363 protein-coding genes, 10 tRNA genes, 3 rRNA genes, 1 other RNA gene, 4 pseudogenes and 1 riboswitch (2 of these 382 running past the window's edge) are annotated in these 461,373 nt (G+C 71.4%); of the genes and pseudogenes, 160 read left to right on the top strand and 221 right to left on the bottom strand.

Annotation, left to right across the window (positions count from 1 at the left end; all coding sequences use genetic code 11):
* The 10 genes from OHT52_RS20810 to OHT52_RS20765 form a co-directional block, all read right to left on the bottom strand.
* Window positions 1–934, bottom strand: partial view of a CYTH and CHAD domain-containing protein gene (locus OHT52_RS20810; RefSeq protein WP_328721689.1) — the 5' portion only. The gene continues 599 nt to the left of window position 1, outside the view; 934 of the gene's 1,533 nt are visible here — the first part of the coding sequence; the start codon lies at window positions 932–934; the stop codon falls past the left edge of the window.
* Window positions 935–982: 48 nt separating this feature from the next.
* Window positions 983–2,176, bottom strand: a complete 1,194-nt coding sequence (gene rodA, locus OHT52_RS20805; RefSeq protein ID WP_328721688.1) for a rod shape-determining protein RodA — start codon at window positions 2,174–2,176, stop codon at window positions 983–985.
* Entirely contained in the window at window positions 2,176–4,347 is a 2,172-nt protein-coding gene (mrdA, locus tag OHT52_RS20800) for a penicillin-binding protein 2 (RefSeq protein WP_328721687.1), read from the bottom strand. Before mrdA ends, rodA begins: the two co-directional genes overlap by 1 nt.
* A gap of 40 nt (window positions 4,348–4,387) precedes the next feature.
* On the bottom strand, window positions 4,388–5,047 hold the full coding sequence (mreD, locus tag OHT52_RS20795; RefSeq protein WP_328721686.1) for a rod shape-determining protein MreD: 660 nt from the start codon (window positions 5,045–5,047) through the stop codon (window positions 4,388–4,390).
* A gap of 10 nt (window positions 5,048–5,057) precedes the next feature.
* Entirely contained in the window at window positions 5,058–6,164 is a 1,107-nt protein-coding gene (gene mreC / locus OHT52_RS20790) for a rod shape-determining protein MreC (protein ID WP_328721685.1), read from the bottom strand.
* 121 nt (window positions 6,165–6,285) lie between these two features.
* Window positions 6,286–7,305: a rod shape-determining protein gene (locus OHT52_RS20785; RefSeq protein WP_124268240.1), complete on the bottom strand. Its 1,020-nt coding sequence runs from the start codon at window positions 7,303–7,305 to the stop codon at window positions 6,286–6,288.
* A gap of 293 nt (window positions 7,306–7,598) precedes the next feature.
* Window positions 7,599–8,012, bottom strand: coding sequence for a nucleoside-diphosphate kinase (gene ndk, locus OHT52_RS20780; RefSeq protein ID WP_328721684.1), 414 nt, complete (start codon window positions 8,010–8,012; stop codon window positions 7,599–7,601).
* A 121-nt stretch (window positions 8,013–8,133) separates the two neighbouring features.
* Window positions 8,134–8,496, bottom strand: coding sequence for a DUF4233 domain-containing protein (locus OHT52_RS20775; RefSeq protein ID WP_328721683.1), 363 nt, complete (start codon window positions 8,494–8,496; stop codon window positions 8,134–8,136).
* Between the two features lie 4 nt (window positions 8,497–8,500).
* Entirely contained in the window at window positions 8,501–10,033 is a 1,533-nt protein-coding gene (gene folC / locus OHT52_RS20770; RefSeq protein ID WP_328721681.1) for a bifunctional tetrahydrofolate synthase/dihydrofolate synthase, read from the bottom strand.
* Window positions 10,034–10,181: 148 nt separating this feature from the next.
* Window positions 10,182–12,803 (bottom strand): valine--tRNA ligase, encoded by a 2,622-nt coding sequence (locus tag OHT52_RS20765; protein WP_328721680.1) that lies wholly within the window; start codon window positions 12,801–12,803, stop codon window positions 10,182–10,184.
* Between the two features lie 137 nt (window positions 12,804–12,940).
* Here OHT52_RS20765 and OHT52_RS20760 point away from each other — a divergent pair, with 137 nt between their 5' ends.
* Window positions 12,941–13,978: a hypothetical protein gene (locus OHT52_RS20760; protein ID WP_328721679.1), complete on the top strand. Its 1,038-nt coding sequence runs from the start codon at window positions 12,941–12,943 to the stop codon at window positions 13,976–13,978.
* A gap of 95 nt (window positions 13,979–14,073) precedes the next feature.
* Here OHT52_RS20760 and clpX read toward each other — a convergent pair whose 3' ends face one another.
* The 5 genes from clpX to OHT52_RS20735 all read right to left on the bottom strand — a co-directional run bounded on the left by clpX (window position 14,074) and on the right by OHT52_RS20735 (window position 18,957).
* Window positions 14,074–15,372, bottom strand: coding sequence for an ATP-dependent Clp protease ATP-binding subunit ClpX (gene clpX, locus OHT52_RS20755; protein ID WP_328721678.1), 1,299 nt, complete (start codon window positions 15,370–15,372; stop codon window positions 14,074–14,076).
* 157 nt (window positions 15,373–15,529) lie between these two features.
* The gene (locus tag OHT52_RS20750) at window positions 15,530–16,213 is read right to left on the bottom strand and encodes an ATP-dependent Clp protease proteolytic subunit (RefSeq protein WP_328723829.1); all 684 of its coding nucleotides are present in this window, start codon (window positions 16,211–16,213) and stop codon (window positions 15,530–15,532) included.
* Window positions 16,214–16,302: 89 nt separating this feature from the next.
* Window positions 16,303–16,908 carry an ATP-dependent Clp protease proteolytic subunit gene (locus OHT52_RS20745; protein ID WP_328723828.1) on the bottom strand — a complete coding sequence of 202 codons (606 nt, stop codon included), beginning with the start codon at window positions 16,906–16,908 and terminating at the stop codon, window positions 16,303–16,305.
* 447 nt (window positions 16,909–17,355) lie between these two features.
* Window positions 17,356–18,732 (bottom strand): trigger factor, encoded by a 1,377-nt coding sequence (tig, locus tag OHT52_RS20740; protein WP_328721677.1) that lies wholly within the window; start codon window positions 18,730–18,732, stop codon window positions 17,356–17,358.
* Window positions 18,733–18,880: 148 nt separating this feature from the next.
* A tRNA-Pro gene (locus OHT52_RS20735) sits at window positions 18,881–18,957 on the bottom strand.
* Between the two features lie 225 nt (window positions 18,958–19,182).
* Here OHT52_RS20735 and OHT52_RS20730 point away from each other — a divergent pair.
* Window positions 19,183–19,256 (top strand) — tRNA-Gly (locus OHT52_RS20730).
* A gap of 223 nt (window positions 19,257–19,479) precedes the next feature.
* Here OHT52_RS20730 and OHT52_RS20725 read toward each other — a convergent pair.
* The gene (locus OHT52_RS20725) at window positions 19,480–19,674 is read right to left on the bottom strand and encodes a hypothetical protein (protein WP_328721676.1); all 195 of its coding nucleotides are present in this window, start codon (window positions 19,672–19,674) and stop codon (window positions 19,480–19,482) included.
* Between the two features lie 502 nt (window positions 19,675–20,176).
* Between OHT52_RS20725 and OHT52_RS20720 the strand changes: the two genes are divergently transcribed.
* A complete protein-coding gene (locus OHT52_RS20720) occupies window positions 20,177–21,376 on the top strand; it encodes an acyltransferase family protein (protein WP_328721675.1) in 1,200 nt (399 codons plus the stop codon).
* A gap of 190 nt (window positions 21,377–21,566) precedes the next feature.
* Here the strand turns inward: OHT52_RS20720 and OHT52_RS20715 are convergent, their stop codons facing one another.
* Window positions 21,567–22,067, bottom strand: a complete 501-nt coding sequence (locus OHT52_RS20715; protein WP_328721674.1) for an HD domain-containing protein — start codon at window positions 22,065–22,067, stop codon at window positions 21,567–21,569.
* Window positions 22,068–22,364: 297 nt separating this feature from the next.
* Here OHT52_RS20715 and OHT52_RS20710 point away from each other — a divergent pair.
* Window positions 22,365–22,688, top strand: a pseudogene (locus OHT52_RS20710) (cation:proton antiporter domain-containing protein); the annotation flags it as partial.
* 170 nt (window positions 22,689–22,858) lie between these two features.
* Here the strand turns inward: OHT52_RS20710 and OHT52_RS20705 are convergent.
* From OHT52_RS20705 to OHT52_RS20695, 3 genes are all read right to left on the bottom strand, one after another.
* Complete coding sequence (locus OHT52_RS20705) at window positions 22,859–24,001, bottom strand: PP2C family protein-serine/threonine phosphatase (protein ID WP_328721673.1); 1,143 nt, start codon at window positions 23,999–24,001, stop codon at window positions 22,859–22,861.
* Between the two features lie 254 nt (window positions 24,002–24,255).
* A complete protein-coding gene (locus OHT52_RS20700) occupies window positions 24,256–25,065 on the bottom strand; it encodes an Fpg/Nei family DNA glycosylase (RefSeq protein ID WP_328721672.1) in 810 nt (269 codons plus the stop codon).
* Between the two features lie 241 nt (window positions 25,066–25,306).
* Complete coding sequence (locus tag OHT52_RS20695; RefSeq protein WP_328721671.1) at window positions 25,307–25,795, bottom strand: ribose-5-phosphate isomerase; 489 nt, start codon at window positions 25,793–25,795, stop codon at window positions 25,307–25,309.
* Window positions 25,796–26,015: 220 nt separating this feature from the next.
* Here OHT52_RS20695 and OHT52_RS20690 point away from each other — a divergent pair, with 220 nt between their 5' ends.
* On the top strand, window positions 26,016–27,482 hold the full coding sequence (locus OHT52_RS20690; RefSeq protein WP_328721670.1) for an amino acid permease: 1,467 nt from the start codon (window positions 26,016–26,018) through the stop codon (window positions 27,480–27,482).
* 75 nt (window positions 27,483–27,557) lie between these two features.
* On the opposite strand, the gene OHT52_RS20685 is transcribed toward OHT52_RS20690, so the two are convergent.
* Window positions 27,558–28,151, bottom strand: a complete 594-nt coding sequence (locus OHT52_RS20685) for a biotin transporter BioY (RefSeq protein ID WP_328721669.1) — start codon at window positions 28,149–28,151, stop codon at window positions 27,558–27,560.
* A gap of 287 nt (window positions 28,152–28,438) precedes the next feature.
* On the opposite strand from OHT52_RS20685, the gene OHT52_RS20680 reads away from it, so the two are divergent.
* From OHT52_RS20680 to OHT52_RS20670, 3 genes are all read left to right on the top strand, one after another.
* Entirely contained in the window at window positions 28,439–29,860 is a 1,422-nt protein-coding gene (locus OHT52_RS20680; protein ID WP_328721668.1) for an amino acid permease, read from the top strand.
* Between the two features lie 240 nt (window positions 29,861–30,100).
* Window positions 30,101–31,534, top strand: a complete 1,434-nt coding sequence (locus OHT52_RS20675; RefSeq protein ID WP_328721667.1) for an amino acid permease — start codon at window positions 30,101–30,103, stop codon at window positions 31,532–31,534.
* A 168-nt stretch (window positions 31,535–31,702) separates the two neighbouring features.
* Window positions 31,703–32,344 (top strand): superoxide dismutase, encoded by a 642-nt coding sequence (locus tag OHT52_RS20670; protein WP_328721666.1) that lies wholly within the window; start codon window positions 31,703–31,705, stop codon window positions 32,342–32,344.
* Between the two features lie 128 nt (window positions 32,345–32,472).
* On the opposite strand, the gene OHT52_RS20665 is transcribed toward OHT52_RS20670, so the two are convergent.
* From OHT52_RS20665 to OHT52_RS20655, 3 genes are all read right to left on the bottom strand, one after another.
* Window positions 32,473–33,987 carry a pyridoxal phosphate-dependent decarboxylase family protein gene (locus OHT52_RS20665; RefSeq protein ID WP_328721665.1) on the bottom strand — a complete coding sequence of 505 codons (1,515 nt, stop codon included), beginning with the start codon at window positions 33,985–33,987 and terminating at the stop codon, window positions 32,473–32,475.
* Window positions 33,977–35,371, bottom strand: a complete 1,395-nt coding sequence (locus OHT52_RS20660) for an MFS transporter (protein WP_328721664.1) — start codon at window positions 35,369–35,371, stop codon at window positions 33,977–33,979. The genes OHT52_RS20665 and OHT52_RS20660 overlap by 11 nt, the downstream gene beginning before the upstream one ends.
* A gap of 139 nt (window positions 35,372–35,510) precedes the next feature.
* Window positions 35,511–36,161, bottom strand: coding sequence for a mycothiol-dependent nitroreductase Rv2466c family protein (locus tag OHT52_RS20655; protein WP_328721663.1), 651 nt, complete (start codon window positions 36,159–36,161; stop codon window positions 35,511–35,513).
* A 117-nt stretch (window positions 36,162–36,278) separates the two neighbouring features.
* Between OHT52_RS20655 and pepN (OHT52_RS20650) the strand changes: the two genes are divergently transcribed.
* From pepN (OHT52_RS20650) to pepN (OHT52_RS20630), 5 genes are all read left to right on the top strand, one after another.
* Window positions 36,279–38,861 carry an aminopeptidase N gene (pepN, locus tag OHT52_RS20650; RefSeq protein WP_328721662.1) on the top strand — a complete coding sequence of 861 codons (2,583 nt, stop codon included), beginning with the start codon at window positions 36,279–36,281 and terminating at the stop codon, window positions 38,859–38,861.
* Window positions 38,862–39,168: 307 nt separating this feature from the next.
* On the top strand, window positions 39,169–40,278 hold the full coding sequence (locus tag OHT52_RS20645) for a hypothetical protein (protein WP_328721661.1): 1,110 nt from the start codon (window positions 39,169–39,171) through the stop codon (window positions 40,276–40,278).
* 215 nt (window positions 40,279–40,493) lie between these two features.
* Window positions 40,494–43,799, top strand: coding sequence for a S8 family serine peptidase (locus OHT52_RS20640; protein WP_328721660.1), 3,306 nt, complete (start codon window positions 40,494–40,496; stop codon window positions 43,797–43,799).
* 389 nt (window positions 43,800–44,188) lie between these two features.
* Complete coding sequence (locus OHT52_RS20635) at window positions 44,189–45,217, top strand: aspartate-semialdehyde dehydrogenase (RefSeq protein ID WP_328721659.1); 1,029 nt, start codon at window positions 44,189–44,191, stop codon at window positions 45,215–45,217.
* 174 nt (window positions 45,218–45,391) lie between these two features.
* On the top strand, window positions 45,392–47,968 hold the full coding sequence (pepN, locus tag OHT52_RS20630) for an aminopeptidase N (RefSeq protein WP_328721658.1): 2,577 nt from the start codon (window positions 45,392–45,394) through the stop codon (window positions 47,966–47,968).
* Between the two features lie 156 nt (window positions 47,969–48,124).
* Here the strand turns inward: pepN (OHT52_RS20630) and OHT52_RS20625 are convergent, their stop codons facing one another.
* The 4 genes from OHT52_RS20625 to OHT52_RS20610 form a co-directional block, all read right to left on the bottom strand.
* On the bottom strand, window positions 48,125–48,358 hold the full coding sequence (locus OHT52_RS20625) for a hypothetical protein (RefSeq protein WP_328721657.1): 234 nt from the start codon (window positions 48,356–48,358) through the stop codon (window positions 48,125–48,127).
* 20 nt (window positions 48,359–48,378) lie between these two features.
* Window positions 48,379–50,529, bottom strand: a complete 2,151-nt coding sequence (gene malQ / locus OHT52_RS20620) for a 4-alpha-glucanotransferase (RefSeq protein ID WP_328721656.1) — start codon at window positions 50,527–50,529, stop codon at window positions 48,379–48,381.
* A complete protein-coding gene (locus OHT52_RS20615) occupies window positions 50,530–50,883 on the bottom strand; it encodes a hypothetical protein (protein ID WP_328721655.1) in 354 nt (117 codons plus the stop codon).
* A 207-nt stretch (window positions 50,884–51,090) separates the two neighbouring features.
* The gene (locus OHT52_RS20610; protein ID WP_328721654.1) at window positions 51,091–51,627 is read right to left on the bottom strand and encodes an HNH endonuclease; all 537 of its coding nucleotides are present in this window, start codon (window positions 51,625–51,627) and stop codon (window positions 51,091–51,093) included.
* A 401-nt stretch (window positions 51,628–52,028) separates the two neighbouring features.
* Here OHT52_RS20610 and OHT52_RS20605 point away from each other — a divergent pair, with 401 nt between their 5' ends.
* From OHT52_RS20605 to OHT52_RS20540, 14 genes are all read left to right on the top strand, one after another.
* Window positions 52,029–53,093: a mechanosensitive ion channel family protein gene (locus OHT52_RS20605; RefSeq protein ID WP_328721653.1), complete on the top strand. Its 1,065-nt coding sequence runs from the start codon at window positions 52,029–52,031 to the stop codon at window positions 53,091–53,093.
* A 202-nt stretch (window positions 53,094–53,295) separates the two neighbouring features.
* Complete coding sequence (locus tag OHT52_RS20600; protein WP_328721652.1) at window positions 53,296–54,519, top strand: ROK family transcriptional regulator; 1,224 nt, start codon at window positions 53,296–53,298, stop codon at window positions 54,517–54,519.
* A gap of 62 nt (window positions 54,520–54,581) precedes the next feature.
* A complete protein-coding gene (locus tag OHT52_RS20595; RefSeq protein ID WP_328721651.1) occupies window positions 54,582–55,913 on the top strand; it encodes an ABC transporter substrate-binding protein in 1,332 nt (443 codons plus the stop codon).
* Window positions 55,914–55,919: 6 nt separating this feature from the next.
* Window positions 55,920–56,861: a carbohydrate ABC transporter permease gene (locus tag OHT52_RS20590; RefSeq protein ID WP_328721650.1), complete on the top strand. Its 942-nt coding sequence runs from the start codon at window positions 55,920–55,922 to the stop codon at window positions 56,859–56,861.
* A gap of 3 nt (window positions 56,862–56,864) precedes the next feature.
* Window positions 56,865–57,770 carry a carbohydrate ABC transporter permease gene (locus OHT52_RS20585; RefSeq protein ID WP_328721649.1) on the top strand — a complete coding sequence of 302 codons (906 nt, stop codon included), beginning with the start codon at window positions 56,865–56,867 and terminating at the stop codon, window positions 57,768–57,770.
* 1 nt (window position 57,771) lies between these two features.
* Window positions 57,772–59,037 (top strand): 6-phospho-beta-glucosidase, encoded by a 1,266-nt coding sequence (locus OHT52_RS20580; protein WP_328721648.1) that lies wholly within the window; start codon window positions 57,772–57,774, stop codon window positions 59,035–59,037.
* A complete protein-coding gene (locus tag OHT52_RS20575; RefSeq protein WP_328721647.1) occupies window positions 59,028–60,002 on the top strand; it encodes an N-acetylglucosamine kinase in 975 nt (324 codons plus the stop codon). Before OHT52_RS20580 ends, OHT52_RS20575 begins: the two co-directional genes overlap by 10 nt.
* A 374-nt stretch (window positions 60,003–60,376) precedes the next feature.
* Window positions 60,377–61,756 carry a hypothetical protein gene (locus OHT52_RS20570; RefSeq protein ID WP_443046625.1) on the top strand — a complete coding sequence of 460 codons (1,380 nt, stop codon included), beginning with the start codon at window positions 60,377–60,379 and terminating at the stop codon, window positions 61,754–61,756.
* A 62-nt stretch (window positions 61,757–61,818) separates the two neighbouring features.
* Window positions 61,819–62,856 (top strand): glutamate ABC transporter substrate-binding protein, encoded by a 1,038-nt coding sequence (locus OHT52_RS20565; RefSeq protein ID WP_328721646.1) that lies wholly within the window; start codon window positions 61,819–61,821, stop codon window positions 62,854–62,856.
* A 45-nt stretch (window positions 62,857–62,901) separates the two neighbouring features.
* Window positions 62,902–64,248: a hypothetical protein gene (locus tag OHT52_RS20560; protein WP_328721645.1), complete on the top strand. Its 1,347-nt coding sequence runs from the start codon at window positions 62,902–62,904 to the stop codon at window positions 64,246–64,248.
* Window positions 64,245–67,133 carry a tetratricopeptide repeat protein gene (locus OHT52_RS20555; protein ID WP_328721644.1) on the top strand — a complete coding sequence of 963 codons (2,889 nt, stop codon included), beginning with the start codon at window positions 64,245–64,247 and terminating at the stop codon, window positions 67,131–67,133. Before OHT52_RS20560 ends, OHT52_RS20555 begins: the two co-directional genes overlap by 4 nt.
* Before the next feature lie 2 nt (window positions 67,134–67,135).
* Complete coding sequence (locus tag OHT52_RS20550; protein ID WP_328721643.1) at window positions 67,136–68,650, top strand: PP2C family protein-serine/threonine phosphatase; 1,515 nt, start codon at window positions 67,136–67,138, stop codon at window positions 68,648–68,650.
* 260 nt (window positions 68,651–68,910) lie between these two features.
* The gene (locus OHT52_RS20545) at window positions 68,911–70,251 is read left to right on the top strand and encodes a vWA domain-containing protein (RefSeq protein ID WP_328721642.1); all 1,341 of its coding nucleotides are present in this window, start codon (window positions 68,911–68,913) and stop codon (window positions 70,249–70,251) included.
* A 137-nt stretch (window positions 70,252–70,388) separates the two neighbouring features.
* Window positions 70,389–71,849 carry an FHA domain-containing protein gene (locus tag OHT52_RS20540; protein ID WP_328721641.1) on the top strand — a complete coding sequence of 487 codons (1,461 nt, stop codon included), beginning with the start codon at window positions 70,389–70,391 and terminating at the stop codon, window positions 71,847–71,849.
* A 38-nt stretch (window positions 71,850–71,887) separates the two neighbouring features.
* On the opposite strand, the gene OHT52_RS20535 is transcribed toward OHT52_RS20540, so the two are convergent.
* On the bottom strand, window positions 71,888–72,877 hold the full coding sequence (locus OHT52_RS20535; RefSeq protein ID WP_328721640.1) for a methyltransferase domain-containing protein: 990 nt from the start codon (window positions 72,875–72,877) through the stop codon (window positions 71,888–71,890).
* A gap of 151 nt (window positions 72,878–73,028) precedes the next feature.
* Window positions 73,029–73,940, bottom strand: a complete 912-nt coding sequence (locus OHT52_RS20530; protein WP_328721639.1) for a LysR family transcriptional regulator — start codon at window positions 73,938–73,940, stop codon at window positions 73,029–73,031.
* Window positions 73,941–74,068: 128 nt separating this feature from the next.
* On the opposite strand from OHT52_RS20530, the gene OHT52_RS20525 reads away from it, so the two are divergent.
* On the top strand, window positions 74,069–75,439 hold the full coding sequence (locus tag OHT52_RS20525; protein WP_328721638.1) for an MFS transporter: 1,371 nt from the start codon (window positions 74,069–74,071) through the stop codon (window positions 75,437–75,439).
* Window positions 75,440–75,571: 132 nt separating this feature from the next.
* On the top strand, window positions 75,572–75,976 hold the full coding sequence (locus OHT52_RS20520; RefSeq protein ID WP_328721637.1) for a globin: 405 nt from the start codon (window positions 75,572–75,574) through the stop codon (window positions 75,974–75,976).
* A gap of 40 nt (window positions 75,977–76,016) precedes the next feature.
* Here OHT52_RS20520 and OHT52_RS20515 read toward each other — a convergent pair whose 3' ends face one another.
* From OHT52_RS20515 to OHT52_RS20485, 7 genes and pseudogenes are all read right to left on the bottom strand, one after another.
* On the bottom strand, window positions 76,017–76,742 hold the full coding sequence (locus OHT52_RS20515; protein WP_328721636.1) for a hypothetical protein: 726 nt from the start codon (window positions 76,740–76,742) through the stop codon (window positions 76,017–76,019).
* Entirely contained in the window at window positions 76,739–77,161 is a 423-nt protein-coding gene (locus OHT52_RS20510) for an acyl-CoA thioesterase (RefSeq protein ID WP_266704383.1), read from the bottom strand. Before OHT52_RS20510 ends, OHT52_RS20515 begins: the two co-directional genes overlap by 4 nt.
* A gap of 5 nt (window positions 77,162–77,166) precedes the next feature.
* Window positions 77,167–78,831: an energy-dependent translational throttle protein EttA gene (gene ettA, locus OHT52_RS20505; RefSeq protein ID WP_266704384.1), complete on the bottom strand. Its 1,665-nt coding sequence runs from the start codon at window positions 78,829–78,831 to the stop codon at window positions 77,167–77,169.
* Between the two features lie 428 nt (window positions 78,832–79,259).
* Window positions 79,260–80,783 carry a Cys-Gln thioester bond-forming surface protein gene (locus OHT52_RS20500; protein ID WP_443046623.1) on the bottom strand — a complete coding sequence of 508 codons (1,524 nt, stop codon included), beginning with the start codon at window positions 80,781–80,783 and terminating at the stop codon, window positions 79,260–79,262.
* 626 nt (window positions 80,784–81,409) lie between these two features.
* Window positions 81,410–81,775: pseudogene (locus tag OHT52_RS20495) on the bottom strand (single-stranded DNA-binding protein); the annotation flags it as partial.
* Window positions 81,776–82,035: 260 nt separating this feature from the next.
* Entirely contained in the window at window positions 82,036–84,423 is a 2,388-nt protein-coding gene (locus OHT52_RS20490) for a GTPase (protein WP_328721635.1), read from the bottom strand.
* On the bottom strand, window positions 84,420–86,066 hold the full coding sequence (locus OHT52_RS20485; protein ID WP_328723825.1) for an ATP-binding protein: 1,647 nt from the start codon (window positions 86,064–86,066) through the stop codon (window positions 84,420–84,422). Before OHT52_RS20485 ends, OHT52_RS20490 begins: the two co-directional genes overlap by 4 nt.
* A gap of 317 nt (window positions 86,067–86,383) precedes the next feature.
* On the opposite strand from OHT52_RS20485, the gene OHT52_RS20480 reads away from it, so the two are divergent.
* Window positions 86,384–86,456, top strand: a tRNA-Arg gene (locus OHT52_RS20480).
* 177 nt (window positions 86,457–86,633) lie between these two features.
* Here the strand turns inward: OHT52_RS20480 and OHT52_RS20475 are convergent.
* The 11 genes from OHT52_RS20475 to OHT52_RS20425 all read right to left on the bottom strand — a co-directional run bounded on the left by OHT52_RS20475 (window position 86,634) and on the right by OHT52_RS20425 (window position 94,068).
* The gene (locus tag OHT52_RS20475) at window positions 86,634–88,028 is read right to left on the bottom strand and encodes a tyrosine-type recombinase/integrase (RefSeq protein ID WP_328721634.1); all 1,395 of its coding nucleotides are present in this window, start codon (window positions 88,026–88,028) and stop codon (window positions 86,634–86,636) included.
* A complete protein-coding gene (locus OHT52_RS20470) occupies window positions 88,028–88,228 on the bottom strand; it encodes a helix-turn-helix transcriptional regulator (protein WP_328721633.1) in 201 nt (66 codons plus the stop codon). Before OHT52_RS20470 ends, OHT52_RS20475 begins: the two co-directional genes overlap by 1 nt.
* Entirely contained in the window at window positions 88,225–89,631 is a 1,407-nt protein-coding gene (repSA, locus tag OHT52_RS20465) for a replication initiator protein RepSA (protein WP_328721632.1), read from the bottom strand. The genes OHT52_RS20470 and repSA overlap by 4 nt, the downstream gene beginning before the upstream one ends.
* Before the next feature lie 112 nt (window positions 89,632–89,743).
* Window positions 89,744–90,064, bottom strand: coding sequence for a SpdD-like protein (locus OHT52_RS20460; protein WP_328721631.1), 321 nt, complete (start codon window positions 90,062–90,064; stop codon window positions 89,744–89,746).
* 20 nt (window positions 90,065–90,084) lie between these two features.
* Window positions 90,085–90,240 carry a hypothetical protein gene (locus OHT52_RS20455; protein ID WP_266704398.1) on the bottom strand — a complete coding sequence of 52 codons (156 nt, stop codon included), beginning with the start codon at window positions 90,238–90,240 and terminating at the stop codon, window positions 90,085–90,087.
* A 12-nt stretch (window positions 90,241–90,252) separates the two neighbouring features.
* Window positions 90,253–90,444 (bottom strand): mobile element transfer protein, encoded by a 192-nt coding sequence (locus OHT52_RS20450; protein WP_328721630.1) that lies wholly within the window; start codon window positions 90,442–90,444, stop codon window positions 90,253–90,255.
* A 19-nt stretch (window positions 90,445–90,463) separates the two neighbouring features.
* On the bottom strand, window positions 90,464–91,132 hold the full coding sequence (locus OHT52_RS20445; RefSeq protein WP_328721629.1) for a DUF2637 domain-containing protein: 669 nt from the start codon (window positions 91,130–91,132) through the stop codon (window positions 90,464–90,466).
* Window positions 91,132–91,329 carry a hypothetical protein gene (locus tag OHT52_RS20440; protein ID WP_328721628.1) on the bottom strand — a complete coding sequence of 66 codons (198 nt, stop codon included), beginning with the start codon at window positions 91,327–91,329 and terminating at the stop codon, window positions 91,132–91,134. Before OHT52_RS20440 ends, OHT52_RS20445 begins: the two co-directional genes overlap by 1 nt.
* A 108-nt stretch (window positions 91,330–91,437) precedes the next feature.
* Window positions 91,438–92,790 carry an FtsK/SpoIIIE domain-containing protein gene (locus OHT52_RS20435; protein WP_328721627.1) on the bottom strand — a complete coding sequence of 451 codons (1,353 nt, stop codon included), beginning with the start codon at window positions 92,788–92,790 and terminating at the stop codon, window positions 91,438–91,440.
* 2 nt (window positions 92,791–92,792) lie between these two features.
* The gene (locus OHT52_RS20430) at window positions 92,793–93,149 is read right to left on the bottom strand and encodes an SCO3933 family regulatory protein (protein ID WP_328721626.1); all 357 of its coding nucleotides are present in this window, start codon (window positions 93,147–93,149) and stop codon (window positions 92,793–92,795) included.
* Window positions 93,150–93,288: 139 nt separating this feature from the next.
* Window positions 93,289–94,068: a GntR family transcriptional regulator gene (locus tag OHT52_RS20425; protein ID WP_328721625.1), complete on the bottom strand. Its 780-nt coding sequence runs from the start codon at window positions 94,066–94,068 to the stop codon at window positions 93,289–93,291.
* A gap of 18 nt (window positions 94,069–94,086) precedes the next feature.
* Between OHT52_RS20425 and OHT52_RS20420 the strand changes: the two genes are divergently transcribed.
* Complete coding sequence (locus OHT52_RS20420) at window positions 94,087–94,551, top strand: NUDIX hydrolase (protein WP_328721624.1); 465 nt, start codon at window positions 94,087–94,089, stop codon at window positions 94,549–94,551.
* Between the two features lie 466 nt (window positions 94,552–95,017).
* Complete coding sequence (locus tag OHT52_RS20415; protein WP_328721623.1) at window positions 95,018–96,412, top strand: HEPN domain-containing protein; 1,395 nt, start codon at window positions 95,018–95,020, stop codon at window positions 96,410–96,412.
* Window positions 96,413–96,853: 441 nt separating this feature from the next.
* On the opposite strand, the gene OHT52_RS20410 is transcribed toward OHT52_RS20415, so the two are convergent.
* The 3 genes from OHT52_RS20410 to OHT52_RS20395 all read right to left on the bottom strand — a co-directional run bounded on the left by OHT52_RS20410 (window position 96,854) and on the right by OHT52_RS20395 (window position 98,622).
* Window positions 96,854–97,585, bottom strand: coding sequence for a GntR family transcriptional regulator (locus OHT52_RS20410; RefSeq protein ID WP_328721622.1), 732 nt, complete (start codon window positions 97,583–97,585; stop codon window positions 96,854–96,856).
* Window positions 97,586–98,016: 431 nt separating this feature from the next.
* On the bottom strand, window positions 98,017–98,223 hold the full coding sequence (locus OHT52_RS20400; RefSeq protein WP_328721621.1) for a hypothetical protein: 207 nt from the start codon (window positions 98,221–98,223) through the stop codon (window positions 98,017–98,019).
* Window positions 98,224–98,343: 120 nt separating this feature from the next.
* Entirely contained in the window at window positions 98,344–98,622 is a 279-nt protein-coding gene (locus OHT52_RS20395) for a hypothetical protein (protein ID WP_328721620.1), read from the bottom strand.
* A gap of 77 nt (window positions 98,623–98,699) precedes the next feature.
* On the opposite strand from OHT52_RS20395, the gene OHT52_RS20390 reads away from it, so the two are divergent.
* Both OHT52_RS20390 and OHT52_RS20385 read left to right on the top strand, forming a co-directional pair.
* On the top strand, window positions 98,700–99,455 hold the full coding sequence (locus tag OHT52_RS20390) for a GntR family transcriptional regulator (protein ID WP_328721619.1): 756 nt from the start codon (window positions 98,700–98,702) through the stop codon (window positions 99,453–99,455).
* 108 nt (window positions 99,456–99,563) lie between these two features.
* Window positions 99,564–99,639: transfer RNA gene (locus tag OHT52_RS20385), tRNA-Arg, on the top strand.
* Window positions 99,640–100,181: 542 nt separating this feature from the next.
* Here OHT52_RS20385 and OHT52_RS20375 read toward each other — a convergent pair.
* Complete coding sequence (locus OHT52_RS20375) at window positions 100,182–102,305, bottom strand: cellulose binding domain-containing protein (RefSeq protein WP_328721618.1); 2,124 nt, start codon at window positions 102,303–102,305, stop codon at window positions 100,182–100,184.
* Window positions 102,306–103,246: 941 nt separating this feature from the next.
* On the opposite strand from OHT52_RS20375, the gene OHT52_RS20370 reads away from it, so the two are divergent.
* The 3 genes from OHT52_RS20370 to OHT52_RS20360 all read left to right on the top strand — a co-directional run bounded on the left by OHT52_RS20370 (window position 103,247) and on the right by OHT52_RS20360 (window position 109,445).
* Window positions 103,247–105,574, top strand: coding sequence for a glycoside hydrolase family 9 protein (locus tag OHT52_RS20370; protein ID WP_328721617.1), 2,328 nt, complete (start codon window positions 103,247–103,249; stop codon window positions 105,572–105,574).
* A 392-nt stretch (window positions 105,575–105,966) separates the two neighbouring features.
* The gene (locus OHT52_RS20365) at window positions 105,967–108,423 is read left to right on the top strand and encodes a glycoside hydrolase family 3 C-terminal domain-containing protein (RefSeq protein WP_328721616.1); all 2,457 of its coding nucleotides are present in this window, start codon (window positions 105,967–105,969) and stop codon (window positions 108,421–108,423) included.
* Window positions 108,424–108,578: 155 nt separating this feature from the next.
* Window positions 108,579–109,445 carry a peptidoglycan-binding protein gene (locus OHT52_RS20360; RefSeq protein WP_328721615.1) on the top strand — a complete coding sequence of 289 codons (867 nt, stop codon included), beginning with the start codon at window positions 108,579–108,581 and terminating at the stop codon, window positions 109,443–109,445.
* Window positions 109,446–109,519: 74 nt separating this feature from the next.
* On the opposite strand, the gene OHT52_RS20355 is transcribed toward OHT52_RS20360, so the two are convergent.
* Window positions 109,520–111,103: a vWA domain-containing protein gene (locus tag OHT52_RS20355; protein ID WP_328721614.1), complete on the bottom strand. Its 1,584-nt coding sequence runs from the start codon at window positions 111,101–111,103 to the stop codon at window positions 109,520–109,522.
* Between the two features lie 152 nt (window positions 111,104–111,255).
* Window positions 111,256–111,732, bottom strand: a complete 477-nt coding sequence (locus tag OHT52_RS20350) for a winged helix-turn-helix transcriptional regulator (RefSeq protein WP_328721613.1) — start codon at window positions 111,730–111,732, stop codon at window positions 111,256–111,258.
* 77 nt (window positions 111,733–111,809) lie between these two features.
* On the opposite strand from OHT52_RS20350, the gene OHT52_RS20345 reads away from it, so the two are divergent.
* Window positions 111,810–112,754 (top strand): NADP-dependent oxidoreductase, encoded by a 945-nt coding sequence (locus OHT52_RS20345; RefSeq protein WP_328721612.1) that lies wholly within the window; start codon window positions 111,810–111,812, stop codon window positions 112,752–112,754.
* A 55-nt stretch (window positions 112,755–112,809) separates the two neighbouring features.
* Here the strand turns inward: OHT52_RS20345 and OHT52_RS20340 are convergent, their stop codons facing one another.
* The 3 genes from OHT52_RS20340 to OHT52_RS20330 all read right to left on the bottom strand — a co-directional run bounded on the left by OHT52_RS20340 (window position 112,810) and on the right by OHT52_RS20330 (window position 117,318).
* Window positions 112,810–113,712 (bottom strand): ABC transporter permease, encoded by a 903-nt coding sequence (locus OHT52_RS20340; RefSeq protein ID WP_328721611.1) that lies wholly within the window; start codon window positions 113,710–113,712, stop codon window positions 112,810–112,812.
* Entirely contained in the window at window positions 113,709–116,360 is a 2,652-nt protein-coding gene (locus tag OHT52_RS20335) for an alpha/beta fold hydrolase (protein WP_328721610.1), read from the bottom strand. Before OHT52_RS20335 ends, OHT52_RS20340 begins: the two co-directional genes overlap by 4 nt.
* A gap of 127 nt (window positions 116,361–116,487) precedes the next feature.
* A complete protein-coding gene (locus tag OHT52_RS20330; RefSeq protein WP_328721609.1) occupies window positions 116,488–117,318 on the bottom strand; it encodes a response regulator in 831 nt (276 codons plus the stop codon).
* Between the two features lie 133 nt (window positions 117,319–117,451).
* Here OHT52_RS20330 and OHT52_RS20325 point away from each other — a divergent pair, with 133 nt between their 5' ends.
* Both OHT52_RS20325 and OHT52_RS20320 read left to right on the top strand, forming a co-directional pair.
* Window positions 117,452–119,086, top strand: coding sequence for a sensor histidine kinase (locus OHT52_RS20325; protein WP_328721608.1), 1,635 nt, complete (start codon window positions 117,452–117,454; stop codon window positions 119,084–119,086).
* A gap of 112 nt (window positions 119,087–119,198) precedes the next feature.
* Window positions 119,199–119,753, top strand: coding sequence for a hypothetical protein (locus OHT52_RS20320; RefSeq protein ID WP_328721607.1), 555 nt, complete (start codon window positions 119,199–119,201; stop codon window positions 119,751–119,753).
* A gap of 20 nt (window positions 119,754–119,773) precedes the next feature.
* Here OHT52_RS20320 and OHT52_RS20315 read toward each other — a convergent pair whose 3' ends face one another.
* Entirely contained in the window at window positions 119,774–120,361 is a 588-nt protein-coding gene (locus OHT52_RS20315; protein WP_328721606.1) for a DUF4291 domain-containing protein, read from the bottom strand.
* A 74-nt stretch (window positions 120,362–120,435) separates the two neighbouring features.
* Window positions 120,436–120,819, bottom strand: coding sequence for a hypothetical protein (locus OHT52_RS20310; protein ID WP_328721605.1), 384 nt, complete (start codon window positions 120,817–120,819; stop codon window positions 120,436–120,438).
* A 505-nt stretch (window positions 120,820–121,324) separates the two neighbouring features.
* Here OHT52_RS20310 and OHT52_RS20305 point away from each other — a divergent pair.
* Window positions 121,325–121,837 (top strand): lamin tail domain-containing protein, encoded by a 513-nt coding sequence (locus OHT52_RS20305; protein ID WP_328721604.1) that lies wholly within the window; start codon window positions 121,325–121,327, stop codon window positions 121,835–121,837.
* A 194-nt stretch (window positions 121,838–122,031) separates the two neighbouring features.
* Here the strand turns inward: OHT52_RS20305 and OHT52_RS20300 are convergent, their stop codons facing one another.
* From OHT52_RS20300 to iolC, 5 genes are all read right to left on the bottom strand, one after another.
* A complete protein-coding gene (locus tag OHT52_RS20300; RefSeq protein WP_328721603.1) occupies window positions 122,032–123,534 on the bottom strand; it encodes a CoA-acylating methylmalonate-semialdehyde dehydrogenase in 1,503 nt (500 codons plus the stop codon).
* A gap of 126 nt (window positions 123,535–123,660) precedes the next feature.
* Window positions 123,661–125,595 carry a 3D-(3,5/4)-trihydroxycyclohexane-1,2-dione acylhydrolase (decyclizing) gene (gene iolD, locus OHT52_RS20295; protein WP_328721602.1) on the bottom strand — a complete coding sequence of 645 codons (1,935 nt, stop codon included), beginning with the start codon at window positions 125,593–125,595 and terminating at the stop codon, window positions 123,661–123,663.
* Window positions 125,592–126,503: a 5-deoxy-glucuronate isomerase gene (iolB, locus tag OHT52_RS20290; protein ID WP_328721601.1), complete on the bottom strand. Its 912-nt coding sequence runs from the start codon at window positions 126,501–126,503 to the stop codon at window positions 125,592–125,594. Before iolB ends, iolD begins: the two co-directional genes overlap by 4 nt.
* The gene (locus OHT52_RS20285) at window positions 126,500–127,459 is read right to left on the bottom strand and encodes a Cgl0159 family (beta/alpha)8-fold protein (protein WP_328721600.1); all 960 of its coding nucleotides are present in this window, start codon (window positions 127,457–127,459) and stop codon (window positions 126,500–126,502) included. Before OHT52_RS20285 ends, iolB begins: the two co-directional genes overlap by 4 nt.
* Window positions 127,456–128,523 carry a 5-dehydro-2-deoxygluconokinase gene (gene iolC / locus OHT52_RS20280; protein WP_328721599.1) on the bottom strand — a complete coding sequence of 356 codons (1,068 nt, stop codon included), beginning with the start codon at window positions 128,521–128,523 and terminating at the stop codon, window positions 127,456–127,458. The genes OHT52_RS20285 and iolC overlap by 4 nt, the downstream gene beginning before the upstream one ends.
* A gap of 190 nt (window positions 128,524–128,713) precedes the next feature.
* Here iolC and OHT52_RS20275 point away from each other — a divergent pair, with 190 nt between their 5' ends.
* Window positions 128,714–129,640 (top strand): sugar phosphate isomerase/epimerase family protein, encoded by a 927-nt coding sequence (locus tag OHT52_RS20275; RefSeq protein ID WP_328721598.1) that lies wholly within the window; start codon window positions 128,714–128,716, stop codon window positions 129,638–129,640.
* A gap of 101 nt (window positions 129,641–129,741) precedes the next feature.
* On the opposite strand, the gene OHT52_RS20270 is transcribed toward OHT52_RS20275, so the two are convergent.
* Window positions 129,742–130,752 (bottom strand): hypothetical protein, encoded by a 1,011-nt coding sequence (locus tag OHT52_RS20270; RefSeq protein ID WP_328721597.1) that lies wholly within the window; start codon window positions 130,750–130,752, stop codon window positions 129,742–129,744.
* Window positions 130,753–131,065: 313 nt separating this feature from the next.
* Between OHT52_RS20270 and OHT52_RS20265 the strand changes: the two genes are divergently transcribed.
* Window positions 131,066–131,884 carry a TetR/AcrR family transcriptional regulator gene (locus OHT52_RS20265; protein ID WP_328721596.1) on the top strand — a complete coding sequence of 273 codons (819 nt, stop codon included), beginning with the start codon at window positions 131,066–131,068 and terminating at the stop codon, window positions 131,882–131,884.
* A gap of 455 nt (window positions 131,885–132,339) precedes the next feature.
* On the top strand, window positions 132,340–132,558 hold the full coding sequence (locus tag OHT52_RS20260) for a MarR family transcriptional regulator (RefSeq protein WP_328721595.1): 219 nt from the start codon (window positions 132,340–132,342) through the stop codon (window positions 132,556–132,558).
* 251 nt (window positions 132,559–132,809) lie between these two features.
* Here OHT52_RS20260 and OHT52_RS20255 read toward each other — a convergent pair whose 3' ends face one another.
* Window positions 132,810–133,868: a zinc-dependent alcohol dehydrogenase family protein gene (locus OHT52_RS20255; RefSeq protein WP_328721594.1), complete on the bottom strand. Its 1,059-nt coding sequence runs from the start codon at window positions 133,866–133,868 to the stop codon at window positions 132,810–132,812.
* A 201-nt stretch (window positions 133,869–134,069) separates the two neighbouring features.
* Window positions 134,070–136,358 carry an MMPL family transporter gene (locus OHT52_RS20250; protein ID WP_328721593.1) on the bottom strand — a complete coding sequence of 763 codons (2,289 nt, stop codon included), beginning with the start codon at window positions 136,356–136,358 and terminating at the stop codon, window positions 134,070–134,072.
* Between the two features lie 158 nt (window positions 136,359–136,516).
* Between OHT52_RS20250 and OHT52_RS20245 the strand changes: the two genes are divergently transcribed.
* From OHT52_RS20245 to OHT52_RS20230, 4 genes are all read left to right on the top strand, one after another.
* The gene (locus OHT52_RS20245; protein ID WP_328721592.1) at window positions 136,517–137,407 is read left to right on the top strand and encodes a TetR/AcrR family transcriptional regulator; all 891 of its coding nucleotides are present in this window, start codon (window positions 136,517–136,519) and stop codon (window positions 137,405–137,407) included.
* Window positions 137,408–137,747: 340 nt separating this feature from the next.
* Window positions 137,748–138,743 carry a PrsW family intramembrane metalloprotease gene (locus OHT52_RS20240; protein WP_443046622.1) on the top strand — a complete coding sequence of 332 codons (996 nt, stop codon included), beginning with the start codon at window positions 137,748–137,750 and terminating at the stop codon, window positions 138,741–138,743.
* Between the two features lie 176 nt (window positions 138,744–138,919).
* A complete protein-coding gene (locus OHT52_RS20235) occupies window positions 138,920–139,222 on the top strand; it encodes a heavy-metal-associated domain-containing protein (protein ID WP_328721591.1) in 303 nt (100 codons plus the stop codon).
* A 210-nt stretch (window positions 139,223–139,432) separates the two neighbouring features.
* Window positions 139,433–141,721, top strand: a complete 2,289-nt coding sequence (locus tag OHT52_RS20230) for a heavy metal translocating P-type ATPase (protein WP_328721590.1) — start codon at window positions 139,433–139,435, stop codon at window positions 141,719–141,721.
* Between the two features lie 699 nt (window positions 141,722–142,420).
* Here OHT52_RS20230 and OHT52_RS20225 read toward each other — a convergent pair.
* The 3 genes from OHT52_RS20225 to OHT52_RS20215 form a co-directional block, all read right to left on the bottom strand.
* Window positions 142,421–143,719, bottom strand: coding sequence for a citrate synthase (locus tag OHT52_RS20225; protein ID WP_328721589.1), 1,299 nt, complete (start codon window positions 143,717–143,719; stop codon window positions 142,421–142,423).
* A gap of 229 nt (window positions 143,720–143,948) precedes the next feature.
* On the bottom strand, window positions 143,949–146,192 hold the full coding sequence (gene recD2 / locus OHT52_RS20220; protein WP_328721588.1) for an SF1B family DNA helicase RecD2: 2,244 nt from the start codon (window positions 146,190–146,192) through the stop codon (window positions 143,949–143,951).
* A gap of 63 nt (window positions 146,193–146,255) precedes the next feature.
* Window positions 146,256–148,727 carry a hypothetical protein gene (locus OHT52_RS20215; protein WP_328721587.1) on the bottom strand — a complete coding sequence of 824 codons (2,472 nt, stop codon included), beginning with the start codon at window positions 148,725–148,727 and terminating at the stop codon, window positions 146,256–146,258.
* A gap of 438 nt (window positions 148,728–149,165) precedes the next feature.
* On the opposite strand from OHT52_RS20215, the gene OHT52_RS20210 reads away from it, so the two are divergent.
* Window positions 149,166–149,633, top strand: a complete 468-nt coding sequence (locus OHT52_RS20210; protein WP_328721586.1) for a hypothetical protein — start codon at window positions 149,166–149,168, stop codon at window positions 149,631–149,633.
* 18 nt (window positions 149,634–149,651) lie between these two features.
* Here OHT52_RS20210 and OHT52_RS20205 read toward each other — a convergent pair whose 3' ends face one another.
* Window positions 149,652–150,773, bottom strand: a complete 1,122-nt coding sequence (locus OHT52_RS20205; protein WP_328721585.1) for a PP2C family protein-serine/threonine phosphatase — start codon at window positions 150,771–150,773, stop codon at window positions 149,652–149,654.
* Between the two features lie 429 nt (window positions 150,774–151,202).
* Between OHT52_RS20205 and OHT52_RS20200 the strand changes: the two genes are divergently transcribed.
* On the top strand, window positions 151,203–151,556 hold the full coding sequence (locus OHT52_RS20200; protein WP_328721584.1) for a hypothetical protein: 354 nt from the start codon (window positions 151,203–151,205) through the stop codon (window positions 151,554–151,556).
* A gap of 735 nt (window positions 151,557–152,291) precedes the next feature.
* Here OHT52_RS20200 and OHT52_RS20195 read toward each other — a convergent pair.
* The 5 genes from OHT52_RS20195 to OHT52_RS20175 all read right to left on the bottom strand — a co-directional run bounded on the left by OHT52_RS20195 (window position 152,292) and on the right by OHT52_RS20175 (window position 158,136).
* The gene (locus OHT52_RS20195; RefSeq protein ID WP_328721583.1) at window positions 152,292–153,041 is read right to left on the bottom strand and encodes an HNH endonuclease; all 750 of its coding nucleotides are present in this window, start codon (window positions 153,039–153,041) and stop codon (window positions 152,292–152,294) included.
* 5 nt (window positions 153,042–153,046) lie between these two features.
* Complete coding sequence (locus OHT52_RS20190) at window positions 153,047–154,510, bottom strand: AAA family ATPase (RefSeq protein WP_328721582.1); 1,464 nt, start codon at window positions 154,508–154,510, stop codon at window positions 153,047–153,049.
* Window positions 154,511–155,003: 493 nt separating this feature from the next.
* Window positions 155,004–155,849 (bottom strand): sugar phosphate isomerase/epimerase family protein, encoded by an 846-nt coding sequence (locus OHT52_RS20185; RefSeq protein ID WP_328721581.1) that lies wholly within the window; start codon window positions 155,847–155,849, stop codon window positions 155,004–155,006.
* Window positions 155,846–156,988, bottom strand: a complete 1,143-nt coding sequence (locus OHT52_RS20180) for a dihydrodipicolinate synthase family protein (protein WP_328721580.1) — start codon at window positions 156,986–156,988, stop codon at window positions 155,846–155,848. Before OHT52_RS20180 ends, OHT52_RS20185 begins: the two co-directional genes overlap by 4 nt.
* Window positions 156,985–158,136 carry a Gfo/Idh/MocA family protein gene (locus tag OHT52_RS20175; RefSeq protein ID WP_328721579.1) on the bottom strand — a complete coding sequence of 384 codons (1,152 nt, stop codon included), beginning with the start codon at window positions 158,134–158,136 and terminating at the stop codon, window positions 156,985–156,987. Before OHT52_RS20175 ends, OHT52_RS20180 begins: the two co-directional genes overlap by 4 nt.
* A 115-nt stretch (window positions 158,137–158,251) precedes the next feature.
* On the opposite strand from OHT52_RS20175, the gene OHT52_RS20170 reads away from it, so the two are divergent.
* A complete protein-coding gene (locus OHT52_RS20170) occupies window positions 158,252–159,343 on the top strand; it encodes a LacI family DNA-binding transcriptional regulator (RefSeq protein WP_328721578.1) in 1,092 nt (363 codons plus the stop codon).
* A gap of 153 nt (window positions 159,344–159,496) precedes the next feature.
* Window positions 159,497–160,285 carry a sugar phosphate isomerase/epimerase family protein gene (locus tag OHT52_RS20165; protein ID WP_328721577.1) on the top strand — a complete coding sequence of 263 codons (789 nt, stop codon included), beginning with the start codon at window positions 159,497–159,499 and terminating at the stop codon, window positions 160,283–160,285.
* Window positions 160,286–160,314: 29 nt separating this feature from the next.
* Here OHT52_RS20165 and OHT52_RS20160 read toward each other — a convergent pair whose 3' ends face one another.
* Window positions 160,315–161,220, bottom strand: coding sequence for an EamA family transporter (locus OHT52_RS20160; protein ID WP_328721576.1), 906 nt, complete (start codon window positions 161,218–161,220; stop codon window positions 160,315–160,317).
* Window positions 161,221–161,319: 99 nt separating this feature from the next.
* On the opposite strand from OHT52_RS20160, the gene OHT52_RS20155 reads away from it, so the two are divergent.
* Both OHT52_RS20155 and OHT52_RS20150 read left to right on the top strand, forming a co-directional pair.
* Window positions 161,320–162,228 carry a LysR family transcriptional regulator gene (locus OHT52_RS20155; RefSeq protein WP_328721575.1) on the top strand — a complete coding sequence of 303 codons (909 nt, stop codon included), beginning with the start codon at window positions 161,320–161,322 and terminating at the stop codon, window positions 162,226–162,228.
* A 148-nt stretch (window positions 162,229–162,376) separates the two neighbouring features.
* Window positions 162,377–164,221 carry a glycoside hydrolase family 3 protein gene (locus OHT52_RS20150; RefSeq protein WP_328721574.1) on the top strand — a complete coding sequence of 615 codons (1,845 nt, stop codon included), beginning with the start codon at window positions 162,377–162,379 and terminating at the stop codon, window positions 164,219–164,221.
* A gap of 86 nt (window positions 164,222–164,307) precedes the next feature.
* Here the strand turns inward: OHT52_RS20150 and OHT52_RS20145 are convergent, their stop codons facing one another.
* Together OHT52_RS20145 and OHT52_RS20140 are read right to left on the bottom strand one after the other, a co-directional pair.
* Entirely contained in the window at window positions 164,308–165,780 is a 1,473-nt protein-coding gene (locus OHT52_RS20145) for a S28 family serine protease (RefSeq protein WP_328721573.1), read from the bottom strand.
* Window positions 165,781–165,891: 111 nt separating this feature from the next.
* Window positions 165,892–169,656 (bottom strand): ABC transporter ATP-binding protein, encoded by a 3,765-nt coding sequence (locus tag OHT52_RS20140; protein WP_328723822.1) that lies wholly within the window; start codon window positions 169,654–169,656, stop codon window positions 165,892–165,894.
* Between the two features lie 594 nt (window positions 169,657–170,250).
* Here OHT52_RS20140 and OHT52_RS20135 point away from each other — a divergent pair.
* The gene (locus OHT52_RS20135) at window positions 170,251–170,616 is read left to right on the top strand and encodes a hypothetical protein (RefSeq protein ID WP_328721572.1); all 366 of its coding nucleotides are present in this window, start codon (window positions 170,251–170,253) and stop codon (window positions 170,614–170,616) included.
* Between the two features lie 62 nt (window positions 170,617–170,678).
* On the opposite strand, the gene OHT52_RS20130 is transcribed toward OHT52_RS20135, so the two are convergent.
* From OHT52_RS20130 to OHT52_RS20120, 3 genes are all read right to left on the bottom strand, one after another.
* Window positions 170,679–172,361: a thiamine pyrophosphate-binding protein gene (locus OHT52_RS20130; RefSeq protein ID WP_328721571.1), complete on the bottom strand. Its 1,683-nt coding sequence runs from the start codon at window positions 172,359–172,361 to the stop codon at window positions 170,679–170,681.
* Window positions 172,358–173,326 (bottom strand): agmatinase, encoded by a 969-nt coding sequence (gene speB, locus OHT52_RS20125; protein ID WP_328721570.1) that lies wholly within the window; start codon window positions 173,324–173,326, stop codon window positions 172,358–172,360. The genes OHT52_RS20130 and speB overlap by 4 nt, the downstream gene beginning before the upstream one ends.
* 294 nt (window positions 173,327–173,620) lie before the next feature.
* Window positions 173,621–175,174, bottom strand: a complete 1,554-nt coding sequence (locus OHT52_RS20120) for a sodium:solute symporter (RefSeq protein ID WP_328721569.1) — start codon at window positions 175,172–175,174, stop codon at window positions 173,621–173,623.
* 231 nt (window positions 175,175–175,405) lie between these two features.
* Between OHT52_RS20120 and OHT52_RS20115 the strand changes: the two genes are divergently transcribed.
* Window positions 175,406–176,938, top strand: coding sequence for a PucR family transcriptional regulator ligand-binding domain-containing protein (locus OHT52_RS20115; RefSeq protein WP_443046805.1), 1,533 nt, complete (start codon window positions 175,406–175,408; stop codon window positions 176,936–176,938).
* Between the two features lie 56 nt (window positions 176,939–176,994).
* Here OHT52_RS20115 and OHT52_RS20110 read toward each other — a convergent pair whose 3' ends face one another.
* Together OHT52_RS20110 and OHT52_RS20105 are read right to left on the bottom strand one after the other, a co-directional pair.
* Window positions 176,995–177,432 (bottom strand): hypothetical protein, encoded by a 438-nt coding sequence (locus tag OHT52_RS20110; protein ID WP_328721567.1) that lies wholly within the window; start codon window positions 177,430–177,432, stop codon window positions 176,995–176,997.
* Window positions 177,433–177,560: 128 nt separating this feature from the next.
* Entirely contained in the window at window positions 177,561–180,236 is a 2,676-nt protein-coding gene (locus OHT52_RS20105) for a peptidoglycan recognition protein family protein (protein ID WP_328721566.1), read from the bottom strand.
* A gap of 713 nt (window positions 180,237–180,949) precedes the next feature.
* Here OHT52_RS20105 and OHT52_RS20100 point away from each other — a divergent pair.
* The 3 genes from OHT52_RS20100 (at window position 180,950) to OHT52_RS20090 (ending at window position 184,162) form a co-directional block, all read left to right on the top strand.
* Complete coding sequence (locus tag OHT52_RS20100) at window positions 180,950–182,107, top strand: acyl-CoA dehydrogenase family protein (protein ID WP_328721565.1); 1,158 nt, start codon at window positions 180,950–180,952, stop codon at window positions 182,105–182,107.
* 51 nt (window positions 182,108–182,158) lie between these two features.
* The gene (gene tesB, locus OHT52_RS20095; protein WP_328721564.1) at window positions 182,159–183,037 is read left to right on the top strand and encodes an acyl-CoA thioesterase II; all 879 of its coding nucleotides are present in this window, start codon (window positions 182,159–182,161) and stop codon (window positions 183,035–183,037) included.
* A 63-nt stretch (window positions 183,038–183,100) separates the two neighbouring features.
* On the top strand, window positions 183,101–184,162 hold the full coding sequence (locus tag OHT52_RS20090; protein WP_328721563.1) for a cation diffusion facilitator family transporter: 1,062 nt from the start codon (window positions 183,101–183,103) through the stop codon (window positions 184,160–184,162).
* Between the two features lie 83 nt (window positions 184,163–184,245).
* Here the strand turns inward: OHT52_RS20090 and OHT52_RS20085 are convergent, their stop codons facing one another.
* A complete protein-coding gene (locus tag OHT52_RS20085; RefSeq protein ID WP_328721562.1) occupies window positions 184,246–184,656 on the bottom strand; it encodes a MerR family transcriptional regulator in 411 nt (136 codons plus the stop codon).
* Between the two features lie 51 nt (window positions 184,657–184,707).
* Complete coding sequence (locus OHT52_RS20080) at window positions 184,708–185,739, bottom strand: NADP-dependent oxidoreductase (RefSeq protein WP_328721561.1); 1,032 nt, start codon at window positions 185,737–185,739, stop codon at window positions 184,708–184,710.
* Window positions 185,740–186,041: 302 nt separating this feature from the next.
* Here OHT52_RS20080 and OHT52_RS20075 point away from each other — a divergent pair, with 302 nt between their 5' ends.
* Window positions 186,042–186,686, top strand: coding sequence for a LysE family translocator (locus tag OHT52_RS20075; RefSeq protein WP_328721560.1), 645 nt, complete (start codon window positions 186,042–186,044; stop codon window positions 186,684–186,686).
* A gap of 73 nt (window positions 186,687–186,759) precedes the next feature.
* Here the strand turns inward: OHT52_RS20075 and OHT52_RS20070 are convergent, their stop codons facing one another.
* Window positions 186,760–187,539 (bottom strand): phosphatase, encoded by a 780-nt coding sequence (locus OHT52_RS20070; protein ID WP_328721559.1) that lies wholly within the window; start codon window positions 187,537–187,539, stop codon window positions 186,760–186,762.
* A 79-nt stretch (window positions 187,540–187,618) separates the two neighbouring features.
* The gene (locus OHT52_RS20065; protein WP_328721558.1) at window positions 187,619–188,239 is read right to left on the bottom strand and encodes an SACE_7040 family transcriptional regulator; all 621 of its coding nucleotides are present in this window, start codon (window positions 188,237–188,239) and stop codon (window positions 187,619–187,621) included.
* A 122-nt stretch (window positions 188,240–188,361) separates the two neighbouring features.
* Between OHT52_RS20065 and OHT52_RS20060 the strand changes: the two genes are divergently transcribed.
* From OHT52_RS20060 to OHT52_RS20045, 4 genes are read left to right on the top strand one after another with little or no spacing between them, the layout of a single operon-like run.
* The gene (locus OHT52_RS20060) at window positions 188,362–190,014 is read left to right on the top strand and encodes a carboxyl transferase domain-containing protein (RefSeq protein ID WP_328721557.1); all 1,653 of its coding nucleotides are present in this window, start codon (window positions 188,362–188,364) and stop codon (window positions 190,012–190,014) included.
* A 57-nt stretch (window positions 190,015–190,071) separates the two neighbouring features.
* Complete coding sequence (locus OHT52_RS20055) at window positions 190,072–192,048, top strand: ATP-binding protein (RefSeq protein WP_328721556.1); 1,977 nt, start codon at window positions 190,072–190,074, stop codon at window positions 192,046–192,048.
* A complete protein-coding gene (locus OHT52_RS20050; RefSeq protein ID WP_328721555.1) occupies window positions 192,045–193,085 on the top strand; it encodes a hydroxymethylglutaryl-CoA lyase in 1,041 nt (346 codons plus the stop codon). Before OHT52_RS20055 ends, OHT52_RS20050 begins: the two co-directional genes overlap by 4 nt.
* A 7-nt stretch (window positions 193,086–193,092) precedes the next feature.
* A complete protein-coding gene (locus OHT52_RS20045; RefSeq protein WP_328721554.1) occupies window positions 193,093–194,262 on the top strand; it encodes an acyl-CoA dehydrogenase family protein in 1,170 nt (389 codons plus the stop codon).
* A 43-nt stretch (window positions 194,263–194,305) separates the two neighbouring features.
* Here OHT52_RS20045 and OHT52_RS20040 read toward each other — a convergent pair whose 3' ends face one another.
* Complete coding sequence (locus tag OHT52_RS20040; protein ID WP_328721553.1) at window positions 194,306–194,428, bottom strand: hypothetical protein; 123 nt, start codon at window positions 194,426–194,428, stop codon at window positions 194,306–194,308.
* Here OHT52_RS20040 and OHT52_RS20035 point away from each other — a divergent pair.
* The 3 genes from OHT52_RS20035 to glmS all read left to right on the top strand — a co-directional run bounded on the left by OHT52_RS20035 (window position 194,409) and on the right by glmS (window position 197,504).
* The gene (locus OHT52_RS20035; protein WP_328721552.1) at window positions 194,409–194,672 is read left to right on the top strand and encodes an SDR family oxidoreductase; all 264 of its coding nucleotides are present in this window, start codon (window positions 194,409–194,411) and stop codon (window positions 194,670–194,672) included. The two genes, OHT52_RS20040 and OHT52_RS20035, sit on opposite strands and share 20 nt — an antisense overlap.
* 655 nt (window positions 194,673–195,327) lie before the next feature.
* Window positions 195,328–195,603 carry a hypothetical protein gene (locus OHT52_RS20030; RefSeq protein ID WP_266704610.1) on the top strand — a complete coding sequence of 92 codons (276 nt, stop codon included), beginning with the start codon at window positions 195,328–195,330 and terminating at the stop codon, window positions 195,601–195,603.
* Between the two features lie 71 nt (window positions 195,604–195,674).
* Window positions 195,675–197,504 carry a glutamine--fructose-6-phosphate transaminase (isomerizing) gene (glmS, locus tag OHT52_RS20025; RefSeq protein ID WP_328721551.1) on the top strand — a complete coding sequence of 610 codons (1,830 nt, stop codon included), beginning with the start codon at window positions 195,675–195,677 and terminating at the stop codon, window positions 197,502–197,504.
* Between the two features lie 187 nt (window positions 197,505–197,691).
* Here the strand turns inward: glmS and OHT52_RS20020 are convergent, their stop codons facing one another.
* Together OHT52_RS20020 and OHT52_RS20015 are read right to left on the bottom strand one after the other, a co-directional pair.
* Complete coding sequence (locus OHT52_RS20020) at window positions 197,692–198,213, bottom strand: universal stress protein (protein WP_327175938.1); 522 nt, start codon at window positions 198,211–198,213, stop codon at window positions 197,692–197,694.
* Between the two features lie 814 nt (window positions 198,214–199,027).
* Window positions 199,028–199,192: a hypothetical protein gene (locus OHT52_RS20015; protein ID WP_328721550.1), complete on the bottom strand. Its 165-nt coding sequence runs from the start codon at window positions 199,190–199,192 to the stop codon at window positions 199,028–199,030.
* A 181-nt stretch (window positions 199,193–199,373) separates the two neighbouring features.
* Here OHT52_RS20015 and OHT52_RS20010 point away from each other — a divergent pair, with 181 nt between their 5' ends.
* From OHT52_RS20010 to OHT52_RS19995, 4 genes are all read left to right on the top strand, one after another.
* Complete coding sequence (locus OHT52_RS20010; protein ID WP_328721549.1) at window positions 199,374–200,594, top strand: GlxA family transcriptional regulator; 1,221 nt, start codon at window positions 199,374–199,376, stop codon at window positions 200,592–200,594.
* A 10-nt stretch (window positions 200,595–200,604) separates the two neighbouring features.
* On the top strand, window positions 200,605–201,210 hold the full coding sequence (orn, locus tag OHT52_RS20005; protein ID WP_328721548.1) for an oligoribonuclease: 606 nt from the start codon (window positions 200,605–200,607) through the stop codon (window positions 201,208–201,210).
* Between the two features lie 144 nt (window positions 201,211–201,354).
* Window positions 201,355–201,427 (top strand) — tRNA-His (locus tag OHT52_RS20000).
* Window positions 201,428–201,539: 112 nt separating this feature from the next.
* Window positions 201,540–202,799: a tyrosine-type recombinase/integrase gene (locus OHT52_RS19995; protein ID WP_328721547.1), complete on the top strand. Its 1,260-nt coding sequence runs from the start codon at window positions 201,540–201,542 to the stop codon at window positions 202,797–202,799.
* Window positions 202,800–203,031: 232 nt separating this feature from the next.
* Here the strand turns inward: OHT52_RS19995 and OHT52_RS19990 are convergent, their stop codons facing one another.
* From OHT52_RS19990 to OHT52_RS19960, 7 genes are all read right to left on the bottom strand, one after another.
* Window positions 203,032–203,559, bottom strand: coding sequence for an ATP-binding protein (locus OHT52_RS19990; protein ID WP_328721546.1), 528 nt, complete (start codon window positions 203,557–203,559; stop codon window positions 203,032–203,034).
* Window positions 203,560–203,681: 122 nt separating this feature from the next.
* Entirely contained in the window at window positions 203,682–204,419 is a 738-nt protein-coding gene (locus tag OHT52_RS19985; protein ID WP_328721545.1) for a class I SAM-dependent methyltransferase, read from the bottom strand.
* Between the two features lie 62 nt (window positions 204,420–204,481).
* On the bottom strand, window positions 204,482–205,876 hold the full coding sequence (locus OHT52_RS19980) for a hypothetical protein (protein ID WP_328721544.1): 1,395 nt from the start codon (window positions 205,874–205,876) through the stop codon (window positions 204,482–204,484).
* Between the two features lie 2 nt (window positions 205,877–205,878).
* Entirely contained in the window at window positions 205,879–206,640 is a 762-nt protein-coding gene (locus OHT52_RS19975; RefSeq protein WP_328721543.1) for a hypothetical protein, read from the bottom strand.
* 39 nt (window positions 206,641–206,679) lie between these two features.
* Window positions 206,680–207,264, bottom strand: coding sequence for a hypothetical protein (locus OHT52_RS19970; RefSeq protein WP_328721542.1), 585 nt, complete (start codon window positions 207,262–207,264; stop codon window positions 206,680–206,682).
* A gap of 157 nt (window positions 207,265–207,421) precedes the next feature.
* Complete coding sequence (locus OHT52_RS19965; RefSeq protein WP_150268835.1) at window positions 207,422–207,721, bottom strand: hypothetical protein; 300 nt, start codon at window positions 207,719–207,721, stop codon at window positions 207,422–207,424.
* Between the two features lie 80 nt (window positions 207,722–207,801).
* On the bottom strand, window positions 207,802–208,311 hold the full coding sequence (locus OHT52_RS19960) for a nucleoside-diphosphate kinase (protein ID WP_328721541.1): 510 nt from the start codon (window positions 208,309–208,311) through the stop codon (window positions 207,802–207,804).
* Window positions 208,312–208,720: 409 nt separating this feature from the next.
* Between OHT52_RS19960 and OHT52_RS19955 the strand changes: the two genes are divergently transcribed.
* A complete protein-coding gene (locus OHT52_RS19955) occupies window positions 208,721–209,380 on the top strand; it encodes an NUDIX hydrolase (RefSeq protein WP_328721540.1) in 660 nt (219 codons plus the stop codon).
* Window positions 209,377–209,790 (top strand): NUDIX hydrolase, encoded by a 414-nt coding sequence (locus OHT52_RS19950; RefSeq protein WP_328721539.1) that lies wholly within the window; start codon window positions 209,377–209,379, stop codon window positions 209,788–209,790. The genes OHT52_RS19955 and OHT52_RS19950 overlap by 4 nt, the downstream gene beginning before the upstream one ends.
* Before the next feature lie 1,051 nt (window positions 209,791–210,841).
* Here the strand turns inward: OHT52_RS19950 and OHT52_RS19945 are convergent.
* The 3 genes from OHT52_RS19945 to OHT52_RS19935 are packed head-to-tail and all read right to left on the bottom strand — an operon-like array spanning window position 210,842 to window position 212,896.
* Window positions 210,842–211,546 (bottom strand): ATP-binding protein, encoded by a 705-nt coding sequence (locus tag OHT52_RS19945; protein ID WP_328721538.1) that lies wholly within the window; start codon window positions 211,544–211,546, stop codon window positions 210,842–210,844.
* Entirely contained in the window at window positions 211,546–212,565 is a 1,020-nt protein-coding gene (locus tag OHT52_RS19940) for a hypothetical protein (RefSeq protein ID WP_328721537.1), read from the bottom strand. Before OHT52_RS19940 ends, OHT52_RS19945 begins: the two co-directional genes overlap by 1 nt.
* 1 nt (window position 212,566) lies before the next feature.
* Window positions 212,567–212,896: a transcriptional regulator gene (locus OHT52_RS19935; RefSeq protein WP_328721536.1), complete on the bottom strand. Its 330-nt coding sequence runs from the start codon at window positions 212,894–212,896 to the stop codon at window positions 212,567–212,569.
* A gap of 408 nt (window positions 212,897–213,304) precedes the next feature.
* Here OHT52_RS19935 and OHT52_RS19930 point away from each other — a divergent pair, with 408 nt between their 5' ends.
* Window positions 213,305–213,742, top strand: a complete 438-nt coding sequence (locus tag OHT52_RS19930; RefSeq protein ID WP_328721535.1) for a helix-turn-helix domain-containing protein — start codon at window positions 213,305–213,307, stop codon at window positions 213,740–213,742.
* A 341-nt stretch (window positions 213,743–214,083) separates the two neighbouring features.
* Window positions 214,084–215,057 (top strand): annotated as a pseudogene (locus OHT52_RS19925) (IS5 family transposase).
* Between the two features lie 19 nt (window positions 215,058–215,076).
* Here the strand turns inward: OHT52_RS19925 and OHT52_RS19920 are convergent.
* Together OHT52_RS19920 and OHT52_RS19915 are read right to left on the bottom strand one after the other, a co-directional pair.
* Complete coding sequence (locus tag OHT52_RS19920; protein ID WP_328721534.1) at window positions 215,077–217,056, bottom strand: UvrD-helicase domain-containing protein; 1,980 nt, start codon at window positions 217,054–217,056, stop codon at window positions 215,077–215,079.
* Complete coding sequence (locus OHT52_RS19915) at window positions 217,053–218,945, bottom strand: ATP-dependent nuclease (RefSeq protein ID WP_328721533.1); 1,893 nt, start codon at window positions 218,943–218,945, stop codon at window positions 217,053–217,055. The genes OHT52_RS19920 and OHT52_RS19915 overlap by 4 nt, the downstream gene beginning before the upstream one ends.
* 896 nt (window positions 218,946–219,841) lie before the next feature.
* Between OHT52_RS19915 and OHT52_RS19910 the strand changes: the two genes are divergently transcribed.
* The 3 genes from OHT52_RS19910 (at window position 219,842) to OHT52_RS19900 (ending at window position 221,884) form a co-directional block, all read left to right on the top strand.
* Entirely contained in the window at window positions 219,842–220,357 is a 516-nt protein-coding gene (locus tag OHT52_RS19910) for a hypothetical protein (RefSeq protein WP_328721532.1), read from the top strand.
* Window positions 220,358–220,542: 185 nt separating this feature from the next.
* The gene (locus tag OHT52_RS19905; protein WP_328721531.1) at window positions 220,543–220,905 is read left to right on the top strand and encodes a hypothetical protein; all 363 of its coding nucleotides are present in this window, start codon (window positions 220,543–220,545) and stop codon (window positions 220,903–220,905) included.
* 592 nt (window positions 220,906–221,497) lie between these two features.
* Entirely contained in the window at window positions 221,498–221,884 is a 387-nt protein-coding gene (locus OHT52_RS19900; RefSeq protein WP_328721530.1) for a VOC family protein, read from the top strand.
* Window positions 221,885–222,029: 145 nt separating this feature from the next.
* Here OHT52_RS19900 and OHT52_RS19895 read toward each other — a convergent pair whose 3' ends face one another.
* From OHT52_RS19895 to OHT52_RS19875, 5 genes are all read right to left on the bottom strand, one after another.
* Window positions 222,030–223,061, bottom strand: coding sequence for a LacI family DNA-binding transcriptional regulator (locus tag OHT52_RS19895; RefSeq protein WP_328721529.1), 1,032 nt, complete (start codon window positions 223,059–223,061; stop codon window positions 222,030–222,032).
* 335 nt (window positions 223,062–223,396) lie between these two features.
* The gene (locus OHT52_RS19890; protein WP_328721528.1) at window positions 223,397–224,848 is read right to left on the bottom strand and encodes a GH1 family beta-glucosidase; all 1,452 of its coding nucleotides are present in this window, start codon (window positions 224,846–224,848) and stop codon (window positions 223,397–223,399) included.
* A gap of 103 nt (window positions 224,849–224,951) precedes the next feature.
* The gene (locus OHT52_RS19885; RefSeq protein WP_443046620.1) at window positions 224,952–225,869 is read right to left on the bottom strand and encodes a carbohydrate ABC transporter permease; all 918 of its coding nucleotides are present in this window, start codon (window positions 225,867–225,869) and stop codon (window positions 224,952–224,954) included.
* Between the two features lie 18 nt (window positions 225,870–225,887).
* A complete protein-coding gene (locus OHT52_RS19880) occupies window positions 225,888–226,883 on the bottom strand; it encodes a carbohydrate ABC transporter permease (protein WP_328721527.1) in 996 nt (331 codons plus the stop codon).
* A gap of 508 nt (window positions 226,884–227,391) precedes the next feature.
* Window positions 227,392–228,720, bottom strand: coding sequence for an ABC transporter substrate-binding protein (locus OHT52_RS19875; protein ID WP_328721526.1), 1,329 nt, complete (start codon window positions 228,718–228,720; stop codon window positions 227,392–227,394).
* Window positions 228,721–229,491: 771 nt separating this feature from the next.
* Here OHT52_RS19875 and aspT (OHT52_RS19870) point away from each other — a divergent pair.
* From aspT (OHT52_RS19870) to OHT52_RS19860, 3 genes are read left to right on the top strand one after another with little or no spacing between them, the layout of a single operon-like run.
* Entirely contained in the window at window positions 229,492–231,168 is a 1,677-nt protein-coding gene (aspT, locus tag OHT52_RS19870; RefSeq protein WP_328721525.1) for an aspartate-alanine antiporter, read from the top strand.
* Complete coding sequence (aspT, locus tag OHT52_RS19865; RefSeq protein WP_328721524.1) at window positions 231,169–232,872, top strand: aspartate-alanine antiporter; 1,704 nt, start codon at window positions 231,169–231,171, stop codon at window positions 232,870–232,872. It begins immediately after the preceding gene.
* Between the two features lie 44 nt (window positions 232,873–232,916).
* Entirely contained in the window at window positions 232,917–234,572 is a 1,656-nt protein-coding gene (locus OHT52_RS19860) for a bifunctional aspartate transaminase/aspartate 4-decarboxylase (RefSeq protein ID WP_328721523.1), read from the top strand.
* A 9-nt stretch (window positions 234,573–234,581) separates the two neighbouring features.
* On the opposite strand, the gene OHT52_RS19855 is transcribed toward OHT52_RS19860, so the two are convergent.
* Window positions 234,582–235,274, bottom strand: coding sequence for a FadR/GntR family transcriptional regulator (locus OHT52_RS19855; RefSeq protein ID WP_328721522.1), 693 nt, complete (start codon window positions 235,272–235,274; stop codon window positions 234,582–234,584).
* Window positions 235,275–235,460: 186 nt separating this feature from the next.
* On the opposite strand from OHT52_RS19855, the gene OHT52_RS19850 reads away from it, so the two are divergent.
* Window positions 235,461–237,218, top strand: coding sequence for a 2-isopropylmalate synthase (locus tag OHT52_RS19850; RefSeq protein ID WP_328723820.1), 1,758 nt, complete (start codon window positions 235,461–235,463; stop codon window positions 237,216–237,218).
* 190 nt (window positions 237,219–237,408) lie between these two features.
* Here OHT52_RS19850 and OHT52_RS19845 read toward each other — a convergent pair whose 3' ends face one another.
* Window positions 237,409–237,987 carry a TetR/AcrR family transcriptional regulator gene (locus OHT52_RS19845; RefSeq protein ID WP_328721521.1) on the bottom strand — a complete coding sequence of 193 codons (579 nt, stop codon included), beginning with the start codon at window positions 237,985–237,987 and terminating at the stop codon, window positions 237,409–237,411.
* Between the two features lie 90 nt (window positions 237,988–238,077).
* Between OHT52_RS19845 and OHT52_RS19840 the strand changes: the two genes are divergently transcribed.
* On the top strand, window positions 238,078–238,524 hold the full coding sequence (locus OHT52_RS19840) for a DUF1772 domain-containing protein (protein WP_328721520.1): 447 nt from the start codon (window positions 238,078–238,080) through the stop codon (window positions 238,522–238,524).
* A gap of 149 nt (window positions 238,525–238,673) precedes the next feature.
* Here the strand turns inward: OHT52_RS19840 and OHT52_RS19835 are convergent, their stop codons facing one another.
* Together OHT52_RS19835 and OHT52_RS19830 are read right to left on the bottom strand one after the other, a co-directional pair.
* The gene (locus OHT52_RS19835; protein ID WP_328721519.1) at window positions 238,674–239,600 is read right to left on the bottom strand and encodes a spermidine synthase; all 927 of its coding nucleotides are present in this window, start codon (window positions 239,598–239,600) and stop codon (window positions 238,674–238,676) included.
* Window positions 239,601–239,722: 122 nt separating this feature from the next.
* Window positions 239,723–240,190, bottom strand: coding sequence for a hypothetical protein (locus OHT52_RS19830; protein ID WP_328721518.1), 468 nt, complete (start codon window positions 240,188–240,190; stop codon window positions 239,723–239,725).
* 241 nt (window positions 240,191–240,431) lie between these two features.
* On the opposite strand from OHT52_RS19830, the gene OHT52_RS19825 reads away from it, so the two are divergent.
* Window positions 240,432–241,805 (top strand): tetratricopeptide repeat protein, encoded by a 1,374-nt coding sequence (locus tag OHT52_RS19825; RefSeq protein ID WP_328721517.1) that lies wholly within the window; start codon window positions 240,432–240,434, stop codon window positions 241,803–241,805.
* Window positions 241,806–241,845: 40 nt separating this feature from the next.
* On the opposite strand, the gene OHT52_RS19820 is transcribed toward OHT52_RS19825, so the two are convergent.
* Window positions 241,846–242,442 carry a histidine phosphatase family protein gene (locus tag OHT52_RS19820; RefSeq protein ID WP_328721516.1) on the bottom strand — a complete coding sequence of 199 codons (597 nt, stop codon included), beginning with the start codon at window positions 242,440–242,442 and terminating at the stop codon, window positions 241,846–241,848.
* 368 nt (window positions 242,443–242,810) lie between these two features.
* Here OHT52_RS19820 and OHT52_RS19815 point away from each other — a divergent pair, with 368 nt between their 5' ends.
* The 4 genes from OHT52_RS19815 to OHT52_RS19800 are packed head-to-tail and all read left to right on the top strand — an operon-like array spanning window position 242,811 to window position 247,891.
* On the top strand, window positions 242,811–243,764 hold the full coding sequence (locus tag OHT52_RS19815) for a phosphatase PAP2 family protein (protein WP_328721515.1): 954 nt from the start codon (window positions 242,811–242,813) through the stop codon (window positions 243,762–243,764).
* Entirely contained in the window at window positions 243,649–244,929 is a 1,281-nt protein-coding gene (locus OHT52_RS19810) for a hypothetical protein (protein WP_328721514.1), read from the top strand. Before OHT52_RS19815 ends, OHT52_RS19810 begins: the two co-directional genes overlap by 116 nt.
* Window positions 244,920–246,536: a hypothetical protein gene (locus OHT52_RS19805; protein WP_328721513.1), complete on the top strand. Its 1,617-nt coding sequence runs from the start codon at window positions 244,920–244,922 to the stop codon at window positions 246,534–246,536. Before OHT52_RS19810 ends, OHT52_RS19805 begins: the two co-directional genes overlap by 10 nt.
* On the top strand, window positions 246,533–247,891 hold the full coding sequence (locus OHT52_RS19800) for an AAA domain-containing protein (RefSeq protein ID WP_328721512.1): 1,359 nt from the start codon (window positions 246,533–246,535) through the stop codon (window positions 247,889–247,891). Before OHT52_RS19805 ends, OHT52_RS19800 begins: the two co-directional genes overlap by 4 nt.
* A gap of 49 nt (window positions 247,892–247,940) precedes the next feature.
* Here the strand turns inward: OHT52_RS19800 and OHT52_RS19795 are convergent, their stop codons facing one another.
* Complete coding sequence (locus tag OHT52_RS19795; protein WP_328721511.1) at window positions 247,941–248,108, bottom strand: hypothetical protein; 168 nt, start codon at window positions 248,106–248,108, stop codon at window positions 247,941–247,943.
* A gap of 115 nt (window positions 248,109–248,223) precedes the next feature.
* Here OHT52_RS19795 and OHT52_RS19790 point away from each other — a divergent pair, with 115 nt between their 5' ends.
* The gene (locus OHT52_RS19790) at window positions 248,224–249,285 is read left to right on the top strand and encodes a hypothetical protein (protein WP_328721510.1); all 1,062 of its coding nucleotides are present in this window, start codon (window positions 248,224–248,226) and stop codon (window positions 249,283–249,285) included.
* 443 nt (window positions 249,286–249,728) lie between these two features.
* Here the strand turns inward: OHT52_RS19790 and OHT52_RS19785 are convergent, their stop codons facing one another.
* On the bottom strand, window positions 249,729–250,406 hold the full coding sequence (locus OHT52_RS19785; RefSeq protein ID WP_328721509.1) for a hypothetical protein: 678 nt from the start codon (window positions 250,404–250,406) through the stop codon (window positions 249,729–249,731).
* Between the two features lie 143 nt (window positions 250,407–250,549).
* A complete protein-coding gene (locus OHT52_RS19780; RefSeq protein ID WP_328721508.1) occupies window positions 250,550–252,544 on the bottom strand; it encodes a serine/threonine-protein kinase in 1,995 nt (664 codons plus the stop codon).
* Window positions 252,545–252,639: 95 nt separating this feature from the next.
* On the opposite strand from OHT52_RS19780, the gene OHT52_RS19775 reads away from it, so the two are divergent.
* The 4 genes from OHT52_RS19775 to OHT52_RS19760 all read left to right on the top strand — a co-directional run bounded on the left by OHT52_RS19775 (window position 252,640) and on the right by OHT52_RS19760 (window position 254,882).
* Complete coding sequence (locus OHT52_RS19775; protein WP_328721507.1) at window positions 252,640–253,233, top strand: TetR/AcrR family transcriptional regulator; 594 nt, start codon at window positions 252,640–252,642, stop codon at window positions 253,231–253,233.
* Between the two features lie 361 nt (window positions 253,234–253,594).
* Window positions 253,595–253,936: a hypothetical protein gene (locus OHT52_RS19770; protein WP_328721506.1), complete on the top strand. Its 342-nt coding sequence runs from the start codon at window positions 253,595–253,597 to the stop codon at window positions 253,934–253,936.
* Window positions 253,937–254,137: 201 nt separating this feature from the next.
* Window positions 254,138–254,818, top strand: a complete 681-nt coding sequence (locus OHT52_RS19765; protein ID WP_328721505.1) for a bifunctional DNA primase/polymerase — start codon at window positions 254,138–254,140, stop codon at window positions 254,816–254,818.
* Window positions 254,809–254,882 (top strand) — tRNA-Lys (locus OHT52_RS19760). The genes OHT52_RS19765 and OHT52_RS19760 overlap by 10 nt, the downstream gene beginning before the upstream one ends.
* Before the next feature lie 113 nt (window positions 254,883–254,995).
* Here the strand turns inward: OHT52_RS19760 and OHT52_RS19755 are convergent.
* Window positions 254,996–256,237 (bottom strand): M6 family metalloprotease domain-containing protein, encoded by a 1,242-nt coding sequence (locus OHT52_RS19755; RefSeq protein WP_328721504.1) that lies wholly within the window; start codon window positions 256,235–256,237, stop codon window positions 254,996–254,998.
* A gap of 516 nt (window positions 256,238–256,753) precedes the next feature.
* Between OHT52_RS19755 and OHT52_RS19750 the strand changes: the two genes are divergently transcribed.
* The gene (locus OHT52_RS19750) at window positions 256,754–258,622 is read left to right on the top strand and encodes a putative bifunctional diguanylate cyclase/phosphodiesterase (protein WP_328721503.1); all 1,869 of its coding nucleotides are present in this window, start codon (window positions 256,754–256,756) and stop codon (window positions 258,620–258,622) included.
* 30 nt (window positions 258,623–258,652) lie between these two features.
* On the opposite strand, the gene OHT52_RS19745 is transcribed toward OHT52_RS19750, so the two are convergent.
* Window positions 258,653–259,795 carry an LLM class flavin-dependent oxidoreductase gene (locus tag OHT52_RS19745; protein WP_443046618.1) on the bottom strand — a complete coding sequence of 381 codons (1,143 nt, stop codon included), beginning with the start codon at window positions 259,793–259,795 and terminating at the stop codon, window positions 258,653–258,655.
* 131 nt (window positions 259,796–259,926) lie between these two features.
* A complete protein-coding gene (locus tag OHT52_RS19740) occupies window positions 259,927–260,691 on the bottom strand; it encodes a maleate cis-trans isomerase family protein (protein WP_328721502.1) in 765 nt (254 codons plus the stop codon).
* Between the two features lie 565 nt (window positions 260,692–261,256).
* Between OHT52_RS19740 and OHT52_RS19735 the strand changes: the two genes are divergently transcribed.
* Window positions 261,257–262,015: an IclR family transcriptional regulator domain-containing protein gene (locus OHT52_RS19735; RefSeq protein WP_328721501.1), complete on the top strand. Its 759-nt coding sequence runs from the start codon at window positions 261,257–261,259 to the stop codon at window positions 262,013–262,015.
* A 76-nt stretch (window positions 262,016–262,091) separates the two neighbouring features.
* Here the strand turns inward: OHT52_RS19735 and OHT52_RS19730 are convergent, their stop codons facing one another.
* From OHT52_RS19730 to OHT52_RS19705, 6 genes are all read right to left on the bottom strand, one after another.
* Window positions 262,092–263,723, bottom strand: a complete 1,632-nt coding sequence (locus OHT52_RS19730) for a glycoside hydrolase family 13 protein (RefSeq protein ID WP_328721500.1) — start codon at window positions 263,721–263,723, stop codon at window positions 262,092–262,094.
* A gap of 75 nt (window positions 263,724–263,798) precedes the next feature.
* Complete coding sequence (locus tag OHT52_RS19725; protein ID WP_328721499.1) at window positions 263,799–266,741, bottom strand: CBM35 domain-containing protein; 2,943 nt, start codon at window positions 266,739–266,741, stop codon at window positions 263,799–263,801.
* An 87-nt stretch (window positions 266,742–266,828) separates the two neighbouring features.
* Complete coding sequence (locus OHT52_RS19720; RefSeq protein WP_328721498.1) at window positions 266,829–267,716, bottom strand: carbohydrate ABC transporter permease; 888 nt, start codon at window positions 267,714–267,716, stop codon at window positions 266,829–266,831.
* An 11-nt stretch (window positions 267,717–267,727) separates the two neighbouring features.
* On the bottom strand, window positions 267,728–268,774 hold the full coding sequence (locus tag OHT52_RS19715) for a carbohydrate ABC transporter permease (protein WP_328721497.1): 1,047 nt from the start codon (window positions 268,772–268,774) through the stop codon (window positions 267,728–267,730).
* A gap of 2 nt (window positions 268,775–268,776) precedes the next feature.
* A complete protein-coding gene (locus OHT52_RS19710) occupies window positions 268,777–270,147 on the bottom strand; it encodes an extracellular solute-binding protein (RefSeq protein WP_443046617.1) in 1,371 nt (456 codons plus the stop codon).
* Between the two features lie 239 nt (window positions 270,148–270,386).
* Window positions 270,387–271,394 carry a LacI family DNA-binding transcriptional regulator gene (locus OHT52_RS19705; protein WP_328723817.1) on the bottom strand — a complete coding sequence of 336 codons (1,008 nt, stop codon included), beginning with the start codon at window positions 271,392–271,394 and terminating at the stop codon, window positions 270,387–270,389.
* A 268-nt stretch (window positions 271,395–271,662) separates the two neighbouring features.
* Here OHT52_RS19705 and OHT52_RS19700 point away from each other — a divergent pair.
* Window positions 271,663–271,736, top strand: a tRNA-Lys gene (locus OHT52_RS19700).
* Between the two features lie 250 nt (window positions 271,737–271,986).
* On the opposite strand, the gene OHT52_RS19695 is transcribed toward OHT52_RS19700, so the two are convergent.
* From OHT52_RS19695 to OHT52_RS19685, 3 genes are all read right to left on the bottom strand, one after another.
* Complete coding sequence (locus OHT52_RS19695) at window positions 271,987–272,577, bottom strand: lytic polysaccharide monooxygenase auxiliary activity family 9 protein (protein ID WP_328721496.1); 591 nt, start codon at window positions 272,575–272,577, stop codon at window positions 271,987–271,989.
* 184 nt (window positions 272,578–272,761) lie between these two features.
* A complete protein-coding gene (locus OHT52_RS19690) occupies window positions 272,762–274,384 on the bottom strand; it encodes an SPFH domain-containing protein (RefSeq protein WP_328721495.1) in 1,623 nt (540 codons plus the stop codon).
* 269 nt (window positions 274,385–274,653) lie between these two features.
* Complete coding sequence (locus tag OHT52_RS19685; RefSeq protein WP_328721494.1) at window positions 274,654–275,952, bottom strand: peptidoglycan-binding protein; 1,299 nt, start codon at window positions 275,950–275,952, stop codon at window positions 274,654–274,656.
* 188 nt (window positions 275,953–276,140) lie between these two features.
* Between OHT52_RS19685 and OHT52_RS19680 the strand changes: the two genes are divergently transcribed.
* Window positions 276,141–276,214: transfer RNA gene (locus OHT52_RS19680), tRNA-Lys, on the top strand.
* 382 nt (window positions 276,215–276,596) lie between these two features.
* On the opposite strand, the gene OHT52_RS19675 is transcribed toward OHT52_RS19680, so the two are convergent.
* The 5 genes from OHT52_RS19675 to OHT52_RS19655 form a co-directional block, all read right to left on the bottom strand.
* Window positions 276,597–277,325: a class F sortase gene (locus OHT52_RS19675; RefSeq protein WP_328721493.1), complete on the bottom strand. Its 729-nt coding sequence runs from the start codon at window positions 277,323–277,325 to the stop codon at window positions 276,597–276,599.
* A 1-nt stretch (window position 277,326) separates the two neighbouring features.
* Entirely contained in the window at window positions 277,327–277,875 is a 549-nt protein-coding gene (locus OHT52_RS19670) for a hypothetical protein (RefSeq protein ID WP_328721492.1), read from the bottom strand.
* 81 nt (window positions 277,876–277,956) lie between these two features.
* Window positions 277,957–278,697 (bottom strand): HAD-IIA family hydrolase, encoded by a 741-nt coding sequence (locus OHT52_RS19665; protein WP_443046804.1) that lies wholly within the window; start codon window positions 278,695–278,697, stop codon window positions 277,957–277,959.
* Between the two features lie 246 nt (window positions 278,698–278,943).
* Window positions 278,944–280,212: a peptidase gene (locus tag OHT52_RS19660; RefSeq protein WP_328721490.1), complete on the bottom strand. Its 1,269-nt coding sequence runs from the start codon at window positions 280,210–280,212 to the stop codon at window positions 278,944–278,946.
* A gap of 192 nt (window positions 280,213–280,404) precedes the next feature.
* Window positions 280,405–281,553: an ROK family transcriptional regulator gene (locus OHT52_RS19655; RefSeq protein WP_443046616.1), complete on the bottom strand. Its 1,149-nt coding sequence runs from the start codon at window positions 281,551–281,553 to the stop codon at window positions 280,405–280,407.
* Window positions 281,554–281,609: 56 nt separating this feature from the next.
* Between OHT52_RS19655 and OHT52_RS19650 the strand changes: the two genes are divergently transcribed.
* Both OHT52_RS19650 and OHT52_RS19645 read left to right on the top strand, forming a co-directional pair.
* Window positions 281,610–282,734 carry a Gfo/Idh/MocA family oxidoreductase gene (locus OHT52_RS19650; protein WP_328721489.1) on the top strand — a complete coding sequence of 375 codons (1,125 nt, stop codon included), beginning with the start codon at window positions 281,610–281,612 and terminating at the stop codon, window positions 282,732–282,734.
* On the top strand, window positions 282,731–283,216 hold the full coding sequence (locus OHT52_RS19645) for a heme-degrading domain-containing protein (protein WP_328721488.1): 486 nt from the start codon (window positions 282,731–282,733) through the stop codon (window positions 283,214–283,216). Before OHT52_RS19650 ends, OHT52_RS19645 begins: the two co-directional genes overlap by 4 nt.
* Window positions 283,217–283,290: 74 nt before the next feature.
* Here the strand turns inward: OHT52_RS19645 and OHT52_RS19640 are convergent, their stop codons facing one another.
* From OHT52_RS19640 to OHT52_RS19620, 5 genes are all read right to left on the bottom strand, one after another.
* The gene (locus OHT52_RS19640; RefSeq protein ID WP_328721487.1) at window positions 283,291–284,151 is read right to left on the bottom strand and encodes a fumarylacetoacetate hydrolase family protein; all 861 of its coding nucleotides are present in this window, start codon (window positions 284,149–284,151) and stop codon (window positions 283,291–283,293) included.
* A gap of 205 nt (window positions 284,152–284,356) precedes the next feature.
* Window positions 284,357–285,127: a YidC/Oxa1 family membrane protein insertase gene (locus OHT52_RS19635; RefSeq protein WP_328721486.1), complete on the bottom strand. Its 771-nt coding sequence runs from the start codon at window positions 285,125–285,127 to the stop codon at window positions 284,357–284,359.
* A 189-nt stretch (window positions 285,128–285,316) separates the two neighbouring features.
* Window positions 285,317–285,676, bottom strand: a complete 360-nt coding sequence (locus OHT52_RS19630) for a DUF6412 domain-containing protein (RefSeq protein WP_328721485.1) — start codon at window positions 285,674–285,676, stop codon at window positions 285,317–285,319.
* A 222-nt stretch (window positions 285,677–285,898) separates the two neighbouring features.
* Entirely contained in the window at window positions 285,899–287,395 is a 1,497-nt protein-coding gene (locus OHT52_RS19625) for a sodium:solute symporter family protein (protein ID WP_328721484.1), read from the bottom strand.
* On the bottom strand, window positions 287,392–287,550 hold the full coding sequence (locus OHT52_RS19620; RefSeq protein WP_323180469.1) for a DUF3311 domain-containing protein: 159 nt from the start codon (window positions 287,548–287,550) through the stop codon (window positions 287,392–287,394). Before OHT52_RS19620 ends, OHT52_RS19625 begins: the two co-directional genes overlap by 4 nt.
* Before the next feature lie 337 nt (window positions 287,551–287,887).
* Here OHT52_RS19620 and OHT52_RS19615 point away from each other — a divergent pair, with 337 nt between their 5' ends.
* The 4 genes from OHT52_RS19615 to OHT52_RS19600 all read left to right on the top strand — a co-directional run bounded on the left by OHT52_RS19615 (window position 287,888) and on the right by OHT52_RS19600 (window position 291,744).
* Window positions 287,888–288,895, top strand: coding sequence for an SEC-C domain-containing protein (locus OHT52_RS19615; RefSeq protein ID WP_328721483.1), 1,008 nt, complete (start codon window positions 287,888–287,890; stop codon window positions 288,893–288,895).
* Between the two features lie 157 nt (window positions 288,896–289,052).
* Window positions 289,053–289,475 carry a very short patch repair endonuclease gene (locus OHT52_RS19610; protein ID WP_328721482.1) on the top strand — a complete coding sequence of 141 codons (423 nt, stop codon included), beginning with the start codon at window positions 289,053–289,055 and terminating at the stop codon, window positions 289,473–289,475.
* A gap of 25 nt (window positions 289,476–289,500) precedes the next feature.
* Window positions 289,501–290,454, top strand: a complete 954-nt coding sequence (locus tag OHT52_RS19605) for a DNA cytosine methyltransferase (RefSeq protein ID WP_328721481.1) — start codon at window positions 289,501–289,503, stop codon at window positions 290,452–290,454.
* Between the two features lie 66 nt (window positions 290,455–290,520).
* On the top strand, window positions 290,521–291,744 hold the full coding sequence (locus tag OHT52_RS19600; protein ID WP_328721480.1) for a DNA cytosine methyltransferase: 1,224 nt from the start codon (window positions 290,521–290,523) through the stop codon (window positions 291,742–291,744).
* Window positions 291,745–291,761: 17 nt separating this feature from the next.
* Here the strand turns inward: OHT52_RS19600 and OHT52_RS19595 are convergent, their stop codons facing one another.
* The 3 genes from OHT52_RS19595 to OHT52_RS19585 are packed head-to-tail and all read right to left on the bottom strand — an operon-like array spanning window position 291,762 to window position 295,758.
* A complete protein-coding gene (locus OHT52_RS19595) occupies window positions 291,762–292,670 on the bottom strand; it encodes a DUF6339 family protein (RefSeq protein ID WP_328721479.1) in 909 nt (302 codons plus the stop codon).
* Window positions 292,667–293,659, bottom strand: a complete 993-nt coding sequence (locus tag OHT52_RS19590; RefSeq protein WP_328721478.1) for a hypothetical protein — start codon at window positions 293,657–293,659, stop codon at window positions 292,667–292,669. Before OHT52_RS19590 ends, OHT52_RS19595 begins: the two co-directional genes overlap by 4 nt.
* Window positions 293,656–295,758, bottom strand: coding sequence for a helix-turn-helix domain-containing protein (locus OHT52_RS19585; RefSeq protein WP_328723815.1), 2,103 nt, complete (start codon window positions 295,756–295,758; stop codon window positions 293,656–293,658). The genes OHT52_RS19590 and OHT52_RS19585 overlap by 4 nt, the downstream gene beginning before the upstream one ends.
* 612 nt (window positions 295,759–296,370) lie before the next feature.
* Here OHT52_RS19585 and OHT52_RS19580 point away from each other — a divergent pair.
* The 9 genes from OHT52_RS19580 (at window position 296,371) to OHT52_RS19540 (ending at window position 311,624) form a co-directional block, all read left to right on the top strand.
* Window positions 296,371–296,721, top strand: coding sequence for a hypothetical protein (locus OHT52_RS19580; protein WP_328721477.1), 351 nt, complete (start codon window positions 296,371–296,373; stop codon window positions 296,719–296,721).
* Between the two features lie 122 nt (window positions 296,722–296,843).
* On the top strand, window positions 296,844–301,610 hold the full coding sequence (locus OHT52_RS19575) for a DEAD/DEAH box helicase (protein WP_328721476.1): 4,767 nt from the start codon (window positions 296,844–296,846) through the stop codon (window positions 301,608–301,610).
* Window positions 301,607–303,520, top strand: coding sequence for a UvrD-helicase domain-containing protein (locus tag OHT52_RS19570; RefSeq protein ID WP_328721475.1), 1,914 nt, complete (start codon window positions 301,607–301,609; stop codon window positions 303,518–303,520). Before OHT52_RS19575 ends, OHT52_RS19570 begins: the two co-directional genes overlap by 4 nt.
* Window positions 303,517–306,735, top strand: coding sequence for a helicase-related protein (locus tag OHT52_RS19565; protein ID WP_328721474.1), 3,219 nt, complete (start codon window positions 303,517–303,519; stop codon window positions 306,733–306,735). The genes OHT52_RS19570 and OHT52_RS19565 overlap by 4 nt, the downstream gene beginning before the upstream one ends.
* The gene (locus tag OHT52_RS19560; protein WP_328721473.1) at window positions 306,732–308,549 is read left to right on the top strand and encodes a DUF1998 domain-containing protein; all 1,818 of its coding nucleotides are present in this window, start codon (window positions 306,732–306,734) and stop codon (window positions 308,547–308,549) included. Before OHT52_RS19565 ends, OHT52_RS19560 begins: the two co-directional genes overlap by 4 nt.
* 96 nt (window positions 308,550–308,645) lie before the next feature.
* Window positions 308,646–309,677: a S66 family peptidase gene (locus OHT52_RS19555; protein ID WP_328721472.1), complete on the top strand. Its 1,032-nt coding sequence runs from the start codon at window positions 308,646–308,648 to the stop codon at window positions 309,675–309,677.
* Window positions 309,678–309,735: 58 nt separating this feature from the next.
* Window positions 309,736–310,110, top strand: coding sequence for a hypothetical protein (locus OHT52_RS19550; protein WP_328721471.1), 375 nt, complete (start codon window positions 309,736–309,738; stop codon window positions 310,108–310,110).
* A 385-nt stretch (window positions 310,111–310,495) separates the two neighbouring features.
* The gene (locus OHT52_RS19545) at window positions 310,496–310,948 is read left to right on the top strand and encodes a peptidoglycan-binding domain-containing protein (RefSeq protein WP_328721470.1); all 453 of its coding nucleotides are present in this window, start codon (window positions 310,496–310,498) and stop codon (window positions 310,946–310,948) included.
* A gap of 373 nt (window positions 310,949–311,321) precedes the next feature.
* Entirely contained in the window at window positions 311,322–311,624 is a 303-nt protein-coding gene (locus OHT52_RS19540) for a hypothetical protein (protein WP_327175996.1), read from the top strand.
* Between the two features lie 84 nt (window positions 311,625–311,708).
* Here OHT52_RS19540 and OHT52_RS19535 read toward each other — a convergent pair whose 3' ends face one another.
* Entirely contained in the window at window positions 311,709–313,049 is a 1,341-nt protein-coding gene (locus tag OHT52_RS19535; protein ID WP_328723814.1) for a DUF445 domain-containing protein, read from the bottom strand.
* Window positions 313,050–313,379: 330 nt separating this feature from the next.
* On the opposite strand from OHT52_RS19535, the gene OHT52_RS19530 reads away from it, so the two are divergent.
* Window positions 313,380–314,672: an SGNH/GDSL hydrolase family protein gene (locus OHT52_RS19530; RefSeq protein ID WP_443046615.1), complete on the top strand. Its 1,293-nt coding sequence runs from the start codon at window positions 313,380–313,382 to the stop codon at window positions 314,670–314,672.
* Between the two features lie 84 nt (window positions 314,673–314,756).
* Here OHT52_RS19530 and OHT52_RS19525 read toward each other — a convergent pair whose 3' ends face one another.
* The 4 genes from OHT52_RS19525 to OHT52_RS19510 all read right to left on the bottom strand — a co-directional run bounded on the left by OHT52_RS19525 (window position 314,757) and on the right by OHT52_RS19510 (window position 318,356).
* Window positions 314,757–315,485, bottom strand: a complete 729-nt coding sequence (locus tag OHT52_RS19525) for a DUF1707 SHOCT-like domain-containing protein (RefSeq protein ID WP_328723812.1) — start codon at window positions 315,483–315,485, stop codon at window positions 314,757–314,759.
* Window positions 315,486–315,578: 93 nt separating this feature from the next.
* Window positions 315,579–316,643, bottom strand: a complete 1,065-nt coding sequence (locus tag OHT52_RS19520; protein WP_328721469.1) for an ABC transporter ATP-binding protein — start codon at window positions 316,641–316,643, stop codon at window positions 315,579–315,581.
* A gap of 32 nt (window positions 316,644–316,675) precedes the next feature.
* On the bottom strand, window positions 316,676–317,515 hold the full coding sequence (locus OHT52_RS19515) for an ABC transporter permease (protein WP_328723811.1): 840 nt from the start codon (window positions 317,513–317,515) through the stop codon (window positions 316,676–316,678).
* A 40-nt stretch (window positions 317,516–317,555) separates the two neighbouring features.
* Window positions 317,556–318,356 (bottom strand): ABC transporter permease, encoded by an 801-nt coding sequence (locus OHT52_RS19510; protein WP_328721468.1) that lies wholly within the window; start codon window positions 318,354–318,356, stop codon window positions 317,556–317,558.
* 236 nt (window positions 318,357–318,592) lie between these two features.
* Here OHT52_RS19510 and OHT52_RS19505 point away from each other — a divergent pair, with 236 nt between their 5' ends.
* Window positions 318,593–321,088 (top strand): transglycosylase domain-containing protein, encoded by a 2,496-nt coding sequence (locus OHT52_RS19505; protein ID WP_328721467.1) that lies wholly within the window; start codon window positions 318,593–318,595, stop codon window positions 321,086–321,088.
* 28 nt (window positions 321,089–321,116) lie between these two features.
* Here the strand turns inward: OHT52_RS19505 and OHT52_RS19500 are convergent, their stop codons facing one another.
* The 3 genes from OHT52_RS19500 to OHT52_RS19490 form a co-directional block, all read right to left on the bottom strand.
* The gene (locus OHT52_RS19500; protein WP_328721466.1) at window positions 321,117–321,437 is read right to left on the bottom strand and encodes a DMT family transporter; all 321 of its coding nucleotides are present in this window, start codon (window positions 321,435–321,437) and stop codon (window positions 321,117–321,119) included.
* Between the two features lie 39 nt (window positions 321,438–321,476).
* Window positions 321,477–321,542, bottom strand: a riboswitch (guanidine-III (ykkC-III) riboswitch).
* Window positions 321,543–321,594: 52 nt separating this feature from the next.
* The gene (locus OHT52_RS19495) at window positions 321,595–321,936 is read right to left on the bottom strand and encodes a GroES family chaperonin (protein WP_266704824.1); all 342 of its coding nucleotides are present in this window, start codon (window positions 321,934–321,936) and stop codon (window positions 321,595–321,597) included.
* A gap of 140 nt (window positions 321,937–322,076) precedes the next feature.
* On the bottom strand, window positions 322,077–322,412 hold the full coding sequence (locus tag OHT52_RS19490; RefSeq protein WP_328721465.1) for a DUF3618 domain-containing protein: 336 nt from the start codon (window positions 322,410–322,412) through the stop codon (window positions 322,077–322,079).
* A 128-nt stretch (window positions 322,413–322,540) separates the two neighbouring features.
* Between OHT52_RS19490 and bcp the strand changes: the two genes are divergently transcribed.
* The 5 genes from bcp (at window position 322,541) to OHT52_RS19465 (ending at window position 326,467) form a co-directional block, all read left to right on the top strand.
* Complete coding sequence (gene bcp, locus OHT52_RS19485; RefSeq protein WP_328721464.1) at window positions 322,541–323,008, top strand: thioredoxin-dependent thiol peroxidase; 468 nt, start codon at window positions 322,541–322,543, stop codon at window positions 323,006–323,008.
* 288 nt (window positions 323,009–323,296) lie between these two features.
* Window positions 323,297–324,793 (top strand): glycine betaine/L-proline transporter ProP, encoded by a 1,497-nt coding sequence (proP, locus tag OHT52_RS19480; RefSeq protein ID WP_328721463.1) that lies wholly within the window; start codon window positions 323,297–323,299, stop codon window positions 324,791–324,793.
* 299 nt (window positions 324,794–325,092) lie between these two features.
* Window positions 325,093–325,638: an HNH endonuclease signature motif containing protein gene (locus tag OHT52_RS19475; protein WP_328721462.1), complete on the top strand. Its 546-nt coding sequence runs from the start codon at window positions 325,093–325,095 to the stop codon at window positions 325,636–325,638.
* A complete protein-coding gene (locus OHT52_RS19470; RefSeq protein WP_328721461.1) occupies window positions 325,635–326,288 on the top strand; it encodes an HNH endonuclease in 654 nt (217 codons plus the stop codon). Before OHT52_RS19475 ends, OHT52_RS19470 begins: the two co-directional genes overlap by 4 nt.
* A 94-nt stretch (window positions 326,289–326,382) precedes the next feature.
* Window positions 326,383–326,467, top strand: a tRNA-Leu gene (locus OHT52_RS19465).
* A gap of 58 nt (window positions 326,468–326,525) precedes the next feature.
* Here OHT52_RS19465 and rdgB read toward each other — a convergent pair.
* The 4 genes from rdgB to OHT52_RS19445 all read right to left on the bottom strand — a co-directional run bounded on the left by rdgB (window position 326,526) and on the right by OHT52_RS19445 (window position 329,022).
* Window positions 326,526–327,128 carry an RdgB/HAM1 family non-canonical purine NTP pyrophosphatase gene (rdgB, locus tag OHT52_RS19460; protein ID WP_327176006.1) on the bottom strand — a complete coding sequence of 201 codons (603 nt, stop codon included), beginning with the start codon at window positions 327,126–327,128 and terminating at the stop codon, window positions 326,526–326,528.
* A gap of 63 nt (window positions 327,129–327,191) precedes the next feature.
* Complete coding sequence (locus OHT52_RS19455) at window positions 327,192–327,584, bottom strand: hypothetical protein (RefSeq protein WP_328721459.1); 393 nt, start codon at window positions 327,582–327,584, stop codon at window positions 327,192–327,194.
* 186 nt (window positions 327,585–327,770) lie between these two features.
* Window positions 327,771–328,517 carry a ribonuclease PH gene (gene rph / locus OHT52_RS19450; protein WP_328721458.1) on the bottom strand — a complete coding sequence of 249 codons (747 nt, stop codon included), beginning with the start codon at window positions 328,515–328,517 and terminating at the stop codon, window positions 327,771–327,773.
* Between the two features lie 271 nt (window positions 328,518–328,788).
* The gene (locus tag OHT52_RS19445; protein ID WP_266704842.1) at window positions 328,789–329,022 is read right to left on the bottom strand and encodes a PTS glucose/sucrose transporter subunit IIB; all 234 of its coding nucleotides are present in this window, start codon (window positions 329,020–329,022) and stop codon (window positions 328,789–328,791) included.
* Window positions 329,023–329,237: 215 nt separating this feature from the next.
* Between OHT52_RS19445 and OHT52_RS19440 the strand changes: the two genes are divergently transcribed.
* Together OHT52_RS19440 and OHT52_RS19435 are read left to right on the top strand one after the other, a co-directional pair.
* Window positions 329,238–330,497 (top strand): PTS transporter subunit EIIC, encoded by a 1,260-nt coding sequence (locus OHT52_RS19440; RefSeq protein ID WP_328721457.1) that lies wholly within the window; start codon window positions 329,238–329,240, stop codon window positions 330,495–330,497.
* Between the two features lie 97 nt (window positions 330,498–330,594).
* Window positions 330,595–331,503 carry a DUF7916 family protein gene (locus OHT52_RS19435; protein WP_328721456.1) on the top strand — a complete coding sequence of 303 codons (909 nt, stop codon included), beginning with the start codon at window positions 330,595–330,597 and terminating at the stop codon, window positions 331,501–331,503.
* 53 nt (window positions 331,504–331,556) lie between these two features.
* On the opposite strand, the gene OHT52_RS19430 is transcribed toward OHT52_RS19435, so the two are convergent.
* On the bottom strand, window positions 331,557–332,309 hold the full coding sequence (locus tag OHT52_RS19430) for an MBL fold metallo-hydrolase (RefSeq protein ID WP_328721455.1): 753 nt from the start codon (window positions 332,307–332,309) through the stop codon (window positions 331,557–331,559).
* A 237-nt stretch (window positions 332,310–332,546) separates the two neighbouring features.
* Here OHT52_RS19430 and OHT52_RS19425 point away from each other — a divergent pair, with 237 nt between their 5' ends.
* The gene (locus OHT52_RS19425) at window positions 332,547–333,056 is read left to right on the top strand and encodes a type II toxin-antitoxin system PemK/MazF family toxin (protein WP_328721454.1); all 510 of its coding nucleotides are present in this window, start codon (window positions 332,547–332,549) and stop codon (window positions 333,054–333,056) included.
* A 122-nt stretch (window positions 333,057–333,178) separates the two neighbouring features.
* Here the strand turns inward: OHT52_RS19425 and OHT52_RS19420 are convergent, their stop codons facing one another.
* The 7 genes from OHT52_RS19420 to clpS all read right to left on the bottom strand — a co-directional run bounded on the left by OHT52_RS19420 (window position 333,179) and on the right by clpS (window position 338,269).
* A complete protein-coding gene (locus tag OHT52_RS19420; RefSeq protein ID WP_328721453.1) occupies window positions 333,179–334,129 on the bottom strand; it encodes a PLP-dependent cysteine synthase family protein in 951 nt (316 codons plus the stop codon).
* A complete protein-coding gene (locus OHT52_RS19415) occupies window positions 334,129–334,407 on the bottom strand; it encodes a MoaD/ThiS family protein (RefSeq protein WP_328721452.1) in 279 nt (92 codons plus the stop codon). The genes OHT52_RS19420 and OHT52_RS19415 overlap by 1 nt, the downstream gene beginning before the upstream one ends.
* 93 nt (window positions 334,408–334,500) lie before the next feature.
* On the bottom strand, window positions 334,501–334,629 hold the full coding sequence (locus OHT52_RS19410; RefSeq protein WP_328721451.1) for a putative leader peptide: 129 nt from the start codon (window positions 334,627–334,629) through the stop codon (window positions 334,501–334,503).
* A gap of 229 nt (window positions 334,630–334,858) precedes the next feature.
* The gene (locus OHT52_RS19405) at window positions 334,859–335,281 is read right to left on the bottom strand and encodes a M67 family metallopeptidase (RefSeq protein WP_328721450.1); all 423 of its coding nucleotides are present in this window, start codon (window positions 335,279–335,281) and stop codon (window positions 334,859–334,861) included.
* Between the two features lie 179 nt (window positions 335,282–335,460).
* Window positions 335,461–336,891: an amino acid permease gene (locus OHT52_RS19400; protein ID WP_328721449.1), complete on the bottom strand. Its 1,431-nt coding sequence runs from the start codon at window positions 336,889–336,891 to the stop codon at window positions 335,461–335,463.
* Window positions 336,892–337,268: 377 nt separating this feature from the next.
* On the bottom strand, window positions 337,269–337,880 hold the full coding sequence (locus OHT52_RS19395; RefSeq protein ID WP_328721448.1) for a DUF2017 domain-containing protein: 612 nt from the start codon (window positions 337,878–337,880) through the stop codon (window positions 337,269–337,271).
* Between the two features lie 71 nt (window positions 337,881–337,951).
* Window positions 337,952–338,269, bottom strand: coding sequence for an ATP-dependent Clp protease adapter ClpS (clpS, locus tag OHT52_RS19390; protein ID WP_266704862.1), 318 nt, complete (start codon window positions 338,267–338,269; stop codon window positions 337,952–337,954).
* Between the two features lie 79 nt (window positions 338,270–338,348).
* Here clpS and OHT52_RS19385 point away from each other — a divergent pair, with 79 nt between their 5' ends.
* Together OHT52_RS19385 and OHT52_RS19380 are read left to right on the top strand one after the other, a co-directional pair.
* Window positions 338,349–339,677, top strand: a complete 1,329-nt coding sequence (locus OHT52_RS19385) for a nicotinate phosphoribosyltransferase (RefSeq protein WP_328721447.1) — start codon at window positions 338,349–338,351, stop codon at window positions 339,675–339,677.
* 140 nt (window positions 339,678–339,817) lie between these two features.
* The gene (locus OHT52_RS19380) at window positions 339,818–340,414 is read left to right on the top strand and encodes an isochorismatase family protein (RefSeq protein ID WP_328721446.1); all 597 of its coding nucleotides are present in this window, start codon (window positions 339,818–339,820) and stop codon (window positions 340,412–340,414) included.
* 58 nt (window positions 340,415–340,472) lie between these two features.
* Here the strand turns inward: OHT52_RS19380 and OHT52_RS19375 are convergent, their stop codons facing one another.
* On the bottom strand, window positions 340,473–340,817 hold the full coding sequence (locus OHT52_RS19375) for a hypothetical protein (protein WP_328721445.1): 345 nt from the start codon (window positions 340,815–340,817) through the stop codon (window positions 340,473–340,475).
* 123 nt (window positions 340,818–340,940) lie between these two features.
* The gene (locus tag OHT52_RS19370; RefSeq protein WP_443046803.1) at window positions 340,941–343,292 is read right to left on the bottom strand and encodes an immune inhibitor A domain-containing protein; all 2,352 of its coding nucleotides are present in this window, start codon (window positions 343,290–343,292) and stop codon (window positions 340,941–340,943) included.
* A 408-nt stretch (window positions 343,293–343,700) separates the two neighbouring features.
* Here OHT52_RS19370 and OHT52_RS19365 point away from each other — a divergent pair, with 408 nt between their 5' ends.
* Entirely contained in the window at window positions 343,701–343,985 is a 285-nt protein-coding gene (locus tag OHT52_RS19365; protein ID WP_328721443.1) for a hypothetical protein, read from the top strand.
* Between the two features lie 44 nt (window positions 343,986–344,029).
* Here OHT52_RS19365 and OHT52_RS19360 read toward each other — a convergent pair whose 3' ends face one another.
* Window positions 344,030–344,701: an RDD family protein gene (locus tag OHT52_RS19360; protein ID WP_328721442.1), complete on the bottom strand. Its 672-nt coding sequence runs from the start codon at window positions 344,699–344,701 to the stop codon at window positions 344,030–344,032.
* A gap of 129 nt (window positions 344,702–344,830) precedes the next feature.
* On the bottom strand, window positions 344,831–346,399 hold the full coding sequence (locus OHT52_RS19355) for an RDD family protein (protein ID WP_328721441.1): 1,569 nt from the start codon (window positions 346,397–346,399) through the stop codon (window positions 344,831–344,833).
* 214 nt (window positions 346,400–346,613) lie between these two features.
* Between OHT52_RS19355 and OHT52_RS19350 the strand changes: the two genes are divergently transcribed.
* A complete protein-coding gene (locus OHT52_RS19350; RefSeq protein WP_328721440.1) occupies window positions 346,614–347,105 on the top strand; it encodes an SsgA family sporulation/cell division regulator in 492 nt (163 codons plus the stop codon).
* Window positions 347,106–347,121: 16 nt separating this feature from the next.
* Here OHT52_RS19350 and OHT52_RS19345 read toward each other — a convergent pair whose 3' ends face one another.
* Window positions 347,122–348,498, bottom strand: coding sequence for an FAD-binding oxidoreductase (locus tag OHT52_RS19345; RefSeq protein WP_328721439.1), 1,377 nt, complete (start codon window positions 348,496–348,498; stop codon window positions 347,122–347,124).
* Window positions 348,499–348,595: 97 nt separating this feature from the next.
* Between OHT52_RS19345 and OHT52_RS19340 the strand changes: the two genes are divergently transcribed.
* Window positions 348,596–350,320: a tetratricopeptide repeat protein gene (locus tag OHT52_RS19340; protein ID WP_328721438.1), complete on the top strand. Its 1,725-nt coding sequence runs from the start codon at window positions 348,596–348,598 to the stop codon at window positions 350,318–350,320.
* Between the two features lie 23 nt (window positions 350,321–350,343).
* On the opposite strand, the gene OHT52_RS19335 is transcribed toward OHT52_RS19340, so the two are convergent.
* Together OHT52_RS19335 and hppD are read right to left on the bottom strand one after the other, a co-directional pair.
* Window positions 350,344–351,153 (bottom strand): DUF4097 family beta strand repeat-containing protein, encoded by an 810-nt coding sequence (locus OHT52_RS19335; RefSeq protein ID WP_328721437.1) that lies wholly within the window; start codon window positions 351,151–351,153, stop codon window positions 350,344–350,346.
* Between the two features lie 85 nt (window positions 351,154–351,238).
* Complete coding sequence (hppD, locus tag OHT52_RS19330; protein ID WP_328721436.1) at window positions 351,239–352,384, bottom strand: 4-hydroxyphenylpyruvate dioxygenase; 1,146 nt, start codon at window positions 352,382–352,384, stop codon at window positions 351,239–351,241.
* Between the two features lie 134 nt (window positions 352,385–352,518).
* Between hppD and OHT52_RS19325 the strand changes: the two genes are divergently transcribed.
* The 5 genes from OHT52_RS19325 (at window position 352,519) to OHT52_RS19305 (ending at window position 356,792) form a co-directional block, all read left to right on the top strand.
* Window positions 352,519–352,992, top strand: a complete 474-nt coding sequence (locus OHT52_RS19325) for an Lrp/AsnC family transcriptional regulator (protein WP_328721435.1) — start codon at window positions 352,519–352,521, stop codon at window positions 352,990–352,992.
* An 18-nt stretch (window positions 352,993–353,010) separates the two neighbouring features.
* The gene (locus OHT52_RS19320; protein ID WP_327176034.1) at window positions 353,011–353,658 is read left to right on the top strand and encodes an ABC transporter permease; all 648 of its coding nucleotides are present in this window, start codon (window positions 353,011–353,013) and stop codon (window positions 353,656–353,658) included.
* On the top strand, window positions 353,651–354,916 hold the full coding sequence (locus tag OHT52_RS19315; RefSeq protein WP_327176035.1) for a betaine/proline/choline family ABC transporter ATP-binding protein: 1,266 nt from the start codon (window positions 353,651–353,653) through the stop codon (window positions 354,914–354,916). The genes OHT52_RS19320 and OHT52_RS19315 overlap by 8 nt, the downstream gene beginning before the upstream one ends.
* Window positions 354,913–355,788, top strand: coding sequence for an ABC transporter permease (locus OHT52_RS19310; protein WP_328721434.1), 876 nt, complete (start codon window positions 354,913–354,915; stop codon window positions 355,786–355,788). The genes OHT52_RS19315 and OHT52_RS19310 overlap by 4 nt, the downstream gene beginning before the upstream one ends.
* 113 nt (window positions 355,789–355,901) lie before the next feature.
* Window positions 355,902–356,792, top strand: coding sequence for a glycine betaine ABC transporter substrate-binding protein (locus OHT52_RS19305; RefSeq protein ID WP_328723810.1), 891 nt, complete (start codon window positions 355,902–355,904; stop codon window positions 356,790–356,792).
* Between the two features lie 133 nt (window positions 356,793–356,925).
* Here the strand turns inward: OHT52_RS19305 and OHT52_RS19300 are convergent, their stop codons facing one another.
* Window positions 356,926–357,714, bottom strand: a complete 789-nt coding sequence (locus OHT52_RS19300; protein WP_328721433.1) for a S16 family serine protease — start codon at window positions 357,712–357,714, stop codon at window positions 356,926–356,928.
* A 195-nt stretch (window positions 357,715–357,909) separates the two neighbouring features.
* Complete coding sequence (locus OHT52_RS19295; RefSeq protein WP_328721432.1) at window positions 357,910–358,554, bottom strand: IclR family transcriptional regulator; 645 nt, start codon at window positions 358,552–358,554, stop codon at window positions 357,910–357,912.
* 541 nt (window positions 358,555–359,095) lie between these two features.
* Here OHT52_RS19295 and OHT52_RS19290 point away from each other — a divergent pair.
* The 3 genes from OHT52_RS19290 to OHT52_RS19280 are packed head-to-tail and all read left to right on the top strand — an operon-like array spanning window position 359,096 to window position 362,551.
* Entirely contained in the window at window positions 359,096–359,539 is a 444-nt protein-coding gene (locus OHT52_RS19290; protein WP_328721431.1) for a hypothetical protein, read from the top strand.
* Window positions 359,539–361,836, top strand: a complete 2,298-nt coding sequence (locus OHT52_RS19285; protein WP_328721430.1) for a hypothetical protein — start codon at window positions 359,539–359,541, stop codon at window positions 361,834–361,836. Before OHT52_RS19290 ends, OHT52_RS19285 begins: the two co-directional genes overlap by 1 nt.
* Before the next feature lie 7 nt (window positions 361,837–361,843).
* Window positions 361,844–362,551 (top strand): hypothetical protein, encoded by a 708-nt coding sequence (locus tag OHT52_RS19280; RefSeq protein ID WP_328721429.1) that lies wholly within the window; start codon window positions 361,844–361,846, stop codon window positions 362,549–362,551.
* A gap of 92 nt (window positions 362,552–362,643) precedes the next feature.
* Here OHT52_RS19280 and OHT52_RS19275 read toward each other — a convergent pair whose 3' ends face one another.
* From OHT52_RS19275 to OHT52_RS19265, 3 genes are all read right to left on the bottom strand, one after another.
* On the bottom strand, window positions 362,644–364,425 hold the full coding sequence (locus tag OHT52_RS19275) for a DEAD/DEAH box helicase (RefSeq protein WP_328721428.1): 1,782 nt from the start codon (window positions 364,423–364,425) through the stop codon (window positions 362,644–362,646).
* 182 nt (window positions 364,426–364,607) lie between these two features.
* Entirely contained in the window at window positions 364,608–366,140 is a 1,533-nt protein-coding gene (locus tag OHT52_RS19270) for an MFS transporter (RefSeq protein WP_328721427.1), read from the bottom strand.
* 119 nt (window positions 366,141–366,259) lie between these two features.
* The gene (locus OHT52_RS19265; RefSeq protein WP_328721426.1) at window positions 366,260–367,168 is read right to left on the bottom strand and encodes a LysR family transcriptional regulator; all 909 of its coding nucleotides are present in this window, start codon (window positions 367,166–367,168) and stop codon (window positions 366,260–366,262) included.
* A gap of 126 nt (window positions 367,169–367,294) precedes the next feature.
* On the opposite strand from OHT52_RS19265, the gene OHT52_RS19260 reads away from it, so the two are divergent.
* Together OHT52_RS19260 and OHT52_RS19255 are read left to right on the top strand one after the other, a co-directional pair.
* Window positions 367,295–368,275 carry an alpha/beta hydrolase gene (locus OHT52_RS19260; protein ID WP_328721425.1) on the top strand — a complete coding sequence of 327 codons (981 nt, stop codon included), beginning with the start codon at window positions 367,295–367,297 and terminating at the stop codon, window positions 368,273–368,275.
* Between the two features lie 216 nt (window positions 368,276–368,491).
* A tRNA-Cys gene (locus OHT52_RS19255) sits at window positions 368,492–368,566 on the top strand.
* Between the two features lie 144 nt (window positions 368,567–368,710).
* Here the strand turns inward: OHT52_RS19255 and OHT52_RS19250 are convergent.
* The 7 genes from OHT52_RS19250 to OHT52_RS19220 all read right to left on the bottom strand — a co-directional run bounded on the left by OHT52_RS19250 (window position 368,711) and on the right by OHT52_RS19220 (window position 377,406).
* A complete protein-coding gene (locus OHT52_RS19250) occupies window positions 368,711–371,065 on the bottom strand; it encodes a xanthine dehydrogenase family protein molybdopterin-binding subunit (RefSeq protein WP_328721424.1) in 2,355 nt (784 codons plus the stop codon).
* Window positions 371,062–371,229 carry a hypothetical protein gene (locus OHT52_RS19245; protein ID WP_328721423.1) on the bottom strand — a complete coding sequence of 56 codons (168 nt, stop codon included), beginning with the start codon at window positions 371,227–371,229 and terminating at the stop codon, window positions 371,062–371,064. Before OHT52_RS19245 ends, OHT52_RS19250 begins: the two co-directional genes overlap by 4 nt.
* Entirely contained in the window at window positions 371,226–373,292 is a 2,067-nt protein-coding gene (locus tag OHT52_RS19240; RefSeq protein WP_328721422.1) for a 2Fe-2S iron-sulfur cluster-binding protein, read from the bottom strand. Before OHT52_RS19240 ends, OHT52_RS19245 begins: the two co-directional genes overlap by 4 nt.
* Entirely contained in the window at window positions 373,289–374,185 is an 897-nt protein-coding gene (locus OHT52_RS19235; protein WP_328721421.1) for an FAD binding domain-containing protein, read from the bottom strand. Before OHT52_RS19235 ends, OHT52_RS19240 begins: the two co-directional genes overlap by 4 nt.
* 424 nt (window positions 374,186–374,609) lie before the next feature.
* Window positions 374,610–376,298, bottom strand: a complete 1,689-nt coding sequence (locus OHT52_RS19230; protein WP_328721420.1) for a beta-N-acetylhexosaminidase — start codon at window positions 376,296–376,298, stop codon at window positions 374,610–374,612.
* A gap of 229 nt (window positions 376,299–376,527) precedes the next feature.
* Entirely contained in the window at window positions 376,528–376,815 is a 288-nt protein-coding gene (locus tag OHT52_RS19225) for a DUF3039 domain-containing protein (protein WP_328721419.1), read from the bottom strand.
* 30 nt (window positions 376,816–376,845) lie between these two features.
* Entirely contained in the window at window positions 376,846–377,406 is a 561-nt protein-coding gene (locus OHT52_RS19220) for a YqgE/AlgH family protein (RefSeq protein ID WP_328721418.1), read from the bottom strand.
* 272 nt (window positions 377,407–377,678) lie between these two features.
* Here OHT52_RS19220 and murA point away from each other — a divergent pair, with 272 nt between their 5' ends.
* The gene (gene murA, locus OHT52_RS19215) at window positions 377,679–379,019 is read left to right on the top strand and encodes a UDP-N-acetylglucosamine 1-carboxyvinyltransferase (RefSeq protein ID WP_328721417.1); all 1,341 of its coding nucleotides are present in this window, start codon (window positions 377,679–377,681) and stop codon (window positions 379,017–379,019) included.
* A 446-nt stretch (window positions 379,020–379,465) separates the two neighbouring features.
* On the opposite strand, the gene OHT52_RS19210 is transcribed toward murA, so the two are convergent.
* From OHT52_RS19210 to OHT52_RS19165, 10 genes are all read right to left on the bottom strand, one after another.
* Window positions 379,466–379,747 (bottom strand): HU family DNA-binding protein, encoded by a 282-nt coding sequence (locus OHT52_RS19210; RefSeq protein ID WP_003968811.1) that lies wholly within the window; start codon window positions 379,745–379,747, stop codon window positions 379,466–379,468.
* 414 nt (window positions 379,748–380,161) lie between these two features.
* Entirely contained in the window at window positions 380,162–381,598 is a 1,437-nt protein-coding gene (locus OHT52_RS19205; protein WP_328721416.1) for an NAD-dependent malic enzyme, read from the bottom strand.
* Window positions 381,599–382,072: 474 nt separating this feature from the next.
* The gene (locus OHT52_RS19200; RefSeq protein ID WP_328721415.1) at window positions 382,073–384,484 is read right to left on the bottom strand and encodes a HelD family protein; all 2,412 of its coding nucleotides are present in this window, start codon (window positions 384,482–384,484) and stop codon (window positions 382,073–382,075) included.
* A 120-nt stretch (window positions 384,485–384,604) separates the two neighbouring features.
* Window positions 384,605–385,156 (bottom strand): GNAT family N-acetyltransferase, encoded by a 552-nt coding sequence (locus OHT52_RS19195; RefSeq protein ID WP_328721414.1) that lies wholly within the window; start codon window positions 385,154–385,156, stop codon window positions 384,605–384,607.
* A 111-nt stretch (window positions 385,157–385,267) separates the two neighbouring features.
* Complete coding sequence (locus tag OHT52_RS19190) at window positions 385,268–386,410, bottom strand: uroporphyrinogen-III synthase (RefSeq protein WP_328721413.1); 1,143 nt, start codon at window positions 386,408–386,410, stop codon at window positions 385,268–385,270.
* Window positions 386,411–386,588: 178 nt separating this feature from the next.
* Window positions 386,589–387,920 (bottom strand): nitrate/nitrite transporter, encoded by a 1,332-nt coding sequence (locus OHT52_RS19185; RefSeq protein ID WP_328721412.1) that lies wholly within the window; start codon window positions 387,918–387,920, stop codon window positions 386,589–386,591.
* Window positions 387,921–388,094: 174 nt separating this feature from the next.
* Complete coding sequence (locus tag OHT52_RS19180; RefSeq protein WP_328721411.1) at window positions 388,095–389,519, bottom strand: acyltransferase family protein; 1,425 nt, start codon at window positions 389,517–389,519, stop codon at window positions 388,095–388,097.
* Window positions 389,516–391,651, bottom strand: coding sequence for a glycosyltransferase (locus OHT52_RS19175; protein WP_328723809.1), 2,136 nt, complete (start codon window positions 391,649–391,651; stop codon window positions 389,516–389,518). Before OHT52_RS19175 ends, OHT52_RS19180 begins: the two co-directional genes overlap by 4 nt.
* Before the next feature lie 63 nt (window positions 391,652–391,714).
* The gene (locus OHT52_RS19170; protein ID WP_328721410.1) at window positions 391,715–392,404 is read right to left on the bottom strand and encodes a hypothetical protein; all 690 of its coding nucleotides are present in this window, start codon (window positions 392,402–392,404) and stop codon (window positions 391,715–391,717) included.
* A 166-nt stretch (window positions 392,405–392,570) separates the two neighbouring features.
* On the bottom strand, window positions 392,571–393,542 hold the full coding sequence (locus OHT52_RS19165; protein WP_328721409.1) for a LysR family transcriptional regulator: 972 nt from the start codon (window positions 393,540–393,542) through the stop codon (window positions 392,571–392,573).
* Between the two features lie 260 nt (window positions 393,543–393,802).
* On the opposite strand from OHT52_RS19165, the gene OHT52_RS19160 reads away from it, so the two are divergent.
* Window positions 393,803–395,011 (top strand): MFS transporter, encoded by a 1,209-nt coding sequence (locus OHT52_RS19160; protein WP_328723808.1) that lies wholly within the window; start codon window positions 393,803–393,805, stop codon window positions 395,009–395,011.
* A gap of 172 nt (window positions 395,012–395,183) precedes the next feature.
* Complete coding sequence (locus tag OHT52_RS19155) at window positions 395,184–396,416, top strand: alginate lyase family protein (protein WP_328721408.1); 1,233 nt, start codon at window positions 395,184–395,186, stop codon at window positions 396,414–396,416.
* Between the two features lie 69 nt (window positions 396,417–396,485).
* On the opposite strand, the gene OHT52_RS19150 is transcribed toward OHT52_RS19155, so the two are convergent.
* Complete coding sequence (locus tag OHT52_RS19150; RefSeq protein ID WP_328721407.1) at window positions 396,486–396,710, bottom strand: hypothetical protein; 225 nt, start codon at window positions 396,708–396,710, stop codon at window positions 396,486–396,488.
* Between OHT52_RS19150 and OHT52_RS31525 the strand changes: the two are divergent.
* Window positions 396,609–397,219, top strand: a pseudogene (locus tag OHT52_RS31525) (DUF5753 domain-containing protein). The gene OHT52_RS19150 and the pseudogene OHT52_RS31525 sit on opposite strands and share 102 nt — an antisense overlap.
* 66 nt (window positions 397,220–397,285) lie before the next feature.
* The gene (locus tag OHT52_RS19135; protein ID WP_328721406.1) at window positions 397,286–397,426 is read left to right on the top strand and encodes a hypothetical protein; all 141 of its coding nucleotides are present in this window, start codon (window positions 397,286–397,288) and stop codon (window positions 397,424–397,426) included.
* Between the two features lie 101 nt (window positions 397,427–397,527).
* Here the strand turns inward: OHT52_RS19135 and ssrA are convergent.
* From ssrA to ftsE, 5 genes are all read right to left on the bottom strand, one after another.
* Window positions 397,528–397,914, bottom strand: a transfer-messenger RNA (tmRNA) gene (gene ssrA, locus OHT52_RS19130).
* Window positions 397,915–398,069: 155 nt separating this feature from the next.
* On the bottom strand, window positions 398,070–398,558 hold the full coding sequence (smpB, locus tag OHT52_RS19125; RefSeq protein WP_327176063.1) for an SsrA-binding protein SmpB: 489 nt from the start codon (window positions 398,556–398,558) through the stop codon (window positions 398,070–398,072).
* An 18-nt stretch (window positions 398,559–398,576) separates the two neighbouring features.
* A complete protein-coding gene (locus OHT52_RS19120; protein WP_328721405.1) occupies window positions 398,577–399,764 on the bottom strand; it encodes a S41 family peptidase in 1,188 nt (395 codons plus the stop codon).
* A gap of 282 nt (window positions 399,765–400,046) precedes the next feature.
* Window positions 400,047–400,964 (bottom strand): permease-like cell division protein FtsX, encoded by a 918-nt coding sequence (gene ftsX, locus OHT52_RS19115; RefSeq protein WP_328721404.1) that lies wholly within the window; start codon window positions 400,962–400,964, stop codon window positions 400,047–400,049.
* 48 nt (window positions 400,965–401,012) lie between these two features.
* Window positions 401,013–401,702: a cell division ATP-binding protein FtsE gene (ftsE, locus tag OHT52_RS19110; protein WP_328721403.1), complete on the bottom strand. Its 690-nt coding sequence runs from the start codon at window positions 401,700–401,702 to the stop codon at window positions 401,013–401,015.
* Window positions 401,703–402,100: 398 nt separating this feature from the next.
* Between ftsE and OHT52_RS19105 the strand changes: the two genes are divergently transcribed.
* Complete coding sequence (locus OHT52_RS19105; RefSeq protein WP_328721402.1) at window positions 402,101–402,298, top strand: hypothetical protein; 198 nt, start codon at window positions 402,101–402,103, stop codon at window positions 402,296–402,298.
* Window positions 402,299–402,484: 186 nt separating this feature from the next.
* Here the strand turns inward: OHT52_RS19105 and OHT52_RS19100 are convergent, their stop codons facing one another.
* From OHT52_RS19100 to OHT52_RS19085, 4 genes are all read right to left on the bottom strand, one after another.
* Complete coding sequence (locus OHT52_RS19100) at window positions 402,485–403,333, bottom strand: hypothetical protein (protein WP_328721401.1); 849 nt, start codon at window positions 403,331–403,333, stop codon at window positions 402,485–402,487.
* A gap of 380 nt (window positions 403,334–403,713) precedes the next feature.
* On the bottom strand, window positions 403,714–404,820 hold the full coding sequence (gene prfB / locus OHT52_RS19095; protein ID WP_328721400.1) for a peptide chain release factor 2: 1,107 nt from the start codon (window positions 404,818–404,820) through the stop codon (window positions 403,714–403,716).
* A gap of 212 nt (window positions 404,821–405,032) precedes the next feature.
* On the bottom strand, window positions 405,033–406,274 hold the full coding sequence (locus OHT52_RS19090) for a serine/threonine-protein kinase (RefSeq protein WP_328721399.1): 1,242 nt from the start codon (window positions 406,272–406,274) through the stop codon (window positions 405,033–405,035).
* Window positions 406,275–406,525: 251 nt separating this feature from the next.
* Window positions 406,526–408,247: a serine/threonine-protein kinase gene (locus OHT52_RS19085; RefSeq protein ID WP_328721398.1), complete on the bottom strand. Its 1,722-nt coding sequence runs from the start codon at window positions 408,245–408,247 to the stop codon at window positions 406,526–406,528.
* 494 nt (window positions 408,248–408,741) lie between these two features.
* Between OHT52_RS19085 and OHT52_RS19080 the strand changes: the two genes are divergently transcribed.
* The 5 genes from OHT52_RS19080 to OHT52_RS19060 all read left to right on the top strand — a co-directional run bounded on the left by OHT52_RS19080 (window position 408,742) and on the right by OHT52_RS19060 (window position 416,249).
* Window positions 408,742–412,071, top strand: a complete 3,330-nt coding sequence (locus OHT52_RS19080) for an FHA domain-containing protein (protein ID WP_328723806.1) — start codon at window positions 408,742–408,744, stop codon at window positions 412,069–412,071.
* A 231-nt stretch (window positions 412,072–412,302) separates the two neighbouring features.
* On the top strand, window positions 412,303–413,679 hold the full coding sequence (locus tag OHT52_RS19075; protein ID WP_328721397.1) for an ABC transporter substrate-binding protein: 1,377 nt from the start codon (window positions 412,303–412,305) through the stop codon (window positions 413,677–413,679).
* Window positions 413,680–413,683: 4 nt separating this feature from the next.
* On the top strand, window positions 413,684–415,060 hold the full coding sequence (locus tag OHT52_RS19070; protein WP_443046612.1) for a carbohydrate ABC transporter permease: 1,377 nt from the start codon (window positions 413,684–413,686) through the stop codon (window positions 415,058–415,060).
* Window positions 415,057–415,962, top strand: a complete 906-nt coding sequence (locus tag OHT52_RS19065) for a carbohydrate ABC transporter permease (RefSeq protein WP_328721396.1) — start codon at window positions 415,057–415,059, stop codon at window positions 415,960–415,962. Before OHT52_RS19070 ends, OHT52_RS19065 begins: the two co-directional genes overlap by 4 nt.
* A complete protein-coding gene (locus OHT52_RS19060) occupies window positions 415,959–416,249 on the top strand; it encodes a hypothetical protein (RefSeq protein ID WP_443046611.1) in 291 nt (96 codons plus the stop codon). The genes OHT52_RS19065 and OHT52_RS19060 overlap by 4 nt, the downstream gene beginning before the upstream one ends.
* A gap of 18 nt (window positions 416,250–416,267) precedes the next feature.
* Here OHT52_RS19060 and OHT52_RS19055 read toward each other — a convergent pair whose 3' ends face one another.
* Window positions 416,268–416,885: a TetR/AcrR family transcriptional regulator gene (locus OHT52_RS19055; RefSeq protein ID WP_328721395.1), complete on the bottom strand. Its 618-nt coding sequence runs from the start codon at window positions 416,883–416,885 to the stop codon at window positions 416,268–416,270.
* 195 nt (window positions 416,886–417,080) lie between these two features.
* Between OHT52_RS19055 and OHT52_RS19050 the strand changes: the two genes are divergently transcribed.
* A complete protein-coding gene (locus tag OHT52_RS19050) occupies window positions 417,081–418,028 on the top strand; it encodes an ABC transporter permease (RefSeq protein WP_328721394.1) in 948 nt (315 codons plus the stop codon).
* Complete coding sequence (locus OHT52_RS19045) at window positions 418,021–418,797, top strand: ABC transporter ATP-binding protein (RefSeq protein WP_328721393.1); 777 nt, start codon at window positions 418,021–418,023, stop codon at window positions 418,795–418,797. Before OHT52_RS19050 ends, OHT52_RS19045 begins: the two co-directional genes overlap by 8 nt.
* A 64-nt stretch (window positions 418,798–418,861) precedes the next feature.
* Here the strand turns inward: OHT52_RS19045 and OHT52_RS19040 are convergent, their stop codons facing one another.
* A complete protein-coding gene (locus tag OHT52_RS19040) occupies window positions 418,862–423,868 on the bottom strand; it encodes an NAD-glutamate dehydrogenase (RefSeq protein WP_328721392.1) in 5,007 nt (1,668 codons plus the stop codon).
* A 455-nt stretch (window positions 423,869–424,323) separates the two neighbouring features.
* Here OHT52_RS19040 and OHT52_RS19035 point away from each other — a divergent pair, with 455 nt between their 5' ends.
* Entirely contained in the window at window positions 424,324–424,890 is a 567-nt protein-coding gene (locus OHT52_RS19035) for a DJ-1/PfpI family protein (protein ID WP_328721391.1), read from the top strand.
* A 106-nt stretch (window positions 424,891–424,996) separates the two neighbouring features.
* On the opposite strand, the gene OHT52_RS19030 is transcribed toward OHT52_RS19035, so the two are convergent.
* The gene (locus OHT52_RS19030; RefSeq protein WP_328721390.1) at window positions 424,997–425,668 is read right to left on the bottom strand and encodes an HAD family hydrolase; all 672 of its coding nucleotides are present in this window, start codon (window positions 425,666–425,668) and stop codon (window positions 424,997–424,999) included.
* Between the two features lie 81 nt (window positions 425,669–425,749).
* Window positions 425,750–426,256, bottom strand: coding sequence for a DUF6912 family protein (locus OHT52_RS19025; RefSeq protein WP_328721389.1), 507 nt, complete (start codon window positions 426,254–426,256; stop codon window positions 425,750–425,752).
* A 272-nt stretch (window positions 426,257–426,528) separates the two neighbouring features.
* Between OHT52_RS19025 and OHT52_RS19020 the strand changes: the two genes are divergently transcribed.
* Window positions 426,529–427,026 (top strand): Rv3235 family protein, encoded by a 498-nt coding sequence (locus OHT52_RS19020; RefSeq protein WP_328721388.1) that lies wholly within the window; start codon window positions 426,529–426,531, stop codon window positions 427,024–427,026.
* Window positions 427,027–427,264: 238 nt separating this feature from the next.
* Here OHT52_RS19020 and secA read toward each other — a convergent pair whose 3' ends face one another.
* The gene (gene secA, locus OHT52_RS19015) at window positions 427,265–430,081 is read right to left on the bottom strand and encodes a preprotein translocase subunit SecA (RefSeq protein ID WP_328721387.1); all 2,817 of its coding nucleotides are present in this window, start codon (window positions 430,079–430,081) and stop codon (window positions 427,265–427,267) included.
* A 239-nt stretch (window positions 430,082–430,320) separates the two neighbouring features.
* On the opposite strand from secA, the gene OHT52_RS31520 reads away from it, so the two are divergent.
* Both OHT52_RS31520 and OHT52_RS19005 read left to right on the top strand, forming a co-directional pair.
* Window positions 430,321–431,091, top strand: coding sequence for a GNAT family N-acetyltransferase (locus OHT52_RS31520; protein WP_443046610.1), 771 nt, complete (start codon window positions 430,321–430,323; stop codon window positions 431,089–431,091).
* 151 nt (window positions 431,092–431,242) lie between these two features.
* Window positions 431,243–432,439: a winged helix-turn-helix domain-containing protein gene (locus OHT52_RS19005; RefSeq protein ID WP_328721386.1), complete on the top strand. Its 1,197-nt coding sequence runs from the start codon at window positions 431,243–431,245 to the stop codon at window positions 432,437–432,439.
* Window positions 432,440–432,493: 54 nt separating this feature from the next.
* Here the strand turns inward: OHT52_RS19005 and OHT52_RS19000 are convergent, their stop codons facing one another.
* The 7 genes from OHT52_RS19000 to mtnA form a co-directional block, all read right to left on the bottom strand.
* A complete protein-coding gene (locus tag OHT52_RS19000; protein WP_328721385.1) occupies window positions 432,494–433,249 on the bottom strand; it encodes a response regulator transcription factor in 756 nt (251 codons plus the stop codon).
* Between the two features lie 183 nt (window positions 433,250–433,432).
* Window positions 433,433–434,122, bottom strand: coding sequence for a ribosome hibernation-promoting factor, HPF/YfiA family (gene hpf, locus OHT52_RS18995; RefSeq protein ID WP_328721384.1), 690 nt, complete (start codon window positions 434,120–434,122; stop codon window positions 433,433–433,435).
* Window positions 434,123–434,450: 328 nt separating this feature from the next.
* Window positions 434,451–435,167: a ComF family protein gene (locus OHT52_RS18990; protein ID WP_328721383.1), complete on the bottom strand. Its 717-nt coding sequence runs from the start codon at window positions 435,165–435,167 to the stop codon at window positions 434,451–434,453.
* A gap of 231 nt (window positions 435,168–435,398) precedes the next feature.
* Window positions 435,399–437,267 (bottom strand): LpqB family beta-propeller domain-containing protein, encoded by a 1,869-nt coding sequence (locus OHT52_RS18985; protein WP_443046609.1) that lies wholly within the window; start codon window positions 437,265–437,267, stop codon window positions 435,399–435,401.
* The gene (gene mtrB, locus OHT52_RS18980) at window positions 437,257–439,305 is read right to left on the bottom strand and encodes an MtrAB system histidine kinase MtrB (RefSeq protein WP_328721382.1); all 2,049 of its coding nucleotides are present in this window, start codon (window positions 439,303–439,305) and stop codon (window positions 437,257–437,259) included. The genes OHT52_RS18985 and mtrB overlap by 11 nt, the downstream gene beginning before the upstream one ends.
* Before the next feature lies 1 nt (window position 439,306).
* Complete coding sequence (gene mtrA, locus OHT52_RS18975; RefSeq protein WP_328721381.1) at window positions 439,307–439,996, bottom strand: two-component system response regulator MtrA; 690 nt, start codon at window positions 439,994–439,996, stop codon at window positions 439,307–439,309.
* A 4-nt stretch (window positions 439,997–440,000) separates the two neighbouring features.
* Window positions 440,001–441,146: an S-methyl-5-thioribose-1-phosphate isomerase gene (mtnA, locus tag OHT52_RS18970; RefSeq protein ID WP_328721380.1), complete on the bottom strand. Its 1,146-nt coding sequence runs from the start codon at window positions 441,144–441,146 to the stop codon at window positions 440,001–440,003.
* Window positions 441,147–441,283: 137 nt separating this feature from the next.
* Between mtnA and OHT52_RS18965 the strand changes: the two genes are divergently transcribed.
* Genes OHT52_RS18965 through OHT52_RS18945 form a run of 5 tightly spaced genes read left to right on the top strand, consistent with a single transcriptional unit; the run spans window position 441,284 to window position 447,115 of the window.
* Window positions 441,284–442,666: a glycerophosphoryl diester phosphodiesterase membrane domain-containing protein gene (locus OHT52_RS18965; protein ID WP_328721379.1), complete on the top strand. Its 1,383-nt coding sequence runs from the start codon at window positions 441,284–441,286 to the stop codon at window positions 442,664–442,666.
* Between the two features lie 4 nt (window positions 442,667–442,670).
* The gene (locus tag OHT52_RS18960) at window positions 442,671–443,378 is read left to right on the top strand and encodes a DUF4129 domain-containing protein (protein ID WP_328721378.1); all 708 of its coding nucleotides are present in this window, start codon (window positions 442,671–442,673) and stop codon (window positions 443,376–443,378) included.
* Window positions 443,375–444,799 carry a DUF4350 domain-containing protein gene (locus tag OHT52_RS18955; protein ID WP_328721377.1) on the top strand — a complete coding sequence of 475 codons (1,425 nt, stop codon included), beginning with the start codon at window positions 443,375–443,377 and terminating at the stop codon, window positions 444,797–444,799. The genes OHT52_RS18960 and OHT52_RS18955 overlap by 4 nt, the downstream gene beginning before the upstream one ends.
* The gene (locus OHT52_RS18950) at window positions 444,796–445,797 is read left to right on the top strand and encodes an AAA family ATPase (RefSeq protein WP_328721376.1); all 1,002 of its coding nucleotides are present in this window, start codon (window positions 444,796–444,798) and stop codon (window positions 445,795–445,797) included. The genes OHT52_RS18955 and OHT52_RS18950 overlap by 4 nt, the downstream gene beginning before the upstream one ends.
* Before the next feature lie 10 nt (window positions 445,798–445,807).
* Window positions 445,808–447,115: a DUF58 domain-containing protein gene (locus tag OHT52_RS18945; protein WP_328721375.1), complete on the top strand. Its 1,308-nt coding sequence runs from the start codon at window positions 445,808–445,810 to the stop codon at window positions 447,113–447,115.
* A 145-nt stretch (window positions 447,116–447,260) separates the two neighbouring features.
* On the opposite strand, the gene rrf is transcribed toward OHT52_RS18945, so the two are convergent.
* The 4 genes from rrf to OHT52_RS18925 all read right to left on the bottom strand — a co-directional run bounded on the left by rrf (window position 447,261) and on the right by OHT52_RS18925 (window position 454,118).
* Window positions 447,261–447,377, bottom strand: a 5S ribosomal RNA gene (rrf, locus tag OHT52_RS18940).
* 76 nt (window positions 447,378–447,453) lie between these two features.
* Window positions 447,454–450,578, bottom strand: a 23S ribosomal RNA gene (locus tag OHT52_RS18935).
* A gap of 298 nt (window positions 450,579–450,876) precedes the next feature.
* A 16S ribosomal RNA gene (locus OHT52_RS18930) occupies window positions 450,877–452,401 on the bottom strand.
* The 16S, 23S and 5S rRNA genes sit together here, the layout of an rRNA operon.
* A gap of 709 nt (window positions 452,402–453,110) precedes the next feature.
* Window positions 453,111–454,118: a stage II sporulation protein M gene (locus OHT52_RS18925; protein WP_328721374.1), complete on the bottom strand. Its 1,008-nt coding sequence runs from the start codon at window positions 454,116–454,118 to the stop codon at window positions 453,111–453,113.
* Between the two features lie 195 nt (window positions 454,119–454,313).
* Here OHT52_RS18925 and OHT52_RS18920 point away from each other — a divergent pair, with 195 nt between their 5' ends.
* Window positions 454,314–455,339: an RDD family protein gene (locus OHT52_RS18920; protein ID WP_328721373.1), complete on the top strand. Its 1,026-nt coding sequence runs from the start codon at window positions 454,314–454,316 to the stop codon at window positions 455,337–455,339.
* A 37-nt stretch (window positions 455,340–455,376) separates the two neighbouring features.
* On the opposite strand, the gene OHT52_RS18915 is transcribed toward OHT52_RS18920, so the two are convergent.
* The 5 genes from OHT52_RS18915 to OHT52_RS18895 all read right to left on the bottom strand — a co-directional run.
* Window positions 455,377–456,018 (bottom strand): hypothetical protein, encoded by a 642-nt coding sequence (locus OHT52_RS18915; RefSeq protein ID WP_328721372.1) that lies wholly within the window; start codon window positions 456,016–456,018, stop codon window positions 455,377–455,379.
* A gap of 147 nt (window positions 456,019–456,165) precedes the next feature.
* The gene (gene ahcY, locus OHT52_RS18910) at window positions 456,166–457,623 is read right to left on the bottom strand and encodes an adenosylhomocysteinase (RefSeq protein WP_328721371.1); all 1,458 of its coding nucleotides are present in this window, start codon (window positions 457,621–457,623) and stop codon (window positions 456,166–456,168) included.
* A 248-nt stretch (window positions 457,624–457,871) separates the two neighbouring features.
* On the bottom strand, window positions 457,872–458,915 hold the full coding sequence (locus OHT52_RS18905; protein WP_328721370.1) for a cation diffusion facilitator family transporter: 1,044 nt from the start codon (window positions 458,913–458,915) through the stop codon (window positions 457,872–457,874).
* A gap of 128 nt (window positions 458,916–459,043) precedes the next feature.
* Complete coding sequence (manA, locus tag OHT52_RS18900; protein WP_328721369.1) at window positions 459,044–460,207, bottom strand: mannose-6-phosphate isomerase, class I; 1,164 nt, start codon at window positions 460,205–460,207, stop codon at window positions 459,044–459,046.
* A 197-nt stretch (window positions 460,208–460,404) separates the two neighbouring features.
* Window positions 460,405–461,373: the 3' portion of an SIS domain-containing protein gene (locus OHT52_RS18895; protein WP_328721368.1), read on the bottom strand. The gene runs 183 nt beyond the window's last position; 969 of the gene's 1,152 nt are visible here — the last part of the coding sequence; its start codon lies beyond the right edge, outside the window; it ends in the stop codon at window positions 460,405–460,407.

Below are 461,373 nucleotides of genomic sequence, written 5' to 3'. Positions count from 1 at the left end.
CGGGTTCCACCTCGTCGACGCGCTGGAGCAGTCGCGCCTCCAGCACCTCGTGGTCCCGGCCGGTGCCCAGCTCGGCGGCGAGCCACTTCAGCTCCGCGCCGACCGGATCGGTGACGGTCCGGTCGAGGACCTTCCGGTACGTCTTGAAGGCGCTGCGCAGCCGCCGGGTGGCGACCCGCATCCGGTGCACCGCGTCGGGCAGGTCGCGGCGGACCGCGGGGTCGAGGGTGACGATCGTCCCGATCTGCCGGCGCACGTGGGCGAGGACCTGGCCGCCCGCGGTGTCCCCGGGCTCCTCGTCCCCCGTTTCCGGCGCCGTCCGCTCCCCCGGTGCCGTCTCGGCGAGCGCGCGGGCCACCTTGGAGCCGGAGGCCGAGGGCCTTACGCCGGCGGCCGCGAGCCGCTCCTCCACGGCGTCCAGGTAGTCGGGGTCGCCGTCGTCGGCGAGTTCGACCTCGATCTCGGTCCACCCGGTGGTGGCTCCGGCGCCGTCCTCGGCCAGCCGCTCCGCGAGGACGGTGTCGACGCTCAGCTCGGCGAGCAGCCTGCCCTCGGCGTCGGCGAGGTGGTGGACGTCCCGTGAGGAGAGCAGCCGGACGACCGGGACCACGGGCCGGTCGCGGACCCGGGAGCGGATCAGCTCCGCGAGCTCGTCGGGCAGCGTGGCGGAGAGCGGCGCGCGGATCTCGTCGCGTACGCCGGGGGCGACGGGGAACTTCACGTGCCAGCCCTCCTCGTCGCCGCCGGTCCTGCGGCGCAGGGTGACGGAGCCGGCCGCCAGCCGGAAGTCGTCGGTGTCGTAGTAGACGGCGTCGAGTTCCACGACCCCGCGTGGCACGGACGCGGCCGTTCCGGCCACCCCGGTGAGGTCGGGCAGCCTGATTTCGGGAGCCGCTTCGTACTTCCGCTCGATCTCGCGCTTCACGTCGGCCATGGTTCCGAATCTAAGGGTTGTCCCGCCATGAGGTGCGCGTCGCGGGTGCTAGGCCGTCATCGGCCGCTGCACCCTGATCGACTGGAGCAGCCCGATCGCCACCCAGACGGCGAACATCGACGACCCTCCGTACGAGACGAAGGGCAGCGGCAGACCGGCGACCGGCATGATGCCGAGGGTCATCCCGATGTTCTCGAACGCCTGGAAGGCGAACCAGGCGATGATCCCGGCGGCCACGATCGTGCCGTAGAGCTCGGTGGTCTCACGGGCGATGCGGCAGGCGCGCCAGAGGACGACGCCGAGGAGCACGATGATCAGCCCGGCTCCCGCGAAGCCGAGTTCCTCGCCCGCGACCGTGAAGACGAAGTCGGTCTGCTGCTCGGGGACGAACTGGCCGGTGGTCTGCGTGCCGTGGAAGAGCCCGGTGCCGGTGAGGCCGCCGGAACCGATGGCGATGCGCGCCTGGTTGGTGTTGTATCCGACGCCCGCCGGGTCCAGGGCCGGGTTGGCGAAGGCCGCGAACCGGGCGATCTGGTAGTCGTCCAGGAGCCCGAGCTGCCAGACGGAGACCGCGCCGAGGGCGCCCGCGCCGAGGAGGCCGAAGACCCAGCGGTTGGAGGCGCCGGAGGCGAGGAGCACGCCGAGGACGATGAAGACCATCACCATGACCGAGCCCAGGTCGGGCATCAGCATGACGATGCCCATCGGTACCGCCGCCACCCCGAGCGCCTTGGCGACGGTGCGGTGGTCGGGGTGGAGCTGGTCGCCCGCGTCGACGCGGGAGGCGAGCAGCATCGCCATGCCCAGGATGATGGTGATCTTGGTGAACTCGGAGGGCTGGAGCGAGAAGCCGCCACCGATGATGATCCAGGCGTGCGCGCCGTTGACGGTGGCGCCGAGCGGGCTGAGGACCGCCAGCACCAGGACGACGGAGAGCCCGTAGAGGATCGGTACGGCTCCGCGCAGGGTGCGGTGGCCGAGCCAGATCGTGCCGATCATCAGGCCGAAGCCGATGCCGGTGTTGAGGGCGTGGCGGAAGAGGAAGTAGTACGGGTCGCCGTGGGTGAGGGAGTCGCGGCCCCGGGTCGCCGAGTAGACGAGCAGGGACCCGATGAAGGAGAGTGCGAGCGCGGAACCGAGCAGGGGCCAGTCGAGCCGCCGCACGACGGAGTCGCGTGCGGTGAGCCAGGCCCAGGAGGACCGCTCGGGGCCGTACCCGGAGACGGAGAAGCCGCCGGCCATCAGTCCCGCCTCCCGAGCGTCGCGGCGAGCGCCTGCTGCCCCTCGCCGAGGGGCTTGTCGGCGTCGGGGTCGTAAGGCTTGACCTTCGGGGCGTTGATCGTCCCATCGGGCTGGATCTTCGGGAGGGTCTTCTGCGGCGTGGGCAGCAGCGCCTTCTTGAGGTCCTGCTTGCCTTCCGCGTCCAGGCCGTAGAGGGCGTTGTAGATGTTGCGCACGGCGGGGCCGGAGGCGCCGGAGCCGGTACCACCCTGGGAGATCGTCATGACGATCGAGTAGTCCTTGGTGTAGGTGGCGAACCATGAGGTCGTCTGCTTGCCGTAGACCTCGGCGGTACCCGTCTTGGCGTGCATCGGGATCTTGTCCTGGGGCCAGCCGCCGAACCGCCAGGCGGCGCTGCCCCGGGTCGCGACACCCGCGAGGGCTTCGTCTATGTCGTCGCGCGTGGACCCGGTGAAGGGCAGCTTGCCGTGCGGGACGGGCTTGATCTCCTGGACGGTCTTGCCGTCGCCGCTGACGATCGCCTTGCCGACGGTGGGGTCGTAGAGGGTGCCGCCGTTGGAGATCGCGGCGTAGATGGTGGCCATCTGGATCGGGGTGACGAGGGTGTCGCCCTGGCCGATCGAGTAGTTGACGGAGTCACCGGCGCGCATCTTGTCGCCTTCGAGGCAGTTCTCGTACTCGATCTGCTGGGCGTACGTGCCGTCCTTCTTGCCGTCCTTGCACCAGAAGGCCTTGTTGGCCTTGAAGAAGCTCTCCTTCCACTGGCGGTCGGGGACACGGCCGGTGACCTCGTTGGGGAGGTCGATGCCGGTCTCCTTGCCGAGGCCGAACTGGTGCGCGGTCTTGTAGAACCAGTCGCCGGGGTTCTTCTTCGGGTTGGTGCCGCCGTCCTTCAGCCACTCCTTGTGCGCGATGCCGTAGTAGACGGTGTCGCAGGAGACCTCCAGGGCGCGGCCGATGGTGATGGAGCCGTACCCCTGCGACTCGAAGTTCTTGAAGGTCTGGCCGCCGATGGAGTACGAGCTCGGGCACGGGTAGTTGCCGTCGAACGGGTACCCGGCGTTGACGGCGGCCGTGGAGGAGACGACCTTGAAGATGGAGCCGGGGGCCGCCTGGCCCTGGATCGCGCGGTTCAGCAGCGGGTAGTTGGACTTCTTGGTGGTGAGCTTGTCGTAGTCCTTGGCCGAGATGCCGCCGACCCACGCGTTGGGGTCGTAGTCCGGCAGCGAGGCCATCGCGACGACCCGACCGGTCTTGGCCTCCATCACGACGACGGCGCCGGAGTCGGCCTTGTAGTTCTCGTTGGTGTTCTTGTCGAACTCCTTGCGGGCCGTCTTCATCGCCTTGTCGAGCTCGTACTCGGCGACGGACTGGACGCGGGCGTCTATCGAGGTGACGACGGACGCGCCGGGCTCGGCCGGGTCGTTCGCGGCCTGCCCGATGACCCGGCCGAGGTTGTCGACCTCGTATCGGGTGACACCGGCCTTGCCGCGCAGCTCCCGGTCGTACGTGCGCTCCAGGCCGGAGCGGCCCACCTGGTCGGAGCGGAGGTACGGCGACTCGGTGTCCTGGGCCTTGGTGATCTCCTCGTCGGTGACCGGGGAGAGGTAGCCGAGGACCTGGGCGGTGTTGGCGCCGCCGGGGGCCGCGTACCGGCGTACGGCGGTGGGTTCGGCGGTGATGCCGGGGAAGTCCTCGGCGCGCTCGCGGATCTGGAGCGCCTGCTGGGTGGTGGCCTCGTCGGTGACCGGGATCGGCTGGTAGGGCGAGCCGTTCCAGCAGGGCTGGGGGGTCTTCGCGTCGCAGAGCCGGACCTTGTCCTTGACGTCCTTCGGCTTCATGTCGAGGACGGCCGCGAGGCGGGTGAGGACGGCGTCCCCGTCGTCCTCCATCTTCAGCAGCTCGGTGCGGCTGGCGGAGACGACGAGGCGGGTCTCGTTGTCGGCCAGCGGCACACCGCGCGCGTCGAGGATGGCGCCCCGGACGGCGGGCTGGACGACCTGCTGGACGTGGTTGTTCTTGGCCTCGTCGGTGTACTCCTGGCCGTTGCGGATCTGGAGGTACCAGAGCCGGCCGCCGAGCGTCAGGAGGAGGGAGAAGACGAGGATCTGGATGACGACGAGGCGGATCTGGACGCGCTGGGTCCGGCCGGTCTCGGGGATGTTGCTCACGGTGCGCCCCCGTCGGTGGTGCTCGGGTGCTGGTCCGGCCTCACAGTCGCTTGACCCCCTTGATCCTTCCCGCGCGCGCGGCGCGATTGCGGGCGGCCCGGACCCGGAGTCCGCCGCGCTGGTTGCCGATCGTCAGGCCGGTGCCCGAGGAGAGCCAGCCGGCGGAGACGTCGCCGCCGGCCGACTCGGAGACCGGGTCGTTCTCGGTGCGTCTGGCGAGCCCCATGATCAGCGGTACGACGAACGGCGCGAGCAGCAGGTCGTACACGGTGGCCGTGAACACCAGGCTGGTGAGGCCGACGTGCCGGGCCGCGGTGTCACCGACCAGGGCGCCCACGAGCGCGTACAGCAGGGTGGTGCCGACGGCCGCCACGACGACGAACGCCATCGGGCCGAAAGCCGACTTGAGCTGCCCGTTCTCCGGCCGGACCAGCCCCGCGAGGTAGCCGATGACGCAGAGCACCAGGGCGTAGCGCCCGGCGGCGTGGTCGGCGGGCGGGGCCAGGTCGGCGAGCAGACCCGCGCCGAAGCCGATCAGCGCCCCGCTGACGTGGCCGTACACGAAGGCGAGTCCGAGGACGGTGAGCAGCAGCAGGTCGGGGACGGCTCCGGGGAGCTGGAGTCTGGCGAGTACGGAGACCTGGACCACGAGGGCGATCACGACGAGGGCGACGGAGAGCAGCGTCCGGTTCAAGCGCATGGGATCAGCCCTACTCCTGGTCGTCTGCCTGGCCGTCTGGGTCGGCGGCAGCGTCTGTATCGGCGTCGGTGTTCGCGTCGGCGTCGGTGGCGGGCAGCGTGGCGACGTCGGTGGCACCGGCTGCCTGGCCCGAGGCCGTCGCGCCGGGCGTCTGGTGGATGTTGCCGACGACCTTGCCGTTGCCGTCGACGAGGTCGCCGTTGGGCTGGACGGTCACGGTGACGGTGGGGGTGGGCTTCGGCTTGGCCGGCTTGGCGGGCTTCTTCGGCAGGACCGCGTCGCGCGGGTCCGTGCGCGGGGCCTGGACGACGATGCCGACGATGTCGAGCTTGGTGAAGCCGACGAACGGCTTGACGTAGACGGTACGGGTGAGATCGCCGCCGGACGGGTCGACGCGGACGACCTCGCCGACCGGGACGCCGGGCACGAACGGCTTGTCCTTGCTGGAGCCGAAGGTGACGAGCCGGTCTCCCTCGGCCACCTTCGCCTTGCCGTTGAGGAACTGCACCGAGAGCGGGCTGTTGCCCTGGCCGGTGGCGAAGCCGAGTTCGTCGGTCGCCTCCATCCGGGTCCCGACGGTGAAGTCCGGGTCGTTGGCGAGGAGTACGGTCGCCGTGTTCGGGCCGACGGTGGTGACGCGGCCGACGAGTCCCTCGCCGTTGAGGACGGTCATGTCGCGGGCGACGCCGTCCTTGGAGCCCGCGTCGATGGTGATCGTCCAGGAGAAGCCCTGGGCCGCTCCTATGGCGATGACCTGGGCGCCCTTGATGCCGTACTGGCCGGCGTCGGCGTTCTTCAGGATGGCGTCGAGCTGGCGGACCCGGCTGTTGGTGCGGGCGTCGCTGCCGAGCTCCGTCTTGAGCGCCGCGTTCTCCTTCTCCAGGGCCGCGATCCGGTCGTGCCGGTCGCCGGAGTCCCGGACGGCGCCGATGGCGTTGCCCACCGGGTCCACCGCCGCCGCCACACCGTTCTCGACGGGTCCGAAGACCGTCGCGGCGGCCTGCCTGGCGCCGTCCACCGGCGAGTCCTCGCCGCCGCGGATGTCCACCGTGATCAGTGCGAACGCGATGACGATCAGCAGCACCAGGAGCAGCCGGCTCTCTCGTGTGTCCCTCACGTGCGGCGGCCGTGCCTTCCTCGTAGGAATGTTCGTGCCTGTATATCAACGATCTGCCGTACGGGGCGGCAGCGCCCGCACGGCAGACCGAAGGTGTGTCAAGGGAAGGGGCCGGCCCCGGCTACCGCCGGGGCTGCGCGTCCAGGACCTGCTGGAGCGCCTCGAACTCCTCGACGCACTTGCCCGATCCGAGCGCCACCGAGTCCAGCGGGTCCTCGGCGATGTGGATCGGCATGCCCGTCTCGCGGCGCAGCCGCTCGTCCAGCCCGCGCAGCAGCGCGCCACCGCCGGTGAGGACGATGCCGCGGTCCATCACGTCGCCGGAGAGCTCGGGCGGGCACTTGTCGAGCGTGGTCTTCACGGCGTCGACGATCGCGTTGACCGGCTCCTCGATGGCCTTGCGGACCTCGGCGGCCGAGATGACGACCGTCTTGGGCAGTCCGGAGACGAGGTCACGCCCGCGGATCTCGGTGTGCTCGTCCTTGTCCATGTCGTACGCGGAACCGATCGTGATCTTGATCTGTTCGGCGGTGCGCTCACCGAGGAGGAGGGAGTACTCCTTCTTGATGTGCTGGATGATCGCGTTGTCCAGTTCGTCGCCGGCGACCCGGATCGACTGGGCAGTGACGATTCCGCCGAGGGAGATCACCGCGACCTCGGTGGTGCCGCCGCCGATGTCGACGACCATGTTGCCGGTGGCCTCGTGGACGGGGAGGCCGGAGCCGATGGCCGCCGCCATGGGCTCCTCGATGATGTGCACCTGGCGGGCACCTGCCTGCGTCGACGCCTCGATGACGGCGCGGCGCTCGACCCCCGTGATGCCGGAGGGCACGCAGACGACGACCCGCGGGCGGGCCAGGTAGCGACGCTTGTGGATCTTGAGGATGAAGTAGCGGAGCATCCGCTCGGTGATCTCGAAGTCGGCGATGACGCCGTCCTTCAGCGGCCGCACGGCAACGATGTTGCCCGGCGTACGGCCGATCATCTTCTTGGCCTCGGAGCCGACCGCGAGGATGCCGCCGGTGTTGGTGTTGATGGCCACGACGGACGGCTCGTTCAGGACGATGCCGCGCCCCCTGACGTACACCAGCGTGTTGGCAGTCCCGAGGTCGATAGCCATGTCACGACCGATGAACGACATTGATTCCCCTTGTTCCCCATGAGGATGCGGCGGTGCCTTCCCGAAGAAAGCATGATGGCTGGATCTGGTCGGCGAATCCGGCGCGCTGCGGGTGTGGAAGCTTCCATCGTAGTGCCGGGTGCACGGACACAGCGCGAGGGGCATTCGCCTTACCGGGTGGAACGGCTACGCGCTCCACCTATGGTGACGTTACGTCGGTGGGATGCGTTCCCGCGATCGGACCACGTATACCGAAGGGCGACCGAATTAATTCGGTCGCCCCGGGTCAGCAGCGCTGTTTGGCCGATCAACCGTCAGGACAGACCCGGAAAGAAAAGCTTCAGCTCCCGCTCCGCGGACTCCTCGGAGTCCGAGGCGTGGATGAGGTTCTCGCGGGTGATCGTCCCGAAGTCGCCGCGGACGGAACCGGGCGCGGCGGCGATCGGGTCGGTCGGGCCGGCCAGGGCGCGGACGCCCTCGATGACCCGCTCGCCCTCGGCGACCAGGGCCACGACGGGACCGGAGGCCATGAACTCCACGAGCGGCTCGTAGAACGGGCGGCCCCGGTGCTCGCCGTAGTGGGCTTCCAGCGTGTCCCCGTCGAGCGTGCGCATCTCCAGGGCGGTGATCCGCCAGCCCGCCTTGCGCTCGATGCGGCCGACGATCTCACCGATCAGCCCACGCCGGACCGCGTCCGGCTTGAGGAGAACGAGGGTGCGCTGGGTCATGTGGAGCGGCTCCTTGCGAGTGACGGGGTGCGGGAGAGCGAGATTACAGGGGCCGGCCCGAGCGCCGACGGGTGGGGTTGCGCCGCGTCGGGCCCGGGGTGGCGCAGGACTGCCCCGCGGGTCAGCCGGCCGCCGGAGCGGTCCGGGAGGCGGCCTCCATGGCCGCCCATCGGGCCTTCGCCTCGTCGATCTTCCGGCCGTAGTGCACCGACGCCCACCACAGGGCGGCGAAGGCGACGCCGAGGAAGTACATCACCGGCACGAAGACACCGCTCACCACGAGCGCGATCTGCAGCGCCCAGCCCAGCGCGACACCGCCGGGCCGGCCGAGCATGCCGCAGAGCAGGACGGAGAGCAGCATGCCGATGCCGCACACGGTCCAGACGGTCGCGGTCGTCAGGTCGTCGGACTTCATCGCGACGAGTCCGGCGAAGCCGATCACGAAGAACTCGCCGATCAGCGTCGACGCGCAGAGCGTACGCACAGGGTCAGCCCCTTCCCAGAAGCAGCCGGGCCTCGCCGACCGTGATCACGGAACCGGTCACCAGCACGCCGGCGCCCGCGTATTCGTCCTCTTCCTCGGCGAGGGTGATCGCCGCTTCCAGCGCGTCGTCGAGCCGGGGCTCCACCTGGACGCGCTCGTCGCCGAAGACCTCGACGGCGACGGCGGCCAGGGCGTCCGCGTCCATCGCCCGGGCGCTGGAGTTCTGGGTGACGACGATCTCGGCGAAGATCGGCTCGAAGGCTTCGAGGAGTCCGCGCACGTCCTTGTCGTCGCTGGCGCCGACGACACCGATGAGCCGGGAGAAGCTGAAGGCCTCGGTCAGACCCTCGGCGGAGGCACGGGCGCCGGCCGGGTTGTGGGCGGCGTCCAGGACGACGGTCGGGCTGGAGCGGACGACTTCCAGGCGGCCGGGCGAGCGGACCGAGGCGAAGGCCGTGCGGATCGCGTCGATGTCGAGCGAGCGGGTCTGCTCACCGCCGATACCGAAGAACGCCTCCACCGCGGCGAGCGCCACCGCGGCGTTGTGCGCCTGGTGGGCGCCGTACAGCGGGAGGAAGACGTCGGTGTACTCGGAGGCCGGGCCACCGAGTCCGCGCAGTGTCAGCAGCTGGCCGCCGACCGCGATCTCGCGGGAGACGACTCCGAACTCCATGCCCTCGCGGGCCACCGTCGCGTCGACCTCGACGGCCTTCTTGAGCATCACCTGGGCGGCGTCCACCGGCTGCTGGGCCAGTACGACCGTCGCGCCCTGCTTGATGATCCCGGACTTCTCCCCGGCGATCTCGGCGGGCGTGTTGCCGAGCCGGTCGGTGTGGTCGAGCGAGATGGGGGTGACGACGGCGACGCTCGCGTCGATCACGTTGGTGGCGTCCCAGGTGCCGCCCATGCCGACCTCGACCACGGCGACGTCGACCGGCGCGTCGGCGAAGGCCGCGTACGCCATGCCCGTCAGCACCTCGAAGAAGGAGAGGCGGTACGGCTGCTGGGCGTCGACCATCTCGACGTACGGCTTGATGTCCTGGTACGTCTCGACGAACCGCTCGGGGGCGATCGGGGAACCGTCCAGGCTGATCCGCTCGGTGATCGACTGCACGTGCGGCGAGGTGTAGCGGCCGGTGCGCAGGTCGAAGGCGTTGAGCAGGGCCTCGATCATGCGGGCCGTGCTGGTCTTGCCGTTCGTCCCGGTGATGTGGATGGAGGGGTACGCGCGCTGGGGCTCGCCGAGCACGTCCATCAGGGCGGCGATCCGGGTGACGGAGGGTTCGAGCTTGGTCTCACCCCAGCGGCCGGCCAGCTCCTGCTCCACGGCGCGCAGCGCCTTGGCGGTCTCGGGGTCCGCGGGCATGGCCGGGGGCGCGTCCGACACGGGCGGCCCGGACTGGGTGCGCAGGGTGCGGCTCCCGGCCTCGATCACCGCCAGGTCGGGGTCGCGCTGGGTTGCTTCGTCCACGATCTCCGCGAAGGTGTCGTCGGACTCTGACGCGTCGTGCCGGTCTGAAGGGCGGGGCTCACTCACGGGGCCCAGTCTACGGATCGCCGCGGACATCGCGCGCAGCGCCCGTGGCGGGCCGCCTGGGACGGGAACGGCGAGGCCCCCGCACCGGGAACGGCGAGGCCCCCGCACCCCTTGGTCGTCAGGGGTACGGGGGCCTCGCCCGGGTCAATCAGCCCTGCGGCAGGTTCGCCAGCTGGGCGGTGATCCGCTCGATGTCGGCGTTCGCCTTGGCGAGCCGGGCGTGGATCTTCCCGACCACGTTGTCCGGCGCCTTGGCGAGGAAGGCCTCGTTGCCGAGCTTGCCCTCGGCCTGGGCCTTCTCCTTCCCGGCGGCGCCCAGGTCCTTCGTGAGGCGCTTGCGCTCGGCCTCGACGTCGATGGTCCCGGACAGGTCGAGGGCGACCTGCGCACCGGCCACCGGCAGGGTGGCGGTGGCGTGGAAGCCCTCCTCGGCCGGCTGGAGACGGAGCAGCTGGCGGATGGCCGCCTCGTGCGGGGCGAGCGCCGTGCCGGTCAGGGTCAGCCGGGCCGGGACCTTCTGGCCGGCCTTGAGACCCTGGTCGCCCTTGAAGCGGCGGACCTCGGTGACGACCTGCTGGACCAGCTCGATCTCGGCCTCGGCCGCCTCGTCGCGGAAGCCGGAGTCCTTCGGCCAGTCGGCGACGACGACGGACTCGCCACCGGTGAGGGTGGTCCAGAGCGTCTCGGTGACGAACGGCACGATCGGGTGGAGCAGCCGCAGCGTCACGTCGAGGACCTCGCCGAGGACCCGGCCGGAGACCTTGGCCTGCTCGCCGCCGGCGAAGAACGTGGTCTTCGACAGCTCGACGTACCAGTCGAAGACCTCGTCCCACGCGAAGTGGTAGAGGGCGTCGCTGAGCTTGGCGAACTGGAAGTCGTCGTAGAACGCGTCGGCGGCGGAGACCGTCTTGTTCAGGCGCGACAGGATCCACCGGTCGGTGGCCGAGAGCTGCTCGACCGGCGGGAGGTCTCCCTCCACGGTCGCGCCGTTCATCATCGCGAAGCGGGTGGCGTTCCAGATCTTGTTGGCGAAGTTCCGGGACGCCTGGACCCAGTCCTCGCCGATCGGGACGTCGGTGCCCGGGTTGGCGCCCCTGGCGAGGGTGAAGCGGACGGCGTCGGAGCCGTACGTGTCCATCCAGTCGAGCGGGTCGACGACGTTGCCGAAGGACTTCGACATCTTCTTGCCGCGCTCGTCGCGGACGAGGCCGGTGAGGGCGATCGTCTTGAACGGGACCTCCCCGTCCATGACGTACAGGCCGAACATCATCATCCGGGCGACCCAGAAGAAGATGATGTCGTGGCCGGTGACGAGGACGTCGGTCGGATAGAACTTCTTGAGGTCCGGCGTCTTCTCCGGCCAGCCCAGCGTGGAGAACGGCCACAGGCCGGAGGAGAACCAGGTGTCCAGGACGTCGGTGTCCTGGGTCCATCCCTCGCCCGTGGGCGGCTGCTCGTCGGGGCCGACGCAGACGACCTGACCCTCGGGGCCGTACCAGACGGGGATGCGGTGGCCCCACCAGAGCTGGCGCGAGATGCACCAGTCGCGGAGGTTGTCGACCCAGTCGAAGTACCGCTTCTCCATGTCCTTGGGGTGGATCGCGACCCGGCCGTCGCGGACCGCGTCACCGGCGTCCTTGGCGAGGGTCTCGACCTTGACCCACCACTGGAGGGAGAGCCGGGGCTCGACCGTCGTACGGCAGCGGGAGCAGTGTCCGACGGAGTGGACGTACGGACGCTTCTCGGCCACGATGCGGCCCTGCTCGCGCAGCGCGCCGACGATGGCGGACCGGGCCTCGAAACGGTCGAGGCCCTCGAACGGACCGGGGACGGTGATGACGCCCCGCTCGTCCATGACGGTCAGCGACTCCAGACCGTGGCGCTGGCCGATCGCGAAGTCGTTCGGGTCGTGCGCCGGGGTCACCTTGACGGCGCCCGTGCCGAACTCCGGGTCGACGTGCGTGTCGGCGACGACGGGGATCGTGCGGTCGGTGAGCGGAAGCTTGATCCGCTTGCCGACGAGGTGCGCGTAGCGCTCGTCGTCCGGGTGGACGGCGACCGCGGTGTCGCCGAGCATCGTCTCGGCGCGGGTGGTGGCGACGACCAGCGTCTCCTCGCCCTCGCCGTACTGGAGGGAGACGAGCTCGCCGTCGTCGTCCTGGTAGTCGACCTCGATGTCCGAGATGGCCGTCAGACAGCGCGGGCACCAGTTGATGATGCGCTCGGCGCGGTAGATCAGCTCGTCGTCGTACATCTTCTTGAAGACGGTCTGGACGGCGGCCGAGAGGCCCTCGTCCATGGTGAAACGCTCGCGGGACCAGTCGACTCCGTCGCCGAGACGGCGCATCTGGCCGAGGATCTTGCCGCCGTACTCTTCCTTCCACTGCCAGACGCGCTCGACGAACTCCTCGCGCCCCAGGTCGTGGCGGGACTTGCCCTCCTCGCCGAGCTGCTGCTCGACCTTGTTCTGGGTGGCGATGCCCGCGTGGTCCATGCCCGGCAGCCACAGGGCCTCGAAGCCCTGCATCCGCTTGCGGCGGGTCAGGGCGTCCATCAGCGTGTGCTGGAAGGCGTGGCCGAGGTGCAGGGAGCCCGTGACGTTCGGCGGCGGGATGACGATGGTGTACGGGGGCTTGTCGCTCGTGGCGTCCGCCGTGAAGTAACCGCGCTCCACCCAGCGCTCGTACAGCTCCCCCTCTACCTCGGCCGGCGCGTACTGGGTCGGCAGTTCGGGGTTGCTGGCTGGCGCATGCGATGAGTTCTCGGTCACGGGAGACAGTTTAGGGCCGTCACAGTCCTGCTCCGAAACCGGTTTGTTCAGTAACGGTGTGCCCTCCGGTGTCCCACACGGGGGCGGCTTCCGCGAGGATGTTCGGAACGCATAAGCATTCTGGAGGGGACAGCGTCATGAGCGACAACCAGCCGGGTCCGTACGGCGGCCAGCCGCCGCAGGGTCAGCCCGGACCCTACGGCCAGCAGCCCGGTCCGTACGGCCAGCAGCCGAACCCGTACGGCCAGCCGCCGCAGGGCGGTCAGCCCGGCTACGGCTACCCGCAGCAGGCCCCCCAGGGCGTCCCCCCGCAGCAGCCCCCGGCCCCGCCCGCGCAGGGCTACGGCTACCCGCAGGGCCAGCAGCCCGGTCCGTACGGCCAGCAGCCGGGACCGTACGGGCAGCAGCCGCCCACTCCCCCGTACGGCGGCCAGCCGGCCTACCCGGGTCAGCCGGGCATGCCTCCGTTCGAGCAGCCCAAGAAGAAGCGGACCGGCCTGATCGTCGCAGCCGTCGTCGTGGCGCTGGCGGTCATCGCCGGCGGGGCGTACCTGCTGACCTCGGGCGGCGGCAACAGTGACGTGGCCGACTCCACGAAGGGGTACAAGATCACGCCCCCCGATTCGGTGGAGGCGTACAAGCGCGACACCTCGGAGGACGAGCCGGGCAAGGCGATGACCGGCAAGGACAAGACCGACGCCGAGGCGATGGGGATCAAGAACCCCAGCAAGGTCTCCACCGAGTACGTGAGCGGCGACCTGGAGACGAACCCGCTCACCACGAAAATGCTGATCGTGGAGGGCAGCTGGGGCGAGATCGCGGATCCGGAGAAGACCATCAACGCGTCCTTCGCGAGTGCCGCGAAGGAGGCGGCGTCCAGCGAGGACTCCCAGGGATCGCTGGTCGGAAGCCCCAAGAAGGTCGAGCCGGCCGGTTTCAAGGGCGCCCTGATGAAGTGCCAGGACGCCAAGATCGTCAACTCCGAGGCCGACGGCTCCGCCGAGAAGGGCCCCAAGGAGATGACCATGCCGGTCTGCGTCTGGGCCGACTACAGCACCGTGGGCGTGGTGATCGGCTTCGACATCGGTGGCGCCATGACCAACAAGCCGATGAGCCAGGAGGACGCGGCGGCTCTCGCGGCGAAGCTCTACAACACCTCCCGCACCAAGATCTGAGTCGCGCAGGGATCATCCGGGTCACCGGAGACTCGACGCGCGAGGGGCGCCCGGCCGATGGCCGGGCGCCCCTCGCGCGTCGTACCGGGCGGGAGTTACGCGGACTTCTCGTGCCTGCCGCCGTCGTTCTTGCCGATCGTGCGCGGCTCGCGCGGGACCAGCGTGGGGTTCACGTTGTTGCGGACCACGTCCGGGGTGATGACCACGCGGGCGACGTCCTTGCGGGACGGCACCTCGTACATCACGGACTGGAGGACTTCCTCCATGATGGCGCGCAGGCCGCGGGCGCCGGTCTGGCGCAGGATCGCCTGGTCGGCGATGGCCTCCAGCGCCTCGCGCTCGAAGTCCAGCTCCACACCGTCGAGTTCGAAGAGCCGCTGGTACTGCTTCACCAGGGCGTTCCGCGGCTCGATGAGGATCTGGAGCAGCGCCTCACGGTCCAGGTTGTGCACCGAGGTGAGGACGGGGAGCCGGCCGATGAACTCGGGGATCATGCCGAACTTGACCAGGTCCTCCGGCATGACCTCCTGGAACTGGTCGCTCGCCTGGATCTCCAGCTTGGACCGGATCGTCGCGCCGAAGCCGATGCCCTTGGCGCCGGACCGGGACTCGATGATCTTCTCCAGGCCGGAGAAGGCGCCGCCCACGATGAACAGGACGTTCGTCGTGTCGATCTGGATGAACTCCTGGTGCGGGTGCTTCCGGCCGCCCTGCGGCGGCACGGAGGCGGTGGTGCCCTCCAGGATCTTCAGCAGCGCCTGCTGCACGCCCTCGCCCGAGACGTCGCGCGTGATCGACGGGTTCTCGCTCTTGCGGGCGACCTTGTCGATCTCGTCGATGTAGATGATCCCGGTCTCGGCCTTCTTGACGTCGTAGTCGGCCGCCTGGATCAGCTTCAGCAGGATGTTCTCGACGTCCTCGCCGACGTAGCCGGCCTCCGTCAGCGCCGTCGCGTCGGCGATGGCGAACGGGACGTTGAGCATGCGGGCCAGTGTCTGCGCCAGCAGGGTCTTGCCGGAACCCGTGGGGCCCAGCAGGAGGATGTTCGACTTGGCGAGCTCGATGGCGTCGTCCCGGCTGGAACCGCCGCCGTTCTCCCCGGCCTGGACCCGCTTGTAGTGGTTGTACACCGCGACGGACAGGGCCTTCTTCGCGGGCTCCTGCCCGACGACGTACCCCTCCAGGAACTCGTAGATCTCGCGTGGCTTGGGGAGTTCCTCCCAGCGCACTTCCGAGGTCTCGGCGAGTTCCTCTTCGATGATCTCGTTGCAGAGATCGATGCACTCGTCGCAGATGTACACACCGGGTCCCGCGATGAGCTTCTTCACCTGCTTCTGGCTCTTTCCGCAGAACGAGCACTTGAGCAGGTCGCCGCCATCACCGATGCGTGCCACGAGGTGCTTCCCCTTCGCCTGGGAGACGCCTGGTTCAGCGACTCCTGGTGCCTCTATTCGACGGTACCTTGCCTGGCCCCCCGTTCGGGCCCCCCTTGGCACGGTTCACTCGGCCCGAGACCGGGCGGTTGAGCGTGCCAAGGGGAAAAGACCGAGGTCAGACCGCGGCTCCGGCCGAGGTCTTACGGGTGGTGACGATCTGGTCCACCAGACCGTACGCCAGGGCCTCCTCGGCCGTCAGGATCTTGTCGCGCTCGATGTCCTCGCTGATCTTCTCCAGCGGGGTGGTCGAGTGCTTCGCCAGCATCTCCTCCAGCTGGGTGCGCATGCGCAGGATCTCGTTGGCCGCGATCTCCAGGTCGGAGAGCTGCTCACGGCCGGTCTGCGAGGACGGCTGGTGGATCAGGACACGGGCGTGCGGGAGCGCCATGCGCTTGCCCGGGGTACCGGCGGCCAGCAGGATGGCGGCGGCGGAGGCGGCCTGGCCCATGCAGACGGTCTGGATGTCCGGCTTCACGAACTGCATCGTGTCGTAGATCGCGGTGAGCGCGGTGAACGAGCCGCCGGGGCTGTTGATGTAGATCGAGATGTCCCGGTCCGGGTCCATCGACTCCAGGCACATCAGCTGCGCCATCACGTCGTTGGCCGAGGCGTCGTCGATCTGCACGCCGAGGAAGATGATGCGCTCCTCGAAGAGCTTCGCGTAGGGGTCGTACTCGCGCACGCCCTGCGAGGTGCGCTCCACGAAGCGCGGCACGATGTAGCGGTTGTCCACCTGCGGGCCGGTGTAGAGGCCGCTCGCGGAGGCGCCGGGGAAGTTGTTCATGTGGGTCTTCACCATCCTGGTGGCGTTCTGTGGGCTGGTTTCTCGGCGCATGTTCTTGGCGTACGAGAGGTGTGCGGGCGCGGTGCCGTCCGGTGCGGGCCGGATCAGGCGCCGGTGCCGCCGCCGCCCGGGATGCCCGACGCGGCCGTGATGATCTCGTCGATGAGGCCGTACTCCTTGGCCTCCTCGGCGGTGTACCAGCGGTCGCGGTCGCCGTCGCGGATGATCGTCTCGACGGTCTGGCCGGAGTGGCGGGCGGTGATCTCCGCCATCCGCGTCTTGGTGCGGAGCAGGTACTGCGCCTGGATCTTGATGTCCGAGGCGGTACCGCCGATGCCGGCCGAACCCTGGTGCATGAGGATGTCGGTGTTCGGGAGCGCGAAGCGCTTGCCCGCGGCCCCGCCGGTGAGCAGGAACTGGCCCATCGAGGCCGCCATGCCCATGCCGATGGTGACGACGTCGTTCGGGATGTACTGCATGGTGTCGTAGACCGCCATGCCGGCCGTCACCGAGCCACCGGGGCTGTTGATGTAGAGGTAGATGTCCTTGTCGGGGTCGGCGGCAAGGAGCAGCAACTGTGCGGTGATCCTGTTGGCGATGTCATCGTCGACCTGCTGACCGAGGAAGATGATGCGCTCGCCGAGCAGTCGGCTGTAGACCTGGTCGCCGAGGCCACCACCGAGGGACGGCTCTCCGGCGGCGTAGGGCATCAGATTCGTCACGTATCCACCTGCTCGTCTCTGACGGCTCCGGCCGTCTCAGCGTCTTCGTACCGGGTGGGCCGGGACTACCCGACCCTTCCTCTTCATGGACCCTAACGCGCAGGTGGAACAAGACCATCCCGCTTCCATAACTGTTCGCTGGGAGCGCAAGGTACGCAGTGCGCACAAGGGTTCTGAGGGTTCGTCGCGACCGCTCCGGAGCGGCCCGCGAGGCCCCTCCCGGGAGGGTACGGGCCCGCGGGTGCGGGCACGCCCCCCGGGGGGCCACGGCGGCGCCCCGGGGCCACCGCGGGCGGGATCACGGGCCCCGGGCCCCCGGGCGGGCAGAGGACGACGGGCCCCGGACGGGCCGGGGCGGGTACGACGACGGGCCCCGGACGGCGTGATGCGTCCGGGGCCCGTCGTGCGGATCAGTCGTGCCGATCAGAGGGAGGCTCAGGCCTCCGTCTTCTCCTCGGCGGATTCGGCGGCGGCCTCGGCCGTCTCCTCCTCGGTCTCTTCGTCGTCTTCCAGGTCGACGATCTCACCGTTGGTGTCGGTGACCTTCGCGGCCTCGACGACCAGCGCGAGCGCCTTGCCGCGGGCGACCTCGCCGACGAGCATCGGCACCTGGCCACCCTCGACGACGGCCTGGGCGAACTGGTCGGGGCTCATGCCGGAGGAAGCAGCGCGCCGCATGAGGTGCTCGGTGAGCTCCTCCTGGTTGACGTTCAGCTTCTCCTTGTTGACGATCTCGTCCAGCAGGAACTGGGTCTTGATGCCCTTGACGGCCTGCTCCGAGGTCTCGGCCTCGAACTCCTCGGCGGACTTGCCCTGGATCTCCAGGAACTTCTCCAGGTCGAGGCCCATCTGGCCGAGCTGGTGGTGCTCCAGGTTGTGCTTGCGGGTGTTGATCTCGTCCGCGAGCAGCTTCTCCGGGATCGGGACCTCGGCGAGCTTCAGCAGCTCCTCGAGGACGCGCTCCTGGGCCTGGGTGGCCTGGTCGTACTGCTTGGTGTTCTCCAGGCGCTTGCGGCTGTCGGCGCGCAGCTCCTCCAGCGTGTCGAACTCGCTCGCCATCTGGGCGAACTCGTCGTCCAGCTCGGGCAGTTCGCGGGCGGCGACGGCGGTGACCTTGACGGTGACCTCCGCTTCCTTGCCCTCGGCGGAGCCGCCCTTCAGCTCGGAGGTGAAGGTGACCTCGCCACCGGCCTCCAGGCCCGTGACGGCCTCGTCGATGCCGTCGAGGAGCTCGCCGGAACCGATGGTGTACGAGACACCGTCGGCGACGCCGTCCTCCAGGATCTCGCCGTCGACCTTGGCCTGCAGGTCGATCGTCACGACGTCGCCCTCGGCGGCGGCGCGCTCGACCGGGTTGGTGGACGCGAAGCGCTCGCGGAGCTGCTCCACGGCCTTCTCGATGTCCTCGTCGCTGACCTCGAGGGCGTCCACGGTGACCTCGATGCCGGAGTAGTCCGGGATCTCGATCTCGGGGCGCACGTCCACCTCGGCGGTGAAGGAGAGCAGCTCGCCGTCCTTCAGCTCGGTGATGTCGACGTCGGGCTGGCCGAGGACATTCAGCTCACCCTCGTTGACCGCCTCGGTGTAGAACTTCGGGAGGGCGTCGTTGACGGCCTCCTCCAGAACCGCACCGCGGCCGAACCGCTGGTCGATGACCCGGGCCGGGATCTTGCCCTTACGGAAGCCCTTCACCGTGACCTGCTGGTTGATCTTCTTGTACGCCGCGTCGAGGCTGTCCTTGAGCTCCTCGAAGGGCACCTCGATGCTGAGCCGAACCCGGGTCGGGTTCAGGGTCTCCACGGCGCTCTTCACGGTTCGGTCTCCTTGGTGGCTGACTTCGGGGGGTCCCGCCCGCCGCCTGTCGGCGGCTTCGCGGATCGGCCCGGCTCATCAGACACACGGGCACGCAATTTGCATAGTAACGGCAAGGGGGATGTCTCCCCCAATGCGATCTTCCTGGTGGTCGGGGTGGCCGGATTCGAACCGACGACCTTCCGCTCCCAAAGCGGACGCGCTACCAAGCTGCGCCACACCCCGTCGGTGCGACACAGAGGGTACATGCAGAAAGGGCGCCCTTCCGCCGCTTTCCGGGGGCCCTGCGGCAGATGGCCCGCCCCGGCTACCGCAGCGGGCGGGGCGCACCGGGCGCACCGCCGGCCCCGGCGGGGTGCGCCCCCGGAATACGGGTGTGCGGGCACCGGCTCCGACCCGCTACGATGCTCTTCGTACCCGGGGCCGGATCGACGGCTCCGGTGCGGTCCTGCGGGCGTAGCTCAATGGTAGAGCCCTAGTCTTCCAAACTAGCTACGCGGGTTCGATTCCCGTCGCCCGCTCCATGACGAAGGCCCGGTGCCGCGTCCCGTGATCACACGGACGCGGCGCCGGGCCTTCGCCGTAGGCGGGTCGTACGACGGACGCACGTGGACGACGCGCGCCGCGTCGCCGGCCGTGGGGACGGCGGCCGGCGACGCGGCGGTCTTCGAGCGGGACGAGCGGGCGGGGACGCGTGCCGGAAGTCCCGCCCGCCAGGCGTCGCCCGGCTACGCACGCTCGCCCGGCTCAGAAGCTGATCTGGTTGATCGTGTCCGCTATCGAGTTCATGAACCTGTTGATCGAGGGCGCCATGCCCGTCGACGCCAGGAAGAACCCGAAGAGGATCGCGACGATCGCCGGCCCGGCCTTGATGGATCCGCCACGGATCAGCACCACCAGGATGATCGCCAACATCAGCACCACAGACAGTGAAATGGCCACGACTGCTCACACCCTAGGTCGGTCCGCCTTGCCGGCCCGGGGGCGTGCTCCGTCGCGCGCCCACCGTTCACTCCATCGTGCCATCAACTCCCGTGAGGGCGCCGACTGCTGACGGGGCGACCTGGCTGATTTTCGCCATTCACGCCGTCCGTACGCCCTCGGAGCCTCCCGGAACCGCCGGGCGCGCGGGCGGGCGGTGCCCGTCTCCCGCCCGCGCGAAAGCGCCGTACGGCGCCCCCGGGTGGTCACACGTCGCTCCGGGGCGGGCCCGAAGTGCGCGCGACAAGAATTCACTCACTCCCCACAGGCCGCACGCATACGGCCCGATCGGGGAGGGTGTCGTAATTCACGCGCCTGAATCCAGAGGCGATTTGCCCGGTTCGGTAAGGAATTTAATCGACATACTGGACATAACTCACCTGTTTCGGCCTCGAATTGACGGGCAGGCGCGAGGCTTCCGATGCGCTTCAAGAAAAGCGAAAGACGGGTTTAGGTTTTTCGAATGCTTCCTGCTCCGAGTCGTACACAGCGGACCACGCTCCCGCCGGAGGCCCTGGACCCGGAGCCCGGACACAGATCCGCGGCGACCGCCGCCACGGCTCTTCCGGCGCCCGATCCGACGTCGGCGGAGTCCGCTCCGACGGCCGGGAAGCGCGATCCGTACTTCGACAACGTGAAGTATCTGGCCATCGTGCTGGTCGCCGTGGCGCACTCCTGGGAGCCGGTGATGGGCGACAGCCGGGCGGCCCGCGCGCTGTACATGATCATCTACACCTTCCACATGCCCGCGTTCATCCTCGTCTCGGGTTACTTCTCCCGGTCCTTCGACGCGAGTCCGGCCAGGATGAAGCGGCTCGTCACCGGAGTCGCGGTCCCCTATGTGGTCTTCGAGACGGCCTATTCGCTGTTCAGGCGGTACGCGGGCGGCGAACCGGACGCGCCGATCACTCTGCTCGACCCGCTCTTCCTGACCTGGTTCCTGGCCGCCCTGCTCATCTGGCGGCTCACCACCCCGCTCTGGCGGACGCTCCGCCACCCGCTCCCCGTCGCCCTCGCCGTGGCCGCCCTCGCCTCGGTCTGCCCCGGCATCGGAGACGATCTGGACCTGCAACGCGTCCTGCAGTTCCTGCCGTTCTTCGTCCTGGGCGTGATGGCCCGCCCCGAGCACTTCGAGCGGGTGCGCCGGCGCGAGGTACGGCTGCTCTCGCTGCCCCTGTTCGCCGGTGCGCTGGTCTTCGCGTACGCGGTGGCCCCGCACATGCGGCTCGACTGGTTCTACCGCAGCGACAGCGCCCAGGAGATCGGCGCACCCTGGTGGTCCGGCGTCATGATGACGCTGCTGATGTTCGGGTGCGCGCTGCTGCTCACCGCCGGATTCCTGTCCTGGGTGCCGGCCCGGAAGACCTGGTTCTCGGTGCTGGGCGCCGGAACGATCTGCGGATACCTTCTGCACGGCTTCCTGATCCGGGGCGCCGAGTACGCGGGGTTGATCGACGAGAACGCGTGGCTCTCCGGCCCCGCCGGACTGGCGTTCCTCTCCGTGGTCGCGGCCGCCGCCGTGACGCTGCTGTGCACCCCGCCGGTCCGCAGGGCGATGCGGTTCGCGACCGAGCCGGACATGGACTGGGCCTTCCGCCGCAGTACCGCCCCCGGCCGGCCCGGCCCGGCGGACGGATCGGCCGCCCGCACGGCGGCCCGCTGACCCGCCCCGGCCACCCGCTCACCCGCCGGCCCCGCCGGCCCTTCACCCGGCGAAGAAGACGGTGCCACCGCCCCACCGGGTGGTGGCACCGTCTTCTTGTGGACGTTCCCGGGGTGACTCCCACGCCGGCCCTGGAGGTCACCGCCCGGGAGGTCACCGCCCGGGAGCTCTCCGCCCGGACGGGCCGGTCTCAGTTCGGGCCAGGGTTGGCCGAATTCGTTCGGTCCGGAGACGATTCATCGACTTGGAGACCCAGAAGTCGCCGCACATGGGCATATTTCTCGGTCAGCCGGTCACGGGTAGCCGGCTCCAGCAGCGCCAGACGGGCCGGATCAGCGTTGTGGGCGAGGTCCGCCCTCTTGATCAGCAAGGCACCCGGGGTGGCGAGAATCCTCGCGGTGTACGCGGCAGGCTCCTCGCCCTTCCCCCGGGTGAGAGCCAGCACCAGCTCTTTGACGCGGGGGTCGAGTGCCGCCCCGTCCAGCCACTCCCTGCTCACCGCCCCGTCCTCGACGGAGTCGTGGAGCCAGGCGGCGGCGATCTGTTCGGCGCTGCCGCCCGTGGCCCGTACCCCTTCGGCCACGGCCGCCAGGTGTTCGGCGTACGGGCGGCCCGCTTTGTCGGTCTGGGCGGCGTGCGCGGCGCGGGCGAGCGCCTCCACCTCGGTCAGGGTCCACAGGGGCTCCGGCATGGGCCGACTCTACGGCCGCGCACCGGCCGGGGGTGAAGAGTCGTGTCGGGTCCCGCCGCGCCCGCCCACAGCCGTCCCCGCACCCCCGTCCGGACGGCTTCCGGGCCGGTCCGCCGCCCGCCCGCTCGTGGACGCCGCCGGCTGCGGGGCGCGTCCGATAGCGCCCGTACGGAGAATTCTTGACTCCTTCTTTGCCTTCTGTCTCGACTTGTCGACCTGCCGAAGGAGCGGGCCCGTCGGACACGCCGACACCCTCATCGCCGTGGGAGGACGCCTTTCTGGCCGCCGCCGTGCTCGGGCATCCTGCTGCTGGCGGACCCGCACGATCTGTAGATGCTCGCGGCGCTCGGCCTGGTGCTGCTGCTCCTCCGCCCCGGCCTGGAGTTCCACCTCGACGATCCGCGGACCGGTGGTCGCAGGATGACGATCGCCGGCGGCGTCCACCTGGCCCCGAACGTGGGCGGCGGTCTCGGCTTCGGTTACGCGCTGGGCCGAGGAACCTCGGAGGCACCGGTACTCGCCGGAGTGCTCGGTATCCCGTCCTCGGCGATCCGCCACCGAGGTCCTCGTGGACCTCGGGAGGCTCGGAACCGGGAGACCAGGCCGCTCCTCGGCATCATGGGCTCGCCAGTCCGTTGCGGGACGCGTTCGGCGCGATCTTCTTCTAGGTCCGCGCACCCCTCGCCGCGAGACGTTCCTCCTGGCCGGCGAGGTGGCTGTCCGGCGGGACACCCGGCGGAAAGTCCGGCGGGACGCCTGGCCGGGCGGTGTCGCAGAGCCCTTGAGCCGGCTCAGCCCCGGCGGGAAAGCAGGAGCAGCGCGCGGTCGTCGTTGACGTCCTTCGCGCATGCCTCGATCAGATGCCAGGCCGCGCCTTCGAAGCCGGTCGTGACGTACCGGTCCGCCTCGCCGGTCAGCCGGTCGATGCCGTCGGCGATGTCCCGGTCCGAGGCCTCGACCAAGCCGTCCGTGAAGAGCATCAGCACGTCGCCGGAGGCCAGTGAGCCCTTGACCGCGTCGAACTCCGCTCCGTCGTAGACGCCGAGCAGCGGCCCCTCGGCGGCCTTCTCCTCCCATTGCCCGGTCGCGGAGTTCAACTGCAGGGCGGGAGGGTGGCCGGCCGAGAGGATCTCGTAGTCGCCGGTCTCCAGGTCCAGCACCAGGTGGATCGAGGTGGCGAACCCCTCGTCCCAGTCCTGGCGCAGCAGGTACCCGTTGGCGGCGGGCAGGAAGCCGTGCGGGGGCAGCGAGCCGAGGAGGCCGCCGAAGGCGCCGGAGAGCAGCAGGGCGCGGGAGCCGGCGTCCATGCCCTTGCCGGAGACGTCGGTGAGGACGACCTCCAGCGTGCGTCCGCCGTGGGTGCGTGCCGCGACGACGAAGTCGCCCGAGAAGGACTGGCCCCCGGCGGGCCGCAGCGACATCTCGCAGTGCCAGCCCTTCGGCAGCCGCGGCAGCGCGCTCTGGACGCGGATGCGTTCGCGCAGGTCGAAGAGCATGGTGCCTCCGCGCCGCCAGGGCACTCCGACACGGGCCCGGAACTGGGCGAGCACCAGCCCGAAGAAGCCGCAGGCTCCGACCACGAGCACATTGCCCGGAGTGACCGTGACATCGGCCGGGGCCGTGCCGAGGGTGAAGGACTCGACGATCAGGGCGCCTGCCGCGACCGCGTACAGGGTGAGCAGGCTGGCGGGGCGGAGCAGCAGGCCGCCGGCGACGATCGGCAGCACCAGGGCGGTGGGCGAGAACCATTCCGGGTTCCACACGGTGGCCAGAGTGAGGGCGGGAATCGTCAGCAACAGGCCCGCGAAGGCTATCCAGTCGGCCCCGTCGCCGCGGAAGTAGTCGACCCCGGACCGGCGCAGCGCGATGCGGACCCGGTGTGCCGTTCGCCGCCACCGGGCCATGGACGCGTTCACTCCGTCGCGAGAGGCCATTGTCGGGACCTTATCGACCGAACGGCTCCCCGTGCAGGGGGACCCCGGTGGGGAGAGGTACGAGAAAGGGTCGCCCCGCCGGTGGAGACGCTGGTAGGCGTGGCGTACGACCGTGGAACCGGACGCCTCCGGCCCCTCGCCCGGGGGCCGCGGACCGCCGTGCGTGAACGTGCTTTCGACGGGGTGGAAACGCGCGGACCGGGACACGCGAAGCCCTCGGCGTACGTGCGGCGGTGGCCGGTCCGGCGGTGCGGTCAGCGCTTCTGGCAGGTGGGGCACCAGAAGAGGTTGCGGGCGGCCAGTCCGGCGGTGCGGACGTCGGTGCCGCAGACGTGGCAGGGCCGCCGGTCGCGCCGGTAGACGTAGACCTCGCCGCCGTGGTCGTCGACGCGGGGCGGGCGGCCCATCGCCTCGGGCAGGTGCTCGGGGCGGACGGTGTCGATGCGGTTGTTCCGTACCCCTTCGCGCATCAGCAGGACGAGGTCGGCCCAGATCGCGTCCCACTCGGCGCGGGTGAGGTCCGTGCCGGGGCGGTACGGGTCGATGCCGTGGCGGAAGAGGACCTCGGCGCGGTAGACGTTGCCGACGCCGGAGACGACCTTCTGGTCCATCAGCAGGGCGGCGACGGTGACCCGGCTGCGTGAGATCCGCTGCCAGGCGCGCGTTCCGTTTTCGTCGGTGCGCAGCGGGTCCGGGCCGAGGCGCTCGTGTATCGCCCGCTTCTCGGGCTCGGTGATGAGGGCGCAGGTGGTGGGGCCCCGCAGATCGGCGTAGTGGTGCTCGCCGCGCAGCCGGAGGCGGACGGTGTCGGTGGGCGGCGGGGCCGGGACGGTACCGAAGCCGAGCTTCCCGAAGAGTCCGAGGTGGATGTGGACCCAGCCGGTGGCGCCGAAACCGAGGAAGAGGTGCTTGCCGTGGGCGTCGACGGCGTCGAGCACCCGGCCGTCGAGCAGCGCCGCGCTGTCGGAGAACTTCCCCTGCGGACTGCTGACGCGCACCGGCCGCCCGGCGAACCGCTCGCGATGGTCGGCGGCCAGGCGGTGGATCGTGTGTCCCTCGGGCACGGACGCTCTCCTGACGGGCGGGATGGCCGGCGCGCGCGGAACGGCCGGCGTGGGACGGGCTGCCGGCGGAACGGGCCGTGCCGCCGGGCGAGGGCGTGTCCGGGAAGCGGCGCCGTCCGCCCGGAAGGCGGGGCCGGTGGTGTCCGTGCGTGCCGGACACCGCCGGGTCGGCGGGACTTTCCGAACACGCCCGGGGCCCTGGCGGCACGGTGGGCAGTCGGCGGGTGCGGTGCGGCCGGGGTCAGCCCTGCTGCGGGTGGTGGGCGGGGATCGGCGGGAGGGCGCCGGTCTCCTCGTACGCCGAGAGCATCTCGATGCGCCGGGTGTGGCGCTCCTCGTTCGAGTACGGCGTGCTGAGGAAGATCTCGACGAACTTGGTGGACTCCTCCTCGGAGTGCATCCGGCCGCCGATGGCCACCACGTTGGCGTTGTTGTGCTCACGGCCGAGAGCGGCGGTCTGCTCGCTCCAGGCCAGCGCCGCACGGACGCCCTTGACCTTGTTGGCGGCGATCTGCTCGCCGTTGCCGGAGCCGCCGATCACGACGCCGAGGCTGTCCGGGTCCGCGGCCGTCTTCTCGGCGGCTCGGAGGCAGAACGGCGGGTAGTCGTCCTGGGCGTCGTAGATGTGGGGTCCGCAGTCGACGGCCTCGTGGCCGTGGGCCGTCAGCCACTCGACGAGGTGGTTCTTGAGTTCGTAGCCGGCATGGTCCGATCCGAGGTACACGCGCATGCCGGAAAGTGTGGCACGGACGCGGCAGGGTAGCCGTCAGCGGGGTCGGAGCCCTTCGCGGGGTCGCGGCCGGGACACCGTTCGTACCGCCACGGACCTGCGGGGACCGCGGACGCGCGCGGTCCCGGCTCGGGCAGGGCGGTTCGCAGCGATCCGCCCGGACCAGCCGTGCGCAGGCCGTACGAAAGCCGCGCTGAGGCGTTACGTGAGGACTCCAGCCATGACGTCGGGAACGGCAGTGACGGAAGCGGGCGGCGAGCCCGGCGGGCCGGACCGCTCCGGGGGCTCCGGGGGCTCCGGGGGCTCCGGAGCCCCCGGGGGTGAGCTCAAGGCCGGGCTCAAGAACCGTCACCTCTCGATGATCGCCATCGGCGGGGTGATCGGCGCCGGCCTCTTCGTGGGTTCCGGCGCGGGCATCGCCGCCGCCGGTCCCGCGATCCTCGTCTCGTACGCCCTGGTCGGCACGATGGTGGTGCTGGTGATGCGGATGCTCGGCGAGATGGCGGCCGCGCGGCCCAGCTCGGGTTCCTTCTCCGCCTACGCCGACCAGGCGCTCGGGCGTTGGGCGGGGTTCTCCATCGGCTGGCTGTACTGGTTCTTCTGGGTGGTCGTGCTCGCCGTGGAGGCCACGGCGGGCGCCGCGATCCTGGAGAGCTGGGTGCCGGCCGTACCGCAGTGGGGGTGGGCGCTGATCGTGATGTCCGTGCTGACCGCCACGAACCTGATCTCGGTCGGCAGTTACGGCGAGTTCGAGTTCTGGTTCGCCGGGATCAAGGTCGTCGCCATCGGCGCCTTCGTGATCGTCGGGCTGCTCGCGGTCTTCGGGGTACTGCCCGGTTCCGACAACCCGGGTTCCGGGTTCGCCCATCTCACCGACAGCGGCGGCTTCCTGCCGAAGGGGCCGGGGGCGATCCTGACCGGGGTGCTGATGGTGGTCTTCTCCTTCATGGGCAGCGAGATCGTCACGCTCGCCGCCGGTGAGTCCTCGGACCCCCGGCGCGCCGTCTCGAAGGCGACCAACAGCGTCATCTGGCGGATCGCCGTCTTCTACCTGGGCTCGATCTTCGTGGTGCTGACGCTGCTGCCGTGGAACGACCCGTCGATCGTGGACAAGGGCAGTTACGTCGCCGCGCTCGACTCCATCGGCATCCCGCACGCCGGGCAGGTGATGGACGTCATCGTGCTGACGGCCGTGCTGTCCTGCCTCAACTCCGGCCTCTACACGGCCTCCCGGATGGCCTACTCGCTCGGCGGCCGTGGCGACGCGCCCCGGGCCTTCACCCGGGTGAACAAGCGGGGCGTCCCGCAGGCGGCGATCCTCTCCTCGGTGGTCTTCGGCTTCGTGGCGGTCTTCTTCAACTACCGGTGGCCGGACACCGTCTTCGCCTTCCTGCTGAACTCCTCGGGAGCGGTGGCGCTCTTCGTCTGGCTGGTCATCTGCTTCACCCAGCTGCGGATGCGCCCCATGATCGAGCGCGAGTCGCCCGAGAAGCCGGTCGTGCGGATGTGGCTCTTCCCGTATCTGACCTGGGCGACGATCGCGATGATCTCGTTCGTCCTGGTCTACATGCTGACCGACGACGCGGGCCGCGAGCAGGTGCTGCTCTCCCTGCTGGTCGCGGCGGTGGTGGTCGCCGTGTCGCTGGTACGGGAGCGGCGCGGGCGCCGGGCGGCGGTGCGGGACTGACGCTCGTACGCGGACAGCGCGAAAGGCCCGCCGGAACGCGTCCGGCGGGCCTTTCGGGGGTCGTACGGGAGAAGCTCAGCCGCGGCGGCCGAGGAGCTTCCAGGAGACGGGCAGCGCGCCCATCGCCAGCAGGGCCTTCACGGCGTCGCCGATGAGGAAGGGCGTCAGACCGGCGGCGACGGCGGCGCTCGCCGACATGCCGGTGGAGAGGGCGAGGTACGGGACGCCGACGGCGTAGGTGAGGGCGGAGCCGATCACCATGGTGCCCGCGGTACGCGGCACGGAGCGGTCGCCGCCCCGGCGGGCGAGGGCGCCGACGACGGTGGCGGCGAGCAGCATGCCGAGGATGTAGCCGAAGCTGGCGCCGCCCGCGCCGGAGGTGCCGCCGGAGAACCACGGCACACCCGCCATGCCGACGACCGCGTACAGCGCCATCGAGAGGAAGCCGCGGCGGGCGCCGAGCGCGCTGCCGATGAGGAGCGCGGCGAAGGTCTGGCCGGTGACGGGGACCGGGGAGCCGGGGATCGGGACCGCTATCTGCGCGGCGAGACCGGTGAGGGCGGCTCCGCCCAGGACGAGGGCCGTGTCGACGGCCACGCGGTGCCGGGCCGCGGGCAGCAGGTCGGCGAGGACCACTCCGGTACGGACGGGGGCGGCAGCAGTGCTCATCGGGACTCCGCGGGTGAGGGTGGAGAGACGGACGTGAGGGCGGGCAGGAGCCGAAAAGGCGAGCCTGCGGCTGACGTTAGCCCAAGGGCACGGCGCTGATCACCGTGTGCCGCCCACAAAGGCCCCGACCGGGACTTGGTGGGGTTCGCACAAAGGCGCGGAGGCAACCACACCTCGGCGTGAGCCTCATCACTCCGGTCGTGCAGCACAGACGTCTCTCCGAGGCCGTCTCGCTCCGTGAGACGCTGTTGGTTCCCCACTAAACCGACCAGAGCGGCCTGACCTCCATGCGCGACGCACCGCCTCCCGCCCCCGCCGAGCCGCTCTCCCCGGGGCTCAAGCAACGGCATCTGACGATGCTCGGCCTGGGCGGGGTGATCGGGGCCGGGCTGTTCGTCGGTTCGGGCGCCGGGATCGCGGTCGCGGGGCCGGCCATCGTCGTTTCGTACCTGGTCGCGGGCGCGCTCGCGGTGCTGGTGATGCGGATGCTCGGGGAGATGTCGGCGGCGATGCCCGCTTCGGGTTCCTTCTCCGTGCACGCCGAGCGCGCGCTGGGGCGCTGGGCGGGGTTCAGCGTGGGCTGGCTCTACTGGTTCCTGCTGGTGGTGGTGCTCGCCGTGGAGGCGACCGCGGCGGCGCGGATCGCGCACGGCTGGGTGCCGGCGGTCGAGCCGTGGGCGTGGGTGCTGGTCTTCATGGTGGTCTTCACGACGGCCAACCTCACCGCGGTGAAGAACTTCGGCGAGTTCGAGTTCTGGTTCGCCGCACTGAAGGTGTGCGCGATCGTGGCCTTCCTGGTGCTGGGCACGCTCGCCGTCTTCGGGCTGCTGCCGGAGACCGATCCGGTGGGCCTGACGAACCTCACGGGCCGGGGCGGGTTCCTGCCGAACGGCTGGAGCGGGGTGGTGTCCGGGGTGCTGACGGTGGTCTTCGCGTTCGGCGGGCTTGAGGTCCTCACCATCGCCGCCGCCGAGACGGACGATCCGGCGCGCGCGGTGGGACGGGCGGTGCGCAGCGCGGTGGTGCGCATCCTCTTCTTCTACGTCGGCTCGATGCTGGTGATCGTGACGGTGCTGCCGTGGACCGCGCAGCAGGCGGGGCTGAGCCCGTACGTGACGGTGCTGGACTCGATCGGGGTGCCGTCCGCCGGGCAGATCATGAACGTCGTGATCTTCGTGGCGCTGCTCTCCGCGCTCAACGCGAACCTCTACGGCTCCTCACGGATGGTCTTCTCGCTCGCCGAGCGGGGCGAGGCGCCGCGCGGGCTGCTCAAGGTGTCGGGGGTGACGGAGCGCGGGGGCGGGGTGCCGCGCCGGGCGGTGCTCGCCTCGGTGGCCTTCGGCTTCGTCTCGGTACTCCTCAATCTGGAGTGGCCGGACACCGTCTTCCTGTACCTGCTGAACTCGGTCGGGGCGGTGCTGTTGTTCGTCTGGGCGCTGATCGCCCTGTCCCAGCTGCGGCTGCGGCCGCGCATCGACCGGGAGGCCGCCGCTTCGGGGCCGGCGCGGGGGCCGGTGCTGCGGATGTGGTGCTACCCGTACATGACCTGGCTGACGCTGGTGGCGCTGTGCGCGGTGCTGGTGCTGATGCTCGCCGACGACTCGGCGCGCGGGCAGGTGCTCTGGTCGGCGGGGGCGACGGCGGTGGTGCTTTTGGTGGCGTGGGTACGCGAGGTCAGGGCGCGCCGGAGGCCGGCGGCGGGGCGCTGATCCGGCGTCACCACGGCCGGAGCGGGTGGTCCGGGACGGGGGGTGCGGGCGGACCGGGTGTGCGCGGTGTGCGGACCTGGTGACCGTATTGCGGACAGATCTGCCCGGTGAGCGGTACATCCGCTCAGATTGAAAGGTCCGACGAGCCGCACCCCCCACCCAGCCTGGAACGTCCGGGCCGGCGGCTCGAACGCCCCCGCGGTCCCACCCCCGGGCCCGCCGACCGAACTGAGCTCGTCGATGCCCCGCACCCGCACGTCCTCCCCCGCCGCCGGTCCACCGGCCACCTCCGGGTCCCCCGCCCCGGCCCCCGCTCCGGACGGTTCCTCGCTCGGCAACGGTCTCCGGCAACGCCATCTGTCGATGATCGCGCTCGGCGGGGTCATCGGCGCCGGACTCTTCGTCGGCTCCGGGGCGGGAATCGCCTCGGCCGGCCCGTCGATCGTCGTCGCCTACGCGGTGTCCGGGCTGCTGGTCATGCTCGTGATGCGGATGCTCGGCGAGATGTCGGCCGCCCACCCGGCGTCCGGTTCCTTCTCGGTGCACGCCGAGCGGGCGCTCGGGCCGTGGGCCGGGTTCACCGCGGGCTGGTCGTTCTGGGTGCTGCTCTCGGTCGCGGTCGGGCTGGAGGGGATCGGTGCGGCGGACATCGTGACGGGCTGGCTCCCGGGCACCCCGCAGTGGATGTGGGTGGCGCTCTTCATGGCCGCCTTCCTGGGCACGAACCTGGCGGCGGTGCGGAACTTCGGCGAGTTCGAGTTCTGGTTCGCCGCACTGAAGGTCGCCGCGATCTCGCTCTTCCTGGTCCTCGGCGTGCTGGCGATCACCGGCGTACTGCCCGACGTGGACGCCCCCGGCTCCGCCCACCTCGCCGGTGACGGCGGTTTCCTGCCGCACGGGGCGAACGGCTTCATCATCGGGCTGCTGGCCTCCGTCTTCGCGTACGGCGGGCTGGAGACGGTCACCATCGCGGCGGCCGAGTCGGAGAACCCGGTGCGCGGGGTCGCGAAGGCGGTCCGTACGGCGATGTGGCGGATCGCGCTCTTCTACGTCGGGTCGATGGCGGTCATCGTGGTGCTGGTGCCGTGGGACGACCCGAAGGTCGTCGAGAAGGGCCCGTACGTCGCCACCCTCGACCACCTGGGCATCCCGGCGGCGGGCCGGATCATGGACGTGGTGATCCTGGTGGCGCTGCTCTCCGCGATGAACGCCAACATCTACGGCGCCTCCCGGATGGCGGGTTCGCTGGTGGCCCGGGGCCAGGGCCCGCAGGTGCTCGGCCGGATCTCGTCCGGGGTGCCGCGCAACGCGGTGCTGGCCTCCTCGGTCTTCGGCTTCCTCTGCGTGCTGCTGAGCTACTGGCGGCCGGACGACGTCTTCCCGTGGCTGCTCAACATGATCGGCGCGGTGATCCTGGTCGTCTGGATCTTCATCGCCCTCTCCCAGCTGGTCCTGCGCGGGCGCACCGAGCGCGAGGAGCCCGAGAAGCTGGTGGTGCGGATGTGGCTGTTCCCGGTGGCGACGGTGGCCGCGCTGCTGGCGATGGCCGGGATCTTCGTACTGATGCTCCGCCAGCCCGACACCCGTGACCAGTTGCTGGCCACCGGCGCGCTGACGGTGGTGCTGATCGCGATCGGGCTGATCCGTCAGCGGCGGGCTGCGGCGGCGCGCTGACGGTCGTACACGCGTTCAGGGAGCGGCGGTCCGGGGATTCCCCGGGCCGCCGCTCTTTCCGTACCGGCACTTCCGCCGGGCCCTCCCCCGTCGCGATCTTCTTCCTGCTAGCCTGCACTTGCATATGAGTTGCAATAACAACTGCTGAGCATCCGAAGGGTTCGCACCATGACCACGTACACGCTCCCGGAACTCCCTTACGACTACGCGGCGCTGGAACCGGTCATCAACCCGCAGATCATCGAGCTCCACCACGACAAGCACCACGCCGCGTACGTGAAGGGCGCGAACGACACCCTGGAGCAGCTGGAAGAGGCGCGGGACAAGGAGGCGTGGGGTGCGATCAACGGGCTCCAGAAGAACCTCGCGTTCCACCTCTCCGGCCACGTCCTGCACTCGATCTACTGGCACAACATGACCGGCGACGGCGGCGGCGAACCGCTCGCGGCGGACGGCGTGGGCGACCTCGCGGACGCGATCACCGCGTCCTTCGGCTCCTTCACCGGCTTCAAGTCCCAGCTGACGAAGGCCGCCGCCACCACCCAGGGTTCGGGCTGGGGCGTCCTCGCGTACGAGCCGCTCAGCGGCCGGCTGGTCGTCGAGCAGGTCTACGACCACCAGGGCAACGTCGGCCAGGGCTCCGTCCCGATCCTGGTCTTCGACGCCTGGGAGCACGCCTTCTACCTCCAGTACAAGAACCAGAAGGTCGACTTCATCGAGGCGATGTGGCGGGTCGTCAACTGGCAGGACGTGGCGAAGCGGTACGCCGCGGCCAAGGCGCGCGAGAACGTCCTGCTGCTCGCCCCCTGACCGTCGCCGGCCCACCCCGGACGTCCTGCCTCGTGATCGTCTTCTCACCCTTCACCCGGCAGGCGGATGAACGAAGAACCCCCGCGAAGACATGGTTCGCGGGGGTTCTTCCACGTGTGCGAGCGGGCTCAGACCCGGAACACCGCGCCGATGAACTCCGCGAGCAGCCGTTCCTTCAGGGCACCCGGCAGGGCGTCCAGCAGCACGAGGACCGGGGCCATCCGGCCGGGCAGCCCGGCGTCCCCGTCCAGTCCGGCGAAGGCGAGCACCCCCGCGACCTCCTCCGGCCCGAGCGTGTCCGGGTCCAGGGTGGCGGCCAGCGCGGCGAGGGCGGGGTCGACCGCGACCGGCTCCAGCGCACGGGCGGCGACCAGGGCCTTGGCCAGGTCGGCGAGGAGGGCGTCGACCTGGCCGACCGTGGCCGGGGTGAGCGTCAGGTGCAGGTTGGGCGGCAGGCCGTCGAAGGAGAGCTGGGGCTGGAGGTACCAGCCGAGTTCCCGCATCTCGTCGGCGAGGTGGAGGAGCAGGCTGAGGTCGGGCGCCCCTTCACCTGACGCCCGGTCCTCGCCGTCCGCCCGCGCCCCGGCGCCCGGTCCGAGCACGGTGAACGCCACCAGTCCGGCGGCGGGTTCGCCGAGGACCCGGAGGCCGGGCAGGGCGCGGAGTCCGGCCAGCAGCCGGTCGGAGGCCTCGGCGACCCGGCCGGCGAGCGCGGTGTACCCGTCCTCTCCGACGTGCTGGAGCGCCGCCCACGCCTGGGCGAGCAGCCCGCCGGACTTGGTGCCCTGCACGGTGGGGTTGACGACGGGGTAGCCGGGCCACCCGGCGTGGGCGAAGTACTGGTGGCGGCGGAGTTCCGCGTCCCGGTAGAGCACCACGGAGGCGCCCTTGTCGGCGTACCCGTACTTGTGGAGGTCGACGGAGAGCGAGGTGACGCCGGGTACCGACAGGTCGAAGGGCGGGATGTCCCGTCCGGCGCGCCGCAGATGGGGCAGCAGCCAGCCGCCGATGCAGGCGTCGACGTGGCAGAGCACCCCGCGCGCGGAGGCGGCTGCGGCGATCTCGGCGACCGGGTCGATCACCCCGTGGGCGTACGAGGGGGTGGAGGCCACCACCAGGGCGGTGCGGTCGGTGAGGGCAGCCGCCGTCGCCCCGGCGTCGGCCCGGAAGGTGACCGGGTCGACGGGGACGACGACCGGCTCCACGCCAAGGTAGTGGGCGGCCTTGTGGAAGGCCGCGTGGGCCGTGGACGGCAGCACCAGCTGGGGGTCCGTCACTCCGCGTACGGCGCGGGCGTGGTCACGGGCGGTCTTCACGGCGAGCAGGATGCTCTCGGTGCCGCCGCTGGTGAAGGTGCCCTGGGCGCCCGGCACGCCGAGGAGGTCGACCGCGGCGCGGACCAGGTCGTTCTCCAGCCGGGCGACGCTGGGGAAGACGGTGGGGTCGAGTCCGTTGACGGTGGCGAAGGCGGTGTACGCCTCGGCGGTCAGCTCGTCGAGCCCGTCCAGCCCGGCGTCGTAGACGTAGGCGAAGGTGCGCCCGCCCCGGGTGGGGGCGTCGGCGCCGCGCAGGGCGCGCAGCTCGGCCAGCACCTCGGCGGCGGGCCTGCCGGTTCCAGGGGTGGGTACGGCGTCAGTCGGCACGGGTCAGGTCCTTGTCAGGTACGGAAGGGGGTGCGAAAGGGGTCTCGGGAGGGGTCTGCGCCTCCTCGCGGTAGCGGTGCAGCAGCCAGAGGCTCGCGGTGGCGAGGACGGCGGGCAGCAGGCTCATGCCGGCGGTGATCCCGGTGAGGGCGGCGTCCGGCTGGGCGACCTCGTGGTCGGCGTCCGAGGAGCGGAACCCGGTCACCGCGAGGACCAGCGCGAACACCCCGGCGCCCAGCGCGAAGGCGAGGGTCTCGGCGGCCGTCCACAGTCCGGTGAAGGTGGCGGTCCTGCGCCTGCCGGTCCGGACGGCGTCGGCGGCCAGGGTGTCGGCCAGCAGCGTCAGCGGCAGCAGTTGCAGACCGGCGTACGCGATGCCGACCGCGGCCACCGCGAAGTAGCCGAGCACCGGGCCGGCCGCCCCGGTGAAGGCGAGGGCGACGGCCCCGGCGATGTAGAGCAGCGAGGCGCACCACTGGGCGTACCGGGTGCCCTTGCGGCGGGCGAGGCGGTTCCACAGCGGCATGAAGAGCACCAGCGGGCCGATCATGCAGGCGAAGAGCGGGGTCACCGCGGAGGCCGAGCCGAGGGTGTAGGTGGCGAAGTACTGGACGCCCGCGAGCATCACGCCGATCGCCAGCGCCTGGAGGGTCCACATCCCGGCGAGGTGGAGGAAGGGCCGGTTGGTGCGGGCGGCGGCGAGCTGGGCGCGGAGCGAGGGCTCGGCCTCGCTCCGGGCGACGGTGGGGGCCCACCGGGTGGTGAACCAGGCGCCGAACATGCCGGCGGCGAGGAGTACGGCGACGATCACGCCCATCAGCCGGTAGCTCGCGGGGGTGTCGCCGTCCGCGTGCGCGATCGCGGGGGCCAGCGCGCCGGAGAGCAGGATGGCGACGCCGAGGAACGCCACCCGCCAGGCCAGCACCCGGCCGCGCTCGGCCGGGTCCTCGGTCATCTCGGCGGGCATCGTCACGTACGGCACCTGGAAGACGGCGTACGCGGTCGCGGCGAGCAGGAAGAGCACGGCGACGTACCCGGCGGCGGCTCCGCCGCGCAGGGACGGGGCGGCGAAGATCAGCGCGAAGAGCGGCGGCAGGGTGCAGGCGCCGATCAGCAGGAAGGGACGGCGGGGGCCGCCGCGCAGCCGGCTGCGGTCGGAGACCACGCCGACCAGCGGATTGACGAGGACGTCCCATGCCTTCGGGAGGAAGACTGCGGCCCCGGCCACGGCGGCGGGAACGGCCAGCACGTCGGTGAGGTAGTAGAGCAGGACGAGACCCGGCACGGTGGAGAAGGCGCCGGTGGCGAGGGAACCCAGGCCGTAGCCGACGCGCACCCGGCGGGGCAGGGCGGGCACGGGCTGCGGAGGTCTGTCGGCGGGCATGGGGCCGATCATGCGGCCAGTCCACCGGGGGAACAAGGGTTCGCGTGTTGCGGGTGTGCGAACGCGTGCGGGGCGCCGGGACGGGTGCGGGGCGGGCGGCCCGGCCATCCGCCCCGCCCGCCCCGCGCCGTCGTGCGGATCAGTCGAAGACCGGGCCCCGGGTGCGGGTCCGCTTGATCTCGTAGAAGCCGGGGACCGAGGCCACCAGGAGGGTGCCGTCCCAGAGCTTCGCGGCGTCCTCGCCCTTGGGTGCCGGGGTCACGACCGGGCCGAAGAAGGCGACCTGCTCGCCGTCGGCGCCGGGCACCGCGATGACCGGGGTGCCGACCTCCTGTCCGACCTTGTCGATGCCCTCCTTGTGGGAGGCGCGCAGCTCGGTGTCGTAGGTGCCGTCGTCCATGAAGTCGGCGAGCGAGGCGGGCAGGTCCACGTCGGCGAGCGCGCCGAGGACGGCCTCGCGGGTCGGGCCCTCGCCGTTGTTGTGGAAGCGGGTGCCCAGCGCGGTGTAGAGGCCGGGGACGACCTCGTCACCGTGCAGTTGCTGGGCGGCGACGACGACCCGGACCGGGCCCCACGCCTTCTTCTCCAGCAGCTCGCGGTACTCGGCGGGCAGATCGTCCAGCTTGTCCTCGTTGAGGACGGCCAGGCTCATCACGTGCCAGCGGACCTCGACGTCGCGTACCTTCTCGACCTCCAGCATCCAGCGGGAGGTCATCCACGCCCACGGGCAGAGCGGGTCGAACCAGAAGTCCGCGGGGATCTTGCCAGGTGCGGTGGTGGTGTCGGACATGTCTCTCCTTGGCAGCGTCGGTCTCCGCGCGGACAACGCGTGGGACCGTCCGGACATTCCCCGGAGAGCGGCATGCGAGGATCAAAACATTCGATATCGAGTCACGAAGGAGTGCCGGTGCCCGGTGAGAACCTGTCCCGCGAAGAGGCCCACGAGCGGGCGGAGCTGCTGACGGTCGACGGATACGAGATCGCGCTCGACCTGCGGTCCGCCGTCGACGGGGCCGAGGAGGGTGGCGCCCCCCGCACCTTCCGCTCCGTCACCACCATCCGCTTCCGTTCGGCGCGCGCCGGCGCCTCCACCTTCGCCGACCTGATCGCCCCCGGCGTGGACGCGGTGACCCTGAACGGGACCGCGCTCGACCCGGCGGCCGTCTTCGACGGGACCCGCGTGGCGCTGGACTCCCTGGCCGAGGGCGAGAACGTCCTGGTGGTCGACGCGCGGTGCGCGTACAGCCGGACCGGCGAGGGGATGCACCGCTTCGTCGATCCGGAGGACGGCGAGGTCTACCTCTACACGCAGTACGAACCCGCCGACGCCCGCCGGGTCTTCGCCAACTTCGAGCAGCCCGACCTGAAGGCCCCGTACCGCTTCCGGGTGACGGCCCCCGAGGGCTGGCGGGTCTGGAGCAACGGCGCCGAGGAGTCCCACGAGGGCGGGGAGTGGCGGTTCGCCGAGACCAAGCCGATCTCGACGTACATCACCACCGTGGTCGCGGGTCCGTACCACTACGTGACGGACCACTACTCCCGCACGTTCGAGGACGGCAGCACGCTGGAGATCCCGCTCGGCGCGATGTGCCGCAAGGGTCTCGCCCGCCACTTCGACGCGGACGACGTCTTCCTCATCACCAAGCAGGGCCTGGACTTCTTCCACGACCACTTCGACTACCCGTACCCGTTCGGGAAGTACGACCAGGCGTTCGTGCCGGAGTACAACCTCGGCGCGATGGAGAACCCGGGCCTGGTCACCTTCCGCGAGGAGTACATCTACCGCGGCAAGGTCACCACGGCGTCCTACGAGCGCCGGGCCAACGTCATCCTGCACGAGATGGCGCACATGTGGTTCGGCGACCTCGTCACCATGAGCTGGTGGGACGACCTGTGGCTGAAGGAGTCCTTCGCGGACTTCATGGGCTCCTTCTCGATGGTGGAGGCCACCCGCTTCACCAACGGCTGGATCACCTTCGCCAACAACCGCAAGGCGTGGGCCTACCGCGCCGACCAGCTGCCCTCCACCCACCCGGTCACGGCCGACATCCGTGACCTGGAGGACGCCAAGCTGAACTTCGACGGCATCACGTACGCCAAGGGCGCCTCCGTCCTGAAGCAGCTGGTGGCGTACGTCGGGCGGGACGCGTTCCTCGAAGGCGCCCGGCGCTACTTCAAGCAGCACGCCTACGGCAACACCCGCCTCGGCGACCTGCTGTCGGTGCTCGCCGACACCTCCGGCCGCGACATGACGGCCTGGTCCCGCGCCTGGCTCCAGACGGCGGGCGTCAACAGCCTCACGCCGGTCCTGTCGTACGACTCCGAGGGCCGGATCGCCGAACTCGCCGTGGTCCAGGAGGCCGCCGCCTCCCACCCGGAGCTGCGCCCGCACCGGATCGCGGTGGGCCTGTACCGGAAGGACGGCAGCGGCGCGCTGACGCGGTACGCCCGCGCCGAGACGGACGTGGCCGGGGCGCGCACGGTCGTCGCGGAGCTGGCCGGGGCCGAGAAGCCCGAACTGGTCCTCGTCAACGACGACGACCTGACGTACTGCAAGGTCCGCTTCGACGAGGAGTCCCTCGCCACCCTGCGCGACCACCTCGGCGCCGTCACCGACCCGCTGGCCCGCGCGCTCTGCTGGTCGGCGCTGTGGAACATGACGCGCGACGGGCTGATGCCGGCCCGCGACTTCATCGCCCTGGTACTCGCCTTCGCCGGGCGCGAGTCGGACATCGGCGTGCTCCAGATGCTGCACAACTGGGCCCACTCCGCGCTCACCCACTACGCGGCCCCCGCCTGGCGCGAGGAGGGCGGCCGGCTGCTGGCCGAGGGTGCGCTGCGCGAGCTGCGGCTCGCCGTGCCGGGCGGTCAGGACCAGCTGACCTGGGCCCGGTTCTTCGCATCGTCGGCCTCCTCGGACGAGGATCTCCGGCTGCTGGGCGAGCTGCTCGACGGCTCCGCCGTGATCGACGGCCTCGACGTCGACCAGGAGCTGCGCTGGGCGTTCCTCTTCCCGCTGGCCGCCCGCGGGGTGGCGGACGAGGCCGCGATCGACGCCGAACTGGCCCGGGACGACACGGCGTCGGGCAAGCGCCACCAGGTGCGCTGCCTGGCCGCGCGCCCCTCGGCGGCGGTCAAGGACCAGGCGTGGGCGGCGGTCGTGGAGTCCGACCGGCTCTCCAACGCGCTGGTGGAGGCGACGATCGCCGGTTTCGTCCGGCCCTCGCAGCGCGCACTCCTCGCGCCCTACACCGGGAAGTACTTCGCGGCGATCGAGCGGGTGTGGAAGGAGCGCTCCATCCAGATCGGGATGCACGTGGTCTCGGGGCTGTTCCCGGGGCTCCAGGACGATCCCGCGACGCTGGACGCGACCGACGCCTGGCTGAAGGAGCACGAGGACGCGGCGCCCGCGCTGCGCCGCCTGGTGCTGGAGGCCCGTGACGACCTGGCGCGCGCGCTGCGCGGTCAGGAGTGCGACGCGGCGGCGTAGGGCCTCTCGTCCGGGTCATGCTGGGCTCGATCCACCCGGCAGACGCTGACCCCGGCCGCTCCCCCGTGCGGGCCGCCCCCCTTCGTCCGAGGGGGGGCGGCCCGCACGGTCGTGTGCGGGGCGCGTGCGGGGTGGAGCGTGCGGGCTGCACAGGACCACCCCGGCCTGCCGCGACCGCCCGCGCAACTTCCGCACGGCGGGCCTTTTCGATCACCGGTCCGCACGCAGGGGGCCCGTGCTGTCCTGGTATGTCGACGGGCCTGTAACAGGGGTTAGCGGCCGGTCCGGCGACGGAAAGTGCCTCTGCATGAACCACGACACCTCCCTGTCCTCCCCCCGCGTCCTCCCCCGCACACCCGGGGCCGAGCCGCGGGTCGTCACCGGCGCGCAACTGCGGGAGGAGGGCCTGACCGCCGCGCAGGTCTCCGGGCGCTGCACGCCCCGGGGCCCCTGGCAACAGCTGCTGCCGGGCGTCTACCTGCTGGACACGGGACCGGTCGGCGGGCGCGAGCGGCTGCGGGCGGCGCTGCTCTACGCGGGGCGGCCGGCCGCTGGTCGCCGAGGCTCGCGGAGCGGTCGCGAAGGGGCCGGCACGGACCGTACGGGAACCGCCGCCGGGACCGAGGGGGCGGCCGTCACCGGGGTGGCGGCGCTGGCGTTGCACGGCTTCGCCGCCGCGCCGCCCGTACCCGCGCTCACCCACGTCGACGTGCTCGTGCCGCGCACCCGGCGGCTGCGGACGGCGGGCTTCGTCCGGGTGGTGCGCGTGGCCCTCCTTCCGCCAGAGTCGTCGGTGGTCGACGGGTTCCCGGTGGTGCCTGCGGAGCGGGCCGTCGCCGACGTGGTGGCCGGGCTCGACGACCCGGCCGCGGTGCGCCTGCTGCTGGCCGAGGCGGCCCGCGACGGGCACTGCGAACCCGCCGCCCTCGTGGCCGAATTGAGCGCGGCGAAGCTGCTGGGCCGGCCCGCGGTGGCCCGTGCGGTCGAGTTGCTGCTCGCGGAGGGCCGGAGCCTCGCCGAGGAGCGGCTGTACACCCTGGTGCGGGTGCACGGGCTTCCCGAGCCGGTGTGGAACGTGGATCTGCGGCTGCCCGGCGGACCGCACCTGGGCAGCGTGGACGCCTACTGGCCCGAGGAGGCGGTGGCGGTGGAGCTGGACACCGCGCGGGCGCCCCGGTGCGCCGCCGCGTCCTGGCCGGCGCCGCGCGGCTCGGGGGGCCGGGCGGAACCCGAGCCGGGCCCGGCCGCGCACGCGGTGCGGCGGGAGCAGCTGGAGCGGCTCGGGGTCACGGTGGTGCGGCTCTCGGCGGAGGCACTGCGCGAGGCGGCGGAGCGGCAGGCGGGCGCGGTGCGGACGGCGCTGTGCGCGGCGCGGGACAGGCGACCCGCGGCGTACGTGGAGGCCTTGCCGCGCTGAGCGGAGCGGCGGGCTCCGGACGAACGGCCCGTTCCGCCGGTGACGAAGGCACGGTCTGACACCTTTTCTCCCCGGTGACGCAGGGGCAACGGTGGCGGATCTACGCCATGTCGTCTACACGCCTCAGTCAACTCTCCACAAAACCCTGTCAGATACGAAAGGGTGAGCGGTCATCCGGTACCGAATTCCGGACTCTTTCTTCCGAATAATCAGGGATGCTGATGACCAAGGATTCCCCCGGTTCCATACCGGCGGCCGGACGCGTGGCCCGGGTGGCCGCCGCGGCGGGTCTGGTGGCAGCGCTCGCCGCCACCGCCACCGCTCCGGTCTTCGCCGCGGACGACCCGACCGCGACCACCGTCAAGCCCGCCGCCGCGAGCGACGCGGGCGACAAGCTCGGCAAGTCCGACGCCGAAGTCCTGGCGCGGGCCGAGGCCAAGGGCGAGAAGTCCGTCACGCTGATGGTCGCCACGAAGCCCGGCTCCACCGAGCAGGTCAAGAGCCAGCTCGACGCGGTCAGCGGGTCCGTGCCCGGCATCACGTACGACAAGCTCGGCTACGTCCGGGCGACCGTCCCGACGAGGACGGCGAAGGCCACCATCGCGTCGGCCTCGAAGCTGTCGTCCGTGCTCGGCATCGACCTCCGGCAGGAGATCGAGCTGGACGACCCGACGCCGTCGGCCGACCGTGCCGCCGGCGCGAAGACGGCCACGACGTCCACCACGTACGCGGCGCCCTCGAAGAAGACGCCCGCGAAGAACCCGTACAACCCGTCCTTCGAGACGGGTGCGGTCGACTTCGTGAAGCAGCACCCGAAGGCGGACGGCCGGGGCGTCACCATCGGCATCCTGGACTCCGGTGTGGACCTCGCCCACCCGGCGCTCCAGAAGACCAGCACCGGCGAGCGCAAGATCGTCGACTGGGTCACCGCGACCGACCCGGTCAGCGACGCGGACGGCACCTGGCTGCGGATGACGCAGGCGGTCTCCGGCCCCTCCTTCGCGCTCGGGGGCGTCACCTACAAGGCGCCCGCCGGCTCGTACAAGTTCAGCCTGTTCCGGGAGTCCGCCACCAACGGCGGCGAGATGCAGGGCGACCTCAACCGTGACGGTGACAACACCGACACCTGGGGCGTGCTGTACGACCCGGTCACCGGCACGACCCGGGTGGACCTGAACAACAACGCCGACTTCTCCGACGACACGGTCCTCCTGCCGTACAAGGAGAAGCACCAGGTCTCGTACTTCGGCACGGACGACCCGCGCACCGACGTCGCCGAGCGCATCCCGTTCGTCGTGGAGACGCGCAAGAACGTCGTCTACAACGCGGCGGGCGCCACCTCGGACTACGTCAGCATCGGCGTCATCGAGGGCGAGCACGGCACGCACGTCGCGGGCATCACCGCGGCCAACGGCCTGTTCGGCGGCGCGATGAACGGCGCGGCCCCCGGCGCGAAGATCGTCTCCTCGCGCGCCTGCACCTGGACCGGCGGCTGCACCAACATCGCGCTCACCGAGGGCATGATCGATCTCGTCGTGAACCGCGGTGTCGACGTCGTCAACATGTCGATCGGCGGCCTGCCGCCGCTCAACGACGGCAACAACGCCCGTGCCGAGCTGTACAAGCAGCTCATCGACATCTACGGCGTCCAGCTGGTCATCTCGGCCGGCAACGACGGCCCCGGAGTCAACACCATCGGTGACCCCGGTCTCGCCGACCACGTGGTCTCGGTGGGCGCGTCGATCTCCAAGGAGACGTGGGCGGCCAACTACGGCTCCCTCGTGACCAAGAAGTACGACATGCTGCCCTTCTCCTCGCGCGGTCCGCGTGAGGACGGCGGCTTCGCGCCGATCATCACCGCCCCCGGCGCGGCCATCAACACCACCCCGACGTGGCTGCCCGGCGTACCGGTCAAGGAGGCGGGCTACGCCCTCCCGGCCGGCTACTCGATGCTCCAGGGCACCTCGATGGCCTCTCCGCAGGCCGCCGGCGCCACCGCGCTGCTGCTCTCCGCCGCGAAGCAGAAGGGCATCGACCTGGCCCCGGCCGACCTGCGCACCGCGCTGACCAGCTCCGCGACCCAGATCAAGGACGTCACCGCGCACGCCCAGGGTTCCGGTCTGATCAACATCCTGGACGCGTGGAAGCTCATCAAGAAGGGCGCCACGGCCAACGAGTACGCGGTCAGGGCCCCGGTCGACACCTCGATCGACTTCGCGCTCAAGGACCCGGGCTTCGGCACCGGCCTGTACGACCGTGAGGGCGGCCTGAAGACCGGCCAGAAGAAGACGTACGACGTGGTCATCACCCGTACGACCGGCGCGGACCGCGACCTCCCGCACAAGCTGTCGTGGAAGAACGGCGACGGCACCTTCAAGCTGGTCGGCCCGAGCACCGTCAAGCTGCCGCTCGGCACGCCGGTGACCGTGAAGGTCCAGGCGCAGCCGCGCTCGGTCGGCGTGCACAGTGCCATCCTCGTGGTGGACGACACCAAGACCGTGGGCGTGGACCAGCAGATCCTGACCACCGTCGTCGTCGCCACCGACATCAAGGCCCCCACGAACGCGTTCACGGCGTCCGGCTCGGTGCAGCGCAACGGCACCACGTCGTACTTCCTGAACGTGCCGGAGGGCGCCAAGACGCTGGAGGTCGCGCTCGGCGCCCTGCGCGCGGGCAGCCAGACGCGGTTCATCTCGATCCACCCGTACGGGGTCGCGGTCGAGGACAGCTCGACGATCTACTGCTACCCGAACTACGAGAGCCCGACCAACACCTGCCGTCCGGACGCACGGTCCTACAAGGACCCGCAGCCCGGCGTCTGGGAGATCGAGATCGAGGCCCGGCGTACGTCGCCGCTCCTGGACAACCCGTTCAAGCTCGACGTCTCACTGCTCGGCGCCACCTTCGACCCGGCGGTGCAGACCATCGCCGAAGCGAAGATCGGCACCCCCGCCGCGGTGGACTGGACCGTCACCAACGAGGCCGCCGCACTGACCGGCCACCTCAAGGGCGGCTCGCTCGGTTCGGCAGCGGTCGAGCGCCCGTCGATCTCGACGGGGCAGGCGCAGCAGTTCGAGGTGACCGTCCCGGCGGGCGCCGAGAAGCTCGACGTCGCCATCGGCTCCACCACGGACGCCAACGCCGACATCGACCTGTACGTCTACCTCGGGGCCACCCAGGTGGGCGCCTCCACCACCGCGGGTTCCGAGGAGTCGGTGAGCATCGCCTCGCCGGCCGCCGGTACCTACACGGTCGTGGTGGACGGGTACGACGTTCCGTCCGGCACCACCGCGTACGACTACCGCGACGTGTTCTACTCCGCGGCGCTCGGCACGATCAAGGTGGACGAGACGACGCCGGTGAACCTGGCGGCCGGCGCGTCCGCCCAGGTCGGCGCGCAGGTGATCGTCGCCGGTGCGGCCCCCGAGGGGCGGCAGTTCTTCGGTGAGGTCCACCTCGTGAACGCCCACGGCACCGCCGCGGGCACCGGCAGTGTGGTGATCGAGAAGGTCACCGAGTAGCACCTCCGTCCGGCCGGTCCCCGCGACCGGCCGGACGAAACCGCGGGGCGGGCGCTCTCACGGGCGCCCGCCCCGCGGTGCGTCCGCCCCTCAGTACGTGCGCCGCACCGTGCGCCGGCCGAGGGTCCGCGTCCGCGCGTCGGGGCGTCGGGGCGTCCACCCGCGTGCGGCACGCCCCTGCGGCCCCCGCCGAAGATGTTCGCTCCCCGGGCCCGCGCGAGCGCAGAACCTGCGGCCGGGGCCGCGCCCGTCCGCAGGCCGGACAATGGATTGGACAAGGTGGGCAGGGACATACGCATCATGGGGCGGCAAAGGGCCGCACCGCACCCGCCCACCAGGGGCGACCGGGACAGCCCCCAGGGCCGCACACACGTACAGAGGAGTCTTCCGTGAAGGTCGGAATCGTCGGCGCCACCGGTCAGGTCGGCACAGTCCTGCGCAAGATCCTGGCCGAGCGGGAGTTCCCGGTCACGCAGCTGCGGCTGTTCGCCTCCGCGCGCTCGGCGGGCTCCACCATCGACTTCCAGGGCACCCCTGTCACCGTCGAGGACGCCTCCACCGCCGACTACACGGGCCTGCAGATCGTCATCTTCTCCGCCGGCGGCGCCACCTCCCGGGCGCTGGCCGAGAAGGTCGCCTCCCAGGGCGCCGTCGTGATCGACAACTCCTCCGCCTGGCGCATGGACCCCGAGGTCCCGCTGGTCGTCTCCGAGGTCAACCCGAAGGCCGCGCTGGACCGCCCCAAGGGCATCATCGCCAACCCGAACTGCACCACGATGGCCGCCATGCCCGTGCTGCGCCCCCTGCACGAGGAGGCGGGCCTGGAGACCCTCACCGTCGCCACCTACCAGGCGGTCTCCGGCTCCGGTGTCGCCGGTGTCTCGGAGCTGCACGGCCAGGCGTCCAAGGTCGTCGCCGACGCGGACAAGCTGACGCACGACGGCGGGGCGGTGGACTTCCCGGAGCCCGGCGTCTACAAGCGCCCGATCGCCTTCAACGTGGTGCCGCTGGCCGGCTCGATCGTGGACGACGGTTCGTACGAGACGGACGAGGAGCAGAAGCTCCGCAACGAGTCCCGCAAGATCCTCGGCATCCCGGAGCTCAAGGTCTCCGGCACCTGCGTGCGCGTGCCGGTCTTCTCCGGCCACTCGCTGCAGATCAACGCCCGGTTCGCCCGGCCGATCAGTGTCGAGCGCGCCCTGGACCTGCTCAAGGACGCCGAGGGCGTCGAGCTCTCCGAGATCCCGACCCCGCTCCAGGCGGCCGGCAAGGACCCCAGTTACGTGGGCCGCGTCCGGGTCGACGAGACGGTCGAGCACGGCCTCGCGCTCTTCGTCTCCAACGACAACCTCCGCAAGGGCGCGGCCCTGAACGCGGTGCAGATCGCCGAGCTGGTGGCGGCCGAGCTCAACGGCTGATCCACCCCGCGCCACGAGGCAGTGACCGTCCGAGGGGGCGGCCACCGGTGACCACCGGTGGCCGCCCCCTCGCGCTTGGTTCTTCCGGCTCCGCTCCGCGCGAAAGCCCGTGACGCGGCCTCCCCCTGACGTGGAAGGATGACCCGAAACGTCACCATAGAAGGAGATGACCGGGTGCCTGGCACGAATCTGACCCGCGAAGAGGCGCAGGAGCGGGCACGTCTGCTGACCGTGGACGCCTACGAGGTCGAGCTCGACCTCTCCGGAGCGCAGGAGGGCGGGTCCTTCCGGTCCGTCACCACGGTGCGCTTCGACTCCGCGGAGGCCGGTGCGGAAACCTTCATCGACCTCGTCGCCCCCGCCGTGCACGACGTCGTCCTCAACGGCGCCCCGCTGGACGTCGCCGCCGTCTTCCGCGACGCGCGGATCGCCCTGCCGCACCTGCGCGAGGGCGCGAACGAGCTGAAGGTCGTCGCCGACTGCGCGTACACCAACACCGGTGAGGGCCTGCACCGCTTCGTCGACCCGGTCGACGAGCAGGCGTACCTCTACACCCAGTTCGAGGTGCCGGACGCGCGACGGGTGTTCGCCAGCTTCGAGCAGCCCGACCTGAAGGCCACCTTCGCCTTCACGGTCAAGGCCCCCGCGGGCTGGACCGTGATCTCGAACTCCCCGACGCCCGAGCCGGTGGACGACGTCTGGACGTTCGCGCCGACGCCGCACATCTCGACGTACATCACGGCGCTGATCGCCGGCCCGTACCACTCGGTGCACAGCAGTTACGAGCGCGACGGCCAGGCCGTGCCGCTCGGTATCTACTGCCGGCCCTCGCTCGCCGAACACCTCGACGCGGACCACATCTTCGAGGTCACCCGGCTGGGCTTCGACTGGTTCCAGGAGCAGTTCGACTACGCGTACCCGTTCGCCAAGTACGACCAGCTCTTCGTGCCGGAGTTCAACGCGGGCGCCATGGAGAACGCGGGCGCGGTCACCATCCGCGACCAGTACGTCTTCCGCTCCAAGGTCACCGACGCCGCGTACGAGGGCCGGGCGGAGACCATCCTCCACGAGCTGGCCCACATGTGGTTCGGCGACCTGGTCACCATGGAGTGGTGGAACGACCTCTGGCTGAACGAGTCGTTCGCCACCTACACCTCGATCGCCTGCCTCGCGGACGCCGAGGGCTCCCGGTGGCCGCAGTCGTGGACCACGTTCGCCAACTCCATGAAGACCTGGGCGTACCGGCAGGACCAGCTGCCGTCCACCCACCCGATCATGGCGGACATCAACGACCTGGACGACGTCCTCGTCAACTTCGACGGGATCACGTACGCCAAGGGCGCCTCGGTCCTCAAGCAGCTCGTGGCGTACGTCGGCCGGGACGAGTTCTTCGCGGGCGTGCAGGCGTACTTCAAGGCGCACGCCTTCGGCAACACCCGGCTCACCGACCTGCTGGGCGCGCTGGAGGAGACCTCCGGCCGCGATCTGAAGACCTGGTCGAAGTCCTGGCTGGAAACCGCCGGTATCAACATCCTGCGCCCGTCGCTGGAGACGGACGCCGAGGGCCGTATCACCTCGTTCGCCGTGCTCCAGGAGGCCCCGGCGCTCCCGGCCGGCGCCAAGGGCGAGCCGACGCTGCGCCCGCACCGCATCGCGATCGGCTTCTACGACCTCGGCGCCGACGGCAAGCTGGTCCGCGGCGAGCGGATCGAGCTGGACGTGGACGGCGAGCGCACCGAGGTGGAGCTGCCCGAGGGCACGAAGCGTCCGGCCGTCGTCCTGCTCAACGACGACGACCTCAGCTACGCGAAGGTCCGGCTCGACGAGGAGTCGCTGCGGTTCGTCACCGAGCACCTGGGCGACTTCGCCGAGTCGCTGCCGCGCGCGCTGTGCTGGGCCTCGGCCTGGGACATGACCCGCGACGGCGAGCTGGCGACCCGCGACTACCTGGAGCTGGTGCTGGCCGGTATCGGCAAGGAGTCGGACATCGGCGTGGTGCAGTCGCTGCACCGTCAGCTGAAGCTGGCGCTCGACCAGTACGCGGCGCCGGAGTCCCGTGAGGCGCTGCTGACCCGCTGGACGGACGCCACCCTGGCGCACCTGAACGCGGCCGAGGCCGGCAGCGACCACCAGCTGGCCTGGGCCCGCGCCTTCGCGGCGACCGCCCGTACCCCGCAGCAGCTGGACCTGCTTCAGGGGCTGCTGGACGGCACCAAGGCGGTCGAGGGACTGGCCGTCGACACCGAGCTGCGCTGGGTGTTCGTGCAGCGGCTCGCCGCGACCGGTCTGCTGGACGAGGAGGAGATCGCCGCCGAGTACGAGCGCGACCGGACCGCGGCGGGCGAACGGCACGCGGCCGAGGCCCGCGCCGCGCGTCCCTCCGAGGAGGCCAAGGCGGAGGCCTGGGCGCTGGTCGTGGAGTCCGACAAGCTGCCGAACGCCGTCCAGGAGGCGGTCATCGGCGGCTTCGTCCAGACCGAGCAGCGCGAGCTGCTCGCGCCGTACGCGGAGAAGTACTTCGCCGCGGTCAAGGACGTCTGGGAGACCCGCAGCCACGAGATGGCCCAGCAGGTCGCGATCGGCCTCTACCCGGCGATCCAGGTCTCCCAGGAGACGCTGGACGCCACGGACGCCTGGCTCGCCTCCGCCGAGCCGAACGCCGCGCTGCGCCGGCTGATGTCGGAGTCCCGCGCGGGCGTCGAGCGCGCGCTGCGCGCCCAGGCGGCGGACGCCGCCGCCGCGACCGCGTAACGGCGCCGGACGAACGGAGGGCGCCCTCCCCGGGTACGACCGGGGAGGGCGCCTTCGTGCGTACCTGGTGGCGCGGGCACGCCCGTATCCGGACATGCGTGTGCGCCGCGCGGTAACCCGTACCGGCGGCGCACACGGCGTGAGCGTGTGAGGCGGTTACGCCTTCTTCTTGGACTTGTCGAGCACCACGACCAGGCCCGCGATCACCACGAACAGCGCGAGGGGCGCGAGGACGTACAGGCTGATGGTCTCGATGACCGACAGACCGTGTTGACCCGGGTCATCGCCGTCGTCGCGCGTGAAAGCGAGAGCGGGGGACGACATGAGCAGCATCATCAGCGTCGTACCGGCCGCGACGGCGCCGGCGCGCATAGCGTTCTTCTTGTCCACGGTGCAAACGTAGCGAACGCCTAAGGACGCCGCGCGTCCGGGGGTGCCGTACGTGGGGCCGGGGGGGTCAGTCCGTCCATCAGCCGGTGCAGTCGGGGCGAGCCGGTGATCTGTTCCAGCGTCAGGGGACGGCCCTCCCCGTCGGCGATGGGCAGGCGCCAGTTGGGGTACTGGTCCCAGGTCCCGGGGAGGTTCTGCGGGCGCCGGTCGCCCACGGTGTCCGGGAGCCAGATGCCGGTCAGCCGGGCGGGCGTGCGCAGCAGGAAGCGGTGCACGGCGCGTACGGCGGCCTCCTCGTCGCCCTCGCCCTCGGGCAGCAGCCGCAGCCGTGCCAGGCAGCCGAGCCATTCGGCGGTGTCGGCGGCGTCCTCGGCGAGCTCCTCCTCCAGGCCGCGGGTGAGCAGGCCGAGTTCGTGGCGGAGCGTCACGTGGTCGCCGGAGAGGCGGGCGGCGGTGGACGGCAGGTCGTGGGTGGTGGCGGTGGCCATGCAGTCCCGGCGCCAGTGCTCCGGGGCCAGCGGGCGGCCCGTGCCCTCCCAGTCGCGTTCGAACCAGAGGACGGACGTGCCGAGGACACCGCGCCGGGCCAGCGCCTCGCGCACGCCCGGCTCGACCGTGCCGAGGTCCTCGCCCAGGACGACGGCCCCGGCGCGGTGGGCTTCCAGGACGAGGACGGCGAGCATCGCCTCGCCGTCCTGGCTGACGTAGGTGCCCTCGGTGGGCGGCTTGCCCTCGGGGACCCACCAGAGCCGGAAGAGGCCCATGACGTGGTCGACGCGGAGCGCCCCGGCGTGCGCGAGCAGGCCGCGCAGCAGGTCCCGGAAGGGGGCGTAGCCGGAGGCGGCGAGGGCGTCGGGCCGCCAGGGCGGCAGGCCCCAGTCCTGGCCGCGCGCGTTGAAGGCGTCGGGGGGCGCGCCGACGGAGATGCGGCGCGCGTAGTCGTCCTGCCCCGCCCAGGTGTCGGCGCCGGACGGGTGCACGCCGACCGCGAGGTCGTGGATGACTCCGACCGCCATCCCGGCGTCCCGGGCGGCCCGCTGGGCCTCGGCGAGCTGGGTGTCGGTCAGCCAGGCGAGCCGGCTGTGGAAGTCCACCCGGTCGAGGAGCCCGGTACGGGCGCGGGCGGTCTCCCGGGAGCGGGGGTCGCGCAGCGGCTCGGGCCAGGTGTGCCAGTCGGGGCCGTGCACCTCGGCCAGCGCGCACCAGAGCGCGTGGTCCTCCAGGGCCTGGCCCCGGGCGGAGAGGAAGTCGCAGTACGCGGCCCGGCGGCCGGGGGTCAGCGGCACCTGGTGGATGAGCTCCAGCGCCTGCCGCTTCAGCTCCCAGACGGCGTCCCGGTCGATGAGCGCGCCCTTGTTGAGCACGGCCTCCGAGAGCGCGGCGGCGTCCTGGCGGAGGTCGTCCAGCACTGCCCGTGCGCGGACCTGGCCGTACTCGGGGATCGACTCGACGTGGAGATGGACGGGGTCGGGGAAGAGCCGCGAGGAGGGGCGGTACGGCGAAGGGTCGGTCGGCCGCCCCGGGACGGCCGCGTGCAGCGGGTTGATCTGGACGAACCCGGCGCCGAGGGTGCGTCCGGCCCAGGAGGCGAGGTCGGCCAGGTCGCCGAGGTCGCCCATGCCCCAGGACCGCCCGGAGAGCAGGGAGTAGAGCTGGACGAGGAAGCCCTGGGCGCGGGCGGCGGGCCGGGGCGCACGGGCGGGCGCGACGACGAGGGTCGCGGTGCCCTGCCGGTGGTCGAGGGTGCGGGCGGTCACCCGGTGCACGCCGGAGGGCAGGTCGGGCCACCAGACGGGGACCGTGGACGGCGGGGGCGTGTCGGGGACGTCCGCCTGCGCGCCCGTGACGCGCAGGCGGACCGGCTCGGGCCGCCCGGCGCCCGCTTCGGCCTCCGGGACGACGGTCAGGGCCGTACCGATCGGCAGCGTGGCGAGGGCGGACGGCAGCGGCTCGCCCGCCCAGACCACCACGGTGGGCGGGAGCAGCCGGGAGCCCGCCCTCGATTCGGCGGCGGCGAGCGACCTCCGTACGTCCTCCGGGGTGCCGGCGGCCACACCCAGCGCGGCGAGCACGGCGGTGACCGTGTCGTCGGGGACGGGCACCGTGACACCCGCGGACGGGGAGTAGGAAGTGGCGACGCCGTGCAGGGCGGCGAGCCGGGACAGGCCCATTCAGACTCCTGGAGACTCCATGGCCCCCGCGACACCGGGGGCGGTCGGTTCGCTGGTGAGCGGAGCGACGACGGCGAGCGGCGGCTCGCTCGTCAGGGGGGCGGCGTCGGCGAGCGGGGGCTCGCTGGTGAGGGGTGCGGCGCCGGTGGCGAGGGGTACGTCGAGCGCGGGAGTGACGAGGGCGCCGTCGGTGCGGTCGGTGCGGTCGGTGCGGTCGGTGCGGTCGGTGCCGCGCGGTCCGCCGACGGGACGGGGCACGGCGGCGGACGGGAGGGGCGGTTCACTGGTCAGCGGCGCCGGGCCGGGGACCTGTTTGGAGAGGGCGGGGAGCGGGAGTCGCGCGGCTGCGGGCAAGGTGGCCTCCTGGCCGTGGGAGCAGGACGGTAGAGAGACCTACCCAGCCCTCGGGTGCGCAGACGTGAGCGTGACATAGGTCCGATGCCAACGTCCTCAACGTGCCGTGGGTCACATTCCGTTCCCCCGGACGGCAGATATGGGCCATTTTCAGCCACCGTGTCGCCCGCCCGGGACGGCTCCCGCCGGCTCACCGGCCCGGGGCGTTCAGGCGGAGACGCCGTCGATCCGGGCCATCGCGTCGTCCGCGCCGAACGGCTGGAGGTAGGGCAGCCAGCGCGGGTCGCGGTGACCGGTGCCGATGATCCGCCACGCCAGCCCGGTGGGCGGCGCGGGCTGGTGGCGCAGGCGCCAGCCCAGTTCGGGGAGGTGCCGGTCGGCCTTGACGTGGTTGCAGCGGCGGCAGGCCGCCACCACGTTGTCCCACGCGTGCAGACCGCCCCGGCTGCGCGGCACGACGTGGTCGACGCTGGTGGCGGCGGCCCCGCAGTACACGCAGCGGCCGCCGTCCCGGGCGAAGAGCGCGCGGCGGGTGAGCGGGACGGGCCCCCGGTAGGGGACCCGTACGAAACGCTTGAGGCGGACCACGCTGGGGGCCGGCACGACGGTGGTGGGGCTGCGCAGGAGGGCGCCGGACTCTTCGAGGCAGACGGCCTTGTTTTCGAGGACGAGGACGAGCGCGCGGTGGAGCGGTACGACGCCGAGCGGCTCGTACGACGCGTTGAGAACCAGGACGTGCGGCACGGTGGATGCCTCCTTGTACGCCGGCGGCGCGTGGCTCGCGCCGGGACGATCCGCTCTCAGTCTCTCCTCATGCCTGGTCCGGGCGCCACCACGTGCGGGTAATGGGCCGGACCGATTCCGCCCGGACGGCCGCACGGCCCCCGCACGGCCACCGCCGGGTCGACGCCCGGGTCGACGCCGGGTCGGCGGCGGGACCGGCGGGGCGGCCGACGGCGGGACCGGCGGGCTGGACCGGCGGGGCCGAGGCGACCGTGCGGCGGGCGGTCGGTTTCGCGAAGAAACGCGGCACAAAGGTGTGATTTCCGGATGAGACGCGTCTCTCGGTGGGCTGCGGACATCATCCGGGCCGCGCCCGTCGTTAACCTGGTTGATCCACTGTCGCCCGTGCTGGAGGTCCCACCGTGTCCCCGTCCGTTCTGTTGGCCGCCACTCCGTCGACGGGGTCGGGAGGCTCGCTCGACGAGGCCGCCCGGCAGGCCGGCGACGCAGCGGGCTGGGTCGAGCAGAACTGGTCCACCTGGCTGAGCACCGGCCTGCGCATCATCCTGATCGCCGCCGTGGCGATCGTGCTGCGCTACCTGATCCGTCGCGCCCTCACCAATCTGATCGAGCGGATGAACCGCAGCGCCCAGGCCGTGGAGGGCACCGCCCTCGGCGGGCTGCTGGTCAACGCCGAGCGGCGCCGCCAGCGCTCGGAGGCGATCGGTTCGGTGCTCCGGTCGGTGAGCTCCTTCCTGATCCTGGGCACGGCCGCGCTGATGATCCTGGGCGCCTTCGAGATCAACCTGGCGCCCCTGCTGGCCTCCGCCGGTGTCGCCGGTGTCGCGCTCGGTTTCGGCGCGCGCAACCTCGTCACCGACTTCCTCTCCGGGGTCTTCATGATCCTGGAGGACCAGTACGGCGTCGGGGACACGGTCGACGCCGGAGTCGCGTCCGGCGAGGTCATCGAGGTGGGGCTGCGCGTCACCAAGCTGCGCGGCGACAACGGCGAGATCTGGTACGTGCGCAACGGCGAGGTGAAGCGGATCGGCAACCTCAGCCAGGGCTGGTCCACCGCCGGCGTCGACGTGACGGTCCGGCCGACCGAGGATCTGGACCGGGTCCGTGCGGCCATCACCGCCGCGTCCGAGGTCATGGCGAAGGAGGAGCCGTGGAGCGAGCGGCTCTGGGGCCCGGTGGAGATCCTCGGCCTGGACGCCGTACTGCTGGACTCGATGACCGTACGGGTCACCGCCAAGACCATGCCGGGCAAGGCGCTGACCGTGGAGCGCGAGCTGCGCTGGCGCATCAAGCGGTCGCTGGACGAGGCGGGCATCCGCATGATCGGTGCCGTGCCCGCGCAGCCGGAGGGCGAGTCGAAGGCCGATCCGACGGCGGCGATGGCCGCCCCGTCCGCGTACGCCTCGGCGACCTCGCCGCAGTCGCTCGCCGCGACGCCGCTCGCCCCGCCGAGCATCACCAAGTAGACGACCGCTCCGGGAGGGCCTCCGCGCATGGCGCGGAGGCCCTCCCGCGCGTTTCGGGGCGGCTCCCACGCGGGCCCGCGGGTAACGCTTTCGTTGCCCGGCCGCCTCCCGGGCTCCGCCCCATTGACGCCCCGGGCACGGACGCCTATTTTCCTCTCACCGGATAGGAAACTTTCCTAACAGAGAGCGGAAACCCACCTCCATGCCAGGAACCACACCGGGCGCCGGCGTCCCCGGGACCCCTCGGCTGCTGCGCGCCATGAACGACCGCGCCGCACTCGATCTGCTGCTGGAGCACGGCCCGCTCTCCCGCACCCGGATCGGCAAGCTCACCGGTCTCTCCAAGCCGACCGCCTCGCAGCTGCTGGCCCGCCTGGAAGCGGCCGGGCTGGTACGGATCACCGGCACCACCGAAGGCCGTCCGGGGCCGAACGCGCAGCTGTACGCGGTCGATCCGGGGGCCGCGTACGTGGCAGGGCTCGACGTGAACGCCCAGCGCATCGTGGCCGCGGTCGCCGACGTCACCGGCGAGACGGTGGGCGAATTCGAGCTCCGCACCCCCGACCGGGGCGCGGAGAGCGCGGCCCACCAGGTCGTCCGGGCGCTGGACGGGGCGGTGGAGACCGCCGGGCTGGACCGGTCCGCGATCCACCGGGTGGTGATCGGCACCCCGGGCGCCTTCGACCCGGGTACCGGCCGGCTGCGCTACGCCTCGCACCTGCCGGGCTGGCACTCCCCCACCCTGCTCGACGAGCTGGCGGCGGCGCTGCCGATGCCCGTCGAGTACGAGAACGACGTGAACCTGGTCGCGGTGGCCGAGCAGCGGCGCGGGGCGGCCCGGGGCCACGACGACTTCGTCCTGCTCTGGAACGAGGAGGGCCTCGGCGGCGCCCTCGTCATCAACGGCCGGCTGCACCGCGGCTTCACCGGCGGCGCCGGGGAGGTCGGGTTCCTGCCGGTGCCGGGCACCCCGCTCGTACGCCAGGTCGTCAAGGCCAACAGCGGCGGCTTCCAGGAGCTGGCGGGCGCCCAGGCGATCCCCCGGCTCGCCGCGTCGCTGGGCATCGACACCCCGCAGCAGCCCTATCCGGAGGTCGCCGCCGCCCTGCTGACCCGTGCCGCCGCCGCGTACGGGCAGGACGATCGGCTGACCGAGCTGCTGCGGAGCTACGCGCAGCGGCTCGCCACCGGGCTCGCCTCCCTGACGGCCGTGCTCGACCCCGGGCTGATCGTGCTGGCCGGCGGGCTGATCTCGGCCGGTGGCGAACGGCTGCGTGCGCTGATCCAGTCGGAACTCGCCGAGCTGGCGGCCTCCCGGCCCCCGCTCGTCCTCGCCGAGACCGTCCGCCTGCCGGTCCTGCGCGGCGCCCTCGAACGGGCCCTCGCGGACACCCGCGACGAAGTGTTCGACACCTCCCGCCCCTGACCTCCCGACTCCGTCCCCGTACCTCTGTTGCTTCTCCTTCACCCCGTCCAAGGAGCTTCGCCATGCGCAGAATCAGCCTCACCACCGCAGCCGTCGCGGTCGCCGCGATATCCGTCCTCGCCACCGCGTGTACCGGCCAGTCGCAGAGCGGCGCCTCGGACGACCCGGACGCCAAGACCACCATCAACTTCTGGCACGGCTGGAGTGCGCCGTCCGAGGTCAAGGCGGTCCAGGACAACGTGGACCGCTTCGAGAAGGCCCACCCGAACATCAAGGTGAAGGTCGTCGGCAACATCAACGACGACAAGCTCAACCAGGCGCTGCGCGCCGGGGGTTCGAACGGACCGGACGTCGTGTCCTCGTTCACCACGTCGAACGTCGGCAAGTTCTGCTCGTCCGGCGCCTTCGCCGACCTGACGCCGTTCATCGAGAAGTCGAAGCTCGACCTGGAGAAGACCTTCCCCAAGGTGCTCCTGGACTACACGCAGTTCGAGGGCAAGCGCTGCTCGCTGCCCCTGCTGGCCGACGCGTACGGGCTGTACTACAACAAGGACGCCTTCGCGAAGGCCGGGATCGCCGCGCCGCCGAAGACCCTCTCCGAGTTCGCCGCCGACGCCGAGAAGCTGACCGTCACCAAGGGCGACGGCTACGAACAGCTCGGCTTCATGCCGACCTTCCACGGCTACGAGTCGGTCGCCGACCACTACCTGGGCTCCTGGGACCACGCGTACTTCGACGCGGACGGCAAGTCGAACATCGCCAAGGACCCGGCCTTCGCGGAGATGTTCACGTACCAGAAGAAGCTGGTCGAGGACCTCGGCGGCTACGACAGGCTGGAGAAGTACCGGGGCTCCTTCGGTGACGAGTGGGGCGCGAAGCACCCGTTCCAGACCGGCCAGGTCGCCATGCAGATGGACGGCGAGTGGCGGCTCGGCATGGCCGAGGAGGCGGGGGCGGACTTCGAGATCGGGGTCGCGCCGATGCCCGTCGCCGACGACGAGGCCGACACCTACGGCAAGGGCTTCCTCTCCGGCACGATCATGGGCATCGCGCCCGCCAGCAAGAAGCAGAACGCCGCGTGGGAGCTGGTGAAGTTCATGACCAGCGACACGCAGGCGGTGGTCGACTTCGCCAACGGCATCAAGAACGTGCCCTCCACCTTCGAGGCGCTGAAGTCTCCCGACCTGAAGTTCGACCCGCGCTTCAAGACCTTCCTGGACATCGCGCGGAACCCGCACTCCAACACCCCGGACGGGGCCGTCAACGGGGCCACGTACCAGCAGACCCTCCAGGACTTCGGCTACCAGTACGAGAAGGGCTCGGTGAAGGACCTCCAGGCCGGTCTGGAGAAGACCGCCGCGCAGATCGACACCGACATCGCCAAGGCCAAGTAGCCTCCGATGACCACGTACACGCTCCGCTCCAAGCGCCGCAGGTCGGCGCTGCGCACGGTGGCGTTCCTGTCGCCCTGGCTGGTCGGCTTCTGCTTCTTCTTCGCGTACCCGATGATCTCGACCGTCTACTTCTCGTTCACGAAGTACGACGGGTTCGGGGCGCCGGTCTTCAACGGGCTGACGAACTGGACGTATGTCTTCACCGACTATCCGATGTTCTGGCCGTCGCTGCGGAACACCCTCTGGCTGGTGGTCGTCATGGTCACCTGCCGGGTGGTGTTCGGGCTCGGCATCGGGCTGCTGATCACCCGGATCAAGACCGCCACCGGGCTCTTCCGCACCTTGTTCTACCTGCCCTACCTCGCGCCCCCGGTGGCCGCGACCCTCGCCTTCGTCTTCCTGCTCAACCCGGGGACGGGGCCGGTCGACTCGATCCTGGGCGACCTCGGGCTGCCGACGCCCGGCTGGTTCAACGACGCGTCCTGGTCGAAGCCTGCGCTGACCATGCTCGCGGTCTGGGGCATCGGCGACCTGATGGTGATCTTCATGGCGGCGCTGCTGGACGTGCCCGTCGAGCAGTACGAGGCGGCCGAGCTGGACGGCGCCTCCGCCTGGCAGCGGTTCCGCTTCGTCACCCTGCCGAACATCTCGCCCATCGTGATGTTCGCCGTGGTCACCGGGGTCATCCAGGCCATGCAGTACTACACGCAGCCCCTGGTGGCGGGGAAGGTGGCGTCCGGCGTGATCGGCGGCTCCGGGCAGTCCTTCGAGCCCGGCTACCCCGACAAGTCGACGCTGACGCTCCCCCAGCTCGTCTACAACCTCGGCTTCCAGCGCTTCGACTACGGCTCCGCCTGTGTCGTCGCCCTGGTCCTGTTCGCCCTGGCCATGGCCTTCACCGCGCTGTTGATGCGGGGCCGCAACAACCTCGTCCAGGCCGGTGACTGAATCATGACCCGACTCTCCGTCGTCCCCGCCACCCCGGCCGGGACCGCCCGTGGTGCGCGCACCGCCGCCGAACGCACCGCCCGCCGCAAGGCGCTGCTGCGGTGGATCGCGGTGCACTCGCTCGGCGTCGCCGCCGCGCTCTTCTTCGTCCTCCCGCTGGTCTTCGTCCTGCTGACCTCGCTGATGAGCGACCAGCAGGCGCTGACCCGCGACCTCACCCCCGACACCTGGGAGTGGGAGAACTACCGGCGGGTCTTCGACACCCCCGGCTTCCTGACGTGGTGGCGCAACACCCTGCTCTACGCCGGGGCCGGCACCGTGCTGACCGTGGTGTCCTCGGTGCCCGTCGCCTACGCGCTCGCGAAGTTCCGCTTCAAGGGCCGCAAGCTGTCGCTGATGCTGGTCGTCTCGATGATGATGCTGCCGCCACAGGTCGTGATCATCCCGATGTACCTGTTCTGGGCCAAGCAGATGGACCTCTCCGGGACGCTCTGGCCGCTGATCGTCCCGATGGCCTTCGGTGACGCCTTCTCCATCTTCCTGCTGCGCCAGTTCCTGCTGACCATCCCGGACGAGTACCTGGACGCGGCGCGGATCGACGGCTGCGGCGAACTGCGCACCCTGCTGCGGGTGGTGCTTCCGATGGCGAAGCCGGGCATCGCCGCCATCGCGCTGTTCCAGTTCTTCGCCGCCTGGAACGACTACTTCGGGCCGCAGATCTACGCCTCCGAGAACCCGGCCGCCTGGACGCTCAGTTACGGCCTGGAGTCCTTCAAGGGCGCACACCACACCGACTGGAACCTGACCATGGCCGCGACCGTTCTGGTCATGGCCCCCGTGATCGCCGTCTTCTTCTTCGCTCAGAAGGCATTCGTCGAGGGCGTCACACTGACCGGAGTGAAGGGCTGAGATGAAGCTCGCAGTAGTGGGTGGCGGTTCCACGTACACCCCCGAACTGATCGACGGGTTCGCCCGTCTGCGGGACACCCTGCCGATCGAGGAGCTCGTGCTCGTCGACCCGGCGGCCGACCGCCTCGACCTCGTGGGCGGCCTCGCCCGGCGGATCTTCGCCAAGCAGGGCCACCCCGGCACCATCACCACCACCTCGGACCTGGACGCCGGGGTGGAAGGCGCCGACGCGGTCCTGCTCCAGTTGCGCGTCGGCGGACAGGCCGCGCGCAACCAGGACGAGACCTGGCCGCTGGAGTGCGGCTGCGTCGGCCAGGAGACCACCGGCGCGGGCGGCCTCGCCAAGGCGCTGCGCACCGTGCCCGTCGTGCTGGACATCGCCGAGCGGGTCCGGCGCACCAACCCGGACGCCTGGATCATCGACTTCACCAATCCGGTGGGCATCGTCACCCGGGCACTGCTCCAGGCCGGCCACAAGGCCGTCGGCCTCTGCAACGTCGCGATCGGCTTCCAGCGGAAGTTCGCGGCGCTGCTGGACGTCTCCCCCGCCGAGGTGCACCTCGACCACGTCGGGCTGAACCACCTCTCCTGGGAGCTCGGCGTGCGCCTCGGCGGCCCCGAGGGCGAGAACGTGCTGCCGAGGCTGCTGGCCGAGCACGGCGCGTCCATCGCCGCCGACCTGCACATGCCGCGCGAGATCGTGGACCGGCTCGGTGTGGTCCCCTCGTACTACCTGCGGTACTTCTACTCCCACGACGAGGTCGTCCGGGAGCTCGGCACCAAGCCGTCCCGGGCCGCCGAGGTCGCCGCGATGGAGAAGGAACTCCTCGCGATGTACGGCGACCCGGCGCTGGACGAGAAGCCGGCGCTGCTCGCCAGGCGCGGCGGCGCCTTCTACTCCGAGGCGGCGGTCGACCTGGCCTCCTCGCTGCTCGGCGGGGGCGCCGCCACCGTGCAGGTGGTCAACACCCTCAACAACGGCACCCTGCCGTTCCTCCCCGACGACGCGGTGATCGAGACGCAGGCGCGCGTCGACGGCTCGGGCGCCGTCCCGCTCGCCGTGCCGGCGCTGGACCCGCTGTACGCCGGGCTGATCGCCCACGTCACCGCTTACGAGGACCTGGCGCTGAAGGCGGCTCTGCACGGCGGCCGGGACCGCGTCTTCCAGGCGCTGCTCGCGCACCCCCTGGTCGGACAGTACGAGCTGGCCGAGGGCCTCACGGACCGGCTGATCGCGCACAACCGGGAGCACCTGGCGTGGGCGTGAACGCTTCGGTCCTCGCCATCGACGCGGGCAACAGCAAGACCGACGTGGCGCTGATCGGCGAGGACGGCACGGTGCTCGGCACGGGCCGGGGCGGCGGTTTCCAGCCTCCCGTGGTCGGGATTCCCGCCGCGCTGGACGTGCTCGCCACCGCCGTGGAAGGGGCGTTCGCCTCGGCCGGTGAGCCGGTGTCGCCCGTCGCGCACGTGTCGGCCTGCCTCGCCAACGCCGACCTCCCGGTGGAGGAGCTGGAGTTGACGGCCGCGTTGCACGCGCGCGGCTGGGCCCGGACGGTCGAGGTGCGCAACGACACCTTCGCCGTCCTGCGCTCCGGGGTGGACGAGCCCCGGGGCGTCGCCGTGGTGTGCGGCGCCGGGATCAACTGCGTCGGCATGCTCCCGGACGGCCGTACCGCCCGCTTCCCCGCGATCGGCCGGATATCGGGCGACTGGGGCGGCGGTTCGGGGCTCGCCGAGGAGGCGCTCTGGTTCGCCGCCCGCGCCGAGGACGGCCGGGGCGAGCCGACCGAGCTGGCCCGGGCGCTCCCGGCGCACTTCGGGCTCGGTTCGATGTACGAGCTGATCGAGGCGCTGCACCGGGAGCGCATCCCGTACGAGCGCCGGCACGAGTTGACCCCGGTCCTCTTCGCGACGGGCGCGGCCGGTGACCCGGTGGCGCGGGCGGTGGTGGACCGGCTCGCCGAGGAGGTCGTCGCGATGGCCTCGGTGGCGCTGGACCGGCTGGGGCTTCTGGAGAGCCACGTTCCGGTGATTCTCGGCGGCAGCGTGCTGGCCGCGCGCCACCCGGACCTGGACGGCCGGATCGCCTCCCTGCTCGCGGCCCGCGCGCCCCTGGCCCGTATCAGCGTGGTGGCACAACCGCCGGTGCTCGGGGCCGCGTTGCTGGGCCTGGACCGCACGGGGGCGCCGCCCGGGGCGCACGCCAGGCTGCGCGCGCGGTACGCCTGAGGGTGCGCGGGACCGCCCGGCGGCGGCTCCCCGGGGGCCGCCGCCGGGCTTCGGTCCGTCAACTCCCATACGAAGGCGCACCGGACGCCCCTCGCGTACGGGAACCGATCAGTTGTCCCGATCGTGTTCACACCGGGGGGAATCGGTCCGCTACGGGGCGGCCTCGGGACGGGGACGCCGGGTCGCCGGCACCACGCGACGGCCGCGCTCACGGCCGGCACGGCTCCTCCGCCGGGACCGGAGGACGCGGAGAGCGGTGCGAGATCCAGGTATTCCTGGTGGATGCCGGTCCCTGCGGCCATACTTCAGGCCGGGCGCCACTCCTCCGACCGGCCGGGGGCGACGGCGCCGTCAGTGACCGAGGGGGAAGCCGAGTGACACACCCGCCGATCGGGGGCCCGCCGCGACAGCACGGAGCGGAGCGGGTGTCCGGCGTGCCCGCGCAGCGGCGCGGGGCGGTATCCACACCGGTGGGGCTGCTGCGCGGCGCCGCGACGACCGAGCCGGGCCGGCTGCGGATCGTCACGGCCGTGCTCGTCCTGCTCGTCGTGGCGTTCGGGGCGGTGACCGCCGTGGAGGCCTCCGGGCGGGCCGCCGCGGCGGACGACGTGGTGAGCCGCAGCCAACCGCTGAGCGCGGACGCGGCGGCCGTCTACCGCTCGCTCGCCGACGCGGACACGATGGCGGCGAGCGGCTTCCTCGCGGGCGCCGACGAGCCTTCGAGCGTCCGCGCCCAGTACACGAAGGACATCGAGAACGCCTCTCGGCTGCTGGTCAAGGCGGCGGCGAACACGGAGTCCGGCACCTCTTCGGGCCGCGAGATCCGCACGATGAACGAACTCCTCCCGGTCTACACCGGCCTGGTCGAGCGGGCCCGCGCCAACAACCGCCTCGGGCTTCCGCTGGGCGGCGCCTACCTCCGGTACGCCAACCAGAAGATGAGCGGTGAACTCCTGCCCGCCGCCGAGCGGTTGTACGTGACGGAGACGGGCCGGCTCGACGCGGACCAGCGCGACGCCCGGCAGTGGCCGCTGGTCGCCCTCGCCGCCGGATTCATGGCGCTGACCGTGCTGGCCTGGGCCCAGCGCCGCGACTACCGCCGGACCAACCGGGTCTTCAGCCCCGGCCTGCTCGCCGCGACCGCCGCGACCGCCGCCGTACTGGTGTGGCTGGCCGTCGGCCAGACGCTGGCCAGGACCGAGCTGCACGACGCCATGACGAACGGCCAGGCCTCGCTCGACGTGCTGAACGATGCCCGGATCGCCTCCCTCAAGGCGCGCGCCAACGAGAACCTCACCCTGGTCGCCCGGGGCGCGGTGCTCACCGCCGACGGTTCCGCCGACCAGTACCAGACCGACTACGCCTCGGACATGGACACGCTCCGCACCGAGCTGGACAGGGCGGGGAAGCTGGCGGACGACGACCTCGGGAGCGCCCCGGTGGCGACCGCCGTCGGCAGCGTGACGGAGTGGCAGAAGCGCCACGCCGACGCCCGCGCGACCGACGACGGCGGGGACTACGAGGGCGCGCTCGCCCTGGTCGTCGGGGCGAAGGACTCCACCGGCGAGTGCTTCTCGAAGGTGGACGCGGCCCTGGAGACGGCCCTGGCCCACGAGCAGGAGCAGTTCGACGCGGCGGCCGGGAAGGGCCGCGGCGCACTGGACGGGCTGCCGGTCGGGGCGGGGGTCCTGGCGTTGCTGGGAGCGGTCGCCGCGATCACGGGGACCGGCCGGAGACTCGGGGAGTACCGGTGAACGAGCGAGCACCCGTACCGGCCGCGGAGCCGGCTCAGGCAGGAGCGGGGGGAGGAGAGACGATGACACGGACACCGACGTGGACACGGACCGGCGGGGGCGGCCTGCGCGGCTGGGGCGGGGTGACGGCCATGGCCGTGGCCTGTGTGCTCACCGCCCTGTTCGCCCTGCTGCCGCTCGGGCACGAGACCTCCGGCTCCTTCGCCGGCGGCTCCGGACCGGGTGCGGCCCCGGCCACCCAGGTGCGCGCGGACACCTGCGACGAGCCGGAGGCGAGCCTGCCGCCGTCCCGGACCGACGGGCCGGGGGTGGCGCGGATCAAGGAGCGCGGCAAGCTCATCGCCGGGGTGGACCAGAACAGCTACCGCTGGGGTTACCGCAATCCGGCGACCGGGAAGCTGGAGGGCTTCGACATCGACCTCGTCCGGGCCATCGCCCGGGACATCCTCGGCGACTCCTCCAAGGTGGTGTTCCGCGCCATCCCGACCAGCCAGCGGATCGCGGCGCTGGAGAGCGGCCGGGTCGACGTGGTGGTGCGGACGATGACGATCAACTGCGCGCGGCTGAAGCAGGTCGCGTTCTCCACCGCCTACTTCCAGGCGGGTCAGCAGGTGCTCGCCCCGGTGGCCTCGGACATCACCGGGTACAACGCCTCGCTGCGTGGGAAGCGGGTCTGCACCGCCGAGGGCTCCACCGCCTACGAGGCCCTGAGGAAGCAGTCGTACGGCGCGGTCTTCGAGGACGCGCACGACGGCACCGCCGAGGACGAGGACCGGCTGACCGTTCCCAGTCAGCTCGACTGCCTGGTACGGCTCCAGCTCGGCGAGGTGGACGCCGTGGTGACGGACAACGCGCTGGCGGCGGGCCAGGTGGCCCAGGACCCGACGGTGGAGCTCAAGGGCGGCCCGTTCACCACGGAGTACTACGGTGTCGCCGCCAAGCTCGGCTCCGACGACCTGGTGGCCCGGGTCAACCAGGTGCTGGCGGACTACCGCGGCGGCGGTGCGGGGAGCCCGTGGATGCGCTCGTACCGCACGTGGCTGGAGGCCGGACTGCCCGGCATCACGGCGCCCCCGGCGCCCACGTACCGGAGCAACTGATCCCGGCGGGCCCACGGGCCGTCGGGGAGAGCGGAGAGGTGAGCGATGGGCGTCGCGGGACCCTTTCCCGGCTACGCGGCAAGGCCCCCGGGACCGGTCATGGACCGGGACGAGGCGGACCGTGCGCTGGCCCGGCTCGGCGCGGAGCACGAGGCGATCGAGACCTCGCTCCTCGCCCTGCAGGACCACGCGGGCCGGCGTCTGCTGGAGGGCGCCGACCTGACCGGGGTGACCAAGGAGCGCTGGGCGACCACCGAGCGCTCGATCACCCTGCTCTGGGGGTACTTCGACGCGTACGCCGACGCGCTCGGTGAGGCGCGCGCGGTGCGCGCCCGCAGGCGGCACCCCAACCGGGACGACCTGCAGACCCTCACCGGGCTGCTCCGGGGCAGGGAGATCACCGTGGCGCACGGGGCGGTGGCGCCCGATCCCTCGGTCGCCGGTCCGGCCCGGCTCGCCGAGCGCTTCTCGCTGGAGGAGCTGGTGGGCCGGATGAACACGCTCTACGCGCGCTCGCTGGACATGGTGGTGGCCTCCGACTCCGTCTGGTCGGCGCTGCCCGCCCGGATCGACCTGCTCGCCGCCGAACTCCACCGCACCCGCTCGCTGGCCCACTCCGTCGGGGTCAGGCCGGGCGAGCACCCGTCCGGCGACGACCTGGAGTCGATCACCCAGGAGCTGGCCGGGCTGCGGGCCCAGGTCATCGCCGACCCGCTGGCGTTCTGGCTGCCGGGCTCCGGCAGCGCGGCGCCGGGCGGCGGTCGCGCGGACACCGCGCGGTACGACCGGGCGGCCCTCGCGCTGGAGGAGGTGCGACGGGAGATCGAGGCGGTCCTCGCCGTCCGGCGGGACGCCGAACACCGGCTCGCGCGGCTGCGGGACGTGCTGTCGCGCGCGGACCGCACGCTGGCCGAAGCGCGGGTCGCCCGGGTCGAGGTACTGGCGAAGATCGCGGCCTCGGAGGTGCCGGCGGTCAGCGGCCCGCCGACCGCGCTCCAGGAGCGGCTGGCCGCCGCCTCCGAGCACCGCAGGCACGCCCGCTGGCACCGGCTCCCGCCGCTGCTCGAACAGTTGGAGCGGGAGGCGGAGGAGGAACTGCTGCGCGCCCGCGAGTCGCTGACCTCGGTCACCGCGCCGCTCGCCGTGCGGGCGGAGCTGCGGGGCCGGCTCGACGCGTACCGCGCGAAGGTGGCGCGGCACGGGCTCGCGGAGGACCCGCTGCTGATCGAGCGGTACGACGCGGCCCGCCGGATGCTGTGGAGCGCGCCCTGCGATCTGCGGGTCGCCGGGCAGGCGGTGCTGCGCTACCAGCACGCGGCCACCGAGATGATGGCGCCGGGCCGGACGTCCTCGCCCGAGGACCGGCCCCGCGACGAGGGGGAGACACGATGAGTACCCGGTGCCAGCGCCCCACGTGCGAGGGCTCCTACGAGGACATGGGCGAGGGGGAGCTGTACTGCGACACCTGCGGTCTGGCCCCCGTCGTCTCCCCGAACGGCATGGTCGCCTCGCCGCCCACCGGGATCGCGGGTGCGGCGCGCGGCGGTTCGGCCTCCTCGCCGGCCGGTTCGCGCGCTTCGGCCCGCGCCTCCTCGCGGTCCTCGACCTCGCGTCGGTCCGTCTCGGGCCGGCTGTCGCGGGGCCTGTCCGCCGGGGCGGGGAGCGCGCCGTCCGTGTCGGTGCGGGCCTCGGGCGCCTCGGCCGGGGCCTCCGGCCGGGGGCGCCTCGGCGCGGGTCTGGTGCAGGTGCCGGACGTACCGCGCCCCGACCCGCGGGCGGCCGTGATGGCGAACCCGGAGGTCCCCGAGCGGAAGCGGTTCTGCTCGCGCTCGGACTGCGGGGCGCCGGTGGGCCGGGCGCGCGGCGAACGGCCCGGCCGCACGGAGGGGTTCTGCACCAAGTGCGGACACCCGTACTCCTTCGTACCGAAGCTGCGCGGCGGTGACGTGGTGCACGGGCAGTACGAAGTGGCGGGCTGCCTCGCGCACGGCGGGCTGGGCTGGGTGTACCTCGCGGTGGACCGGGCCGTCTCCGACCGCTGGGTGGTCCTCAAGGGCCTGCTGGACACCGGTGACCAGGACGCCATGGCGGCGGCGATCTCGGAGCGCCGCTTCCTCGCGGAGATCGAGCACTCCAACATCGTCCGGATCTACAACTTCGTCGAGCACCTCGACCAGCGGACCGGTTCGCTGGACGGATACATCGTGATGGAGTACGTCGGCGGCAAGGCCCTCAAGGAGATCGCCAACGACCGCCGCACACCGTCCGGGAGGCGCGATCCGCTGCCGGTGGAGCAGGCGTGCGCGTACGGGATCGAGGCGCTGGAGGCGCTCGGCCACCTGCACAGCCGCAACCTCCTCTACTGCGACTTCAAGGTCGACAACGCGATCCAGACGGAGAACCAGCTCAAGCTGATCGACATGGGCGCGGTGCGCCGGATGGACGACGAGGAGTCGGCCATCTACGGCACGGTGGGCTACCAGGCCCCCGAGGTCGGGGAGGTCGGCCCGTCGGTCGCCTCCGACCTGTACACGGTGGCGCGCACCCTCGCGGTGCTCACCTTCGACTTCCAGGGCTACACCAACGTCTTCGTGGACTCGCTGCCGGACCCGGAGAACATAGAGGTCTTCCGGACGTACGAGTCCTTCTACCGGCTGCTGGTACGCGCCACCGATCCCGACCCCGCGCGGCGTTTCGCCTCGGCGGAGGAGATGGCCGAGCAGCTGACGGGGGTGCTGCGGGAGGTCGTCTCGCTCCAGTCGGGGCGCCCGCGCCCGGCCCTGTCCACCCTGTTCGGCCCGGAACTGCGGGTGACGGACACGGAGTTGTTCGCCGAGCTGACCGGCGACGTCTCGCGCCTCGGCAGCCGTCGTGCCCCGTCCGCGCGCCGCCCGAAGCGGAGCCGCAAGCCCACCGGGTCCGTGGCCCCGGGCGCGGCCGTCCCGGCGGTCGCGGCGGCGCTGCCGGTGGGCTCCGGCCCGTACGGCGCGGTCCCTGCGGCCCGGACCGGAGCGGTCGGGCCGCAGCCCCCGGGGTACGCGCAGCCCGCCCCCGGGTACGCGCCTCCCCCGGCACACACGCAGTCGTCCGGACACACCCAGCCTTCCGGACACACTCCGCCCGCCGGATACGTGCCGGCCGGGTACCAGCCTCAGCCCTCGGCGGCGGCGCTGACGGCCCCGCCCACCCACGCGAGCGGCTCGGCGGGCCGGGCGTGGGGCGGCGCCCCCTCGGCCGCCGGCCCGCACCTCCCCGCGGCGCGCCCGGCGACGGGCGCTCCGGTGACGCCGTCCGGTGCGGGCGCGGGACCGGCCGGAGCCGGCCAGTGGCTCGGCGGGCTCGACGCGGGCCGCACCGCGCTCTCGCTGCCGGTGCCGCGCGTCGACGCGAGCGACCCCAACGCCGGCTTCCTGGCCGGGGTGATGGCGGCGGCCCCCACGGAGCTGATCGGCGCGCTGCGCACCGTCCCCGCCCCCTCGCCGGAGACCCGGCTGCGCGAACTGCGCGCCCTGCTGGAGCTGGCGGAGTACCCGGCGGCCGCCCATGTGCTGGGTGAGCTGGAGGCCCGGTACCCGGACGACTGGCGGGTGGTCTGGTACCGGGGGGTGGTCTCCCTGGTGACCGGCGACCGCGAGCGCGCGGCGCTCTCCTTCGACGCGGTGTACGACGCGTTCCCGGGCGAACCGGCGCCCAAGCTGGCGCTCGGGATCTGCGCGGAGGTGCTGGGGCAGCTGGACAACGCCGCCGACTACTACCACCTCGTCTGGACCACCGATCCGAGCTTCGTCAGCGCCGCGTTCGGGCTCGCCCGGGTGCGCTTCGCCGCCGGGGACCGTACCGGCGCGGTACGCACGCTGGAGTCGGTGCCCGCCGCCTCGATCCACTTCACGGCCGCCCGGGTCGCCTCGGTCCGCGCGCGGCTGCGCGGGCGGGACCCCGCGGAGCCGCTGGCGGACGACCTGGCGGCCGCGTCGGACCAGATCACGGCACTGGCCGGGCTGGGGCTGGACGCGGTGCGCCGCGAACGGCTCTCGACCGAGGTGCTGGGGACCGCGCTGGACTGGGTACTCTCCACAGGACCCGCCCGGGTGTCCGCGGGCCCTGCGGTCTCCGGGCCGGCCGCGCGGAAGCTGCTCGGCAGCGAACTGGACGAGCGGGGGCTCCGGTTCGGGCTGGAACGCTCTTATCGGATGCTCGCCCGGCTGGCTCAGCGGGGCGACGAGAGGATCGAACTGGTGGAGCGGGCCAACCGTTTCCGCCCCCGGACGTGGGTGTGAAGATGTCACAGATCCACCAGCAGACGGCCTCCCTGCCGACGTGCCCCGGCTGTGCGGAGCCGCTGGAGCCGGCCGATTTGTTCTGCGGCGCCTGCGGCTACGACCTGTCGGCCGTGCCCGAACGGCCGGGCGACCGGCCGACGATGGCGATCACGCCTGCGCCTGCGCCGTCGGCTCCTCCGGTACCGGCCGCGCCACCGGTGGCTCCGGCCACGCCTGCGGCGACCCAGTGGCCGGAGGCCTCCGAGACCGACACCTCGGACCAGCCCGCGCCCGTCCACCGCCCGGCCGACCTCCCGGGCGTCGACTCCGCGGGGCACCCGCTGCCCGCCCGTGCGGCCGCCCCGGCGGCACTCGCCGCATCCGCCGCGCCGGTCGTCGTACCGCCCGCCGTGCGGCACGACGACCGGGCCGCGCCGGGACAGCCGCGCACCGGCGCGGGCTCCGCCACCGGCACCGACGCCTCCGGGGACTTCGAGCTCGCCGCACCCGAACCCACCCCCGGTCTCGCACCGGCCGCCGTTCCGGAGGGCGGCGCATCCGCCTCCGACCCGCGCGGTGCGGGCGCCGCGACCGGGGCGGGCGCCGCCGCCGGTGCGAGGCTCTGTGTCGCCTGCCGGGCCGGCCGGGTCGACGCCGACGGGTACTGCGAGACCTGTGGCCACGCCCAGCCGCGCGAACGCGACCACATGGAGCGGGAGCTCGGTCCGGTCGCGGCGGTCAGCGACCGCGGACTGCGCCACCACCGCAACGAGGACTCCTTCGCGGTGTCGGCCACCGCACTGCCGGACGGTTCGCCCGCCGTCGTCGCGATCGTCTGTGACGGGGTGTCCTCGGCGCACCGGCCCGACGAGGCCTCGGCCGCCGCAGCTGCCGCCGCCGACGAGTCCCTCCTGGAGTCGCTGCCGCGCGGCAAACACCCGCAGCAGGCGATGCACGACGCGATCGTCGCGGCCTCCCGGGCAGTCAACGCCCTGGCCGAGGAGCAGGAGGGCGCGGCGGAGCACGACCCGCACCGCCACCAGAACGCTCCGGCCTGCACGCTGGTCGGCGCGGTCGCCGCCGGTGGTCTGCTGGTCGTCGGCTGGGTCGGCGACAGCCGCGTCTACTGGGTGCCGTCCGACCGTACGGAGCAGCCCGTCAGGCTCACCGAGGACGACTCCTGGGCCGCGCAGATGGTGGCGGCCGGGCTGATGAGCGAGGAGCAGGCGTACGCGGACGAGCGCGCCCACGCGATCACCGGCTGGCTCGGCGCCGACGCCTACGAACTCGACCCGCACACCGCCGCGTTCAAGCCGGACCGGCCGGGCACGGTGGTGGTCTGCACCGACGGTCTGTGGAACTACGCGGAGACCGCCGAGGAGATGGCCGCCGCCCTGCCCCGGGACGCCCACGAACGCCCGTTGCACGGTGCGCGGGTGCTGGTGGGCCACGCGCTCGACGGCGGGGGCCACGACAACGTAACGGTGGCGCTGCTGCCGTTCGCCGTACAGCCCGCCGGGGCACACTCCGGCTGATGCTCCCGGCTGACGCCCAGCCACCCGCGAAGCCGCGTCCGGCGTCTCCCGGACCGCCTCCTGAGGCCTTCCGGACCACCCCAGACCGATCCCGACCGATCCTGACTGTTTTACAGCTGCTTTCCGGCCTTTCCCGGCCGCTTCCCCGCACCGGGCACCCAGGTTCCCGGCGAGGTCGCCCGCCCGGGCAGGTACGTCGTCCGGTGCGTCAACCGCACACCCGTATCCGTCCCACCGGTGGGGCACCGAGGAGCCGCTCCATGGCCAACTTCTCCAAGTCGCAAGAGCCGCAGTTCTCCGTGGACGTGTACCAGAACAGCTACCTCCCCGAGGGGGGCCGCGAGGTCAACGCGATCGTCACGGTCACGTCCACGGGCGGCGGCACGTCCGGGGGTGTGCCGCTCGCCGGGGGCGTGGCGCCCGCGTCGAACACGGCGGTCGTGCTCATGGTCGACTGCTCCGGCTCGATGGACTACCCGCCCACGAAGATGCGCAACGCCCGGGACGCCACGGCGGCGGCCATCGACACCCTGCGCGACGGCACCCTCTTCGCGGTGGTGGCCGGTACGCACGTGGCGAAGGACGTCTACCCGGGCAATGGCCGGCTCGCCAAGGCCGACCGTCTGACCAAGGCGCAGGCCAAGGACGCGCTGCGCGGGCTGAGCGCGGGAGGCGGTACGGCGATCGGCACCTGGCTCAGGCTCGCCGACCGGCTGTTCGGCACCACCGGGGTGGGTCTGCGGCACGGCATCCTGCTGACCGACGGGCGCAACGAGCACGAGGCGCCGGAGGACCTGCGGGCGGCGCTGGACGCCTGCGCGGGCCGGTTCACCTGTGACGCCCGGGGTGTCGGCACGGACTGGGAGGTGAAAGAGGTCACGGCCGTCGCCTCCGCCCTGCTGGGCACCGCCGACATCGTCGCCGACCCGGCCGGGCTGGCCGCGGACTTCACGGGGATGATGGAGAACGCCATGGGCAAGGAGGTCGCGGACGTGGCGCTGCGACTCTGGACGCCGGTGGACACCGAGATCCTCTTCGTGAAGCAGGTCGCTCCGGCGGTCGCCGATCTGACCGGGCGCCGGACACAGGCGGGACCGCGTGCCGGGGACTATCCGACCGGCTCCTGGGGTGACGAATCCCGCGATTATCACGTGTGCGTCAGGGTTCCCGAGGCCCGGCTCGGCCAGGAGATGCTGGCGGCGCGCGTCTCCCTGGTCCTCCCCGCGCCCCCGGGCGGTGGCGCTCCGCAGACCCTCTCGCAGGGGCTGGTGCGGGCGGTGTGGACGGACGACCTGGTGGCGTCCACGGCGATGAATCCGCAGGTCGCGCACTATACGGGCCAGGCCGAGCTGGCCCGGGTGATCCAGCAGGGACTCGACGCCCGCAAGGCCGGCGACCTGGACGGAGCGACCGCGAAACTGGGCCGGGCGGTGCAGCTCGCGACGGTCTCCGGCAACGAGGACACCGCGAAGCTGCTTTCGAAGGTGGTCGACGTGGTCGACGCCGCGACGGGTACTGTGCGACTGAAAGCGAAGGTTGCGGAAGCGGACGAGATGACCCTCGAAACGCGCTCCACCAAGACCGTTCGCGTCAAGAAGTAGCAAGAGAACGACACAGACGAAGCCGAGCGACAGAGTCGTCCGCACGGCCGAGGGCGGGCCCTCCGCCCCGCCGCGCGTACGGCGATCGACCAGCATGACGGCCCCCGGGCCGGACGAGGAGAGGGGGAAGCGCCGACATGCCGACCTGCCCGAACGGACACCAGTCGGGTTCCGAGGACTGGTGCGAGGTCTGCGGACATCGCATGACCGGAGCCGGTACGCCCGGTGCGGTCCCTCCGCCCCCGCCTCCGCCGCCCGCGCCCGGATACGGATATCCGCAGGGCCCCGGCCCCGGTGGACAGCCGACGGCCGGAGTCGAGCTCTGCCCGCAGTGCCGTACCCCGCGCGAGCCCGGTGGGCCGTTCTGCGAGGAGTGCCGGTGGAACTTCCTCACCAACACGGCGACCTCGTACACCCCGCTGGCTCCGCAGCCCGGCGCCGGTGGCGGGCAGGCGCCCGGCCTCAATCTGCCGCCCGGCTTCCAGGCGCAGCCCGGCCCCCGGCAGGCACCCCCGGCTCCGCACGCTCCGGGCCCGCAGCCCCCGCAGCCGCGTGACCCCTTCGAGTACCAGGGCTCGCGTCCCTCGCAGCTGAACCGCCCGGCGGAGCCGCTCGTGCCGGACCGCGACGGCCGGCAGGCGCCGCCGAGCGCCTTCCAGCAGAACCAGCAGCCCCCGGCCTTCCCCCAGGCGCAGCAGGGCCGGCCGGGTCCGCAGGAGCAGCAGTCGCCGTTCCCGCAGGCTGGACAGCCCCAGTTCCCCGGGCAGCCCGGCCACCCCGGCCACCCCGGGCAGCAGTCCTTCCCGCAGAACCAGCCGGGCCAGCCGGGACAGCAGGGGCCGCCGCCTGCCGCGTTCCAGCAGGGACCGCCGGCCGCGTACCAGCAGAGCCCGCCGCAGGCGTTCCAGCAGAGCGCGCCGCCCGCGCCCGGTCCGTCCTCCCCGCCGGAGGCGGACGACTGGATGCTGCCGCCGCCCTCGCAGGCCCAGGGCCGGACGCAGGCGCCGCACGCGCCCGCGCACCAGCAGCCGCCGCACCCCTTCCAGCAGCAGAGTCCGCAGCAGGTGGCCTTCTCGCCGCCCTTCCCCGGCCAGGGCGGCTTCCCGGGCGCCCAGGCGGGTCCCGGCGGCCCCGGAGCGCAGGGCGGTCCCGGTGGGCAGGCGGGTCCCGGTGGGCAGGAGCCTCAGCGGGCCGCCACCTGGACCGCGGTGATCGCGCCCGACCGTGACTACTTCCTGGCGATGATGCAGCGCAGCGGCCCGGAGGCGACCGGGCTGAACCTGCCCGCGTACTCCCCCGAGCAGCACCTCGAACTCGCGGGCAGCCAGGTCACCATCGGACGCCGCCGGCACAGCACCGGCGAGTCGCCCGACATCGACCTGTCGGTGCCGCCGGAGGACCCGGGCGTCTCGCACCAGCACGCGATCCTGGTGAAGCAGCCGGACGGGGGCTGGGCGGTGGTGGACCAGAACTCCACCAACGGCACCACGCTCAACGGTGCCGAGGACCCGATCCAGCCCTACGTGCCGGTTCCGCTCCAGGACGGCGACCAGGTGCATGTCGGCGCGTGGACGACGATCACGGTCCGCCGGGGCTGATTCCGCCGTCGGACGCGGCCTGACGCCGTCATGGCCCCTCACCGCCCCTGGTGGCCGGTGAGGGGCCATACGTACGGGCCCTCGGGGTCGTCGAGCCAGGCCCACTGGCGATCCCGGTCGACGGTCAGGCCGAAGCGCTCCCGGCCGGGGCGTCCCTCCCCCTCCCAGAGGTTCATCGCCTCGTCCGCACCGAGCGAGCCGCCCGCCAGCGTGAGCAGGAACGAGAAGAGGTCGTTCCCCGTCATCCGCCGGGCCGGCCCCCCGGTCCGCTCCGGTGTCCCTCGCAGCGGTACGAAGAACGCCGGGGTGTGCAGGAAGTGCCCCTCCGCCCGGCGTCCGCCCGCCGAATCCCGTACCCGGAGCGAGATCAGGCCGGTGGCGAAGGGGGCCAGGACGCGTGCGTCCGGGGCGCACTGGGCGAGCCAGTCCTCGGGGATCAGCGGCAGGGTGCAGGTCGCGATGATCCGGTCGTACGGGCTCCGTCCGGGGCAGCCGCGCGCCCCGTCGCCGGTGACGACGGTGGGGCGGTATCCGGCTGCGGCAAGGTGGCGGCGGGCGGACTCGGTGATCTCCGGGTCGAGATCGACGGTGGTGACCGCCCGGTCACCGAGCCGGTGGGCGAGCAGGGCCGCGTTGTAGCCGGTGCCCGCGCCGATCTCCAGCACGGTCTGGCCGTCGCGCACGTCGAGTTCGTCGAGCATGAGCGCCATCAGGGAGGGCTGGCTGCTGGAGGAGACGAGCTCGCCGTCCTTCATCCGGGTGGCCAGCGGCCCGTCCGCGTACGCCCCGCGCAGCCACTGCTCGCGGCGTACGGGGTCGGCGTCCTCGCACCACAGGCGCACGGCGCCGAGGAGCCCGCCCTCGTAGTAGTACGGCACGAACAGGTGGCGCGGCACGTCCTCGAAGGCCGCGCGCCAGCCGAGGTCGCGCAGCCCGCCGCCGGCCACGATGAGCCGCACCATGGCCTGCCGGGCCGCGGCCCCCTCGGCTTCGAACGGATCACGCGTCTCGCGCGCTCGGGCACCCATGCCTCCACTCTCCTGCCGCGGTGCGCGGTGGGCGACCGGCGCGCGCCCGCCACGGGTGCGGGGCGGTCACGGGCGCGGGGCGGCCAGGGGCGCGGGGCGGTCACGGGCGCGCGCCCGCCACGGGTGCGGGGCGGCCAGAGGCGCGGGGCGGTCACGGGTGCCCGGGCCGCGCGTCCGGGTACGGGCCGGCTGCGGCGTAGAGGGTCTCGCGCAGGCCCGGCAGGGCCGACTCGCGGTCCGCGCGCCAGACGAGACGCAGGCAGAGGTCGGGGAGGGGCAGGCCGAGGGGGACCAGGACGCCGGTCCGGAGGCTGTCGGCGACCGCGAAGCGGGGCAGCAGCGAGATCCCGAGGCCGTGTTCGGCCCAGGCGCGCATCACGGGGACCCCGCCTGCCCGGATCCGCTCGGGCCCGGCGCCGAGAGCCCGCTCCCCGGCCATCCAGAAGGAGCACTCGGGAACGTTGACCAGCAGCCGTACGCCGTCGAGGTCCGCCGGGGTCAGCGCCGTCCGGCCGGCCAGCGGGTGCCCGGGCGCCGAGACCAGGACGAGCGGGACCGGGTCGAGATCGACGAAGGCCAGGGGTTCGGCGGGCGGGGGGAACCCCAGTGCGCCGATCTCCTCGCCCGAGTCCAGGAGCAGGGCCGCGTCGAGGCGCCCCGCCACCACGTCGGCGAACAGCCCCTCGCGGGTGCGGTCGGAGCGCACATCGACGTCGAGGCCGGGCCGCCGCTCGGCCAGCCGGGTGAGGATCAGTGGGACGTGCGAGCCGGCCAGGGTCTCCAGCGCGCCGAGCCGCAGGTTCCGGCGCCCGGTCCTGACGTCGTGGACGGCCTGTTCGGCGGTGTCGAGCAGGGAACGCGCCCAGCCGCGCATCCGCTGCCCCGCGGGGGTCAGCTCCATCCCTCCGGGGCCCCGGACGAACAGGGTGACCCCGAGGGCCGTTTCGAGGGTGCGGATCTGCTGCGAGACCGACGAGGGGGCCAGCCCGAGCGCGACGGCCGCGCCGGTCACCGTCCGGTGCTCCACGACGGCGGCGAAGGACCTGAGTTGGCGTAACTCCATGTCGGAGGAGAACCCGGCGGAGCGTTCGGAAATTCCGAACGCGGTGTGCGGGGCAGCCGGTGGAGCGCCCGCGCCGGAGCGGCCAGAGTGAGCCGTCCCGCCCCGACCCCCCTGGAGGCCGTCCCCTCATGGCTGTCGTCAACCTGCCCGATTCACAGGGCCGTTCCCTGCCGAGGAGATGGCGTGCCCTCGCGCTCACCGGCATCTCGCTGGGCTATTTCATGGTGCTCCTCGACACCACGGTGCTGTCGGTCGCCGAACCCGATCTCGCCTCCTCCCTGGCCACTTCGACGGCCGGACTCCAATGGGCGGTCACCGGCTACACCGTGGCCTTCGCGGCGCTGCTGCTCCCGGCGGGGGCGGCGGCCGACAAGTACGGTGCCGAGCGGCTCTTCCGGGGCGGCGTCGCGGTGTTCGTCCTCGCGTCCCTGCTCAGCTCCGTCGCCCCCGGCCTTGCCGCCCTGCTGGTGCTCCGGGCGCTCTCGGGCGCCGCCGCCGCGGCGTGCGTACCCGCCTCCATGGCGATGATCGGCCGGCTGTACCCGGAGCCCGCCGCGCGGGCACGCGCCGTCTCGGTGTGGGCCGCGGTCAGCGGTGCCGCCGTCGCGGCCGGCCCGATCGCCGGGGGCGCCCTGGTCGGGGCGGCCGGATGGCGTGCGGTGTTCCTGGTCAACGTGCCCGTCGGGGTGGTGGTGCTGGCCCTCACCCGGAGCCGTGCGGTGCGCTGTCCGCGCGGTGCCCGCGCCATCGACTGGCCGGCCCAGATGGCGGCCGGTGCGGCGCTGGCGCTGCTCACGGACGCGCTGATCGCCGCCGGGGCCCGCTCCTGGGGCCACGCGGCGGTGTCCTCGGTGGGATGCACCGTCGCGACGTGGGCTTTCGTCGGACGCGAACGCCGGAGCCCGTCGCCGGTGCTCGACCCGGTGCTGATCCGGTCCGCCCGGGTGCGGGCCGTCCTGCTGGCGGCGGCGGCCACCGGCTTCGCGCTGGCCGGCGCGCTCTTCGTACTGCCGCTGCTGCTCCAGGAGCAGCGGCACCTGAGCCCGCTGGAGACCGGGCTCGCGTTCCTTCCGCTGACCGTCCCCTTCGCCGCGAACCCGCCGCTGACCGGCCGGATCGTGGCAGCCAGAGGCCCTCGGCTTCCCGTCCTGACCGGCCTGTCCCTGCTGACCGCCGGTGGCGCCGCGCTCGCCTGCACCGTGCTCGCCGACGGGGCCTCCCTCTGGCTCGCGCCGGGCCTGCTGCTCACCGGCTTCGGCATCTCCTTCGTGCTGCCCGCCGTCGTCGCGGCCGTCGTCGACGCCGCCCCGGTGGGCGGCGCGGGGGCGGCCGGTGGCCTGCTCAACGCGGTACGCCAGGTCGGCGCCACCCTCGGCGTCGCCGTCATGGGAGCCGCGGCGACCTCGCGTCCCGGGTGGTCCCTGCTGATGTCGGCCGGAGTCTGCGCGCTCGCCGGGCTCGTCTTCGCCGCCGCGCGCCCCGCCGCGAGGCAGCGGTGAAGGAGCCAGTGGCAGGTCAGCGGCCGGTGGCGGACCGTACCCCGCCGTGGACCGCCGGAGCGCTCGGGAGCCGGGAGCCGGGAGGGTCCTAGGACCCCCGGCCTCGGCCGCTACGTCTGCGACCATGGACGGGTGACAGAGAACCCGCACGACACGCTTCAGGAGCAGACCTTCTACGAGCAGGTCGGCGGCGAGGCGACTTTCCGGCGCCTGGTGCACCGCTTCTACGAGGGGGTGGCCGAGGACCCGCTGCTGCGGCCGATGTACCCGGAGGAGGACCTGGGCCCGGCCGAGGAGCGGTTCGCGCTCTTCCTGATGCAGTACTGGGGCGGCCCCCGGACGTACAGCGACCACCGGGGCCATCCCCGGCTGCGGATGCGGCACCAGCCCTTCCAGGTGGACCGGGCGGCGCACGACGCCTGGCTCGGGCACATGCGGGTCGCCCTGGACGAGCAGGGGCTCTCGCCCGAGCACGAGCAGAAGCTGTGGTCCTACCTCACCTACGCGGCGGCCTCGATGGTGAACACGGCCGACTGAACCACCGGCGTGCGGTGGCCCGCGCGGCGGTTCGGCGCCTTCAGCGCCGGCCGACGGACAGCTGGAGCGCGCCGAGGCCGCCGCTGCCCTCCGTACGCAGGGCGACCGAGCCGTACGGGCTCCGCAGGCGCAGCCAGGACCCCGCGGCCAGCAGGCCGACCGGCAGGTCCGGCTGGGGGCGGAGGAAGCCGAGCGACTGGGCGGCATGCACGGCGCGCAGCGGGAGCGGGGTCCCGCCAACCGGCCGGGACCAGATCTCGCGGCCGATCAGATCGCGTTCGGCCCGGGTGCGACGGTCCTCGGGCAGCGCCTCGTCCCGCGCGCGGAACTCGCCGACCGCCGTGTTCAGCGCGGTGCGCAGCTCCTGCGGCCCCGGCAGCCCGGGGAGTTCGCGCCAAGGGCCGCGCGGCGGCAGCATGCCGGTCCACGGCGGTCCGGTCACGGGGCCGGGCAGGACTCCCGCCACCCCCGTGGGGCTTTCGGGGTCGAGCGTCTCCAGGAACTCCCCCGCCGACACCGTGGTGTCGAAGGTCGCGGGACTCCCGGTACCGGCTCCGGCTCCCGCTCCGGCTACGGCCAGGCGCGCCGTACGGATCGCCAGCACGTCGAAGGACGGCGGGCGTCCGAACACGGCCAGCGCCCCGCCGGCCGCCTGGAGGCGGACGGCGGCGGCGCGGTCGTAGTGGAGCAGCCGGCCGAGGAAGGCGGCCAGATCGGCCGCCTCCCCCGGATCGGCGAAGAGCACGGAGTGCACGGGCATCGTCATGCCGCGGCGGGCTCCTGCTCCATGTACTCCTGGAGGAAGAGCTTCTCCTCGGCGGAGATCCGCCGGGGCCGCCCTTCCACCAGGTTGTAGGGCACGACGACCGTGGAAGCCCGCACGTACACCAGGTCCGCGTCCTTGATCTCGTACGCGATCGTCAGCGACGCCGCGCCGATCTTCGTGACCCAGGACTCGACGGTGACCGGCGCGTGGCGGTGGACCAGCGGCCGGAGGTAGTCGATCTCGTGGCGGGCCACGACGGAACCGCCCGCGAAGGACGGCGAACCGTCCCCCGGGGCGAGCCGGAACATGAAGTCGATGCGCGCCTCCTCCAGGTAGCGGAGGAAGACCACGTTGTTGACGTGGCCGAAGGCGTCCATGTCCGACCAGCGGAGCGGGCAGGGGTAGAGGTGACGGGCCACGGTGATCAGCCCCGGGTGAGCTTCTTGTACGTGGCGCGGTGCGGGCGGGCCGCGTCCGCGCCGAGGCGCTCGACCTTGTTCTTCTCGTACGACTCGAAGTTGCCCTCGAACCAGTACCACTTGGAGTCGCCCTCGTACGCCAGGATGTGCGTGGCGACGCGGTCCAGGAACCAGCGGTCGTGGGAGATGACCACAGCGGCACCGGGGAACTCCAGCAGGGCGTTCTCCAGCGACGACAGGGTCTCGACGTCCAGGTCGTTGGTGGGCTCGTCGAGGAGCAGCAGGTTGCCGCCCTCCTTGAGCGTCAGCGCGAGGTTCAGGCGGTTGCGCTCACCACCGGAGAGGACACCGGCCGGCTTCTGCTGGTCCGGGCCCTTGAAGCCGAACGCGGAGACGTACGCCCGCGAGGGCATCTCGACCTGGCCGACGTTGATGTAGTCCAGCTCGTCCGAGACGACGGCCCAGAGGGTCTTCTTCGGGTCGATGTTGGCGCGGGACTGGTCGACGTACGAGATCTTGACCGTCTCACCGATCTTGACCGTGCCGGAGTCCGGCGTCTCCAGGCCCTGGAGCATCTTGAACAGCGTGGTCTTGCCCGCGCCGTTCGGACCGATGATGCCGACGATGCCGTTGCGCGGCAGCGTGAACGACAGGTCGTCGATCAGGACCTTGTCGCCGAAGGCCTTCGAGAGGTGCTCGACCTCGACGACGATGGAACCGAGGCGCGGGCCCGGCGGGATCTGGATCTCCTCGAAGTCCAGCTTCCGCATCTTGTCGGCTTCGGCGGCCATCTCCTCGTAACGGGCGAGGCGGGCCTTGGACTTGGTCTGGCGGCCCTTGGCGTTGGACCGGACCCACTCCAGCTCTTCCTTGAGCCGCTTGGCGCGCTTCTCGTCCTTGCGGCCCTCGACCTTGAGGCGAGTGGCCTTCTTGTCGAGGTACGTGGAGTAGTTGCCCTCGTACGGGAGCGCGCGGCCGCGGTCCAGTTCGAGGATCCACTCGGCGACGTTGTTGAGGAAGTACCGGTCGTGGGTGACGGCGACGACCGCACCCGCGTACTTCGAGAGGTGCTGCTCCAGCCAGTTCACCGACTCGGCGTCGAGGTGGTTGGTGGGCTCGTCGAGGAGGAGCAGGTCCGGGGCCTCGATGAGCAGCTTGCAGAGCGCCACGCGGCGCTTCTCGCCACCGGAGAGGTTGGTGACGGGCCAGTCGCCGGGCGGGCAGCCCAGGGCGTCCATGGCCTGCTCCAGCTGGGCGTCCAGGTCCCACGCGTTGGCGTGGTCCAGGTCCTCCTGGAGCTTGCCCATCTCGTCCAGCAGCGCGTCGGAGTAGTCGGTCGCCATGAGCTCGGCGACCTCGTTGAAGCGCTTCAGCTTGCCCATGACCTCGGCGGCGCCGTCCTGCACGTTCTGCAGGACGGTCTTCTCCTCGTCGAGCTTCGGCTCCTGCATGAGGATGCCGACGCTGAAGCCGGGCGAGAGGAACGCGTCACCGTTGGACGGCTGCTCCAGGCCGGCCATGATCTTGAGCACCGTGGACTTACCGGCGCCGTTGGGGCCCACGACACCGATCTTCGCGCCGGGCAGGAAGTTCAAGGTGACGTCATCCAGAATCACCTTGTCGCCGTGCGCCTTGCGCGTCTTGCGCATGGTGTAGATGTACTCAGCCAAGAGAAACCGTCCGGCAGCAATAGGGGTGGGAGCAGATACACCCCATCTTGCCTGACGACAAGCCCACGGGGGAAACCCGTCCCACCCGGGGCCGCTGACCTGGGCGGCAGCGAAGGCCGCCGTACCCGGACGAGGACACCGACGGACGCGAGATCCCGACGCGGGGCGTCCTCGGCGTCGCCGGAGGGTCCCGGGGACTGTCCCGGCGCGGCGCCGCACCGCGGGCCCCGGGCCGTGACCCCGGGCCGTGACCAGGGCCGGCACCCGATCCCGTACGGGTACGCCCTCGAACGCACGAGGGCCCCGGCACCCCCTGGAATCCTGGGTGCCGGGGCCTTCGGCCGTACGGTCCTGCTGTTCGGCTCGCCTACTCAGCTCAGCTGCTCAGCCACGGTGCGGCGCGCGCGGTGACCGTGCGCGTCCGGCCGTTACTGGGCGGCCGCGGCCGACTTCTTGCGACGGAGGAAGAACACCGCTCCACCACCGAGGACGACGAGCGCGACGGCGACACCGGCGATGACCGGGGTGGCGCTGGAACCACCGGTGGCGGCGAGGTCGCCCTCACCACCGCCGGTCACGGCGCCGGCGGCGACGGTCGTGGCCGGGCTCGGCGAGGCGCCGGTCTGCGTGTCGGTGCCCTCGTCGCCGCCCGGAGCCGGGGTGGCCGCGGTGACGCAGTCGAGGACGCCCTTGAAGTTCTGCTTGAAGTCGCTGTCGACGCCGACGACCGTGATGTCGTACGCCTTGTCCTCACCGACGCCGACCGGCACGGTCTTCGAACCGCCGGGCTCGACGGTGTAGACGTCGCCGGCCGCCGCGAACGTGAACTTGAACGGCTGGTCGCCATTGTTGGTCACCGTGAACTCCACGGCGCCCTTGCTGCAGTCCTTCTTCGCGGTCACCGCGGGAACCGGGCCCTTGGCGGCCCAGTTGGCGGTGGCCTGCGCGGAGACGACGGACTCGCTGGAGCCGGCCAGGATCTGCGTCTGGCTCTTGCTCTCACCGACGAAGACGCGGCCGACCGGAACCGAGGTGGTGGCCTGCACGGTGAGCGAGGCGGAACCGTCCGCGGCGCCCTTCGGCACGTCGAAGTAGAGCTCGGTGCCGTCGGTCGCCTTCGAGAGGGGGTTGCCGTCCTTGTCGGTGATCTTGATGCCGCTGGCGACGGCGTCGGCCGGCGGAGCCACCGCGGCCTCGGCCGCATCGGTGTGCACGGTGACCGGGCCGAGCACGCCGCCGGCCTGACCGGAGACGGCCGCCGGGCTCAGGGTCAGCGACGCCTGGGGCTCGGTCGAGTTCTGGGCCGCACCCTGGAGGTAGTCGGCGAGCTTCTCGGCGTCCTTGTTCACCGCGGTGACGTCGGCGTTGTCCGAGAAGCGCCAGATGGCGACCTGGGTGCCCGCGGCAGCGGTGCCCGCGGTGAGGGACTTGGCGCCGGCCGCCTTCGCGAGCGAGGCGAGGTCGTCGACCTGCGGGTAGGAGTGCTCCAGGATCCACCGGATGCGGCCGGCGTTGTCGTTCTTGCCGAGCGAGGACTCCGCCCAGGGCGTCTCCTTGTACTCCGCGTTGCCCTGGGTGGGGTTGTGGATGTCGATGCAGTACGTCTTGAGCGTGCCGCCACCGTTGACGGTCATCTCGAAGAGCCCGGCGGAGACCGACTGGGTCCCCTTGTCCGTCTTGATCTTGGCGTCGTCGTACGTCTTCAGCCCGTCCAGGACGGCGATCGCGCCGCCCGGGTGCTGGGGGGCCGCGTCATCGGCTGCCGCCGTGCCCGCGCCGGCGAGGGCGCCCGCCGCGACGAGGCCGGTGACCAGTGCGGCGGAGGCCAGGCGGGTCAGCCCGTTGCCCCGTCCCCGCAGCGGCCGGCGCGTGCCCGAACCGGCGCCGATGGCCGGGCCGTTCGCTATGCCGGAATCTTGAAGCGCTGATATCTCAGAAAAAGCAGAAGTCACAGAATTCCCCTCCGGGGCGGGGCCCTCGCGCTCGGTGCGCGTGTGGGGAGTGCCCCGCCGACAGACTCAAGTGCCCATGAGTACGGGGGAATCCTATGGAGGGGGGTGCAAACCGCTCCCCTGTCTTGCTCTCGCACAACCATTCCGAATCGCAATCGTTATCACCGCCACTCCCGCCCCAAGGAGCACGGCGAAAACCATCAGCACCCCGTCACCAGGCGCTCACCGAGCGCGCGTCAAGGTTGTCAAGATGTCGACATGACGCTTGTAGGCCCTTTCTGACGGCCCGTCCGCGCACGCGATCCGCCTCCCGTGCCCGGCGGTCCGGTCGCCCTCGTACGGGCGGGCGGCTCGCCGGCGGGCTCCCTCTCCCAGGACGGGCCGTCACCTGCGGATTCGCTCACGAAAACCGGACCGTTCTCGTCCCCTCCTCCAGGCCCCGCGCCCGGTCCCGCGCCCGGTCGCGCCTCCCGTCCCGTCCCCGGCCCTCCTCCTGGGCTCCCTGGGCCTCCCGGGCCCGCTCCGAAGCCCTCGCCCGCGCCCATCCCCGCCCCCATGCCCGTCCCTGCGCCCGTCCCGCCGCCCGCCCCCGTGCCCGTCCCTGCGTCCATCTCCATGCCGAACGGCGGCTCGCGTCGTACCGCCCGCCGGAAGGCTGCGGAGCCCCGGCTCAGGTCGTGGCCCACCGCGACCGCCTCGACGTCCACGAACGTCCTTCGCGCGCCCTCGCGTTCCTCCTCGCGGACCTTCAGCCGGCCGTGCACCAGCAGGGGTTCGCCCACGGAGACCGAGGCCGCCACGTTCGACGCGAGGCTCCGCCACGCCCACACCGTGTAGAAGCTCGTGTGCCCGTCGGCCCAGAGCTGTTTCTCCCGGTCCCAGCGGCGCGGGGTCACGGCGAGGCGGAACCGGGCCATCCCGCCCGAGGCCGTCTCCCGGAAGTCCACCCCCGTCGCGGCATTGCCGACCAGCGTCACCAAGGTCTCGTTCATGTCCTGTCCCCCCGTATTCGCTTCCTGTGTGTACGAACAGCCGACCGCGTACCGGACAGTCGCCCGCGTGCGAGCATCCCTCCGTGCGCGAGCGGGTCCGGAACGCGGGAGAGCCCCGCGGGCCGGTGGGCTCGCGAGGCTCTCCCGCGCCCCGTCCTGCCGCCTCCCGTCACCGGGCCCGATGACGGACCGGTGCTGGTCCCTGTCCGACCAGGACTCCATGCTGGACGAGGTGCGGCGTTCCTGCCGGGGCCTGTGGACTACCCGCCGGTTGTGGAAAACTCCGTCACCGCCCCGTACCGCTCGCGCACTTCGCGGTAGCGGGCGAGTTCGGCGGCCACCGGATCGAGGACCCTGGCCCGGCCGCATCCGGCCGCCGCGTCCCGCAACCGCCGCTCGATCTCCTGCCCGTACCGGCGCGCCGGTCCCCGCGCGGCGGCCGCGCACGCCCACTCCACCAGCGGACCACCGACGACTCCGGCGAGCATCACGAGCGCGGGGACGATCAGTCCCGGTTCCAGAACGCCGGCGATCTGGCCGACCAGCCACAGTCCGCCGAAGATCTGCAGCAGGGTCATGGACGCCTGGACCACCACCGCCGCCGGCCACCACCTGGGGCGCGCCGGCCTGGCGGGGCGGCCCGGGAGCAGGGGCGAACCCTGGGCACCGCCGGCTCCGGTCTCCGTACCGGCCCCCCGGGAACGGCTCCGTCCGAACCGGCCCGGGCCGCGCACCCGGCCGGCGCCGTGCTCCCTTCCCTCCCCTCCCTCCCCGGAGGCTCCCGCACCGTCTCCCGTACCGCTTTCCGCGTCGCTTCCCCTACCGCCGCCGGTCCTCCGGCCACGGACGGGAGCAGCCGAACCCGCCTTATCCGCCAGTTCGTCCAGCGCCTCGGACAGCCCCTTCGCCCCGTTGTGCGCGGCTTCGCGCACGGCCTGCGCCCACGGGTCCGGGAGCCCCGCGGCGGCGTCGTCCGCCACGATCCGTACTGCCTGCTCGACCCGCTGCCGCGCGGTGGCCTGCTCCTCCTCGCGTGGCGGTGCGAGGACCTGGCCCATCCGTTCCAGGCCGCCGAGCCTGCGCGTCGACTCGTACCAGCGCCAGAGCCGGAGCCACGGAGTGCCGCAGGCCCGACCCGCGTTACGGCGCCACTCCCGCTCGGCCGCCTGCCCGGCCGCCGAAGCGCCGACCGCGTCCGCGAGCCGGTCGGTGAACTCCTCCCGCGCCCGCTCGCCCAGCCCGGGCCGCCCCTGCGCGACGTACACCGGCCGCAGCCGCGCGGCGGCGGCGTCCACGTCGGCGGAGAGCCGGCGCTGTGCGGCCGTACGCTCCTGCACGAACTTGCCCAGCGACTCGCGCAGTTCCCCCACCCCTTCGCCGGTGAGGGCGGACAGGGCGAGCACGGTGGCGCCGGGGTCGCCGTGCTCACCCACCGCCATGCCGTCCTCGTCGAGCAGCCTGCGCAGATCGTCGAGGACCAGGTCGGCGGCCTCGCCGGGCAGCCGGTCGATCTGGTTGAGCACGACGAAGCTGACTTCCGCGTGTCCGGCGAGCGGGCGCAGATAGCGCTCGTGCAGGGCCGCGTCGCCGTACTTCTCCGGGTCCACGACCCAGACCACCGCGTCCACCAGCGCGAGGACCCGGTCCACCTGCTCCCGGTGCCCGGCAGCCGCCGAGTCGTGGTCGGGGAGGTCCACCAGGACGAGCCCCTGGAGCGCCGGGTCGGCCGCCGCCGTCCCCGGCTGCGGCCTGCGTCGGAGCCGGCCCGGGATCGCCAGGCGGTCGAGGAGGCCGGCCGCCCCGTCCGTCCAACTGCACGCGATCGGGGAGGAGGTGGTCGGCCGGCGTACCCCGGTGTCGGAGATCTGGGCTCCGGCGAGGGCGTTGAACAGGGAGGACTTCCCGCTGCCCGTCGCCCCGGCGAGGGCGACCACGGTGTGCCGGGAGGAAAGCCGCTGACGCGCGGCGGCCTCTTCGAGTACCCGGCCGGCCTCGGCGAGCGCCCCCTGGTCGAGCCGTGCGCGGGAGAGACCGACCAGCTCACGCAGCGCTTCGAGCCGCGGCCGGAGCGTACCGCCGGACGGTACGTACGCCTCCACCTCGGGTCCAGGTTCGTCCTCCCGCACCGCCCGCCCCAGGTCGTGGCCCTTGGCCCGGGAGGCGGCGGCCCGGCGTGCGATCAGCCCGTCGTCCCAGTGGGAGGGCAGGCCCGAGGGGGTGACGGCGGTGTCCTGCGGCTCCGGCTCACCAGCGGATCGGGGTACGGCAGGCCCGTCCGGCCCGCCCCGCTCACCCGTCGGTCCCGGCACGCCGCCCCGCTCTCCGGGTGCGTCCGCCGACCCGGGCGCCCCCGCGTTCCGGGCCGTACGCCCGGCTCCCGGGGCCTCCGGGTCACCGGTTGCCGCGGCACCCCCGGGCCGGGCCGCCGGGCTGGAAACCTCCGGGCCGCCATCGGACTCCTCCGGCGCCCTCGCATCGGTCCCGCCACCGCCCGCGTCCGCCTCGACCCGCCCAGGGCTCCCCTCTTCCCCCTGCGCCCTGCCCTGATCGCCTTGTCCCCGGCCCCGATCGCCGTGTTCCCAAGCTCGATCCCCTTGCTCCGGGCCCTGATCGCCTTGTTCCCGGTCCTGATCCACGACGGCAGTCATCGCTGCCTCCTCTCCTTCTGCAGCACGGACAGTGCGGCGATCAGCTCTGCTTGCGGTTCGGGGGCGATGTCGAGCGCGTCGAGCGGGGCGAGCCGCCGTTCCCGCTCCACCCGCAGCACCTGGTCCAGATAACTGGTGAGCAGGGACCCGCCCTTGTCCCGCAACCGCAGGGCGCCCTGGGCGCCGATGCGTTCGGCGAGCTGCTCCCCGGCGCTACGGGCACGGCGACCGCCGAGCAAGGCGGCGGCGAGCAGCGCGGCGACGGTCTCCGAATCCGGCGCGACGCTGCGGTCGAGCCGGCCCACCTCTTCCTCGGCCAGCTCTTCGACGACCCGCCGCCACCGGCGTACCGCTACCGCGATCCGCCCTTCGACGTCCTCCGCCGGACCCCAGCCGCCGCTCTCCTTGCCGGAGCCCTCGAAGCGGAACGCCGCCGCTGCCGGATCACGCCGCCAGGTCGTACGGATCTTCTCGTCGGCAGCGGCGACGGCGCACTGGATCAACGCGACCAGGCTCTCCACCAGCGCTTCCAGCACCTCGCACGCCGAACTGTCCAGCGGGTACCCACGCCAGCGCGTCCGGGCGTCCCCCGCCAGCACGGCCCCGTTTCCGAGCCGGCGGCGGATGCGCTCGGCCTCCTTCTCGTACGCGTCCTCGACCGCTCCGGTCAGCCTGACGGCCGCCGCGTACTGCTGGGCGACGGCCCCGGCCAGGGCGGGAATCCGTACGTTCAGCGACTCGATGACCCCGGACGCCGTACGCCCCACGGCTTGCTGGCGGGCGGCGGGGTCCTGGGCCCGGTGGGTGAGCCAGGCGCGCAGCGGGGCTACGGCCGTGGTGGGCAGCAGCCCACTGGCACCGCCCGCCGACTCGGGCAACTCGGGGATGGTGAACCGGGGTACGTCTCCGAGCCCGGCCCGGGTCATCAGCGCCGCGTACTGGCGGGACACCTCCCCCACCACCTGGTGCGGCACCCGGTCGAGGACGCTGACCAGCGAGGCGTCGTACTCCTTCGCCGTACGCAGCATGTGCCAGGGCACCGCGTCGGCGTACCGGGACGCCGTGGTCACCATCACCCACACATCGGCCGCGCAGACGAGTTCGGCGGCGAGGACCCGGTTGCGTTCGACGAGCGAGTCGATGTCGGGGGCGTCCAGCAGCGCGAGGCCGCGCGGCAGGCTCATCGCCGTCTCGATCCGCAGTTCCGGTACCGCCCCGCGAGCGCGTCCGACACCCGCCTCCTCGATCCCGTCCGCCCCGGCCCCCCGCCCAGGCGGCAGCCAGACCCGGATCAGCTCCGGCAGCACCCGTACGTCCGCGAACCAGTGGTGGTCGTCCGGGTGGCAGACCAGCACCGGCGTCCGGGTCGTCGGCCGCAGCACCCCCGCCTCGCTGACCCGGCAGCCGACGAGCGAGTTGACCAACGTGGACTTCCCCGCCCCGGTGGACCCGCCGATCACCGCGAGCAGCGGCGCCTCGGGGGCCCGGAGCCGGGGCAGCAGGTAGTCGTCGAGCTGCGCGAGGAGTTCGGCCCTGGTCTGACGGGCCCGCTCCGATCCGGGGAGCGGTAGTGGCAGACGCACGGCAGCGACACGGTCGCGCAGGACGGAGAGTGCGTCGATGAGCTGAGGCCGTACATCCAAGGTCACCACATGCGAAGAATGCCCGCTTTAGGTGCCTTTTTGAAGCGTATGGCCACCCGTGCGCGGCGGTTCCACTCCGAGAGCAGCGGAGACCCGCACAGCGCGGGCATAACGAGTGCACAACACCCACGCGATCCGACCCGAAAACCGATGCGCGATCCGTACCCAGCTGCGATTATCGGTTCGCTTCACCGAACCTCCACAAGGTGCCACGCAGGCGAAGCAACCGGGACACCGCGACAAGAGCCCTATCCTTGTCCGGGCACGGCCAGGGACTCCCCCACCACAGGACCCCCGTCCGTCACAGCCCACACCCGGCCCCCGTAGCTCAGTGGATAGAGCAGGCGCCTTCTAAGCGCTTGGCCGCAGGTTCGAGTCCTGCCGGGGGCACTGCCTGAAGCCCTCCCAGATGGGAGGGCTTTTCGCTGGTCAGGGCAGGTTTCGGCGGGGACGGTGAAGCCCCGGACCCTCCCCCGATGATCAAGGAAAAGTCCGGGGCCGTACGGCTGTCACCGGGGTTCTGCGGGTGGCTGTGCCGAATACGTGCCGAAGTTTTCCGCCGTCCCGTCAGCCTGCGGGCGGCGGTTCGGGTAGGTCTCCCGCCGCTTCGAGCCGCCTCTTGAGATCGGGAAGTTGTCCTTCCACGCATCGCGCGTACGTGGCCAGAAGCACCGGAACACTATTGCCCGCCCAGTCCGCGACCTGGGCCGGCGGGACGCCGTCATTCAGCCACTTCGTCAGGCGCGTGTGCCGGTTGTCGTACACCCGCCGTCCGGTGGGCGATTCGATGACATGTGGAGCCAACACCGCCTCGCGCGCACTGCGCCAGGCCCGCCGGATCACCGAGCCCGCGAGGACGCCGCCTGTCTCACCCTGGAAGAGGAGATCACCGGGCTGGAGGGCTTCGTCCGCGATGTGCTGCCGCAGGACCCGCGTCAGGGCGGGATGCCCCGGCACTGTGCGTGTCTCCCCCTCGGCACGGCCCTTGAGGTCGCGTTCCTCGTGGATCTTGCCGGTGTCGGTCCACTGCTTGCCCACCTCCGGGGTCGCCGTGTGGATCAGCAGTTCACACCACTGGTCCGCGACACCCAGCGCGGGTAGCGACACGTCCTTGACCCGCATGGCCACGGCTTCCTCAGGGCGCAGACCGCAGTAGTACAGCGTCACGAAGAACGCGTGCAGCCGCTTGCCTCCGCGAGGCCGTCGCCGTATCCAGTCGAGCAGGGCCGCCGCCTGATCGGGGTTCATCAGCGACCGCTTGTCCACGGCGTTCGTGGTCTTGGCGACGGCCGTCGCCTCCTTCCCCTTGGGGAGCGGGTTGGTCCGCAGAACGCGCCGGCGGATCGCGTGCTTCATGACGACGTTGAGGATGCGGCGGTGACGCTTGCGCGACCAGGCGGCGGCTTGCTTGCCGTCAAGGCGCGTGTCGATGGCTCGTAGAACCTCGTCGACCTTGCCAGGGTCCTCCCAGGTCGAGACGGGCAGCGAGTTCCGCTCCACCCATCGGAGGATGGTCTCCACGTCGTCAGGGGCCGTACTCCGCCGGTTCGTGTTGAACGCCCACTCGCGCAGCGCGGTACGCACCGCCACGGGCTCGAACTGGGCAGGCCGGGTGCGCAGAAGCGCGATGGTGGTCGCGGTCAGCGTCTTCGCGAGGTTCTTCCGGCTGTTGCCGCCGAGTTGGGACCAGCGCGCGTCCACGTACTCGGTGGCGAAGGCGTACCAGCTCACGGCGGCGGACTTCGAACGATGCGAGACCGGCAGGCCGGTCGCGATGACGAACGCCTCACCCTTGCCCGTCGCCGTGATGAGTCCGGAACGGAAGCCCTCGGCGAGCGCGACCGTGTCGAACTGCTCGCGCCAGCGTTTTCCGGCGACTTCCCATCGCACCGTGTAGCTGGACTTCCGGGTGCCCTTGTAGACGTAGATCTTGTAGACCTTGACGTCGTAGGTCGTCTCCATCAGGCGGCGTCCTCACGGTCGTCAAGCCAGTGGTCGAGGTCGAGCCGTCGAATTCTCAGGTCGCCGTTCGGCAGCTTGATGCAGCGGGGCGCCCGGTGCTTGGCCCGCCAGTCGTAGAAGGTCGAGCGCGAGACGGCCAGTTCGTCACAGACCTCGGCGAGGGTGAGCAGCGTGGTGCGGGACCGGACGGCGGTGGTCATGACTCGCTCCCTTCGCTCCGGAGGGCGTCGCGGGCGGTCTCCCGGTTGAGCTGGAGGTCCCGGGCGATGGTGGCGGCGAGTGCGGCCTCACCCGGGGTGTGGCCGTGGCCGGCGTACTGCCAGTCGGTCAGGACGAGGACGGTGTCCGGCTCCCGGTCGTCGAGGTCGAAGGCCGGTGATTCCTGAGCGGCGCGGTAGTCGGCGCGAGCTTGGCGAAGGGCGCCGAGGGTGGTCGAGTACGTGCGCGACTTGGACGAGAAGTGCCCGCGGAAGCCGAGCATGTGCGCCCAAGCCCAGATGCGCCGGTCCGGGTAGAGCGGGTCCAGATCGCGGCAGGCGACGATGAGACGCCGGGTGTGGTCCGGGACCCCGTGACGGTCGAGTTCGGAGAGTTCGCCGATGCGGTGGTCCAGGGTGCCGGTGTTCTCGGCGGCCTTGGTGGCGTACTTCGCCACGTAGGAGGCGACGGCCTGTTCGCTGAGATCGGAGCCGCCGTCGAAGGCTTTCACCGGGCGCACGTCGAGCTGTCGGCCCCATCGGAAGGTACGGGCAGGCTGGTCGCCGGAAGCGGGGATCGAGACGGATGTGTACGTGTGCGCGGCTGCGGCACGTATCGCGTCGGTCAGGAGCGCGACCGTGCCCCACGCGGGCGGAGGCGTCCCCGGACCGGCCGGACCGTCGAGGCGTACGACCGCGTGGAAGTGCAGGGCGCCGCGCTTCTGGAACTCGGCGACCTTGCCGTACGACAGACGGACATGGGCGGCGAGTTCGCTTCGCGGCAGGCCGGCGCGGGCGGCGAGTTCACGGCGGAGCCGGGTGGTGAAGCGCTGCCAGAGCTGTCCGGCGAGGTTGTTGAAGAGCACGGCGCCCGCGTAGTCGTAGGTGTCGGGGTCGAGGGCCGTTCCCAACTCCGGTGCGTTGGCCGCGTGGTGGGTGCCGCAGCGGCAGGTGCCGTGATCGGGGCGGTTGTGGACCGGGCCGAACGAGGGAGCCGTGAGGGTGGCGAAGACGCGCGGGTGGTCGCGGACGCTCGCCGGGATGTCTCGGCGGTCGTCCCCGGCCAGTCCGGCGCGGATCAGGTGGTAGGTGTCGCCCGCGTAGGTCCACGCGCAGGAGGGACAGCGGGACGCGCGGCGGTTTCCGCAGGCGATGCGGAGGCGTCCGCCCGGTTCGCCCGCCGTGGAGTAGTGGTGCAGGCTCTCGCCGGTGGTCTTGTCCTTGTGGAGGACCCAGCCGCTCAGGTGGATCGGGTCGGCGCAGCCGCCGGTGCGGCGGATCTGGTCCTCCCAGCGGGGGTAGCCGGGGTCCGAGGCGACCCGGAGCACGTCGCCGAGGACGATCGGGTCGAGCGGTCGGACAGTTGTGGGCGCATTCTTCGTCGTGAACGGGGCCCGGTGGGGCATGCTGAAGGTTCCTTCCGGTTGCGAGATCGGACGGGTACGGCTCCCGGGCGGCGGATGCTTGGCGGTATCAGAGCCGCCCGGGGCCGGTCAGACGTGGCAGGAAGTGGGCTGGTCAGCGCCGCTTGGTGCCGGACGCGAGCAGGGAGCGCAGCACGACGGCGCAGACCGCGACCGAGGCGCCCGTGATGGCGACCGCGAGCAGCAGGGAAACGAGTACGGCCCCGAGGACCAGGACCACGGCCGTACCGGCGCCGACGAGGGCGAGCACGGCACCCGGGGTGATCTGAACGACCGGGCGGGCCGGCTGCGGGACGACGGTGGGCACCGTCGGCAGGACCGGGGCGCTCGGAGTGACGGTGGTCGGCTGGATGACGGCGGGCGGCGTGATCAACCCGGTGGGCTGCGGCATGGTCGGAACCTTGGGCTGGAACATGAGCGGGTCTCCTTTCGGGGTTACTTGACGGCGGGGTCGATGACGGAGGCGAAGAGGCTGTCGGCGAGGAGGTAGCCGCCGAGGAGGAACACGCAGACCAGCCACCAAGGCGGGCGGACGAGCTTCACGCCGAGATAGCCGACGACCACGAGCGCGAACCAGAGGGGGACGTCCATGGGTGGTGCCTCCTAGCGGACGGTGCAGCGGTGGGTGCGGGCAGCGAGCTGGGCGGCGGTACGGCTGGAGTAGTCAGCGGACCAGCCGCAGCGGTCGGCGGTGCAGACGGCGGCGTGCACGGTCCGGCCGTTGCGGTCGCGGTGGGTGCCGATCTGCACGGGGCCGATCCGCATCAGGGAGTGGAAGTTGTCGCGTGCGGGCATGGCGGTCTCTCCTTGCTGGTCAGGCGAGGTGGGAGGCGATGGCGGCGGCGAGGTGGGGCGGGACGCCGAGGCGAGAGCGCAGGGTGTCGGTGTCGATCGGAGAGCCGGTGCGGTCGCGGTACTCGTCGGCGACCTTGCGGGCGTGATTGACCAGCGCGGCGGGGACGGGCGGGACCGGGGAGGGCTGGACGGGAGGGGCGGACGCTTCGTCGTCCGGTACCGGCACCGGGACGACGTCAGCCGGGGGTACGGGGCCGGTGTCGACCGTGTCTTCGACCGCCACCGCGTCCGTAGCGGTGGCCGGCATCATCGGCTCCCGGCCCGTAGCCGAGTGAGCCAGGAGGGTGCCGCCGAGGAAGGCCAGCGCGGGCCATCCGGCGATGCCGAGGCGGAGCGGGGCGGGCGGGTCGGCCAGGTCGAGGAATCCGGCGGTGGCGATGTTGGCGCCGAGCGAGGCGACCAGCGCCACCAGGAACCAGCACCAGGCCAGTCGGGACGGCCCTTCGGCCCGGAGCCGCCGCCAGGCCGCGACAAGGAGGAGGTCGACGCTGACCGGGTAGGCCCACGCCTTCCAGCCGTCCTGCCCGGCAGCGGCGGCCAGGTCGTGCAGGTGGGCGAAGGACAGGGCCCCGGCGATCACGGCTTGGATCAACACCGCGTCGATCCGGAGACGGGACCGGGCGCCCATCAGAAGCCCTCACACGGGCCGCTGTCGGGGTCGTAGCCCTCCGGGAGCCAGTCGATCGGCGCGACGAGCAGCGACACGGCGAGGGACTGGCTGACGATCTCCGCGAAGTCGAGGTCGGCGCCGGGGGTCTCGGCGTACAGGGCGGCTTGACCGAGCAGGCGCACGGTGCGGACGAAGTCCTCGCAGTCCGGGCACATGGTGGTTCTCCCTCTCTGGGGCATGGCGGGGGTAGGGACCTGGCGCAAAGGCGGTCGCGCCGACCGGGAAGGGTGGAGGAAGGCTCAGGCGGTGAGGGGCGGGAAGGCTCAGGCGGTGGCGGTCGGCGAAGCGACGGCCGACGGCACGGGAGCGGAGACGACGAGAACGGGGCGGAAGGCTGCCAGTTCAGGCAGGTCCGGGGTCCGGTCGGCGTACCGGTTGCAGAGGTTCACGGCTTGGCGCAGCGAGGTGTGCGGGGCGCGGATGCGATGCCACCCGCCGGACGAGTCGCCCGCTATGGCGATGCCCTGCTTGTCAGCCGGTATCTGGATGGCGGCGAGGACGGCGTCCGGTGAGATGTCGCCGAAGGCCATGTTGGCGGAGGTCTCGTCGTTGACGCGGTGGGCGGTACGGCCGGTGAGCTGAGCGCGGAGCATGGTGATGCCCTTGCCGAGTTCGGAGCCGAACCGCTGCCCGCAGATTTCGAGGTAGATGCCCGCGGCCCTGCCGAGCTGGGCGAGGCGTACGAGGGCGGTGATGATGCGGTCCCGGCGCTTCTCTTCTTCCTTGCTCGCGTACAGGGCGAGTTCGGCGACTTCATCGACCAGGACCACGACCGGGGTGGGGCGCAGGTCGTCGGGCAGGTCCCAGATGTCCGCGGCGATCTCCGCATCCGGTAAGTCGGCGGTGATCCGCTGCTGGACGCGGATGAGTCGGTAGACGTCCGCCATCCGTTCGACGAGGGCGTCGAGGAGTTCGGCGGCGGCGTCCGGGTTGTCGGCGAGCGCGGAGAACCGGCGGGCCAGCGGGAACAGTTCGACCCCACGCTTGCAGTCGATCCCGACGAGGGCGACGTCCATCGGGGCGAGACCGGCGACCAGGTTGCGCTGGTAGACGGACTTCCCGGACTCCGTGGCCCCGAGCGTGAGGGCGTGGGGTATCGCCCGGTAGTCGCGGTAGTGCACCGCTCCGTCCTCCCGCAGGGCGACCGGCACACGCATCGGCCGGGTATCGACCTTGGCCGGCATCTGCACCCGCTTCAGCACGTCGTAGCCGGTCATCCGCACTTCGACCACGCCGGACCGCAGCTCGCGCGAGGTCACGCCGTACATCGAGAAGGAGTGCCGGAGCCGGTCCGAGGCGGCGGAGACGTCGAAGGCGTCCTGTCCGGGGCGGAGCTTGAGGCGCAGGACCAGGCCGGTACGGGTCGGCCGCAGCCGGAGGATGCGCGGTGGACGCGGCTCCGGCATCTCCCGGTTGGTGACCCGCGCCAGGGCGAGCCGCCACCGTGCGGGCGGAACGGTGAGCCCGCACGCATCCATGACCGAGCCGTACCGGACCAGGACCCGCAGGGCGGCCAGGGTGGCCCCGAACGCCAGCCAGTACCAGGCGGGGCGCCGCCACCGCAGGAGGCCCGCGACGGCGACGACGAGCACCAGGGCGACCATGAAGGTGGTCATGGTCAAGCCGCCTTGGACCCTGCGGAGGCGGCGGCGAGCGAGGTGACCGCGACGGCGCGGAACGCGATGCCGTGCCGCTTCTGGCCGTTGAAGTCGTTCTCCCAGGGCCGGGCGATGAGCCCCGTGAGCGCGACCGGCGAGCCCATCACCAGCTCACCGCTGATCCCGGTCTCCGGGACGGTGACGGACAGGATCTCCACTTCGTCGTTGGCCGCGAACATGACGTCGACCGTCATGAGCTTCGCTCCGGTCTCGGTGTCGGTGGCGATCTCGCCGGTACGGCGGTCCCGCAGCTTCACCTGCGGGGACTTGGCGACCATCACGACCGCGCTGGAGGTGTCGACAGGAATCTGACGCACAGCAGATCACTCCTCTATATGTGCTGGACTCCGTCACTCATGTACATGAGTGACATGAAGAAGAGTGCATCACTCCTATACATGAGTCAACCCGCCGCGAGCAGGAACTCACGACGGGTTGTGAGGAGTTGAGCGCGCGTCAGCTGTCAGCGGGGATGCGGTACTCGAAAACGAACTGGTCAGCGGCCATGAGGGTGTCGCAGACCTCCACCACGAGCCCCGCGGCGGTACGAGCCTCACGGATCAGATGGACCACCGGCGTACCCGGGCTGAGAGCGAGCTCCACTGCCTCCGCCTTCGAGGCCGGACGCGCTTGCAGCGTCTCGACGAACTCCGCGAACTCATGCCCGTGATCTTCGAGTCGGGCGTAGATGCCACCACCGCCGGGGTTCTCGGCGAACAGCTCCGGGATGTCCTTCACAACCTCCCAGGGGAGGTAGGACGTTGCGGTCTCGACCGGAGTGCCGTCACGGAAGTAGAGGCGGCGACGGGCCAGCACCTGTTCGCCGGCGGGGACGCCCAGCCGCGCGGCGGCATCCTCGGGTGCTTCCATAGGCCCGATGTAGAGGACGCTCACCTTGGCGGTGGCACCGGACTGAGCGGACTCCGCGAGGTAGGCAGCCTTACCGCCCTGTCGGAGCGAGCGCCGGAAACGGTCGGACGAACGGTGCCGCACCGGTGGCCGGTTCTTCACGATCGAGCCCTTGCCGTGCCGGGTCTCGACCAGGCCGCTCGCCCGCACCTCGACCATGGCCTTGCGGATCGTTCCGCCGGAGACGCCGTAGCGGTCCACCAGCTCGGATTCGCTCGGCACCATGTCCCCGGCCTTGAGAACCCCCGCCCGGATCTGCTGCACGATCTCATCCGCGATCTGCACGTACCGGGGGCCGGAACCGACCCCTCCCGCCGCAGTTCCCATAGTCCTTCTCTGCCTCCTATGCTCCTCTACATGAGTCAATCACAGGAAGCGACCACCCCTCCCCTGCACTCCGTGTCCGTTGCCGGAGTAGTGGTGCGCGAGGACGGGCGACTCCTGGCGATCCGCAGAGCCGACAACGGCACCTGGGAACTCCCCGGCGGCATCCTCGAACTCGACGAGACTCCGGAGGCCGGCGTCGCCCGCGAGGTCCTGGAGGAGACCGGCATCCACGTCGAGATCGACGAACTCACCGGCGTCTACAAGAACATGACCCGCGGCATCGTCGCCCTGGTCTTCCGCTGCAAGCCGTCGGGCGGGGCGGAGCGCACATCCGGCGAGACCACGGCCGTCTCCTGGCTCACCCCCGACGAGGTCACCGACCGCATGAGCGAGGCGTACGCGGTACGGCTCCTGGACGCGTTGGACGGGAACGGGCCCCACGTCCGGAGCCACGACGGGAAGAACCTGATCCCAACGGGATAAGACTTTCTCTACTTCATCAAGGCGGCTCGCTCCGCTCGCCGCGCGCTCCCCGGCTCACCGCCGGGGCCCGACGCTCCTGCCTTCGGCCCGCTCTGGCCCCGGCTACGCCGGTCGCGCGGCTGAAGCGAGCACCGTGGTGGGGAGAAACCCTCTGTGGCTGGGGCGGTCGGCTCCACGGCTTTAGCCACCTCCCCGGTTCGGGTCCCGCGCCGAGCAAGACCAGGGGGCCACTCGTTCAAATTCCGGGCAGGTCCACAGCCTGCCCGAGTTGCCGGCCAGCGTACGGCCCCCTGATCATGCTCGACCCCAAACCGGGCAGGACACCGGCCAAACCCGCTCCGCCGACCTCAACTGCACACCAGCGAGTCGGCATGTTCGATCCGCCAGAAGAGACGTCTCTGGAAAGCGCTACCGCGCACGCTCACAACCTCCTAGCATGTGACCCCGACCACAGTAAGGGGGCCCCATGGAATCGTTCGAAAGCGATGGGCTTTTTTGGCTGCCCGACGACGAAGAAAACCGGGTGGCAGGGCGCATCTCATTCGACCCCGCGAAGGGAACTCTTCTTACGCTGATCGGAAGCTTCTCCGAGACGCACTTCGGCGAAGATCTCGACGACACCATAAACAGGGAAGCCATTCATGGCGTCGCAGGAAAGAGGTACCTAACCCTCGTCAATTGCAGACGCGTAAGCGGGCGCTTCGAATCCCCAGGATTCCAACGAGAGGACTATCGAGCTGAATCTCTCTTCGCAGGCATGGGACTACTAGACCCAAACGATCTCCGATTCGACCAAGTAACAGTAGAATTCAACAACCTATTCGACTGGATGTCACAGACCGCCGTATCGCGTGAGTACGCAGTCAATGACTCATCAAAGAAACTAGAGAGAGCAACGCTGACCCTAAAAACGATTCCCACCGAGGAGATCTCTGCCGAGGGCTTCAAGTTGGCCATAACAAACTCATGGAAAATTCTTGGAAGCAAGCAGAATCCGGGCTTCGAGCAAGACTTCAGCTTTCGAATTACCTACGACCATGAGGTCGAGTACTCGAAAATCAAGCATGACATTTCCTCCCTCCAGGACCTACTCACTGCACTCACAGACTCAACCGCAAGTCCGACAGGCATTGGACTTTGGGTTTCAGACTCGGATGAAAACGAACCCAAAAGCAGAAGAGTAAGGGTTAGCGCTTACGGTCAGCAGTCTACGAACCCAACGGCGACACCAAAGGCATCCCATGAGATGCTTTTGAACTACCAGCAAGCTGGAGGGCTTCAGGCGCTGGTCAGATGGCTCGAATTCACTCGGGACCGCCGAGTCGTGCTCGGGCTTTCCCTTTCTTCTCGCTACAGGCAAATGTACGTGGAGAACAAGTTCTTCAACGCTGTCTCCGCAGCAGAAACACTCCACCGAATGGAGTTTCCCAACGAGGTCAGCCCGGCCGCAGAGTACAAGAATTTTCGCAAAATGATTGTTCGTTACGTGCCCAAAAAACATCGTGGATGGCTCAGCCAACAGTTGGCCTATTCGAACGAGCCTCGATTGAGGAATCGCCTCAGGGAACTTGCCGAGTTTGGTCAACTCTCCACCATCATCGGGTGCGAACCCAAAGAGTGGGCGGACATGGTGACAAATTCACGCAACCGAATGGTTCACCACGACAAGGGCAAGGGTGCCGGAGCATCCTCAGCAGAGCTCTATTGGCTCTCGGAGTCTCTGCATTTGCTTGTTCTGGCATGCCTAATGAGGTTCTGCAACTTCAAGGAGGGATACCTCGAAACGATGCGAAATAACGACTCCGTACAATTCACTGCCGAGCAAACTCAGGAAATAATCGCAGCGGCGAAATCGGCGTAAACGGCCCATCCCGGCCTCGAAACGCAACAGATGGGCGCACGGAGGTCCCCAACTGTTGCCAGTTGGGGACCTCCGGCACCAGGTCTAGTAGTACCGTCGCCTGATCAGCTGGATTCCGCCTTCGCGGATAGCGACTGCTCTGTTCAAACAGGGCGAGATTCACTTGGTCCCGAGAAGCGGCTCCGGCTGACCGCCACACGTATCACGTCTCGTAGCGCTTGGGTCAACTCCCCGCAACCTCTCGCAACTCCTCCGAGCACGCATCGTCGTCGCCAAGGACATCAACCGCCCACCTCGAGAGATCAGCGGCCAGGCTCATTTGGGTCGCTTCAATCGTGTCCGCCAGGCGGGACAAGTGGCTATCATCGTCATTTGTGCTTAGGTAACAAGACTTTTCCTCCGGCCCGACCCACGGGAGCAGGCGTAGTTCCCTTTGTTCCATCATGGCTGCGATGGCCCCTCACTGGCTGCGTGGTGGACGATGAAGACCGCGTCGGTGCGGTCTCCCGGGAAGGTCAGAAGCGCGGCTTCCACAACGCGCCCAGCGGAGTCAGTGGCGGCGCGCGTGATCGCGAGGACTGCCGCGGTTGGACTGATCCGCAGCGCCGAGACTTCGTCCGGTGTCGGCGGGCGGGCACAGACCGTCTCGCGGACCTCGACCGGCGATGAACTCAGCACGGCGAACCGCTTGGCCGCTTGCTCGTACGAAGGCTCCTCGCCCAGGAGGCCGGCGTGGGGCAGGTGGTGCGGGAGATATATCCGGGCCAGGCCGAGTGGCGACGCCCCCTCATGGCTAACGCAGACGTACTCCGCGACGGGGCTGCCTGAGGGCACGTCCAGCAGGCCGGCCAGAAGCCCCTGCGCTGGAACCGTGGCCGTGCGAACGGTGACTCGGAGCGAGGCGTCCGCGGCGGTCCACGGGTCGAACGTCCCCCACCCGCCGACGTACATGAACCTGCGCAGAGGACGGCGAACGAAGTTCCCTCGGCCGTGGAACTTGTCGATCAGCCCTTCCCCCTGGAGCACAGAGAGGGCACGCCGCAGGGTTCCCGTGCTCACCGCGTACTGCGCGGCCAACGCCGGCTCGGACGGGAGGCGTTCGCCGGGGCCGAGACGGCCGGTCGTGATCTGTTGCCGTAGATCGTCGGCGATTTCGCGATGACGGAAGGGCACCGTCGGGTCACCGCCTTCTCATCATGCGCACGGCGACAAAGCGGGTCCGCGGGTGCATCGTCAGGAGTTCGCCGGAGTCGAGAAGGAGTTGCTTGGCTCCGTGGGGCAACTGGAGGAGATTGGTCACGCGGCAGGCACGGCCGCCGACTTGGATGATGTCCCCGCACAGGACGGTGGTCGAGGTGATGTCCACATGCGACGCCAGGAGCCGCCCAGCCCCGTTTCCCCTCACCGTTTGTGCTCCGCCTGTACGGGGCGGCCGGACTGCACATGGCAGGGGCAATCGCACACCTCGTAGACCAAAGGGAGGGCGATGGGTGCTAGGAGCGCCGGAAACTCCGTGCAGGCGTCGTGGGTCCCGACCCGACAGGTGGCCGAACGGTAGGGAGGGTCCTCGATCGACGCGACAACGCCCCTCAGGCGCAGAGCCATCAGGATGCCCCCGTGAGCGACGACCAGGCCGCGGCGGACAGGTGGGGAGCCACGAACAGCGAACGAGGCTGCGTGCGCTTCTCCCAAGCCGCCAGGACGTACGGGCGGACGAGCGCGGAGTCCTCTCCCGCGAGCGCGTACCGGTGGCGCCCGCTGTCGCCGTCCGAGTCCTGGTTGACCCTCGGCGCGTGAGCGGGTGCCGTCACGCTGGCTCCGCCAGACGGCCTGGTGGGTACTTCCAGCCGACGATGCCGACCCTTGAACGCGTGCCCGCTTCTGGTGATCGAGAGGGCACGGCGGATACGGTTGAACATGCTGTTCAGCTCCTATCGCTGATAGCCCGGTCCCCCGACATAGCCCGTCGTGGGGACCGCTTTGCGTACGACCGCCCAGAGGGTGCGGACGTTAGAACTGGTGGCGAGGAGGCCGAATCGGTCCGCCTCGCCCACCGCCGCCAGGACCTCGCCCCAGGACTCGGCCGGCAGGGATTCCGGGACCGTCGCTTCGACCGCCGTGTACCGGGCGTGTTCCTTGATGCGTGGGCGCAGCCCGAGGGCGGACAGCCGAGCAGCGATCGACGCCGCACTTACTCCCGAGCTGGGCACAGGCAGCCTCCGTTAACAGCGATCACTTTGAGTGAAGCTAGTTAACTAGATTAGGGCTAGTGGACTAGATTTTCCATATGCCTGAGCAAGCGCCTTATCTCCGCATCGCCGACGAGCTGCGGCGGCGGATCGCAGAGCACGTCTGGGAACCCGGAGACCGCCTGCCGTCCCGCGCCCAGATCGGCCAGGAGTACGGCGTGGGCGAGAACGTGGTGCGCCGGGCGCAGGAACTACTGATCTCCCAGGGCCTGCTGGAGGGCCGCGCGGGATCGGGCACCTACGTGGCCGAACCCAGGGAGCGCGTGCGGATGGTCCGCTCTTCGGCGCGCGAGCAGCCGGACGGTTCACCGTTCCGGGCGGACATGAAGGCCGTGGGCAGGCAGAGCGACTGGGAGAGCCGGTCCGACGTGAAGGTCCCGGCGCCGGCGGACATCGCGGCGCGTCTCGGTATCGCCGAGGGTGATCTGTGCGTCCGGACGGTGTACGAGTTCCTGGCGAACGGGCGGCCAGTGCAGCTGTCGACGAGTTGGGAGCCGTACGAACTCACGGTCGGCACACTCGTCGTCCTCCCCGAGGGAGGCCCGCACGCCGGGGTCGGCGTGGTGAACCGGATGGCCGTCATCGGCATCACTGTCGGGCACGCAGTGGAACAGCCGGAGCCGCGCGGGGCAACCGCGGAGGAGGCGTCACTCCTCGGCATCCAGAACGGCGCGTACGTGACGCACATCCGCCGGACGTACTACTCCGACCAGGGCCGGCCCGTCGAGACGGCCGACATCGTGGTGCCGGTCGCGCACTGCGAGATCGTCTACGAGATCCCGATCAATCGGTAGTAGACCCCGGCCAGTCGGAAGCGCCGGAGGAGGCAGAGCCAATCATGGGCGCCAGTCGAATGTGTGCCGAAGACCCGTCGCAAGGGCGAGACAGTCACGCTGAGCAGCAGGTCAGACAGGGTACGGACCGAAACGCACCAAGCGCCTTCTAAGCGCTTGGCCGCAGGTTCGAGTCCTGCCGGGGGCACTGCCGAGAGCCCTCCCCATCGGGAGGGCTTTTCGCTGGTCAGGGCAGGTTTTGGTGGGGGCGGCGAAGCCCCGGAGTCCGCCTCTGCGATCAAGGTCGGACACCGGGACCGTACGGCTGTCACCGGGTTTTTGCGGGTGGCCGAGTCGAATACGAGTCGAAGTTTTCGGCGGACGGTCAATCGGCGTCCGGCGGCTCCGGGAGGTCCCCCGCCGCTTCGAGCCGCCTCTTGAGATCGGGATGTTGCCCGTCCACGCACCGCGCATAGGTGGCCAGAAGTACCGGAACACTGTTGCCCGCCCAGTCCGCGACCTGGGCCGGCGGAACGCCGTCATTCAGCCACTTCGTCAGGCGCGTGTGCCGGTTGTCGTACACCCGCCGCCCGGTGGGCGTCGGCCCACCCTGCCGCGGGGACGATCAGCGCGGGAGGGTGGGCCTGCGGGTGTCGTGGACCTAGATGGGCCTAGATGGACAGGGATGGACCGGGATGGTCAGGGATGGACCGCGACGGGTCCGCGGCGGACCGGCCGGACCGCGCGTCAGCCGCTGGAGCAGACCGTGCCGTTGAGGCGGAAGGCCGTCGGGTCGGGGTTGGGTCCGTCGTTGGCGCCGACGAATCCGAAGGAGGCCGTCGAGCCGCCGTCCGGAGCCAGCTGCCCCGCGCCGTCGGGTGCGGTCACCCGCACGTGGGAGCCGGTCTGCTGGAACGTGGCGTTCCAGCCGGAGTCCACCTTCTGAGTACCGGTCGGCCAGTCCCAGTCGACGGTCCAGCCGGTGATCGGCACGTCGGAGAGGTTGCGGACGGTGACCGTGGACACGAATCCGTTGCCCCAGCTCGTGTCACGGTGGTAGGTCACCGCGCATGCCGCGTCCGACGGGACGCCGGTGGTGAAGGTCAGCGGGGAGGACGCTCCGGAAAGCCGTCCCGAGGCGTCGGCCGCCAGTACGTTGACCGTGTGGGTGCTGCCCGGGGGCAGGTTCCGCAGGGTCACGGAGGTGCCGGTGGTCTCACCGATCAGGTAGGTGTGCGCGCCGTCGCGCTCCTGGACCAGGTAGCGGGCGGCGCCCGTCGCGCTGCTCCAGGACAGCCGCGCGGTGGTGTCGGTCACCCCCTCCAGTTTCGGGGTGGCCGGGGTTCCGGCGGCCGAGGCCCCCGGACCGGTGCCGGCTCGCGGTTCGAGGGTGATGGTGAGCAGGGCGGACGCCGGCACGGTGACCCGGGACGTGGACGCCTGCCCGGCGGCCAGCGCGGTGATGTCGCTGTCGCCCGGTGCGTACCGGCTGGCCTTGGGCGCGGTGGCGGCCGGAGTGAAGCCCGCGTACGCGAGGTCCACGGTCCGGGCTTCCGGGTTCTTGTTGACGAGCAGGACGCTCAGCCTCCCGTCGCGACGGAGAACCGCGTGTGCCGAGACGTCCTGCGCGGAGGACGCGGCAGCGACCATGGTGTCGCCCTCGGTGCCCAGTTGGCTGGTCATCTTCATGCCGTAGTAGGGGTGGAACGGCGTGTTCGGTGCCGGCTCGCACACGTCACCGGCGCACGCGCCGCTGGAGAGCATCCCCATGTCGCCGTAGTCCGTCTCGCCGTCGACGGTCGTGATCTGGCCGACGCCGTTGTGGGTGTTCCACCAGTCGACGTTGAACACGCCGTTCTCCAGGGCCGTCATGAACGCGTCGGCGGCGAAGAGTCCGTTGGGGCGGGCGGTGAGCCGAGCACCACCCGTGTTGGTGTTGATCTCGGTGAGGGCGATGCCGATGCCCGGTGAGTCGGCCCCCGCGTACCGGTCGAGCTGGCTGCGCACCTCCCGCAGTTCACCCGGCAGCCTCGCCAGCCTGGCCGAGGCGTCCGCCGCGGTGGTGTCGGACCCACCCGCGTACCAGTGGACGCTCACAAAGTCGATGACGTCGGCCACTTCGGGCAGCACGGTGTTGTTCCAGTCACCGGGGTCCCCCTCGCCGACCACGCCGTCCGGCCATTCGCCCGGAGAGGTGAGGACCGCGCCGATCTTGATGGTCGGGTCGACGGCCTTCATGGCCGCGGCGTAGGCGCGCACCTGGCGGGCGTACTCGCTGGGGCTCTTGTCCTGGTGGTCGTCCTGCTCCCAGCCGCTGCCGTAATGACCGTTGCCGTAGATCTCGTTGCCGATCTCCCAGTACTTCGCGCCGTACTTCTTCGTGACGTTCGCGTACCTGACCCAGCCGGCCGCCTCCTCGGGCGTGCCCGAGCCGTAGTTGGCGATCAGGATGGGTTGCGCGCCGGTGGCGGCGACGGTGCCCATGAAGGCGTCGAAACCGGTGCCCGGGGCGACATAGCCCCCGGGTGCCGTGTGCGTCTCCCAGTGGTAGATGTCCGCGTACGACCCGCCGGGGTAGCGCATCGCGCCCACGTCGGCCGCCTTCATGAGGTCGGCCACCTCGGGATCGTTCATGTGCGAGTCCCACACCGCGGTGTTGACGCCGCGGGCGGTGTCGGACAGCCGGCCCAGCGCCGCTTGGGCGTTGACCTGGACGGCGACGTCCGCGACATCGGTCGCCGAAGACGCGGCGGGCGCGACGCCGACCAGCGACGTCAGCAGGGCCGAGGCCACGGCCAGAACGGCCGCGCCGCGCGCGAGGGGGCGTAAGCCGGTGGCGGCCGGGCGGCCGGTTCCGTGCGGTGCTGGCATGAGAGTCCTCACTGGGTGGTCCGTCGTCACGAGCGGGTCGGTGGATGTCGGGCCGTGCCGCTGAGCAGGCGCACGACCGGCGTGGCAGGTGAAGCGTCGACCGGGCGGCAGAACGTTCCGACCGGGCAGCGGAACGTGCCGCGCGGGCGGCGCGGAAGACGAAACGTGAGCGCGGTGCGGCCGGGCACATACGGGTCGGCCGGATCCCGCCAATGGGAGCGCTCCCATACTGGGAGCGGGGTGACGCCCTGTCAACGCCCGTGCATCAAAGTGATTTCGGAGGCCCTACGACGAGTCCGGGTCGGTTCGGCGCTCACCCGCCCGACCAGCACGCCACGGTCGCCTTCGCGCACCCACCGGACGCACAGTTTCAGCCACACGGCGTGGAAGTGGCGCGTTCGCACATTGCCGCTTCGTTTCACGGCGCGGCAATCTGAAGCGCGGGAGCGCTCCCACAGCGCCTCACGCCGCCGCCATGGCCGACGCTCCTCCATGGAAAGAAGACATCATGGCTTGTCAGGTACACACAAAGCACCGGATCGCGCCTCAGCGGAGGTGGCATGCCTCCCGCGCCTCCGCGTAGGTGGCCTGCTTCGCCCATGGGCCAGCCGTACTTCCTGCGCGGCGACGTGGACCTCGGCTGACCCCGCTGTCCGACGGGCCGTCCCGCCGGCCCGGGAATCCCTCCGACGGGACACGCCCGCATCCGCGGGCACGGTTCGCGTTCGACCAGGAACGCCTCCGCCATCGGCCGCACCGCCCGGTACACCGCTCCGACGCACCGAACCCCCGCCGCCCGCCGCCGCCCACCCACGGAACCGAAAGGCGATCCCTTGCGCCTGCCAGCCCTCCCGCACTCGCCCCGCACGCTCCTCCCGCCCTCCCCTCCCCGCCGTGCCCCCCAAGCACGTCGTTCCCGCTGGGGCGTCGCCCTCGCCGGTGTGACCGCTCTGCTCGCCGCCGCCCTCACGCCGCTCGCCGCGGCTCCTGCCGTGGCCGCACCCACGTTCGCCTACGGCGAGGCGCTGCAGAAGTCGCTCTTCTTCTACGAGGCCCAGCGCTCCGGCCGCCTGCCCGACGACAACCGGGTCTCATGGCGCGGCGACTCGGGTCTGGACGACGGCAAGGACGCCGGTCTGGACCTGACCGGCGGCTGGTACGACGCCGGCGACCACGTCAAGTTCGGTCTGCCCATGGCGTACAGCACCACCGTCCTGGCCTGGGGCGGCGTGGAGCAGAAGGCCGCGTACGCCGCGTCGGGGCAGCTGAAGTACCTCAAGGACAGCCTGCGCTTCGTCAACGACTACTTCGTCAAGGCCCACCCGTCTCCGAACGTGCTGTACGGCCAGGTGGGCAACGGCGCCGACGACCACAAGTGGTGGGGTCCGGCCGAGGTGATGCCGATGGCCCGGCCCGCCTACCGGATCGACGCCTCCTGCCCCGGTACGGACCTCGCGGGGCAGACGGCCGCCGCGATGGCCTCCTCCTCCATGCTGTTCGCCGACGACGACCCGGCCTACGCGGCGAAGCTCGTCACCCACGCGAAGCAGTTGTACGCGTTCGCCGACACCTACCGCGGCAAGTACAGCGACTGCATCACCGACGCGAAGTCGTACTACAACTCCTGGAGCGGATACCAGGACGAGCTGGTGTGGGGTGCAGTCTGGCTCTACCGGGCCACCGGTGACGCCGCCTATCTCGCCAAGGCCGAGCAGTACTACGACGGCCTCTCCACCGAGCCGCAGACCACCACCCGCTCGTACCGGTGGACACTCTCCTGGGACGACACCTCCTACGGCTCCTACGTGCTGCTCGCCAAGATCACCGGAAAGCAGAAGTACATCGACGACACCAACCGGTGGCTGGACTGGTGGACGTCCGGGGTGAACGGTGAGAAGGTCCGCTACTCTCCCGGCGGCGAGGCCGTACTGGACTCGTGGGGCTCCCTGCGGTACGCGGCCAACACCGCGTTCGCCGCACTCTCCTACAGCGACTGGCTGACGGGCGACGCGACCCGCAAGGCGCGCTACCACGACTTCGCGGTGCGCCAGATCGACTACGCGCTCGGCGACAACCCGCGCAAGGCGAGCTACGTCGTCGGCTTCGGCGACACACCTCCCACCAAGCCGCACCACCGGACCTCGCACGGCTCATGGACCGACCAGATCACCAGCCCCGCCGAAAGCCGTCACACGCTCTACGGGGCCCTCGTCGGCGGACCGAGCGCTCCCGACGACGCCTACACGGACGACCGGCAGAACTACACGAACAACGAGGTCGCCACCGACTACAACGCGGCGTTCACCGGCGCCCTCGCCCGCCTGTACGCCGAGTACGGCGGCGCCCCGCTCACCGCCTTCCCGCCGACCGAGCAGCCGGACGGGCCGCAGGTGCTGGCGCAGGCGTCGGTGAACGCCTCCGGGAGCAACTTCACCGAGATCAAGGCGTACCTGGTGAACAAGTCGGCCTGGCCCGCCCGGTCGCTGACGAACGCCTCCCTGCGGTACTACTTCACGCTGGAACCCGGCGTCTCGCCGGCGGACATCACGGTCACCACCAACTACAACCAGTGCGGCACGGCGAGCGCCCCCACGCGGTACGCGGGCGACGTGTACTACGTGAGCGTGGACTGCTCGAACACGGTGATCGCGCCGGCCGGGCAGTCCGCGTACCGCAAGGAGGTCCAGTTCCGCATCAGTTCCTCGGGCGCGTGGGACCCGAGCGACGACTGGTCCCTCCAGGGCCTGCCCAGCACCCCGGGCGCCACCCCGGCGGACGCGCCGCACCTGGTGCTGCTGGACGGGGACGTGCGTCAGTGGGGGGCGCTTCCGGACGGATCCGGTCCGACGCCCACCCCGACCCCGACGCCCACTCCCACCCCGACCCCTACGCCCACCCCGACACCTACACCTACACCGACCCCTACGCCCACGCCCACGCCGACGCCCACGCCGGGCGCCGGTTGCGCCGTCGCCTACAAGGTCGGCTCCTCCTGGGGCGGCGGCTTCACCGCCGACGTCACCATACGCAACACCGGCACCACCGCGGTGAACGGATGGCGTCTCGTCTGGAGTTTCGTCGGTGGCGAGAGGGTCACCAGCGCGTGGAACGCGACCGCCACCCAGACCGGCGTGGCCGTGACGGCCTCCGACGCCGGCCACAACAAGGCCATTTCGCCGGGCGGTTCGGCGTCCTTCGGATTCCAGGGAACCGGTGTCCCCGGCGCCGCGCCGACGGGCTTCGCCCTGAACGGCGTTTCCTGCGCCTGAGAACGTGATCGGTCGCGGCGTCGACGGCGCCGCGACCGTGAACGTGACAGTGATGGACCGCCCCATGGGGCCCGCCGCCGGGTGGGGGGCGGCGGGCGGGACCGCGTTCGCCCATGGCTGCATCGGTGTACCGCGACCGGCGTCACCGCTGGTGTCTCCCGGAACGGCGTGCCACCTGCCGTTACGTTCCTGGCATCCAACACCGGGAGAAGGCCATGCGGGTCAGTCGTCGTTCGCTGCTGAGACTGGGGAGTGCGGGTACGGTCGCCGCCGGGCTCGGGGCCATGGGGCCCGGGGCCGCCGCCTCCAGTACGGACACAGGGGGAGGCGCCAGAGGTGCGAGCGGCAAGGCCGCGAGCGCCGAAGCACCGCGCGTCGCAGGAGCCGCGCCCGTGTCCGTCGGCCCCGTGACGCAGCCCGGGTCGGCGCAGGCCCGGGCGAGTGCCGTCGAGTTGGTCGCGCGGATGACGACGGACGAGAAGATCGCCCTGCTCCACGGGGTGAACGTCAAGGCGGAGGTGGCCCGGCCCGGGTTCATCGGCAAGGTGCCGGGCAACGAGCGCCTCGGCATCCCCGCGACGATCCTGGCCGACGGGCCGAGCGGTGTGGGCAACGGGTCGACGGGGGTGACCCAGTGGCCTTGTTCCAAGGCGCTGGCCGCGACCTGGGACCCGGCCGCGGCCGAGACGTACGGGAGGGCGTACGGGGGTGAGCAGGCGGCCAAGGGGCACAACGTGGCGCTCGGGCCGTGCGTCAACATCCTGCGGACGCCCCGGTGGGGCCGGTCCTTCGAGACGTTCACCGAGGACCCGCACCTCAACGCGGCGCTGGCGGCGCCCGTCGTACGGGGCATCCAGTCGCAGCACGTCATCGCGACGGTGAAGCACTTCGCGGCCAACAACCAGGAGACGCTGCGGCACTCCATCGACGTGGTGGTGTCCCAGCGCGCGCTGCACGAGATCTACTTCCCGGCGTTCCGGGCCGCCGTCCAGCAGGGCGGTGTGGGCGCGGTGATGACCGCGTACAACAAGGTCAACGGGGTCTGGACGCACGAGAACCGCACCCTGGTCCAGGACGTGCTGCGGGACGGCTGGGGCTTCGACGGCATGGTGATGTCGGACTGGGGCGGGACGCACAGCACGGTGCGGACGGCCGAGGCGGGGTCCACCACCGAGATGCCGGGGTCGACGTACTTCGGTACGGCGCTCGCGTCGGCGGTCGCGCGGGGGGCGGTCACCGGGGAGGTGCTCGACACGATGGCCGTGCAGGTGCTGACGGCGATGTACCGGGTCGGACTGTTCGACCACCCGCTCCCCGACCCGCTGACGCTGCTGGACACGGTCGTCTCCACCGAGGAGAACCGGTCGCTGGCCCGTCGGATCGGGGTCCAGGGGAGTGTGCTGCTGAAGAACGCGGGCGGGGTGCTGCCGTTCGCCGCTCCCCGGTCCGTGGCGGTCGTCGGGGACGCGGCCGGCGCCGGGTACCGGTCGCACGGCGGTGGTTCGGGCAGCGTCGACCCGTACGGCGGGGTGGTGACCCCGCTCGCCGGGATCACGGCCCGCGCCGCGAGCGCTTCGACGCCCGTCCCGGTGACGTACGCCCGCGGCACCCTCGGGGTCGGCGCCCTGCCCGCCGTACCCGCGTCCGCCCTGGGCGGGGGGTTGCGTGCCGTCTACTACGCGTCGGCCGACCTCACCGGCACGGTCCTCGCCACAACGACCACCGACCGTCTCGACTGGACGGCCGCGCCCACCCCGGTGAGCGGGCGGACCGGGGCCTGGTCGGTGCGGTACAGCGGTACGTACACGGTGTCGGTCGCCGGACGTCACCGGTTCTCGCTGAGCGGCGGCGGCGCGGTGGTGCTCACGGTCGACGGGACGGTCGTGGCGGATTACGCGACCGGCGCCGAGGTGGTGCAGAACGGCTTCGTGACCCTGGCGGAGGGTCCGCACTCCATCGAGGTCACCTACCGCCACACCTCCGGTACCGCGAGCCTGCGGGTGGGTCACCAGCCGGGGCAGGACCGGCTGATCGCCGAGGCGGCGGCCACCGCCGCGGCGGCCGAGGTCGCGGTGGTGGTCGTGGTGGACGTGACGGCCGAGAGCATGGACCGTTCCACGCTGGCCCTCGCCGCCGACCAGGACGAGCTGATCGCCGCGGTCGCCGCGGCCAACCCCCGTACCGTCGTGGTGCTCAACACCTCGGGCGCCGTACTGATGCCGTGGCTGCCGGAGGTTCCGGCGGTGGTGGCCAACTGGTACGGGGGCCAGGAGCAGGGCAACGCGGTCGCCGCGATGCTCTTCGGCGACGCGGAGCCCGGCGGGCGGCTGCCCGAGACCTTCCCCGCGACGGAGACGCAGGGCCCGGCCAAGCGGCCGGTGGAGTTCCCGGGCGACGGCAAGCAGGTCTACTACGACGAGGGGCTGGCTGTCGGGTACCGCTGGTACGCGCGGTCGGGCGAGCGGCCGCTCTTCCCGTTCGGCCACGGCCTGTCGTACACCACCTTCGCGCTCTTTGGGCTGAAGGTCGCCCGAGCCGGTTCGGGCCACCGGGCGACCTTGCGGGTCCGCAACACCGGGGCCCGCGCGGGCAGCGAGGTCGTACAGCTCTACGTCACCTTCCCCTCGGTGGCGGGCGAACCCCCCTCGCAGCTCAAGGCGTTCGCCAAGGTGACGCTGGAGCCGGGCGCCTCCACGGCCGTCGTCCTGGACGTCCCCCGGGAGGCGCTGGCCGTGTGGCGGTCGGTGGAGGACGGCTGGACCCTGCTGCCGGGCTCGTACGAGTTCGCGGTGGGGCGCTCCTCGGCGGACCTGACCCTGCGTACGCAGGTACGGATCGCCACCCGGTAGGACGGGGATCGGTCTCCTCGGTCACCGGGGCGGAGCGGGGCGCGATACGCTGCGCGCCCCTTCGCCCCGGTGACCGACGGTTGGGAAGGGGTTACGGAGGGGCACAATTTTTCCGTACGACCGCGCAGACGAAGTTGCACCGAGGGAGCACCACCATGGCAACCCCCTTGACCGCCGACACCCTGCTGAAGGCCCTCCGCGACGAGGGACTGAAGGTGGTGGAGTACAAGAACTGGCGCACGAACAACCGTGACCACAAAGGCCCCTGGGGCCCCGTCAATGGCGTGATGATCCATCACACCGTCACGTCCGGTACCCCGAACTCCGTGGAGCTGTGCTATTCGGGCCGCTCCGACCTCCCCGGGCCGCTCTGCCACGGGGTCATCGACAAGGAGGGCACCGTCCACCTGGTCGGAAACGGCCGCGCCAACCACGCCGGTCTCGGCGACGGGGACGTGCTGCGCGCGGTGATCGCCGAGGCTGCGGCGCTGCCCGCCGACAACGAGGCCGACACGGACGGCAACGCCCGTTTCTACGGCTTCGAGTGCGTCAACCTCGGCGACGGCCAGGACCCCTGGCCGGCCGCCCAGTTGCTGGCGATCGAGCGGGCGGCGGCGGCGATCTGCCGTACCCACAAGTGGTCCGAGCGCTCGGTCATCGGGCACCTGGAGTGGCAGCCGGGGAAGGTGGACCCGCGCGGCTTCCCGATGACCGCGATGCGCGACCGGATCGGTGTCCGGCTGGGCGCCGCTCCGGACGGGCCGCTGCCGGAGCCGTACGAGCCGTTCCCCGGGGCCGGGTTCTTCACCACGGGCCGCAACAGTCCGATCATCACCGCCATGGGCAAGCGGCTGGTGGCGGAGGGCTGCGACCTGTACGCGGTCGGGCCCGGGCCCAGCTGGTCGGCGTCCGACCGCGCTTCGTACGCCGCCTGGCAGCGCAAGCTCGGGTACGTCGGCGACGCGGCCGACGGCGTACCGGGTGAGGACAGCTGGGCGAAGCTCAAGGTGCCGAACGTGTGAGGTGGGGACGCGGCGGGGCGGCACGGCCGGTGACTCCGGCCGTGCGCCCCGCCGGCCCCCGGCAGGTCCCGCGCTCAGTCGATCTCGCCCTCGGCGGGGACGGCCGGCATCTCGTCCGCAGCGCCCTTCAGTACGGCGGCCTGGCTGATGGCGTCGGCCAGCCGGGCCACCGAGCCGTCCTCGGTCTCCGCCGCCAGCTTCCTCGCCCGGGAGGCGAGTTCACCGAGATGCGGGGTGCCGGGGAGGGTGCCGCCGCGCAGGATGTCGGCGAAGTAGGCCGCCGTCGCGGTCACTTGGAGGCGTTCGTCGGAGGTGCCCCAGAGCGCTTGGTCGAGGGCGTCGGCCTCCACCGAGCCGGTCGCCTCCCGCGCCTTCCGGGTCGCCGGGTCGAGCCAGCGCACCGTGGCGGTGGCGACGTGGCCCGACGCTCCCGGGCGCAGGCGTACGGCGTAGAGCGCGGTCACCGTGTGGCCGGGGCCGACCTCGCCGCCGTCCACGTCGTCGTCGCGGAAGTCCTCGTCGGCGACGGCCCGGTTCTCGTACCCGATGAGCTTGAACTGCCGGACCGTCTTCCGGTCGAACGCGACCTGCGCCTTGGCGTCGCGGGCGCGCAGTTCGACGTGGGCGGGGAGCTGGTCGACGAAGACCTTGCGGGCCTGGGCCTCGTCGGCGACGTAGGTGGTGTCGCCGTCGCCCTTGTCGGCGAGCCGCTCCATCAGCGCGTCTCCGTAGTCGCTGCCGACGCCGACCCCGAAGAGGGTGATGCCGTACTCGCGCCGCGAGCTGCCGATCCGCTCCAGGATCGCGTCGGCGTCCGTCTCCCCGGTGTTGGCGAGGGCGTCGGAGAGCAGCACGACCCGGTTGGTGGCGCCTTCGCGGCGGCCTTCCACGGCCTCGTCGTAGCCGCGTTCCACCCCGGCGGCGACGTTGGTGGCGCTGTCGGTGCGCAGCGATTCGACGGCCTCGCGGATCTTCGTGCGGTGGCCGCGCAGCCCGGTCATCGGGACCACGGTCTCGGCTTCGTCGCTGAAGGTGACCAGGGCCACCGAGTCGTCGTCGCGCAGTTGCTCGGTGAGGTACGCGAGCGAGGTGCGCACCAGGTCCAGGCGGCCGGTCTCGGCCATGGAACCGGAGATGTCCACGACGAAGGTGAGGGCGGCGGGCGGCCTCGGGACGGTGTCGTCGGCCGCTTTGGTGGCCAGTCCGACCCGCAGCAGCGACCAGTCGTCCGCCCCTTCCCCGGTGCGCGCTCCGTCGACGCTGACGGAGAATCCGTTGCCGCTCGGGCGCTCGTACCCCTGTTTGAAGCTGTTGACGAACTCCTCGGGCCGGACGGTCTCCGGCTTGGGGAGCTGCCCGTCGCCGAGGACGCGGCGCGCGTATCCGTAGCTCGCGGTGTCCACGTCCAGCGCGAAGGTGGAGAGGTAGTCGGGTGCGGCCTCGTCCCCCTTCTCCTGCTTGCCCGCCTCGTCCGGCGCGGTGGCCGCGGGGGCGGGTACGGGGCCGCCCCGCTCGTCCGCGGCGAAACCGTCGGACGAGTGGCCGCCCGACCCGCTCGCCGAGCATCCGGCGAGCAGTGCGGCGCTCACCAGCAGCGCGGCGAGCGCCGCGCCCGCCCGCGCCGGGCCGGCCGGGTGTCTCGATGTGCCGTGGTTCATCTCTGGCCCCCTGTCGTCGACATCTGTGAAGGGGACGCGCGAGGGGGCCACCGGGAGCAGTCGAACCGGTTGCGGATGAGTCTCGATGCGGTGACGGAGAGCAGCCGAAGAGGTTCCGGGCGGCGGAACATCAGGTTCCGGACACGATGTCCCTACGAAGCGGTGTCCGCGCCGTGGTCCGGGGTCGTCGGGCGATCGCCTCGGCCCGCCGAGCCCGCGTCCGCGGACCCCGTGCCCGGCGCGTCGTAGGTGGCGCGGGCGGCGCGCACCTCCTCCATGTGCTCCTCCGCCCAGCCCTTGATCGCGCGCATGACCGGCAGCAGCGAACGGCCGAGCGGGGTCAGCTCGTACGCGACGCGGACCGGGACGGCCGGGGTCACGGTCCGCGACACCAGCCCGTCGCGTTCCAGATTCCGCAGAGTCTGGGTGAGCATTTTCTGGCTCACGCTCGCCAGTCGGCGCTGCAGTCCGGTGTACCGCTGCGGGCCGTCGGCGAGTGCGTTGACGGCGAGGCTGACCCACTTGTCGGAGATGCGGTCCAGCAGCTGTCGGGCAGGGCATTCGGCGAGGTACGCGTCGTAGACGATGCTCGCTTCGTTCCGGCGCTGGGCGGCCGTGCGGGTGGGCATGGCTCTCCTTTCGGTGCCGTACGCACCACGAAGTGCGTACTTCCTGAGGGAGAGTAGGGCTTCCTACGGTGGGCGGCATGGTTACCGAAGAGAAGATGCGTGCGGTGGTCGCCCATGGTTACGGCGGCCCCGAGGTGCTCGGGGCCGTGACGGTTCCGCTGCCGGAGCCCGGCCCGGGGCAGGTGTGCATCCGTGTCGAGGCGGCGACCGTCAATCCGGTGGATCTGGTCACCCGTTCCGGCGGGCTCGTCGGAGCCGGACTGATGGCCGCCCGCGAGCAGACAGGGATCGGATGGGACGTCGCCGGCGTCGTCGACCGGCTCGGGACGGGGGTGACGGCGTTCGCGCCGGGGCAGCGGGTGATCGGGCTGCGCGACCTGCTCGACGTGTCGCTGGGCGCCTACGCCGAATACCTCGTCCTGGACGCGACGGCGGTCGCGCCCGCACCGGCCGACGTCTCCGTCGCGGCCGCGGCGACGCTGCCGTTGAACGGGCTCACCGCCCTCCAGTCCCTCGACCTGCTCGGCCTCGCCGCGGGCGCCACGGTGCTGGTGACCGGAGCCTCCGGGGCGGTCGGAGGTTTCGCCGTCGAGCTGGCGGTCCGGCGCGGCCTGCGCGTCGTCGCCCAGGCCGGTCCCGCCGACGAGGGGTTCGCTCGGAGCATCGGCGCCGAGTGGGTCGTCGGCCGTGACGCGTCCGACCTCGCGGCCGAGGTCCGCCGCCTGGTGCCGGGCGGGGTCGACGGCGCGCTCGACACGGCAGGACTGGGAATCCGCGCCCTGGCCGCTGTCCGCGGCGGCGGCGCCTGCGCCACGGTGGTCGGCGGTTCGGCCCCGCTCCCGTTGCGCGGCATCCGGGTCCACCAGCAGTGGATCCGTGCTGATGGGGCCGCTTTGGCCGAGCTCGCCGCCATGGGTCTGACTCTGCGGGTCGCCGGGACCCTCCCCCTCGAACGCGCCGCCGAGGCGCACGACCGGCTCGCGGCGGGCGGGATACGCGGCCGGCTGGTGCTCGTTCCCTGACGCGACCCGGTCGCACCCCCTGAGGGCTGTCCCGCCATTCCTGGCGGGACAGCCCTCAGGACACGATGTCCTTCCGGCTGAACCCCCGGAAGGCCAGGGCGAAGAGGATCAGGGCGTACGTCACCGACACCGCCGAGCCCTTGATCATGCCGCCCCACTCCAGTCGGGGCTGGAGGGCGTCCGCCCAGGCGAACTGCCAGTGCGCGGGCAGGAAGTCGCGCCAGTGGCCGAGCGCGGTGACCGCGTCCAGGACGTTGCCGACGATGGTCAGGCCGACCGCGCCGCCCACCGCCCCCAGCGGCGCGTCCGTCTTCGTCGACAACCAGAACGCGAGTGCCGCGGTGACGAGTTGGGACACGAAGACGAAGCCGACGACCAGCGCGAGCCGGGGCAGGGCGGCGGACTGGGCGAGTTCGCCGCCGGTCGGCAGTTGGAGAGGGCCCCAGCCGTAGGCCGCCGCCCCGGCCGCCAGGGCGACCAGGGGCAGCAGCACCATCGCGGCGAGGCTGAAGCCGAGGGCGACGACGAGCTTGCTCCACAGCAGCCGGACGCGCGGTACGGGTGCGGCCAGGAGGTAGCGCAGCGAGGACCAGCTCGCCTCGGAGGCGACGGTGTCGCCGCAGAACAGGGCGACCGGCACCACCAGCAGGAAGCCCGCCGAGACGAAGAGGTTCACGGCGGCGAAGTTGGCCGCCGAGGCGGTGGCGGTGTCCATCAGGTTGATCCGGTCGCCCGAGCCGCCCCGGGAACCGGGGGTGCCTCCGATGGCGAAGGCGGTGATCAGGATGAACGGGAGGGCCACTAGCACCCCGCCCATCAGCAGGGTGCGGCGGCGGCGCAGCTGCCGCATCGCTTCGACGCGCAGCGGGAGGGTGCGGCGGGGGTGGTAGCCGGGCGCGCCGGGTGCCCCGGGGGTCCGGGTGGAGCCGGAGCCGGGGCCGGTGAGGACGTCGCTCATGCGGAGCCTCCGGAGATCAGGGTGAGGAACGCGTCCTCCAGGCGGCGGTGCGGTCCGACGCCGGTGAGCGGTACGTCGAGCCGGACGAGTTCGGTGATCAGCGCGGAGGTGGTGGCGCCGTCGAGCCGGACCAGCAGCCCCCGCCCGTCCTCGGTGCGGACGGCCGAGGCGATGCCCGCCAAGGCCTCGATCTTGCGGAGCACCGGTTCGGCGATCTCGTCGGCGGTGGTGACGAGCAGCATGTCGCCGGAGCCGGTGATCTCGGCGACCGGCCCCGCCTGGACGAGTCGGCCCCGGTCCATGACCACGAGGTGGGTGCAGGACTGTTCGACCTCGGAGAGGAGGTGGCTGGAGACGATGACGGTCCGGCCGCCGGCCGCGTAACGGATCATCACGTCCCGCATCTCGCGGATCTGGGGCGGGTCGAGGCCGTTGGTCGGTTCGTCGAGGATGAGCAGGTCCGGCATGCCGAGCATGGCCTGGGCGATGGCGAGGCGCTGGCGCATGCCCTGGGAGTAGGTGCGTACCGCCCGGGCGAGCGCGTCGCCGAGCCCGGCGATCTCCAGGGCCTCGTCCATGCGGGAGTCCTCGGCGGGGCGGCCGGTGGCCTGCCAGTACAGCTCCAGGTTGGCGCGGCCGGTCAGGTGCGGGAGGAAGCCGGCGCCTTCGACGAACGCGCCGACCCGGGAGAGCACCGGGGCACCGGGGCGGATGGCCTCCCCGAAGACGCGGATCTCGCCCGCGTCGGGGGTGATGAGGCCCATCAGCATGCGCAGGGTGGTGGTCTTCCCGGCGCCGTTGGGTCCGAGGAGCCCGAGCACCTGCCCTTGTTCGACACGGAAGCCGAGGTCCTTGACCGCGTAACGGTCGGCGGCGCCCGCGTACTTCTTCGCGAGGCCGGTGATCTGGAGCGGTACGCCCGCGAGTGCGGGGTCCGGGGCGGGTGACGACGTGGTGCGGCGCCGCGCCGTGAGCAGCAGTGCGGCGGCCACCAGGAGGGCGGCTGCGGGAAGTCCCCAGGTCCACCAGGGGAGTCCGGCGGCCGAGGCGGTCAGTCCGGCGTCGGTGGGCAGGGAGAGCGGGCCGTCGACGGAGACGGTGTACGTGTTCGGTTCGGCCGGGGAGGCGTAGCCGAGGTCCGTCGCGGAGAGGACCAGGCGGAGCCGGTGCCCGGCGTCGAAGGCGTGGTCGACGGCGGGCAGGGTCAGTTCGAGGGGCTTGCCCTGCTGGTCGGGGGTGATCCGGAAGGGGGCGACGAGCTGCGAGGGCAGTTCCTGGCGCGTGCCGTCCGGGGAGACGTCGTAGACCTTGCCGAAGAGGACGGCGTCACCGGTGCGGGCCTTGACGGTGGCCTTCACGGTGGGGGTGCCGGTGACGCGTACCGAGGAGGTCAGCGGGGCGCTGTCGAAGGTGGCGTGCTGTCCGGGGAAGTCCAGCGAGAGGCCGACGCCGAGGGAGGAGAGCTGGGAGAGTCCGGCGCCGAGTCCGGGGACGGCGGAGATCGCGGGTGGGCTGCCCCCGGCCGGGTTGCGGATGGTCGCGGTCTTCCCGCTGAGGGCGAAATCCCGGGTGCCGCCGCGCAGCCCGGGGTAGCTGTCGGCACTCGCGCCCCGGGTGAGGGCGGTCCCGTCGGTGGAGTCGACACCGCCGGTGCGGGTGACGCGGAAGGCGGGGCCGGTGCCGGCGCCCCGGTCGTCCTTGAGGTAGCGGTCGAACCAGGCGGCGACGCGGCTCCGGACGCGGGCGTCCTCGGTGTCGCCGCCGTCGTGGCCACCGGCGATCCAGTCGACGGAGACCGGTGCGCCGTTGGCCGCGACGGCCTTCGCCATGGCGTCGGCCTGGCCGAGGGGGAAGAGGGAGTCGGTCTGGCCCTGCACGATGAGAGTGGGCACGTCGATGCGGTCGGCGACGGCGGAAGGGGAACGTTCCGTCAGCAGGGCGCGTGCTTCCGCGTCCGGTACGCCGCTCGCCGCGACACGTTCGTACATCGCGCAGAGCCTCTTCTCGAACTTCTCGCAGCCACCGCCGCTGGTGACGAAGATCCCGGCCCAGAGCTTCTTGAAGACGCCGTCCGGGAAGAGGGCGTCGGCGAGGTCCCAGTAGGTGATGACGGGTGCGACGGCGTCCACGCGGTCGTCGTACCCGGCGGCGAGGAGGGAGACCGCACCGCCGTACGAGGCGCCGGTGACGCCGACGCGCGGGTCGCCCTCGCCGTCGAGCAGGACTTCCGGGCGGGCGGCCAGCCAGTCGACGAGGCGGGAGACGTCCGCGACCTCGGCGTCCGGGTCGTTCAGGCCGATCTCGCCCCCGGACCTGCCGAACCCGCGCGCGGACCAGGTGAGGACCGCGTACCCGTCCGCCGCGAGCTCCTCGGCCTCGGCGCGCACGTCGTCCTTGCTGCCGCCGAAGCCGTGGCCGAGGAGCACGGCGGGGCGCCGCCCGCCGCCGCCGGCCGTGAAGTACGAGGTGTCCAGGGCGACTCCGCCGCCACTGATCGTCCGGTCCTGGCGGTGCACGGGAGGTGTGCCGTCGTCGGCCACGGCGGTCCAGGTGCCGGCGCCGGCGAGCACGACGAGTGCGGCGACGGCCGCCGCCCATCGGCCGCGCGCGCGGGGCCACCGGAGCCGTCGTGGGGTAGAGGTCTCCATGTCACGACCCTAGGGCGTGCGGTCAGGCGTTCCCCGGGCCGGAGGGCGGAACCCTCCGGCCTCCTTGAGAGGTACGGCTCCCCGGGCGCGTACTGCGGACGCGGTACGCGCCCCGGGGCCGGTGTTCTCAGCCGCCCTGGCGGTGCTGGGGCGGGACGGCGGTCTCCAGGAAGAAGCTGTCGATGCTCTGGACGGTGTGAACGAAGTCGTCCAGGTTGACCGGCTTGGTCACGTAGGCGTTGGCGTGCTGCGTGTAGGCGTCCTGGACGTCGTCGGGCGCGGCCGAGGTGGTGAGGACCACGATCGGGATGCTGGAGAGCTTCTCGTCGTTCTTGAGCACGCCGAGCAGCTCACGGCCGTTCATGCGCGGCATGTTGAGGTCGAGCACGATCAGGTCCGGCCGGTCCTTCGCGGGGTCGCGCAGGTACTCCAGGGCGGACACCCCGTCGTCGACCCGGTTGATGCCCCGCGCCATACCGCGCTCGATCAGGGCCTCCTCGATGAGCATGGCGTCGGCCACGTCGTCCTCCACGAGCAGGACGGTGTAGCTGCGCCGGGGGGCAAGGCCGTTCATGTGGGGGCTCCGGTGATCGTTGGGCAGGGGGCGGGAGGGGGGTCGTTGGGTGAAGACCAGGCCGGGCCAGCGCTTGCGGGCACCCTGCCGGCTGACGCCCCAGGCGCTGCCCAGCTGCGGGTAGCCGGCTCCCTCGCCGGCGGCGGCGCGGGCCGCGGCGGCGGCGCACTCGTCCACCGCTCTGCTGAGGAGGGCCAGCGCGCGCAGTGAGGCGAGCGGGTCGGTCCAGTTCTCGTCCGCCGGGGTGCCGTCGCCGTCACGGTCCTCCCCGTACGGCACGGCGTCCGGCTCCAGCGCCAGGCGCTGTGCCAGGTCCGCGACCGCGCGGCGCGCGCGGTCGGCGAGCTCGTCCGTCCCGGGACGCGCCGAGGTCTCCACTGTCATGGCCGCACCGTAGCCGGAGCGGGAGGCCCGCGACAACCTGCGTTGTCGGCGGGGTAGGGTGACCCGCGCTCCGGTGGGTACTGGAGCCCGTGGTCCACCCACCGTTTCCCAGCCGAGTGAGAGGTAAACCACCGTGCAGAGCGCCGAAGAGGGCTTCCGGCCGGCCGAGCTCCGGCCGGAGCGGGACCGGCCCGGCTGGACCACCAGCCGCTGGCTCGTCACGGGCACCACCGTGGCCCTGGTGGTGCTGCTCGTGCTCGGCAGCTGCGGCACCTGGGCCCTGGTCCGGTCCACGGCGGTCAATCAGCGGCTCATCGGGCGCTGGTCCCCCGCACTCATCTCCTCGGTGCGCATGGAGGCGGCGCTGGTCAACCAGGAGACGGGCATCCGCGGTTACGGACTGGCCGGGGACGCGGAGTTCCTCGACCCCTACCGCGCCGGTCTGGCCCAGCAGAAGACCGCGATGGCGGAGCTGGAGGACCTCACGGCCGGGGACGCGCGGGCCTCGGCCGACCTCGCGCGGGTGGGCGAGCTCGCGGAGCACTGGCACGCCTCCGTCGCCCGGCCCATCGCCGCCGCCGCGGACCCGACCGACCTGGCCCAGGAGCGCGCGGAGAGCGGGCGGACCCAGTTCGACGCGCTGCGCACCGCGCTCAGGGTCCAGCAGGACCACATCGCCGCGGAGCGCGACCGGGCACGGACCGATCTGGCCTCCGTGCGGACCATGCGCAACACGGTCTTCCTCGTGATCGCCGCCGTGATGCTGGCGGTGATGGCCCTGGCCTTCGCGGGCCTGCGGCTGGGGGTGCAGCGGCCGTTGGACCGGCTGCGGGCCGACGTCCGCAAGGTCGCCTCCGGGGACTACGCCCACGCACTGAGCCCCACCGGCCCGGCCGACATCCAGGTCCTCGCCGCCGACGTGGACGCCATGCGCCGCCGGCTCGCGGAAGACCTCGAACTCAAGGACCGGGCCCGGGCGGCCCTCGACGCCCAGACCGTCGAACTGCGCCGCTCCAACGAGGAGCTGGAGCAGTTCGCGTACGTCGCCTCGCACGACCTCCAGGAACCCCTGCGCAAGGTGGCCAGCTTCTGCCAGCTGCTGGAGCGGCGGTACGCCGAGCAGCTCGACGACCGGGCCAAGCAGTACATCTCCTTCGCCGTCGACGGCGCCAACCGCATGCAGCTCCTCATCAACGACCTGCTGACCTTCTCGCGCGTCGGACGGCTCCACACCGACGACCAGCCGGTCGACCTGGCGGGACTGGTGCGGCGGACGGCCGGCGATCTGGACGTGGCCGTCCAGCAGACGGGTGCCACCGTCACCCACGACGAGCTGCCGGCGGTCCACGGGCAGCCGACACAACTCGGCCTGGTGCTGCAGAACCTGATCTCCAACGCGATCAAGTTCCGCAAGCCCGACACCGCGCCCACCGTCCACCTCTCCGCCCGCCGGGTGCCGAACCCGGGCCACGAGGGGAACGCGGAGAGCGGGCGCCCGTTCTGGGAGATCTCGGTGACCGACAACGGCATCGGCATCGCGCCCGAGTACGCGGAAAGGGTCTTCGTCATCTTCCAGCGGCTGCACACCCGCGAGACCTACGAAGGCAACGGCATCGGCCTGGCGCTCTGCAAGAAGATCGTCGAGCACCACGGCGGCTCGATCGCCGTGGACACCACCTACACCTCGGGCACCCGCTTCGTCTTCACCCTGCCGGGGGTGGCGGACGAGGACGGGAAGGCGGAGGCGGAGGAAAACACCGAGCGGTAGCCCCCGCTCCGAACCGATACTCGGGCCATGCCCCCCCTCCGACACCTTCTCCCCGCTGACGAGGGCGTTCCCGGCCGAACTGGCCGAGGACGCGCGGGCGGTCGCGGCGATCGTGCCGCCCGCCAAGACCGCCCCGCACGAGCCGTTCCCGGTCGTCGTGCTGGGCCGGGACGTGATGATCCCCGTACGTCTCTACAGCGACGAACCGCCGCCGGAGGCGGTATCCGCCCTGCCGCCGCGCCAACGGCAGCTTCTGCACTGCCTGTACTCACGCCACCACGACGGCCGGGTCAGGCAGCGGCACCTGGAGGAGATCGTCGGCTCGGCGGACCCGTGGGTCGTGCCGTACGTGGTCCAGCTCGCCGGCGAGTACGTCGTGGAGATCCTGGTCGTCCTGCGGGACTCGCTCCGCGACCTGGACGTGCCCGGCAGCGAGCTCCGCCTCGCCCACGGCCGGTTCCTCGTGGAGAACCCGGAGTTCTTCGCCCGGACGCAGCGGCGGATCGTGAGCTACTGGAGCTGTTACCACCTCCACCGCGGGAGCTTTCGCGATTTCCCCGGATCGACCGTCCTCGACCTCTTCCTCTCCGCCGCCTCGGGGGCCGCGGGGCGCCGCTGGCCCAGCGTCGCGCCCAGGGCCCGCACGCGGCTGGACGGGTACTGCTGAGCCGGCCGCACCGAGCCGCCTCACGCGGGCCGGGGCGCGCCGTCCGGTGCCGCGTACGGCGTCTCCCGCGGCAACAGGGCACTCGCCGCGTCGAGGTCTCCGGCGCGGACCAGGTGGTGGATCTCCCGGGCGAGCGGGGTGACGTCGGTGACGGAGACGGTCCACTCGTCCGCGTACCGCGCCGATGCCTCGCCGGACAGGCCCAGTTGGAGGGAGCGGTACGGGAGCGGGTTCAGCCGCAGGTCGCGCTCGGGGTCCCACTGGACGCGGGCGGGGGCGCGGCGCAGGCTGCGGCTCCAGGCGGCGCGGTCGGGGTGGAGTCCCCTCACGTAATGGGAGAGTTCGGCGTGCTCCAGGGCCCAGGCGAAGCCCTCGCGGGTGATCTCGACGGCGAGGACCGTCTCCTGGCCCTCCTTGAGGGCCCAGCCGCAGCGGTACATCATCCAGAGGAAGCTCGGCTTGATCCAGGTCATCCGGTCGCGCTTCCAGGCCGGCGGGAAGCGGTTGTCCCGGGCGGCCGGGAGGCCGATCTCCGGCCGGTAGGCCTGGTAGACGGTGACGGTGGTGTCGGTGTGCCGGGCCCGTATCCCGTACCGCGGTGTGCTCATCGGACCAGTCTCGGCGACCGCCCCGGCCCGCCGCACCGGCTTTTTCCCGGGCGGCGGCCGGTGCCGACGGCGGGTCAGAGCTCGGTGGCGTCGTCCCCGGGGCCACCGGCGGGGCCGCTCTCCGCCTGCAGCGCGAGGTCGCGGAGCACGTCGGTGGAGGAGACGTCGGTCTGGCCTGAGTCGTGGACCCGCGCCAGCATCGTGTAGGCGAGGGTGAACGCCCCGACCAACTGCTCGACCGCGCCGCCCACCTCGCGGCCGATCAGGGCTGCCATCTCCTCGACGGTGGCGTCCCCGGGGATCGCGATGCGCGGCATCGTCTCGTTCAGCAGGGCGGTGACGACACTGCCCTCCATGTCGACGTCGTCGCGCTCCACGTCCTCTTCGAGGAGCCGCTGGATCTCGCCGGCCTCGGTGAGAATGCCGATCACTCGCTTCAGGACTTCCCTCTGCTCCATCCCGCGAGCATAGAGGCTGCCCCCTGCCCCCTGACGGGTGCGCGACGGATCCAGGAACGTCCCCGGGGTACTCCCGGGCCGACCCGACCGGCACGTTTCCGGTGGTCCGCGCACCACGGGGAGGCCTTCACCGTCGAACTGCTCAGCGAGCCCGTCGGGAAAAAGCAGACTCCCATTCGATTTGCCCGAAAACTGCCGTTACGTTCCTGCACCTTCTTCACAGGGCGCACACAAGGTGTCACGGCACGGGGCGCGGGGCGCACGCGGACGACCTTGCCCTTGCGGCAGAAGGGTGGATGCATTGCGCACCATTTGGCAGGGTCGCGACGATCGTGTCGAGTGCGAGCTACATCCGTCCATAACGGAAATGTCTGCACTGTGTAACCGCGCTCTGGAGCGACTTCCGGCCATCTGCGAATCCCGACAGAGTCTGTGCTCCCGGCAGCGAACGCCGGGGCCGAGCACCGCCCGGACCGCAGGGTCCGGGCCTGTACCGAGGGGTCCCATGTCCCGCACCGCACGACGGATCACCGCTACTGTCCTCGCTTCCGGCGCCCTGCTGGCGGCAGCCGCGCTGCCGGCCTCCGCGGACGGCCACGACCGCGGCCACGACCGCGTCCAGCCCGCCCCGCGCTCCTCCGTCGTCCTGGGCAAGGTCCAGTACGACAGCCCGGGCCGCGACAACCGCTCCAACCGTTCGCTGAACGACGAGTGGGTGACCGTCACCAACACGTCCCGTCAGGCCGTGAACCTGCGCGGCTGGACCCTCACCGACGAGAGCCGTCGCACCTACCGCTTCGACCTGCGCCTCGCGGGCCGTTCGTCGGTGCGCGTCCACACCGGTGTGGGCCGTGACAGCCGCACGGACGTCTACCAGGACCGCAACAACTACGTCTGGGACAACAGCGACACCGCCACGCTGCGCGACTCCCGCGGCCGGAAGATCGACGAGAAGTCGTGGGGCCGGCACGGTGGCCGCGACGACAACCGCGGCCACGACCGCGACCACCGCCGCTGAGCGCACCGGAGGGGCCAGGCCCCACCGGGTGACGAGGTGGCACGGCCCGGGCAGGCGCGCGCTGACCGGGCACGGCCGAGTGGAGACGATCGGACGGCGCCCCGCGGCAATCCAGCCGCGGGGCGCCGCGTCGTTCGTCCGGGGCACGTCTTCGGGAGCGGGTCCCAGGGGATGGGGGCGTCCGCGCGGGCGGGTCAGTGGTTGCGCGGGAATCCCAGGTCGACGCCGGACGGGGCGTCGGCCGGGTCCGGCCAACGCGTGGTGACGACCTTGGCTCGGGTGTAGAAGCGCACCCCGTCGTTGCCGTAGACGTGGTGGTCGCCGAAGAGGGAGTCCTTCCAGCCACCGAAGGAGTGGTACCCGACCGGGACCGGGATCGGTACGTTCACGCCCACCATGCCGGCCTGGATCTCCAGCTGGAAGCGGCGGGCGACCCCGCCGTCGCGGGTGAAGATCGCGGTGCCGTTGCCGTACGGGGAGGCGTTCATGAGGGCGACGCCCTCCTCGTACGTGTCGGCGCGCAGCACGACGAGCACCGGGCCGAAGATCTCGTCGCGGTAGGCGTCGGAGTCGGTGGAGACGCGGTCCAGCAGCGAGATGCCGATCCAGTGGCCGTCCTCGAAGCCCTCCACGGTGTGACCGGTCCCGTCCAGGACGACCTCGGCGCCCTGCGCGGCGGCGCCGGTGACGTAGGAGGCGACCCTGTCGCGGTGGGCGGCGGTGATCAGCGGGCCCATCTCCGAGTCGGGGTCCGCGCCGGGGCCGATCTTGATCTTCTGGGCGCGGTCCTTGATGCGGGCGACCAGCTCGTCCCCGATCGCGCCGACCGCGACGACCGCCGAGATCGCCATGCAGCGCTCGCCGGCGGAGCCGTACGCGGCCGAGACCGCCGCGTCGGCGGCGGCGTCCAGATCGGCGTCGGGCAGCACCAGCATGTGGTTCTTCGCGCCGCCGAGCGCCTGTACGCGCTTGCCGTTGGCGGACGCGGTGGCGTGGACGTGGCGGGCGATCGGGGTGGAGCCGACGAAGGAGACCGCGGCCACGTCCGGGTGGGAGAGCAGTGCGTCGACCGCGACCCTGTCGCCGTGCACGACGTTCAGCACGCCGTCCGGCAGCCCGGCCTCGGCGGCCAGTTCGGCCAGCAGCACCGCGGCGGACGGGTCCTTCTCGCTCGGTTTGAGGACGAAGGTGTTGCCGCAGGCGATGGCGAGCGGGAACATCCACATCGGCACCATGGCCGGGAAGTTGAACGGGGTGATCCCCGCGACGACGCCCAGCGGCTGGCGGATGGAGGCGACGTCCACCCCGGCGGACACCTGGGTGGACAGCTCACCCTTGAGCTGGGTGGTGATCCCGCAGGCCAGCTCGACGATCTCCAGCCCCCGGGCCACCTCGCCGAGCGCGTCGGAGTGCACCTTGCCGTGCTCGGCGGTGATCAGGCCCGCGAGCTCGTCGCGGTGGGCGTCGAGCAGTGCGCGGTAACGGAACAGGACGGACGTCCGGGCCGAGAGCGAGGAGAGGCCCCAGGTCGCGAAGGCGGCCCTGGCGGCGGAGACCGCGGCGTCCACCTCCTCGGCGGAGGCGAGGGCGACGCGGGTGGTGACGGCTCCGGTCGCGGGGTCGGTGACCGGGCCGAACTCGCCCGACGTGCCCTCGACGGTCTTGCCACCGATCCAGTGATGCACGGTCCTGACCATGACGATCTCCTTCGGACTTCTCGGACTTCTCGACGTCTCGACGTCTCGACTTCTCGGGCTTCGGCGGGGGCTTCGGCGGGGGCTTGTGGCACTTCGGCGAGGACTTCTCGGACGGCGACCCGGACGTCAGAGACGGCGGCGCCGGGTCGCCCGCCGACGGTCGTACACCTCGCGTGCTTCCACGGCCGCCGGGCGGGTGGCCGTCTCGGCCACGGGCACATCCCACCACGCCTGGACCTCGGAAGGGCCCGGTACTCCGCCGGGTGTCCGGCCTCCGGTGCGGCCGGACGCGTTGGCGAGCGTGACGTGGACGCAGACGGGGTGGTCGGCGGCCCGCGCCTCGGCGAGGGCCGCGCGGAGTTCGCCCACGGTACGGGCGCGCAGGGCCCGCATGCCGAGGGAGGCGGCGTTGGCGGCGAGGTCCAGGGGGAGCGGGTCGCCGGTGTACGCGCCGGTGGCGTCCCGGTGGCGGTAGTCGGTGCCGAAGCGCTCGCCGCCGACGGCCTCCGAGAGCCCGCCGATGGAGGCGTACCCGTGGTTGTCGAGCACGACGAGCTTGACCGGCAGCCGCTCCTGGACGGCCGTGACGATCTCGGTCGGGTTCATGAGGTACGTACCGTCGCCGACGAGGGCCCAGACCGGGCGGCCGGGGGCGGCCAGCTGGACGCCGATGGCGGCCGGGATCTCGTATCCCATGCAGGAGTAGCCGTACTCGACGTGGTACTGCCGGGGCGATCGTGCCCGCCACAGACGGTGCAGGTCGCCGGGGAGCGAGCCGGCCGCGTTGATCAGGACGTCGTCCTCGGTGACGAGGGCGTCGAGCAGGCCGAGGACCTGGGTCTGGGTGGGTGCCGCGTCGGGATCGGGGGCGGCGAAGGCGGCGTCCACCCCGTCCTCCCAGCGGGCTTTCGCCGCCGTGTACGCGCTTCTGTGGCCGGGGTCGGCCCGGTGGCCGTGGGCGCCGAGGGCGGCGGTGAGCGCTTCGAGGCCGGCACGGGCGTCCGCGACGAGCGGGAGGGCGGCCTGCTTGTGGGCGTCGAACCCGGTGACGTTGAGGTTGACGAACCGGGTCGCCGGATCGGGGAAGAGGGTGGCGGAGGCGGTGGTGAAGTCGGTCCAGCGGGTGCCGACGCCGATCACCAGGTCGGCCTCGCGGGCCAGTTCCTCCGCGGTGGCGGTTCCGGTGTGGCCGATGCCGCCGACGTCCTGCGGGTGGTCGTGGCGCAGCGCGCCCTTGCCCGCCTGGGTGGTGGCGACGGGGATGCCGGTGGCGGCGGCGAAGGTGGCGAGGGCCTCTTCGGCGGCGCTGTGCCGCACCCCGCCGCCCGCGACGAGGAGCGGCCGGCGGGCGGCGCGCACCGCGTGGACGGCCCGGTCGAGTTCGTACGGGTCGGGGGCGGGCCGGCGCACGTGCCAGACCCGCTCGGCGAGGAACTCCTCGGGCCAGTCGTACGCCTCGGCCTGCACGTCCTGCGGCAGCGCGAGGGTGACCGCGCCGGTGGCGACCGGGTCGGTGAGTGTCCTTACGGCCTGGAGGGCGGCGGGGATCAGCGCTTCGGGGCGGGTGATCCGGTCGAAGTAGCGGGAGACCGGGCGCAGGCAGTCGTTGACCGACACGTCCCCGGCGTGTGGGAGTTCGAGCTGCTGGAGCACCGGGTCGGCGGGCCGGGTGGCGAAGGTGTCGCCCGGGAGGAGGAGGACGGGCAGGTGGTTGACGGTGGCGAGGGCGGCGCCGGTGACGAGGTTGGTGGCCCCGGGGCCGACGGAGGTGGTGACGGCGTGGGCGGAGAGCCGGCCGGACTGCCGGGCGTAGCCGACCGCCGCGTGCACCATGGCCTGTTCGTTGCGGCCCTGGAGGAAGGGCATGCGGGGCGTGCGGGGGGCTTCGGGACTCGCCGGGCCCCCGGTTTCGAGGAGCGCCTGGCCGATTCCGGCGACGTTGCCGTGGCCGAAGATGCCCCAGGTGGCGGCGATCAGGCGTTGCCGGTGTCCGTCGCGTTCGGTGTACTGCCGGGCGAGGAAGGCGATCAGGGCTTGCGCGGTGGTCAGACGGACGGTCACCTGCGGTCCTCCGGGGCGGCGTACAGCGGGAGCCGGGGATCGGCCGGGCGGGCTTCCCAGGTGTCCCTGATCCAGGCGTGGTCGGGGTGGTCGCGGATCAGCCAGGCGCGTTCCTCGCCCGGTCCGGCCATCACGTTGAGGTAGTAGAGGGCGCCCTCGGGCGGCGCGATGGAGGGGCCGTGCCAGCCGTCCGGGACGAGGACCGCGTCACCGCCCCGCACCTCGGCGAGCACGTCGGCGCCGCCGGGGCGGGACGGGGAGACACGGTGGTAGCCGGGGCCGCCGCGCTCCAGTTCGAAGTAGTAGATCTCCTCCAGCACCGACTCCACGCCGGGCTCGGCCTCGTCGTGCTTGTGCGGCGGGTAGGAGGACCAGTTGCCCGCCGGGGTGAGGACTTCGACGGCGATGAGACGGTCGCAGGCGAAGGTGCCGGCGGCGGCGAAGTTGTTGACCTGCCGGGCGCAGGTGCCGGAGCCGCGCAGTTCGACAGGTACCTCCGACGCGGGACCGTAGCGAGCGGGGAGCTGTCGCTCGCACTTCGCTCCTGCCAGGGCGAAGCGGCCCCCCGCGTCGGAGGTGATCTGTGCGGTGGCATCGCGCGGTAGGTACGCGAAGTCGGCCACCCCGCTGAACACGCTCTCACGGCCGGTGAGTTCAAAGATGTCACCTGCCGTGTGCACCGTACAGCCGCCGGTCAACGGGAGAACGATCCATTCGCTCTCCCCGGTGACGAGTGTGTGAACTCCACCCGGCGGCAGGTCGAGCACCCGAAGGCTCGAACGCTCCCACCGCGCCCGCTCCGGACCGATGTCCAGGGCGTACGGGGCGTCTTCGGGGCCGCCCCTCAGGTGCAGGTGGCGGGGCGGGGACCCGGGCCGGGGCGAGGAGGCGTCGTCGCAGGTGGTCATGGAGTCTCCCTACCCCCGCCGAACCCCGGCGGGGCCGTTCGGCGTGGGTCTTCCGGTCCTGCTGTGCGCCGGAGCAGCCCGGCCGCCGTGTCGACGGCCCGCGCGACGTCCCCGTCCGGCGGGTAGAGCAGCGCCCGGCCCACCACGAGGCCGCGCACGGTCGGCAGCCCCAGAGCGCCGCGCCACCGCTCGTACGCGCCGTCCAGGTCGTCGCCGACCTCGCCGCCGAGCAGCACGGCGGGCAGGGTGGACGTCTCCATCACCCGGGCCATGTCGGCGGGGCGCTCGGTGACCGGGACCTTCAGCCAGGTGTACGCGGACGACCCGGCGAGACCCGAGGCGACGGCGATGGCGGTGGTGACGGCCGGGATGCTGAGGTCCGTACGGAGCCGGCCGTCCTCCCGGTGGCAGAGGAAGGGCTCCACGAACACGGGCAGCCGGTGGGCGGCCATCGCGTCGATGGTGCGGGCGGCGGTGTGCAGGGTGTCGAGGGAACCCGGGTCCTCGTGGTCGATGCGCAGCAGCAGCTTGCCCGCGTCGAAGCCGCGTCCGGCCAGGTCGAGAGGGCGGAAGCCGGTGAAGCGGTCGTCCAGTTCGAAGGCGGCCCCCGCGAGGCCGCCCCTGTTCAGCGAGCCCATGACGACCTTGTCCTCCAGCGCGCCGAGGAGCAGCAGGTCGTCCACGATGTCGGCGGTGGCGAGCACTCCGTCGACGCCGGGGCGGGAGAGGGCGAGGCAGAGCCGTTCGAGGAGTTCGAATCGGTGCGCCATGGCGAGGGCCCGGCCCCCCACGGCGAGCGCCCCGCGCGCGGGATGGTCGGCGGCGATGACGAGCAGCTGTTCGCCGGGGCGTACGAGGGGCCTGCGGCGCCTGCGGGCGGCGGCCTCCTCGATGGCCTCCGGGTGCTCGGCGCGCAGCGTCACGAGGTCGGCGAGCGAGGCGGCGGCGGGGCTCACGCGTCGGCCCCGGTGGGGGCGGTGGGGGCGGACCCCGTCGCGAGCCCGGGTTCCGGTCCGTCCGGCACCTCTCCGAGGGCGAGGGCGTGTTCGACCTCGGCCGGGAAGGGCATCGCGGACGAGCAGGCGAGGCGGGAGGCGACGATGGCCCCGGCCGCGTTGGCGTACCGCATCACGCGTTCGGTCTCCCATCCGGCGAGCAGCCCGTGGCAGAGCGCCCCGCCGAACGCGTCCCCCGCGCCGAGTCCGTTGACGACCCGCACGGGGAGCGGGGGCACCTCGGCGACCGTACCGTCACGGTGGACGGCGAGCACCCCCTCGGGCCCCTGTTTGACGACGGCGAGTTCGACTCCGGCGTCGAGCAGGGCGCGGGCGGCGGCGTACGGCTCGTGCTCCCCGGTGGCGACGGCGCACTCCGCGAGGTTTCCGACGGCGACGGTGGCGAGCGCGAGGGCTTCCCGGTAGCGGCGCGGGGCCTCGGGGTCGGTGTCGCCGCCCTCCCAGAACATCGGCCGCCAGTCGAGGTCGAACACGGTGACCGGCCGCCGCTCCGGTGCGCCCGATGCCGGCCCCGTACGAGGACCGCCCGTACGGGCGGCGAGGGCGGCGAGGGTCGCGGTACGGCTGGGTTCGGCGCTCAGCCCGGTGCCGGTGACCCAGAAGATCCGTGCGGCGCGCACCGCGTCCAGGTCGAGTTCGTCCGCGTGGATCTCCAGATCGGGCGCCTTGGGCAGGCGGTAGAAGTAGAGCGGGAAGTCGTCGGGCGGGAACAGTTCGCAGAAGGTGACCGGGGTCGGGTACGCGGCCACCTCGCCCACCCACCGGTCGTCCACCCCGAACTCCCGCAACCGCTCGCGCAGATACCCGCCGAAGGGGTCCTGTCCGGTACGGGTGACGACGGCCGTCCGGAGTCCGAGCCGGGCACCGGCCACCGCCACGTTGGAGGGCGACCCCCCGAGGAACTTGGCGAAGGTGTCGACTTGCGCGAGGGACACTCCCGTCCGCAGCGGATAGATGTCCACACCGATGCGTCCCATGGTGATCAGGTCGTACGGCTGAGGCATACGTGTCCCTTCTCCCTGCCCGCCGGAGCGCGGGACGACGCGTCCGGGGCCCCGGACGCGGGCCCGCCCGGGGCACGCCCCGGGCACCGCGGACCACGGGACAGCCCTACCCCGGAACACCGTCAACATTTGGCCGGGACATGCGGACGCGCCCTTGACTCCACCGGGACAGGGGCCGAGGGTGGCCGATATGACCCGTTCCGCACCCGCCCCCTCCCGTATCCGTATCGGTTCGGCGCCCGACTCCTGGGGCGTCTGGTTCCCGGACGATCCGCAGCAGGTGCCCTGGCGGCGCTTCCTGGACGAGGTCGCGGCGGCCGGGTACGAGTGGATCGAGCTGGGCCCGTACGGTTATCTGCCCACCGACCCCGCCCGGCTCGCCGACGAGACCCGCAGCAGAGGACTCTCGGTCTCCGCCGGAACGGTCTTCACGGGGCTGCACCACGGGCCGGAGGTCTGGGACAGGACCTGGGAGCACGTCGCCGGGATCGCGGAGCTCACCCGGGCGATGGGCGCGGAACACCTCGTCGTCATCCCGTCGTTCTGGCGCGACGACAAGACCGGCGAGGTACTGGAGGACCGCACCCTCACGCCCGCGCAGTGGCGCGACCTCACCACCCAGACCGAGCGGCTCGGCCGGGAGGTGCGGGAGCGGTACGGGCTGCGGATCGTCGTCCACCCGCACGCCGACACCCACATCGACAGCGAGGAGAACGTCGACCGGTTCCTCGACGCCACCGACCCCGGCCTCGTCTCCCTCTGCCTGGACACGGGGCACTATGCCTACTGCGGCGGGGACAGCGTGGAACTGCTGCGGACGTACGGGGAGCGGATCGGCTACCTCCACCTGAAGCAGGTCGACCCCGAGGTGCTGGCGAAGGTGATCGCCGAGGAGCTGCCCTTCGGGCCGGCCGTCGCCCGGGGCGTGATGTGCGAACCGCCGCGCGGCGTCCCGGCCCTGGAGCCGGTACTCGAAGCGGCGCGGGCACTCGGCACCGACCTCTTCGCGATCGTCGAACAGGACATGTACCCCTGCGCCCCCGACGCCCCGCTGCCGATCGCCCGCCGCACCCGCGCCTACCTCCGCTCCTGCGGCGCCCCGCCGCCCGCTCCGTGAAGCCGTGATGCCGTGAAGCGGTGACCGATACGAGGCGGGGGTGGGCGCGGTGTCCCCGCGCCCACCCCCGCCTCGTCGTACGACCGGGCCGGCCGCTCTTGTCATACCAACTGCGCCTGCTTCTCCGGCACGACGACCGGCGCCTTGGGGCCGCGGCGGTCCGCGACCAGCATCAGGACGAGGCCGAACACGACCCAGCAGCCCAGCACGAGCGCGGGTGTACCGGCGCCGGTGCCGTCGAAGAAGGCGTTGGCGCGCAGCAGGCTCCCGGAGGCCCCCGGCGGGAGGATCTGCCCGAGGGTGGCCCACCCACCGGGCAGCCAGTGGGCTCCGCCGGCGAGTCCGGAGAGCGGGTTGCCGAGGAGCATGACCACGGCGGCGCCGAGGCCGAACCCTGCCATGCCCATCAGGGCTTCGAGCCCGAGGAGGGTCATCACCAGGGCCCCCAGGCCCAGGGACATCCCGAGGCTGCTGAGCAGGTAGCCGCCGCTGAGGGAGCCGGTGCCGAACTGGAGGAAGGCGGTGACCGCGAACCCGGCCAGCAGGGCGACCCCGACACCTCCGGCGAGGCGGCGACGGAGTCCGGAGTGCCCCGGGAAGAGACGCGTGAGGAGCACGGCGGGAATCATGCCGCCGAAGATCATGGGGAAGGCCGCGGCGGCGAAGCCCGCGCCCTTCGGGTCGTCGGCGGGGAAGGGCTTGAGGTCGGTGACGGTGGCCTCGGCATGCTGCTGTTGCGCTATCCCGTTGCCCATGGCGGTCACGGCCGCGGTGGGCTGCGACCCTCCGGCGGTGGCGGTGTACACGGTGACGTGCCCGGGGGTCATCGCTATGCCGCCCATGACGTCGCGGTTCTCCATCGCCGACTTCAGGTCCGTCTCGTCGTCGTAGGTGGTGACGTTCCACTCGTCTCCGGAGAGAGCGCCGGTGACGGCCTCGGTCGCCTGCGCGGATCCGGTGACCCCTACGGGGAGTTCGTGAGGGCCGCTGTTCACCGAGGGCAGGGCGAAGGCGCAGAGCATGAGGACCACGGCGGCGGCCAGGCCCACGACGACGGCCAGGAGCTTGCGCGCCTGCCCGGTCGGTGCGGGCGGGGTGATTTGCTGGGTCATGGTGGATTTCCTCGCGGTTGGCCGGTGGGTGGACGTCTGGCAGGCGCCGTCGTGACGTACGCGGCGGGAGACAGGCTGCGGGGGGAGAGAGGCGGCAGGAGAGAAGCAGCAGGAAAACGGCAGGGAAGAAGTTGCCGGCGGAAGGCAGAGCGCGTCACCGCTGGAGCGTCGCCGGACGAACGCGCCGCACCCGCGGGTGCGGCGGAAACGATGCGGGTGGGGCGGACACGATGGGGGTGGGGCGAGGGTGCACGAGCCCTTCCTCAGCCTCACCCAAGGTCTTGATACAAGAATACAAGGTACATTGATGCGTGTGTCAAATGAAGAGTTCCACCCTGCCGTCCAGGTGCCGTCCGACTTGGTCGAGGCGGCCCTCCGGGCGTCGCGGGCGCGCGGGACGGCCGTCGCCGACGTGTCGATGCAGGCCATCGCCCAGGAGGCGGGCATCTCCCGCAGCACCCTGCTGCGCCGCCTCGGCGGCGCACGGCAGGCCCTCGACGAAGCGGTCCGGGCCGCCGGTGTCGACCCCGGCGGCCACAAGCCCGTGCGCGAGCGCGCCGTGGAAGCGGGAGCGGCACTCATCAGCGACGACGGCCTGGCCGCGCTCTCGCTCGAACGCGTAGCCGCGGCGGCCGGATGCTCGGTGCACAGCCTCTACGCCGCGTTCGGTGGCCGGGACGGGATGATGCAGGCCATCTTCGAGCGGTACGGCCCGTTCGTGAACATCGAAGAGGTCCTGGCCGCCCGCCCCGGGGACCTGCGGAGCACGGTCCGCAGGATCTACGCCCACCTCACCGAGGTCGTCGGGCTGGAACCCCGGGTACTTCCCGCGATCCTCGCCGAGGTCCTGGCCCGGCCCGGGAACGACGCGACAGAGGCCCTCGCGCGCCACATGGTCCCGCGCCTCTATTCGAGCATCGGCGAGTGGCTGAGCCGGGAGGTCGAGGCGGGCCGCATCCGCGACTTGCCACTCATCGCACTGATCCACCAGATGTCGAACCCCCTGCTCATGCACCTCCTGCTCCGGCCGGCCCTGGAACTCGTCCCCGACCTCGTGATCCCCTCCGTCGAGGAGATGTGCGACGCCTTCACCGAGGCATTCGTGCACGCCGTGGGACTGCCCGAATCCTGACGCGCCCGGGCGTGGGGCCGGGGCGCGGGCCGGGGCGCGGGGCCTGGGCGCGGGCCGGGGCGCGGGGCCTGGGCGCGGGCCGGGGCGCGGGCCATCCTCGCGGCCGACGAGCTGCGAGCCGGCAGCTGCGGGATGCGGGATGCGGGATGCGGGATGCGGGATGCGGGATGCGGGCAACACGGGGCGACGGCACGCGGGTAACGGGCGCGGGCTGCCCGCAGCGAGCAACGAGCAGAGAGCCACGAGCAACGAGCAGAGAGCAGCGATCGCCCGTCTTCGTCGCACATGCACCGGTTGTGTACGACGTGCGTCACAGATGCGCGACAACCCTCGGCTGCGGGCCCTCCCGGTCGTTCGACAGGTCACCACTGACTGATCGTCAACTGTTGCACCGCGGCGCCCCTCAGGCCTGAAACGCCACCGCGGTGCGGCGACGCGCAGAGAGGCGACACTCGATGACGGACAGCACGCTCTGGTCCTACAAGGACATCGCCGCGCACATCCGGGTCCTGCCGGACACCGTGCGCTCGTACCGTAAGAACGGCTTCCTGCCCGACCCCGACCAGGTGCGGGACGGTCGGCCCTACTGGTACCCGGACACCGTCCGCCACTGGGTTGCCCGCCGGCCCGGCAACCGCAACCGGAGCCGCACGCTCGCGAGTCGGCCGACCTGAGCGGACCGCGCGACCCGAGCGGACCGGCGACCCGGGCCATCCGGGCGGGCCGAGCGGGCCGAGCGGGCCGAGCGCGAGTGCGAGTGCGAGCGGAGCCAGCACGGTCCGGCCCGACAAGGAGTGCGAGCGGAGTCGACCAGTCCCGCCGGGCGAGGCGGGTGACCCACCCACGCCGCTCATCGGCCGGACAGCTGGCTCCCCGGCCACCCGTCCGCGCAGTCGCCCGGCCCGCGCAGTCGCCCGTCGTGCGGCTACTCGGTGCGCGGGCGTCCCGGTTCGATGATCGTCACCCCCGCTGCCGGGGCCGTGCCCATGGAGGCGAGGGCAGCAGGGGCTTCGGCCAGACCGATGGCGGAGGTGACCAGGAGGTCGGGGCGGAGCGTCCCCGCCCGGACCATGTCCATCATCGGTGGGTAGTCGTGGGCCGCCATTCCGTGGCTGCCGAGGATCTCCAGTTCCAGCGCGATCACTCGGGGCATCGGGACGACCGGGTCCCCGGCCGCCGGGGGCAGCAGCCCGACCTGCACATGGCGTCCTCGCCTGCGCAGGCTCCGCACGGAGGCGGCGCAGGTCACCGGCGACCCGAGGGCGTCGAGCGAGAGGTGTGCCCCGCCGCCCGTGAGTTCACGGACGACGGCGTCGGCGCCCTCCGGGTGGGCCGACGCGTCCACGCACGCCGCCGCTCCGAACGACTTCGCCAGGTCGAGCGCGGCGGCGGAGACGTCCACGGCCACCACCCGGGCCCCGGCGGCCACCGCGATCATCACGGCGGAGAGCCCCACCCCGCCGCAGCCGTGCACCGCCACCCACTCCCCCGGCGCGACCCGGCCCTGGCCGGCCACCGCACGGAACGCCGTGGCGAACCGGCACCCCAGACCGGCCGCCGTGGCGAAGGAGAGCTCATCGGGCACGGTCACCAGGTTGACGTCGGCGTTCTCCAGCGCGACGTACTCGGCGAACGAGCCCCAGTGGGTGAACCCGGGCTGGGTCTGTCGCTCGCACACCTGCTGCGCTCCCGTGGCGCAGGCTTCGCACCGTCCGCAGGCGCAGATGAACGGGACGGTGACCCGGTCGCCGGGGCGCCAGTTGGCGACTCCGGCGCCGACCGCCTCGACCACTCCGGCGAGTTCGTGGCCCGGCACGTGCGGGAGGGTGATGTCCTCGTCGTGCCCCATCCAGCCGTGCCAGTCGCTCCGGCACAGCCCGGTCGCCTCGACCCGGACCACCACCCCCTGCGGGGCCGGGACCGGATCGGGTACCTCCTGGATCCGCGCCTCCTGACCGAATTTCTCGAACACCACTGCCCGCATGGCCCCGCCCTCCGTCACGTCACGCGCCCCGGCGGCACGCCCGGTGGGGACGGTACGGCGCGCCACCCGGCCGTGTCCCCTCCCACGCCCCGCCCATAACTTCTGCCCCCCTGCCTCTTCTTCCGCGTACCTGCCCTCCCGCGTACCGCCGCAGGTCCCCGGCCCTCGGGGGCTGCGAGTCGCCGGTGGCGTCGGCCTCGGCTACCCCCGGCGATCGAGGTGTTCCGGCCCCGGTCGGTAGCGGGCGCTGCGCGACCCACCCCGCCCGTCCACCCCCCGCCCGTCCACCCACTGGCCGGGTACGGACGTCGTGTGCGCGAACGGGGCGGCGGCCGGTCCCTCTTCGAGGCCGAACCTCCGGTGGAGAGCGCGCAGCGGGGCGGGTGCCCACCAGGTGGCCCGGCCCATCACCTTCATGACCGAGGGCACCAGCAGGCTGCGCACCACCATGGCGTCCATCAGCACAGCCAGCGCGATGCCGAGTCCGAGCATCTTCGTGTTGGTCACCCGCGAGATCCCTATGGCGACCATCACCACCGCCAGGATCACGGCGGCGGCGCTGATGAGTCCGCCGGTGTGACGCAGCCCGAAGGCGATGGAGCCCTCGTGCTCACCGGTCCGGTCGTACTCCTCCTTGATGCGGGAGAGGAGGAAGACGCCGTAGTCCATGGAGAGCCCGAAGGCGACGCAGAACATCAGCACGGGCAGGGTGGTCTCGATGTCACCGGTGCTGGTGAAGGAGAGCGGGCCGGACAGGTGGCCGTCCTGGAAGACCCAGACGACCGCGCCGAACATGGCCGTCAGGCTGAGGGTGTTGAGCACCACGGCCTGAACGGGGATCAGGACGCTCCCGGTGAGCAGGAAGACCAGGAGCAGGGTCACCACGACGATGATGCCGACGGCCCAGGGAAGTCGGTCGGCGATGGCGCCTTTCGAGTCGACGAGTACGGCGGCCGACCCGGTCACCGAGGTCTCGACGGGCGCGTCGAGCGCGCGGAGGTCCTGGACGAGTCGCTGGGCCCCGGACCCGACCGCCTCGCCCTCGGGAACCACGCTGTAGGCGGCCGAGTCCCCCTCCGTCACCGGACCGTCCACCCGCGCCACCCCCTTTGTGGCGGCGATCCGCTCGCGGAGCGCGGTGTACTGGGCGGGGGTCGCGGGCCCTCGGGCGAGCAGGGTGAGGCCGCCACCCGGGGACCCGGGGAAACCCTCGCGGATGTGGTCCTGCACCATGCGCGAGGTCGAGCTCGCGGGCAGCTGGCGGTCGTCGGCCGTACCGAACTTCACGCCCAGGAAGGGCAGCCCCAGCAGGATGAGCACGGCCGTGGTGGCCACGGCGACGACAGGGGCGCGGCGCATCACCAGGTCGGCGAGACGGGCCCAGCCCCGGCCGGCCGTCACGTGCCGCGCCGGGCCGACACCTCTTCGGCGGACCAACGCACGCCTCAGGTCCAAGGCGTTGACCCGGGGGCCGAGCAGCATCAGCGCGGCGGGCAACAGGATGAGGGCCGCCCCGGCTGCCAGGAGCACCACCGCGATTCCGGCGTAAGCGAAGGAGCGCAGGAAGTACTGGGGGAAGACGAGCATCGCCGAGAGCGAGACCCCGACCGTGAGCGCGGAGAAGAGCACGGTGCGCCCCGCCGTACGGAGTGTGGTGCCGACCGCGGCGCGCGGGTCCGCACCGGCGGCCATCTCTTCCCGGAACCGGCGCACGATGAACAGGGCGTAGTCGACGGCGAGCCCGAGGCCCAGGGCGGTCGTGAGGTTCTGGGCGAACACGGAGACCTCGGTCAGCTCCGTCATGCCGCGCAGCACGGCGTTGGTCCCCAGGATCGCCACGATGCCCACGGCGAGAGGCAGCAGGGCCGCCACCGCGCTGCCGAAGACCATCACCAGCAGGACGAGGGTGACCGGCAGGGCGACCAGCTCCGCCCTCAGCAGATCCTCCTGGATGATCGACTGCATCTCGTGCCGCACGGCGATCGGTCCGCCGACCGAGACCTCCACCGGACCGTGCTCCCCTTCGAAGAGAGGGGCGATCCGGTCGAGCGTCTCTCCGGCAGCCTTCTCCTCGCCGGTGATGTGCGCGGCGATCAGCGCTTCGTGTCCGTCCCGGGCACGCAGGGCGGGGGCGGAGGTCTGCCAGTAGGAGCCGACGCCGGTGACCCCCTCCTCGGCGGCGAGGCGGTCGGTGAGGCGCGCGGCTTCCGCCGCCACCGCCGGATCGTCGACCGAGGCGGCCCCGCTGTCGATCAGCAGCAGGACATTGGGCTGGGAAGAGGGGAACTCCCGCTCCAGCGCTCGTGTCGTCCAGGTCGATTCGGCGGCCGGGTCCTCCCAGCCGCCGCTGGCCATCCGGTCGCCGACACCACTCCCGGCGAACACCGCGAGCCCGGTGAGCACGAGTGCCGCCAGCAGAGCCAGCCGAGGCCGCGCCGTCACGAAACGGATCCAGCGACCGAGCCGTCGCGGGCTCTCGACTACACGCATGATGCGGTGTCCCCTCCACCAGGCCCGGGCTGCGCGGGGCAGCACGGACCAGCCATTGCCACGTAGACTGGCAAACACGAGTGCTCGCTCGCGTTTCTCAAGAATGCGAGCACCTGCTCGTGTTTGTCAATCACTCTCTTGAGGGTTGGGGATGAGCCATGCCTGAGACCGAGGCCGGAGCCGAGATGAGGGCGGAGGCCGGGGCCGGAGCCGAGGCGAAGGCCGGGACGGAAGCCGAGCGGGCCACCACCGCGACGGCAGAGGAGTCGACGGCGCCGGGAGGCGCACAGGGCGCAGGCAGGGCCGACACGGCCGGCCGCACGGCACCCCCAGCACCCCCCGCGCCCCCGGCAACCTCGGTGACTCCAGCACCCCCCGCACCGCCCGCGACCCCGGACACGGGCGGCGGCACTCCGCCGCCCCGCCGCCGTCAGGCGCGCGGCGAGGCCCGGATCGCCCAGCTGCTTTCGGCCGCCGCCGACGTGTTCCGCACCCAGGGGTACACCGCCGCCAGCACCAACGCGATCGCCCGCGAGGCCGGAGTCTCGCCCGGCACGCTCTACCAGTTCTTCCCCAACAAGGAGGCGATCGCGGTGGAGCTCGGCGACCGCCTCCTGCACCGCTGGCAGGAGACGTACGGCGAAGCCATCACGCTCAGCCACACCGAACTCGCGCTGGACCGCATGCTCGACACGGTGCTCGACCCGCTGATCGCCTTCAACACGGAGAACCCGGCCTTCTGCGTCCTCATGCACGGCGGTGAGGTGCCCGGCCGCATCACCGAGAAGCACGACGCCGTGCACGACGCGATGCTCACCCGCGTCGAAGCACTTCTGGCGGGCTACCTGCCGGAGCTCCCCGCCGCCCGGATACGGCTCGTCGGCATCATGGCCTTCCAGCTGTTCAAGGCCGGAATCGACCTGATCATGACGCACGAGGGCGAGCAGCGGCAGGCGTTCGCCGACGAACTGAAGACGGTGATGTTCCGCTACCTGAATCCCCTGCTCGACGAGGCGAACCGGCTCTCGCGCACCCCGGACTCCGTCTGACAGCGCGGCACGGCGGCCACCTCGGCGCGGGGCACGACCCGCGCCACGGCGGGAACACCACCCAGCGGCATATGCCCCGGAACATCCCGAACGGTGCGACGACATGCCTCACCAACGACAGCCACGCGCCCACGACACGCCCTTTACGTCCCGGCTCGCACGCAGACCATAGGCTTTGGCGATCTCACCCGATCCCTCACTGATTCACGCGATCCACCACTGATTCACGCGATCGACCACTGATTGACCCGATCCCTCACGACTTCACCCGATCCCCTCGTTGCCTCCCGCCTCCCCTCCCCGGATGCGGGTGGCGGGAGGCCCGCCACTTGGAGCCGGCGTGAACTGGTCCTCTCCCGAGCCACCACCCCCGCCCTCACACTCCCCGCCACCCGGCCCTCCGGCGGGCCCGCCGGACGGCCCACCCCGCCCGCGCCCCGGACTGTGGCGGCGCTGCCTCTGGGGCGGGATCGTCTCGTGGGCGCTCGCCGCCGGAGCCACGTACCTCACCCAGAACTCCACCCTGCTGCCGACGCTGATCCTGCTCGGCAGCTTTCTCGTACCGGCGGTGTTCGTGCTGTGGGCGTACGAGCGGCACGGCGAGGACCTCGGGCCATCCCTGATCCTGGGCTCCTTCCTGGCCGGCGGGATCCTCGGCGTGCTGGGCGCCTCGGTCCTGGAGTACTACCTGCTGCACCGGACCTCCGTCTGGCTGTTCCTCGGCGTCGGCCTGATCGAGGAGGCGGTGAAGCTCGGCGCCCTGATGCTCGTCCTCCGGCGCCACCACGCCGTCCGGGGCCGGAGAGCCGGTCTGGTGCTGGGCGCCACGGTCGGATTCGGTTTCGCGGCGTTCGAGAGCGCCGGGTACGCCTTCGACGCGGCGGTCACGCTGGACGGCATCGACCTGCGCGCGCTGCTGGAGACCGAGGTGCTGCGCGGGGTGCTCTCCCCCTTCGGGCACGGCCTGTGGACGGCGATCACCGGCGGTGTCCTGCTGGTCCACCGGGAGCCGGGCGGCCGGTTCCGCTTTCCGCCGACGGTCGTCGGCGCCTTCCTCGGGGTCGCCGTCCTGCACGCCCTGTGGGACTCGATGCGGGGCATCGCGGTCTGGCTGGTCGCCCGGGTCACCGACGACCGGACGATGGACGCGATGTCGGCTCAGGGGTACCTGGAGGACGCCACCGACCAGCAGCAACACCTCTTCACCCTGTTCTCGGTGGGCGGCACGGTGGCGACCACCCTGGTGGGGGTGTGGTGGCTCCGGGTGCTCGTCCTGCGATCCCGCCGGGAGCGGGCGCGCGCGGTGTCCGCGACCGGAGCGAGGCGCTCGCCTTGATACCCCCTAGGGGTATAGTCTCGGAAGTGAGGCAACGAGGCTTCGACCCGGTCCGGACGTACACCGGCCGAACCGATTCCTCCCTACAACGCTCAATGTGCCGAATTGTTGCGCTTTCGTCCTCCGGCTGGCGCCGCGGACCACGCTCTTCGGCATCCGATCAGAGGAGAACGACCATGACCGCCGAGACCGACACCCCTCAGGCCGCCCGCTCCTGCTGCTCGTCCGGGGCCGACCACGGCGCACCCGCCGAGGTACGGATCGACTCGGTCACCGCGGTGTACGAGGTGAAGGGCATGACCTGCGGCCACTGCGAGGGTGCCGTCACCGAGGAGCTCTCCGCCGTCGACGGGGTGACCGAGGTGAAGGCGGTGGCCGCCACCGGCCGGGTGAGCGTCTCCTCCCGCGCCCCGCTGACCGAGGAAGCCGTGCGCGCCGCCGTCGACGAGGCGGGGTACGAGTACGTCGGCCGAGCCTGACACCCCCGTCGGCAGACCGACGCCGCACGTAGGCACACCGACACCGCACGTCGGCGCCGACACACCGCCGCCGGCAGACCGACACCGCACGGGGCACCGGACCGCCGCAGGAACAGCGGCGGAGTGCCCCACCTCTCACCCTTCGGGCCGGATGCCGCCAGCAGATACTGGTGGGGTACGGCCCGACGTGTTTCTCCCAGGAGTTCGGACATGGCCAGCATCACCACAGCCGAGGTCCCGGCCCCGGAGGTCTCCGAGACCGAGCTGACGATCGGCGGCATGACCTGCGCCTCGTGCGCGGCACGTGTCGAGAAGAAGCTGAACCGGATGGACGGCGTGAGGGCCACGGTCAACTACGCGACCGAGAAGGCCCGCGTCTCCTTCGGCCCCGGCACGGATCTCGCGGATCTCGTCGCCACGGTCGAGCGGACCGGCTACACCGCCACCCCGCCCCCACCTCCGCCGGAACCGGAACCCGTCGCGATATCCGGCGAGGCGCCCGGGACGGAGGCCGGCGCACCCGACGGCGACGACGGACCGCTCGCCGCGCTGCGGCAGCGCCTGGTCGTCTCGGTGCTGCTCTCCGTGCCGGTGGTCCTGCTCTCGATGGTCCCGGCCTTCCAGTTCGACAACTGGCAGTGGCTCTCACTGACCCTCGCCGCCCCGGTGGTCGTCTGGGGTGGGCTGCCGTTCCACCGCGCCGCCTGGACCAACCTCAAGCACGGCGCCGCGACCATGGACACCCTGGTCTCGGTCGGCACGCTGGCAGCTTTCGGCTGGTCGTTGTGGGCGCTCTTCTTCGGCGATGCCGGGATGCCGGGCATGCGGCACGGTTTCGACCTGGTGGCCTCCCGTTCCGACGCCTCCTCCGCGCTCTATCTGGAGGTCGCGGCCGGGGTGGTGAGTTTCATCCTGCTCGGCCGTTGGCTGGAGGCCCAGTCCAAGCGGAAGGCGGGTTCGGCGCTGCGGGCGCTGATGCACCTCGGCGCCCGGGACGTGGCCGTGCTCAGGAACGACGGTACGGAGGTACGCGTCCCGGTCGCCCGGCTCGCGGTGGGCGACCGCTTCGTGGTCCGCCCCGGCGAGAAGATCGCCACGGACGGCACGGTGACCGAGGGCGAGTCCGCCGTGGACGCCTCGATGCTCACCGGTGAGTCCGTACCGGTCGACGTGGGGCCGGGTGCCACGGTCACCGGGGCCACCGTGAACGTCTCGGGCCGGCTCGTCGTGGAGGCGACCCGGGTCGGGGCCGACACCCAGCTCGCCCGGATGGCCCGGCTCGTGGAGAACGCCCAGAACGGCAAGGCCGAGGTGCAACGCCTCGCCGACCGCGTGTCGGCGGTCTTCGTACCGGTCGTGCTGCTGATCGCGGTGGCCACGCTGGTGGCCTGGTTGCTGGTGACGAACGACGTGACGGCCGCGTTCACGGCCGCGGTCGCCGTGCTGATCATCGCCTGTCCCTGCGCGCTGGGGCTCGCCACTCCGACCGCTCTCATGGTCGGTACGGGGCGCGGCGCACAGCTCGGCATCCTCATCAGGGGCCCCGAGGTCCTGGAGACCACCCGCCGCATCGACACGATCGTGCTCGACAAGACCGGCACGGTGACCACCGGCCGGATGGCGCTCCGGGCCGTCCACACCGCTCCCGGCACCGACGAGGACGAGGCGCTGCGGCTGGCCGGGGCGCTGGAGCACGCCTCCGAGCACCCGGTCGCCCGCGCGGTGGCCGCCGCGGCGGCCGAGCGCCTGGGCGCCCCGGCGCCCGTCAGCGGTTTCGGCAACGTCGCCGGGCTCGGCGTGCGCGGCACCGTGGACGGACACGCGGTCCTGGTCGGCCGCCCGGCACTCCTCGCGGAGGCCGGGATCGTCCTGCCGCCGGAGCTGGAGTCGGTACTCGCGGGGGCCACCGGCGCCACGGCCGTGGTGGTCGGCTGGGACGGGGAGGCCCGCGCGGTCCTGGAGGTCGCGGACACCGTGAAGGAGAGCAGCGCCGAAGCGGTCGCCGAGCTGCGCCGGCTCGGCTTGCGCCCGGTGCTGCTGACCGGCGACAACCGGGCCGTGGCCGAGTCCGTGGCGCGCGCGGTCGGCATCGACGAGGTCTATGCCGAGGTGCTGCCGCAGGAGAAAGTGGAGATCGTGCGGAGGCTCCAGGCGGAGGGCCGGGCGGTCGCGATGGTCGGCGACGGCGTGAACGACGCGGCCGCTCTGGCCACCGCGGATCTGGGGCTGGCGATGGGTACGGGGACGGACGCGGCGATCGAAGCGAGCGATCTCACATTGGTCCGTGGAGATCTCAAGGTGACGGGGGCCGCGATCCGGCTCTCGCGGCGTACGCTGTCCACCATCAGGGGCAACCTCGTCTGGGCCTTCGGGTACAACGTGGCAGCCCTGCCTCTTGCTGCGTTCGGCCTGCTCAACCCGATGATCGCAGGAGCCGCCATGGCGTTCTCCTCCGTGTTCGTCGTGACGAACAGCCTGCGCTTGCGCTCCTTCACGTAATTTCCACAAAGAGATCTAGATCACATCGATTTGAGGGTAACCATTCAATGGGTTCGTGAGTCTTAGAGTGCAATGCCAAGGATGTCTTGGGGGACGTCCGATGAAGTGTCTTGGGGGACGCTTCATGGCAAGCGTTGGCCGGGGCACGTGCACCGGGGAGCTTTGAGCGGCCCTCCCGTACGTACCCCGGCGGACCGCAGCAGGACAAGGGAGTGCAGACTCCCTGAAGACGCCCGGCCGGATCCCGTGGGGGGAATCCGCTCCGGGACATGGGAAGCGCCTTGTCATCGACCCGTGGGGGGATCGGCGGCGGGGCGCTTCCTGCTTTCCCGCACCGGATCGGATCACGCGGGAGCCGACGGGAGCACGTCGGACCGCGCGGGCGCGGCGGGACCGCCGGGCCGGTCGTCACATCTCCGCCCCCTGAACGCCGAATCGCCCTGAACGCCGAATCGCCCCGGACACCGCGCTCTGTGCGGGCGCGGTACGCGGGGCGAAGGCAGTCGGCCGAAGAGGCCTGGCGGTACGGGTACTTCTCCTGACCCGGGCACTGCGGGACAGCGGGTACTACGGTTCCTACGGGTGCCACCGGTGACACGGGTACGACGAGTGCCCTACGGGGTACGGCGCCACGCGGCTTACGCGGTCGTCGCGCCGTACCGGTTCACCCGGCGCCCGGAGCGGGCCGGTCCGGGTGCGTCAGCGGCCCTCGACCGGGACGAAGTCGCGGAGGACCTCACCCGTGTAGATCTGGCGCGGGCGGCCGATGCGCGATCCCGGCTCCTTGATCATCTCGTGCCACTGGGCGATCCAGCCGGGGAGGCGGCCGAGCGCGAAGAGCACGGTGAACATCTCGGTCGGGAAGCCCATGGCGCGGTAGATGAGACCGGTGTAGAAGTCCACGTTGGGGTAGAGGTTGCGCGAGACGAAGTACTCGTCGGAGAGCGCGTGCTCCTCCAGCTTGAGCGCGATGTCGAGCAGCTCGTCGGACTTGCCGAGGGCCGACAGGACGTCGTGCGCGGCAGCCTTGATGATCTTGGCGCGCGGGTCGAAGGACTTGTACACCCGGTGGCCGAAGCCCATCAGGCGGACGCCGTCCTCCTTGTTCTTCACCTTGCGGATGAAGGCGTCGACGTCGCCGCCGTTGGCCTGGATGCCTTCCAGCATCTCCAGCACGGACTGGTTGGCGCCGCCGTGCAGCGGGCCCCACAGCGCGGAGATGCCCGCGGAGATCGAGGCGAACATGTTCGCCTGCGAGGAGCCGACCAGACGCACGGTGGAGGTCGAACAGTTCTGCTCGTGGTCCGCGTGCAGGATGAGCAGCTTGTCCAGCGCCGAGACGACGACCGGGTCCAGCTCGTACTCCTGGGCCGGGACCGAGAAGGTCATCCGCAGGAAGTTCTCGACGTAGCCGAGGTCGTTGCGCGGGTAGACGAACGGGTGACCGATCGACTTCTTGTACGCGTACGCCGCGATCGTCGGGAGCTTCGCCAGCAGGCGGATCGTCGAGAGGTGACGCTGCTCCTCGTCGAACGGGTTGTGGCTGTCCTGGTAGAAGGTGGACAGCGCGCTGACGACCGAGGACAGCATGGCCATCGGGTGGGCGTCGCGCGGGAAGCCGTCGAAGAACCGCTTGACGTCCTCGTGCAGCAGGGTGTGCTGGGTGATCTCGTTCTTGAAGGTCGACAGCTCGTCGACCTTCGGAAGCTCACCGTTGATCAGCGTGTACGCGACCTCAAGGAAGGTCGAGCTCTCGGCGAGCTGCTCGATCGGGTACCCGCGGTAGCGGAGGATGCCCTGCTCACCGTCGAGGTAGGTGATGCCGGATTTATAGGCGGCCGTGTTGCCGTAACCGCTGTCCAGCGTCACGAGGCCGGTGTTGGCCCGCAGCTTCCCGATGTCGAAGCCCTTGTCGCCGACGGTGCTGTCGATCACCGGGTAGGTGTACTCGTCATCGCCGTACCGCAGTACTACAGCGTTGTTGGTGTGCTCGCTCACGTCATCCCTCACCGACGTAGTGCCTCTTCTTCGAGGTGCCCTGACTGTCTCAAGGTGCCCTGTGCCCTGATGTCTCCACCCTCCCCCATTTGGCTCAGGAGAGTGCACTCGGGGTCGTCCATTGGACCTAATGGCGGCACTGAGTGCCGCCAACTTAGTCATCCTGCCCCCTCCCCGGGTGGTTCCGGAAGCCCCGCGTGATGTTTCCCACCGATTTGATCGATCATTTTTACGGTGAGTCTCCCCCCGCCCCTCCCCTGAGCCGGAAATCCAGCGCCGTACAGCGCCTTCCGGCGGAAACCGTGCGGACCGCCTGCCCGATCGCCTTGCGGGAGCCGACCAGGACGACGAGCTTCTTGGCCCGGGTCACCGCCGTGTAGAGCAGGTTGCGCTGGAGCATCATCCAGGCGCTGGTGGTGACGGGGACGACGACCGCCGGGTACTCGCTGCCCTGGGAGCGGTGGATCGTCATGGCGTAGGCGTGTGCCAGCTCGTCCAACTCGTCGAAGTCGTACCCGATCTCCTCGTCCTCGTCGGTGCGCACCGTCAGCCGCTGCTCGTCGGTGTCGAGCGAGGTCACGACGCCGACGGTGCCGTTGAACACGCCGTTCTCGCCCTTCTCGTAGTTGTTGCGGATCTGCGTGACCTTGTCGCCGACGCGGAAGACCCGGCCACCGAACCGCTTCTCCGGCAGTTCGGGGCGGCCCGGGGTGATGACCTGTTGGAGCAGTCCGTTGAGGTGCCCGGCGCCGGCCGGTCCCCGGTGCATCGGGGTGAGCACCTGGATGTCGCGGCGCGGATCGAGGCCGAACTTCTTCGGGATGCGGCGTGCCGCGACGTCCACGGCGAGCACCCCGGCGTCCTCCGTCTCGTCCTCCACGAAGAGGAAGAAGTCGTCCATCCCCTGGGTGAGCGGAGGTTGTCCGGAGTTGATGCGGTGGGCGTTGGTGACCACGCCGGACTGCTGCGCCTGGCGGAAGATGCGGGTCAGCCGGACGGCCGGGACGGGCCCGCCCTCGGCGAGCAGGTCCCGCAGCACCTCGCCCGCGCCGACCGAGGGGAGCTGGTCGACGTCGCCGACGAGCAGGAGGTGGGCACCGGGTGCCACCGCTTTCACGAGCTTGTTGGCGAGCAGCAGATCGAGCATGGACGCCTCGTCCACGACCACCAGATCGGCGTCGAGCGGACGGTCCTTGTCGTACGCGGCGTCCCCGCCCGGCTTCAGTTCGAGGAGGCGGTGCACGGTGGACGCCTCGGCGCCGGTCAGCTCGGAGAGCCGCTTCGCGGCCCGCCCGGTGGGAGCGGCCAGCACGACCTTCGCCTTCTTGGCGCGGGCCAGCTCGACCACGGACCGCACGGTGAACGACTTGCCGCACCCGGGCCCGCCGGTCAGTACGGCCACCTTCCGGCTCAGCGCGAGCCGTACCGCCGCCTCCTGTTCGGGAGCGAGGGTGGCGCCCGTCCGCCGGGCCAGCCACTGGAGCGCCTTCTCCCAGTCCACGTCCCCGAAGGCGGGCATCCGGTCTTCCGGGGTACGCAGCAGTCGGCGTACCTGCCCGGCGAGGGAGAGTTCCGCCCGGTGGAAGGGGACGAGGTACACCGCCGTCACCGGCTCCCCGCCCTCCGGACCCGGCACCTTCTCCCGTACGACGCCCTCCGGGTCGGCAGCCAGTTCGGCGAGGCAGTCGATGACCAGCCCGGTGTCCACCTGGAGGAGCTTCACCCCGTCCGCGATCAGCCGCTCCTCGGGGAGGTAGCAGTGGCCCTGGTCGGAGGACTGGGAGAGGGCGTACTGGAGTCCGGCGCGCACCCGCTCCGGGCTGTCGTGCGGGATGCCGACCGCCTGGGCGATCCGGTCGGCGGTCAGGAAGCCGATGCCCCAGACGTCGGCGGCCAGCCGGTAGGGCTGGTTCTTCACGACGGAGATCGAGGCGTCCTCGTACTTCTTGTAGATCCGCACCGCGATCGAGGTCGAGACCCCGACCGACTGGAGGAAGATCATGACCTCCTTGATCGCCTTCTGTTCCTCCCATGCGTCGGCGATCTTCTTCGTACGCTTGGGACCGAGCCCGGGGACCTCCACGAGCCGCTTGGGCGCGTTCTCGATGATGTCGAGGGTGTCGGTGCCGAAGTGGGTGGTGATCCGGTCGGCCATGACCGGGCCAATGCCCTTGATCAGCCCGGAGCCGAGGTAGCGGCGGATGCCCTGGATGGTCGCGGGGAGGACCGTCGTGTAGTTCTCCACGACGAACTGCTTGCCGTACTGCTGGTGGGAGGCCCAGCGGCCCTCCATCCGCAGCGACTCCCCCGGCTGCGCGCCGAGCAGTGAACCCACCACGGTCAGCAGATCTCCGCCGCGCCCGGTGTCGACACGGGCGACGGTGTAGCCGTTCTCCTCGTTGGCGTAGGTGATCCGCTCCAGGACCCCTTCGAGGACTGCCAGGTTGGGGGGCGGGGTGGGCGTGTTGGGCATGGTTCGACGGTATCGGGTGGCGCCGACACCTCCGCGAGCAGGAGTCGGCGCCCCCGGAGTGGGTCAGACGGTGGACTCGTCGTCGTGGACGGTGACCCGGGCGTAGCCCTGTCCGGTCACCGCGCCGACGGGCGCCGAGAGGTAGATCTTGTAGACCGTGTCGGCGGTGGGCTGGACGGCGGTGTCGTCGGTGACGGGCAGCTGGACCGTCACCGAGGTGGTGCGCGCCGGGAAGGTGATCTTCCGGGCGGAGGTGGTGAGTTGGGTTCCGGTGCCGGCCACGGTCTGGAGGTTGACCGTCACCGGGGTGCGGGAGGAGCGGGAGAGGGTGACCGTGACGGGGACGGTACCGGCGTTCTCGGCGGCCGGGGCTCCGGCCACGGAGACCTGCGGCAGTTCGCTCGGGCCGCCGCTGCCCGCGCGGACGGTCTGGAACGCCACGTCGGAGAGGTAGACACCACCGGCGGTGGCGGGGGCGGTGAGGGTGATGCGGCGGACGTCCGAGAGGTCCACCCCGCGCACCTTCTCCAGCGGCCAGTTCACCGTCTGGAGCCAGGTCTTGGGCAGCAGGGTGCTGGTGCCGGAGGACGGGTTGGCCTTGAGCGCGTCGCTGAGCGAGGAGAGGGCGACGGAGGCCGAACGGCCGCGTCCGTCGGTGAGCCGGACCGTCAGGTCGGTGTCCGGTCCGTTCTCGTCGACGGCGGCGCGGAACGCGAGGCTGTCGTAGCGCCTCACGTCACGGGAGCCCTTGGGTATCTCGATCACGGTCGCGGGGGTGTCCGTGCTGTCCGCGTTCTCCGGCCAGGTGAGGTGGAGCAGCGGGGTGGCTTCGACGTTGCCCGCGTAGTTGGCGGGGGTCCAGGACGGGAAGCGCGAGGTGCCGGTGGAGCCGGTGCAGGCGCCGAGGGCGCTGATGGTGGGGCGGCCGGTGAAGCCCGCGCAGTAGGTGCCCGTACCGCCGCCGGTGAGGGTGACGTTGGACGCCGGGGCGGTCAGCGGGGCGATGTCGGAGCGGCTGCGGCCGGGGGCCTGGGCCTCGCTGTACACGGTGGCCGCGCCGACGGTGGTCGACGTGCCGAGGCTGCCGTCGAAGAGGGGCAGGAAGCGGTCCTGGCCGCCCAGGGTGAGCTGGAAGAACCCGGACATGATGGCCGTACCGGCTTCCGACTGCTCGGCGGCGGTCAGCCGGGTCGTGGTGGGCGAGGCTCCGCCGCACACCGCGTCGGTGGAGGCGGACCAGTCGTCGCTCGCGGGGGCGGCGGCGACACCGGGGGTCCACTCCGTGTTGAAGAAGTTGTGGTCCGCGCCCATCACCATCAGCGAGGAGCGCAGCACGTCGTCGTCGGCGCCGGTGTAGCGGCTGTCGTCGTAGAAGTGCTGGCCCTGCTGGTTGGAGACGTCTCCGTCGCAGTACGGCAGGACGACGGCCATCGGCACGTCGGGCAGGGTCTCGCGGCCGAAGTCGATGGGGGCGAGCGGGAGTACGGCGTCGATGCCGTACGGGTGGGCGCGGCCGGCGTTGAGCAGGGCGGCCTTGACGACGCCTTCGCCGCCGCGCGAGTGGCCCATGAGACCGACGTCGGAGAGGTCCAGACGTCCCTTCAGCAGTCGGCTCATGCCGGGGGCGGCGCCCTTGTCGGCACGGGCGAGCAGGTCGAGGTGGTCGAGGACGAGCTGCCCCCGGGCGAGGGTGCCGGCGTCGTCGGTGTAGGACGCGTCCTGGGCGTTGATGCCGTCGGCGCTGATGGAGACGACCGCGTACCCCTGGGAGGCGAGGGTCTCGGCGGCGGCGTTGTAGCCGAGGTAGCTGGGGATCGGCTGGTAGCCGTCCGGGCAGGGCCAGGCGGCGTTGTTGGTCTTGGCCGTGTCCGCGTTCCAGCATGCGGAGTGGCGGCCGTGCAGGAAGAGCACGACGGGGCGTTCGCCCTTGGCGTCGGTCGGTACCCATACGGCGGCGCGGAGTTCGGCGCTGCGGTCGCTCAGCCCGCCGAGGGTGACGGCGGTGTCGCCGAAGTCGTAGTCGGCCCGTGCCACGTGGTAGCGGCCCTTGGCGGTGGCGGCTTCGGTGAGCGAGGCGGCGGTGGCGGTGGGCTTGCCACGGCGGCCGGTGCCCCGGGGGGCGTGTCGGGACGTGGTGACCGTGTCGGTGGCACCGTTCCAGGCGACTTGGACGTCGTCCGGGTGAGCGGCGCGCAGGTCGGTGGTGACCAGGGAGAGCGTGTGTCCGTCGGTGGCCTGCCGGGCGTATCCGAGGGAGGCACCGTCGACGGCGATCTCGGGGAGCGCGTCGCGGACGGGCAGCGGGTCGTCCAGTTTCAGGGTGACGTGGTAGCCGTCCGCCGACCGCGTGACCGACCAACTGCGGTCGCCGGCCGAGCCGGTGGCGGTGGTGGGCTGCGGGTCCGGGGAGGCCGGGGAGGCGAGTGCGGTACCGGTCATGGGGAGCGTCAGGGCGAGGGCGAGGGCGGCGACGGTGGCCCGCACCGGGCCCCCCGTCCGGCGCGGTCCTGGGCGCCGGGTGCGGGGTATGGACATGCGGCGGTTCCTCTCGTGCGGGGGCGGCGCCGCTCCCGGAGGGAGGGCACCGGCTCCGGCTCATCGCCGGCACACGAAGATCACCACCGCTTCTGATCACCTGAGTGTCCGTTCTGTTTCCTCATGATCAACCGAGACCGTTACGGGGACTATTTACGTGCGGTTTACACGAACCGTCACGCGCCGCACCGAGGCGCCGCCGCCCGCAAGCCACAGCCCGAGAACCGCAGCCCGAGAACCGCAGCCCGAAAACCGGTGGAACCGCACCCCCGTGCGCCGTTACCGTGCTCGCGCCCCGCTCCACCCGTGGTCGCCCTGACAAGGACACACCGTTGTACACCAAGTGAGACACCCCGAGCGCTGATCCCTCGCGCGCCGCCCCGTCGGGCCGCGCGCTCCCTTTCGCTGCGGTTCTCTCACTGAAATCGGTGTTTCTCCATGTCCGGAAACTGGGTCGTCGTGCCCACTGCCTGCCTGCCCACCGTCCGCTTGCCCGGCGCCCGCCCGCTCGCCGTCTACCCGCCGATCGCCTGCCGGCCCGCCGCCCGCCCGCTTGCCGCCCCCACGCCGATCGCCTTCGGCCGTGGCCACGACCAGCGCGCCGCGCCGGACACCGGATGCGGGACCGCCGCCGGGCTCGCCGCCCCCGGGTGGGCGACCGTGCCGCGCTTCGAGCTTCCGAGCCCGCCGCTCGGCAAGAGCTCCCGCTCGGCGGCAAAACCCCTCGGGAGTCGACGCGCACGACGCCGCACCACAGGCTCCGACGGGACCGGGCGTCCGGCCTGGCAGTCGCCGTACGGCCCCCCGCGGAACCGCGCGCACCGAGGCCGGTGGGCGCCCGTGCCGGGGGTGGCCGACGCCCCGTCCGCCGTACGGCAGGCATTCCTGTGCGGGCGCTGCGAGTGATCCGGGAGAAGGTCCGGGTCAGGTCGGCGGCGCGGGCGGGCGCTCCAGGACGATCATGACGGCGTCGTCGTCGAGGTGCCCTCCGACCCACTCCATCAGGTCGGCCCGGAAGCGACCGAGGAAGGCGTCGGCGTCCTTCTCGGCCCATCCGGTGATGCGCTCGGCCAGCGGGTAGAAGGCGCCGGAGGCGTCACGGGCCTCGGTGACCCCGTCCGTGTACAGCAGCAGGAGGCTTCCCGGCTCGAACGGGAAGCTGTCGACGTGGTACCTCGGATGCGCCAACTCGCCCAGGCCGAGCGGGGGCGCGGGGTGGAGGACGTCCATCGTCGTCGGTCGGCCGTCGCACAGGACGACCGGCGGCGGATGCCCGCAGGCGACCATCTCGACCCGGCCGCCCTGGTCGGGGATGTCCAGGACGGTTGCGGTGATGAAGGTTTCTCCGTAACGGCTGCTCTCCCCCGGCTCCGTCAGGTCCCAGCACACGCTGCGGTCGAGGTAGCCGACCAGCTCGCCCAGGCTTGCCCGGCGGTGGGCCGCGACGCGGAACGCGCCGAGGAGCAGTGCGGCGTCGTTCACCGCGGTCATTCCCTTGCCACGCACGTCGCCGACGATGAGCCGGGTCCCGGTGGTGGTGCGGGTCGCCGCGTAGAGGTCGCCGCCGATCTGGGCCTCGGCCTCCGCCGCGAGGTAGAGCGAGGCCACGCGCAGGGGGCCCAGCGTCCTGGGCAGCGGTGGCAGGACCACCCGCTGGGCGGTCTCGGAGACGTACCGCACCTGCGCCAGCTCCTTCGCCCGGCGCTCCCTCAGTACACAGAAGATCACGAGCATCACGCCGACCAGCAACAGGGAGATGACCTGAGCCTCGTGGTTGGCCGAGAGCAGCTCGTCGGAATCCCGCACCAGCCCGATGACCGTCTGCGAGAGCACCGCCAGCGCGGCGATCAGACCCACCGTCCGGGGACCTGCGAACGAGGCGGTGACCGCCGGAGCCGCGACGAGCAGCGGCCCGAGGTGGATGTCGGACGGTGAGAGAACGTCGACCACCGACACCGCGACGATCCACAGAACCGGGACGGCGATCAGAGCCCGGCCCCGCCCCCCGCGCACCACTCGGCGAGGTCCTTCGCGGCGCTGTGACATGACTCCTCTCTACACCGCCGCCACCCGGCTCGCACGCAGGGAGGGGCGGGTTACCTGTCGTGGCGAAGAAGATCGGGCTGGACCGTGTCGACCTGCGGGAACCGACTTGAGCGAGGCGGCTGCGGGTCGGCCCCGCGCGCCAAAGCCTCCTGTCCCGTGCCGTCGAAGGCTGAGCGCGTGCCGTCGAGACGTGAGCGGCGTCGCCCCATGGCGGCCCACCCAGCCCGGCTGCGCTCCTTCCCAGCTCAGGTCGTGGAGCCCGCCCGAGCCGGCGACGGTCGCGAGCCATCCGGTCGGGGTCGCCAATTCGCCTACCGCACACCCAGAACCGAACGTACGTGCGGTGCGTCACTATGCTGCGAAACGCGCTCACGCCGCCGCCGTCCGCTTCGGACAGCCCGGCACCCACTCCGCCCCAGAGGACCCGCCATGCCCGGTCACCGTCAGCCCTTCCGCCGTATCGCCGCCTTGGCCGCCGCGCCCGTCGCCGTACTGATCCTGACCGCCTGCGGCGGCGACCCGGTGCACGGGACGATCACGGAGAAGGAGTACAAGCGCGGCAGCACCACGTACACCGACGAGCCGGTCACGCGCAGCGAATGCTCCACGACCAGGAAGAACGGCAAGACCAAGAAGTCCTGCCACCAGGTGAAGACCGGTGCCACCAAGCGCGTCGAGCACCGCAAGAAGGAGTGCTACCAGATCGAACTGGACAACGACGCGCACGAGTTGTGCATCTCGAAGAGCAAGTGGGACAAGGTGCGCGTCGGCGACAAGTGGTGAGCGAGGGGGCGACAGGGCGTGGCTGATCCGTCCCCGCTGTGAGCCGGGCGGGCACGGGGCGAGCCGTCGGATCGGTGGGTTCGCGAGTCCGTCCGGCCGGGCAGGTGCTCCTCGACCCGGCCTGCTCGGGAGGGCGGCCCGCCCGGCACGCTTCCGATCCGGTGGCGCCTGACGCCGGCCGACCCTTGCGGTCCCGGACACCTCCGGCGGCTCCGGTTCCGTCCCCGCCGGGGCGGGAACTCCGTCGTTCATTGTCCACCCGGCCACCGAAAACCGCAGTTCAGAAGGGCAGTTGCCCAAGGCGCCCGCTCATTGGCCGGTCTGACCCCGGGGCTGCGGTCGCGGAGCGGCGCCAACGGTGTCGGTCACGACCTCCGCCTCCTCGGGGGCGGCGTGCCCTCGCCGTCGCCGCCGTGGTGGTCGTCCTCGCCGGAGTCTTCGGCCCCGCCGTCGTCGTCCAACCGCGCACCCCGGCTCTCCGCGATGCGTCTGACGTCCCAAAGCGACGACCTCGTCCGGTGGGCTGACACGGAGTGGCCCGATCACCCCTATCGTCCCGTGGAGGCCCGGCCCGACGAGGCCGACCGGCAGACTCGGTACTACGCCAAGGATCTCCGGCACGCCGCACTCCCGGTGAGAGTTCGGGACGAGATGGGCGCCATCGAGCTCAGCCTTGAGGTGAGATTCCTGGCCTTGTGCCGCCGACCGGGGTTGGACTGCCGAATCCGACCCCTCTCACGCCCGCGCCAGAAAGCTCGCCCGTAACTCCGGGTCCCGCAGCAGCGCCAGGATCTCCTCCTCGCCGTCGAAGAGCAGTTCGGCGGCGGGGTGCCCGGACTGGTGGAACATCGCGGCGAGTACGTCGGCGAGCGGGCGGTCCCAGGCGACGCGGGCGACCTCGTCGGCCTTGGCGTGCTGGCCCCGGTCGGTGGCGATGCGCCAGAGTTCGACGGACTGCTTGGCCGTGGCGTAGGCGGTCCGGCGTCCGGCGACGAGGACGCCGCGCCGGTTGAGGCCGAACACGTCTATGCAGGCGTCGCCCTGGGCGCTGAGTCCTCGGTACGTACAGAGCGGCAACACGAGCCGCAGGTGGTTCAGGGGGTCGTCGAGGGTGGGGTCGAGAAGGAGTGCGCGGCCGGTGCTCGCGTCGCGCGGGAACAGGTCGCGCTTCTGGTTGCTGTTGCAGTAGGAGCAGGCCAGCAGGTAGTTGGTCCAGTCGAAGGTGCGCAGCGGCGCCTGGCTCTTCGGCTCGAAGTGGTCGATGTCGGTGCCCTGGCTGTCGCCGCAGTACATGCAGCGCTGGTGGCCGGGGGCCATGTCGGTGAGGGCGGCGAGTACGCCGGGGCGCACGCGTCGGCGTACGGCGAAGCGGCCCCAGAGGCCTATCGCGGTGGCCTTGCGGTCGGAGGCCGCCGCGTCGGCGATCTGCCGGGTGTACGTCGCTAAGTGTTCCTGGGTGTCCAGGGGCAGTTCGGGGCGGATCATCCGGATCACTTCGCCTCGCCGGCCTCTCCGGCCGTGTCCCCGTTTCCGGCCCCGGGCCCGCCCGCCGCCCCCTCGCCGTACGCGCCGGAGACGTCCTGGACCTGGTCGGCGATCCGGTACAGCCGGGCGGAGACCTCGTGGGCGCGGGCGGTCGGGGAGCTGGACAGCAGGCTCTTGAGCTCCTTGTACCGGGCGACGGTCTCGGGCGAGGTGTCGCCCTCGTACACCTTGGACTCCAGGGCGACGAACTCGGCGCGGGCGTACTCGGCGCGCTCCGAGTACGGGGTGTCCAGGCCGAAGAGGTCGGAGAGCACCGCGTCGTCGCCGCTGCCGTAGACGACCCGTTCGTACAGGTCCTCGGGGACGACCTCGGGGGCGGCGTCCTCGTCGACGCCGGGCAGGCGGATCAGGCCGCCGGGGTCGGCGGCCTGGCAGATGTAGGGGCTGTGGGTGGTGACGATGAACTGGATGTTGGGGAAGTGCGTGGTCAGCCAGGGGCCGATGCGGCGCTGCCAGGAGACGTGGAGGTGGGCGTCGATCTCGTCGATGATCACGACCCCGGGGACCTGGAGCGGGCTCGGGCCCTCGTCCTCGCCGCCCCGGCCCAGCGCGTGGTCGCCGAAGGCGTCGTGGATCTGCTTGAGCAGGTCCACCACGAGGGCGGCGACGGTACGGAACCCGTCGCTCATCTCCCGCAGCGGGAAGCGGTGTCCGCCCCTGGTGACCCAGAGGCCCTCGGAGTCGACGTCCTTGATGCGGTAGCCGTCCGGCAGGAGTCCGTCGCCGAGGACGGAGAGGGCGGCCTCCTTGAGGGCCAGCGCGCCCTCCCGGCCTTCGAGGGCGCGCAGATGCTGTTCGATCAGCCAGGCGACGCCCTCGGCCAGCGAGGCGTCCTCGTGGAAGAGGCTCGCCTGCCGGGCCACCGGCCCCGAGGCCAGCATCAGGCGCTGTACGTCGCCCGAGCCGCCGGCCATCCGCCGGAACGGGCCGTACGCGGCGCAGAACCAGCCCACCGGGTTGTCCGCCCACGGCCCGCGCTGGGCGGCACTGGCGCTCTGCGTACGGGAGTTGCTCCGGATCTCGCCGAGTGCGGGCTGCGCGCTCTTGCGCCCGGCCGCCGCCTCGCCCGGAGGTGTCCAGCGCAGGCCGGTACCGAACTTGTTCTGGGTGCGACCCGAGGCGGTGAACTTGTCGAAGTCCTTGTCGCGGACGATCTCCGCCGAGGCGCTGCCCGACTCGGCGCCGCGCGTGACCCAGTTCTCGAAGCCCTGGACCAGTCCACGGGCCGCCACCGGTCCGCTCAGCGCGAGGGCGAGGGCGCGCAACAGGGTGGTCTTCCCGGCTCCGTTGCGGCCGGCGAGGACCGTCCAGCCGGCGTGCGAGCCGTCCGGGCGGGTCAGGGTCAGGTCGACTTTGCGCGGTCCGTTGAACGACTTGATGTTCTCGATGGTGACGCGGGAGACGTACATCTGCTGACGGTTCCTTCCGGGGCGCGGGAGTCCGTGTCGGGCAAGGAGAAGCCGGCGCGGGCGGAGTCGGAGGGGTGGACCGGGGTCGGCCCCGTCGTGGACGCGGTGCGGGCACGCGCACGGACGCGGTGGCGGATGTCCGAGTTTACGAGGGATGGGGGCGGGGGCGTAGCCATCGGCGGCCGGGAAAACTGAGCCCTGGTCAGCTGCGCCGGAGGGTGAAACGCGTGAGGCGGCCGACGGGCCGGGCGGGCAGGAGCCCGCCTCCGCCCCGGGAAAGCGAAACGGGCCCGGCCTCGCGGCCGGACCCCTCTCGCTTTCCCCCCGTCGGGCCTTCCCGTTCCCCCCGGACCCCTCCCCCGGAAGTCCCGACGCAGAGTGTGACCGGGCAAGGATGCCAAGGGTTGTACGCCTTGACCATTTCTTTACCTTGATCGCCGAGAGCGCTCTCCGCAGGCGGATTCCCGCGCTCCGGGGACGCCCGGAGAGCGCCTCAGCAGGCGTGCTCCAGGAAGCGGGCCGCCACCTCGGCGAGGACCTCACCGCCGTCGCGGGCCCAGAGCCCCTCGTTGAAGATCTCCACCTCGATCGGCCCGTCGAAGCCGGTCGCCTCGACCAGCGTGCGCAGCGCGCGGAAGTCGACGCTGCCGTCGCCGAGCTGCCCGCGGCCCAGCAGGACGCCCTCGGGGAGCGGGGTGATCCAGTCGGCGAGCTGGAAGGAGTGGATACGGCCTCCGGCCCCGGCGCGGGCGATCTGCGCGGGCGCCTGGTCGTCCCACCAGACGTGGTACGCGTCGACCACCACGCCGACCTGCTCGGCCGGGAAGCGTTCGGCGATGTCCAGCGCCTGGGAGAGGGTCGAGACCACGCACCGGTCGGAGGCGAACATCGGGTGCAGCGGCTCGATGGCGAGGCGGATTCCGCGCTCGGCCGCGTAGGGGGCCAGCTCGGCGAGGGCGTCGGCGATGCGTTCGCGGGCACCGACGAGGTCCTTGCTGCCCTCGGGGAGACCGCCGGAGACGAGGACCAGGGTGTCGGTGTGGACGCCTGCCGCCTCGTCGATCGCCGCGCGGTTGTCGTCCAGGGCGCGGGCCCGCGCCTCCGGGTCGGGCGCGGTGAGGAAGCCGCCCCGGCAGAGGCTGGTGACGGTGAGCCCGGCGTCGGCGAAGAGCCGCCCGGCGCGCTCGACGCCGTACTTCTGCACCGGTTCGCGCCAGAGGCCGACCCGGCCGACGCCCGTCTTCGTACAGCCCTCGACGAGCTCCTCCAGGGACCACTGCCGCACGGTCTCCTGGTTGATGGAGAACCGGGACAGGTCCCCGCCGGTGCTGTTGGTCATCGGGTTCCTCCCTGGACGGTCAGCAGCGCCCGCATCCGGCTCTCGGCCAGCTCGGGGTCGGGGAACAGGCCGAGCCGGTCGGCGAGTTCGTAAGCCCTCGCGAGGTGCGGCAGCGAACGGGCCGACTGGAGGCCGCCGACCATCGTGAAGTGCTCCTGGTGCCCGGCCAGCCAGGCGAGGAAGACCACGCCCGTCTTGTAGAAGCGGGTGGGCGCCTGGAAGAGGTGGCGGGAGAGCTCGACCGTGGGGTCGAGCAGGTCCCGGAAGCCCTGGGTGTCGCCGGTGTCCAGGACCCGTACGGCGTGCGCGGCGAGCGGGCCGAGCGGGTCGAAGATGCCGAGCAGGGCGTGGCTGAAGCCGCGTTCGTCGCCCGCGATCAGCTCGGGGTAGTTGAAGTCGTCGCCGGTGTAGCAGCGGACGCCTCCGGGCAGCCGGCGGCGCACGTCGATCTCGCGGGCCGCGTCGAGCAACGAGATCTTGATGCCGTCGACCTTGTCGGGGTGCTCGGCGATGATCTTGAGGAAGGTGTCGGTGGCCGCGTCCAGGTCGGACGAGCCCCAGTACCCCTCCAGGGCCGGGTCGAACATCGGGCCGAGCCAGTGCAGGACGACCGGCTCGGTGGCCTGGCGCAGCAGGTGGGCGTACGTCTGCGCGTACTCCTCGGGCCCCTCGGCGACGGCGGCGAGCGCGCGGGAGGCCATCAGGATGGCCTGCGCGCCGCTCTCCTCGACGAGGGCGAGCTGCTCCTCGTACGCGGCGCGCACCTCGGCGAGGGTCGCCGGGCCGGTGAGCTGGTCCGTGCCGACCCCGCAGGCGATCCGGCCGCCGACGGCCTTGGCCTCGGCGGCGGAGCGGCGGATCAGCTCGGCGCCACCGGCCCAGTCCAGGCCCATGCCGCGCTGGGCGGTGTCCATCGCCTCGGCGACCCCGAGCCCGTGCGACCAGAGGTGGCGGCGGAAAGCGAGGGTGGCGTCCCAGTCGATCGCGGCAGGCCCGTCCGGACTGACGTCGACGTACGGATCGGCGACGACGTGGGCGGCGGAGAAGACCGTGCGCGAGGCGAGCGCGGCGCCGCCGGGTGCCAGATCCAGGGGGGTGGTGCGGGGCTCGTACGCCCCGTGCGGGAGGTGGATCGTCACAGCGTCAGCTCCGGCACGTCGAAGCGGCGGCCCTCGGCGGCCGACTTCAGGCCCAGCTCGGCGAGCTGCACGCCCCGGGCGCCGGCCATCAGGTCCCAGGAGTACGCCTCGTCGAGGACGACATGGCGCAGGAACAGCTCCCACTGCGCCTTGAAACCGTTGTCGAAGGTGGCGTTGTCGGGGACCTCCTGCCACTGGTCCCGGAAGGACTCGGTGACGGGGAGGTCGGGGTTCCACACCGGCTTCGGGGTGGCCGAACGGTGCTGGACACGGCAGTTGCGCAGGCCCGCGACGGCGGAACCGTGGGTGCCGTCGACCTGGAACTCGACCAGTTCGTCGCGGTTGACGCGCACGGTCCAGGAGGAGTTGATCTGGGCGACGGCGCCGCCCTCCAGCTGGAAGATGCCGTACGCGGCGTCGTCGGCGGTCGCGGCGTAGGGCTTGCCCTGTTCGTCCCAGCGCTGCGGGACGTGCGTCTGGACGTGTGCCTGCACGGTGGTGACCTTGCCGAAGAGCTCGTGGAGGACGTACTCCCAGTGCGGGAACATGTCCACGACGATGCCGCCGCCGTCCTCGGAGCGGTAGTTCCAAGAGGGGCGCTGCGCCTCCTGCCAGTCGCCCTCGAAGACCCAGTAGCCGAACTCGCCGCGCACGGAGAGGATCTCGCCGAAGAAACCGCCGTCGATGAGGCGCTTCAGCTTGAGCAGGCCCGGCAGGAAGATCTTGTCCTGGACCACGCCGTGCTTGATGCCGGCGTCACGGGCGAGGCGGGCGAGGTCGAGGGCGCCCTCCACGTCGGTGGCGGTGGGCTTCTCGGTGTAGATGTGCTTTCCGGCGGCGACGGCCTTCTTGATCGCCTCGACGCGCGCCTGGGTGACCTGGGCGTCGAAGTAGATGTCGATGGTGTCGTCCGCGAGGACGGCGTCCAGGTCGGTCGACCACTCGGTGAGGCCGTGCCGGGCGGCCAGCTCCTCCAGCGCGTGGGCGCGGCGCCCGACGAGGACGGGTTCGGGCCACAGCACGTCGCCGTTGCCGAGGTCGAGGCCGCCCTGCTCGCGGATCGCGAGGATCGAGCGCACCAGGTGCTGCCGGTATCCCATACGACCCGTGACGCCGTTCATGGCGATGCGCACAGTCCTGCGAGTCACGAAAGTTCCCTCCGTCTGCCGTAGCAAGCGCTTTCTATCGTGTAAGAAGCTAGCCTGCCGACAGCGGCCCGGACAAGAGGGGCGCCGCGACCGAACTCCGAGGAGAACAGACACGATGACAGTCACCCTGGCGGACGTCGCGGCACGCGCCCGGGTGTCCCCGGCCACCGTCTCCCGCGTCCTCAACGGCAATTACCCCGTCGCCGCCACGACGCGCGAACGCGTGCTGCGCGCCGTGGACGACCTGGACTACGTGCTCAACGGACCGGCCAGCTCCCTCGCCGCCGCCACCTCCGACCTGGTCGGCATCCTCGTCAACGACATCGCGGACCCGTTCTTCGGCATCATGGCGGGCGCCGCTCAGTCGGAGATCGGCGTCCCCGGCGACGGCACCGCCCGAGCGGGCGGCGAGAAGCTGGCAGTCGTCTGCAACACCGGCGGCTCCCCCGAGCGCGAACTCACCTACCTCACCCTCCTCCAGCGCCAGCGCGCGGCGGCCGTCGTCCTCACCGGCGGCGCGCTGGAGGACCCGGCGCACCAGGCGGCGATGGCCGCGAAGCTGGGGCGGCTCGCCGACGCGGGCACCCGCATCGTGTTCTGCGGGCGGCCCCCGCTGCCCGAGAACGACGCGGTGGCGGCCGCCCTCACCTTCGACAACCGGGGCGGCGGCCGACGCCTGACCGAGCACCTGATCTCACTGGGCCACCGCCGGATCGGTTACGTCGCGGGCCCCCAGGAACGCACCACCACCCGCCACCGCCTGGAGGGCCACCGCGCGGCGATGCGGGCGGCGGGGCTGACCGGCTCGGCCGCTTCCCCCGAGAACGACCGGCTGACCGTCCACGGCCCCTACGACCGCCGCTCCGGCTACGAGGCCACCCTCGAACTCCTGCGCCGCGAACCGGGGGTGACCGCCATCGTCGGCGCCAACGACTCGGTGGCCCTGGGCGCGAGCGCGGCCGTGCGCGAACAAGGGCTGCGCATCCCCGAGGACGTCTCGGTGGCCGGCTTCGACGACCTGCCGTTCTCGGTGGACACCGTCCCGGCCCTCACCACGGTCCGGCTGCCGCTGTACGAGGCGGGGGCGCGGGCGGGACGCCTCGCCATGGGCACGGAGACCCCGCCGCCCGGCGGCATCGCGACGATTCGCGCCGAGCTGATGGTGCGCGGGTCGACGGCGCCGCCGCGCGGGGACCGGCCGGCCTGAGGGCGCCACCACCCTGTAGAAAGCGCTGTCTGTACGGTGGTCGACGCATCGGATACCGGGCGGCGGGCAGGGGTAGGCGTACCGCCCGGGAAGCCCTGGCGGGAGCCGACGGGCACGACGGTACGAAGACCGACCGACGGAAGGAACACCCACGTGAAGCTCGCTTTCTCGACCCTCGGAGTGCCGGGGACGCCCATCGACGAGGTCGTACGGCTCGCCGTCGAGCACGGCTACCAGGGGGTGGAGCTGCGCGCCCACCCCGAGGAGCCGGTGAACCCGGGGCTCTCGCCCCTCGAACGTGCTCAGGTGGTCGCGGAGTTCGAGAAGGCCGGTGTGGAGATCCTCACGGTCGCCGGGTACGTCCGGGTCGCGGCCGAGGGCGACGACGAGGCGGTCGTGGCGCAGCTCGCCGAGCTGGTGGCGCTCGCCCACGACCTCGGGGCGCCGTACGTCCGGGTGTTCCCCGGTGGCGGCGACCAGGACCCGGAGACCGCCGACGCGACGGCGGCCCGCCGGCTCGGGGCCGCCGCGCCGGACGCCGAGGACCGGGGGGTGACCATCTTGCTGGAGACCCACGACTCGCACCGGGCGGGCGCCGACGCGGCCCGCGTGGCCGGGACGGTCGGGCACGCCCGGGTCGGCGTGATCTGGGACGTCATGCACACCTGGCTGTCGGGCGAGAGCCCGGTCGACAGCCACCTGGTCCTGGCCCCGCACCTCGGCTACGTACAGGTCAAGGACATCGCCTCGGCGAAGGACACCACACCGCTGGCGCTCGGCGAGGGCGTGCTGCCGCTGACGGAGTGCCTGGACACGCTGGACCCGGACACCTGGGTCTGCTGGGAGTACGAGAAGCGCTGGTACCCGGAGATCCCGGAGCTGCCCGGACTGCTGTCCGCCGGGCGGGAGTTCCTGCTGCGGGTGGGCGCGCCGAAGCAGTGACCCCCTGACCGTGCGGGCGCGGGCCGCTCTCAGGCCCGCGCCCCGCGCGCCTCCGGCGCGGCGGCGAGCACCGGCTCGCGCCACCGCCCTCCGAGGGAGGTCACGGCCACCCCGCCGACCAGCAGGGCCGCCGCGCACCACCGCAGCGGGCTCACCGACTCGTCCAGCAGCAGCGCCGCCGAGGACATCCCGAAGACCGGCACGAGCAGGGTGAACGGCGCGACCGTGGACGCCGGGTGGTGGCGGAGCAGGAATCCCCAGGCGCCGAAGCCGAAGACGGTGGAGATCCAGGCGACGTAGACGAGTACGCCCGCGCCGGTCCAGTCCATCGCGGCGAGCGCGTCCGTGTCCCGGTCCCACCCCTCGAAGAGCAGGGAGAGGCCGAGCAGGGGCAGGACGGGCACGGTCGAGACCCACACCATGAAGTTGAGGGAGTCCGGCGGGGCGGCCTTGCGGGTGAGTACGTTCGACACGCCCCAGAACGCCGCCGCCGCGACGACCAGCGCGAACGCGAGCACCGGGCCGCTCGCCCCTTCGTCGACGGCGGCGACCGCGATCCCGGCGAGCGCCACCCCCATCCCGGCCAGTCGGACCCTGCCCGGACGCTCCCCGAGGGCGACCGCGGCGAAGAGCGCGGTGAAGACCGCCTGGACCTGGAGGACGAGCGAGGAGAGCCCGGCGCCCATTCCCTGGTCCATGCCGACGAAGAGCAGGCCGAACTTGGCGACCCCGAGCGCGAGACCGACGCCCACGATCCACTTCCGGGCGACCTTGGGGGGTCCCACGAAGAAGACGGCGGGCAGCGCGGCGACCAGGAAGCGCAGCGCGGAGAAGAGGAGGGGCGGGAAGTGGTCGAGCCCCAGCTCGACGACGACGAAGTTCACACCCCAGAGGGCGGTCACGAGGACGGCCAGGGCGATGTGGGAGGGACGCATGGGAGGAGCATCGTCCGCCCGTACTGTTAAGCACCAGCACCGCTTTCTTCATGGTGAACGTGAGCGTTGCTGAAGAGTCGTCGACTTCCGGAGGCCACGATGCTCGATCTCGCCCGGCTGCGCGCGCTGCACGCCGTCTCGGTGCACGGTTCGGTCGCGGGTGCCGCCTCGGCGCTCGGTTACACCCCGTCCGCGATCTCCCAGCAGATCACCAAGCTGGAGCGGGAGACCCGCACGACCCTGCTGGAGCGGCGCGGACGCGGTGTCGCACTGACCGAGGAGGCACTCCATCTCGCGTCCGCCGCGCAGGAGTTGATGGCACTCATGGAGCGGACGCAGACGACGCTGGAGGAGCGCCGGGGGCTGGCGACGGGTCAGCTGTCGATCGGCGCGTTCGCCTCCGCCGCGCGCGGGCTGCTGCCGGGCGTGCTGGCCGCCCTGGAGCGGGACCACCCCACGATGGAGGCCCGGTTGACGGAGGTGGACCCGCATCTGTCGGTGGACCTGGTGGCCAAGGGCGTGATCGATCTGGCCGTCGCGCACGACTGGGACATCGCGCCGCTGCCGGCGCCGGAAGGGCTGGAGCAGGCGGTGATCGGTGACGACCGGTGCGATCTGCTGGTACCCCGGGGTCACGCGCTGGCGGGGCGGGACGCGGTGCTCCGCGAGGAGCTGGCGCGGGAGCGGTGGATCTGCCAGCCGCCCGGCACGGTCTGCCACGACTGGCTCCTGCGCACACTGCGGGCGGCGGGGTACGAGCCCGACATCCGGCACCGGGCGGAGGAGAACCATACGCAGCTGGCCCTCGTCGCCGCCGGGCTGGGGGTCGCGATGATCCCGCGCCTGGGGCGGGGACCGCTGCCGGAGGACGTGGTGGCGGTGCGGCTCGATCCCGTACCGGTGCGCAGGCTGTACGCGCTCTGGCGGACGGGGGCGGCCCGCCGTCCGGCGATCACGGCGGCGGTGGCGGCGCTGCTGGCGCGCGGGCGGACGATCGGGTTGACCTGACGGAGGCGCGCGGCGGGCTCCTGCGTTCATTTGCCCGCAATCGTCCGGTGCGGTGACAGTGCGGCCGGGCGAGGACCCTTGACCGGAAGTTACTTTCCATATATCCGTACCTTCTTGGAAGTTTCTTTCAGTACCGGAAGGGGCTCACGTGCACCACCGCACCTCCAGACGCACCCTCCTCGCCGCGGCAGCGGCCGGCGCGGCGGCGGCGGCCACCGGCGCCGTCGCGATTCCGGCCGCCGCGGCGGACCGGACGGACCGGGCGGATCCCCGCCACGTCCCCGTGGACCGACTCCGGCGGATGATCGCCGGGATGAGCCTTGAGGAGAAGGTCGGCCAGCTCTTCGTGATGCGGGTGTACGGCCACTCCGCCACCGAGCCGGACCAGGCGGACATCGACGCCAACCTCGCCGAGATCGGGGTCCGTACGGCCGCCGAGATGATCGCGAAGTACCACGTCGGCGGGATCATCTACTTCACGTGGGCGCACAACACCCGTGACCCGCACCAGATCGCGGCGCTCTCCAACGGCATCCAGCGGGCCGCGCTCGCCGGTCCGTCGAAGGTGCCGCTGCTGGTCTCCACCGACCAGGAGCACGGCATCGTCTGCCGGGTCGGCGAACCGGCCACCCTGCTGCCGGGCGCGATGGCGCTGGGGGCGGGCGGTTCGCGCGCCGACGCCCGCCGGGCCGCCCGGATCGCGGGCACCGAGCTGGCCGCCCTCGGCATCAACCAGAACTACGCACCCGACGCCGACGTCAACGTCAATCCGGCCAACCCCGTCATCGGCGTACGCTCCTTCGGCGCCGACCCGGAGTCCGTGGCGGGGATGGTCGCCGCGCAGGTGAAGGGGTACCAGGGCGCCGGGATCGCCTCGACGGCCAAGCACTTCCCCGGGCACGGCGACACCAGCACCGACAGCCACACCGGGCTGCCGGTCATCACCCACACCCGCGAGCAGTGGGCCGAGCTGGACGCGCCGCCGTTCCGGGCGGCCGTCGCGGCGGGCATCGACTCGATCATGACCGCGCACATCGTGGTCCCCGCGCTCGACCCGTCCGAGGACCCGGCCACCCTGTCCCGGCCGATCCTGACGGGCATCCTGCGCGAGGAACTCGGTTACGACGGAGTGGTGGTGACGGACGCCCTCGGCATGGAGGGCGTGCGCACCAAGTACGGCGACGCGCGCGTGCCGGTCCTGGCGCTGGAGGCGGGCGTCGACCAGCTGCTCAACCCGCCGGGTCTGGACGTCGCGTGGAACGCGGTGGTGAACGCCGTACGGAGCGGCGAACTCACCGAGGCCCGCATTGACGAATCGGTTCTGCGGATCTTGCGGCTGAAGGCGAAGCTCGGGCTCTTCCAGGACCCGTTCGTCAAGGACTCGCAGGTGGACAAGGTCGTCGGTACCCGGGCGCACCTGGCCGCCGCCGACCGGATCGCCGAGCACACCACCACGCTGCTGGCCGACCCCACCGGTCTGCTGCCGCTCTCCCGGCGCAGCCACCGGAACATCCTGGTGGTGGGCGCGGACCCGGCATCCCCGTCCGGTACGACCGGTCCGCCGACCACCACGCTGGCCGCGGAGTTCACCGCGCTCGGCCACACGGCGAGGGCCCTGTCCACCGGGACGGCGCCGACCGCCGCGAAGATCGCCGAGGCGGTGGCGGCAGCGGCGGGCAAGGACGCGGTCGTGGTCGGCACGTACAACGTGACGGCGACCAGCTCGCAGCGCACCCTGGTGAGCGCACTGGCCGCGACGGGGGTCCCGGTCGTCACGGTCGCGATCCGCAACCCGTACGACATCGCGCAGCTGGCGGGTACGGGGTACGCGGCGAGCCTCGCGTCGTACTCCTGGACCGACGTCGAACTGCGCGCCGCCGCACGGGTGATCGCGGGCCACGCCGAACCGGGCGGGCGGCTGCCCGTCCCGGTGCAGCGCGCGGACGACCCGTCACAGGTGCTGTACCCGGTGGGCCACGGCCTGGAGTACTGAGCACCGGTCGGGCCCTGCCCCGAAACGCGCCCGGCGCGCGCCCGCTGTGGAAGCGGGCGCGCGCCGGGCGCTGTGCGTGGTGCGGGTCAGGGACGCCGGGTGTGCCGGCGGTTCAGCTGCTCGTCCTGCTTGTCGAGGCGGGTGTCGTACGTCGCCAGCGGGGCCGCCTTCGCGGGGTCGGCGGCGACGGCGGCGGGGGTGACGCCCGCCCACCGCAGGATGGTCGCGGTGGCCGCCGCGCTCTCGTCGGCCACCAGGCCCGCCACGTTCGAGCCGTGGTTGCCGCCGGGCTGGGTGTAGACGTAGGAGTCGCGGGAGCCCTTGCCGGGGGCGAACCGCTCGGCGCCCCACGGGTCGTTCTGCCCGTAGACGTACATCATCCGGGTGGCGTGGTGGGTGACCCAGGAGTCCACGTCCCGCATGACGCCCTTCTGGAAGGTCATGGGGATGGAGCGCGGCACGAAGTTGCGCGGCGGCTGGTAGCCGTACCGGCTCAGCATGCCGAGCCACGGCTGGGCGATGTCGGGCGAACCGAGCTGGGTACCGGCCTGGTAGTAGTACGGCGTGTACGTCTCCAGTCCCTGGTCGGCGTAGGCGGAGAAGCCCGAGATGGCGTCGACCGAGTCCCAGATCTCCTGGTCGGTGGCGGTCGTGGCGTCGGCCGGCAGGGTCGCGCAGTCGGCGACCTTGCTGTACTGCCAGAACGCCCAGACGTAGTCCATGACGACGGCCTCGTACGCCCTGTCGAGGGTGCCCACGGTGGTGAAGGTGTAGCCGTTCTCCGCCGCGTACGCCGCGTACTTCTCCTCCAGGGGCGCACGCCGGATCAGGGCCTCGCGCTGGACGCCGCTCAGCTTGTCGCGGCACTCCTTCGTGCCGACCGATCCGAAGAAGCGGTCGTACGCGGAGTCCTCGTCGTTCACCACGTCGTTCGGTGCGACGTAGGCGACGACGCCGTCCATGTCCTTCGGGTAGTAGCGCTCGTAGTAGGTCGCGGTCATGCCGCCCTTGGAGCCGCCGGTGGCCAGCCAGTTCTGGCTGTAGATCTTCTTCAGCGCGGTGTACACCCGGTGCTGGTCACTGGCCGCCTGCCAGATGTCGAGCTTGGACCAGTCGGCGGGCTGGGGGCGCGAGGGCGTGAAGAACCGGTACTCCAGGGAGACCTGGTTGCCGTCCACGATCCGGGTGGGCTCGCTGCGGCTCGCCGAGGTGGAGACGTTGTACCCGCTGGTGAAGAAGACCGTGGGCCGCGAGGTGTCCTTGTGCAGCAGGGTGATCCGCTGCTGGAACGTGCCCTTGGACGGGTGGCGGTGGTCGATCGGCTGCGTGTAGCCGAGGACGAAGTAGCGGTAGCCGGTGACCGGCTTCTCCTCGATCAGGCTCATGCCCGGTATGGCGAGGATGCGGTCCCTGATGTCCGCGCTGTCGGCGGTCGCGGCGGTCCCCGTCCGCTCCGCGGCCGGCTGCGCGGCGGTGGCCGCTCCGGCCGAGGCGCCTGTCGCACCGACCGTGCCGATCAGCAACGCGAGCGACAGAACACCTCTGAGCGTCTTGCGCATACGCACTCCCCTGGGTTCACGACGTTGGCCGTGAACCTAGCGGGAGCAACACGCACCACGCCAGACCCAGTTGCCCCGGCGCGGCGCGGCCAGGGCGTGTCGGGGTGCCGCTCAGACGGCGGCGGGCTCGTCCTCCCCTATGAAGGTGCGCCACAGCCGGGCGTACCGGCCCTGGAGGGCGAGGAGTTCGTCGTGCGTACCGTCCTCCACCACCCGGCCGTGCTCCATCACCACGACCCGGTCCGCGCGCGCCGCCGTGGTCAGCCGGTGGGCGACCACCAGCGTGGTGCGGCGGCCGGTGAGCCGGTCGGTCGCCTGGTTCACCAGGGCCTCGCTGGCCAGGTCCAGGGAGGCGGTGGCCTCGTCGAGCAGCAGCACGTCGGGATCGACCAGCTCGGCACGGGCCAGCGCGATCAGCTGGCGCTGTCCTGCGGAGAGGTTGCGGCCACGCTCCGCGACCTCGTGGAGGTAGCCGCCGTCCAGCGTCGCGATCATGTCGTGCGCGCCGACCGCCCGGGCCGCCGCCTCCACCCGTGCGTCGGAGGCGTCCGGGATGCCGTACGCGATGGCGTCGCGGACCGTGCCGGGGAAGAGGTACGACTCCTGCGGGACGACCCCGAGGTGGTGCCGGTACTCCGTCATGTCGAGCTGCCGCAGATCGGTCCCGTCCGCGGTGACCCGGCCGGACGTCGGGTCGTAGAACCGGGCGACCAGCTTGACCAGCGTGGACTTGCCCGCACCCGTCTCACCGACGAACGCCACGGTCTGCCCGGCCGGAATGCGCAGGTCGATGCCGGTGAGGGCCTCCTCCTCGCCCCCGTACGCGAAGGACACGTCCTCGAACGCGATGTCGCCCCGCAGCTCGGTCAGCTCCACCGGCTCGTCGGGATCGGCGGTCGAGGTGGGCTCCCGCAGCAGCTCCTGGATGCGGCCGAGCGAGACGGTCGCCTGCTGGTAGCCGTCGAAGACCTGGGAGAGCTGCTGCACGGGGGCGAAGAACAGGTCGATGTAGAGCAGATAGGCGACGAGCGCGCCCACCATCAGCGTCCCGTCGTCGACCCGGCCCGCTCCGACGATCAGCACGGCGGCCGAGGCGACGGAGGAGAGCAGCTGGACGAACGGGAAGTACACCGAGATCAGCCACTGGCCGCGGACCCGCGCCTGCCGGTAGCTGGTGCTGCGCTCCGCGAACCGCGCCGCGCCGTCCCGCTCGCGGTTGAACGCCTGCACGATCCGCAGCCCGGAGACGGACTCCTGGAGGTCGGCGTTGACCGCGCCGATGCGCTCACGGGCCAGCTGGTACGCGGCCACGCTCTTGCGTCGGAACACGACGGTCCCGGCGATCAGGAACGGCAGGGTGGCGAAGACGACGAGGGCCAGTTGCAGGTCCAGGACCAGCAGGACCGCCATGATCCCGAAGAAGGTGACGGCCGAGACGAACGCCGTGACCAGACCGGTCTGCAGGAACGAGGACAGGGCGTCCACGTCCGTCGTCATCCTGGTCATGATCCGGCCGGTCAGCTCACGCTCGTAGTAGTCGAGGCCGAGCCGCTGGAGCTGCGAGAAGATCTTGAGCCGCAGCGAGTACAGCACCCGCTCACCGGTACGGCCGGTCTTGCGGGTCTCCCCGATCTGCGCCGCCCACTGCACGACGACGGCGGCCAGCGCGAGGAGCGAGGCCGTCCAGATCGCGCCGGTGGACATCTGCGTGACGCCCGAGTCGATGCCGTGGCGGATCAGCACCGGCAGCAGCAGCCCCATCCCGGCGTCCACGGCCACCAGCGCGAGGCTGACGAGCAGCACCGCCCCGAAGCCGCGCAGCAGTCTGCGCAGGCCGTACGAGTCCTCCGGGCGGACGGCCCGGTCCTCGTCGATGTCCGGGACGTCGGTGGCGGGCGGCAGCGCCTCCACCTGGGCGAGCAGCTCCGGTGTGGCGGGCATCCCCGCGGTGGCCCGGTCGCGCTCCTGCTCCTTGCGGATCCAGAGGGCCGGGGTGATGCCGCGTTCGGCGTCGAACTCCGCCTCCATCTCCTCCTGGAGCGTGCGGTCGTCCTCCAGGGGCGGGACGCGCGGCGGCTGGTGGCCGGGCGAGGTGCCGCCCAGCTCGTCGGGGTCGGTGAGCAGCCGGCGGTAGAGCGCGGAGCGCCGCTCCAGCTCCTCGTGGGTGCCGACGTCGGAGAGCCGCCCGTCGTCCAGGACGGCGATGCGGTCGGCGAGGCCGAGGGTGGAGCGGCGGTGGGCGATGAGCAGGGTGGTGCGGCCCGCCATCACCTGCCGCAGGGTCTCGTGGATCTCGTGCTCCACGCGGGCGTCGACGGCCGAGGTGGCGTCGTCCAGGACGAGCAGCCGGGGGTCGGTGAGGATCGCGCGGGCCAGGGCGACGCGCTGGCGCTGCCCGCCGGAGAGGGTGAGGCCGTGCTCGCCGACCTTGGTGTCGTAGCCGTTCGGCAGCTCGGCGATGAAACGGTCGGCCTGCGCGGCGCGGGCGGCGGCCTCGATCTGCTCCTGGGTGGCGTCGGGGCGGCCGTAGGCGATGTTGGCGCCGACGCTCTCGGAGAAGAGGAAGCTGTCCTCGGGGACGAGCCCGATGGCGGCGCGCAGGGAGTCGAGGGTCAGCTCGCGGACGTCGTGGCCGCCGACGAGGACGGCGCCGTGCGTCACGTCGTAGAAGCGCGGCAGCAGCAGGGAGACGGTGGACTTGCCGCTTCCGGAGGCGCCGACCAGGGCGACGGTCTCACCGGGGGCGATGGAGAGGGAGAAGCCCTGCAGGACGGGGCGGTAGTGGGTCTCCTCGCCGTCCTCCACGTGGGCGGTGTGCGCGGTGTCCGCGCCGAGGCCGGGGTCCGCCGCGGGGGCGCCCGGGGGCGTGCCGTAGCCGAAGCTCACGTCGTCGAACTCGACACCGGCCGGGGCGTCGGCCGGCAGCTCCTCGGTGCCGTCGGCGAACGTCGGCTCGGTGTCGATCAGCTCCAGCACCCGGTCCACACCGGCGCGGGCCTGCTGGCCCACGGTGAGGACCACGGCGAGCATCCGGACCGGGCCGACGAGCTGGGCGAGGTACGAGGAGAACGCGACGAACGTGCCGAGGGTGATCTCGCCCCGGGTCGCCAGCCAGCCGCCGAGCGCCAGCATCGCGACCTGCCCGAGCGCGGGCACGGCCTGGAGGGCGGGGGTGTAGCGGGCGTTCAGCCGGATGGTGCGCATCCGGCCCGCGAACAGCCGCCGGCCGACCTCGCGGAGCTTCCCGGTCTCCTGCCCCTCCTGGCCGAACCCCTTGACGACCCGGACGCCGGAGACGGCCCCGTCGACCACTCCGGCTACGGCGGCGGCCTGGCTCTGGGCGTACCAGGTGGCCGGGAAGAGGCGGGCCCGGGAGCGGCGGGCGATGAACCAGATGGCGGGTGCGACGGCGACGGCGACCAGGGTCAGCAGCGGCGAGAGCCACGCCATGATCACCAGGGAGACGAGGAAGAGCAGGATGTTCCCGATGGTCATCGGGAGCATGAACAGCAGGCTCTGGATGAGCTGGAGGTCGCTGGTGGCGCGGCCGACGACCTGGCCGGTGGAGAGCTCGTCCTGGCGTCTGCCGTCGAGCTTGGTGATCGTCGCGTACATCTCGGTACGGAGGTCGTGCTGCACGTCGAGCGCGAGCCGTCCGCCGTAGTAGCGGCGGACGAAGGCGGTGGCGTAGATGACGACCGCCGCTCCTATCAGCAGGCCGGTCCAGACGGCGAGCGAGCGGGTGTGCGCGGTGACGACGTCGTCGATGATCACCTTGGTGATCAGCGGCACGAGGGCCATCACGGCCATCCCGGCGAGGGAGGCGCCGAGCGCCAGGATCACGTCACGGCGGTACCGCCACGCGTATCCGGTCAGGCGGCGGGCCCAGCCCTGGGGGGCGGGGGCCCCGTGGCCGGGGGTCTTCCGGGCGTCGGTCTCGCGGCCGGTCTTCCGGCCGGTGGTGTTCTGGCCGGAGGTGTTCTGGCCCGGGGTCGACCGGCCGGTGGTGTTCTGGCCGGAGGTCTCCTGGCCCGGGGTCGACCGGCCGGTGGTCTCCTGGCCGGTGACCCCGGGTCGTCCGGTGTCCTGTCCCCCGGATGATTGTTCGCCACTGCCCCGTTGTTCCGCGCCCGCCACCGATGCCTCCCGATCGCCCTGCTGCCGCCTGCGAACGTGCTGTCGCGTGACGTCACTCCCTCTGATCTTCCGCAACGCACCAACGCCCTGGGCTGCGGATTTCATCCCGCTGCAACAAACGTCGGTCAATGGTCCTGCGGTACATCACCCGATCGACTGAAGTCGGCCGCCGAACCCCCTACGCACGTTCGACCACGACTACGCTGGGTGACCAAGACGGCGACGGGCTCCGCCGGAGGGGTGGAGCCAGGACGTCAGGGATGTCGGAGTCTTCGGCGCATTCGGGTCTCCCGAAGGGCTGGGCACTCCGGCCGGAGGGACGGGGGACGTTCCATGACCGACGACATGACGAGGACGGACGCGTACCGCAGCGGCCGCGTGTACGCGGTGCTCGAAGTGCTGCAACGCCTGAGCCCGGGCGGCGGAGTGCGGCTCGGCGAGGACGGGCACCGCGTCAGGACCGCCGAGAAGCCTCTGGGCCATCTCCGGGAGGCGCTTGCCCTCGCAGGAAAGTACTACATGGACGCGCGGCGCAAGCATCCGGTCGAATCGGTCGACACGGTGTTCGGGATGCTGCCGGACGCGATGCCGGTGGCGAGGGAATTCCCCGGAAGTCTCGACACGAAGGGACAGGCGGAATTCCTGCGGGGGCGCGAGGACCAGATAGCCCTCATCGAGAAGAAGGCCGGTGTGCGCTGAGACCAGCACACACCGGCCCTGCCTCCCGGATCATCGCTGCTCCGGTGCGTCCGCGGGCGCGGCTACAGATGCGTCGGGGCGAACATCTTGAGCAGCGCCGGGAGCACGACCACGGACGGGCCGGGCGCGGCGAGCGCCTTCGCCAGGTCGGCGGCGAGGTCGTCCGGTGTGGTGCGGACGGCCGGGACGCCGAAGGACTCGGCGAGGGCGACGAAGTCCGGCCGGGCCAGCTCGGTGGCGGTGGCCTCGCCGAATGCGCCCGTCATGTACTCGCGCAGGATGCCGTAGCCGCCGTCGTCGACGATCAGCCAGGTGACCGGGAGGTCGTACTGGCGGGCGGTGGCGAGCTCGGCGATGGAGTACATCGAGCCGCCGTCGCCGGAGACGGCGAGCACCGGCCGCCCCGGGTCGGCGGCAGCCGCTCCGAGCGCCGCCGGGAAGGCGTAGCCGAGACCGCCGGCGCCTTGGGCGGAGTGCATGGTGTTGGGGTGGCGAGAGTCGAAGGCGGACCAGGCCCAATAGGCCAGGATCGTCATGTCCCAGAAGCTGGGCGCGGTGTCCGGGAGCGCCTCGCGGACGGAGGCGAGGACGCGCTGCTCCAGGGTGAGGTCCTGGGCGTCGATGCGGTCCCGGACCTGCTCCAGCAGGGTCCGGACGCGCGTCGGGGCGGTGGGGTCCTCGCGGGTCTCGACCGCTTCCAGGAGGTCGGCGAGGGCTTCGCGGGCGTCGGAGTGGATGCCGAGGGCGGGGTGGTTGGACTCCAGCTTCCCGGCGTCCGCCTCGATCTGGATGACCCGGCCCCGGGGGCTGAAGGTGTGGTAGTTCGAGGAGAGTTCGCCGAGCCCGGAGCCGATGACGAGGAGGACGTCGGCGGACTCCAGGAAGTCGGTGGTGTGCCGGTCCTCCAGCCAGGACTGGAGCGAAAGGGGGTGCTCCCAGGGGAAGGCGCCCTTGCCGCCGAAGGTGGTGACGACCGGGGCGTCCAGCTTCTCGGCGAGGGCGAGCAGCTTGCCGCTCGCGTCGGAGCGGACCACACCGCCGCCCGCGATGATCGCGGGGCGTTCGGCGCGGGAGAGCAGCCGGGCGGCGGCGAGGGTGAGCTCGGGGCGCGGGTAGAGCTCGCGCGGGGTGGCGTCCATCGCGGAGACCGGCGGCAGCGTGGTCTCGGCGAGCAGCACGTCCTGCGGGATCTCGATCCAGACCGGCCCGTGCGGGGCGGTGAGGGCGGACTCCCAGGCGGCGGCGATGGCGGAGGGGATCTGTGAGGCGGTCCGCACGGTGTGGACGGACTTCACCACGTCACGGAAGGAGGCCTTCTGGTCGCGCAGTTCGTGCAGGTAGCCGTGGCGGCCGCCGCCGAGGCCGGCGGTCGGGATCTGGCTGGAGATCGCGAGCACGGGAGCGGAGGCCGCCGCCGCCTCCTGGAGGGCGGCGAGCGAGGTCAGCGCGCCGGGGCCGGTGGAGAGGAGCAGCGGGGCGACCTCTCCGGTGATGCGGCCGTAGGCGTCGGCCGCGAAGCCCGCGTTGTTCTCGACGCGGAGTCCGACGTACGAGAGGGAGGAGCGGCGCAGGGCGTCGAACATGCCGAGCGCGTGCTGGCCGGGCAGGCCGAAGACGGTGGTCGCGCCGAGGCCCTGGAGGGACTCGACGACGAGGTCACCGCCGTTGCGGCCGGGCGGCGGGTTGAGTGCGGCTTCGGCCTGGGCCTCGGTGAGGCGGGGCCGGTCGTCGTGGTCGTGGCTCACTTCGTGCGCGCCTCGGCGATCTGGCGGGACATGATCGTCGTGAGCTCGTAGGCGGTGTGCGAGGCGGCGACGGCGGTGATCTCCGCGTGGTCGTACGCCGGAGCCACCTCGACCAGGTCGGCGGAGACGAGGTGGCAGGAGGAGAGGCCGCGCACGATTTCGAGGAGCTCGCGGGAGGTGAGGCCGCCGGCCTCGGGGGTGCCGGTGCCGGGCGCGTGGGCCGGGTCGAGCACGTCGATGTCGATGGAGATGTAGAGCGGCCGGTCGCCGATGCGCTGGCGGAGCTGATCGGTGATCTCGTCGACGCCGCGCCGCATCACGTCGGCGGAGGTGACGATGCCGAAGCCCAGCTTGGCGTCGTCGGTGAGGTCCTGCTTGCCGTAGAGCGGGCCGCGGGTGCCGACGTGGGAGAGGGCGGAGGTGTCGAGGATGCCTTCCTCGACGGCCCGGCGGAACGGCGTGCCGTGGGTGTACTCGGCGCCGAAGTAGGTGTCCCAGGTGTCCAGGTGGGCGTCGAAGTGGAGAAGGGCGACCGGTCCGTGCTTCTTGGCGACGGAACGCAGCAGCGGCAGGGCGATGGTGTGGTCGCCGCCAAGGGTCATCAGCCGGGCGCCGGTGGAGAGCAGGTCGTCGGCCGCGGCCTCGATCGTCTCGACGGCCTCGTTGATGTTGAACGGGTTGGCGGCGATGTCACCGGCGTCGGCGACCTGGGCGAGCGCGAACGGCGAGGCGTCCTGGGCCGGGTTGTAGGGGCGCAGGAGGCGCGAGGCCTCGCGGATCGCGTTGCCGCCGAAGCGGGCGCCGGGACGGTAGGAGACGCCGGTGTCGAAGGGCACGCCGACGACGGCGACGTCGGTGGTGCCGACCTCGTCGAGCCGGGGCAGCCGGGCGAACGTCGCGGGACCGGCGTACCGGGGCACACGGGAGGAGTCGATGGGGCCGCGGGGCGTTTCGCTGCTGCTCATGGAGCGCCTTCTTTCGGGTCGTTCGGGGTGGTGCGGGGTGGGGGCACGGATGGGGTCGGGCTGCGGTGTCTCGGGGGACCTCCGCATGAGGCGGGTGTGGCGGTGAGCGGGTGGGTGAAGCGGTGGTGCGGTGAGCGGGTGGGGCGCTCGTGCGGGTGGGTCGGTGGCCGCCACCGGTGGGACTGGGACCGGTGGCGGCCGGGTGTCGGCCGGTCGTGCCCGGGCCCCCGCCCGCACGGACCGAGGGGGCGGTCGGCGGCGGGGGCACGGGCGGGGTGTACCGGCGCGGGTGGTCTACACGGTGGCCGGCTCCTGCGGGGAGGTACCGGCCGCGGGGGCGTCCCCGTCGCCTCCGTCGATCCCGTCGCGTCCGGCCAGTCGTTCGCGCCAGGCGCTCAGCACGGCGGGGTCGGTGGGCTTGGTGGCCAGCGAGACGACGACGTACACGGCGAGCGAGAGGAGCAGACCGTAGTAGACGGGTTCATTGGCAAGGATGCCGTACACCCCCATCAGGACGACGACCGCGACCCCTCCGACGCCGACCGCGGCCAGGGCGCCGGCCGCCGTACCCCGGCGCCAGAGCAGTCCGCCGAGGATCGGCACCAGAAGACCGGCGACGAGGAGGTTGTACGCGACGGTGAGCGCTTCGACGACGTCGTTGAGGGCGATGGCGATGAGGATGACGGCGATGCCCATGATGAGGATGAACACGCGGTTGCCCCGCACCTCGTCGTGCCCGCCGTCGCCACCGTCGGCGCCACCGGCCCCGTCGGCTCCTGCCGCCGTCGCGCCGTCCGGGGCCCCCGCCCCCCGGCCGATCGCGCCGCGCAGCCGGGACCAGATGTCGTTGTTGGCGACGGTGGCGCAGGCGATCAGCGCGCCGGAGGAGGTGGACATCACGGCGGCGAGGGCGGCGGCCAGCACGAGCCCGCGTACACCGACCGGCAGCTCGTCCTTGACGATCGTGGCGAAAGCGGAGTCGGCGCTCGGCAGCTTCGGGTACATCACCTTCGCCGCGGTGCCGATGACGGCTCCGGCGACGGCGTAGACGAGGCAGTAGGTACCGGCGACGGTGCCGCCCCAGCGGGCCGTACGGTCGCTGCGCGCGGTGAACACGCGCTGCCAGATGTCCTGGCCGATCAGCATGCCGAAGGTGTAGATCAGCACATAGGTGAAGATCGTTTCGCCGCCGATGCCGAGCGGGTCGAAGTACTCGGTGGGCAGCTCGGCCTTCATCCCGCTGAAGCCACCGGCCTTGACGACCGCGATGGGCAGCAGCAGGAGGAGCACGCCGATCGTCTTGACGACGAACTGGACCATGTCCGTGATCGTGATCGACCACATGCCGCCAAGCGTCGAGTACGCGACGACGATCGCACCGCCGAGGATGATGGCGATGGTCCGGTTGAGGTCGAAGATGACGTCGAAGATCGTGGCGTAGGCGATGGTCGAGGTGACGGCGAGCATGAGGGTGTACGCCCACATGACCACGCCGGAGATGAGCCCGGCCCGTCCGCCGTAGCGGAGGTCGAGCATCTCGGAGACGGTGTAGACCTTCAGCCGGGCGATCCGCGCGGAGAAGAAGACGGAGAGGGCCAGCAGGCCGAGGCCGATGGTGACGACCATCCACGCCCCGGAGAGGCCGTACTGGTAGCCCAGACCGACACCGCCGATGGTGGAAGCGCCGCCGAGGACGATGGCGGCCATCGTGCCGGAGTACATCGAGGGTCCGAGCCTGCGTCCGGCCACCAGGAACTCGGCTTTGGACTTGGCGCGGCGCATGCCCCACCAGCCCATGGCGAGCATGCCGGCCAGATAGACCACGATCACCGCGTAGTCGACGGCCATGGGCGTCCCTCCATCTCAGTCGCTCGGGTGCGCACGCCGGGTCCGTACCGCGATCACGCCCGCGGCCGGGCGGCCGGGGCGGGGCACCTTCCGGAGACCCAGGTCTCCGGGACGGGGAGGCGAGTCTGCCCGGTGGGCCCGTGCGTCGCGTACGTCTCGTGCGCCCTGATGACGGTAGGTGGCCTCCAGGCAGCGCTGAAGTGTACGTTTCCTCCATCCTTGACGTACAAGATGGAGAAACCATCCATGCCGGACTCCCCCACGGGTCCCTCCCCGGCCCCTGAACCCGCCGGGTCCGCCACGCCGGCCGGTCCCTCCACGGCCCCCGCCGGGCCGCCCACTCCGCCCGTCTCCCTGGACGCGCTGCTGGCCCGCGAGGAGCTGGGGCTGCGCCGGATCGCCGGGCCCCGGCGGGCGGACCTCCTCTGGGTGCACACCTCGGAGATGGCCGATCCGTACCCCTACCTCCTGGGCGGCGAGCTGCTGCTCAGCGCGGGCGTGCTGCTGACCGACCCGGACCGGTACGTCTCACGGGTGGTGGAGGCGGGCGCGGCGGCGCTGGGCTTCGGGGTGCGGCCGGTGCACGAGTCCGTGCCGCCGGGACTGGCACAGGCGTGCGAGCGGTACGGGCTGCCGCTGCTGGAAGTTCCGCCGGAGACGACGTTCACCTCGGTCGCGCGGGCGGTGTGGCAGCTGATGGCGGACGCCCGCCACCAGGAGTTGCGCCGGACGGCCCGCGCGCAGCAGGCCCTCGCGTCGGCGGCGGCCCGCCCCGACCCGGTGCCCGCGGTGCTCCACCAGCTGGCGGCCCAGTTGGGCGGGCGCGCGGTGCTGCTGAGCCCGGAGGGCGGCGAGGTCCACACCGCAGGCGCCCGTACCGCCCCGGCGGTGCGCACCGCCCTCTCCCGGCTGGCCCGGGTCGTCGCCCCGCAGGAGCGCCGGGCCGCTCCCGCGTCCGCCACCGAGACGGTGGACGGCACCCATCTGTCGGCGTACGCGCTGGGCGGCGGGCACGGCCTGGTACTCGCCCTCGCCACCGGCCCCCGCGAGCCCGGCGACCACACCGTGGCGGGGATGGCCGTCGTCCTGCTCTCCCTGCTGGCCGCCCCGCACCAGGGCGCGGGCTCGGCGGACCGTTCGGCGGCGCTGGTACGGATGCTGCTCGGCGCGGCCCCCGAAGACGTGGGGCCACTGCTCGGTTCGGACGGCCCGTGGACCGTGGTGCACGCCCGCCGTACGAGCGGCGGCAGCACCGCCCCGCTCACCGCGGGCACCCTCGGCGCCTCATTCGGCTCGGCCCTGGTCGACACGGGCCGCCGCCCCGAGGAGGCGGTACGGGTGCTGCTCACCGATCCCGCCCGGCTCACCCCGCAGCCCGGCTGGGTGCTCGGCGCCTCCGACCCCGTACCCCTGGACGGGCTCGCGGCGGCGGACACCCGGGCTTCCCGGGCGCTGGCCCGCGCGGAGGCGACCCGTACCCCGTTGCTGCTGCACCGCGCGGACCGGGGCCTGAGCGGCCTGCTGGCCGGCGAGGCGGCCGAGGCCCACGCCCGAACCCTGCTCGCCCCGCTCTCCGAGACCCTGCGGGAGACCCTGCGCTGCTGGCTGTCGTTGCACGGCAGCTGGGACCGCACGGCGGTGGCCCTCAAGATCCACCGCAACACGGTCCGCCAGCGCGTCGGCCGCTGCGCGGAGCTGCTGGACACGGACCTGGACGACATGGACGTACGGACGGAGCTGTGGTTCGCCCTGCGGCTGACGTGAGCCGTCCCGGCCGGGTGCGCCCGGCCTCGTCTCCGCCCTGCTCCGGCCCGCCCGCCCTACTCCGGCTCCCCCGCGGGCGCGGGTTCCGCGACCGCGAGGGGCACCTTCACCAGGAGCCCGGACCGGTTGGCCAGAAGGACGGGGACGTCGTCCTCGTGGAAGCGGAGGGCGCCGATGGCCCCCTCGGTGCGGGAATGCCGGGCGAGCCGCTCGGCCAGGGATTCCAGGTCGGGCAGGGACTCGGCGTGCACCTCCTGGCGCGTGGTGAGCGACCACCCGGCGGGCGTCCGCACCAGCTCCCCCACCAGCACGCCCCCGACCCGGGCCGCCGGCCCCCGACCCGCCAGCAGGGGATACGCCCCCGCGGCCCCGGACTCGCCGTACTCGGCGGCGTCCGCCCGTACACCGAGGTGCCACTGCAGATCGGTCAGCACCGGGATGGCCACGGAGGCCTTGAGGTCCAGGCAGAAGTCCACCGCGTACACGTCGCTCATGGCACCAGCGTACGAGCGACGGCCCACCGCTCGCCCCCACCCGCGCGACGCACGGCGGGAGGGGTGGGTGACGGCGAAAACCGCTCGCCGTCACCCACCCCTCCCGTCATCGGTGCTTCCGGCTCAGCTCACTTGCGGAAGTAGCCGGTGACGTCCGCGATCAGGTCGACGGTGCCCGCGTTGTTGTAGAAGCTCACCTTTCCGTTCACCACCGGCACGATCACCAGGTTCGGAACGGTCTGCCCCTTCACCACGTTCAGGTTCGACGCACTCGTCCGGGTCGTCCCGGCCGGGTAGACCGACACGAAACTCGTCGCCGACACGTGCGTCGCCGTCACGTTCAGCACCACCGCCGTGACACCCGTCGCCGGAACACCGTTGACACCCGCGACCTGAAGGGTCACCACACCCGCCGGACCGACCTGGGCCTTCGGCACACCCAGCCCCTCACGCGTGTCCATCACCCGCTTCGGACCGAGATTGACGTGCGTGGAGCCCTCGCCACCGGAGGTGAAGTAGCCGGTGATGTCCGCGATCAGGTCGACGGTGCCCGCGTTGTTGTAGAAGCTCACCTTTCCGTTCACCACCGGCACGATCACCAGGTTCGGAACGGTCTGCCCCTTCACCACGTTCAGGTTCGACGCACTCGTGCGGGTCGTCCCGTCCGGGTAGACCGACACGAAACTCGTCGCCGACACGTGCGTCGCCGTCACGTTCAGCACCACCGCCGTGACACCCGTGGCCGGAACACCGTTGACACCCGCGACCTGAAGGGTCACCACACCCGCCGGGCCGACCTGGGCCTTCGGCACACCCAGCCCCTCACGCGTGTCCATCACCCGCTTCGGACCGAGATTGACGTGCGTGGAGCCCTCGCCACCGGTGCTGAAGTAGCCGGTGATGTCCGCGATCAGATTGACGGTGCCCGCGTTGTTGTAGAAGTCCACCTTTCCGTTCACGACCGGCACGATCACCAGGTTCGGGACCGTGAGGCCCGCCACCACGTTCAGGTTCGACGCGCTCGTGCGGGTCGTCCCGTTCGGATAGACGGAGATGTAGGACACGGCGGTCGAGGTGGTCGCGGTCACGTTCAGCACCACGGCCCCCACGCCGGTGGACGGCACTCCGTTGGCGCCGGTCACCTGGAGGGTCACCACGCCCGCCGCTCCGACCTTGGCCTTCGGCACACCCAGCCCCGCGCGCGTGTCCATCACCCGCTGCGGGGTGAGGGGCACGAAGGTCTTCGGCGCCGGGACGTTCACGTTCACCGCGGCGGTCGTGGTGGTCGCGCCCGACTGGTGGTGGGCCCGCACGGCCAACTTGTGGACGCCTGGCACGGAGAGTGTCGTGGAGGCGGTGCGCGCGGCTGCCGCGGTGGTCACCACCGGCTGCCCGTCCACCAGCAGTTCGAACCTGCCGATCAGGGACGAGGGCGTGGTGGTCGACCAGTTCACCGACACCGGGCCCGGAGTCTCGTAGCCGGAATCGACGGCGAAGGCGCCGCCACCGACCGAGGACACCTTGAGGCCCTGGACCGGGCCGGCCGCGAGCGTCCGGATGGCCGGGAGCTGCGGGTAGAGCAGGGCACCCGGGCACTCGGTGTTGAAGCCGTCCCGGTGGCCGGAGATCTGGTTGAACGTGTACGACTGCCCGGCGACGAACTGCTGACCCGCGTAGTTCGTCTGCGTGGCACCGGCGACCAGCGAGGTGGTGCCCGCCGGATCGCCGCCGTACTGGCCGAGCTTGTACGCGGCCACCCGAGCGGTCGCCTCCAGCGCGGCGTTCGACGCGGCGGTGTTCGTGTAGTCACCGAGGATCGCGACGCTGGTGGACTCGCTGTTGAAGCCGTAGGTGTGCGCGCCCATGACGGGCTGGTCGATACCGCCCTGACGGCCCTCGAAGATCGTCCCGCACTTGTCGACCAGGAAGTTGTATCCGAGGTCGCGCCAGCCGTTGGTCTTCACGTGGTAGACGTGGATGGCCCGCACGATGGCCGCCGAGTCCGCGCAGTTGTAGTCGGCGTCGGTGGTGTGGTGGACGAAGACCGCCTTGATGACGCCCTTCTCCAGATAGATGGGCCCCTCGTCGTCGAGCGACTCGTCGGCCCCCCACTCGGCGCGGGTGACGACCGGCGGCTGCGGGACCGTGGACGGCGGCCCCGGGTCGATCTCGGCGGTCGCCGCTGCGGCGACGGACGTGCCGGCGGCCGACGCGCCGGTCGCCGCGTAGGCCGCGGGCCGGGCGCTCGGGGCGTCGCCCGCCGCGGACGCGGTCCCTGCGGTACCGGCCCCCGAGGCGCTGGTCCCCGCGTCGAGGTCCGGGTCGACCATGTCGAGACGGAGGCCGGCCGGCAGGACGCCCGCGGACGTCCCGTCGCTCACCCGTACCTCGGCACCGTTCGAACGTCCCACCCAGACGGGCTCCGTGGATCCGCGCTCCGCGGGACGCTCGCCGTCGAGGCCGGGCGTGTACGGCTCCAGCGTGATCCAGTCCGACCACGCCCCGGTCTCCGCACTGCGGGTACGGGCTTCGATCGTGCCCTTTATCGCGGCACCGGCGTCGGGCCAGGACACGCCCAGTAGCCCGAACGGCTCGGTCGTGCGCCGCGAGAGGGTGGCCGTCCGTCGTCCGTCGGCCTTCAGGGCGAGCTTGTGCACCTCGCTCCTGACCGGTCCGTCCGCCCGGTTCCCGGTGCCGTACGCCCCCGTACCGCCGGCCTGCACGTGCGGGGCGGCCGGCGCCTCCGCGGCGATCCGTGACTCCGCGGCCACAGCGCCGGTCGAAACACCCTGAAGTCCCAGCACTGCCAGAACTCCGAGCGCGACGGCAGCCGTGCCACGTACTCGATTCGGTCTCAATTTTCCCCCTGAATGAACAGAACATCACCGACCGGCGAAATGCTACTGACCCCTTCATGAATCACGGCGTCGGGGAGACGGAATGTCTCGACCACTTCCGGAATGACTCATTCCCTTTCATGGGCGACCCGGGCGGCGACGCCCGGACGTCGGGTGACGCGTGCGCGCGGTTACCGCGAATCAGCCACCAGCAGAACAGAACACGAACGAACGCCACCTTCCGGTTCCACTTTCCGGGTCACCTTTCCGCCCCGCACCGGGCGCGGCGGCAATTTCCCGGAATCGCCCTCTATTTCGCGGCGTCACCGCACCGTGCACAGAAATACCGACATACCGATACAGGCGGGCCGACCCGTCCCGAATTCCCCGCGGACTCCATGGCGCGCGAGCACGGGGACGCGGCGGCGACGAGAACCGCCCGGAGGAGACAGGGGTACCCAACGGCCCATGACGGGCGGAGGGTCGTCCCGCGAGGTGCGCGGCGGAGTGGGGGGCATCACCCTGGACAGCTCCGTGACCGCCGGGTAACTTCGACAGGAGACTGAGCAAGCGCTTAGCCGTACGCGTCGACACGGGACCGAAGCGGTACCGGGTGGCGTCGATACGGCACCGGAGCGGCCTGCTCACCGAAGCCACGCACCCGACCAAGGAGGCACCCCGTGCGCCGTACGGTATTCAACGAGGACCACGAGGCGTTCCGGGAGACCATTCGCGCTTTCATCGAGGCCGAGGTCGTCCCCGTGTACGACGAGTGGTTCACGTCCGGTCTGGTGCCGCGTGACTTCTACTACAAGCTGGCCGAGCTGGGCATCTTCGGCATCGAGGTCGACGAGGAGTACGGCGGCGCCGGCATCGAGTCGTTCAAGTTCGAGGCGATCATCTCCGAGGAGACCGCCCGCGCGGCCGTCTCCTTCGGCGGCTCCGGTGTGCACGTGCTGCTCTGCCTGCCGTACCTCAAGGCGTACGCCACCAAGGAGCAGAAGGAGCGTTGGCTGCCGGACTTCGTGACCGGCAAGACGATGTACGCCATCGCCATGACCGAGCCGGGCACCGGCTCCGACCTGGCCGGCATGAAGACCACCGCCAAGCTCTCCGAGGACGGCACGCACTACGTCCTCAACGGCTCCAAGACCTTCATCACCGGCGGCGTGCACGCGGACCGCGTGATCGTCTGCGCCCGTACGGACGCCCCGAAGGCCGACGACCGCCGTCACGGCATCTCGCTGCTGGTGGTCGACACCAAGGCCGAGGGCTACTCGGTCGGCCGCAAGCTCGACAAGCTGGGCCTGCGCACCTCGGACACCGCGGAGCTGTCGTTCGTGGACGTGAAGGTCCCGGTCGAGGACCTGCTCGGCGAAGAGAACAAGGGCTTCTCCTACCTCGGCCAGAACCTCCCGCAGGAGCGCCTGGGCATCGCGGTCAACGCGTACTCGCAGGCCAAGGCCGCCGTCCGGTTCGCCCAGAGTTACGTCTCCGAGCGCACCGTCTTCGGCAAGCCGGTCGCCGCTTTCCAGAACACCAAGTTCGAACTGGCCGCCTGCCAGGCCGAGGTGGACGCGGCCGAGGCCGTCGTGGACCGGGCGATCGAGGCGCTGGACGCCAAGGAGCTGACCGCCGCCGAGGCGGCCTCCGCCAAGCTGTTCTGCACCGAGGTCGCCCACCGGGTGATCGACAAGTGCCTCCAGCTGCACGGCGGTTACGGCTACATGAACGAGTACCCGATCGCCCGCCTGTACGCCGACAACCGCGTCAACCGCATCTACGGCGGTACCAGCGAGGTCATGAAGTCCATCATCGCCAAGTCCATGGGCCTGTAGGGCTTCCCCACCCGGCGACCGGACACGATCCAGGACGGCTACGTTCCTCCCATGAGCGAAGCACTCGATTCCCTGCTCGATCTGCTCGACCTGGAGCGGATCGAGCGGGACATCTTCCGGGGCGCCAGCCGCTCGGCGGTGGTGCCCCGGGTGTTCGGCGGCCAGGTCGCGGCCCAGGCGCTGGTCGCGGCCGGCCGGACCGTGCCCGACGGCTGCCAGGCGCACTCCCTCCACGCGTACTTCCTGCGGATGGGCGACCCCGGCGCGCCGATCGTCTACAGCGTCGACCGCATCCGCGACGGCCGGTCGTTCACCACCCGCCGGGTCGTCGCGGTGCAGCACGGGCAGCCGATCTTCCACCTCTCCGCGTCCTTCCAGACGTACGAGGAGGGGATGGAGCACCAGGTGGCCATGCCGGACGCCCCGGACCCGGAGACCCTTCCGACGGCCGCCGAGATGATGCCGCGGTACGCCGACCGCTTCACCGAGCCCGGCATGGTCGACCGGGTGCTGGAGGCGCGGGCGGCGGTGGACCTGCGGTACGTGGAGGCCCCGCCGTTCGCTACCGCCGGGCAGCCCCGGGAGCCCCGCTCGCAGGTGTGGTTCCGTACCCGGGGCAAGCTCGCGGACGACCCGTTGCTGCACGTCTGCCTGGCGACGTACGTCTCCGACATGACGCTGCTGGACTCCGTGCTGCTGGCCCACGGGCGCGGCGGCTGGGCGGTCGGCGACGTGGTCGGGGCGAGCCTGGACCACGCGATGTGGTTCCACCGGCCGTTCCGGGCGGACGAGTGGCTGCTGTACGACCAGGAGTCCCCGACCTCGTCCGGCGGGCGCGGTCTCGGCCAGGCGCGGATCTGGACGCAGGACGGGCGCCTCGCGATCACGGTGATCCAGGAGGGCCTGATCCGCACCCCGCGCGGGCACTGAAACGTCCCCACGCGCTCACGCCGGTACGGAGTGTCCCGCGGTATCACGGACATACTCGCCCCCATGAGTGCCGACCCCGCGAAGAACCCCGAGAGCCCCGAGGACCCCGAGGACCCCGAGAACGCCGGGGACCCGAAGAGCCCCGAGGACCCCGAGCGCGCCGCCCGTACGGAGAAGTCCGAGGAGTCCACGGCCACCGTCGTCGTCGCGGCGGTCGCCAACCTCGGCATCGCCGTGGCAAAGGCGGTCGCGGGCCTGATCAGCGGTTCGAGCGCGATGCTCTCGGAGGCCGCGCACTCGGTCGCCGACACCGTCACCGAGGTCATGCTCCTCACCGCACTCAAGCGGAGCGAGAAGCCCGCCGACGAGGAACACCCGCTGGGGTACGGCCCCGAGCGCTACATCTGGGCGATGCTCGCCTCCATCGCCACCTTCGTCGGCGGCGCGGTGTTCTCGGTCTACGACGGGGTGCACACCCTCGTGTCGGGCGAGAAGCTGGGCGATCCCCTCGTCTCCTACCTCGTGCTGGCGGTCGCCTTCCTGCTGGAGGGCTTCTCGCTGCGGACGGGCGTCAAACAGGTGCGCCGCGAGGCCGCGCGACTGCACGCCCCCGCCGCGCACTATCTGCGGCACACCCCGGACACGGCGGTGAAGGCCGTGGTCATGGAGGACTCGGCGGCGCTGGTCGGACTGGTCCTCGCGGCGGGCGGTCTGCTCGGCGGGCAGCTGACCGGCTCCGGGGTGTGGGACGGCATCGCGTCCGTACTGATCGGTGTCCTGCTGGTGTACGTGGCCTGGGTGCTCGGCCGGTCCAACGCCCAACTGCTCATCGGCCGGCCGCTGCCCGAGGCGATGCGGGCGGGGGTCCGGTCCGAACTCCTCGCCGTGCCGGACGTCGTGGAGGTGCTGGAGCTGACCACGCTGATCCAGGGGCCGACGGAGATCCTGATCGCCGCGAAGATCGACTTCCGTGACCTGGCGAGCGCCGCGGACGTCGAGTGGGCCTGCGAGCGCGCCGAGCGGCGGCTGCGTGAGCGCTTCCCGTCCGTGAAGCGGGTCTACCTGGACCCGACGCCGGGCCCGGCCCAGCGGAGGGAGCGGGAGCGGGGCGGGTCGGCTGGGTGACCGGGGCCGCCCGTACCGCTGACGGCCGATGTCCAGGGTCGCCCGCTGCTGCCTCTACGACGTGGTCGCCGCTCCTGACGGGATCACCGCGTGACCGGCGTCCGGGAAGGCGCCTCCGGCTCCGTCCCGGGCCCTTCCCCCGACACCTTCCGTGCCAGGGCCTCGCGCAGTCCGGTGAGTCGGGCGATCTCCGCGTCGAGGGCGGCGAGCCGCTGTCCGACGACCCCGGGCGATCCGGGCTCGGTCGAGACGCACCGTACCGGGCGGCCCGAGGCCAGCAGGTGGAGGCGGTCGGCGCAGGCGTGTACGTCCGCCACGGTGAGTCCGGCGGCGAGCAGCTCCCGCACGACGCGGACCCTGGCAACGTCCTCCGGGCCGTAATCCCGTTGGCCGGAGGTGGTCCGGTCGGGCGGGGCGAGCAGGCCGCGCTGTTCGTAGAAGCGCAGGGCCCGTGGGGTCGTCCCCGCCGCCGCTGCCGCGTCCCCGATCCGCATCCGCACCGCCTCCGGTCCCGCTCCTCGGGGTCCGCGCCCCGTACTCCGCCGTCAGGAGGAGACTTCCACCACGACCCCGCCGAAATGCCGCCCCTCGACGAGTTGTTGGAACGCGAGCGGGGCGTTCTCCAAGCCCGCGACGGGGGTGTACGGGAAACGGATCTCGCCCGAGCGCAGCCAGCCGCCGAACCTCCGGGTCCATTCCGCCTCCACGTCCGGGTGGTCGCCGCCTGCGTAACCGCGTACCGAGACGCCCTTCACGATCAACCGGTACGTGTCGATCCCGGCGGGTGCGCTGCCTCCGCCGCGCCGGGCGTCCAACTGTCCGGAGAGCGCGCCGACCAGGGCGAACCGGGCGCCCGGCCGGGCCGCGTCCACCGCCGCCGTGAGCTGTTCGCCGCCGACGAGGTCCAGCAGCACGTCGATGCCCCCGGGCGCCGCCTCGGCCAGTTGCCCGGCGAAGTCTCCGGCGCCGCGCACCACCACGGCGTCGTAACCGAGTTCGGCCACCAGCCGCTCGGCCTTGGCGGCCGAGCCGGTGGTGCCGACGACCCGGCCCGCGCCCAGCAACCGGGCGATCTGACCGGCGAGAGTGCCGACCGCCCCGGCCGCCCCCGTGACGAGCACGGTGTCGCCGGGGCGCACCCCGGCGAGCCGGGTGAGCGCGCCGTACGCCGACGAGCCCTGGGCGAGGTACGCCACCGGGTCGGGCAGTTCGTCCCCGAGCGGCAGCACCTGACCGACGGGCAGCACGGCGAACTCCCGCCAGCCGAGCAGATGCGCCACCCGGTCGCCCGGCCGCAGCGGACCGCCGTCCGGCGCGAGGACGACCTCGCCCACCGCCGGCCCGATGACGGTGTCGCCGCCGCGCAGCGGGGGCAGCGGGACCCCGTCGTTCTCGGTGCCCATCAGGGTGCGCAGCCCGGCGAAGAGGGCGAAGTGGCTGTTGCGGACGAGCACTTCGCCGGGACCGGGCTGCGGGACCGGGGTCTCCGCGACGGTGAAGTGCTTGGCCTCGGGCAGCCCGTCGGGCGTCACGGCGAGGCGGATCTCGCGGGAGGTACGGGGCAGGTCGGCGGACATCGCGGGCTCCTGGCGTTCGCGGGTCGGCGGGCGGCGGGCGTACCCGTCGCCCAACGGGTGTGCGGACGCTAGCCCTTGACCCGCGCGTCAGGGTCAAGCCCGGCGACCGATTTCCGGCCGCCCTCTCCGTGCGTGGTCATGTGGGGTGAACCGAGCCGCTTCTCACCTGGTCGGGGCGGAGCGGGAGCAATCCGGGTGCGGGGCCGGGCTGGACGCGCGGGGCGGCGGGGCCGTCCGTATTCTGCGGTGGGCGAGGCGCCCGCAGGGGCCGGGTGCCCGACGAACGACCAGGAGGTCGACCGGTGATCACGCTGTCCGCCGTGGGAGGGGTGGCTCTGGTCGAACTGGGCATGGCCCTGACCCCGGGGCCGAACATGATCCACCTCGCGTCCCGCGCGATCACCCAGGGGCGCAGGGCGGGTCTGGTCAGCCTCGGCGGGACCGCCGTGGGCTTCGTCTGCTACCTGGTGGCCTCCGCTGCGGGACTCTCCGCGCTCTTCACCGCCGTGCCGGTGGCGTACACCGTGGTCAAGCTCGCCGGTGCCGCCTACCTGGCCTACCTCGCCTGGGGGATGCTCAAGCCCGGCGGCCGTTCGCCCTTCGCCCCGACCCAGGACCTGCTTCCGGTCTCGGACGCCCGGCTGTTCTCGACGGGGCTGCTGACCAACCTGCTCAACCCCAAGATCGCGCTGCTGTACGCCGCCCTGCTGCCCCAGTTCCTGGACTCTCGGGCAGGTCCGGCGTGGGCGCAGCTGCTCCAGCTCGGCGGTGTGCAGATCGTCGTGGGGATCACGGTGAACGCCCTGATCATGCTGGGCGCGGCACGGATATCCGGTTGTCTGGCCGCCCGGCCCCGCGTCATGACCACCCAGCGGTTCGCGGCGGGCGGTCTGCTCGGCGTCTTCGCCCTGCGCACCGCGCTCTCGCGCACTCCCGTCTCCTCCTGAGTCCGGCCCCTTCGGCGCTGGTCGCGCGTGCCGCGCACGCGCATCCGGCAGGGGCTCCCCCGATCGGGCTCCTTCAGGTCAGCCCCGCCGCTCCCAGCAGGTACTCCGTCATCGGGTCGTAGTGGCGTGGGTCCGGCACGTTGTCGTCCAGCGGGACGGTGACCAGGAGGGCGCCTTCCGCCTCGCCGAGGAAGAGGGCGGGGTCGTTGCAGTCGGCGTAGCCGATGGCGTCGAGTCCGCGCCCGCCCGCGCAGCCGGCCCAGCCGTGGTCGGCGAGGACGAGGTCGGGCTGCGGGCGGCCGTCGCGCTCCAGGCCGTCCAGGACGGCGGCCATCGGCGCCGGGGAGTGGGTGTGCCAGAGGGACGCGCCGTGTTCCAGGACCGCGACGTCCGCGAACTGGACGACGTTCCCCTCGTCCGCGCGCAGCCCGGCCGGGATGGTCACGATCTCGCAGCCCGCCGCGCGCAGCGCGTCCGCCGTCCTGCGGTGCACGTCGAGGAGGCCGCCGGGGTGGCCGGTGGCGACGAGGACGCTCTCGGTGTCCGCCACCGCCTTGCGCAGGCGTTCCGCCATCCGGTCGAGTGCGTCGACGGTCAGTTCGGGGTCGATGGTGTCCTGGCCGAAGCGGTGGGCCGGGTCGTCGATGACCCCGCAGCGCTCCGCCATGACGGCGAGGACGTCCTGTTCGTCGGTCCAGCGGTCGCCGAGGTCCAGCCCGAGCCAGTAGTGGCGGTCTCCGTTGGCGAGCGCCCGGTAGTGCGCGAGGTTGTTGTCGCGGGGCGTGGCCACGTCGCCGGCGATGCGGGTACGGACGAGGTGGTCGGTGAGTTCGGCGCGGCTGGGTATCGGCATGGCGCCCATTCTGCCGTCACCTGTGCGCGCCACGCCCGGCATCTCGTACCCCGGGACCGGCCGGACCCGTACGCGGCGCTCAGCGCTCGCCGGCCGCCGCCGCGAAGGCGCCCCGGGCGAGGCGGTGCAGCAGCTTCGCCGTCCCCGCACGGTCGGGGAGGGCTTCGGGGCGGGCCAGGCGGGGGGTGGAGTTGAGCAGGCCGAATACGGCGTGCACGGTGACGCGCGCTTCGGTCTCGGTGAGGACGGGGTAGCGGGTCCGGGCGACGGACACCCAGATCTCGACGTACTCGCGCTGGAGGCGGCGTACCCGCTTGCGGTCGGCGTCACGCAGGCGGTCGAGCTCGCGGTCGTGCAGGGTGATCAGGGGGCGGTCGTCGAGGGCGAAGTCGATGTGGCCCTCGATGAGCGCGTCCAGCAGGGCGTCCGGGGAGGGTTCCGGGGCGGCGGCGTCCTCCTCGACCCGCAGCCGGCCGCCGGTGAGGAGGCGCTCGCTGATGCCGACCAGCAGCTCGGAGAGCATCGCGTCCTTGCCGGGGAAGTGGCGGTAGAGGCCGGGGCCGCTGATGCCCACGGCGGCGCCTATCTCGTCGACACCGACGCCGTGGAAGCCGCGTTCGGCGAAGAGGAGCGCGGCTTCCCGGAGGATCTGCTCCCGGCGGGTGGCTCCCGCGACGCGGGCGGTGACATGGGTGCTCATGGGGATTGATTCTAGACAGGGCCGTTAGCGCTCGTTAACCTGAGGCCGTTCGCGTTAACGCTCATTAACCGCACGGCGGGGGCCACGAGCCCCACCGGTCACGGGGATGGAGGCTCGGCACGATGCAGCGGGCACCGGCACCACAGGCACCGGCACCTCAGGCACCGGTCCTTCGCAGCGCGGCCGATCCCGCCTCCGAGGCCTGGCGGGCCAACGAGGCGGCGCACCGCGCGCTCGCCGACGAGCTTCGGGCGCGGCTCGCCTCGGCCCGGCTCGGCGGGGGCGAGAAGGCGCGCGCCCGCCATGTGGCACGCGGCAAGCTGCTCCCCCGGGACCGGGTGGACACGCTGCTCGACCCCGGTTCGCCCTTCCTGGAGCTGGCGCCGCTGGCCGCCGAGGGACTCTACGGCGGCGCCGCCCCGGCCGCCGGGGTGGTGGCGGGGATCGGCCGGGTGAGCGGCCGGGAGTGCGTGATCGTCGCCAACGACGCGACCGTCAAGGGCGGCACGTACTACCCGATGACCGTGAAGAAGCACCTGCGGGCGCAGGAGGTGGCGCTGGAGAACCGTCTCCCCTGCCTCTACCTGGTGGACTCGGGCGGGGCCTTCCTGCCGATGCAGGACGAGGTGTTCCCGGACCGGGACCACTTCGGCCGGATCTTCTTCAACCAGGCGCGGATGTCGGGGGCCGGCATCCCGCAGATCGCGGCGGTGCTGGGCTCCTGCACGGCGGGGGGCGCGTACGTCCCCGCGATGAGCGACGAGGCGGTCATCGTGCGCGGTCAGGGCACGATCTTCCTCGGCGGCCCGCCGCTGGTGAAGGCGGCGACCGGCGAGGTCGTCACGGCGGAGGAGCTGGGCGGCGGCGAGGTCCACTCGCGCACGTCCGGGGTCACCGACCACCTCGCCGAGGACGACGCGCACGCGCTGCGGATCGTACGGAACATCGTGGCGACGCTCCCCGGACGCGGGGCGCTGCCCTGGACGGTGCGGCAGGGCGAGGACCCGGCGGTGGACCCGGCGGGGCTGTACGGCGCGGTGCCGGTCGACTCGCGCACCCCGTACGACGTGCGCGAGGTGATCGCCCGGGTGGTGGACGGGTCGCGGTTCGCGGAGTTCAAGGCGGAATACGGCCAGACGCTGGTCACCGGGTTCGCACACCTCCACGGGCATCCGGTGGGGATCGTCGCCAACAACGGCATCCTGTTCTCCGAATCGGCCCAGAAGGGCGCGCACTTCATCGAGCTCTGCGACCAGCGGGGCATCCCGCTGGTCTTCCTCCAGAACATCTCGGGCTTCATGGTCGGCAAGGCGTACGAGGCCGGGGGCATCGCCAAGCACGGCGCGAAGATGGTCACCGCCGTCGCCACCACCCGGGTGCCGAAGCTGACGGTCGTCGTCGGCGGATCGTACGGCGCGGGCAACTACTCCATGTGCGGCCGGGCCTACTCCCCCCGCTTCCTGTGGATGTGGCCCAACGCCAAGATCTCGGTGATGGGCGGGGAGCAAGCCGCCTCGGTCCTCGCCACGGTCAAGCGCGACCAGCTCGGCGACGACTGGAGCGCTCAGGACGAGGAGGCGTTCAAGGCTCCGGTCCGCGCGCAGTACGAGGAGCAGGGCAACGCCTACTACGCGACCGCCCGGCTCTGGGACGACGGGGTGATCGACCCGGCGGACACCCGGCAGGTGCTCGGTCTGGCCCTGACCGCGTGCGCCAACGCCCCACTGCCCGAGCGGAATCCGGCGGACCCCGGCTTCGGCATCTTCCGGATGTGAGAGCAGGGCCATGGTCGATGCGACCGAGATGCGGCTGAGAGTGAGGTGAGGACGTCCATGTTCAGCACGGTGCTGGTCGCCAACCGGGGCGAGATCGCGGTACGGGTCATCCGGACCCTGCGCGCCCTCGGCGTCCGGTCGGTCGCTGTCTTCAGCGACGCGGACGCGGGAGCGCGGCACGTACGGGAGGCGGACGCGGCGGTACGGATCGGACCGGCGCCCGCCGCACAGAGCTATCTCAGCGTGCCCGCGCTGCTGGAGGCCGCCCGCCGCACGGGCGCCGAGGCGGTCCATCCGGGGTACGGGTTCCTGGCGGAGAACGCCGCCTTCGCACGGGCGTGCGCACGGGCGGGGCTCGTCTTCATCGGGCCGGGCGCCGACGCGATCGCCCTGATGGGCGACAAGATCCGGGCCAAGGAGACGGTCGCGGCGGCCGGAGTGCCGGTGGTCCCCGGTTCCTCGGGCAGCGGCCTCACCGATGCCCAACTCGCTTCCGCCGCACGCGAGATCGGCATGCCGGTGCTGCTGAAGCCCTCGGCGGGCGGCGGCGGCAAGGGCATGCGGCTGGTGCACGACGAGGGGGTGCTCGCCGAGGAGATCGCGGGGGCCCGCCGGGAGGCGACGGCCTCCTTCGGCGACGACACACTGCTGGTCGAGCGGTGGATCGAGCGCCCCCGGCACATCGAGATCCAGGTACTGGCGGACACCCACGGCAACGTCGTCCACCTCGGCGAGCGCGAGTGCTCGCTCCAGCGCCGCCACCAGAAGGTGATCGAGGAGGCGCCGTCCGTACTGCTCGACGCCGGGACCCGGGCGGCGATGGGCGAGGCGGCGGTCCGGGCCGCCCGTTCCTGCGGCTATGTCGGGGCGGGCACGGTCGAGTTCATCGTGCCGGGCGGCGACCCGGCCGCGTACTGCTTCATGGAGATGAACACCCGGCTCCAGGTCGAGCACCCCGTCACCGAGCTGATCACCGGCCTCGACCTGGTCGAGTGGCAGCTGCGGGTCGCCTCCGGCGAACGACTCCCCTGCGCCCAGGCCGGCATCACCCTCACCGGACACGCCGTGGAGGCCCGGGTCTGCGCCGAGGACCCCGCGCGCGGCTTCCTCCCCTCCGGCGGCACGGTGCTCGCGCTGGACGAACCCGGGGGCGGCGGGGTCCGGACGGACTCGGGGCTGAGCGAGGGCACGGAGGTCGGTTCGCTGTACGACCCGATGCTGTCGAAGGTCATCGCGTACGGCCCCGACCGGGCGACCGCACTGCGCCGGCTGCGGGCCGCGCTCGCGGACACCGTGATCCTCGGCGTACCGACCAACGCGGGTTTTCTGCGAAGGCTGTTGGGCCATCCGGCGGTGATCGCGGGCGAGCTGGACACGGGCCTCGTGGAGCGCGAGGCGGCCGGGCTGGTCCCGGACGGCGTCCCGGACGAGGTGTACGCGGCGGCCGCCGCCGTACGCGCGGACGCGCTCGCCCCGGTGCCGGACGCGAACGGGTGGACGGACCCGTTCTCCGTACCGGACGGCTGGCGGACCGGCGGCTCCCCCGCCCCGCTCACCTTCCTGCTGCGGGTGGCCGGACAGGAGCCGGTGGTACGCGAGGCTCCTGGCGGCGCGACGGTCGGCCCGGACCGGGTGAGCGTCGAACTCGACGGTGTGGTGCACCACTTCCGCCGCGCCGGGCAGTGGCTCGGCCGCGACGGCGACACCTGGCAGGTGCGGGACCACGACCCGGTGGAGGCGTCCCTGAGCGGGGCGGCCCGCGGGGGTGCGGACACCCTCGCGGCGCCGATGCCGGGCACGGTCACCGTGGTCAAGGTGGCGGTCGGGGACACGGTGGCGGCGGGGCAGGCGCTGCTGGTGGTCGAGGCGATGAAGATGGAGCACGTCATCTCCGCCCCGCACGCCGGGACCGTCACCGAACTGGACGTCTCGCCCGGGGCCCCCGTCGCCATGGACCAGGTGCTGGCCGTGGTCGCTCCCGACGACGGGGCCGCCCCCGCGCCGGCCCCGGCTCCCGAGGAGAGGCAGTCATGACCACCCCCCGGCGCCCCGCCCTGCCGATGACCGTCGCCGCGCAGGACCTGCCCGCCCGGGTCCGTATCCACGAAGTGGGCGCGCGCGACGGGCTGCAGAACGAGAAGACGGCTCTGCCGACCGCCGTGAAGGCCGAGTTCATCCACCGGCTCGCCGCCGCGGGGCTCACCACCATCGAGGCGACGAGCTTCGTCCACCCCAAGTGGGTGCCCCAACTCGCCGACGCGGAGAAGCTGTTCCCGATGCTCGGCGATCTTTTGGGGCCGGGCGGGGTGGGCGGGGTCGCCCTCCCGGTCCTCGTACCGAACGAGCGCGGGCTGGAGCGGGCACTCGCGCTCGGGGCGCGGCGGATCGCGGTCTTCGGCTCCGCGACGGAGAGCTTCGCCGCCCGCAACCTCAACCGGTCCGTCGCCCAGTCGCTGGCGATGTTCGAGCCGGTCGTGGCCCGCGCGAAGGAGGACCGGGTGCACGTGCGCGGCTACCTCTCGATGTGCTTCGGCGACCCCTGGGAGGGGCCGGTACCGGTGCACCGGGTCGTCAGGGTGGCCAAGGCGCTGATGGACCTCGGCTGCGACGAACTCTCCCTCGGCGACACGATCGGCGTCGCCACCCCCGGCCACGTGCGGACCCTGCTCGCCGCGCTGAACGAGGAGGGGGTACGTACCGACGCGATCGGCGTGCACTTCCACGACACCTACGGCCAGGCCCTCTCCAACACCCTCGCGGCGCTCCAGCACGGGGTGACCACCGTCGACGCGTCGGCGGGCGGCCTCGGCGGCTGCCCGTACGCGAAGAGCGCGACCGGAAACCTCGCCACCGAGGACCTGGTGTGGATGCTCCGGGGCCTCGGCATCGACACCGGGGTGGACCTCGACGCCCTCTGCGCCACCAGCGTGTGGCTGGCCGGGCAGTTGGGCCGCCCGAGCCCGTCCCGGACCGTCCGCGCGCTCTCGCCGAGCCCGGAGCCGCCCCCCGCGTCCCCCGAGCCTCCCGCGTCCCCCGCGTCCCCCGCGTCCCCCGCGTCCCCCGAGGAGTGACCCCGCCATGCCCCTGGACCACCGGCTCGCCGCCGAGCACGAGGAACTGCGCCGTACCGTGGAGGAGTTCGCCCACGAGGTGGTCGCCCCGAAGATCGGCGACTTCTACGAACGCCACGAGTTCCCGTACGAGATCGTGCGGGAGATGGGCCGGATGGGCCTGTTCGGGCTGCCGTTCCCGGAGGAGTACGGCGGGATGGGCGGCGACTACCTCGCCCTCGGGATCGCCCTGGAGGAGCTGGCCCGGGTCGACTCCTCGGTGGCGATCACCCTGGAGGCGGGCGTCTCGCTGGGCGCCATGCCGGTGTACCGCTTCGGCACCGAGGAGCAGAAGCAGCGGTGGCTGCCGAAGCTCTGCGCGGGCGAGGCGCTGGGCGCGTTCGGCCTGACCGAGCCCGACGGCGGCTCGGACGCGGGCGGCACCCGCACCACGGCGGTGCTGGACGAGGCGGCCGGCGAGTGGGTGATCAACGGCTCCAAGTGCTTCATCACCAACTCCGGTACGGACATCACCGCGTTGGTGACCGTGACGGCCGTGACCGGCCGCAAGGACGACGGCTCCCCGCGCATCTCCGCGATCGTCGTCCCGTCCGGCACCCCCGGCTTCACGGTCGCCGCCCCGTACTCCAAGGTCGGGTGGAGCGCCTCCGACACCCGCGAACTCTCCTTCGCCGACGTCCGCGTCCCGGCTACCAACCTGCTCGGCGAGGAGGGCCGGGGGTACGCCCAGTTCCTCCGCATCCTCGACGAGGGCCGGATCGCGATCTCCGCCCTGGCGACCGGGCTGGCCCAGGGGTGCGTGGACGAGTCGGTGAAGTACGCCGCCGAACGCCACGCCTTCGGCCGCCCGATCGGCGCCAACCAGGCCATCCAGTTCAAGATCGCCGACATGGAGACCCGCGCCCACATGGCCCGCATCGGCTGGCGCGACGCGGCCTCCCGCCTGGTGGCCGGCGAGCCCTTCAAGAAGGAGGCGGCCATCGCGAAGCTCTACTCCTCGACCGTCGCCGTCGACAACGCCCGCGACGCCACCCAGATCCACGGCGGCTACGGCTTCATGAACGAGTACCCGGTCGCCCGCATGTGGCGCGACTCCAAGATCCTGGAGATCGGCGAGGGCACCAGCGAGGTCCAGCGGATGCTGATCGCCCGGGAGTTGGGGCTGCCGGCGGCGTGAGCGCAGCGGCGGTCCACCACGCCGGCCCGTCCCGGCCCCGCCCTCAGCTCCCCGGCTCGGCGACGCGGCGGCGCACGTCGACCGTCAGCTTCTCCAGCAGGCCGGTCAGGAGGCCGCGTTCGGTGTCGGTCAGGGAGGCGACGAGGGTGGCCTCTCGGCCGAGCAACGACCTCGGCCCACGCGGCATCACCACGAACGTCATCGCGGCGGGCCATGTCGCCGGCACCGGCTTCTTCCGCGGCGCCATGACGGACGAGCGGCACGACAACCTCGTACGCGAGACCCACACGAAGCGGGCAGGTACGCCCGAGGACATCGCGGCGACGGTGTACTTCCTCGCCTCGCCGGGCGCGGGACAGCTCACCGGGCAGACCGTCCACGTCAACGGGGGCGCGTTCACCACGCGGTAGACCGCGTCCGGATCAGATCCGCCGCCCCCATGATCGGTTCCCGCCCCTGCGGCCCCTGCGGCAGCGTTCGCCATGACGACCCCGTACGAGCACTGACCCCTCCACGGACTCCGCATCCGTACGCCCCGACTCGAACTCCGGCTCCCCGACACCACCCTCGCCGACCGGCTCACGGCCGTGGCCGGGGCGGGGGCGCACACGGCCGACCGAATGCCGTTCACCGTGTTGTGGGCCGATGACGAGCCCGGGGCGGTGGAGGGGCTCTCGCGGGCGGCGGCCCGGCTCGAACCCGACCCCGGTCCGTCCCATCCGGCCACCGTGGCCGAATGATCGCCGCCCCGGCCCCAGGAACCGACCGGGCGGACGGAGTCCGACGGCCTGCGTTCGGGGGTCCGGTGGCGGAGCGTGTCCGTGCCCGGTGGCCCGCATCGGCCGGTACGGTCCGGCCCGCGCGGGGGTTACCGGGCGTAGCCGTCGGCTCGGGCGGACCGCTTCCGGCCATCTCCCCGAGGCCTCCCCCACGCCCCCCCTCTCACCTCCCCACGAACACCGCACGGAAGAGTTAAGCGCCGCCGTGCCACATGTTTCACACAGCTCCTGCCCGATTTCGGGCAGATTTCTTGCATAAGGACGCCTGTCCACGCAGTATCAACGGGTGCTCGAACGCCGCTCGTCCCACGACGACCTCATCGACCACCTCGTACGCTCCACCTCGCTCCAGCGCGGTGAGGCGGCCCGGGTGGTACTCGACGTGCTGGCGTTCTTCGACGAGACGACCGAGGCCTTCGTCCGGCGCCGCCACCGAGAACTGCAGTCGGGCGGCCTGGTCAACACGGAGATCTTCGAGCGGATCGCGGCCGAGCTGCCGCACCGCGCGGTGGCACCCCCGGAGCTCTCGCTCCGGCAGCTGCGCCGCATCGTCTACGGCTGAGGCAACGGCCGAGGCTCCGCCGGAGGCCGAGCACCGCAGGGCATCCGTTCGTCGTTGGAGGGGTAGAAAACATGTGCGGGATCGTCGGATACATCGGTAGGCGTGACGTGGCTCCGCTGCTGCTGGAAGGTCTGCAGCGGCTGGAGTACCGGGGGTACGACTCGGCGGGCATCGTCGTGACGGGCAAGGCCGCGGCGGGCAAGCCGGGCACGCTGAAGATGGTCAAGGCGAAGGGCCGCGTCCGCGAGCTGGAGGCCCGTGTCCCCAAGCGTTTCGCGGGGACGACCGGCATCGCGCACACCCGCTGGGCCACCCACGGTGCCCCGAGCGACGCGAACGCCCACCCGCACATGGACGCGGAGAACAAGGTCGCCGTCGTCCACAACGGCATCATCGACAACGCCTCCGAGCTCCGTGCGAAGCTCGTCGCCGACGGCGTCGTCTTCCTCTCCGAGACCGACACCGAGGTGCTGGTCCACCTGATCGCCCGCGCCCAGGCCGAGACGCTGGAGGAGAAGGTCCGCGAGGCGCTGCGCTCCGTCGAGGGCACCTACGGCATCGCGGTGATGCACGCGGACTTCAACGACCGCATCGTCGTCGCCCGCAACGGCTCCCCGGTCGTCCTCGGCATCGGCGAGAAGGAGATGTTCGTCGCCTCCGACGTCGCAGCCCTCGTCGCCCACACCCGCCAGATCGTGACCCTCGACGACGGCGAGATGGCCACCCTCAAGGCCGACGACTTCCGTACGTACACGACGGAGGGCTCGACCACGACGGCCACGCCGACCACCGTGGAGTGGGAGGCCGAGTCGTACGACATGGGCGGCCACGACACGTACATGCACAAGGAGATCTCCGAGCAGGCCGACGCGGTGGACCGCGTGCTGCGCGGGCGGATCGACGACCGGTTCTCCACCGTGCACCTGGGCGGCCTCAACCTGGACGCCCGCGAGGCGCGCGGGGTGCGCCGGATCAAGATCCTCGGTTGCGGCACCTCGTACCACGCCGGTCAGATCGGCGCCCAGCTGATCGAGGAGCTGGCCCGCATCCCCGCGGACGCCGAGCCCGCTTCCGAGTTCCGCTACCGCAACCCGGTCGTGGACCCCGACACCCTCTACGTCGCCGTCTCCCAGTCCGGCGAGACCTACGACGTGCTGGCCGCCGTGCAGGAGCTGAAGCGCAAGGGCGCCCGCGTCCTGGGCATCGTCAACGTCGTGGGTTCCGCCATCGCCCGGGAGGCCGACGGCGGTACGTACGTCCACGCGGGCCCCGAGGTCTGCGTCGTGTCCACCAAGTGCTTCACCAACACCGTGGTCTCCTTCGCGCTGCTCGCCCTGCACCTGGGCCGCATCCGTGACCTGTCGGTCGCGGACGGCAAGCGGATCATCGCGGGTCTGCGCCGGCTGCCGGAGCAGATCAGCGAGATCCTGGCGAACGAGGACGAGATCAAGCGGCTGGCGGCCGAGTACGCGGACGCCAAGTCGATGATGTTCATCGGCCGGGTGCGGGGTTACCCGGTGGCCCGCGAGGCCTCGCTGAAGCTCAAGGAGGTCTCGTACATCCACGCCGAGGCGTACCCGGCCTCCGAGCTGAAGCACGGGCCGCTGGCCCTGATCGAGCCCGCCATGCCGACCGTGGCGATCGTGCCGGACGACGAGCTGCTGGAGAAGAACCGGGCCGCGATGGAGGAGATCAAGGCGCGCAGCGGCCGGATCCTCGCCGTCGCGCACCAGGTCCAGGAGAAGGCGGACCACACCATCGTGGTGCCGAAGAACGAGAACGAGCTCGACCCGATCCTGATGGGCATCCCGCTCCAGCTCTTCGCGTACCACACGGCGCTGGCCATGGGACGGGACATCGACAAGCCCCGCAACCTGGCGAAGTCCGTCACCGTCGAATAGCCGAACGCCCCTGCCCCGGCGGGGCGGAGGAGACCGGGCGTACCTGGCGGAAGCGGACGCACACCACTCGATCGTGGTGCGCGTCCGCTTCCGTCGTACGCGTGTGACCCGGCGTACCGATGTGCGACGACGGGGTGTTGACGGCCCGTCGACCACGCGTGGGGTGCGGTGTCCCGGGGTGCGGTGGTCAGGGAATGACGATGACGGGGCGTTGCGCCCGGCGGGCGAGACGGCCGGCCACGGAGCCGAAGATCCGGCCCACCAGACCGTGCGTCGACCCGACGACGATCGCGTCGGCGGCATACTCGCGGCCGACTTCCTCAAGTTCGTGACAGATGTCGCCGCCGCGCTCGACCAGCACCCACGGCACCTCCGAGAGGTATTCCGCGCAAGCCAGTTCGAGACCGAGCACCTCGGTGCGGTGATCGGGCACGTCGACGAAGACGGGCGGTTCGCAGCCTGCCCAGACGGTGGTCGGAAGCCGGTTGGCGACATGCACGATGATCAGCCCGGAGCCGGATCTGCAGGCCATGCCGATCGCGTAGGCGAGCGCGCGCTCACTGGACGTGGAGCCGTCGAAACCGACCACGACGCCGTGCCGGAAGGCCGGGTCGCAGGAATGACGTGTTTCTTCGACCGTCAGGGGGTCCGACCCGTGGTCGGTTACCTGCTTGCGGTCTGCGGGTTCAGGGGATTCGTGACCGGCCATCGGTGTCTCGGCGAAGAGAGTCCTCGTGAGGAGGGAACGGCTAGGGGGACGTACTCGACTGCGGGGCGCGGGTGTGCGGGACTGGCGACGTGCGTCCGACGACCACCCGGCACCCCGGTCCGACGACGGTTGTCCGGGGCTGTTGCCCCGGGCCACTGTCGGGCCCTTGTCCGGGAATCATCTTTCCAACCCTTTACCCCCAAGGGTACGGCGCCACTCCTCCACTGCCCAGACCGCCGCAAAGCACGTGACGCGCTCTGGGGGAGCATGCACGAGGCGAGGGCGGATGGCAATGCCGGTTGCCCTCTACACGGAGCGTTCCGCGGCCACACGCGCCCGTCGCCCCGTTTTTCCGACGCGTCGGTATGGGCCGGGGAGAGGCTCCGGCCCACGACGCATGCCTCGTACTGACCCATGGAACGCCACCTGTTGGCCATCTCGGGCCATCGGCGGCCGCTCCGTCGCGCCGGAGTTCGCAACCGGAGCGTGCGCGTGGCGACCGCCGGCATCCGGCGCCGTCCCGCCGTTCCGTGCCAGGCCGGCCACGAGCGCGGGAGGGCGCACGGACAGGCGCACCCGGCGCAAGCGAATTCCTTGCGTGCGCCGGTGAATCCGTTGGCCCACCGGGCTCGCGCCCGCTCTCCGGTCCTCTTCCGTCCGCGCTCCCGCCGGCGGTCCACGGCGGAGCACGCACCCGCCCGCGGGCTACCTCGCAGGTGCGCGAGGGGCGCGAGGGAAAGCGTCCCGAGTGCGCGGGGAGCGCGCCGGAGCATGACCGAATCGCGCGCACGCGACCGTCTCTTTTGAGCCAACTTCACATCTGCGCCGAAACCTTGGCGATGTGCCCCTCATTCGCACTTGTCACCAGGCAGGAACGGACCGCGCGGTACGCTTTCACCCGACGCGGACGGGCCATGATCGCGACGCGCACTTCACAGTGCCGCTCGCGAGTGGAACGCTTCGTGATCGAACGCTTCACGCCACGTTGCCTTGTCGACATTGAGCCGGTGAGGGAACGTGTCAATTCGGCATCGCGGGACGCAGTAGGTTCGATCTTGGAATCGAGCACTGGGGACACGTGCGGCACCGAGGGGACACGTGCAGGAGCGACAGGCCTGTAGGGACCAGGGAGACGCGAACACCGAGGGGGGCTTAGCGTCATGAGCCAGGACTCCGCATCCGCAACGGAGGCCGCACGGAAGTTGGCCGGGCGGCGACGCCGGGAAGTCGTAGCCGTACTGCTGTTCAGCGGTGGCCCGATCTTCGAGAGCTCCATCCCGCTCTCCGTCTTCGGCATCGACCGGCAGGACGCGGGCGTACCGCGTTACCGACTGCTGGTCTGCGGTGGCGAGGAGGGACCGCTGCGCACCACCGGCGGTCTCGAACTCACCGCGCCGTACGGCCTGGAGGCGATCAGCAGGGCAGGCACCGTGGTGGTGCCCGCCTGGCGCTCGATCACCTCGCCGCCGCCGGTCGAGGCGCTCGACGCGCTGCGCCGCGCCCACGAGGAGGGCGCCCGCATCGTCGGGCTCTGCACGGGGGCCTTCGTGCTCGCCGCCGCCGGCCTGCTGGACGGCCGTCCGGCGACGACGCACTGGATGTACGCGCCGACGCTGGCCAAGCGCTATCCGTCGGTGCACGTCGATCCGCGCGAGCTCTTCGTCGACGACGGGGACGTCCTCACCTCGGCGGGTACGGCCGCCGGGATCGACCTCTGCCTGCACATCGTGCGTACGGACCACGGCACGGAGGCCGCCGGAGCGCTGGCCCGACGGCTGGTGGTGCCGCCGCGCCGCAGCGGCGGTCAGGAGCGCTACCTCGACAGGTCTTTACCCGAAGAGATCGGCTCCGACCCGCTCGCCGAGGTCGTGGCCTGGGCCCTGGAGCACCTGCACGAGCAGTTCGACGTGGAGACACTGGCGGCCCGCGCCTACATGAGCCGCCGCACGTTCGACCGGCGCTTCCGTTCGCTCACCGGCAGTGCGCCGCTCCAGTGGCTGATCACCCAGCGGGTGCTCCAGGCGCAGCGGCTGCTGGAGACGTCGGACTACTCGGTGGACGAGGTCGCGGGTCGCTGCGGCTTCCGTTCGCCGGTGGCGCTGCGCGGCCACTTCCGCCGCCAGCTCGGCTCCTCCCCCGCCGCGTACCGGGGCGCCTACCGGGCCCGCCGCCCGGGTTCGGGTCCGGAGGCGGGAGCGGTCGACGCCGTGGTGCCGGCACAGGTCTCGTCGTCGGTCCGCAGAATGCCGGGCGGTTCCGCGGGACTGGCCGCGTTCGCGGCCTCCCCGGGGGCACCCGTCCTCCCGGACCGTCCGGACCGGGGTCCGGACGGATACGCCGGCGGGCGCCCGGCCCTGCCGGGACAGCGGAGTGCCCCGTAGGGTGGGGCCCATGAACGACCGCATGGTATGGATCGACTGCGAGATGACCGGACTCTCGTTGACGGACGACGCACTCGTCGAGGTGGCGGCTCTGGTCACCGACTCGGAGTTGAACGTGCTCGGCGAAGGGGTGGACATCGTGATCCGCCCGCCGGACGCGGCCCTGGAGACCATGCCCGAGGTGGTGCGGCGGATGCACACCACCTCGGGCCTCCTGGACGAGCTGGCCGGGGGCACCACCCTGGCCGACGCCGAGGCCCAGGTGCTGGCGTACGTGCGCGAGCACGTGAAGGAGCCGGGCAAGGCCCCGCTCTGCGGAAACTCCGTCGGCACCGACCGCGGCTTCCTCGCGCGCGACATGCAGGCGCTGGAGGGGTACCTCCACTACCGCATCGTCGACGTCTCCTCGGTCAAGGAGCTGGCCCGGCGCTGGTTCCCGAAGGCGTACTTCAACAGCCCGACCAAGAGTGGCAACCACCGGGCGCTCGCCGACATCCGCGAATCCATCGCGGAGCTGCGCTACTACCGCGAGGCCGTCTTCGTGCCCCAGCCCGGCCCGGACTCGGACCACGCCAAGGAGATCGCCGCGCGCCACGTGGTGCGCCCCGAGCAGTAGCCGCGCCCCGCAGAACCCCCTGATCACGGGCCCGGAAGGGCCCGTGGACGGGGCTGCGGAGGGGGTCGCGAAAAGGTGGCGCGAGCACCCTCGAAAACCCTGTACACTTTTTCTCGGCCGGTCGGAAACGCCCGGACGAACGTGGTGGGTATAGCTCAGACGGTAGAGCACCTGGTTGTGGTCCAGGATGTCGCGGGTTCGAGTCCCGTTACTCACCCTTGAAGGGGAAGCCCCTGATCTGCGGAAACGCAGGTCAGGGGCTTCTTCGTGTTCCAGGCTGGCCAAACCACGGCCAAACGCGGCCGGATTTTCGACCTACCGTCTGCGCCATGGCAACGATCAGGGAGCGGGTCCGCAAGGACGGTACGGCGAGTTTCCAGGTCCGCTGGCTCCAGGGAGGGCGCAGCGGCACCTGGGAAGCCGAGAGGTTCGAGGACCCCGAGCAGGCGGACACGTTCAGGAAGCTCGTCGACGCCCACAAGCAGCAGTGGCCCTACGGGTGGATTCCCGGTCAGGGCTTCGTCGAGCCCGAGCAGGACCCCGACGACGTGCCCCTGACCGACTGGGCCCGGCGCTACGTCGACCGGCTCACCGGTATCGACCCGCGGACCCGGGACGACTACCGGCGCGAGGTGGACCGGCACATCTCCCTCATGGTGCACACCACCCGATCGGGACTGGTGATGCCGGCCACGATCGGGAACATCACGGCTGACGACGTCCAGGACTGGGTTCGGCTTCAGGAAGCGGGCCAGCCGGACGCGAAGCCAGGGCGGTGGGTCCGTCGGCCGGCCTCGCCGAAGTCCACGGCCAATCGGCACGGCCTGCTGTGGTGCATCGTGCAGGCAGCGATCGATGCCGATCCCCCACTGCGCACCAAGAACTGCTGCGCGAACACCCGCCTTCCTCGTGTCGACGACGGGACGTCCGAGGAGATGGTCTTCCTGGAGCAGGAGGAGTACCAACTCCTCCGCAAGCACCTCACCGACCCCGCGGCGCGAGACCTCGCCGACTGGCTGATCGGTACCGGCATGCGGTGGGGCGAGGCTACGGCCCTCCAGGTACAAGATCTCCGGCTGGGCAGCCCCGGGCCGACGGTCAACGTCCAGAGGGCCTGGAAGAGGTCGCCCAGGGGCGCGCAGACCTCGTTCTTCCTCGGGCCCCCGAAGACGAGGAAAGCACGCCGTCTGGTCGCGCTCGCCCCGACGCAGGTGGACCTTGCCCGGAGGCTGAAGCAGGGGATGCCACCGGAGGCGTTCCTCTTCCGCACGCCGACAGGCAAAGCATGGAGGCATTCGAACTTCTACAACCGGAAATGGATACCCGCCGTCGCTGCCGCGATGGAAACCGGCCTCCCCCGCCGGCCTCGGATCCACGACCTACGGCACAGCCACGTCGCCTGGCTGGTGGCCGCGAACATCCCCCTACCGGCGATCCAGGCCCGGCTGGGCCACGAGTCGATCCAGACGACGATCGACCGCTACGGTCACCTGGCCCGGTCGCTCGACTCGGACATCAGCGCCGCCGTGCAGGCGGCCATGGGAGGCCGCCCGCCGTCCGATCACGGCCTGCGGTTGGTCAGCGCTTGAAGGACGCCCGGTGGCCCTACAACGACCTACGCATTCCGAGGAATTGGAAGATCATCCCAGCTGGTGCTGGGCTGTGCCACCGAATCTCGTTTACGCTGATCAGAGGCTTGCGCGCCCGCTCGGCGAAGCTGGCGGCGAATAGCGCTCCCTGCCATGCTCATAGCGGTCGGCAGCAGGCTCACGGGTCCCGGGCCTTGCCGTTGCTGCACGATGCCACAGTCGGTTGGTTCGACTACAGCTCGCGCAGGCCGGTCAGGACTCGCCCGATGGGCATCGGAGCGACCTGTCGGCCGCCAAACCCTGACTCACCCTGGGCGCTGCTGGGACGAGCGGGAACCTCTGCCCAGACGATCTTCCCGGGGTGTGTCTGCGTGGGGGTGTAGCCCCAGCGCTTGGCCATGGTCTGGATGAGGACGAGTCCGCGGCCCCCGGTGGCGCTGGCGTCACTGGTGCGAGGTGTCGGCGGTCGCGGGTCGGGGTCGCTGACCGCGAGGATGATGCCACCGTCGGTGGGCCAGAGCATGAGCACGATCGTGCCGCTGTCGACGAAATGGGCGACCGCTTCATACGCATTCGCGGGGTGTGCGTGTTGGATCGCGTTGGTAGCCAGTTCCGAGACGAGGAGTCGGGCGACTTCGATCCCCTCGTCGGGGAAGCGCCAGCGCTGGAGGATGTCGACGGTGTGGCGGCGGGCCCAGGCGACGGCGTTGGGGGTGGCGGGGAGGGTCAGCTCGCTGATGGACGGGGGGACCTGGTTCATGCGGGTGGCTCCCTCGGCGGCGTGGCCGGGCGGGTGCGGGGCGCTGTGGCGTGGGTGGAGGCCCGCGAGGTCGGGACGGCTAGGGACGGGGGGCGTCTCGGCCTCGCGGGCTGCTTGAGGGGTTACTTCGTGGCGACGACGTAGACGCTGCCCCAGCGGCGTTTCGGGTTGGCCATGGTGGCGTCGAACGTCCAGGGCTCAACGGCGTTGAAGCCGGCCTCGGTGAAGAGCTGGACGAGCTTCTCGTGGTCGTAGGCCCACAGGTGCGGGGTGTACGTGGGGTCGTCCTCCTGGTCGCGGAAGACGAGGTTCACGAGGTCGAGTCGCGTGTTGATGTCGCCGCGGCAGTCGCGCTTGGCGTACCAGCGCTCGATCGTCTCGTCGGTGGCGTCGAGCGGGCCGGGGTACTGGCTCAGGGCGAAGGCGGCGTCGGGGACGCCGGTGATGATCCGGCCGCCCTGCGCGAGGATGCGGTGGGCCTCGCGGACGTACTGCTTGGCCGAACGCGGGTAGTCGATGTGCTCCAGGAAATGCTCGGAGAAGATCTCTTCGACGCTGTCGTCCTGGAGCGGTACGCCCTCGCGGATGTCCCAGAGCAGGTCGGCCGGCGGGACGAGGTCGATATTGAGGAAGCCGTCGATGCGGTGGGCTCCGCCGCCGATCTGCACCTTGGCGGGCTTGTCGTCGATCCGGCCGTTGGGCCAGACGCGGCGGCTGGAGTGGTGGTACCGGTGGAGTTCGATCTCCTTGGCGGCGGCCCGGAGGGTACGGGCGAGGCCGTGGGTGGTGGCGGGGTCGGCGAGGACGGAGGCGATCTGCTCGCCGAGGAGGTCGACGGAGGGCATGCCGGAGGAACTCATCACGGGTCTCCTAACGTGTGAGGTTGCTCGGGGTGTGGTGGGCCGCAGGCGGCGGCGGTGGATCAGGCAGCGCTGGGCGCGGGGGCGGTCCACTGGTTGTTGCGCATGAGGGTGTACTTGATGTCCACCAGGCGCGGGGCGATGGTCAGCGAGAGCTCCTCGGCCGGGTGGAGGTGGCCGGCGTCGTCCTGCTCGGCGCGCCAGACGCGGTAGTCGAGGTTGGGGTAGGCCGGGTTGATGCCGATCTCGCCTTTGGGCATCGTGCCGTTGAACGGGGCGACGATGTCCATGTGGTTCCAGTAGTTCCAGGCTTGCAGCGCCTTGTGCTGGTCGAAGTAGAAGTAGAAGTCGGGGTAACGGCCGAAGGTGCGCAGTTCCCGGTGGATCAGGTGGCCCAGCAGAGGGCCGAGCTGGGTGGCGAGGGAGTCGAACGCCCAGCGCGTGCGGTGCCAGGCTTCGGGGGCGTCGCCGGGCGCGAAGAGGCGGGCGGCGACGAGGTAACTGATCCGCTCGACCAGGTACGAGCTCGCGTGCGTAGTGTCGATGGTCGAATCGACCCGGTGGAGGAGCGCGGCCAGCTGCTTCGGTCGAGGCCGGAACCTCGCCAGGTCGAACTTGCCGGCCATGGCGGGGAAGGAGGCGAACAGCATCTCCTTGTACAGCCAGTTGTTCAGCTCGCCGAGCTCGGCGAGGCGCTGCGTGTGGTGCGAGGTTGAGTGGAGCATCAGGTATTCGGCGACCGCCTCGAAGTACAGGTATCCGAGGATGGGCAGGCGGGGGATCGTCTCGTCGAGCAGCCGGAGGTACGGCTCGGCGCCGACGCGGGTGCCCTGGTAGGCAACGGTCGCCGCGGTGGCGAGAAATGAGGCCGAGTTCTTGACGCGGCCTACGACGGTCTCGCGCAGCTGGTGCCGCTCGTTCTTGCTCAGCAGGTATTCGAGGTTGCTGTAGATCTGCAGATGGATGAGGCCCAGCCGCAGATAGTCCACTCCAGCGAGTCCACGGTAGGCCTGCGGCGGAGTGTCGATCTCGAAGATCAGCGGGGTGGGGACGCGGTCGGTGACGCCGAGCTTGTCCAGGAAGGCCGGCGCTTCCTTGGTCAGGACGTACGAGCCCAGGTTGTGCATGCGGAACCCCTGGTCGGTCGCGGTGACCGGCGCGCAGTAGATGCTTCCGACGAGGCAGCCGCCCGACGGGTAGAGCACCCCCTGCCGGCTGATCTCCTCCAGGGCGTGGGTGACGTGCAGCAGGTGCAGCTTGCCGTTTCCGCTGAGGGCGTCGAAGAGGGCGTTCTGCCGGAGCAGATGGCCGTTCGGGGTCTCCTCGGCGAGCCGCCGGTCCCAGTCTGCGGCCTGGGTGGCGAGCGGGTCGGTGTGGCCGGAGTGGCTGGGGATGAGGGTGGAGTCGAAGAAGGCGTGGGCATCGGCCCACAGGTGGTAGGCGTCGACGAAGTCCATGGTCAGACCAGGCCCTTCTCGGCGAGTGCATAGCGGACGGCCTCAATGCCGTTGGCCCCGGCGAGGTAGGCCCGCTCGGAGACCAGGACGAGGTCGAAGGCGAGGCCGCGCGCTTGGTCAAAGGCGGGCTCGCGGACGTACCGCGCGTCCGGCCACCACTTCAGCTTCGGCAGGCGGTAGCGGTCCAAGGCGTCGGCGGCCTTGACCACATCGGTGATGCGCTCAGCTCGGGCGTGGTCAGTCCGGTCGTCGGTGCTGAACGCCTCGTACGGGACGTCGTGCAACCGTACGGCGGTGGCCGCCTGGATGATCCGCTTCGGCGTGGCGGTGAGGCCGAAGTGCGCCCAGACGGTGTCGGCGTTCGCCGCGAGCCAGATGGCCGCGCGGTCGCCGTGTCCTCGATCGTCCTTGTCGTTGTGTCTCTGGCAGTCGTGGACGGCGGCGGCAATGATCGTCGTGGTGGTGTCGGCGGCGTCCAGGCCGCTCGTCTCCGCGAGGACGGCGGCCAGCGCCGCCGTCCTCATGGCGTGTCGGACGCCATGGAGCGAGGTGTACAGGCGCGGGTCGGTCCACCACCGGGTGGGCAGACCCCCTCGAAAGAGCTCCCGCGACAGCGGACGCATGGCCGGCTGCGGCGTCGGCGGGAGGTCGGGTCTGTTGTCGCCGATCCACGCGATGGTGGCTTGGTCCATGTGCTGGTGGAGCGGCAGCCGCCCTCGGGCAGCCAGGTCGATCAGACTTGCGGTCAACGGGGTCGTGCTCATTCGTGCCCACCCCCTTGGTGGTCTCCGCAGTGCAGTTCCCTACCGGATCGGCGCGGCCTGCTGCTCGCGCTCCTTGCGGTCCTTCTCGGCGGCCTCGAAGGCAGCGGTGAAGGCGGCCAGCTCCTGCTCCGTCATCAGGGTCACACCGAGCGCCGTGGCGACGTCCGTGATCTTGGCCTCCGCCTCGACGCGGGCCGCGTCCGAGGCATCGTTCTCCAGCAGCACCTCGAACTCGGCGTGGTAGCCCCACGCCTCACTCCACTTGACCGCGATCTCGACCCCGTCGAAGCGGAAGTTGTGGCGGAAGTTGAACGCCTCGTGCATCGCCGTCTCGAAGCCGAGGGCGTTGAACACCTTCACCGCAGCAGGGACATCGGCGGGGGCGATGTCGAACTCGGTCTCCGCGAAGGCCGCGCCCTGCCCGATCCTGCTCCCCTTGAGAGTGATCTTGGCGGTGCCGACGGCGGTGTTGTCGGTGACCTTCAGGAGCTGGTCGGGGAGCACGTAGAAGTAGATGTGCTTGTCGTCGGGGCCCAGGTCCTCTCCGTTCTCCTTCAGACGGGTGACGAGCAGGTCGTGAGCTTCCTTGGTGAAGCGGGCACGCATCTCGATCTCGACGGACACGGGGCTGATGCCTCCTTGTTTCAGGCATGGCGAAGCCAGCCGGACCCTGCCGTGAGGGGCCTGTCCGGTCGGGCGATCGCTATGGGGTCGGTGGTGGAACGCGGGGTGATGCGGCCGACGCTGGTGCCGGCCGCATCACCCCTGTGGATCTGCGGTGTCAGCCGAGGGCCCCGAAGCGCTCCTGGACGACGCCCGAGTGCAGGTAGGTCGGCAGCTGGATGCCGCCCACCGACGTACGGCCGGTGGCCACCTGCTCCTCCGTCTCGCTGGGGAAGCCCTCCAGCAGGCGCAGGCACTGCTGGGCCCATTCCTGGGACGCGGGCCAGTCGCCCAGGTCGCGGTGGCGCACTGCCAGGGCGTACGCGGTCTCGGTGGCGGCCCACCGGTCGGTCGCCAACTCACGCTGGAAGATCGACTCCAGCTCGTCGGTGGAGGCCAGGCGGGTCTGGTTGGTCATGGTGCCCTCTCGGTTCAAACAGTCGTGCCCCAGTGCTGATCAACGCCCCGGCGTCCCTGCGGTGACGCCGTGACCCGCTGCTAGTACGTGTAGATCTCGGCCAGCGTCTTGTAGTCCTGCAGCTCGTCCTTGTCGAACCACAGCTCCACCTCCTGCTTGGCCTCCTCCGCGTTGCCGGAGGCGTGCACGAGGTTCGCGACCGCCTTGCCCGAGGCGATGCTGGCCGCCGAGCTGTAGTGCGAGAAATCGCCCCGCACCGTGCCGGCCGGAGCCTGATTCGGGTACGTGCTGCCGACGATCTTGCGGACGGTGGCGATCGCGTCGAAGCCTTCGAGCACCAGGGCGATGACCGGCCCCTGCTGCATAAACGTCGCCGTGACGCCGTAGACCTCCGAGCCCAGCCGTTCCTCGAGGTCGAAGTAGTGCTTACGGGTGAACTCCTCGTCCATCCACTTCATCTTGGTACCGACGATCTTCAGCGCGGCATCCTCGAATCGAGTGATGACCCTTCCTGCCAGGCCACGCGCCAGCGCATCGGGCTTGAGCAGGACGAGCGTGCGCTCGACAGTGTGTGCCTGAACCTCGGCCATTGACTCCCTTTCGCCTTGCTAACAACCGCACATGACGGACGATCAGCCGTCACTGGCTGAGATTACCGGCGCTGACAGAGCGGTTCGGGCGTACGGGCAAATGCCCCGGCCGGGCAAACGTGGGTGGGAGGACCTACGACCAGCCGAACATCAGGACCGATTCGGCCAAATTCCCTGTCTCTGCTATCCGCCGGGTGCGCGCACCTAGAATCCCCTTGTGGTCGTCTGGCGTTTTGGCGCCTCTTATGAGCCTCCCAGGGCCTGAGCCTTCGGAAGCGTGATTCCTTGGCCCCTGGTGTCTACGATTCTTCCGGGGCTTCTGCAGCGCGACCATGAAGCGCCAGTGCAGTGGGAGTGCACTTTCGGCGCGCAGGTTCCTGCACCAAAGCGGCGACGAGGGGGCAGCTTTGTGGACGTGATCGAGCGCTGGAACGGCCGTTACGCCTGTCTGCTGCAGTCCGCCCTGCGGCTCGGCAACGAACAGTTCGCCGCGCGCCTGGGTATCGCCGTGAGGACCGTGGCCGCCTGGCACTCCGACGCGTCTGTCGTGCCTCGCAGGGAGATGCAGCAACTCCTCGACACGGCCCACGAGCAGGCTTCGGAGACCGTTCGACAGCGCTTCGCGCTCCTGCTGGCGAAGGAACAGACCCCAACGAACTCGACACCGCCAGGTGCGCAGGCGCTACGGGTAGCCATCGCGGTGGTCGTCCGCGACAGCGATGTCCTCCTGGTGTGCCGACGGGACGACGACGCCGCTGGAATCACGTGGCAGTTCCCGGCCGGCGTCATCAAGCCGGGAGTCAAGCCGGAGACCACCACTGTGCGGGAGACCTTGGACGAGACGGGTGTCCACTGCGCGGTCCGGCAGCGCCTCGGAAACCGCCTTCACCCTGTGACCGGCGTGCTGTGCGAGTACTTCCTCTGCGAATACCTGGCCGGCGAGGCCACGAACAGCGACGCGGCCGAGAACATCGACGTCATGTGGGTCCCCAGAAACGCGGTGCCTCGCTTCATCCCCGTCGATACGATCTTCCCACCCATCCTGGCCGTCCTGGAGGAGCAGACGTGACGAACCAGAACACGGACGAGCGCCCGGGCATCGCTGCCGCGATCGTCGTGAACGAGGGCCGCGTACTGATGGTGCGCCGCCGAGTCAGCGAAGGACAGCTGTCCTGGCAGTTCCCCGCTGGAGAGGTCGAGCCCGGCGAAGCCCGCGAGGACGCTGCTGTACGGGAGACCCAGGAAGAAACCGGGCTGATCGTGACGGCCGTAAAGCTCCTCGGCAAGCGCGTCCACCCGAAGACGGGCCGGCTGATGTCCTACACCGCATGCGAGGTACTGGACGGCACGGCCCACGTCGCGGACACCGAGGAACTGGCCGAACTGGCTTGGGTCGCCCATGGCGAGATCCTGCGGTACGTGCCATACGGCCTCTTCGAGCCGGTGCAGGACTACCTCGACGCGGCCCTGCCTTCCTGAGCGGCCTTGGGCCACAGAAGTACGTGCAGGCGGCGCGGCGCATCGCCGTTGTCGGGGCTCGGACCGAACAGTGGAGCACAGCCGGTGGTCGGGGAAGGCTCTCGACCACCGGTCGCCGTTTCTGGTTCCCGTGCGCCCTCGCTCGGGAACCAGCCGAACGTCCCCTGCCCTCGTGGGCGGGGGCAAGTGCGTACGACCGGCCGTAGGACGGTCGTACGCGATAGCTTGCTCCGCCAGGAGCTGTCGTAGGGTCATGCTGCTCTCCGGCCGGGTAGGCGAATCGGTGTCGGTCACCGGCTCGTCTCCGCGCGCCCTTGTCGGATGTCGCGGACGACGTTCTCGATCCAGTCCATCGCCAGGACCGGCCGTGCAGGGTTTCCGGGGTCAGCTGGTCGGAGTGCGCTGAGCGGTCCAGCTTCACTCGGTCCGGACTGCGCCCGTGGAGGTGGCCGTGTGCCAGACGGTCGATCACGAGTCGCCCTGGGACGATGCGGCGGGGCTGGTGACCGGCTGGGTACACCTGGCCGGTCACCCGCTTCGTGCTTCCGGTCAGTTCCGAACGGAGGTGACCGGTTGTCCGGGCCTCGCGGTCACTGGCCGCGTCGGCGTGACCGGCCCGGCGGTAGACGGCGGGTCACCGACCCGGCGGTCAGTGACCGGGGCGGTGGTCGCCGCTCGGTCAGTGACCGGAGACCCAGTGACCGGCTGACCGCCCAGGTCAGCGGCTCCCTCCAGCTGACCGATGCCACCGGTGACCGCCGCCCCGGTCAGTCAGGGCGACCGGGGCGGTCACCCTGACTGACCGGGCCGCCCGGACTGTCGCCCGGAGTCTTCGCGGTCACCTTCCTTGGCCACGCGCCATGCGATGAGGATGTAGAGGTGAACCGCACCGACCAGGGCGGCAGATGATGGTCGCCAGGAAGGCGGCCACCATGTCCCCGCACCGCAGGCCACCGGCCGGGGTGTGTCCAGCGATAAGCCGGACCGCGTGGCGTGCGCTCGCTAGCGGGCGCGCACGGGCACGCGGCCCGTTCTGGCGACCTTCGGTAGGTCACGCCGCAGGGCGGGCGCGTCTGCGGTCGACCGGCTCGAACAGGACCCGGGTGGTCATCTGGTCGAGCCTGCTGGTGACGCGGTCGCCGAGGTAGGCCCGTAGGTCCCGGATCGGCAGGTTGGTGGTGATCAAGGTCGGGAGTTCGTAGTTGTAGCGGCGGTTGATCAGCCGGTACGTGATCTCCTCGGTCCAGTCGCTGGCCTTCGCCGCGCCGAGGTCGTCGATGATCAGCAGGGGGCACCGGCTGACAGCCGCCAGCTCCCGCTCGCTGTCCACGCCGGGCCGGGGGCGCAGTTCGGCGTAGAGGTCGGCGGTGGTGGTCGCTCGCCAGCGCACTCCGATGCCGCTCTGCGCGAGGAGGCGGATCGCGCCGTACGCCTGGTGGGTCTTGCCCGCCCCCACGACGCCGGCCATCAGCAGACTAGGGCCGGTGGTGACCTGTCGTCGTGCGCCCCGACTGGGGGGAACCGCGGCCTCGGCGACGTCCCGGGCCCAGTCCAGGACCTGGGGGTGGTCGGCCAGGGCGGCCCGGTAGCGCGGCGGCATCCCGGCCGACAGGGCATCCAGCGGCGAGAAGGGCTCGGGCTCGTCGGCGGAGGCGGCAACGGCAATCGGGTCAATGTTGCGGGCGGCCAGGATCCGGGCCATCCGGTCCAGGGTGCCCTCGCCGAGAGTCTGCGGCTCGCGGTTACGGGTGCGCATCACAGCTCCTCGGCGTAGGCGGCGGCGCTGACCGGGTTGGTCCACGCCTGGTGAGCAGGCACATTAGGCCGACATCCCGGCCGCCCCAAACCAGCGGAGCGAGCGTTCATTGCCTCGTTGACCATGCTGGTCAGCACGCTCGGATGCTTCGGGTTGGCCGCGAAGTTCGCCAGGCCGCCACGGATGTGCTCCGGGGAGATCCCCTCGCCCAGGAGCTTCTTGGCAATCCGTCCCAGGTGTGCGATCACGTCGCTGGGCGGGCGCTCGTCGCAGGCAGCGACGTACTCGCCGACAAGATCCTTGGCTGAGACGGTGGCGGCTGCGGGCGCTGCGCGCCCCGTAGGGAAAGAAGATCCAGGATCCAAGATCCTAGATCCAGGCGCCGAGCCCTCCCCGAGGCTTCGGGGAAGGGTCGGGGAGCCCTCCCCGAATACCCTCTGATCTGGGCTTTTCCGAGCTGCACGAGGTGGGCCGCCCACCGTGCTGTCGAAGCCGTCCTGCTCGGCGGCGGGGAACTCGTCCGTGTGACCGGGAGGCGTTCCGATGGCCTGCGCGGGCAGATCGACGGCTCGGGGAACATTCGCCGAGGCTTCGTCGAACCCTCCGAGAGGGGTGATCGAGGCTTCGGTCGGCTTGCTGCAGATTCCCTTGCAGGGGCCGCACCGGTCCGCCACGTGGTGCTGCGGGCAGGCCGGCAGCCGGGACTGGCTCGGCTTGTCGATCTTCTGGTGCTCGGACCAGGTCACGATGTGCAGGTACCGGCGGCCGTCGCAGCCGGTGTACCGGCAGATCAGACCGGCGTTCGCGAGCTGATGGAGGTCGTCCTCGACGTGGACCGACGTGTGCTCGGCGCGAAGCGGCCAGAGCAGCCCGGCAATGATCGCGGCGTTGTCCCGATGCCGACCGTGGTCGTCGGACTGCGTGAGCAGCCCGTAGAAGGTGCGTTCAGCTTCGACGCTCACCTCGGCGAGCGACTCGGAGATGAACGCCTCCGGCTTGATGGTCCGAATCCGCGCCATGTCAGCGGCCCCAGCCGAACGCGACGAGGTCGCTACGGGTAAGGGAGGTGCTGGCGAGGTCGAAAATCTGCGGCCGTCGCCGCCCCTCCACCTCCGACGAGACCCGCAAGATCCAGCGGGCTGCGCCCCGGACGGTCGTGCGGTCCAGTTCAGCCGTCTCCCCTGCCCCGTCTCTGACGATGGCGTACGGGTGGGGCCCCGCGTTAATCGGATCGCCGAGGCCGACGCGGGTGGTGGCTACCCCCGGGATCAGGTTCGGAAGCTGTGCGGCAAGGCGGTGCTGGCGGCCCGTGTCCGGGCAGGCCAGGGTTTCGCTCGGCATGGCGAGCATGCGACACTCCGTTGTTCATAGGAGCGCGGCGCGGCGTTCTCGTGCAAGAGTCCCGCCGCCCGCGTGATGTGAGTCAGCACCCCGGGTGCTGGCCCGGCGCTTGGGAGCTGTACCTCCCGAGCGCCGGTTTTCTTTGCCCTCCCGGGCTTCTACTGTCCGTGCACTGCACCTTCCTTCTACCCCCTCCCTGGCCATCCGTCTGCACGCGCGGGGACCGAGGCGCTGTGTCACCCCTCGCACACCCCAGGCGATGCCCGACCCGGCGCGGAACACTGCAATAAACGACTTTCAGGGCCAACGTACACTGCAATGGCTAACAGGCGTCAACTGCAATGTCGGCTCACGCGACGCGGGCCAACCCTCGATCCACTGGAATGGATAGGATGGCGGCCACGACGAAGGGTTGAGATGAGCGAGAAGAACGAGCGCACCTTCGCGGAGCTGCTCGGCCGCCTGTTTCGGGAGGTGCACCCGAAAGGGCGCGGCCCGTACACATATGCGGAGGTATCACAGGGGATTCGCGACACCTCTGGCTTCACCATCTCTGCGAGCGCCATCCAACAGCTCCGCACCGGGACCAACACGAACCCGAAGATGCAAACGATCCGCGCGCTGGCCGGCTTTTTCGGCGTAGCCCCGGGTTACTTCTTCGACGAGGAAGAGGCCGAACGACAGCGCGCGGAGATCGAACTGGTTGCCGCCATGCGCGACCAGAACGTGCGCCAAGTCGCTCTGCGAGCCAACGGACTCAGCACGGCGAGCCTGAACATGGTGACCACGGTGATCGACCAGACCCGCCGGCTGGAGGGATTGGCGGACGACTCCGGACCTCTCGACGGCGGATGAGAAGCGTCCACTGAGCACGGCGGATCCGCAGCAGATTCGGCGCGACTAGCGTCGGCTCTGCGACCAAGCTGTGGGTGCTCACGTCTCATCTGCCCGGTTGGCCGTCATCCGTTCATGAGCCGCAGCCGGGCGGCGCCGAGAAGTGCACCGGCTCGTCTGGCCTGGATGGTTTCCCGACGGAGGCCCGGTCCGCCGTAGCAGCCACCGCGACCCATGCCGGACGGGCCCCCTCAGACGAAATGAGGGAGCCCGTCCTTGTCTCTCTGCTAGGGCCTGTGTGGAGTTGTGATCTCGTGGGCCCCCGGCCCGGGGGGTCGGGGGTCTTGGAGTAGAACGGTGGGGTGTCTCGACCTCAACTTTCAGATGCCGAGTGGGAGTTCATCTCCCCGTTCCTGCCGGTCGGTGAGTACGGGCCGTACCCGAAAAACCTGCGGGCGCACTTCGAAGGCGTCGTGTGGCGGTTCAGGAACGGTGCGAAATGGCGGGAGTTGCCTGAACGATTCGGGCACTGGTCCACCGTTTATGGCCGGTTTCGGCAGTGGCGGGATGCTGGGGTGTTCACCGCGGTGTTCCAGGGCGCGATCGCCGAGGCGGCGAAGCGGGGCCTGGTGGACTTGTCGCTGGTTAGCGTGGACTCGACTACGGTCCGGGCCCATCATGATGCTGCCGGGATGATCGTGGAGCCCGAGATCCTGGACGCGTTGGAGAAGGCCGCCGCGGAAAAGGGGGCGCCAGCCAGGAACAAGACGGGCAACTGGACCCGGAGCGGGAAGAACGGCGACGCGTGAGGCGTCGCCGCAGGGCCCGACTCGCCGCTGCTGACCTGGGACGTTCCCGCGGCGGACTGACCACCAAGACGCATCTGTCCTGTGTGCCGCAATGCCTGCCCCTCTCGCTCAAGCTCACTGCGGGGCAAGCCGGGGACAGTCCGCAGTTCATCCCCGTCCTGAACAAGATCCGCGTCCCGGGCTCGGTCGGGCGGCCCCGCACCCGGCCCGACGCAGTCGCGGGCGATAAGGCGTACTCGTCCCGCCAGAATCGTTCCCACCTGCGCAAACGTGGGATCAAAGCGGTCATTCCCGAGAAGAAGGATCAGGCTGCCCACCGCAAGAACCGCGGCTCACGCGGCGGACGGCCCGTCACCTGGGACAAGCAGCTGTACAAGCTCCGCAACAGCGTCGAACGCACCATCAACAAGATCAAGGACTGGCGCGGTCTCGCTGTCCGCTACGACAAAAATCCTGACAGCTACCAGGCCGGACTCGAATTATGCGCCGGCCTCCTCTGGATCCGACACCTCGGATCACAGTCTTGATCACAACTCCACACAGGCCCTAGGACGGCACCGCCGGAACAGTCGGAGGACGGCCGGGCATGCTCTCATCACCCAGCGGGTGGGGCGCGACGGCGCGCACAAGCCATCCTGCGGCACGGAACGCGTCGATGTAGGGGTTGGCCCGGTCCTGGTGGACTGCCAACGCCAGCAGGTGGCGCGGTCGTGTGACTGCGACAAAAGCGAGTTGGGCGCAGTGGCGGTCAAGGTCGCTGAGGTCTTCGACTCGTCCCTGTCCCAGGATCAGGGGCAGAACGGGTGCGAGATCGTGCTTCTGGCCCCTGGGGTTCGCGCACTCCAGTACGAGGGTGGCGCTGTGGGTCTCCCCTTTGGCTCCGGCGATTGTCCCCAAGACGGCCCGTGGGATGCCGGACGACCTCGGCTCAGATGGTGGCTCGGGTGCGGGAGGCGTGAAGCCGAGCCAGGTTTCACGGATGACCTTATTGGGCCGGTGGTTGACCTGAGTGAGGTCGTTGAGGAGTCCCGGCAGTGTGGAGATGGCAGCGTTCCAGGATTCCGGGCTGTCAAGCGCCGCTGTCAGCAGGCTATGCAGGACATGTCGAACGCGGTGGCCGGGCTGCCCGGGTGTGCGGTCCAGACGCGACAGGGGTGGTAGGGGCAGTCCGGCGTCGGCGGAATTCGGGTCGAAGGTCATCAGGCGTGACAGTTCACGGATGGTGTCCCACAGGTCTGTTGTTGCGCGACCGGTCCGGTCGCCGTGGGTGCGTAGATATTGGGCGCGGCGGACTGCCGCGATCAGGCGCCCCTCAGTGACCTGCGCGGGCACGTTGGTGAAGTGCGGGTCGTAGCACGTGATTGCCGCAGGGCGGATCTTGGTCTTTTTGGGGTCGGCCCGTGAGCCCAGGACCCGTGGTGGGTCGGTGGCCAGAACTGAGGCGGGGACCGTTTCGGCAGCAAGTTCCTCGAAGGTAGGGATGACACGAGTGAAGGTGGAGTCGTCGAAGACAATCAAGGCGAGCGTGCCGGCGGGTCCTACGCCTCGGATCTCTTGGCGCCGACGTCCGGTCAGACGGCTGGCGACGCCGCCGATCTCGGCGCCGAAGCGCTGGCTGACGGGTAGGTCCGCCGCGGTGCCGTCGGGGAACCAGGGAGTGTGCCCGTTCTGATCCGATGCCGCGAGAATGCGCTGGTTGACGTCCCCGACGCATTGCATGACGCTGCCGCCGGAGCCGAACAGACGCAAGAGAAGGTCCTGCTGGGCGCGCTCGGTGTCCTGCATCTCGTCCAGCAGCACGAGCGGGAACCGGGAGCGCAGCGCCGCAGCCAGGACGGGTGCGTGGTGCAGGTGCTGTTCCGCCAAGGCGAACATGTCCTGGTAGCGCAGGATGCCACGCAGTCTCAGCGTCTCCTTGATGTCCAGCATTTCGGCGTAGCTCTGCGTATGCGCCTTGAACGGTGCGTCAACCAGGTGCAGTTGGGAGCTGGTGGGGTCGAAGGTGTACGTGGAGGTGGTGATCGACCCGATGCCCTGTTCATACCTGGGAGAGAGCGCTCGGCGCAGGGTGTAGTACTTCCCGCGTCGATACAAGCGCTCGGCGTTCGTGGCGTAGGTGTCGTCGTCTACAGCCTGAACGGCGATGCCTTGGGAACGGAGGTTGGGTAGGGCAAGGAAGGTGTGGACGAAGGTCTGGATGGTGCCCAGAAAGTGGGGGTAGCGCAGAAGGCGCCGGCCTGAGGATGTTGCGGTGAGCCGTTGCGCGATTTCCTCGGTGGCGATATTGGTGTGTGACAGGACGCATACACCCTGTCCTGGGGAGGCAGTCCAGGCGTCCGCGATCAGGGAGAGCTTCAGGGCGACCAGGCTCGTCTTGCCCGAGCCGGGTGCGGCTTGCAGGTGCAGGGACCCGGTGTTCTGCAGGAAGGCCCATTGTTCGGGCAGGTTGACCGTCAGCCCCAACGCCCGTGCGTGGCGATCGACCTGGTCGCGGGTAAAGCCATGCGGGGGAAGCTGGGTAGTCATCTGCGCGGTGCCCCACACAGGTAAGTGAACGCGTCCACCAGATAGCGTGGAACGTCCACCGGCTCTACCAGGGTGTCGCGAAGCAGGCGGGCAGCATGCTGGGCAGCGATCGGCTTACTCACACCGCCCAGACGCAGCGGCTGATAGATCCTCAAAGCCGCCGTTTCCAGGCAGTCGCCGTTCCCTCGCCAGGTCTCGACTTCCTTTGCAGCGGCTTCCTCAATACCGGCCAGGTCCTGCTCGGTGGGCCACGCAGCGCGAGAGAAGGAGGCTGCGCTGATGGCCTTGTGCATCACCGTAGCCATGGCCCAAGACGCGGCGGCAAGGTCGTACTCCAGGGTCCACCAGTCTGAGACGAAGGTGCGTACAGAGCCGCCGTCTCGCTCACGACGGGCTGCCACGCGCTTGGCGACCTGCTCGTCGTCGAGTTCGGCAAGCCAAGGGAGCTTTTTACGCATGTCCTTGTCCGCGCTGCGCGGAGCGATGTCACGGTCGGTAATGCAGGCGACGGGTATGGGCAGGACGGTGTTGTCTGAGCGCTGGAAGATCCGCGAGTAGCGGAACAGACCCACCCCACCCACGTTGACCACACTCACGCCACTTCGGCTGAACGAGTATCCCAGACAACTGGCCAGTGTGGGCAGCAGAACGGCTTCGGCGTCACCCTCCACGATGGCCACAGCTCGCGCAAAGAACAGGTTTGCCTTCGTCGCGTCCAGGAAGCGTGAGAGGAACGCATAGTCGAAGGCATCAAGGTGGGTGTACTGAGGCGCGAGAGAGAAGATCGCTCCGCGGGAGACCAGCGAAAGCTGCTCAACGGGTACCGAGGAAGCGATGTTGGGGCTGTGAGTGGTGACGATGACCTGAACCGTTCCCGAGCCGCTGGAACGCTCGGTGAGCAGTTCCACCACCCGGCTCTGCAGCTGGGGGTGCAGGTGCGCTTCGGGTTCTTCGATGAGCAGCAGCGGGGAGAACCCCTGCTTGCCCAAGAGGAGGAGTTCAGCGGCCATGAACAAGGCATTGTTGTAACCCAGTCCGTGGCGGGTTGCCACAGTGCGGCCCTGCTCGGGGACAAACGTCAGTTCTAGGCGCTCCAACGCATGCTGGAGCGAGGAGTTGGTGGCCACCCCGATCGAACTGGCGAGGATGTCATCGCCGATCGCGAATCGCCCCAGGTAGTCGCTGTTGATCTCGTCTCTAGCGGTACGGATCAGCGGGTTCTTGTTGATGTGGTGTTCGGCGCGCTTCAGGATGCCCACCAGCGTGGTGGCAGTGTCGGCTGGTGCGGCAGAGTCACCCTCTTCGCCAGGGACGAAGTCGCTTTCCCCCTGCGTGTCCATCAGGGGGTAGTGCTGGAGGATCTGCGAGAGCCGGGAGTTCCGACCCGCGCGCATCTCGCCCTCGGCGTCGCGCAGCGGGCGCAGATAGGTGGCACGCAGGAGCTCGCGTGCGGCCCCGTCCAAGGCCAGGTCGCCGGCTCGCACCGTCACCGAGACCCTATGCGGACGCAGCGAGTCCATGATCTCGGCGTGAAGGGTGATCTGAAGGTGCGGTTCTTCGCCGTGCCGTGTGGTCAGGCACTCGGTGAATGCCGCAGTTTCCTGTTCGTTCAAGTCGCGGAACAGGCAACTGATCTCTAGGGCGGTTGCTTGGCCGTGCGGTCCGCAGTGGAAGTCGTCTGCGGTTACTCGGAAGTAATCTGCCGAGGACGTCAGACAGAGCCTGATTGCATCGATCACGGCCGACTTCCCGCTGTCGTTTTCCCCGACAAGGACACTGAGCCCAGGCCGGAAGACCACGTGCAGGGAGGTGTTGACGCCTTCGCCGGGACTATCGGGCACCGGACCATAGATCCGGAAATTCTCTGCCTTCACTTCAGCGAGATACACGTAGCCTCCACCCCGATGCCGATCTGCAGCACGATATACCCCAGCCTCGTTTCAATCCGCCGCAATACTTACCTGCCCGGCACCACGGCTCCATGGGTGCCCCATGCGTCCAGCTTTGTAGTAGTTGATCAGATGGCAAGTGGGTTCAAGAGCGTCTCGATGGTCCAGGTGATACGCGCGGCTCGGGCAACTACGCACGGCGACCGATGACAAGGTCGCTGAGATGGTGCAGGCCATGTTGAACACCATGCCGAAGCGCCCCGTAACTGCCGTCCGACGACCAGGGTCACCGACCGCACGGCGGACATCCTCTGATCTCGCCGCTGGCCGAGTCGGACCTTGGCCCGATGCCTCCTACCAGCCAGTTCCGGCGTCTCCAAATCGGAGAGCACCATACAAACTGCGGCGGTTCAGCATGAGGGAGAACCGCCTTGACACAAGACACGCGCCTACCGATCGCGCTCCACAGCTACGCGGAGGCCGCCGCCATCCTCAAAGTGGAGGAATCGTGGCTGCGCCGCCACATCAGGAAGTTGCCGCACAGCAAGCTCGGGGGACACGTCCGCTTCACCGACGGGGACCTACGACGCGTCGTGGATCTCTTCCACGAGGAGCCGTCCACAACGAAATCGACTGTGCCCGGCGACGCCGTCGGCCTCGGGCCGCTCCGATCCCTACGTCCGATTCCCCGCTCTGCATCAGGACGCGCGTCCTGACGCCGCCGCCCAGGCGATCTCTCAGCCGACCGGCCTGCCGCCCCCGGCAACGCGCGCCGCAGACCCTGCTGCGCATGAAGTCGGCTCACGGCTGTACGCCTCGCCACTCCGAGACAACCCTTGGAAAACATCCTTGGGTTTATGCCTTGACTCTAATCCAAGGATTGCTACCTTGGATTCATGCCACCCAATGAGAAGCCTCGCCTCATCCCGACCGGCAAGTGCTGGTGCGGCTGCGGGAAGGACGTCGGCCTGGGCAAGTTCTTCGCCGCAGGTCACGACAAGATCGCCGAAGCAGCGCTCATGGCCCTCAAGTACGACGGGTCCGTCGCTCAACTGCTCCACGCCCACGGCTTCGGCTCGCACCATTCCGTCCGCCACGCCGCCGTCACCGATCCGGACTGCTCGTGGGAGAGTTGCGCCGACTGCAACTACAGCGGCGCCCCTGCCAGCATCGCCAACCACCGCAAGAAGGACCATCCCGACCGGCATGTCCTCGCCCAGGCGATTCGCGCTCTCGGCGGCACTTGGGATCCACAGCGTGCCATCAAGGCTCTCGGCGACCACGGTCACACGTGGGAAGACCAACGGGCAGCGGAGAAGCGGGTCCGGCAGATCCTGCGCGACCTGTGTACGGACGGGCTCATCGTTAAAACCGATCCTCAACGGGCGGTCTACGACCTCGTTCAGAAGTAGAGCCGGGGACGCACCGGCACCCAACAGACATAGGTCGCCTGACGCTGCATCGACCGGCAGGGCACCCCTTGGGGGCCCGAGGGCCTTCACCAAAAGGGTCAAGGCCCTCGGGTCCCCGTCCGCTGGCCGGGGGAGAACATTGCATTCCGGGCCGCGGCGTACCGGGTCGCCTCTACAGTTGCATCATGGAGTTCAACCGGGGTGACTCGATCTGGGAACTGATGCTGACAAAGCGTCCCTCCGACACACACTTCTCGAACTCGAGCACTCCGGGCGGAGAGAGCCCGCTGGCGCGGGATGACGACAACACGCTCGTCACGCACGCCGTGCTGTTCGACGGCACCAAGACGGCCCTGGCGATCGCCGGCACGTGCTTCGCACTGGGGGTCGTTGTCGCGCCGTACGTCAAGAGCGGGCTGACCAGTCTCAAATCGAAGCTGCGCCGCCGGGCGGAGGAGACCACCGACGCCGAGACCCCCGTTCCTCTCACGGTCGTTGCAGAGGACGAGCTGCAGCAGCCGGAGTCCCCTCGACTGCGCGCCGTCTAACCGGCTGGCCAGGCGCCGGCGCGGGACCGGGTCCATCCGCATCCCGCTCTCCCAGAGGGGCGCGGCCAGGAGATTCGTCGCTCACCTTCAGGACCACCTGGGCTTACGGCAGGCGAGCGTTTGGCCATGGCCAAACGGAATCGCGGGCAGCGTCACGCCAACGCACACCGCGTCATACACATTTGCACCCGTTCGTCCGCTTTCCCGGCAAAGCCGCAGGTCACGATCGGAATACAGAACAGGTTCGAGTCCGTCCCGTTACTCACCCCAAGTGATCAAGGCCCGATCTGTGAAAACAGGTCGGGCCTTCTTCATGCCCGGAGCGTCGGGAACACGTCGGGAACACGCGCGCCGACTCTCGTGGTACCGAGGTGGGCCCCCGGGAACCAGCCCCTGCGGTCTGACTCCCAAGACCGGGATCACCTCGGTGGCCGCTTCCGTCGCCGGTCGATCTCCACCAGGCCGCTGCCTCCACTCCCCGGAGCAGCGCCGGAATCCCGCGCGGAACCCCTGCCCCCGGACGCGGCTCGTCCCGGTCGCACCGGTCCGGGTGCGCCGGCCCATGGGTGTGGGCGGCGTAGCCTCGGTGGGCATGGTGCACGTACTGAGCAGCAGGACGCTGTTGCGTCCCACCGACCCCGAGCGCTCCCGCGCCTTCTACGGTCAGGCCCTCGGACTGGCGGTCCACCGTGAGTTCGGTACCGGTCCGGAGCGCGGCACGGTCTACTTCCTGGGCGGCGGGTTCCTCGAAGTCTCCGGCCGGGGCACCGCCCCGCCCTCCCCCGACCTGCGGATCTGGCTCCAGGTCGCCGACGTCGCCGCCGTCCACGACGAACTCCGCGCCCGCGGCGTGCCGATCCTGCGACCGCCCGTCCAGGAGCCGTGGGGGCTGCTGGAGATGTGGATCGCCGACCCGGACGGGTTGCGCATCGCGGTGATCGAGGTCCCCGAGGGCCACCCCTTGCGCAGCCGTCCCTGAGAGGGAGGCGGCCCGGGCCGGGAGGGGGTGTCCCCCGCGGGCCCGGAAGCCGTGCCCGGAGCCGCCCCTCCGCTCACAGGCGCCCCGAACACTCACGCCGGCCCCACGCGGCCCTCACGCGGCCCCCGCGCGCGCTCACAGGCGCTCACGAAGAGGCGCGGACGACCAGTTCGGTCGGGAGCACCAGGTGCCGGCGCTCGTCGGTGGGGTCGGTGATCTGCTGGAGGAGGACCTCGGTCATGGCGCGCCCCATCTCCTCTATGGGCTGGCGGACGCTGGTGAGGCCGGGCTCCATGTGACGGGCCACCACCGAGTCGTCGAAGCCGACGAGGGCCACGTCCTCCGGGATGCGGCGGCCGGCCTCGCGCAGGACGTGGCGGGCGCCGGCCGCCATCACGTCGGAGGCGGCGAAGACGGCGTCCACGTCGGGGTGACGGGCGAGCAGCTCCTGCATCGCGCGGGCTCCGCCCTCCTCGGTGAAGTCGGCCAGGGCGATGAGGCGTTCGTCCGGGGCGAGGCCCGCTTCGGCGATCGCCTGGCGGTAGCCGTCCAGGCGGCGCTGGGCGCCGTAGACCTCCAGGCGGCCGGTGATGGTGCCGATGGTGCGGCGTCCCTGCGCGATGAGGTGCGCGACGGCCGTCCGGCCGCCCTGGAAGTTGTCCGAGTCGACCGAGGTGAGCGGTTCGTCGGCGCCGCGCTGGCCGCTGATGACGCACGGCATGCCGAGTTGCTCCAGGAGTTCGGGCAGCGGGTCGTCGGCGTGCACGGAGACGAGCAGGACGCCGTCGACGCGGTGCGCGGTGAGGTACTGGGCGAGTCTGCGGCGCTCGCGGTCGCTGCCGGCGAGGGTGAGGAGCAGCTGCATGTCGGTGTCGGCGAGCGCGGCGCCCACTCCTCGGACTATGTCGGAGAAGTACGGCTCGGCGAAGAAGCGCGCCTCGGGCTCGGGTACCACGAGCGCGATGGCGTCGGTGCGGTTTCCGGCCAGGGCACGTGCGGCGCGATTGGGTACGTATCCCAGTTCGGCGATGGCGGCTTCGACCACCTCGCGGGTCTGGTCGCTGACGCGCGGCGACCCGTTGATGACGCGGGAGACCGTGCCGCGGCCCACGCCCGCTCTCACGGCGACCTCTTCGAGCGTCGGCCGCCCGCCGCCCCGTACGCGTGCTGACACCATGTCCGCCTCCCGTTCGCCGTCAACTTCTCACAGTCGAATATGTCGAAGAAAGCCCTGTCGAAAGATTCCCTTGACACGTTTCCGGAACCGGGGGCTGCCGAAGAGCACCAAATTTGGGAGCGCTCCCAATCGTACGGGACGCCTCTCGGACACACGAAGACCCAGCTGCGTTCACAGCCGGGTCTTCGTGGCGGGGGGCGTGTGGTGCGCCCCTCGCGGACGCAGGTGGGCGGGGAGGCCGTCTGCGCCGAGGGGGTGTCAGGAGGAGTCGCGGCCGGTCAGGCGGCCGCGACTCCTCCCGCACCCCCGGGCTTCGCGGCGCGGGTGCGGACGCGTCAGGCCTGCGGGAGTCCGTGACGGCGGATCACGTCGGAGTACCAGTGGGCGCTCGCCTTGGGGATGCGGGTCTGCGTCGCGTAGTCGACGTAGACCATGCCGAAGCGCTTCGAGTAGCCGTACGCCCACTCGAAGTTGTCCATCAGCGACCAGAGGAAGTAGCCGCGGACGTCCACACCGTCGGCGATGGCGCGCCGGACGGCGTCGATGTGGCCGTGCAGGTACGCGATGCGCTCCGGGTCCTCGACGCGGCCCTCGGGCGACACGTAGTCGTCGAAGGCGGCGCCGTTCTCGGTGACCATGAGCGCGACGTCCGGGAACTCGCGGGCGGTGTCGACCAGCAGGGCGTGCAGGCCGTCGGGGTCGATGGACCAGTCCATCGCCGTGACGGGCTTGCCGTCCGCCTTGTGGAAGGCGACATGCTCCGAGCCGGGCCAGGGCGAGTGCGAACTGTCTCCGTGGGCGTGGCTGTTGCTCTCCGCGCCACCGCCCGAGGGGTCGGTGACCAGGGTCGGCGCGTAGTAGTTGATACCGAGGACGTCGAACGGCCGCGAGATCGTCGTCAGGTCGCCGTCGTGCACCAGCTTCGACCAGTCGACGAGGTGCTTGGTGTCGGCGATCAGGTCCTCGGGGTAGGCGCCGTGCAGCATCGGGCCGGTGAAGACCCGGTTGCCGACGGCGTCGATGCGGCGGGCCGCGTCGACGTCACCGGGGGCGTCGCTGAGCGGGCGCACCTGGTGGAGGTTGAGGGTGACCGAGGTCTGCGCGCTGGCGGGGATGGAAGCGCGCAGAGCCTCGATCGCCCGTCCGTGGGCGAGGTTGAGGTGGTGGGCCGCCTGGAGCGCCGCGCCCGGGTCGGTACGGCCGGGGGCGTGGACGCCCGAGCCGTAGCCGAGGTAGGCGGAGCACCAGGGCTCGTTGAGCGTGGTCCACGTGCCGACGCGGTCGCCGAGGGCGCCGGCCATGATCGCCGCGTAGTCGGCGAACCGCTCGGCGGTGGCGCGCTCGGGCCAGCCGCCGGCGTCCTCCAACTCCTGCGGGAGGTCCCAGTGGTAGAGGGTCGCGACGGGCTGGATGCCCGCTTCGAGGAGCTCGTCGACGAGCTTGCGGTAGAAGTCGAGGCCGCGCTCGACGGCCGGGCCGCGGCCGGTGGGCTGCACGCGGGACCAGGAGATGGAGAAGCGGTAGGCGCCGAGGCCCAGCCCCTTCATCAGCGCCACGTCGTCGCGGTAGCGGTGGTAGTGGTCGCCGGCGATGTCACCGGTGTCGCCGTTGCGGACCTTGCCGGGGGTACGGGAGAAGGTGTCCCAGATGGACGGGGTGCGGCCGTCCTCCGAGGCGGCGCCTTCCACCTGGTAGGCGGCGGTGGCAGCGCCCCAGATGAATCCGGGCGGGAAGACGAGGGCGTCGGCGGCCTGCTTGGGGGCGAGGTCAGGGCGTACAGCGGTCATGCGGGAGCGCTCCCATGGATGAAGGGGAAGAGGGGGGTCCGGGGCCCGCGCGGGCACCTGTGGGGGCGTCGCGCGGGTCACCGGAGGTGCGGGCCGGGGGTTCTCAGCCCTTGACCGCGCCGGACATGATTCCACCGACGATCTGCTTGCCGAAGATCACGAACACCACGAGCAGGGGCAACGTGCTGATCAGGGCGCCCGCCATGACGATCGACTGGTCCGGCGTGTAGGAGGCGCTCAGCTGACCGAGGGCCACCTGGATCGTGGGGTTCGCCTGGCTGAGCGCGAGGTACGGCCAGAAGAAGTCGTTCCACGCCTGGACGAAGGTGAGCATGCCGAGCACCATCATGGCGGGGCGGGCCACCGGGAGCACCACGCTGAGCACGATGCGGAAGTTGCTCGCCCCGTCGATCTTGGCGGCCTCGATCAGCTCGTACGGAAGCGCCTCCAGCAGGTACTGCCGCATGAAGAAGACGCCGAACGCGCTGACCAGGGTCGGGAAGATCACCGACTCCAGCTTTCCGCTCCAGCCGATGTCCGCCATCATCATGAACAGCGGGACGACGCTGAGCTGCGGCGGGATCGTCAGGGTGGCGATGACCGCGGTCATCAGCCAGCCGCGGCCCTTGAAGCGCATCTTGGCGAAGGCGTAGCCGGCGAGCGTGCAGAAGAACAGGGTCGCGGCGGTGATGGACGCCGAGACGATGAGGGTGTTGACGATGGCCTTGCCGAGGCTGGCGCCTTCCCAGGCGGCCTGGAGGTTGTTCCAGAGCCGGCCGCCCGGCAGGAACGGCGGCGTGCTGGCCAGGACCTCGTCCTGCGTGTGCGAGGCGGCGACGAACGTCCAGTACAGCGGGAGGATCGAGCCGATGCCGATGACGATCAGCGCGATGTACGTGAACGGGCCGGCCTTGTGGGTGTCGCCCGCGCCCATGGCGAGGCGGGCCTTGCGCGGAGCGCGCCGGTCCGGCTTCGGACGGCCCGGGGCGGAGACCTTGGCGGGGGTACTGGTGATGGTCATGAGAGGTATCGCTCCCGGTCAGGCCGCGGAACGGCGTACGAAGCGGCTGATGATCCAGTTGATCAACGCGATGGCCAGCAGGAGGGCGAGCATGGCCCAGGCGACGGCGGCCGACAGGCCGAGGTGCCCCAGGTTCCAGCCGTAGTTGTAGAGGTAGATGCTCAGCGTCTCGTACTGGTTCTCGGTACCGCCGGTGGCGCCGATCGCGCCGCCTTCCAGCAGCAGGGGCTCACCGAACAGCTGCATGGAGCCGATGGTGGAGATGACGATCGTGAAGAGGATCGTCGGCCGCAGCGAGGGAATCGTCACCTTGAGGAACTGCTGCCAGCGGTTGGCACCGTCCAGGGAGGCCGCCTCGTAGAGGTCGCCCGGGACCGCCTGCATCGCGGCGAGGTAGATCAGCGCGTTGTAGCCGGTCCAGCGCCAGATCACCATGACGGAGATGGCGATCTTCGAAGTCCAGTGCCCGTTGGCCCAGTTGGTGTCACCGAAGCCGACGAAGTCCAGGACGTAGTTGAGGATACCGCCGTCGGTCCGGAAGACCAGGGCGAAGACGAGGGCCGCGGTGGCGACCGAGGTCGCGTACGGCGTGAGGATGACGGTGCGCCAGAAGGTGCTGGCCCGCAGCTTGTAGTTCAGCAGGTGGGCCAGGCCCAGCGCCACGAGCAGCTGCGGAACGGTGGAGATGACACCGATCACGAAGGTGTTGGTGACGGCCGTCCAGAACTCGGAGTCCTGGAAGATCTTCGTGAAGTTGTCGAATCCGACCCATTCCATCTGGTCCATGCCGGTCATCTCGACGCGGTGGAGGGCGATCCAGCCGGTGTAGATGAGCGGGTAGAGGCCGAAGGCCCCGAAGATCAGGAAGAACGGCGCGATGTACGCGTACGGGGACGCCTTGTCGTCGAACCGCCACAGCCGGCTCCGCCAGGTCTGCCGGCTGCTGGCCGGCTTCTGTCGGGAACCACGGGGCGGCGGGACGTAGGCGTCCCGGGTGGGGGTCGAGGTTGCCACGGGCGGGAGTCCTTCCCTGGGGTGCGCCGGCGGGCGCTTCGATCGGTACCGGGCCGGCCCGGGAGCGGGACGGTGCGTCCCGGTGCGGTGCGGAGCGGTGCCGGTCGAGTAAGACGGGGTGGGCGGAGCCGGTCGTACCCGGGGCGGGCCTGTGCGGGGCCGGCCGGTACGAGCGGGATGGTGCGGGCGGGGTGGTGCGGTACCGGCGGGCGGGGCCGGTGACCGAGGTGCGCGACGGCCGGGGAGGGCCGGTGGTTCAACCGTGCTTCCGGCCGGGGAGGGCCGGTCGTCCGGCCGTGCCGCGGGCCGGGAGGGGCCCGGGGCTCAACCGGGTGGGGCCAGGTGGTGTGCACCCGGCCCCGTACGTGGGCGGGCGTACGCCCACGCACGGGGGCGGGCGCACGCCGAGGGCTGTCCGGGGACGTGTATCCGTCACGCACCCGTCAGGGAGTGCCGGACAGCCCTGTGGCGGTGCGGGTGGCCCGTGGGCCGCCCGCACCGCCGTGGATCAGCCGAGGACCTTGTCGATCTTCTCGACCGCGGTGTCCCACGCCTTGTCGGGCGCGGTGCCACGCTGCTCCATGTTGTTGATCTCGGTGGAGATGGTGTCCTTGATGGTCGCGTCCTTCGCGCCGAGGACGGCCTCGGGGATGGACTTGGCCTCACCGGCGTAGATCTCGCCGATGGGGGCGTCGTTGAAGTACGGCAGCTTGGCGTCCTTGACGCCCGGCAGGTCGTACGCACCCGTGTTGGACGGGAAGGAGCCGATCGCCTTGAAGACGGCGGCCTGCTGCTCGGGGGCGGTCAGCCAGGCGACGAGCTTGATGGCCTCGTCGACGTGCTTGCCGGAGCTCGGAACACCGAGGAAGGAGCCACCCCAGTTGGCGGCGGTGGAACCGGGCGCGCTGGTGATGTTCCACTTGCCCTTGTTGGCCTCACCGGCGTTGACCGAGATCTGACCGGCCATCCACGCCGGGCAGGCGACGGTGGCGATGGTGCCCTTGCGGAGGGCGGCCTTCCACGGGTCACCGAACTGCGCGATGCCCTGCGTCAGCTTCTTGTCGGCAGCCTCGGCGGCCAGGTTCCAGCCCTGCTTGACGCTGGGGCTGTCCTTGTAGATCGCCTTGCCGTCCTCGTCGTAGTACTGCTTCGCGCTCGAGCTGACGACGGCGTTGAACATCGCGCTGGCGGAGTCCATGAAGAAAGTGCCCGCGGGCGCCTTCGCCTTGTACTTCTCACCGAGAGCGATGTAGTCCTCCCAGCCACCCTTGATCAGGTTGGCGACCTCGGTGCGGTCGGTCGGCAGACCGGCCTTCTCGAAGAGGTCGGTGTTGTAGCAGAGCGACATCGGGCCGATGTCCGTGCCGGCACCGATGAGCGCACCACTGGCGGTCGTGGCCTGCTTGGCCTTCCACGACACGAAGTCGGTCGGGTCGATCGCCTTGCTCAGGTCCGCGAACTGGTCCGCCTTGGTGTCGGTGATCTCCTTGATGCGACCGACCTCCAGACCCTGGACGTCCGCCAGCCCACTGCCCGAGTTCAGCTGCTGGAGCAGCTTCGGGTAGTAGTTCTTCTCCTCGGCCGTGGTGTTTTCCTTGACCGTGATGTTCGGGTGGAGCTTGTGGTACTCGGCGAAGAGGTTCGCTTCCTTGTACCCGAACTGGCCGAAGTCGGCGACGGTCAGAGTGATGTTGCCGCCTGCGGCGTCGGTGCTGCCGCTGTCGTCGTCAGACGAGTCGCTGCAACCGGCGAGCAGAAGGGCGGTGGCCGTCAGGCCAGTGGTGGCCACGATCGCGGCTCTACGGCGTCGACCTGCGACGTTGCGGGTGATGCGCATTCCACTACTCCTATATCCAGGGTGTGACTGGCGGTTGGCTCACTGCGGGACCCGGGCGCCGTGAGTGCCGCGCCAGGTGTTACTGGGGGGAAGCACGGGCAGTGCCGATCACACGTAAAAACGGGTGTGCGATGTGGGAGCGCTCCCATGCGCCGATGACGGAAGGTTGCTGCCTCAAGGGGGTGGGTGTCAAGACTTGAAGACGCTTCCGTTGCGTGAGCGTGTCCGGCAAGTCACGAGACCGTGTCCCGCACAGGGCTTGCCAATTGGCGGAGTCGTGGGGGCGTTGACGCCCCGTCATCGAATCACCGCAGGTGAGAGCATGTTTGCTTGCGTGGTCCGGCTCCATCGGCCGAAACCCGCCATCCCTCGTCGGACCGTGGCGCGTGGCCGGTTCTTTACCCGGCCCACGCGAAAGTAGGCCGCCGAAAAGTGAACAGGGACCCCGCCGGAAACAATCTCGGCCGCCGACTGTGGCCCGATCGTGTTCTTTCCTCGAAGGCCACCGAGGGCACGGACGCCCCTGCGGGAACCACCCCGGAGACCGGGGGACAACCGGAATCCCACCGGGCCCCCTCCGGCCGGGCCGCCGGTACGTCCTCGGAAGCCCTCCCGCTCCGGGGCCGACCCATGGCCGGAAGTACTCCCGCCCGGCGCCCCGCGGTACCCGCTCACCCACGGCGGGCCGACATGCCCTCCCTCCGCACCCTTGCTAATTTCCCCTTTATGTCAATCATCATCACTTTCGTCCCCTGCGAGGTCTGACGCGTCATGGGGGTCATCCGAGACCACCCCGAACTCGCCCTGTTCCTCTGTCTCGCCGTCGGTTACCTGGTCGGCAAGGCCCGCGTGGGTCCGATCACCCTCGGCGGGATCTGCGGCACGCTGATCGTCTCGTTGCTCCTGGGCACCCAGCACGTCAGCGTCGACGAGGACGTCAAGACGGTCTTCTTCGCCCTCTTCATCTTCTCCCTCGGTTACATGGCGGGACCGCAGTTCTTCGCCAACCTGAACCGCCGCAGTCTGCGCTACTTCGCCCTCTGCCTCATCGAGCTGGTCTGTGTGCTCGGCATCGCGTACGGGCTGGCCAAGGGCTTCGACCTGGACGTCGGCACGGCGGCCGGCATCCTCGCCGGGGCCGCCACCGAGTCCGCGGTCGTCGGTACGGCCACCGAGGCCATCGGCAAACTCGGCGACCTGACCGCCGACCAGATCAGTCGGTACCAAGGGCACGTCGCCACCGCCTACACGGTCTGCTACCTCTTCGGCCTGATCACCATCGTGCTGCTGACCAGCCAGATCATGCCGATGCTGATGCGCATCAACCTGGCGGACGCCTCCCGCGAACTCTGGGAGCGGATGCGCGGCGGCTCCGCCGGGCTGGAGTCCGACGAGCGGGAGGCACTGCCCGGCACGGTCGGCCGCACGTACCTGGTGACGCTCGCCGACGGGCGCACCGTGGGCGAGCTGGAGCAGGCGCTCGGCGGCCGGGTCACGGTCGAGGGCATCAAGCGGGGCAGCAAGCTCCTCACCCCCTCCCCCGGGCTCGAACTCACCCTCAGCGACCTGGTCCAGGTCGTGGGGCGGCGGGCGGCGATCATCGAGGCGGGCCGCGAGATCGGCCCCGAGACGCCCTCCGTCCCCGGGCTGGACACCCCGCTCGCCACCAGCCAGGTCGCCGTGACGGAGAAGTCGACGCACGGCAGCTCCATCGACGCCCTGGAGCGTACGCACCCCGAGTTCCGAGAGGACGGGGTCTACATCACCGATGTGGTCCGCAACGACCAGCACCTCCCTGCCACCGGGGAGACCACGCTCTACCGGGGTGACGTCCTCACCCTGGTGGGCGCGCGGAACGGCCTGAAGAAGGTGGTCGCGAAGATCGGAGCGGTGGTCAAGAACGACTCCACCGACTTCATCTACCTCGGACTCGGCATCGTGGCCGGCTCCCTGCTCGGCCAGGTCGTCGTCTACGCCGGGGACATCCCCCTGTCGCTCGGCACGGGCGGCGGCTGTCTGATCTCGGGGCTGCTCTTCGGATGGTTCCGTTCACGCAAGCAGACCTTCGGCGCGTTCCCCCCGCAGGCCGCGACGACCCTGAAGGACATGGGCCTCGCCGTCTTCATCGCCTGCACCGGCCTGGCCGCGGGACCTCAGGCGTGGCCGCTGCTGAAGGAGTACGGCGCCCTGCTGCCGTTCGCCGGGATCGCCATGGTGCTGGTGCCCGCGACGCTCTCCCTGATCGTCGGGCGCAAGCTGCTGAAGATCGAGAAGCCGCTGCTGATCGGCGCCATCGCCGGACAGCAGTGCTCGACGCCCGCGATCACCGCCGTCACCCAGGTGGCGCAGAGCTCGGTGCCTCTGCTCGGCTACACGATCACGTACACGCTCTCCAACTTCCTGCTGCCACTGACCGGACCGATCCTCGTCGGCGTCCTGGGGGCCTGAATGATCGACTTCCTGAACCGGAACGTCTTCGAGCCCCATCCCGAACTCCTGGTCTTCCTGGTGGTCGCGCTGGGGTTCCTGCTGGGAAAGGTGCGCTACCGCACCATCGCGCTGGGCGTGGTCACCGGCTGTCTGGTGGCCGGGCTGGTGCTCGGCGCGCAGTTCAAGATCCAGATCGACGACACGCTGAAGAACCTGTTCTTCATCATGTTCCTGTTCGCCCTCGGCTACCGCGTCGGCCCGCAGTTCTTCCGCGGCCTGCGCAAGGACGGGCTGCCCCAGGTGCTCAACGCCGTCGTCGTCTGCGTGTCCGGACTGCTGATCTCCTGGCTCTTCGCGAACATGCTCGGGTACGGCCCCGGGCTCGGCGCCGGACTGATGAGCGGCGCCCTCACCCAGTCGGCGGCCATCGGGGTCGCGCAGGACGCGATCGGCTCGTTGCCGGGGCTCTCGTCCGCCCAGGTGAAGTCGGAGGAGAACCTGGTCGCCGTCGGGTACGCGGTGACGTACCCGCTCGGCACGATCCTCTGCGCGATGCTGCTCGCCAACGTCCTGCCCCGGCTCTACCGCCGCGATCTGGCGAAGGAGAGCGCCGATCTGGCCGCGGAGCTCGACGCTCCCGACGAGAGCCCCGACGAGGGCGAGGGCTACTACGAGGTGGTGCTGCGCGCCTACCGGGTGGAACGTCCCGACCTCGTCGGCCGGACCGTCGAGGACGTCGAACGGCAGCAGCAGGGGTTCGGCCGCCGGATCTACATCACCGCGGTCCGGCGGGACGGCACGGTGCTGGAGCAGTCGCAGGCGCGGGTCCTGGAGACCGGAGACACCGTCGCCGTCAGCGCGCTCCGCCACGACCTGGTGGAGTTCGACGCCCGTACCCACATCGGCGCGGAGGCCGACGACGTGGAACTGCTCGGCTACCGCACCGAGTCGCTGCACGTCGTCGCCTCGGAGAAGGCCCAGCTCGGCCGCACGATCGAGGAACTGCGCCGGGAGCCCTTCATGGTGGGGGTGTACGTCGACCGTCTCTACCGGGCGGGCTCGGAGTTCCCCTACCGGCTGACCACCCAGGTGGAGCGGGGCGACACCCTCGTCCTGACCGGTCCGGAACGGCTCGTCGGGCCTGCCGGGCGGGCGATCGGCAAGCCCGTGCCGACCAGCTTCGCCACGGACATGGTCTGGGTCGGCCTCGGCATCTTCCTCGGCGGCTGCCTGGGCATCCCCGCCCTCACGGCGGGCGGCGTCCCGATCTCGTTGTCGACCTCGGGGGGCGGGCTCATCATGGGGCTGGTCTTCGGCTGGATCCGCGCCAAGTACCCGACGTACGGGAACGTGCCGCCCGGCGCCCAGTGGTTCATGGACACCCTGGGTCTGTGCGTGTTCGTGGCCGTCGTGGGCATCAACGCCGGGCCGAGTTTCACGAGCGGTCTCTCGGAGGCCGGCTGGGGCCTGCTGCTGCTCGGCGCGGTGGCGACCGTGGTCCCGCTGCTGGTGGGTTTCCTGTTCGGGCACTACGTCCAGCGCATCAAGTTCCCGATCCTGATGGGCGTGCTGGCCGGCGGCCAGACCACCACGGCGGCGATCGGTGCGATCAACGAAACGTCGAAGTCCCAGATCCCCACCCTCGGTTACACGATTCCGTACGCCGTCGGGAACGTCCTGCTGACCGTGTGGGGCGCCGTGATCGTCCTCCTCAACCACTGAAACCCCAGCCCTCAGACTCCAGCCACCCGGAAAGGGACACCGCCATGCCCAGGACCAGCCTCAGCCGGGAAGAGATCCGGTCGTACGCACGGCTCAGCCCGTTCGAGCTCAAGGACATGTTCATCAGGATCGCCCAGACCTCGCAGAGCGACCAGCCCGGCCAGAAGGGGCAGGCGATGCGCGTGATGCTCAACGCGGGCCGGGGGAACCCGAACTGGGTGGCGACCGGGCCGCGCGAGGCGTACCACGCACTCGGCTACTTCGCGCTCTCGGAGTGCAAGCGCGTGTGGACGGCGGACAACCTCGGCGGGATGCCCGAGCAGAAGGGCTGCGCCGAGCGCTTCGCCTCCTTCGCGCGGGCCCACCCGGACCTGCCGGGGATGGAGCTGCTGCAGGCGTCGTTCGAGCTCGCCGTGAAGCGTTTCGGCTTCGACCCCGACGCCTTCGTCCACGAGATGGCGGACGCGTCGATCGGCGACAACTACCCGGTCCCGGACCGCATCCTGCACCATACGGAGAGGATCGTGCGGGCGTACGTGGCCGACGAGATGTTCGACCACCGGCCGCCCGAGAACCAGACCCTGAGCCTGTTCGCCACCGAGGGCGGCACGGCCGCGATGTGCTACGTCTTCGACTCGCTGATGAAGAACGGCATCCTGGCGAAGGGTGACCGGATCGCCCTCATGGTGCCGGTGTTCACGCCGTATCTGGAGATCCCCGAGCTCGACACGTACGACTTCGACGTGGTGCGGGTGGAGGCGAGCCTCTTCACGGAGACGGGCGTGCGGCAGTGGCGGTACCCGGAGGAGGAGGTCGCCAAGCTGGCCGACCCCTCGGTGAAGCTGGTGTGCTGCGTCAACCCGAGCAACCCGCCCTCGCTGGCGCTCTCCCAGCGGGTCGCCGACCAGATCGCGGGAATCGTGGCGGACGCGAACCCGGGTCTGATCGTGGTGACCGACGACGTCTACGGGACGTTCGTGGAGGGCTTCCGCTCGCTCGCCGCCGACCTCCCGCGCAACACCCTGCTGGTGTACTCGTACTCCAAGCACTACGGCGCGACGGGCTGGCGGCTCGGGGTGATCGGGCTGCACGACGACAACGTGATCGACGAGATGCTCGCGGCGCACTCCCCGGAGTGGAAGGAGCGGCTCGACCGGCGGTACGGGACGCTCTCGCTCGAACCGGAGAAGATCCGTTTCATCGACCGGCTGGTGGCCGACTCCCGCCAGGTGGCGCTGAACCACACCGCCGGGCTCTCGCTGCCCCAGCAGGTGATGATGGTGCTGTTCTCCCTCTTCGACATGCTGGACCAGGGCCAGGCGTACAAGCACCGGATCCGCGCCATCGTCCGCCAGCGGCTCGAACTCCTTTTGGAGGGAGTGCACATGAAGGTCTCGGAGGACCCGAAGCGTGCGGCCTACTACATCGAGCTGGACCTGCTCGCGGAGGCCGAGCGGGTGCGCGGCAAGGCGTTCGCCGACTTCCTGAAGCAGAACTACGAGCCGGTGGACCCGCTGTTCCGCCTCGCCGAGCAGACCGGCGTGGTGCTGCTCAACGGCGGCGGTTTCGACGGACCCGAGTGGTCGGTACGCGTCTCCCTCGCCAACCTCGACGACCTGGACTACCTCCGGATCGGCCACCACCTGCGCGTGATCTTCGACGAGTACGCGCAGGAGTGGCAGGAGAGCACGGAAGGCTGAGGGCTCCGCTCACGCACCGCGCAGGAGGGCGAGGGTGGCCTCCAGGTCGGTCCTGGTCAGGCGTTCGGCCGCCTCCCCGTCCCCCTCGACGACGGCCCGCACGAGCGCGGCGTGGGTGTCCTCGCCGTGGCCCGGGTGCTCGGCGCGCACGTCGAGCAGGTCGACCAGGTCGATGAGCCCCTGCCGCAGCGCGGGGGCGAACTCGCCGAAGAGGTCGGTGAGTACGGGATTGTGGGCGGCGGCCACCACCGCGCGGTGGAGTGCGATGTCGGCGTCGACGAACTCCGCGTCGCCCCAGCCGCTCGCGGCCCGGCGGGCGGCCATGGCCGCGTCCAGGGCGACGACGTCGTCCTCGGTGCGGCGCTCGGCGGCGAGCCGGGCGGCCTGCACCTCGATGAGCATGCGGACCTCGTAGATGTCGGTGACCGCGGCCCGGCGCAGCCGCGCCGGCCAGTCCTCGTGCGGTCGGTCGGCGACGACGAAGATGCCGGCTCCCTGGCGGGACTGGAGCATGCCGGTGGCGGCGAGGGTGCGGACGGCCTCGCGGACGGTGGAGCGGCCGACGCCGAGGGCCTTGGCGAGGGTGGTCTCCCCCGGGATCTTCGTGCCGACCGGCCACTCGCCCCCGGTGATCCGTTCGCGCAGATGGGCGGTGGCCTGGTCGACGAGGGGGCTGGGGCGGAGGGGGCCGAGGGAGGACACGCGTTTCACCTGTCGGGTTGTCTGAAGACTTGAACTGTGCCTACTGTACCGCCATGACGCTCAGCGGTCTCCTTCTTCTCGGTTGCCGCGGCGGGGCCTGAAGCGACCGGCACCCCGCCGCGGGGTGCCGTGCTGTGCCGGTCGCATCCGGCCACCCGTGAAGGAACTCCCGTCCCGATGCCCACGATGCACAGCTTCCCCACCCTCCGTACGCCGCGCGGCCCGGTGCCCGCCGGCTCCCCGGCCTGGAACCCGCAGCGCGCCAGCGACATGCCCTCGCACCGCTACCGGTCCGCCTTCGACCGGGTGCACATCCCCTCCCTGGAACGCGGCTGGCCCGACGCGCGGATCGAGAAGGCGCCCCTGTGGGTGCCCGTCGACCTGCGCGACGGCAACCAGGCGCTGGCCGAGCCGATGGACACCCCGCGCAAGCGCCGGATGTTCGACCTGCTGGTCACCATGGGGTTCAAGGAGATCGAGATCGGCTACCCGTCCGCGAGCCGGACGGACTTCGACTTCGTCCGCCACCTGGTGGAGAGCGACGCGATCCCGGGAGACGTGACCCCCGTCGTCTTCACCCCGGCCAAGCCGGACCTGATCGCGCGGACCTTCGAGTCGGTGGCCGGGATGGACCGCGCGGTGGTCCACCTCTACATCCCGACCGCCCCGGTCTGGCGCGACGTCGTCCTCGGCCGGGACCGCGCCCAGGTGTGGGCGACCGTGCGGGAGGCCGCCGAGCTGATGGACCGGCTGGCGGGCGAACACCCCGCTACGGACATCCGGTTCGAGTTCTCGCCCGAGGTCTTCGTACTCACCGAACCGGACTTCGTCCTGGAGGTCTGCAACGGGCTGACGGCCCTGTGGGACGCGTCCCCGGACCGGCCGGTGATCCACAACCTGCCCGCCACGGTGGAGATCGCGACGCCGAACGTCTACGCCGACCAGATCGAGTACATGCACCGGGCCCTGGACCGCCGGGACTCGGTGATCCTCTCCGTCCACCCGCACCACGACCGGGGTACCGGGGTGGCCTGCGCCGAACTCGCCGTACTGGCGGGCGCGCAGCGGGTGGAGGGCTGTCTCTTCGGCAACGGCGAGCGCACCGGCAACGTCGATCTGGTGAACCTGGCACTGAACCTGCACGCCCAGGGGGTCGACCCGATGGTGGACTTCTCGGACATCGACGAGATCCGCCGCACGGTCGAGCACTGCAACCGCCTCGCGGTGCCGCCGCGCCACCCGTACGCCGGGGACCTCGTGTACACCGCGTTCTCCGGCACCCACCAGGACGCCATCAGCAAGGGGTTCGCGCACCACGGGCGCACCGGCTCGCCGGCCTGGGACGTGCCGTACCTGCCGATCGACCCGGCGGACGTGGGGCGCGGCTACAAGGCCGTCATCCGGGTCAACAGCCAGTCCGGCAAGGGTGGGATCGCCCATCTGCTGCACAGCTCCCACGGCGTGGACCTGCCCGCCCGGATGCGGGCCGACTTCTCCCGCACGGTGCAGCGGGCGACCGACGACAGCGGCCTGGAGGCGACGGGCAAGGACCTGTGGGAGCTGTTCGCGGCGACGTACCTGACGCCGGGCCAGGACGGGCCGGTGGCGCTGGAGGCGTGGACCGCCGACGTCACCACCGACGGGGAGCACCGGTTCGCGTGCACCCTGCGCACCGGGGACGGCGGCGGGCACGCGACGGGCGACTACGAGGGCACCGGCAACGGCCCGCTCTCCGCGTTCGTCCGCGCGCTGGCGGGCGCCGGTCACGAGGTGGAGATCCTCGACTTCACGCAGCACGCGACGGCCGCCGGCCGGGACAGCCATGCGATGGCGTACGCGGAGTGCCGGGTCGGCGGCCGGACGGTCTGGGGCGCGGGCCGGGACACCTCGGTGCTGACCGCCTCGGTGCTGGCGGTGCTCTCGGCGGTGAACCGGGCGGGGTGAGGCGGAGGTTCGACGCCGGGGCACGCGAGCCCGGCCCGGTCCGGACGAGAGACCCCCGAGGGCTTTCGTCCGGACCGGGCGGGACCGGACCATGAAGCCGCGCCGTGTGGACGCCGGCGCCCGCAAGGGCACCGCGTCCACACGGCTGCCGGCGCCCGAGGGTCCGGCCGCATGCCCTCGGGGACGCCGCTCAGACCACGGCGAGACGGTCCACCAGGAGCTCCACCCTCCGCGCCGCGTCCTCCGGCAGCAGCCGACCCGCCCGGGTCAGGGTGGCGAGGCCGTGCAGGGACGCCCAGAACACCTCGGTGAACAGCCCCGGGTGGACGTCCGCCCCGGCGACCTCGCCGAGGCTCTCCACCAGTGCGGCGAAGGCGTCCTTGAGCGGCTCCGGGGTGTCCTCCCGCGCGTAGGCGAGTCCGCCGTCGAGCTGGAAGATGGCGTCGTAGACCGCCGGATGGCGTTCCGCGAAGACGAGGTAGGAGCGGGCGAGGGCGGTGACCCGCTCGCGCGGACCGTCGGCCTTCGACGGCGCGGCTCGCAGCGCCGCGGCCAGCTCCGTGGCGCCGTCGAGGGCGACCGCGCCGATGATCTCGCGCTTGCCGCGGAAGTGGCTGTAGAGGACGGGCTGGCTGTATTCGATGCGCTCGGCGAGTCGGCGGGTGGTGACCGCGTCCCAGCCCTGCTCCTCCGCGAGTCCGCGAGCCGTCGCCACGATGAGGCGCTCGCGCTCCGCCCGTTCGCGCCGCTTGCGTTCTTGTACCGACATGACTCGATCCTAGCATCGCTAGACATGGGAGCAGTGGCAGCGCTAGCGTCGCCCTGTCATCTAGCAACGCTAGAACCTGGAGGGATCGCCATGCTCGACGTGCTTGAGGTCGTCACCACCGTGGTCGTCGGCGTGATGGTGGGGGTGGAGTTCTCCGTCGCCTTCGTCATGAAACGCATCCTCGACGCGCTCCCGGAGGACAGTGGTCAGCTCGGCCACGCACACGGGGGCCGGATGCTCGGCGCCGTGATGCCGTTCTGGTACATCGGCTCGCTCGTTCTCGTCGGCGTTCTGGCCGCCGCCGAGTGGCACCACCACGGCAGTGGCCTCCTCGTCACCGCCGGCGCACTGCTGTTCCTCAGCGTGGTCATGTCGATCCTGCTGCTCCTCCCGATCAACGGCCGGAACAAGACGTGGACCCCCGAGAACCGGCCCGAGGACTGGAAGCAGCAGCTGAACCGTTGGGGGCGGTGGCACTACGTCCGCGTCGCCGTCCTCGTCGCCGCCTTCACCCTGCTGGTCGCCGCCCTCGCCTGAGCCCGCGGGTCCACCGGCCCGGCCGTGGGCCGCGACCGCTCGGCCGCTCCCCCGAAGCGCGGCACCGCCTCGGTCCACCGCCGCCCCGGTCCACCCGCGGGACCCGCACACTGGGGCCGTCCTCCATCCTGGCCCCGGGACGTCCGGAGTCAGTCGAACGCCGTCGGCGGCGGCGCCGGGGACGCCTTGGCGCCCGCGTCGGTGACGACCGCCGCACCGCCGGTGAAGTCGGCCAGCGCGCGGCCGTGTTCGACACGGCCGGGATGCGGGTCGGTGGCGACGCGGCGGGTCAGTTCGGCGACGGCGACGGGCCGGTCGGAGGCGACGAGCACGGCGTTGCCGAAGCGGCGCCCGCGCCACACCGTGGGGTCGGCGGCGAGTGCCAGTTCGGGGAAGTGCGCGGCGGCGGTGGCGATCTGGCCGCGCAGATGGGCCAGCGGCGGGCCGTCCGCGAGGTTGGCGACGTAACTCCCGCCGGGCTTGAGGGCCCGGCGCACCTCGGCAAGGAACTCGGTGGTCGTCAGGTGCGCGGGGGTACGGGCCCCGCCGAACACGTCGGCGACCACGAGATCGGCCCAGCCGTCGGGTATCTTGCCGAGCCCTTCCCGGGCGTCCAGGGCGCGGACACGGACCCTGGCCTGCGGGTCGAGCGGCAGTTCCCGACGCACGAAGGCGACGAGCGGCGCGTCGATCTCGACGATCTGCTGCGTGGAGCGGGGGCGGGTGGCGGCGGTGTACCGGGCGAGGGTGAAGGCGCCGCCGCCCAGGTGCAGGACGTGCAGCGGGGTCCCGGGGGGTGCGGCGAGGTCGATGACATGGCCGATCCTGCGCTGGTACTCGAAGGAGAGGTACGTGGGGTCGTCGAGGTCCACGTGGGACTGCGGGGCACCGTCGAGCAGGAGCGTCCAGGCGTTCCGGCGCTCCTTGTCGGGGGCGAGTTCGGCGTGGCCGCCGTCGACGGCGGCGGTGAGCGCCTCCCGCCCGCGCCCGGCCCGCCCGGACCGCTCCGCCCGCTCGGCCCGGTCCGCCCGCTTGTCGGGCTTCGCGTTCCCCGCGGCCCCTCCTCGACGTGCCACGTGCGTCCGCCCTCACCGCTCGGTCCGGCCGGTTCCGCGTCCTCGTCGCGCGGCGCCGGCGGGGGCGGGGGCACCCCCGGGGGCGACCCCGGGACAACCCCGCCCACCTGGACATTATGGGCTCAGCGGCAGTTGTCGGCCGCTTCGATCATGCGGGCCGCCTGGTCGAGCGCGACCCGGAGGGCCGCGGGGTCGGTGACCGGGGCGTCGTCGGCGGGCGGCAGCAGCCAGCCGGTTCCGGAGACGGGTGCCTCCTCGGGGAGGCGCAGCCCCCGGCCCTCGGTGCTGGTACACGCGCTGCCCGGCACGTCCCACCCCTCGGCGGTGCCGGGCGGCACCAGGAAGCCGACGGTGTCACCGGCTCCGTCGTGGAGTACCGGTCCCACCGCGACGAGGTCGGCGCCCCGGCGCAGGATGTCCACGGCCTCCAGCCCCTGCCGGGCGGGGACGGTGACGAGATCGCACAGGTGCGCGGCGCACCCCTCGATCGGGTCCGATGTCGCGTGCGGCGGAACGGCCTGCCGTGCCCCCGCGTCCTTCGAGGTGGCCGCAGTGGTCCGTGGGCCGGTCTCCGTGCCGAGGTGAAGCATGGAACCCCTCCTGTCGTCGCCGAACGGAGCCACGCCCCGTCTCCGCATGGACCAACGCGCCGACCGCGTCAAGGGCTACGGTGCCGAGCCGCCGCAAAGGGTGGCAGTTCATGGCGGATCACGGCCGAGATGCCCCCCTTTGTCGTGAAACGCTGTGTGAAGGGTCCGTCACACCAGGTACGTTCTTGCTCCGCCGGGCCACCTGAGGCATACGTCCGGCTGCACCAGAGAGGGCCACGCCATGGTGTCGTCACGGGCCGTTCCCAACCTCGTCTTCCGCCAGTTGCGCGGAGCGCGCTCGGCGGGAGAGTTCGCGGCGGCCGTCCGCAGGGCCGCCCGCGAGATCGGCGAGCAGGTCGCCTGCGACGCCCGCTACATCGGTCGCGTGGAGTCCGGCGAGATCCGCTGCCCGAACTACGCGTACGAACGGGTCTTCCTGCACATGTTCCCCGGCACCACCCTGGGGGACCTGGGCTTCCCGGACCGGGAGAGCGTGCGCGGACGTTCGGCGCGCACCCGCGTACCGGCGGCCTGGAGACCCCTGTCCGGGGACACGGCTCCGGCCCTCTCCGTACCCAGCGACATCGAGGAGAGCGACGTGCTGCGTCGCGTGTTCATGACGAGCGGCACCACCAGTGTGGCGACCGCGTCGATCGGGCTCGGCGCCCACCGGGCCGCCGGCACACCGATCGTCCTGCCCGCCCAGCGACGGGCCGGCGAAGCCGAGGTGCGGTCCGTGGAGGAGGCCGTGCGCGAGATCCGCGTCCTCGACGACCAGCACGGCGGCGACGGGCTCTACCGGCGTGCCGCTCAGCCGCTGCGGGCCGCGTACGCCCTGCTCGACTCCGGTACGCCCACCCGCCGCACCACCGCCGACCGGCTGCACGCCGGGGCCGGCGAGCTGGCCCTGTCGGTGGGCTGGCTGGCCCACGACTCGGGGCGGTTCGACGACGCGCGCTCGTACTACGCGGAGGCGCTGGCCACCGCCCGGGTCGCGGGCGACGCCGCGCTGGAGGCGCACGCCTTCTGCAACACGTCGTTCCTGGCCCGCGACGCGGGGCGGCCGAGGGAGGCGGTCCGGGCGGCGGAGGCCGGGCAGCGGGCGGCCCGCTCGGTCGGCTCGCACCGGCTGCTGGCCCTGCTCGCCCTGCGCGAGGCGGGCGGCCGGGCCGGGCTCGGGGACCGTACGGGATGCGACCGGGCGATCGCGCGGGCCCGGGCCGCCTTCGACCGGGGGCCCGCCGAGCGCGACCCGGAGTGGATGAGCTTCTTCCGCGAGGCGGAGATGCACCTGCTGGAAGCGCAGTGCTGGTCGGCCCTGGGCGACTGGCCCCGGGCGGCCCGGCACGGCCGGCGGGCCACCGCGCTGCAGGACCCGCACTTCACCCGGAACCTCGCGCTCTACCGCGCCCAACTGGCGGGCGACCTGGCCCGGGCCGGTGCGGCGGAGGAGGCGGTCCGCTCGGCCCATCAGGTGCTGGACCTGCTGGACCGGGTCCGGTCCACCCGCATCAGCGGGATGCTGGCGGGGACGGTACGCGTCCTGGGCGCCGACCGTGACACGACGGCGGTGGCGGGCCTGCTGGAGCGCTACCGGGCCGTGCGCCAGGGCTGAACACGGCGGCGGGCAGTCGGCCGGCCCGGTGGCGGGCCGCTCAGCGTTCCAGGTGACCGGTGTCGTTCCACCGCTCGACGGCGGGCATCCCGTAGGCCCAGCCCAGCACGGACAGCGAGGTCGGCTCCAGCCGGACGCGGGCGCCGAACATCAGGTCCTCGCCCAGCCAGCGCGCGGCGAGCGACCGCAGGATGTGGCCGTGCGCGAAGACGAGGACGTCGCGTTCGCCGGTGCGCACCCGTTCGACGACCCCGTCCGCGCGGGCCGTGATGTCGGCGGTGGACTCCCCGCCGGGAACGCCGTCGCGCCAGATCAGCCAGTCGGGCCGGTCCGCCTTGATCTGCGCGGGGGTGAGGCCCTCGTAGTCCCCGTAGTCCCACTCCATCAGCGCGTCCCAGGTCTCGGCCCGGTCCCCGAAACCGGCCAGCTCGCAGGTCTCGGATGCCCGTACCAGCGGGCTGGTGCGGACGTCGGTGTCCGGCAGCCCGGACCAGGGCGCCCGGTGCAGCCGCTCGCCGAGCAGCTTGGCGCCTTCGCGCCCCGAGTCGAGCAGCGGGATGTCGGTCCTGCCGGTGTGATTGCCCTGGACCGACCACTGGGTCTGGCCGTGCCGGGCGAGCAGGATGCGCGGTGCCATGAGCGGGCTCTCCCTGAGAACTGGGGGACTGCGGGTGGGCGCCGGCCGGACCACGCTGTCCGGACGCCGGGGAGGGACGCGCTTTGGCCTTCGGGCGGTGCGGCAGTCCCCCGTCCATCATCCCGCATCGTCGCGAGCGGGCGTGAGGGCCGCCCTGCCGGGCACTCGGCATACAGCGAGGGGCCGGGCAACCTCGCGGTTCGTCCGCACGTCCCTCTCTTCGCGGCACCCCGGCCGCCGTCGGCGCCGTCGGCGGCGGGCCGGGGGCAGCGGTGTGCGAAAGGGACCCCCCGGGGGATATCGCGACCGACGACCGCCGTACGGTTGAACGCCCGCCGTCGGACGCTTGAACAGGGGAGAGCCACCGGATGCCGCACGCCACACCCGCACGCGCCTCCGGCCGCCCCCGCTGGTGGACGGAGCTGCCGCTGATAGCGGTGGTGTACGGGCTCTACTCGGTCGGCCGACTGCTGGTACGCGGGGACATATCGACCGCCGTCGACCACGGGCTCGCGATACTCCGGCTGGAGAAGTCGCTCCACCTGAACTTCGAACACCCGCTCAACCGGCTGTTGACCGCCCACTCCTCCGTGGGGATACCCGCCGACTTCGCGTACGCCTCGCTGCACTACCTCGTCACCCCGGCGCTGCTCTTCTGGATGTACCGGCGCCGCGCCGCCGCCTACCGCGCGGCCCGCACCTGGCTGCTGACCTCCACCCTGATCGGCCTGATCGGCTTCACGCTGATGCCGACCTGTCCGCCCCGCCTCCTCGACGCCGGACACGGGTTCGTCGACACCATGGCGCAGTACAGCTCCTACGGGTGGTGGGGCGCGGAGGCGAGCGCCCCGCGCGGACTCGGCGGCATGACCAACCAGTACGCGGCGATGCCCAGCCTGCACGTGGGGTGGGCGCTCTGGTGCGGGGTGCTGCTGTGGCGGTACGGACGGCATCCGCTGCTCCGCGCGCTCGGCGTCCTCTATCCGCTGACGATCGTCTTCGTGGTCATGGGCACCGCCAACCACTACTTCCTGGACGCCGTGGCGGGCGTCGCGGTGATGGGCGTGGGCGCGCTGCTGACCCGCCCGGTGATGCGGGCCGCCGCCACGGTCTCGGCCCGGCTGCGGGCCTTCGTCTCCCGGCCGGGGGACACGGTTCCGGCGACACCGTCCCCGATTGTCAGTAGCGGATGCGAGACTTCGGCGGGTGAGCGATTCCCCGGCCGGCGGACCCCCTCCGCACATTCCAGCGACGCGCCCGAAGCCTCCGGCTCCCCCGGCCGCGCGGCCTCCGGCGACAGCGCTCCGGCAGCGGCTCGCTGAGCTGCGCGGCCCCACGGTCGCCCCGCATCCGCTGGACGCCCGCGCACTGGCCGCCCTCGCCGCCAACCCCGGTTGCGAACGGCGGGCGCTGCTCGACGGCGCCGGTGTCGACAAGACCGGTCTGGCCGAGGCGCTCGGCTCCCCCTCCGGTTTCGGCCAGTCCCAGTTCGCGTTCATGCGGGGCAACGCCTTCGAAGCGCGGGTCAAGGCGGACGGCGGCACCGAGCTGCTGCGCCTGCTGCACGAGAGCCTCGGCGTCGGCGGTGAGCCGCCGCAGGGGGCCGAGGTCCCCGATCTGACGGCGGCAGGCCCCGAGGGCCGGACGGCCCGGACCGCGCTGGCCCTGCGCGAGGCGACCGGGGCCGGCGGCTGGACGCTGCTGGACCATCCGATGCTGGCGCTGGAGGTGGCGGGTTCGCCCGCGTATCTGGAGCCGGACGCGGTGGTGGTGCGTCCGGACGGCCGGTGGACGGTCATCGAGATCAAGTCGTTCCCGATGATCGACGGTTCGGCCGACGCGGCGAAGGTCGGTGCCGCCGCCCGGCAGTCGGCGGTCTACGTGCTGGCCCTGGAGGCGGTCGCCGCCCGCACGGAGGGTGCCGAGGTGGCGCACGACGTCCTCCTCGTCTGCCCCAGGGACTTCTCCAACCTGCCCACCGGCTCCCTCGTGGACGTGCGCAAACAGCGCGCGGTGACCCGGCGCCAGCTGACCCGGCTCACCCGCATCGAGGAGATCGCGGCCCTGCTCCCCGAAGGGGCGAGTTTCGATCCGGAGTGCTCGGCCGAGGAGCTGACCGCCGCCGTCGAGGCGGTTCCGGCGGCGTACGCCCCCGAGTGTCTGGCCGCCTGCGAGCTCGCGTTCCACTGCCGGGCGAAGTCCCGGGCCCGGGGTGCCGTACGGACGCTGGGGCGCGGGGTGAGCGGTGAGCTCGGCGGGCTGACCACGGTCCGCGCGGTGCTGGACGCGGCGGCGGGCAAGGAGGGCGATCCGGCCGACCCGGCCGTCGCGGCGCTCCGCCGGGCGGCGGCGCTGCGCGCCGAGGCGCTGGAGGGCGCGGCGGCCCGGCACGCGCACGCACCGCAGGACACGGCGCCGGAGGGCGTGCCGTCGCGAGGCACGGCACCGGCAGGCACCGCTCGGGAAGGCACGGCTCCATGTCACTGATCAGCACCCTGGCCCGGATGGAGGCCGTGGACAGCGGGCGGGCCCAGCCCCTGGCGACCGTGCGCCACCGGCATCTGACCGACCGGCCGCTCGTGCTGGTGCCGCTGACCACGTCCGGTGAGGCGGGTGCCCCGCTGGGGGCGCTGGTGGGTACGGACCGGGAGGCGCCGACGCTGCTGGCGGTGGCGCAGCCGCGCGACCGCGATCTGCGGTTCGCCTTCCTGGCGGAGCTGGCCGAGCTGGTGCTGCCGCACATCGAGGCGTACGCGGACGTGGTGGAGCCCGCCGAGCGGAGCGAGACCGATCCGGAGACCGGGAAGAAGGTCAAGGTAGAGGTCGAGCTGTGCGTGGACGCGGCGCAGCTGATCGTGCCGAGCCGGGCGGGCATCGACCTGGTGCGGCTGCTGGGGCGGTCGATGCGGTTCCGGCGTACCGCCGAGGACGATCCGGACACCCCGTATCCGGCGCCGCCCCGGGTGCCGTTGCTCGGCCGCTGGCTGACGCACTACGCGGAGCGGGCCCGGGTGCCGGGTTCCTCGATGCTGCTGGCCACCACGGATCTGCTGAACCGCCATTGGGCGACGGGGCAGAGCAGTGTGGAGGACCAGCACCTGGGGGCGCTGCTCGCCTGGATCGATCCGCCGGACGGCTCCTCGGGGGCGGAGGCGGCGCTCCGGGCGGAGCTGGATCGGAACCGGGGCGGGCAGTTGGTCTGCCCGCCCGCCGGTCCGGCCACGGACCCCGCCTTCGACAACCGGCTGCTGGCGCCCGCGATCGAGCGGTTCGACCGTGCCCGCACCGCGCTCGCGGCGGTCGAGGACGGGGTGGAGGCGGACGTACGGCTCGGGGAACTGCACGCCGCCGAGCGGGAGATCCGTTCGCTGCTGGCGGGGGTGCTGCTGCCGACCTGGGACGCGGTGTGGCGGGGGCTCGACCGGCTGCGGGAGCTGCCGGAGGGGGCGAGGGCCGAGGAGCGGTGGACGGGAGACCGCTGGTCGTTCACCGGCCACCGGGACAAGGTGCGTTCGGGCGAGCCGCCGCAGCCCCGCCGGGACGACGCGGTGACGGCGGCCAGGAAGCTCTCCTCCCGGGAGACCGCACAGGCGCGCCTGGACGCCCAGGAGGCGTTGGACGACCCGCTGGTGCTGGCCGCCCGCCGGCTGAACGGCGAGGCGTTCGTCGGTGAGGTGACCGGGGTGGAGATGGCGTACACCGAGTCGAAGCGCCCCTCCCCGCGCCCGCTGGTCACGGTCCGCACCACCGAGCGCCCGCAGTTGGGCGAGCGGACGAAGGTGTACCGCTCGCTGGACGGAAAGCCGCAGTCGGCGGAGTTCGTGGGGTACGCGCAGGAGCCCAAAGAGGCCGCGGAGGACGGCTCGGACGTACTGCTGGTGCTGCGTGTCCTGGACCGGATGGGGCGCGGCAAGGAGCCGGCCCCCGGATCGCTGCCTTCGGCCGGCGAGCGCACGGTGTGGACGCTGTTCGAGCACGAGCAGCGCGGCGGTCCCGTGCTGCCGGACGCGGAGGAGACCCCGTGGACGCACGGCGGTCCGCCGGGCGCGTCCGCCGAGCGGCCCGACGCCGTGACCCCGGAGGATGTGCTGTGACCGACGTACGCAGGGCCGAAAAGGCTGCCTCGGCCGGGGCGTTCGACCCGGGCGCGGCGGCGGCGCGGGCCACCGCCGCGATCCTCCACGACACCCTGCACGGCGACGCCCGGGGTGTCGTGGTGAACTCCCCGCCAGGCGCGGGCAAGTCCACCCTCGTGGTCCGCGCCGCGCTGGAACTCGCCTCCGCCGGGCGCCCGTTGATGGTAATCGCGCAGACCAACGCCCAGGTCGACGATCTGGTGCTGCGGCTCGCGGAGAAGGAGCCTCAGCTGCCGGTGGGGCGGCTGCACAGCAGCGACTCGGACCCGTACGACAAGGCGCTCGACGATCTGGAGAACGTCCGGAAATCGGCGAAGGCGGCCGATCTGGCCGGGCTCGACGTGGTCGTCTCGACGGCCGCGAAATGGGCGCACGTGAAGAACGTGGAGCCGTGGGGGCACGCGATCGTCGACGAGGCGTACCAGATGCGCTCGGACGCCCTGCTCGCGGTGGCCGGTCTCTTCCGGCGGGCGCTGTTCGTGGGCGACCCCGGGCAGTTGGACCCGTTCTCGATCGTGGGGGCCGACCAGTGGGCGGGGCTGAGCCACGACCCGTCGGCGAGCGCCGTCTCCACCCTGCTGGCGCACAACCCGCTTCTGCCGCAGCACCGGTTGCCGGTCTCCTGGCGGCTGCCGGCCTCGGCCGCGCCCCTGATCTCGGAGGCCTTCTACCCGTACACCCCGTTCCGCAGCGGCACGGACCACGGGGACCGGACGCTGTCGTTCGCCGAGGCGTCGGACGGTTCGGGGCCCGACCGGGTGCTGGACGTGGCGGCGGAGTCCGGCTGGGGGCTGCTGGAGCTGCCCGCCCTGCACACCCCGCGCACCGACCCGGAGGCGGTACACGCGGTGGCGCTGGTGGTCCGCAGGCTGCTGGACCGGGGCGCCACCGCGACCAGCGAGCGCTCGGCGGACCCGGTGCCCGTGACGGCGGACCGGATCGCGGTCGGTACGGCCCACCGCGACCAGGCCGCGGCGGTGCGCGCGGCGCTCGCCGAGCTGGGGGTCACGGGCGTGTCGGTGGACACCGCGAACCGTCTCCAGGGGCGGGAGTTCGACGTCACGGTGGTGCTCCATCCGCTCTCCGGGCGGCCCGACGCCACCGCCTTCCACCTGGAGACGGGCCGGCTCTGCGTGCTGGCCTCCCGCCACCGCCATGCCTGCGTCGTGGTGTGCCGGGCGGGGGTCGCGGACCTGCTGGACGCGCATCCCTCCACGGAGCCGGTACAGCTCGGCGTGGAGGTGAAGTTCCCGGACGGCTGGGAGGCCATGCAGTCCACCTGGGAGCACTGGTCGGAGCATCGGGTGTCCTGAAGCGCGCCTCGTCCTGAGCCGGTTGACGGCCCGGCCCGGGGCGCCGGGGTCATTTCGCCGTGCTCCGTCCGGTGTTCTCCTCGCTCCGTCCGGCTCGGCGTCGCTGGACGGCGCAGAGGAGGTTCCAGGCGGTGAGGAGCAGCAGCACACAGAGCACGAGGAAGAGGAGCGAACCGTCTCCGGCGCGGTACGACCGCGCAGCGCCGACGAGGGACACGAGGCAGAGCAGAAAGGCCAGGTGTCCGTTGACATCGAACCCAGTCGTTTTGCCATCGAACCGAGTCGTCGCAGATCAGCCGACCGTGTCAGTGCCCGGTCGCATACTGACGCCCATGCAGATATCGGCGTACACACTCAAGCGGGCCTGGCACCAGGTGGCCGTGAGCTCTGACGTGCTCGACGACGCGATGCTCCCGCCCACCGGCACCTCGCCCGACCAGTACGAGCAGCACGTGGGCGAGCCGCACGGTCGTCTCTTCCTGGTCCTGGAGGACGACGGCACGGTGCGCGGCCACATCGGTCCCTACCGGGAGGTCTTCGTCACTCAGGACCTGGATCAGGTGCTGTACTTCGCCGCCGAGGACGCGGTCCGCAAGCTGGCCGAGCACATCGCGGCGCGGTCCCCGGGCAGCGGCCCGGTGGCCAATCTGGTCTCCGGACAGGCCGAGCTACTGGACCGGATCAACCCCGCCTGGGGCAGCAGATTCCGCAACGGCGGCATGGCCGGTGTCCAGCCCCCCACTGCGTGCGGACGCGACCCGCTGGAGCGCCTCGCCTGGATCGCCGACAGCTGGCGCGAACAGGACCCCTACACCCACCTCGCCTTCTTCCGCGGCGAGAGCATCTGCGCCGAACAGATCGCCCTCCTTCACGGAGCCGACCCCGCACAGATCGCCGCTGGGACCCGTCTTGCGGATCTGCGCAGCATGGACGGCGGAACCTTCGACTACTGGGACATCGTCTGGGAAACCTGCTGCTTCGGGCAGGCCGGCGACTGGGCGTTCCTGATGTACCACGAGACCCCCGGCTCCGGGCCCGATCTTGAGGCTCTCGCCCGGCTCGGCGTCACCGAGACGGTGCATCTGAGCGCCACCTCCGCGAAGGCCATCTACACCTTCGACTACATGCGCAACGGCCGCCGCATCGACGACGACTGGGGCGTCCTAGAGCTGATCTGGTACGACCGCGGCCGCGCCCCCTACTTCCGAGGCGGTCAGCTCGACTTCCTCAACCAGGCCATACGCCGCGCCGAACTGGACCACCCCGAACTCACCAGCGAGTTCGAGCTGTACTTCCACGCTCTGGAGGACGCTCTCGACCTCCAGCTGCCCCGGCAGGACATTCAGCAGGGAACTGTCCGGGCCGCGCAGTGGGCACGCCGCAACAGCAGTTGACATAGAAACGTGCGCACCTGCGTCACCGCACAGCGGCCATCCCCCCAGGTAACCGGGCCTGAGCCGCCACGTTCGGCACGGCCGCCTTGACAGCCAACCCAGTCCGCGCAGGTTGGAGGCTTCGACCGGACTAGGTTGGCTGTCAACGGACACCAGGGGCGCCATCGCCGGCCGGAAGCGTTTGATCATGCACGCATGATCGTGAGCCCGTCCTCCCCCTTCCACCGCGGTCCGGTGAACACTCCCCGTCGACCCTCCGAACTCGCGGTGCCGTTCGCCTGACGTGAGTTTTGACCTCTGCGGGTGCGTTGCTCGACATGGCAGGGGCGAAACTGACCGGTCAGGCCTTCTGGCGGCCGATCGCGCAGTGAGCGGTAGGGGGGTTGAGGAACACCGGCAGTGCACAGGCCCGCCCTACTGGTGTTGCGTCATCTCTCCGGTACTCAGCCGCAGAGCGAGCCTGGCTCGGGGCGCCGTCGTTGCCCCTCAGGGGTGAAGGTGAAGGCTTCGTCAAAGGGCGCGTCTGCGAAGCGGACAGCAAGCAGAACCGGTTCGTCGAGCTTGGGCCATGCGGACTCGGCTGCCGGGGTGCCGCCATTCCAGAGATGGAAGAAGACCATGGGCTCCTCGCGGTCTTCTCCCAGGTAGCCCAACGTCTTGCTGTACAGGGGGCTGGTCCCTCCGCACAGGATGGACGGAGGGCCGAACTCGGCGAGGACGTCTGCCCACGAGCGGTCCGTCTGCGCCCACGGGCGCACTCTTGCCCGCAGCGCGTGATGCTCGTCAGCCGGCAGAAGGCGATCGGGCCGGAGCCAGCCGCGGCGGTGCGCGAACTCGGCGTAGACCGAGGCGACGCAGTTCTGGTCGTAGCCTCCCGGCATCAACTCCTCGAACATGCCGCCCAAACCGGTGCTGCTCCCGGCCCCTCGGCTCGCCCAGGAACGCTGCTCTTCAGCCCATACCTCGGGCTGGCGTTCCACGAACAGCAGGTGATCCACGAGCATCCGCAGCGCAGCGTCATGCTGCGAGAAAATGCCGGGACGCCGGAGAGCAGAGTTCAACTGCTCAACGAGAAAGGAGTGCATCTCGTCGGCACCCGCGAGTGATCTAGTGGAGGACACCTACAGAGTGTGCCCCACCCCTTCGCCCCAACGCCATAAGAACAGGCAGAGGTTGGAACTCAAGCCAAAGCGTGTTGCGGAAGTAGCGCCGCCGGACAGGCGGGACTTTCGCAACACGCTTTAGTGCGCCCCTGTTCGCCGCTTCAGCTCTGCCGGGTCCAGCGCTGCGAGGCGTCCCCGTCGCAGGCCGCGGTCGACAACCCCGTCCCGAAGGGCAGGTCCAGGCACCCGCCGTCGTAGGTGCTGACCAGGGTGCCGCCGGAACCCGCGCGCCAGAGGCGGCCGATGTCCTGGGCGCAGGAGCCCACGAAGACGGCCATGCCGGTCCCGTTGGAGTACAGGCACTGCCCGCTCTGCCCGTTGACGAGCTTGAAGCTGCCGTCCGACCTGCTCTGCACGGTCCACCGGGCGCTCGCGCTCCCGCAGTCCTGGTGGCTGGCCGCTCCGAAGACCTGGGTGACGCAGGTGCCGTCGCCGCCGTTGCGGTAGCGGTACGTACCGGAGGCGGGGGCCGTGGTCGTGCCGCCCCCGGAGGTCGCGGTCCCGCCGGTGGCGCTGGAGCCGGAGCCCCCGGTGGTGCTCGTGGTGCCAGAGGCGCCGGTGGTGCCCGAGTTGCTCGACCCGCCGGAGGCGCCGGTGGTGCCCGCGCCCCCGGAGGTGCTCGCCGCGCCGCCGCCCGTCCCGTCCGCGCCGCCCTGGGTGCCGGTGGCCGCGCCGCCCGCCGAGGCGGCGGCCTGGGAGCCGTTCCCTCCCCCGGCCTGCCGCTCCTTGCCCTGGCCCGCCGGGGTGGCGCTCCTGCCGCCCGCCGGTTTCGTGGGGGTGGCCGTGCCCGAGGGGCTGCTGCCCGCCGTCGAGGACGCCGGGCCGGCGGAGCCCGGGGAGCCGGACGTCGCACCACCGGCCGGGCGCGCGTCGGCCTCGGCCCTCGGCGAGGAGAGGTACGGCACGTTCTGAACGACCAGTGCGGTGCCTCCCGCGATCACCACCACCGGGACGACGGCGAGCAGCACCCGGGTGCGCCTGCGCCGGGCGGGCCGCCCGGAAGGGGCTGGGGTGCCGGGCGTCGGCGGGGTGTCGGACCCGGGCTGCGGGGCGGGCGTGCCGCCCGGCCCGGGGGCCACCACGACCTGGCCCGGGACCGGGGCAGGCGGCGACTCGGGGGCGGGGCTTCGGGGCTCGGGCCCTGCGTCGCCCAGCGGCAGCGTCGGTACATCGGTCTCCCGCACATCGGCGGCGAAGGCGGCGCGTTCGGTGAGCCGCACGGTGATGTCGTCAGGCCAGTACGGCTCGGTGAACGGACCGTACGGGGCGCAGCGGTCGAGGAGTTCGACGGCGGTGGGGCGGGCCTCGGGATCCTTGGCCAGACAGGCCGCGACCAGCTCGGCGAGTCCGTCGTCCAGATCGCGCAACTCCCCTAGTTCCGGGGCCTCGTGGACGATCCGGTAGAGGACGCCGTGTCCCGACTCGTCACCGAACGGGGGACGTCCCGAGGCCGCGTACGCGAGGAGGGAGCCCAGCGCGAACACATCGGCCGCTCCGGTCAAGCGCCTTGCGCCCATGGCCTGTTCGGGCGCCATGTAGGCGGGGGTGCCGATGACCATGCCGGTGACGGTCAACTGGCTCTGTTCGGCGGCGCGGGCGACCCCGAAGTCGATGAGGGTGAGGCCGTCGAGGGTCAGCATGACGTTGGACGGTTTGAGGTCGCGGTGCACCATGTCCAGGGCGTGCACCGGCGCGAGAGCGGCCGCCGCCTCCCGTAACAGCAGCCGGAGCGCGGAGACCGGCAGCGGGCCGCCGTGCAGGTCGAGGGCTTGCCGCAGGGTGAGCCCGGGGACGTACGCCGTGGCGAACCACGGAGGCCGGGCGGTGCGGTCACCGGTGAGCAGCGGCGCGGTGGCACCGGCGGGCAGCCGGGCCAGGTTGTCGAGTTCGCGCCCGAACCGGCGCAGGAACTCCTCGTCCTCGCCGACCACCGAGGACAGCAGTTGCTTGACGGCGACGTATCGGCCCTCGTGCACCCCGAGATACACCCGCCCCATGCCACCGGCCCCGAGCCGGCCCACGAGCGGGATCGGCCCGATCCGTGCCGGGTCGTCCGCCTCCAGCGGCTCGGCCCCGCTACCCCTCAACTCCACCACGACAGCCCCGTAGGATGGGAATCAGATTCTAGAAACCTACTCTAGTTCTACGATCGGCTCCCGGGGAGGGTGGCCCGGACCGGAGAAGGACCACGATGAGCCCTAAACAGCAACGCGGCTTGGCCACGGCCGACTTGCTTCTCGACACCGCCCTGCGGGTCTACGCCGACGAGGGCGAGGGGGGCGTCACGGTCCTCGCGGTCACCCGGGCCAGCGGAGTCAGTCTGGGCAGCCTCTACCACCACTTCGGCTCCATCGACGGTCTGCTCGACGCGCTGGCGCAGCGCTGGCTGGAGCGGATGCTGACCGAACTCGCCGCGTCCCTGAGGGGCCCGCGTACGGCGCGTACCGGCATCCGCGCCCTGGTCCGCGCGTACCTGGCGTTCGTCCGGGAACACCCCGCCGCCGCCCTGCTCCTGCACTCCGCCAGGACCGACCGGCGCACCATGGAGCGGGGCAAGGAGCTGCGCGACGCACAGGAGGCCCGCCTCTCGCCCTTCGCGCGCTGGCTCGACGCCCACGTCGAGTCCGGCGAACTCGCGCCGATTCCGCCGGCGTTGATGGAGTCCCTGGTCCTCGGCCCGGTCGTCGCGGTGGCCCGGCGCTGGCTCTCCGGCATCGACGACGTGGACCTCGACGAGGCGGCACGCGTACTGCCCGACCGCATCTGGCGGTCCCTGGCGCCCTGACGGCCCCCGACCGGCCCGCCCCGTGCCCGCGCACCGGCGGGGGTACGCGGGGAGCGCGCGGGCCGAACACTTCCGGGCGGTGTTTTCCGGCCGGTCGGCCCGGACAGACTTGTCCGGGGCCACCGTGGCGTACGACACGGTGGCACACGGCCCGGGACCACGGCCGCGTCCGGGACCACGGCCGCGTCCGGGGCCACGGCAGCGTCCGGCCGTACCGGCGGGCCCGCGGCCGCGGAATCATTCGGTGCACCGGACACGTTCGCCACCACCAGGGGCGGGCGTCCGGTCCCGGACAGCGGACTTGCGCGGGGTTGGACAATGGAGGGTGGCCGTCCGGCCTTCCCGGAGGAGGAAAACGCACATGGCTCAAGCCGACCGGAACGCGCAGCCGAGGCTGCGCCCCGCCCCGCTGCTCTTCGAGCCCGCGGAGGCGGCGTCCGACCCCGAGCACTTCTTCAACCTGGAGTCGATGGACGATCCGGCGGAGCTGCTGTCCCGCGCGACCGAGCTGACGCACGCGTTCCGGGCGGCCACCGACCGGAGCATCGAGTTCCAGGCCGTCGCCGCCGCCCAGCTCGCGGACCCCCGCCGCTTCGACCGGCTCACCCCCGCCGATGTCGCGGAGCGCGCGGAGTGGACCGAGGACTACGCGGAGAAGATGATCGAATTCGGCCGGTCCCTGCTGAAGTCGCCCCGCCCCTGACACCCGCCCCGCGTCGCTCCGCGGCCGAGGAGGCCGCATACGGTGACGCGGCAAGCGCGGGGGGCCCTCACCCCCGGCACGGTCACTCCGGGTACAGCTTCTGGCATATGCCCGCGGGCAAGATACCCGGCAAGGTGACGTCCTGTCCTGGATTCGACGACTCTCGGCGTCAGCCCCGTCACCCCCGGTAGACCTGTCTCCATGACCGCATGGCTGGAAGACGAAACGTCCCTGCTGACCCGTGACCCGCGCTCCTGCGTCGGTACCCTCCCTCCGCTGCGGAGCCAGGCCGCGCACCAGCCTGCCGAGGTCACCCCCGCCGGAGCCGTCTGGCTCGCCGGCGCCACCGCGAACCCGCGCACCACCCTCGCCCGCTGGCAGGCGAGCCCCGCCTCGCCGGGCGTGCTGCCGTGCGGCACCGCGTTCGACGTGGTGAGCGTCCCCTCGCTGTTCGGGCGGCGGATGCTGGAACGGCTCTGGGCGCAGGGTCCGGGCTCCGGGCCCGTCGCCACCCACCGCGGCCGGACCCTGCTCTTCGCGACCCCGGGGACCGCGCAGCGACTGCCCTCACTGCTGGCCTGGGAGGAGTGGGGCACGGGCGCCGCCCGCCCGGAAGGCGGCTCGCGCACCCTGCCCCCGGTGCTCTGCCACGGCACCGGCGACGCGGTGACCGTACCGCCGCTGACCTGCGACACCTCCGCTCCGGGACCGCAGTGGGTGGTCGCCCCCGACACCCGTACTCCCTGGCTGCCCGGTCCCGACGTGCTGCGCTGGGCCTGTGTGCGGGCCGCCCGGAGCGCGGTCCCCCCGGTGTCCGATTACTCGATTTTTCCTCCGGCCGATCCGGGTGCTAATGTCTACGACGTCAGCAGGCGCCGCTAGCTCAGTTGGTTAGAGCAGCTGACTCTTAATCAGCGGGTCCGGGGTTCGAGTCCCTGGCGGCGCACCGACGGAAGAAGCCCCTCGCGAAAGCGGGGGGCTTCTTCGTGTTCCCGGACGACCTCACCCCGGCCTCACCCCGGCCTCTCCCCCGGGTCGCCCTCGACCTCTTCCCCGGATTCACGTGCCGGTGGTGATCCGTACGGTCCAGGAGCCGGACGGGGTGCGGTCGGCGACCTCGATCCGGGTCCGCTCCCCCGGCAGGCTGTACGTCTCCCCGACCGAGAGCGGGGCGTCGGCCAGCGGCGGGTAGACCGAGCGGTCCCAGCAGGCCTCGGTGTCCGGGTGGGTGTCCAGCACCTCCACGGGGCCGCCTCCGGAGGCCGTACCGCTGCGCACCCGGTAGATCAGCACGCCCTCGGTGCAGGTCGCCCGGTCGTTTCCGGTGGCGCCGCGGGCCTCGACGGCCAGCGCGCTGTCCTCGCCCGTCCTGACGACGGCGAGCCGGGTGCCCATGGTGCCGCCGGGGACGGGGGCGGCGGCGACCGGCTCCAGGGTCACGTCGGCGCTGCCCTGGACGCAGACCACCTGCCGGTCGCCGAGCCAGCCGAGCTTCCACTTGTGCCAGGCGAAGAGGTCCGGCGCCAGCCCGAACTGGCTGCCCATGACGTCCCAGTCACCGACGTACGTGTCCCAGTCGCCCTTGCCGTCCGTGGGGCGGTGGTAGAGGTCGGCGAGGTCGAAGACGTGCCCGGTCTCGTGGGCGAGGACGTTGCGGTCGGGCGGGTGCTGCTCGAAGACGGTGACCACGCGTTTGATGTCCGTGCCGTCGGCGGTGATCGGCCGGTCGAAGTTGACGACCTTGGTGGCGTCGGAGTCGACGCCGGGCGCGTCGGGGTCGGCGACCAGGTAGACGATGTCGTACGCCGAGAAGTCGATCTGCGGGTCCGCCGCCTTGATCGCGTCGTGCAGGTAGGAGGTCCGCCGTCCGGAGTCCCAGTCCCGCTCTATGCCGTACCAGGTGGACGCGTGCGGCATCCGCACCCAGCGCTCGAACGGGTGCGCGCCGAGGGTGAAGGTGCCGTAGCTGGCCCGTTCGAAGAACGTGGTCGTCGACGGGAAGTAGTCGGCGGTGAGCACGTCCGGCGGGACGACCGGGTCGGCGTCCGGGAAGGAGAGGAAGATCATGACCGCGTCGAGGCGCCGGACGGGACGGGGATAGGCGCCGTTCCAGTTGTCCAGCCCCAGCGAGTGGTGGGCCGGGGTACGGGGCAGCGCGCACGGTTTCACGCCCGTGTGGGCGGCGGCGGCCGGACCGGCGACGAGCGACATCGCCGCCAGCGCCAGGAGAGCGGTCAGCGCCGCCGCCACCGCGCGCGGGCTCGGCTTCTCCATCCCCCCGGGCCCGTGCTGACGCGGCACATCTACCTCCGGGTGGAAATGCGGAACACCTCGCTCCACCCTGTGTCCGATCACCGCTCCCCGCCCGCTGGGCTGCCCCACACGGGTCAGGGTGCGGCGGTCGCTCCCACCTCCCACCGGGACGTCACCGGTGCGGCGGTCCCACCCGCGCCGGTGACCTACCAGCCGGAGGCCCGCGATCACGTAACGTCACATACGGTCATTCGCTTCTCGGAATCCGTCAGCTGGGCGACGCCCGGGAACGCAGTCGTACAGAAGGGAACAGCGGCGGGCAAAGCGGGAGACCGCGCGGAGCGATGCCCGAACCTTGCGGAAGGCCGTCGGCGACGCGTGCGCGTCCGCCCGGACCGGACCGGCGGACGACGGCCGGGCGGGCCGGGCTGGTAGCGCCGGCACCCCACCCTCTATGCTTCCTCACGTTTTCCCGCGTGGTTCGCCCTCCCGGCCCGGGGCGCTCCACCCGGTGGCCCGACCGGCCACACCTGTTCACGACAATCTGCACAGCGGGAGCGAGCGGTGAGCGGAACCTCCGAAGGGCACAGGCCCCCGGCGGGCACATCCCCCGGCGCGACCCCGGCGGCGGACACGGAGAGTCACCCCGCGGAGACCGCGCTGCTCGACTACCGGTCCGCTTTCCGCAGCGCCACCTTCGCCATGGCCGTCGTGGACGGCTCGGGGACGATCGTCCACGCCAACGAGACGCTCGCCCGGATGGCCGGCACCGGCGCCACCGACCTCGCCGGACTGCCTGTCGCCGGTCTCGTCGGTCTCACCCCCGACGACCACGCCTGGCGCGCCTGGCGCGAGGTGCTGCGCGGACGGCGTTCACGGTTCCGCTGCACCCGCCGGCTCAAGCACCGTGACGGCAAGCCGCTCTGGGCGGAGATCACCGTGGTGCCGATGGCGGACCCTTCGGCGGGTTCCCCGGGCCGGGCGCTGCTGACGGTGGCCGACATCAGCGACCGGCACGAACTCCAGCAGCGGCTGCGCCACCTGCAGATGCACGACGCGGTGACCCGGCTGCCCAACCGGACCCTCTTCTTCGAGCGGCTCTCGGCCGCGCTGGAGCTGTCGCCGTTCCAGGACAGCTCGCTGTTGCCGCGCCCCGGCCGGATCGGGCTCTGCTATCTCGACCTGGACGGCTTCAAGGCCGTCAACGACACCCTGGGGCACCGGGCGGGAGACCGGCTGCTCGCGGCCGTGGCCGGACGGCTGAGCGACGTCGCCGGGAGAGATCCGTACCACCCGGGCGGCAGCCACTTCGTGGCGCGCCTGGGGGGCGACGAGTTCGCGGTGCTGGTCGAGGAGTCGCAGGGCACCCAGCAGCTGCTGGACCTGGCGGACGCGCTGCTCACGGGGGTGCAGCAGCCGTTCGACCTGGCCGGGCAGCGGCTCTCGGTCTCCGCCTCGATCGGGGTGGTGGAACGCGCCTGTGCCGGCACCTCCCCCACCGGGCTGATGCAGGCCGCCGACACCACCCTCTACTGGGCGAAGGCGGACGGCAGGGCCCGCTGGACGCTCTTCGACCCCGAGCGCAACGCCCACCGGATGACCCGGCAGGCGCTCTCCTCGACGCTCAGGCCCGCTGTGGACCGGGGCGAGTTCGCCCTGGAGTACCAGCCGCTGGTCGGCATGGCGGACGGGGTGGTGCGGGGCGTCGAGGCGCTGGTGCGGTGGAACCATCCGCAGTTCGGGGTGCTCGGCCCGAACCGTTTCGTCTCCATCGCCGAGGAGGACGGCTCGATCGTGCGGCTGGGCCGCTGGGTGCTGCGTACGGCCTGCCGCCAGGCCCGCCGCTGGCAGCTGGACCATCCGGACGGGCCGGCGCTGTTCGTCAGCGTCAACGTCGCCGTACGGCAGGTCTGGGACTCGGACCTGGTCGCGGAGGTCGGGGACATCCTCGCCGAGACGGGCCTCGACCCCGGGCTGCTGCAACTGGAGCTGACCGAGTCCGCCGTCATGGGTTCGGCGGGCCGCCCGCTGCGGGCCCTCCAGGCGCTGAGCGACATGGGCGTACGGATCGCCATCGACGACTTCGGCACCGGCTACTCCAACCTCGCCTACCTGAGCCGGCTCCCCGTCTCCGTGCTCAAGCTGGACGGTTCCTTCGTCCGCGGCTTCCGGTACGACGACGGCGGCAGGCACCCGAGCCCGGCCGACGAGACCATCGTCCAGGCGCTGGTGGAGCTCGCGCACCGGCTGGGGCTCACCGTGACGGCGGAGTGCGTGGAGACGGTGGAGCAGGCCGAGCGGCTGCGCCGGATCGGCTGCGACACCGGTCAGGGATGGCTGTACTCCCGGGCGGTCGCGCCGGAGCGGATCGCCGAGCTGATCGACGCGGGCGGAGTGGCCGCACCGGGTGCCACCGCTTCCGGTGCCCCGTGATCGCCACGGGGCACCGGAAAGCCGACGGGGTCAGAGCGTGGGCAGGCCGTACGCGTCGGCGATGAGCTCGTAGCTGCGCAGCCGGGCCTCGCCGCCGTGCGCGTTGGCGGTGATCATCAGCTCGTCGGCGCCGGTCCGCTTGGCCAGGTCGTCCAGGCCCGCGCGGACCTGCTCGGACGTGCCGTACACGATGTTGCCGAGCCACTCGTCCACGAAGTCGCTCTCCAGCGGCCCGAAGGTGTGCGCCTCGGCCTCCTCCGGGGTGGGCACCAGACCCGGGCGGCCGGTGCGCAGCCGCAGCATGCTGAGCGCCCCGGTGAGCACCTGGCGGCGGGCCTCGGCCTCGGTGTCGGCCGCGAGAGCGGCGGCGCCGATCAGGGCGTACGGGGCGTCGAGCACGGCGGAGGGCTGGAAGGACTCCCGGTACAGGTCCAGAGCGGGAATGGTGTTCCGGGCGGAGAAGTGGTGCGCGAAGGCGAAGGGCAGTCCGAGGATGCCGGCCAGCCGGGCGGAGAAGCCGGAGGAGCCGAGGAGCCAGACGGGCGGCCGGCCCGGCGACTGCACCCCGCCGTCCGAGGTGGCCTGCACCGGACCGGGCACCGCGTGGATGCGGGAGTAGGGGTGGCCGTCCGGGAAGTCGTCGTCCAGGAAGCGGGTCAGCTCGGCGAGCTGCTGCGGGAAGTCGTCGGCGCCCTCGCCCAGCCGCTCGGTCCTGCGCAGCGCGGCGGCGGTGGCGCCGTCCGTACCGGGGGCACGGCCGAGGCCGAGGTCGACGCGGCCGGGAGCCATCGCCTCCAGGGTGCCGAACTGCTCCGCGATGACGAGCGGGGCGTGGTTGGGCAGCATCACGCCGCCCGAGCCGAGCCGGATGCGGTCGGTGTGGGCGGCGAGGTGCGCCAGGATCACGGCCGGCGAGGACGAGGCGACACCGGGCATCGAGTGGTGTTCGGCGACCCAGTAGCGGTGGAATCCGCGCCGCTCGGCCAGCTTCACGATGTCCACGCTGGTGCGGAGCGCCTCGCTCGCGGTGCTGCCCTTGCCCACGGTCACCAGATCGAGCACCGACAGGGGGACGGGGGCGGTCCCGCCCGCCGTCCCCCTGACCGTGTCGACCCGACCGTCGGCGGCCGTGTCGCCGTCGTCGCGGATCTCGTCGCCTCGGTTCTCGTCCACGTGTCGCTCTCCCGGTGCCACTGGTCATGCGTATGCGTATCGAACCCGTGCAACGGGAGGGCGGCTCCGCTTATTCCGGCGCGGTGGGTGCGCGGACGGGAGCACAGGACGGGGTCCCGGTGCGCCGGGCGTCATTCGCGGACTTCGAGACCGCGCGGTTCGACGGTGCCGAGCGGGGGCTCGCGGGTGGCGAAGAGGGCGCCGAGCCCGGGGGCCCAGATGCGGCGGTCGGTGAGCCGCAGCCCTTCCCAGACGGTGACCGGGTTGGCCGCGAGGACCGGCTTGCCGAGGATTTCCTCCAGCTCGGTGACGTGTGCCGCCGTGTGCAGGGCGGTATCGGGGAGGAGTACCGCCTCCGCGTCCGGGTGGTCACCGGCGATGGCGAGTTCGCGGGTGAGATCCAGGTCCCAGCCGGCCACCTCGGCGCCGGTGATGATCCCGCTGCCCCGGGTGGCGACCACGTCGATGCCGGCGGCCGTCAGGAAGTCGCTGAACAGGGCGGCGACCTCGTCCGGGTAGGTGGCGGCGACGGCGACCCGCCGGACTCCGAGCTCTTCCACGGCGTGCACGAAGGCGAAGGACGTGCTGGAGGCGGGCAGACCGGCCGAGCGCGCCAGCGCGGAGATCTGCGCCTGGGCGCCCTCCCGGCCGAGTACGAAGCTACCGCCCGTGCAGGCCCACACCAGGGACTCGGCGCCGGCCAGCCGGAGCTCCTCCACACCGGCGTCCAGTCGCTCGGCGGAGCCCAGCTCGCGCAGGGCCCGCACGTGCCGGACGTCGTCACCGATCCCGGTGCGGAACAGGGGCAGTCTGATGTCGCTGTCCAGCGTGATCTCGATCCGCGGAAAGTCGTCCTCGGCGCATTCGCCCGGGTAGAGAAGTCCGACGGTCGTCATGTCCACCCTTCCTTTTCGCCCGGACCAGTGGGTCCGGGACAGGGGCGGGCCGTACACGGACGGTGTGACCGGCCTCGCAGTCACCCCTGTCTCTTCCTCTCCTTCCAGTGTTCCCGACATCGGCCGTCGCACCCACCCGGGCCGTGAGGCGGTCCGGTCCCCCGGCTCCCGCCGCCGAGGCGGTCCGGTCCCCCGGCTCCCGCCGCCGAGGCGGTCCGGTCTCCCGGCCGGCTCCCCGCCGCGGAGGCGCCGGAGGGGGAGGTATCCGGCCCGCGGGGTCCAGAAGTCGGCGCTGATGTTCGACGCGGGACAGATGGTCGAATCGGCGTGGCCGGAAAAATCTTGGTGTCCTCACAGGATTTCCCCCGGCATGTGGACACCCTCGGACCGCCGTGACCTGGCATTTGCCAGACCTGTCAATGCCTCTGGCATATGCCTTTCGAATGCGTCCCAGCCCAGGACGGCACAGACAGGGCAAGAAGTGGTCAACAGCCCTGCCATGGGCGCTTCTTGGCCACTATCGTGGACGCACAGCTTTGCGGTCGGACCTTGGGCAGGGGGCACCGTGACATTGCGACCGGAACCAACAGCACCGTTCCACGCGGTGCAGCACGCCTTCCGCGTGCTCGAAACGGTCTCGAACCACGGCGACGGCGTGACCGAAGCACAGATCTTGCGGGAGACCGGACTGCCGTCTGCCCGGCTCACCTCCCTGCTGCTGACACTGCGCCGCGAGGGATACGTCGAGCAGGTCGCGGACGGCGCCTACGTCCTCGGGACCTCGCTGCTGCTCCTCGGCTCGGGCCCCACCCGTCGCCTCGCCCTGGAGGAGCGGCTCCAGCGCGTCCTGGCGCAGCTGCGCGACACGGTCGGCGCCGCGGTCTACGTCAGCCGGTACGTCGACGGCGAGGTCACGGTGGTCCAGGTGCTCGACGGCCCGCTCACCCCCGCGGTCAGCGAGTGGGTCGACTTCCGCTCGGCGGCGCACGCCAGCGCGGTCGGAAAGTGTCTGCTGGCCCAGTTGGACGCGGACGCCCGGCGCGACCACATCGCGCGCCACCGGACGGCACGGCTCACCTCCCGGACCATCACGGACGAGAAGGTGCTGCTGGCCACGCTCGACCACCACCCCGCGACGGTACCGATGCTGGACCTCCAGGAGTACGCGGTGGGCACGGTCTGTGCGGCGGTCCCGCTGACGGCGGGCGGTTCGGCGGGGTGTCTGGCGCTGTCGCTCCCGGTCGCCGACACCTACCGGCTGCGCGAGGCGGCCGAGCTCCTCAACCAGCAGGCCGCGCCGGTCCTGCTGTCGCTGGCGCTCTGACCGACGCGGGGGGAGGGGCGGACCCGTCCGGCCGGTCCGCCCCTCCCGTATCCGCCCGTATCCGCAGGGCAGGTGCTCAGCGGGTGATCCACACCGTGGTGTCCTGCGGCACCACGCCGCCGCTCAGTTCGCCACTGGCCAGCAGTACGGTCGCGCCGGCGGGCAGCTCGTACGGGCGCTCCCCCAGGTTGACCACGCACCGAAAGCCCTCCCCCCGGTCGAACACCAGCACCTCCGGTCCGGCGTCCACCCAGGTCAGCGACTCGGGCAGCCCGACCAGCAGCTCCCGGCGCAGGGCCAGGCCCGTCCGGTAGAGCGCGAGGACGGAGTCGGGGTCGGCCTCCTGGGCCTGCACGCTGAGCGCGGACCAGCCGGCCGGCTGGGGCAGCCAGGGAGCGGCGGCAGCGGACGCGGTGTCGTCACCGGCGGAGAAACCGAGAGAGGTGCCGGTGGTCTTCCACGGCAGCGGGACGCGGCAGCCGTCACGGCCCCGGTCGATGCCGCCCGAGCGGACGAAGGTGGGGTCCTGGAGGAGCGCGTCGGGCAGGTCCTGCACCTCGGGCAGGCCGAGTTCGTCGCCCTGGTAGACGTAGACCCCGCCGGGGAGCGCCAGGGTGAGGAGGGCTGCGGCCCGTCCTCTGCGGCGGCCGAGGACCGGGTCGCTGGCGTCCAGCAGCCGCTTGTCGCCCATGTCGAAGGAGGTGTCCTCGCGGCCGTAGCGGGTGACGTGGCGGATGGTGTCGTGGTTGGAGAGCACCCAGGTGGGCGGGGCCTGGACCGGTGCGTGGGCGGCGAAGGTGGAGTCGACGACCCCGCGCAGCGCCAACGCGTCCCAGGCGCAGCAGAGGAAGTCGAAGTTGAACGCGGAGTGCAGCTCGTCGGGGCGCAGGTAGCGGGCGAACTGCTCGGGGCTGGGGAGCCAGACCTCGCCGACGAAGACGCGTTCGCCGTCGTAGGTGTCGAGGAGCTTCCGCCAGGAGCGGTAGATGTCGTGGACGGGCGCGCAGTCCTGGTACGGAAGATCGGTGATGTCCGGGTCGGGGCCGACGTCGGGCAGGCCCGGCGCCTTCGCCAGTCCGTGCGCCACGTCGATCCGGAAGCCGTCGACGCCCCGGTCGAGCCAGAAGCGGAGGACGTCCTCGAACTCCTCGCGCACCTCGGGGTGTTCCCAGTTCAGGTCGGGCTGCTCGGGGGCGAACATGTGGAGGTACCAGGGGCCGGGGGTGCCGTCCGCCTCGGTGATCCGGGTCCAGGCGGGGCCGCCGAAGTAGGAGTTCCAGTCGTTGGGCGGGAGTTGGCCGTCCACGCCCTTGCCGGGGACGAACCAGAAGCGCTCACGTTCGGGTGAGCCGGGTCCGGCGGCCAGCGCTTGCTGGAACCAGACGTGCTGGTCGGAGCAGTGGTTGGGTACCAGGTCGACGAGGACCCGCAGCCCGTGTCCGTGGGCCTCGGTGATCAGTGCCTCGGCCTCGGCGAGGGTTCCGAACAGGGGGTCGATGTCGCGGTAGTCGGCGACGTCGTAGCCCGCGTCCGCCATCGGCGAGGTGTACCAGGGGTTGAACCACAGGGCGTCCACGCCGAGTTCGCGCAGGTACGGCAGGCGCGCCCGGACCCCGGCGAGGTCGCCGGTGCCGTCGCCGTCGCCGTCGGCGAAGCTGCGTACGTAGATCTGGTAGATCGCGGCGTGCCGCCACCAGGGGGTGGTCACTCTGAGACTCCTTGCTGTGGGGATGCGGGGTGGTGCGGGCCCGCGTCGCGGCGCGGGCCCGCACCCGGTCGGGTGTCACCAGCCGGTGTTGCCGGAGCCCCTGTTGATCGTGAAGCCGCCCGCCAGGGAGAGGCCGCCGAGGGCGGCTCCGGTGACGGTGGTGCCGGAGAAGGATCCGGAACCGGCGGAGTTGATCTCGATGCCGTACGAACCGGCCGTGGTGATGGTCAGGTTGGTGACGGCGAGCGAGCCGACGTTCTTCTGCCAGGAGACGAGAAGTCCGCTGTAGGTGCTGTCGAGGACGGCGTTGTCCTGGAGCAGGATCGGCGCGGAGATGTCGGAGGAGTCGGCGTAGATCCACAGGGCGCCGAGCTTGCTCGCCCAGTTGGGTTCGTAACCGCCGGTCCGGGTCAGGGTGTTGCGCAGCACGACGGTGGTGCCGCTGAACGGCACGGGGGCGAACCGGCTGCTGATCGCGATGCCGGAGGACCCGGTGACCGTGTCGGCGAGGAGGTTGTCCTCGACGCGGTTGGCGTTACCGCCGTAGATGCCGACGGCGTTGGCGAGCAGGGGCAGTTGGACGGTGTCGAAGCGGAAGGCGCTGGTGCTGACGGCCTGCGCCTCGGAGAACATGGCGAGCCCGTCGTCGCCGGTGTTGCGGACGCTGCTGTGCGAGACCTCGGTGCCGGCGGTCCCCTTGTGGAGGTTGACGCCGTCGGCGAAGGTGTCGCGGATGCGGAGTCCGGCTGCGTACAGGCCGGTGGTGGGGGCGTCGATCCAGAGGCCGACCTTGGTGTGTTCGATCCAGAGGTTCGTCAGGGTGGAGCCGTTGCCGAAGTCGCCCTCGACGGCGGCGTCGAAGTTGGCGTCGTCGCGGTAGCGGACGTCACCGGCGATCATGAGGTCCTGGACGTTGCTGGTGCCGCCGCGCCCGAAGAGCCCGCCCTTGCCGTTCTTGCCGCGCAGTACGGTGTACCACTGCCCGGCGCCCCGCAGGTCGGCCCCGGCGAGGTCGACGTGCCCGGAGATGTCGTACGTGCCGGCGGGCAGCCAGAGCCCCTTGCCCTGCGAAGTGGCCGTGGCGACGGCCGCGTTGAGGGCGGCGGTGTCGTCGGTGGAGTCGTCCGGGGTGACGCCGAGGGTGGTGGCGGAGACGAAGCCGGTGGACGGCACGGCCAGGGCGGCCGGGACCGCCTCGGTCTCGACGAGGTCCAGCGTGTAGGAGGCGGCGGTGTCGCCGGCGTCCTTCTGGAACTTCAGTACGGTGCCCGCGGCGAGGTGGCCGGTGAGGGTGCGGGTCTCGTCGAAGAAGTGGTGCCCGGAGCCCTGGGAGGGGGTGTTGGTGTACGGGTAGCCGCCGTAGACCCAGCTGTATGCGGAGCTGAGGCCCAGGTCGCGGACCTGGGTGCCGTTGGCGTAGACGCTGAGCGTGGAGGCGGCGCCGGTGCCCGCCGCGTTGTCCGGCACCGAGTAGCGCAGGGTCAGCGCGTCGGCCGGCTGGGTCAGGGTGAACTGCACGTACTCGCCGGTCTGGTCGAGCACCACGGCCCGGCGGCCGGACGCCTCGGAGGCCACGGTCAGGTAGGTGCGGTCCGGGCCGGTGGTGCTCGCGTTGGTGGACCCCGCCTCCGCCTCGTACGCCGTGTACGGGAGGGTCGCGCCGCGCACGGCGTTCGGGGTGGAGCCGGTGACGGTGACGCCGTCGAGCTGGAGGTTGCCGTTGTCGCCGGAGGCGGTGCGCAGCGTGAGGTGGTTGAGCGAGGCGCGCAGCGGCACGTCGGTGGTCGCGGTGGACCAGGCGCCGGAGGTCGCGGGCAGGGTGAGCACGCGGACCTTGGTGCCGTTGGCGAGCAGGGTGACGGTCGCGGCGGTGGCGTTCGGGGTGCGGTAGCGCAGCACCAGCGGGTAGGTGGCGGCGGACGGGGCGTTCACCGCGAGGACCGCGCGGGCGCCGGTGGTGGTGAAGCCGGTGAGGTAGCCGGTGGACTCGTAGCCGCTGACGGCGGAGGCCGTGGCCGCACCGCCCGAGACGAACGCGGTCTCGGCCTGGTGGGTCAGGGTGACCGGAGTGGTCTGGGTCGGGGTGGTGGCGGTGAGGCTGTCGAGGTTGACGTTGCCGCTGTCGGCGGTGGTGAAGGTGAGCGCGACGGTGTTGGTGCCCTTCGCGTAGGTCACCTGCTCGTCCTGGGTGGACCAGGTGTCCCAGTCCGCCGTGGGGGCGAGGCTGATCTGGCGGACCTTCGACCCGTTCGCGTAGAGGCTCAGCGTCATCGCGGCGCCGGTCCCGTTGGCGTACCGCAGCGAGACGGAGCCGGTGCCGGCGAGGGCGGAGGGGACGGAGAAGGTGACGGAGGCGGCGCCCTTGTGGGCGTCGGTGAACCCGCCGACGAAGCCGCTCCCGGTGTAACCGGAGTGCTCGGTGGAGACCGCCGCACCCCCGGTGAGCTGGGCCGATTCGGCCTCCAGGCCGGAGGAGCCGGTGCCGGTGCCGGTGCCCGTACCCGTACCGGTGGTGGCGGTGAGGGAGTCGAGGTTGACGTTGCCGGTGTCGGCGGTGGTGAACGTGAAGGCGACGGTGTTCGCGCCCTGCGCGTACGTCACCTGTTCCTCACGGGTGGACCAGGTGTCCCAGTCCGCCGTGGGGGCGAGGCTGATCTGGCGGACCTTCGACCCGTTCACGTAGAGGCTCAGCGTCATCGCGGCGCCGGTCCCGTTGGCGTACCGCAGCGCGAGGGAACCGGCCCCGGCGGCGGACGACTGGACCGGGAAGGAGACGGACGCGGCGCCCTTGTGGGCGTCGGTGAACCCGCCGACGAAGCCGCTCCCGGTGTATCCCGAGTGCTCGGTGGAGACCGCCGCACCCCCGGTGAGCTGGGCCGATTCGGCCTCCAGCGCGGTGGTGGCGGCCTGGGCGGTGGTCGCGGAGGTGGCGCCGAGCAGCAGGGCGCCGAGCATGGACAGGAGCAGGGGGACGACGAGACGTGCGGCGCGGGAGCGCCGGCGTGGTGCAGGAGACACAGCGGTGTGTCCTTCCTGTGGGTGGGGTCCCTGGACGTGCGGGGGTGAGGGGGTGGGTGCTCGCGAAAGGGACCGGTGGCGCGCGGGTCAGCCCTTGAGGCTGCCCGCGGTCAGGCCCGCGATGATGTGCCGCTGGAAGATCAGGAAGAGCACCAGCAGGGGGATGCTGGCCATGACCATGCCGGCGAGCAGCTGGTTGGCGGGCATGAACTCCGCCAGCCGGTTGAGCGCGACCGTGATGGGCTGCTTCGCCTCGTCGGGGAGGACGAGCATCGGCCAGAGGAAGTCCTTCCAGACGCCGACGACCGCGAAGATCGAGACGACGGCGAGGACCGGCCGGGAGAGCGGCAGCACCACGGAGACCAGGACCCGGATCGTGCCGGCGCCGTCGATCCGTGCGGAGTCGAGGAGTTCGGCGGGGATCTGGTCGAAGAAGCGCTTCAGCAGAAAGATGTTGAAGGCGTTGGCCGCCGCCGGGAGCCAGACGGCGAACGGTGTGTTGATCAGGTTGACGTGCAGGATCGGTACGTCGACGACGGTGAGGTAGGTCGGCACCAGCAGCGCGGACACCGGCAGCATCAGGGTCGCCAGCATCATCCCGAGGATCACGTTGCCGAGGACCGGGCGCAGCTTGGAGAGCGCGTAGGCGGCGGACACGTCGATGAGCAGCTGGGTGAGCCAGGCGCCGAGAGCGAGCACGAAGGTGTTGAGGAAGAAGTGGCCGAGACCGACGTGGGTCCAGGCGTCGGTGTAGCTCTCGGGGTGGAAGCTCTCCGGTACGAGGGTCGGGGTCGGGGCGGCGAGCTCGCTCGACGACTTCAGCGCGCCGGACGCCATCCAGTAGAGCGGGAAGACGAAGGCGAGGGTGAAGCCGATCAGGGTGGCGGTGAGGACGAAGCGGTGGAGGAACCTGCCGACGCGCCGGTTCATCTCGGTGGGCGCGATCAGGGTGCGGGTGGGTGTTTCGGCGGCCATGACTCTTCCTCTCAGCCCTTGCTCCGGGTCAGGCGCAGATACACGCCGGCGAAGGCGCCGAGCACCACGAAGAGCAGGGTGCTCATGGCGCTGGCCAGGCCGAAGTCGTTGTAGACGAAGGCGTAGCGGTAGAGCAGCAGCAGGACGGTGACGGTCGCGTCGTCGGGTCCGCCGCCGGTCAGCACGAACGGCTCCACGAAGACCTGCATGGTGCCGATGACCTGGAGGAGCAGGGTGATCATCAGGATGAACCGCATCTGCGGGATCGTGACGTGCCACAGCCGTCGCCGGATCGACGCGCCGTCGAGCTCGGCCGCCTCGTACAGCTCGCCGGGGATGCCGCCCAGCGCCGCGAGGTAGATCAGGGTGGTGGTGCCCATGTTGGCCCAGGTGGAGACCAGGACCAGGGAGACCATCGCGAGGTTCTCCGACTCCAGCCACTGCTGGGGCGGGAGGTGGAAGACGTCCAGCACGTTGTTGAAGAGGCCCGGCCCCGGATCGTAGAACCAGCGCCAGAGCAGCATGGTGACGACCGAGGGCAGCATGACCGGCAGGTAGACGGTCATCCGGAGGTACGCCTTGCCGCGCCGCAGTTCGTTCAGGACGACGGCGGTCGCGAAGGGGGCGGCGAAGCCGAAGACCAGGGCGAGCAGGGTGAACCAGCCGGTGTTCTTCCAGGCGGTGAGGAAGAGCGGGTCGTCGAAGAGGCGGCGGAAGTTGTCCAGCCCGACCCACTCGGCGGGCTGCGCGAAGGTGACCTGCTGGAAGCCGAGCAGGATGCCGCGCACGATCGGGTACCAGGAGAAGAGCGCGAAGCAGATCACTCCGGCGGCGAGGAAGAGGTACGCGACGAGGTTCTCGCGCACCCTCCGCCGGAACCGGCCGGTCGCCGCCCCGCCCCGGGTGGACGGGCCGGCGGGCGATGCCGGGCCCCGGTCGAGAGACTTCTTCGTGGCGGGCCCGGACGCCCCGGCGGGTGCCGGGGCTCCGTCCCGTACCGGGGTCCGGTCGCGGGCGGTGGCGCGCGCCGGGGAGGTGGGGAGCGGTCGACCGGCCATGATCACTTCACCGTGGCGAGGATGGAGTCGGCGCGCTTCGCGGCGTCGGCGAGCAGCTTGTCGAGGTCGGCGTCCTCCTTGGTCAGCACGGACTGCATGACCCCGTCGAGGACGGTGTAGAGCTGCTGCGCGTTCGGCGGCTCGACCTTGACGGCGACGTCGTCGCTGCGGTCGACGAACGGCTGGTAGTTGGCCTGCGGGACGTTGGCGTACTTCGCGTGGATCGCGTCGTTCTTCGCCTGCGCCGCGCCGTCGAACAGGTTGGGCTGCGGGAGTCCGATCGGGACGTCGAGGCCGGAGAACTTCTTCACGTTCTCCTCCTCGCGGTCCGGGTTGAGGTACTTCCACTGGATCCACTGGAGCCCGGCCTTGATCTTCTCCGGGGACGCCTTCGGGTTGAACATGAAGCCGTCGCCGCCTCCGAGCGTCGCGGTGCCGGGGAGGGCGGCCAGCCCGTAGTCGTCGTACTTGCTCTCGAACTGCTTGACGATGGTGGGGATGTTGTCCGGACCGGCCATGTACATCCCGAGCTTGCCGGAGCCCATCATCTTCTGGACGTCGGCGATCTCCAGGAGCTGGCGGGTGCCCATGGACTTGTCGGTCCAGCGCATGTCGTGCAGGGCCTGGAGCGCCTTGCGGCCGGCGTCGCTGTCGAACGCGGCCTTCCACGTGCCGTTCTGCTGGGTGGCGACGTCCCCGCCCATGGAGTAGATCCACGAGGTGAGGTGCCAGCCACCCTGGTTGTTCTTGCTGTAGTCGGCGTACCCGACGGTCCCGTCGCCCAGCGCGCTGATCTTCTGGGCGGCGGTGCGCACCTCCTCCCAGGTGGTCGGCGGCTTGTCGGGGTCGAGCCCGGCCTTCTTGAAGAGGGCGCGGTTGTAGACGAGCCCGAGGGAGTAGTTGCCGGTGGGCACCCCGTAGATCTTGCCGTCGGGTCCCTTGAAGACGTCCTGGAGGGCCGGGCGGATCTGGTCCAGGTACGGGACGCCCTTGAGGTACTTCGTGATGTCGGCGCCCTGGCGGCGCTGTATGAGCCCGGCGGGGTCGGTGAAGTAGACGTAGTACACGTCCTCCAGCTGACCTCCGGCGAGTTTGGCCGCGAAGGTCTTCGGGTCCATCTGGCCCTCTCGGGCATCGATCTTGATCTTGGGGTGGGCCGCCTCGAACTGCTTGACCAGGTCCTCGAAGTCCTTGCGGTCCTCGGGCTGCGTCTTGGCCGGCATCCCGTTCACGCTGATCGTGACCACGCCGTGCTCGTCGACGCCGGAGGAGGAACCGGAGGAACCGCCACAGCCCGTGAGGGCCAGGCCCAGGGCGAGCGCGGTCGCCGAACCGAGAAGTTGACGCCTGCTGACGCCGGCCATGCCATCCATGCGAATCGCCTTCCAGATGGGTGCCCCCGGGCTGCGGGACCCGATGCACGTGAACAGCGCTGAAGGTAGAAGCCGGTTACGCAAGAAGTCAATGCATCTGCGCAAGAATGTAATCAGCAGGATCTCCGCCGGTGACGTGCGGACGCTCACGAGAGGCAGCCCGACCCAGGGCGCGCGCGACCCCCGGGAGGCGGCCCGCCACCTCCCTCACCGCCTTGCGCACACCTCGGCGGGACGACTCAGCGGGGTCGGCCGGCCGTGGAGCCGCGCACGATCAGCTCGGTGTCGAACATCAGGAGGTCGTTCGCATCCGCACGCCCTTCGATCTGGCCCACCAGCGCAGCCACGGCCGCCGCCGCCATGGCCTGGACGGGCTGCCGCGCGGTGGTCAGCGGCGGGTCGGTGGCCACCATGTACGGGGAATCGTCGAAGCCGACGACCGACAGGTCCTCGGGCACCCGCAGCCCCTGCCGGCGGGCGCCCCGGATGACCCCGAGGGCCAGTGCGTCGCTCGCGCAAACGACTCCGGTGACCCCTTCGGCCAGCAGTCGGGGCAGCGCGGTGGCCCCGCCCTCCATGGTGAACAGGGCGTGCGCGACCAGCCTCCGCCACTCCTCCGGCGCGTCGCCCCGACGGCTTCGGAAGGCGGCGAAACCGGCGAGTTTCCGGGCCGAGGGGACGTGCCCGCCGGGCCCCAGGACCATGCCGATCCGTTCGTGCCCGAGCGCCACGAGGTGGGCGAGCGCCTGCTCGGCGGCGAGTGCGTCGTCCACCCGCACCTGGGCCACCCCGGAGTTCTCGTCCGCCGCGTTGACCAGCACCATCGGTATCCCGCGCTCCCGCAGCACCCGGCCGTGCTCCGGTCCCGCGTCGGCGTAACTGGCGCCCACGAAGACGATCCCGCCGATGTTCTGCCGCAGCAGCATCTCGATGTAGTGCGCCTCCGACACCCCGTCCTGACTGTGGGTGCACAGCACGGGAATGAGTCCCCGCCGGTCCAGCAGGACGCACAGGGCCTCGGAGAACGCGGAGAACACGGGGTTCTGGAGATCGGGCACGACGAGGCCGATCAGCGCCGCCCGCTCCCCCCGCATCCCCACCGGCCGCTCGATGCCGCAGACGTCCAGGGCGGCCAGCACCGCCTCGCGGGTGGGGGCGGACACGCCCGTACGGCCATTGAGGACACGGCCGACGGTGGCCGTGCTGACGCCCGCGTACGCGGCGACTTCGGAGATCCTTCGATTCATCACGGAGTCAGCGTGACAAGAATGAACGCAAAAAGAAAGATCACTTACGTAAGAAACTTACTTTGGCTGACGCACGCCCCTGCGACCGGCGCGTTCTCGCGGGCGCGGCGGCAGCGCGGGGCGGAGCCGCCGTACGAGGCGTACGGCAGCAGCCCCCCGCGCGACCACCCCTGCCCCGCCCCGCCCCACCGAGCGCCGCCCCGCCCCGCCCCGAAACAGGGGTGTCATCAGCACCCCTGCGGACCAGGTATTATTTTCGAGTCAGCAGGCGCCGCTAGCTCAGTTGGTTAGAGCAGCTGACTCTTAATCAGCGGGTCCGGGGTTCGAGTCCCTGGCGGCGCACGACACGACAGTGGGGCGGTCTCCGGCATCGGAGACCGCCCCACTGCGTTGTGCCGTCCTGCTGTTCATCGGTGGTTCACAGGCTCGGCCGTCCCGCCCGAACGGCCGCGCTTCGCCAAAGGGGCGTCAGGTCCGGCCGTCGCCGGGCGCGCACCCCTCCCCACTCACGCCGATGCCTCTCGGACCGGCGCTTCTCGCACCCGTGCCGGTACGGGGGCCGTCGAGCACCCACCCGCCTCCGGCGCGGGGATCAGAACTTCACGTCCGAGCAGGAGTAGAACGCGTTCGCGGTGTCCGCGATCGTCCACACCGCCAGGATGACGTGGTGGCCGGTCTTTCCGCTGGGGATGGTGCCCGTCTGGGTCAGCGTGGCCGGCGGCTGCTGGTTGTTGTACGGCACCGTCAGGAACGGCTGCGAGTCCAGCGAGGCCCGGGTGAGCGGCTTCGTCGGGTCCCAGCCCTGCTTGGTGATGTAGTACCGGAAGTCCGTCGTCGAGTGACGGGCGGTGAACTGCCAGCGGAAGTTGAACGACTGGCCGCCGGTGACCTGCGTGGTCGGCCAGTTGCCGCCGCGCGGGTCGTCGAGCTGCGCGAACTCGGTGTGGTTGGCGGAGCAGATCTTCCCGTCCGCCGGACCCGCCGTCGGGAAGCCCTTCGGGCCCTCGACGCTCTGCGGCTCCCACTGGATGTTGCCGCAGTTGGTGACCGTGCCGTTGGCACAGAGCTTCTGACGGCTGATGGGGTTGTCGGTGTAGCCGTGGCTGCTGGCGCTGCTGGTGGCGAGCGCCGAAGCGCCCAAGATCGCCAGGCCGACCACGGCCGCGCTCGTCCTCTTACGCATGCTTCGCTCCTCAGGGACATGGGGACTTTTCGGTGAGCACTGCTCATGAAGCGCGCGGTCGTGCGGTCTAGACCAAGTTCCACAGTATTGACGTGCCGTGAACATGTCCAGACCACTGCGTGACGCCATTCCGTTTCGCTATCCTGCGCCGTCGCACCAGCCCCCCAGGACACTTCGGATCCCCTCAGATCCCCTCGCCCCCGCCTCGCCCCGTGTAGAAGGCCACCGTCAAGTCCCGTACCAGAGACTTGCGTTCGTAGTCGTCGAGCGCGACGAGCCCTCGCGTGGTGAGCCGGTGGACGGTGTCGTCGACCGCGTCCACCACGGACGTCAGGACGCTGTCGCGGTGCCTCGCGTCGAGGGCCGCGACCCGGCGGCGCTGCATGGCCGCCGCGACCTCGGGGGCGTACTCGATCCCGGTCGGCTGCGCCGAGTACACCTCCACCCCGACCGGCTCACAGTCCGCCTTCAGCATCAGGGTCAGCGCGTCCCCGACCGCCTCGGCGTTCCGCAGCGTGGGGGCGTCCTCGTGGAAGGCGTCGGCGGGCAGTTGCGAGAGCACGCGGGCCATCGCCGCCTCGACCTGTTCCCGCAGGTACGTCTCGTGGTCCGCGACCCCCAGCACCGCCCGGACGGTGTCCTTGACCCGCCAGACGACGAGAACGGTGACCCGCAGCGCCGTGCCGTTCGCGTCCACGGCGGGCATCGGCTCGCTCCGCCAGTGCCGCAGCCGCACGTCGGTGCGGCGGCGGAGCAGCAGCGGGGAGACCCAGAAGAGTCCGGTACGCCGGACACTCCCCCGGTAGTCGCCGAAGAGCGTCAGCACCAGGGCGTACCCGACCCGCCCGCGCCCGAGGCCCCCGAACGCGAAGAGCACCACGGTCACCAGCACCGCGAGCACCGCCCAGAGACCGATGCCGACGCCTTCGTACGGGCGCGGTCCGATGCCGAGCCGGGCCTGCGCCGGCTCCGGCAGCGCGCCCGCCCACCAGAGGACCGCCAGAGCGGCGGCGCAGCCGGCCATCCCGGTGAGCACGGCCACCCAACCGGGCAGGGCAGGGCCGGGACGCTCGCGCAGCCGGGGATCGGCGACGGGCGCGGGGCGGGTCGGCGGACTGACCTGCGGAGAGCGGGGCACGGGCGGTCGCCGCACCCCGGCGCCGGACCGGTCGGCCGGCAGCGCGTGGCGGGCCACGGCCGCGGGCAGCGAGGCGGCCCCGGCGGTGCGGCGCGGGTCGCCGCCGTCCCGGGCGGGGCCGCCCGGCGGTCCGTACGGCTCCGGTACACCGGTACCGACGCGCGGGAGGAGCCCTGTGCGGTCGTCGGGATCGCGGGGTTCGTCGCGGAAGAGCAGGTGCACCGGGATGGACGCGGTGGACTCGTTGGCGATGACCGACCGGCGGCGCCCGGTGCCCCACCGGTCCCCCTCGCGGTAACCGCCGGACGGGGCGGGCACCTCCCCGTTGGGAGCTTCACCCCGGGCCGCTTCACCCCCGGCAGCCCGCCCGACTCCGCCGGTCCCGTCGGTCCCGCCGGTCCAGTCGCCCGCCCCCGTCCCGTCCCCCGAGCCGGTCCCGTCCCCCGTCCCGTCGCCCGAGCCGGTCCCGTCGCCCGAACCGTCGCCCGAGCCGGTCCCGTCCCCCGTCCCGGCGCCCGACCCGGTCCCGTCGCCCGAACCCGCGCCCGAGCCGGTCCCGTCCTCCGAGCCGGCGTCCGGCCCGCCCGCAGGCACCGAGACCGTGGCCGAAACGGTGCGCATCGACGTGGTCTCCGTCTCGCCGTGCGCGAGTTCCAGCACCACGTCCACGCAGGGCCCCTCGGCCTCCGGGCCACCCTCCGTACGCGGATCGCGGCCCCCGGGCCGGCCGGGCTCCGGGACCGGTTCGCCGCCCGGGCCCGTCCCGGGGCCGGCACCGCCTCCCGCGCCGCGGCCCGCCCCCACGCCGTCTTCCTCGTCTCCGTACACGCGCCACCGTTCCCTTCCGCGCTCCGGCGATCCGGAGCTGTCGATCCGCCGGGCCCCCGCACCACCGGTGCGCGCCGGTCCACCGATCCGCCGGGCGGCCCCCGGCCCCTTCAGGAGAAGAGCCGCCGCCAGGTGTCCGGCCCCGGGTAGCCGTCCGCCACGCCGCCGCGCCAGCCCTGGGCCCGCTGGAACGCCTCCACGTTGCGCCGGTCCGCCTCGGTCCAGCGGCGGCCCGGCCCCGAGGCGTAGTGCCGCCCGTAGCCCTTCTTCACCAACTGCCTGCCGAGCCGCTCGACATGGGCGTTCGATTGACCTGGCTTGAAATAGCCCCGTCCGGGGAAGGGCGGGACCGCGCTCGAACCGCCACCCGGCCCTGCCGCCGGAATGTCCTTCCCGGTGCCGTTGACGAGCCGGCGCCAGGTGTCCGGGCCGGGAAGGCCGTCCGCGTTCGCGCCTTTCCACCCCTGCGCCTGCTGGAACGCCCGGGTCGCGCGCCGGTCCGCCTCGCTCCAGGCGGGGCCGGGGCCCTGGGTGTAGAAACGTTTCCCGCCCCGCGCCACCAGCATGTCGCCGAGCTGGGTCACATGGGCGTTGCGGGCTCCCGGCCCGAACCTGGCGGCACCGGGGAACCCCGAGGACGAGCCGCCGCCGGAACCGCCGGTGAGCCCCCGGTAGCGGTAGGCGAGGTACTTGTCGGAGTTGCTCCAGTACGCGAGGGGCGTGGTCTTCTTCCGGGTGGCCGGGGGTGTCTGCTCGTACGCCATGTACTGGGTGCGCGCGCTGTTGGTCCAGCCGCCGAAGATCGTGACGTGCGACCCCTTGTTGGGGTCGGCCGGGTCGTGGAAGAGCAGGATGTCGCCCGGCTCCAGCTGCGAGCGCGCGATCCGCGTGCCGTACGAGGAGAGGCTGCCGGTCCACTCGTTGCCGTCCAGGCCCCAGGCCATCGAGACGTAGCCGGAGCAGTCCTGGCGGTAGCCGTCCGACCAGTACTTCTCCATGTCGTACGGTACCTTCGCGGCGACCCACGTCTTGGCGCGGGAAATGATCTCCCCGCGCGTGGTGGTCCGCAGGACCAGGGGCGCGTCCGCGGTGGGCGGGCCCGCGCCACCGCCGCCTTTCAGCGGTCCGGTCCGCCCCTGCGGGGTCGTGGGCCCGGGGCCGGACGCGCCGTCCGGGCGGACGGGCCCGACGGCATGGCAGGCCGGGGCGACCGCCTCGGCGGCACCGGCGGAGAGGACCACTCCGGCAGCCGTGGCGAGCACCAGCGCGCGGCGTGCTCCGTGCGCGGCCCGATGGCCGCCGAGGCGGGGCGGCAGGCTCCGGGCCGCCGCCGTGCGCCGCTGGAGGGCACAGCCGGCGCAGCAGCAGTCGGCGGCGGGTTCGTACTCCCTGAAGACCGGGACGGTCATGTCGGTTCCCCTCCGGACTCGTCAAGATTTTTTGAGGCACTCCGCTACGGGCGCCGGCGTCTCAACTCTCATGACAAATCACATTTTGACGGATCAAAGAGAAAAAACGACCATGCGACAGGGCGTGGCGCCATGGAAAATGGTCAGGAGCATGCTGCGGAATCCGGTAATGTTCTCCAGGTCAGCAGGCGCCGCTAGCTCAGTTGGTTAGAGCAGCTGACTCTTAATCAGCGGGTCCGGGGTTCGAGTCCCTGGCGGCGCACGCAGAGTCAAGGCCCTCTCACTCCACGTGAGGGGGCCTTGTTCGTTGCCCGGCCCCGCCGGGTCGTACGCCCCTGCCCCGCGCACACCGCGAGGCTCGCTTTCACCTTTCGTCTCTCTTCACGCGTCCGCGCGACACCTCTTCGCGCCCCCGCGCGGCCGCGGGCGCGCGCCGTCCGGAATCGCGCGGCCTGCACGCGCCACTCCTTCTGGTGACTCTCCGCAGACAAACCGTCACGGAGTGCCTAGTTGATTCTCCCCGCGCGGAAGCCTCGGGACACCTCATGGCCCGGTGCGCGAAGAGCGGACGCGGAACCGGCCCCGTCGGGCGGCTCCCGGGTGGGAGTCGCCCGACGGGGCCGGGGTGCGGCGGCCGGACCGGTTCAGTGCGGCGACGGTCCGCTCCGGGTGCGGGCGGGTGCGCCGACCGCACCGCCGCCGCCTTGTCCGTCGTCCTCGCCCGTGAGGTAGGCGGAGACGACGACATTGGCGGAGTAAGCCTGGGTGGCCCGGTCGTACGTACCGCCGCAGGTGATCAGCCGGAGTTCGGCGCGGCCGTCCCGGCGCGGCCCGTAGGCCTTCTGCGCGTCGAAGCGTTCCCGGGTGAAGACCTGGACGTCGTCGACGGTGAACTCGGCGACCGTGCCGTCGGCCCGGGTCACCCGGATCTCGGCGCCCGGCCGCGCCGCGCTCAGTCCGTAGAAGACGGCGGGCTCGGTCTCGGTGTCGACGTGGCCGACCATGATCGCCGCCCCCGCGGTGCCGGGTTCGGCGCCACCGTCGTACCAGCCGACGGCGCCCGGGGTCGCGAACGGGGGCGGGTCGACGGCTCCGTCACCGTCGAGGCCGCGTCCGACGACGGGGGCGTCGACGCCCACGGACGGGATCGCGACCTCGCGCGGCGGCGAAGGGGCCAGCGGATCGTGCGCCGGGGGCAGCGGCATCCCGAGGGGGCGGCCGACCGCCGCGACGTCTCCGGTGGTGGGCGCGGAGCTGCCACCGGGTCCTCCGGCGGCGTCGCGGCCCCAGAGCCAGAGGCCGAGCAGGAGCACGGCCCACGCCACTCCGGTGAGCAGCCGCCCGGTACCGGCCGGGCGAGTGGGGGCGGACATGTCAGTCCGCGGCCGGACGGCGGCGGCGTGCGCCGCGGAAGGCCGCGGTGGCCGCCGCGACGGCGGCGAGCGCGAGCCCGGCCACCACGTGGGGGGCGCCCGGCCCGTCGGAGTCCTCGGCCTGCTCGGCGAGTACGGCGGTGCCGCCGCCACCGGCATGGACGGGGGCGACCGGAGTCGGCCGGACGCGGTGCACCACCGTGAGGGTGCCGGTGGCCCGGCCGTCCTTGCCGGCCCTGCCCTCGCAGAACAGGGTGACGTCGTACCGGCCGGCCTCGGCGCCGGACCGGATACGGGCCTCGGCGCGGAGGCCCTTCCCGTCGGCGGGAGTGAACCGCACCGAGGAGGCGAACGCGTCGGATTCGCCGACGCCCTCCTTGCCCTTGCCGCAGGCGTCGGACCAGAGCTCGACCTCGCCGCCGGGGGCGATGGTGGACGGGGTCACCCTGAGGGTGCCGTCGTCGTTCCGGGCGGCCGACGCGGCGGGCGCGGAGACGGATATCGCCGCGACCGCCGCAGCGGCACAGATGGTGAGGGGTAGTGAACGCATCGTGAACCTCCTGCTGGCAGGTTCACCCGTACGCGCGCTTTTCGCATCCGCTGTCGCCCGGTCGGGCGACGGCTCGGGAGGTCAGACCAGGTTGACGAGGTCCGCGATGGAGTCGACCACGTTGGACGGGCGGAAGGGATAGCGGTCGATGTCGGCGGTGGTGGTGAGCCCCGTGAGCACCAGGAACGTCTCCATCCCGGCCTCCAGACCGGCCAGCACGTCGGTGTCCATCCGGTCGCCGATCATGGCGCTGGTCTCGGAGTGGGCGCCGATGGCGTTGAGCCCGGTCCGCATCATCAGCGGGTTGGGCTTGCCGGCGAAGTACGGCTCCTTGCCGGTGGCCTTGGTGATCAGGGCCGCTACGGAACCGGTGGCGGGCAGCGGGCCCTCGGCGGAGGGGCCGGTCTCGTCCGGGTTGGTGCAGATGAACCGGGCGCCCGCGTTGATCAGCCGGATCGCCTTGGTCAGCGCCTCGAAGCTGTACGTACGGGTCTCACCGAGCACCACGTAGTCGGGGGCGTGGTCGGTGAGGACGTACCCGATGTCGTGCAGCGCGGTGGTGAGACCGGCCTCGCCGATGACGTACGCCGTGCCGCCGGGGCGCTGGTCGTCCAGGAACTGGGCGGTCGCGAGCGCGGACGTCCAGATGTTCTCGACCGGGACGTCCAGGCCCATGCGGCTGAGCCGGGCGTGGAGGTCGCGGGCGGTGTAGATGGAGTTGTTGGTGAGGACCAGGAAGGGCTTCCCCGACTCCCGCAGCCGCTTGATGAACGCGTCCGCGCCGGGAATGGGGGTGCCCTCGTGGATGAGGACCCCGTCCATGTCGGTCAGCCAGGACTCGATCGGCTTGCGCTCTGCCATCACACGGACTCCTGCCGTACGCACGGTGCACACGAGGTGCTGGACGCCGGCGGCACCGCGGTGTGCAGCGCCGACGCCCCGAGTTTAGGCCGAAAGGTGGCCCGTATCGATCATGCGGACGAGGCGGGATCGCGCGAATCGCAGCGGGGCCGGGAAGGGCGGCGCGAGGGGTGTGCGGGGGCGTTCGGGGGTGCGCGCGGCCGGGTTTCAGCCCCGGCCCCGCCTCATGCGGCGGGCCAGGAGCAGTGCGGCGGTGCCGCCGAGCAGCAGCGCGGCGGCCACCGCGCCGGTACGCAGGGCCGTCGCGCGCCCCGGGCGCCCGGTCCGGGCGAGCTCGGGCAGTGGGTTGCCGGCGGCGTCGCGCGGCACCTCGACGCCGCCCGGGGGCACGGTGGGCGCGAGGGACGGGTGCGGGCCGGTGGTAGGAGCGGTGCCGGTGCGGGGCGGGGTGCCGGTGCCGGTGGTCGTGCGGGGATCGACGCCCGGGGTCCTCGTTCCGCCCGGGGCGGTCCTTCCGTCCGCGCCGGGCGCCGTACCCGTGCCGCCGTCCGCGTCGGTGCCGGTCCCGTCCGCGGAGTCCCCTCCGGTGTCCGCGTCGGTGCCGGTCCCGTCCGCGGAGTCCGTTCCGGTGGTCCCCCCGTCCTCTCCCGTACCGGACCCGTCGGTCGCCTCCGCCCCGGTGAGGAGGTCCCCGGTCCCCGGTTCGTCGGGGAACACCAGGTCGGCGCCACCCTCGATGTCCCCCTCGACGATGGAGAACGGGTAGTCCTCCGACTCGCCGACCCACTCCCCGTCCGGGGCCACGACGGACCCGTCCGCCACCGCGTCCGAGGGGGGCGCGGCCGGGCGGCGCTGCACGATGGCGGCGTTGGCCACGACGTTCCCGGGCCGGGTGTCGGAGGTGAAGGCCATCCGGACGCGGACGGTGACCGTGCGTCCGGCGGGGACGGTGAAGCCCTCGAAGTCGTCGCCGGCCTCGCCGCTGCCGAAGACCCCGATCTGTTCGTTCCGGTCGGTGGTCTCCCAGCCGACCCGGTGCTCGGTCCCGGCGCCCGGCTCCGTACCTGGCCGTTCCGCGTACGCGAGCTGGATCTGGTCCGACGTCAGCTGCCGGTCCTGGTCGGTCAGGACGAGTACGGGGTGCAGGGCGCGGCAGGACTCCGAGGTGGTGTTGACGAGGTCCAGGTACCAGATTCCGTATCCGCCGCCGGACGCGTAGGTGTCCGGGCCGCCGTGGATACGGGTGCCGATGGGAAAGTCCCTGGCGCCCCGGTCACCGCAGGCGGGCTGCTGGTCCGCGACGACCGAGGCGGCGAAGGGTTCCGTCACCGAGGTCGGCGGCCCGCCGAACAGCGCGGCCGGTACGGCGATCCCGGCGGCCAGGCCGAGCGAGGTGAGCGCCCGTCCGTCGCGCAGCCGCGCGGCAGGTCGCAGTCGTGCAAGAGGCCGCAGTCGTGCGGGAGGTCCGGGGGGCATGGGAGGCACCCTTCACAGCTCGCGAACGACCGGTGCGGAGGAACCACCGGCGTATCGGCGGAGACCCTGCCAGGCATGGATACGAACATCACACTGACACGCCGGAAGCTCACCCGCCCGGCGGGACAGGGGTCGTCCCGCCCTCCGCCGACCGGCCCCGGGGCGTCTCGTGGAGCACGCCCGGTCCGCCCGCTACTCCGCCGTCCGCCCGAAGAGCGGGCCGAGGACCAACTGGGCGGCGCCCTCGGCGACCGGGTGGTCGCCGCCGCCCGCGACGGCGACCGGCACGGGCGTCCCGGCTCCTTCGCGCCGGGCACGCTCCTCGATCACGGCGCGCACGCCCCGTACGTAGGCGTCCTCGTGCGCCGCGACCGTGCGCCCGCCCAGCACCACCCGGTCGATGTCGAGCAGTGCGACGAGGTTGGCGGCCCCCGCGCCCAGCACCCGGGCGGCCTCGGCGACGTCGCCCCGGTCCGCCGCCGCCAGGCAGAGCGCCTCGATACAGCCGCGCCCGCCGCAGCCGCACGGCGGCCCGTCCAGGAGGAGGGTCTGGTGCCCGAACTCGCCCGCGCCGGTGCGCACGCCCCGGTGCAGCGCCCCGCCGAGGACGAGCCCGGCGCCCAGGCCCGTACCGAGGTGGAGGTAGGCGAAGTCGCCCGCGCCCGGGTCGCGCAGGGCGAGGCCGAGGGCGGCGGCGTTGGTGTCCTTGTCCACGGAGACCGGCAGGCCGGTGCGGGCGGCGAGGGCCTCGCGGAGCGGGAATCCGTCCCACTGCGGGAAACCGGTGACCCGGTGCAGCACCCCGTCGCGGTGGTCGAGCGGGCCGGGGACCGCCACGCCCACGCCGAGCACGGCCGGGCCGTCTCCCGGCGCCGCCGACGCGCTCACCTCCGCCACCGCGTCCGCCGCGCCCGCGACCACCTCGGCCGCCGGGGCACCGAAGTCGAGCGGTGCGGTCCGGACGGCGACCGGCGTACCGGCGAGGTCGACGAGGACGGCGGTCAGCTCGTCCCGGTCCAGGTGGAGGCCGACCGCGTGCCGGGCGTCCGGGACGAGCCGGAGCACGGTGCGCGGTTTGCCGCCGGTGGACGCGCGCCGGCCCGCCTCGGCGGCGAGGCCCTCCGCGCGCAGCCGGGCGGTGATCTTGCTGACGGCCTGCGGGGTGAGCCCGGTGCGCTCGGCCAGCTCCAGCCGGCTGATGCCGTCGCCGCCGGCGCCGCGCAGCAGGTCGAGCACGAGGGCGGCGTTGTGGTGGCGCAGGGCCGGGAGGTTGACCCCGGTGCCGTTGCGCGCGCCGACGCCGGGGACGCTCCGGGAATCGCTGGTATCGCTGGTGTTCACCACCCCATTGTGGGCCCCGCTTGCACTTTGGCAACAGCGTTGCTTAAGTGGAGCCCATGACTTCCACCGATCCCCTCCGCGTCGCGCTCGTCGGCTACGGCCTGGCGGGTTCCGTCTTCCACGCCCCGCTGATCGCGGCGACCGAGGGCCTGGTGCTCGACACGGTCGTCACGTCGAACGAGGAGCGCCGGGCGCAGGCCCGCGCCGAGTTCCCCGACGTCCGCTTCGCCGGCTCGCCCGAGGAGCTGTGGGCGCGCGCCGGCGAGCTGGACCTCGTCGTGATCGCCACCCCGAACAAGACGCACGTCCCGGTCGCGAAGGCCGCCCTGGCGGCCGGGCTGCCGGTCGTGGTGGACAAGCCGATCGCCGGTACCGCCGCCGAGGCCCGTGAGCTGGCCGCGCTCGCCGAGGAGAGCGGACTGCTCCTCTCGGTCTTCCAGAACCGCCGCTGGGACAACGACTTCCTGACCATCGCCCGGCTGATGGCCGACGGCGAACTCGGCGAGGTGCAGCGCTTCGAGTCCCGGTTCGAGCGGTGGCGCCCGCAGCTGAAGGGCGGCTGGCGCGAGTCGGGCGACCCGCAGGAGATCGGCGGACTCCTCTTCGACCTGGGTAGCCACATCGTCGACCAGGCGCTGGTCCTGTTCGGCCCGGCGGTGCAGGTGTACGCCGAGTCGGACGCCCGCCGCCCCGGCGCCGCGACCGACGACGACACCTTCATCGCGATCACCCACACGAGCGGTGTCCGCTCCCACCTGTACGCCAGCGCCACCACCGCCCAGCTCGGCCCGCGCTTCCGGGTGCTGGGGCAGCAGGCCGGTTACGTGAAGTACGGCCTGGACCCGCAGGAGGCGGCGCTGCGCGAGGGTCGCCGCCCCGGCGCGGGCCGGCAGCCGTGGGGCGAGGAGCCCGAGGGCCTGTGGGGCCGGCTCGGCTCGGGCGAGTCCCCGCTGACCGGCGGTGGCGTCCCGGTGCGCACCCTGCCCGGCGACTACCCTGCGTACTACGCGGGCGTCGCCGCCGCCCTGCGCGGCACCGGCGACAACCCGGTCACCGCCCTGGAGGCGGCAGCGGCACTGGACGTCCTGGAGGCGGCCCGCCGCTCCGCCCAGGAGGGCACCGCCGTCACCCTGGTCCCGCGGCCCACCGGCACCCCGAGCACCGAGGAGACCCAGGCATGAGCGCCCGCCCCGACGCCCCGACCGTCTCCGAACTGCTCGCCCAGGAGCGCCGGCTGACCCTGCCCCGCTTCGGCCACGAGGACGCGTACGCGCTGGGCACCCTGCTCGTCCGGCTGGCCCGCGAGCGCAACGCCCCGGTCGCCATCGACATCCGTCGCGGCCCGCAGCAGCTGTTCCACGTCGCGCTCCCGGGCTCCAGCGCCGACAACGACGGCTGGATCGACCGCAAGCGCAAGGTCGTCGAGCGCTACGGCGAGAGCTCCTACCTCGTGGGCACCCGCTTCCGCGCGAAGGGCACCACCTTCGAGGACTCGTCCCGCCTGCCGCTGGGCACGTACGCCGCGCACGGCGGCTCGTTCCCGATCACCGTCGACGGTGCGGGCGTCATCGGCACCGTCACCGTCTCGGGCCTCCCCCAGGCCGAGGACCACGCCCTGGTCGTCCAGGGCCTGGAGGAGTTCCTGGCGACGCTGGAGGGATGACCCCCACGCGTCTCGTACGTACGCCCCCGGGGCCCCGCGCGGCGACATCCGCGCGGGGCCCCGGGGCGTCGCGCTCACGCGTCCTTGAGCACCTGGCGCTGGCGTCCGAGACCTTCGATCTCCAGCTCGACGACGTCGCCCGCGCGCAGGTACGGCTTCGGGTCCGGGTGGCCCATCGCGACGCCGGCCGGGGTGCCCGTGTTGATGACGTCGCCCGGGTAGAGGGTCATGAAGTGGCTGAGGTAGCGGACGACCTCACCGACCGGGAAGATCTGCTCGGCGGTGGTGCCGTCCTGCTTCAGCTCGCCGTTGACCCAGAGCTTCAGCGACAGCGCCTGCGGGTCGGGGACCTCGTCGGCGGTCACCAGCCACGGGCCGAGCGGGTTGAAGGTCTCGCAGTTCTTGCCCTTGTCCCAGGTGCCGCCGCGCTCGATCTGGAACTCGCGCTCGGAGACGTCGTGGGCGGTCGCGTATCCGGCGACGTGCGCCAGCCCCTCCTCCGCCGAGTCGAGGTAGCGGGCGGTGCGTCCGATGACGACCGCGAGCTCGACCTCCCAGTCGGTCTTCACGCTGTTGCGCGGCACGAGGACGGTGTCCTCGGGGCCGACGACCGTGTCGGGCGCCTTGAAGAAGAGGATCGGCTCCGCGGGGATCGCCGCCCCGGTCTCCTTCGCGTGGTCGTGGTAGTTCAGCCCGATGCAGATGATCTTGCCGATGCGGCTGAGGGGAGCCCCGGTCCGCAGTTCCGCCGGATCCAGCTCGGGCAGCGAGCCGGGGTCGGCCGCGGCGGCGCGCACCCGGTCGAGCCCGTGCTCGTCGGCGAGCAGCGCACTGTCGATGTCGGGGACGACCCCCGACAGGTCGCGCAGCGTTCCGTCCTCCGCGAGCAGAGCCGGACGCTCCGCTCCCGCCGTGCCGACTCGAAGCAACTTCACGGGTGCCACTCCCTGGGTAGAGATGCCTGGGTGGATTGGGGTGCCGGCCGGACCGGGTGCGGTGCGGCGACCGCCCCGGACCGTACTCGGCACAGCCCACAAAACCTGTTCAGCCTGCTAGACATCGGATGAATTGGCAAGACGTGTTCAGTCTCTGGACGTGGCCCGCGGCACGGAACACCAAGCAGGAGCTGTGTTCCGAGGGTCAGCCAAGAGGAGCCAACGCCACTCCGGCGGCCGGCACGTCGCGGTAGAGGTAGGCCCTTTCGATGGCAGTCCACGTCGTGCTGGTGACGACGTACAAGGCCGCCGCGAGCGGCACCACGCCCACGGTGAAGAGGGTGAAGAACGACATCAGCGGCATCACCTTCGTCATCGCCCCCATGCCCGGTACCGGCTGTTCGTCCGGGCCGGTGGTGGGTGTCACCGGGTTGAGGGCCATCTGACGCTTCGTACGCCGGTAGTTGAAGGTGGCCACGGCGGCGACGACCGCGAAGAGGCCGAGGTAGACCAGCCCCTGGCCGCCGAAGACGCCTCCCTCGGCGAGGGCGTGGTGCCAGCGCTCGCCCAGCGGCGCCCCGAAGAGCTGGTGACCGAGGAGACCGTTGGGGTCGTCGCCGATCCGCGCGCTGGAGAAGAGGTGGTAGAGCAGGAAGAACGCGGGCATCTGGAAGAGGCTCGGCAGGCACCCGGAGAGCGGCGAGACCTGCTCCTCCTTGTGCAGTTCCATGAGCGCCTTCTGCATGCGCTCGGGGTTCTTGGCGTGCTTCTTGCGCAGCTCGGCGATCTGCGGCTGGAGGCGCGTACGGGCCTTCTGGCCGCGCGCGGCGGCCCGCGACAGGGGGTGCACGGCGAGGCGCACGAGCGCGGTGAACAGGATGATCGCCGCGGCGGTGGACGCCGACTGGAACAGCGGGTGGAGCAGGTCGGCGAACGCGCCGACCAGGCTCGCGAAAACGGACATGAGCGCGGACATGGGGAGCCCTCCGAGGGGTCTCGTCGTGCCGGTGGAGTACGAAGTCGGAGCACGGGGCCGCCGGCGGGGGCAGGGCGGGCCCGCGGGCGCGCGGGGGTCACGGGTGCGGCGTGTGGACTGCGTACGGGATCGGCAGGACGGCCCCCGTGGAGGGGCGGCGTCGGTGTCGGGTCCGAAGGGGCGAGAGCCTTACGCGGCGGCCGTGCGGAGGACGGCGCGGCCGGGTGCGCGGGGGCGGGTACGCCCCTTGGCGTCGGGGTCCCGCTGCGGCAGGAAAGCCGTGCGGTGCCTGCGGTCCCGCAGCGCGGTGCGGACCTGCGTCCGGGGCACGGTGACGGCGCAGCGCGCGCTGATCACCGAGCAGGCGAGGAGCGCGGAGCCCGCCGCGGCGGTGGCGGCGAGCGCGACCGCGGCGGAGAGGGTGCCGCCCTCGGTGAGGAGGATCTCGGCGACGAAGAGGAGCAGCAGGCCCGCGGGCCTGAGCAGGCGCGCGAAGGTACCGCGGAGGCGACCGGGGTACGGGTGCGTGCTCGCGTACGCGTCGCCCATGGCTCCTCCCCTTCCGCCGCTCGTGCCGTTCAGTCACTCGTCCGTCCGGTCCGCCGCCGGGCTCTTGCCGGTCGCGGACCTCTCCAGCCGTTATACACGATGGCCTGGATCACACCGGGCGCCCGGAGACTGCCCGATACGGCCGGGAGGCTGCCCGCCGCCCGGAGGCCGCCCGCCGGCCGGGAGGCTGCCCGGAACGGCCCGGAGGCCGCCCGCGGCGGCTCAGACGGCCGCCGCCTCGGCCTCCGGCTCGATCTCGTCGCGGGCGAGCACCTCCTCGTCCGGCCGGTCGTCCTCGTCCCGCGGACCGGCGTACGTCACCGCCAGCGCGACCACCAGGTTGGCGGCCAGGGCGACGAGCCCCGCGTTCACGCCCCACACCGGGTCGTTGCCGTTGAAGACCAGCACACAGACCACGACCGCACCGACAACGAGCCCGCTGAACGCCCCCGCGAAGGTGAGCCGCCGCCACACCAGTGCCAGCAGCACCATCGGCAACAACTGCGCCATCCCCTCGTACGAGATGAGCGAGAGCCGGACGAGGGTGTTGGGCGCGGTGTACGTGAGGAGCAGCGCGAGCCCGCCGGCCACCACGACCACGATCTGCGCCGCACCCTTCTGCCGCTGCCGCCAGCGGGGTACGAGGGAGAGCACGCTGCGCCCCCACATCGTGCCGATGACCAGCATGAAGACGGCCATGGGCACGATCGAGGAGAGCGCGGCGGCCACCCCGATGACGCCGACCGCCCAGGCGGGCAGCGAGTCGGTGACGAGCTTGAAGAGGGCGAGGTTCGAGTCCGCCCCGACCAGTCCCGGTACGACGAACAGCGCGGCCATGCCGAGCAGCATCGGGACGAAGAGGAGGACGTTGTAGGCGGGCAGCCACATGGCGTTGCGCCGCAGTACGTCCGCGTTCCGGGCACCGAGATAGCCGGCGACGGTGGTCGGGAAGATCACCACGGTGAGCGAGTTCAGGAACGACGTACTGATGAACCACGCCTCGCCGAGCCCGCTGTCGCCGTGCCCGGGGAACGTCAGCCAGTCGGTCTTCTCGGTGACGATCCGGTCCAGGAAGGGGCCGTACCCGTCGAAGTAGTGGACCGGCACGTAGAACGCGAGGAAGCCGAGGGTTCCGATGACCATGACGTCCTTGAGCACCGACACCCAGGCGCTGCCGCGCAGCCCGCTGACCACGACGAAGCCGGTGGCGACGGCGAAGGCGACGAAGTAGGCCCATTTCAGGCTGATCGCGCCGTAGGAGATCGTCGAGACGACCACGCCCATGCCGGTGATCTGGAGCTGGATGTACGGCAGCAGGCAGACGGTGGCGAGGACGGCGACGAGCGCGCCGAGCCAGGGCCGCCGGAAACGGTGCGCGACCATGTCGGTGATCCCGACCAGGCCGTGCCGGCGCGCGTACCTCCAGAGGGTGGGGCCCACCAGGTACCCGAGGGCGTACCCGCAGGACATGTACGCGACGACGTACAGCACGGGCGCGCCGTAGTTGTAGCCCCAGCCCGCAGCGCCCAGGTAGCTGAAACTGGTGTAACCCTCGCCGGCCATCAGGACCCAGATGAAAACGGCCCCGAGGCTCCGTCCGCCCACGGACCACTCGGCCAGCCCGCCCCCTCCGCCCCGCCCGCGCATCGCGAGCAGGCCGAGCACGACGGTGAGCACCATGAAGCCGGCGAAGACGGAGGTGGCGACAGCGGCGTTCACCGGCGGTCCCCCCGCCGGGTCAGCCAGACGGCGACGGGCGTCAGCAGGGTCGCGCCGAGCATCCAGACGAAGAGGAACGGCAGCCCGAACACGACGGGCTCCACCCGGTTCACCCATGGCAGGGCTCCCAGGTACAGCACGTACGGGACCAGCAACCACCACACCTGCGGACGTCTTCTCAGCACCCAGGGACTTTATCCCCGTCCGACACCACCCCCGGGGCCGCACCCCGGCGCGTCCGGGCGGGGGTGCGGGTGCTGGGGCGCGGCGCGGGGGCGGGGGGCGGGTTGGGACAGTCCTCGGCGGGTTGCCGGGGTCGGGGGCGGGGTCGGGGGTCGGGTCGGCACGCGGGGGTTCGAGGTGGGGCGAGGACGGGGCGAACGGGCCCCGGGGGCGTGGCGACCGAGGCGCACACCCCTGTGTCCTGGCGCACCCCACCCCCTCTCGCCGGTCGCTCCCGCGGGCCCGCCTCCGCGCAGTACCGTGTGGGACATGCGCCCCGACACGCCTGCCGAGCACATCACCGAAGCCGAGCGACTGCTGCGCACCGCGACGCGCTACCCGGAGGACCGCGAGCCGCTGCTCCTCCAGGCCGCGGCCCATCTGGAACTCGCCGGCGAGCGCGCCCGCGCCGCGACCCTCTACGACGACCTGCTCACCGCGGACGGCGCCCCCGCCGACGACCCCCACCTGGTGAAGGCCCTCAAGGCCGCCAACCTCTGGGAGTACGGGCACGAGGCCGAGGCCCGCGCGATCATCGACGGCCTGCGCGTCGCGGCCCCCCGCGCGGCGGCCCCGTGGACGATCGCCGCGGAGACCCTGGAGGCGCACGACGAGCTGGAGGCCGCCCACGAACTCTTCTCGGCCGCGCTGGCACTGCTGCTGACGCCGGGCGAGGAAGTCCCGTACGCCACGCAGTCCCTGCTCACCGGCCGCCACCGCGTCCGCCGGCTGCGCGGCTCGGAACACGACGACTGGGACCGGCTGGCCGACACCCTGCACACGGCCGAGGTCCCCCTCGACGAACTCCACGACCCGAAACGGCTCTGGTCCCTCGGCTCCTCGGACCCGGGCGAGCTGAAGGCGGAGATCACCCGCCTCCGCGCGGAGCTGGGCGTCTACCGCACGGCCCTCTCCCGCCCCTTCCCGGTCGCCGTCCTGCACTGGCCCGCGGCCGAACTGGCCGAACTGCTCGCCGCGTACCCGGCCCTGGCCGCCGAGTACCCCGACCACGCGGGCCACCTGACCGCCGTGGAGACCGCCCTGCGCGACCTCCACGCGGCCGGTACCGCGAACCTCGGCATCGTCACCGGCACCATCCCCTCCTACGAGGCCTTCGCCGCCTCCGAGGCCGCCTCCCCCGCCGACCCGAACCTCCTCCCTCTCTACGCCACCACCCTCGCCGCCCGAGGCCGAGCCCTCCCCTGGCCCCCGGCCCGGTCGGCGGCCTGCTGGTGCGGGTCGGGGGACGTCTACCGGGAGTGCCACGGGGGGTCCTGAAGGGAGTCGACTCCCTACGGAGGAGCGCGGTCGGCCCCATGGGCGGCCGCGCTTTCTCGTATGCGCCCGGCGCACGGGGCCACGAAAACTCCACAACTTGGTCACAAGAATCACCGAACCGGCCATGCGGTTTCCGGAAGGTAGGACAATGATGGTGATGAACGTCGTGGTTCCCTCGTCCGTGGCCGTCTCGGCGCGCATGAGCCGTCAGGCAAGCCGTGACACGGCACCGGAACTGGCGGTGCGCAGACTCCTGCACGCCGCGGGCCTCCGGTACCGGGTCAACTGGCCGGTGCCCACCATGCGCCGCAGGACGATCGACATCGCGTTCACCCGGGTCAGGGTCGCCGTGCTGATCGACGGGTGCTTCTGGCACGGATGCCCCGTGCACGCCACGCGGCCCAAGGCGAATGCCGAGTGGTGGCGGGAGAAGCTCGCCCGGAACGTGGCACGGGATCTGGAGACGACCGCCCGCCTCACCGACGAGGGTTGGACGGTGCTCCGTTTCTGGACCCACGAGAGCCCCGATGCCATGGCCGAGCGGATAGCGGCGACGGTCGAGCGGGAACGGCGAAGATGAGTACGAGAACAAGGGGTGGGGACCTGTGGGTGCGTTGCGTTCCGTCGAGGTGTGCGCGGGAGCGGGCGGTTTGGCGCTGGGCCTGGAAGGAGCGGGCTTTGAACCGGTCCTCCTCCTGGACCGGAACCCGGTCGCCTGCGAAACACTCCGCCTGAATCGTCCGTCGTGGCAGGTCCTGGAGATGGACCTGCTGGACTTCGACCCGGTCGAGCACCGTGAGACGTACGACGTGGATCTGTTGGCCGCGGGACTCCCCCGCGTGAAGTCGAACGCCACCACCGTACGGACGGAGAGCGTCGAGGAGATCCGCCTTCTGGAGGCGGCGATCCTCCTCGCCCACTCGATCCAGCCGCGCGCCGTACTCGTGGAGAACGTGCCGGGACTGGTCGACTCCCCGGACCTCCGCGCGACGCGGGAGTTCGCCCACAAGGAGCTCGAACACCTCGGATACCGTCTGGCCTGGTTCGTGGTGAACGCCGCCGACTTCGGCGTGCCGCAGGACCGGAAGCAGGGGGTCATGGTCGCGCTGAAGGAGCGGTACTTCGACCACTTCGTGCCGCCGGCGCCGACCGTGCGGTCCCATGTGTCCGTCGGACGGGCACTGGCACGGTCCATGAGGTCCCGTGGCTGGCCCGGCGCGGACGCGTGGGCCGCCGACGCGATGGCCGTCGCCCCGACCTTGGTGGGTGGATCGGACAAGCGGGGAGGCGCCGACCTCGGCCCCACGGGCACCAAGAAGGCGTGGGAGCGCATGGGGGTGAACGGCGGCGCGCTGGCGGACGAGGTGCCCGGCCCGGACGACAGCCCCACGGGACTGGTCAAGCTGACCGTCGGGCAGGCGGCGGTTCTGCAGGCGTTCCCGGAGGAATGGCGTTTCGCCGGCCGTAAGACGGCCCACTACCGGCAGATCGGCCACGCCTCCCCGCCACCGGTCGGGACGGCGCTCGGACGGGCCATCGCCGCGGCTCTGGCCTCCTGATCCACCCCGCTCCAGGGCGTCGGTACCGGTCCGACGCCCCCCACGGGCCGGCTACACTTGCACACCATGACCCACCCCCCTCATCCGTCGCTTTCTGCTGCCCGATTCAAGATCGTGGACCTCTTCGCAGGTCCGGGCGGTCTCGACATCGCAGCGACGATCATGGACGAGGTGGAGAGCATCGGTGTCGAGTGGGACGATCCGACGCGTGCGACCCGACGCGCCGCCGGGCTGCTGACCACCACGGAGAAGGACGTCGCCGCGCTCGGCCCGTGCGACCCCGAGGTCGTGGACGCCAACGTCCTCACCGGTGGTCCGCCGTGCCAGTCGTTCTCCGTCGCCGGGAACCGCGAAGGCCACAAGGCTCTGGAGGACGTGAAGCGGCTGGCATCGTGCCTGGTCGGTCACACCACCTGGTCCTCGTTCGACAGTGCGTGGCAGGCGGTGAAGAAGGAGACCGATGCCATGTCCGACGACCGCACCGGTCTCGTCCTCCAGCCGCTGCGCTGGATCATGGAGGCCAAGCTCCGCCGGCGCAGGCCCTACGAAGTGATCGTGCTGGAGCAGGTACCGACGGTCCTGCCGGTGTGGAAGCACTACGTGGAACTACTCGGGCGGACCGGATACGCCGCCGAGGCCCACGTACTGCACTCCGAGGACTTCGGCGTGCCGCAGGCGCGCAGGCGAGCGGTTCTCATCGCCCAGTACGACCCCGAGAACACGCGTAGGAAAGTCCGGTTCCCGACACCGACGCATCAGCGGTACCGCAAGGGCGCGGAGCGACTGCCCGCACCGGATCCGGCGCGCGACCGGGTGGGTCAACAGACCATCGGGGACGCGCAGGACGGGATTCTTCCCTGGGTTTCCATGGGAGACGCTCTCGGGACGCGTCGGCCCGAGAAATTCGTGATGGTCTCCAACTACGGCTCAGGGGGCGATCCGAAGGATCGCGGCCGGCGTACCTCGTCCGACCCCGCGGCCACGGTCACCGGCAAGGTGCGACGGAACCGTCTCTTCCACTTGAAGGAGACGGCATCGGGTGAATGGAAGGACGGCGAGGAGCTCGACCGCCTCTCCTTCGAAGAGGCAGGTCTGCTCCAGTCCTTCCCCGCCGCCTACCCCTGGCGTTCCACCGATATCGCCCAGCAGATCGGCAACGCCATTCCTCCGCGCATGTCGCTCCACATCCTGAGCACCGCCCTGCGGGGCAGGGCCCCCGAGAACGAGTGGCTCGAAGCGCTCGCCACTTGGCGCCCGCCCACGTCCGAGGACGAACCGGCGGACGCCTGAGCATCGGGCACCGAGGGTCAGACCGCGCCGGCCACGGCTGTCCGCGACTCCTTGCCCCGCACGGGCGCCTGCGCGAACAACTCAGCGAAGAGGTCGGCCAGGGCTTCCACCGCGTCGTCCGGAGCCCTCTCCTCGTTCGGGCCGTCGGGCAGCGAACGCCTGGCTACGGCGGGCGCGCCCTCCGCTTCCTCGATCCACTCGGCCAAGGAGCGGGCATCGCGCTCGACGTCCGGGGCGAGGACGTCGTACATCAATGTCGCGGCCGACGCGTTGACGGCCGCCGTCAGCGCGTTGATCTCGCGTCCCGTCGCGACGGTCCCGCGTCGGATCAGGCGCAACAACGCCTGAGCCGTGGGCCGATGATCGATCACATCGAGCCGCAGAGCGCCGTTGAGCATGTCCTGCTGGGAGCACGCCGTCTCCACGGGACCGTAGTCCGGCCCGTCCCTGAACAGCTCGGCCGCCCACCAGAGCCTGGCGAACGCCTGCGTGTACGAAGGGCCTCGGAACCGTGCGACGGCGACCTTCTGCGTCTTGCTCGCCCCGTCGTCCTTCGGCTCCGCCAGGTGTCGCCAGACCACGTAGTCGGGTGCCACTCCCAGGGCCAGGTAGTTCCAGAACCTGCGGTCGGCGGCCTCACGGCGGCTCAGCCTCAGCGTCGCGTGGAGCCGAGGTGCGAGCCAGGCATCGGCAGCCGTCGGCTTCGCGTCGCGGAACTGGTGCATCGCGTCGTCGACCAGGTCCCGCACCGGCATCAGCTCGCCACGGACTCCGTCCGTGTGATCCAAGGGCTCGGTGGCCTTGTTCAGGGCTATCGCCGGAATGTCCTCCTTGCCGGTGAGCACACCCTCGGTGAGGTACGTGGCAGCGTCGAGGTCGGAGAGCAGCGCCAGCCGCGCCGGCAGGTGGTTCGGCTTGTCGGTCATGCGTCGACCCCCCGGTCGAGTCGGTTCAGTCCCTGGACGGTGGCGGTCAGCGCCTTCGGTACTTCGGCCCGCCGGGTGGCCGCGTAGTGGATGCGCGGTTGGAGTTCCGTCCAGCCCGCAGTACCGGCCCTGCGCCGGTGGACGTCGGCCAAGGCGTCCTCCGGGGGCCTGCCGGGTACGACGTCCTGCAGCATTTCGCGGAGTACTTCGCCACGCCAGTCACGTGGGAACAGGGGGGTCCCGTCCTCCTCCACCTCAAGGTCGCCGACGGCCGCGTGGAACACGGCCGTCCACACGTCCGTGCACATCTGTGCGACCAAGAGCTCCCGGACGAGACCCTCGGGGCCCGATGCCTCGCCCCCGACGAGCTCGGAGATCCCTTCGAAGTCCGCGTTCAGACGCACGACCGGCAGGTCTCCCGATGTGTCGACGGCCCACGGCATGTCCTTGAGCGGGCGCAGCCACTCCGGCCCTTCGGCGAAACCGACCTCGGTGAAGTCGAGCCGCCGGTCACGCAGCGGTGCGTCGGACTTCACGTCGACGACCCAGTCCTTGTCGGCCGACGCGACGACCCGTCCCGACACACCCCCCACCGTGGCCACCACGTGGACGGTCATGGACGCCCGGTCCACGTGGTCGGCCCGCCAGAGGTCGACGCGCCCGCCCCACTGTCGGCCGTTCTCGGACTCGCGTGTCAGGGGGCTGCTGAGCCGCGTGTTGGTCGCTCCCTCGGTGAGGACGACCACCACCGAGACATCGGACCAGGGGCCGTCGTCGTCCGTCGTTCGGCCGGGGACCGAGGCCGTGAGGCTCAGTCGGGCCCGTTCCCAGTCGTCCCGGTCGAGGCCGCCGAGAGCGACCACCTTGTCGGTGACGGAGAACGCGCTCGTGCCCAGGCGTTCACGGATCTCGCCGGGTCCGAACAGCTCGATACCGGTCACCCTCAGGTCGACGACCCCGGGCACCCGCTCGTACGGATAGACCTTCATGCCTGCGCCCCCTTCTCCGGCTTGAGTTCCACGACCAGTCCGGTGTAGGCGGCCCGCACGGTGTGCGTCGACGTGTCGGTCGTCCCTCTGAACGTCGCGCTCCGGGCCCCCGGCACGAAGTGCAGCGCTCCGTCGACGATTTCGCAGTTCTTCACTGCGACGAGTTCGGCCCAGCGCACCACCGGCCGCACGCCCGAGCGGACGTCCAGTTTGGCCACCGGCGTCGGGCGCCAGGAGTCGCCGCCCTCAGGAATCCTCACCTCGGCCACGACGCTCCAGGCTTCCCCTTCCACGGTCGCCTTCAGATCGTCCAGCGTCGGCAGAGCGCTCTTCTTGACCTGGGGCCTGGCCACCTTCTTCGTCCCCAGGGAGAGCTTCTTGCGCAGCTTCTCCGAACCGGCGGACCCCTTCTTCCTGGGCACGGCGATGAGTTCCCGTACCGCCTTGTTCGTCTCCGTCGTGAGCGCCTCGATACGGCGGAAGGCGGACGGCGAGTACATCGTCCGCAGCTCCTCCGTCTGCCCCCACTTGTTGTGCTCGGGAGGCTCCGAGGTCCGCAGGAACGACTCGGCCTCTTCGGCGAAGGGAGCGTCCTCGCCCGCCGCCTTCCCCGCGAGCAGCACCGCCTGGAACGGGTTGGTCCCGACCGGCAACCCGTAGACGGTGCTCGACTGCACGGTCATGCGATTGCCGCGCATCTTCACCACGGTGTTGAACTTGTTGAACTTGAGGTCCTCGTCCTCGGCGTCGGTGACCAGGAGGACGGCCTCGTGCTCCCCGCCGCTCGTTCCCGTCGCTCCGGCCGGAACCTTGAGTGTCACGGTCCTCACCGCCACCTGACCGGATTCGGTGTGCCGCTCCACCGTCGTGCCGTCGAGGAACGCACGGAGGGCACGGGTCCGGGAGGGTTGGGTGACCATGGGGTCCACCCGCTGCTCCGGCAGGACCTCCGCCCCGTTGCGCAGCGTGCGGACCGACGCTTCCAAGAGCGGCGGTCGGGACGCGCCGGTGGTCATGGCCGCCCAGAAGTTCCGTCCGAGGGCATCGACCAGGCGCCGGTGCATGCGTTGCACACTGTCGTCGTCGTTCTCGTCGTCCTCGCCCCGCACGAGGCTCGCCACGTCGTGGGCACCCACGATCAAGAAGGACGTGCCCGGCTCGGCGCTTTCCCGGGTGAGGTGGAGGCGCTCGACGGTCTCTTCGTCCGCCCACCACGATCGGGCCACGTCACCCGACTTCGACTCGAGGTCCGGGCGACCGAACCAGGCGGGACCGGCCCAGGGGCGGCCGTCCACCTCGCGCCAGGGCAGGTCGAGGCGGCCGACGAGGCGCCGCTCCGTGCGCCCCTCGTGGGGTTCGGAGAGTGTCGAGTTCATGAGCACCAGGCCCAACCGGCTCGTCGCCCAGAGCGTCGCTTTGCCGAGACCGTAGGAACCGCCCGCGCCGGACGTGGACTTGTGGCTGTCGAGTTGGCGCCGGACCACGGCGGCGAAACGCCCGTCGGCGTAGTCGTCGCCGGTGAGACCGGAGGCGTTGTAGTCGTCGACCCGCAGAAGCACGAGGCGGTCCTGCTCCCGCATGTCCCGCAGGCCCGTGGCGATGACCCGACCGACCTTCTGTTCCTGCTCCGCCGCGGCCAGGTAGTGCGGAAGAAGGTCGTTCCAGCGGATCGCGTCCCGGAAACGGGCGAGGGTCTCACCGGTCAGCTCGTGCAACGTGTAGCGGACGCGGACCGGCTGGTTCTTGTCGAGCCGCTCGTCGAGGCTGTTCTGGGTGGCCTCGCGGGCCAACACCGACACGTCCGCCTGGAAGGCGAAGGCTGCGGCGTTGCCGAAGTCCCTTCCCCCGTCGGCGTATCCGGGCCGGTGGCTCCAGGAAACGGGCAGGCCGGCAAGCGTGTCGGTGGTTCGGGTGTGGATCGTGCCGAGGTCGGTTTCGAGCGCTTCCGCGATCCTTGCGATGGTGTCCTCGCGGGGCGTCGCCCGTCCTGTGATCCAGGCGGAGACCGCCGCCCTGGTCATGCCGATCTCCTGGGCCAGGTCCGCCTGGCTCTTGTGCGACTGCTTGAGTTGTCGCGCGAGCCAGGGCCCGAAGTCCATACCGCCGTCCACCGTCACCACTCCTCGACCACCCCACGGTTCATGGGGCCAAGGGTACGCCCATCTTTGACGTGCGACTTCGACCGACAATGAAATTTGACGCGAGCGCCAGAATCCCCGGAGTCCCTCTTGGGTGATTTGAAAATATGCACAATAAGATCACCATCAGGCGGTAATTCGACCGGGATAACCTCTCGTGAGGCTCTTGCTCACAGAAGTCCGAATTGCCTCGCGATCCAGGCCGCCCACCCCGCCCAGAAACCAGGGCTGAACCTTGGGACAGTCCCTTCACAAGCGGCCACGCCCTTGGTAGCGTAGTCCCGGGACGGCTTCACCGGCCGGTCACCACCACTCCCTTTTCGAGGGTCTATTCGCTGTGCCCGGATGCCACAAGCACGCCCGGATACACGAATTTTCGGGGCTACGCATAACCATTGCAGCCGCACGCATAAACGTGCTTGACTCATACCGGAGCCACCCCGGCTTCGTCCGTACAAACGTGCGGCCTGTTCTCCTGAGCCGAATTTCCATTTCCCTTCCGTTATTCCGCTCATCTGCACGTGCGCATCCCTCCGGCCTCAGCTCGACGACTCGAGAAAAAGGAACTGGTGCATGGACAACAGCGATGACAGCGCCTCCGAGCCCCCTGACGACTTCTGCCTCTCCGACCTGTGCAATTCCGCAGGCAACAAGGCTTTCGACGCTCTCTGCCGCGAACTCGTCGACGCCCTGCGGGGGCATGACGAGACGACCGAGCGGACCGACGACTTCGAGGAGACCTCTCCTGTCGCGAGCCGCTCCACCGCGGCCCGGAGCCGCCTCCGGGCTGCGCGCCGGAAGGCGGCCCGCCGCCCGGGAGCCGGTTCGCACCCCCGGAACCGCTCCGACGTTCCTCGGAACGTCCCGTCCCCGCGCCCCCGCCGCACTTGGCTCATCGTCTTCCTGATCCTCCCGCCCGACTGAGTCGCACGTCCCCCCTTCCGGTCCCCATCGCCGTTGTCACACCTCGCAGTACCGGCCGGCCGCCGCCCCCACGCGGCCGGCCCGTTCTCCCACACACATACACGGTCATGAATGGGAAAAACATGAACCACATCGGTGGCACGGGCAGTTCGGGCGACTCGCCCGTCATCCGGAAGATCGTCGACCAGTCCGCACGCGTGCTCGAAACGTATCGGGTGGACCCCGGCCTCATCCAGGAACACGCCAACGGGGAGCGCCGCATCACGCAGGGCGGCTACGGCGACCGCCAGTTGTTCGAGCTCGTGCAGAACGCGGCGGACGAGATCGCGTCGGCGCCGGGCGGAAAAGTACAGGCCGTGCTCACCGCGACGCACCTGTACTGCGCGAACGAAGGAACGCCCGTCACTCCGGAGGGCGCCGAGACCATCCTCCGGATGAGCGTGTCGAAGAAGCGCGGAGGGCAGATCGGCAGGTTCGGCGTAGGTGTGAAGTCAGTCCTCGCCGTCACCGACACCCCCCAGTTCTTCAGCACCTCGGGCTCGTTCGGTTTCGACCGGTCGTGGTCCTACGAGGCGATCAAGGACGCACGCGGCGGAGCGCCCGAAGAGGACTTCGAGGCCCCCGTACTGCGCATGGCCCGGCCCCTGGACGCCGACGCCGAGCGGCTGGAGGACGGCATCCTGGACGAGTTGATGGAGTGGGCGACCACAGTGGTCCGCCTCCCGCTGCTCCCCGGTACCGCCGAACAGCTCGCTCACGACATGCACGTCTCGGGCAACAAGGGCGACGTCCGGTCGGAGTTCCCCGCGCGGTTCCAGCTCTTCTCGCACCACGTCGGCACGGTGGTCCTGGAGGACCGCCGGAGCCGTGCCACCGTCCGGCGGGAGATCACGGTCGACCACGACGGTTTCCTCCACACCGTCAACGAGTCACGGACCGGAAAGCCCGACGACCACACCTCGTGGAAGGTCTTCGCCCTCTCCCACCGCCCCACGGAGAAGGCCCGATCCAGCGCCGGTGAACTGCACGACCGAGGCACCGTCGACATCTCCTGGGCCGTACCCGAGTACTCCGGCGAGACGGTGTTGACCGCCCCCAGGGGCCGGGGTGAGTTCTGGTCGTTCTTCCCGACCAAGTACCCGATGACGCTGAGCGGCGCCCTGAACGGCGCGTGGAAGACGAACGAGGACCGGCAGAACCTTCTGGACTCCAGCCCGTTCAACCAGGAGATCATCCAGGTCGCCGCCCGTCTCGTGGTCGACTCCCTGCCTCATCTGGCACCGGCCAAGGACCCCGGCGCGTACCTGCCGCTGCTCCCGGGACGCCCGAAGGAGGCGCTCAACTGGGCGGACCGGTACCTCACCGAGTGCATCTGGACGCTGGCCGCGAACCTTCCCTCCCTTCCGGACCAGGACGGTGTGCTGCGGGCCCCGCACGACATCAACATCCACCCCGCGCCGGAGAAGAAGGTTCCTCTGCGGATGGAATGGCTCCGGATGTGGAGTTCCTACCCGGGGCGGCCGTCGAACTGGATCCACGCGTCGGTGGAGGCGGGCGAGTTCCGTCCGGGCAAGGTCAGCCACATTCTCGACGAGGCGAAGCGGTCCCGTGCGACGGTGCGCGAGTGGTTGGAAGCCCTCGTCACCGACGGGACGGTGGAGGCATCGGCCGCGGCGATCCGGATTCTCGCCGAGATGATTCGGGCCGCCTCGCCCTTCGCCGAGGAGGCGCGTTCCGCGCGGATCGTGCTGACCGAGGAGAGCGGGATGGTGGCCCCCGGCTCCAAGATCTTCCGCAGGACCGTCCAGGACGGTCTGAAGGACACGACGACGTACGTCGACCGCCGGCTCTCCGAGGACGAGTCGTTGGTGAGCGATCTCGTGGCCCTCGGCATCCAGGAGGCGAACGCCGAGGGCAGGTTCGTCAGCGTGCTGGAGCGCGGAAACCTCGACGCCTACGGCCCGCAGGACTGGACCCACTTCTGGGAGTTGCTCCACGATGCCGGTGCGCAGGGGCAAGCACTCCGGATCCGTCGGCAGGTGAGCGAGCCGAAGGAGACACTGTTCCTCAAGACCACGGACGGACGCTTCCACCGGATGCGCGACTGCCTGCTGCCGGGCCCTGTGGTGCCCGCCGACGGCAGCCGGGACGGGGCGATCGCCGTCGACCTGAGGTTCCACTCGGACGACACGGGGCTCCTTCGTGACCTCGGCCTCCGTGATCGTCCCTCGTCCGGGCACCGCCCCACGGAGGACGAAGCTTGGTTCGAGGAGTACCGCACCGCCGTGTACCAGAGCTACTGCAGGACGCTGAGCAGTAGCGCCTCCCGCCCCGCCCTCAACCGGCTCAGGGTGGAGGGGTCCCCCGTCGGCGGGCCCCTTCATCTGCTGGAAGCATTGTCCGAGGAAGGCAAGGCGGCATTCGTGCGAGCCATGCCCGACGATGCGGTCGTCGACAGCTGGACCGTGCAGATCGGCGTCCAGAGCTCCACCCGGAAGCAGGCGCAGTCGCCGCTGCGTTGGATGCTCCGCAAGCACGGGCGCGTTTCCACCTCTCAGGGGACGCTTCCCCTGGCTCGGGCCGTAGGACCGCAACTCCGGGCGTACGCGGACGTTCTGCCGGTCGCCGACATCAGCGACGAGAAGGCACGCAAGCTGGGTCTGCCGACCACGACCGAGCAGGTCCCTGCCGACCAGTGGAGCCACCTCCTGGAGGAACTCGCCCGGAGCGACGACGACTCGTTCGTCGGCAAGACGTACGTCCTGCTGACCCGTCTCGAAGTGGACTTCCCGGAAGGCCAACTCACCCGCTGCCGCGTCGGGTCGGAGTGGACGGCGCGGGAAGACGCCGAGATCGCCGTGGCGGGCACCGACGCCGAGTACCGCGCTCTGAAGGCCGAGAGAATCCCGGCGCTCTTCGCCGGCACCCCTGAGGACGCCGCCCTCCTGGTCAAGACCTGGGGCATGCTCCCGTACGCCGACGTGATCAGCAAGGAGACCCGGCACGTCGCCGACGGGGAGCCGGTCCCCGTGCAGGACGAATTCCCCACGCTCCGTCTACGCCTGGGCCCGATCGTCAACAACCACACCGTTCTTCGCTGCTCGGAGTTGGAGGAACTGACCCGCACCCCCTTGGGGACCAAGGCCACCCCGCTCACGAGCGCGCTGCGGGGGACGACGGTCCTCGTCCTCTCACCGGCCGATCGACTCACCACGCTCGTCGCGGTCGACCGCGAACTCCGCTGGGGTCTGGGCGAGTCGGGATGCAAAGCCGTACTGGACGCTCAGGACCGCCAGGAGGCGGACCAGCAGGTGCAGGCCTCGCTCCGGCGCGTCCGGGAAGCGACCAGTGTCGAGGAGAAGTTGGAGCTGCTCATCGGGGCGACCGCTCTGAGGGAAGGTCTTCCGTCGGGACTCATGGAGAGCGAGCAGGCGGAGTCCGGTGATGCCGACCCGTCACCCAGGCGCATCGCGCGCATGGCGTACAACGCGCACGGCGACGGCGTGCTCCAGACGCACGTGAAGGACCTCCAAGCTGCCTACCCGAACCATGCACCCTCGGGGTTCACCGGCTCGTCCACCGCCGTGAAGTTCGTCGCGGAGTTCGGCTTTCCGGACACCTTCGCGGGCGCCAAGTCTCCCTCGTTGGACCCGCGCATCGACGTTTCGGGCCCCTCGGAGTTCCCCCGCCTCCACGACTACCAGGAGCGCTTGGCGACGAAGGTCTTCACCATGCTCGACCGGTTCGCCCCGCAGCGCGGGATGCTGTCCCTGCCGACGGGAGCCGGGAAGACCCGAGTGGCCGCGGAGGCGGTCATTCGCTGGGTCAAGCAGGTGGGCGAACTCGACGGTCCCATCCTGTGGATCGCGCAGACCGAGGAACTGTGCGAGCAAGCCGTGCAGAGCTGGAGCTTCGTCTGGTCGAAGGTGGGCGCGGAGACCTCGCTGGCGATCAGTCGACTCTGGTCGTCCAACGAGGCGGGTCCGGTGAAGGACCGTCCCCACTTGGTCGTGGCGACCGACGCGAAGCTCCGTAGTTGCCTCGGAGGCGACGGCTACGCCTGGTTGCGGAAGTCGGCTCTCGTCATCGTCGACGAAGCGCACGTGGCCATCTCGCCGCAGTACACGGAGATCCTCACCCATCTCGGACTGACGTCCCGCGAGACCCGTTGCCATCTGCTCGGACTGACCGCGACACCGTTCCGCAACACCAACGACGAGGAGACGAAGCGGCTGGTGCAGCGCTTCGGAGCGCACCGTCTGGACGACGGGATATTCGCCGCGGACGACCCGTACCAGGCTCTCCAGGAGCTCGGCATGCTCGCGAACGTCGACCACGAGGTGCTTCCCGGCGGGACGATCGAGCTGACTCACGCGGAGAAGGAGCAAGCGGAGCAGATGAGCCTGCTCTCGAAGGCCGCCGAGCAGCGCCTCGCCGACGACCAGGACCGCAACGCCCGCATCCTCGACAAGATCGCGGAGATGCCCGACGACTGGCCGGTCCTGGTGTTCGCCACGTCCGTGGCGCACGCCAAGGTCCTCGCGGCCAAGCTCAAGGACCGCGGAATCCGCGCGGCGTCGGTGGACTCCGCGACTCCCAAGGGTGAGCGCAGGAAGATCATCGACGACTTCCGTCGGGGCAGGATCCGCGTCCTCACCAACTACGGCGTCCTCAGCCAAGGCTTCGACGCGCCGGCCACCCGGGCCGTGGTCGTGGCCCGCCCCACCTACAGCCCGAACGTCTACCAGCAGATGATCGGGCGTGGCCTGCGCGGCCCCCGCAACGGTGGGAAGGACACCTGCTTGATCCTCAACGTCCGCGACAACATCACCAACTACGGCCCGAAGCTGGCCTTCACGCAGTTCGAGCATCTGTGGAGCGGGAAGTGAGCGACGCTTACGACGACAGTCCGCCGCTGAGCGAGGAACAGCGGGCGGTCGTGGACCAGCCCTGGGACACCCGGCTCCTGGTCACCGCGGGCGCCGGCGCCGGCAAGACGCACACACTGGTACGCCGACTCGACGCGCTGACCGGGCACGAGGAGGACGCCCTCGAAGCCCGGGAGATCCTGGTCCTCAGCTTCTCCCGGGCTGCGGTGCGGGAGCTGCGCGAGCGGATCGCGCGTCACGCGCGCTCGGCCCGGCGCGTCCGCGTCCAGACCTTCGACTCGTGGGCCCTGTCCGTGCTGCGCGCCGAACAGCCGGACCGCGACTGGAGCGCCTTCCGCTTCGACGAGCGCATCCGGGAAGCCACGGAAGCCGTTTTGCGCGGCACGATCGAGGAAAGTGAGCAGGGGCCCCCCGCCCACGTGGTCATCGACGAGGTCCAGGACCTGGTCGGTGATCGCCGGGACATGGTGGAGACGCTGCTCGACCGTTTCCAGGACAGCTGCGGCTTCACGGTGGTCGGGGACGGCGCCCAGGCCATCTACGGCTTCCAGGTGGAGGACGAGGACGCCCGCGCGGCGGAGACCAATTACTTCTTCGACTGGTTGCGCGCGTCGTACCCCGACGACCTGGTGGAGCTGCACCTCTCGGACAACTTCCGCACCCGTACGGAAGAGGCCCGTACCGCGCTCGCGCTGGGCCCCGTGCTCCGCCGTCTGCCGTCGGAATCGGACCTGTCGGACGCCGCCGGGGAGGACGCCCACCGTCGGTTGGTCGATCTCCTCCGCTCCTGCCCGAGCTTCGGCCCGCTGGACGACCCCTTCACCCTGGGGTCCCTGCACAGCTTCCCGGGGACCTGCGCGATTCTCTGCCGGGACAACAGGCAGTCACTGGTCCTGTCCGACACCTTGCACGCGCTGGGGGTGCCGCACCGCGCGCGACGGTCCCTCCAGGAGTACCCGGTCCCCCCATGGGTCGCGGACGTCCTGCGGCGCGTCGGCTCCACCACACTGACCGAGGAGCGCTTCCAGGAACTGCTGGACGACAGTCCCGTGGCCCCCGGAGGGGACCGGGCGAAAGCATGGAGGTCCCTGAGAGGGGTGGCGCGTGCCCCACGAGGCGCTCTGGACGTGAAGGCGCTGCGTCGCGCCGTCGCCGAGGGGCGCTTCCCCGACGACCTCGCCGCGTTCGAACCCGCCCGTCTGGTGGTGTCCACCGTGCACCGTGCCAAGGGATTGGAGTTCGACCGGGTCCTCGTGGTCGAACCTCCGTCCCTGGCAGAGCTGCGCAAGGTGCACGAGCGGATCGACCCGGCGGCGGAGGCGCGTGCACTCTACGTCGCCATGACCCGCCCCCGGGACGACCTGTTCCGCCTCGCGGCTCCCGAGACGGCACTCGTGCGGCGGGACAGGCGGACGGACCGTTGGTACCTCGGCGGCTGGAAGAGCCACGTACGGAAGGGCATCGCGGCGTCCGGCGGCGACGTCTGCCACCTGCACCCTCCCGGCACGGACGGGTTCACGGAAGGCGCCGGGGCGGTGCAGGACCACCTCGTGTCGTCCGTCCGGACGGGCGACGCCGTGACCCTCCGCCTTCAGCACGGGTTGCCGCTCGCTCCGGACCAGAGCCCGCCCTACACCGTCTTCCACGGCGACCGGCCGGTGGCCGTCGTCTCCGAACGGTTCCGCGAGGATCTGCACAGCAATTTGAAGATCAACAACACCTGGGACGTGAACTGGCCCGCGGAGATCGTGGGTTTCCACGTCGACTGTCTGGAGACCGTCGCCGGCAGTTCGGCCTCCGGGGCACGGGCCGGACTCGGCGACCAGGGCATGTGGGTCGTGCCTCGCCTGACCGGACTCGGACGCTACCGCTGGGCCCAAGCATCGACGCAGGAGGAACCGGGACGATGACCGACCGAACGGGCGAGCATGCCGCCCACTACCGGGTGCGCGACGGACTCGTCGCACAGCTCCGCAGAGACCTCCTCGGTCCGGGAGCCCCCGACGAGGTACTCACGCAGGACCCGCCCATGACGACGTATCCGATCGGGGTCCTCTTTCCTCGGCCGTCCGACACCGCCGCGGCGAAGGCCCTGGAGGGTGATGCCGCGGAGAACGACGGGCTGGACGACAGCCCCGTCGTCCGACGGGGCAAGGAGGTCGAGGACGGCGCCCCGGAGGCCTCCGCGCCGCTCGTCGCCGACCGGCGCCCCGCGTCGATGGGAATCACCTTCGCCGTCGATCCCGACGTGTCCCGCAGCATCGTCGTCCACGTCGAGGCAGCGACGTACGACCCGGTCGACGCCGAGGGACGCCCCCTGGCGCCGATACGCGCCGAGGCCCGCACGGTCGCGGAGCAGCGGGAGCACTGGCGGCGGCGGGAACTGGACCTCGTCCCGGTGACCGTCGACGTGACCGATGCCCGGCGGCACAGGCCCGCACCCCTGTACGAGGGCCTGCGGCTCGATGTCCTGGTACGGCCTCGGGCCGCGTCCGGCACCGTGACGGTCACCGTCACACTGATCAACACGCGGCGAATCGGCGAGCGGGAGTTGCAGGACGCGTTCTGCTTCTACCAGCCGCGGCTCACCGTCACGACGCCGTCCGCCGTCCCCGCCTTCGTGGAACGGCCGGCCGTGCACCGTGCCGACGACCCGGACGTGGTGACCAGCAGACTTCTCTACCGGCACGCTCCCACGTTCGCCGTGGGCCACGGTTGCGCCGCCGATTGGGACTGGACGCCCCCTCCGATCGGTGCGCCCGGCATCGCACGCGCGGCGATCGGTACGATCCGGACCGAGTTCGTGCCGGCGCACGAAGTGCTGTTGACCGACTCCAATCAGGAGATCGACACCGCCCCCCTCACGATGTACGAGCTGGCGACCCGCCCCGACAAGGAGGTGCTGGCCGCACTCGACGACCTGATGGCCGGCTACGCGGCGTGGATCGAGCGCAAGGAGACGGAGGCCGAAGCCTTCCGCGGCACCCCGCACGCGGCGCCGGCACAGGTGCAACTCGACGCCTGCCAGACAGCTCTGGGCCGGATGTGCCGGGGCATCCATGTACTCGCGACGAACCCCGACGCGATGCGGGCCTTCAGGCTCGCCAACCTGGCGATGGCGCGGCAACGGGCCAGGGGCGAGTGGGTGAGGAAGGGGCGGGAGGAATCCCCCGACGAGACCGCCGGGCGGTGGCGGCCCTTCCAGATCTCCTTCATGCTGCTCTGTCTCGAAGGGATCGTGGACCGCGGGCATCCGGACCGCCAGATCGCCGACCTGCTCTGGTTCCCCACCGGCGGTGGCAAGACCGAGGCGTACCTCGGTCTCATCGCGTTCACCGCCTTCCTCCGCCGCATGCGCCACGCGGAGCTGGGCGGCGGGGTGACCGTCCTGATGCGGTACACCCTGCGCCTCCTCACCCTGCAGCAGTTCGAGCGTGCTGCCTCGCTCGTCTGCGCCATGGAACGCATCCGGATCGAGGAAGGGACCCTGGGCACCGAACCCTTCTCCATCGGCATGTGGGTGGGCCAGTCCGCCACCCCCAACACGTTGGCAGGGGCGGAGGAGAGTCTGCGCGAGCTGCGCAAGGAAAAGGACCTCCAGGAGAAGAACCCCGTCCAGCTCCACGCCTGCCCCTGGTGCGGCACCCGCCTCGACGCCCATCAGTACGAGGTCGACGAGCCGGCCAAGCGCATGCATGTCCGCTGCCCGGACGCCACGTGCGACTTCCGCGACGGACTGCCCGTCCACCTGGTCGACGAGTCCGTCTACGACGCCCGCCCCACCCTCGTGATCGCCACGGTCGACAAGTTCGCCGCCATGCCTTGGCGGGAGGCGACGGCTGCGCTGTTCAACCGTGACCGCCCGGACGGCACCCCGCCGCCCGAACTGATCGTCCAGGACGAACTCCACCTGATTTCAGGCCCGTTGGGCACTCTCACCGGCCTGTACGAGACCGCCGTGGACGTACTGTCCGACCACCCGAAGGTCATCGCCTCCACCGCCACCATCCGCCGCGCGTCCGAACAGGGAAGGAAACTCTTCGACCGCGAGGTGGCACAGTTCCCACCAGCCGGAATCGACGCCCGCGATTCCTGGTTCGCCGTGGAGACCCCGCCGGAGGAGAAGGCGAGCCGCCAGTACGTCGGGCTCCTCACTCCCAGCACGAGCCAAGCCACCCTCCTCATCCGCACGTACGCCGCTCTGCTCCACCACGCGGCCCACGCGGACACCACGGAGGAGGTACGGGACGCCTACTGGACGCTCGTCGGGTACTTCAACAGCCTGCGTCTCCTCGCCGCCGCCGAGCTGCAGGTGCACGACGACGTCGATGCCCACCTGGGCTACCTGGCCGACCGTGACGGGTGCGAACAGCGCCGGGTGACGGAGCAGACGGAACTGACCAGCCGCGCCAATTCCAGCGAGGTGCCCAAGCGCCTCAAGCAGGTGGAACTCAAGCGCCCGCACCCGGAGACCGTGGACGTCCTGCTCGCGACGAACATGATCTCCGTAGGCGTCGACGTCGACCGCCTGGGCCTCATGGCCGTCATGGGGCAGCCGCAGACGACGGCCGAGTACATCCAGGCGACCAGCAGGGTCGGCCGACGCCATCCGGGGCTCGTCGCCGTCATGCTCAACTCGTCGCGCTCCAGGGACCGCTCGCACTACGAGTCGTTCCAGCACTTCCACTCCGCCCTCTACCGCGAGGTCGAGTCGACCAGCGTGACCCCGTTCTCCTCCCGCGCCCGGGAACGAGGGCTGCACGCCGTCGTGGTCGCGCTCGCCCGCCTCCTGATCCCCGCCGCCCGTCCGAACGACGCGGCCGGTCGGATCTCGGACTTCCGGACGGAGTTGGAGGAGAAGGTGTCGTTCCCCCTGCTGGATCGCGTCCGTTCCGTCGCCCCCGAGGAGCACAAGGCGACGGAAGCCGCCCTCGAGGAGTTCCTCGACCTGTGGGAGGACGACGCGGAGAAGCTCGGAGGGCTGCTCTACGAGCCCAAACGCGGCAATAGGCTCCCCTCCCTGCTGCAATCTTTCGACGACACCCGCGGCGACGCCTGGCCCACGCTGTGGAGCCTGCGCGACGTGGACGCCGAGTCAGGACTGTTCATGGAGGCCACCCGATGACACCCCCGCCCCGTCGCCGCCGCTCCGCCGGCGCCCCCGAGCGCAGTTATCCCCGTCGCGGGTCGGTCCGGCGCGCACAGATGATCACCACGTACGGCGTCGGTTCACTGGTCGCCGTGGACAACGAGTCCTTCATCGTGAGCGGCATCGACTCGTGGAACGTTTCCGAGGCACCCGTCATCCGGGAGAATCGGCTCGAGCGGGTGCTGGGCGTGAAGTCGTTCAGACTGCCGCCCGCGTCCGACGACACGAGCAGGGACGGCGTCCACGTCCGGCGTTTCCCGCTCTGGCATTCATGCCCGAACTGCAACGTCCTCCAGCCCGTGGCGCGCTTCAACTCTCCTCCCGGCAAGAACGAGTGCGGCGACTGCGGCGAGGAACTGGTCCCGTCCCGATTCGTCATGGCATGCGCCCAAGGCCACATCGACGATTTCCCGTACTGGAAGTGGGCCCACCGCGGTTACGGCTCCGCCGCCGGTCCCTGCGGTGGGGAGATGCGCCTGCGCAGCACCGGCAAGACCGCGTCGCTCCGCTCGATACTCGTCTCCTGCTCGTGCGGCGTTCCCGAGGTGTCGATGGAGGGCGCGTTCCGTTCGGCGGCGCTCGCCGACCTCAAGGTTCTCTGCCGGGGCAAACGCCCCTGGTTGGGTGGTGCGCCGGACGAGTCCTGCGCGGAACGCCCCCGTACCCTCCAACGCGGTTCTTCCGTCGTCTGGCAACCGATCGTGAAAACGGCCCTTTCCATCCCGCCGCACAGTTCGGGACAGGCGTCCCGCCTCGAACCGCACATGGACAGCCTCAGAACTCTGAGCGACGACGCGATCGAGCTCTATCTGCGAGTGCTCGCCATAGAGTTGAAGTACGAGTTCTCCGTCGAAGCGGTGCGTGCCCTCATCGCCGCGGAAAGCCCGGACGGCGATTCCGACCAAGGGCAGGACAACGCGTTCCACGAGTTGCGCCGACAGGAGTACAAGACACTGATCGTGGGGCAGCCCGAAAGCGAGACCGACCACGAGGAGCAGTTCGTCTGCGAGCCGCCCCGGTCCTCCGCCTCCGTCCTGCAGCCGCACGGCGTGGTCGGACCGATGCTGGTGAAGCGTCTCCGTGAGGTCAGGGTCCTCAAGGCGTTCTCCCGGGTGGACACGCCCGAGACCAATTCGGACGTGCACGAGGCTGAACTGTCGCTCTCCCGGACCGACTGGCTTCCCGCCATGGAGGTACAGGGAGAGGGCGTCTTCCTCCGCCTCGACGAACAGCGTGTCGACGACTGGGCCCGGAACCCCGCGGTCGCCGCGCGCGCCGACCGTCTGCGTGCGAACCATCTCCGTCTGATGCGGGAACGTAGCAAGGACCCCGAGTCCGTCCCCGATTCCCCGGCGTCTCCCCGCATGGTGCTGCTGCACACGCTGGCCCACGTGCTGATCAACGAGTGGAGTCTGGACGGCGGATACCCGGCGGCGGCGTTGCGCGAACGTCTGTACGTGGACGACACGATGGCCGGTCTCCTCGTCTCGACCGCCACCAGCGACTCCGCCGGCAGCCTCGGCGGCCTGGTCGCCCAGGGCGAGCCGGACAAACTCGCCGCCACGCTCCGGTCGGCGCTGAAACGCGCCCAGTGGTGCTCGGCCGACCCCCTGTGCGTCGAGTCCGAGGCCGGCGGTGTGGGAGGCATCAACCTCGCGGCGTGCCACGCCTGCGTCCTGCTGCCGGAAACCAGCTGTGAACACTACAACGGGCTCCTGGACCGGGCTCTCTTGATCGGCACGCCCGAGGATCCGGGCGTGGGCTTCTTCGCCGGGTCGACGGAGGACTGATCCGCCGGTGGGCCGGGCGTGCGGGCGTTGCTCGCGTCCTCGGCCCACCCGCAAACTCCCTGGCACCGGCCGTGGGCCGCGTGCCAGAGTCCTCGCATGACGATTCGATACCCCCGCCCCCTCCGCCCCGGTGACCGTGTGGCCGTCACCTCTCCCTCGTCCGGTGTCCCGGAGAGGCTCCGGGGGCGGCTCGACGCCGCGGTGCGGGTGGTCGAGGCACGGGGGTACGAGGTGGTGGTCGGGGCGTGCATGGACGGGTCCCGGCATGTCAGTGCGTCGGCGGGTGAACGCGCCGCCGAGTTCCAGGCGTTCCTGACCGATCCCGGTATCCGGGCCGTGGTGCCGCCGTGGGGCGGGGAGACGGCGATCGACCTGGTGTCGCTGATCGACTGGGACGAGGTCGCCGCGGCCGAACCGACGTGGGTGGTCGGGTACTCGGACATGGCCACGCTCATCACCCCGCTGACGCTGCTTTCCGGCACGGCGACCCTGCACGGTGCGAACCTCATGGACACGCCCTATCTCAAACCCGAGGGGCTGCTCTCCTGGCTCGACATCGTGGAGCTGGAGTCCGGGAGCGGGTTCACCCAGTCCTCGCCCGGGCGCTACCGGTCCCCCGGCTGGGACGACTGGACCGTTGATCCCGGGAAGCAGGACCTCGGCCTCGACAGGGACGGCCGGTGGACCCGGCTCGACGACGGCACGGGGGACGTGGACGTGACGGGGCGGCTCGTCGGGGGGTGCGTCGAGACGCTCTGCAACCTGGCCGGCAGCCCATATCTGGACGTGCGCGGCTTCGCGCGCGCCCACGCTCCGGAGGGCCTCGTGGTCTACGTCGAGGCGTGTGAGGACAACGCGCTCACCATCTGCCGCAACCTCCACGGCATGCGGCTCAACGGCTTCTTCGACCATGCCAACGCCGTTGTCGTCGGGCGCACTTCGGCCCCCGACGACGCCACCATGACCCAGTACGAGGCAGTGGTGGACGCCCTCGGCACGTTGGGTGTGCCGATCGTCGCCGATGTCGAGTGCGGCCATGTGTACCCGCACATGCCGTTCGTGAACGGAGCCCTGACCCGGGTCGTCCACACGGCCGACCGCAGTGAGGTGATCCAGAGCCTGGTCTGAGGAACCGCGCCGGGAAACCCGGTGGCTCCGGCTTCCGCTCACGTGCTGCACTGCCGTCATGACCCTGAGCGTGGACGTGTTCCTGGTGGACGAGCACGGCGAGTCGCAGGTACAGGACGTTCCCGGCGGGAGCTCGGACATGGCCGGTACGGAGTCCTGGCGCGAGTCGGTCTGGGGTTCCCCGGCGGTACGTTCCCTGGGGGCGCGGCTCTTCCCCCGCGTCCTCGACGGCTGGCTCGTCGCCCGGCCGGATGAGGTCGTCGAGCTGCTGGACGAGTGCGCGCTGCTGCGGGCGAACCTCGTCCTGATCGCACGGGGCGTGGTGGGCGGTGCCTCCCCGGACAGCCTGCGGTCGGTCGGGGACCGGCTGGCGAACATCGCGGACGCCTGCCACCGGGCCCTGGCGATCGGCGGGGGCGTCCTCGTCTGGTGAGGCCCCCGCACCTGCGCCCCTCGGCCCCACACCACCCTCAGGACGCACGGCCGAGGCCCCCGCACCTCGAAACGCCCCGCCCCCGCCCCGCCCCAGACCTCCACCCCGCGCCCCGGACCGCGCGCGGCGACCCAGCGCACCACCCCGGCGGGTCCCTCGCTCTCCCTGCCCCACCGCACGCCCCACCGCACGCCCTGCTCACCGCGCTCACCTGTGGTTACGTTGATGGACGCACCGCGGGCCGCCGCGGCTCCGCAGGACATCCCGCAGGGGACGTCGCCGGGACATCCCGGTCCGGATCGCGGTGCGCGCTCCAGCGAGGCGGGCCGGGCCGGACCTGGCCGGCCCGTCGGAGCCCGTCGTACCCCGAACCGGAGGTTCCGGCATGACCGTCTCCCGTACCGCCTCCTCGCCCGTCCTCACCTCCCCGAAGCCCGCGAGGGCCTTGAGAAGCCGTGTCGTCGGCCTCGCCGGCGCCGCCGCCCTGACGCTGGGGGCCTTCGCCGTCGCGCCCGGGGCCGCCGCGGCCTCGCCGGAGGCGGCTGCGACCGTGGCCGCCGTGCCGGGCGGGTGCGCGTACACCTCGGCGTCGAACCGGCCGGTGCTCCGGTCCGGCAGCGGCGGAGCCGCGGTGAAGCAGGCGCAGTGCCTGAGCAACGTGTGGGGCGGGCTGGTGCCGAAGCTCGAGGTGGACGGGAAGTTCGGGGCCGCGACCTTGACGAAGGTCAAGTGGATCCAGGGGTGCCACGGGCTGCCGAAGGACGGCGTGATCGGTGCTCTGACGTGGGAAGCGCTGTACTACCCGGTGCCCGACTGCTACGACACGTATCCGGGCTGATCGCCCTCCGCCCCGGCCTCCGTGAGCAGAACTTGGAGCGCCGGGGCGTGGAGGTCCACGAGGCGCTCCGGGGCGTGGAGGTCCACGAGGCGCTCCGGGGCGGTGCGGGAACCTTCCCCCTCGGGGTGCGGGCTCAGCGCGGCGCCGAGGCCGATGAGCCGGCCCGCGACGAGCCGGCCCGCGACGAGTTCGGTACGGAGCGGGCCGTCGGGACCGGGGAGCCGGGCGGCCGGCCGCCGGGCGACCTGTGCACCCCCGTGTCCCCGGGGTCCGTGGTCCGGGCACGTATCGGCGGGTTAGCCTCGGAATCCCCCGGCGCGGAACGCGTCGCGACGGGGACCGGGACGACAACACGGAAGCGGAGGTGGCTGCCATGGCGAAGATTCCGGCAGCGGCGGTGGCGGCGAGCGGGCTCGTCGGCGGTTACGGGGTGGCCCGGTGGACCCGGAAGCGGCCCCTGGGCGGCGCCGCGCTCGCCGTCGCCGGGGCGGTCGCCGCCTACGAGTGGAACCGGACGGCCGGCCCCCGCGCCGCCACCGGGCTGACCACGGCGTACGTCGCCGCCTTCGCCGGCTCGCACGTGCTGGCCAAGAAGCTCGGTGCCTGGCCCGCCGTCTTCACCGTCGCCGGCGGGGTCGCCGCCGCGTCCTGGGCGGTCACCCGCCGCGCGGCCTGAACACACCCGGGGCGCCCGAAGGCCGCCCCGATGCCGGGCGGGAGCACGACAACACCCGCCCGGCACACCCGCCCGGGACGGCCTTCAGCCCCCCAGCGCCCTCGACACCGTGTAGATCGCGAGTCCGGCGAGCGCGCCGACCACCGTGCCGTTGATCCGGATGAACTGGAGGTCGCGGCCGATGTGGGCCTCGATCTTCCGTGACGTCTGGTCGGCGTCCCAGCCCGCGACGGTGTCGCTGATCAGCGAGGTGATCTCGGTGCGGTAGGTGGTGACGACATACGCCGCCGCATCCTCCAACCACCCCTCCAGCTTGGCCTGAAGTCGCTGGTCGGTGGCAAGGCGGGCGCCCAGTGACATCAGCGAGGCCCGGGCCCGCAGCCGCAGTTCGCTCCGTTCGTCCTCGGCCGCCGCGATGATCATCGCGCGTACGGAGGACCAGGCGGAGGCGATCACGTCCTGCACCTCACGACGCCCCAGGATCTCCGACTTCAGCCGCTCCACCCGCTCCCGGGTGTCCCGGTCCGTCTGGAGGTCGGCGGCGAAGTCCGCCAGGAACGAGTCGATGGAGTCGCGCGCCGGGTGGCCCGGCATGTCCCGCATCTCCGTGACGAACCGCAGCAGCTCCTTGTAGACCCGCTCCCCCACCCGCTTGTCGACGAACCTCGGGGTCCAGCCGGGCGCCCCGCCCTGCACCGCGTCCATCACCGCGTCACCGTGCAGAACCAGCCAGTCGTGCGCCCGGACGCAGACCAGGTCCACGACCCTGCGGTGCCCGCCGTCGGCCACCACCTTCTCCAGCATCTTCCCGAGCCCGGGGCCGATCTCCACCGCGTCGGCCCGCCGGGTGATCGCCTCCCCCACGATGGCCTGCACATCGGCGTCCCGCAGCACCTTCAGCGCCCCGCGCAGCGCCGTCGCCAGCTCGGCGGTGACCCGGTCGGCGTGCTCGGGCTCCGCGAGCCAGGCACCGACCCGCCCCCCGACGCCCAGCGCGTGGATCCGGCCGCGCACCACGTCCGCGGAGAGGAAGTTCTCGCCCACGAACGAGCCGAGCGAGGCCCCCAGTTGGTCCTTCTTGGTCGGGATGATCGCGGTGTGCGGAATGGGCAGTCCGAGCGGCCGACGGAAGAGGGCCGTCACCGCGAACCAGTCGGCGAGCGCACCCACCATGCCCGCCTCGGCCGCGGCGGCGACATAGCCGGGCCAGCCGCCCACGTGGGCGTTCTTCGCCCACGTGGCGAGGACGTACACCAGGGCGACCAGCAGGAGCAGCCCGGTGGCGGTGATCTTCATCCGGCGCACCCCGCGCCGTTTCTCCTCGTCGGCGGCGGTGTACGCGAACGCGGCCAGGGGTGCGGCGGCCGCCCGTCCGGCCTCGCGCGGCGGCCGTGCCGTACCGTCAGAACCGCCGTCGGGACCCACCGGAGTGTCCCGGTCCGCCGTCACGCCGGCCGGGGCTCCCGTCCCGCCGGCAAGATCCGGATCCGCGTCCGTTCCGTGTTCCGGCCCCGTGCTCGCGCCCGGTTCATTACCATCCACCGCGTCCTGCCTCGCTTTCCTGCCGTGTACCGGTCCGCCGTGCGCCCGGTCCCCTCCTACCGCGCCACCCGTTCGCGTACACGTCTTCCCCTGTCGTACGCATTGTCCCCACTGTCCTACTCCCGGGCCGCCCGCCCAGTTCCCGGCGGCCCGCCGCACCGCCGCACACCGGTTCCCGGCATCCCGGGCCGAGCACGAGGAGACGTACCGCGCATGTCCAGGGTCGCCCGTAGAGACCAAGCCGGACCGGACCCCGGCCCCCGCGAGCCCCGCCGCGGCTACGGGGCGGGCTCCGGCCTCCGCAGGCGCGCGCTGCTGCCCGCCCTCGTGGCCGGTACCGCCGTGCTCGCCGCGGCTCTCGCCCTCGGCACGGAACGGCTCGCCGGCCCCCACGGCAGCGACGTGCGGGCGGCCGGCGAGCACCCGGCCGGCCGCGAGTCCGCGGCGGCGGACGGCCGGTGGGTCGCCACCTGGACCGGGGCGCCGGTACGCGCCGCCCCGGTCGGCACACGCGAACCGGCGGGCACGGTCGTACGGAACGCCGTGCACAGCAGCGCCGGCGGTGTCGCCGCGCGCATCACCCTCTCGAACCTCTTCGGCACCGGCCCCCTCGTGGTCGACCACGCGCGGGTGAACTCCCGCCCGGTGACCTTCGGGGGCGCGGGCCGGGTCACCGTTCCGGCGGGCGGGCATGTCGTGAGCGACGCCGTGCGGACGAGGATCGCCGCCGACTCGGACCTCGTCGTGTCCTTCCGTACGCCCGTGACCGGCGGGCACATCACGCAGCACCCGGCCGCCTTCCAGACCTCGTACCTCGTCGACGCGCGCACCGCGCGGCCCATCGACGAGTGGCGCTATCTGACGGCCGTCGACGTCTTCAGTACGGCCGCCTCGGGCACGGTCGTCGCCTTCGGCGACTCGCTCACGGCCGGCAGCGGCTCCACCCCCAACGCCGACAGACGCTGGCCGGACCTCCTGGCCGACCGGCTGAAGGGCGGTTGGGGCGTGGCGAACCAGGGCATCTCGGGGAACCGCCTGCTGTCGGACGGCCGGGGCGGCGTCGCGGGCGTCACCCGGTTCGAACGGGACGTGCTGGGCGTCACCGGAGTGCGTACGGTGATCGTCGCGCTCGGCATCAACGACGCCCAGACCGCCTCCCCCCACCTCGACCCGCAGCAGGTCGTGGACGCCCTGCGCCGCCTCACCGGCCAGGCCCACGCCCGGGGGCTGCGGGTGATCGGGGTGACCCTGACCCCGTTCGAGGGCATCCCCAACTTCACCCGGTCCCGCGAGGCGGTGCGGCAGGAGGTCAACGAACAGATCCGGGCCGGCGGGGTGTTCGACGCGTACGTGGACTTCGACGAGGTGGTCCGCGACCTCGCCGCACCGGAACGCATCCGGGCCGACTACGACAGCGGCGACCATCTGCACTTCAACGACCAGGGCTACCAAGCCCTCGCCGACAGCATCGGCCTCGGCCTGCTGACCGGCGCCCCGCAGGGGTAGGGCCTCCGGGGCGGAACGGATCCGGGCCCGCGCCGGCCCCGGGACGCCCTGCCGGTCCTCCGCGCGTGCCCCCCGTACCGGGCCTCAGCGCAGCTCCTTGCCCCCACCCGGCCCGCGCGCCCCACCCTGCTCCCGGCTGCCGCCCGGTCCGTCCACCGTCCGCGGCGCCGGGGCTCCGCCCACGGCCTCCGCCTTCGCTCCCGCCTCGGCTTCCCTGCGGCGGCGGCGTTCCGCCTTGCTCCACTTGCGTTCCACGCCGACGCCGCCCATCAGCGCGAAGCCGGTGACGGTCACCCTCGGCGCGTCCGGGGCGGGTTCGCCCTCGTCCTTGGACCGCTCGTCGAACCCGCCCATGAGGCCGATCCCGTTGACCCGTACCTGTACGTCCGGCGGCACGGTGACGCTCATGCCGCCCATGATCGTGACACAGCGGATCGTCACCTCGCGCTCCGCGAAACGGGCCTCGCGAAGATCGACGACACCGCCGCCCCACATCACGAACGAGGTGAACGTCCGGCCCACGGTCCAGCGCCCCCGTCGACTGAAGCCGCCCCAGAACGCGAACCCGCCCTTCGACGTCGGCTCCCCGCCGATCCGCTCCGACCACGCCGTCACCGCGGCGCCGCCCACGTCGGGCAACGGCGTTCCGGAGGGCGGCAGATCACGGACGAGCGGAGTCAACTCCCCGCGCGTGCGGGCCGCGTAGGCCACTTCCAGCCGCTGCTCGAACTCCTCCATGTCCAGGCGCCCTTCGGCCATGGCATCCCGCAGGATGTCGGCGATCCGTTCCCGCTCGGCGTCGGAGGCCCGCATGTCCGGGAGTTCAGTCGTCATGGCGCCCACCCTATGCACCGCGCGCACCGCCGGGCCAGCGCCCGGCACGGGGCGGCGCCCAACAATCGCGGCCTACGCGGCCGGGTGCGGTCGCGCCGCGTACATCCGGGCGATCACGTCCTCGATGTCCGGCTCCCGGACCGAGAGGTCCTTCAGCGGGTACTCCGCCGCGATCCGTGCCACCAGGGGCGCCACCGAGGCGTCCGCCGGGAGCGCCAGCCACTGGCGCGGCCCCTCGGTCCTGAGCACCCGCGCCCGCAGCGGCCCCTCGGACTCCACCGCGATCGGCGGGAGTTCGCGCTCCAGATCGACCACCAGGACGCGCTCGCTCTCCCCCGCCTCGTGCAGCCCGGCGAGCGCGCCGTCGTACATCAGCCGGCCGTGGTCGATCACCATCACCCTCCGGCACAACTGCTCGATGTCGGTGAGGTCGTGGGTGGTGAGCAGGACGGTGGTGGAGCGCTCCTCGTTCAGGTCCTTGAGGAACTGCCGCACCTTCGTCTTGGAGATGATGTCGAGCCCGATCGTCGGCTCGTCCAGGTACAGCACCTCCGGATCGTGCAGCAGCGCCGCCGCGATGTCGCCGCGCATCCGCTGGCCGAGCGAGAGTTGCCGGACCGGCGTGTCCAACAGGTCAGCCAGGTCGAGGAGTTCTACGCAGCGGTCCAGGTTCTCGCGGTAACGCGCGTCCGGGATGCGGTACATGCGGTGCATCAGCCGGTAGGAGTCCTTCAGCGGCAGGTCCCACCAGAGCGTGGTGCGCTGCCCGAACACCACCCCGATCCGGTGCGCCAGCCTGGTGCGCTCCCGCGACGGGTCGACTCCCGCGACCCGCAGCCGGCCGCCGCTCGGGGTCAGGATGCCCGTCAGCATCTTGATCGTCGTCGACTTGCCCGCACCGTTCGGGCCGATGTAGCCGACCATCTCGCCGCGCGCCACCCGGAAGCTGATCCCGTCCACCGCGCGCACCTCGTGCCGCTCGCGCCGCAGGAAACCCGCCTTGCGGCGCACCTCGAAGACCTTCTCCACCCCGTCCAGCTCGATGAACGAGCCGTCCCCCGCCGGTGTCCGTGCGCCGTCCTCCGCCACCGCCGTACCCGCGTCCCGTACCGCACCGGCAACCGCGTTCCGTTCCATGCCCGGCCCCATCTCCGTACCGCCGTCCCTCGTCAACTTCCCGTACTCCGGTACGCCCGCAAACCCGTGCGCCACGCCAGGCCCGCGAGCAGCCCGCACCCGGCCGCCACCACCGGGGACAGGAACGCCACCCACTGCGGCAGCGCCACCGGGTACTCCCGCCCCAGCACGTACAGCGCGGGCAGCCAGCTCACGAAGGCCAGCGGCACCACGAACGTCACCCCGCGCACCAGTTCTCGGGCGAAGACGGTGGGCGGGTACTGCAACAGCGTCTGCCCGCCGTACGTGAAGGAGCTCTGCACCTCCGCCGCGTCCAGGGCGAAGAACTGGAGGGCCGAGCCGGCGACGTACACCGCGCCGAAGACCGCCCCGCCGCTCACCACCGCGAGCGGCACCAGCAGCACCTTCAGCGGCGTCCACTCGATGTCCAGCACCACCAGGGCGTACCCCAGGACCATCAGCCCCTGGATGATCCGCCCCGTCCGGCGCAGCGCGAACCGGTCGGCCGCCACCTGGACCAGCACCGGCACGGGGCGCACCAGCAGCGTGTCGAGCGTGCCGTCCCGGACCCGCTCACCGATCCGGTCCAGCGACCCCAGCAGCAGATCGGCCAGACCGAACGCGGTGGCCGCCATCCCGTACAGCAGGGCGATCTCCGGCAGGGAGTACCCGCCGAGCGCGTCGACATGACTGAACATCAGCATGATGGCGACGAAGTCGAAGACCGTCGAGAGGAAGTTGCCGAGCGTGGTCATGACGAAGGACGCCCGGTACGCCATGGTCGAGCGGATCCACATCCCCGCGATGAGCCGGTAGGCGCGGAGGCCCTCCGCCGCCTGCGACCGCCCGCCGCCACGGGGCGCGTACGCCACCGCCTCCGCTCCCGTACCGCCGTCCGGGACGAGCACCGTGTCAGCCACCCTGCACCACCACTCTCCGTGTCGCGACCGACTGCAGGAGCCGGCCCGCCAGCAGCAGGACCAGCGCCCAGCCGGCCTGGAAGGCGAACGCCCCCACCAGGTCCCACCCGGTGCGCTTGCCGAGGAACACGTCGGCGGGCACCTGGAGGAACGCCGACCACGGCAGGGCCCGCGCCACCTCGCCCAGCAGCCCCGGGAACAGGTTCAGCGGCAGCAGCATCCCCGAGAAGAACAGCCCCGTCAGCCAGCTGATCTGGAGCACCCCGGCCCCGTCCAGCAGCCAGAACGCCGCCAGCGCGACGAGGAAGCGGACGGCGAAGCTGACCACCACCCCGAGCACCACCGACACCAGGAACGCCAGCCAGGTCCACGGCGAGACGGGCAGGGCCAGCTCGAAGGCGAGCGCGCCGATCGCCATCGGCACGATGCCGCGCCCGAGGAAATGGAAGGCCGCCCGGCCCAGGTCGCCCGCCAGCCACCAGAGCTGGAGGTCGGCCGGACGGTAGAGGTCGATCGCGATGTCGCCGGTCCGGATGCGCGCCATCAGCTCGTTCTCGAAGCCGCCGCCCATCATCGAACACGTCATCAGCAGCGCCTGGCCCAGCCAGACGAAGGTCATGGCCTGCGCGGTGTCGTAGCCGCCGAGGTCCGGCCGCTCCGCCCACAGGGCGGCGTAGGTGTACGCGACGATGAAGCCGAAGACCGTGTTGGTGAAGGTCCCCGCCACCGTCGCCATCCGGTAGGTGGCATGCCGGCGGAATCCGCCCGCGGCCACCACGGCATAGACCCGCACGTCTCCCCCAGTCCCGTTCGTGTTCCCGCCCGGACCACCCGTCCGGGGAACTGCCCGCCCGCAGGCACCAAAGCGCACGACAGTAGTCCAGGCATCCGGAACCCCGCGACCCGTTTTCCGGGGCGCGCGAAGCGTCCGGGAGGGCGTGCGGCAGCACGTTCAGGTGCGTTCCGAAGGTTATCGACAGTAAAAGGGCAGTATGGGAGGACTGTCCGCGGCCGAGGAGTCTCCACCACATGAGCGACGAGCCACAGCGCTGGACCCCCCGGGACCCCTCCGGCAACGAGGGCGGCAAGGGTGACGAGGACGCCGGTGGGAGCGACCCGCACGGCGGGACGGCGGACGGGCCGACGGAAACCGCGGCCTCGGCCAGGCTCCAGGAGGGCAAGGGCCGCAAGGGCCGCACGAAGCGCCCCCGGCGCAAGGGCTGGCGCCGCCTCGTCCCGACCTGGCGCATGGTCCTGGGGGCCGTCCTGCTGATCGCCGTCCTGCTCGTGGGCGGCTTCGTCGCCGGGTACCAGCTCGTCGGCATCCCCGCCGCCAACTCCAGCGCCACCGCCCAGAGCAACGTCTACCTCTACCGCGACGGGGCGGTCATCGCCCGCGACGGCGACGTCAACCGGGAGAACATCCAGCTCGCGCAGGTCCCGAAGGACGTCCAGCACGCCGTACTCGCCGCCGAGGACCGCAACTTCTACTCCGAGCGCGCCGTCGACGTCGGCGCCATGCTCCGCGCCGCCTGGAACACCGTCACCGGACAGGGCAGACAGGGCGGTTCGACGATCACCCAGCAGTACGTCAAGAACTACTACCTCGGCCAGGAGCAGACGGTCGTACGCAAGGTGAAGGAGTTCTTCATCGCGATCAAGCTGGACCGCGAGCAGACCAAGGACCAGATCTTCGAGGGGTACCTCAACACCAGCTACTTCGGCCGCAACGCCTACGGCATCCAGGCCGCGGCCCAGGCGTACTACGGCAAGGACGTCACCGACGTGGACGTCGCCGAAGGCGCGTACCTCGCCTCGCTCCTCAACGCCCCCAGCGCGTACGACGTCGTCGCCCACCCGGAGAACGGGCCGGCCGTCCTCGCCCGCTGGAACTACGTGCTCGACGGCATGGTCAAGGAGGAATGGCTCGGGACGTCCGCGCGCGCCGCCCTCACCTTCCCGCCGCCGGACGAGGCCAAGGCCTCCACCGGCCTCTCCGGGCAGCGCGGCTACCTCGTCAACGCGGTCAAGGACTACCTCACCGGCCACGGGATCGTCGACGAGGAGACCCTCGCCACCGGCGGCTACCGGATCACCACCACCCTGGAGAAGGAGAAACAGGACGCCTTCGTGGACGCCGTCGAGGAGAACGTGACCTCCCGGACCGAGGACGGCAACGACGCCGACCGCAACGTCCGCGTCGGCGGCGCCTCCATCGACCCCGCCACCGGCGAGGTCGTCGCCCTGTACGGCGGCGTCGACTACACCCGCCAGTACGTCAACAACGCCACCCGCCGCGACTACCAGGTCGGCTCCACCTTCAAACCGTTCGTCTTCACCGCCGCCGTCGCCGACGACGCCACCACCCAGGACGGCCGGCGCATCACCCCGAACACCCGCTACGACGGAACCAACGAGCGCCCCGTCGAGGGACGCCAGGGCGACACCGGCTACGCCCCCGCCAACGAGGACGACGTCAGTTACGGCGACATCACCGTCCGGGAGGCCACCGACAAGTCCGTCAACGCGGTGTACGCGCAGATGGCCGAGGACGTCGGCCCCGAGAAGGTCAAGGAGACCGCGATCAGCCTCGGCATCCCCGAGGACACCCCCGACCTGACCGCCTCCCCGTCCATCGCGCTCGGCCCGGCCACCGCCAGCGTGCTCGACATGGCCGAGGCGTACGCGACCCTCGCCAACCACGGGCGGCACGGCACGTACACCCTCGTGGCGAAGGTCACCAAGGACGGCAGGAGCATCGCGCTGCCCGGCCGCACCACCCGGCAGGCCGTCAGCCGGGAGGCCGCCGACACCACCACCGCGATCCTGCGGAGCGTCGTCGACGGCGGCACCGGAACCGCCGCGCGGGCGGCCGGGCGCCCCGCCGCCGGGAAGACCGGCACCGCCGAGGAGGACAAGGCCGCCTGGTTCGCCGGCTACACCCCCGACCTCGCGACCGTCGTCGCCGTCATGGGCCAGGACCCGGAGACCGGGACGCAGGAGTCGCTGTACGGAGCCCTCGGCCAGTCCCGCGTCAACGGCGGCGGCGCCCCCGCCGAGACCTGGGCCGACTACACCGCCGCCGCCCTCGAAGGCTCCGAAGTACGGGAGTTCGAGCTGGATCTCGCGGAGGGCAGCGAGGAGCCGGACCCCTCCGGGGACGAATCGCCGCCCACCGACCCCGACTCCCCGGCGGACACCCCGAGCGGCGACACCCCCACCACACCCGCCGGCACCACCCCGGCCACCCCCGGCCCGACCGGTACCGGCGCGGGCGGCACCACCGGCACGGGCCCCACCGGCGGAGGCAACGGGGACGGCGGCAACGGCGGCGGCACCGGGGGCGGGGACAACGCGACCGGCGGCACCGGCACCACGAACGGAGCCGCCGGCAACGCGGGCGCCACCACCGGCGGCGGAGAGACCGGCGGCACCACGGCGGACACCGGCGGGGCAGGCGGCTCCACCGGCGGCGGCCTCGTCGAAGGGGCCCGGGGCCCGGCCTTCCCCTACGCCTGGCGCTGACGTCGGCCGGGGGCCACCCGACAGGGGCTCAGTGCCCCGAAGTCGCCTTCAGCCCCACCACGGACACCAGCAGCAGACAGACGAAGAAGATCCGGGCGGCGGTCACCGGCTCGTGCAGCACCACCATCCCGAGCACCGCCGCACCGGCGGCCCCGATCCCCACCCACACGCCGTACGCCGTACCGATCGGCAGCGACTTCGCCGCCTGCGCCAGCAGCAGCATGCTGGCCACGATCCCGAGGACGGTGAACACGCTCGGCCACAGCCGGGTGAACCCCTCCGCGTACTTCATACCGATCGACCAGCCCACTTCGAGCAGACCGGCGACGATCAAAAGAACCCAGGCCACGACGGCCACCTCCGACGACGAACACACGGAACAACACGGACTGCGTCGTCTTTGCCAGCCCGGTACGGCGCGTCTCGTCGGGTCGTCCCACCGTAGCAACAAACGCGGTGGAGCCCGGTGACCGCGGTCACCGGGCTCCACCGGAGCATGCTGGGGACTACAGATACAGCCCCGTCGAATCCACCGACCCCTCGAACCGGTCCGCCGCCACCGCGTGCAGATCCCGCTCCCGCATCAGTACGTACGCCACGCTCCGCACCTCGACCTCGGCACGGTCCTCGGGGTCGTACAGCACCCGGTCCCCGGGCTCGACCGACCGCACGTTCTGGCCCACCGCGACCACCCTGGCCCAAGCCAGTCGGCGGCCCACCGCCGCCGTCGCGGGAATCAGAATGCCGCCGCCCGACCGGCGCTCGCCCTCCGGCGAGTCCGACCGGACCAGCACACGGTCGTGCAGCATGCGGATGGGCAGCTTGTCGTCCTGGGTGTTGTCGCTCACGCCCCGCAACCTACCCGCCGCGCCCACGCCCGTACGCCGTAGGGGTACGTCCACCCGCATCCGCGCCGCGACGCGTATCCTTCCCGCGCCGCGGGACGACCGGCCGAAAGGCCACGCCCGGGGCCCGCCGGCCGGACCGGCTACCTCCGGCGCCGGCCGTTCTTCCCGCGCCGCGTCGACACGACCAGCAGACCCACCACACCGACCGCGAGCAGCGCCACCGGCACCACCCGCTCCAGCCGGGGCGAGCCGTCCTCCGCCACGAACCGCGCCTTCACGTCCGAGACCGAACGATTCACCGCGACGTACGCGCGGCCCGCCGTCCGGTCCACCTTCTCGGCGACCATCGCCTTCGCGTCACCGATGATCGTCTTCGGGTGCACCCGCACCCCGATCTCGTCGAGGACCACAGCCAGCTGCTCGCGCCTGCTGATGATGTCCGCCTCGATCTGCGCAGGGGTCCTCGTATCCGACACTGCGCCGCCTCCGTGGTCGTCGTCGGGTAAACCTTCATCGACAGTCTGTCAGCTCGACCGCCCGCACACCCGGCGGCACCCCTATTACGCTCGGTCGCGTACACCCCACGCGCCACCCGAGGAGAACCATGAGCGAGCGACTCCAGTCCGGCGACACCGCCCCCGCCTTCACCCTTCCGGACGCCGACGGCAAGGACGTGTCGCTCGCGGACCACAAGGGCCGCAAGGTGATCGTCTACTTCTACCCCAAGGCCCTTACCCCCGGTTGCACCAAGCAGGCCTGCGACTTCACCGACAACATCGATCTGCTGGCCGGCGCCGGATACGACGTCATCGGCGTCTCGCCCGACAAGCCGGAGCGGCTCGCGAAGTTCCGCGAGCAGGAGCACCTCAAGGTCACCCTGGTCGGCGACCCCTCCAAGGAGGTCCTCGCGGCGTACGGCGCGTACGGCGAGAAGCAGTCGTACGGCAAAACGGTGACGGGCGTCATCCGGTCGACCTTCGTCGTCGACGAGGAGGGCCTGGTCGAGCACGCCTTCTACAACGTCCGGGCCACCGGCCACGTCGCGAAGATCATCAAGGACCTCAAGATCTGAGGACCCGGGTCCGGGGGGCTTCGGGGCCCGGGCGAAGCGGGAGTCCGGGCGAATCCGGGGCCCGGGCGAATCCGGGGCCCGGGCGAATCCGGGGCCCGGGCGAAACCAGGGTCCGGCAGAGGCCGGGGTCCGGCCGAAACCCGCAGGAACGGACAGGAACCTGTAGGAACGGACAGGAACCTGTCACCATATTGTGAGGGAACTCGCAATTACCCCGCGATTCGGTTTGCAATCGCCATGACCGCACAGAAGCCTCCCCCGGAACACCTCCGAGGAAAGGACCCGGCCATGGCGGCCACCGACCCCCACCGGACGGCCGACCCCGACGCGGTCAGGCGCCACCCCACGCTCTTCCGGGCGATCCGCACACGTCAGAACCCCAGACTCCGCCGCACCGACATCACGGTCACCGACGACCGGGCCGTCAAGCGCGCGGTGAAGGCGGCCTCCCTCGGCAACGCCATGGAGTGGTTCGACTTCGGCATCTACTCCTACCTCGCGGTCACCCTGGGCCACGTCTTCTTCCCGTCCGGGAACGACACGACCCAGCTCCTCTCCTCCTTCGCCACCTTCGCCGTGGCCTTCCTCGTCCGGCCGCTCGGAGGCATGTTCTTCGGCCCGATGGGCGACCGGATCGGCCGCAAGAAGATCCTCGCCCTCACGATGATCATGATGGCGATCGGCACCTTCGCCATCGGCCTCATCCCCTCGCACGGAGCGATCGGCGTCTGGGCGCCCGCCCTGCTGATCTTCTTCCGGATGCTCCAGGGCTTCTCCACCGGGGGCGAGTACGGCGGCGCCTCCACCTTCATCGCCGAGTACGCCCCCGACAAGCGCCGCGGCTTCTTCGGCAGCTTCCTCGAATTCGGCACCCTCGCCGGATACGTCGGCGCCGCCGGCCTGGTCACCGCGCTCTACGCACTCCTCGACACCGGCCAGATGGAGAGCTGGGGCTGGCGCATCCCCTTCCTCGTCGCGGGCCCCCTCGGTCTGGTCGGCCTCTACCTCCGGCTCCGCCTCGACGAGACCCCGGCCTTCCAGAAGCTGGAAGGCGGCACCGCCCACGCCTCCGAGGCCGCCGACAGCGTGGAGACCACCACCAAGGGCGACCTCGCCAGGATCTTCCGCGACTACTGGCCGACGCTGATCCTCTGCATCTGCCTGGTCGGCGCGTACAACATCGCCGACTACATGCTGCTCTCCTACATGCCGACGTACCTCTCCGACGAGCTCGGCTACAGCGAGACCCACGGGCTGCTGATCCTGCTCGTGGTGATGGTCCTCCTCATGCTGGTCATCAGCCAGGTCGGCAAGCTCTCCGACCGCTACGGCCGCAAGCCGCTGCTGATGGCGGGCATGCTCGGGTTCCTGGTGCTCTCGCTCCCCTCGTTCCTGCTGATCCGACAGGGCAGCATTCCGGCCATCAGCGTCGGCATGCTGATGCTCGGCCTCTCGCTGCTCTGCATGCTCGGCACCATGTCCGCCGCCCTCCCGGCCCTCTTCCCCACGAACGTCCGGTACGGCTCCCTCTCGGTCGGCTACAACCTCTCCGCGTCGATCTTCGGCGGCACGACCCCCCTGGTCATCACCGCCCTGATCAGCTGGAGCGGCACCAACCTGATGCCCGCGTACTACGCGATGGCCGCGGCCCTGGTCGGCGTGATCTCGGTGGCCTGCATGAAGGAGACCGCCCAGAAGCCCCTCGACGGCTCCCCGCCCTCGGTGGAGACCCCGGAGGAAGCGGCGGAGCTCGTCCACGCGCAGTCGCCGGACCCGAAGTTCTGACCCCCCGCTCTCGTACGGAAGGGCCCGTACCGCTTCACGGCGAACGCCGAAGCGGTACGGGCCCTTCCGCATCTCGTCGTATAGCGGACGTGCCTATCCGATTACCGGTTCGTTGCTCCGTACGAGGCCGCGAACGCGCGGCCAGACGGGGAGGAAGAGGAATGCCGGTCAGCCCTTACACGCATCAGGTGCTCTCGGAGTCAGCCGCATCGTCACGGACCATGTCCCAGGCCATGACCAGTCTGGGGCTGGCGCCCTGGAGCGGGTCCCGGCGCTATCTTCTGGATCGCATGAGAAGGATGGGCATCGCCACCTCGCACTTCGAGCGGGAGGACACACGGTGGACCAAGGAGGTACTCGAACCCGCTGTCGCCGCGTCGACAACCATGGTGGGCGTATTGCGGCTTCTGGGACTGAACGCGGTGGGGGGAAACCACACCCACATCAGTCGCCGCGTCAAATCCCTGGGGATCGACACCTCCCACTTCGAATCCTCTGCACCACGTTCGTCGAAGGGCCGACGGCATCGCACTCTGGAGGAGCTTCTCGTCGAACAGGACCCCGCCACGGCCCGCCGCGAGCAGAGCAGCCGTTTGAAGAGAGCCCTGATGCTCCTCGGGGCCGATGAACGCTGCACCGGTTGCGGAGCCGCAGGAACCTGGCAGGGACACCCTCTGCCCTTGGAGGTCGACCACATCGACGGCAACTGGCGGAACAACCGGGTGGAGAACCTCCGGATGCTCTGCCCCAACTGTCACTCGACCACCGATTCGTACAGGGGTCGGAACAAGCGTTCCCAAGTCGACCGCGCGAACCCCTCCCGCAGGTCGGCGGCGGGACGATGAGCGCATCCCGCACGTACGACCGGGCGACCCTCGCCGACGCGGCAGCCAGGTGCCACACCATCGAAGAAGTCATCGCCCACCTCGGCACACCTCCGTACGAACGACTCGGCCGTTACCTGATGAGGCGTTTCACCCACTTCGCCATCGACGTCTCGCATTTCCAGCCAGTGGGGAGGCGACGGCGCCCCGACCCCGATCAGCTCGTCAAGGCGGTCGCGCACTCCGTCAGCATCGCGGAGACCCTGCGACGCCTCGGTCGCCCCGACACCGGCACCCAACGCGCACTGCTCCGTACCTGGGTGTCGGAACAGGGAGTCGACACTTCCCATTTCCTGGGACAGGCCCATCAGCGTGCAAAACCACCACATGTGCCGAGGAAGCGCGCCGAGGATGTCCTGGTGCGCCATCCCGGCCCGCGGAAAAATGCGACCCTACTGCGCCAGGCGCTGCTCGATCTGGGGACGCCGCAGAATTGCGCCGGGTGCGGCACGGAAGCGGTCTGGCTGGGGAAGCCGATGACGCTGGAAATCGATCACATCAGCGGCGACCCTTACGACGATCGCCGCGAAAACCTGCGGATGCTCTGCCCCAACTGCCATGCGATCACGGGCACATGGTGCCGAGGAGGTACTCGGCCGGCTGCCACATGATCGAATCCCGGTTCCTGCGGGGCAGACCGACCGGTCTCCGTTCATGCCGAGTAAGCTGGCTCTCGCCCTGCGTCCGTACGATGACGGGTGGCTGGCGGCGGTGGTGCAACTGGCGACACAGCAGACTTAGGATCTGTGGCCCGTGAAACGGCTTGAGGGTTCGAATCCCTTCCGCCGCACCCGTGAACGGCCCGCGCATCGAGGAATCGATGCGCGGGCCGTTCTGCTGTCGGCGTCTCAGCCCACCAGCTCCCGCACCACCGGCGCGAGCGCGCGGAAGGCCTTGCCGCGGTGGCTGATGGCGTTCTTCTCCGCCGGGGTGAGCTCCGCGCAGGTACGCGTCTCGCCCTCGGGCTGGAGGATCGGGTCGTAGCCGAAGCCGTGCGCGCCGGCCGGGGCGAAGCGGAGGGTGCCGGGCATGCGCCCTTCGACGACGCGCTCCGTACCGTCCGGGAGGGCGAGGGCGGCGGCGCAGGCGAAATGGGCGGCGCGGTGCGGGGTGTCGATGTCGCCGAGCTGGGCGAGGAGCAGGTCGAGGTTGGCCTGGTCGTCGCCGTGCCGGCCGGCCCAGCGGGCGGAGAAGATGCCGGGGGCGCCGCCGAGGACGTCGACGCAGAGGCCGGAGTCGTCGGCGATGGCCGGGTGGCCGGTGGCCTTGGCCAGGGCGTGGGCCTTCAGGAGGGCGTTCTCGGCGAAGGTGACGCCGGTCTCCTTGACGTCCGGGATCTCGGGGTACGCGTCCGCGCCGACGAGTTCGTGGCTGAGGCCGGCGTCGGCGAGGATCGCGTGGAGTTCGGTGATTTTCCCGGCATTGCGGGTGGCGAGGATCAGGCGGGTCATGGGTCGATTGTCGCTCTTCGCCGTCGCGGCGGCGGGGCGGGCCCCCGCGTCGCCGCGGCCGGTTCAGGGGGAGCAGACCTTGCCGATCTCGCCGGCGGCGTCGGTGACCGGGCCGATGTCGGGGGTGGTGTCGCCCGCCTCGATGGAGGCGCGTACCTCGCCGACTCCGGCCTGGAGGTCGTCGACGGCCTTGCCGAGGTCGGCGTTGTCGGTGGTGTCCTTGAGGTTGCCGAGTTCCTGGTCGATCTGGTCGAGCGACTCGGATGCCTGGGTCACGTCCCCCGAGGCGTTGGAGACGGCCTGTTGGAGGTTGCCGACGCTGGTGGCGATGGCGTCGGCGGTACGGACGCAGTCGAGGGCCTTGTCGACGGCGCCGCACCCGACCAGCGCGGTCAGGGTCAGTGCTGCGGCGGTGACGGCGAGTGCGGTGCGGTGGTGGTGGCGGCGCAGAGCCATGGTGCGGTCCCTCCCCGGGGTCGTCACACGGAACGGTCGTCGCATGGACCGGTCGGCACATGGACGGGTCGTCGCATGGACTGGTCGACACATGGACGGGCGCACGGTTCGACCCGTGCGCCCGTGTCTGTGAGGACGCCGTGCGGTGCGTTCTTGGTTGCTTCTTTACCCGGGGAAGGGTGGGTGTTACGCGCCGGGGGTGCCGAGGGTGCGGGCGAGTGCCTCGTTCTGGAAGGCGGTGAGGTCGGCGCAGCCGGCGGTGGCGAGGTCGAGGAGGGCGTTGAGCTCCTTGCGGTCGAAGGGCTCGGCCTCGGCGGTGCCCTGGACCTCGACGAAGCGGCCGTCGCCGGTGCAGACGACGTTCATGTCGGTCTCGGCGCGGACGTCTTCCTCGTAGCGGAGGTCGAGGAGGGGGGTGCCGTCGACGATTCCGACGCTGATGGCGGAGACGGTGCCGGTGAGGGGCTTGCGGCCGGCCTTGACGATCTTCTTGCCCTGGGCCCAGGTGATGGCGTCGGCGAGGGCGACGTAGGCGCCGGTGATGGCGGCGGTGCGGGTGCCTCCGTCGGCCTGGAGGACGTCGCAGTCGAGGACGATGGTGTTCTCGCCGAGGGCCTTGTAGTCGATGACGGCGCGCAGGGAGCGGCCGATCAGCCGGCTGATCTCGTGGGTGCGTCCGCCGATCTTGCCGCGTACGGATTCGCGGTCGCCGCGGGTGTTGGTGGCGCGGGGGAGCATGGAGTACTCGGCGGTGACCCAGCCTTCGCCGCTGCCCTTGCGCCAGCGCGGTACGCCTTCGGTGACGGAGGCGGTGCAGAGGACTTTGGTGTCGCCGAAGGAGACGAGTACGGAGCCTTCGGCGTGCTTGCTCCATCCCCGTTCGATGGTGACGGGGCGGAGCTGGTCGGGGGTGCGGCCGTCGATGCGAGACATGGCGTCGACTTTATCCGTTGGCGGGGGCGGGTCCGTTCGGGTGCGGTGGGGCGCCGTTCGGGTGTCGCCGCGGCGTGGCGCGCCGGGGACGCGCGAGGCGCGCGGGTGGGTCGGGACGCGCGGGTGGCTCGGGGTGTCCGTACGGGCGGGGTGTCCGTACGGGGCGCCGGGCGGGTGCCGGGTGCGGACCGGTCGGGGGCCGGCACCCGGCGGGGGTGGTGCAGAGGTGTGCCAGGGGGTGACAGGGGGCTGCTGTCAGCCGGTCACGCCGTCACATCATGTCTTCGATGTCGGCCGCGATGGGGTCGGCGTCGGTGCCGATGACGACCTGGATCGCGGTGCCCATCTTGACGACGCCGTGGGCTCCGGCGGCCTTGAGGGCGGCTTCGTCGACCTTGCTGGGGTCGTGGACTTCGGTGCGGAGGCGGGTGATGCAGCCTTCGACCTCGTCGATGTTCTCGATACCGCCGAGCCCGGCGACGATCTTCTCAGCCTTGCTGGCCATGTCCTTCTCCCTGTCGCAGCGTGCGGACCCACCGTGGGTCCGTTTTGTCACGCTAACGCACGGTTGGCCCAACTTCGCGGGCGCCCGGTCGGGCCATCGCCAAGGATGACGCTCACCGGCGCTCCGCCCTCGGGACGGGCTCCGTACCGTCCGCGCACCCGGCCCGAGCCGGCTGCGGCGACCGCCGAACGTGACCGTGTTCCGGGAGGATGCCGATGAGTACGACCGCGGCTGCGGGTCCGCAGCCAAAGTGGTGGAACGGCCCGGTCTCGGGTCTGCAGAAGATCGGCCGGAGTCTTCAGCTCCCGGTGGCCGTGCTTCCCGCGGCGGGTCTGCTCGTCAGCCTCGGCAACCTGTTCGACTCGTATCTGAACGGCCGGTTCTGGGACAAGACGTCCAAGGTCCTGCTCAACGGTGGTTCGGCGATCCTGGACGGCACGGTGGGCCTGCCGCTGCTGTTCTGCATCGGTGTGGCGATCGGTTTCGCGAAGAAGGCGGACGGCTCGACCGCGCTGGCGGCGGTGGTCGGTTTCCTGGTCTACCGGGGTGTGCTGTCGGCCTTCCCGGTGGACGGCTCGGTGACCGACAAGGTGCCGGAAGGCGTCCCGCAGAACCCGGGGGTGCTCGGCGGCATCCTCATCGGACTGCTGACCGCGGTGGTCTGGCAGCGGTACCACCGTACGAAGCTGGTGGACTGGCTCGGGTTCTTCAACGGGCGCCGGCTGGTGCCGATCCTGATGGCGTTCCTCTGCGTGATCCTCGGTGTGGTCTTCGGTCTGCTGTGGCAGCCGGTGGGTGACGCGCTGACCTGGTTCGCCAAGCAGTTGATCGACCTCGGTGCGTGGGGTGCGGCCATCTTCGGCTTCGCCAACCGTCTGCTGATCCCGATCGGCATGCACCAGTTCCTGAACACCTTCTTCTGGTTCCAGGCGGGCGACTTCACGGGCGCCGACGGCAAGACGGTGCAGGGCGACATCTCGCGGTTCTTCGCGGAGGACCCGACGGCGGGGCAGTTCACCTCGGGCTTCTTCCCGATCATGATGTTCGGTCTGCCGGCGGCGGCGCTGGCCATCGCGCACACGGCGCGGCCGGAGCGGCGCAAGGAGGTGGGGGGCCTGATGCTGTCGGTGGCCCTGACCTCGTTCGTGACGGGCGTGACGGAGCCGCTGGAGTTCTCGTTCATGTTCGTCGCGCCACTGCTGTACGGCGTGCACGCGATCCTGACCGGTGTCTCGATGGGTGTCACCTGGGCGCTCGGGGTCCACGCGGGCTTCAGTTTCTCGGCCGGTCTGATCGACCTGGTCGTCAACTGGCATCTGGACACGAAGCCATGGCTGTTGATCCCGATCGGACTCTGCTTCGCGGTGATCTACTACGTGATCTTCCGGTTCGCGATCATCAGGTTCAACATCCAGACACCGGGACGGGAGCCTCCGGAGGTGGAGAAGGAGATCGAGCGGGACGTCACGAAGTAGCGTCGCCCGCACCCCAGGCCCCCCGACCGTGCGCGGTCCGGGGGCCTTCCCCTGTGCGTTTCGCGCCTTTTGCCCATGTGCCGCCTAGGCTCCTGCCATGACTTCTCCGACGCCCCGCATCCTCGATCTCGACCGTGAGCAGCTCGCCGCCCTGCGCGGGCGGAAGCTGACCGCTTCGGTGGCCGCCGCGGAGGGGCGGACGATGGTGGCGGAGGTGTTCGCGGACCGGGCGGTGCTCTCCGCCCACCCCGGTGACAACGGTGTGCACAACGCCGAGTTGATGGCGGCCTTCGGCGCGGACATCGTGGTGCTGAACCTGATCGAACGCGCCTGGGACGGGGAGCGCCTGGTGCTGCCGGGGCTCGGTTCCTTCACGTCGGTCGCGGAGCTGGCGAAGTGCCTCGGGAGGCCGGTCGGGATCAATCTGGAGCCGGGGGACGTGCCGGAGATCCGGCGGGCGAAGCCGGAGTTCGCGAGGCGGCTGGTCGGAATGGGGGCGGCACTTCTCTGCCTGACGGCGAATCCCGGGACCGGCGGTTCGTACGAGGGACTGGCGCGGGTGACCGAGGAGCTGCGGAACGGCCTCGGGGACGAGGTGGCGCTCTGGAGCGGCAAGATGCATCACGCGGGCCGTCCGGAGCGGCTGACGGCGGCGCGGCTGACGGCGCTGGTGGACGCCGGGGCGGACGGGGTGGTGCTGCCGCTGCCGGGGACGATGCCGGGGGTGACGAAGGAGCTGGCGGCCGAGGCGGTGGCGGCGGTGCAGGAAGCGGGGGCGGTGGTGATGGGGGCGATCGGTACGAGCCAGGAGGGCGCGCACACGGACGTGGTGCCCCAGCTGGCCCTGAACGCCAAGGAGATCGGGGTGGACGCCCATCACATCGGGGACGCGTTCCTGCCGGGGATGGGTGATCCGGAACTGTTGTACGCGTACTCGGTGGCGGTCCGCGGGCGCCGGCACACCTGGAACCGGATGGCGCTGGGCGGTCGGGGCCGCAGGGCCTGACCCCGGTGGCGCCGGGCGGGGTCAGGGGCCGGGCGGGTCGGGGGCCGGGTCGCTCAGACTTCGTAGACGGCGCCCGGCACGGCGAGTTCGACGGGGCCGGCGTAGACCTCGCGGGCGTCCTCGATGTTGCGTTCGGCGTCGGTCCACGGCGGGATGTGGGTGAGTACGAGTCGTCCGGCGCGGGCGCGGGCGGCGCATTCCCCGGCTTCGCGGCCGTTGAGATGGAGGTCCGGAATGTCCTCCTTGCCGTGGATGAACGATGCTTCACAGAGGAAGAGGTCGGCGTCCTCGGCGAGTTCGTCCAGGGCGTCACAGGCTCCGGTGTCACCGGAGTAGGCGAGGGAGCGGCCGCCGTGCTCGATGCGGATGCCGAAGGTGTCCACGGGGTGGCAGAGCTTCTCCGTACGGACGGTGAAGGGGCCGATCTCGAACCAGCCGGCTTTGAGCGTGCGGAAGTCGAAGACCTCGCCCATGGCGTGTTCGGAGGGGGTGTCGGCGTGGGCCGTGGTCAGCCGGCGCTCGGTGCCCTCGGGGCCGTACACGGGGAGGGCGGCGGGGCGGGTGCCGTTGTTCGGGTAGTAGCGCACCACGAAGTACGCACACATGTCGATGCAGTGGTCGGCGTGCAGGTGGCTGAGGAAGACGGCGTCGAGGTCGTACAGGCCGACGTGGCGCTGGAGCTCGCCGAGGGCACCGTTGCCCATGTCGAGCAGCAGCCGGAAGCCGTCGGCCTCTACGAGGTAGCTCGAACAGGCCGATCCCGCGGACGGGAAGGAGCCGGAGCAGCCGACGACGGTGAGCTTCATGGAGCGTGAACCTCCGAGACGTGGCGACGGTGCGGCGGATGGGGTTCGGGGTTGCGGTCCGTCGAGCGTAAGGCGCGAATCTCCTGGTCGCTCCTCCGTGGCCTGCCGTTGTGGGGGAACTCACCTGTGCTGTCACCGGTTCGATGGAAGCCGGGGGACTCCGGCCGCGCGCCCGTTCGTGCGGGATGTGGCGGCGGGGGCCTGGGGTGGCCGAATGGGCGCCGGTACGGTCGGGGGATGGAAACGTACTGGTGGGTGATTCTGGCCGTCCTGGTCGTGCTGGCGCTGGTGGCGTCGGTGGTGGACGGCAGGGGCCGGAGCGGTGCGCGGCGCCGGGGCGGCGAACGGGGTACGGGGCGTCGCCCGGGTGGCCGGACGAGGCCGCCGGGCAGGCCGTCGGGCGGTACGGCGGAGCCGGGGCGGGGCCGCGGGGCGGGCCGGGTGCCGGAGCCGGGCGAGATCTGGTGGGCCGAGGTGCCGTACGAGGACGGGCCGGGGTCGAAGGACCGGCCGTGCCTGGTCCTGTCGGTGCGGAGCGGGCGCGCGGTCGTCGCGAAGATCACCAGCAAGCATCACGAGGAGCGGCCGGGAGTGATCGCGCTGCCGGCCGGGACGGTGGACGACGCGCGGGGGCGGCGGAGTTTCCTGGAGACGGACGAGTTGCGGGAGGTCGCGGTGGGCGGCTTCCGACGGCGGGTGGGCCGGGTCGGCCCGGAGCTGTGGGGTCAGGTGCGGGGGCTGGGATAGCGCGGGGGCCCGGTCCGTGCCCGCGCAGACGCGGACGCTTCTGAACGCCGACGCCCTGGAACGCGGAACGCCGACGCCCCGGAGTGGGGGCGTCGGCGTCGCGGGCGGAGGGTGCCGGGCGGTCAGGCCCAGAGCTGCCCGTGCAGGGTCTCGATGGCGGCTTCCGTGGTCGGTGCCGTGTAGACGCCGGTCGAGAGGTACTTCCAGCCGCCGTCGGCGACGACGAAGACGATGTCCGCGCTCTCCCCCGCCTTGACGGCCTTCTGGCCGACGCCGATGGCCGCGTGGAGCGCGGCACCGGTGGAGACACCGGCGAAGATGCCTTCCTGCTGGAGGAGTTCACGGGTGCGGGCGACCGCGTCGGCGGAACCGACCGAGAAGCGGGTGGTGAGCACGGAGGCGTCGTACAACTCCGGTACGAAGCCCTCGTCGAGGTTGCGGAGCCCGTAGACGATGTCGTCGTAGCGGGGCTCGGCGGCGACGATCTTGACGTCGGGCTTCTGCTCGCGGAGGTACCGGCCGACGCCCATGAGGGTGCCGGTGGTGCCGAGGCCCGCGACGAAGTGGGTGAGGGACGGGAGGTCGGCGAGGATCTCGGGTCCGGTGGTGGCGTAGTGGGCGCCCGCGTTGTCCGGGTTGCCGTACTGGTAGAGCATCACCCAGTCCGGGTGTTCGGCGGAGAGCTCCTTGGCGACCCGGACAGCCGTGTTGGAGCCGCCGGCCGCCGGTGAGGAGACGATCTCGGCGCCCCACATGGCGAGCAGGTCGCGCCGTTCCTGGGACGTGTTCTCCGGCATGACGCAGACGATGCGGTAGCCCTTGAGCTTGGCCGCCATGGCGAGCGAGATGCCGGTGTTTCCGCTGGTCGGCTCCAGGATGGTGCAGCCGGGGCGCAGTCGCCCGTCCTTCTCCGCCTGCTCGACCATGTGGAGCGCGGGGCGGTCCTTGATCGAGCCGGTGGGGTTGCGGTCCTCCAGCTTGGCCCAGATCCGGACGTCGCCGGAGGGCGAGAGCCTCGGGAGGCGGACCAGTGGGGTGTTGCCCACGGCCGCCAGCGCGGAGTCGTACCGCATCAGCGCATGCCGCCGGCGACGGCCGGGAGGATGGTGACGTTGTCGCCGTCGCTGAGCTTGGTCGTGATGCCGTCGAGGAAGCGGACGTCCTCGTCGTTGAGGTAGACGTTCACGAACCGGCGGAGCTGTTCGCCGTCGACGATGCGCGCGCGGATGCCGTTGTGCCGGGTCTCCAGGTCGTTGAAGAGGTCGGCGAGGGTCTCACCGCTGCCTTCGACCGCCTTGGCGCCGTCGGTGTAGGTGCGAAGGATGGTGGGGATGCGGACCTCGATGGCCATGGCGTGGGCTCCTGTCGGAAGCGGGGTGGCGTGGCGCGCGTTTCAGCACCCGCGCGGGTGGTGGTACGTGGGGTGGGGCGCTGGGGCCGGTACTCAGGCCTTGGGCCCGGTGGGCAGGCTGCGACCGGGACAGATCGCGCTGGAGAGCCTGCACAGGTCGACGTGCAGCCGCGCGACGAGCAGTGCGCCCGGCGTCATTTCGCTCACGTCATGGGGAACCATGCGGTCATCGTATCGATTCCCGTTCGGGAAACCCGAGTGTGATCTCACATCTCGGAACAAGACCGTTCAGTATGCGGACCTTTGGTGTCGCGCGACCCGTCCGGCGACCGCCGCGCGGCCCGTCCGGCCCTGCCGTCGGCGGCGGGACGCACGAGGGCGGCGGGGCCGTCGGGGCCCCGCCGCCCGTGGATCGCCTCACGTCGCCTCCGCGCGGGCTCCGCGCGCCGGCTCAGTACGCCGCGACGATCTCCACGTCTTCCTCGGTGATCACACCGTCCACGATGCGGTACGAGCGGAACTGGAACGGGCCCGCCTCGTCGGTGTCGGCGGTGGAGACGAGGACGTAGTGGGCTTCCGGCTCGTTGGCATAGGTCACGTCGGTGCGCGAGGGGTACGCCTCGGTCGCCGTGTGCGAGTGGTAGACGACGACCGGCTCTTCGTCGCGGTCGTCCATCTCGCGGTAGAGCTTGAGGAGGTCGCCCGAGTCGAACTCGTAGAACGTGGGCGAGCGGGCGGCGTTGAGCATCGGGATGAAGCGCTCGGCGCGGCCCGTGCCGGCCGGTCCCGCGACCACGCCGCACGCCTCGTCGGGGTGGTCGGCGCGGGCGTGGGCGACGATTTTGTCGTACAGGTCCTGGGTGAGGGTCAGCATGGCGCCCAGGATAAGCAGGCGGGTCCCGGTCCACCGAGGTGCGGTGGACCGGGACCCGGTCTGCCGGCCGCCGGGGCCGTTGGGGCGGCCGGGCGGTCCGCGGGAGAGATGGTCCGAGGTGCGGCGGTACGTGCCGCGCGGTGGGGAGTTGGACGCCGGCGGGGTGTGCGGAACCGGGGTCAGCGTTTGGCGAACGCCGCGTTCCGCGGGTCGCGCGCCCTGAGCGCCAGGTAGGAGACACCGAGGAGGAGCGCCCAGAACGGGGCGCAGTAGAGCGAGATCCGGGCGTCCTTGTCGACGGCCATCATCACGACGACCATGCCGATGAAGGCGAGCGCGAAGGCGCTGGTGTACGGGGAGCCGGGGGCCCGGAAGGTGGAGTGCGGGAGTTCGCCGCGGTCGGCGCGGGCGCGGTAGCGGAGCTGGCTGACGAGGATCATGATCCAGGCCCACATCCCGGAGATGGTGGCGAAGGAGACGACGTAGGTGAAGGCCTGGCCGGGCCACTGGTAGTTGATCCAGACGCCGACCAGCATCAGGGCGGCCGAGAAGGTGGTGCCGACGAGCGGGGTGCCGCTGCGGGTGAGCCGGGTGAAGGTGCGCGGGCCCTGGCCGTTGAGCGCGAGGTCGCGGAGCATGCGCCCGGTGGAGTACATCCCGGAGTTGCAGGACGACAGGGCGGCGGTGAGGACGACGAAGTTGACGATTCCGGCGCCGATCCCGAGGCCCATCTTCTCGAAGGTGGCGACGAACGGTGAGACACCGGGCTGGAACTCGGTCCACGGCACCACCGACAGGATCATGATCAGCGCGCCGACGTAGAAGACGGCGATGCGCCAGGGCACGGTGTTGATCGCCTTGGGCAGGACGGTCTGAGGATCCTTGGACTCCCCCGCGGTGACTCCGACCAGTTCGACCGCCAGGAAGGCGAACATGACGATCTGCAGGGTCATCAGCGTGCCGCTGATGCCCTGCGGGAAGAATCCGCCGTCGGACCAGAGGTGGCTGACGGAGGCGGTGTCGCCGGCGTCGGAGAAGCCCAGGGTGAGGATTCCGGCGCAGATGAGGATCATGCCGGCGATGGCGGTCACCTTGACCATCGAGAACCAGAATTCGAGCTCGCCGAAGAGCTTCACGGAGATGAGGTTGACGCCGTACAGGACGAGGGTGAAGAACAGCGCCGAGACCCACTGCGGGATGTCGAACCAGTAGGTCATGTACTGGGCTCCCGCGGTCACTTCGGTGATTCCGGTGACGACCCAGAAGAGCCAGTAGGTCCAGCCGGTGACGAATCCGGCGAAGGGGCCCACGAATTCGCGTGCGTACTCGGAGAAGGAGCCCGACACCGGCCGGTACATGAGGAGTTCACCGAGGGCGCGCATGATGAAGAAGATGACCAGGCCCGCGACGGCGTAGGCCAGGATCAGACTGGGTCCGGCTTTCGCGATGGCCTTGCCCGCACCGAGGAAGAGCCCGGTGCCGATGGCTCCGCCGATGGCGATCATCTGGATCTGACGGGCACCCAGGCTGCGCTGGTACCCCTCGCCGCTCCCGTGAGCGTCGGCGGCGTCCCGCTCGGGCTGCCCGCTGTCGACCTCTGCGGATGTCATGTCACTGCGCCTTTCTCCACGACGGACCGCGGCCGTGTGGGGCCGTGGACCGTGTCCTGTTCCCCCCGGAATGGATGGAGTGCCGCCGGCGGTCGGCCTGCGGACAGCGCCCCCGGGAACAGGGATGGCGCCCCCGGCGGTCGTGAAGATGTATCACGGCCATGTCAGGACACCCTCGGACATTCTGTGGCGCAGACCACAGGAAAAAGCGGACAAGCGTTTCCGGCCGCTGCAAAAGCGGCCGTTCGGGTGACGGGATCGTTATGCGGATTTGAGCGTCGTCTGAGCTGCCGGTCGCGCCGCGCGGGGAGCGGGGGCCGCCCTGCGGTTCCTGGCGGGTGCGCGACGAACCGCGGGTCCGCCCTCACCTGCCGGGGTCAGGACATCAGCGCTTCGAGGAGCGTCTCCTGGAGGGCGCCGAGCCAGAGGTAGGCCAGCACCATCGGCTTGCGCGGGTCGCTGTCGGGGAGCCGGTAGAGGGAGCCCTCCTGGCCCTGGTCCTCGTCGCTGACCTCCAGCCGGGTGCCGATGGTCAGGCGCAGGTCGTTGAGGGTGCCGAGCCACTGGCGGGCCTGGTCGGCGGTGAGTCGCAGCTCTCCGCCACCGCCTCCGCCGCTCTCCCCGCCCTCGCCGTCGTCGCCGGTGGAGAGGGAGTCGAGGCAGCGGACGACGGCGAGGGCGTCCTCGCGCTTGCGGGCGCGCAGGTCGACCTCGGTGAAGCGGCGGAACTCCGAGGACGCCTCGCGCAGTTCCTTGTCGTCGTCGCCGTACGCGTCCGGGAAGAGACGGGCGAGGGCGGGGTCGGAGGGCGGTTCGCTGGGGCCTTCGGCGAAGAGCGCCGCGAGCGGGTCGGCGCCGTCGGCGGCCTCGTCCCCCGGCCCGACGAGTTCCAGCAGTTGCACGGCGAGGGAGCGCAGGATGGAGATCTCCACCTCGTCGAGCGCGACGGCCGCGCCGCCGTCGGGGGTGGCCTCGAAGTGGCCGGCCATGGGGGTCTCCGATGGTGGTGGGGCGGGAGTTCCGGGAGTTCAGGGGTGCGGCGAGCGGGGTACGGGCGGGCTCAGTTGCGGTCCTGGGTGAGTGTGGCCCAGAGCCCGTAACCGTGCATGGCCTGGACGTCGCGCTCCATCTCCTCACGGCTTCCGCTGGAGACGACGGCGCGGCCCTTGTGGTGCACGTCGAGCATGAGCTTGTGGGCTTTGTCCTTGGAGTAGCCGAAGTACGCCTGGAAGACGTACGTCACGTAGCTCATGAGGTTGACGGGGTCGTTGTGCACCAGCGTCACCCAGGGGACGTCGGGCTCGGGGACGGCGAAGGTCTCTTCGGCCGACTCGGGACGTTCGATTTCTACGGGGGAAGCGACGCTCACCCCTCCCATGCTGCCACTCGACGGGGCACCGCGCACAAACCGACCCACATCTCGTCACTCTGACGAGATGTGGAGTAGCATCCCTGCCATGAACTCAGCGGACCTGGGGCGACGGGTGGGAGTGCCGTCGACCGCACTCTTCACCGACCAGTACGAACTCACGATGGTGCAGGCGGCCCTCAAGGCGGGCACCGCCGACCGGCGCTCCGTTTTCGAGGCGTTCACCCGGCGGCTTCCCGAGGGGCGGCGCTACGGCGTCCTCGCGGGGACCGGGCGGGTGCTGGACGCCGTGGAGAACTTCCACTTCGACGACGAGATGATCGCGTTCCTGCGTCAGCAGGAGATCGTGGACGAGCCGACGCTCGCCTGGCTGGCGGACTTCCGCTTCAGCGGTGACGTCTGGGGCTACCCGGAGGGCGAGGTCTACTTCCCCGGTTCGCCGGTGCTCCGGGTGGAGGGCTCCTTCGCCGAGTGCGTGCTGCTGGAGACGGTGGTGCTGTCGATCCTCAACCACGACTCGGCCATCGCCGCCGCCGCGTCCCGGATGTCGGCGGCCGCCGCAGGCAGGAACCTCATCGAGATGGGCGCGCGCCGTACGCACGAGCTGGCGGCGGTCGCGTCCGCCCGCGCCGCGTACGTCGGCGGTTTCCACACCACCTCCGACCTGGCGGCGGGTTTCCGCTACGGCATCCCGACCGTGGGCACCAGCGCGCACGCCTTCACCCTGCTGCACGACACCGAGCGGGACGCCTTCCGCGCGCAGGTGGAGTCGCTGGGCCGGGGCACCACGCTACTGGTGGACACCTACGACGTCGCCGAGGCGGTCCGTACGGCCGTGGAGGTCGCCGGTCCCGAGCTGGGGGCCGTACGCATCGACTCCGGGGATCTGCTGCTGGTCGCGCACCGGGTGCGGCAGCAGCTGGACGAGCTGGGCGCGACGGAGACCAAGATCGTGGTCACCTCGGACCTGGACGAGTACGCCATCGCCTCGCTGGCCGCCGCCCCGGTGGACGCGTACGGGGTGGGCACGCAGCTGGTCACCGGCAGCGGCAGCCCCACCTGCTCGATGGTCTACAAGCTGGTGGCGCGTGCCGCGTCCGCCGATCCGGCCGATCCGCTGCTGCCGGTGGCGAAGAAGTCGATGGGCGCCAAGTCGTCGGTGGGCGGGCGCAAGTGGGCGGCCCGCCGGGTGGACGCGCGGGGCGTCGCCGAGGCCGAGGTGATCGGTACCGGACCCGTGCCGGCGGAGCTGGCCGACAGGCAGCTGCTGGTGGAGCTGGTGCGCGGCGGCGAGGTGGTGGCCCGGGAGTCGCTGGAGGCGGCCCGCGAGCGGCACATCGCGGCGCGCGCCGCGCTCCCGATGTCGGCGCTGCAGCTGTCCCGGGGCGAGCCGGTGCTGGCGACCGAGTACGTCTGAGCTCGGGCTGGGGCCGGCCGGTCCGTGCCGGACGGGCGCCAACGCCTCCCGTGCCCGAGCCGAATTGCTTAGGGTGTGTCCGGTGCTCGGTACCCCACCCCCCGTCACGTCATCCGCTCCCCCACCGAAGGACACCCGCCATGCACCGCGCGTTGATCGTCGTGGACGTTCAGAACGATTTCTGTGAGGGCGGCAGCCTCGCCGTGGCGGGCGGCGCCGACGTCGCCGCCGCGATCACCGATCTGATCGGTGAGGCCCAGGCCGGTTACCGCCACGTGGTGGCCACCCGTGACCACCACGTGGACCCGGGCGACCACTTCTCCGCCACGCCCGACTTCGAGCACTCGTGGCCGGTGCACTGCGTCGCCGGTACGGAGGGGGTGGGCTTCCACCCGAACTTCGCGCCCGCCGTGGCCTCCGGGGCGATCGACGCGGTGTTCGACAAGGGGGCGTACGCGGCGGCGTACAGCGGTTTCGAGGGGCTCGACGAGAACGAGGTGGGGCTGGCCCAGTGGCTCCGCGACCACGAGGTCACCGAGGTCGACGTGGTCGGCATCGCCACCGACCACTGCGTGCGGGCGACCGCGCTGGACGCCGCGCGCGAGGGCTTCACCACCCATGTCCTGCTGGACCTGACGGCGGGTGTCGCGGCGCCCACCACCGTGCGGGCCCTGGAGGAGCTCCGCGCCGCGGGTGTGGAACTCTCCGGCGAGCCGGTCGTCGCCCGCCCGGAGTGAGAATCCGGCCGGAGTGAGCCGCCCGGCCAAAGAGCGGCCCGTCCGGCCGGTTCACGGCCTACGCGGCGGGCCTGGCCGGCCCCGGGTGGCCGGCCGGGCCCATCAGCGCGCGTATGGGGTGCCAGAGCTCCTGGGCGGCCTGCGGGGCGTCCCGCCAGAGCAGGCCGTCCGGGTGGTGCAGCACCGCCGTGATCTCGTCCGGGGTGGGCGGCTGGGTGTTGCCCCGGAGGTAGACGGCGCGCAGCCCGAGGTTGCGCAGCCGGGTGAGGGCGCGGGCCCGGTTCGCCGCGTGGACGAGTACGCGTACGGGGGCGCCGGGACGGGCCCCGTGGGGCGGACGGGCCAGGGTGAGTGCCACCACCACCGAGCCGTCCGGCAATCTGCTGAATCCTCCGCCTGCCATGGTTCGCGCTCCCCCGTGAGACGTCGTGTCAATAAGGATCGGAATAAGAGGCACCTAAACACGATCGGCCGCTGCCCGCCAGGGGGCAACGGCCGATCATGTTCTGACCTGCGGTGATGCGGATTACTTGGCCGAGGGGCCGACCTTCACGGTGATCGTCGAGCCGCTGAGCGGCTCGTTGACGATGGTGAGACGCGTGTTGGTGTCAGCGACCTTGACGCTTCCGGTCGGGTTCTCGGCGTACCAGTAGGTGCCCTTGTGGTCGTCGAAGAGCGGGACGCCGAGGGTCGGCTTGATCTTCAGCGCCACGTCCGCGTTGTGCAGCGTGAAGCCCTGGTTCGGGTACCAGCTGAACGGGGCGTCGAACGGTTGGATCTTGTTCCTCAGGATCGTTCCGTCGGTCCACTTCAGCGGCTTGGCGTGCGAGTCCACCGGCAGGATGAGACCCGTGCCCGGGTGGACGGACGTGTTGTTGTCGACCTCCGAGGTGTCCCAGAGCCAGACCATCAGGCCGTTCTGGTACGCGTAGTGCTCGACCCAGTCCGGGCGGGTGGTGGAGAACCCGAAGTTGTACGGGCCGACCTTGAGGGTCTCGTCGTACGAGGTGTACTGGCGGTTCTCCGCGATGTAGTACTGCGGGTAGTCGTTGGTGAACGACCCGCCGATCCGCGAGAAGCCCTTCGACGTCCAGCCGTTGTCGTCGCCCTCGGCGTCGTCCGAGAAGATGACGGCACCGTCGGCGCTGATGGTGAGGGCGTCGGCGGTGAAGCCCTTTCCGGCCACTCCGCCGTCGGAGGAGTAGCGGAAGCGGAGGTCGATCTTCTTGCCCGCGTAGGCGTCGAGCGGGAACGACAGCTTCTTGTAGGCACCGGAGACGTCGGTCAGACCGGGCTTGTCACTGGCGTCGCGCGGCAGTTCCTTGCCGTCGACCGTGCCGTCGATGGCGGTCCAGTTGGTGCCGCCGTCCGTGGACACCTCGGTGTAGAGGTAGTCGTACTCGGCCTCGATGTCGTACCAGCCCGAGAAGTCGAGCGAGGCGGACGTCTTGCCGGTGAGGTCGACCGAACGGGTCAGCGTGTTCGACAGGTTGTCGCCGCTGCCGCTCCACCACTGCTTGGCGCCCTGGGCCGGCGCGACGACGGTGGTCGTGACCTCCTTGTCGGGGAGGTTGACGACCAGCGCCTGCTTGTTGGCGGTGTTGTACTCCGAAACGCCCAGCTTGTGCGTGGAGTTGGTCGCGGCCTTCGCCGTGTCGTAGTCCAGCCAGCCGAGTTGCAGCTTGTCCCAGGCGGTCATGTCGCCGGGGGTGTCGCCGATCTCGCCCTGGCCCCGGCCGAGCCAGGAGCCGGCCGACATCAGGGACCAGAACCCGACCGAGTTCTCGCCGCCGCCGGAGGTGTCGTAGAGGTCCGGCAGGCCGAGGTCGTGGGCGTACTCGTGGGCGAAGACGCCCAGTCCGCCGTTCTCGGGCTGGACGGTGTAGTCGCCGACCCAGATGCCGGTGTCGCCGATCTGCGCACCACCGGCCTTGTTGGCGGCCGGACCGGTCGCCCCGGCGTTGGTGCCGTACGCGTACCAGCGGTGCGCCCAGATGGCGTTCTCGCCCTGGACGCCGCCGCCCGCCGACTCGTCCTCGCCGGCGTGGACCATCTGGAAGTGGTCGATGTAGCCGTCGGGCTCGTTGAAGTTGCCGTCGGCGTCGTAGTCGTAGCGGTCCCACTGGTCGTACTGGGCCAGGTCGGCCTTGATCTGCTCCGTGGTGGAGCCCTTGGCCTTCTGGTCCGCGGTCCAGGCGTTGACCCCGTCGCGGACGGCGTCCCACACGCTGGCGCAGCTGCTGGCTCCGCAGTAGTTGGAGCCGTACCGGGCTTCGTTGTAAGGGATCTTGACCCAGTCGGAGACCTCGCCGTTGACCGAGTAGCGGCCGGAGGAAGTCTTCTCGTAGTACTTGGTCAGCGAGTTGGAGGACGCGCTGGTGCCGAAGTACAGCTCCTGGAAGTGCGCCTGGTTGTAATCGGCCTGCCAGGCGGTGCTGTTGTCCTTCTTCGGGTCCGGCTCGGCGATCTGGTTGTGCGCCGGACCCGGCGTACCGCCGTACTTGACGACCGGCGCCTCGGGTCCGGAGCCGTCCGGGTCGAAGAGGGTCGAGTTGTCCACCTGGTCACCGAACTCGACCAGGATGGTGAAGATCTTGTCGGTCTTCTCGCGGCCGAGTTCGACGTACTTCTTGTTGTCGAGCTTGACGACCTTGGAACCGTTGCGGTCGGTCACCTTCTTGTCGCCCGAGATGACCTGCTCCAGAGCAGCCTGGCGCTCGCTGTTCTGCTTCTCGCTGAACGGGCCTTCGAGGTTGTGGTCCTCGGCCTTCTCCGGAGCCGGGTCCCGGCTCTCGGCGAGGGACGTGCCTGCCGATGGCGTCGGCTGCGCCGCCTGCGCGACGAAGAACGTCGACGCGGTGGCGGCACTCGCGGCCATGGCCACGACAACCGCAGCAGCGCGGATGCCGCTTCTCTTACTGGTCACCTGATGTCCTCCCCGGGCGTTCGCGTGCGCGGCCAGGGGGTGTTTGAGGGCCGCGCGCACGTGGACGCGTCACAAGTGACGACATTCGATCGGAGTTGCTGGAGAAAAGACAGATCTTGACTTGAACCGGCCAAGTGCACTATGCAGGAGCCGCCTTCCGGTATCCGGACAATCGATGTTCGGCCAACCGGCGCGTCGTTCAGCCACCTTGGCACATGTCGTGAGCCAATGCGCCCCCCGTGCACCGGCGTTGGGGGTTAGGTCATGCTTATCCGTGGCCCGCACGGGCATCCACCGTCGTAGAACCGTCCCGATGCGCGGGCGGGTCCACATCCGACGACCTCCAGGACGGATACCGCCATGCCGCGTCCGACTGCCGCACAACTCGTCTACGGTTGCGCCACCGTCGTCCTTGTCACGTTCGCCCTGCTGCTCGTGTCCGGCGCCTCGTCGTCGGCCACCGTGGGCGCCGTCTGCCTCGCGGCGCTGGCCCTGGGGGTACTGGTGGCGGTGACCGCCCCCACGCTCCGCCGGGCCCGGGGCCCGGTCCCGGCCGGTGCCCCCCGCCCGTACCGGGCCGTCGCCCGCACGCCCCGGGAGGGCGAGGCGGCCGAGGAGCGCGCCGGCCGGCGCGTGCGGCGCTGAGCCTCCGCGCGGCGTCCTCCGCTCGCGCACGGGCGGCGCACCGCTCAGCCGGCACTGACCACGACCGTCTTGGCCGCCTTGTCCTGCAGGCCCTGCCGGTACGGCTTGTCGGTGAACATCAGCACGATGTTGATCAGCCACCACAGGCACGGGCAGCACAGGAGCGCCGGGAGCCAGAGCACGACCGCCCGCATCAGCGAGGCGTTGGTGGGGGGCACGCTCCCGTCGCTCAGCATCGCGACGCGCAGCTTCAGCAGCCTCTTGCCGAGGGTACGGCCGTCCTTGTGCGTGAAGTAGGTGTCGTACCCGACGTAGCAGACCAGCGCGATCAGTGACCAGATCAGCTGGTGTCCGCTGTACGTGTTGGTGACGGCGTTGCCCACGTCGCTGTCGCCGTTGTCGGAGGTGACGTCGACCGCGCCGCCGAAGGGCAGCGAGATCAGATAGAGCGGGATCGAGATGATCAGGAAGTCGATCAGCCGCGCCAGGATCCGCACTCCCGGCGCGCCGAGCGGCGGCATCCCCGCGAGCGGGTCCGCCCCGCCGTACGGGCCGCCGCCGTACGGTCCCGGGTCGTAGGGCGGCGGGGGCGGCGGAGGCGGCGGAGGCGCGCCGTCGTACGGCGAGCCCGACGACGGCGGTGGGTCCTGGGGCTTCTTGAGGAACGGATCGTCGTCCTCGGGCGGCTGGCCGGGCGTCGGCGCGTCGTTGCTCATGCGGGCAGTGCACCCCGGCCCGCACCGCCCCGCAACGGCTCAGGTGCTTTCGAGTGACGGACCGTCAGCCACCGGGGGCGGGCGACGGCCACGCCCGCCGCCTCGCGGCGGACCGCAGGTGACAGGCGGTCAGCCCGCCACGAAGGTACGGGCCGCCTTGTCGTGCCAGCACTGGCGCCACGGGCGGTCGAACAGGCACCACGCGGCGTCGAGCACACCGATCACCAGCAGCCCGAGGAGACCGTGGACGAGCCAACGCCGCAGCGCGGCACCCAGGGTGGGCACGTCCTGGGACTCGACGTCACGCACCTGGATGCCGAGGAGCTTCTTGCCGAGCGTCCGGCCCCACTTCGCGGTCGGCAGGGCCTCCAGCAGGAAGCCGACGACGAGGAAGGCGGCGAGGACCCCGCCGAGCTGTCCGGCGGTGGTGGAGTCCAGCAGATGGACCGTCACCGTGCGACCGGAGAGTTTCGCGGCCTCGATCTTGGCGTCCATGTGGTCGATCGCGGCGGTGACCAGCGGGAACCCCGCCGCGCCGACGAGCGCGCCCAGCACCACCGTGTCCAGGAACCGGGCGACGAACCGCCGGCCGAGCCCGGCGGGCCGGCCCGCCGACTGGGCGCGGGCCATCTGCTGGAACGGGTCGTCCACCGGCGGCTTCCACGGCACGACCGGCTGGTCCGGCGCCTGCGGCCCGGCCGGGGCGGGGCCGCCGAAGGGACCGGCGGGAGCCGGTGCCTGCTGGGCGGCCTGCGGCTGCTGGTACCCCAGCGGGGGGTGCTGCGCCTGCTGGGGCGGCCGGGTCTGCTGGAGCGGCTGGGCCTGCTGCGGCTGGGCCCAGGAGGCGGCGCCCTGTCCGGGACCGGCCTGCGCGCCCGGGGCTTGGAAGGCCTCGCGTACGGGAGCGGGACCCTGTTGCTGGACGGGCCGCTGCCGCTGGGGACCGGCGGGCGGCAGGTACGGGGAGGGAACGGGGGCCGGGCGGATCTCGCCGGGCGGGGCGACGGGGGCGGCCCCCTCCCGGCCCGCCGCGCGCACGACCGCGCCGTCGGAGGACGGGGCGCCGGAGGACGGGGCGCCGGAGCGGGCGTCGGAAGCGGTGTGGACCGGGCCGTCGTGGCCGCCGTCCCGTCCGGCGGGCAGCGCGGCCGGTGCGGCGCCGTGCGGCAGCGCCGGGCGGCGCGGGTCCTGGCCCGTCTCGGCGAAGGCGCGCGGGTCGGCGCCGCGGACGCCCTGCCCGGGCACCTGGCCCTCGCCCGGCCGGCCGCCGCCCCAGGAGACGCGCCGGTCGGCGTCGTCGCCGAAGCCGGCCTGCCGGGAGGTGTCGGCCTGCCACGCGGAGGCGGGCTCGGGGTGGTGGGCGCGTTCGACGGGGAGGCCGCCCGGGTGGACGGGGGCCTGCTGGGAGGGGTCGAACCGGGCCGTACCGGCGGCTTCCTGGGCCGCTTCCTCCTCGTCGAAGAAGACCGGGCCGGTCTCCTCCACGGGGGCTGCGGCCGGGGCCGCGCCCTGGTGGTGGGTCGCCACGGCCGCTCCCGCGGCGGAGGAGGCCGTCGCGTCCTGCCCCGGTGCGGGGCGGCTCGTCCCGGGAACCCACGAAACGCCGTTCCAGTACCGGACGTAGCCGGGGATGGAGGGGTCGGGGTAGTACCCCTCGCGGGGGCGGTCCTCACCGGGTGCCGGAGTTGGCGCGCTCATCAGCGGGTCCCGTATCTCTTCGTAGCCGCAACACAAGAGTCAACATCTATCAGACCACCGCCTTCCCCCGGGCCGGTCCTGGTGTTTGGGCCACTTTCAGGTCCCGTCGAAGATTTTCTCTTCAAGTCGCGTCATCGCGGACGGGGAGCGCGCTCTCTCCTTGTGCGGGCCGGTCGCGGGACCGGTCCCTGGGCATCGAAAGGTCGTGCATCTCATGGGCAACGTCGTGGAACGTGAGCTGGAACTGAAGCTGGTCCTGTCGCCCGAGCGCTCCATTCCCGTACCCGCCCGGTTGACGTACCGGGCGGACGACCCGTACGCGGTGCACATCGTCTTCCACGTCGGGTCCCAGTCGCCCGTGCACTGGACGTTCGCCCGGGAGTTGCTGATGGAGGGTGTGTTCCGGCCGTGCGGGCAGGGGGACGTACGGATCTGGCCGACCAAGGTCGGGCTGCGCGACGTCATCTGTGTCGCGCTGAACTCCCCCGACGGCAACGCCCTGCTGGAGGTTCCGTCCACCTCGGTGTCGGCGTGGCTGGAACGGACCCTCGGCATGGTCCCGCCGGGGACGGAGAACGAGGGCCCCTGGGGCGAGGCCGTCGACCGGGAGCTCGCCGAGCTGCTCTCCCCGCTGCCCGCCGACGATCTGTGGCTCGCCGATCCGTTCGGCCCCGACGAGGCACCCCAGGACACCGACGAGACCTGAGAACCCGTCCGGTGGCTCAGAAGAGTTTGCCCGGGTTGAGGATGCCGAGCGGGTCGAAGGCAGCCTTGATCCCGCGCTGCACCTCGATTCCCACCGGGCCGAGTTCCCGGGCGAGCCACTCCTTCTTGAGGACGCCGACGCCGTGTTCGCCGGTGATGGTGCCGCCCAGTTCGAGGCCGAGCGCCATGATCGCGTCGAAGGACTCGCGGGCCCTGCGGGATTCGTCGGGGTCCGCGGGGTCGAAGCAGACCACGGGGTGGGTGTTGCCGTCGCCCGCGTGGGCGCAGACGCCGATGGTGAGGCCGTACTTCTCCGCGACGGCTGCGGTGCCCTCGATCATCTCGCCGAGCCTGGAGCGCGGTACGCAGACGTCGTCGATCATGGTGGCCGGCCTGACGGTCTCCAGGGCGGGCAGGGCCATGCGCCGCGCCTGGAGCAGGAGTTCGGACTCGGCGGCGTCGTCGGCCGGCACCACTCCGGTGGCTCCGGCCTCGGTGCAGAGCACCCCGACCGCGGCGAGATCGGCGGGGGCGTCGGGCGTGTCGAAGGCGCAGAGGAGGAGCGCCTCGGTGGATTCGGGCAGGCCCATGTGGGCCGTCGCGTTCACCGCGCGGACCGTCGTACGGTCCATCAGTTCGAGGAGTGAAGGGGCGTGTCCCCGCTCCATGATCCGGCAGACGGCGTCGCAGGCTGCCGCCGCCGAGGGGAACTCCGCGGCGAGGACGAGTCGGCGCGGCGGCTTGGGGCGGAGCGCGAGGACCGCCTTGACGACGATCCCGAGGCTGCCCTCGGAGCCGACGAAGAGCCGGGTGAGGTCGTATCCGGCCACGCCTTTGGCGGTGCGGCGGCCGGTGGTCAGGAGCCGCCCGTCGGCGAGGACGACGTCGAGGCCGAGGACGTACTCGGCGGTGACGCCGTACTTGACGCAGCACAGGCCGCCGGAGGCGGTGCCGATGTTCCCGCCGATGGTGCAGGTCTCCCAGCTGGAGGGGTCCGGCGGGTAGGAGAGGCCGTGTTCCGCCACCGCGCGGGAGAGGTCGGCGTTGACGACGCCCGGTTCGACCACGGCGATCCGGTCGACGGCGCTGATCTCCAGGATCCGGTCCATCTTCACCAGGGAGAGCACGACGCAGCCCTCACTGGCGTTGGCGCCGCCGGAGAGGCCGGTACGTGCCCCCTGCGGCACCACCGGTACGCGCAGCGCGTGCGCGGTGCGCATGACGTGCTGGACCTGCTCGACGGTGCGCGGGAGCACGACCACCAGGGGTGCTCCGGCGTCGCAGAAGCTCGCCATGTCGCGCGCGTACGACGCGGTGACGTCGGGGTCGGTGAGGAGGGCCTCGGCGGGCAGGCCCGCCCGAAGCCGTGCGAGGAGATCGTCCCGGTCGTCCATGCCTCCAGCCTGGCACCCGGCGGCCAATGGTGTGAACCCGTCTGCGGCGACAGTTCCGGAGCCCGGTGCGCTCTCCGAGCTGACGCAAAGTGATCGTATGGATGTCATGCCGCAGCAGGACCCGGATGCCCGCACGATGCCGTCCGCTCAGCCCCTCCCGCAGGACGGGCCCGGCCGGGACGCTCCGCCCGAGGCGCAGCTCCCGCCCCCCGACGTACCGCCTCCGCCCTCCGGCTTGCGTACCTCGCTGCGGCGGGCCGCGGTCGGGGCGGTGGCCGCCGGGGTGCTGGTGGCGGGTGCGCTGGTGGCCGTACCGGAGGACGACCCGGCCCCCGCCGCGGCGCCGGGAGCGGCGGACCGGGCCAGGTCGGCGGCGACCGCCGGGGCCCCGGCCTCGCTCTCCGACCTGACCGCGCTGATCGGCGACCGGCAGAGCTGGGTGCGGAGCCACCCGGCGGACGCCCCGGCCTGGGCGGCGCTCGGTTCGGCGTACGTGGAATGGGCCCGCCGGTCCGCGGACTTCGGGTACTACCCGCGCGCCGAACAGGCGCTGAAGCGCTCGCTGGCGGCCGTGCCGGGAGACCGCGGCAACAGTGCCGCCTGGGTGGGGCTGGCCGAACTCGCGGTCGCCCGGCACGACTTCCTGGCGGCGAAGAAGTGGGGCGAGGCGGTCCGGGACCGCGGCCCCGGGGCGTCGGTCGCCTGGGCGGTGTACCCGGCGCTGATCGACGCGTACCACGGGCTCGGCGACTCGGAGGCGGCAGCCACGGCCACCGAGAAGTTCGCCGCCCTGCGCAAGGGCGCGCCCGCGCTGGGCCGTACCGCCGAGCTGTACCGCGACCGGGGCTGGCGCGAGGACGCGCTCGCCGCCGCGCAGGAGGCGTCGGAACGCTCCGGCACCCCCGCGCAGAAGGCGGAGGCGCTGCACCGCCTCGGGGACCTGGCCCGCGAGCGCGGCGAGTCCGGGGAGGCGCTCGGGCAGTACGACGCGGCGCTCTCCGTCGACCACGGCCACCACGCCTCCCTCGCCGGCCGGGCGCGCGCACTGACCGCCCTGGGCCGGACCGACGAGGCGATGGCGGAGTACCAGCGGGTGCTCCAGCGCCTCCCGCGTCCCGAGTACGCCCTCGAACTCGCCGATTTGTACCAGTCGTCGGACCTCGACGGGGACGCCGCCAGCCAGTACGCGACGTTCCTGAGGATGGCCGCTTCGGCGGAGCGGAACGGGGTGGACGAGACGCTGCCGCTGGCCCGTTACGAGAGCGAGCACGGCGAGGCGGAGGCGGCCGTGGGGCGGCTGCGCGCCGCCTGGGACGAGCAGCGACGGAACGCGGAGGTCGCGGACGCGCTGGGCTGGGCCCTGCACCGGGCCGGCCGGACGGAGGAGGGGCTTGAGTACGCCCTGAAGGCGGCCGACAGCGGGGTGCGCAGCGCCTCGTACGCCTACCACCTGGGGGTGATGGAGGCGGCCGTGGGCGACACCGGGGCGGCCCGTCGGCATCTGGCGGAGGCCCTGCGCACCGATCCCGCGTTCTCGCCGCTGGACGCCCCGGCGGCCCGGGCGGCGCTGGAGGAGCTGGGCGAGCCGGCCGGGGGCGGACCGGAGGACCTGCGGCAGCCGCACGGCCTCGACGAGGCGGCCCACGAGCGGCGGGAGGCACCGGCCGCACCGGCGAAGCCCGCGCCCGTGGCACCTCCGGCTCCGGCCGCACCGGCCGTACCGGCACCGAAGGCCTCCGCCGGGCCCGCTCCCGCGCCCTCCGCGGCACCGGCGGCGTCCGCCGCGTCCGCCGGCTCGAAGAACGGTGACCCGGCCGCCTGACGTCGGTCCGGCCCGTGGCGCGGTCAGTCGCGGGTCGCGGTGGCGTCGCCGTTGACCGTGCTGAGCGTCATGGCGGGCCCGCTCCGCTCGGCGGTGGTCGGCAGGGTCACCGAGGTGGTGCCGTTGCGTGTGGTGGCGGCGACGCGGTAGGCGGGGGCGGTGTGCGGCAGCGACACCCGGAGCGATCCGTTGGTGGTGGCGGCGGTGAGCGGGGACGGCGAGGTGGCGCTGTCGAGGGTCACGTCCCCGTTCACCGTCTCGGCGTGCAGCCGGCCGGAGCGCAGGGTGCCGGCGCGTACGGACCCGTTGCGGGTGGCGAGTCGTACGGTGGCGCCGTCCCGGCCCGACCGGACGACGGTGACGTCCCCGTTGACGGTGGTCAGGTCCAGCGGGGCGTCGATCCCGGCGACGTCGATGCCCGCGTTCCTGGCGGTGACGGTGACGGAGGCGACGGCGGGCACCTCGATCGCGGGCATCCGGGGGCACGACCCGTCCCCGTCCCGGCCGCCGTCCGCACCGTCCCCGTCCCCGTCCCCGTCCACGTCACCGTCCGCTTCGTGGCAGGTGAGGTCGAGCACCCAGGTGTCGTCCCGGTGCGACCAACGGGCTTGGACGTGGGGGTCGGTGGCGGTGTGGTCGCCGTCGGCCGGACGCAGTCGCACCCCGTTCTCCGTGGTGATCACCAGCCGGGTGTCCCCGGAGAGCTCCGGGGGCGCGTCCGCACCGGAGCGCACCGGGACGTCCCGGTCGTGTCCGCCGCATGCCGCGAGGAGGGGGAGTACCACCAGCAGGGGGGCCAGGCGGTGGATCCGCCGGGAGGAAGTGGCGTTCATGGTGGCCGTCTTCCCCGGGACCGGCCGCCCATGACAGGCGGGAGCCCGCGCCCCTGCGGAGGGGTGCGGGCTCCCGCGTCCTGGGTCAGAGGTTGCCCCGGCGCTCCTGTTCGCGCTCGATGGCCTCGAAGAGGGCCTTGAAGTTGCCCTTGCCGAAGCCCATCGAGCCGTGCCGCTCGATCATCTCGAAGAAGACGGTCGGCCGGTCCTGCACCGGCTTGGTGAAGATCTGCAGCAGGTAGCCGTCCTCGTCGCGGTCGACCAGGATCTTCAGTTCGCGCAGGGTCTCCACCGGGACCCGTGTCTCACCGGCCCACTCGCCGAGGGTGTCGTAGTACGAGTCGGGGGTGTCCAGGAACCGCACGCCGGCGGCGCGCATCGCACGGACGGAGGCGACGATGTCGTCGGTGGCGAGCGCGATGTGCTGGACACCGGCGCCGCCGTAGAACTCCAGGTACTCGTCGATCTGCGACTTCTTCTTCGCGACGGCCGGTTCGTTGATCGGGAACTTGACCTTCAGGGTGCCGTCCGCGACGACCTTCGACATCAGGGCGGAGTATTCGGTGGCGATGTCGTCGCCGACGAACTCCTTCATGTTGGTGAAGCCCATGACCTGGTTGTAGAAGGCCACCCACTCGTCCATCCGGCCGAGTTCGACGTTGCCGACGCAGTGGTCGACGGCCTGGAAGGTGCGCTTGGCCGAGGGCTCGACGATCGGCTCGGCGGCGGCGAAGCCCGGGAGGTAGGGGCCGTCGTAGCCGCCGCGTTCGACGAGGGTGTGGCGGGTGGTGCCGTACGTGGCGATGGCCGCGAGGACGACCGTGCCGTGCTCGTCCTTGATCTCGTGCGGCTCGGTGATGCCGCGCGCGCCGTGCGCGACGGCGTAGGCGTACGCGGCGCGGGCGTCGGGCACCTCGATGGCGAGGTCGATCACGCCGTCGCCGTGGGCCGCGACGTGCTCCTCCAGGAAGGTGCCCCAGTCGGTGGACGCCTTGACCACGGAGGTGAGGACGAAGCGGGCGGAGCCGTTGGTCAGGACGTAACTCGCGGTCTCGCGGCTGCCGTTCTCCGGTCCGGAGTAGGCGACCAGCTTCATGCCGAAGGCCGTCGAGTAGTAGTGCGCGGCCTGCTTGGCGTTGCCCACGGCGAAGACGACCGCGTCCATTCCCTTCACCGGGAAGGGGTCGGCCTGCCGGGCGGTGTCGGGCGTGGTGTGCAGAGTCTCTGTCATGTTCCGAGGCTCCCCTCGCGCGGCAAGGTGCGCAACAGTTCGTGATTTCGCTGCACAATCCGTCCAGTGACCGGCCAGTATGAGCGGGCTGTCTGTACATGATGACCATCACATCCGAAGGGCCGGGGCGCACCGTGGGAATCGACCGACTGGACGGGGAACTGATCGTGCTGCTGGCCCGGGAGCCCCGGATCGGGGTGCTGGAGGCGTCCCGGCGGCTGGGGGTGGCGCGCGGGACGGTGCAGGCGCGCCTCGACCGCCTTCAGTCGAATGGAGTCATCCGGGGGTTCGGGCCCGAGGTGGATCCGGCGGCGCTCGGGTACCCGGTCACCGCCTTCGCGACGCTGGAGATCAAACAGGGTCAAGGCGCCGATGTGCGGGCCCACTTGATGGGCGTACCGGAGGTGCTGGAGCTGCACACGACGACCGGGCACGGGGACATGCTGTGCCGGCTCGTGGCGCGGTCGAACGCCGATCTCCAGCGCGTCATCGACCGGGTTGTCGGTTTTGATGGCATCGTCCGGGCCTCCACGGCGATCGTCATGGAGAACCCCGTCCCGCTGCGCGTCATCCCGCTCGTGGAGCAGGCCGCGAGGGACACCGACTGATCCGAGGGAGTGCGTCGCTTGAGCTTCTGGGAGTACGTGACGACCCGGCACCAGCAACTGCTCACCGACGCCTTCCAGCACGTCAGCGCCGTCTTCCAGTGCATGGTCATCGCGACGGTGCTGGGGGTGGTGATCGGGGTGGTCAGCTACCGCAGCGGCTGGGGCGGTTCGTTCGCCATCACGTCGACGGCGACGATCCTGACCATCCCCTCGCTGGCGGCGATCGGTCTGCTGATCCCGCTGGTCGGGCTGGGTGTGGCGCCGACCGTGATCACGCTGACGATGTACGGGCTGCTGCCCATCGTGCGTAACTCCATCGTGGGGCTGCGCGGGGTGGACCCGTCGCTGGTGGACGCGGCGAAGGGCATCGGGATGTCGCGGATCGCGCGGCTGTGCCGGGTGGAGCTGCCGCTCGCCTGGCCGCCGATCCTCACCGGTATCCGGGTCGCCACGCAGATGCTGATGGGCATCGCCGCGATCGCCGCGTACGCCTCGGGGCCCGGGCTCGGCAACGAGATCTTCCGGGGCATCGCCTCGCTGGGCAGCGCCAACGCGATCAACCAGGTCCTCGCCGGCACGCTCGGCATCGTCATCCTCGCGCTTCTCTTCGACGCCGCGTACGTGCTGCTCGGGCGGCTGACCATTCCCAGGGGGATCCGTGTCTGAGACCGCTGCCGACGCCACCGCCGAGCCGGAGGCGGCGGCCGAGACCTCCGGGGCGACGATCCAGCTGGAGAACCTCACCAAGCTGTACCCGGGCAACCCGAACCCGGCCGTGGAGAACGTCTCCATGGACATCAGGGCGGGCGAGACGGTGATCTTCGTGGGCCCGTCCGGTTGCGGCAAGTCGACCACGCTGAAGATGATCAACCGGCTGATCGAGCCGACGTCCGGCCGGATCAGGATCGGCGACGAGGACGTCACCGACATGGACCCGGTGAAGCTGCGCCGGAAGATCGGGTACGCGATCCAGTCCTCGGGGCTCTTCCCGCACATGACGGTCGCCGACAACATCGCCCTCGTACCGAAGATGGTCGGCTGGTCGAAGCGGAAGGTGAAGGACCGGGTCGAGGAGATGCTCGACCTGGTCGGGCTCGACCCCCGGGAGTTCCACGGCCGCTACCCGCGCCAGCTCTCCGGCGGCCAGCAGCAGCGTGTGGGCGTGGCGCGGGCGCTCGCCGCCGACCCGCCGGTGCTGCTGATGGACGAGCCGTTCGGTGCCGTCGACCCGATCACCCGCGACCACCTCCAGGACGAGCTGATCCGGCTCCAGCACGAGCTGCACAAGACGATCGTGTTCGTCACCCACGACTTCGACGAGGCGATCAAGCTCGGCGACCGGATCGCGGTGCTGCGGGAGCGTTCGCACATCGCGCAGTTCGACACCCCGGAGGCGATCCTCACCAACCCGACCGACGACTTCGTCTCCGGGTTCGTCGGGGCGGGCGCGGCGCTGAAGCGGCTCAACCTCACCCGGGTCCGGGACGTGGTCGTCGCCGACTTCCCGACGGTGACGGTGGACGACCCGCTCCAGGACATCTTCAACAAGCTGCGCAGCGGCCCGCACAACGAGCTGCTGATGCTGGACCGCAAGAACCGCCCCTACAAGTGGCTGCGGCGCGGCGACCTGATGCGGGCACGCGGCTCGCTCGCGCGGGCGGGACAGCTGGTGCACGACACGGTGACCCGGGACGCGACGCTGCACGACGCGCTGGAGGCGGTGCTCACCGACAGCGGCGGGCGGGCCGCGGTGACGGGGCGGCGCGGGGAGTTCGTCGGGGTGGTGGACATGAGCACCCTGATGGACAACGTGCAGGAGCTGCTGGAGGCGGACCGGCTCACGGCGATGGAGCACCAGCACCAGCTGGAGGAGCTGCGCAGCCATCAGACGGAGCAGGAGCTGGAGGGGGGTGGCGGCGCATGAGCCCCAGCAGCCGCCAGGACCGCGACTCGTCCGGCCGGGACGCGATGCCGGACCGGCCGGCGGGCGAGCACGACGTCAAGGGGGTGGCGTTCCGGGACGAGGAGAGCGAGCCGCCCCCTCCCCCGGCGCGTCCGCCGCGCCGGATCACCTGGCAGAAGCTGGTGGTGCTGCCGCTGGTTCTGGCGGCGGTGCTGGTGGCGACGTACTTCTGGATCAACAACGTCACCCTGGACTCGATCGCGGAGAACTCGATCGCGGGTGACACGGTGGAGCTGCGCTGGTGGCAGCACGTACGGCTGACGGCGATCTCGACGTTCTGGGTGCTGATCATCGCGATTCCGCTGGGCATCGCGCTGACCCGCAGGGGTCTGTCGCGGTCCGCTCCCCTCTTCACCGCGATCGCCAACATCGGCCAGGCCACCCCGGCGATCGGCCTGCTGGCCCTGCTGGTGATCTGGCTGGGCATCGGCCCGTCGACGGCGATCACCGGCATGGTGATCTACGCGGTGCTGCCGGTGCTCTCCAACACGGTGGCGGGGCTCAAGTCGATCGATCCGACGCTGGTGGAGGCGGCGCGGGGCATCGGGATGTCGGGGACGGGGACGCTGGCGAAGGTGGAGCTGCCGCTCGCCGTCCCGCTGATCCTGGCCGGCGTCCGTACGGCCCTGGTGCTGAACGTGGGTACGGCGACGCTGGCCACGTTCGGCGGCGGTGGCGGGCTCGGCGACCTGATCACCTCGGGCATCCAGACGCAGCGCATGCCGGTGCTGGTGCTGGGATCGGTGCTGACGGTGGTGCTCGCGCTGCTGGTGGACTGGCTGGCCTCGCTGGTGGAACTGGCGCTGACGCCCCGCGGACTGGAGGCACCGTGAGGGCGCGGGCGGTGGGAGCGCGGGCGGGCGCGGCCCGGACGGTGACCGGCGTGGCCGGGGCCGTGGTGCTGGCGCTGGCGCTCGGCGGGTGCGGACTGAAGAGCGGCTCGGTGATGGCGGACGACGTGTCGCCGGGCTCGGTGGGCGCCGGGGAGCCCTTGAAGGGCGCCTCGCTGACGGTCACCTCGAAGAACTTCAGCGAGAACATCATCCTCGGCCAGATGATCGGCCTGGTCTTCCAGGCGGCCGGCGCGGAGGTGCTGGACCGCACCAACCTCCCCGGGTCGATCAGTGCCCGCGAGGCCATCGTGCAGGGCGACGCGGACGCGATGTACGAGTACACGGGCACCGGCTGGATCACCTACCTGGGCAACGCGGAGCCGATCGACGACCCCGAGGAGCAGTGGAAGGCGGTACGCGACGCCGACCGGCGGAACGGGGTGACCTGGCTCCCCCAGTCCAGCCTCAACAACACCTACGCGCTCGCCATCAGCAGTAAGAACAACGCGAAGTACAAGCTGAAGGACCTGTCCGACGTGGCGGCGCTGGCGAAGAAGGACCCGTCGGCGGTGACGGTCTGCGTGGAGAACGAGTTCGCCTCCCGCGACGACGGTCTGCCCGGCATGGAGAAGGCGTACGGGATGTCCCTGCCGGCCGCGAACATCCGAAAGATGGACGCGGGGATCATCTACACCCAGGTGTCCAAGTCCGACTCCTGTCTGCTGGGCGAGATCTTCACGACGGACGGCCGGATCAAGGCGATGAACCTGGACGTGCTCGCCGACAACAAGCACTTCTTCCCGAACTACAACGCGGCGCCGGTCATCCACACGGCGACCTTCGACAAGTACCCGGTGATCGCGGACCTGCTGGACCCGGTGAGCGCGAAGCTGACCACCGAGGTCGCCCAGGAGCTCAACGCCAAGGTGGACGTGGAGGGCGCGGACCCGCACACGGTGGCGTTGGAGTGGCTGGTGGAGGAGGGGTTCATCAAGGAGGAGTGAGGGGCGCCCCGTACGCACGAAGGCCTGTCGCAACACGGTTTGCGGCGGGTTGCGAACGGGGATCCTGCGGCCGGCGAGGCATCGCCCCCGGTCGCGCCCGCACCCCCGCCCGTGTCTCCGGTGTCCCCCGCGCTCAGCAGCTCGGGACGCTCGCGCCCCGGTCCAGGGCGTCGAGCGCGGACACCGCGCCCTTGAGGGTGGTGACGGGAATCAGCCGCAGGCCCTTCGGGAGTTCCGCCTCGGCCGCACCGCACTCGTCCTTCGGTACGAGGAAGACGGTCGCCCCGTCGCGCCGGGCGGCCTGGGTCTTCATCGAGACGCCGCCGACCGCGCCGACCGCGCCGTCCGCCGCGATGGTGCCCGTACCGGCGATGGTGCGGCCACCGGTGAGGTCGCCGCCGGAACCGTTGCCGTCGAGCTTGTCGATGATGCCGAGGGCGAGGAAGAGGCCGGCGCTCGGGCCGCCGATGTCGCCGAGATCGAGGGAGAAGGTCATCGAGCCCTGCTCGCGGTCGAGGTAGTTCAGGGCCGCGTCGACGGCGACGTCCTGGGACTCCTTCATGTCGTTCAGGTTGTGCTGTTCGATCTGCTTCTCGGAGCCCTGGGTCGGATAGACGGAGTCGCGGGACATGACCGCCCGGTCCGTACGGAACCAGCCGTCGACCACGTCACCGACGCGCACGTCGGCCTTGGGCCCGGTCGCGACGATCGTCGTCATCCGCAGCTGGCCCTCGGTGGTGCGGGTGGGTGCGCCGGTGATGGTGATCACCGGCTTGCCGTCCGCCGAGCCGAGGACGTTGGCCGTGGTGCCGGGCTGGGCCACGGTGAACGGCAGCGGGGCGAAGGCGGCGGTCCCGAACAGGGCGAGTACCGGCAGCGCGCAGAGAGCGAGGGTGCGGGGGCGCGAGAGACGAAGGGGCACCCGGCCAATCTATCTGCCGGTGGGCCCCGCCCCCGGCGCCGGGCCCGCGGGCCCGGCGGCGCGGGGCGGGCAGGCCGCCGCGCCCTGCGGACCGCAGGAGGCGCGGGACCGTACGGAACCGGACTGCGCGAGTCCGGAACGTACGATTCCGAAGGATCGTGAACCTGTCAGTAATGGGCGGTCGTCGGCTCCCGCTCAGCGCAGGGCGTCGGCCACCTCGCGGGCCGCGTCCAGGACGCGTGGGCCGACCCGGTCGGGAATGGAGTCCGCGAGCATGACCACGCCCACGCTCCCCTCCACTCCCGAGACACCGACCAGCGGCGCCGCGGCCCCGCTGGCGCCCGCCTCCAGCTCCCCCTGGGTGAGGGTGTAGCCGGGGTGGTCCACGACGGTGCGCTGCCGGGCGGAGAGGATGGCCCGCCCCGCGGCACCCTGGTCCAGCGGGTGGCGGAAACCGGGCCGGTACGCGACGTGGTAGTCGGTCCAGGTCGGCTCGACGACGGCGACGGCGAGCGCGTCCGCACCGTCGACGAGCGTCAGGTGGGCGGTGGCCCCGATGTCCTCGGCCAGCGAGCGGAGTGCGGGCAGCGCCGCCTCCCGCACGAGGGGGTGCACCTGGCGGCCCAAGCGGAGCACGCCGAGTCCGACCCTGGCCCGGCCGCCGAGATCGCGGCGCACGAGGGTGTGCTGTTCGAGTGTGGCGAGCAGCCGATAGACGACCGTGCGGTTGACGCCGAGCCGGTTGGACAGCTCGGTGACGGTCAGCCCGTGGTCGGTGTCGGCGAGCAGTTTGAGGACACGAAGTCCTCGGTCGAGTGTCTGGGAAGTCTCCGCGGTCACGACCCGTCCCCTCCGAGGGTGAGCGACGACGGCCGGCTCCACGCAGGCGCGACGCCGGTCCCAGCGGCGACGCACGGAGAGGCCGCCGGTCTGGTCCGGTCGCATCCGAGAGTTCCACCTTCGCCCCGGAAGGCATGGTGCGTACGGATACGGCCCGATACCGGCTGCGCTCCGCGGCGGCGTTGCCACGGGGCGTTCACATATGGACGGACAGTAGCGAGGCAGTCCGCTGAGCGGAAGCCCTCGTCCAGAATCCGGTCCTCGGGCGATCCTCCCCCGCATAACCGCCGGTCAGCGCGAGACCGTCCGGAACCCGGACGTCTACGCGCGTCCAGGTCGCACGACGCGGAGGGTGACGAAGGCCACCGTTGGCGAACCGGCGTTAACAGTACGTGACAAAAAATCATGGTTCTCACCCTGCCGGTGGGGCCCGTTCCGGCCCCTGTTCGACTCGATGCCGCCCGCACCGTCCGCTTGGTAGGTTTCGTGGCCAGACGGCCCCCAAGCCGGACGGCCGGACACACGGGGAGGCGATCCGCGCATGGCGTGGGACGAATGGGAACAACTCAAGGCCCAGGCGGCCGAACAGCACACCGCACGTATGCAGTTGAACCACATCCCGCCGGAACCCTCGGCGAACACCCAGGGAGACCTGAAGGTCAACCAGCAGGATCTGGCGGCCGTCGGTGACGCCGCCTTCCAACTGCACCAGGATTTCAGCCGGTTCAGCGACCACGCCCGTGCCGCCTCGCAGAAGGCGGCCGCGGGCCTGAAGTCCGAGGGCTACGCACTCGGCGGCGCCCTCGACCACGTGGCCTCGCGGTGGGTCGACCAGGTCCAGAGCCTGCTCGACGCGACGGCCCACATATCGAACCACCTGGACTACACGAAGGGCGCGCACGCCGGCGACGAGGTGTACATCGCGGGCACCCTCAGCAGCATCAGCACCCTCGACGACGGATTCGACGAGAGGAAGGCCCGCTGATGGACCTCGACGCGCTCCGCTTCGGAAACTTCTCCCAGCTCGACGCGGCGATAACCGACTGGGAGCAGATGGCGAAGAACCTCGCCACGCTCAAGTCGGACGCCCGGGACAACCTCCAGGCCAAGGCCGCCAAGGCCGACTGGGCGGGCGAGAACGCCACGGTCAGCCGGGAGTTCATCGACAAGACGGCGGGCGAGTTCGGTGACGCCCACACGCAGGCGCAGACCATCTCCAAGATCCTCGCCGACACCCGCGGCGAGCTGGTGGGGTACCGGGACCAGCTCAACGACGTGATCCACGAGGGCGCGAAGAAGAACCTGACGGTCGTGGAGACCGGCGAACACTCCTTCTCGGTGACGATGAACATCCACCCGGACCGCGCGGCGAAGGGCACCACGGTCCCCGAGCACAGCCAGGCGGACGTCGACCACCTCCGCGACCAGGTCCAGGACATCCTGCGCAAGGCGACGGAGAGCGACACCTCCGCGGCCGAGGCGCTGACGCTCATCGTCGACCAGGCCACGTACGGCTTCTCGGGCGCGAGCTACGCCGACCGCGACTCCGCGGCCAACGCGATCGCCGAGGCCGACAGGCTCTCCAAGATCCTCGCCAAGGACCCGCACAAGGTCACGCTGACCGAGCTGAACAGCCTCAACGAGGGTTTGGCCAAATACAAGAACGACCCGCTCTTCGCGGAGAAGTTCGCCACCGACGTCGGCCCGAAGAAGACCCTGGAGTTCTACGCGGGCATCGCCGACCCCTACCAGGGGTACGGCACCGACCCCAAGCGCCTGGAGCAGGCGAAGCTCCTCCAGAAGAACCTCGGCATCACCCTCGGCACCGCCACCCTCTCCGACAGCAAGGAGATGGAGGAGTGGGAGGACACGATGGTGAAGCTGGGCCCGGACCACCTGGGCATCGACGACGCCAACGACCCGACCGGCTTCGGCGTCATGAGCAACCTCATGCGTTTCGGCGACTACGACGACCAGTTCCTCAACGACTACGGCGACAAGCTCGTGGAGTACGACAAGGAACGCAACGTCAAGGACATGAACCCCTGGATCAACAACTGGAACCAGGGCGACCTCAACTTCTACGACAAGAACGACCGCGGCCGTGACCCCATGACGGGCTTCATGGAAGCCCTCGGGCACAACCCGGACGCCTCCGCCCAGTTCTTCGCGCAGCCCGACGGCACGGGGGCGAGCGTCGACAAGGACTCCGAGGTGAACGACCACCTCAAGTACCTCACCAAGGACCGGATCTGGCTCTCGGACGCCTACATGATGGGCGGTGACGACAAGGTCGTCGCCGGTCACGACGCCCTCGGCCACGCACTGGAGGCCGCCACCACCGGCTGGGCGTACGACGCCGACCCGATGGCCGCCAAGGACCCGCTGATCCCCGGCAGCCTGGACCACCGCACGGCCCTGACGGCCGGGGTGATGGAACAGGTGGCGTACCTGTACGGCAGCGAGGACGGCCCGAAGATGCTGCACGACCAACCCGAACTGGCGGACAGCCTGGGCAAGATGGGGGCGGCGTACATCGACGACATCGACTACAGCCTGTCGGGGATCGGCGAGACGGGCATGGACGACGAGGTTTTCCCGCCCAAGTACGCGGGCCGGGCCAACTTCACCAACGACGGCGCCATCAACTTCCTGAGCGTACTGGGGCAGGACGAGACCTCGTACAAGACGGTGACGGCGGCCCAGCACATTTACACGCTCAGCGCGCTGGACGCGTATCCGGCATCGGTCGACGGGAACTTCGACAAGGCGCACGACGCGATGACGACCGGGGCGGAAGCGCGCGGCATCCTGGACCACGCGCGCGTGCAGCAGGCGGAGACGACCTACACGGCCGACTCCGAGGAGGCCAACAAATCGCTCGGCCGGTCGGGCGACTGGGTCAAGCTCGGCGCCGGAGCGGTCGTGGCGGGCGGAATCGCCGCGATTCCGCTGCCCGGCTCCACCGCGGTGGCCCTCGTGGTGGCGCCGCTGGCGGCGGACACCATCGGCGAGGCGGTCAACACCTTCATCGGCCACGAGGTCGACAAGGGCATCGACGGCGCCGAGGACGACCCGACGCAGAAGGCGCAGATGACGAGCCACGACGTGTACACCGCCGGCACCGAACAGCTCGGGCAGGCGTATCAGACCTACCTGGACAGCAACCCCGGTGCGGCAGCGGAGAGCGACGACAGAAACTGGACCCAGGAGATCAACAACGCCTACAACACCGGTTCGGGCCATGACGACCAGCGTGGGCGTGCCCCGTACAAGGACTGAACGCCCGATGGAGAGCACCGACTCGCAGAACAGGAACGTCATGAGGAAAAAGGGCCACTGGGCCGTGTACGGGGTTCTGCTCGTCGCCGGCCTCACCGCGTGCGGCGACGGCGACGGCGGATCTGCGAACAAGCCCGATGTGCGGCCTGCGTCGCAGATCTGCGACGGCACTCTGAAGAGGGCAGGCGGGGCCGCCCTGCAAAAGCTCGGCGGCACGGACGAGTACTGGGAGTCGGAGGGGTCCGCCGAGAGCGGAGACCCGTACAAGTTCTCCGTGAAGGAGACCGCTGAGAAGCTCCGCGAGGGAGCCCGGGGTGTCGACTGCAGGATCTACCTGGGGGACAGCGATTCCGATCTCCCGCTGATCGACATCGGCTTCGTCGCGATCGCCGCCTCTCCCGACCCCGCGAAGCCTGCGGGATCCGGGGACGACCTCGACAGGATCATCTATCCCCTGGGGTCCTACGCCGCCGTCGGCAAGAACGAAGGCGCCCTGCTGTACTTCGCGTGTCCCTCGGCGAAGTCCCAGAAAGCCGGAGGATTCGTCAAGGCCGAGATGTATCTCGACGAGGGGATGGCCGACCCCGGCGGCACGGCCGAAGACCGGATGACCGTGCTCAACGCCGTGGCCCGCGGCCTCGCCGAGGAGCTGGGATGCGCGGCGGAGGCGAAGCTGCCCGCCGAGGTGCCCGAAGGGCACAAGGTGTCTCCCTGAGGCGGACCGCCTGACAGCGGCCCGGTACCGACGGAGGATTCCGCAGGTACCGGGCCGCGCGCACTGCGGTCACGCGAGGACCGCGAGGAGCCTCACGTCATGCGGGTGGCCCACTCCTGGACCTTCTTGATCCGGTCCTGGATCTGGCCCGCCGTCGCCTCGGCGCTCGGCGGTCCGCCGCAGACCCGGCGGAGCTCGTTGTGGAGCACGCCGTGCGGTTTGCCGCTCTGGTGGGTGTAGGCCGACACCATGGTGTTGAGCTGCTTGCGCAGGCTCAGCAGTTGCTTGTGGGTGACCACCGGGCGGGCTTCGGCCGGCTTCTCCAGGAGGTCGGCCTCGGCGGCGGGCTTCGTCCGGCTGTGCGCGATCTGCCGGGTCTGCCGCTTCTGGAGCAGCAGCTGCACCTGGTCGGGCTCCAGCAGGCCGGGGATGCCGAGGTAGTCCTGCTCCTCCTCGCTGCCCGGGTGGGCCTGCATGCCGAACTCGGCGCCGTCGTACAGCACCCGGTCGAAGACCGCGTCGGACTCCAGCGCCTCGAAGGGCAGCTGGTCCTCGGTCTCCTCGTCCTCCAGCCGTTCGGCGTCGGCGAGGAGCTTGTCCTCCTCCGCGAAGGGGTTCTCCTCGTCGCTGCCCTTCTTCGGCTTGTCGAGGACGTGGTCGCGTTCGACCTCCATCTCGTTGGCGAAGTCGAGCAGCATCGGGATGGTGGGGACGAAGACGGAGGCGGTCTCGCCGCGCCTGCGGGAGCGTACGAAACGGCCGACGGCCTGGGCGAAGAAGAGCGGGGTCGAGATCGTCGTCGCGTACACGCCGACCGCGAGCCGGGGTACGTCGACGCCCTCGGACACCATCCGGACGGCGACCATCCAGCGCGAGTCGTCCGCGCTGAACTTGTCGATGTTCTTGGACGCGGCTTTCTCGTCGGAGAGGACCACGGTCGGCTTCTCGCCGGTGACGGACTTGAGGATCTTCGCGTAGGCGCGGGCCGACTCCTGGTCGGTGGCGATGACCAGTCCGCCGGCGTCCGGGATGCCCTTGCGGACCTCGGTGAGCCGCTTGTCGGCGGCGGTGAGCACGTTGGGGATCCAGTCGCCGGTGGGCGACAGGGCGGTACGCCAGGCCTGCCCGATGGCGTCCTTGGTCATCGGCTCGCCGAGGCGGGCGGCGATCTCGTCGCCGGCCTTGGTGCGCCAGCGCATGTTGCCGCTGTAGCTGAGGAAGATCACCGGTCGGACGACGCCGTCGGCGAGGGCGTTGCCGTAGCCGTACGTGTAGTCGGCGGAGGAGCGCCGGATGCCGTCGTTGCCCTCCTCGTACGTCACGAAGGGGATCGGGTTGGTGTCGGAGCGGAACGGGGTGCCGGTCAGCGCGAGTCGGCGGGTGGCGGGATCGAACGCCTCCTGGCAGGCCTCGCCCCAGGACTTCGAGTCACCGGCGTGGTGGATCTCGTCGAGGATCACGAGGGTCTTGCGCTGCTCGCACCGGTTGCGGTGCAGCATCGGGCGCACGCCGACACCGGCGTAGGTCACGGCGACGCCGTGGTACTCCTTGCTCACCGGCCCGGCGCTGTACTCGGGGTCGAGCTTGATGCCTATCCGGGCTGCTGCCTCCGCCCACTGCTTCTTGAGGTGCTCGGTCGGCGCGACGACGGTGATCTGCTGGACGACGTGGTGGTGCAGCAGCCACGAGGCGAGCGTCAGCGCGAAGGTGGTCTTTCCGGCGCCGGGGGTGGCGACCGCGAGGAAGTCGCGCGGCTGCTCCTGGACGTACCTCTCCATGGCGCCCTGCTGCCAGGCTCGCAGCTTGCCCGCCGTGCCCCAGGGGGCGCGGCCGGGAAAGGCGGGTGAGAGGTGGTGGGAGGCGGTAGTAGTCACGGTCTCCGGTTCGGGTCTCTCGGGTACGTGGGGTGCTGCCGGTACCGCCCGGGGCACCCGGTACGCGATACGACAACCGGGCCACCTTACCGGGGAGCCGGACGGAACCCCGTACGGACGAGGCGTGGTTCGGGTCCGTTGAGACCCTCTTCACACACCGGCGCCCGCGCCCGCCGGGTCCCTCAGACGGCGTGCGGGGCCCGTACCCGGGTCGCCACCCAGGCCCCCACCAGGGCGACTCCCGCCATGGGCAGGAAGACCGCCGCGAAGGCCCCCGGATGGGCCGCCGAGGCGCCCGCCCGCACGGTCTCGTGGACGGCGCCCACCGCGCCACCGCCGAGCGCCGCGAAGGCCGCGCCGCCGATCGCGAGGAGCAGGACGTTGGAGAGGCCGTCGGAGATCTGGAGGGCCGCGGAGTTGGCGCCCGCCTCCTGCGGGGTGGAGAGCTTGAGCATCATCACACTGGTCGAGGCGATCACCATGCCCATGCCGAAACAACCGACCGCCCAGGCGGCGGCCACGGTCCAGGCGGGCACGGAGTGGATCAGCACGGAGGGGGCGGTCAGGATCGCCACGGTGACCATGAGCATGCCGACGAACATCAGTCGCTCCCGGTGCGGCTCCATCCGCGGCCGGGACTGGATGAACGATCCCAGCGCCCAGGTACCGCCGCCCGCCGCGAGCGACAGCCCGGCCATGGTCGGGCTCAGCCCGCGCTGGGTCACCAGCATCAGGGGCACGAAGGACTCGGCGGCGATGAAGGACCCGGCCGAGACCCCACGCAGCAGCACGACGGCGGGCAGCCCGCGCACGGCACGGACGGTTCCGGTGGGCAGCAGCCCCCGGACGGCGGGGACCAGCAGGGCGGCCCCGGCGAGGCCGGGCAGAGCTGCGAACCAGTTCAGTTCCTGCCCGGCGTACTGGAGCAGCCCGGCGCCCACCGAGATGGCCAGGGCGAGCCGGATGCGCCGGCGGTCGAAGGGCTTGGCGCCCGCGGCCTCGTCCGCCGGGCCCGAGGCCCTGCGGCGTATCGCGGGCAGTGCGAGCGCCAGCGGGAAGACGATGAGGACCGGGATGCCGGTGAAGACCCAGCGCCAGCCGAGGTGCTCGGTGACGGTGCCGGAGGCGAGCGGTCCGACCACGGAGGGGATGACCCAGCTCGCGGCGAAGGCGGCCATGATCGCGGGGCGCAGTCGCTCCGGGTAGGCGCGGCCGACGACGACGTACAAGGCGACGATCACCAGTCCCCCGCCGAGCCCCTGGACGGCCCGGCCCGCGATGAACATCCACATCCCGCTCGCGCCGCCGGAGAGCAGCAGCCCGGCGGCGAAGGCGCTGATCCCGGCCGCGAGGGGGCCGAGCGGCCCGCTGCGGTCGGCCCACTGCCCGGAGAACACCATGGCGAAGAGGCTGGTGGTGAAGTACGCGGAGAAGGCGAAGGCGTACAGCGGGACCCCGTGCAGCTCGCGTGCGGCCACCGGCATGGCGGTCCCCACGGCGGTCGCCTCGAAGGCGATGAGCAGCACGACGGAGACGATGCCGATGCTCAGGGCGCGGTAGGTCCGGCCGAGCACACCCTCGGTGGAGTCCCCGGCCTCCCCCGCCTCGCCGGCCCCTTCGGTCCGCGCGCCGGTGGCCCGGGCGTCGGCGGGTATGTCGTCGGCGGGCAGGGCGGCGGGCGCGACATCGGCGTCGCGCGGGTCCAGGGCGGTCATCGCACCAGGGTAAGGGGCAAACGCCCGGTTGATCCCTGTCGCGGGGTGGGGGTGCGGTGGTCCGATGGTCGTAGGTCTCTCGTTCGGATCGGGCTGGATCCCGTGGCGGCGCGGCGGGCTCACGGGGACGGCTCCGCGAGGACCCCGCGGACCGCGTCACGCAGCCAGCGCTGGGCGGGGTCGTCGTCGAGACGGGGGTGCCAGCTCATGTGGTAGCGCAGCGGGGGGATCTCCGGCGGCGCGGGCAGGATGCGCAGCGCGGGGTCAAAGGCGTGCTCGGCGGCGATGCGGCGGGGAAGGGTGGCGACGAGGCGGGTGCCCGGGACGGCCAGGGGCGCCACGGAGTGGTACGGCACGGAGAGACCGGCCGTGCGCGGTCTGCGGAGCTGGTCCAGCAGATCGTCGACCGCGGTCTGGCGGCCGCCGACGGTGGCGACGATCACGTGCCGGGAGTCGAGGTAGTCGTCCAGGGTCAGCCCCGGCCGGTGGGCCAGTGGGTGGTCGCGCGCCATGACGCACACGAACCGGTCGTCGAACAGGTGCTCGCTGCGCAGGCCGGGTGAGGGCTTCCTGGTGGCGTAGAAGAGCAGGTCCACGAGGCCGTGGTCGAGGTCGTCGAAGACGCCGTCGTGCCACCTGCCGAAGTCCAGGGTGGAGTGCGGAGAGTCCCGGAAGACGCGTCGGCAGAGCGCGGGGACGAAGACCGAGGCGTAGTCGGTCCCGGCGATCCGGAACGCCTCGGCCGCGTCCGCGGGCTCGAAGGTCTCCGGTGCGAACAGCGTCTCCAGTCGTGGCATGACCCCGCCGAGCTGACGTTGGATCCGTTCGGCGCGCGGGGTGAGCCGGTAGCCGCCCGGCGTGCGGACCAGCAGTTCGTCCCCGAAGGCGTCCCGCAGCCGTTGCAGGGCCCGGCTCATCGCCGGCTGGCTCGTCCCGGCCAGCTCGGCGGCGCGGGAGACGTGCCGCTCCGCCAGCAGAGCCGCCAGGGGACCGAGCAGGTTCAGGTCGGTTCGCTCGATATGCGTCACACGCATATTCTGTATGCCAATGATTCATTGGACAAATAACGCACGCGTGGCGAAGGGTGGAACCGACGAGAAGTCGTCGCGGTGTGCGACAGAACGCCGCGACGACTCGCACCCAGGGAGCAGAAGATGACGGATACGCGGCACGACGGGCGCGGGGTCGCCACAGTGACCGGCGGATCGAGCGGCGCGGCCGGCGGGACCACCATGGCCGCGTCCCCACTCGGCGCCGTCGTCGATCTGCTGCGCACCTCCCCGCTCGACCTGGGCGGTGACCCGGACACGATGCGGCTCGTCTTCGACGAGATGATCGCCTCCCACCCGGTCCCCGCGGACGTGCGCACCACGGCCGCCGAGCTCGGCGGTGTCCCCGCCCTCACGGTCACCGCGGGCGACGGCGAGCCGTCGGGGACGGTGCTGTTCTTCCACGGGGGCGGCTACGCCCTCGGCTCCGCCGCCGCGAGCGTCGGCCTGGCCTCCGACATCGCCCGTCGCTCCGGAACCACCGTCCACACGGTGGACTACCGGCTCGCACCGGAGAACCGGTTCCCGGCAGCCGTCGACGACGCTCTGGCCGCCTACCGCGGGCTGGTCGAAGGCGGTGTGCCGGCCGAGACGGTCGCCGTGGGCGGCGAGTCCGCCGGCGGAGGACTCGCCCTGGCCCTGCTGGTCGCGGTCAAGGAGGCCGGGCTGCCGCAGCCGGCGGCGGCCGCCGTTCTCTCCCCCTGGGTGGACCTCACCCAGTCCGGCCGCAGCCACGGGACCAAGGCCTCCCTCGACCCTGCCCTGACGCGGCAGGCGCTGACCATCCGTGCGGACCATTACCTCAAGGGCGCCGACCCCCGCTCGCCCCTCGCCAGCCCCCTCTTCGCCGACCTGCGCGGACTGCCCCCCTTGCTCATCCAGGCCGGAAGCTACGAGGTCCTCCTCGACGACGCACTCCGGCTGGCCGCCAAGGCCGCGGACGACGACGTGGCGGTCACCCTGCAGACGTTCCCGGGCGCGCCCCACGTCTTCCAGGGCTTCGCCGCCGTCCTCGCCGAAGGCGCGCGGGCGCTGGACGACGTCGCAGCCTTCCTGCGGGGTCACCTCGACGGCCGCTCGCGCTGACCGACGAGCCGGACACCGCCCGGGGCGGCAGGCCGGGACCGCGCCCCCGTAGCCCGGGCTCCCGGGTGCGGGGCGCCGAAAGGGCCGGACGGTGCCGGATGGGGCAGGCGGGCGACTGTGAACGGCGTATGGCAGTCGCATTGCGGGCCCGTCGAACCCCTTGAGCCGAGCCACCCCGGGCCGTACGGTCATGACAACACCGAGGCACCACACCTCGGCCGTGTGCCCGAGAGGCTCAGGGGCTCGACTGCAACTCGAGTTACACCGGTTCGAATCCGGTCACGGCCTCCAGCAGGAACGCGGCGCGCGCGCCGTACGAAACACGGCGGCGGCCGTCCCCATGGTGCGGGGACGGCCGCTTTCGCGTGTTCCGGGGACGCCGGCCCCGTCTCCGGGCCCCGCACAGGAGCGCGGAACCCGGACACGGCTCGGGCCTCAGCCCTTCGGGGCCGCCGCAACCGCCGCCTGGGGGCGGACCGGGAGCCGGTTGACCGGGCGGCCGGTCGCGGCGCGGACCGCGGCGGCCACCGCCGCCGGGGAGGTGACCACGGGGACCGCCGAGACGGGTTTGGCGCCGAAGGGGGCGACCACGTCGCGCTCCTCGACCAGCTTCACGATGCGGATGTCCGGGGCGTCCAGGGCCGTCGGCAGCGCGTACCCGGTGAGGTCGGGGTGGCGGACCAGGCCCTTGGCGGTGCGGAGGTTCTCGGTGAGCGCGGCGCCGATGCCCTGGGTGACGCCCGCCTCGATGCGGGCGGCGAGCTGGGCCGGGTTGAGGACCCGGCCGACGTCCTGGGCGACGGCCATCTCGACCACCCGGACCGAGCCGAGCTCGATGTCGACGTCGACCACCGCGCGGACCGCGCAGAAGGCGAGCCCGACGAAGGCGTCGCCCTGACCGGATTCGTCCAGCGGCTCGGTGGGGTGGGGGCGGCACTGGGCGGTCGCCCAGAGTTCCTTGCCGTCCAGTGCCTCCGCGACCGTGGTGGACAGCACCCCGTCGTACGAGGTGATCTTGCCGTCGGCGATCTGGAGCAGCTCCACGGACATGCCGAACTTGTGGGCCAGCGGCTGGAGCAGCTGGGTGCGCACCATCTTCGCGGCGCGCTCCACGGCCCCGCCGGAGACCCAGGTGTGCCGGCCGTGGGTGGCCGGTCCGGCCGGCGGCTGGTCGGTGTCGACGGCACCGACGTGGACCTCGTCGACGCCGAGGGTCTCCTGCACGATCTGGCGGGCGAGGGTGGTGAAGCCCTGGCCGGTCTCGACCGCCGCACAGAGCACGGTGGCGATGCCGTCGTGGACGCGCACGGTGGCCGTCGAGACCTCGTCGGTGCCCTCCGCCCCCAGCATGTGGACCATGCCCAGGGCGTACCCGACACCCCGGCGTACGGCTCCGGGCTCACCGGCGCCCTCCGGGCCGCCGGGCAGCAGCCACTCGTCCTCGGGGGTGTCCTTCGGCAGTACGGGGAGCGGGAAGTCCTTGACGGCTTCGAGGAGTTCGGCGACCGGGGCGGGGCAGGTGACGGTCTGGCCGGTCGGCAGGAGGTCGCCGGTGGACAGAGCGTTGCGGAGCCGGATCTCGGCGGGTTCGATGCCCAGCTTGGCCGCCAGCTTGTCCATCTGGCCCTCGTACGCGGCGCACACCTGCATCGCGCCCTCACCCCGGACGTGTCCGGAGGGCGGGTTGTTCGTGCGGACGGCCCAGCCCTCGATGAAGGCGTGCGGGACGACGTACGGGCCGCAGGCGAACGCGACCGCCGCGGCGAGGGAGTCGGAGGAGGAGTCGGCGTACGCCCCGGCGTCCAGCAGGATTTGGGCCTCGACCTTGACCAACCGGCCTTCCGCGTCCGCGTGGTGACGGTAGCGCAGCAGCGTCGGGTGGCGGTGGGCGTGGCCGAGGAAGGACTCCTCGCGGGTGGCGGCCAGCTTCACCGGGCAGCCGGTGCGCAGGGCCAGCAGGCCGAGCGGGATCTGGAAGCCGGGGTCCTCGCGGTCGCCGGTGGCGCCGGGGACGCCGGTCACCACGACCCGCACCCGGTCGGGTTCCAGGCCGAAGCAGGCGGCGGCGAGGTCGCGGTCGGTGTGCGGGTCGGTGGAGGCGGTGTACAGCTCGACGCCGCCGTCCGGCCGGGGTACGGCGAGCCCGGCCTCGGCGCCGATGGGCGCCGGATCCTGGCGGCCGATGCGGTAGAGGCCGTCCACGACGATCTCGCCGGTGACGTCGGGGTCTCCGTAGCGGAGCGGGATGTGGCGGACGAGGTTGCCGTCGGGGTGCAGCGGTTCGGCCTCGAACGCCTTCTCCGGGTCGGTGACCGGCTCCAGGACCTCGTACTCGACGGCGATGGCGGCGGCGGCGAGGCGCGCGGTGTCCGGGTGGTCGGCCGCGACGGCGGCGATGGCCTCGCCGTGGTGGCGCACGAGGTCGGAGGCGAAGACCGGGCGGTCCACGACCTGACGGCCGTAGAGGGTCTCGCCGGGGATGTCCTGGTGGGTGACGACCGCGCGCACGCCGGGCATCTCGGCGGCGGCCGTGGTGTCGACGGACACGATCCGGGCGTGCGGGTGCGGCGATCTGAGCACGGCCGCCCAGAGCAGCCCCTCGGCCCAGAGGTCCGCGGCGTACGGGAAGGTGCCCTCGGTCTTGGCGCGTGCGTCGGCGGGCGGCAGCGAGGCGCCGAGTCCGTGCGCGGGCGCCTCGGTGACGGGGGTGCCGGAAGGGCCGGACGCGCTGTCGGTCCGGGGCAGGGTGGTGCTGGTCGCGTTGGCCGCGGTGGCCGCGTCGCTGGTCACGCCGCCTCCTTGTCGTTCGCTCCGCCGCGGCGGCGGCTGGGGGTGCCGGTGACGTTGACCTGAGGGGTGGCGTCGCGGTGACGCCGGTGCGCCGGGCGCGCGTCCACCGAGGTGGACGCGCGGAGACCGGTGCGGACGGACGGGGAGGGGGCGGCGGGGCTCACCGCGCGTCTCCCTGGTGCGGCGGGCCCTGGACGCCGCCGGCGCCGGGCGGCGCCTGGTGCGGGATGCGCGCCTCGACGGCGTCCGGGGTTCCGGCGGGAGACGTGGCGGCGGTCTCGGCGTCCGCGGCACGGGAGGCCACGACGTCGCGCACCGCGTCGAGCACGCCCCGGTAGCCGGAACAGCGGCAGAGGTTCCCGCAGAGCGCCTGACGCGTCTGGAGCTCGCTGGGGGCGTGGTTGCCCTCCAGCAGGTCGTGGACGGTCATGGCCATGCCGGGGATGCAGAAGCCGCACTGGACGGCTCCGCACGCGGCGAGCGCGCGCTGCACGTCGGAGGGTTCGCCGTCGACGGCGAGCCCTTCGACCGTCCGGACCTCGCTGCCGGCGGTGGTGGCCGCCGGCACGAGGCAGGAGGCGACCAGGCGGCCGTCGACCTGGACGTTGCAGGCACCGCATTCACCCTGCGAGCAGCCGTCCTTGGCGCCGGCCAGGCCGAGCCGCTCACGGAGCACGTAGAGCAGCGACTCGCCGATCCAGGCGTCGGCGACCGGGCGGTCGACGCCGTTGACGTGCAGGACGTACGAGGCGCCGGGGTGCTCGCTCGGCAGCGGTACGGCCTCCGGCGCGAGCGGGGCGCCCTCGGCGACGAACTCCCCGGGTGCGAACTCACCGGGCGCGAGTTCTTCGGGCTCCGGCTCGGCCGGTGCGAACTCGGCCGGTGAGGCCGGGACTTCGCCCTCTCCGGGGGCCGGGTCCTGGCCGACGTCCGCCGGGTCCGCCGAGTTCGTCGGGTCCGCCGCCTCCGGGGCGTCGAGCGCGTCCGGGGCGTCGAGCGCGGCCGGGGCGTCGAGCGCGGCCTCCGCGTCCGGCGCGTGGCCGGGCTCGTCCCCGGGCGCCGAGGGTGCGACGGCGGCCGGCACCGGGTCGTCACCGGCTCCCACCGGCTGCTCGTCCGGCATTTCGGCCGCCGGTTCGGCCGGGGTGCCGGCCTCCGGGTCCACGGCCACCGCCCCGGACATGGGGCCGGGTTCCGGCTGGGACTCCGGCTCGGACTCCGCCTCCCGCTCGGCTTCCGCCTGCGGTTCCGGTTCCGGTACGACGAATTCCTGGGTCGCCCAGGGCGCGGGGGCACCGCCGGGCAGTGTGGCCGGCGGGGTGGCGCCGGTGTACCACTGCGAGAGGGCCGGGGAGGGGGCGAACTCCCCGGACTCGTCCGGCAGCTCCCCGTCGGCGACCGGGATCGTCCACTGGCCGCTGTGCCCGACGGGGTCGCCGTGGCCGGAGAGATCCACGTGACCGGTGTGGTCCGAGTGCCCGGTGTGGTCCGAGTGCCCGGCGTGGTCCTGGAGGCCCGCGTGGTCCTGGAGGCCTGAGGTGTCCGTGTGCCCGGTGTGCCCGGTGTGCCCGGTGTGGCCTTCGTGACCGAGGTGGTCCCCGGCACCGCGGGCGCCCTGGGTGCCGTGCTCGCCCTCGTAGGGCGGCTCGTAGGCCCCGGGCACCGTGTACGGCGGGTACCCCTCGTGGGCCGGGGCCGCTTCGTAGCCGGAGCCGGAGTCCGCCCCGTACACCGCGGTGTCGCGTCCGTACCCTCCCTGGTGGACGCCGGTGTCCGGGCCGTGGCCGGTGCCGTCCGTCGCGCCGGTTCCGTCGTAGCCCTCGGTGAAGTTCCACTGGGCGGCGTGGTGCCCGGCCGACTGCTCGTACGGGGCGTACGGGCTCTGCTGGTTGGGGTCCGGCCAGTGCACTGCACCGGACGGGCCGGAGCCGTCGGAGCCGTACCCGGGGGGCTGCTCGTCGGGCTGCGGCCGCGCGTTCCAGCCGCCCGCGGCGGCCGGATCGTGACCGGCGGCGGGCGTCAGCGGCAGGATCATCGGCGGTACGTAGCCGTGGCCGGGAGCCGCCAGCGGGGCGTCGGCCAGGTCTTCCGGCGGCAGTTGGACGAAGGCCGTCGCGTCCGCGTCGTACTCGCCGCTCTGCCGCGTCGGCTGCCAGGACCCGTAGCGCGGCTCGGGGTCGTACTCCCCCTGCTGTCCGTGCTGTTGGGGGTTGTTCTCGTTGCTCACGACAGTGCCCTCCCCAGCGCGCGCCGGGCCAGCGCGGCGACGGTGCGCCGCAGATGCAGAACGGCGGGTGGCAGCGGTGGTGGTGCCTCCCCTTCGGCCGACGGTACCTGGTCCGGGATGCAGGCCGCGGCGACGTACTCGCCGAAGGCGGCCAGGGCGTCGGGGGCCAGGCCCCGCGCGCCGTCCCAGTCGATGAGGGAGGCGATCCACTGCTCGGCTTCCAGCGGGCGCAGCGGCATCGGCGCGATGGCGCCGACCGCGCACCGCACCCCGCGGCGGGCCGGGTCGAGGACGATCGCGACGGAGGCCGTGGCCCGGCCCGGCCCGGTGCGTCCGGTGGCCTTGAGGAAGACCTGCGGGGCGTGCAGCAACGGGACCCGGACGAAGGCGATCAGCTCCGCCGGTTCGAGCAGTTCACGGCCCGCGAGCAGGTAGGAGACCGGCATCTCGCGGTGGCGGCCGCCGGGGCCGGCGATGACCAGCTCGGCCTCCAGGGCGGCCAGCACGGGCAGCGTGTCGCCGCTCGGTGCGGCGCTCGCGATGTTGCCGCCGAGGGTGCCGGCGTTGCGGATCTGGGGCGGGCCCGCGGCGCGGGCGGAGGCGGCGAGCGCGGGGATCAGGGCGGCGAAGTCGGGGCGGCCCATGCGGGCGTGGGTGAGGCCGGCGCCGAGCAGGGCGTGGCCGTCCTGGTAGTTCCAGCCACGCAGCTCGCTGATGCGGCCGAGTCCGACGAGTCCCGAGGGGCGGAGCAGGCCTTGGTTGACGGCTGCCATGAGGTCGGTGCCACCGGCCACCGGAACCGCGGCGGGCATGGCGCCGAGGGCCGCCACAGCCTCGTCGATCGATGCAGGCATTGTCACCGACTGCGTCGCCTGCGGTGCGTGCGTGGTCAACCCAGCTGCCCCTTCCCGGTGTCCAGGCCCTCCGGCCCGTTCCGCCGTACGGTACGTGCTCACAGCCCGGACGTGGCAACTCTGGCACATCTTCCGGCAGGTCCGGCGCGAGGGTCCACGAAGGTTGCATCCGTCACCGAACGGCCCGAAAATCCTGGTTCGTACTACTTCGGTACGGGGTGTGAATGGCCACTCCACGGCGCGTCGCCGAGAGCCGCGCGCGAGGTCGCGGAGAGCCGTTCGTCCCTGACGGCACGTGGTGCGGGGCGGTCCTGGTCCCTGAACCGACCCCGGGCCGAACGCAAAGTTTCGGCCAACTCACGCACCACACGGCCCGGCTCCGAAACGGCCTCCCGGCCCTCCCGCGCGGCCGGCCCGCCCCCCGATTCCGCCCGGCCGCGGGCACGATCGGGGGCGGGCGGAATCACACGACCGGGGGTGCGCCCTCCAGAGGATGGCCGCCGATTCCGGGGCGGCGCTGCCACGGCAGCGGGCCGCCCGGCGGGCGGTACTCGACGCCGAGCGCGTCCAGCCGGGCGTAGTGCGCCTCCATGCGGGTGGCGAAGGCGGCGAAGTCGCGGTCGGCGGGGGCGGGCAGCTCGGACCAGGCGACCTCGGCGAGGGCGGCCAGGCGCGGGTAGACCTGGTAGTCGACGCGGGCGCGGTTGTGCATGACCTCGGTCCAGGCGTTGCCCTGGGTGCCGAGGACGTGCCGGGCGGCCTCCTGGGAGAGGTCCGGCGGCACCGGCTCGAAGCGGTAGACGTCCTCCAGGGTGCGGACGTACCCGATGGGGATCGGTTCGTCCGGACCGCCGTCCTGCCGGTAGTCGAGGTAGACCTGCTGCACCGGGCACATCACCACGTCGTGGCCGGCCTCGGCGGCGGCGACGCCGCCCGCGTAACCGCGCCAGGAGGAGACGGCCGCGCCCTCGGCCAGCCCGCCCTCCAGGATCTCGTCCCATCCGATGAGCCGGCGGCCCCGGGCGGTGAGCCAGCGGTCGAAGTGGCGGACGAACCAGGACTGGAGGCCGTCCTCGTCACCGACGCCCAGTTCCGCGATCCGGGCCTGCGCGGCGGGGGATTCCTTCCACTCGTCCTTGGGGCACTCGTCGCCGCCGACGTGGACGAACGGCGAGACCTCGGCGGGGAACAGTGCCAGGATCTCCTCGAACACGCCCTCGTAGAACCGCAGCACGGCCTCGGTGGGGGCGAGCACATGGGTGCTGACGCCCCAGCGGTCCCACGGCGTGAGGGCGGCGGTGTCGGTGACGTCGGTGTTGCCGAGCTCCGGGTAGGCGGCGATGGCGGCCTGCGAGTGGCCGGGAATCTCGATCTCGGGGACGACCCGGATGTGCCGCTCGGCGGCGTACGCGACGATCTCGCGGATGTCGTCCTGGGTGTAGAAGCCGCCGTACGGGGTCTCGTCCCAGAGGTCGGAGGAGCGGTGGCCGTACTTGGTGCGCGAGCGCCAGGCGCCGGTCTCCGTGAGACGCGGGTACCGCTTGATCTCGACGCGCCAGCCCTGGTCGTCGGTGAGGTGGAAGTGGAAGACGTTCAGCTTGTGCGCGGCCAGCAGGTCGAGGTGGCGCAGCACGTCGTCCTTGGGCGTGAAGTGGCGGGCGACGTCGAGCATGAAGCCGCGCCAGGCGAAGCGCGGGGCGTCCTCGATCCCGACCGCAGGGACGGTGGGCCGGGCGCCGGGGGCGAGCGGGGCGCGGCGGAACGCCCCGGGGCCGAGGAGCTGGCGGAGCGTCTGGGCGCCGAGGAAGACTCCGGCGGGGCCGCCGCCCGTGATGCGTACGCCGGTCGTGGCCCCTGCCGTCAGCCGGTAGCCCTCGGGCTCCAGGCCGGGGTCGGTCAGCAGCTCGATCGCGCCGGGCCCGCCGGCCCGCCCCGCCGCGAGCGGGAGGCCGTAGGCCGCGCCGAGCGTGGACCGCAGCCACCGCTCGGTGGAGCCGGTACCGGGGCCCGCGGACAGGGTGGTGGCCGCGTCCAGGACGAACGGGGCGTCATCGCGGGTGCGGGCGCGGGCGGGCGCCGGTACGAGGCCGAGGGCGGTGACGGTGTCGGCGGGCTCGTGGATGCCTGCCGGGCTGAGCGTGTCCGTGTGCATGGGCCGCATCCTTCATCAGACCGGCCGGAAACGGAACCAATGGTCCGGACCGGGAGACGGCGAGGAGGACGGGCCCGGGAACGGGCCCGGACGCGGGCGGCCAGGGCACCGGACGCGGGCGGCGAGCACGCCGGGGACCGCCGGGCACAGCTGATCCCCGTGCCCGGCGGGACACGGGGACCGGTGTTCCGGGAAGGCCGGCTCCCCGACGGGGGAGGACCGCCCGCGACTACTTCTTGTCGTTGCCGCCCTTGTCCTTGCCGCCGCCGGCGCCCATGGACTCGTAGATCTCCTTGCACATCGGACAGACCGGGTACTTCTTGGGGTCGCGCCCCGGTACCCAGACCTTCCCGCAGAGTGCGACCACGGGCGTGCCCTCCAGGGCGCTCGCCATGATCTTGTCCTTCTGGACGTAATGGGCGTAGCGCTCGTGGTCGCCGTCGCCGTTCGACACCTGCGGTGTCGGCTCTACGAGGGTCCCCGTACCTGCCCCGCGCTCGGGCTCAAGAGTGCTCATGAGCGCCAAGGGTACTGAAGAGCGCGGCCGTCAGTTCAGCGAAGGGTCGTCGGGATACGTGGCGATCATGGCCAGTTCGCTGCGCTGGCGTCGCAGGACGGCACGCCAGAGTTTCTCCGGCTGCGGGGAGGCGACGTCGCCGGGCTCCGAATCGACCACGTACCAGGCGCCTCCCTCCAGCTCGGCCTCCAGTTGGCCGGGGCCCCAGCCGGCGTATCCGGCGAAGATCCGCAGCGAGCCGAGGGCCGCCGCGAGGAGTTGCGGCGGGGCCTCCAGGTCGACCAGGCCGATCGCGCCGTGCACCCGCCGCCAGCCGAGCGGGCCCTCGTCGCCGGGGATGACGGCCACGCCGAGGGCGGAGTCCAGCGACACCGGTCCGCCCTGGAAGACGACGTCCGGCGCGCCCGAGAGGCCGGCCCAGGGTTCGAGGATGTCGCCGACCTCCACCGGGGTGGGGCGGTTGAGGATCACGCCGAGCGAGCCCTCCTGGTCGTGGTCGAGGAGGAGCACCACCGCGCGGTCGAAGTTCGGGTCCGCGAGCGCGGGTGTGGCCACCAGCAGCCGGCCTGTGAGGGAGGACACCTCGGTCATGGGGAGATGATCCCGCATCCCGGGCCCGCGCGGGGGCCAACGGGCCGTCCCGCGGTACCGCCCGGGGGCCACGGTTCGGGCGCGCGGGAGCACGGGGGAGCGCACGCCCGGGAGGCCGGCAATGCGGTGACGCTGCGCGAGGGGCGGCGCGCGGAGCGTGTCCCGTCGGATTCCTTACACCGGTACACGCCGCATCGCCTGCCGGGCGGAGGGTAGGAGGCCATTACCCTTTTCATCGGCCCCCTGCCCGACCACTCCGGAACGCGAGATTCATGACCGGCACAGACGATGTCCTGCTTGTCCACGGCGGCACCCCGCTGGAGGGCGAAATCCGCGTCCGAGGCGCCAAGAACCTGGTGCCCAAGGCAATGGTCGCCGCTCTGCTCGGCAGCGGTCCCAGCAGGCTGCGCAACGTTCCCGACATCCGTGACGTGCGGGTCGTCCGGGGTCTGCTGCAGCTGCACGGCGTGACGGTGCGCCCGGGTGAGGAGCCGGGCGAGCTGGTCCTGGACCCGACGCACGTCGAGAGCGCCAATGTCGCCGACATCGACGCGCACGCGGGTTCGTCCCGCATCCCGATCCTCTTCTGCGGTCCGCTGCTCCACCGCCTCGGCCACGCCTTCATCCCCGGTCTCGGCGGCTGCGACATCGGCGGCCGGCCCATCGACTTCCACTTCGACGTGTTGCGCCGCTTCGGCGCGACGATCGAGAAGCGGGCGGACGGGCAGTACCTGGAGGCCCCGCAGCGGCTGCGCGGTACGAAGATCCGGCTGCCGTACCCCTCGGTGGGCTCCACCGAGCAGGTGCTGCTGACGGCGGTGCTCGCCGAGGGTGTCACCGAGCTGTCCAACGCGGCCGTGGAACCGGAGATCGAGGACCTCATCTGCGTACTGCAGAAGATGGGCGCGATCATCTCCATGGACACCGACCGGACCATCCGGATCACCGGTGTCGACAAGCTCGACGGGTACACCCACCGGGCGATCCCGGACCGCCTGGAGGCGGCTTCCTGGGCGTCGGCGGCGCTCGCGACCGGGGGCAACATCTACGTGCGCGGCGCCCAGCAGCGTTCGATGATGACCTTCCTCAACACCTTCCGCCGGGTCGGCGGTGCCTTCGAGATCGACGACGAGGGCATCCGCTTCTGGCACCCGGGCGGCCCGCTGAAGGCCATCGCGCTGGAGACGGACGTCCACCCGGGCTTCCAGACCGACTGGCAGCAGCCGCTGGTGGTGGCGCTGACGCAGGCGACCGGCCTGTCCATCGTCCACGAGACGGTGTACGAGTCCCGGCTCGGCTTCACCTCGGCGCTCAACCAGATGGGTGCGCACATCCAGCTGTACCGCGAGTGCCTGGGCGGCTCCGACTGCCGCTTCGGCCAGCGCAACTTCCTGCACTCCGCGGTCGTCTCCGGCCCGACGAAGCTCCAGGGCGCGGATCTGGTCATCCCCGACCTGCGCGGCGGCTTCTCGTACCTGATCGCGGCGCTGGCGGCCGAGGGCACCTCGCGGGTCCACGGCATCGACCTGATCAACCGGGGCTACGAGAACTTCATGGAGAAGCTCGAAAAGCTCGGCGCCAAGGTCGAGCTGCCCGGCGGCGCGCTGGTCTGACCGGCTCCCGGTCCCGTCCGGCCGAGAAGCCCGCCGCCCCGGCCCGCATCGCGCGGGACCGGGGCGGCGGGCTTCTCGCGTACGCGGGCGGGGCGGGCTCTTCACGCGTACGCGGCGTGGGCACCCCGCCCGGCACGCATGTGCGGCGGGGGCAGCCCGCCCGGCTACGCATGTGCGGCGGGGGCAGCCCGCCCGCGTACGCGTGTGCGGCGTGGGCACCCCGTCCGAACAGGTGAGCCATACACGCACCCGGCTCCAGGAGCGCCCTGGACGGCCCCTGCGCCGCGCGGGAGCCCTCGGGCGCCCACGGGGCCCCGAGAGGGGGCCGCAGGCCCTTACGGGCGAGCGTGGGCGGTTCCAGCCCACTCGCGTGAGCAGGCTGGGGGCATATGCCGGAGGGCGGCCACCCTGGTCCGGGTGACCGCCCTCCGACGCGCCTGTGGGACTTACTTGCCCTTGGCGGCTTCCTTGAGCTTGGAGCCCGCGGAGACCTTCACGCTGTAGCCGGCCGGGATGTTGATCGGGTCGCCGGTCTGCGGGTTGCGAGCGGTGCGAGCGGCACGGTGGGTGCGCTCGAAGGTCAGGAAGCCGGGGATGGTGACCTTCTCGTCGCCCTTGGCGACGATCTCACCGACGGTCTCGGCGAGCGCGGCCAGCACGGCGTCGGCGTCCTTGCGGGTCACCTCGGCGCGGTCGGCCAGGGCGGCCACCAGCTCACTGCGGTTCATGTTGTTACTCCCGTGTTCTTCTTGCCTGTGAGGCGTGAGATCGAAGCCGATGCTGCCAGGGCCCTCTGACAGTCCCCGGACCCGGGTCTGATGTCAGACCCTCGCGCCCGATTACGCATCCTGCCCCCACCTGCGGCGGGAAAGCCAATCCGGAACCCTCCGGTGTCACACGGAAAGCGTCACGGTCCGTCGATGGTCACGTTCCGTCGACTTCCTGGAGCGGTGCGCAGCGGATGCCGGGCCCCGGGCGCTGATCGACCGTGTACCCGCTGCCCGCCACCCTAAAGGCGCGTTTGGGACACGGCGACCCGCGACGCGCCGTACGGCGCGTCGCGCCGGGAGCGCGGCACCGCGCGCGGAACCCGGGCCCGGGCGCCGCGCGGGGGCCGGGGTCCGTCGCTCGGGTGTCCCGGGTCAGAGCTGTCCGGTGGGGGCGGCGTCGGCGCCCGCGGCCGCCTTGGCGGCGGCGCGCACGGCACCGGCGACGGCACCGGCCACCTTGTCGTTGAAGACGGACGGGATGATGTAGTTCGCGTTCAGCTCGTCCTCGGCGACGACGTCGGCGAGGGCACCGGCGGCGGCGAGCATCATCTCGGTGTTGACGGTGCGCGACTGGGCGTCGAGCAGACCGCGGAAGACGCCCGGGAAGACCAGCACGTTGTTGATCTGGTTCGGGAAGTCGGAGCGGCCGGTCGCGACGACCGCAGCCGTCTCGCGGGCGATCGTCGGGTCCACCTCGGGGTCCGGGTTGGCCAGCGCGAAGACGATCGCGCCGTCCGCCATGGCGGCCACGTCGTCGCCGTCCAGGACGTTGGGGGCGGAGACGCCGATGAAGACGTCCGCGCCGACGACGGCCTCCTTGAGGGTGCCGGTGACGCCCTCCGGGTTGGTGTTGTCGGCGATCCAGCGCAGCGGCGAGTCGGGCTGGGCGGCGACCAGGTCCTCGCGGCCCGCGTGCACCACGCCGTGGATGTCGGCGACGACCGCGTGCTTGACGCCCGCGGCGATGAGGAGCTTCAGGATGGCCGTACCGGCGGCTCCGGCGCCGGACATGACGACCCGTACGTCACCGACGGACTTGCCGACCACGCGCAGCGCGTTGGTGAGGGAGGCGAGCACGACGATGGCGGTGCCGTGCTGGTCGTCGTGGAAGACGGGGATGTCGAGGGCCTCGCGCAGCCGGGCCTCGATCTCGAAGCAGCGCGGCGCGGAGATGTCCTCCAGGTTGATGCCCGCGAAGCCGGGGGCGATGGCCTTGACGATCTCGACGATGGCGTCGGAGTCCTGGGTGTCCAGGCAGATCGGCCAGGCGTCGATGCCGGCGAAGCGCTTGAAGAGGGCGGCCTTGCCCTCCATGACCGGGAGCGCGGCCATCGGGCCGATGTTGCCGAGGCCGAGGACGGCGGAGCCGTCGGTGACGACCGCGACGGAGTTGCGCTTGATGGTCAGGCGGCGCGCGTCCTCGGGGTTCTCGGCGATCGCCATGCAGACGCGGGCCACACCGGGGGTGTAGATCATCGAGAGGTCGTCACGGTTGCGGATGGGGTGCTTGGACGCCATCTCGATCTTGCCGCCGAGGTGCATCAGGAACGTACGGTCGGAGACCTTGCCCAGCAGGACGCCGTCGATGGCGCGCAGGCCCTCCACGATCTCCTCGGCGTGCGCGGTGGAGGACGCCGCGATGGTGACGTCGATCCGCAGCTTCTCGTGGCCGGAGGCGGTCACGTCGAGGCCGGTCACCGAGCCGCCGGAGGACTCCACGGCCGTGGTGAGCTGGGAGACCGCGGTGCCGCTCGCGGGCACCTCCAGCCGGACCGTCATCGAGTACGAGACGCTGGGCGCCGTTGCCATGGCCGTGTCCTTCGCTTTCCTGAGCTTCATTGCTTAGACGGCGGGGCCGGGCCCCGCACGCGTCCACGATCGTCGCACCTACTGGCGAGTAGTCGGTAACCACTGCCGCAGTACGAAAGATCACTTCCGAGATGCGAGAGGGGGAATCCCGGGGCCGTGGACCGTGCCCGCCAAGCAGAACAGGCCCGCGCCACCGTGAGGTGACGCGGGCCTGTCCATGACGTGAGCGGCACCGACCCGCCATGCTCGCCTCGCGGCAAGAGGTCGCTCGTAGCGACGAAGGTTGGGCCCGGGGGCTTGGATCGAGCCGGTGCCGACACCAGGCTAACAAACACCCGTGAGAAGTGATTCCCCCGCAGCGGGTTGACTCTCGCGGTTCGCGTCCCGGCGGGTGTTCCCGAGGCCGTACGGGCCCCTGCGGCGACCCGGTGACCGGGCTGCCGCAGGGCGAAATCCCTTGCGGCGCCCGGCCCGTCAGTCCCGCAGCAGGTCCGGCACCCCGTCCTCGTCGGGCAGGTCGGCGGCGGCCGAGACCACCGTCAGCTGCTGCGTCGCCCGGGTGAGGGCCACGTACAGGACGCGCAGCCCGGCGGGGGACTCGTCGGCGATCTCCGCCGGGGAGACCACCACCGTGGCGTCGTACTCCAGTCCCTTGGCCTCCAGGCTGCCGAGCGCCACCACGCGCTCCCCCAGCTCGGACAGCCACGCGCGGGCCTGGACGCGGCGGTTCATGGCCACGACCACGCCGACGGTGCCGTCGACCCGGTCGAGCAGCCGGCGCGCCTCCTCGCGGACGCACGCGGCGAGCTCCTGGTCGCCCACGGTCGCGAAGCGCGGCTCGATGCCCGTGGAGCGGACGGCGGACGGCGACTCCATGCCGGGCATGGCGAGCGCCAGCACCTTCGACGCGAGCTCGGCGATCTCCGCCGGGTTGCGGTAGTTCACGGTGAGCGTGAAACGGCGGCGGGGGCGGTTGCCGAGCGCCTCGTCGCGCGCGGCGGCGGCCTCGTCCGGGTCGGACCAGGAGGACTGTGCCGGGTCACCGACGATGGTCCAGGTGGCGTGCCGGCCCCGGCGCCCGACCATCCGCCACTGCATGGGCGTCAGGTCCTGCGCCTCGTCGACGATGACGTGCGCGTACTCGGTGCGCTCCTCCGCCAGGCGTTCAGCCCGCTCGCGGCGGGTCTCCTCGCGCTGCGGCATCAGCTCTTCCAGGCCGGAGAGCTGGTCGAGCGGGTCCAGGTCGCGCTTCTTGCGGGGCCGCGCGGGTGCGCCCAGCAGGGCCTGGAGCTCGTCCAGGAGCGCCACGTCGTGCACGGAGAGGGGGCCCTTGCCGTCCGCGCCCAGCCGCTTGAGGGAGCGCGAGAGGCGGCGCACTTCGCCCTGGTTGAGGACGCGGCGGGACCAGCGGGCCAGCCGCTTCTCGTCGGCCATCGCGGCGAGCACCCCGCGCGGGGTCAGCTCCGGCCACCAGGCGTCCAGGAATTCGAGGAACGGGGTCTCGGTGGAGACGTCGTCGTCGAAGGAGGAGCGGAGTTCGGCGGCCAGCTCGGGATCGGTGTAGCGGCCCCGGCCGGACGACTTGCTCCACAGCGCGTCGAGCAGCAGCTTGCGGGCGCGCGGGCGCAGCAGGTTGACGGGGGCGGAGCCGCCCAGCGCGTTGTGGCGGATGCGCTGGAGCTCGTCGGCCTCCAGCTCGACGCGGGCGCCGAAGGCGACGACGCGCAGCCGCGTGGGGGTCGCGGATCTCGCGCCGCCGGGCGCGGTGCCGGCCGCGGGCTCCGGCTCGCCGAAGGAGAGCTGGCCGTCCTCGCGGGGCGCCGGAGCGGGCGCGGTGCGCGGGGCGGGCTGGTCCAGGGCGCCGCGGGAGGCCTTGCGCAGGACCTGGAGCATCCGGGAGGAACCCTTGATACGGGCCACGGCGGGCTCGTCGTAGGTGGTGGCGCCCTCGACGCCGGCCGCCTCGTCGGAGAGGGAGCCGACCGCGCGGATGGCGACCTGCCCCTCCTCGCCGAGGGAGGGCAGCACGCCCTCGGTGTAGGCGACGAGCAGCGGGGTCGGCGAGACGATCAGGATGCCGCCCGCGTAGCGCCGCCGGTCCTGGTAGAGGAGGTACGCGGCGCGGTGCAGGGCCACGGCGGTCTTGCCGGTGCCGGGGCCGCCGGTGACCTCGGTGACGGAGGCGGCGGGGGCGCGGATGACCAGGTCCTGCTCGGCCTGGATGGACGAGACGATGTCCCGCATGGTGTGGCTGCGGGCCTGGCCCAGCGCGGCCATCAGGGCGCCGTCGCCGATGACGGGCAGCTTCTCGCCGTCCAGGTACGCCGTCAGCTCGGGGCGCATCAGGTCGTCCTCGACGCCGAGGACGCGGCGGCCCCGGGAGCGGATGACGCGGCGGCGCACGACGCGCCCGGGTTCCTTGGGGGTGGAGCGGTAGAAGGGCGCGGCGGCGGGGGCACGCCAGTCGATCACCAGCGGCGAGTAGTCGGCCGCCAGCACGCCGATCCGGCCGATGTGCAGCGTCTCGGCGATGTCCGCGGTGTCGTCCGGACGTACGGCCTCGTCGGCGGGCTCGACCGAGGTGAAGGCGCCGTCGGGTCCGCGCTCGCCGTCCTTGCCGAGGAGCAGGTCGACGCGGCCGAAGAGGAAGTCCTCGAACTCGTTGTGCAGCCGGTTGAGGTGAATGCCCGCCCGGAACACCTGGGCGTCCCGTTCGGCGAGGGCGCCGGGGGTACCGACCTGGCCTCGCTTGACGGCGTCGTGCATGAGGAATTGAGCCTCGTCGATCTTCTCTTCGAGGCGGTCGTAGACCCGGTCCAGATGATCCTGTTCGACACCGATCTCGCGGTCCCGCAGAGAATCGACAGCGGCATCCTGCGCGGCCACCGAGGCCCCTTTCTGACGTGCGTTGGGCAGCCGTCAACCGTACGCGACGGGGGGCCGGTGCGCATCAGGCGGGGCGCCCCGATCGCGTACCGGGACCCGGTCGGACGCGGGGTGCCTGTGTCAGAGCTGCGGGGGCTCGTCGTGCAGGATGCGCTGGAAGAGCCGGTGGTCGCGCCATTCCCCGTCGATGTACAGGAACTTGGGGGCCAGGCCGAACTCCTCGAAGCCGCTCTTCTCCAGCACTCGCCGCGAGGCGGTGTTGTACAGCAGGACGCCGGCCTCGACCCGGTGCAGCCCGAGGTCGTCGCGGGCGAGCTCGCAGATCCGGCGGACGGACGCGGTGGCGAGGCCCCGGCCGGCCTGCTCGACCGCGACCCAGTAGCCGAAGACCGCGCTGCGGAACGCGCCGAGGGCCACCCCGGAGAGGGTGAAGGAGCCGACCGCCCGGTCCTCCTCGTCGACGGCGACCCAGGCGTGTCCTCCCGCGGCGAGGTGGCCGGCGAGGCGTTCTGCCTGGCCCTCGGGCGTGTAGAAGCTGTCGGGGCGCACCGGTTCGAAGGGGGCCATGTACGTACGGCTGCGCAGCAGCGCGCCGGCGAGCGCGGGGGCGTCGGAGGCGGTGGTCGGGCGCAGGAATCTGCCGGCGGAGAGCGGGTACGGTGCGTCGGTCATCCCGGCACGCTACCCCCGGCCTCCGCACGGCCTTTTGGCGCCCGGGCCCCCGTACGGGCTCCGCGCGCCGGGGTCGTGGGTGCTCGGCGCCGTGCCGCGCGGAGTCCGGGCTCAGTCGCCGTACTTGGTGTCCGCCACCGGGTCCAGGGCCAGCCGGTAGCCGCGCTTGACCACCGTCTGGATCAGTCGGGGCGAGCCGAGCGCGGAGCGCAGCCGGGCCATCGCGGTCTCCACGGCGTGCTCGTCGGAGCCGCTGCCGGGCAGCGCCCGCAGCAGGTCGGCGCGGGAGACCACCCAGCCGGGGCGGCGGGTCAGCGCGTGCAGCAGGGCCATCCCCGCGGGGGGCACCGGGCGCAGCGCCCCGTCGACGAGCGCCGCGTGGCCGCGCACGGTGATCTGGTGGCCCGCGACCGGCAGGGTGCGGGAGCGGGCGGGGAGCTGGGCGCAGAGGAGCTGGACGAGCGGGCCGAGCCGGAAGCGTTCGGGCTGGACGGTCTCGATGCCCCGGGCCTGGAGCGGCAGCGCGGTGACCGGGCCGACGCAGGCGACCAGCAGGTCGTCGTGGAGGGCGCCGAGCACCTCGGGGGCCATGCCGCGGGTCTGGGCGCGGTCGAGGAAGGAGGCCGCGGCGGGGGCGCTGGTGAAGGTGATCGCGTCGAGTCCGCGGGCGGCGGTGAGGTCGAGCATCCGGTCGAGGGGGGCGAGGTCCTGCGGGGGCATCCAGCGGTAGACGGGGAGGTCGATGACCTCGGCGCCTGCGGCGCGGAGGCTCTCGGCGAATCCGGGGAGCGGTTCGCCGTGCAGCTGGAGGGCGACGCGGCGGCCGTCCACGCCCTCGTCGAGGAGCCGTTCCAGCACCTCGGCCATGGACTCCGAGGCGGCCGACCAGGTTTCGGTGAGGCCGGCCGCCCGGATGGCGCCCTTCACCTTGGGTCCGCGCGCCAGGAGTTCGACGCCGCGCAGCCGGTCCAGCAGCTGTTCGCCGATGCCCCAGCCGTCGGCCGCCTCGACCCAGCCCCGGAAGCCGATGGCGGTGGTGGCGATCACGACGTCGGGGGCGTGGGCGATCAGTTCCTCGGTGGCGGCGAGCAGTTCTCTGTCGTCCGCGAGCTGCACGATCCGCAACGCGGGGGCTTGGACGACCTGGGCTCCGCGGCGCTGGAGCAGCGTGCCGAGCTCCGTGGCCCGCCGGGCCGCGGTCACTCCGACCGTGAAGCCCGCGAGGGGGCCTTGTGTGGCTTCGACTTCCTGCATGGCGTGATCTACCCGGCTCTCGTTCCCGCGGTCGCTGCCGCTGTGCGGTGGACCGAGACTGCCAACCCCGCGTGACAGGCTCGGTTCCCCCGTATTTCCCGCCCGTTACGTCCTTCGACGCCCGGGGCCCGTATCGAGTTGCCGCCCTGAGGGGCCGTCGGCGGCCCGCCGGGCGCCGTCAGACCTCCGCGAAGCCGAGCGGGGCCTTGGCGGGAGCGGTCACCGGACGGCGAAGGTATACCGCCCAGGTGAGGGCCGAGCACACCGCGTAGAAGGCGAGGAAGGACCAGAAGGCGGCCGTTCCGGCGCCAGAGGTCTGGAAGGACTGACGGAAGGCCAGGTTGATGGCGAGGCCGCCGATGGCGCCCACCGCACCGATGAGGCCCATGGCCGCCCCGGAGAGCCGCCGCCCCTCGGCCGCCGCCTCCTCGCCGCGCAGGCCGCGGCTGACGGCCTTGGCGTGGAAGATGCCCGGGATCATCTTGAACGTCGAGCCGTTGCCGAGGCCGGACAGGACGAACAGGGAGATGAAGCCGACGAGGAAGACCGGCAGCGATTCGGCGCCGGAGGCGTACACGACGACTCCGGTGGCCGCCGCCATGGCCGCGAAGTTCCAGAGGGTGATGCGGGCGCCCCCGTGCCGGTCGGCGAGCCTGCCGCCGAGGGGACGGATCAGCGAGCCGAGCAGCGGGCCGATGAAGGTGAGCGAGGCGGCCTGGAGCGGGGTGCGGCCGAACTGCGTCTGGAGGACCAGGCCGAAGGCGAAGCTGAAGCCGATGAAGGAGCCGAAGGTGCCGACGTAGAGGACGGCCATGATCCAGGTGTGCGCCTCGCGCACCGCCTGCTTGGCGGCCCCGGTGTCGTTCCGTACGGGCGCGAGGTTGTCCATGTACCGGGCGGCGCAGAGCGCGGCGACCACGATGAGCGGGACGTACACGCCGAGGACGATCCGGGGGTGGGTGGCGCCTGCGGTGCCGATGACCAGCAGGCCGATGAGCTGCACGACGGGGACGCCGATGTTGCCGCCGCCCGCGTTGAGTCCGAGCGCCCAGCCCTTCTCGCGCAGGGGGAAGAAGGCGTTGATGTTGGTCATCGAGGAGGCGAAGTTGCCGCCGCCGATGCCGGCGAGGGCCGCGACGGCCACGAAGGTGCCGTACGAGGTGCCGGGTTCCATCACCGCGAACGCGACGGCGGTCGGCACCAGCAGCGAAAGGGCGCTGAAGACCGTCCAGTTGCGGCCGCCGAACCGGGCGACGGCGAAGGTGTACGGGACGCGGACGATCGCCCCGACCAGGGTGGCGGTGGAGATCAGGAAGAACTTGCCCGCAGGGTCGATCCCGTACTCCGGGCCCATGAAGAGGACCATCACGGACCAGAGGGACCAGACGGAGAACCCGATGTGCTCGGAGAGGACGGAGAACCAGAGGTTCCGGCGGGCCACCGGGCGGCCCTTCTGCTGCCAGAAGGTCTCGTCCTCCGGGTCCCAGTGCTCGATCCAACGGCCAGCCATCACGCGCCTCCACGGGGGTCGGGGTGTTGTCTCCGACGCTAGGGAAGGCGGGTTACCGTGCCGTGCCCCGAGGTGACCGGTGCGCAACCTTGCTCTCACCGGGCCGGGGGCGGCCCGGTGAGAACGACGACATGTCGCGGGACGGTCCGCCGGGGGGGGCGCCGCGGCGGCCGGTCAGTGCCGGTGGCCACCACCGGCGGACGCGGGTACGGGCGTCGGCCGGGCGGGCTTGCCGGACGGCCAGAGCCGTGGCCTGCGTTTCGCCGCGACGTCCTCCACCCAGCCGAAGGCCAGGATCGCGAGCCCTATCAGCGGCCATATCAGGACCAGGCTCAGCCCGGTGTAGAGGCCGTCGGAGTAGGGGCCGAGGTGCTCGTCGACCCAGCCGATCCGCCACATCTGGTCTATCAACGGCACGGTCGCCATGAGCAGCAGGTTGTGCCATATGTAGATCGTCACGGCACGGTTGTTGGCGAGCGTGACGAGTCCGTCGTACGGGGCGAGGCGGCCGGGCAGCTTCTCCCACGACGGGGCGTACTGGAGCAGGATCAGGCAGAACCCGAAGGACCAGGTGGCCTGGGCGAGCGGGATCTCGTCGAGGTTCCAGCCCTCTTCGGTGAGGTGTCCGGAGGCCCACCAGATGCCGAAGCCCATGATGATCGCGGCCGAGGAGACGGCGAGATAGCGCGGGACCTGCTTCAGCAGACCGTCGTGGTGGGCGAAGCCGAGGATCCAGCAGGAGGCGAACACCGTGAAGTCCACGACTCCTTCGCCGGTCGCGCCCGGGATGGTGACCAGACCGGTGCCGAAGATCGCGGTGAGGCCGATCGGCGCGAGCATCGTCGCCCAGGGCATCTTGCGGAACGCCTTGAGCAGCAGCGGGGACGCGATCACGAACCACAGGTAGGCACGGATGTACCAGAGCGGGCCGGCCGCCTGGTCGGCCCAGGTGATTTCGAGCCAGCCGCCCTCGGAGCCGCTCTCCTCGGGGTAGGGCGGGGAACCGACCGGCAGGACGTAGCTCGCCAGGCGGACGAACCACCAGAGCCCCTCCTCCTTCACGGGCTTCCAGCCGAGCCAGAACATCATCGGCAGCGCGACGGCGGAGAACAGCCACATCGGAGGGAGCAGCCGCCGCACCCGGCTGCGGATGACGCTCCAGGCGGGGCGCGCCAGCGAGCGGGCCATCAGCGATCCGGCCAGCGTGAACATCACGCCCATGGACGGGAAGAGGACGGTCAGCCAGGCCCAGCCGAAGAGGTGGTACACCACCACGCGGACCAGGGCGACGGAACGCAGCACGTCCAGGTAGCGGTCGCGGACGGGCCGCTTCGGGGCCGCCGGGGCGGCGTCCGCCGGCTCGGGTGCCTCGGGTACGGCGGGGCCTCCGGCGTGCCGCCCGTGGTGCGGGGCGGGGGCCGGGTACCCGGAGCCGGTGCCGTCGCCGAGGTGGCTGCCGGGGCCGGTGGCGTAGGGCAGTGACGGCGCGGGGGCTCCGGGCGCCTGACGGGCCTGCGGGGCGCGGCGGTGCGCGGCGGGCGCGGGTACGCGCAGTCGCGCGGTGTCCTCGCCGCTCGGGGTGGGTTCGTTCCAGCTCATCCGACGGGCCTCCGGTGGTCGGCGCCTGCGGCGGCGCGTGCTCCCGGTGCCGCGCCGGGGGCGTCCAGGACGCCGGTGCGGCGCAGTTTCTGCCAGCGGAGCCGGCCGCCGGTGAGGGCGGTGATCCAGGACTGGAGCAGCACGACGTACATGAGCTGCCGGTAGAGGATCTGCTGGAGCGGCAGGGAGATCAGGTGGGTCATGCGTTCCTTGTCGAGCCGGAACGCGTAGGCGGCGCAGATGACCTGGACCAGCAGCACGCCGAACCACGCGGCGACGGTCTTGCCGGTGGGGCCGAAGATCAGCCCGTACACCAGGAAGACGTCGATGAGCGGGGCGAGCAGCGGGGCGACCACCATGAAGAGGGAGACGAACGGCAGGCCGACGCGGCCGAAACGGCCGGAGTGCCCCCGGTCGAAGACGGCGCCGCGGTGCTTCCAGATGGCCTGCATGGTGCCGTAGGACCAGCGGTAGCGCTGGGACCACAGCTGCTGCACGGACTCCGGTGCCTCGGTCCAGGCGCGGGCGTTCTCCGCGTAGACGACGTCCCAGCCGTCGCGGTGGAGGGCCATCGTGATGTCGGTGTCCTCGGCGAGGGTGTCCTCGCTCATGCCGCCGACCCGGTCCAGCGCGGTGCGGCGGAAGGCTCCGACCGCGCCGGGGATGGTGGGCATGCAGCGCAGGACGTCGTACATCCGGCGGTCCAGGTTGAAGCCCATCACGTACTCGATGTGCTGCCAGGCGCCGATGAGCGAGTCGCGGTTGCCGACCTTGGCGTTGCCCGCCACCGCGCCGACCTTGGGGTCGGCGAAGGGCTGGACGAGTTCGCGGACGGTGGACGGCTCGAAGACGGTGTCCCCGTCCATCATCACGACGATGTCGTACCGGGCGTGCGCGATGCCGTTGTTGAGCGCGGCGGGCTTGCCCGCGTTCTGCTGGCGCACCACGCGGACGCCTGGCAGCCGCATGGCTTCGACGACGTCGGCGGTGCCGTCGGTCGAGCCGTCGTCGATGACGATGATCTCGATCGGATGGTCGCTGGCCATGAGGGAACGGACGGTCGCCTCGATGCACTTGCGCTCGTTGTACGCGGGCACGAGCACGGACACCCGGCCGGAGACGGGGGCGTCGCCCCAGCGGAAGTTCCTGCGGCGGACCCGGCGGGCGTGCACGAAGGAGAGCAGCAGCATCAGGCCGAAGCGGCCGATGACGAGGACGCCGACCACGGAGAGACCGGCCACCAGGACGCCGGTGACGTCCTCGGAGAAGCCCACCGCGGTGACGAAGGTCTTGCCCTTCCAGAGCGCGGCCCCGCTGACCGGGGTGAGCGCGCTCGGGGCGCCGAGCGCGGTGGTCAGGTTGGTGAACTCGTACCCCTCCTCCTGCATGGAGGGCAGGAAGCGGTCGAGCGCGGCCAGTGTCTGGGAGCGGTCGCCGCCGGAGTCGTGCATCAGGATGATCGCGCCCTTGCCGTGCTTGGGCGTGGCGTTCTTGATGATCGTCCGGACGCCGGGGCGCTTCCAGTCCTCACTGTCGGTGTCGTTGACGACGGTGAGGTAGCCGCGGCTGCCGATGTACTGGGCGACGGGCCAGGACTTGTCGTCCATCGCGTCGGCGAACGAGGAGTACGGCGGCCGGAAGAGGGAACTGTGGACACCGGCGGCGCCCGCGAGGGCGAGCTGGTTCTCGGAGAGCTCCCAGTCGATCCGGCTGCTGGACTGGTAGGAGAGGTCGGGGTGGTTGAAGGTGTGCAGCCCGACCTCGTGGCCCTCGTCCACCATGCGCCGGACGAGTTCCGGGTAGCGGGAGGCCATGGTGCCTGTGACGAAGAACACGCCGTGGGCGTGGTACTCCTTCAGCTTGTCCAGCACCCGGGGCGTCCACTCCGGGTCCGGGCCGTCGTCGAAGGTCAGCACGATGTGGTGGTCGGGAATGCGCACCGAGGTGGCGGGCTCGGTCTTCGACCGGGCGTCGATGACGGGACCGCCGTCGAGGATGTGCTCGGGTACCTGGTCGGTCCCGACGGGGTTGCGGACGCGGTGGTCGGCGGCGATCTCGCTGTTCACGTAACCGCGCAGCACGAGCATGGCGAGCAGGGCCACCAGAAGCAGGAACGGCAGGAGGTAGCGCAGCGGCAACCTGCGCTTGGCCTTGGCCTTGCGGCGGTTCCTGACCAGCGGTGCGGGCTGAGTCATTTACGGGGTGCTGCTTTCTGGTGATACGACCGGCGGCTCGGTGGTGGGGGCTGTCGTCGGCGTGACGGGCGGGTCGACCGGGTCCGTCGGGGTGGTGTCGGTGGGCGGCGCGGACGCCGAGGCCGACGCGGAAGGCTTGGGGCTCGATCCGCCGCCGGTGGTCGCGGACGATCCGGCGGGCTTGCCCGCGGCGGGGCTTTCGGCCGGGTCGGAGGCGGACGCGCCGGTGGAGGCGTTCGCCGACGATCCGGTGGCGCCCGGGGAAGCCGCGCCCGTGGCTCCGGCGCCGGGCGTCGGGCCGTTGGTCGCGCCCGGGTCGGTGATGCCGGCGACATCGGTCGAGCTGGACGGGTCCGCGGCGGGCGTGTCCGCGCCCTTGTCCTCGTCGGCCTTCTTCTGCTCCTGGCTGGTGAGCGGGAGCCACGGCGCGACCGAGCTGCCGCCGAAGAGCGAGGAGACGAGGACGGCGGCGAAGACGGTGCAGGCCGCGGCCACCAGCCAGCCGGCCCTTCGGAAGTTCTTGCTCCGGCGTCCGCTCTCGTCCACGAAGACGGGGCCGTCCGAAGCCTCCGGAGTGCCGGGTTCGGTCTTGAGCTCGGAGAGTTGACGCCCCAGCCCGTCCAGCTGGATCGTCACGTCGTGCGGCTCGTGGCTGTGCCCGGTCCGGGTGCCTTCTCGCCAATTTTCCACAGGTGTTCGCACATCCCCCACTCAGTGTTTCCGGCACACATGAATGACTGGTTTCATGCCGTCGGACTGGGTCCCCACCCCGTCCGCGCACCACGTTCACCTTGTGCCCGGACTGATGAATGTAGCGCACGATGCTGACGCCAATGTCCCCGGATCGGGTTGTCCTTCACCCCTGGTACGCCATCGTCGCGGCATCCGTTTCGGGCAGCCAGGAACCAGGTGGGCGTACCATCCACCCTTCTGACGACTGAAGTTGAACGGCGGCCGTACGGAGTGCGTCCAGACCGGGGTGCCGCATCCCCTTCCGGTGGACCAGCAGGAGCGGAGAGAGTGGGACGGGGCGCACGAGGGGGCGGAGCACGGTACCCGGAAGCGGAGGAAAACCGACAACCGCGAGCACCGGGTGCCCTGCCTTCGCCATGATCCGTTGAAATTCGGCCACCCCTACGGCAAGCGGAGTGGGTGGTGCCAGATGGATGCCCCACTCTTCGAAAAGGAGTGCGGCGAGGTCGGTCCATTCCCGGGTGCGCGCATTGCCCGCCCCGGCGTAGACGGTTTCCCCGGCCAGATCGGCGAGGGCGACGACCTCGCGTGCGGCGAGAGGGTGAGTGGACGGCAGCAGGACGGCCATCGGCTCGTAGCGCACCGGCTGCACGTGGAGCCCGGCGAGCACCGCGGGATCGAGCCCGCCGGCGCGCCCGAAGGAGGCGTCCAGCCGTCCGGCGAGGATCTCCCCGGCGGCCCAGGTGAGCCCGGACTCGAAGCGCGCCATCAGCTCGCATTCCGGGGCGAGTTCGCGTGCCCGGTCCAGCACCCGGGCGGCCGTCATCCCGTCCGTGTTCAGGTCCACCAGGAGCGGCCGGGCCGCCTGGTCGGCGAAGGCGGCGCCCAGCGCGGCGTGCGCGTCGAGCACCCGGCGGGCGTGCGGGACGAGCCGTTCGCCGTCCGGGGTCAGGACGACCTGCCGGGTCGTACGGACGAACAGCGCGGCACCGAGCAGCCGCTCCAGCCTGCGGATGTCCCGGCTCAGCGCCTGCTGGGCCACGAAGAGGCGGGCGGCGGCCCGGGTGAAGTGCAGGTCCTCGGCGACGGCGAGGAAGGCGCGCAGCAGCCGGGGATCGAGGTCGGGGACGGTCACCGGGGAAATCTACAACACAGGTGCGTGAATCGGGCCGGAGCCGGTGTTGGACCGGACGACGGAGGGCGGCCGAGACTGCCAGGGTGCCGAATCCTGCCCCCGCCACCACTCCCGCCCCACCCTGCCCCTCCCCCTCTCCCGCCCCCTCCCCCTCCCCCTCCCCCTCTCCCGCCTCCCCCGGGTCCCCCGGGTCCCCCGGGGCCCCCGGGGCCCCCCGGGCCGCCGCGTCCGCCGCGTCTGCCGCGTCTGCCGCGCCCGCGATACCCGGGCGGCCCGCACCCGGCAGCGCGTATCTGCGACTGCTCCGCACCCCGGGCGCCCGCGCCTTCACGGCGGGGAACCTGCTCGCCCGGCTGCCGATGGGGATGTTCAGCGTCAGCGCGGTGCTGATGATCGCCGGGTCGCGGGGCTCGTACGCCCTGGCAGGAGCGGTGACCGCGACGGGCCTGGTCGCGACGGCGGTGGTGGCGCCCCTGACGGCCCGACTGGTCGACCGGTACGGCCAGGCCCGGATCGCGGTGCCCGCAACCGCTCTCGCCGCGTCCGGAGCCCTCGTCCTGGCGCTCTGCGTCCGCCTCGACGCCCCCGCCTGGACCCTCTTCGTCGCGTACTCCGCCACGGCCACCGCCCCCAACACGGGAGGGATGTCCCGGGCCCGCTGGTCGCATCTGCTCCGGAACGACCCGGCCGCCCTGCACACCGCCAACTCCTTCGAACAGGCCGCCGACGAACTCTGCTTCATGCTCGGCCCGGTCCTCGCCGCCACTGCCTGCGGCACCCTCTTCCCGGAGGCGGGCACGGTCACGGGGGCGGTGCTGATGACGACCGGCATCCTGATCTTCGCGGCCCAGCGCTCCACGGAGCCGCCGGTCGCTCCCCGTACGGTCCGGACGCGCTCCCCGTTCCGCTCCCCGGGCATGCCCGCCCTGCTCGCGGTCTTCCTGGCTACGGGTGCGGTCTTCGGCACGATGGAGGTCGTCTCGATCGCGCACGCCGGGGGCGCCGTCCTCGCCCTCCAGGCCACCGGCTCCTGCGTGGCCGGTCTGCTCTACGGAGCGCTGCGCCCGGCACGTAACCTCTCCGGACGACTGGTGGCCTGCCTCGCCGCGATGACCGCGCTGATGTGTCTGCCGCTGCTGGCGGTCGCCACCACCGGCTCGCTCCTCGCCCTCGGGCTCTGTCTGCTGGCGGCGGGGGCGGCCACCGCGCCGACCATGGTGACCGGCATGACGCTGGTCCAACGCCTCACCCCGGCGGCCCAGTTGAATGAGGGCATGACGCTCGCGGTGACCGCGCTGCTCGGCGGTGTCGCCGCGGGATCGGCCACCGGCGGGTGGCTGGTGGAGCACGGCGGCACGATCCCCGGGTACGCCGCTCCCGCCTGCGCCGCCGGACTCGCGCTCGTGGTCTCGGCCCTCGGGACGGGGCGGGCGGGCCGCAGGAAGCGGACCGACGTCCCCACCAGCTGAACTACCAGCCGACCCACACAGGGGCGATCGAGTTCACGTACATGAACATTGGCTGAGCTGGGGGTCTGTCGGGCGGTCTTGACGGCTTTCTGGTCTGTACCTATGGTCACCGGCCAGCAGGCGTGTTCAACCCCCAGTGCTTCGTTCACGTACGAGAACGGATGGCCCCCACATGCCAGTTCCCCCCGCACCCGTCCAGGCGGTCCGCCGCCGCCCCGGGCGTCCCGCCCTCCTCCTCACCGTGGCCGCCGCGACCGCCGCACTCGTCGTCGGCTTCCTCTCCGGTCCGGGCGCCCCGCGCGCCGAGGCCGCACCGGCCACCTTCACCCACCCCGGAGTCGCCGTCTCCCAGGATCAGCTGGACTTCGCCCGCGCCAAGGTCAACGCCGGCGCGCAGCCCTGGAAGGGCGCGTACGACCAGATGATGGCGAGCGGTTACGCGAGCCTGAGCCGCACCGCCAAGCCTCGCGCGACCGTCGAGTGCGGCTCGTACTCCAATCCCAACAACGGCTGTACGGACGAGCGCGAGGACGCCATCGCCGCGTACACCGACGCGCTCGCCTGGTACATCACCCGCGACGAGCGGTACGCGAAGAAGTCCATCGAGCTGATGGACGCCTGGTCGGCGACGATCACCAGCCACACCAACAGCAACGCCCCGCTGCAGACCGGCTGGGCGGGCTCCTCGTGGCCCAAGGCCGCCGAGATCATCACGTACACGTACACCGGGACGTGGCCCAACTCCGCCCGCTTCTCGACCATGTTGCGCAACGTCTACCTGCCGCAGGTCATCAACGGCTCGAACTCCAACGGCAACTGGGAGCTGTCGATGATGGAGGCGGCCGTCGGCATCTCCGTCTTCCTGGAGGACAAGACCTCCTACGACAAGGCGCTCGCGAAGTTCCGCACCCGCACGGCGGCGTACGTCTACCTCGCCTCGGACGGCACGGTGCCCAAGACCGTGCCGAGCCAGAACCTCGACACCACCGCGAAGATCGTCAGCTACTGGCAGGGCCAGTCCACTTTCGTCACCGGGCTCACCCAGGAAACGTGCCGCGACTTCACGCACACCGGATACGGCATCTCGGCCATCTCCCACATCGCGGAGACCAGCCGCATCCAGGGCCAGGACCTCTACGGCACGGACGTCGGCGAGCGGCTGCGCCAGGCCCTCGGTTTCCAGTCCAAGTACCAGCGCGGCGAGGCCGTCCCGAGCTGGCTCTGCGGCGGCTCGCTGAACCTGGGCCTCGGCCCCGTCACCGAGGTCGGCTACAACGCCCTGCACAACCGCCTGGGCATCGCGATGACCAACACGCAGGCCCTGACCGAGCAGAACCGCCCGGCCGGCAGCAACAACCTCTTCGTGGCCTGGGAGACCCTGACCCACGGGGACAACCCGAGCTGATCCACCGCCCGTCCGGTGCGGTGACCCGAAGGCGACAGGGTCTGCGGGCGTGGGCCTCATACCCACCGCCTACGCCCGCTCTCTGATCCGGGCCGCCGGTTCGCGGACCAGTTCGGCCGAGGCTCCACCGAGCTGCACCAGCGGCTTGTCGGTGATGGTGGGGAAGTCGCCCCGCGGCGAAGGAAGGGCGATGTGGGCGAGCTTCAGCGCCTCGGCCAGGTCACGGGCGGCGAGGTCGCCTTCCTTGAGCGCGTCGCCGTTCGTCGACGGGGTGAACGGGTCTGTCTGCTCCACACCCGCCACATCATCACGGCAGGTCCCGCGGTCCTCCCGCCCGGACACGCGGACTCGTTGATCGAGGTGCGGAGGGAGCGCCGGTCCATCCTGGACGGCGAACACCCGCCGAGGATCTGGGCGATCGTGACCGAGGGCGCTCTGCGGCGGATCGTCGGCGGACGCACGGTGATGCTCGACCAGCTCCACCATCTGACCCGGCTGACCCGGCTGACCCGGCTGGCCGAACGCCGCAACATCACGCTCCACGTGCTGCTGTTCGACGCGGGAGCGCATGCGGGAGTTCAAAGCCCCTTCGTGCTCTTCGACTTTCCGGCGGAACCCAGCATCGCCTGTGTGGAAATCCGACCGGAACACTGTTCATGGATCAGTCCGGGCAGCTCGACGCTTTCTCCGACGCCTTCGACAACCTCCGGGCGAGCGCCCTGAGCCCTGCCGATTCACTGACGCGCATCACCGAGATCATGCCGTTCATGCGCACCGAACAGGACAAGAGGAACACATCATGACCACCACTCCCACCGTCGTCGGCCCCTTCGTCAAGGCCACGGCAGAGGGGCCGGCAGGGCGACTGCGTGGAGGTGGCTCCGCTCTCCCACGGCGGCCGGGCGGCCCGCGACAACATGGACCAGCACGGCCCCCAGCTCCACTTCACCGCGCTCTCCCAGGGCCCGCCGGGCCTGGACGACCCGGTGGACGAGCTGTCCCGGCTCTGAATCCGACGTCCTGATCCGGATCTCCACGGAAGAAATCCGGATCTCCACGGAAAAAACCTCTGCCCCGCGAGCGAACTCGCGGGGCAGAGGTTTACATGGGGTTGTGGAGATGGCGGGAATCGAACCCGCGTCCAACGGTGCGGAACCAGGGCTTCTCCGAGTGCAGTTCGCTACGCTTTTCTCAGCCCCGGAGGTCACGCGAACAAGCCTCCGACAGGCTCAGTCACTGTTTGATTTCCTTCTAGGCCCCGTGACCGGGCTTAGAAGTTTAGATCCCTTAGTGATGCCAGGATCCGGGTCGGGACCACCCCCGGGCTGACACTCCGCAGAGTCTTCGCTAGCTGCTAATTAGGCAGCGAGAGCGAAGGCGGAGGAATCGCGCTTGGAATTGGCGATTATTGTTTGCGACATATGGTTTACGAGATCATTGCCGCTTCCTCGACTCGCTTCCCCTGCTTCGACATCCGCTGTCGAAACCGATCATCCCCATGTTGATTTTTCAATACGCGCACCCTCGCTGGGGTGCACGGCCCATCGTACGTGACCAACGCCGGACGATGCCAGCGTATTCCCACCGGTCACCCTTCCCCTCTGCCCGGGACCGCGCCCCACGAACCCGCCGGAGGCCCGGAGTGCGGGCCTCTCACGCGCTGCGCTGCCGGCGGCGGGCCGCCGAGATGGCGCGGTTGGTCTCGCGGGTGTCCTGCTTCTCGCGGAGCGTCTGGCGCTTGTCGTACTCCTTCTTGCCCTTCGCGAGGGCGATCTCGACCTTGACCCGGCCGTCCTTGAAGTACAGGGCGAGCGGGACGATGGTGTGCCCGGTCTCCTTGGACTTCGACTCCAGCTTGTCGATCTCGGCCCGGTGCATCAGCAGCTTCCGCTTGCGCTTCGCCGCGTGGTTGGTCCAGGTGCCCTGGACGTACTCGGGTACGTGGATGTTGTGCAGCCACGCCTCGTGCTGGTCGATCTGGACGAAGCCGTCCACCAGCGAGGCCCTGCCCATCCGCAGGGACTTCACCTCGGTACCCATGAGCACGAGCCCGCACTCGTAGGTGTCGATGATGTGGTAGTCGTGCCGCGCCTTCTTGTTCTGCGCGATCATCTTGCGCCCGGTGTCTTTTTCCTTGGCCATAGTGCGGTCATTTTCGCACTACGACCCACCCCCGAGGCCACTCAATACCGTCTCGGCCCGATCCAGGGCCTCCGTGCCGACCACCACGTCCGGGGTGATCCCCCGGCCCTCCACCCCCTTGCCGCCCGGCGTGCGGTACTGCCCGACGGTCAGCTCCGCCACCGCGCCGTCCGGCAGCTCGCTCGGCATCTGCACCGAACCCTTGCCGAAGGTGGGCGAACCGACGGTGACCGCGCGGCCCCGGTCCTGGAGCGCACCGGTCAGCAGCTCGGCCGCGCTCATCGTGCCGCCGTCGACGAGCACCACGAGCGGCCGCGTCGTGTCGCCGCCCGCGTCCGCGTACAGGGCGTGCTGCTCCCCCTGCACGTCGTACGTGGCGACCAGCCCGCCGTCCAGGAACGCGGAGGCCGCGACGACCGCCTCGCCGACCAGGCCGCCGCGGTTGGCGCGCAGGTCCAGCAGGATTCCGGCGTCACCGGGGGCGGACCGGACCGCGTCGCGGATCTCGCCGCCCGCGCCCCGGGTGAAGGCCGTCGCCTTGATCAGCACGGTGGAGGTGGGTCCGGTACCGAGCCGGCGCACGGTGACGGGCTCGGTGGTGAGCCGGGCGCGGTGCAGGAACTCCGTCCGGGCGCGCCCGCCCCGCTCCAGACCGAGGACGACCGAGGACCCGGCCTTCTCGTGCGTACCGTCCCCGCGCAGCTGGGCCACGACCTCGGCGACGGGGCGCCCCTGGGTCCGGTCGCCGTCCACGGTGGTGAGCACGTCGTCGGCGCGGATGCCCGCCCGGTCGGCGGGGCCCCCGGGCTCGACCCGGGCCACCCGCACCCGGCCGTCGGCGGTCCGGCGGGCCGAGAGGCCGACGCCGGTGTACGAGCCGTCGAGCGCCTGCTCGAACTCCTTGTACTCGCGCTCGTCGTAGACCGCGCCCCAGCGGTCGCCGCTGCGGCTGACGAGATCCTCGGCGGCCTGGGTGGCGGACTTCCCGTCCGCGGCGGCCCCGGCGGCGGCCGCCGCCAACTCCTGGCGGTCGACGGGGACGAGGGAGGCGGCGGCCGGGCGTGTCCGCGTGTCGGCGCTGGCCGGCTCGTCGCGCGGAAGCGATCCGGTGGCCGCACCGGTGGCGAGCACTCCGGCGAACACCAACGTCAAAGCCGCCCCGCGGCGCAGGCCGCGGGGCCCGTACCGGTACAAGGGCCCCTGCATGGCAGCGAGTCTAGGCCGTGTCCGCCCCTTCTCGTCGGATAAGCGGGCGGAGTCCGGTGCGGTGCATCGCAAGGCGGAGGCACGCCCGCGTACTTGGATGTACACGGGCGGTCCGGCAACGCCGCCGGGCCGTGTCCGGCCAGGTGCGTCGGATCACCGTGGGCAGGCACGACCCAGGTGCCGTGCCGGGCGCCGCCCGCCCGACGGGAAGGGGCATACACGGCCCAGGACGAACCCCCTGTGCCGCACGGGGGCTTCACCGTGCGGCACAGGGGGCGCATGTCACACCTTGAGGTACTTGCGGAGCGCGAAGAGCGCCGCGACCGCGGGCATCAGCAGCCCGATCGCGAGGACCAGCGGCAGTTTGGTGATGACCGCGTCCCAGCCGATGAAGTCGATCAGGTTCAGCTTGCTCTGCAGGGAGAGGCCGGCGTCGATGAGGAAGTAGCGGGCGCCTATCAGCAGAACACAGGCCAGCAGACCGCCGATCAGCCCGGCGAAGGCCGCTTCCATGATGAACGGCATCTGGATGTAGAAGCCCGAGGCGCCGACGAGCCGCATGATGCCGGTCTCGCGTCTGCGGCTGAACGCCGACACCCGTACGGTGTTGACGATCAGCATCAACGCGATGACGAGCATCAGCGCCATGACGAACAGGGCGGCGACGTTCATGCCGTTCATCAACTCGAAGAGGTTGTCCAGGATCGATCTCTGGTCCTGGACGGACTGCACCCCGGCTCTTCCCGCGAAGGCGGTGGCGACGACCTTGTACTTCTCCGGGTCCTTGAGCTTGACGCGGAAGGACTCCTGCATCTGGTCGGGCGTGATGTTGCCCGCCATCGCGGTGTCGCCGAACTGGTCCTGGTAGTGCTTGTACGCCTGGTCGACCGTCTCGAAGGTGACGGTGTCGACGGCCGCCATCTTCTTGAGGTCCGCGTCGATCTCCTTCTTCTGCGCGTCCGTCACGGCACCGTTGGAACACTTGGGCATGTCCAGGGCGTCGTTCTTGTTGCACAGGAAGATGGAGACGTTGACCTTGTCGTACCAGTAGTCCTTCATCGTGCTGACCTGCTCGCGGAGCAGCAGCGCGCCGCCGAACAGGGCGAGCGAGAGGGCGACGGAGACCACGACGGCGAAGGTCATCGTGAGGTTGCGCCGGAGGCCGACGCCGATCTCCGACAGGACGAACTGGGCGCGCATGGCGTCCTTTCAGTACTCGATGCTCAGATGCTCAGTGCTGGTGGCCGCTCAGTGCTGGTAGCCGTAGACGCCGCGCGTCTGGTCCCGCACGAGACGGCCCTGTTCCAGCTCGATGACGCGCTTGCGCATCTGGTCGACGATGTTCTGGTCGTGGGTGGCCATGATCACGGTGGTGCCGGTCCGGTTGATCCGGTCCAGCAGCTTCATGATGCCCACGGAGGTCTGCGGGTCGAGGTTGCCGGTCGGTTCGTCGGCGATCAGCAGCATCGGCCGGTTGACGAACGCCCGCGCGATGGCGACGCGCTGCTGCTCACCGCCGGAGAGCTCGCCGGGCATGCGGTCTTCCTTGCCGCCGAGTCCCACGAGGTCGAGCACCTGCGGCACGGCCTTGCGGATCTCACCGCGCGGCTTGCCGATGACCTCCTGCGCGAAGGCCACGTTCTCGGCGACGGTCTTGTTGGGGAGGAGGCGGAAGTCCTGGAAGACGTTGCCCAGTTGACGGCGCATCTGGGGCACTTTCCAGTTGGACAGGCGCGACAGGTCCTTGCCGAGCACATGGACCGTGCCCTGACTCGCGCGCTCCTCACGGAGGATCAGGCGCATGAAGGTGGACTTGCCGGAGCCCGAGGAGCCCACCAGGAAGACGAACTCGCCCTTCTCGATCTCCAGGGAGATATCGCGCAGCGCGGGGCGACTCTGCTTCGGGTAGGTCTTCGAGACGTTGTCGAATCGGATCACGGAGGCACCATGGTCGGCCGGGAGTATGTGTGCGTGACCCTACGCGAATGCTCCCCGGGCGCGCAGGCGGCGTCTACGGATGGGTGATTTATGCCGGAACATGAGCCGGAGGGTGTCGGCGGGGGGCCGCCGCGCGGAACGCGCGGACGCCCTCCGCACCCTCTCGGCGACAGCGCGTGACCCCGAACGCGCCCGCGTGCGGCGCACTGGTCTCCCGCACGCGGTGCGTTCTTCCCGTCCACCCCGGCGAGCCGCGCCGAATGTCGCCGGAGCTGGCACAGTGGTAGGGGGAACGGTCACGCTCCCCGGAGCGTTGTGCGGACGGACGGCCGGCCGGGCGCGAGAGTACGGCCGAGGGCGGCCGAGGACGGTTCCGCCGCGCGGGAGGAGGAGTGCGCATGACCTACGACAGACTGGTGTGCGCGAACTGTGCGGCGCCGGTGAACGAGGGCCGCTGCCCCGTCTGCCGCGCGAACCGTGAGCGCCTGCGCCGGCAGGACCAGGGCCCCTTCGGCGGGATGAGCCCGGCGCTGCTGATCGCGCTGCTGGTCGTGCTGGTGTGCGCGGTGGCGCTGCTGGCCCAGCAGGTGGCGTAGGGCGGTGGCGTCGAGCCCCGGGTCCGCGCCCTTGAGCCCCGGCCCCTGAAGGCGCCTGGACGCGCCCGTACGGCTCCGAGGGGCGCCGGCCCCCCTTGACCTGGACGGCCGTGAGGGCCCGGGGAGCGGTGAAGCTCTCCCCGGGCCCTCAGCGGTGTTGACGCGCCCTGTCTATGAGCCGGTGGCTCAGACGGCGGTGCGGCCGCCCGCCAGACGCGGCAGGAAGCGGAAGCCGATGCCGCCGGCGATCATCGTCGCGGCACCGAGCAGCAGGAACGTGGTCTCGGCAGCACCGGTCTCGGCGAGCTCGTCCTTGCCCTTGCCCTGCTCGACCGGCTTGTTGCCGACGCTGTCGGTGTCGGTGTTGTTCGACTCGACGCACTCGGCACCGTCGAGGGTGACGGTGCAGGTCTCGTCGGTGCCACCGGTGATCGAGCCACTGTCGGAACCGGTCGAGCCGGTCGAGCCGGTGGTGCCGTTGCCGGTGGTCCCGTTGTCACCCTCGGGCGTCGTCGAGCCGTTGTCACCCTCGGGCGTCGTGGACCCGTTGTCACCCTCGGGCGTCGTCGAGCCGTTGTCACCCTCAGGCGTCGTCGAGCCGTTGTCACCCTCAGGCGTCGTGGACCCGTTGTCACCCTCAGGCGTCGTCGAGCCGTTGTCACCCTCGGGCGTCGTGGACCCGTTGTCACCCTCAGGCGTCGTCGAGCCGTTGTCACCCTCAGGCGTCGTGGACCCGTTGTCACCCTCAGGCGTCGTGGACCCGTTGTCACCCTCGGGCGTCGTCGAGCCGTTGTCACCCTCGGGCGTCGTGGACCCGTTGTCACCCTCAGGCGTCGTCGAGCCGTCCGCACCCTGGTCCACGGCACCCGCGTCGTCGCCGACCTCGGTGCCGTCGTCGCCGCCGTCGACCGCCGCGCCGACGCTGTCGGGCGTGCCGAACGCCTGCGCCGCACCCGCGGCGGTCAGGGAAGCGCCGGCTGCGATGATCGCGCCGGCGGCTATGCGCGCGATACGTACGCGCGTCTTCTTCGTCATCTGCTGCTACCCCCAGTAGCCGATCTCGTCAATGGAGCAGCACGTGTGAGGGACCTGGCTCTGCGGGGTTCGCTCCGAACCGGGCCGCGCTCGTCGCGGTCGCCCGGTCCGCCCCCACTCACACCCGTCCCAGTCATACGCACGCTGCTCCAGCACCCTGACCAGAGTTAAGGATTACGTCAAGAGCGTTCCGGGCGATTGGTGAGCCATTGAGGCTTCTGACGGTTATTCACTGCCCCGACTGTGACGCAATCACCACACCCCCCGGCTCCCGCCCCTCGCGCCACGCGCCTCGGCGCACCCGTGCCACCGCCCGCCCCGGGCACGCGAAAGGGCCCGGGCAGGAATACCGCCCGGGCCCAACTTCCTTACGCGTACGGTTACTTCTCGCCCTGCTTCCGCCAGCGGATGCCCGCCTCGATGAAGCCGTCGATCTCACCGTTGAAGACCGCTTCGGGGTTGCCCATCTCGAAGTCCGTACGGAGGTCCTTGACCATCTGGTACGGGTGCAGGACGTACGAACGCATCTGGTTGCCCCAGGAGTTGCCGCCCTCGCCCTTGAGCGCGTTCATCTTGGCCTGCTCCTCCTGGCGGCGGCGCTCAAGGAGCTTCGCCTGGAGGACGTTCATCGCGGACGCCTTGTTCTGGATCTGCGAGCGCTCGTTCTGGCAGGAGACGACGATGCCGGTCGGCAGGTGGGTCAGCCGCACCGCGGAGTCGGTGGTGTTGACGCCCTGGCCGCCGGGGCCCGAGGAGCGGTACACGTCCACGCGCAGCTCGGACTCGTCGATCTCGACGTGGTCGGTCTTCTCGACGACCGGCAGCACCTCGACGCCCGCGAAGGACGTCTGGCGGCGACCCTGGTTGTCGAAGGGCGAGATCCGGACGAGCCGGTGGGTGCCCTGCTCGACGGAGAGCGTGCCGTAGGCGTACGGAACCTCGATCGCGAAGGTGGTCGACTTGATGCCGGCCTCTTCGGCGTACGCGGTCTCGTAGACCTCGGCCTTGTAGTTGTGCCGCTCGGCCCAGCGCAGGTACATGCGCTGGAGCTTCTCGGCGAAGTCGGCGGCGTCGACGCCACCGGCCTCGGCCCGGATGGTGACCAGGGCCTCACGCGCGTCGTACTCGCCGGAGAGGAGGGTGCGGACCTCCATCTCGTCGAGCGCCTTGCGGACCGAGTCCAGCTCGGCCTCGGCCTCGGCGAGAGCGTCCGCGTCGCCCTCGTCCTGGGCGAGCTCGAAGAGGACGCTGAGGTCGTCGATGCGACCACGCAGCGTCTCGGTCTTGCGGACCTCGGCCTGGAGGTGGGAAAGCTTGCTGGTGATCTTCTGTGCCGCCTCCGGGTCGTCCCAGAGGGACGGCGCCGCCGCCTGCTCCTCGAGCACGGCGATGTCCGCCCTCAGGGAGTCCAGGTCCAGGACGGCCTCGATCGACCCCATGGTGGACGAGAGGGACTTCAGCTCTTCGGAAATATCGACGACTGCCACGGGTCCAGCGTAACGGCTGGACGGGTGAAGCTCGCCCTCCCCCGGCTCCGGGCGCCGTATCCCCTGGTCCGGCACGGCTTCCGGGCCGGTCGGCGACCGGGCCGCCCGGCGGCGGGGGCGGCCCGGGTCGGGGTACCGGCCTCAGGTCGTGTCCAAGCGTGCACGTCGGATCAGCGGGCGGTGGCCGCCCGACGGGAATGGTCCAACCCGGCCTACGGTGCGCCGGGCGCGGAGTTGCCGCCGTCCTGCGGTGTGGCACCCGCGTCGTCGCCGCCGGTGGCCAGCCAGCCGCCCACCGCGACCGCCGCGACGAGCACCACGGTGGCCGCGCCCAGGGTGAGGCGGCGCTTGCGGACGGCGGCGGACTTGTTCCGGGCCGAGCCGGGGCGTGGGCCGGGGGCCCGGGGTGCGCGGGCGGTGCCGAGGGGTCCGCCGGCCAGTTCGTCCGGGCCGGGCACCCGCATGCTGGTGTGGGTGTCCCGGTTGGAGTCGGGGGCCGGTCCGGGGACCAGCGGTACGGCGCCCCGGCGGCGCGGCTCCTCGTCGGCGGGGGTGTACTGCTGCTCGTCGTACTCCGGGCGCAGTTCCGTTTCTTCTTCGCCGGGCTCGTCCACCTCCAGCGGCCCGATGCCCGCCAGCAGCGGCAGCAGCTCCCGCAGCCGACCGCCCAGCTCGCCGGCCCGCAGCCGGGAGGCGGGGGCCTTGGCCAGGCACTGGACGAGCAGCTGCCACAGCTCCTCGGGGATGCCGGGGAGCGGGACGACGGTCTCCGTGACGTGCCGGCGCAGTACCGCGCCGGGGTGGCCGCCGCCGAACGGTGTGAACCCGGCGAGCAGCTCGTAGAGGACGGTCGCGAGGGCGTAGATGTCGACGGCGGCGCGCGGCGGGAGCCCTTCGACGATCTCGGGCGCCAGATAGTCGGGCGTGCCGATGATCCGGGTGGTCCGGGTGCGCAGCGGGGTGTCGATGAGCTTGGCGACACCGAAGTCCGTGAGGAGTGCGGGGTGCGATCCGCCTGGGCCGAGCGGGCCCTCCATGTCGAGCAGGATGTTCTCCGGCTTGACGTCCCGGTGGACCACTCCGGCCGCGTGCGCGGCGGCGAGTCCGTCGGCCACGTCCGCGACGATCGCGACCGCGGCCTCGGGGGCGAGGCGGCGCTCGCGGTCCAGCCGGGTACGCAGGTCGGTGCCGCGCACCAGGCGCATGACCAGGGCGAGGTCGTTGCCGTCGACGACGAGGTCGTGGACGGCGACCACGTGCGGGTGGTCGAGCCCGAGCAGGGCGGTGCGCTCCTGGACGAAGCGGCCCACGAGCTCCTGGTCGGACGCGAGGTCCTCGCGGAGGAGTTTGATGGCGACGGGCCCCTCGGGCCCTTCGCCGAGCCACACCGTTCCGGCGCTGCCGCGCCCCAGGATCTGGTGGGCGGTGTACCGGCTGCCGATATTCCGTGCCAAGACTGCTCCCTCAGCGGCTGGCGGTGAACCCCGGTCGACAAAGTTACGCGGCGAGCGGGGGGTTGCGTGCCCCGGACGGCGCCGACACTCCCCTTCGGGGGCGAAATGCGACGGTAAGGCACCTGAAGGAGTCGACAAAGGTACAGAGTTGATGCAGTGCGGAGACGCTGCCGAGACGGAGCGGAGACCTGGACAGCCCTCAGGGTCCGGGACTCCCGTGCGGGGACTCCCGGACCCTGAGGTGCGGTGGGTCAGGCGCTGCCGCCACCGAGGTCGGAGATCCAGCCCGTCACGGAGCTGATGGCGTCGCCGATCGCCTCCCAGTACCCCTTGCCCTGGTCGACCCAGTCCTGAAGCGGCGTCAGTTCCCAGATGAGCCAGCCCGCGACGATGAGCAGCACGATGGTGAACAGGCAGCCCTTGAGGCAGCCGAGCCCGGGGATCTTCATCGGGTTGGCGCTGCGCTGCCGAGGCGGGCGCGGCTCGCGCGGGGCGGGTGCCTGCGGCTGCTGCGGGGGCGCGTACTGCTGGCGCTGGGGCTGCTGCCGGCCGTACTGCTGGGGCGCGTACTGCTGCGGCTGCTGCTGCTGGGGCTGCTGCTGCTGGGGCGGGTAGTTCTGGTGCTGGGGCTGCTGGTAGCGCTGCGGCTGCTGCTCTTGCCGCGGCGGGTACTGCTGGTGCTGGGGGCGCTGCTGCTGGGGCTGCTGCCGCTGCGGGGGCTGCTGCTGCGGCTGCTGACGCTGGGGGCGGCGGCGCAGCGGGTCGTCGGCGGGGTCGAGGTACTGCACCTGGGTCTGCTCGTTGCGGTCGCGCGCGGCCTGGAGCTGGGACTGCCAGGGGTGTGCGGGGTCCTGCTGCGGCGAGTCGTCCGGGCGCTGCGGCACCGGCGGCAGGACGGCGGTGGGGTCGGCCGCGGGGCCCGAGCCGCCCGGGAACTGCCCGTGCTGCATGACGCTGGTGGCGGCGTTCGGATCGTATCCACCCGCGCCGAACGGGGCGCCGGTGCTCGGCAGCACCTGTGTGGGGTCGGCCGCGCCGGGCGTCTCGGGTACGGGCGCGGGCGCCGGGTCCGGGGCGAGCAGCGCGCCGACACCGTCGGCGGCGGCGATCTGGGTGGAGTTGGCGTGCACGCCGATGCCGGCGGCGACCGTACGCAGTGCCCGTGCCAGGTTCTCGGCGCTGGGCCGCCGGTCCGGGTCCTTGCTGAGGCAGCGCTCGATGACCGTCCACAGGGGTTCGGGCACGGTGGACGGGCGGCGGGGCTCCTCGCTGAGGTGGCGGTGGAGCACCTCCAGCGCGGTGCCTCCGGCGAACGGCGGGCGGCCGGTGACCAGCTCGTACAGCAGGATTCCGGCGCCGTAGATGTCGACGGCGGAGGTCTGCGGGCGGCCCTCGGCGGACTCCGGGGCCACGTACGCGGGCGTGCCCACGAACTCGTGGGTGCGGGTCAGCCCCGGGGAGTCGGCGAGCCGGGCGATGCCGAAGTCGGTCAGCATCGGGCGCATGGTGCCGTCGCGCTCGTCGAGCAGGACGTTGGCGGGCTTCAGGTCGCGGTGGACGACGCCGTCGGCGTGGCTGGCGGCGAGCGCGTCCGCGATCTGGGCGGTGAGCAGGGAGGCGGCGACCGGGGTCAGCGGGCCGTTCTCCCGGAGGTAGCGGTGCAGGTCGGGGCCGTCGACGAGGTCCATGACCAGGGCGAGGAGGTCCCCTTCGACCACCAGGTCGCGGGTGCGCACGATGTTCTCGTGAGTGAGCCGGAGCAGCACGGAGCGCTCCCGCAGGAACCGCATCACCACGTCGGCGTCGTTGGCGAGCTCCTCCTTGAGGACCTTGATCGCCACGGTCTCGCCGGGCTGCCCCGCGACGGCCGCCTCGGCCCCCGCGGTCTCCCGCTGGCGGGCTCGCCAGACGGTGCCCGTGGCGCCGCGTCCGAGCGGCTCTTCGAGCAGGTACTTGCTGCCTACGGGCCGCACGTCATGCGCTCCCTGCTGTTGTGGGGACGGTGGTCGGTAAAGGCCCCACTCTAATGGTGCCGAACCGGCCGCCGAGGGGTCGCGAACGGGCTGTGTTCACGCTGTGACCCGCCGGTTTCCGGCCATTTCCCGGTTGCTCCCGACAGCCGCGCGAACCCTCCCGTGCCCGCTCCGGGAAAGACGCGACGGGCGACCGGCCGGTTGCCCCGGGGCGTCCGTACGTCTGCCCACTGCACGGCCCACTCACGCGGAACTGTCCGAACCCGGGCCAAGCAGGCTCTTTTGCGCCCACACCCGACCAATCAAGATCACTTATGCATGACCCGTGGGCGTGTTGCCGGTGGCAGGTGCGAGGATGCCTCCAGCACGGAACTGCGGGAGCGGGAGTCCTGCGGTACGTGACGACCCGTACCGGACGACGCGTCCGCGCCGGGTGGGGGGCATCACAGGGAGGTCCCCTGCCGGGCAACCCGCAGAAGGGACCGCTGACGGCGATGCAGATCCGGCTGACCGTCCTCGCGCCGCGCACCGGACACGCACCGGCACGCGCGTGCGATGTCCTGCTCACCGCCCCGGCGGGCACGGCGCTCGCCGCCGTGGCCTCGGCCCTCGCTTCGGCGGTCCAGGGCTCCGAGGGGTCACTGGGCGGCGGCGCGGTGATCCTCTTCGCCGGGCGGGAGCGGCTGGACGCCCAGCGCCTCTCGGTCGGCGAGCCGCCGCTGGTCGACGGCGCGGTGCTCTCCCTCCAGTCACCCGGTGAGGACGAGCCGTCCTCGGACGACTCCGTCCCCGCCCGGCTGCACGTGGTCGCGGGCCCCGACGCGGGCGGTGTCCATCTGCTGCACGGCGGCCAGATCCGGATCGGCCGCTCCGCCGACGCGGACGTGCCGCTCGACGACCCCGACGTCTCCCGGCTGCACTGCGCGGTCACGGTCTCCGGCGACGGCCGGGTCACGGTCGCCGACCTCGGCTCCACGAACGGCACCTCGCTGGACGGTGCCGAGATCGGCACCCGGCCGGTCCCGCTGTCCGCGGGCGCCCTGCTGCGGCTCGGCGAGTCCACCCTCCGCCTCACCACCGGCCCCCGCCCCCCGGCGCTGGCGACCGCACCGGACGGCGAGGGGCATCTGCGGGTGGCCCGGCCGGAGGCCGACGGACCGGACCCGGCCCACGGGCACGGGTCGTTCGCCGAGGAGCCCCGGCCGGCCGGCCACGACTCGGCGTTCCGCCAGGAGAACTCCGGCCCGTTCCCCCGGCCCGGTGCGGAGCCGGCCCGGCGCGGCGGCATAAGCGCCTGGGCCCGTCGGCTGGCCGGGGGCCGCGCCGGCCACGAGGCGCAGGAGTCCGAGGCCGTGCCCGCCCCCCGGTCCGTCTCGGGGCACTCGGGGTTCCTGACCCCCTCCGCCCCGGCGGGCACGTGGCCCGACCCCGCGGCGGTGCTGCTGACCGCGCTCGGGCCGGGCCCCCGGCTCTGGGAGCGCGACCCCGGCCACCCGGAGGCGCTGGTCCTCCGGCTCGGCACGACCGACCGGGCGGAGCTGCCCTCGGTGCCGGTGACGGTGGGGCTGCGCGAGGCCGGTTCGCTGGGACTCGCCGGGCCGTGGGAGCGCCTCACCGGGCTGGCCCGCTCGGCGGTCGCCCAGCTCGCGGCCCTGCACTCCCCCACCGACCTGGAGATCGTGCTCATCAGCACGGACCGCAACCGCACGACGGACGAGCGGCGGCACGCCTGGTCCTGGCTGGGGTGGCTGCCGCATCTGCGACCGATGCGCGGACAGGACTGCCGGCTGCTTCTCGCGTACGACCGGGAGCAGGCGGCGGCCCGTACGGCGGAACTGGTCCGCAGGCTGGACGAGAGCCCGCTCGGTCCCGGCTGGCCGCACGCGGGCCGTGACGCGGTGGCCGAGGCCGCCGATGCCTGGACCGGTCCGAACACCGTGCTGGTCGTGGACGGCGATCCCGGGACGGCGGCGCTGCGGGAGACGACCGCACGGCTGGCGGGCGCGGGCGCGGCGGCCGGAATCCATCTGATCTGCCTGGCGGAGACCCCGCCGTCCTCGCCCACCTCCCCGGTCACCGCGACCTACGAGGCCGCCTGCCACGCCTCCCTCGCCTTCCGCGAGTGCGGGGCGGTCGCCATGCTCAGCGGGGACGTCGCGACCGCGCTCCGGCTGCTGCGCACGGCCGGCGGTCAGGTCGCCGGGCACGGCACGGTGGCGACCGTGGACGCCGTGTCGCCGGCTTGGGCGGAACGCTTCGGCCGGGCGCTGGCCCCCCTGCGGGACGAGGGTCCCGGGGCCGCGGCGGACCTCGCGAAGACCGCAGCCCTGCCGCCCTCCTCCCGGCTGCTGGACGAACTGGGCCTGGCCCGGGCCACCCCGGCATCGCTGATGGCCCGCTGGGCGTCGACGGCCGAACGCCAGCCCGGGGCTTCGGTCCGGCCCACGCCCACCCCCGCTCCGGGGCGGCTGCGCGACCCCCGGGACACCCCGAGCCCCGGCCGCACCCTCTCCACGGGCCCGATCCGGACCGCTCCCCTGGTCGGCGGCCAGCGCACCGACTCACCCGACTCGGGCCGCACCCCGTACCCGTCCCGCACCGACTCACCCGACTCCGGCCGCACCCCGTACCCCGGCGCCCCCGACACCCGCACCGACTCCGGCCGCACCCCGTACCCGGCGCCCGTGCCTCCTACGGACTCCGGCCGCACCCCGTACCCCGCGCCCGCACCGGCTTCGGCCGGTGAGGGGGCCGGTGGGCAGGCCGGACGGCCGGTGGTGGTGCTGGGGGCCGGGCCCCGGGGGCCGGTGAGTGTGGACCTCGCCGACGAGGGGCCGCACCTGCTCGTCGAGGGGCCCGCCGGCAGCGGGCGTACCGAACTGCTGCGGGCGGTCGCCGCCTCGCTCGCCTCGGCCGCCCGCCCCGACCGGCTCGGCATCCTGCTGGTGGACGGTGCCGGGGCGGGCGGGGAGAGCGGCGAGCCGGGTGAAGGGCTGCGCCCCTGCACCGAGCTGCCGCACGTCTTCTCGTATCTGTCGGCCTCCGACCCGGTCCGGATGCGCGAGTTCGCCCGTGCGCTCGGCGGCGAGCTGAAGCGCCGCGCCGAACTGCTCGACGGGCTGGACTTCACCGAGTGGCACATCCGCGAGGAGGTCTCCCGGCGGCTCGTCGGCCAGCGTCCGCCGAGCTCTTCCGAGCAGCGCGGGGGCCTCGACACCCCGGCCGCCTCCTCCGCGACCGGCACGCTGCGGCTGCGGACCACCGACCCGCGGGCGGTGGACCCGGGTCCGTCGCCGCTGCCCCGGCTGGTGGTGCTGGCCGACGACTTCGACGCGCTGGTCGCCCCGGCGCTCGGCAGCCCGGGACGGCCGGCCGCCGGGTCCGTGGTGCGGGCGCTGGAGGCCGTGGCGAGGGACGGCGGGAGACTCGGGGTGCATCTGGTGGCGTCCTCGGGCCGCCCGGACCGTACCGAGGACACCGAGCTGGCGCGCGGCGCCCGGCTGCGGATCGTGCTGGACGCGCCGGTGCTGCCGCCCTCGCCGGACGAACCGGCCCCGGGGCGGGGCAGGCTGGGGCATCCGGACGGCCGGGTCACCCCCTTCCAGGGCGGCCGGGTGACGGGCCGCATCCCGCGCACGGCGACCCTGCGTCCGACCGTCGTACCGCTGGAGTGGGAGCGGATGGGCGATCCGCCGACCCGCCGCCCGGTCCGCGAGCTGGGCAACGGTCCGACCGACCTGGCGCTCCTCGCCAGCGCGCTGGAGCGTGCGGCGCGGTCGGTGAACGCCGAACGGCTGCCCCCGCTGCCGCCCGTCTCCTCATGACCTTCGACGATTTCCGGTGTTCTCCCGGTGGACGGACCTGTCCTTCTGCCCCCTGTCCACCAGGTGCGCGTTTCCTCCCGGAACGACGTCACGAGCGGGTCACGATCGTCCGCCCGGCCCCTGCGGCGGTATTGCGGGCGCTCCGCGCACCGGCGTAGGACTTGTGCCCACGGACGACGCGGTAGTCGCACAGCGGCGTGCGGACGCGCGCCGCCGGGAGACGGGGAACACATGCACAGGACCAGACAACTGGGGCGGACGGCGGCGGTGTTCGCCGCGGTGGGCGCACTGGCGCTGACCGGCTGCTCGGGCGATTCGGACGACGGCAAGGACGGCAAGGCCACCGCGGACCCCACCGCGAGTGCGAGCCAGTCGCCCTCGTCGACCGTCGCCTTACCTCGTCTGGACGGTGAGCGGATATCCGTGGCCGCCGTGTGGACGGGCGCGGAACAGCAGAACTTCACCAAGGTCCTGGACGAGTTCGAGAAGCGGACCGGCGCGGAGGTCACCTTCGTCCCCGCGCAGGACCCGATCGTCAACTTCCTCGGTACGAAGATCGCGGGCGGCCAGCCGCCGGACGTGGCGATGATCCCGCAGGTGGGCGCGATCCAGCAGGCGGTGGCGAAGAAGTGGGCCAAGCCCGTCGGCAACGAGGCGCGGGCGCAGCTCGGCCAGAACTACGCGCAGGTCTGGCAGGACCTCGGCGCCGTGGACGGCACCCAGTACGGCGTCTACTACAAGGCCGCCAACAAGTCGCTGGTCTGGTACAACGCCCAGGCGTTCGACAACGCGGGCGCGAGTGAGCCGAAGACCTGGAAGGACTTCCTCACCACCGCCGAGACCGTGTCGGCCTCCGGGATCACCCCGGTATCGGTCGGCGGTGCGGACGGCTGGACCCTCACCGACTGGTTCGAGAACATCTACCTCTCCCAGGCGGGTCCGGAGAAGTACGACCAGCTGGCGAAGCACGAGATCCCGTGGACGGACCCGTCCGTGAAGGACTCGCTCACGACGCTGGCGCAGCTCTTCGGCAAGCCGGAGCTGATCGCGGGCGGCGCGTCCGGGGCGCTCCAGACGGAGTTCCCGGCCTCGGTGACGCAGACCTTCACCGGCGGGGACCAGCCAGAGGCGGCGATGGTCTTCGAGGGCGACTTCGTCGCCGTCAACATCGCGGAGACCGACGCGAAGATCGGTACGGACGCCAAGGTGTTCCCGTTCCCGGCGGTCGGCGCCGATTCCCCGGTGGTGACCGGCGGGGACGCGGCGGTGGCGCTGAAGGACACCGAGGGCGCCCAGGCGCTGCTGACCTTCCTGGCGTCCACGGACGCGGCGAAGATCTCGGCCGGGGCGGGCGGGTTCCTCTCGCCGAACAAGTCCCTGGACCCGGCCGTGTACCCGAACGACGTGCAGCGCACCATGGCCGAAGCGCTGATCGCGGCCGGGGACGGGGTCCGGTTCGACATGTCGGACCAGGCGCCCCAGTCCTTCGGCGGCACGCCGGGCAAGGGCGAGTGGAAGATCCTCCAGGACTTCCTGAAGAGCCCGAAGGACGTGGCGGGGACCCAGCGGGCGCTGGAGTCCGCCGCCGCCGAGGCGTACAAGAGCTGACGCGGTGACGACAGCGACGACGGGGGGCGCCGGTGCGGTGCCCCCCGTCCACCCGGGTCCGCCCGTCCGCCCCCGTAGCGGCCGCTCCGGCCGCGGGGTCACCGGCTCCCGCCGAACCGTCGCGGTGGCGTTCCTGCTGCCCGCGCTGGTGCTGCTGGGCGCGCTGGTGGTCTATCCGATCGCCTACTCCGTCTACCGTTCGTTCCTCGACCAGGCGGGCACCGGTTTCGCCGGGCTCGACAACTACCGGAAGCTGTTCACGGACGACACGATCCGTACGGCGGTCAAGAACAACCTGATCTGGGTGGTCCTCGCGCCCACGGTCTCCACCGCGCTCGGTCTGATCTTCGCGGTGCTGACCGAACGCATCCGGTGGGGCACCGCGTTCAAGCTGGTCGTCTTCATGCCGATGGCGATCTCCATGCTGGCCGCGGGGATCATCTTCCGGCTGGTGTACGACGAGGCCCCGGAGCGCGGGGTCGCCAACGCGGTCTGGGTGGGCGTGCACGACACCTTCGCGAAGTCCGCCGGTTTCCCGAAGGCGCACCCGCTGCCGGTGCACCCGCTGAAGGCGGGAGGCGGCGGGTCCTTCGTCACGGAGACGACGGTGCGGGCCGGTGTCCCGGTGCTGCTGCCGCTGGTCGGAGTCGTACCGGAGAAGATGCCCAAGGACGCGGAGCCGGCCCGTACCCCCGCCCCGGACGGCGACCGGATCACCGGCACCGCCTGGCTGGACTTCACCAGGGGCGGCGGCGGGAAGCCCAACGTGGTCGACCCGAAGGAGCTCGGCCTCAAGGGCATCGAGGTCGAGGCGGTGAGGGGCGGCAAGGTCGTCGCCACCGCCACGGCCGGCGCGGACGGGTCCTTCTCGCTGCCCGCCGCCGCCGAGGGGGCAGTGCTCCGGCTGCCCGCCGACAACTTCCGCGAGCCGTACAACGGGGTCTCCTGGCTCGGCCCGAGCCTGGTCACCCCCGGGATCATCGGCAGCTACGTCTGGATGTGGGCGGGCTTCGCGATGGTGCTCATCGCGGCGGGTCTCGCCGGGCTGCCGCGCGAACTCCTCGAAGCGGCGCGGGTCGACGGGGCGAACGAGTGGCAGGTGTTCCGGCGGATCACCGTGCCGCTGCTGGCACCGGTCCTCGCGGTGGTGCTGGTCACCCTCATGATCAACGTGCTGAAGGTCTTCGACCTGATCTTCATCATCGCGCCGGGCTCCTCCCAGGACGACGCCAACGTCCTCGCCCTCCAGCTGTACCGCTCCTCGTTCGGTACGGACGCGGACCTGGGGGTCGGCAGCGCGATCGCCGTCCTCCTGCTGTTGCTGGTGATCCCGGTGATGGCCTTCAACATCCGGCGGATACGGAAGGAGGGACGCCGATGACGGCCTCGGTCACGACCACCGCGTCCACCACCACGGCCGGGGACGCCGCCCGACCGTCGCTCGCGGTGCGGATCGCCGCGCGCGCGGGCGGCGGGGTGATGCGGGTCTTCCTCGTCCTGGTGGCCCTGTTCTGGCTGATGCCGACGATCGGGCTGCTGCTCTCCTCGCTGCGGGACGGCAAGGACATCGCGGCGAGCGGGTGGTGGCAGGTCTTCACCACCCCCTCCCAACTGACCCTCGACAACTACCAGCACCTGCTGTCGAACCCGGCCATCACCGACTCGCTGCTCTCCACGGTGATGATCACCGTGCCGTCCACGGTCCTGGTGGTGGTGATCGGCTCGTTCGCCGGTTACGCCTTCGCCTGGATGGACTTCCCCGGCCGCGACTGGTGGTTCCTGGTGGTGGTGGGGCTGCTGGTGGTGCCCGTGCAGGTCGCGCTGATCCCGGTCTCCAAGCTCTTCGGCACCCTCGGGATCTTCGAGACCACCCTCGGCGTGGTGCTCTTCCACACGGCCTTCGGGCTGCCGTTCGCGATCTTCCTGCTGCGGAACTTCTTCGCGGAGATCCCGCGCGAGCTCCTGGAGGCCGCCCGGCTCGACGGGGCGGGCGAGATCCGGCTCTTCACCCGGGTCGTCATGCCGCTCGGCGGACCGGCCATCGCCTCGCTCGGGATCTTCCAGTTCCTCTGGGTCTGGAACGACATGCTGGTCGCGCTGATCTTCGCGGACTCGGGTTCCCCGCCGATCACCGTGGCGCTCCAGCAGCAGGTACGCCAGTTCGGCAACAACATCGACGTGCTGGCGCCGGGGGCGTTCGTGTCGATGGTGATCCCGCTGGCGGTGTTCTTCGCCTTCCAGCGGCAGTTCGTGTCGGGGGTGATGGCAGGGGCGGTGAAGTGAACCGCCTCCGTGTCCGGCGTCCCGCCCACGCGGTCGACGGCACGGACCACGGCGTGCGCGACCTGGGGCCGCCGGTCTCGGCGATCGAGCGGCCCCGGACCGACGTGTTCGGGGCCGTGCCGTATCCCACGCTCCACGAGAAGGCGGCGGCGCTGCTGCGCTCCGTGGCCCGCGACCACGCGCTGATCGCCGGCGACGAGCGCACCGCCTGGCTCACCACGCGCGTTCGCCCGGCACCGGCCGGGGTCCCGTGGCGCGCTCTCGCGCGCCCCGCCCCCCTCGCCTGAACCGCCGGTGACCCGCCGTCAGGCGGAGTCCGGGTGCTTGAGCGCCGCCACCGTGGAGGCCGCCAGGTCGTCCAGGTACCCCTTCGGCAGGCCGCCGCGGACCACCACGAGCCGCCAGTACAGCGGCCCGACGATCAGGTCCAGCGCACGGTCGGGGTCGCTGCCCTCCGGCAGCTCGCCCCGGGCCACCGCCGCCCTGACGACGACGGCCGCGACACCCTGCTGCGGGTCGAGGAGCGCCGCCTTGATCGTGTCGGCGATCTCCGGGTTCCGGGCCGCCTCCACGAGCAGGTCCGGGATCACCTGGGAGGCGACGGGGTGGCGCAGCGCGTACGAGGCGAGTTGGAGGACCGCCCGTACGTCCTCGTACAGCGAGCCGGTGTCGGGGATCGGCATGCCCTGTTCGGCGACGGCCGCCACCAGGTCGAGCACCAGGTGCAGTTTGGACTTCCAGCGCCGGTAGACCGCGGTCTTGCCGACGCCCGCGCGGCGCGCGATGCCCTCCATGGACATCCGGGCGAAGCCCACCGCGGCCAGCTCCTCGAAGACGGCGCCGCGGATCGCGTCGGTCACGTCTTCGCGCAGCACGGCGGCGCCCGCCGGGGTGCGGCGCCGGGGTCCGGGTTCGGTGCTCATGCCTTAAAGGATATCCGTAACGACGAAACGGTTGCGTCCCGACGCACATACGATTTACGCTCAGCGTGGCGACGAAACGGTCCCGTCCTATCGTTGTTCAGGGGTTGTCCCGCAGTTCAACGCCTGTTTCCCGCCCGCAGCGCCTGTTCTGTTCCACCCTTCAACGCCTGTTCCCAGCCTCCGTCGAAAGCGATCGTGGTGAGCCAGACAGCAGCTCCGCCGACCCCAGGGCCGGCCGAAACCGATCCCGCCGCACTCGCCCCGGTCTACGCACCGGGCGAGCTGGCGGCGCTCGCCGCCCGCCACGGCCTCACCGTCAGCGGCGCCCGCCCCTCCCTCGCGTCGTACATCGCTCAGCTCTGGGGGCGTCGGCACTTCATCGTGGCGTTCGCCACGGCCAAGCTGACGGCGCAGTACAGCCAGGCGAAGCTCGGCCAGATCTGGCAGATCATGACGCCGCTGCTCAACGCCGCGGTGTACTACTTCATCTTCGGCATCCTGATGAACACCAAGCACGGGGTCGCCGACTTCGTGCCGTTCCTCGTCACGGGTGTCTTCATCTGGACCTTCACCTCCAGCTCGATCACGGCGGGCACCCGCGCGATCAGCGGCAACATCGGGCTGGTGCGGGCCCTGCACTTCCCGCGCGCCTCGCTGCCGGTCGCGCTCGCCCTGCAGCAGCTCCAGCAGCTGCTGTTCTCGCTCGGCGCGCTCGTGCTGATCCTGCTCGTCTTCGGGCAGTACCCCGGCCCGGCCTGGCTGCTCGCGATTCCCGCCCTCACTCTCCAGGCGCTGTTCAACACCGGCGTCTCGATGTTCGTGGCGCGGATCACCGCGAAGACCCCGGACGTCGCGCAGCTCATGCCGTTCCTGCTGCGCACCTGGATGTACGCGTCCGGCGTGATGTGGAGCCTCGACTCCCTCCTCACCGCGGACCGGGTCCCGCACTGGGTCGTCGTCGCGCTGGACTGCAACCCGGCGGCCGTCTACATCGACCTGATGCGGTTCGCCCTGATCGACAGTTTCACCGGCGATCAGCTGCCTCCGCACGTATGGGCGGTGGCCACGGCGTGGGCACTGCTCTGTGCCGTCGGCGGCTTCGTGTTCTTCTGGAAGGCCGAAGAGAGGTACGGACGTGGCTGACACGACCGCGGAGCGGGAGCCCACCGTCGTCGTCGACGACGTGCACATCACCTACAAGGTCAACGGCGCCAAGGGCGGCCGGGGCAGTGCGACCTCGGCGCTCAGCCGGATCATCACCCGCCGCCAGAGCCCGGGCGTGCGCGAGGTGCACGCCGTCAAGGGCGTCAGCTTCGCCGCGTACAAGGGCGAGGCGATCGGCCTCATCGGCTCGAACGGCTCCGGCAAGTCCACTCTGCTCAAGGCCATCGCCGGGCTGCTCCCGGCGACGAAGGGCAAGGTCCACACGCAGGGCCAGCCCTCGCTGCTCGGCGTGAACGCGGCGCTGATGAGCGACCTCACCGGCGAGCGGAACGTCGTACTGGGCGGGCTGGCGATGGGCATGTCCCGCCAGGAGATCCGCGAGCGGTACGACTCCATCGTCTCCTTCTCCGGCATCAACGAGAAGGGCGACTTCATCACCCTGCCGATGCGGACGTACTCCTCCGGCATGGGCGCCCGGCTGCGGTTCTCCATCGCGGCGGCCAAGAGCCACGACGTGCTGCTGATCGACGAGGCGCTCTCCACCGGTGACGCCAAGTTCCAGAACCGGAGCAAGGACCGGATCAAGGAACTCCGCAAGGAGGCCGGCACGGTCTTCCTGGTCAGCCACAGCAACAAGTCGATCCTGGAGACCTGCGACCGGGCGATCTGGCTGGAGGCGGGCGTCCTGCGGATGGACGGCCCGGCGAAGGACGTCGTCGCCGCGTACGAGCGGTTCACCAAGAAGTAGTCCCCGCGCGGGGGCGTACGAAGGGGGGCTCCGGGCTTACGGCCCGGAGCCCCCCTTCACCGCGTCAGGCGTGCGTGCGCAGCAGCGTCCGCATCGTCCGCATCGCGACCGACAGGTTCGCCAGGTCGAAGGCGTCGGAGCTCTGGATCTCCTCCAGGGTCGAGCGCGACCGGGAGAGGATCGCCGCGTTCTTCTCCTCCCACGCCTTGAACCGCTCCTCCGGCGTGGCGCCGTCGGCCCCGACGGCCAGCACGTCGGCGGTGAGCGCCGCGTGGGCCGCGTACAGGTCCTCACGGATGGAGGCGCGGGCCATGGACTGCCAGCGGTCGGCGCGCGGCAGCTCGATGATCCGGTCCATCAGCGCGGTGATCCGCAGCCGGTCGGCGAGGTCGTAGTAGACCTCGGCGACGGCCAGCGGCTCCTTGCCCGTACGGTCCGCGATGGCCACGATGTCGAGTGCCGGGAAGGCCGAGGAGAACCCGGCGACCCGCTGGGCCAGCTCCTCGGGCACGTCCGCCTCGGTGAGCTCGTCCAGGATCTGCTGGTACCACTCCTGGTCGGTGCCCCGCAGCAGCTTGGGCATCGCGGCCCACACCTCGGCGACCCGGTCCTCGAAGAAGGCGACGGTGGCCTCGATGTCCACCGGCTGCGGGCGGTTGCCCAGCAGCCAGCGGGTGCCGCGCTCCACCAGGCGGCGGGAGTGCAGCCGGATACGGGTCTGCACCCCGGCGTCGACCTGGTTGTCGAGTGCCTCGACGGCGTCCCAGACCTGGCTCAGGCCGAAGATCTCGCGGGCCGCGGCCTGCGCCCGCACGATCTCCTCCACCGAGGCGCCGGTCTCCTCGCGGAAGCGGTGCAGGAAGGTGGAACCGCCGGTGTTCACCGTGTCGTTGACCAGCACCGTGGTGATGATCTCGCGGCGCAGCGCGTGGCCGTCGATCGACTCGGGGAAGCGTTCGCGCAGCTGCTTCGGGAAGTAGGCGTGCGCGAGGCGCTGGAGGTACGGGTCGTCCGGGAGGCTGGTGCGGATCAGCTCGTCGGCGGCCGTGATCTTGGTGTAGGCGAGGAGTACGGCGAGTTCCGGCTGGCTGAGCCCCTTGCCCGCGGTGAGGAGTTCGCGGATCTGCCGGTCGGCGGGGAGGAATTCCAGCGCGCGGTCCAGCCCGCCCGAGGACTCCAGCCGGCGCATCGAGCGCTGGTGGGCGTGGAGCAGGTCGGTGGCCTGGGCGGTGGCGTTGGTGAGCGCGACGTTCTGCGCGTAGTTGTTGCGCAGCACGAGCGAGCCGACCTCGTCGGTCATCTCGGCGAGCAGCTTGTTGCGCTGCTTGACGGTCATGTCGCCGTCCCGGACCAGCCCGTTGAGCAGGATCTTGATGTTCACCTCGTGGTCGGAGGTGTCCACGCCGGCGCTGTTGTCGATCGCGTCGGTGTTGATCTTGCCGCCGGACCGGGCGAACTCGATGCGGCCGAGCTGGGTGGCGCCGAGGTTGCCGCCCTCGCCGACGACCTTGGCCCGCAGTTCCTGGCCGTTGACCCGGATCGCGTCGTTGGCCTTGTCGCCGACGTCGGCGTCGGTCTCGGCGGAGGACTTGACGTAGGTGCCGATGCCGCCGTTCCACAGCAGGTCGACGGGCGCCCTCAGGATGGCCTTCATCAGGTCGGCGGGGGTCATCTTGGTGATGCCCGCCTCGATGCCGAGGGCCTCGCGGACGTGCGCGTTGACCGGGATGGACTTCGCGGAACGGGGGTGGACGCCGCCGCCCGCCGAGAGCAGTCCGGTCTCGTAGTCGGCCCATGAGCTGCGGGGCAGCTCGAAGAGCCGGCGCCGCTCGGCGTAGGAGACGGCGGCGTCCGGGGTCGGGTCGAGGAAGATGTGCCGGTGGTCGAAGGCCGCGACCAGCCGGATGTTCTCGGAGAGCAGCATGCCGTTGCCGAACACGTCGCCGGACATGTCGCCGACGCCGACGACGGTGAAGTCCTCGGTCTGGGTGTCGTGGCCCAGCGCGCGGAAGTGCCGCTTGACGGACTCCCAGGCGCCGCGCGCGGTGATGCCCATGCCCTTGTGGTCGTACCCGGCCGAACCGCCGGAGGCGAAGGCGTCGCCGAGCCAGAAGTTGTACGCGACGGCGACCTCGTTGGCGATGTCGGAGAAGCTCGCGGTGCCCTTGTCGGCGGCGACCACGAGGTAGGTGTCGTCCTCGTCGTGGCGGACCACGTCGACGGGCGGCACCGTCTCGCCGGCCACCAGGTTGTCGGTGATGTCGAGCAGCGCCGAGACGAAGACGCGGTACGCGGCGATGCCCTCCGCGAGCCAGGCGTCCCGGTCCAGCGCCGGGTCCGGGAGCTGCTTGGCGACGAACCCGCCCTTGGCGCCCACCGGCACGATCACGGTGTTCTTCACCATCTGCGCCTTGACCAGGCCGAGGACCTCGGTACGGAAGTCCTCGCGCCGGTCGGACCAGCGCAGTCCGCCGCGGGCGACCTTGCCGAAGCGCAGGTGGACGCCCTCGACGCGGGGCGAGTACACCCAGATCTCGAAGGCGGGGCGCGGGGCCGGCAGGTCGGGGATGGCCTGGGGGTCGAACTTCATCGAGACGTAGCCGTGCGGCTCGCCGTCGTCGGCGCGCTGGAAGAAGTTGGTCCGCAGGGTCGCCTTGATGACGGTGAGGAAGGAGCGCAGGATGCGGTCCTCGTCGAGCGAGGCCACCTGGTCCAGCGCGCCGTCGAGCTCTTCGAGCAGTCCGTCGGTCAGCTCGCGCCCGGCGTTCTGGCGGGCGGGCGACATCCGGGCCTCGAAGAGGGAGACGAGCAGCCGGGTGGTGTGGACGTTGTCGCGGAGGGTGTCCTCCATGTAGTCCTGGCTGAAGGTCGAACCCGCCTGGCGCAGGTACTTCGCGTAGGCGCGGAGCACCATCGCCTGCCGCCAGTCGAGTCCGGCGCGTAGCACGAGGGAGTTGAAGCCGTCGTTCTCGGCGGCGCCGGTCCAGACGGCGGCGAAGGCCTGCTGGAAGCGTTCGCGGGCGTCGTCGGCGAGGTGGTCGCCGTTGCCCGTGGGCATCCGCAGCCCGAAGTCGTAGATCCAGCCGGTCGTCCGGTCCGCGCAGCGCAGCTCGTACGGGCGCTCGTCGACGACCTCCACGCCCAGGCGCTGGAGCGCCGGGAGAACGGCGGAGAGCGAGACGGGCTCGCCGGTCCGGTAGATCTTGAAGCGGCGCTCGCCGGGCAGTGCGCCGACCGGCTCGTACAGGCTGAGCGCGAAGTCCTTCTCGCCCGCCTTGAGCGCTTCGAGGTGGACCAGGTCGGCCACGGCGGCGCGCGGCGAGTGGTCGGCCTTGTAGCCCTCGGGGAAGGAACGGGCGTAGCGGCGCAGCAGTTCGGCGGCGCGCTCCTCGCCGCATTCGGCGTTCAGGGCCTCCTGGAAGCCGTCTGCCCAGGAGCGGGCGGCCTCGACGAGACGTGCCTCGATGTGGTCGGTGTCGGCGTCGGTCAGGTGCGGCAGTTCGGTGCCGGGGGCGACCCGGACGACGAAGTGCAGCCGGGACAGGATCGACTCGGTGTTCCAGGCGGTGAAGTCGACGCTGGTGCCGCCGAGTTCTTCCTTGAGGATGTCGATCAGCCTCAGCCGCACGCCGGTGGTGTAGCGGTCGCGCGGCAGGTAGACGAGGGCGGAGTAGTAGCGGCCGTACTCGTCCTGGCGCAGGTAGAGCCTCAGCCGGCGGCGTTCCTGGAGGTAGAGCACCGAGGTGACGATCGAGCGGAGCTGATCGGTCGGCGTCTGGAACATGTCGTCGCGCGGGTAGGTCTCCAGGATCTGGAGCAGGTCGCGGCCGTCGTGGCTGTTGTCCGAGAAGCCCGCGCCCTCCAGCACCTCGGCGACCTTGCGGCGGACGACCGGGACCCGGCGCACCGACTCGGTGTAGGCGGCGGACGAGAAGAGGCCGAGGAAGCGGCGCTCGCCGACGACGTTGCCCTCGGCGTCGAACTTCTTCACGCCGACGTAGTCGAGGTAGCTCGGGCGGTGGACCGTGGAGCGGCTGTTGGCCTTGGTCAGGATGAGCAGCTTGTGCTCGCGGGCCTTGGCGCGGGCGTCGGCGGGCAGCCGGTCGAAGGAGGGGCTGACGGGGTGCGCCTCGTCCTCGTGGTGCTTCGGGTCGGAGCGCAGGATGCCGAGACCGGTGCCGGGCACGGCGGCCAGCGAGTCGCCGTTCTTCAGCGAGTACTCGCGGTATCCGAGGAAGGTGAAGTGGTCGGCGGCGAGCCAGCGCAGCAGCTCGCCGGCCTCCTCGATCTCCTCGGCGGGGAGGTCGTCGGTGGGCTCGTCGCCCAGGCCGTCCGCGATGCGCAGCGCGGCGGCGCGCATCTTGTCCCAGTCCTCGACGGTCTCCCGTACGTCGGACAGGACGCGCAGCAGGTCGGCGGTGATCGCCTTGAGGTCCTCGCGGTCGGTCTCGCGGTCGGTCTCCACGTGGATCCAGGACTCGACGAGGACGTCGTGCGGGAGTGCCGCCCCGGCGGTGCCGGCGTCCTCGCGGCCCTTGCTCCGGGGGACCCGGGGGACGCCGGATCCGCCGGTCAGGACCTCCAGCAGCTTGCCGGTGACGTCGCGGCGCACCAGGACCTGAGGGTGGATGACCAGGTGGATGCCCCGGTTCTGGCGGGACAGTTCGTTGGTGACGGAGTCGACGAGGAACGGCATGTCGTCGGTGACGACCTCGACCACGGAGTGGCTGGAGGTCCAGCCGTTCTCCTCCACGGTCGGGGTGTGCACCCGGACGTTGGCCGTGCCCTGGGGGCGGTTCTCGGCCAGCCGGTAGTGCGAGGCGGCGGCACCGAAGACGTCCACCGGGTCCCGGCCGCTCAGGTCCTCCGGGGCGGTGTGCAAGTAGTAGCGCTGGAGGTAGGAGAGGAGCATGTCCCGGCCGGACCGCTCGTCCCCGTCCGTGCCGGCCGTGGCGACGCGCACCCGGGGGGTACCCCCCGGGCCGCCGGCACCACCGCCCGGGCTGTTGTCAGCTACCTCGGCGGCCCGTGCGAGCAGCTCGGCCTTGGCTTCGTCCAGCTTGGTCTGCATGTCCTCTGGCTCCTGTCGCGCGCCATTGCGTGACGTAGGTGAGAAAAGCGGCACAACGCCACGACGCGGGGTATCCGGTCGTAGTCGACGCTATGCCGCGATGAGAGATACCCGGGACCAAATCGGCGATATTCAGCCGTGGGTCGGGGTGACGGCGATCACGGAAGGCCCGGGTGCGGGTGCACTCCGGGACCGGGCCGGGGGCGTCAATGCCCCCGAGGCGTATCGCGCTGATCACGAGCACAAGGCTATCTCGCCCCGACGGGTGGCCGTCATGAACCGTATGTGTACAAACGGAGACCTTCGTTTTGGACAGTTCGTACAGCGATGGGCCCGCTCGCGGAGAAGGCGCGCCCTCTTGGCGTACGCCCCCGGCCGGTGCAGGCTGGTCCCCGCCGCACACGGCCCGGCGCGCGCCCGCACCCGGCCGACCCACGAACCCTGGGGGCCCACTCATGGCACCGAAGATCCTGCTCGTCACCGGCGACGCGGCCGAGTCGCTGGAGGTCCTCTACCCGTACCAGCGCCTGCGCGAGGAGGGGTACGAGGTCGACATCGCCGCCCCCGAACGCAAGACCCTCCGCTTCGTGGTCCACGATTTCGAGCCCGGCTTCGACACCTACACCGAGAAGCCCGGCTACACCTGGCCGGCCGACCTCGCGTTCTCCGAGGTGGTGCCCGGCGACTACGCCGCCCTGGTGATCCCCGGCGGCCGGGCACCGGAGTACCTCCGCAACAACGCCGACCTGAAGGCGATCGTCGCCGCCTTCTTCGAGGACGCCCGGCCGGTCGCGCAGATCTGCCACGGCCCGCTGATCACCGCCGCGACGGGCAGCCTCGACGGGCGCGAGGTGACTGCCTATCCGGCGCTGGAACCGGACATGCGGACGGCGGGGGCCGCCTTCCAGGACGCGGAGGCGGTGGTCGACGGCACCCTCGTCTCCTCACGCGCCTGGCCGGACCACTCGGCGTGGATGCGCGAGTTCCTCAAGGTGCTGCGCGCGAAGGCACCGGTCGCCTGAGACACCCGCCCGGTTCCGACGCCGCCCGGTGCCGGGCGGCCTCGGGTCCGGACAGCCTCGAACGGGGGCCGCCTCGGTCGCGGGCGCGGCCTCGGACCGGGGCGCCTCAGAGCGCCATGGCCTCCGCCAGCGCCACCGCTTCGGCCAGGCTGTCCACGACCGGCACCCCGGCCGCCTCCAGGGCGGCCCGGTCGTGCGAGCCCCCGGTGAAGAGCACCACCCGGGCGCCGACGTGCGCGGCGGCCACGGCGTCGTCCACCGCGTCCCCGATGACCACCGCGTGCTCCGGGGCGACCGTGCCGAGCGCGGCGAAGTGACGCTCCATGTGGAGCGCCTTGCTGCCGCCCGAGGGCCCGGTGCGCCCGTCGACCCGGACGAAGTGCTCCTCGATGCCGTACCCGCGCACGGTGGGGATCAGCTGCTCGTGGCCGTGCATGCTCAGCAGCGACTGGCTGCGGCCGTCCCGCCGCCAGCCCGCGAGCAGCTCGGCGGCGCCGTCGGTGAGGAGGCAGGCCGCACGGAGTTCGGCGTAGGCGTCGTGGAAGACGACGTCCATCCGCTGCCATTCGGCGTCGTTCGGTGTCCGGCCCAGCAGCCGCTCGTAGAAGAGCGGTATGGGCACGCAGTACGTCGAGCGGTACCGCTCGACCGTGATCGGCGCGAGCCCCACCTCGGCGAAGGCCGAATTGGTCGCCCCGACGACGGCGTGGATGTCGTCGAGCAGCGTGCCGTTCCAGTCCCAGACCAGGTGTGTGCGGTTCTCGCCGTGCTTCGCCATGGGAAAGACCGTACTCGGCGGGTCCGACAACCGGGAGGGCCGCCCGTGACCGGTCCGGGGCGACCCTCGGCCGCCCGGCCCTCAGCCGAGCAGCTGCGGGATCTCCTGCACGCCGAACCAGAGGAGCTCGTGGTCCTCCGCGCCGTCCACGGTGAACCGCGCGTCGTCGTCGCCGTGGTCGGCGGCGCCCAGGGCGGCGGCGGCGGCCGTCACGTCCTTCTCGGCGTCGTCGGAGTCCACGTGCACCGCCGCCGCCTTGGCGAGCGGCACGGCCGAGGCGAGGCGCACCTCGCCGACCGAGTCGGGGTCCAGGCCCCCGTCGGGGTCGCCGAGGGCGTCGCCGTCCGGTACGTCGAACGCGACGACGACCCGGCGGCGCGGCTCCTCGGGCAGGGCGGCGATCAGCCGGAGCGAGGCGGCGGCGGCCCGGCTGAGCGCCGCGTACTCCAGCTCCTCGATGTCGTCGGAGACGTACCACTCGCGCAGCCCGGGGGTCACGGCGTAGGCGGTCAGCGGTCCGGGGCCCAACTCGCCCGCCCCGTGCGCCGCGGCGAGACCGGAGAGGGTCAGGGGGACGTACACGCGCATGGCTTGGCCGCTTTCGTAGTCGACAGACGCCCTCAGGATACGTCGGCGGTCCCCCTTCGGGGCGTGCCGGGCGCCCACTCCCGGACGGCCCCCGGGGCTCGGCCGTCAGCGCGCTCCTCGGGCGCCCGGCCGCTCCCTCACCCGGATAGGTGATCCGTGCCGTACGTCCCGGACGGCTCCGGCGTTCCTTGCGGCCCCGTCGCGACTCCCCGTAGAAGAGGCGCAACGCAACGTCGCCGCCCGCTGTGAACGGGCGGCCTCACACGGGGGCGATGACCATGAGCACGGACCGGACCAGGACCTTACGCGCGGACCGCCGCACTCGTCCCGAACAGCGCGGCACCTCCCGCCCGGCGGGCGGCAGGCCCGCGGGCCGCCGCGACCAGCGCCGGCCCGGCACCGTCCCGGCGCGGCGCGGCCCGCTCCCGGCGCGGGGGCCGGTGCGCCCGCACCACTGGTTCGCGGAACGGCTGCTCGCCGTGCTCAGCGGGCGCCGCCCGGTCCACTGGATGCTCGGCCACACGGTGGGCGAGGCGTACGACCAGCTCGCCGAGCTGGCCCCCGGCGCCCCGCTGCGCGCCGTCTGGGGCGACAGCCCCGTACTGCGCGGGTGCTACGGCGCGCAGCCCGCGACCGGCGTGGTCGAGGCGTTCGCGAGCATCTGGGGCGGCGGCCGGGTGCACGCCATGGCGTTCCGGCTGGAGCAGGGCGCCGATCTGCGCTGGCGCTGCGCGGCGGTGGAACTCGGTGGCGAGCGCCTGCCGGCCTGAGTCCGGTGCGCGGGAAGGGCACGACGGCGGGCGCGACGGCAGGGGACGGCCCGACCCGGCACGCGCCACAGGTGGGGCACGACCGCCCGACCGGCCCCGACCCGGTACACGCCGCGGGCCCGACGGCCCGCGGCCCGCGCGGCGGCGAGGGCGGGGACGGAAAGACGGCGGGGCCGGGAGCTCCGTGGAGATCCCGGCCCCGCCGGTGCGTACCGCAGCCGTCCCCGGCTGCCGCCGACTACTTCTTGCGGCGACGCCCGCCGCCGCCCGCGCTCTTCTGCGCCTTGCGGCGCTCGGCGCGGGTCAGGCCGTCACCCTCGGGGGCGCTGTCGGCGAACTCGCCCTCCACGACGCCGCCTTCGCCGTCCACCGTGGGGGCGGAGAAGTGCAGGCGGTCGGGGCGCTGCGGGGCTTCGAGACCCTTGGCGCGGATCTCCGGCCGGGCGGCGGGTGCGACAGCGGCACCTTCCTTGGCGAGCGAGGGCTGCTCGGCGTCGTCCTTGACCGGGACTTCCTCGACCTGCTGCTCGACCTGGACCTCAAGGTTGAAGAGGTAGCCGACCGACTCCTCCTTGATGCCCTCCATCATGGCGTTGAACATGTCGAACCCTTCGCGCTGGTACTCGACCAGCGGGTCCTTCTGCGCCATGGCACGGAGGCCGATGCCCTCCTGGAGGTAGTCCATCTCGTAGAGGTGCTCGCGCCACTTGCGGTCGAGGACCGAGAGGACCACGCGGCGCTCCAGCTCGCGCATGATCTCGGAACCGAGGGAGTTCTCGCGCTCCTCGTACTGCGCGTGGATGTCGTCCTTGACGGACTCGGCGATGAAGTCCGCCGTGACACCGGCGAGGTCGCCGGCCGCTTCCTCCAGCTCCTCCACGGTGACCTTCACCGGGTAGAGCTGCTTGAAGGCGCCCCACAGCCGGTCGAGGTCCCACTCCTCAGCGAAGCCCTCGGCGGTCTCCTGGCGGATGTAGTCGTCGATCGTGTCGTCCATGAAGTGACGGATCTGGTCCTGGAGGTCCTCGCCCTCCAGGACGCGACGACGCTCGCCGTAGATGACCTCGCGCTGACGGTTGAGCACCTCGTCGTACTTCAGGACGTTCTTACGCGTCTCGAAGTTCTGCTGCTCGACCTGGGACTGCGCGGAGGCGATGGCGCGGGTGACCATCTTGTTCTCGATCGGCACGTCGTCGGGGACGTTCGCCATCGACATCACGCGCTCCACCATCTGCGCCTTGAACAGGCGCATCAGGTCGTCGCCCAGCGAGAGGTAGAAGCGGGACTCGCCCGGGTCTCCCTGACGGCCGGAACGACCGCGCAGCTGGTTGTCGATACGGCGCGACTCGTGGCGCTCGGTGCCCAGGACGTACAGCCCGCCGAGGTCCTTGACCTCCTCGAACTCCGCCTTCACCGCGAGTTCGGCCTTCTCCAGCGCGGCGGGCAGGGCGGCGGCCCACTCCTCGACGTGCTCGACCGGGTCGAGGCCGCGCTGGCGCAGCTCCGCCTCGGCGAGGTCGTCGGGGTTGCCGCCGAGCTTGATGTCGGTGCCTCGGCCGGCCATGTTCGTCGCGACGGTGACGGCACCCTTGCGGCCGGCCTGGGCGACGATGGTCGCCTCACGGTCGTGCTGCTTGGCGTTGAGCACCTCGTGCTGGACACCGCGCTTGGAGAGCTGCTGCGAGAGGTACTCGGACTTCTCGACCGAGGTGGTGCCGACCAGGATCGGCTGCCCCTTCTCGTGCTTCTCCGCGATGTCGTCGACGACGGCGGCGAACTTGGCCACCTCGGTGCGGTAGATCAGGTCGGACTGGTCGAGGCGGACCATCGGCCGGTTCGTCGGGATCGGCACGACGCCCAGCTTGTAGATCTGGTGGAACTCGGCGGCCTCGGTCATGGCCGTACCGGTCATGCCGGAGAGCTTGCTGTAGAGGCGGAAGAAGTTCTGCAGGGTGATCGTGGCGAGGGTCTGGTTCTCGTCCTTGATGTCCACCCCTTCCTTCGCCTCGATCGCCTGGTGCATGCCCTCGTTGTAGCGGCGCCCGGCGAGGATACGGCCGGTGTGCTCGTCGACGATCATGACTTCGCCGTCGATGACGACGTAGTCCTTGTCCTTCTTGAAGAGTTCCTTCGCCTTGATGGCGTTGTTGAGGTACCCGACGAGAGGCGTGTTGACGGACTCGTAGAGGTTGTCGATCCCGAGCCAGTCCTCGACCTTGGCGACGCCGGGCTCGTGGATGGCCACGGTCCGCTTCTTCTCGTCGACCTCGTAGTCGCCGGTCTCCTCGATGCCCTTGAGCTGGTTGCCCGCCTCGCCCTTGGTGAGCCGGGTGACCAACTTGGCGAAGTCGCCGTACCACTTGGTGGCCTGGTCGGCCGGACCCGAGATGATCAGCGGGGTACGCGCCTCGTCGACGAGGATCGAGTCGACCTCGTCGACCACCGCGAAGTTGTGGCCGCGCTGCACGAGTTCCTCCTGCGACCACGCCATGTTGTCGCGGAGGTAGTCGAAGCCGAACTCGTTGTTCGTGCCGTACGTGATGTCGCAGGCGTACTGCTCGCGGCGCTGCGCCGGGGTCATGTTCGCGACGATGCACCCGACGGTGAGACCGAGGAACTTGTGGACCCGGCCCATCAGCTCGGAGTCGCGCTCGGCCAGGTAGTCGTTGACCGTGATCAGGTGGACGCCCTTGCCGGAGATCGCGTTGAGGTACGTGGGCAGGGTGCCGACGAGGGTCTTGCCCTCACCGGTCTTCATCTCGGCGACGTACCCGAGGTGCAGGGCGGCGCCGCCCATCATCTGGACGTCGTAGTGGCGCTGTCCGAGGACGCGCTTGGCGGCCTCACGGACGGTGGCGAACGCCTCGGGGAGCAGGTCGTCCAGGCTCTCGCCGTCCGCGTACCGGGTCTTGTACTCGTCGGTGAGCGCCCGCAGCTCGGCGTCGGAGAGGTTGACGAAGTCCTCTTCGATGGAGCTGACCTGGTCCGCGATGCGGTGCAGTTTGCGCAGGATCTTGCCTTCGCCTGCACGCATGAGCTTGTTGAAGACGGACACTGAGGCTGGTCTCCTTGCCGGTCGGGCCTGGCACTGGGTCGTTTGACGGACTCTGGCGCGGGCACGGCAGGTGGGCCCCACCGCAACGGCCATCGTAAGCGAGGACACCGCCGCGCCGGGAGGGCTGCCCCTGGGTGGACCTCACCGCGCCTTCCAGGACAACGGCCGAAGGGCCTGGAAGGTGCCGGGAAGCCCGGAAAGTGCTCCCGGACCGGCCCCGCGGTCACCAGAATGCGGCCATGGAGCCGACCACCCTCACCTCCCTTCGCCTGCTGCTCCGTCCCTTCACCCCCGGGGACACGGACGCGGTGCACCTCGCCTGCCAGGACCCCGAGATCCTCCGCTGGACGGAGATCCCGTCGCCGTACCTGCGCTCCGACGCGGAACTCTTCGCGGGCACCATCGCCCCGGCGGGCTGGCGGGACGATTCCGGCTACCACTTCGCGGTGGTGGAGCGGTCCGGCGCGCTGGCGGGCGCCCTCGGCCTCGTCCCCCGCCCGTCCCCCGGCACGTACGAGGTCGGCTTCTGGCTGGCCCGCGAGCACCGCGGACAGGGGTACGGAACGGAGGGGGTGGTCCGCCTGGCGCGCTGGGCGTTCTCCGTGCTGGGGGCGGTCCGGCTGGAGTGGTGGGCCGAGGCGGGCAACGTGGCGTCCCGGGCGGTCGCCCTGCGCGCCGGGTTCCGGCTGGAGGACGCGACCGCCCACGCGGCCGCCGCCCTCGGACCCGTCGGCCCCGCTTCCGGCGGCGACGGCGACGACGGTACGACCGCCGGGGGCGGCGACGGCGGGTCCGAGGGCGGCGACGACGGTACGACCGCCGGGGGCGGCGCGCCCCGCGCCCTCTGGAGCGCGTCGCTCTTCCCGGCGGACCTGGGGCTCCCCGCGTCCGGCCCCGGGCGCATCCCCTCGGGCCTCGGCCTGCGGCTCGTCGGGACCGGGCTGCCCGACCCGGAGGCCCATCTGCCGGGGTCCGCCGCGTACCTGCCGTCCCGGGGGCGGACCGGCTGAAGCGCTTCGGACCGGGACGGGCCGGTCCGGGTAGCGTCCCGTGCCCTGTCCGAGGGGGCGTCCCGGGCCCGGGACGGGCGCGCCCCTCACCCGCTCGGACACCCGTTCGTTTCCCCCGGTCGCTGTCGGTGCCGCCCCTTAAGGTGCCTCCATGACGCCCGAGCCGCCCGTGCAGCCCCCCGTGGTCGAACTCTCCGCCGATCAGGCCCGCCGGATCGCGCTGCGCGCCCAGGGATTCCTGGGAGCGCCCGACCGCCGCGCCGGAGTGCCCGGGGTGCTGCGTCACCTCGGAGCCGTCCAGCTCGACACCATCTCGGTGCTGGCACGGTCCCACGAGCTCGTTCCCTACGCCCGGCTCGGCGGGATCGGCCGCAAGGCGGTGGAGGAGGCGTACTGGTCGGGTGGCCGCGCCTTCGAGTACTGGTCGCACGCCGCGTGCGTGCTGCCGGTCGAGGAGTGGCCGCACTTCGCCTTCCGCCGCCGGGCCTACCGGAACCGCCCGCAGTGGCACCACGAGCTGCCCGCCGGCACGTACGACACCGTGATCGCGCAGCTGCGCGCCGAGGGCCCGCTCACCGCGACGCAGCTCGGCGGTGCGAAGAACGGCGGCGAGTGGTGGGACTGGTCCGCGACCAAGGTGGCGGTCGAGCGCGCCCTGATGTACGGCGAGGTGGTCTGCACCGAGCGCCGGGGCTGGAAGCGCGTCTACGACCTCGCCGAGCGGGCGATCCCGGACCGCTTCCTGCACGACGACCTGACCGACGAGGAGTGCCGGCGCCGGCTGGTCGCGCTGGCGGGCCGTTCGCTCGGGGTCGGTACGCGTTCCGATCTCGCGGACTACCACCGGCTGAAGGCCGAGCACTTCGACACCGCGGTCGCCGCCTCCGGTCTCGTACCGGTGACGGTGGAGGGCTGGGGAAAGCCCGCCTGGGCCGATCCGGAAGCGCTGACCGCCGAACCGCGCGGACGCCACCGCACGACGCTGCTGTCGCCGTTCGACTCCCTGATCTGGGAACGCGCGCGCACCGAGCGGATCTTCGGGTTCACCCACCGCCTGGAGGCGTACACCCCGAAGCCCAAGCGACTGCACGGCTACTTCGCCATGCCCCTGCTCGCCGGCGGGCGGCTCCAGGGCCGCGTCGACCCGGCCCGCGAGGGCACCACGCTGGTCGCCCGTCAGGTGTCCCTGGCGAGCCCCAAGGCGGTGGCGCCGATGGCCGAGGCGCTCGTGGAGGCGGCCTCCTGGGTCGGCTGCACGGACGTGCGGCTGGAGCGGGTCGACACCCCCGGGCTGCGGGAGCCGCTGGCCGCGGCGGTCGGGGTGGCGGTCTCCGCCGCCCGCCGGTGACGGGACACCGAAGGGCTGCCCCGGGTCGGCGCTCCCGAGGGACAGCCCCAGGGTTCACCGGATCTCCAGGATCTTCTCCCGCATGGCATAGACCACGGCTTCCATCCGGGAGTGGAGCTGGAGCTTCTCCAGGATATTGCGCACGTGGTTCTTGACCGTGTTCTCGGAAATGAACAACTGCTTGGCGATGTCGCGGTTGTTCCTGCCGGTGGCCACGAGTTTCAGGACTTCGAGTTCACGGTCGGTGAGCCGGGGCGCCGGAAGAAGTCGCCGGTCGTCGGTGCGCTGGATCATCGATTTGAACTCGGTGAGGAGTTTCGACGCCATCGACGGGCTGATCTGGGACTGCCCGTCGGCGACCGCCCGGATCGCGGTGGACACCTCGTCGGTGGAGATCTCCTTGAGCAGATATCCGGTGGCGCCGGCTTTGATCGCGTCGTAGAGGTCGGCCTCCTCGTCGCTGATCGTCAGCATGATGATCTTCGCGCTGGGGGCCACCTCCTTGATGGCGGTGCACGCCTCGATGCCGCCGCGCTTGGGCATCCGCACGTCCATCAGCACGATGTCGGGCAGCAGGTCGGCCGCCTTGTCGACCGCCTCAGCGCCGTCCCCCGCCTCACCGACGACCTGGATGTCCTCCTCCTGCTGAAGCACGATCTCCAGTCCTCTGCGGAAGAGCGCGTGGTCGTCCACCACCAGGACCCTGATGGGTTCCTTGCGGGGCGAGGCGTCCTCGTCCGCGCCGGCTCGGGTACGGGCAGCTTCTCCGGAAACATTCGTGTCGCGCACGGGCCCGAAGGTGTCCGCCATCGTTCCTCCCCCTGAAGGCCACGGCCTGAAATCACACACGGTCGCCAACGGCACTGCACCGCATACCGATTGGCTCGGGGGACCATGCTTTCATGCCCGGCCGCCGGAGCGGGGGTCCCGTGGTCGCACGCCGGTGCCCCCGGGGGCGCGTACGCACTCCAGGGGCACCGCGAAGACGGATCGTCAGCCGCCGAGCGCACCGCCCGCGCCACCGGCTTCGTCGGAGGCGAGAGGGTCGGTCCTCAGGTGGATGACGCCGTAGTCGTAGGCGTGCCGCCGGTAGACGACGCTGGGCTCCTTGGTCTCCGCGTCGACGAACAAGTAGAAGTCGTGGCCTACCAGTTCCATCTCGTAGAGCGCCTGGTCGAGCAGCATCGGGGCCGCCACGTGCGTCTTCTCGCGCATCACCAGCGGACCGTCGCCCTGTACCTCCAGCGAACCGATCCTCGTGGTGGGCACCTCTTCGGCCAGCTGTTCGTTGACCAGCTCGCCGTCCTCGTCGAACGCGGCCGTGCCCGGCACCACGTCGGCGACCTCGGCGGCCGACAGACGGCCGTTGCCGCGGCGGCTGTAGCGCTTGTCGTGCTGCTTGCGCAGCCGCGCCTCCAGCTTGCCGGTGGCCAGGTCCAGCGCCGCGTACGCGTCGCCCGCGGCCGCTTCGGCCCGGATGACCGGGCCCCGCGAGCGGAGCGTGATCTCCACCCGGTCGGAACGGTCGGCCTGACGGGGATTCGGCTCCTTGGACACCTCCACGTCGAGGCTGATGACCTTGCCATCAAACTTCTGGATCTTGTCCAGCTTCAGCTTCTCGGCCACGTGCTTGCGGAACCGCTCGGGCACCTCGGTCTTGCGGCCCTTGACGACGATGTCCACGCAGAACTCCGTTCCCGGATCGCTCCGCAACGGTGGCGGAGCGCCTCCCTTTTGCACCAGGCTCCAGCGCTTTCCGGAGCCTTGGACTCGGTGACCTTCCACCTCCTCCTGCCCACCGGCGGGTTCACCATCCCGCCGATCTTCTGACAGCTGAACTCCGGATGCGGGCCTGCCCGAAACCCGGTGGTGCATTCGTCGAGGCCTGGGATTCACCATTCCTCACCACCGAACATAGCGTGCCCACCGCCTTCTCGGCACCCGCTACTCACGCGTACCTCCGTTCAGGTCCCTTTGCCCCTCCACCACCTGCGGAGATCAAACTTTTCTGTCAGTTCCGGTTTATTTCGAATGCAGAGGGAGAAGCTGCGACCACCGCTGCCCGGAGGTGCCGGTACGCCCCCGTCCGGGGCAGGGCCGGCCCGACCGCACGGGCCGCCTCCGCCAGCGTCGCCCCCGTCGTCATCAGGTCGTCCACCAGCACCACCCGGCCGTCCGCGAGGAGCCGTTCGGAGCCGGGAACCGCCTCCAGCGCGCCCGCGAGATTGGCCCGCCGCTGGGCCGCCCGGAGCCCCGCCTGGTCGGCTACCCGGCGCCGCTGCCGGAGGACGGGAAGGACCCGCGCCGGGGTGCCCGACCGCCGCAGCGCGGCGCTCGCCGCCAGGGCGATCCGGCGCACCGGATCGTGCCCGCGCGCGGCGGTGGCCCGGCGGGCCGAGGGTACGGGCACGAGCAGCAGGGGACCGCCTTCCCCGGACCGCGCCTGCCCGGCCCGTACGGCGGCCGCGAGCGCGCCGCCGAGGGGCCTCGCGAGGGTCAGGGCGCCGCGCTCCTTGTGTGCCAGCAGAAGCGCGCGCACGGCGTTCTCGTACGGGGCACCGGCGTGCACCGCCGGCAGGCCGGGCGGCTCGGGCGAGGGCCGCACCCGGCGCGGCTCCCCGCCCAGCGCGTCGCCGCACCCCGCGCACAGCTCCGTACGCGGCCTGCCGCAGCCTCCGCAGGCCACCGGCAGCACCAGTCCGGCGAACTCCCGCCACCACTCCCGCACCGCACCACCCTGCCCGGCCGCCCCGCGACAGCGCCACCCCTGTGGACAACGCCGCGAGGCCGCACGGACCGGCCGGACGAGCACGGGCGCGACGGACTACGGCGACGGACGAAGCACGGACGCGGCGGACTGCGGCGACGGACGAAGCACGGACGCGACGGACTACGGCGACGGACGGACGCGGCGGACTGCGGCGACGGACGAGCGCGGGCCGCGGGCCCGGGGCCGGGCTCAGCCCGGGTAGACCAGCGAGGTGCCCTTCTTCAGCACGGTCTGCCAGTTGTCGCCGGGCGACAACTTCACGATGCCGTCGCTCATGGTGTCCGCCATCAGCGGCAGGAGTTCGTCGTCGGCCGCGGCGATCGACTCCACCTGGTTGACGCCGGGCAGCACCTCGGAGGACGACGTGGACCCGTCCGCCTGCACGTAGCGCACCTGCTGGACCCCGCCCTCCTCCTTGCCGACGACGACCAGCCGGCCTCGTCCTGACCAGGAGACCGCGGTGACGTCGGTCAGCTGCGGAGCGGCCTGGCGCAGGTCCTGCACGGAGACCTCCTGCGCCTCGCCGGAACCGGCCCTCTCGACCCGGCCGATCTTCAGCGTCCGGTGGCCTTCCTCGCCCACGAGCAGCGCGATCCGCACGCCGTCCGCCGACATCCGGAGCGCCTCGATCCGCTCACCGCCGAGGCCCGGGACCGCGACCTCCAGAGGAGTGCCCTCGCCTCCGGCCAGTCTGAGCAGCCGGGGGTCGTCCGGGTCGCGGTCGGCGACCCAGAGATCGCCCCGCCCGTCCCAGCTCGGCGCCGACAGACGGTCCCCGGCGGACGCCGCACGGCTGACGACCGGGGCTTCCGCGGGCAGCTCGCTCTTCTCGACGATCGACGCCACGTACAACCGTGACCGGTCCTCCGTCACCCCGGCCGCCTTCTCCTCGTCGCGGGAGACACCGACGGCGCTCATCCGCGGGGTGCCGTCGCCGAACGGTCCGATCACCGGCACGGGGTCGCCGGCGCCCTTGGTAGGGCCGGGAATCCGCTGCACCTTTCCGTCGTCGACGAAGTACTGGCCGACTGGGGCGCCGGAGCCGCGGTCGGCGGCGAACTCGGACGCCTCCTCGGCGCCCAGCGAGCAGAGCACCTTCTGTCCGCTCTCCAGCTCCACCCGCTCGACGCGGGCGGACGTCAGGTCCCGCAGGGTGAAGAGCACCTGGGCGGCCATTTTCCGGCAGGCGGCCCGGCCGGTGCCGGCGGCCTTCTTGTTGAGCGGCACCTTGAGGACGTTCTGGTCGTCGGGCGCCAGCGAGGTGACGCCCTTCTGCAGCGACGTACCCGCGGGGAAGCTGGAATCGACCACGGGCCGCAGCCAGTCGGTCGGCCCGTCGAGGAGGGTCCGCACCGTCTGCGTGGTGGCGTCCATCCGCGTCACGGGGTCGGTCCGGTTGCGTACGTAGACGGGGTCGGCGACCAGCGCGGCGGGACCGTCCGACGTACCGGCCGCGAAGTAGTAGGTGTTGACGGAACGGTAGAGCCGCTTGAAGTCGGACTGCCCGAGCACCAGGCCGTCCGGCACCGAGCTGATCCGCCACTCCTGCTTGCCGTCCGCGCTCTTCTCGCGCACCAGGTGCAGGCTCTGCACGTAGTCGGCGGGCGCGATCGGCTGGTACGAGCTCTGCGCGTCGACCTCCGCCACCTTCTGGCCGCTGAGGGTGTACGTGGTGTCCGTCGCGTCGGGCTCCGGGCCCCGGAGGGTGGGAGCGTTCCGGTTCGGCGCCTTGGCGAGCACGGTGGTGCCGGCGGCCGGGCGCCAGGTGCGGGCCGCGTCCTGGGTCAGATAGGTGCGGGTCGTCCGGAAGGAGGGGTCGTCGCTGGTCATCGACTCCAGGAAGCCGTCGACCACTTCGCCCGGCTCCGCGCCGTCGCGCGGCGGCACCGCGTAGACCTGCACCTGAGCGTCGCCGGCCTGGGAGGCGTCGACGGACTTGACGTCCCCGACCACCGGCATGGACCCGCATCCGGCGAGCAGCAGGACGCCGAGGCCGAGTACCGCGGTCGTCCGCGCGGTTCCGCGGCGGCGGCCGTCGTGACGACGGTCAGTACCCACGTCGGGTGTCCTCCTGGTCCGGGAACCGGTCCGGGCTCCGCTCCTGGGACTGCTCGGGGATCTGCGGTGCGGGGGCGGCGGGGGCGGAACCCGGACGGGCCACCACCCGCGCGCCGCTGCCGGGCAGCGCCGCGGGGTGGACCGAGGCGGGTGCCTGCCGTGAAGGGCCGGGCCCGGCGGGCACGGAGAGCGTGGCACGGTCGGAGGAGCTGGGCTGGTGGGGCACGGCCATCACCCGGTGCCGGCCGTCGACGTCGGAGCCGGCGTCCACCGCACCGGAACGCCGGCGGTCCGCGACGTTGCGCCGCGAGTCCTCGGGCTCCAGGGGTATCGGGGACCCACGCAGCGGCTCGTCCGCCGTACGGGGAAGGGTGAGCCGGAACTGGGAGCCGCCGCCCGGCTCGCCCCACGCCTGGAGCCAGCCGCCGTGCAGCCGGGCGTCCTCGACGGCGATGGACAGTCCGAGACCGGTGCCCCCGGTCGTGCGGGCGCGGGCCGGGTCGGCCCGCCAGAACCGGTTGAAGACGCGCGTCGCCTCGCCGGGCTTCAGCCCGACGCCGTAGTCGCGCACCGCGACGGCGACGGCACCCTGGGCAGCGCCCATCCGCACGACGACGTCCCGGCCCTCACCGTGCTCGACGGCGTTGACCACGAGGTTGCGCAGGACGCGCTCGACCCGCCGGGGGTCCGCCTCGGCCACGACCGGCTGTTCGTCGCCGACCACCCGGATGCGGGTGCCCTTCCGCTCCGCCAGGGGTTCGGCGCCTCCGATCACCCGGCGGACGACGGAGCGCAGATCGATCGGCTCGGCGTCCAGCGCCGCCGCCCCCGCGTCGAACCGGCTGATCTCCAGCAGGTCGGACAGGAGGGACTCGAACCGGTCGAGCTGATCGCCGAGCAGTTCGGCGGCACGGCCGGTGATCGGGTCGAAGTCCACCCGCGCCTCGTGGATGACGTCGGCCGCCATGCGCACGGTGGTGAGCGGGGTGCGCAGCTCGTGCGAGACGTCCGAGACGAAACGGCGCTGCATCCGGGACAGCTCCTCCAGCTGCTGGATCTTCAGCTGGAGGTTCTGGGCCATCTTGTTGAAGGCCTCACCGAGCCGGGCGATGTCGTCCTCGCCGGTGACCTTCATCCGCTCCTGGAGCCGCCCGGCCGAAAGCCGCTCGGCGATTCCGGCCGCCATCCGTACGGGCGTGACGACCTGGCGCACCACGAACCAGGCGATGGCGCAGAGCAGGACCACGACGAAGAGCCCGGCGGTGGCCAGCGTCGTCTTGACCAGCGCCAGGGACTTCTCCTCCTGCGTGAGCGGGAAGAGGTAGTACAGCTCGTAGGGGTTGTGGTCGATGTCGTAGAGCCGCTTGCCCACGACGAGGCCGGGCTGCGACTCCTTGCCGTACGAGTAACGGATCAGGGAGTACGTCTGGAACGCCCCCGGTCCCTTGTCGACCGCCTCGCGCAGCCGGTCCGGGACGCTCGACGCCTCCACGCTGCCCGACCCGCGGGGCGCCCGGCTGGCGGTGCCGCGGCTCACGGAGTCCGGGCTGAGCGCCACCACGTTGAAGGCGTTGGCGCCGCCGCTGGCCAGTTGGTCGACGAGGTCGGTCCGCCAGGAGGTGTTGGCCGACATGCCGTCGGTGCCGTCCTCGCGGCCGGGTGTGAGGGGCTCGTTGGCCTTCGCCTGGGCCGCGGCGAACCCGCCGGCGGCCTGGGTCTGGGCGGCCTTGCCCTTGGCGTCGAGCAGGCCGTTGCGCACCTGCCCGATGACGACGAAGCCGAGCAGGAGCACGACGCCGAGCGACATCAGCAGAGTGCCCGCGACGACCCGCAGCTGGAGATTGCGGCGCCACACCCGCAGGGCGGGCAGCAGCGGTCGCCGCGACCAGCGCAGCAGAAGACGCGGGAACGGCCCTCCGGGTGTCCGGTCGGTGAGCGACCGGACACCCCGGGAGAGACGGGAACGCCCTGGTCCGGCAGCCCGCTCCTCGGGGGCTCCGGGCTCCCCGGGGCCAGGAGCGGTGCTGCCTCGGGTCATGTCAGCTCGGTCCGGCCTTGTAGCCGACGCCACGCACGGTGACGACGATCTCGGGCCGCTCGGGGTCCCTCTCGACCTTGGAACGGAGTCGCTGGACGTGCACGTTCACCAGACGGGTGTCCGCGGCGTGCCGGTAACCCCACACCTGCTCCAGCAGGACCTCACGGGTGAAGACCTGCCACGGCTTACGCGCGAGCGCGACCAGCAGGTCGAACTCGAGCGGGGTCAGGGCGATGGACTGCCCTTCCCGTTTGACGGAGTGCCCGGCGACGTCGATGACCAGGTCACCGATGGTCAGCTGCTCGGGCGCCGGCTCCTCCGACCTCCGCAGACGTGCCCTGATCCTGGCCACCAGCTCCTTGGGCTTGAACGGCTTCACGATGTAGTCGTCGGCCCCGGACTCCAGGCCCACCACCACGTCGACGGTGTCACTCTTCGCGGTGAGCATCACGATCGGCACGCCCGACTCGGCCCTGATGAGCCTGCAGACCTCGATGCCGTCCCTTCCGGGCAGCATGAGGTCGAGCAGCACCAGGTCCGGCTTGGCCTCCCGAAAGGCAGCAAGTGCCTTGTCGCCGTCCGCTACGAACGACGGTTCAAAACCTTCTCCACGCAACACGATGCCGAGCATCTCGGCCAGTGCGGTGTCGTCGTCGACGACAAGGACGCGTCCCTTCATAATCGACATCATCCCATTAGCTAATCGTTATCTGCGATGACCTGGCACACAGCTCGGCCAGTCCGGCCCTCGTGACCGGCGAAATGACGCCCTCCCCCGTGACGATCGCCGTGATCAGTTCCGGCGGCGTGATGTCGAACGCGGGGTTGTACACCGGGGTTCCCAGGGGGGCAACTACCAGTCCGCCCCCCTTTCCCCCGTGCGGCGCGGGGGACGACGATGTGAACTCCGTCACCTCGCGGCCGGAACGCCGCTCGACGACGATCGACGCCCCGTCCGGAGTGCCCGGATCCACCGTCGTGGCCGGCGCCACCACGACGAACGGTACGTGGTGGTACTTCGCGAGCACCGCCAGCGGATAGCTCCCCACCTTGTTCGCCACGGAACCGTCCGCCGCGATGCGGTCCGCGCCGATCAGTACCGCGTCCACCTGCCCCGCCGCGAAGAGCGACCCAGCCGCGTTGTCCGTGAGCAGCTGGTACGCCATTCCGTGCCGGGCTGCCTCGTAGGCGGTGAGCCGGGAACCCTGGAGCAGCGGACGCGTCTCGTCCACCCACAGCCTCCGCAACCGCCCCTGCCGATGCGCGGCGAGCGCGACGGCGAACGCCGTGCCCTCGCCACCGGAGACCAGAGCGCCCGTGTTGCAGTGGGTCAGCAGGCGGTGGCCTCCGGCCGGCAGCAGCTCGTCCAGCAGCGACAGGCCGTGCCGGGCCATACGGGCGGACGCCTCGGCGTCCTCGCGGTGCAGGGCCCGCGCCTCGCCCAGCGCCGCGGCGGCGGCCCGCTCCGGCCCCGCCCCGCCGGCGAGCGCCGCCGCGTGGGCGCGGGCCGCGCGCCGGACCCCGTACGCGAGGTTCACCGCGGTGGGCCGCGCCGTGGCCAGCAGTTCCGCGGCCTCGTCCACGTCGTATCCCCGGGCCGCCGCGAGGGCCACGCCGTAGGCACCGGCGATGCCCAGCAACGGTGCCCCGCGCACCGCCAGCGTCTGGATCGCCCTCACCAGCGCGGGAGCGTCGGTGCACACCAGCTCGACCTCCTCGGCGGGAAGCCGGGTCTGGTCGAGCAGCACCAGGACGGGGCCCTCGGGGGGCTCGTCCCAGCGGAGTACGGGAAGCGCGGAGGGCTCGCTGCCCACCGGCGATTGCGCGTCCTGTTCAGCCATCCGCCCAGTCTGCCCGCTGGGAGGGCCACATATGAAGGTGCCAACCAGAAGCACCTCGAACGCACTTCTGTCCCGCGTGGCACGATGGCTGCCAACCTGCCGCCCCGATGCGCGGTCAGGACGGTGAAGGAGCCAGAATGAACGACTCTCCGGGCTGGGCCCCGCCCGGATCCGCCCCCTCCGACGAACGGGGCGCGGGCGTACCCCGTCCTTCCGGACCGGTGGACTCCGAACCGCCTGCCGCCTCGCGGCCCGCAGAGGGAAACCCTGCCGACACGAACGCCGCCGGCGCGAACCCTGCCGAAGCGAACCCCGCCGACACGAAGTCCGCCGACGCGAACGACGCGAACGGGAACGTCGCGGCGGGCCAGTGGTCTCCCACCCAGCCGCCGCCCGGCCAGTGGTCCGCCCCGGCTTCGTCCGCACCCGGGCCGGGAGCACCACCGCCGCCCGCACCGGGCTGGGGAGGCAACCCGAACCCCGGCGGCCACCCGGGCTGGGGCAACCAGCCCCCACAGGGCTGGGTCGGCCCCCAGGGCTGGGGCCGCACTCCGACGGCACCGAAGCCGGGTGTCGTCCCGCTCCGTCCGCTGAGTGTCGGTGAGGTGCTCGACGGGTCGGTCTCGGCCATGCGCGCCCACTGGCGCACCGCGCTGGGAATCAGCCTGGTGGTCGCCGTCTTCGTGCAGGTCGTCTCCCTCCTGATCGAGCGTTTCCTGCTCCCCGAACCGATCACGATCGACCAGAACGCCTCGGACAGCGAGATCCTGCGCCAGTCCATCGACGCGATGCGGTCCCTGCTCGTCTCGACCGCGCCGAGCGCCGTTCTCGGCATGGCCGCCGTCCTCTTCACCGCGTCGGTGCTCAGCGTCGTGGTCAGCCGCTCCGTACTCGGACGCACCGTCACACCGGCCGACGTCCGGGCGGAAGCCCGTCCCCGAGTCCTGGGAGTGGTGGGACTGGCGCTGCTGCTCGCGGTGGCGATCGTGGCGATCATGGCGGTGGGTCTGGCGCCGGGACTGCTCGTCGGCTCCGCGGCCGGTGCCGGTCTCATCGTGCTCGGATTCCCCGTCGCCTCCGTGGTGGCGCTCTGGCTGATGACTCTTTTCTGTCTTTCGGCCCCCGCCCTGGTGCTGGAACGTCAGTCGGTGGGCCAGGCCCTGCGCCGGTCGGCGAAGCTGGTCCGGGGAGCCTGGTGGCGGATCTTCGGCATCCTGGCGCTGACCTGCCTGTGCGTCGCCATCGTGTCCGTGATCATCGGTATCCCCTTCGCCCTGATCGGTCTCTCCGTCGACGGCGGCGTCTCCAACGGGCTCTTCAGCGCCGACCCGACCCCGACCGGCTGGCCCTTCCTCCTCGTGTCGAGCCTCGGAGGCGTGCTCATCTCGATGCTGACGTACCCCTTCGTCTCCGGTGTGATCTCCCTGCTCTACATCGACCAGCGCATCCGGCGCGAAGCTCTCGACCTGGAACTCGGCCGGGCGGCCGGGCTCCCGGGGTACGCGTCCAACGGAGGCTGACGGCATGAGCGGGGCGGGGGGCACCATCACGTCAGGCCCACAGCTGTGGGCCGGTCCGAGACGCGCGGACATACCCGTGGACACGCCACGGGTTCCCGCGAGGGAGGCGGCGGAGACAGAACTGTCCAAGGGGATGTACCACGAAGGCGACCCCGGCCTGCTGGAACAGGCTTTCGACTCCTGTTGGAACTGGGTCCGCGGGCTCTTCGACACGGTCTCCGGCGTCGTGCCCGGGGGGCCGTTGGGCGTCATCGTGCTGGTGCTCCTGGCCTCCGGCCTGGTGGTCGCCCTCTGGTGGCGGCTGGGCACACCGCCGCGGCCGGCCGTCTCGGCGAAACCTCTTTTCCGGGAGAGCGGTCCGCGCGGCGCGGCCGCGCACCGCGCCGCTGCCGAGACCCACGCAGCCGCTCTCCGCTGGACCGAGGCGGTCCAGGAACGCACCCGCGCGATCGTCCGCTCCCTGGAGGAACGCGCGCTGCTCGCTCCCCGCCCCGGCCACACGGCCGACGAGGCCGCCGCGGAGGCCGGACGCCGCCTGCCGGACCACGCGGCCCGTCTGCGCGCGGCGGCCCACACGTTCGACGCCCTCACGTACGGCGGCCGTACGGCCGACGAGAGCGCGTACCTCACCGTGCGCACACTCGACGACGACATCGAAGCGACGCGGCCGGCGGCCGCTGGTACCGCCGTCACGACGGGAGCCGCCGGATGACCGGTCCCACGAAGGCCGCCTCCCCCGCCGCGGGCGGGGAAACCGTCTCCGCCTCCCAGGACACCCGTGCCGCCTCCGGCTCGGCGGGTACGGACGGCGCGTCCGCTCCCACGTCCCTGGCCGCGACCCCTGCGCAGCTCTGGAAGCGCGCCCGCGGCTTCCTGGTGGTCCTGCTCGTCCTGATCGTCGGGGGTATCACCATCGCCGCCCTGCGGTCCGGCTCCCACCACGGGATGCTCGACCCCCGGTCGGCCGATCCGGAAGGCAGCAGGGCCGTGGCGGAGCTCCTCCGGCAACGCGGCGTCAGCGTCGACGTGGTCACCACGCTCGACGACGCCGTCTCCGCGGCCGGCCCCGACAGCACGCTCCTGGTCGCCGGACCGGACCTGCTCACCGAGTTCCAGCAGGAGCGCCTGTGGGAGGCCACCTCCGGCTCCGGGGGCCGTACCGTCCTGATCGCCCCGGGATCCCCGTCCGTGCCCGCGCTCGCCCCGGGTGTGCGTGTGGGAACCGCCGTCGAGGTGGCAGCACGCACCCCGGCTTGTCCGTTGCCGGCCGCGCGCCGGGCGGGCACGGCCGACCTGGGCGGGGCCACCTACGAAGCAGAGGGCCCCGGAGCCACCGGCTGCTACCCGGCCCACGGCCTCACCCCGCTCCTCGTCGTCCCGCGGCACGACGGCGAGACGGTCCTGCTCGGCTCCCCCGACATCCTGTTCAACCGGCGCCTCGCCCATGAGGGCAACGCCTCGCTCGCCCTGCAACTCCTCGGCTCCCGTACTCATCTCGTCTGGTACCTCCCTTCTCTCGCCGACCCCTCCGCCTCGGAGAACGGTCGGGACACGGATGACGGTGGTGACACCGGCCAGGACCGCCCGACCGATGACGAAGGGGAGGGGCACCGCACCGCTGGCGACCCGGGTCAGAATCAGCGGACCGATGGTGGCTCCCACCGGGACCACGAGACCGGCGGGGACTCCGGTGGGGAGGACCAGGACGGCTTCTTCGGTCTGGTCCCGCCCGGCTGGTTGTGGGGCACGCTCCAACTCGCCGTCGCCGCTCTGCTCGCGGCCGCTTGGCGCGGCCGCAGATTCGGTCCGCTGGTGACCGAGAAGCTGCCGGTCGCCGTCCACGCCTCCGAGGCGACGGAGGGCCATGCCCGCCTCTACCGGAGGGCCGGCGCCCGCGACCGTGCCGCCGCCCTGCTCCGCGAGTCGGCCCGCACCCGCCTCGCTCCACTCGTGGGAATCTCCCCCCGCGACGCGCACTCCCCGGACGTGCTCGTCCCCGCACTCTCCGCCCGGCTTCCCGCCGGCGGCGCACTCGATGCCCTGCTCTTCGGCCCGACTCCGGACGACGACACCGCACTTGTACGCCTGGCCGACCAACTCGACGCCCTCGAAAGAGAGGTACGCACGTCATGAGCGCCCCGACCCCGGCGATATCAGGGACCTTCGCGGCCCCTACGAACTCCGACGCCGCCCGCGCATCACTCGAAGCCCTGCGCTCCGAGATCGCCAAGGCCGTGGTCGGTCAGGACCCGGCCGTCACCGGACTCGTCGTCGCTCTGCTCTGCCGGGGACACGTCCTCCTCGAGGGCGTCCCCGGTGTGGCCAAGACCTTGCTGGTCCGAGCCTTGGCCGCTTCCCTCGAACTTGAGACCAAGCGCGTCCAGTTCACCCCCGACCTGATGCCCAGCGACGTCACCGGGTCGCTCGTCTACGACGCCCGCACCGCCGAGTTCTCCTTCCAGGCGGGGCCGGTCTTCACCAATCTGCTGATCGCCGACGAGATCAACCGCACGCCCCCGAAGACCCAGTCCTCCCTCCTGGAGGCCATGGAGGAGCGTCAGGTCAGCGTCGACGGAACCCCTCGCCCGCTCCCCGACCCCTTCCTCGTCGTCGCGACCCAGAACCCGGTGGAGTACGAGGGCACCTACCCTCTCCCCGAGGCCCAACTGGACCGCTTCCTTCTCAAGCTGACGGTGCCTCTCCCCACCCGGGAGGAAGAGATCAACGTCCTCACCCGTCACGCCGAGGGTTTCAACCCGCGTGACCTGAAGGCGGCTGGCATTTCTCCCGTCGCAGGTCCGGCCGACCTGGAGGCCGCCCGCGACGCGGTCGCCCTGACTTCGATCTCCCCCGAGGTCGCCGGTTATGTCGTCGACCTCTGCCGCGCCACCCGTGAGTCCCCCTCACTCGCTCTCGGTGTCTCCCCCCGTGGCGCCACCGCGCTGTTGTCCGCCGCCCGTGCGTGGGCCTGGCTCACCGGCAGGGACTACGTCATCCCCGACGACGTGAAAGCCCTCGCCCTGCCCGCCCTCCGTCACCGCATCCAGCTCCGCCCCGAAGCCGAGATGGAGGGCGTCACTCCGGACGCCGTCATCACCTCGGTCCTCGCTTTCGTGCCCGTCCCCCGATGAGGCGGTGACCATGCCCCTCACCGGAAGAGCCGCGCTGCTGGCCGCTGTGGGGTCACTGCCTGTAGGCGTCCTGGCCCCCAGCTGGGCCGGGATGCTCGCGGTCAATGCCCCCCTCTCGCTAGCCATTCTGTGCGACTACGCCCTGGCAGCGCCAGTGCGAAGCCTGCGCTTCACCCGATCTGGTGATACATCAGTTCGACTTGGTGACAGCGCTTCGGTGCAACTCACCGTGACCAACAGTTCGCGTCGCCGTCTGCGCGCCGAACTCCGCGACGCCTGGTCCCCGAGCAGTGGAGCCTCGGCCGCGGAGACCGGCTCATCCCGGCAATCGGTCTCCGTCGCCGCCGGCGAGGCCCGGCGGCTCACCATGCTGCTCCGGCCGACCCGGCGAGGGGATCGTGTCCCCGATCGAGTGACGGTCAGGTCGTCGGGCCCACTGGGGCTCGTGTCGCGCCAGGGCTACCACCGGGTCCCGTGGAACGTGCGGGTCTTTCCGCCGTTCTCCAGCCGTAAGCACCTGCCCTCCCGTCTCGCGCGCCTCCGCGACCTCGACGGGCGCACGAGCACGCTGAGCCGCGGCCAGGGGACCGAGTTCGACAGTCTCCGTCCGTACGTGCCGGGTGACGACACCCGGTCCATCGACTGGCGGGCCACGGCTCGGCAGACCGCGGTGGCCGTACGGACCTGGCGCCCCGAACGCGACCGGCACATTCTGATCGTCCTCGACACCGGCCGCACTTCGGCCGGCCGGGTCGGTGACGTGCCTCGGCTCGACGCCGCGATGGACGCCGCTCTCCTGCTCACCGCGCTGGCCGGACGGGCGGGGGACCAGGTGAATCTCCTCGCCTACGACCGGCGGGTACGGGCTCAGGTCCGCACCACCGGCACAGGGGCGCTGGCGAAGGTGGTCGACGCCATGGCGACGCTGGAACCCGAGCTGGTGGAGACTGACCCTCGTGGGATGAGCACCGCCGCTCTGGCCGCCGCTCCGAAGCGGTCCCTGATCGTGGTGCTGACGACACTGGACGGGGCTCCGACGGAGGAGGGCCTGCTGACCGTCCTTCCGCAGCTCACCAGGCGCCACACCGTGATCGTGGCGGCCGTGTCGGATCCCCGGGTCGAGGAGATGGCACACCGCAGAGGTTCTGCGGAAGCTGTCTACGAGGCCGCGGCCGGCATCCGCACCCAGGCCCAGCGCCTGCTCGTCTCGGAACGGCTCCAGCGCCACGGCGCCGTCGTGGTGGACGCGCTGCCGGAGAGCCTGGCGCCGGCGCTGGCCGACGCCTACCTCGCACTGAAAGCAGCCGGTCGGCTCTGACGCGATGGGCCCTGTTCTTCGTTCCCTCTCCCGGCGACCTACGGGAGAGGGAACAGGAACAGGGCGAACACCCTACGTCCATGAAATTGCCCCCGAACGCAGAAAACCCCCGTGCCACAAGGCACGGGGGTCTCCCGGAAAAATTGTTCGGCGGCGTCCTACTCTCCCACAGGGTCCCCCCTGCAGTACCATCGGCGCTGAAAGGCTTAGCTTCCGGGTTCGAAATGTAACCGGGCGTTTCCCTAACGCAATGACCACCGAAACACTATGAAATTAACCAACCGGATGAAAACACGGCGGTTGTTATTTCAGAACCAACACAGTGGACGCGAGCAACTGAGGACAAGCCCTCGGCCTATTAGTACCAGTCAGCTCCACCCGTTACCGGGCTTCCACATCTGGCCTATCAACCCAGTCGTCTACTGGGAGCCTTAACCCCTCAAAGGGGGTGGGAATACTCATCTCGAAGCAGGCTTCCCGCTTAGATGCTTTCAGCGGTTATCCTTTCCGAACGTAGCCAACCAGCCATGCCCTTGGCAGGACAACTGGCACACCAGAGGTTCGTCCGTCCCGGTCCTCTCGTACTAGGGACAGCCCTTCTCAATATTCCTACGCGCACAGCGGATAGGGACCGAACTGTCTCACGACGTTCTAAACCCAGCTCGCGTACCGCTTTAATGGGCGAACAGCCCAACCCTTGGGACCGACTCCAGCCCCAGGATGCGACGAGCCGACATCGAGGTGCCAAACCATCCCGTCGATATGGACTCTTGGGGAAGATCAGCCTGTTATCCCCGGGGTACCTTTTATCCGTTGAGCGACAGCGCTTCCACAAGCCACTGCCGGATCACTAGTCCCGACTTTCGTCCCTGCTCGACCCGTCGGTCTCACAGTCAAGCTCCCTTGTGCACTTACACTCAACACCTGATTGCCAACCAGGCTGAGGGAACCTTTGGGCGCCTCCGTTACTCTTTAGGAGGCAACCGCCCCAGTTAAACTACCCATCAGACACTGTCCCTGATCCGGATCACGGACCGAGGTTAGACATCCAGCACGACCAGAGTGGTATTTCAACGGCGACTCCACAACCACTGGCGTGGCCGCTTCAAAGTCTCCCACCTATCCTACACAAGCCGAACCGAACACCAATATCAAACTGTAGTAAAGGTCCCGGGGTCTTTCCGTCCTGCTGCGCGAAACGAGCATCTTTACTCGTAGTGCAATTTCACCGGGCCTATGGTTGAGACAGTCGAGAAGTCGTTACGCCATTCGTGCAGGTCGGAACTTACCCGACAAGGAATTTCGCTACCTTAGGATGGTTATAGTTACCACCGCCGTTTACTGGCGCTTAAGTTCTCAGCTTCGCCGACCCGAAAGTCAGCTAACCGGTCCCCTTAACGTTCCAGCACCGGGCAGGCGTCAGTCCGTATACATCGCCTTACGGCTTCGCACGGACCTGTGTTTTTAGTAAACAGTCGCTTCTCGCTGGTCTCTGCGGCCACCCCCAGCTCACCGAGTAAATCGGATCACCAGTGATGGCCCCCTTCTCCCGAAGTTACGGGGGCATTTTGCCGAGTTCCTTAACCATAGTTCACCCGAACGCCTCGGTATTCTCTACCTGACTACCTGAGTCGGTTTAGGGTACGGGCCGCCATGAAACTCGCTAGAGGCTTTTCTCGACAGCATAGGATCATCCACTTCGCCACAATCGGCTCGGCATCAGGTCTCAGCCTTAACGTGTGACGGATTTGCCTACCACACGGCCTACACCCTTACCCCGGGACAACCACCGCCCGGGCTGGACTACCTTCCTGCGTCACCCCATCGCTTACCTACTACAAGTCTGGTTCATCGGCTCCACCACTACCCTCAACTCCGAAGAGATCGGGCCGGCTTCACGGACTTAGCATCGCCTGATTCAGTACTGGGCGTTTCAAAGCGGGTACCGGAATATCAACCGGTTGTCCATCGACTACGCCTGTCGGCCTCGCCTTAGGTCCCGACTTACCCTGGGCAGATCAGCTTGACCCAGGAACCCTTAGTCAATCGGCGCACACGTTTCTCACGTGTGTATCGCTACTCATGCCTGCATTCTCACTCGTGAACCGTCCACAACTCGCTTCCGCGGCTGCTTCACCCGGCACACGACGCTCCCCTACCCATCCCAGCCCCCGTTGGGGGTATGTGCTGGAATGACACGACTTCGGCGGTACGCTTGAGCCCCGCTACATTGTCGGCGCGGAATCACTTGACCAGTGAGCTATTACGCACTCTTTCAAGGGTGGCTGCTTCTAAGCCAACCTCCTGGTTGTCTCTGCGACTCCACATCCTTTCCCACTTAGCGTACGCTTAGGGGCCTTAGTCGATGCTCTGGGCTGTTTCCCTCTCGACCATGGAGCTTATCCCCCACAGTCTCACTGCCGCGCTCTCACTTACCGGCATTCGGAGTTTGGCTAAGGTCAGTAACCCGTTGGGGCCCATCGCCTATCCAGTGCTCTACCTCCGGCAAGAAACACACGACGCTGCACCTAAATGCATTTCGGGGAGAACCAGCTATCACGGAGTTTGATTGGCCTTTCACCCCTAACCACAGGTCATCCCCCAGGTTTTCAACCCTGGTGGGTTCGGTCCTCCACGAAGTCTTACCTCCGCTTCAACCTGCCCATGGCTAGATCACTCCGCTTCGGGTCTAGAGCGTGCAACTCAATCGCCCTATTCGGACTCGCTTTCGCTACGGCTTCCCCACACGGGTTAACCTCGCTACACACCGCTAACTCGCAGGCTCATTCTTCAAAAGGCACGCAGTCACGACTGCATGTGCAAGCACATACAGCGACGCTCCCACGGCTTGTAGGCACACGGTTTCAGGTACTATTTCACTCCGCTCCCGCGGTACTTTTCACCATTCCCTCACGGTACTATCCGCTATCGGTCACCAGGGAATATTTAGGCTTAGCGGGTGGTCCCGCCAGATTCACACGGGATTTCTCGGGCCCCGTGCTACTTGGGTGTCTCTCAAACGAGCCGTTGATGTTTCAGCTACGGGGGTCTTACCCTCTACGCCGGACCTTTCGCATGTCCTTCGCCTACATCAACGGTTTCTGACTCGTCTCACAGCCGGCAGACTGTGAAAGAGAGATCCCACAACCCCGCATGCGCAACCCCTGCCGGGTATCACACACATACGGTTTGGCCTGATCCAGTTTCGCTCGCCACTACTCCCGGAATCACGGTTGTTTTCTCTTCCTGAGGGTACTGAGATGTTTCACTTCCCCTCGTTCCCTCCACACTGCCTATGTGTTCAGCAGCGGGTGACAGCCCATGACGACTGCCGGGTTTCCCCATTCGGAAACCCCCGGATCAAAGCTAGGTTGACAGCTCCCCGGGGACTATCGTGGCCTCCCACGTCCTTCATCGGTTCCTGGTGCCAAGGCATCCACCGTGCGCCCTTAAAAACTTGGCCACAGATGCTCGCGTCCACTGTGCAGTTCTCAAACAACAACCAGCCACCCATCACCCCGACCTCACGGCCGAGTTCACTGGGACCGGACTGAAGGCAGCCAATCGGCCGTACCCTCAGATACCCAACAACGTGCCCGACACGACCGATCCATCATTACTTTCCACGCCGAAGCAGTACTCGCAACAACCAACCAACCGTGCCGAATAGTCAACGTTCCACCCATGAGCAACCAGCACCGAACATTCGCCGGTGTACTGGCCTCTGACCAAACCGAAGCCTGGTAAGAAATGCTCCTTAGAAAGGAGGTGATCCAGCCGCACCTTCCGGTACGGCTACCTTGTTACGACTTCGTCCCAATCGCCAGTCCCACCTTCGACAGCTCCCTCCCACAAGGGGTTGGGCCACCGGCTTCGGGTGTTACCGACTTTCGTGACGTGACGGGCGGTGTGTACAAGGCCCGGGAACGTATTCACCGCAGCAATGCTGATCTGCGATTACTAGCAACTCCGACTTCATGGGGTCGAGTTGCAGACCCCAATCCGAACTGAGACCGGCTTTTTGAGATTCGCTCCGCCTCGCGGCATCGCAGCTCATTGTACCGGCCATTGTAGCACGTGTGCAGCCCAAGACATAAGGGGCATGATGACTTGACGTCGTCCCCACCTTCCTCCGAGTTGACCCCGGCAGTCTCCTGTGAGTCCCCATCACCCCGAAGGGCATGCTGGCAACACAGAACAAGGGTTGCGCTCGTTGCGGGACTTAACCCAACATCTCACGACACGAGCTGACGACAGCCATGCACCACCTGTATACCGACCACAAGGGGGCACCATCTCTGGCACTTTCCGGTATATGTCAAGCCTTGGTAAGGTTCTTCGCGTTGCGTCGAATTAAGCCACATGCTCCGCTGCTTGTGCGGGCCCCCGTCAATTCCTTTGAGTTTTAGCCTTGCGGCCGTACTCCCCAGGCGGGGAACTTAATGCGTTAGCTGCGGCACCGACGACGTGGAATGTCGCCAACACCTAGTTCCCAACGTTTACGGCGTGGACTACCAGGGTATCTAATCCTGTTCGCTCCCCACGCTTTCGCTCCTCAGCGTCAGTAATGGCCCAGAGATCCGCCTTCGCCACCGGTGTTCCTCCTGATATCTGCGCATTTCACCGCTACACCAGGAATTCCGATCTCCCCTACCACACTCTAGCTAGCCCGTATCGAATGCAGACCCGGGGTTAAGCCCCGGGCTTTCACATCCGACGTGACAAGCCGCCTACGAGCTCTTTACGCCCAATAATTCCGGACAACGCTTGCGCCCTACGTATTACCGCGGCTGCTGGCACGTAGTTAGCCGGCGCTTCTTCTGCAGGTACCGTCACTTTCGCTTCTTCCCTGCTGAAAGAGGTTTACAACCCGAAGGCCGTCATCCCTCACGCGGCGTCGCTGCATCAGGCTTTCGCCCATTGTGCAATATTCCCCACTGCTGCCTCCCGTAGGAGTCTGGGCCGTGTCTCAGTCCCAGTGTGGCCGGTCGCCCTCTCAGGCCGGCTACCCGTCGTCGCCTTGGTAGGCCATTACCCCACCAACAAGCTGATAGGCCGCGGGCTCATCCTTCACCGCCGGAGCTTTTAACCCCGTCCCATGCGGGACAGAGTGTTATCCGGTATTAGACCCCGTTTCCAGGGCTTGTCCCAGAGTGAAGGGCAGATTGCCCACGTGTTACTCACCCGTTCGCCACTAATCCACCCCGAAAGGCTTCATCGTTCGACTTGCATGTGTTAAGCACGCCGCCAGCGTTCGTCCTGAGCCAGGATCAAACTCTCCGTGAATGTTTTCCCGTAATCGGGATCACAACACGAGAGCGGAACGACCAGGTCGGAATATGACCGGTCGTTCACAGCGTCCTCGCTGTTGTTGCCCACCGGACCGTTAAGCACCGGTAGGACTTTTCAAAGGAACCACCAACCTGCCGAAGCAGGCCGGGGTATCAACATATCTGGCGTTGACTTTTGGCACGCTGTTGAGTTCTCAAGGAACGGACGCTTCCTTCGGTCCCGTTTCACCGGGGCCCTCCGGGCGCTTCCCTTCGTTCTTGCGTTTCCGACTCTATCAGACTCTTATCGGTCCGATTCCCGGTCGAAGCGGGTCAAGCGATTTCCGCTTTCCAGTTCTTCGCTTTCGCGTTTCCCTTTCCGGCGGTTCCAACCTTACCAGACTCTTTTTCGTTCCGTTTCCGGTCCGAGTTTGATTCCGGCGACCTGTTGGGGGTCTTTGCCTTTCGGCTGATTCGACTTTATCAGAGTCATTGGGGACGAATGAACGACCCGAACTCTGAAATGAGGGGAATCAAGTGGCTCCGCCGGAATGAACATTCCTTGCAAGAGCGAGATATACATTAGTCATTGAACCCCGACCTGTCCAGTCCGAGCCAACTAGTAAAATCTACCTCCCCACAAGAACCGTGTCAACCGTTTTTGTGGGCGAAGAGGAGACTAGCAGCTCGGCGAGGCTCGGCGCACATCCGTGGGGGTGTGGCGGTCACGCGGCCGTCGGCAACGAGGCACCGCGTTCGGAGACCGCGACGTCGCCGGTGTCGCCGGCCCTGACCGCGCGACCGCCCAGGACCCGCACGTAGGCCAGGAAGGCCAGCTCGGCGACGACGCCGATGGCGATCCTGGCCCAGGTGGGAAGACCGGAGGGTGTCACGAACCCTTCGATGAGTCCGGACACGAAGAGGACCAGGGCAAGGCCGATGGCCATGCCGAGGGCGGCCCGGCCCTCCTCCGCGAGCGCGTCGCGGCGGGAGCGGGGGCCGGGGTCGATGAGCGTCCAGCCGAGCTTGAGACCCGTGCCGGCCGCCACGAACACCGCGGTGAGTTCGAGGAGACCGTGCGGCAGGATCAGCCCGAGGAAGGTGTCCAGCCGGCCGGCGGACGACATCAAGCCGATGCCGGCCGCGACGTTGAGCACGTTGGTGAAGAGGATCCAGATCACCGGCAGGCAGAAGAACGCGCCGAGGACCAGGCACATGGCCGCGGCCTGGGCGTTGTTCGTCCACACCTGGGCGGCGAAGGAGGCTGCGGGGTGGCTGGAGTAGTAGGTCTCGTACTCCCCGCCCGGCCGGGTGAGTTCGCGCAGGTCGTCGGGGGCGCCCAGGGAGGCCTGGATCTCGGGGTGCGTACCGATCCACCAGCCGATGAGCACGGTGAGAAGGGTGGAGAGCACCGCCGTGGGTCCCCACCAGTGGCGGGCACGGTAGACCGCGGCGGGGAATCCGGCCGTGAGGAAGCGCGTCACGTCCCGCCACGACGCCTTGCGGGTGCCGGTCACGGTGGACCGGGCGCGGGCCACGAGCCGGGTCAGTCGGCCCTCGATGGCCGGGTCCGGCGCCTGGGAGTGGATCAGGGAGAGATGCGTGGCCGTCCTCTGATAGAGCACGACCAGCTCGTCCGCCTCGGTACCGCTGAGCCTGCGCCCCAGTTTCAGCAGCATTTCCAGGCGATCCCACTCGGCGCGATGGGCGGTGGCGAAGACATCGAGGTCCATGGTGGGTGACTGCTCCAGGCGAGGGGGCGTACGAGGTCCCGACAACGGCGACGCGCCGACGATCAGCTTGGGTCCATGGTGGGTGACTGCTCCAGGCGAGGGGGCGTACGAGGTCCCGACAACGGCGACGCGCCGACGATCAGCTTGGCAGACTGTCGCACAACGGGGCAGGGGTGGGCGACGAAAGGCGGGGCAATGAGCGAACTCGTGACCGGGGACGCGGTGGTGCTGGAGCTCAGACCGGCCCGGCTGCCGAGCAGGGCGTTGGCGCAGGCCGTCGACACCGCGCTGCTGCTGACCGTCTTCCTGCTGCTCACCCTCGCGCTCACCCTCGCCACCGCGACGCTCGACGACGCGGCCGTGGCGGCCGTCTCGGTGGCGTCGTTCCTCCTGGTGCTGGTGGGCGGGCCCATCGCGGTGGAGACCCTGAGCCACGGCCGTTCCCTGGGGAAACTCGCCTGTGGTCTGCGGGTGGTGCGCGAGGACGGGGGGCCCATCGCGTTCCGGCACGCGCTGGTGCGCGGGGCGATGGGTGTCGTCGAGGTCCTGGCGACCTTCGGCGGGGTGGCCGCGATCGCTTCCCTGGTCTCCGCCAGGGGCCGGCGGCTCGGTGACGTGTTCGCCGGGACGATCGTCGTACGGGAACGGGTGCCGAAGGACCGTTCCCTGGCTGTGCAGCCACCTCCGCCGTGGCTGGGGAACCGTTTCGCCCAGCTGGATCTGTCGGCGGTCCCGGACGATTTCTGGCCGGCCGCGCGGAGTTACGTGTCCCGCCTGCACCAGCTCGATCCCGCCGTGGGGCAGGCGCTCGGCCGGCGGCTCGCCGACGAGCTGACGGCCAGGACGGCACTGCCGCCACCGGCGGGAGTCCCCCACGCCGCCTACGTCGCCGCGGTGCTGCACGAACGCCGGGTCCGCGAGGCACGACGGTACGAGGCGCGACGGGCGCCGTCGGCCGGGCACGCGCCGGGCCCTGTCCCGCACGCCGTGTCGGCGGAGACGGCTTGGCGGGCGCCCGTACCGGCGGCCGGCGGGGCGGCGGGGCGGGGTGCGCCCGGGAGTGCTCCCGGAGCCGGCCGGGGAGCCTTGCCCGGCCGGCCCGCGCCCCCCTCGCCGTCGGGGGCGTACGTACGGCCCGGCCCGGGCGTCCCGGACGCCGGGGGCACTCCGGCGCCGCCCGCCGCGCACGCCGTCCCGACCGGGTTCGCACCGCCGGCCTGAGCCACCGGGGGCCGCGTCGGGGGTCGACCCGACCGCGCTACTCGGCCGGGTGCTCCTGTCGCGGTGCGGGCTTGGGCGAGGGCGGGGATTCGAGGTCTTCGAGTTCGATCCCGGGGGCGGCGAGGACCACGTCCCCGGCGAGGTGCACCGTGTGGCGCTCCCCCGTGTTCAGGTCGCTGACCTGGTAGGTGTCCACGAGCAGGGGGCCGTTGTCAGTGGGGTGCGCTTCACTGTCCCTCAGTGCCCAGGACTGATCGACCGTCAGGGGTGCGAGGACCGGATCCGTGAAGGTGACCAGGCGGATGCGGGTCTCGGGGGAATCCGGGGTGAGGCGCAGGAGTCGCGTGACGGCGACGAGGAAAGCGGGAGAGGTACCGGAGAAGGCGTGGGCGCGGACGTTGCCCTCGGCGGCGTCGGTGCCGGTGGGGCCGGTCCGGACCCAGGTGACGCCTTCGAGCGCGGCGCCTCGGATCTGCCAGCCTCCCGCGTGCAGTTCGAGGCGGATGGGCCGGCCGAGTTCGTCGAGGGCGAGGTCGGCCGAGCCGAGGGGATCGCCGGAGGGGGCGGTCCGCTGGGCGACGTAGCGCCAGCCGGAAGGCCCGGGGGCGCAGTGGAAGTGCTCGTCACCGAGGGGGGTGCGATCGTGCGGATCGTGGAGCGAATAACGGCCGCGGGGCATGGGGTCCTTCGGGCTGCGCGGGCGGGATACGGGGCAGGCCCCCGGCACGGGGGTGCGGGGGCCTGCGCTCGTACCTGCTGCTGAGGCTGTTCCGGTCGCCGACGGCCATGCTCCCGCGCTGCGGGGGCGGGACGTCGGCGGGCGGGATCAGTAGCGGTAGTGGTCGGACTTGTACGGGCCGTCGACCTCGACGCCGATGTAGGCGGCCTGCTCCGGGCGGAGCGTCGTGAGCCTGACGCCCAGCGCGGCCAGGTGGAGGCGGGCGACCTTCTCGTCGAGGTGCTTCGGGAGCACGTAGACGTCGGTCGGGTACTCCTCCGGCTTCGTGAACAGCTCGATCTGGGCCAGGGTCTGGTCCGCGAAGGAGTTGGACATGACGAAGGAGGGGTGACCGGTCGCGTTGCCGAGGTTCAGCAGGCGGCCCTCGGAGAGGACGATCAGGACCTTGCCGTCCGGGAAGGTCCAGGTGTGGACCTGCGGCTTGACCTCGTCCTTGACGATGCCGTCGATCTTGGCCAGGCCGGCCATGTCGATCTCGTTGTCGAAGTGGCCGATGTTGCCGACGATCGCCTGGTGCTTCATCCGGGCCATGTCGGACGCCATGATGATGTCCTTGTTGCCCGTCGTGGTGACGAAGATGTCGGCCTGCTCGACGACGTCGTCCAGGGTCGCGACCTGGTAGCCGTCCATGGCCGCCTGGAGCGCGCAGATCGGGTCGATCTCGGTGATGATCACGCGGGCGCCCTGGCCGCGCAGGGACTCGGCGCAGCCCTTGCCCACGTCGCCGTAGCCGCAGACGACGGCGGTCTTGCCGCCGATGAGGACGTCGGTGGCGCGGTTGATGCCGTCGATCAGGGAGTGGCGGCAGCCGTACTTGTTGTCGAACTTCGACTTGGTGACGGCGTCGTTGACGTTGATCGCCGGGAACAGGAGAGTGCCGTCGCGGTGCATCTCGTACAGGCGGTGGACGCCCGTGGTCGTCTCCTCGGTGACACCGCGGATCTCGGACGCGAGCTGGGTCCACTTCTGCGGGGACTCGCCGAGGGTGCGGTTGAGGAGGGTGAGGATGTGGGCGTACTCCTCGCTGTCCGCGGTGGACGGGTCCGGGGCCGCGCCGGCCTTCTCGAACTCGACGCCCTTGTGGACCAGGAGGGTGGCGTCACCGCCGTCGTCCAGGATCATGTTCGGGCCGCCGGTGGGGGTGTTCGGCCAGGTCAGGGCCTGCTCGGTGCACCACCAGTACTCCTCCAGCGTCTCGCCCTTCCAGGCGAAGACGGGGACGCCGGCCGGAGCCTCGGGGGTACCGGTCGGGCCGACGGCGATGGCGGCGGCCGCGTGGTCCTGGGTGGAGAAGATGTTGCAGGAGGCCCAGCGGACGTCGGCGCCGAGGGCGACGAGGGTCTCGATGAGCACGGCGGTCTGCACGGTCATGTGCAGCGAGCCGGTGATGCGCGCGCCGGCCAGCGGCTGCGCGGCGGCGTACTCCTTGCGGATCGACATCAGGCCGGGCATCTCGTGCTCGGCGAGGGTGATCTCCTTGCGGCCGAACACCGCGAGGGAGAGGTCGGCGACCTTGAAGTCCTGGTTCTGGCTGACCGTCGTCATGGCGGGTCTGCTCCTCGTGAGGATCGAGGGTGGGCTGGCTGGCTGTGCGGCGCCGGACACAGGAATGCCCGGGCTCGCAGCGCAGTCCGTCGGAGGCCCTCTCTCCCTCGGCCGGTCCGCTTCCGCGGGCCGCCCGACCGCCATCAGCAGCGACGTCTGGTACGCGTACGAATCTACACCGCGCAGAGTTGAGCGCACCGGCCGACGGGAAGGACGGTGCGCTCACGTGACGTACGCAACGGTGGGCGTCAGTGCCCGGGGCCGGAAGGGTTCTCGCCCTCGGAGTCCGCCCGGCCCTCCGGGACACTGGAGCCGCCGGAGGGCTGTTCGGCGTCCTCGGCCAGGGTGGACCGGCCGGGGTTGGTGCCCGTCGACGCGGCGTCGGCGCTGTAGATGTCGGGCTCCAGGTAGATGACGCGGGCGATCGGCACCGCCGCGCGGATGCGGGTCTCGGCGGCGTTGATCGCGTTGGCGACCTCGGTCGCGGTGTCGTCGTGCTGGACGGCGATCTTGGCGGCGACGAGCAGTTCCTCGGGGCCGAGGTGGAGGGTGCGCATGTGGATGATGCCGGTCACCGTGTCACCGTCGACGACGGCGGCCTTGATCTTCTCGATCTGCTCGGGACCGGCCGACTCGCCGAGGAGCAGGGACTTCGTCTCGGCGGCGAGCACCAGCGCGATGACGATGAGCAGGACGCCGATGCAGAGGGTGCCGATGCCGTCCCAGACGCCGTCGTCGGTGGCGAGCGCGAGGCCGACGCCGCCGAGGGCGAGGACCAGGCCGATGAGCGCGCCGAAGTCCTCCAGCAGTACGACGGGGAGCTCGGGGGCCTTGGCTCGGCGGATGAAGTCCGTCCAGCTCATCGTGCCGCGGGTCTGGTTGGACTCGGTGATCGCCGTACGGAACGAGAATCCCTCGGCGATGATCGCGAAGACCAGCACGCCCACCGGCCAGTACCAGGCCTCGATGGGGTGCGGGTGCTTGATCTTCTCGTAGCCCTCGTAGACCGCGAACATGCCACCGACCGAGAACAGGACGATGGAGACGAGGAAGGCGTAGATGTACCTCTCGCGCCCGTAGCCGAAGGGGTGCTCGGGGGTGGCCTGGCGTTGTGCCTTCTTCCCTCCGAGCAGCAGGAGTCCCTGGTTGCCGGAGTCGGCCAGCGAGTGGACGCTCTCAGCGAGCATCGACGAGGAGCCACTGAAGAGGAACGCCACGAATTTGGCCGCCGCGATGGCGAGGTTGGCGGAGAGTGCCGCCACGATCGCCTTGGTTCCGCCTGACGCGCTCATGGGTGCCTGGTGTCCCTTCCTCGGTGCTGCAAACGCGGATCGGTTCCGCGAACGCGGATCGGTGCCCGCGCTCATGGATGGCCGCGGTACGGCCGCACATTGTTGCAGCACCGGGGACGGGCGGTGTGTCAGGCCACCACGGTTGCCCGGAAGAGTGTGCCGTTACCCGAGGTTTCGACTGTTTCGCCTGCCGGGACGAAGACCGAGCCGCCCGGGACGAGGTCCAGGTCACCGGTCCGGAGCGAGCCGGCGGTGCAGAGCAGGATCTGCGGGGTGGCGGCCGTCAGATCGACGGGGGCCGCGCCCGGCGGGAGGTCGAAGCGGGAGAGCCGGAACTCGTCGACCGGGGTCTCGTACGGCTCCTCGCCGGAAGGTGCGGCCTCGGGGCGCAGTACGCCCGGCTCGGTGGCTTCAAAGCGCACGACGCGCAGGAGTTCGGGTACGTCGATGTGCTTGGGGGTGAGTCCGCAGCGCAGGACGTTGTCCGAGTTGGCCATGATCTCGACGCCGAGGCCGTCGAGGTAGGCGTGCGGGACGCCCGCGCCGAGGTAGAGCGCCTCGCCGGGCTGGAGCCGTACGTGGTTGAGGAGCATCGCGGCGATGACCCCGGCGTCGCCCGGGTAGTGGCGGGCGATCTCGGCGTACGGGGCGTGCGGGCCCCCCAGGCGTTCGGCGGCGGCGGCTGCCTCCCCGACGGTCGCGGCCATCTCCTCCGGGTCGGCGGTGAGGATCGCGGTGAGCACCTCGCGGAGGGCGGCCTCCTCGGGGTGGGCTCGCAGCAGGTCGGCGTACGGCTTGAGGGAGTCGACGCCGAGCGCCTCCAGCAGGGCGGCGGCCTCGTCGGGCCGGCGGAAACCGCAGAGGCCCTCGAAGGGGGTGAGGGCGCAGATCAGTTCGGGCTTGTGGTTGGCGTCCCGGTACGTGCGGTGGGGGGCGTCGAGCGGGATGGCGCGGGCCTCCTCGTCGGCGAAGCCGAGCCGGGCCTGCGTCAGGTCGGGGTGGACCTGAAGGGAGAGCGGGGCTCCGGCGGCGAGGAGCTTGAGGAGGAAGGGGAGGCGGGGGCCGAACTTCTCGACGGTCGCGGCACCGAGTTCGCGGGCGGGGTCGGAGGCGATGACCTGGTCGAGAGGGAGTTCGGCGCCGTCACGGGTGAGCAGGGACGGCGCTCCGGGGTGGGCTCCCATCCACATCTCGGCCTGCGGCTCCCCGGTGGGTGGGGTGCCGAGCAGCTCGGGGATGGCCGTGGTGGAGCCCCAGGCGTAGGGGCGCACGGTGTTGGAGAGCCGGTCCATGGGGTGGTCCTCGGGCTTTCGTGAAGGTGTGGCAGGCGGGACGGGTGGGGCTGGCAGGACGGGTGCGGGGACGGACATGGCGGGCGGGGTGCCTCGGTCCGGCCCCCGCGGGCCCGTGGGGCCCCGGACCGCGTGGGACAGCGTGCGGCAGGTCTTGGGCCGCGGGAGGCAGCGTGCGGCAGCTCCGCCCGGTCGCGTCAGGCGGGGTTCTCGGCGGCCGGTGGTTCGGAGGCCAGTGCGAGGTAGACGGCGGCGAAGTCGGTGACGGCGAGGAGTTCGGCGAGCGCTTCGAGTTCGCTGCCCTCGTCGGGTTCGAGTTCGCTGATGGCGGTGTCGTGGCCGAGAGCGAGTTCGCGGGCGGCGGGGGCGGCGGTCAGCCCGCCGGTGGGCCGGTCCCGGAGGAGGACGACACGGGCGCGCAGGGTTTCCCCCTCGTCGACGCGGTCGCGGAAGAAGTCCTCGGGATCGGCTCCGGCCGCGAAGTCCCCGGCGAGCAGGGCGCCGTGCGAGGGCAGGGCTTCGGGGAGCGGCGCGGTGAGCGCCGGGCGGCCGGCGAGTTCGGCGAGGACGGCGGCGAACCGGCGGCCGACCGGGCCCGCGGCCTCGCCCTCGGTCCAGACGAGCGGCAGCGTGTCGGCGAGCTCGGCGGCGAGGGTCTTGGCCGGGTTGCTGTACGTGGCGATGGCGGGCCCGCACCGTTCGGCGGTGCGGTCCAGCCGGTCCGCGACCTTGCGCAGGTCTTCCTCGGACGCCGCGAGCAGGCCGACCCGGTCGAGCAGGGCGAGGAGCGGGGTGAGCAGCGCCCAGAGGGTGCCGGGGCCCGCGGCCGAGGTCTCGGCGTCGTACTCGCCGTGCGGGGCGGCGGCCATGGGGACGAGGAGCCCGTGGGCCCTCTCGACGGCTTCACGCAGCGGTGAGCGGGTGGGGGCGACGGCGACGACGGAGCAGCCGCGCCGGTAGGCCTGTTCGGCGAGGAGCGAGAGGCCGGGTTCGGCGCCGTCGGCGGTGGCGATGAGGAGCAGGTCGACCGGACCGGCCCAGCCGGGCAGGGTCCAGCGCAGCGCTCCGCCTGCCGGGGCGACGCCGGTGGGCCGGAGACGGGTGACCGGTGCGGCGGCTCCCGCGAGGGCGCCGACGATGTCGGCGACGCCCGCGGCGGCGGTGCC

Origin of the sequence: Streptomyces sp. NBC_00247 (assembly GCF_036188265.1) — a bacterium.
Classification (GTDB): domain Bacteria; phylum Actinomycetota; class Actinomycetes; order Streptomycetales; family Streptomycetaceae; genus Streptomyces.
This window is presented reverse-complemented; position numbering and strand designations above follow the sequence as displayed.

Coding starts and splice junctions, on each gene's coding strand:
- proP (WP_328721463.1), top strand. CDS start 323,297: ATGGCGGCCACCGACCCCCACCGGACGGCCGACCCCGACGCGGTCAGG.
- OHT52_RS19990 (WP_328721546.1), bottom strand. CDS start 203,559: ATGAACCAGGTCCCCCCGTCCATCAGCGAGCTGACCCTCCCCGCCACC.
- OHT52_RS19830 (WP_328721518.1), bottom strand. CDS start 240,190: ATGCTTCACCTCGGCACGGAGACCGGCCCACGGACCACTGCGGCCACC.
- OHT52_RS19415 (WP_328721452.1), bottom strand. CDS start 334,407: ATGGCCATCGAGGTCCGCATCCCCACCATCCTTCGCACCTACACCGAC.
- OHT52_RS19885 (WP_443046620.1), bottom strand. CDS start 225,869: ATGACCATCACCAGTACCCCCGCCAAGGTCTCCGCCCCGGGCCGTCCG.
- OHT52_RS20565 (WP_328721646.1), top strand. CDS start 61,819: ATGACACGGACACCGACGTGGACACGGACCGGCGGGGGCGGCCTGCGC.
- OHT52_RS20390 (WP_328721619.1), top strand. CDS start 98,700: ATGCCTGAGCAAGCGCCTTATCTCCGCATCGCCGACGAGCTGCGGCGG.
- OHT52_RS20355 (WP_328721614.1), bottom strand. CDS start 111,103: ATGAACCACGGCACATCGAGACACCCGGCCGGCCCGGCGCGGGCGGGC.
- OHT52_RS18960 (WP_328721378.1), top strand. CDS start 442,671: ATGAGCGGGGCGGGGGGCACCATCACGTCAGGCCCACAGCTGTGGGCC.
- OHT52_RS19365 (WP_328721443.1), top strand. CDS start 343,701: ATGCCGCGTCCGACTGCCGCACAACTCGTCTACGGTTGCGCCACCGTC.
- OHT52_RS19355 (WP_328721441.1), bottom strand. CDS start 346,399: ATGAGCGCGCCAACTCCGGCACCCGGTGAGGACCGCCCCCGCGAGGGG.
- OHT52_RS20715 (WP_328721674.1), bottom strand. CDS start 22,067: ATGCCGGAGCCCCTGTGGACCCTGACCGAGGTGGAGGCGCTCGCCCGC.
- OHT52_RS18905 (WP_328721370.1), bottom strand. CDS start 458,915: ATGAGCGCGTCAGGCGGAACCAAGGCGATCGTGGCGGCACTCTCCGCC.
- OHT52_RS20200 (WP_328721584.1), top strand. CDS start 151,203: ATGCCCGGTCACCGTCAGCCCTTCCGCCGTATCGCCGCCTTGGCCGCC.
- OHT52_RS19980 (WP_328721544.1), bottom strand. CDS start 205,876: ATGGACTTCGTCGACGCCTACCACCTGTGGGCCGATGCCCACGCCTTC.
- OHT52_RS20720 (WP_328721675.1), top strand. CDS start 20,177: ATGCTTCCTGCTCCGAGTCGTACACAGCGGACCACGCTCCCGCCGGAG.
- OHT52_RS19815 (WP_328721515.1), top strand. CDS start 242,811: ATGCCGCACGCCACACCCGCACGCGCCTCCGGCCGCCCCCGCTGGTGG.
- OHT52_RS19525 (WP_328723812.1), bottom strand. CDS start 315,485: ATGCGGGCCTCCGACGCCGAGCGGGAACGGATCGCCGACATCCTGCGG.
- OHT52_RS19930 (WP_328721535.1), top strand. CDS start 213,305: ATGAGCGAGAAGAACGAGCGCACCTTCGCGGAGCTGCTCGGCCGCCTG.
- OHT52_RS20275 (WP_328721598.1), top strand. CDS start 128,714: ATGACCCGTTCCGCACCCGCCCCCTCCCGTATCCGTATCGGTTCGGCG.
- OHT52_RS19790 (WP_328721510.1), top strand. CDS start 248,224: ATGCAGATATCGGCGTACACACTCAAGCGGGCCTGGCACCAGGTGGCC.
- OHT52_RS20270 (WP_328721597.1), bottom strand. CDS start 130,752: ATGACCCAGCAAATCACCCCGCCCGCACCGACCGGGCAGGCGCGCAAG.
- OHT52_RS19005 (WP_328721386.1), top strand. CDS start 431,243: ATGACGCCCGAGCCGCCCGTGCAGCCCCCCGTGGTCGAACTCTCCGCC.
- OHT52_RS18925 (WP_328721374.1), bottom strand. CDS start 454,118: ATGGACCTCGATGTCTTCGCCACCGCCCATCGCGCCGAGTGGGATCGC.
- OHT52_RS20460 (WP_328721631.1), bottom strand. CDS start 90,064: ATGTTCCAGCCCAAGGTTCCGACCATGCCGCAGCCCACCGGGTTGATC.
- OHT52_RS19470 (WP_328721461.1), top strand. CDS start 325,635: ATGAGCGCATCCCGCACGTACGACCGGGCGACCCTCGCCGACGCGGCA.
- OHT52_RS18945 (WP_328721375.1), top strand. CDS start 445,808: ATGCCCCTCACCGGAAGAGCCGCGCTGCTGGCCGCTGTGGGGTCACTG.
- mtrB (WP_328721382.1), bottom strand. CDS start 439,305: ATGACCCGAGGCAGCACCGCTCCTGGCCCCGGGGAGCCCGGAGCCCCC.
- OHT52_RS19380 (WP_328721446.1), top strand. CDS start 339,818: ATGCACCGCGCGTTGATCGTCGTGGACGTTCAGAACGATTTCTGTGAG.
- OHT52_RS20080 (WP_328721561.1), bottom strand. CDS start 185,739: ATGTCCGCCGACCTGCCCCGTACCTCCCGCGAGATCCGCCTCGCCGTG.
- OHT52_RS20785 (WP_124268240.1), bottom strand. CDS start 7,305: ATGTCGTTCATCGGTCGTGACATGGCTATCGACCTCGGGACTGCCAAC.
- OHT52_RS20680 (WP_328721668.1), top strand. CDS start 28,439: ATGCGCGACGCACCGCCTCCCGCCCCCGCCGAGCCGCTCTCCCCGGGG.
- OHT52_RS20675 (WP_328721667.1), top strand. CDS start 30,101: ATGCCCCGCACCCGCACGTCCTCCCCCGCCGCCGGTCCACCGGCCACC.
- OHT52_RS19615 (WP_328721483.1), top strand. CDS start 287,888: ATGCGCCCCGACACGCCTGCCGAGCACATCACCGAAGCCGAGCGACTG.
- OHT52_RS20110 (WP_328721567.1), bottom strand. CDS start 177,432: ATGAGCGACGTGTACGCGGTGGACTTCTGCCTGGACCTCAAGGCCTCC.
- OHT52_RS19575 (WP_328721476.1), top strand. CDS start 296,844: ATGAACCACATCGGTGGCACGGGCAGTTCGGGCGACTCGCCCGTCATC.
- OHT52_RS19820 (WP_328721516.1), bottom strand. CDS start 242,442: ATGGCACCGCGCATCCTGCTCGCCCGGCACGGCCAGACCCAGTGGTCG.
- OHT52_RS19410 (WP_328721451.1), bottom strand. CDS start 334,629: ATGGTTCCCCATGACGTGAGCGAAATGACGCCGGGCGCACTGCTCGTC.
- ftsX (WP_328721404.1), bottom strand. CDS start 400,964: ATGCGCGCCCAGTTCGTCCTGTCGGAGATCGGCGTCGGCCTCCGGCGC.
- OHT52_RS19720 (WP_328721498.1), bottom strand. CDS start 267,716: ATGGCCGCCGAAACACCCACCCGCACCCTGATCGCGCCCACCGAGATG.
- OHT52_RS20545 (WP_328721642.1), top strand. CDS start 68,911: ATGGCCAACTTCTCCAAGTCGCAAGAGCCGCAGTTCTCCGTGGACGTG.
- OHT52_RS19230 (WP_328721420.1), bottom strand. CDS start 376,298: ATGCACACGGACACGCTCAGCCCGGCAGGCATCCACGAGCCCGCCGAC.
- OHT52_RS20060 (WP_328721557.1), top strand. CDS start 188,362: ATGCAGCGGGCACCGGCACCACAGGCACCGGCACCTCAGGCACCGGTC.
- OHT52_RS18920 (WP_328721373.1), top strand. CDS start 454,314: ATGAGCGAACTCGTGACCGGGGACGCGGTGGTGCTGGAGCTCAGACCG.
- OHT52_RS19630 (WP_328721485.1), bottom strand. CDS start 285,676: ATGGGCGACGCGTACGCGAGCACGCACCCGTACCCCGGTCGCCTCCGC.
- OHT52_RS19580 (WP_328721477.1), top strand. CDS start 296,371: ATGGACAACAGCGATGACAGCGCCTCCGAGCCCCCTGACGACTTCTGC.
- OHT52_RS20195 (WP_328721583.1), bottom strand. CDS start 153,041: ATGATCCGCCCCGAACTGCCCCTGGACACCCAGGAACACTTAGCGACG.
- OHT52_RS20345 (WP_328721612.1), top strand. CDS start 111,810: ATGGTTACCGAAGAGAAGATGCGTGCGGTGGTCGCCCATGGTTACGGC.
- OHT52_RS19040 (WP_328721392.1), bottom strand. CDS start 423,868: ATGCAGACCAAGCTGGACGAAGCCAAGGCCGAGCTGCTCGCACGGGCC.
- glmS (WP_328721551.1), top strand. CDS start 195,675: ATGTGCGGGATCGTCGGATACATCGGTAGGCGTGACGTGGCTCCGCTG.
- OHT52_RS20475 (WP_328721634.1), bottom strand. CDS start 88,028: ATGGAGACGACCTACGACGTCAAGGTCTACAAGATCTACGTCTACAAG.
- OHT52_RS20640 (WP_328721660.1), top strand. CDS start 40,494: ATGCTGATGACCAAGGATTCCCCCGGTTCCATACCGGCGGCCGGACGC.
- OHT52_RS20170 (WP_328721578.1), top strand. CDS start 158,252: ATGACAGTCACCCTGGCGGACGTCGCGGCACGCGCCCGGGTGTCCCCG.
- OHT52_RS20300 (WP_328721603.1), bottom strand. CDS start 123,534: ATGGTCAGGACCGTGCATCACTGGATCGGTGGCAAGACCGTCGAGGGC.
- OHT52_RS19180 (WP_328721411.1), bottom strand. CDS start 389,519: ATGAGCTGGAACGAACCCACCCCGAGCGGCGAGGACACCGCGCGACTG.
- OHT52_RS20540 (WP_328721641.1), top strand. CDS start 70,389: ATGCCGACCTGCCCGAACGGACACCAGTCGGGTTCCGAGGACTGGTGC.
- OHT52_RS19665 (WP_443046804.1), bottom strand. CDS start 278,697: ATGGACGGGGTCCTCATCCACGAGGGCACCCCCATTCCCGGCGCGGAC.
- OHT52_RS19845 (WP_328721521.1), bottom strand. CDS start 237,987: ATGTCGGTACAAGAACGCAAGCGGCGCGAACGGGCGGAGCGCGAGCGC.
- OHT52_RS20205 (WP_328721585.1), bottom strand. CDS start 150,773: ATGTCACAGCGCCGCGAAGGACCTCGCCGAGTGGTGCGCGGGGGGCGG.
- OHT52_RS19030 (WP_328721390.1), bottom strand. CDS start 425,668: ATGGCGAAGCACGGCGAGAACCGCACACACCTGGTCTGGGACTGGAAC.
- OHT52_RS19475 (WP_328721462.1), top strand. CDS start 325,093: ATGGGCATCGCCACCTCGCACTTCGAGCGGGAGGACACACGGTGGACC.
- OHT52_RS19290 (WP_328721431.1), top strand. CDS start 359,096: ATGGCGTGGGACGAATGGGAACAACTCAAGGCCCAGGCGGCCGAACAG.
- OHT52_RS19395 (WP_328721448.1), bottom strand. CDS start 337,880: ATGGCCGGCCACTTCGAGGCCACCCCCGACGGCGGCGCGGCCGTCGCG.
- OHT52_RS19270 (WP_328721427.1), bottom strand. CDS start 366,140: ATGACCGCCCTGGACCCGCGCGACGCCGATGTCGCGCCCGCCGCCCTG.
- OHT52_RS19765 (WP_328721505.1), top strand. CDS start 254,138: ATGACCGCATGGCTGGAAGACGAAACGTCCCTGCTGACCCGTGACCCG.
- OHT52_RS19260 (WP_328721425.1), top strand. CDS start 367,295: ATGACGGATACGCGGCACGACGGGCGCGGGGTCGCCACAGTGACCGGC.
- OHT52_RS20690 (WP_328721670.1), top strand. CDS start 26,016: ATGACGTCGGGAACGGCAGTGACGGAAGCGGGCGGCGAGCCCGGCGGG.
- OHT52_RS19775 (WP_328721507.1), top strand. CDS start 252,640: ATGAGCCCTAAACAGCAACGCGGCTTGGCCACGGCCGACTTGCTTCTC.
- OHT52_RS19595 (WP_328721479.1), bottom strand. CDS start 292,670: ATGACCGACAAGCCGAACCACCTGCCGGCGCGGCTGGCGCTGCTCTCC.
- OHT52_RS20340 (WP_328721611.1), bottom strand. CDS start 113,712: ATGAGCGACGTCCTCACCGGCCCCGGCTCCGGCTCCACCCGGACCCCC.
- OHT52_RS19190 (WP_328721413.1), bottom strand. CDS start 386,410: ATGCAGGAAGTCGAAGCCACACAAGGCCCCCTCGCGGGCTTCACGGTC.
- OHT52_RS20190 (WP_328721582.1), bottom strand. CDS start 154,510: ATGTACGTCTCCCGCGTCACCATCGAGAACATCAAGTCGTTCAACGGA.
- OHT52_RS19210 (WP_003968811.1), bottom strand. CDS start 379,747: ATGAACCGCAGTGAGCTGGTGGCCGCCCTGGCCGACCGCGCCGAGGTG.
- repSA (WP_328721632.1), bottom strand. CDS start 89,631: ATGCCCCACCGGGCCCCGTTCACGACGAAGAATGCGCCCACAACTGTC.
- OHT52_RS18965 (WP_328721379.1), top strand. CDS start 441,284: ATGAACGACTCTCCGGGCTGGGCCCCGCCCGGATCCGCCCCCTCCGAC.
- OHT52_RS20440 (WP_328721628.1), bottom strand. CDS start 91,329: ATGTGCCCGGACTGCGAGGACTTCGTCCGCACCGTGCGCCTGCTCGGT.
- OHT52_RS19905 (WP_328721531.1), top strand. CDS start 220,543: ATGGAGTTCAACCGGGGTGACTCGATCTGGGAACTGATGCTGACAAAG.
- smpB (WP_327176063.1), bottom strand. CDS start 398,558: ATGGCCAAGGAAAAAGACACCGGGCGCAAGATGATCGCGCAGAACAAG.
- OHT52_RS20250 (WP_328721593.1), bottom strand. CDS start 136,358: ATGCGTGTAGTCGAGAGCCCGCGACGGCTCGGTCGCTGGATCCGTTTC.
- OHT52_RS19520 (WP_328721469.1), bottom strand. CDS start 316,643: ATGGAACGGAACGCGGTTGCCGGTGCGGTACGGGACGCGGGTACGGCG.
- OHT52_RS20185 (WP_328721581.1), bottom strand. CDS start 155,849: ATGACCAACAGCACCGGCGGGGACCTGTCCCGGTTCTCCATCAACCAG.
- aspT (WP_328721525.1), top strand. CDS start 229,492: ATGGGGGTCATCCGAGACCACCCCGAACTCGCCCTGTTCCTCTGTCTC.
- OHT52_RS19505 (WP_328721467.1), top strand. CDS start 318,593: ATGAGCGACGAGCCACAGCGCTGGACCCCCCGGGACCCCTCCGGCAAC.
- OHT52_RS19075 (WP_328721397.1), top strand. CDS start 412,303: ATGCACAGGACCAGACAACTGGGGCGGACGGCGGCGGTGTTCGCCGCG.
- OHT52_RS20215 (WP_328721587.1), bottom strand. CDS start 148,727: ATGTCCATACCCCGCACCCGGCGCCCAGGACCGCGCCGGACGGGGGGC.
- OHT52_RS19035 (WP_328721391.1), top strand. CDS start 424,324: ATGGCACCGAAGATCCTGCTCGTCACCGGCGACGCGGCCGAGTCGCTG.
- OHT52_RS20530 (WP_328721639.1), bottom strand. CDS start 73,940: ATGGAGTTACGCCAACTCAGGTCCTTCGCCGCCGTCGTGGAGCACCGG.
- OHT52_RS20705 (WP_328721673.1), bottom strand. CDS start 24,001: ATGGCCTCTCGCGACGGAGTGAACGCGTCCATGGCCCGGTGGCGGCGA.
- OHT52_RS19610 (WP_328721482.1), top strand. CDS start 289,053: ATGAACGTCGTGGTTCCCTCGTCCGTGGCCGTCTCGGCGCGCATGAGC.
- OHT52_RS19055 (WP_328721395.1), bottom strand. CDS start 416,885: ATGAGCACCGAACCCGGACCCCGGCGCCGCACCCCGGCGGGCGCCGCC.
- OHT52_RS20085 (WP_328721562.1), bottom strand. CDS start 184,656: ATGCGGATCGGGGACGCGGCAGCGGCGGCGGGGACGACCCCACGGGCC.
- OHT52_RS19560 (WP_328721473.1), top strand. CDS start 306,732: ATGACACCCCCGCCCCGTCGCCGCCGCTCCGCCGGCGCCCCCGAGCGC.
- OHT52_RS19550 (WP_328721471.1), top strand. CDS start 309,736: ATGACCCTGAGCGTGGACGTGTTCCTGGTGGACGAGCACGGCGAGTCG.
- OHT52_RS20350 (WP_328721613.1), bottom strand. CDS start 111,732: ATGCCCACCCGCACGGCCGCCCAGCGCCGGAACGAAGCGAGCATCGTC.
- OHT52_RS18915 (WP_328721372.1), bottom strand. CDS start 456,018: ATGCCCCGCGGCCGTTATTCGCTCCACGATCCGCACGATCGCACCCCC.
- OHT52_RS20160 (WP_328721576.1), bottom strand. CDS start 161,220: ATGCGTCCCTCCCACATCGCCCTGGCCGTCCTCGTGACCGCCCTCTGG.
- OHT52_RS20655 (WP_328721663.1), bottom strand. CDS start 36,161: ATGTCCGACACCACCACCGCACCTGGCAAGATCCCCGCGGACTTCTGG.
- OHT52_RS20425 (WP_328721625.1), bottom strand. CDS start 94,068: ATGGGAACTGCGGCGGGAGGGGTCGGTTCCGGCCCCCGGTACGTGCAG.
- OHT52_RS20115 (WP_443046805.1), top strand. CDS start 175,406: ATGGAGAAACCATCCATGCCGGACTCCCCCACGGGTCCCTCCCCGGCC.
- OHT52_RS19590 (WP_328721478.1), bottom strand. CDS start 293,659: ATGAAGGTCTATCCGTACGAGCGGGTGCCCGGGGTCGTCGACCTGAGG.
- OHT52_RS19850 (WP_328723820.1), top strand. CDS start 235,461: ATGCACAGCTTCCCCACCCTCCGTACGCCGCGCGGCCCGGTGCCCGCC.
- OHT52_RS19695 (WP_328721496.1), bottom strand. CDS start 272,577: ATGCGTAAGAGGACGAGCGCGGCCGTGGTCGGCCTGGCGATCTTGGGC.
- OHT52_RS20375 (WP_328721618.1), bottom strand. CDS start 102,305: ATGCCAGCACCGCACGGAACCGGCCGCCCGGCCGCCACCGGCTTACGC.
- OHT52_RS19400 (WP_328721449.1), bottom strand. CDS start 336,891: ATGACATCCGCAGAGGTCGACAGCGGGCAGCCCGAGCGGGACGCCGCC.
- OHT52_RS19340 (WP_328721438.1), top strand. CDS start 348,596: ATGGATGTCATGCCGCAGCAGGACCCGGATGCCCGCACGATGCCGTCC.
- clpS (WP_266704862.1), bottom strand. CDS start 338,269: ATGGGAGGGGTGAGCGTCGCTTCCCCCGTAGAAATCGAACGTCCCGAG.
- OHT52_RS19840 (WP_328721520.1), top strand. CDS start 238,078: ATGCTCGACGTGCTTGAGGTCGTCACCACCGTGGTCGTCGGCGTGATG.
- OHT52_RS19895 (WP_328721529.1), bottom strand. CDS start 223,061: ATGGTGTCAGCACGCGTACGGGGCGGCGGGCGGCCGACGCTCGAAGAG.
- OHT52_RS20335 (WP_328721610.1), bottom strand. CDS start 116,360: ATGGAGACCTCTACCCCACGACGGCTCCGGTGGCCCCGCGCGCGCGGC.
- OHT52_RS20090 (WP_328721563.1), top strand. CDS start 183,101: ATGAGTGCCGACCCCGCGAAGAACCCCGAGAGCCCCGAGGACCCCGAG.
- OHT52_RS19540 (WP_327175996.1), top strand. CDS start 311,322: ATGGCGAAGATTCCGGCAGCGGCGGTGGCGGCGAGCGGGCTCGTCGGC.
- OHT52_RS20310 (WP_328721605.1), bottom strand. CDS start 120,819: ATGGAGCAGAGGGAAGTCCTGAAGCGAGTGATCGGCATTCTCACCGAG.
- OHT52_RS19900 (WP_328721530.1), top strand. CDS start 221,498: ATGGTGCACGTACTGAGCAGCAGGACGCTGTTGCGTCCCACCGACCCC.
- OHT52_RS20560 (WP_328721645.1), top strand. CDS start 62,902: ATGGGCGTCGCGGGACCCTTTCCCGGCTACGCGGCAAGGCCCCCGGGA.
- OHT52_RS19545 (WP_328721470.1), top strand. CDS start 310,496: ATGACCGTCTCCCGTACCGCCTCCTCGCCCGTCCTCACCTCCCCGAAG.
- OHT52_RS19445 (WP_266704842.1), bottom strand. CDS start 329,022: ATGGCCAGCAAGGCTGAGAAGATCGTCGCCGGGCTCGGCGGTATCGAG.
- OHT52_RS19405 (WP_328721450.1), bottom strand. CDS start 335,281: ATGCTGACCCTCACCCAGGACCTGTACGACAAAATCGTCGCCCACGCC.
- OHT52_RS18950 (WP_328721376.1), top strand. CDS start 444,796: ATGAGCGCCCCGACCCCGGCGATATCAGGGACCTTCGCGGCCCCTACG.
- OHT52_RS20535 (WP_328721640.1), bottom strand. CDS start 72,877: ATGGGTGCCCGAGCGCGCGAGACGCGTGATCCGTTCGAAGCCGAGGGG.
- mtrA (WP_328721381.1), bottom strand. CDS start 439,996: ATGATGTCGATTATGAAGGGACGCGTCCTTGTCGTCGACGACGACACC.
- OHT52_RS19195 (WP_328721414.1), bottom strand. CDS start 385,156: ATGACCGACGCACCGTACCCGCTCTCCGCCGGCAGATTCCTGCGCCCG.
- OHT52_RS20415 (WP_328721623.1), top strand. CDS start 95,018: ATGGAATCGTTCGAAAGCGATGGGCTTTTTTGGCTGCCCGACGACGAA.
- OHT52_RS19440 (WP_328721457.1), top strand. CDS start 329,238: ATGAGTACGACCGCGGCTGCGGGTCCGCAGCCAAAGTGGTGGAACGGC.
- OHT52_RS20670 (WP_328721666.1), top strand. CDS start 31,703: ATGACCACGTACACGCTCCCGGAACTCCCTTACGACTACGCGGCGCTG.
- OHT52_RS20305 (WP_328721604.1), top strand. CDS start 121,325: ATGTCCCGCACCGCACGACGGATCACCGCTACTGTCCTCGCTTCCGGC.
- OHT52_RS19385 (WP_328721447.1), top strand. CDS start 338,349: ATGAACTCAGCGGACCTGGGGCGACGGGTGGGAGTGCCGTCGACCGCA.
- OHT52_RS19935 (WP_328721536.1), bottom strand. CDS start 212,896: ATGCTCGCCATGCCGAGCGAAACCCTGGCCTGCCCGGACACGGGCCGC.
- hppD (WP_328721436.1), bottom strand. CDS start 352,384: ATGACAGAGACTCTGCACACCACGCCCGACACCGCCCGGCAGGCCGAC.
- OHT52_RS19670 (WP_328721492.1), bottom strand. CDS start 277,875: ATGCGTTCACTACCCCTCACCATCTGTGCCGCTGCGGCGGTCGCGGCG.
- OHT52_RS19715 (WP_328721497.1), bottom strand. CDS start 268,774: ATGGCCGGTCGACCGCTCCCCACCTCCCCGGCGCGCGCCACCGCCCGC.
- ahcY (WP_328721371.1), bottom strand. CDS start 457,623: ATGACGACGGTCAGCCAGAACCAGGACTTCAAGGTCGCCGACCTCTCC.
- OHT52_RS19660 (WP_328721490.1), bottom strand. CDS start 280,212: ATGCCCCCCGGACCTCCCGCACGACTGCGGCCTCTTGCACGACTGCGA.
- OHT52_RS20595 (WP_328721651.1), top strand. CDS start 54,582: ATGCGCAGAATCAGCCTCACCACCGCAGCCGTCGCGGTCGCCGCGATA.
- OHT52_RS20550 (WP_328721643.1), top strand. CDS start 67,136: ATGTCACAGATCCACCAGCAGACGGCCTCCCTGCCGACGTGCCCCGGC.
- OHT52_RS19305 (WP_328723810.1), top strand. CDS start 355,902: ATGGCGGACGACGTGTCGCCGGGCTCGGTGGGCGCCGGGGAGCCCTTG.
- OHT52_RS19530 (WP_443046615.1), top strand. CDS start 313,380: ATGTCCAGGGTCGCCCGTAGAGACCAAGCCGGACCGGACCCCGGCCCC.
- OHT52_RS20745 (WP_328723828.1), bottom strand. CDS start 16,908: ATGCCCTACGCCGCCGGAGAGCCGTCCCTCGGTGGTGGCCTCGGCGAC.
- OHT52_RS20155 (WP_328721575.1), top strand. CDS start 161,320: ATGCTCGATCTCGCCCGGCTGCGCGCGCTGCACGCCGTCTCGGTGCAC.
- OHT52_RS19120 (WP_328721405.1), bottom strand. CDS start 399,764: ATGCAGGGGCCCTTGTACCGGTACGGGCCCCGCGGCCTGCGCCGCGGG.
- OHT52_RS20145 (WP_328721573.1), bottom strand. CDS start 165,780: ATGCGCAAGACGCTCAGAGGTGTTCTGTCGCTCGCGTTGCTGATCGGC.
- OHT52_RS20685 (WP_328721669.1), bottom strand. CDS start 28,151: ATGAGCACTGCTGCCGCCCCCGTCCGTACCGGAGTGGTCCTCGCCGAC.
- tesB (WP_328721564.1), top strand. CDS start 182,159: ATGAGCGAAGCACTCGATTCCCTGCTCGATCTGCTCGACCTGGAGCGG.
- OHT52_RS19685 (WP_328721494.1), bottom strand. CDS start 275,952: ATGACCGTCCCGGTCTTCAGGGAGTACGAACCCGCCGCCGACTGCTGC.
- OHT52_RS20585 (WP_328721649.1), top strand. CDS start 56,865: ATGACCCGACTCTCCGTCGTCCCCGCCACCCCGGCCGGGACCGCCCGT.
- OHT52_RS19940 (WP_328721537.1), bottom strand. CDS start 212,565: ATGGCGCGGATTCGGACCATCAAGCCGGAGGCGTTCATCTCCGAGTCG.
- OHT52_RS19065 (WP_328721396.1), top strand. CDS start 415,057: ATGACGGCCTCGGTCACGACCACCGCGTCCACCACCACGGCCGGGGAC.
- OHT52_RS19345 (WP_328721439.1), bottom strand. CDS start 348,498: ATGGACGACCGGGACGATCTCCTCGCACGGCTTCGGGCGGGCCTGCCC.
- orn (WP_328721548.1), top strand. CDS start 200,605: ATGAACGACCGCATGGTATGGATCGACTGCGAGATGACCGGACTCTCG.
- OHT52_RS19080 (WP_328723806.1), top strand. CDS start 408,742: ATGCAGATCCGGCTGACCGTCCTCGCGCCGCGCACCGGACACGCACCG.
- OHT52_RS20315 (WP_328721606.1), bottom strand. CDS start 120,361: ATGAGCACACCGCGGTACGGGATACGGGCCCGGCACACCGACACCACC.
- OHT52_RS19225 (WP_328721419.1), bottom strand. CDS start 376,815: ATGAGCACTCTTGAGCCCGAGCGCGGGGCAGGTACGGGGACCCTCGTA.
- OHT52_RS19285 (WP_328721430.1), top strand. CDS start 359,539: ATGGACCTCGACGCGCTCCGCTTCGGAAACTTCTCCCAGCTCGACGCG.
- OHT52_RS20230 (WP_328721590.1), top strand. CDS start 139,433: ATGGCCAGCATCACCACAGCCGAGGTCCCGGCCCCGGAGGTCTCCGAG.
- OHT52_RS20435 (WP_328721627.1), bottom strand. CDS start 92,790: ATGACCACCTTCATGGTCGCCCTGGTGCTCGTCGTCGCCGTCGCGGGC.
- OHT52_RS19650 (WP_328721489.1), top strand. CDS start 281,610: ATGACTTCCACCGATCCCCTCCGCGTCGCGCTCGTCGGCTACGGCCTG.
- aspT (WP_328721524.1), top strand. CDS start 231,169: ATGATCGACTTCCTGAACCGGAACGTCTTCGAGCCCCATCCCGAACTC.
- OHT52_RS19220 (WP_328721418.1), bottom strand. CDS start 377,406: ATGACCGAGGTGTCCTCCCTCACAGGCCGGCTGCTGGTGGCCACACCC.
- OHT52_RS19280 (WP_328721429.1), top strand. CDS start 361,844: ATGGAGAGCACCGACTCGCAGAACAGGAACGTCATGAGGAAAAAGGGC.
- OHT52_RS19185 (WP_328721412.1), bottom strand. CDS start 387,920: ATGGCTGGCCGTTGGATCGAGCACTGGGACCCGGAGGACGAGACCTTC.
- OHT52_RS20645 (WP_328721661.1), top strand. CDS start 39,169: ATGAACCACGACACCTCCCTGTCCTCCCCCCGCGTCCTCCCCCGCACA.
- OHT52_RS31520 (WP_443046610.1), top strand. CDS start 430,321: ATGGAGCCGACCACCCTCACCTCCCTTCGCCTGCTGCTCCGTCCCTTC.
- OHT52_RS20695 (WP_328721671.1), bottom strand. CDS start 25,795: ATGCGCGTGTACCTCGGATCGGACCATGCCGGCTACGAACTCAAGAAC.
- OHT52_RS20255 (WP_328721594.1), bottom strand. CDS start 133,868: ATGCGGGCAGTGGTGTTCGAGAAATTCGGTCAGGAGGCGCGGATCCAG.
- OHT52_RS19335 (WP_328721437.1), bottom strand. CDS start 351,153: ATGAACGCCACTTCCTCCCGGCGGATCCACCGCCTGGCCCCCCTGCTG.
- OHT52_RS19825 (WP_328721517.1), top strand. CDS start 240,432: ATGGTGTCGTCACGGGCCGTTCCCAACCTCGTCTTCCGCCAGTTGCGC.
- OHT52_RS19025 (WP_328721389.1), bottom strand. CDS start 426,256: ATGCGCGTGTACGTCCCCCTGACCCTCTCCGGTCTCGCCGCGGCGCAC.
- OHT52_RS20330 (WP_328721609.1), bottom strand. CDS start 117,318: ATGACAGTGGAGACCTCGGCGCGTCCCGGGACGGACGAGCTCGCCGAC.
- manA (WP_328721369.1), bottom strand. CDS start 460,207: ATGGACCGGCTCTCCAACACCGTGCGCCCCTACGCCTGGGGCTCCACC.
- OHT52_RS20590 (WP_328721650.1), top strand. CDS start 55,920: ATGACCACGTACACGCTCCGCTCCAAGCGCCGCAGGTCGGCGCTGCGC.
- OHT52_RS20045 (WP_328721554.1), top strand. CDS start 193,093: ATGCCCCTGGACCACCGGCTCGCCGCCGAGCACGAGGAACTGCGCCGT.
- OHT52_RS20750 (WP_328723829.1), bottom strand. CDS start 16,213: ATGGTGAAGACCCACATGAACAACTTCCCCGGCGCCTCCGCGAGCGGC.
- OHT52_RS18955 (WP_328721377.1), top strand. CDS start 443,375: ATGACCGGTCCCACGAAGGCCGCCTCCCCCGCCGCGGGCGGGGAAACC.
- OHT52_RS20135 (WP_328721572.1), top strand. CDS start 170,251: ATGACCGACGACATGACGAGGACGGACGCGTACCGCAGCGGCCGCGTG.
- OHT52_RS19910 (WP_328721532.1), top strand. CDS start 219,842: ATGCCACCCAATGAGAAGCCTCGCCTCATCCCGACCGGCAAGTGCTGG.
- OHT52_RS19020 (WP_328721388.1), top strand. CDS start 426,529: ATGACCATGAGCACGGACCGGACCAGGACCTTACGCGCGGACCGCCGC.
- OHT52_RS19000 (WP_328721385.1), bottom strand. CDS start 433,249: ATGGCGGACACCTTCGGGCCCGTGCGCGACACGAATGTTTCCGGAGAA.
- OHT52_RS19875 (WP_328721526.1), bottom strand. CDS start 228,720: ATGCGCATCACCCGCAACGTCGCAGGTCGACGCCGTAGAGCCGCGATC.
- OHT52_RS19600 (WP_328721480.1), top strand. CDS start 290,521: ATGACCCACCCCCCTCATCCGTCGCTTTCTGCTGCCCGATTCAAGATC.
- OHT52_RS20245 (WP_328721592.1), top strand. CDS start 136,517: ATGCCTGAGACCGAGGCCGGAGCCGAGATGAGGGCGGAGGCCGGGGCC.
- rph (WP_328721458.1), bottom strand. CDS start 328,517: ATGTCTCGCATCGACGGCCGCACCCCCGACCAGCTCCGCCCCGTCACC.
- OHT52_RS20055 (WP_328721556.1), top strand. CDS start 190,072: ATGTTCAGCACGGTGCTGGTCGCCAACCGGGGCGAGATCGCGGTACGG.
- OHT52_RS20760 (WP_328721679.1), top strand. CDS start 12,941: ATGAGCGACAACCAGCCGGGTCCGTACGGCGGCCAGCCGCCGCAGGGT.
- OHT52_RS20525 (WP_328721638.1), top strand. CDS start 74,069: ATGGCTGTCGTCAACCTGCCCGATTCACAGGGCCGTTCCCTGCCGAGG.
- recD2 (WP_328721588.1), bottom strand. CDS start 146,192: ATGCCCAACACGCCCACCCCGCCCCCCAACCTGGCAGTCCTCGAAGGG.
- OHT52_RS19945 (WP_328721538.1), bottom strand. CDS start 211,546: ATGCGCACCCGTAACCGCGAGCCGCAGACTCTCGGCGAGGGCACCCTG.
- OHT52_RS19375 (WP_328721445.1), bottom strand. CDS start 340,817: ATGGCAGGCGGAGGATTCAGCAGATTGCCGGACGGCTCGGTGGTGGTG.
- OHT52_RS19920 (WP_328721534.1), bottom strand. CDS start 217,056: ATGACTACCCAGCTTCCCCCGCATGGCTTTACCCGCGACCAGGTCGAT.
- OHT52_RS19425 (WP_328721454.1), top strand. CDS start 332,547: ATGGAAACGTACTGGTGGGTGATTCTGGCCGTCCTGGTCGTGCTGGCG.
- OHT52_RS19430 (WP_328721455.1), bottom strand. CDS start 332,309: ATGAAGCTCACCGTCGTCGGCTGCTCCGGCTCCTTCCCGTCCGCGGGA.
- OHT52_RS19455 (WP_328721459.1), bottom strand. CDS start 327,584: ATGGCTCTGCGCCGCCACCACCACCGCACCGCACTCGCCGTCACCGCC.
- OHT52_RS19310 (WP_328721434.1), top strand. CDS start 354,913: ATGAGCCCCAGCAGCCGCCAGGACCGCGACTCGTCCGGCCGGGACGCG.
- OHT52_RS19985 (WP_328721545.1), bottom strand. CDS start 204,419: ATGAGTTCCTCCGGCATGCCCTCCGTCGACCTCCTCGGCGAGCAGATC.
- OHT52_RS19585 (WP_328723815.1), bottom strand. CDS start 295,758: ATGGACTTCGGGCCCTGGCTCGCGCGACAACTCAAGCAGTCGCACAAG.
- OHT52_RS19890 (WP_328721528.1), bottom strand. CDS start 224,848: ATGACCGCTGTACGCCCTGACCTCGCCCCCAAGCAGGCCGCCGACGCC.
- OHT52_RS20445 (WP_328721629.1), bottom strand. CDS start 91,132: ATGGGCGCCCGGTCCCGTCTCCGGATCGACGCGGTGTTGATCCAAGCC.
- OHT52_RS19635 (WP_328721486.1), bottom strand. CDS start 285,127: ATGTCCGCGCTCATGTCCGTTTTCGCGAGCCTGGTCGGCGCGTTCGCC.
- malQ (WP_328721656.1), bottom strand. CDS start 50,529: ATGGGCCTGTCCCGGCTCGCCGCCCTGCACGGCGTCGCCACTTCCTAC.
- OHT52_RS19420 (WP_328721453.1), bottom strand. CDS start 334,129: ATGCGGTACGACTCCGCGCTGGCGGCCGTGGGCAACACCCCACTGGTC.
- OHT52_RS20660 (WP_328721664.1), bottom strand. CDS start 35,371: ATGCCCGCCGACAGACCTCCGCAGCCCGTGCCCGCCCTGCCCCGCCGG.
- OHT52_RS19100 (WP_328721401.1), bottom strand. CDS start 403,333: ATGACGAAGAAGACGCGCGTACGTATCGCGCGCATAGCCGCCGGCGCG.
- OHT52_RS19740 (WP_328721502.1), bottom strand. CDS start 260,691: ATGACGACCGTCGGACTTCTCTACCCGGGCGAATGCGCCGAGGACGAC.
- OHT52_RS20455 (WP_266704398.1), bottom strand. CDS start 90,240: ATGGACGTCCCCCTCTGGTTCGCGCTCGTGGTCGTCGGCTATCTCGGC.
- OHT52_RS19710 (WP_443046617.1), bottom strand. CDS start 270,147: ATGGATGGCATGGCCGGCGTCAGCAGGCGTCAACTTCTCGGTTCGGCG.
- rodA (WP_328721688.1), bottom strand. CDS start 2,176: ATGGCCGGCGGCTTCTCCGTCTCCGGGTACGGCCCCGAGCGGTCCTCC.
- OHT52_RS20065 (WP_328721558.1), bottom strand. CDS start 188,239: ATGAGCACCCATGTCACCGCCCGCGTCGCGGGAGCCACCCGCCGGGAG.
- OHT52_RS19965 (WP_150268835.1), bottom strand. CDS start 207,721: ATGACCAACCAGACCCGCCTGGCCTCCACCGACGAGCTGGAGTCGATC.
- OHT52_RS19975 (WP_328721543.1), bottom strand. CDS start 206,640: ATGAGCACGACCCCGTTGACCGCAAGTCTGATCGACCTGGCTGCCCGA.
- OHT52_RS20555 (WP_328721644.1), top strand. CDS start 64,245: ATGAGTACCCGGTGCCAGCGCCCCACGTGCGAGGGCTCCTACGAGGAC.
- OHT52_RS20490 (WP_328721635.1), bottom strand. CDS start 84,423: ATGACTGCCGTCGTGGATCAGGACCGGGAACAAGGCGATCAGGGCCCG.
- rdgB (WP_327176006.1), bottom strand. CDS start 327,128: ATGACCCGCCTGATCCTCGCCACCCGCAATGCCGGGAAAATCACCGAA.
- mreD (WP_328721686.1), bottom strand. CDS start 5,047: ATGCGCTTGAACCGGACGCTGCTCTCCGTCGCCCTCGTCGTGATCGCC.
- OHT52_RS20010 (WP_328721549.1), top strand. CDS start 199,374: ATGAGCCAGGACTCCGCATCCGCAACGGAGGCCGCACGGAAGTTGGCC.
- OHT52_RS19675 (WP_328721493.1), bottom strand. CDS start 277,325: ATGTCCGCCCCCACTCGCCCGGCCGGTACCGGGCGGCTGCTCACCGGA.
- OHT52_RS19705 (WP_328723817.1), bottom strand. CDS start 271,394: ATGAATCGAAGGATCTCCGAAGTCGCCGCGTACGCGGGCGTCAGCACG.
- OHT52_RS20120 (WP_328721569.1), bottom strand. CDS start 175,174: ATGGCCGTCGACTACGCGGTGATCGTGGTCTATCTGGCCGGCATGCTC.
- OHT52_RS20070 (WP_328721559.1), bottom strand. CDS start 187,539: ATGCCGATACCCAGCCGCGCCGAACTCACCGACCACCTCGTCCGTACC.
- OHT52_RS20235 (WP_328721591.1), top strand. CDS start 138,920: ATGACCGCCGAGACCGACACCCCTCAGGCCGCCCGCTCCTGCTGCTCG.
- OHT52_RS20260 (WP_328721595.1), top strand. CDS start 132,340: ATGACGGACAGCACGCTCTGGTCCTACAAGGACATCGCCGCGCACATC.
- OHT52_RS19995 (WP_328721547.1), top strand. CDS start 201,540: ATGGCAACGATCAGGGAGCGGGTCCGCAAGGACGGTACGGCGAGTTTC.
- OHT52_RS19805 (WP_328721513.1), top strand. CDS start 244,920: ATGTCACTGATCAGCACCCTGGCCCGGATGGAGGCCGTGGACAGCGGG.
- OHT52_RS19360 (WP_328721442.1), bottom strand. CDS start 344,701: ATGAGCAACGACGCGCCGACGCCCGGCCAGCCGCCCGAGGACGACGAT.
- OHT52_RS19960 (WP_328721541.1), bottom strand. CDS start 208,311: ATGGCCGAGGTTCAGGCACACACTGTCGAGCGCACGCTCGTCCTGCTC.
- OHT52_RS19155 (WP_328721408.1), top strand. CDS start 395,184: ATGCCAGTTCCCCCCGCACCCGTCCAGGCGGTCCGCCGCCGCCCCGGG.
- OHT52_RS19435 (WP_328721456.1), top strand. CDS start 330,595: ATGACTTCTCCGACGCCCCGCATCCTCGATCTCGACCGTGAGCAGCTC.
- iolB (WP_328721601.1), bottom strand. CDS start 126,503: ATGACCACCTGCGACGACGCCTCCTCGCCCCGGCCCGGGTCCCCGCCC.
- OHT52_RS19565 (WP_328721474.1), top strand. CDS start 303,517: ATGACCGACCGAACGGGCGAGCATGCCGCCCACTACCGGGTGCGCGAC.
- OHT52_RS19770 (WP_328721506.1), top strand. CDS start 253,595: ATGGCTCAAGCCGACCGGAACGCGCAGCCGAGGCTGCGCCCCGCCCCG.
- OHT52_RS20515 (WP_328721636.1), bottom strand. CDS start 76,742: ATGACGATGCCCGTGCACTCCGTGCTCTTCGCCGATCCGGGGGAGGCG.
- iolC (WP_328721599.1), bottom strand. CDS start 128,523: ATGCCTCAGCCGTACGACCTGATCACCATGGGACGCATCGGTGTGGAC.
- OHT52_RS20470 (WP_328721633.1), bottom strand. CDS start 88,228: ATGACCACCGCCGTCCGGTCCCGCACCACGCTGCTCACCCTCGCCGAG.
- OHT52_RS19205 (WP_328721416.1), bottom strand. CDS start 381,598: ATGGCAACGGCGCCCAGCGTCTCGTACTCGATGACGGTCCGGCTGGAG.
- OHT52_RS20450 (WP_328721630.1), bottom strand. CDS start 90,444: ATGCCCGCACGCGACAACTTCCACTCCCTGATGCGGATCGGCCCCGTG.
- OHT52_RS20580 (WP_328721648.1), top strand. CDS start 57,772: ATGAAGCTCGCAGTAGTGGGTGGCGGTTCCACGTACACCCCCGAACTG.
- OHT52_RS20420 (WP_328721624.1), top strand. CDS start 94,087: ATGCTCCTCTACATGAGTCAATCACAGGAAGCGACCACCCCTCCCCTG.
- bcp (WP_328721464.1), top strand. CDS start 322,541: ATGAGCGAGCGACTCCAGTCCGGCGACACCGCCCCCGCCTTCACCCTT.
- OHT52_RS20360 (WP_328721615.1), top strand. CDS start 108,579: ATGGCAACCCCCTTGACCGCCGACACCCTGCTGAAGGCCCTCCGCGAC.
- OHT52_RS19105 (WP_328721402.1), top strand. CDS start 402,101: ATGACCTACGACAGACTGGTGTGCGCGAACTGTGCGGCGCCGGTGAAC.
- OHT52_RS19645 (WP_328721488.1), top strand. CDS start 282,731: ATGAGCGCCCGCCCCGACGCCCCGACCGTCTCCGAACTGCTCGCCCAG.
- OHT52_RS19350 (WP_328721440.1), top strand. CDS start 346,614: ATGGGCAACGTCGTGGAACGTGAGCTGGAACTGAAGCTGGTCCTGTCG.
- OHT52_RS20020 (WP_327175938.1), bottom strand. CDS start 198,213: ATGGCCGGTCACGAATCCCCTGAACCCGCAGACCGCAAGCAGGTAACC.
- speB (WP_328721570.1), bottom strand. CDS start 173,326: ATGAGCAGCAGCGAAACGCCCCGCGGCCCCATCGACTCCTCCCGTGTG.
- OHT52_RS20600 (WP_328721652.1), top strand. CDS start 53,296: ATGCCAGGAACCACACCGGGCGCCGGCGTCCCCGGGACCCCTCGGCTG.
- OHT52_RS19860 (WP_328721523.1), top strand. CDS start 232,917: ATGCCCAGGACCAGCCTCAGCCGGGAAGAGATCCGGTCGTACGCACGG.
- OHT52_RS19370 (WP_443046803.1), bottom strand. CDS start 343,292: ATGGCCGCGAGTGCCGCCACCGCGTCGACGTTCTTCGTCGCGCAGGCG.
- OHT52_RS20210 (WP_328721586.1), top strand. CDS start 149,166: ATGTCCGGAAACTGGGTCGTCGTGCCCACTGCCTGCCTGCCCACCGTC.
- mtnA (WP_328721380.1), bottom strand. CDS start 441,146: ATGGCTGAACAGGACGCGCAATCGCCGGTGGGCAGCGAGCCCTCCGCG.
- murA (WP_328721417.1), top strand. CDS start 377,679: ATGACCGGCACAGACGATGTCCTGCTTGTCCACGGCGGCACCCCGCTG.
- OHT52_RS19555 (WP_328721472.1), top strand. CDS start 308,646: ATGACGATTCGATACCCCCGCCCCCTCCGCCCCGGTGACCGTGTGGCC.
- OHT52_RS20050 (WP_328721555.1), top strand. CDS start 192,045: ATGACCACCCCCCGGCGCCCCGCCCTGCCGATGACCGTCGCCGCGCAG.
- ndk (WP_328721684.1), bottom strand. CDS start 8,012: ATGACCCAGCGCACCCTCGTTCTCCTCAAGCCGGACGCGGTCCGGCGT.